General features: G+C 43.5%; 389 protein-coding genes and 3 tRNA genes. 178 read left to right on the plus strand and 214 right to left on the minus strand.

The window, feature by feature from the left end; all coding sequences use genetic code 11:
* The first annotated feature begins 71 nt into the window (after positions 1-71).
* Entirely contained in the window at positions 72-1,211 is a 1,140-nt protein-coding gene (locus R8G66_29995) for an acyl-CoA dehydrogenase (protein ID MDW3196647.1), read from the plus strand.
* Positions 1,212-1,336: 125 nt separating this feature from the next.
* Positions 1,337-2,251 (plus strand): AraC family transcriptional regulator, encoded by a 915-nt coding sequence (locus R8G66_30000; GenBank protein MDW3196648.1) that lies wholly within the window; start codon positions 1,337-1,339, stop codon positions 2,249-2,251.
* On the opposite strand, the gene R8G66_30005 is transcribed toward R8G66_30000, so the two are convergent.
* The 12 genes from R8G66_30005 to R8G66_30060 all read right to left on the minus strand — a co-directional run bounded on the left by R8G66_30005 (position 2,238) and on the right by R8G66_30060 (position 14,821).
* Positions 2,238-2,549, minus strand: coding sequence for a hypothetical protein (locus R8G66_30005; GenBank protein MDW3196649.1), 312 nt, complete (start codon positions 2,547-2,549; stop codon positions 2,238-2,240). The genes R8G66_30000 and R8G66_30005 overlap by 14 nt on opposite strands.
* A 2-nt stretch (positions 2,550-2,551) precedes the next feature.
* On the minus strand, positions 2,552-2,881 hold the full coding sequence (locus R8G66_30010; protein ID MDW3196650.1) for a phage holin family protein: 330 nt from the start codon (positions 2,879-2,881) through the stop codon (positions 2,552-2,554).
* Positions 2,882-2,950: 69 nt separating this feature from the next.
* Positions 2,951-4,135: a Na/Pi symporter gene (locus R8G66_30015; protein ID MDW3196651.1), complete on the minus strand. Its 1,185-nt coding sequence runs from the start codon at positions 4,133-4,135 to the stop codon at positions 2,951-2,953.
* 270 nt (positions 4,136-4,405) lie between these two features.
* Positions 4,406-6,130, minus strand: coding sequence for a Na/Pi cotransporter family protein (locus tag R8G66_30020; GenBank protein MDW3196652.1), 1,725 nt, complete (start codon positions 6,128-6,130; stop codon positions 4,406-4,408).
* A 180-nt stretch (positions 6,131-6,310) separates the two neighbouring features.
* Complete coding sequence (locus tag R8G66_30025; protein MDW3196653.1) at positions 6,311-7,501, minus strand: M20 family metallopeptidase; 1,191 nt, start codon at positions 7,499-7,501, stop codon at positions 6,311-6,313.
* On the minus strand, positions 7,485-7,994 hold the full coding sequence (locus tag R8G66_30030; protein MDW3196654.1) for a hypothetical protein: 510 nt from the start codon (positions 7,992-7,994) through the stop codon (positions 7,485-7,487). Before R8G66_30030 ends, R8G66_30025 begins: the two co-directional genes overlap by 17 nt.
* Before the next feature lie 62 nt (positions 7,995-8,056).
* The gene (secA, locus tag R8G66_30035) at positions 8,057-11,440 is read right to left on the minus strand and encodes a preprotein translocase subunit SecA (protein ID MDW3196655.1); all 3,384 of its coding nucleotides are present in this window, start codon (positions 11,438-11,440) and stop codon (positions 8,057-8,059) included.
* Positions 11,441-11,678: 238 nt separating this feature from the next.
* Positions 11,679-12,446, minus strand: a complete 768-nt coding sequence (dapF, locus tag R8G66_30040) for a diaminopimelate epimerase (GenBank protein MDW3196656.1) — start codon at positions 12,444-12,446, stop codon at positions 11,679-11,681.
* Between the two features lie 63 nt (positions 12,447-12,509).
* Entirely contained in the window at positions 12,510-12,863 is a 354-nt protein-coding gene (gene rplS, locus R8G66_30045; GenBank protein ID MDW3196657.1) for a 50S ribosomal protein L19, read from the minus strand.
* Positions 12,864-12,977: 114 nt separating this feature from the next.
* Positions 12,978-13,682: a tRNA (guanosine(37)-N1)-methyltransferase TrmD gene (gene trmD, locus R8G66_30050; GenBank protein ID MDW3196658.1), complete on the minus strand. Its 705-nt coding sequence runs from the start codon at positions 13,680-13,682 to the stop codon at positions 12,978-12,980.
* Complete coding sequence (gene rimM / locus R8G66_30055; protein ID MDW3196659.1) at positions 13,679-14,206, minus strand: ribosome maturation factor RimM; 528 nt, start codon at positions 14,204-14,206, stop codon at positions 13,679-13,681. The genes trmD and rimM overlap by 4 nt, the downstream gene beginning before the upstream one ends.
* A 9-nt stretch (positions 14,207-14,215) precedes the next feature.
* Positions 14,216-14,821 carry a 30S ribosomal protein S16 gene (locus tag R8G66_30060; protein MDW3196660.1) on the minus strand — a complete coding sequence of 202 codons (606 nt, stop codon included), beginning with the start codon at positions 14,819-14,821 and terminating at the stop codon, positions 14,216-14,218.
* Between the two features lie 372 nt (positions 14,822-15,193).
* Between R8G66_30060 and R8G66_30065 the strand changes: the two genes are divergently transcribed.
* Genes R8G66_30065 through lpdA form a run of 3 tightly spaced genes read left to right on the plus strand, consistent with a single transcriptional unit; the run spans position 15,194 to position 20,893 of the window.
* Positions 15,194-17,923, plus strand: a complete 2,730-nt coding sequence (locus tag R8G66_30065) for a 2-oxoglutarate dehydrogenase E1 component (protein ID MDW3196661.1) — start codon at positions 15,194-15,196, stop codon at positions 17,921-17,923.
* A gap of 29 nt (positions 17,924-17,952) precedes the next feature.
* Positions 17,953-19,473, plus strand: a complete 1,521-nt coding sequence (gene odhB, locus R8G66_30070; GenBank protein ID MDW3196662.1) for a 2-oxoglutarate dehydrogenase complex dihydrolipoyllysine-residue succinyltransferase — start codon at positions 17,953-17,955, stop codon at positions 19,471-19,473.
* Between the two features lie 25 nt (positions 19,474-19,498).
* A complete protein-coding gene (lpdA, locus tag R8G66_30075) occupies positions 19,499-20,893 on the plus strand; it encodes a dihydrolipoyl dehydrogenase (GenBank protein ID MDW3196663.1) in 1,395 nt (464 codons plus the stop codon).
* 115 nt (positions 20,894-21,008) lie between these two features.
* On the opposite strand, the gene R8G66_30080 is transcribed toward lpdA, so the two are convergent.
* From R8G66_30080 to R8G66_30095, 4 genes are all read right to left on the minus strand, one after another.
* Positions 21,009-22,106, minus strand: a complete 1,098-nt coding sequence (locus tag R8G66_30080; protein MDW3196664.1) for a hypothetical protein — start codon at positions 22,104-22,106, stop codon at positions 21,009-21,011.
* 123 nt (positions 22,107-22,229) lie between these two features.
* On the minus strand, positions 22,230-25,082 hold the full coding sequence (uvrA, locus tag R8G66_30085) for an excinuclease ABC subunit UvrA (GenBank protein MDW3196665.1): 2,853 nt from the start codon (positions 25,080-25,082) through the stop codon (positions 22,230-22,232).
* Between the two features lie 45 nt (positions 25,083-25,127).
* A complete protein-coding gene (locus tag R8G66_30090) occupies positions 25,128-25,847 on the minus strand; it encodes a TIGR00730 family Rossman fold protein (GenBank protein ID MDW3196666.1) in 720 nt (239 codons plus the stop codon).
* 11 nt (positions 25,848-25,858) lie between these two features.
* Positions 25,859-26,770 carry a TIGR01777 family oxidoreductase gene (locus R8G66_30095; protein MDW3196667.1) on the minus strand — a complete coding sequence of 304 codons (912 nt, stop codon included), beginning with the start codon at positions 26,768-26,770 and terminating at the stop codon, positions 25,859-25,861.
* A gap of 74 nt (positions 26,771-26,844) precedes the next feature.
* Between R8G66_30095 and R8G66_30100 the strand changes: the two genes are divergently transcribed.
* Positions 26,845-27,411: a hypothetical protein gene (locus R8G66_30100; GenBank protein MDW3196668.1), complete on the plus strand. Its 567-nt coding sequence runs from the start codon at positions 26,845-26,847 to the stop codon at positions 27,409-27,411.
* Between the two features lie 58 nt (positions 27,412-27,469).
* Here the strand turns inward: R8G66_30100 and R8G66_30105 are convergent, their stop codons facing one another.
* Complete coding sequence (locus R8G66_30105; protein ID MDW3196669.1) at positions 27,470-27,937, minus strand: hypothetical protein; 468 nt, start codon at positions 27,935-27,937, stop codon at positions 27,470-27,472.
* 267 nt (positions 27,938-28,204) lie between these two features.
* On the opposite strand from R8G66_30105, the gene R8G66_30110 reads away from it, so the two are divergent.
* Complete coding sequence (locus R8G66_30110) at positions 28,205-28,807, plus strand: nucleoside phosphorylase (protein ID MDW3196670.1); 603 nt, start codon at positions 28,205-28,207, stop codon at positions 28,805-28,807.
* A gap of 152 nt (positions 28,808-28,959) precedes the next feature.
* Here the strand turns inward: R8G66_30110 and R8G66_30115 are convergent, their stop codons facing one another.
* From R8G66_30115 to R8G66_30165, 11 genes are all read right to left on the minus strand, one after another.
* Positions 28,960-31,920: a TonB-dependent receptor gene (locus R8G66_30115; protein ID MDW3196671.1), complete on the minus strand. Its 2,961-nt coding sequence runs from the start codon at positions 31,918-31,920 to the stop codon at positions 28,960-28,962.
* A gap of 437 nt (positions 31,921-32,357) precedes the next feature.
* Positions 32,358-33,854, minus strand: a complete 1,497-nt coding sequence (locus tag R8G66_30120; protein MDW3196672.1) for a hypothetical protein — start codon at positions 33,852-33,854, stop codon at positions 32,358-32,360.
* A 138-nt stretch (positions 33,855-33,992) separates the two neighbouring features.
* Positions 33,993-34,982, minus strand: a complete 990-nt coding sequence (locus tag R8G66_30125; GenBank protein MDW3196673.1) for a MoxR family ATPase — start codon at positions 34,980-34,982, stop codon at positions 33,993-33,995.
* 105 nt (positions 34,983-35,087) lie between these two features.
* Complete coding sequence (locus tag R8G66_30130) at positions 35,088-35,714, minus strand: protein-tyrosine-phosphatase (GenBank protein ID MDW3196674.1); 627 nt, start codon at positions 35,712-35,714, stop codon at positions 35,088-35,090.
* A gap of 349 nt (positions 35,715-36,063) precedes the next feature.
* Positions 36,064-36,480: an ArsI/CadI family heavy metal resistance metalloenzyme gene (locus R8G66_30135; GenBank protein ID MDW3196675.1), complete on the minus strand. Its 417-nt coding sequence runs from the start codon at positions 36,478-36,480 to the stop codon at positions 36,064-36,066.
* Positions 36,481-36,518: 38 nt separating this feature from the next.
* Positions 36,519-36,848, minus strand: coding sequence for a metalloregulator ArsR/SmtB family transcription factor (locus R8G66_30140; GenBank protein MDW3196676.1), 330 nt, complete (start codon positions 36,846-36,848; stop codon positions 36,519-36,521).
* Between the two features lie 98 nt (positions 36,849-36,946).
* Positions 36,947-38,119: a hypothetical protein gene (locus R8G66_30145; GenBank protein MDW3196677.1), complete on the minus strand. Its 1,173-nt coding sequence runs from the start codon at positions 38,117-38,119 to the stop codon at positions 36,947-36,949.
* Positions 38,120-38,182: 63 nt separating this feature from the next.
* Entirely contained in the window at positions 38,183-39,352 is a 1,170-nt protein-coding gene (locus R8G66_30150; protein ID MDW3196678.1) for a hypothetical protein, read from the minus strand.
* Positions 39,349-40,236: a hypothetical protein gene (locus tag R8G66_30155; protein ID MDW3196679.1), complete on the minus strand. Its 888-nt coding sequence runs from the start codon at positions 40,234-40,236 to the stop codon at positions 39,349-39,351. Before R8G66_30155 ends, R8G66_30150 begins: the two co-directional genes overlap by 4 nt.
* 13 nt (positions 40,237-40,249) lie before the next feature.
* On the minus strand, positions 40,250-40,777 hold the full coding sequence (locus R8G66_30160) for a hypothetical protein (protein ID MDW3196680.1): 528 nt from the start codon (positions 40,775-40,777) through the stop codon (positions 40,250-40,252).
* On the minus strand, positions 40,774-41,301 hold the full coding sequence (locus tag R8G66_30165; GenBank protein ID MDW3196681.1) for an RNA polymerase sigma factor: 528 nt from the start codon (positions 41,299-41,301) through the stop codon (positions 40,774-40,776). Before R8G66_30165 ends, R8G66_30160 begins: the two co-directional genes overlap by 4 nt.
* Positions 41,302-42,301: 1,000 nt before the next feature.
* Between R8G66_30165 and R8G66_30170 the strand changes: the two genes are divergently transcribed.
* Positions 42,302-43,666, plus strand: a complete 1,365-nt coding sequence (locus tag R8G66_30170; protein ID MDW3196682.1) for a DUF1080 domain-containing protein — start codon at positions 42,302-42,304, stop codon at positions 43,664-43,666.
* 25 nt (positions 43,667-43,691) lie between these two features.
* Here R8G66_30170 and R8G66_30175 read toward each other — a convergent pair whose 3' ends face one another.
* The 4 genes from R8G66_30175 to R8G66_30190 form a co-directional block, all read right to left on the minus strand.
* Positions 43,692-44,339, minus strand: a complete 648-nt coding sequence (locus R8G66_30175; GenBank protein MDW3196683.1) for a hypothetical protein — start codon at positions 44,337-44,339, stop codon at positions 43,692-43,694.
* Positions 44,340-44,500: 161 nt separating this feature from the next.
* Positions 44,501-44,848: a sigma factor gene (locus tag R8G66_30180; GenBank protein ID MDW3196684.1), complete on the minus strand. Its 348-nt coding sequence runs from the start codon at positions 44,846-44,848 to the stop codon at positions 44,501-44,503.
* Positions 44,849-45,013: 165 nt separating this feature from the next.
* Positions 45,014-45,838 (minus strand): tetratricopeptide repeat protein, encoded by an 825-nt coding sequence (locus R8G66_30185; protein MDW3196685.1) that lies wholly within the window; start codon positions 45,836-45,838, stop codon positions 45,014-45,016.
* 156 nt (positions 45,839-45,994) lie between these two features.
* The gene (locus R8G66_30190) at positions 45,995-46,426 is read right to left on the minus strand and encodes a hypothetical protein (protein ID MDW3196686.1); all 432 of its coding nucleotides are present in this window, start codon (positions 46,424-46,426) and stop codon (positions 45,995-45,997) included.
* A gap of 91 nt (positions 46,427-46,517) precedes the next feature.
* Here R8G66_30190 and R8G66_30195 point away from each other — a divergent pair, with 91 nt between their 5' ends.
* Positions 46,518-47,234: a hypothetical protein gene (locus tag R8G66_30195; protein ID MDW3196687.1), complete on the plus strand. Its 717-nt coding sequence runs from the start codon at positions 46,518-46,520 to the stop codon at positions 47,232-47,234.
* Between the two features lie 8 nt (positions 47,235-47,242).
* Here R8G66_30195 and recG read toward each other — a convergent pair whose 3' ends face one another.
* From recG to R8G66_30225, 6 genes are all read right to left on the minus strand, one after another.
* A complete protein-coding gene (recG, locus tag R8G66_30200; GenBank protein MDW3196688.1) occupies positions 47,243-49,336 on the minus strand; it encodes an ATP-dependent DNA helicase RecG in 2,094 nt (697 codons plus the stop codon).
* A gap of 9 nt (positions 49,337-49,345) precedes the next feature.
* Positions 49,346-50,008, minus strand: a complete 663-nt coding sequence (locus R8G66_30205) for a hypothetical protein (protein ID MDW3196689.1) — start codon at positions 50,006-50,008, stop codon at positions 49,346-49,348.
* Between the two features lie 119 nt (positions 50,009-50,127).
* On the minus strand, positions 50,128-50,439 hold the full coding sequence (locus R8G66_30210) for a hypothetical protein (GenBank protein ID MDW3196690.1): 312 nt from the start codon (positions 50,437-50,439) through the stop codon (positions 50,128-50,130).
* 284 nt (positions 50,440-50,723) lie between these two features.
* A complete protein-coding gene (locus tag R8G66_30215; GenBank protein ID MDW3196691.1) occupies positions 50,724-51,788 on the minus strand; it encodes an alkane 1-monooxygenase in 1,065 nt (354 codons plus the stop codon).
* A gap of 263 nt (positions 51,789-52,051) precedes the next feature.
* Entirely contained in the window at positions 52,052-52,585 is a 534-nt protein-coding gene (locus R8G66_30220; protein MDW3196692.1) for a hypothetical protein, read from the minus strand.
* A gap of 147 nt (positions 52,586-52,732) precedes the next feature.
* Positions 52,733-53,611: an MIP/aquaporin family protein gene (locus R8G66_30225; protein MDW3196693.1), complete on the minus strand. Its 879-nt coding sequence runs from the start codon at positions 53,609-53,611 to the stop codon at positions 52,733-52,735.
* On the opposite strand from R8G66_30225, the gene R8G66_30230 reads away from it, so the two are divergent.
* The 3 genes from R8G66_30230 (at position 53,524) to R8G66_30240 (ending at position 54,837) form a co-directional block, all read left to right on the plus strand.
* A complete protein-coding gene (locus R8G66_30230; GenBank protein ID MDW3196694.1) occupies positions 53,524-53,871 on the plus strand; it encodes a hypothetical protein in 348 nt (115 codons plus the stop codon). The genes R8G66_30225 and R8G66_30230 overlap by 88 nt on opposite strands.
* On the plus strand, positions 53,864-54,286 hold the full coding sequence (locus R8G66_30235; protein ID MDW3196695.1) for a VOC family protein: 423 nt from the start codon (positions 53,864-53,866) through the stop codon (positions 54,284-54,286). The genes R8G66_30230 and R8G66_30235 overlap by 8 nt, the downstream gene beginning before the upstream one ends.
* A 272-nt stretch (positions 54,287-54,558) precedes the next feature.
* A complete protein-coding gene (locus R8G66_30240; protein MDW3196696.1) occupies positions 54,559-54,837 on the plus strand; it encodes a hypothetical protein in 279 nt (92 codons plus the stop codon).
* Positions 54,838-54,935: 98 nt separating this feature from the next.
* Here the strand turns inward: R8G66_30240 and R8G66_30245 are convergent, their stop codons facing one another.
* The gene (locus R8G66_30245) at positions 54,936-55,928 is read right to left on the minus strand and encodes a hypothetical protein (protein ID MDW3196697.1); all 993 of its coding nucleotides are present in this window, start codon (positions 55,926-55,928) and stop codon (positions 54,936-54,938) included.
* Between the two features lie 49 nt (positions 55,929-55,977).
* Between R8G66_30245 and R8G66_30250 the strand changes: the two genes are divergently transcribed.
* The gene (locus R8G66_30250; GenBank protein ID MDW3196698.1) at positions 55,978-56,616 is read left to right on the plus strand and encodes a porin family protein; all 639 of its coding nucleotides are present in this window, start codon (positions 55,978-55,980) and stop codon (positions 56,614-56,616) included.
* 62 nt (positions 56,617-56,678) lie between these two features.
* Here R8G66_30250 and R8G66_30255 read toward each other — a convergent pair whose 3' ends face one another.
* The 3 genes from R8G66_30255 to R8G66_30265 all read right to left on the minus strand — a co-directional run bounded on the left by R8G66_30255 (position 56,679) and on the right by R8G66_30265 (position 59,471).
* Positions 56,679-58,229 (minus strand): Rne/Rng family ribonuclease, encoded by a 1,551-nt coding sequence (locus R8G66_30255; protein ID MDW3196699.1) that lies wholly within the window; start codon positions 58,227-58,229, stop codon positions 56,679-56,681.
* A 147-nt stretch (positions 58,230-58,376) separates the two neighbouring features.
* Positions 58,377-59,156 (minus strand): tetratricopeptide repeat protein, encoded by a 780-nt coding sequence (locus tag R8G66_30260; protein ID MDW3196700.1) that lies wholly within the window; start codon positions 59,154-59,156, stop codon positions 58,377-58,379.
* Between the two features lie 21 nt (positions 59,157-59,177).
* Positions 59,178-59,471, minus strand: a complete 294-nt coding sequence (locus R8G66_30265) for an HU family DNA-binding protein (protein ID MDW3196701.1) — start codon at positions 59,469-59,471, stop codon at positions 59,178-59,180.
* A 90-nt stretch (positions 59,472-59,561) separates the two neighbouring features.
* Here R8G66_30265 and mutY point away from each other — a divergent pair, with 90 nt between their 5' ends.
* The 5 genes from mutY to R8G66_30290 all read left to right on the plus strand — a co-directional run bounded on the left by mutY (position 59,562) and on the right by R8G66_30290 (position 65,566).
* Positions 59,562-60,602 (plus strand): A/G-specific adenine glycosylase, encoded by a 1,041-nt coding sequence (gene mutY, locus R8G66_30270; GenBank protein MDW3196702.1) that lies wholly within the window; start codon positions 59,562-59,564, stop codon positions 60,600-60,602.
* Between the two features lie 15 nt (positions 60,603-60,617).
* A complete protein-coding gene (ssb, locus tag R8G66_30275; protein ID MDW3196703.1) occupies positions 60,618-61,100 on the plus strand; it encodes a single-stranded DNA-binding protein in 483 nt (160 codons plus the stop codon).
* A gap of 23 nt (positions 61,101-61,123) precedes the next feature.
* The gene (gene gldE / locus R8G66_30280) at positions 61,124-62,461 is read left to right on the plus strand and encodes a gliding motility-associated protein GldE (protein ID MDW3196704.1); all 1,338 of its coding nucleotides are present in this window, start codon (positions 61,124-61,126) and stop codon (positions 62,459-62,461) included.
* Positions 62,458-63,054 (plus strand): gliding motility lipoprotein GldD, encoded by a 597-nt coding sequence (gene gldD / locus R8G66_30285; protein ID MDW3196705.1) that lies wholly within the window; start codon positions 62,458-62,460, stop codon positions 63,052-63,054. The genes gldE and gldD overlap by 4 nt, the downstream gene beginning before the upstream one ends.
* A gap of 154 nt (positions 63,055-63,208) precedes the next feature.
* The gene (locus R8G66_30290) at positions 63,209-65,566 is read left to right on the plus strand and encodes an ABC transporter permease (protein ID MDW3196706.1); all 2,358 of its coding nucleotides are present in this window, start codon (positions 63,209-63,211) and stop codon (positions 65,564-65,566) included.
* Positions 65,567-65,631: 65 nt separating this feature from the next.
* Here R8G66_30290 and R8G66_30295 read toward each other — a convergent pair whose 3' ends face one another.
* The 3 genes from R8G66_30295 to R8G66_30305 all read right to left on the minus strand — a co-directional run bounded on the left by R8G66_30295 (position 65,632) and on the right by R8G66_30305 (position 69,317).
* A complete protein-coding gene (locus R8G66_30295; protein ID MDW3196707.1) occupies positions 65,632-66,051 on the minus strand; it encodes a secondary thiamine-phosphate synthase enzyme YjbQ in 420 nt (139 codons plus the stop codon).
* Between the two features lie 67 nt (positions 66,052-66,118).
* Positions 66,119-68,569, minus strand: a complete 2,451-nt coding sequence (locus R8G66_30300) for an ABC transporter permease (GenBank protein ID MDW3196708.1) — start codon at positions 68,567-68,569, stop codon at positions 66,119-66,121.
* Between the two features lie 208 nt (positions 68,570-68,777).
* Entirely contained in the window at positions 68,778-69,317 is a 540-nt protein-coding gene (locus R8G66_30305) for a hypothetical protein (GenBank protein ID MDW3196709.1), read from the minus strand.
* Positions 69,318-69,508: 191 nt separating this feature from the next.
* Between R8G66_30305 and R8G66_30310 the strand changes: the two genes are divergently transcribed.
* Positions 69,509-70,408, plus strand: a complete 900-nt coding sequence (locus tag R8G66_30310) for a bile acid:sodium symporter family protein (protein MDW3196710.1) — start codon at positions 69,509-69,511, stop codon at positions 70,406-70,408.
* Positions 70,409-70,450: 42 nt separating this feature from the next.
* Positions 70,451-71,500, plus strand: coding sequence for a 1-acyl-sn-glycerol-3-phosphate acyltransferase (locus tag R8G66_30315; protein MDW3196711.1), 1,050 nt, complete (start codon positions 70,451-70,453; stop codon positions 71,498-71,500).
* A gap of 313 nt (positions 71,501-71,813) precedes the next feature.
* On the opposite strand, the gene R8G66_30320 is transcribed toward R8G66_30315, so the two are convergent.
* The gene (locus R8G66_30320) at positions 71,814-72,017 is read right to left on the minus strand and encodes a hypothetical protein (GenBank protein MDW3196712.1); all 204 of its coding nucleotides are present in this window, start codon (positions 72,015-72,017) and stop codon (positions 71,814-71,816) included.
* A gap of 156 nt (positions 72,018-72,173) precedes the next feature.
* On the opposite strand from R8G66_30320, the gene R8G66_30325 reads away from it, so the two are divergent.
* The 5 genes from R8G66_30325 to R8G66_30345 all read left to right on the plus strand — a co-directional run bounded on the left by R8G66_30325 (position 72,174) and on the right by R8G66_30345 (position 75,583).
* Positions 72,174-72,539 carry a hypothetical protein gene (locus tag R8G66_30325; protein MDW3196713.1) on the plus strand — a complete coding sequence of 122 codons (366 nt, stop codon included), beginning with the start codon at positions 72,174-72,176 and terminating at the stop codon, positions 72,537-72,539.
* A gap of 91 nt (positions 72,540-72,630) precedes the next feature.
* Complete coding sequence (locus R8G66_30330) at positions 72,631-73,182, plus strand: sigma-70 family RNA polymerase sigma factor (protein ID MDW3196714.1); 552 nt, start codon at positions 72,631-72,633, stop codon at positions 73,180-73,182.
* Positions 73,179-73,964, plus strand: coding sequence for a HEAT repeat domain-containing protein (locus R8G66_30335; GenBank protein MDW3196715.1), 786 nt, complete (start codon positions 73,179-73,181; stop codon positions 73,962-73,964). The genes R8G66_30330 and R8G66_30335 overlap by 4 nt, the downstream gene beginning before the upstream one ends.
* 63 nt (positions 73,965-74,027) lie before the next feature.
* Positions 74,028-74,804: a DUF4097 family beta strand repeat-containing protein gene (locus R8G66_30340; protein ID MDW3196716.1), complete on the plus strand. Its 777-nt coding sequence runs from the start codon at positions 74,028-74,030 to the stop codon at positions 74,802-74,804.
* Between the two features lie 125 nt (positions 74,805-74,929).
* On the plus strand, positions 74,930-75,583 hold the full coding sequence (locus R8G66_30345) for a hypothetical protein (GenBank protein ID MDW3196717.1): 654 nt from the start codon (positions 74,930-74,932) through the stop codon (positions 75,581-75,583).
* Positions 75,584-75,801: 218 nt separating this feature from the next.
* Here R8G66_30345 and R8G66_30350 read toward each other — a convergent pair whose 3' ends face one another.
* The 4 genes from R8G66_30350 to R8G66_30365 form a co-directional block, all read right to left on the minus strand.
* Positions 75,802-78,477, minus strand: a complete 2,676-nt coding sequence (locus tag R8G66_30350; GenBank protein MDW3196718.1) for an FtsX-like permease family protein — start codon at positions 78,475-78,477, stop codon at positions 75,802-75,804.
* Positions 78,474-78,806 carry a helix-turn-helix transcriptional regulator gene (locus R8G66_30355; GenBank protein MDW3196719.1) on the minus strand — a complete coding sequence of 111 codons (333 nt, stop codon included), beginning with the start codon at positions 78,804-78,806 and terminating at the stop codon, positions 78,474-78,476. Before R8G66_30355 ends, R8G66_30350 begins: the two co-directional genes overlap by 4 nt.
* Before the next feature lie 319 nt (positions 78,807-79,125).
* Positions 79,126-82,101 (minus strand): COR domain-containing protein, encoded by a 2,976-nt coding sequence (locus R8G66_30360; protein MDW3196720.1) that lies wholly within the window; start codon positions 82,099-82,101, stop codon positions 79,126-79,128.
* Positions 82,102-82,341: 240 nt separating this feature from the next.
* Positions 82,342-82,647, minus strand: a complete 306-nt coding sequence (locus R8G66_30365; GenBank protein MDW3196721.1) for a DUF3817 domain-containing protein — start codon at positions 82,645-82,647, stop codon at positions 82,342-82,344.
* A 529-nt stretch (positions 82,648-83,176) separates the two neighbouring features.
* On the opposite strand from R8G66_30365, the gene R8G66_30370 reads away from it, so the two are divergent.
* On the plus strand, positions 83,177-84,577 hold the full coding sequence (locus R8G66_30370; GenBank protein ID MDW3196722.1) for a hypothetical protein: 1,401 nt from the start codon (positions 83,177-83,179) through the stop codon (positions 84,575-84,577).
* Here the strand turns inward: R8G66_30370 and R8G66_30375 are convergent.
* Entirely contained in the window at positions 84,544-86,217 is a 1,674-nt protein-coding gene (locus R8G66_30375) for a carboxypeptidase-like regulatory domain-containing protein (GenBank protein MDW3196723.1), read from the minus strand. The two genes, R8G66_30370 and R8G66_30375, sit on opposite strands and share 34 nt — an antisense overlap.
* 166 nt (positions 86,218-86,383) lie before the next feature.
* On the opposite strand from R8G66_30375, the gene R8G66_30380 reads away from it, so the two are divergent.
* The 3 genes from R8G66_30380 to R8G66_30390 all read left to right on the plus strand — a co-directional run bounded on the left by R8G66_30380 (position 86,384) and on the right by R8G66_30390 (position 88,927).
* Positions 86,384-87,427 (plus strand): ArsO family NAD(P)H-dependent flavin-containing monooxygenase, encoded by a 1,044-nt coding sequence (locus R8G66_30380; GenBank protein MDW3196724.1) that lies wholly within the window; start codon positions 86,384-86,386, stop codon positions 87,425-87,427.
* A gap of 175 nt (positions 87,428-87,602) precedes the next feature.
* Positions 87,603-88,007 (plus strand): hypothetical protein, encoded by a 405-nt coding sequence (locus tag R8G66_30385; protein MDW3196725.1) that lies wholly within the window; start codon positions 87,603-87,605, stop codon positions 88,005-88,007.
* Positions 88,008-88,042: 35 nt separating this feature from the next.
* A complete protein-coding gene (locus R8G66_30390; protein MDW3196726.1) occupies positions 88,043-88,927 on the plus strand; it encodes an IS3 family transposase in 885 nt (294 codons plus the stop codon).
* Positions 88,928-89,141: 214 nt separating this feature from the next.
* Here the strand turns inward: R8G66_30390 and R8G66_30395 are convergent, their stop codons facing one another.
* The 4 genes from R8G66_30395 to R8G66_30410 form a co-directional block, all read right to left on the minus strand.
* Positions 89,142-89,546, minus strand: coding sequence for an OsmC family protein (locus R8G66_30395; GenBank protein MDW3196727.1), 405 nt, complete (start codon positions 89,544-89,546; stop codon positions 89,142-89,144).
* A gap of 95 nt (positions 89,547-89,641) precedes the next feature.
* Complete coding sequence (locus tag R8G66_30400; protein ID MDW3196728.1) at positions 89,642-90,790, minus strand: alpha-hydroxy acid oxidase; 1,149 nt, start codon at positions 90,788-90,790, stop codon at positions 89,642-89,644.
* A 185-nt stretch (positions 90,791-90,975) separates the two neighbouring features.
* A tRNA-Leu gene (locus R8G66_30405) sits at positions 90,976-91,061 on the minus strand.
* An 88-nt stretch (positions 91,062-91,149) separates the two neighbouring features.
* A tRNA-Gly gene (locus R8G66_30410) sits at positions 91,150-91,222 on the minus strand.
* A gap of 228 nt (positions 91,223-91,450) precedes the next feature.
* On the opposite strand from R8G66_30410, the gene R8G66_30415 reads away from it, so the two are divergent.
* The gene (locus R8G66_30415) at positions 91,451-92,302 is read left to right on the plus strand and encodes a hypothetical protein (GenBank protein ID MDW3196729.1); all 852 of its coding nucleotides are present in this window, start codon (positions 91,451-91,453) and stop codon (positions 92,300-92,302) included.
* A 34-nt stretch (positions 92,303-92,336) separates the two neighbouring features.
* Positions 92,337-92,885, plus strand: coding sequence for a hypothetical protein (locus tag R8G66_30420; protein ID MDW3196730.1), 549 nt, complete (start codon positions 92,337-92,339; stop codon positions 92,883-92,885).
* Between the two features lie 167 nt (positions 92,886-93,052).
* On the opposite strand, the gene mutS is transcribed toward R8G66_30420, so the two are convergent.
* A complete protein-coding gene (gene mutS / locus R8G66_30425; GenBank protein ID MDW3196731.1) occupies positions 93,053-95,665 on the minus strand; it encodes a DNA mismatch repair protein MutS in 2,613 nt (870 codons plus the stop codon).
* Positions 95,666-96,053: 388 nt separating this feature from the next.
* Here mutS and R8G66_30430 point away from each other — a divergent pair, with 388 nt between their 5' ends.
* The 5 genes from R8G66_30430 (at position 96,054) to R8G66_30450 (ending at position 108,168) form a co-directional block, all read left to right on the plus strand.
* Positions 96,054-98,993, plus strand: a complete 2,940-nt coding sequence (locus tag R8G66_30430; protein MDW3196732.1) for a SusC/RagA family TonB-linked outer membrane protein — start codon at positions 96,054-96,056, stop codon at positions 98,991-98,993.
* A gap of 13 nt (positions 98,994-99,006) precedes the next feature.
* Complete coding sequence (locus tag R8G66_30435) at positions 99,007-100,314, plus strand: RagB/SusD family nutrient uptake outer membrane protein (protein ID MDW3196733.1); 1,308 nt, start codon at positions 99,007-99,009, stop codon at positions 100,312-100,314.
* Positions 100,315-100,533: 219 nt separating this feature from the next.
* A complete protein-coding gene (locus R8G66_30440) occupies positions 100,534-101,079 on the plus strand; it encodes an RNA methyltransferase (GenBank protein ID MDW3196734.1) in 546 nt (181 codons plus the stop codon).
* Positions 101,080-101,253: 174 nt separating this feature from the next.
* Entirely contained in the window at positions 101,254-102,342 is a 1,089-nt protein-coding gene (locus tag R8G66_30445; GenBank protein MDW3196735.1) for a hypothetical protein, read from the plus strand.
* A 3-nt stretch (positions 102,343-102,345) separates the two neighbouring features.
* Positions 102,346-108,168 (plus strand): T9SS type A sorting domain-containing protein, encoded by a 5,823-nt coding sequence (locus tag R8G66_30450; GenBank protein ID MDW3196736.1) that lies wholly within the window; start codon positions 102,346-102,348, stop codon positions 108,166-108,168.
* A 93-nt stretch (positions 108,169-108,261) separates the two neighbouring features.
* Here R8G66_30450 and R8G66_30455 read toward each other — a convergent pair whose 3' ends face one another.
* From R8G66_30455 to R8G66_30475, 5 genes are all read right to left on the minus strand, one after another.
* Positions 108,262-108,498 (minus strand): DUF4834 domain-containing protein, encoded by a 237-nt coding sequence (locus R8G66_30455; protein MDW3196737.1) that lies wholly within the window; start codon positions 108,496-108,498, stop codon positions 108,262-108,264.
* Positions 108,499-108,510: 12 nt separating this feature from the next.
* A complete protein-coding gene (gene carB, locus R8G66_30460; GenBank protein ID MDW3196738.1) occupies positions 108,511-111,327 on the minus strand; it encodes a carbamoyl-phosphate synthase large subunit in 2,817 nt (938 codons plus the stop codon).
* A 173-nt stretch (positions 111,328-111,500) separates the two neighbouring features.
* On the minus strand, positions 111,501-112,184 hold the full coding sequence (locus R8G66_30465; protein MDW3196739.1) for a hypothetical protein: 684 nt from the start codon (positions 112,182-112,184) through the stop codon (positions 111,501-111,503).
* Between the two features lie 67 nt (positions 112,185-112,251).
* The gene (locus tag R8G66_30470) at positions 112,252-112,938 is read right to left on the minus strand and encodes an amidotransferase (GenBank protein MDW3196740.1); all 687 of its coding nucleotides are present in this window, start codon (positions 112,936-112,938) and stop codon (positions 112,252-112,254) included.
* On the minus strand, positions 112,938-114,338 hold the full coding sequence (locus R8G66_30475) for an aldehyde dehydrogenase family protein (GenBank protein ID MDW3196741.1): 1,401 nt from the start codon (positions 114,336-114,338) through the stop codon (positions 112,938-112,940). Before R8G66_30475 ends, R8G66_30470 begins: the two co-directional genes overlap by 1 nt.
* Before the next feature lie 29 nt (positions 114,339-114,367).
* Here R8G66_30475 and R8G66_30480 point away from each other — a divergent pair, with 29 nt between their 5' ends.
* Genes R8G66_30480 through R8G66_30495 form a run of 4 tightly spaced genes read left to right on the plus strand, consistent with a single transcriptional unit; the run spans position 114,368 to position 115,657 of the window.
* A complete protein-coding gene (locus R8G66_30480; protein MDW3196742.1) occupies positions 114,368-114,682 on the plus strand; it encodes a hypothetical protein in 315 nt (104 codons plus the stop codon).
* Positions 114,683-114,690: 8 nt separating this feature from the next.
* Positions 114,691-115,011, plus strand: coding sequence for a hypothetical protein (locus R8G66_30485; protein ID MDW3196743.1), 321 nt, complete (start codon positions 114,691-114,693; stop codon positions 115,009-115,011).
* An 8-nt stretch (positions 115,012-115,019) separates the two neighbouring features.
* Entirely contained in the window at positions 115,020-115,340 is a 321-nt protein-coding gene (locus tag R8G66_30490; protein MDW3196744.1) for a hypothetical protein, read from the plus strand.
* The gene (locus R8G66_30495) at positions 115,337-115,657 is read left to right on the plus strand and encodes a hypothetical protein (protein ID MDW3196745.1); all 321 of its coding nucleotides are present in this window, start codon (positions 115,337-115,339) and stop codon (positions 115,655-115,657) included. The genes R8G66_30490 and R8G66_30495 overlap by 4 nt, the downstream gene beginning before the upstream one ends.
* Before the next feature lie 3 nt (positions 115,658-115,660).
* Here the strand turns inward: R8G66_30495 and R8G66_30500 are convergent, their stop codons facing one another.
* The 8 genes from R8G66_30500 to uvrA (R8G66_30535) all read right to left on the minus strand — a co-directional run bounded on the left by R8G66_30500 (position 115,661) and on the right by uvrA (R8G66_30535) (position 129,521).
* Entirely contained in the window at positions 115,661-116,428 is a 768-nt protein-coding gene (locus tag R8G66_30500; GenBank protein MDW3196746.1) for a glucose 1-dehydrogenase, read from the minus strand.
* Between the two features lie 45 nt (positions 116,429-116,473).
* Complete coding sequence (locus R8G66_30505) at positions 116,474-117,850, minus strand: glutamine synthetase family protein (protein MDW3196747.1); 1,377 nt, start codon at positions 117,848-117,850, stop codon at positions 116,474-116,476.
* Between the two features lie 464 nt (positions 117,851-118,314).
* A complete protein-coding gene (locus R8G66_30510; protein ID MDW3196748.1) occupies positions 118,315-119,817 on the minus strand; it encodes a CotH kinase family protein in 1,503 nt (500 codons plus the stop codon).
* A complete protein-coding gene (locus R8G66_30515) occupies positions 119,801-124,768 on the minus strand; it encodes a hypothetical protein (protein MDW3196749.1) in 4,968 nt (1,655 codons plus the stop codon). Before R8G66_30515 ends, R8G66_30510 begins: the two co-directional genes overlap by 17 nt.
* A gap of 28 nt (positions 124,769-124,796) precedes the next feature.
* Positions 124,797-125,633: a 50S ribosomal protein L11 methyltransferase gene (gene prmA, locus R8G66_30520; protein ID MDW3196750.1), complete on the minus strand. Its 837-nt coding sequence runs from the start codon at positions 125,631-125,633 to the stop codon at positions 124,797-124,799.
* On the minus strand, positions 125,633-125,956 hold the full coding sequence (locus R8G66_30525) for a DUF6150 family protein (GenBank protein ID MDW3196751.1): 324 nt from the start codon (positions 125,954-125,956) through the stop codon (positions 125,633-125,635). The genes prmA and R8G66_30525 overlap by 1 nt, the downstream gene beginning before the upstream one ends.
* Complete coding sequence (gene tpiA, locus R8G66_30530; protein MDW3196752.1) at positions 125,953-126,714, minus strand: triose-phosphate isomerase; 762 nt, start codon at positions 126,712-126,714, stop codon at positions 125,953-125,955. Before tpiA ends, R8G66_30525 begins: the two co-directional genes overlap by 4 nt.
* 2 nt (positions 126,715-126,716) lie before the next feature.
* The gene (uvrA, locus tag R8G66_30535; GenBank protein ID MDW3196753.1) at positions 126,717-129,521 is read right to left on the minus strand and encodes an excinuclease ABC subunit UvrA; all 2,805 of its coding nucleotides are present in this window, start codon (positions 129,519-129,521) and stop codon (positions 126,717-126,719) included.
* 221 nt (positions 129,522-129,742) lie between these two features.
* On the opposite strand from uvrA (R8G66_30535), the gene R8G66_30540 reads away from it, so the two are divergent.
* The 5 genes from R8G66_30540 (at position 129,743) to R8G66_30560 (ending at position 133,539) form a co-directional block, all read left to right on the plus strand.
* Positions 129,743-130,342, plus strand: a complete 600-nt coding sequence (locus tag R8G66_30540; GenBank protein MDW3196754.1) for a sigma-70 family RNA polymerase sigma factor — start codon at positions 129,743-129,745, stop codon at positions 130,340-130,342.
* Positions 130,317-130,556: a hypothetical protein gene (locus R8G66_30545; protein MDW3196755.1), complete on the plus strand. Its 240-nt coding sequence runs from the start codon at positions 130,317-130,319 to the stop codon at positions 130,554-130,556. The genes R8G66_30540 and R8G66_30545 overlap by 26 nt, the downstream gene beginning before the upstream one ends.
* Before the next feature lie 75 nt (positions 130,557-130,631).
* Positions 130,632-131,291: an endonuclease III gene (gene nth, locus R8G66_30550; GenBank protein MDW3196756.1), complete on the plus strand. Its 660-nt coding sequence runs from the start codon at positions 130,632-130,634 to the stop codon at positions 131,289-131,291.
* Positions 131,288-132,445, plus strand: a complete 1,158-nt coding sequence (locus tag R8G66_30555) for a glycosyltransferase family 4 protein (GenBank protein MDW3196757.1) — start codon at positions 131,288-131,290, stop codon at positions 132,443-132,445. Before nth ends, R8G66_30555 begins: the two co-directional genes overlap by 4 nt.
* A gap of 98 nt (positions 132,446-132,543) precedes the next feature.
* Positions 132,544-133,539 (plus strand): cellulase family glycosylhydrolase, encoded by a 996-nt coding sequence (locus tag R8G66_30560; GenBank protein MDW3196758.1) that lies wholly within the window; start codon positions 132,544-132,546, stop codon positions 133,537-133,539.
* 249 nt (positions 133,540-133,788) lie between these two features.
* Here the strand turns inward: R8G66_30560 and R8G66_30565 are convergent, their stop codons facing one another.
* Positions 133,789-134,469 (minus strand): DUF1080 domain-containing protein, encoded by a 681-nt coding sequence (locus tag R8G66_30565; protein ID MDW3196759.1) that lies wholly within the window; start codon positions 134,467-134,469, stop codon positions 133,789-133,791.
* A 143-nt stretch (positions 134,470-134,612) separates the two neighbouring features.
* On the opposite strand from R8G66_30565, the gene R8G66_30570 reads away from it, so the two are divergent.
* The 5 genes from R8G66_30570 to R8G66_30590 all read left to right on the plus strand — a co-directional run bounded on the left by R8G66_30570 (position 134,613) and on the right by R8G66_30590 (position 139,983).
* Positions 134,613-135,431: a hypothetical protein gene (locus tag R8G66_30570; protein MDW3196760.1), complete on the plus strand. Its 819-nt coding sequence runs from the start codon at positions 134,613-134,615 to the stop codon at positions 135,429-135,431.
* 121 nt (positions 135,432-135,552) lie between these two features.
* Positions 135,553-135,867 carry a LuxR C-terminal-related transcriptional regulator gene (locus R8G66_30575; protein ID MDW3196761.1) on the plus strand — a complete coding sequence of 105 codons (315 nt, stop codon included), beginning with the start codon at positions 135,553-135,555 and terminating at the stop codon, positions 135,865-135,867.
* 251 nt (positions 135,868-136,118) lie between these two features.
* Positions 136,119-137,249: a helix-turn-helix domain-containing protein gene (locus R8G66_30580; GenBank protein MDW3196762.1), complete on the plus strand. Its 1,131-nt coding sequence runs from the start codon at positions 136,119-136,121 to the stop codon at positions 137,247-137,249.
* A gap of 73 nt (positions 137,250-137,322) precedes the next feature.
* Positions 137,323-137,877 carry an SRPBCC family protein gene (locus tag R8G66_30585; protein ID MDW3196763.1) on the plus strand — a complete coding sequence of 185 codons (555 nt, stop codon included), beginning with the start codon at positions 137,323-137,325 and terminating at the stop codon, positions 137,875-137,877.
* 495 nt (positions 137,878-138,372) lie between these two features.
* Positions 138,373-139,983, plus strand: coding sequence for a HAMP domain-containing sensor histidine kinase (locus R8G66_30590; GenBank protein ID MDW3196764.1), 1,611 nt, complete (start codon positions 138,373-138,375; stop codon positions 139,981-139,983).
* A 307-nt stretch (positions 139,984-140,290) separates the two neighbouring features.
* Here R8G66_30590 and R8G66_30595 read toward each other — a convergent pair whose 3' ends face one another.
* Complete coding sequence (locus tag R8G66_30595) at positions 140,291-140,539, minus strand: hypothetical protein (GenBank protein ID MDW3196765.1); 249 nt, start codon at positions 140,537-140,539, stop codon at positions 140,291-140,293.
* 30 nt (positions 140,540-140,569) lie between these two features.
* Here R8G66_30595 and R8G66_30600 point away from each other — a divergent pair, with 30 nt between their 5' ends.
* From R8G66_30600 to R8G66_30625, 6 genes are all read left to right on the plus strand, one after another.
* Positions 140,570-140,797 (plus strand): helix-turn-helix transcriptional regulator, encoded by a 228-nt coding sequence (locus R8G66_30600; protein ID MDW3196766.1) that lies wholly within the window; start codon positions 140,570-140,572, stop codon positions 140,795-140,797.
* Between the two features lie 420 nt (positions 140,798-141,217).
* A tRNA-Pro gene (locus tag R8G66_30605) sits at positions 141,218-141,292 on the plus strand.
* Positions 141,293-142,037: 745 nt separating this feature from the next.
* Positions 142,038-142,388: a cupin domain-containing protein gene (locus R8G66_30610; protein MDW3196767.1), complete on the plus strand. Its 351-nt coding sequence runs from the start codon at positions 142,038-142,040 to the stop codon at positions 142,386-142,388.
* Positions 142,389-142,426: 38 nt separating this feature from the next.
* The gene (locus R8G66_30615; GenBank protein MDW3196768.1) at positions 142,427-142,576 is read left to right on the plus strand and encodes a hypothetical protein; all 150 of its coding nucleotides are present in this window, start codon (positions 142,427-142,429) and stop codon (positions 142,574-142,576) included.
* 73 nt (positions 142,577-142,649) lie between these two features.
* Complete coding sequence (locus tag R8G66_30620) at positions 142,650-142,844, plus strand: cold-shock protein (protein MDW3196769.1); 195 nt, start codon at positions 142,650-142,652, stop codon at positions 142,842-142,844.
* Positions 142,845-142,904: 60 nt separating this feature from the next.
* Positions 142,905-143,774, plus strand: coding sequence for an RNA polymerase sigma factor RpoD/SigA (locus tag R8G66_30625; GenBank protein MDW3196770.1), 870 nt, complete (start codon positions 142,905-142,907; stop codon positions 143,772-143,774).
* 9 nt (positions 143,775-143,783) lie between these two features.
* Here R8G66_30625 and R8G66_30630 read toward each other — a convergent pair whose 3' ends face one another.
* Positions 143,784-144,932, minus strand: a complete 1,149-nt coding sequence (locus R8G66_30630; GenBank protein MDW3196771.1) for a N(5)-(carboxyethyl)ornithine synthase — start codon at positions 144,930-144,932, stop codon at positions 143,784-143,786.
* A 511-nt stretch (positions 144,933-145,443) separates the two neighbouring features.
* Complete coding sequence (locus tag R8G66_30635) at positions 145,444-146,004, minus strand: helix-turn-helix domain-containing protein (protein MDW3196772.1); 561 nt, start codon at positions 146,002-146,004, stop codon at positions 145,444-145,446.
* Positions 146,005-146,408: 404 nt separating this feature from the next.
* Between R8G66_30635 and R8G66_30640 the strand changes: the two genes are divergently transcribed.
* The gene (locus tag R8G66_30640) at positions 146,409-147,143 is read left to right on the plus strand and encodes an NYN domain-containing protein (protein ID MDW3196773.1); all 735 of its coding nucleotides are present in this window, start codon (positions 146,409-146,411) and stop codon (positions 147,141-147,143) included.
* A 103-nt stretch (positions 147,144-147,246) separates the two neighbouring features.
* Here the strand turns inward: R8G66_30640 and R8G66_30645 are convergent, their stop codons facing one another.
* The 8 genes from R8G66_30645 to R8G66_30680 all read right to left on the minus strand — a co-directional run bounded on the left by R8G66_30645 (position 147,247) and on the right by R8G66_30680 (position 154,922).
* On the minus strand, positions 147,247-147,696 hold the full coding sequence (locus R8G66_30645) for a cold shock domain-containing protein (protein ID MDW3196774.1): 450 nt from the start codon (positions 147,694-147,696) through the stop codon (positions 147,247-147,249).
* A gap of 725 nt (positions 147,697-148,421) precedes the next feature.
* Positions 148,422-148,706 carry a hypothetical protein gene (locus R8G66_30650; protein ID MDW3196775.1) on the minus strand — a complete coding sequence of 95 codons (285 nt, stop codon included), beginning with the start codon at positions 148,704-148,706 and terminating at the stop codon, positions 148,422-148,424.
* Positions 148,703-149,950 carry an NrfD/PsrC family molybdoenzyme membrane anchor subunit gene (gene nrfD, locus R8G66_30655; protein ID MDW3196776.1) on the minus strand — a complete coding sequence of 416 codons (1,248 nt, stop codon included), beginning with the start codon at positions 149,948-149,950 and terminating at the stop codon, positions 148,703-148,705. Before nrfD ends, R8G66_30650 begins: the two co-directional genes overlap by 4 nt.
* Positions 149,950-150,960: a 4Fe-4S dicluster domain-containing protein gene (locus R8G66_30660; GenBank protein MDW3196777.1), complete on the minus strand. Its 1,011-nt coding sequence runs from the start codon at positions 150,958-150,960 to the stop codon at positions 149,950-149,952. The genes nrfD and R8G66_30660 overlap by 1 nt, the downstream gene beginning before the upstream one ends.
* A 7-nt stretch (positions 150,961-150,967) precedes the next feature.
* Positions 150,968-151,666, minus strand: coding sequence for a hypothetical protein (locus tag R8G66_30665; GenBank protein MDW3196778.1), 699 nt, complete (start codon positions 151,664-151,666; stop codon positions 150,968-150,970).
* Positions 151,645-152,346, minus strand: a complete 702-nt coding sequence (locus tag R8G66_30670; GenBank protein ID MDW3196779.1) for a cytochrome c3 family protein — start codon at positions 152,344-152,346, stop codon at positions 151,645-151,647. Before R8G66_30670 ends, R8G66_30665 begins: the two co-directional genes overlap by 22 nt.
* 13 nt (positions 152,347-152,359) lie before the next feature.
* On the minus strand, positions 152,360-154,705 hold the full coding sequence (locus tag R8G66_30675) for a molybdopterin-dependent oxidoreductase (GenBank protein ID MDW3196780.1): 2,346 nt from the start codon (positions 154,703-154,705) through the stop codon (positions 152,360-152,362).
* Positions 154,698-154,922, minus strand: a complete 225-nt coding sequence (locus R8G66_30680) for a hypothetical protein (protein MDW3196781.1) — start codon at positions 154,920-154,922, stop codon at positions 154,698-154,700. The genes R8G66_30675 and R8G66_30680 overlap by 8 nt, the downstream gene beginning before the upstream one ends.
* 721 nt (positions 154,923-155,643) lie before the next feature.
* Here R8G66_30680 and R8G66_30685 point away from each other — a divergent pair.
* The 13 genes from R8G66_30685 (at position 155,644) to ccsA (ending at position 169,042) form a co-directional block, all read left to right on the plus strand.
* Complete coding sequence (locus R8G66_30685) at positions 155,644-156,201, plus strand: DUF2975 domain-containing protein (protein MDW3196782.1); 558 nt, start codon at positions 155,644-155,646, stop codon at positions 156,199-156,201.
* 3 nt (positions 156,202-156,204) lie between these two features.
* Positions 156,205-156,414 (plus strand): helix-turn-helix transcriptional regulator, encoded by a 210-nt coding sequence (locus tag R8G66_30690; protein ID MDW3196783.1) that lies wholly within the window; start codon positions 156,205-156,207, stop codon positions 156,412-156,414.
* 81 nt (positions 156,415-156,495) lie between these two features.
* Positions 156,496-156,999, plus strand: a complete 504-nt coding sequence (locus R8G66_30695; protein MDW3196784.1) for an RNA polymerase sigma factor — start codon at positions 156,496-156,498, stop codon at positions 156,997-156,999.
* On the plus strand, positions 156,996-157,649 hold the full coding sequence (locus R8G66_30700) for a hypothetical protein (GenBank protein ID MDW3196785.1): 654 nt from the start codon (positions 156,996-156,998) through the stop codon (positions 157,647-157,649). The genes R8G66_30695 and R8G66_30700 overlap by 4 nt, the downstream gene beginning before the upstream one ends.
* A 13-nt stretch (positions 157,650-157,662) precedes the next feature.
* On the plus strand, positions 157,663-158,247 hold the full coding sequence (locus R8G66_30705) for an ankyrin repeat domain-containing protein (GenBank protein MDW3196786.1): 585 nt from the start codon (positions 157,663-157,665) through the stop codon (positions 158,245-158,247).
* 63 nt (positions 158,248-158,310) lie between these two features.
* Positions 158,311-158,631, plus strand: coding sequence for a VOC family protein (locus tag R8G66_30710; protein ID MDW3196787.1), 321 nt, complete (start codon positions 158,311-158,313; stop codon positions 158,629-158,631).
* Between the two features lie 2 nt (positions 158,632-158,633).
* On the plus strand, positions 158,634-159,689 hold the full coding sequence (locus R8G66_30715; protein MDW3196788.1) for an acyltransferase family protein: 1,056 nt from the start codon (positions 158,634-158,636) through the stop codon (positions 159,687-159,689).
* Positions 159,690-159,746: 57 nt separating this feature from the next.
* Positions 159,747-160,970, plus strand: coding sequence for a serine hydrolase domain-containing protein (locus tag R8G66_30720; GenBank protein ID MDW3196789.1), 1,224 nt, complete (start codon positions 159,747-159,749; stop codon positions 160,968-160,970).
* Positions 160,971-160,982: 12 nt separating this feature from the next.
* Positions 160,983-161,786, plus strand: coding sequence for a phosphatase PAP2 family protein (locus R8G66_30725; GenBank protein ID MDW3196790.1), 804 nt, complete (start codon positions 160,983-160,985; stop codon positions 161,784-161,786).
* Positions 161,787-162,469: 683 nt separating this feature from the next.
* On the plus strand, positions 162,470-163,762 hold the full coding sequence (locus tag R8G66_30730; protein ID MDW3196791.1) for an alginate export family protein: 1,293 nt from the start codon (positions 162,470-162,472) through the stop codon (positions 163,760-163,762).
* A 38-nt stretch (positions 163,763-163,800) separates the two neighbouring features.
* Positions 163,801-164,412, plus strand: coding sequence for a cytochrome c nitrite reductase small subunit (gene nrfH, locus R8G66_30735; protein MDW3196792.1), 612 nt, complete (start codon positions 163,801-163,803; stop codon positions 164,410-164,412).
* A complete protein-coding gene (gene nrfA / locus R8G66_30740; protein MDW3196793.1) occupies positions 164,405-165,907 on the plus strand; it encodes an ammonia-forming cytochrome c nitrite reductase in 1,503 nt (500 codons plus the stop codon). The genes nrfH and nrfA overlap by 8 nt, the downstream gene beginning before the upstream one ends.
* Before the next feature lie 27 nt (positions 165,908-165,934).
* Complete coding sequence (gene ccsA, locus R8G66_30745) at positions 165,935-169,042, plus strand: cytochrome c biogenesis protein CcsA (protein ID MDW3196794.1); 3,108 nt, start codon at positions 165,935-165,937, stop codon at positions 169,040-169,042.
* A gap of 492 nt (positions 169,043-169,534) precedes the next feature.
* Here ccsA and R8G66_30750 read toward each other — a convergent pair whose 3' ends face one another.
* Positions 169,535-172,135 (minus strand): helix-turn-helix domain-containing protein, encoded by a 2,601-nt coding sequence (locus tag R8G66_30750; GenBank protein ID MDW3196795.1) that lies wholly within the window; start codon positions 172,133-172,135, stop codon positions 169,535-169,537.
* 235 nt (positions 172,136-172,370) lie between these two features.
* Between R8G66_30750 and R8G66_30755 the strand changes: the two genes are divergently transcribed.
* From R8G66_30755 to R8G66_30770, 4 genes are all read left to right on the plus strand, one after another.
* Positions 172,371-172,943 carry an ankyrin repeat domain-containing protein gene (locus tag R8G66_30755; protein MDW3196796.1) on the plus strand — a complete coding sequence of 191 codons (573 nt, stop codon included), beginning with the start codon at positions 172,371-172,373 and terminating at the stop codon, positions 172,941-172,943.
* Positions 172,944-172,967: 24 nt separating this feature from the next.
* The gene (locus tag R8G66_30760; GenBank protein MDW3196797.1) at positions 172,968-174,071 is read left to right on the plus strand and encodes an acyltransferase family protein; all 1,104 of its coding nucleotides are present in this window, start codon (positions 172,968-172,970) and stop codon (positions 174,069-174,071) included.
* A 56-nt stretch (positions 174,072-174,127) separates the two neighbouring features.
* Entirely contained in the window at positions 174,128-174,778 is a 651-nt protein-coding gene (locus tag R8G66_30765) for a hypothetical protein (protein MDW3196798.1), read from the plus strand.
* A 213-nt stretch (positions 174,779-174,991) separates the two neighbouring features.
* Positions 174,992-176,065, plus strand: a complete 1,074-nt coding sequence (locus tag R8G66_30770) for a helix-turn-helix domain-containing protein (protein MDW3196799.1) — start codon at positions 174,992-174,994, stop codon at positions 176,063-176,065.
* Between the two features lie 6 nt (positions 176,066-176,071).
* Here the strand turns inward: R8G66_30770 and R8G66_30775 are convergent, their stop codons facing one another.
* The 4 genes from R8G66_30775 to R8G66_30790 form a co-directional block, all read right to left on the minus strand.
* Complete coding sequence (locus R8G66_30775; protein MDW3196800.1) at positions 176,072-176,875, minus strand: GNAT family N-acetyltransferase; 804 nt, start codon at positions 176,873-176,875, stop codon at positions 176,072-176,074.
* A 67-nt stretch (positions 176,876-176,942) separates the two neighbouring features.
* Positions 176,943-177,965 carry a S41 family peptidase gene (locus tag R8G66_30780; protein ID MDW3196801.1) on the minus strand — a complete coding sequence of 341 codons (1,023 nt, stop codon included), beginning with the start codon at positions 177,963-177,965 and terminating at the stop codon, positions 176,943-176,945.
* A complete protein-coding gene (locus R8G66_30785) occupies positions 177,962-178,768 on the minus strand; it encodes a hypothetical protein (protein ID MDW3196802.1) in 807 nt (268 codons plus the stop codon). Before R8G66_30785 ends, R8G66_30780 begins: the two co-directional genes overlap by 4 nt.
* 278 nt (positions 178,769-179,046) lie before the next feature.
* Positions 179,047-179,292 carry a hypothetical protein gene (locus R8G66_30790; protein ID MDW3196803.1) on the minus strand — a complete coding sequence of 82 codons (246 nt, stop codon included), beginning with the start codon at positions 179,290-179,292 and terminating at the stop codon, positions 179,047-179,049.
* A 145-nt stretch (positions 179,293-179,437) separates the two neighbouring features.
* On the opposite strand from R8G66_30790, the gene R8G66_30795 reads away from it, so the two are divergent.
* A complete protein-coding gene (locus R8G66_30795) occupies positions 179,438-180,805 on the plus strand; it encodes a serine hydrolase domain-containing protein (protein ID MDW3196804.1) in 1,368 nt (455 codons plus the stop codon).
* A 522-nt stretch (positions 180,806-181,327) separates the two neighbouring features.
* Here R8G66_30795 and R8G66_30800 read toward each other — a convergent pair.
* From R8G66_30800 to R8G66_30825, 6 genes are all read right to left on the minus strand, one after another.
* Complete coding sequence (locus R8G66_30800; protein MDW3196805.1) at positions 181,328-182,248, minus strand: NAD(P)-dependent alcohol dehydrogenase; 921 nt, start codon at positions 182,246-182,248, stop codon at positions 181,328-181,330.
* Positions 182,245-182,649, minus strand: coding sequence for a DUF983 domain-containing protein (locus R8G66_30805; protein MDW3196806.1), 405 nt, complete (start codon positions 182,647-182,649; stop codon positions 182,245-182,247). Before R8G66_30805 ends, R8G66_30800 begins: the two co-directional genes overlap by 4 nt.
* Positions 182,646-183,512 carry an SDR family oxidoreductase gene (locus tag R8G66_30810; protein ID MDW3196807.1) on the minus strand — a complete coding sequence of 289 codons (867 nt, stop codon included), beginning with the start codon at positions 183,510-183,512 and terminating at the stop codon, positions 182,646-182,648. The genes R8G66_30805 and R8G66_30810 overlap by 4 nt, the downstream gene beginning before the upstream one ends.
* Before the next feature lie 269 nt (positions 183,513-183,781).
* A complete protein-coding gene (locus R8G66_30815) occupies positions 183,782-184,528 on the minus strand; it encodes a S41 family peptidase (GenBank protein MDW3196808.1) in 747 nt (248 codons plus the stop codon).
* Between the two features lie 4 nt (positions 184,529-184,532).
* The gene (locus R8G66_30820) at positions 184,533-184,979 is read right to left on the minus strand and encodes a DMT family transporter (GenBank protein MDW3196809.1); all 447 of its coding nucleotides are present in this window, start codon (positions 184,977-184,979) and stop codon (positions 184,533-184,535) included.
* The gene (locus tag R8G66_30825) at positions 184,976-185,395 is read right to left on the minus strand and encodes a nuclear transport factor 2 family protein (GenBank protein ID MDW3196810.1); all 420 of its coding nucleotides are present in this window, start codon (positions 185,393-185,395) and stop codon (positions 184,976-184,978) included. The genes R8G66_30820 and R8G66_30825 overlap by 4 nt, the downstream gene beginning before the upstream one ends.
* A 224-nt stretch (positions 185,396-185,619) precedes the next feature.
* On the opposite strand from R8G66_30825, the gene R8G66_30830 reads away from it, so the two are divergent.
* Positions 185,620-186,687: an adenylate/guanylate cyclase domain-containing protein gene (locus tag R8G66_30830; GenBank protein ID MDW3196811.1), complete on the plus strand. Its 1,068-nt coding sequence runs from the start codon at positions 185,620-185,622 to the stop codon at positions 186,685-186,687.
* Between the two features lie 17 nt (positions 186,688-186,704).
* On the opposite strand, the gene R8G66_30835 is transcribed toward R8G66_30830, so the two are convergent.
* The 3 genes from R8G66_30835 to R8G66_30845 form a co-directional block, all read right to left on the minus strand.
* Positions 186,705-188,507, minus strand: coding sequence for a helix-turn-helix domain-containing protein (locus R8G66_30835; GenBank protein MDW3196812.1), 1,803 nt, complete (start codon positions 188,505-188,507; stop codon positions 186,705-186,707).
* 616 nt (positions 188,508-189,123) lie between these two features.
* Positions 189,124-189,306 (minus strand): hypothetical protein, encoded by a 183-nt coding sequence (locus R8G66_30840; GenBank protein MDW3196813.1) that lies wholly within the window; start codon positions 189,304-189,306, stop codon positions 189,124-189,126.
* A 20-nt stretch (positions 189,307-189,326) separates the two neighbouring features.
* Positions 189,327-189,716, minus strand: a complete 390-nt coding sequence (locus tag R8G66_30845) for an acyl-CoA thioesterase (protein ID MDW3196814.1) — start codon at positions 189,714-189,716, stop codon at positions 189,327-189,329.
* A 471-nt stretch (positions 189,717-190,187) separates the two neighbouring features.
* Here R8G66_30845 and R8G66_30850 point away from each other — a divergent pair, with 471 nt between their 5' ends.
* On the plus strand, positions 190,188-191,468 hold the full coding sequence (locus R8G66_30850) for a 4Fe-4S cluster-binding domain-containing protein (protein MDW3196815.1): 1,281 nt from the start codon (positions 190,188-190,190) through the stop codon (positions 191,466-191,468).
* A gap of 67 nt (positions 191,469-191,535) precedes the next feature.
* On the opposite strand, the gene R8G66_30855 is transcribed toward R8G66_30850, so the two are convergent.
* The 3 genes from R8G66_30855 to R8G66_30865 form a co-directional block, all read right to left on the minus strand.
* Complete coding sequence (locus tag R8G66_30855; GenBank protein MDW3196816.1) at positions 191,536-194,193, minus strand: ABC transporter permease; 2,658 nt, start codon at positions 194,191-194,193, stop codon at positions 191,536-191,538.
* Positions 194,186-194,512 carry a helix-turn-helix transcriptional regulator gene (locus R8G66_30860; GenBank protein MDW3196817.1) on the minus strand — a complete coding sequence of 109 codons (327 nt, stop codon included), beginning with the start codon at positions 194,510-194,512 and terminating at the stop codon, positions 194,186-194,188. Before R8G66_30860 ends, R8G66_30855 begins: the two co-directional genes overlap by 8 nt.
* Before the next feature lie 248 nt (positions 194,513-194,760).
* On the minus strand, positions 194,761-195,867 hold the full coding sequence (locus tag R8G66_30865) for a heparan-alpha-glucosaminide N-acetyltransferase domain-containing protein (protein MDW3196818.1): 1,107 nt from the start codon (positions 195,865-195,867) through the stop codon (positions 194,761-194,763).
* A gap of 234 nt (positions 195,868-196,101) precedes the next feature.
* On the opposite strand from R8G66_30865, the gene R8G66_30870 reads away from it, so the two are divergent.
* Entirely contained in the window at positions 196,102-196,362 is a 261-nt protein-coding gene (locus R8G66_30870; GenBank protein MDW3196819.1) for a hypothetical protein, read from the plus strand.
* 4 nt (positions 196,363-196,366) lie between these two features.
* Here the strand turns inward: R8G66_30870 and R8G66_30875 are convergent, their stop codons facing one another.
* Both R8G66_30875 and R8G66_30880 read right to left on the minus strand, forming a co-directional pair.
* Positions 196,367-197,260 carry a DUF4097 family beta strand repeat-containing protein gene (locus R8G66_30875; protein MDW3196820.1) on the minus strand — a complete coding sequence of 298 codons (894 nt, stop codon included), beginning with the start codon at positions 197,258-197,260 and terminating at the stop codon, positions 196,367-196,369.
* A gap of 380 nt (positions 197,261-197,640) precedes the next feature.
* Positions 197,641-198,363 carry a hemerythrin domain-containing protein gene (locus R8G66_30880; GenBank protein ID MDW3196821.1) on the minus strand — a complete coding sequence of 241 codons (723 nt, stop codon included), beginning with the start codon at positions 198,361-198,363 and terminating at the stop codon, positions 197,641-197,643.
* A gap of 142 nt (positions 198,364-198,505) precedes the next feature.
* Here R8G66_30880 and R8G66_30885 point away from each other — a divergent pair, with 142 nt between their 5' ends.
* Positions 198,506-200,158, plus strand: coding sequence for a S41 family peptidase (locus R8G66_30885; GenBank protein ID MDW3196822.1), 1,653 nt, complete (start codon positions 198,506-198,508; stop codon positions 200,156-200,158).
* Between the two features lie 7 nt (positions 200,159-200,165).
* Here the strand turns inward: R8G66_30885 and R8G66_30890 are convergent, their stop codons facing one another.
* Positions 200,166-202,001 (minus strand): glycosyltransferase, encoded by a 1,836-nt coding sequence (locus R8G66_30890; protein MDW3196823.1) that lies wholly within the window; start codon positions 201,999-202,001, stop codon positions 200,166-200,168.
* A gap of 267 nt (positions 202,002-202,268) precedes the next feature.
* Here R8G66_30890 and R8G66_30895 point away from each other — a divergent pair, with 267 nt between their 5' ends.
* The 7 genes from R8G66_30895 to R8G66_30925 all read left to right on the plus strand — a co-directional run bounded on the left by R8G66_30895 (position 202,269) and on the right by R8G66_30925 (position 207,253).
* Positions 202,269-203,189, plus strand: coding sequence for a hypothetical protein (locus tag R8G66_30895; protein ID MDW3196824.1), 921 nt, complete (start codon positions 202,269-202,271; stop codon positions 203,187-203,189).
* Between the two features lie 91 nt (positions 203,190-203,280).
* Positions 203,281-204,120, plus strand: a complete 840-nt coding sequence (locus R8G66_30900; protein MDW3196825.1) for a hypothetical protein — start codon at positions 203,281-203,283, stop codon at positions 204,118-204,120.
* A 28-nt stretch (positions 204,121-204,148) separates the two neighbouring features.
* Complete coding sequence (locus R8G66_30905; GenBank protein MDW3196826.1) at positions 204,149-204,940, plus strand: J domain-containing protein; 792 nt, start codon at positions 204,149-204,151, stop codon at positions 204,938-204,940.
* A 26-nt stretch (positions 204,941-204,966) separates the two neighbouring features.
* A complete protein-coding gene (locus R8G66_30910; protein MDW3196827.1) occupies positions 204,967-205,536 on the plus strand; it encodes a Crp/Fnr family transcriptional regulator in 570 nt (189 codons plus the stop codon).
* Between the two features lie 80 nt (positions 205,537-205,616).
* Complete coding sequence (locus R8G66_30915) at positions 205,617-206,084, plus strand: carboxymuconolactone decarboxylase family protein (GenBank protein ID MDW3196828.1); 468 nt, start codon at positions 205,617-205,619, stop codon at positions 206,082-206,084.
* Between the two features lie 75 nt (positions 206,085-206,159).
* Positions 206,160-206,729, plus strand: coding sequence for a Crp/Fnr family transcriptional regulator (locus R8G66_30920; protein ID MDW3196829.1), 570 nt, complete (start codon positions 206,160-206,162; stop codon positions 206,727-206,729).
* A 74-nt stretch (positions 206,730-206,803) separates the two neighbouring features.
* Positions 206,804-207,253, plus strand: a complete 450-nt coding sequence (locus R8G66_30925; protein MDW3196830.1) for a nuclear transport factor 2 family protein — start codon at positions 206,804-206,806, stop codon at positions 207,251-207,253.
* Between the two features lie 86 nt (positions 207,254-207,339).
* Here R8G66_30925 and sucD read toward each other — a convergent pair whose 3' ends face one another.
* On the minus strand, positions 207,340-208,212 hold the full coding sequence (sucD, locus tag R8G66_30930) for a succinate--CoA ligase subunit alpha (protein MDW3196831.1): 873 nt from the start codon (positions 208,210-208,212) through the stop codon (positions 207,340-207,342).
* A gap of 222 nt (positions 208,213-208,434) precedes the next feature.
* On the opposite strand from sucD, the gene R8G66_30935 reads away from it, so the two are divergent.
* Both R8G66_30935 and R8G66_30940 read left to right on the plus strand, forming a co-directional pair.
* Positions 208,435-208,818 carry a hypothetical protein gene (locus R8G66_30935; GenBank protein ID MDW3196832.1) on the plus strand — a complete coding sequence of 128 codons (384 nt, stop codon included), beginning with the start codon at positions 208,435-208,437 and terminating at the stop codon, positions 208,816-208,818.
* Between the two features lie 144 nt (positions 208,819-208,962).
* A complete protein-coding gene (locus R8G66_30940; GenBank protein ID MDW3196833.1) occupies positions 208,963-212,727 on the plus strand; it encodes a T9SS type A sorting domain-containing protein in 3,765 nt (1,254 codons plus the stop codon).
* Positions 212,728-212,896: 169 nt separating this feature from the next.
* Here R8G66_30940 and R8G66_30945 read toward each other — a convergent pair whose 3' ends face one another.
* The 6 genes from R8G66_30945 to R8G66_30970 form a co-directional block, all read right to left on the minus strand.
* Positions 212,897-213,748 (minus strand): ABC transporter substrate-binding protein, encoded by an 852-nt coding sequence (locus tag R8G66_30945; protein MDW3196834.1) that lies wholly within the window; start codon positions 213,746-213,748, stop codon positions 212,897-212,899.
* A complete protein-coding gene (locus R8G66_30950; GenBank protein ID MDW3196835.1) occupies positions 213,749-214,504 on the minus strand; it encodes a metallophosphoesterase in 756 nt (251 codons plus the stop codon).
* Positions 214,505-214,532: 28 nt separating this feature from the next.
* Positions 214,533-215,828, minus strand: coding sequence for a glycosyltransferase family 4 protein (locus R8G66_30955; GenBank protein MDW3196836.1), 1,296 nt, complete (start codon positions 215,826-215,828; stop codon positions 214,533-214,535).
* A gap of 41 nt (positions 215,829-215,869) precedes the next feature.
* Positions 215,870-217,516 carry a VRR-NUC domain-containing protein gene (locus R8G66_30960; GenBank protein MDW3196837.1) on the minus strand — a complete coding sequence of 549 codons (1,647 nt, stop codon included), beginning with the start codon at positions 217,514-217,516 and terminating at the stop codon, positions 215,870-215,872.
* 63 nt (positions 217,517-217,579) lie between these two features.
* Positions 217,580-217,843 (minus strand): hypothetical protein, encoded by a 264-nt coding sequence (locus R8G66_30965; protein ID MDW3196838.1) that lies wholly within the window; start codon positions 217,841-217,843, stop codon positions 217,580-217,582.
* 70 nt (positions 217,844-217,913) lie between these two features.
* Positions 217,914-218,780: a hypothetical protein gene (locus R8G66_30970; GenBank protein ID MDW3196839.1), complete on the minus strand. Its 867-nt coding sequence runs from the start codon at positions 218,778-218,780 to the stop codon at positions 217,914-217,916.
* A gap of 240 nt (positions 218,781-219,020) precedes the next feature.
* On the opposite strand from R8G66_30970, the gene R8G66_30975 reads away from it, so the two are divergent.
* Both R8G66_30975 and R8G66_30980 read left to right on the plus strand, forming a co-directional pair.
* Entirely contained in the window at positions 219,021-219,419 is a 399-nt protein-coding gene (locus R8G66_30975; GenBank protein MDW3196840.1) for a hypothetical protein, read from the plus strand.
* Between the two features lie 288 nt (positions 219,420-219,707).
* Entirely contained in the window at positions 219,708-220,205 is a 498-nt protein-coding gene (locus tag R8G66_30980) for a hypothetical protein (protein ID MDW3196841.1), read from the plus strand.
* 6 nt (positions 220,206-220,211) lie between these two features.
* On the opposite strand, the gene R8G66_30985 is transcribed toward R8G66_30980, so the two are convergent.
* From R8G66_30985 to R8G66_31010, 6 genes are all read right to left on the minus strand, one after another.
* Positions 220,212-221,180: a zinc-binding alcohol dehydrogenase family protein gene (locus tag R8G66_30985; GenBank protein MDW3196842.1), complete on the minus strand. Its 969-nt coding sequence runs from the start codon at positions 221,178-221,180 to the stop codon at positions 220,212-220,214.
* A gap of 420 nt (positions 221,181-221,600) precedes the next feature.
* On the minus strand, positions 221,601-222,017 hold the full coding sequence (locus tag R8G66_30990; protein ID MDW3196843.1) for a hypothetical protein: 417 nt from the start codon (positions 222,015-222,017) through the stop codon (positions 221,601-221,603).
* A gap of 76 nt (positions 222,018-222,093) precedes the next feature.
* The gene (locus R8G66_30995; protein ID MDW3196844.1) at positions 222,094-222,855 is read right to left on the minus strand and encodes a LytTR family DNA-binding domain-containing protein; all 762 of its coding nucleotides are present in this window, start codon (positions 222,853-222,855) and stop codon (positions 222,094-222,096) included.
* Positions 222,852-223,877, minus strand: coding sequence for a histidine kinase (locus R8G66_31000; protein ID MDW3196845.1), 1,026 nt, complete (start codon positions 223,875-223,877; stop codon positions 222,852-222,854). The genes R8G66_30995 and R8G66_31000 overlap by 4 nt, the downstream gene beginning before the upstream one ends.
* Positions 223,874-224,890, minus strand: a complete 1,017-nt coding sequence (locus R8G66_31005) for a histidine kinase (protein MDW3196846.1) — start codon at positions 224,888-224,890, stop codon at positions 223,874-223,876. The genes R8G66_31000 and R8G66_31005 overlap by 4 nt, the downstream gene beginning before the upstream one ends.
* 92 nt (positions 224,891-224,982) lie before the next feature.
* Positions 224,983-226,467 carry a hypothetical protein gene (locus R8G66_31010; GenBank protein MDW3196847.1) on the minus strand — a complete coding sequence of 495 codons (1,485 nt, stop codon included), beginning with the start codon at positions 226,465-226,467 and terminating at the stop codon, positions 224,983-224,985.
* Between the two features lie 145 nt (positions 226,468-226,612).
* Between R8G66_31010 and R8G66_31015 the strand changes: the two genes are divergently transcribed.
* Positions 226,613-227,389: a LytTR family DNA-binding domain-containing protein gene (locus R8G66_31015; protein ID MDW3196848.1), complete on the plus strand. Its 777-nt coding sequence runs from the start codon at positions 226,613-226,615 to the stop codon at positions 227,387-227,389.
* A gap of 155 nt (positions 227,390-227,544) precedes the next feature.
* Positions 227,545-228,249, plus strand: coding sequence for a hypothetical protein (locus tag R8G66_31020; protein ID MDW3196849.1), 705 nt, complete (start codon positions 227,545-227,547; stop codon positions 228,247-228,249).
* Between the two features lie 55 nt (positions 228,250-228,304).
* On the opposite strand, the gene R8G66_31025 is transcribed toward R8G66_31020, so the two are convergent.
* The 5 genes from R8G66_31025 to R8G66_31045 all read right to left on the minus strand — a co-directional run bounded on the left by R8G66_31025 (position 228,305) and on the right by R8G66_31045 (position 241,490).
* Positions 228,305-228,616: a hypothetical protein gene (locus R8G66_31025; protein MDW3196850.1), complete on the minus strand. Its 312-nt coding sequence runs from the start codon at positions 228,614-228,616 to the stop codon at positions 228,305-228,307.
* Positions 228,617-229,277: 661 nt separating this feature from the next.
* Positions 229,278-237,497, minus strand: a complete 8,220-nt coding sequence (locus R8G66_31030; protein MDW3196851.1) for an RHS repeat-associated core domain-containing protein — start codon at positions 237,495-237,497, stop codon at positions 229,278-229,280.
* 298 nt (positions 237,498-237,795) lie between these two features.
* Positions 237,796-238,578 (minus strand): hypothetical protein, encoded by a 783-nt coding sequence (locus R8G66_31035; protein MDW3196852.1) that lies wholly within the window; start codon positions 238,576-238,578, stop codon positions 237,796-237,798.
* Positions 238,579-238,657: 79 nt separating this feature from the next.
* A complete protein-coding gene (locus tag R8G66_31040) occupies positions 238,658-240,868 on the minus strand; it encodes a M1 family metallopeptidase (GenBank protein MDW3196853.1) in 2,211 nt (736 codons plus the stop codon).
* Positions 240,869-240,908: 40 nt separating this feature from the next.
* The gene (locus tag R8G66_31045; GenBank protein ID MDW3196854.1) at positions 240,909-241,490 is read right to left on the minus strand and encodes a HupE/UreJ family protein; all 582 of its coding nucleotides are present in this window, start codon (positions 241,488-241,490) and stop codon (positions 240,909-240,911) included.
* A 173-nt stretch (positions 241,491-241,663) separates the two neighbouring features.
* Here R8G66_31045 and R8G66_31050 point away from each other — a divergent pair, with 173 nt between their 5' ends.
* Positions 241,664-242,191, plus strand: coding sequence for a DUF6702 family protein (locus R8G66_31050; protein MDW3196855.1), 528 nt, complete (start codon positions 241,664-241,666; stop codon positions 242,189-242,191).
* A gap of 141 nt (positions 242,192-242,332) precedes the next feature.
* On the opposite strand, the gene R8G66_31055 is transcribed toward R8G66_31050, so the two are convergent.
* The 4 genes from R8G66_31055 to R8G66_31070 all read right to left on the minus strand — a co-directional run bounded on the left by R8G66_31055 (position 242,333) and on the right by R8G66_31070 (position 245,970).
* Positions 242,333-243,817, minus strand: a complete 1,485-nt coding sequence (locus R8G66_31055; GenBank protein MDW3196856.1) for a deoxyribodipyrimidine photo-lyase — start codon at positions 243,815-243,817, stop codon at positions 242,333-242,335.
* Positions 243,818-244,936: an FAD-binding domain-containing protein gene (locus tag R8G66_31060; protein MDW3196857.1), complete on the minus strand. Its 1,119-nt coding sequence runs from the start codon at positions 244,934-244,936 to the stop codon at positions 243,818-243,820.
* A gap of 156 nt (positions 244,937-245,092) precedes the next feature.
* Positions 245,093-245,248 carry a hypothetical protein gene (locus R8G66_31065; GenBank protein ID MDW3196858.1) on the minus strand — a complete coding sequence of 52 codons (156 nt, stop codon included), beginning with the start codon at positions 245,246-245,248 and terminating at the stop codon, positions 245,093-245,095.
* 173 nt (positions 245,249-245,421) lie between these two features.
* Complete coding sequence (locus R8G66_31070; GenBank protein ID MDW3196859.1) at positions 245,422-245,970, minus strand: 2'-5' RNA ligase family protein; 549 nt, start codon at positions 245,968-245,970, stop codon at positions 245,422-245,424.
* A gap of 100 nt (positions 245,971-246,070) precedes the next feature.
* Here R8G66_31070 and R8G66_31075 point away from each other — a divergent pair, with 100 nt between their 5' ends.
* From R8G66_31075 to ispF, 4 genes are all read left to right on the plus strand, one after another.
* On the plus strand, positions 246,071-246,445 hold the full coding sequence (locus tag R8G66_31075; protein MDW3196860.1) for a hypothetical protein: 375 nt from the start codon (positions 246,071-246,073) through the stop codon (positions 246,443-246,445).
* A 216-nt stretch (positions 246,446-246,661) separates the two neighbouring features.
* On the plus strand, positions 246,662-249,109 hold the full coding sequence (locus tag R8G66_31080; GenBank protein MDW3196861.1) for a zinc-dependent metalloprotease: 2,448 nt from the start codon (positions 246,662-246,664) through the stop codon (positions 249,107-249,109).
* Between the two features lie 293 nt (positions 249,110-249,402).
* Entirely contained in the window at positions 249,403-250,641 is a 1,239-nt protein-coding gene (locus R8G66_31085) for a pitrilysin family protein (protein ID MDW3196862.1), read from the plus strand.
* A 3-nt stretch (positions 250,642-250,644) separates the two neighbouring features.
* Positions 250,645-251,130 carry a 2-C-methyl-D-erythritol 2,4-cyclodiphosphate synthase gene (gene ispF, locus R8G66_31090; GenBank protein ID MDW3196863.1) on the plus strand — a complete coding sequence of 162 codons (486 nt, stop codon included), beginning with the start codon at positions 250,645-250,647 and terminating at the stop codon, positions 251,128-251,130.
* A 77-nt stretch (positions 251,131-251,207) separates the two neighbouring features.
* On the opposite strand, the gene R8G66_31095 is transcribed toward ispF, so the two are convergent.
* Genes R8G66_31095 through R8G66_31115 form a run of 5 tightly spaced genes read right to left on the minus strand, consistent with a single transcriptional unit; the run spans position 251,208 to position 258,813 of the window.
* Complete coding sequence (locus R8G66_31095; GenBank protein MDW3196864.1) at positions 251,208-252,584, minus strand: DUF4302 domain-containing protein; 1,377 nt, start codon at positions 252,582-252,584, stop codon at positions 251,208-251,210.
* Position 252,585: 1 nt separating this feature from the next.
* Positions 252,586-253,458: a putative zinc-binding metallopeptidase gene (locus R8G66_31100; GenBank protein MDW3196865.1), complete on the minus strand. Its 873-nt coding sequence runs from the start codon at positions 253,456-253,458 to the stop codon at positions 252,586-252,588.
* A gap of 6 nt (positions 253,459-253,464) precedes the next feature.
* Positions 253,465-254,934 carry a RagB/SusD family nutrient uptake outer membrane protein gene (locus tag R8G66_31105; GenBank protein ID MDW3196866.1) on the minus strand — a complete coding sequence of 490 codons (1,470 nt, stop codon included), beginning with the start codon at positions 254,932-254,934 and terminating at the stop codon, positions 253,465-253,467.
* Positions 254,934-258,245, minus strand: coding sequence for a SusC/RagA family TonB-linked outer membrane protein (locus R8G66_31110; GenBank protein ID MDW3196867.1), 3,312 nt, complete (start codon positions 258,243-258,245; stop codon positions 254,934-254,936). Before R8G66_31110 ends, R8G66_31105 begins: the two co-directional genes overlap by 1 nt.
* A gap of 34 nt (positions 258,246-258,279) precedes the next feature.
* Positions 258,280-258,813, minus strand: a complete 534-nt coding sequence (locus R8G66_31115) for a DUF5004 domain-containing protein (protein MDW3196868.1) — start codon at positions 258,811-258,813, stop codon at positions 258,280-258,282.
* A 378-nt stretch (positions 258,814-259,191) separates the two neighbouring features.
* On the opposite strand from R8G66_31115, the gene R8G66_31120 reads away from it, so the two are divergent.
* The 5 genes from R8G66_31120 to R8G66_31140 all read left to right on the plus strand — a co-directional run bounded on the left by R8G66_31120 (position 259,192) and on the right by R8G66_31140 (position 263,669).
* Positions 259,192-259,743, plus strand: a complete 552-nt coding sequence (locus R8G66_31120) for a transposase (GenBank protein MDW3196869.1) — start codon at positions 259,192-259,194, stop codon at positions 259,741-259,743.
* A 292-nt stretch (positions 259,744-260,035) separates the two neighbouring features.
* Positions 260,036-261,472 carry a fasciclin domain-containing protein gene (locus R8G66_31125; GenBank protein MDW3196870.1) on the plus strand — a complete coding sequence of 479 codons (1,437 nt, stop codon included), beginning with the start codon at positions 260,036-260,038 and terminating at the stop codon, positions 261,470-261,472.
* Between the two features lie 78 nt (positions 261,473-261,550).
* A complete protein-coding gene (locus R8G66_31130; GenBank protein ID MDW3196871.1) occupies positions 261,551-262,564 on the plus strand; it encodes a histidine kinase in 1,014 nt (337 codons plus the stop codon).
* Positions 262,561-263,319 carry a LytTR family DNA-binding domain-containing protein gene (locus R8G66_31135; GenBank protein MDW3196872.1) on the plus strand — a complete coding sequence of 253 codons (759 nt, stop codon included), beginning with the start codon at positions 262,561-262,563 and terminating at the stop codon, positions 263,317-263,319. Before R8G66_31130 ends, R8G66_31135 begins: the two co-directional genes overlap by 4 nt.
* Entirely contained in the window at positions 263,316-263,669 is a 354-nt protein-coding gene (locus tag R8G66_31140) for a hypothetical protein (GenBank protein MDW3196873.1), read from the plus strand. Before R8G66_31135 ends, R8G66_31140 begins: the two co-directional genes overlap by 4 nt.
* Before the next feature lie 253 nt (positions 263,670-263,922).
* On the opposite strand, the gene R8G66_31145 is transcribed toward R8G66_31140, so the two are convergent.
* Positions 263,923-264,084, minus strand: a complete 162-nt coding sequence (locus R8G66_31145; GenBank protein ID MDW3196874.1) for a hypothetical protein — start codon at positions 264,082-264,084, stop codon at positions 263,923-263,925.
* Positions 264,085-264,653: 569 nt separating this feature from the next.
* Here R8G66_31145 and R8G66_31150 point away from each other — a divergent pair.
* Positions 264,654-265,160: a hypothetical protein gene (locus R8G66_31150; protein ID MDW3196875.1), complete on the plus strand. Its 507-nt coding sequence runs from the start codon at positions 264,654-264,656 to the stop codon at positions 265,158-265,160.
* Here the strand turns inward: R8G66_31150 and R8G66_31155 are convergent.
* The 3 genes from R8G66_31155 to R8G66_31165 are packed head-to-tail and all read right to left on the minus strand — an operon-like array spanning position 265,123 to position 267,560.
* Entirely contained in the window at positions 265,123-265,539 is a 417-nt protein-coding gene (locus R8G66_31155) for a DUF1987 domain-containing protein (GenBank protein MDW3196876.1), read from the minus strand. The two genes, R8G66_31150 and R8G66_31155, sit on opposite strands and share 38 nt — an antisense overlap.
* A 2-nt stretch (positions 265,540-265,541) precedes the next feature.
* Positions 265,542-267,155: a SpoIIE family protein phosphatase gene (locus tag R8G66_31160; GenBank protein ID MDW3196877.1), complete on the minus strand. Its 1,614-nt coding sequence runs from the start codon at positions 267,153-267,155 to the stop codon at positions 265,542-265,544.
* Positions 267,156-267,560, minus strand: coding sequence for a hypothetical protein (locus R8G66_31165; GenBank protein MDW3196878.1), 405 nt, complete (start codon positions 267,558-267,560; stop codon positions 267,156-267,158).
* Between the two features lie 129 nt (positions 267,561-267,689).
* On the opposite strand from R8G66_31165, the gene R8G66_31170 reads away from it, so the two are divergent.
* Positions 267,690-268,640 (plus strand): pyridoxal-phosphate dependent enzyme, encoded by a 951-nt coding sequence (locus R8G66_31170; protein ID MDW3196879.1) that lies wholly within the window; start codon positions 267,690-267,692, stop codon positions 268,638-268,640.
* Between the two features lie 38 nt (positions 268,641-268,678).
* Positions 268,679-269,542 carry a diacylglycerol kinase family lipid kinase gene (locus R8G66_31175; GenBank protein ID MDW3196880.1) on the plus strand — a complete coding sequence of 288 codons (864 nt, stop codon included), beginning with the start codon at positions 268,679-268,681 and terminating at the stop codon, positions 269,540-269,542.
* A gap of 207 nt (positions 269,543-269,749) precedes the next feature.
* Here the strand turns inward: R8G66_31175 and lgt are convergent, their stop codons facing one another.
* Entirely contained in the window at positions 269,750-270,535 is a 786-nt protein-coding gene (gene lgt, locus R8G66_31180) for a prolipoprotein diacylglyceryl transferase (protein MDW3196881.1), read from the minus strand.
* Complete coding sequence (locus R8G66_31185) at positions 270,535-271,023, minus strand: PaaI family thioesterase (protein ID MDW3196882.1); 489 nt, start codon at positions 271,021-271,023, stop codon at positions 270,535-270,537. The genes lgt and R8G66_31185 overlap by 1 nt, the downstream gene beginning before the upstream one ends.
* A gap of 167 nt (positions 271,024-271,190) precedes the next feature.
* Between R8G66_31185 and R8G66_31190 the strand changes: the two genes are divergently transcribed.
* Positions 271,191-272,351, plus strand: a complete 1,161-nt coding sequence (locus R8G66_31190; GenBank protein MDW3196883.1) for a hypothetical protein — start codon at positions 271,191-271,193, stop codon at positions 272,349-272,351.
* A gap of 303 nt (positions 272,352-272,654) precedes the next feature.
* Positions 272,655-274,613: an OmpA family protein gene (locus R8G66_31195; GenBank protein MDW3196884.1), complete on the plus strand. Its 1,959-nt coding sequence runs from the start codon at positions 272,655-272,657 to the stop codon at positions 274,611-274,613.
* A gap of 144 nt (positions 274,614-274,757) precedes the next feature.
* On the opposite strand, the gene R8G66_31200 is transcribed toward R8G66_31195, so the two are convergent.
* Positions 274,758-275,408: a hypothetical protein gene (locus tag R8G66_31200; protein MDW3196885.1), complete on the minus strand. Its 651-nt coding sequence runs from the start codon at positions 275,406-275,408 to the stop codon at positions 274,758-274,760.
* A 126-nt stretch (positions 275,409-275,534) separates the two neighbouring features.
* On the opposite strand from R8G66_31200, the gene R8G66_31205 reads away from it, so the two are divergent.
* From R8G66_31205 to R8G66_31280, 16 genes are all read left to right on the plus strand, one after another.
* On the plus strand, positions 275,535-277,061 hold the full coding sequence (locus R8G66_31205; protein MDW3196886.1) for a tachylectin-related carbohydrate-binding protein: 1,527 nt from the start codon (positions 275,535-275,537) through the stop codon (positions 277,059-277,061).
* Positions 277,062-277,358: 297 nt separating this feature from the next.
* Complete coding sequence (locus R8G66_31210; protein ID MDW3196887.1) at positions 277,359-278,756, plus strand: ATP-binding protein; 1,398 nt, start codon at positions 277,359-277,361, stop codon at positions 278,754-278,756.
* 6 nt (positions 278,757-278,762) lie between these two features.
* The gene (locus R8G66_31215) at positions 278,763-280,424 is read left to right on the plus strand and encodes an FAD-dependent oxidoreductase (protein ID MDW3196888.1); all 1,662 of its coding nucleotides are present in this window, start codon (positions 278,763-278,765) and stop codon (positions 280,422-280,424) included.
* Positions 280,425-280,746: 322 nt separating this feature from the next.
* Positions 280,747-282,033 carry a PQQ-binding-like beta-propeller repeat protein gene (locus R8G66_31220; GenBank protein MDW3196889.1) on the plus strand — a complete coding sequence of 429 codons (1,287 nt, stop codon included), beginning with the start codon at positions 280,747-280,749 and terminating at the stop codon, positions 282,031-282,033.
* A gap of 134 nt (positions 282,034-282,167) precedes the next feature.
* Positions 282,168-282,599, plus strand: a complete 432-nt coding sequence (locus tag R8G66_31225; protein MDW3196890.1) for a DUF6624 domain-containing protein — start codon at positions 282,168-282,170, stop codon at positions 282,597-282,599.
* Positions 282,600-282,825: 226 nt separating this feature from the next.
* The gene (locus R8G66_31230) at positions 282,826-283,350 is read left to right on the plus strand and encodes a hypothetical protein (protein MDW3196891.1); all 525 of its coding nucleotides are present in this window, start codon (positions 282,826-282,828) and stop codon (positions 283,348-283,350) included.
* A 97-nt stretch (positions 283,351-283,447) separates the two neighbouring features.
* Positions 283,448-284,446: an alpha/beta fold hydrolase gene (locus R8G66_31235; GenBank protein ID MDW3196892.1), complete on the plus strand. Its 999-nt coding sequence runs from the start codon at positions 283,448-283,450 to the stop codon at positions 284,444-284,446.
* Positions 284,447-284,562: 116 nt separating this feature from the next.
* Positions 284,563-285,948, plus strand: coding sequence for a hypothetical protein (locus tag R8G66_31240; protein MDW3196893.1), 1,386 nt, complete (start codon positions 284,563-284,565; stop codon positions 285,946-285,948).
* A 62-nt stretch (positions 285,949-286,010) separates the two neighbouring features.
* On the plus strand, positions 286,011-287,036 hold the full coding sequence (locus R8G66_31245) for a hypothetical protein (GenBank protein ID MDW3196894.1): 1,026 nt from the start codon (positions 286,011-286,013) through the stop codon (positions 287,034-287,036).
* Positions 287,037-287,121: 85 nt separating this feature from the next.
* Positions 287,122-287,637, plus strand: a complete 516-nt coding sequence (locus R8G66_31250) for a hypothetical protein (GenBank protein MDW3196895.1) — start codon at positions 287,122-287,124, stop codon at positions 287,635-287,637.
* A 91-nt stretch (positions 287,638-287,728) separates the two neighbouring features.
* On the plus strand, positions 287,729-288,337 hold the full coding sequence (locus R8G66_31255; protein MDW3196896.1) for a hypothetical protein: 609 nt from the start codon (positions 287,729-287,731) through the stop codon (positions 288,335-288,337).
* Between the two features lie 83 nt (positions 288,338-288,420).
* Entirely contained in the window at positions 288,421-289,587 is a 1,167-nt protein-coding gene (locus R8G66_31260; GenBank protein ID MDW3196897.1) for a hypothetical protein, read from the plus strand.
* A gap of 99 nt (positions 289,588-289,686) precedes the next feature.
* Positions 289,687-290,367: a hypothetical protein gene (locus tag R8G66_31265; GenBank protein ID MDW3196898.1), complete on the plus strand. Its 681-nt coding sequence runs from the start codon at positions 289,687-289,689 to the stop codon at positions 290,365-290,367.
* Positions 290,364-291,122 (plus strand): hypothetical protein, encoded by a 759-nt coding sequence (locus R8G66_31270; protein MDW3196899.1) that lies wholly within the window; start codon positions 290,364-290,366, stop codon positions 291,120-291,122. The genes R8G66_31265 and R8G66_31270 overlap by 4 nt, the downstream gene beginning before the upstream one ends.
* Before the next feature lie 86 nt (positions 291,123-291,208).
* Positions 291,209-291,640, plus strand: a complete 432-nt coding sequence (locus tag R8G66_31275; GenBank protein MDW3196900.1) for a hypothetical protein — start codon at positions 291,209-291,211, stop codon at positions 291,638-291,640.
* Between the two features lie 65 nt (positions 291,641-291,705).
* Positions 291,706-291,969 carry a UBP-type zinc finger domain-containing protein gene (locus R8G66_31280; GenBank protein MDW3196901.1) on the plus strand — a complete coding sequence of 88 codons (264 nt, stop codon included), beginning with the start codon at positions 291,706-291,708 and terminating at the stop codon, positions 291,967-291,969.
* Between the two features lie 22 nt (positions 291,970-291,991).
* Here the strand turns inward: R8G66_31280 and galU are convergent, their stop codons facing one another.
* From galU to R8G66_31305, 5 genes are all read right to left on the minus strand, one after another.
* The gene (gene galU, locus R8G66_31285; protein MDW3196902.1) at positions 291,992-292,840 is read right to left on the minus strand and encodes a UTP--glucose-1-phosphate uridylyltransferase GalU; all 849 of its coding nucleotides are present in this window, start codon (positions 292,838-292,840) and stop codon (positions 291,992-291,994) included.
* Complete coding sequence (locus R8G66_31290) at positions 292,837-293,823, minus strand: GHMP kinase (GenBank protein MDW3196903.1); 987 nt, start codon at positions 293,821-293,823, stop codon at positions 292,837-292,839. Before R8G66_31290 ends, galU begins: the two co-directional genes overlap by 4 nt.
* Positions 293,820-294,701, minus strand: a complete 882-nt coding sequence (locus R8G66_31295) for a sugar phosphate isomerase/epimerase (protein MDW3196904.1) — start codon at positions 294,699-294,701, stop codon at positions 293,820-293,822. The genes R8G66_31290 and R8G66_31295 overlap by 4 nt, the downstream gene beginning before the upstream one ends.
* A 174-nt stretch (positions 294,702-294,875) precedes the next feature.
* Positions 294,876-295,922: a Gfo/Idh/MocA family oxidoreductase gene (locus tag R8G66_31300; GenBank protein ID MDW3196905.1), complete on the minus strand. Its 1,047-nt coding sequence runs from the start codon at positions 295,920-295,922 to the stop codon at positions 294,876-294,878.
* Positions 295,919-297,508: a divalent metal cation transporter gene (locus tag R8G66_31305; protein ID MDW3196906.1), complete on the minus strand. Its 1,590-nt coding sequence runs from the start codon at positions 297,506-297,508 to the stop codon at positions 295,919-295,921. The genes R8G66_31300 and R8G66_31305 overlap by 4 nt, the downstream gene beginning before the upstream one ends.
* 413 nt (positions 297,509-297,921) lie before the next feature.
* On the opposite strand from R8G66_31305, the gene R8G66_31310 reads away from it, so the two are divergent.
* The gene (locus R8G66_31310) at positions 297,922-298,458 is read left to right on the plus strand and encodes a dihydrofolate reductase family protein (GenBank protein ID MDW3196907.1); all 537 of its coding nucleotides are present in this window, start codon (positions 297,922-297,924) and stop codon (positions 298,456-298,458) included.
* Positions 298,459-298,515: 57 nt separating this feature from the next.
* Here the strand turns inward: R8G66_31310 and R8G66_31315 are convergent, their stop codons facing one another.
* The gene (locus R8G66_31315; protein MDW3196908.1) at positions 298,516-301,719 is read right to left on the minus strand and encodes a S8 family serine peptidase; all 3,204 of its coding nucleotides are present in this window, start codon (positions 301,717-301,719) and stop codon (positions 298,516-298,518) included.
* Positions 301,720-302,237: 518 nt separating this feature from the next.
* Here R8G66_31315 and R8G66_31320 point away from each other — a divergent pair.
* From R8G66_31320 to R8G66_31330, 3 genes are all read left to right on the plus strand, one after another.
* Entirely contained in the window at positions 302,238-302,966 is a 729-nt protein-coding gene (locus R8G66_31320; protein ID MDW3196909.1) for a hypothetical protein, read from the plus strand.
* Positions 302,963-303,898, plus strand: coding sequence for a carbon-nitrogen hydrolase family protein (locus tag R8G66_31325; GenBank protein MDW3196910.1), 936 nt, complete (start codon positions 302,963-302,965; stop codon positions 303,896-303,898). The genes R8G66_31320 and R8G66_31325 overlap by 4 nt, the downstream gene beginning before the upstream one ends.
* 88 nt (positions 303,899-303,986) lie before the next feature.
* Positions 303,987-304,268 (plus strand): DUF427 domain-containing protein, encoded by a 282-nt coding sequence (locus R8G66_31330; protein ID MDW3196911.1) that lies wholly within the window; start codon positions 303,987-303,989, stop codon positions 304,266-304,268.
* 153 nt (positions 304,269-304,421) lie between these two features.
* On the opposite strand, the gene R8G66_31335 is transcribed toward R8G66_31330, so the two are convergent.
* The gene (locus R8G66_31335) at positions 304,422-305,090 is read right to left on the minus strand and encodes a DUF5668 domain-containing protein (GenBank protein ID MDW3196912.1); all 669 of its coding nucleotides are present in this window, start codon (positions 305,088-305,090) and stop codon (positions 304,422-304,424) included.
* Positions 305,091-305,102: 12 nt separating this feature from the next.
* Positions 305,103-305,690, minus strand: a complete 588-nt coding sequence (locus tag R8G66_31340) for a hypothetical protein (GenBank protein MDW3196913.1) — start codon at positions 305,688-305,690, stop codon at positions 305,103-305,105.
* Positions 305,691-305,936: 246 nt separating this feature from the next.
* Between R8G66_31340 and R8G66_31345 the strand changes: the two genes are divergently transcribed.
* From R8G66_31345 to R8G66_31360, 4 genes are all read left to right on the plus strand, one after another.
* Positions 305,937-306,317, plus strand: coding sequence for an Hsp20/alpha crystallin family protein (locus tag R8G66_31345; protein MDW3196914.1), 381 nt, complete (start codon positions 305,937-305,939; stop codon positions 306,315-306,317).
* A 221-nt stretch (positions 306,318-306,538) separates the two neighbouring features.
* Positions 306,539-306,916, plus strand: coding sequence for a barstar family protein (locus R8G66_31350; protein ID MDW3196915.1), 378 nt, complete (start codon positions 306,539-306,541; stop codon positions 306,914-306,916).
* Between the two features lie 197 nt (positions 306,917-307,113).
* Positions 307,114-308,208, plus strand: coding sequence for an AraC family transcriptional regulator (locus R8G66_31355; GenBank protein ID MDW3196916.1), 1,095 nt, complete (start codon positions 307,114-307,116; stop codon positions 308,206-308,208).
* A 111-nt stretch (positions 308,209-308,319) separates the two neighbouring features.
* The gene (locus tag R8G66_31360; protein MDW3196917.1) at positions 308,320-308,637 is read left to right on the plus strand and encodes a hypothetical protein; all 318 of its coding nucleotides are present in this window, start codon (positions 308,320-308,322) and stop codon (positions 308,635-308,637) included.
* 105 nt (positions 308,638-308,742) lie between these two features.
* Here the strand turns inward: R8G66_31360 and R8G66_31365 are convergent, their stop codons facing one another.
* Positions 308,743-309,828, minus strand: coding sequence for an adenylate/guanylate cyclase domain-containing protein (locus tag R8G66_31365; protein ID MDW3196918.1), 1,086 nt, complete (start codon positions 309,826-309,828; stop codon positions 308,743-308,745).
* A 254-nt stretch (positions 309,829-310,082) separates the two neighbouring features.
* Between R8G66_31365 and R8G66_31370 the strand changes: the two genes are divergently transcribed.
* From R8G66_31370 to R8G66_31380, 3 genes are all read left to right on the plus strand, one after another.
* Entirely contained in the window at positions 310,083-310,604 is a 522-nt protein-coding gene (locus R8G66_31370; protein ID MDW3196919.1) for a PH domain-containing protein, read from the plus strand.
* Between the two features lie 415 nt (positions 310,605-311,019).
* Positions 311,020-311,895 (plus strand): sterol desaturase family protein, encoded by an 876-nt coding sequence (locus tag R8G66_31375; protein MDW3196920.1) that lies wholly within the window; start codon positions 311,020-311,022, stop codon positions 311,893-311,895.
* A 4-nt stretch (positions 311,896-311,899) separates the two neighbouring features.
* Complete coding sequence (locus R8G66_31380; protein ID MDW3196921.1) at positions 311,900-312,748, plus strand: ABC transporter six-transmembrane domain-containing protein; 849 nt, start codon at positions 311,900-311,902, stop codon at positions 312,746-312,748.
* On the opposite strand, the gene R8G66_31385 is transcribed toward R8G66_31380, so the two are convergent.
* Positions 312,729-316,250: a LamG-like jellyroll fold domain-containing protein gene (locus tag R8G66_31385; protein ID MDW3196922.1), complete on the minus strand. Its 3,522-nt coding sequence runs from the start codon at positions 316,248-316,250 to the stop codon at positions 312,729-312,731. The two genes, R8G66_31380 and R8G66_31385, sit on opposite strands and share 20 nt — an antisense overlap.
* Before the next feature lie 225 nt (positions 316,251-316,475).
* On the opposite strand from R8G66_31385, the gene R8G66_31390 reads away from it, so the two are divergent.
* The gene (locus R8G66_31390) at positions 316,476-318,236 is read left to right on the plus strand and encodes a hypothetical protein (protein ID MDW3196923.1); all 1,761 of its coding nucleotides are present in this window, start codon (positions 316,476-316,478) and stop codon (positions 318,234-318,236) included.
* A 167-nt stretch (positions 318,237-318,403) separates the two neighbouring features.
* Here R8G66_31390 and R8G66_31395 read toward each other — a convergent pair whose 3' ends face one another.
* Complete coding sequence (locus R8G66_31395) at positions 318,404-319,633, minus strand: alpha/beta hydrolase-fold protein (protein ID MDW3196924.1); 1,230 nt, start codon at positions 319,631-319,633, stop codon at positions 318,404-318,406.
* 121 nt (positions 319,634-319,754) lie between these two features.
* Between R8G66_31395 and R8G66_31400 the strand changes: the two genes are divergently transcribed.
* The 3 genes from R8G66_31400 (at position 319,755) to R8G66_31410 (ending at position 324,042) form a co-directional block, all read left to right on the plus strand.
* Complete coding sequence (locus tag R8G66_31400) at positions 319,755-320,063, plus strand: hypothetical protein (protein MDW3196925.1); 309 nt, start codon at positions 319,755-319,757, stop codon at positions 320,061-320,063.
* 64 nt (positions 320,064-320,127) lie between these two features.
* Positions 320,128-320,850 carry a membrane or secreted protein gene (locus R8G66_31405; protein MDW3196926.1) on the plus strand — a complete coding sequence of 241 codons (723 nt, stop codon included), beginning with the start codon at positions 320,128-320,130 and terminating at the stop codon, positions 320,848-320,850.
* Between the two features lie 162 nt (positions 320,851-321,012).
* Positions 321,013-324,042: a CHAT domain-containing protein gene (locus tag R8G66_31410; protein ID MDW3196927.1), complete on the plus strand. Its 3,030-nt coding sequence runs from the start codon at positions 321,013-321,015 to the stop codon at positions 324,040-324,042.
* A gap of 16 nt (positions 324,043-324,058) precedes the next feature.
* Here R8G66_31410 and R8G66_31415 read toward each other — a convergent pair whose 3' ends face one another.
* Positions 324,059-324,718 (minus strand): HAD family phosphatase, encoded by a 660-nt coding sequence (locus R8G66_31415; GenBank protein ID MDW3196928.1) that lies wholly within the window; start codon positions 324,716-324,718, stop codon positions 324,059-324,061.
* Between the two features lie 96 nt (positions 324,719-324,814).
* Here R8G66_31415 and R8G66_31420 point away from each other — a divergent pair, with 96 nt between their 5' ends.
* A complete protein-coding gene (locus R8G66_31420) occupies positions 324,815-325,222 on the plus strand; it encodes a DUF1801 domain-containing protein (protein ID MDW3196929.1) in 408 nt (135 codons plus the stop codon).
* A 58-nt stretch (positions 325,223-325,280) separates the two neighbouring features.
* Here the strand turns inward: R8G66_31420 and lipA are convergent, their stop codons facing one another.
* From lipA to R8G66_31435, 3 genes are all read right to left on the minus strand, one after another.
* Positions 325,281-326,165: a lipoyl synthase gene (gene lipA / locus R8G66_31425; GenBank protein ID MDW3196930.1), complete on the minus strand. Its 885-nt coding sequence runs from the start codon at positions 326,163-326,165 to the stop codon at positions 325,281-325,283.
* A gap of 32 nt (positions 326,166-326,197) precedes the next feature.
* Positions 326,198-326,929 carry a hypothetical protein gene (locus tag R8G66_31430; protein ID MDW3196931.1) on the minus strand — a complete coding sequence of 244 codons (732 nt, stop codon included), beginning with the start codon at positions 326,927-326,929 and terminating at the stop codon, positions 326,198-326,200.
* A 96-nt stretch (positions 326,930-327,025) separates the two neighbouring features.
* Positions 327,026-327,757, minus strand: a complete 732-nt coding sequence (locus R8G66_31435; protein MDW3196932.1) for a hypothetical protein — start codon at positions 327,755-327,757, stop codon at positions 327,026-327,028.
* Between the two features lie 33 nt (positions 327,758-327,790).
* On the opposite strand from R8G66_31435, the gene R8G66_31440 reads away from it, so the two are divergent.
* Positions 327,791-328,192 carry an OsmC family protein gene (locus R8G66_31440; protein ID MDW3196933.1) on the plus strand — a complete coding sequence of 134 codons (402 nt, stop codon included), beginning with the start codon at positions 327,791-327,793 and terminating at the stop codon, positions 328,190-328,192.
* A 24-nt stretch (positions 328,193-328,216) separates the two neighbouring features.
* Here R8G66_31440 and ytxJ read toward each other — a convergent pair whose 3' ends face one another.
* From ytxJ to R8G66_31480, 8 genes are all read right to left on the minus strand, one after another.
* On the minus strand, positions 328,217-328,558 hold the full coding sequence (gene ytxJ, locus R8G66_31445; protein MDW3196934.1) for a bacillithiol system redox-active protein YtxJ: 342 nt from the start codon (positions 328,556-328,558) through the stop codon (positions 328,217-328,219).
* A 4-nt stretch (positions 328,559-328,562) separates the two neighbouring features.
* Positions 328,563-329,651 (minus strand): hypothetical protein, encoded by a 1,089-nt coding sequence (locus tag R8G66_31450; protein ID MDW3196935.1) that lies wholly within the window; start codon positions 329,649-329,651, stop codon positions 328,563-328,565.
* 71 nt (positions 329,652-329,722) lie between these two features.
* On the minus strand, positions 329,723-331,693 hold the full coding sequence (locus R8G66_31455; protein MDW3196936.1) for a dehydrogenase E1 component subunit alpha/beta: 1,971 nt from the start codon (positions 331,691-331,693) through the stop codon (positions 329,723-329,725).
* Between the two features lie 173 nt (positions 331,694-331,866).
* Positions 331,867-333,234 carry a M20/M25/M40 family metallo-hydrolase gene (locus tag R8G66_31460; GenBank protein MDW3196937.1) on the minus strand — a complete coding sequence of 456 codons (1,368 nt, stop codon included), beginning with the start codon at positions 333,232-333,234 and terminating at the stop codon, positions 331,867-331,869.
* Positions 333,235-333,245: 11 nt separating this feature from the next.
* Positions 333,246-334,244: an LD-carboxypeptidase gene (locus R8G66_31465; protein MDW3196938.1), complete on the minus strand. Its 999-nt coding sequence runs from the start codon at positions 334,242-334,244 to the stop codon at positions 333,246-333,248.
* Positions 334,245-334,303: 59 nt separating this feature from the next.
* Entirely contained in the window at positions 334,304-336,670 is a 2,367-nt protein-coding gene (locus tag R8G66_31470; protein MDW3196939.1) for a penicillin acylase family protein, read from the minus strand.
* 21 nt (positions 336,671-336,691) lie between these two features.
* Positions 336,692-337,579: an MBL fold metallo-hydrolase gene (locus R8G66_31475; GenBank protein ID MDW3196940.1), complete on the minus strand. Its 888-nt coding sequence runs from the start codon at positions 337,577-337,579 to the stop codon at positions 336,692-336,694.
* 124 nt (positions 337,580-337,703) lie between these two features.
* Positions 337,704-338,285 carry a DNA-3-methyladenine glycosylase I gene (locus R8G66_31480; GenBank protein MDW3196941.1) on the minus strand — a complete coding sequence of 194 codons (582 nt, stop codon included), beginning with the start codon at positions 338,283-338,285 and terminating at the stop codon, positions 337,704-337,706.
* A gap of 96 nt (positions 338,286-338,381) precedes the next feature.
* On the opposite strand from R8G66_31480, the gene R8G66_31485 reads away from it, so the two are divergent.
* Together R8G66_31485 and R8G66_31490 are read left to right on the plus strand one after the other, a co-directional pair.
* Positions 338,382-339,458 carry a hypothetical protein gene (locus R8G66_31485; protein ID MDW3196942.1) on the plus strand — a complete coding sequence of 359 codons (1,077 nt, stop codon included), beginning with the start codon at positions 338,382-338,384 and terminating at the stop codon, positions 339,456-339,458.
* Positions 339,455-340,267, plus strand: a complete 813-nt coding sequence (locus R8G66_31490) for an arylamine N-acetyltransferase (GenBank protein MDW3196943.1) — start codon at positions 339,455-339,457, stop codon at positions 340,265-340,267. The genes R8G66_31485 and R8G66_31490 overlap by 4 nt, the downstream gene beginning before the upstream one ends.
* Here the strand turns inward: R8G66_31490 and R8G66_31495 are convergent.
* Positions 340,256-341,098 (minus strand): hypothetical protein, encoded by an 843-nt coding sequence (locus tag R8G66_31495; protein ID MDW3196944.1) that lies wholly within the window; start codon positions 341,096-341,098, stop codon positions 340,256-340,258. The genes R8G66_31490 and R8G66_31495 overlap by 12 nt on opposite strands.
* Before the next feature lie 116 nt (positions 341,099-341,214).
* Between R8G66_31495 and R8G66_31500 the strand changes: the two genes are divergently transcribed.
* Entirely contained in the window at positions 341,215-342,291 is a 1,077-nt protein-coding gene (locus R8G66_31500) for a glycosyltransferase family 4 protein (protein ID MDW3196945.1), read from the plus strand.
* Between the two features lie 243 nt (positions 342,292-342,534).
* Here R8G66_31500 and R8G66_31505 read toward each other — a convergent pair whose 3' ends face one another.
* From R8G66_31505 to R8G66_31515, 3 genes are all read right to left on the minus strand, one after another.
* Positions 342,535-342,930: a TerB family tellurite resistance protein gene (locus R8G66_31505; protein ID MDW3196946.1), complete on the minus strand. Its 396-nt coding sequence runs from the start codon at positions 342,928-342,930 to the stop codon at positions 342,535-342,537.
* A 69-nt stretch (positions 342,931-342,999) separates the two neighbouring features.
* Positions 343,000-343,419, minus strand: a complete 420-nt coding sequence (locus tag R8G66_31510; protein MDW3196947.1) for a TerB family tellurite resistance protein — start codon at positions 343,417-343,419, stop codon at positions 343,000-343,002.
* Positions 343,420-343,488: 69 nt separating this feature from the next.
* The gene (locus tag R8G66_31515) at positions 343,489-344,250 is read right to left on the minus strand and encodes an SDR family oxidoreductase (GenBank protein ID MDW3196948.1); all 762 of its coding nucleotides are present in this window, start codon (positions 344,248-344,250) and stop codon (positions 343,489-343,491) included.
* 152 nt (positions 344,251-344,402) lie between these two features.
* Here R8G66_31515 and R8G66_31520 point away from each other — a divergent pair, with 152 nt between their 5' ends.
* Entirely contained in the window at positions 344,403-346,745 is a 2,343-nt protein-coding gene (locus tag R8G66_31520) for a hypothetical protein (GenBank protein MDW3196949.1), read from the plus strand.
* A 256-nt stretch (positions 346,746-347,001) separates the two neighbouring features.
* On the opposite strand, the gene R8G66_31525 is transcribed toward R8G66_31520, so the two are convergent.
* Both R8G66_31525 and R8G66_31530 read right to left on the minus strand, forming a co-directional pair.
* A complete protein-coding gene (locus tag R8G66_31525; protein ID MDW3196950.1) occupies positions 347,002-347,445 on the minus strand; it encodes a helix-turn-helix transcriptional regulator in 444 nt (147 codons plus the stop codon).
* 330 nt (positions 347,446-347,775) lie between these two features.
* Entirely contained in the window at positions 347,776-350,151 is a 2,376-nt protein-coding gene (locus R8G66_31530) for an FtsX-like permease family protein (protein MDW3196951.1), read from the minus strand.
* Between the two features lie 166 nt (positions 350,152-350,317).
* Between R8G66_31530 and R8G66_31535 the strand changes: the two genes are divergently transcribed.
* Complete coding sequence (locus tag R8G66_31535; GenBank protein MDW3196952.1) at positions 350,318-351,517, plus strand: hypothetical protein; 1,200 nt, start codon at positions 350,318-350,320, stop codon at positions 351,515-351,517.
* Here the strand turns inward: R8G66_31535 and R8G66_31540 are convergent.
* On the minus strand, positions 351,514-351,834 hold the full coding sequence (locus R8G66_31540) for a Rieske 2Fe-2S domain-containing protein (protein MDW3196953.1): 321 nt from the start codon (positions 351,832-351,834) through the stop codon (positions 351,514-351,516). The two genes, R8G66_31535 and R8G66_31540, sit on opposite strands and share 4 nt — an antisense overlap.
* A 117-nt stretch (positions 351,835-351,951) precedes the next feature.
* Between R8G66_31540 and R8G66_31545 the strand changes: the two genes are divergently transcribed.
* From R8G66_31545 to R8G66_31555, 3 genes are all read left to right on the plus strand, one after another.
* Positions 351,952-353,043, plus strand: coding sequence for an aminotransferase class V-fold PLP-dependent enzyme (locus tag R8G66_31545; protein MDW3196954.1), 1,092 nt, complete (start codon positions 351,952-351,954; stop codon positions 353,041-353,043).
* 34 nt (positions 353,044-353,077) lie between these two features.
* Entirely contained in the window at positions 353,078-353,209 is a 132-nt protein-coding gene (locus tag R8G66_31550; protein MDW3196955.1) for a hypothetical protein, read from the plus strand.
* A gap of 167 nt (positions 353,210-353,376) precedes the next feature.
* Positions 353,377-354,273 (plus strand): alpha/beta fold hydrolase, encoded by an 897-nt coding sequence (locus R8G66_31555; protein ID MDW3196956.1) that lies wholly within the window; start codon positions 353,377-353,379, stop codon positions 354,271-354,273.
* A gap of 360 nt (positions 354,274-354,633) precedes the next feature.
* Here the strand turns inward: R8G66_31555 and gdhA are convergent, their stop codons facing one another.
* Both gdhA and R8G66_31565 read right to left on the minus strand, forming a co-directional pair.
* Positions 354,634-355,983 (minus strand): NADP-specific glutamate dehydrogenase, encoded by a 1,350-nt coding sequence (gene gdhA / locus R8G66_31560; GenBank protein MDW3196957.1) that lies wholly within the window; start codon positions 355,981-355,983, stop codon positions 354,634-354,636.
* A gap of 407 nt (positions 355,984-356,390) precedes the next feature.
* The gene (locus R8G66_31565) at positions 356,391-358,295 is read right to left on the minus strand and encodes an NAD-binding protein (GenBank protein MDW3196958.1); all 1,905 of its coding nucleotides are present in this window, start codon (positions 358,293-358,295) and stop codon (positions 356,391-356,393) included.
* A 211-nt stretch (positions 358,296-358,506) separates the two neighbouring features.
* Here R8G66_31565 and R8G66_31570 point away from each other — a divergent pair, with 211 nt between their 5' ends.
* Positions 358,507-359,754, plus strand: a complete 1,248-nt coding sequence (locus tag R8G66_31570; GenBank protein MDW3196959.1) for a TAXI family TRAP transporter solute-binding subunit — start codon at positions 358,507-358,509, stop codon at positions 359,752-359,754.
* Positions 359,755-359,872: 118 nt separating this feature from the next.
* On the opposite strand, the gene R8G66_31575 is transcribed toward R8G66_31570, so the two are convergent.
* The 3 genes from R8G66_31575 to R8G66_31585 all read right to left on the minus strand — a co-directional run bounded on the left by R8G66_31575 (position 359,873) and on the right by R8G66_31585 (position 361,557).
* A complete protein-coding gene (locus R8G66_31575; protein MDW3196960.1) occupies positions 359,873-360,331 on the minus strand; it encodes a YHS domain-containing (seleno)protein in 459 nt (152 codons plus the stop codon).
* Positions 360,332-360,425: 94 nt separating this feature from the next.
* Positions 360,426-360,947: a hypothetical protein gene (locus R8G66_31580; GenBank protein MDW3196961.1), complete on the minus strand. Its 522-nt coding sequence runs from the start codon at positions 360,945-360,947 to the stop codon at positions 360,426-360,428.
* Positions 360,948-360,954: 7 nt separating this feature from the next.
* Complete coding sequence (locus R8G66_31585; protein MDW3196962.1) at positions 360,955-361,557, minus strand: class I SAM-dependent methyltransferase; 603 nt, start codon at positions 361,555-361,557, stop codon at positions 360,955-360,957.
* A gap of 234 nt (positions 361,558-361,791) precedes the next feature.
* On the opposite strand from R8G66_31585, the gene R8G66_31590 reads away from it, so the two are divergent.
* The gene (locus tag R8G66_31590) at positions 361,792-362,451 is read left to right on the plus strand and encodes a response regulator transcription factor (protein ID MDW3196963.1); all 660 of its coding nucleotides are present in this window, start codon (positions 361,792-361,794) and stop codon (positions 362,449-362,451) included.
* A gap of 805 nt (positions 362,452-363,256) precedes the next feature.
* Here R8G66_31590 and R8G66_31595 read toward each other — a convergent pair.
* The 3 genes from R8G66_31595 to R8G66_31605 are packed head-to-tail and all read right to left on the minus strand — an operon-like array spanning position 363,257 to position 367,316.
* Positions 363,257-364,432: an acetyl-CoA C-acyltransferase gene (locus R8G66_31595; GenBank protein ID MDW3196964.1), complete on the minus strand. Its 1,176-nt coding sequence runs from the start codon at positions 364,430-364,432 to the stop codon at positions 363,257-363,259.
* A 24-nt stretch (positions 364,433-364,456) separates the two neighbouring features.
* Positions 364,457-366,859, minus strand: a complete 2,403-nt coding sequence (locus R8G66_31600) for a 3-hydroxyacyl-CoA dehydrogenase/enoyl-CoA hydratase family protein (GenBank protein ID MDW3196965.1) — start codon at positions 366,857-366,859, stop codon at positions 364,457-364,459.
* Positions 366,843-367,316: a MarR family transcriptional regulator gene (locus R8G66_31605; protein MDW3196966.1), complete on the minus strand. Its 474-nt coding sequence runs from the start codon at positions 367,314-367,316 to the stop codon at positions 366,843-366,845. The genes R8G66_31600 and R8G66_31605 overlap by 17 nt, the downstream gene beginning before the upstream one ends.
* A gap of 150 nt (positions 367,317-367,466) precedes the next feature.
* Here R8G66_31605 and R8G66_31610 point away from each other — a divergent pair, with 150 nt between their 5' ends.
* Complete coding sequence (locus tag R8G66_31610; protein ID MDW3196967.1) at positions 367,467-368,021, plus strand: hypothetical protein; 555 nt, start codon at positions 367,467-367,469, stop codon at positions 368,019-368,021.
* A gap of 91 nt (positions 368,022-368,112) precedes the next feature.
* Here R8G66_31610 and R8G66_31615 read toward each other — a convergent pair whose 3' ends face one another.
* The 8 genes from R8G66_31615 to R8G66_31650 form a co-directional block, all read right to left on the minus strand.
* Positions 368,113-369,942, minus strand: a complete 1,830-nt coding sequence (locus R8G66_31615; protein ID MDW3196968.1) for a tetratricopeptide repeat protein — start codon at positions 369,940-369,942, stop codon at positions 368,113-368,115.
* A gap of 372 nt (positions 369,943-370,314) precedes the next feature.
* A complete protein-coding gene (locus R8G66_31620) occupies positions 370,315-372,006 on the minus strand; it encodes an Ig-like domain-containing protein (protein MDW3196969.1) in 1,692 nt (563 codons plus the stop codon).
* A complete protein-coding gene (locus R8G66_31625) occupies positions 372,003-372,875 on the minus strand; it encodes a class I SAM-dependent methyltransferase (protein MDW3196970.1) in 873 nt (290 codons plus the stop codon). The genes R8G66_31620 and R8G66_31625 overlap by 4 nt, the downstream gene beginning before the upstream one ends.
* 2 nt (positions 372,876-372,877) lie before the next feature.
* Positions 372,878-374,743, minus strand: a complete 1,866-nt coding sequence (gene mnmG / locus R8G66_31630) for a tRNA uridine-5-carboxymethylaminomethyl(34) synthesis enzyme MnmG (protein MDW3196971.1) — start codon at positions 374,741-374,743, stop codon at positions 372,878-372,880.
* Between the two features lie 263 nt (positions 374,744-375,006).
* Positions 375,007-375,459 (minus strand): rRNA maturation RNase YbeY, encoded by a 453-nt coding sequence (ybeY, locus tag R8G66_31635; protein ID MDW3196972.1) that lies wholly within the window; start codon positions 375,457-375,459, stop codon positions 375,007-375,009.
* Positions 375,459-375,860, minus strand: coding sequence for an ATP-binding protein (locus tag R8G66_31640; protein ID MDW3196973.1), 402 nt, complete (start codon positions 375,858-375,860; stop codon positions 375,459-375,461). Before R8G66_31640 ends, ybeY begins: the two co-directional genes overlap by 1 nt.
* Positions 375,860-379,147 carry a DUF4175 family protein gene (locus R8G66_31645; protein ID MDW3196974.1) on the minus strand — a complete coding sequence of 1,096 codons (3,288 nt, stop codon included), beginning with the start codon at positions 379,145-379,147 and terminating at the stop codon, positions 375,860-375,862. The genes R8G66_31640 and R8G66_31645 overlap by 1 nt, the downstream gene beginning before the upstream one ends.
* Positions 379,148-379,150: 3 nt before the next feature.
* Complete coding sequence (locus R8G66_31650) at positions 379,151-379,465, minus strand: hypothetical protein (protein ID MDW3196975.1); 315 nt, start codon at positions 379,463-379,465, stop codon at positions 379,151-379,153.
* Positions 379,466-379,537: 72 nt separating this feature from the next.
* Between R8G66_31650 and R8G66_31655 the strand changes: the two genes are divergently transcribed.
* Entirely contained in the window at positions 379,538-380,242 is a 705-nt protein-coding gene (locus R8G66_31655; protein MDW3196976.1) for a phosphoribosyltransferase family protein, read from the plus strand.
* Between the two features lie 383 nt (positions 380,243-380,625).
* Here R8G66_31655 and R8G66_31660 read toward each other — a convergent pair whose 3' ends face one another.
* The 3 genes from R8G66_31660 to mfd all read right to left on the minus strand — a co-directional run bounded on the left by R8G66_31660 (position 380,626) and on the right by mfd (position 386,484).
* Complete coding sequence (locus tag R8G66_31660) at positions 380,626-381,030, minus strand: hypothetical protein (GenBank protein MDW3196977.1); 405 nt, start codon at positions 381,028-381,030, stop codon at positions 380,626-380,628.
* A gap of 610 nt (positions 381,031-381,640) precedes the next feature.
* Positions 381,641-382,927, minus strand: a complete 1,287-nt coding sequence (locus R8G66_31665; protein MDW3196978.1) for an SUMF1/EgtB/PvdO family nonheme iron enzyme — start codon at positions 382,925-382,927, stop codon at positions 381,641-381,643.
* A gap of 188 nt (positions 382,928-383,115) precedes the next feature.
* The gene (gene mfd / locus R8G66_31670; GenBank protein ID MDW3196979.1) at positions 383,116-386,484 is read right to left on the minus strand and encodes a transcription-repair coupling factor; all 3,369 of its coding nucleotides are present in this window, start codon (positions 386,482-386,484) and stop codon (positions 383,116-383,118) included.
* A gap of 145 nt (positions 386,485-386,629) precedes the next feature.
* Here mfd and R8G66_31675 point away from each other — a divergent pair, with 145 nt between their 5' ends.
* The 3 genes from R8G66_31675 to R8G66_31685 all read left to right on the plus strand — a co-directional run bounded on the left by R8G66_31675 (position 386,630) and on the right by R8G66_31685 (position 388,808).
* The gene (locus R8G66_31675; protein ID MDW3196980.1) at positions 386,630-387,226 is read left to right on the plus strand and encodes a hypothetical protein; all 597 of its coding nucleotides are present in this window, start codon (positions 386,630-386,632) and stop codon (positions 387,224-387,226) included.
* A 574-nt stretch (positions 387,227-387,800) separates the two neighbouring features.
* On the plus strand, positions 387,801-388,028 hold the full coding sequence (locus R8G66_31680) for a hypothetical protein (GenBank protein ID MDW3196981.1): 228 nt from the start codon (positions 387,801-387,803) through the stop codon (positions 388,026-388,028).
* 9 nt (positions 388,029-388,037) lie between these two features.
* Positions 388,038-388,808: a S1/P1 nuclease gene (locus R8G66_31685; GenBank protein MDW3196982.1), complete on the plus strand. Its 771-nt coding sequence runs from the start codon at positions 388,038-388,040 to the stop codon at positions 388,806-388,808.
* On the opposite strand, the gene R8G66_31690 is transcribed toward R8G66_31685, so the two are convergent.
* Positions 388,805-389,242, minus strand: a complete 438-nt coding sequence (locus tag R8G66_31690) for a DUF255 domain-containing protein (GenBank protein ID MDW3196983.1) — start codon at positions 389,240-389,242, stop codon at positions 388,805-388,807. The two genes, R8G66_31685 and R8G66_31690, sit on opposite strands and share 4 nt — an antisense overlap.
* Positions 389,243-389,701, minus strand: coding sequence for a hypothetical protein (locus R8G66_31695; GenBank protein ID MDW3196984.1), 459 nt, complete (start codon positions 389,699-389,701; stop codon positions 389,243-389,245).
* A 122-nt stretch (positions 389,702-389,823) separates the two neighbouring features.
* Between R8G66_31695 and R8G66_31700 the strand changes: the two genes are divergently transcribed.
* A complete protein-coding gene (locus tag R8G66_31700) occupies positions 389,824-391,341 on the plus strand; it encodes a DUF4301 family protein (GenBank protein ID MDW3196985.1) in 1,518 nt (505 codons plus the stop codon).
* Between the two features lie 141 nt (positions 391,342-391,482).
* Here the strand turns inward: R8G66_31700 and R8G66_31705 are convergent, their stop codons facing one another.
* Positions 391,483-391,986 carry a hypothetical protein gene (locus tag R8G66_31705; protein ID MDW3196986.1) on the minus strand — a complete coding sequence of 168 codons (504 nt, stop codon included), beginning with the start codon at positions 391,984-391,986 and terminating at the stop codon, positions 391,483-391,485.
* Between the two features lie 14 nt (positions 391,987-392,000).
* Here R8G66_31705 and prfA point away from each other — a divergent pair, with 14 nt between their 5' ends.
* Both prfA and R8G66_31715 read left to right on the plus strand, forming a co-directional pair.
* Positions 392,001-393,068, plus strand: a complete 1,068-nt coding sequence (prfA, locus tag R8G66_31710) for a peptide chain release factor 1 (protein MDW3196987.1) — start codon at positions 392,001-392,003, stop codon at positions 393,066-393,068.
* 30 nt (positions 393,069-393,098) lie between these two features.
* The gene (locus R8G66_31715) at positions 393,099-394,481 is read left to right on the plus strand and encodes a hypothetical protein (protein MDW3196988.1); all 1,383 of its coding nucleotides are present in this window, start codon (positions 393,099-393,101) and stop codon (positions 394,479-394,481) included.
* Between the two features lie 31 nt (positions 394,482-394,512).
* Here the strand turns inward: R8G66_31715 and R8G66_31720 are convergent, their stop codons facing one another.
* The 8 genes from R8G66_31720 to trkA all read right to left on the minus strand — a co-directional run bounded on the left by R8G66_31720 (position 394,513) and on the right by trkA (position 403,470).
* The gene (locus R8G66_31720) at positions 394,513-395,820 is read right to left on the minus strand and encodes a glycosyltransferase family 39 protein (GenBank protein MDW3196989.1); all 1,308 of its coding nucleotides are present in this window, start codon (positions 395,818-395,820) and stop codon (positions 394,513-394,515) included.
* 83 nt (positions 395,821-395,903) lie between these two features.
* Positions 395,904-396,764: a hypothetical protein gene (locus R8G66_31725; protein MDW3196990.1), complete on the minus strand. Its 861-nt coding sequence runs from the start codon at positions 396,762-396,764 to the stop codon at positions 395,904-395,906.
* Positions 396,764-397,945 (minus strand): Ig-like domain-containing protein, encoded by a 1,182-nt coding sequence (locus tag R8G66_31730; protein MDW3196991.1) that lies wholly within the window; start codon positions 397,943-397,945, stop codon positions 396,764-396,766. The genes R8G66_31725 and R8G66_31730 overlap by 1 nt, the downstream gene beginning before the upstream one ends.
* 99 nt (positions 397,946-398,044) lie before the next feature.
* The gene (locus R8G66_31735) at positions 398,045-398,773 is read right to left on the minus strand and encodes a hypothetical protein (GenBank protein MDW3196992.1); all 729 of its coding nucleotides are present in this window, start codon (positions 398,771-398,773) and stop codon (positions 398,045-398,047) included.
* The gene (locus R8G66_31740) at positions 398,736-399,437 is read right to left on the minus strand and encodes a hypothetical protein (protein MDW3196993.1); all 702 of its coding nucleotides are present in this window, start codon (positions 399,435-399,437) and stop codon (positions 398,736-398,738) included. The genes R8G66_31735 and R8G66_31740 overlap by 38 nt, the downstream gene beginning before the upstream one ends.
* Before the next feature lie 57 nt (positions 399,438-399,494).
* Positions 399,495-400,613 carry a prolipoprotein diacylglyceryl transferase gene (locus R8G66_31745; GenBank protein MDW3196994.1) on the minus strand — a complete coding sequence of 373 codons (1,119 nt, stop codon included), beginning with the start codon at positions 400,611-400,613 and terminating at the stop codon, positions 399,495-399,497.
* Positions 400,614-400,619: 6 nt separating this feature from the next.
* Positions 400,620-402,077: a potassium transporter TrkG gene (locus R8G66_31750; GenBank protein MDW3196995.1), complete on the minus strand. Its 1,458-nt coding sequence runs from the start codon at positions 402,075-402,077 to the stop codon at positions 400,620-400,622.
* A gap of 52 nt (positions 402,078-402,129) precedes the next feature.
* Positions 402,130-403,470, minus strand: a complete 1,341-nt coding sequence (trkA, locus tag R8G66_31755; GenBank protein MDW3196996.1) for a Trk system potassium transporter TrkA — start codon at positions 403,468-403,470, stop codon at positions 402,130-402,132.
* Positions 403,471-403,794: 324 nt separating this feature from the next.
* On the opposite strand from trkA, the gene R8G66_31760 reads away from it, so the two are divergent.
* The 7 genes from R8G66_31760 (at position 403,795) to R8G66_31790 (ending at position 408,261) form a co-directional block, all read left to right on the plus strand.
* The gene (locus tag R8G66_31760; protein ID MDW3196997.1) at positions 403,795-404,928 is read left to right on the plus strand and encodes a DUF4062 domain-containing protein; all 1,134 of its coding nucleotides are present in this window, start codon (positions 403,795-403,797) and stop codon (positions 404,926-404,928) included.
* 643 nt (positions 404,929-405,571) lie between these two features.
* On the plus strand, positions 405,572-406,666 hold the full coding sequence (locus R8G66_31765) for a hypothetical protein (protein ID MDW3196998.1): 1,095 nt from the start codon (positions 405,572-405,574) through the stop codon (positions 406,664-406,666).
* Positions 406,667-406,766: 100 nt separating this feature from the next.
* Positions 406,767-407,186 carry a hypothetical protein gene (locus R8G66_31770; GenBank protein MDW3196999.1) on the plus strand — a complete coding sequence of 140 codons (420 nt, stop codon included), beginning with the start codon at positions 406,767-406,769 and terminating at the stop codon, positions 407,184-407,186.
* An 89-nt stretch (positions 407,187-407,275) separates the two neighbouring features.
* Positions 407,276-407,455, plus strand: a complete 180-nt coding sequence (locus R8G66_31775) for a hypothetical protein (GenBank protein ID MDW3197000.1) — start codon at positions 407,276-407,278, stop codon at positions 407,453-407,455.
* Positions 407,443-407,727 (plus strand): type II toxin-antitoxin system RelE/ParE family toxin, encoded by a 285-nt coding sequence (locus R8G66_31780; protein ID MDW3197001.1) that lies wholly within the window; start codon positions 407,443-407,445, stop codon positions 407,725-407,727. Before R8G66_31775 ends, R8G66_31780 begins: the two co-directional genes overlap by 13 nt.
* A 38-nt stretch (positions 407,728-407,765) precedes the next feature.
* On the plus strand, positions 407,766-407,960 hold the full coding sequence (locus R8G66_31785) for a hypothetical protein (protein MDW3197002.1): 195 nt from the start codon (positions 407,766-407,768) through the stop codon (positions 407,958-407,960).
* Positions 407,961-407,985: 25 nt separating this feature from the next.
* Positions 407,986-408,261, plus strand: coding sequence for a hypothetical protein (locus tag R8G66_31790; GenBank protein ID MDW3197003.1), 276 nt, complete (start codon positions 407,986-407,988; stop codon positions 408,259-408,261).
* 7 nt (positions 408,262-408,268) lie between these two features.
* On the opposite strand, the gene R8G66_31795 is transcribed toward R8G66_31790, so the two are convergent.
* The 3 genes from R8G66_31795 to R8G66_31805 form a co-directional block, all read right to left on the minus strand.
* Complete coding sequence (locus R8G66_31795; protein MDW3197004.1) at positions 408,269-408,718, minus strand: hypothetical protein; 450 nt, start codon at positions 408,716-408,718, stop codon at positions 408,269-408,271.
* A 70-nt stretch (positions 408,719-408,788) separates the two neighbouring features.
* Entirely contained in the window at positions 408,789-410,129 is a 1,341-nt protein-coding gene (locus tag R8G66_31800) for an alanine/glycine:cation symporter family protein (GenBank protein ID MDW3197005.1), read from the minus strand.
* A 77-nt stretch (positions 410,130-410,206) separates the two neighbouring features.
* Positions 410,207-410,899 (minus strand): arylesterase, encoded by a 693-nt coding sequence (locus tag R8G66_31805; GenBank protein MDW3197006.1) that lies wholly within the window; start codon positions 410,897-410,899, stop codon positions 410,207-410,209.
* 114 nt (positions 410,900-411,013) lie between these two features.
* Here R8G66_31805 and R8G66_31810 point away from each other — a divergent pair, with 114 nt between their 5' ends.
* The 4 genes from R8G66_31810 to R8G66_31825 all read left to right on the plus strand — a co-directional run bounded on the left by R8G66_31810 (position 411,014) and on the right by R8G66_31825 (position 415,572).
* Complete coding sequence (locus tag R8G66_31810; protein MDW3197007.1) at positions 411,014-411,700, plus strand: ABC transporter ATP-binding protein; 687 nt, start codon at positions 411,014-411,016, stop codon at positions 411,698-411,700.
* 12 nt (positions 411,701-411,712) lie between these two features.
* On the plus strand, positions 411,713-414,274 hold the full coding sequence (locus tag R8G66_31815) for an FtsX-like permease family protein (GenBank protein MDW3197008.1): 2,562 nt from the start codon (positions 411,713-411,715) through the stop codon (positions 414,272-414,274).
* Between the two features lie 205 nt (positions 414,275-414,479).
* Positions 414,480-414,989 (plus strand): RNA polymerase sigma factor, encoded by a 510-nt coding sequence (locus tag R8G66_31820; protein ID MDW3197009.1) that lies wholly within the window; start codon positions 414,480-414,482, stop codon positions 414,987-414,989.
* Entirely contained in the window at positions 414,976-415,572 is a 597-nt protein-coding gene (locus R8G66_31825) for a hypothetical protein (protein MDW3197010.1), read from the plus strand. Before R8G66_31820 ends, R8G66_31825 begins: the two co-directional genes overlap by 14 nt.
* Before the next feature lie 99 nt (positions 415,573-415,671).
* Here R8G66_31825 and R8G66_31830 read toward each other — a convergent pair whose 3' ends face one another.
* Positions 415,672-417,075: a family 16 glycosylhydrolase gene (locus tag R8G66_31830; protein ID MDW3197011.1), complete on the minus strand. Its 1,404-nt coding sequence runs from the start codon at positions 417,073-417,075 to the stop codon at positions 415,672-415,674.
* Between the two features lie 138 nt (positions 417,076-417,213).
* Positions 417,214-419,826, minus strand: coding sequence for a WG repeat-containing protein (locus R8G66_31835; protein MDW3197012.1), 2,613 nt, complete (start codon positions 419,824-419,826; stop codon positions 417,214-417,216).
* Positions 419,827-420,767: 941 nt separating this feature from the next.
* Between R8G66_31835 and R8G66_31840 the strand changes: the two genes are divergently transcribed.
* The 6 genes from R8G66_31840 (at position 420,768) to R8G66_31865 (ending at position 428,311) form a co-directional block, all read left to right on the plus strand.
* A complete protein-coding gene (locus tag R8G66_31840; protein MDW3197013.1) occupies positions 420,768-421,022 on the plus strand; it encodes a DUF4212 domain-containing protein in 255 nt (84 codons plus the stop codon).
* Between the two features lie 20 nt (positions 421,023-421,042).
* Positions 421,043-422,734: a sodium:solute symporter family protein gene (locus tag R8G66_31845; GenBank protein ID MDW3197014.1), complete on the plus strand. Its 1,692-nt coding sequence runs from the start codon at positions 421,043-421,045 to the stop codon at positions 422,732-422,734.
* 174 nt (positions 422,735-422,908) lie between these two features.
* On the plus strand, positions 422,909-424,807 hold the full coding sequence (gene acs, locus R8G66_31850; GenBank protein MDW3197015.1) for an acetate--CoA ligase: 1,899 nt from the start codon (positions 422,909-422,911) through the stop codon (positions 424,805-424,807).
* A 49-nt stretch (positions 424,808-424,856) separates the two neighbouring features.
* Positions 424,857-426,749: a DUF294 nucleotidyltransferase-like domain-containing protein gene (locus tag R8G66_31855; protein MDW3197016.1), complete on the plus strand. Its 1,893-nt coding sequence runs from the start codon at positions 424,857-424,859 to the stop codon at positions 426,747-426,749.
* A complete protein-coding gene (locus tag R8G66_31860; GenBank protein MDW3197017.1) occupies positions 426,749-427,426 on the plus strand; it encodes a 3'-5' exonuclease in 678 nt (225 codons plus the stop codon). The genes R8G66_31855 and R8G66_31860 overlap by 1 nt, the downstream gene beginning before the upstream one ends.
* Positions 427,427-427,522: 96 nt before the next feature.
* A complete protein-coding gene (locus tag R8G66_31865) occupies positions 427,523-428,311 on the plus strand; it encodes a PhzF family phenazine biosynthesis protein (protein ID MDW3197018.1) in 789 nt (262 codons plus the stop codon).
* A 111-nt stretch (positions 428,312-428,422) separates the two neighbouring features.
* Here the strand turns inward: R8G66_31865 and R8G66_31870 are convergent, their stop codons facing one another.
* Genes R8G66_31870 through R8G66_31880 form a run of 3 tightly spaced genes read right to left on the minus strand, consistent with a single transcriptional unit; the run spans position 428,423 to position 430,996 of the window.
* The gene (locus tag R8G66_31870) at positions 428,423-429,490 is read right to left on the minus strand and encodes a hypothetical protein (GenBank protein ID MDW3197019.1); all 1,068 of its coding nucleotides are present in this window, start codon (positions 429,488-429,490) and stop codon (positions 428,423-428,425) included.
* Position 429,491: 1 nt separating this feature from the next.
* Positions 429,492-430,682 carry a hypothetical protein gene (locus tag R8G66_31875; GenBank protein MDW3197020.1) on the minus strand — a complete coding sequence of 397 codons (1,191 nt, stop codon included), beginning with the start codon at positions 430,680-430,682 and terminating at the stop codon, positions 429,492-429,494.
* Positions 430,679-430,996 carry an S-adenosylmethionine decarboxylase gene (locus tag R8G66_31880; protein MDW3197021.1) on the minus strand — a complete coding sequence of 106 codons (318 nt, stop codon included), beginning with the start codon at positions 430,994-430,996 and terminating at the stop codon, positions 430,679-430,681. The genes R8G66_31875 and R8G66_31880 overlap by 4 nt, the downstream gene beginning before the upstream one ends.
* Positions 430,997-431,126: 130 nt before the next feature.
* Here R8G66_31880 and R8G66_31885 point away from each other — a divergent pair, with 130 nt between their 5' ends.
* The 3 genes from R8G66_31885 (at position 431,127) to R8G66_31895 (ending at position 433,486) form a co-directional block, all read left to right on the plus strand.
* On the plus strand, positions 431,127-431,900 hold the full coding sequence (locus R8G66_31885; GenBank protein ID MDW3197022.1) for a DUF5995 family protein: 774 nt from the start codon (positions 431,127-431,129) through the stop codon (positions 431,898-431,900).
* Positions 431,901-432,023: 123 nt separating this feature from the next.
* Entirely contained in the window at positions 432,024-432,845 is an 822-nt protein-coding gene (locus R8G66_31890; protein MDW3197023.1) for a DUF1080 domain-containing protein, read from the plus strand.
* 77 nt (positions 432,846-432,922) lie between these two features.
* Positions 432,923-433,486, plus strand: a complete 564-nt coding sequence (locus R8G66_31895; GenBank protein ID MDW3197024.1) for a hypothetical protein — start codon at positions 432,923-432,925, stop codon at positions 433,484-433,486.
* A gap of 237 nt (positions 433,487-433,723) precedes the next feature.
* Here the strand turns inward: R8G66_31895 and R8G66_31900 are convergent, their stop codons facing one another.
* The 11 genes from R8G66_31900 to R8G66_31950 all read right to left on the minus strand — a co-directional run bounded on the left by R8G66_31900 (position 433,724) and on the right by R8G66_31950 (position 446,632).
* A complete protein-coding gene (locus tag R8G66_31900) occupies positions 433,724-436,090 on the minus strand; it encodes an ABC transporter permease (protein ID MDW3197025.1) in 2,367 nt (788 codons plus the stop codon).
* Positions 436,091-436,270: 180 nt separating this feature from the next.
* Positions 436,271-436,561, minus strand: a complete 291-nt coding sequence (locus tag R8G66_31905) for a hypothetical protein (protein ID MDW3197026.1) — start codon at positions 436,559-436,561, stop codon at positions 436,271-436,273.
* A 316-nt stretch (positions 436,562-436,877) separates the two neighbouring features.
* On the minus strand, positions 436,878-437,243 hold the full coding sequence (locus R8G66_31910) for a DUF2200 domain-containing protein (GenBank protein ID MDW3197027.1): 366 nt from the start codon (positions 437,241-437,243) through the stop codon (positions 436,878-436,880).
* A 151-nt stretch (positions 437,244-437,394) separates the two neighbouring features.
* Positions 437,395-438,099, minus strand: a complete 705-nt coding sequence (locus R8G66_31915; protein ID MDW3197028.1) for an N-acetylmuramoyl-L-alanine amidase — start codon at positions 438,097-438,099, stop codon at positions 437,395-437,397.
* Between the two features lie 88 nt (positions 438,100-438,187).
* A complete protein-coding gene (locus R8G66_31920) occupies positions 438,188-439,798 on the minus strand; it encodes a DNA mismatch repair protein MutS (protein ID MDW3197029.1) in 1,611 nt (536 codons plus the stop codon).
* Between the two features lie 104 nt (positions 439,799-439,902).
* On the minus strand, positions 439,903-440,760 hold the full coding sequence (locus R8G66_31925; GenBank protein ID MDW3197030.1) for a hypothetical protein: 858 nt from the start codon (positions 440,758-440,760) through the stop codon (positions 439,903-439,905).
* 171 nt (positions 440,761-440,931) lie between these two features.
* Positions 440,932-442,548, minus strand: a complete 1,617-nt coding sequence (locus R8G66_31930) for a gliding motility-associated C-terminal domain-containing protein (GenBank protein ID MDW3197031.1) — start codon at positions 442,546-442,548, stop codon at positions 440,932-440,934.
* A gap of 63 nt (positions 442,549-442,611) precedes the next feature.
* On the minus strand, positions 442,612-442,914 hold the full coding sequence (locus R8G66_31935) for a hypothetical protein (GenBank protein ID MDW3197032.1): 303 nt from the start codon (positions 442,912-442,914) through the stop codon (positions 442,612-442,614).
* 151 nt (positions 442,915-443,065) lie between these two features.
* Positions 443,066-443,605, minus strand: a complete 540-nt coding sequence (locus R8G66_31940) for a hypothetical protein (GenBank protein ID MDW3197033.1) — start codon at positions 443,603-443,605, stop codon at positions 443,066-443,068.
* Positions 443,606-443,622: 17 nt separating this feature from the next.
* Positions 443,623-445,122, minus strand: coding sequence for a hypothetical protein (locus R8G66_31945; protein MDW3197034.1), 1,500 nt, complete (start codon positions 445,120-445,122; stop codon positions 443,623-443,625).
* Positions 445,123-445,270: 148 nt separating this feature from the next.
* Positions 445,271-446,632, minus strand: a complete 1,362-nt coding sequence (locus R8G66_31950) for a hypothetical protein (GenBank protein MDW3197035.1) — start codon at positions 446,630-446,632, stop codon at positions 445,271-445,273.
* Positions 446,633-446,746: the final 114 nt, after the last annotated feature.

Raw genomic sequence — 446,746 nt, forward strand, 5'->3', positions numbered from 1 at the left:
AACGTATGCATGCATAACAAATGTGTTATATTTGTGGTTATCCTGTTACCATATTTCAAATTGTACGAATCATGAATTATAACCTGACGGAAGAACAGATAGCTGTAAGAGATGCCGCAAGAGACTTTGCTCAAAAAGAATTACTCCCTGGCGTAATTGATAGGGATAACGAGCAGAGGTTCCCAGCAGAGCAAATCAAGATGATGGGCGAGTTGGGATTCATGGGCATGATGGTAAGCCCTGAGTACGGAGGAGGCGGTATGGATACCGTTTCTTATGCACTAGCCATGGAGGAGATTTCCAAGATTGATGCGTCTGCGTCTGTAGCCATGTCGGTGAACAACTCTTTGGTTTGTTGGGGACTTGAAAAATATGGTAATCAGGAGCAAAAGGAAAAATACTTACCGGATCTGGCCTCCGCGAAAAAAATCGGAGCATTCTGTCTTTCTGAGCCTGAAGCGGGATCGGATGCAACTTCCCAAAGAACTACGGCAGAAGATAAAGGAGATCATTACTTGGTGAATGGTACCAAAAACTGGATCACTAATGGTAACTCCGCAGGAACTTACCTTGTCATTGCGCAAACCAATCCTGAGAAAAAGCACAAAGGAATCAACGCCCTGATCGTAGAGCGCGAAACGGAAGGGTTTTTAGTCGGTAAAAAAGAAGACAAACTTGGGATCAGAGGTTCTGATACACATTCTTTGATGTTTCAGGACATGAAAGTGGCTAAAGAAAATCGCATTGGCGATGATGGGTTTGGTTTCAGCTTTGCCATGAGCACTTTGAACGGTGGCAGGATAGGGATTGCAGCGCAGGCCTTAGGGATCGCTTCAGGAGCATTTGAACTTTCTTTGAAATACGCCAAAGAAAGAAAAGCCTTCGGTGTAGAGATTGCGAAACATCAGGCCATTCAATTCAAATTGGCAGATATGGCTACCAAGATTGAAGGAGCAAGATTGATGGTTTTGAAAGCTGCATACCTCAAAGATGCCGGACAAGACTACTCGCACGCGAGTGCGATGGCCAAATTGTATGCTTCACAAGTAGCCATGGAAGTGACTGTAGAAGCGGTTCAAGTCCACGGCGGATACGGATTTGTGAAAGAATTCCATGTAGAAAGATTGATGCGTGATGCCAAAATCACACAGATCTATGAAGGCACTTCTGAGATCCAAAAAATCGTTATTTCAAGGGGATTATTGAAATAGTTAAACTAGCTGTTTCCTCTTCTTACACCGGAGAGTTTTGGAATCTTAAAATAAAATATTAGATTCGTACAATCTTATTGGCCCGAAAGGGCCTTTTGTCTCACAAAGATTATATTTCTTCTCCGGTGGAAGATTATAACCGAATCATCGAATCCCTATCTGTTCGCTTTGTAAAAGCTAGGAATATTAATATTCTAAAGCCAGTCACAATCGAAAATAACTACGACGTTGAAAACTCTTTGTTGTTGGTCAACGTGGGTGAGTTAAAGTACGGTAAAGACCGGGAAACAGTCAATCAAGGCGAATTATTGTTTGTTCCTGGTGGTAAGCAGGTGTCAATCACATACGGCACAGGTGACGCCACGAGCTTGTCAAAAGATGACTTTTTGACAAATAAGGACAGCTATTTTCAAAATGCCGAGGAAATCCCTCGGGATGCTCAAAGTTACAGCTATGTCTCCTTCGACGCGAAAGTCTTCGATTCTGTTAATTTCTTTGGCTCGCTGGATGTCCCTCCTTTCGTCATTCCTGCCAATGAGAAAATATCGCAATTGATCCTACAGATCAACAACGAAGTAGTCCTGAACGAGCCGGGCAGAGGTAGAACGATCAAGGTGTTGACAGAATACATGGTCATCGAATTGATTCGACACATCGTCAATCAAGGACTCTTTGTAGAACAGTTTGCAACGAACAGTACCTACTTTAAAGACCCTCGCCTCATCGAAATTTTTGATTACATCAAAAAGAACCTGGGTGAAGACCTGTCTAATAAGCGGTTGGCAAATGTCGCTAACGTTTCTGAGGACTATGTGGGACAGTATTTCAAAATGCTTACGGGCATCAACCCACAAGACTACATCGAATATCAACGCATGGAGAGTGCGGTACATCTATTGCGCACCTCGAAGAAGAGTATCCGTGAAATAGGAAAGGAAGTGGGTTATAAGGATACCGCGTACTTCTGTCGACGATTCAAAATGATGTTTGGTATACCTGCAGGAAAAATGAGGCGACGAGAATCGCTTATGAATCTTTGAATTTGGCTTTCCTGGCCTGCAAATAACGCGTTATTGCTTCCCTACTTACCGTCTCGATTATCCACCTGACAATCCAATTGCCTTTGGATCTTCGTTTCTCTTTATAGGAATTCCTGGAACGTCTGCGAAAAAAGACAAAATAAATTGTGGCCAGGATCATGGTCACCATTCCGATGATCAGACCTGTCTTGACTTTATTCTCTAGCTGCGTGGATTGTTTTTCAATCTCATCCCGAAGCTCTTGTTCCCGTTTTTTCAGGTCAGCGATGTACTGATCATATGCATTATCCTTTGCCATCCTTAGTCGTCATTATCTAAAAGCCTGCTCTTGATTGCCTTGGTAAACCCTTCAGAGCTAGCTACCCGGTACAGAATGAATGAACCCAACAATGCAATTCCTCCAACCACCAGGAACCCTCCATAATTATTTCCAATTACATCATTGAGCACAAATGCTACCGCCAGGCCCAGAAAAAATAAGGCGAAGGTGACCAATAAACCAATTGCGAAAATGATGACTAGTCGAGAAAGTAATACGCCAACTTGTCCCTTGACTTCTATTTTTACTTGATCCAACTTGAGCTTTACGAGCTCAGTGATTTTGTCAATTAAGTTGGTAATTAGCGACACTTATGATCTGTTTTTACTAAAGCACTAAGTTAGCGCTTTCAACAAAAATCACTTACATACCATGTATGATTAAGGCTGGATCTTCTCTTGGGTTAGCTGTTGCTCTGGTGCAGACGGTTCTTTTACTTCAAGATTCGTATCACCACTGAAGTAGATCAATGAAAATGGTAACAGGAAAAACGTCAGGATGATGTAAGTGAATCCAATGATCCTGCTTCGTAAGGTTAAATAGCCTAAACGATCACTGAGGAAGGTGGGTATCCTATTGAGTGCGGGAATTAACAGGAAAATCGCCACACCAATCAGGTTGAACAAGAAGTGTGCAAGCGCAAGACTAATGGCGGCTTCACTTTTAAACAAGGCAGCGATGATCGCGGTGATGGTTGTCCCAAGGTTTGCTCCTAAGATGAATTGAAAAGCCTTATTCAGCTTGACCTTACCCGTAGCAACAAGAGGCACAATCAGGGAGGTGGTCAGTGAGCTGGATTGGATCACAGAGGTTACCAGCAGTCCCCATCCAAAGGATTTGAATTTTGTGTCAAACATCAGTTTTTCCAGGCTCTTTTTCGCGGATCCTATCAGGCGATTGTACAATAATTTCGAAATCACCTTAACCGTACCAAACAACAGAATCACGGAAAGCAACAAGCCAATCATGGACCCAAATAGATCCAGTATAAACTCCGTGGCTGGATTGAGGACATTGAGAATACCTCCAAAATTTGACCCTTGTTGTGTCGTACTGTCCTTTAAAAAGGCACTAAGGTCTGAACTGATACTTGATAGAAACTGGTATTTAAGCTCTAGTGGAAATAAGATCAAAACGATCAGTACATTGAAGATGTCGTGTGAAACACCGGCAGATATTGCTTTTCTAAACTCCGTTGTTTTCGTGATATAACCCAGGCTTACTATCGTTGAAGTGATGGTTGTGCCTATGTTAGCGCCCATCACAATAGGTAGTGCACTTTGCAGGGAAATGGAATTAGAAGCTACAGCCGCAACGACCAGCGAGGTTGTGGTACTACTGCTTTGCAGAATGGCTGTGACCAACAATCCGATAAAAAGTCCAATAAAGGGATTGGAAGTTGCCTGCAGAATAGATTCAGCCATAGCCCCACCCAGTGTCCCGAAGGCCGCTCCCATTAGTTGTATGGAGAAAACGAACACCAGGACCGATCCGATGATGATCATCACGTTGGTCGCCGTGGGCAAAGTCTGCCGATTGTTCGTTATGTTAAGCGTATCCTCCATTCAATTTCCGGCACAAAGCTATTGGACGGATATTAGGAGCATTTCTTCTGATGATAAAGCGTATGTTAAGTATTCAACTATACTTTACCCTCGCGAGTACTTCTTCCTGTCCGGCTTTTCACCTAAATGAACCGCGAAGTTAGAAGATGCTTCTTAGATGCCTCTGCCAGAAGTGATGAAGGATATGTTAAGGTTTTATAGCCCCGGGAAACCGACAGGACTCATTGAGGATTCGACATTGGATTTATACAATCAGGTCGACTCTGAAGCCTATTCTTCAGCTGCTCCGGATTTTTTGAGCTCTCTTTCACTTTCTCCAGTAATGGCCTCGGAAACATTGATGAGGTGATCTCCGACTTTCTCCAAAGACTGATATACATCCTTATAAGAGGATCCGAGTTTATGGTTAAAACCTTTTTTGTTTACCTGAACCTTGAATTCATCACGCAATTCATCCCTCAAGGCATCAATGGCTTTTTCTGCCTCTAGTGCGCTGGCAATACTTACATGGTTGTAATCACCGTCCAAATTGCCATTCATGATATCAATTGCCTCATCAACGAGGGCAAGCATTTTGAACAAATTGTCCTTCTGTTCTTGTGTAAAATGAAATTCCTTGTCCAGTTTGTTTTCAATGTCCTTCGACATTTGGAAGAACACATCACCAACACGCTCCAAATCATTCACAATACTCAAAAGGCTTACCACCCTTGCAGAGGCATTTGCACTCAGGCTTCCGTCTGTGACACGGCTTAGATAAGTGCAGATTTCTTCCTCCATTCGGTCGGTTATCTCTTCAAAATTCCGGACTTTCTTCAGCAGCTTCTTTTGTTTTTTGGGTTTGTCTTCGTCGAGCAGCTTCTTAAAAGAATTGGACATCTTTTGGACCACTTTTCCAAAATGTGCTGTTTCCTTTTTCGCCTCTTCCAAAGAAAGCTCAGCGGTATTCATTAACCCAGTTCCAATGTAAGCAAGCTTAAATTCTTCATCGTCATCTCCTTTAGGTTTCACGATTTTGGTAACGATGCTGGCAATTCTTTGGGCGAACCAAACCAGCAAAAACGTATTCAAAATATTGAAAGAAGTATGAAATGCGGAGAGCGCAAATTTTATGGATTTCGAATCCGTATACGCCGAAGTGTTACCCATATAAACCATGAAACCATCAACCATATACAGGAATGGTTTTAATAGTATGATGATCCAGATAACACCAAATATGTTGAATATAAAGTGAGCGAAAGCAGCTCTCTTTGCATGAACGTTTCCTACTAATGCAGCAATATTCGCTGTGATGGTCGTTCCAATATTTTCCCCTAAAACCAGCGCTACTGCAATTTCGAAGGGAATCCAGCCTTGATTGGCCATTACCAAAGTAAGGGCCATGGCCGCACTTGAAGACTGCACAATTACCGTAATTATCGTACCAATAACTACGAATATTAAGGTACTTAAAATACCAAGATCGGTGTAATTCGAAACGAATGACAGAATTTCCGGATTACTCTGCAAGTCTGGAACTGAGTCTTTCAGAAATTGTAATCCCATCAATAAGAGTGCAAATCCAATGAGCACTTCACCCCAGGATTTAATTTTATCCTTACTCATGAAAATCATGGGAAAGGCAAAGGCAATGATGGGAATTGCGAATTTCGTTACACTGACTTTGAAGCCCACGGAGGACAATAACCAGGCTGTCATCGTTGTGCCAATGTTGGCACCCATGATCATCCCAATGGCTTCCACCAACGACAGCAATCCGGCATTTACAAAACTTACAATGAGGACAGTAGTAGCAGAAGAAGACTGCACCAGACTTGTTACAAGAAATCCCGATAAGACTCCCTTCGCTCTGTTGGAAGTCATGGAACTCATGATCTGTCGCATTTTAGATCCGGCAACTTTTTGGATCGCCTCGCTCATCACTTTCATTCCATAAATGAAGAATGCCAGCGATCCCAGTAGGCTAAGCAGTTGCAAAAGACCGAATTCCATATTCTTGGACTTTTATAATTAAGATGTCACAGCGGACAAAATTAAGGTTACATCCTTTCGAATGATCACGCCCGAAATTACATGAACATTAATTTACCCAATGCAATTAACTCACTAATTAACAATAAGGTAACCTATGAACCAAATCAAAGGAAAATATGCAGATGAAAAGTAGAAATATCAGTCTAGCAGTTCTTGTAATGCCAGCCACGCCATGAGCCCCATGCCATCCTTCAAAGCAGATTCTTCAATATTGAAGGTAGGTGTATGCACTCCGGAGGTGATTCCTTTTTCCTCGTTGGCAGTTCCTAAGCGATAGAAGCATGCGTCTACTTCCTGAGAGTAATAAGCAAAGTCTTCTGCGGCTAACCAAAGGTCCAGGTCCACCACATTGGATTCACCCATGTAGGCTTCTGCCGCTTTTCGGGTCCGTTCGGTATATACCGGTTCATTTACCAAAAACGGATAGCCTTTCCTGATCTCAAAATCGCAGGTAGCTCCCATCGATTCGGCCATTCCCGTAGCCATTTTCGTCATCAGTTCATGGGCTCGTGCACGCCATTCTTCGTCATATGTCCTGAAAGTCCCTTTCACTTTCACATAGTCCGGAATCACATTAGTGGCACCATGGCCATGGATGTCTCCAAAAGAAAGCACAGAAGGAATTTTTGGGCTGGCCTTACGACTGACAATCTGTTGTAGTGCAACAATGATATGGCTAGTGATCACAATGGGATCTACTCCGGATTCAGGCATAGCACCATGCCCACCTTTGCCATTCACAGTAAAGTAAATTTCATCGGCACTAGCCATGTACATCCCTGAACGGAAACCAATCTTACCGGCAGGCAATAATGGCATGACGTGTTGGCCCAAAATGGTGTTGGGGACCGGGTTTTTTAAGATGCCTTCTTTGATGAGGATGGAAGCCCCTCCAGGTACCTTTTCTTCTCCTGGCTGGAAAATGAATCGGATACTTCCTCTCATCTCAGATTTCAGTTCACCCAGGATTTTCGCTACCCCTAGCAATGAAGCTGTATGGACATCATGCCCGCAGGCATGCATGACCCCTTCATTGGTGGACTTATAAGACACCTCGTTTTGCTCCACAATGGGCAACGCATCGATATCCGCTCTAAGCGCAATGGTTTTCCCAGGTGAGCCGCCTTCCAGGGTGAAGGTTACTCCGGTTTCGGCCACACGCCTGACCCCCTCAAATCCAAATTCCGTTAGTTTGGATTCGATGAAATTTGCCGTATTGTACTCTTCGAAAGAAAGCTCCGGATTGGCATGCAAATGCCTCCTGATTGCTAAAATTTCCTCAAAATAAGTTGCTGAAAGGTTTTTGATCTGATCAATCAGAGAGCTCATAGTCGGCCAGTTTGATTTTTTCGGGTATCAATAAAGAAGCGGAAAATTCCTTTTTTAAGTTCATGAGATCCGAATGCGCCGTTAACTGATTGAAATACAAACCGACTTTCACCTTATAGTTTGGCTGGCGATACTCCAACCGCACGGGTAATCCCAACTCCATGTTTTCAACAGCCTTTCTTACCCCATAGGCCTGTTCCCGATTCAATCCGTTGTAAACCTGTATGGTATAGCCATCCCAATACGTTTTCTTCAAATTTCCCGCGACGATAATGGACAAAACGCTATCCAGCTCTGCACGGAGATGTCCAGTTAATTCCACTGGATCCTGCAGTTCCACTTCCTGTTCAACAGGGGTATCTTCCGCTGGTGAAAAGTCCGGCCGATGAATGCTCAGGTCTTCAGAATAATTCGTGACTTGAGTAGGTTGTGAAGGCTTACATGCCCAGAAACCCATCAGTAACGCCATCATCAGAAAGGATATCTGTTTCATAAGAGAATGGAATGAATCAGCTATAAAGTTACGGTATCAGTTTCATTCAGACCGCATGCGGATCATTCCTCGATGATCACGCACTTGTTACTTTGAATGTCCTTCTCTACCTGCTTGTACTTGGCCGTCTTCGTAGATCCATCCGCATACCGGACCGTCACTTTGGCATTTCTTCCGCCTTTGTTTTTCTCTACTTTGACCGGTTCAACCTTTTCTGCAGGCGGACGGTTACCTCTGCCTCGGGTTGCATCAAGCAGTGACTTGGACTCTTCTTTGGATTCGTTTAGGTTCGACTTTTGACGTCTGGCTCTTCTTCTGGCGACCTGTACAGAATCCTGTCTCTCGACCGGCACCACACATTTGGTGAGGAAGGAAACGATATCTTCATTGACTCGACCTATGAACTGCTTGAAGAGCTCGAAACCTTCGAACTTATAGATGATCAGTGGGTCTTTCTGTTCGTACACCGCGTTTTGCACTGACTGCTTAAGGTCGTCCATTTCACGCAGGTGCTCCATCCAGGCCATGTCAATCATCTGTAGTGACGACATTTTTTCAAGTGCCAGGATCAGCTCTTCCCCTTCGGTATCAATGGCTTTCTTGAGATTGACTCTAATTCTGGCAGCTTTCACACCATTGGTAAATGGCACCTCCACTGTGCTTTCGGTCTGGCCAATTTCCTCGTACATTTGGCGCAATACCGGCAATACTCGCTCGACGATCACTTCGTTTTTGCGGTTGTACGCTGCGAAAGTTTCGTCGTATAATTTTTTGGTCAGGTCCTCCTGAGAAATTTTCTCCAGTTGCTCTTGATCGATATCCAGGTCTACGCTTAAGACGGAAAAGCAGGTCAGTCTCAAACTGTCCAGGTTGTTTTCCATCTTGGCATTGAGCGCAATGTCCTCACAGGTATCAAACACCATGTTCATGATGTCGAGCTTCAGCCGCTCTCCGTACAAGGCGTTTCTTCGACGGCTGTAGATCACCTCGCGTTGGGCGTTCATCACGTCATCAAACTCAAGAAGGCGCTTACGACCGGCAAAGTTGTTTTCCTCTACCTTCTTTTGCGCTTTCTCTATGGATTTGGTGATCATGCTGTGCTGGATCACTTCTCCTTCTTTCAACCCGATACGGTCCATGACCTTTGCAATCCTATCTGAAAACCCGAACAAACGCATCAGGTTATCTTCCATGGACACAAAGAACTGCGATGACCCCACATCTCCTTGTCTTCCTGAACGTCCTCTTAACTGCCGGTCAACGCGTCTTGATTCATGTCGCTCCGTACCGATGATGGCCAATCCGCCTGCGGCTCTTGATTCCTCAGTAAGCTTAATGTCCGTACCTCGTCCGGCCATGTTGGTCGCGATCGTAACGGTACCTGGCTTACCGGCCTCTGCCACCACATCAGCCTCTCTGGCGTGCTGCTTCGCGTTTAGTACCTGGTGCTTGATCTTCATGTGGCCAAGCGCCTTACTCAGCAATTCAGAAACTTCGACAGAAGTCGTACCCACCAAAACAGGTCGCCGCTGCTCGGTCATTTCCGCAATCTCCTTGGCTACTGCCGAATATTTTTCACGGATCGTTCGGTAAATCTTATCCTCACGATCATCTCGCTGGATAGGCCTGTTGGTAGGAATTACCACCACATCCAGTTTATAAATGTCCCAGAACTCACCGGCTTCCGTTTCTGCCGTTCCCGTCATACCAGCCAGCTTATGGTACATACGGAAGTAGTTTTGCAGGGTCACGGTCGCATAAGTTTGCGTCGCGTCCTCTACTTTCACATTTTCCTTGGCTTCAATGGCCTGGTGCAGTCCATCGGAATATCGACGACCTTCCATGACCCGGCCCGTCTGCTCATCAACAATTTTTACCTTGTCTTCTACCACGATGTATTCCACATCTTTGTCGTAGAGGCAGTAAGCACGCAACAGCTGATTGACGGAATGAATTCGCTTGGATTTCGTGTTGTAATCCTTTATCAACTCATCTTTTTGTCGCAATCGATCGGACTCAGCAATTGCTTTGCCGTCTTCATCGGTCGTTGCAGACTCCAGCTTGTTGATCTCTTCTCCGATATCTGGCAGAATAAAGAATTGTGAATCCTCTCCTGTTCCTGTGATTAGGTCAATTCCCTTTTCAGTCAGCTCGATGCTGTTATTCTTTTCGTCGATGGTGAAGAACAATGGATCATCCGCTTCAGGCATCAACTTCTGGTTGTCCGCCAGGTAGTAGTTTTCAGTTTTCTGCAGGGTTTGTCGAATGCCTTCCTCACTCAAAAACTTGATCAAGGGCTTGTGTTTCGGCATACCACGATATGCACGGAATAATGGCAAACCTCCATCTTTTTCGTTCCCCGCCTTCAATTCTTTTTTCGCAGTAGTCAGGTAGCCGTTCAATAATTTCTTCTGTGCATCTACAAGCTTTTGAATGCGTGGCTTCAGTTGGTCAAACTCATGCTCACTTCCTTGTGGAATCGGGCCACTTATGATCAATGGTGTTCGAGCTTCATCCACTAAGACAGAATCGACCTCATCCACCATGGCAAAGTGATGCTTGCCTTGCACTAATTCTTCAGGGTCACGGGTCATGTTGTCCCGCAGGTAATCAAACCCAAATTCGTTGTTTGTCCCGTAAATGATGTCTGCTTTATAAGCCTGAGCTCTTTCATCAGAATTCGACTCATAGATATCGATACAGGAAACTGTCAATCCATGGAACTGGAAAATCGGAGCATTCCACTCGGAATCTCGTCTGGCAAGGTAGTCGTTCACCGTCACGACATGTACTCCTCGGCCGGCCAATGCATTGAGGTAGGCAGGCAGGGTCGCTACCAGTGTTTTACCTTCCCCGGTAGCCATCTCAGCAATTTTTCCCTGGTGCAGTACAACACCACCAATCAACTGCACATCGTAGTGTACCATGTTCCACACCACATCGGTACCGGCTGCAGTCCATTCGTTGCCCCAAATGGCCTTGCCATTTTCGATGGTCACATGATCTTTAGTCGAAGCATATTCCCGGTCTTTATCGGAAGCAGTCACTACTAGTTGCTTATTCTCTGCCAGTCGTCTGGAAGTTTCCTTCACCACGGCAAATGCTTTTGGCAGGATATCGATCAGCACTTCTTCTAGTTCCGTATCTCTGTCTTCTTCCAGTTTATCGATCTGGTCGAAAATCTCTTCCTTCTCGTGGATCCCAAGGCTGGGGTTTTCGCGAACTTGCTGCTGCAAGCTGTTGATCTGGTCATCAATAACTTTTAATCGCTCGGCGATTACATCCTTCAAATCTTGTGTAGATGCCCTCAGTTCGTCATCTGATATATCCGTGAGCTTTTCGTACTCCGCATTGATTTTCCCCACGTACGGTGTAAGATCCTTCAGATCTCGGTCTGCTTTTGTTCCGAAAACTTTAGCGACACCTCTCGTTATTACGTCAAACATCTATTTGTGTATACTATGATTCAAAAAACGATTAAAGTTAACCCTACTTTGTGATGTTTAATTTGTCATAATTAAGAAATAACAAAGTAGGATCAATTAGGCTTGATCAGCCTTTGAATGGCGATAGGTCATTAAATGAATAATAGGTTCCATCCCATTCTGAAAATTTCAGATTAAGCCTTACAAATGTTCTGCCGGAATTGATTTTGCGGACTTTTTGTCAGTCTGTTCCGTCAAATTATATTTCAATACGGCCTTCGAAGACTGGGGTTGCAGGACCTGCAAGAAAGACGTTTTTAAAGGTATCGCCCTCTTTTTCAAAAGATACCTCCAGATCACCGCCTTTCGTTTGTACCCGAACAGGACTTGCCTTCCCCTTGATGGCCGCCACAATGGCAGCTGCAGTTACGCCGGTACCGCAGGATAATGTCTCATTCTCAACCCCACGTTCGTAGGTTCGTACCTTGATGCCTTCTGCCGTCATTTCAACGAAATTTACATTGGTCCCGCCAGGCTGATATTGTTCGGAATACCGAAGAGACTGGCCTTTGGTGTAGACATCATACACATCAACATTGTCCACAAACCGAACATGGTGCGGTGATCCATTCTCAACGAAGAAGTCTTCTCCTTGCTCGCTGACCTGATCAATGTCATGTAATTGAAAATGTACCCAACCATCTTTCAAAAAGGCTTGATGCAGTCCATCTGTTGTAATGAAGCTCGTTTGTTCAGGAATGATCCCTAAGGCATGGGCAAAGTGAATGGAGCATCGGCTTCCATTCCCACACAAGCTTTTGGAACCATCGGAATTGAAGTAAATCATGTTGAAATCCTCCGTTTCGCTGTTTTGGATGAGCATTAATCCATCGGCACCAACCCCAAAACGGCGGTCGCATAGCTTTCGGACCAGATCCAGGTCTTCTTTTGGGAATACGCCTGTCCGATTGTCAATCAGGACAAAATCATTGCCGGTTCCCTGATACTTGGTGAAATGTAATTCCATAAACGTAAAAAGGCCAACTCCTTCTGAAGTTGGCCAGTATATATTTTACTTGGTACGGCAGAATTAGATTTTCTCTTTGATTCTTGCTGCCTTACCTTTTCTTCCTCTCAAGTAGAACAATTTCGCTCTTCTCACTCTACCTTTTCTCAACACCTCTACTTTGTCAAGGTTAGGAGTCAAAATAGGGAAGATACGCTCAACCGCGATACCGCCAGAGATTTTTCTAACAGTGAAAGTCTCACCATTTGATCCCGTGTTGCGGATCTGCATCACAGTTCCCTGGAATTGCTGGATTCTTTCTTTGTTACCCTCTTTAATCTTGTAGTGAACATTTACCGTATCACCAGGGCCAAATGAAGGGATATTGTTTCTTCCTTCATTGTTTTGCTCTTCTACAAATTTGATCAAATCACTCATGGTACAAACTTATTTATCTGGGGTCACCCCGAAAAAGGAGTGCAAATATAGGGGATTGATAGAAATAATATAGTCGCGCACTGAAAAATTCAGGATAACACGAAAAAAAGTGGATTATTTTTTGGGTTCATCCTCGCCATTAAGCAATTCCCAAAGGTCCGGACGCCTTTCTTTGGTCCTTTGAATGGCCATGTCCTGCCGCCACTCATTGATTTTAGCCTCATGGCCGCTTAACAAAACATCAGGCACCTTCCAGCCTTCGTATTCCTCTGGACGAGAATATACCGGCGGTGCCAGCAAATTGTCCTGAAAAGAATCGGTCAACGCAGACGTTTCATCATTAAGGACGCCAGGCACTAATCGGATCAACGCATCACTCAAAACCATGGCCGCCAGCTCACCGCCGGACAACACATAATCTCCAATGCTGATCTCTTTGGTCACGAGGTGCTCACGTACGCGTTCGTCCACTCCTTTATAATGGCCACAAAGAATGATCAGGTTTTCTTTCAAAGACAAGGCATTGCACATGGACTGCTGCAGCGTTTCGCCATCTGGGGTCATGTAGATGACCTCATCGTATTCCCGCTCGGTTTTCAGCTGATGGATACAACTGGCAATGGGTTCTATGGTCAGGACCATACCTGCACCACCACCATAAGCGTAATCGTCTACGTTTTTGTGCTTGTTAGTGCTATAATCCCTTAGGTTATGGATTTTGATGTCCACGTGACCTTTGGTCATAGAGCGTTTAACTATGCTCTGACTCATGGGACCTTCGAAAAGATCGGGCAAGCAAGTTATAATGTCCAGCCTCATGACTCCTCTTTATAGATGTCTATCAAACCATCAGGCAAAGCACCAACGATCTTTCCTTCTTTTGAATGGACCTGACCCATGATGTCCTCTTGCATAGGAACCAGCACTTCCGTGCCTTCATGATCCACTGCCAAAAGATTGGTTCGGGACATTTGATAGACCTGCGTCACTTTACCCAGCAGGGTATCGCCATCATAGAAATCGTATCCGATCAGGTCATGATAATAGAACTGACCTTCTTCTAGTTTGGGAAGCACTGCCAACGGCAACCAAAGCTCCGAACCCACGAGCTCTGTGGCTTCGTCGATAGAGTTAATGTCTTCGAACGTAAGCTGCGCTTGTTGCTTTGAAATGGAAATGTTAGAAATAAAAAAAGGAACCAGGCTTCCCTCTTCATTGAGAAGCACTGATTCCAAATTTCTGTAGAACTCGGGATCATCCGCGTCGATAAACGCAGTGACTCCCCCTTTTAGACCATGGGTTTTCTGAATGTATCCCAGTTGATAGCAATCATCGAAACCCATACCTCTGTTTTATTCTGCAGCCTTTTCTTCGACTTCAGCTTCAGTATCAGTGGCAGCTTCTGCATCCGCTACTGCTTCTGCACCTTCTTCTTCCAGTGCTTTTTCAGCTTCATCAGCATTTGCTTCTGCTACTTCCGCAGCAAGAGCGGCCTCTTCTTCTTTCTTCTTAGCCAATTGAGCATCAAGACGAGCCTGGTTAACTTTAGCTTCCGCATCAAGTCTGGCTTTCTTCTCATCAGCTCTGCTCTTCGTCAGGGACTCGACTTTACCCTGGATCTTAGATTCCTTAGCAGCAATCCATTCTTCCAATTTCTTGTCAGCGTCTTCCTGAGTAATCGCACCTTTGTTCACACCCAGTTGCAGGTGTTTTCTGTACATCACACCTCTGTAAGAAAGCATCGCTCTTACAGTGTCGGTTGGTTGTGCACCGTCCATTACCCAATGGAACGCTCTTTCATTGTCCAGATTGATAGTTGCAGGATCCGTGTTAGGATTGTATGTTCCTATCTTTTCAATAAAGCGTCCATCCCGTGGAGCTCTACCATCTGCCACGACTACATCGTACATGGCTCTTTTCTTGCGTCCGCGACGCGCTAATCTAATTTTTACAGGCATAACCTTTTTTGTTTATGGAACACGTCCATTCAAAGTATTTAAAATAAGGAGCGCAAAGGTAAGGAAAAGTTTGATGTGACGATGTTTAAAGTGTCAAACACGATACGATTGATCTGAATGACCTCCTATATAAAAGGAGTTGTAGACTGAAACACCTTATAATTATAAGGATTTAGCCAGGCCAAAATAAATGTTGATTCTGACAAACTTCTGGCCCAATACCTGGGTTAACCGAAAGGTTAAAATAAGTAAAGACAGCTTACACCGCTCAGAAGCCGTTGAAAATCAATGTATTCGGATACCCGGGTACGCGGTTTTCAAGATAAGAACAAATTACCTACCTTTGACTCAAATTTGATCATCTAGCCCATTATGGATCAATATTCTTATATCGCCAACGCAGACGTTGGTCACATCGAAGATCTTTATCAATCATACAAAGCAGATCCTGATAGTGTAGACGAATCCTGGAAGAAGTTCTTCGAAGGATTTGAGTTCTCACTTCAGATGTATGGAGAAAATGGAAGTGCGGCTGCAGCAGGCGCAACTTCGAGCCCCAAGGAAATTAAAGTTCGCAACCTGATCTATGCCCACCGTTCAAGGGCGCATCTAAAATCGGATACCAACCCTGTAAGGGAAAGGCGCCAACACTCTACTCGTCTGGAGCTGAGTGATTTCGGACTCTCTGAAGCCGATAATAATGAAGCGTTTCAGGTAGGTGAAGAAATCGGTATTGGCAAAGCCAGCCTGAAGGTCATCAAAGAAAGACTGGAGAAGATCTACCTCGGTCACATTGGATATGAGTACAATCATATCCGGGACTCGGATATTTTTGAGTGGTTCAAGCAAAAAGTCGAGACCGAGGGTGTTGAGATCAATCCTCCTATTCCGGAAAAGAAACAGATCCTTTCCAAACTCACTGAAGCAGTGGTCTTTGAGAATTTCCTGCACACGAAATTCTTAGGCCAGAAACGATTTTCACTGGAAGGTGGTGAAAATACCATCCCTGCACTGGACAAGATCATCAACCGTGCTGCTGAACTCAATGCCGAAGAGGTAGTGATTGGCATGGCGCACCGTGGGCGTCTGAACGTTCTGGCGAACATCATGGGCAAAACCTATGAAGAGATTTTCAATGAATTTGAAGGGAATGCCACCCCGGATCAAACCATGGGCGATGGTGACGTAAAATATCACCTGGGATATTCCAGTCATTTGGATACCCCTTCCGGAAAGAAAATGTATGTAAAGCTGGCCCCGAACCCTTCACATCTGGAGGCTGTGGATCCAGTTGTTCTAGGATACACACGGGCACAGATCGACGATGAGTATCGTGGGGACATGTCTAAGGCTATTCCGATACTGATCCACGGTGATGCAGCCGTTGCCGGACAAGGGATTGTATACGAATGCATTCAGATGAGTTTGCTGGAAGGCTACTCTACAGGAGGAACTATTCATCTTGTCATCAATAATCAGGTTGGATTTACGACAGATTATGATGATGCCCGTTCGAGTATTTACTGTACAGACTTAGCCAAAATCGTTGATGCCCCTGTGCTTCATGTGAATGGTGATGATGCGGAAGCAGTAAATTTCGCCGCAAACTTGGCAGTCGAGTACCGACAGAAATTCAAAAAGGACTTCTTCATCGATTTGTTGTGCTACCGGCGACACGGTCACAACGAAAGTGATGAACCCAAGTTCACTCAGCCCAAGCTTTACAGTTTCATCGCTAAGCATCCAAATCCAAGGGAAGTTTATGTGAAAGAACTGATTGCCAAAGGCCACATGGATGAAGAGAGTGCCAAGCGAATTGATAAAGAATTTAAGCAGCAGCTTCAAGATCGCCTTAATGATGTGAAGCAAAACCCACTGCCTTACACACCTCAAAAAATTGAGGAAGAGTGGCATCACCTGAGAAGGTCTGTTCCGAAGGACTTTGACAAATCTCCCGATACCGCAATATCAGTGGAGCTGGTAGAAACAATCGGAAAGGCATTGACCAGTATCCCGGATGGATTCAAGCCATTGAAGCAAATCGACAAATTGCTGAAAGATCGTAAGGCCAATTTCTTTGAGAAGAAAAGCCTCAACTGGGCAGAAGGGGAATTGATGGCTTATGGATCTATTCTTGCGGATGGTCATATTGTCCGAATGTCGGGTCAGGATGTGAAGCGAGGCACCTTCTCGCACAGACACTCTTACTTCTTCGACTCCAACACCAACGAGCCTTATTGTAATCTGGATCATGTGAAAGAAGGTCAGGAGCCCTTCAGGATCTTCAATTCCTTACTTTCGGAATATGGTGTTTTAGGTTTTGAATATGGTTATGCCATGGCCACGCCCAATGCGCTGATCCTATGGGAAGCTCAGTTTGGTGATTTTGCCAACGGCGCACAAGTAATGATCGACCAGTTCATCGCCAGTGCAGAAAACAAATGGCAGCGCATGAATGGCCTCGTGATGTTACTTCCTCATGGGTATGAGGGGCAAGGTCCCGAGCACAGTTCGGCTCGTCCCGAACGATTCTTGCAGATGGCTGCCAGAGAAAACATGATCATGACGAATCTGACGACTCCTGCCAACTTATTTCATTTGCTGAGGCGACAGATCACCTGGGAATTCAGAAAACCTTGTGTGGTATTCTCACCTAAATCTTTGTTGCGACACCCTAAGGTGGTATCACCTATTGAAGATTTCACTTCCGGTGGCTTTAAGGAAATAATACCGGATGGTTATGTTACCAACAAATCCGTCAAAAGGGTATTGTTCTGTACTGGAAAGGTCTATTTTGACCTGTTGGAAGAGCAACAGAAACGAAAGGCCAAGGATATTGCCGTGGTGAGAGTGGAGCAGTTGTATCCTTTCCCACAGAAACAGATTGATGCTTTATTGAAAAAATTCAATAAACCTGAACTGTTTTGGGTACAGGAAGAACCTGAAAACATGGGTGCCTGGACATTCCTGATGAGAACATTTAACCAGCCATTGGAACTTGTAGCCAGAAAAGCCAGTTCCTCTCCGGCGACAGGATTTGCCAAAGTTCATAAAGAAGAGCAGGCAGACATTGTCAAGAGAGCATTCGATACAAAAGGATAAAAACATTAACCGTATTAAATAAAGAAATTATGAGCCTGGAAATCAAAGTGCCTGCGGTCGGTGAATCAATCACTGAGGTCACTGTTGCTCAATGGTCCAAGCAAGATGGCGAGATGGTCCAAATGGACGAAATCATTTGTGAGCTCGAATCGGATAAAGCGAGTTTCGAGGTTACTGCGGAGGCTTCGGGTGTTTTGCACCCAAAAGTAGCTGAAGGTGACACCATCGAAATCGGTGCCCTGTTGGCCGTCATTGACGAAAGCGCAGCACCTGCCGTTGAAAAGGAAAGCACTCCGACACCTGCTGCTGAACCAAAAAGCACCGGGGAAATCATTGAAATGCCTGTTCCGGCTGTTGGGGAATCCATCAATGAGGTGACCATCTCTAACTGGTCGAAGGCTACAGGAGATTATGTAGAACTTGACGAAGTAATTGCGGAAATCGAATCTGATAAAGCCACCTTCGATCTGACAGCCACTGCCAGTGGTATTCTTGAACGTGTGGCGGAGGAAGGTGCTACCTTAGAGATCGGAGCTTTGATCTGTAAAATCGCTGTTGCTGAAGGATCAGCTCCTAAGCAAGTAAAAGCAGCCGATACCGCACCTGCCGCAAGCGCTACACCCGCATCATCTTCTCAAACTTACGCGACAGGTCATGCGTCTCCTGCGGCTTCTAAAATTCTGGATGAAAAAGGAATTGTCGCTTCCAGTGTAAGTGGTTCAGGTCGAGATGGCAGAATCACCAAAGCGGATGCACAAGCCGCGACTAAACCCGCACCGGCAGCAGCCTCTACAAAGAAAGATGCGGCCAAGCCTGCGTTTGAAGCACCTGTTTTGGGTGGAGGAATCAGCCGAGAGCAGTCGCGTCAAAAAATGTCTCCGCTTCGTAAGACGGTATCCAGAAGACTTGTTTCCGTGAAAAATGAAACGGCCATGCTGACCACCTTCAATGAGGTGAACATGAAGCCAATCATGGACTTACGCAAGAAATACAAAGAGACTTTCAAAGAGAAATACGAGGTTGGGTTAGGCTTTATGTCTTTCTTCACCAAGGCTTGTACAGTTGCATTACAAGAGTGGCCAGCAGTCAATGCCATGATTGATGGTGAGGAGATCGTTTACAATGATTTCTGCGATATCTCTATCGCGGTTTCTGCACCGAAGGGCCTTGTGGTCCCCGTGATTCGAAACGCAGAAGCCATGAGTTTTGATCAGGTGGAGAAAGAAGTCGTTCGACTGGCTACCAAAGCACGTGACAATAAATTGAGCATTGATGAAATGACGGGAGGAACCTTTACCATCACCAATGGTGGTGTTTTCGGTTCTATGATGTCTACACCAATCATCAACGCACCACAATCTGCCATCCTGGGCATGCACAACATCGTTGAGCGTCCAGTAGTTGAAAACGGAGAGATTGTGGCAAGACCCATGATGTACGTGGCCTTGTCTTACGATCATCGCATCATTGATGGTCGAGAGTCGGTGAGTTTCCTTGTAAGGGTGAAGCAGTTGTTGGAAGACCCTACAAGGCTTTTATTAGGTGTTTAATTTTTGAGACCAGAAACGCATTAAAATGGATTACAATGTAATAGTAATTGGTTCCGGTCCTGGTGGTTATGTCGCAGCCATTCGCTGTGCACAACTAGGATTAAAAACGGCTATCGTCGAAAAATATAGCACCCTGGGAGGTACTTGCCTCAATGTAGGATGTATTCCTTCAAAAGCACTGCTGGATTCTTCAGAGCATTTTCACAATGCGGAACACACCTTCGCCGAGCATGGCATTGATATTCCCAAACCCAAGGTGAATCTCAAGCAGATGATCGACCGGAAATCGGATGTGGTCAAGCAAAATGTAGATGGGATCGCTTACCTGATGAAGAAAAACAAGATCGATGTGCATCAGGGACTCGGCTCCTTTGTTGATAAAAACACGATCAAAGTTTCCGGAGAGAAAGAAACGACCATCACCGGAGAAAAAATCATCATTGCGACAGGTTCCAAGCCTGCTTCGTTACCCTTTATTCAGATCGATAAGAAAAGGGTCATTACAAGTACGGAAGCGCTGGAGCTAAAAGAAGTGCCTAAACACATGATCATCATTGGTGGTGGTGTGATTGGCATGGAGCTGGGATCTGTTTATGGTCGATTGGGTGCAAAAGTTTCGGTAGTTGAATTCCTCGATGGCATCATCCCTTCCATGGATAAAACCATGGGTAAAGAATTGCAAAAATCCTTGAAAGGGCTTGGGTTTGATTTCTATCTGAAGCACAAGGTCACTGATGTGAAAGCAACAGCCAAACAAGTAAAGGTGACCGCTGAAAATGATAAAGGTGAAACTGTTGAGCTGAAAGGGGATTACTGTCTGGTATCGATCGGCCGACGACCTTACACCGATGGTTTAGGGCTGGAAAATGTCAGCGTGAAAGTCAGTGACCGAGGCCAAATTGAAGTGGATGATCACTTGAGAACCAATGTCGACAACATTTGGGCCATCGGTGACGTGGTGAAAGGTGCGATGCTTGCACATAAAGCCGAGGAAGAAGGCGTTTTCGTCGCAGAGCAGATCATGGGTCAAAAACCTCACATTCATTATCACTTGATCCCAGGGGTAGTTTACACCTGGCCAGAAGTGGCGAGTGTAGGTTTCACCGAAGAGCAATTGAAAGCGGAAGGCCGCCAAATCAAAATAGGAAAATTCCCTTATAAAGCCTTAGGAAGAGCCAGGGCTTCAATGGATACCGATGGGTTGGTGAAAGTGATTGCCGATAAAGCCACTGATGAAATTCTGGGCATGCACATCATTGGTGCGCGTGCCGCGGATATGATTGCGACAGGGGTTACTGCTATGGAATTCCGTGCTTCTGCAGAAGATGTAGCGAGAATGTCGCATGCACATCCGACCTATATGGAAGCAGTGAAAGAAGCTTGCCTCGCAGCAAGTGAGAATCGACCAATTCATATTTGATTCTTCAAGAGTTTTAGAAAACCCACCCCAAGCCCCTCCCAAGAGGGGCTTGGTTCTTCAGAGCTTATTTATATTAAAACCCTCAGAGTCATTCTTTGAAGACGCTGAGGGTTTTTTAGTTCGCTTCTTCTGCGATTATCTGCTTGAACAAGAAACCTGGAATTTTCTTCCTCACCAGGAAAATAAACGGCACCGCTAATAAGGTTGCTTTACCAAGGGCAATTAATCCTGCCACAAACGCTTGTCCGAATACAATGGCTCCTAGTCCACTCAATACCCAATAGACAAAAGTGCACAGTGCCACGGAGGTAAGAAAAATATGGCCTCTGAGGGCAAGCAGATTTTGATTCGTTAGTTTGTACAGGGACTTTCGGATGATAAACCTGAATGCCAGGGTCCCGATGAACAAAGCCATGACACCAAATACCTTGAAGTTCAGATCAAGTCCCCACTCCCCTTGATTCAGATCTTTTGTGATCGCAGCTGCATCTCGATATCCACGCACTGCGCCATATGGTATTCGCCAGTCCGGCTTAACGATCGCCGAATCCTTTTGCATACCCAGCACGGTAACGTTGACCCCACTGGCCAGTCCTCGGAATTCAACTTCCAGGTCTTCTAATTGCGGATTATTGAAGTCTTTGGAATCAGTGATCACATTTACATCCACCTTGTAAAATCGACTTTTCCCAACTTCGAGGTTCAGATAACTTTCAACAGGGATCGGATCTTCATAGAGGTCTTCACTGGTAAGCAAGGCCGTATCAATTTTATACATGCCTATATATATCCCACTATCTGCTTTCAACTTATACGAAGCAGAGGCATACGCCTCCGGGATGTAACTGTCCTCCTCAAAATTGGATTTCTTGTGCTGGTAGGTTGGTACGAAATAATATTCCTCTTCCACCTCACTGAACACAGCCACGTTTCGGATGTAATTGATCCCATTGAACTCCATCCCATATTGTGGATCATTGAAGACATAATCTGTGGAAATAGGGCCTGCCAAAACGACCAGTTCTCCTTCCAGTTCCGGATTGTATACGTCGGATCGGATTTTTACAGCAAGTTCCTCCGCTAATTGCAGTCTGTCTTTTTCGACCACTACTCGCCTGGCATTCCATAGAATCAGGAATACCCCGAAACCAAAAAACAGGATGAATGCGCCCCAAATGATGCATCCTTCACCTTTGTTTTGCTCTGTACTCATAGGTTGATCTGGTTAGATCTACCTAAATCTACAAACAATGGTTCATATTAGTCAAGGGCTTAATTAGGAGTTGAAAAACTTCAACTTTAAGGCTCCTCGTTACAAAGGAAGACCAGCGCTTATCTACTTCAGTTCTTCTTTCAAAAACTTCGCGGTATAGCTTTCTTTGACTTTGGCGAGTTTTTCGGGGGTTCCTTGTCCGACAATGGTTCCTCCTCCGGACCCTCCTTCCGGGCCAAGATCCACTAAGTAATCACAGACTTTGATCACGTCCATGTTGTGTTCGATGATCAGGACTGTATTGCCTTTGTCGGCCAGCTTATTCAAGACATCCAATAAGTGCTGTATGTCCTGAAAGTGCAGTCCGGTTGTTGGCTCATCAAGGATGTAGAAGGTTTTACCAGTATCTTTCTTAGAAAGCTCCGTAGCTAGTTTTACACGTTGAGCTTCTCCTCCGGACAAGGTCGTCGCGTGCTGACCCAGGGATATATAACCAAGGCCCACATCATTCAATGTCTTGATCTTTCGTACAATCTTCGGCTGGTGCTCAAAAAACTCCACCGCCTGCTCCACGGTCATGTCCAGCACGTCGGAAATAGACTTCCCTTTGAACCGGACTTCAAGCGTTTCTCTATTATAGCGTTTCCCCTTACACGTTTCACATGGCACATGAACGTCTGGCAAGAAATCCATCTCGATGAGACGCATTCCACCGCCCTGGCAAGTCTCACATCTTCCACCCTTCACATTGAAGGAAAAACGGCCTGGTTTGTAGCCACGGATCTTGGCTTCTGGCAGTTCGGCAAATAGCGTTCGGATATCCGAAAATACTCCTGTATAGGTCGCTGGGTTTGATCTTGGCGTCCTGCCAATCGGTGACTGATCGACCTCAATTACTTTATCTATTTCTTCAAGGCCTTTCAGGCTTTTGTAAGGCAAAGGCTCCTTTCGGGATTTGTAGATGGCTTTCTTTAATGCTGGATAAAGCGTCTCATGTATCAGCGTAGACTTCCCACTTCCAGACACACCTGTGATACAAATCATACTTCCCAAAGGCAACTTCAAATCCACACCCTTTAGGTTATGACCTGTGGCTCCTTTGAGGAGCAATTGCTTTCCATTTCCTGTCCGGCGTTTCTCAGGAACTGCAATTCGTAGTTTGTTATTGAGGTAATTTGCGGTAACAGAATCACTGGCCAGGATTTTAGCAGGAGTCCCATTGGCCACAATCTGTCCCCCATGTCTTCCGGCACCAGGACCAATATCCACGACAAAATCTGATTCTAGCATCATGTCTTTGTCATGCTCAACAACGATCACCGTATTACCTAATTCGCGAAGGTCTTTGAGCGCCTGGATCAACTTGACGTTATCGCGTTGATGCAACCCGATACTGGGCTCATCGAGGATGTAGAGTACGTTCACCAATTGCGTACCGATCTGAGTAGCCAATCGGATACGTTGTGCCTCCCCTCCTGAAAGGGTCTTTAATGGCCGATTTAGACTTAAATAATCCAATCCTACATCCAACAAGAATCCGATCCGCTTTCTGATCTCTTTGAGGATCTCGGTAGCGATGATGTTTTGCTTCTCGTCTAACCTTTCTTCAAGCCCTACAAACCATTCACCTAGCTCGCCTACGGTCAGTTGGGCCAGTTCTCCAATGTTCTTGTCAGCTATCTTGAATTGTAGGGATTCCTTTTTCAATCGCAGGCCATTACAAGACGGACATACTCGGCTGTTCGTGAAGTCTTTGATCCACTGCTGGGTTTTCTCCGTTCCAAAATCTTTCTGCTTCTCCAGGAAGTTGATGATCCCTTCAAACTTAGTATTCCAGTCGGTTCCGGGATATTTCACAGAGCTGACCGCTACGGGCTCATTATCCCCGTAAAGCAGCGTATGAATAACTTCTTCCGGCACCTTTTTTAGCGGCGTACTCAGATTGACTTTATGCTTTTTCAGGATCGCCTCTATCTTCTTGAAGATCCAAATGTCCCGGTATTCGCCGAGTGGTGCGATTCCTCCACGGCTGATGCTCAGGTCCATGTCCGGCATCACAGCCTCCTGTGAAATCTCATCGATTTGTCCCAGGCCATTGCACTCAGGACAAGCCCCATATGGTGAATTGAACGAGAACGTATTCGGAGCTGGATCGTCATACGCCAGCCCCGTCTCCGGGTCCATCAGGTTTTTACTGAAATGCGACGGATCATTTTCTGCATCCAGGGTCATCATGATCCCATTACCATGCTTCAGAGCCGTTCCGATCGATCCTGATATGCGTGCGAGGTATTTCTCCTCCACGATGATCCGGTCCACTACAATTTCGATATCGTGCGTCTTGTAACGATCCACCTGCATTTTGGGCACCAGGTCCTGCACTTCTCCATCTACCCTTACCTTGGCAAAGCCCATTTTACGAATCTGTTGGAAAAGCTCCCTGTAGTGTCCTTTTCGACCCTTGACCACTGGCGCCATCAGGCTCAGTTTTTGGCCGTCATATTGCTGCAAAATGTGGTCCAGGATCTGATCCTGGGTCTGCTTCACCATTTTCTTCCCGCTGATGTGGGAATAGGCGATACCTGCCCTGGCAAATAACAAACGAAGAAAGTCATAGATCTCGGTGACCGTCCCTACCGTTGATCGAGGATTACGGGAGGTGGTCTTCTGTTCGATGGAAATCACAGGGCTCAAGCCATTGATCTTATCGACATCCGGACGTTCCATGTCACCGATAAAAGATCGCGCATACGCAGAGAAGCTCTCCATGTACCTTCGCTGGCCTTCGGCATAGATGGTATCGAACGCTAAACTGGATTTTCCACTGCCACTGATCCCTGTAATGACGACCAGTTGGTTTCTTGGAATGTTCAGGCTGATGTTCTTGAGATTGTGCTCGCGCGCACCGATGATCTCAATGATTTCTTCCTGTACTTTATGTTCTTGAGCTTCTTCTTTTGCTAAGGTCTCTTGCATGCGGCCGCAAAGATAAATCGGATATCAATTGAACCCACACCCTTGTTAAAAGTTCGGCGATAACTTGTATTGACTGTAGAACTTTTCAATGACCTCCACTGCTTCTTCTGGTTCATCTACTACGGAAAACAGGTCCAGGTCTTTTTCACTGATATTATTTTCACGCTCTAACAACGTGGTTTTGATCCAGTCAACCAGGCCACTCCAAAATGACTTACCTACCAGTACAACGGGGAATTTTGTGATTTTTTCTGTCTGAATTAAAGTCAATGCCTCAAATAATTCATCCAGGGTACCAAAACCACCAGGCATGACAATGAAGCCTTGTGAGTAGCGTACAAACATCACCTTTCTCACGAAGAAGTAATCATGGCTGATGACCTTATCACGGTCTATGTATTCGTTGTGTGAACCCTCGAAGGGCAGTTCAATGTCCAGACCCACGGATTTTCCTTTTTTCTGAAAAGCTCCTTTGTTACCGGCCTCCATGATCCCGGGACCACCACCGGTGATGACACCATAACCTTTGTCCACCAACAGTTCGGCAATTTTCTCCGCCGATTGGTAATAGGGATTGTCAGGTTTGGTCCGCGCCGAACCAAAAATAGATACACAGGGGCCGATTCTAGCGAGCTTTTCAAAGCCCTCTACGAATTCCGACATAACCTTAAAAATGACCCAGGAGTCGGTACTTTTGATCTCTGTCCAATCTTTGTCAAGAAATCCGCTGGGTAGGGTAGATTCGTTATTTTGATCTTCTTCCATAACTGTACATATTAAACACCCTTCTCATAAATATCTGAAAGGGCGCTCCTAATATCGTTAAACTGGAACTCAAATCCTTCATCCACCAGCTTTTGTGCTGATACTTTATTACCTCCTTGTGCGATAGATGACATTTCTCCTAACATCATTTTGAGTACAAATGCCGGAACAGGAGGCAGAAAAAGAGGCCTTTTTAACGTCTGGGCAATGGCTTTGGTCACTTCTGAATTGGTTTTTGGATTCGGGGCCACACCATTGTAAATACCTTCCTTCTTGTTCTCCAGCAACCAGATGATCATGGCGCAAATGTCATCGATGTGTATCCAGCTGATGTATTGTTTCCCAGATCCAAGAGCTGCTCCCACTCCAAACCTGACCGGTTGGGCCATTTTTACCAGTGCTCCCCCTTTGGAAGAGAATACCACTCCGATCCTCAGGTAAATCAGCGGTATGTTCAATTCTTCGAATCCCTCTGCGGCCTTTTCCCAATCTGCAGTTACCTGTGCCAGAAAATCATTCGCTCCTGGAGAATCTTCCGCTAATAATTGGTCTCCGGTATCCATTCCGTAGTAACCAATCGCTGAAGCAGATAAAAATGATTTCAAAGAAATGCCTGCTTCCTTTACCTTATCATGCAACAATTTCGTGGAATCGATACGGCTATCATAAATGACTTTCTTCCGTCTTTCGGTCCACTTCTGATCGCCCACTCCAGCTCCCGCCAGGTGAATGATATGATCTACTTCCAGCGCCTTTGGGTCGATTTCTCCCTTTTCTATGTCCCACTTAAAAGCAGGAAATTTGGCATGAGGATTCGCCCTACGGCTCAGGTGCGTGACCTGATGGCCCATTTGTGCTAGTTTCTCACTTAATCTAGTGCCTACCAGGCCAGTACCACCGGTAATTAATATTTTGGAACTCATATCAACTTGCTTGGTTTATCCAAGGAGATTGGGATATTGCAATGTCCTTCTGTTAAACTTACCATTAGTAACTAATGAAGTCACTACTTTTCTTGTTTTCGCTCGTATTTTTTTCAAATACTTGCCTTGGACAGCTTCCCGAAATCACCAAAGGATCACTGGAACTTCCCACACAAACCATCAATGGCCTTCAAGCGGAAGTAGGCTTTAATGTGGATCAGGTTGAGAAAAGTTTTTGGAGGTTTTGTCAGGGCTTCTCGAAAACAACTAACCTCCGTACCCATTATGTGGTGAGTATTCCCACAGATGTTGGGAGGATTTATGTCGTGGCTCAACTGGAAAGTCTCAAGCCAGGTCGGATGCTATTTAAGCTAGCCATGAGGGAGGAAGGCCAACGAACGCGATACCAAACACAATTGAATGAAATGCTCAGGCAATTCATCGTGCAGTTGCACCTGGATCAATATCAATCGGAAGTTGACTTACTGGAAGCGCGCGCTGCCTCAGTTGCAGAAAAAAATAGGAAACAAGTCAAGAACTCGGGAGAAGGCTCGAAAAGCCACCTCTTCACTTTGAGAAATATTCAATCCGAGATCGACGAAATTCGTAAAAAGCAGCGGGAAGCTTTGGAGTGGGATTGAAAAAGAAAAGCTGACCCACTTTCGAGTCAGCTTCTCAGCACAATTATTTGATCACTAATCAATTAATACACGGTCCATTCAAGTTATCATTGTCTAGCACGATAACCGTAATGGAAGCAGTTGTAGGAGAAGCCCCAGCTCTGACCGATAATGTTGTCGTCACATCAGTTGTCGTGCTTCCGCCAGGAAGAAAATCGGAGCCCCTAAGCATAATGGCGGAACCAGGAGTTGTCTCTTGAAAAACTCCATTGACGCTCCAGTGGTATCCATTGGGATTTAAGACGAAATTGGTATAGAAGTACTTCTCTTCGCACTCACCAATGGTAATCGAGGTTTGGCCTCTTTGTTCTGCCCAAATGTCCGTACTTCTTGATGTATCTGGCCACTCGTCCATCTCACATTCTTCCACTACCTCTTCTGAGGTGACTTCTGTTTCGGAGCCTTCAATTGTTGAAAATGAGCTAAGCGTGAATCCGAAGGCAATCAGAGCCACCATCGATAAAATCCAAAAATTCTGCTTTTTCATAATGAATAGTTTTTAATTGTTATTTGTCCTTTTGTTGCTTTGATATTTCATACGTTCCACTTAATTGAAAATAATTTCAAAATTTTAGTTTACAGCGCTATCACGTATCTAAGAAACGATAAGAACAAATGCCTTTTCCTCAATTTCTGCAGCACTATGATCAAGAGGTGATCATTACACCTCAACAGCACTTTCTGGCTGAAAAGGAAGCTTATCAAGACTATCTACCCTCCTAAGGCAGTCATTCTTTGTTTTGAGTCTTCGCTAATGAATCATTTCAAATCAGCACCCTACACAACTTTTCTTTCCTTCTGGACCAGAGAAATGATCTACTTCGATGACTGTGATCAAAAAGTAGCGCTTGTTGGTAATTTTGGCATCGGTGGTCAGGCAGCTGCACATATGTTGGAGATATTGATCGCAGCAGGAACCAGCCAGTTTATTGTTGTAGGACATGCGGGTGGGTTACATACCGCCAACTCTGTAGGAAACCTTGTACTTACGGACAAAGCAGTCAGAGACGAAGGCCTATCTCACCATTATCTTCCTTCTGATCAATATGCTTATCCTTCTAAAAAGCTCAGCGACAAGTTGAAAAGTAGCTTAGCAAAGCAAGGCATCGTCCATCACATCGGTAGCTCCTGGACCCTGGACAGCATGTATCGGGAGACGAAGGAAGCCATTCAATACTATGCAAATGAAGGAGTTGCAACGGTAGAAATGGAACTGGCGTCACTATTTGCGGTCGCGGCCTACAGAGATGTAGCTATTGCTTCCCTCCTGGTCATCAATGACTATGTGACTTTTGAGCAGTGGAACGAACATTTACATGCTGAATCAACGGGAAAAAGCACTTTTCCAATCCGTTGAAATAGCGAAGGGTGTATTGACCAGTTATTGCTTAAATTGAGCAAAGGAAATTCAGGTTTTGCATGAACGCACGGTAGGCTTTTTATCCCCAGGGAAGTACAAAAAAAGGCCACCCACTTGGATGGCCTTCTGAAATATTATGAGTTTCTGACTTATCTAAATGAATATTTGATTCCGGCAGATATCGAGGTTCCCGGGCTAAAACGTTGGAAAATCTCCGTGTTATCATCTTCAGCAGACGAAAATGCTCTTCGATAGAGTTGTTCCAATTTGTCTCCCAGGATATTAGATACGCCAAAGTTGGCTGACCATTGGTCATCGGAACCGAAAGACTTATTCATATTGAAATTCAAACTGTGGAAAGGCTCTGCGAAAACGTCTGGATCACGACCACCTGCAACGACTACAAGCGTTCTTCCTTTTACATTGTAGAAAAAGCCTGCATCGAATTGTCTTTCATAGTCATTGTAAGAAATGCCTGCGTTAACGATCCATGGAGCTTGTCCGGCCATGCTTCGTGTATCATCAATCTCTTCTCCTGTTCTTGCTCTTGCCGTTCTGTTGAGCATTTCAGCCTCAGAGAAATCAAGTCTTGATTCAACCAAAGTAACGTTTCCATTGATGCTAAATTTGTCCGAAAGGAAATCCAATGATTTTCTGAATTCTAATTCCAAGCCGAATAGTTGACCATTTCCAACGTTTCTAGGCTGAAATTCCGCATTGGTTTGTTGCTGTGGAAGTCGAACCAACTCGATGGCATTATCAAACTTCTTGTAAAAGACAGATGCTGAAAAGAGTTGACCTCTGTTCATGAACATTTCCCAACGCAGATCAATGTTGTCAATCAAAGTTTCCTGCAGGTTTCCTTCCCATGTATCGATACTGAAGAGACCTCCATTGAAGATACGGTTAGATACCGGGTCAATGATCTGAGCAAACGATAGCTCTTTGAATGAAGGTCGGGCAATCGTTCTACCGTAGGAAAACCTGATGTTTTGCTTGTCTTGCAGGTTGTAGATCAAGTTAACTGATGGGAAGAAATTCAAATTGTCCAATACTTTATCATTGTCCAACACATTTCCATATCTCTCAGGATTTGCCTGTATTGCGGCAATGATCAAGTCCATGTCTCTGAAGCCGTCTTGCTGGAATCCTCTGATAGATCCTGCAGCATCCTGATCACGACCTGTATGTCGTTGCACAAAGTTCTCTGCTCTGACTCCTACAATGGCTTTTAATTCTTCAGTGATGGAAAACTCACTGGACACATAGACGCCAGTATTATTTATGTTCGAATTATATTGGTTTGGGTTAGGGTCACCGAATCCAGATACCAAATAAACAAAACCTGCCGGGAACACGGTTTCTTCAGTCCAAACCTGACTTGCTGCACCCGTCCAATCTAACCGGCCTCCTGCCAGGAAATTGACATTGAAATCGACAATCTCGTAATCTCTTTCCTTGTAAGTATGACTCATGCCAAACTTCAACTTGGCATCACGATTGAACAATTGATGTTTCTTCACGACATCAACTTTACCACCTACATTGATCTCTTCCAGGCTTCTCCAAAGTCTACTTGGGTTACCAGCAGCTCCAGCAGCAAAACGTGGATTGTCATTGATCAGCGTAAAAGCGGTACGACGAATGTCAGGATCTTCTTGTGAAGACCAGGTAGATGAAACTCTCCAATCTACCATCCAGGAATCATCATTTGTATGGTGCTCGCCGTTCAGGAAAAGTGTAGATATAGAACGTTCGTTGTACTCAAGGTTCTCCGATAATCCCAGGTAACCAGACTTACCAACAGCGTCCTCATCATCCACCAGGTTAAAATCACCGGCTCGGCTTTCTCCATTTTGAAGACGCATGTAAGTCAATCGAAATTTTGACAGACTTGTTTTGTAAGCCAATCCGGCAAGACCTCCGAGAAGTACATTGTTTTCAGCTAGTACACCGGTTGCTGTTGCCGCTCGCTGGAATTCCCTCACATCGATATCCCGATCGTTCTGATATTCGCCAAAATAAGCATCATCATACAAGTTTGTGCTGTTCTTATAATTTCCTGAGAACAGATAGCCCAGCGTATGACCATTGGGTAGTTGAACCTGATTGCCTAATGAAACTCCAAAGTTGTAATTCATGAAGCTGGTAGCAGATTTTACTCCCAGTGTCGGGCTGAATTGATTCAAGAATTCTCCTGTTTCCGTCTCTGAAGAATTGATAGGAGAAGGAATGTTTGTGGTTCTTGCATTGGCGGGAAGTTCTCGAACGCCATTGTCAAACCCTAACCAATCTGTACCGCTGCCATCATAGGTGATGTAGTCGTTATTGAAGTGCATGGCAGGATTGAAATCTATGCCAAAGGACACATCCATGATTTTGTCTTCTGGAAAATCCTTGGTTTCGATATTGACAATTCCTCCAGTGAAATCCGCAGGAAGGTCCGGTGTGAACGACTTCAAGATGACCATGTTGTCGATCAGGTTTGTAGGGAATACATCAATTTGAATACTGTTTCTATCCGGATCCAGACCAGGGATATCCATGCCATTCAGGGTCGTTTTGGTATATCGGTCTCCCAGCCCCCTTACATAAACGTATTTTCCTCCTTCTACAGAAACTCCGGTCACACGCTTGGCGGCCTGTCCTGCATTTCCATCACCAATTTTTCGAAAGCTTTCAGCAGAAATCCCATCCATTACATTGGCAGACTTCCTTTTTACTGTAAGTAGGGCCGTTTCATTAGTTTTGATCACCTCACCGGTTACTACGATCGCCTCTAATTCCTCCACAGCATCTTCCATCCAAATGGCATCGATGAGAGTGATATCATCTTCTGCAACCACAAGATCCGTGATTGTTACGGTCTTAAAGGAAACAAAAGAAGCTTCGATCGTGTAGGTACCAGGCTCTACTTTGATCTGGAATTTTCCATCAAAATCCGAAACTGCGCCAGTTGCAGTGTTCTGAATCCGTACTGCTACGCCAAATAGGGGCTCCCCCGTAGATTGCTCATAAATCGTTCCTCGGATGATCCCGGGATCAGCAGAGGCAGCTGTAGCAAACAAAAAAAAGGCCAGGCACAAGCCCAGCATCGTCAATTTTTTCATGGGTAAAAGTTGGATGAAACCGGAGATACCAATCCTTTCTGTTGCGATACCGCAATCACCGTGTTAGGGTTAAGTGCTGTTAGACCTGGTTTCAATTCAGCATTTATTCTGGGCGCAAAACTCATTAGAGCCCGTTACCAGCACAACAGTGAAGTATTTATAAAATCGTTAGTACAGTGTTAAAAAAATGTTTTCCCAGGCCTGAAAAAACCCCTCTTAGTTGTTTTTAAATTGAATTTACCTTGTCCCAAAATGCCTTAACTGATTTAATATCAGCACTTTGCAATTCTATTTAGTGCCCTAACTCGAATGTTAAGACAATGTTTCCAGAGATAATTTTGGATTTATACTGGGCGACTAAGCACGTAGAAGCATTAAAAAAGCTGCTCCAAATTAATGAAGCAGCTCTATCGTATTTCAAATTATCTGACACTTAATTAAAGGCCTAGTTCAGCAAGTTTTCCAGAGTTACCTGCCCATGTCCAGGCAAAATCAGCAGCAGAAGGTCCGTAAGACTTAGAACCTACAGCAACTCCGTAAGTGATCACACCATCGTCCACACCATCGAAGAATCCACCGGAATTGTCAGCCAAATCTGTTTCCCAGTTCGTACTTGCAACCGCACCGTTTCCGTTGAAGCTGTCGATTCTACCAGCAGTGATTCCAAAGAAGTAAAGGTTAGTCAGTGTAGCATTGGTGTCATCATCCCAATCAACAATGGCATCGATATCTGCACCACCGTAGATCACCCCTTCTGAGAACGTATGATTTTCACCTCTTGTTCGGTCTCCTTCCGGTCCGTCAAGCTCAAAAGCAGAACCCGTATTTGGTGAGATAATGATGAAGTTGGTCACTGATCCTGTCCAATCCTGGTCCGTATCCATTGAATCATCGAAAGAGTTCCAGACCACCGCGCCATCTATTGATACATTGCCTCCAAAAAACTCGATTCCATCGTCTTGATTCGCAACGATTTCCACATTACTGATTGTAGTACCGGAACCAACACCACCAAGCGTCAAACCGTTAATTTCGTTTCCTGCACCGATGTTAGTTCCTCCGTGTCGGATAGAGATGTAAGAGATCGTTCCAGAGTTATCTTCAGGCTCATTTCCTCCGTAAAGACCGTTTTCGTCTGAAGAAGGAATTCCTTCAATTTGAAGCTCAGCAAGATCAGCAGTTGTTTCTCCGTTACCATCTTCGACTTTTCCTGTAATTGGAGCTTTACCAAGAATAATGATACCTCCCCATAAACCAGTCTGGGCAGGGTTAGTGGTACTTGCATAATTACCAGCAGCGATATCTGCCGGATCTATAGGATCATCTGTAGAAGTAAAAATGATCGGTAAGGCAGCAGTTCCCTGAGCATTCAAGGTACCTCCTCGAGCCACCAAAAGGGCAGTAGCCGCAGCCGCAGCTCCGGGAGCTCCTTTGATAACAGTTCCTGGTGCAATGTTCAAAGTAGCACCATCAACAACTGTCACTCGTGTATCCAGCTGATAAATGTTGTCAGCAGTCCAATTGACTGTACCTTCGATAGCGCCTCGAACGCTAATTACAGGTGTAGCATCTGTATCGGTAATGGTCAATACAGCAGTAGCTGATCCTGTTTTTCCATTTGCGTCGGTTACTGTCAAAGTGATTGATCCTGCACCAGCATCACCTGCCGTGAAAGATACAACAATGGCTCCTGAAGTTTCGCCATCTGTTCCATCGGTCACTACAGTAGTTGTTCCCCCAGTTTCTGTCACTGTAGAAGAAGCGAAACCACCAATGGCGATATAGGGAAAAGTTACATTTATGGATTGTCCTGAAGTAACCGTCGCCGCCGCAGGGGCAGTTACCTCAGGATCAGCGTTAACAGGCTCGTCCTCTGAACAAGAGATAACGAATAGCATACCTGTGAATGCTAAGAGTGATAATAATTTTTTCATAATCAATTTTGTTGCGAAAAGTTTGTTGGCAGCAAAATTGAATTTTGTGTGTTAACTCCCTAGAGGTTGATCTTTACGATTGTGTTAATATCAGCCCGTGAATTTTAAGGACGTATTTTCTATGTTAAGCAAATGTTGCTACTTCGCCAACTCTACCTTGTTCAGTAATTGCTCAATGATGTCCTGAGTGGTCACCGCGTCTGCTTCCGCTTCATAATTGAGCAAAATACGGTGGTTCATCACATCTTTAGCGATTTCCTTGATGTCTTCAGGCAGTACAAAATCACGCTCATCGAAGAATGCTACCGCTTTCGCAGCAAGGTTCAAGTTGATAGAGGCCCTTGGTGATGCCCCGAATTCAATGTATTGCGCCACATCATTCAAGCCATAAGCTTTAGGATCTCGTGTAGCGAATACCAATTCGATGATGTACTTCTCCAAAGATTCGGAAATGCTCACCTGATTGATCTCTTCCCGAATAGAGAAAATGTCTTCTTTGGAAAGGATGGTTTCCACCGCTGAATTGAAGGTCATGTTACTCATGCGTCGCATCACCTCTAGTTCCTCACCCTTGGTTGGGTAATCCACGTGTACTTTCAGCATGAAACGATCCACTTGTGCTTCCGGTAGTGGGTAAGTTCCTTCCTGATCCACGGGGTTTTGAGTCGCCATCACCAAAAAGGGTCGGTCCAGCTCAAACGTGGTTTCTCCGATGGTGACCTGCTTTTCCTGCATGGATTCCAGCAAAGCAGACTGCACTTTGGCGGGAGATCGGTTGACCTCATCTGCCAGGATCATGTTGGCGAAGATCGGCCCTTTCTTTACTTCAAACTCAGATTTCTGTTGGTTATAGATCATCGTACCCAACAAATCCGCAGGAAGCAGATCCGGCGTAAACTGAATTCTTTTGAAATCGAGATGTAAAACATCGGCCAGTGTATTCACCGTCAATGTCTTCGCCAGACCAGGAACACCTTCTAATAAGATGTGTCCTTGTGTAAATAACCCGATGAGCAGGCGATTGACCATGTACTCCTGGCCTACCACGATTTTACCTACCTCATGCGTTACTTTTTTGATCTTTCGTTGATGCTCTTGCTTGAGCTCCTGATCCAGGCTCTGTTCCATCTCAGTTCGTTTCAATTTTCTGAAGTCTGCAAAAATACCCTGCTGACGCCTATCTAAAAATAAGATTACTTAAGCGGCGGTTTCTTTAATGTTTTTTAACAACCTTCAGTTAGCTAATTCTGCTTTCACTTTGCGCCATACATAAAACAATTCTGTGGCAATCTGAAGGCATCGTTCGTCATAGGTGGCTAACTCGGCATCTGTTCCATCCGATTCTTTGGGATCGACATATAATAATGCCACGCGTCCATCCGCGCCGAAAACCACAGGGCAATCAGCATCGGCACTGGAGCAGGTCATAACGGCACAAAAGTTGGTTTTCGGGTTTGGTGCCTCGTCAAAGGTTTTGGAATAGGCTTCCATGGGCTTCGCTCGATCGGAATAATGCACTTGATAGCGGGGGTTTTCACCACCGGGATTTTCGATATCCATTCCGGTTCGCTCCAAAGCCGCCACCGCTCTTTCATTGAATGCGGTGGTAGCTGTTCCTCCTGAAAAGGTCTTCACTCTATCAAAACCATAATAATGTGCGGCTACCTGTGCCCAGATCTGACTGAAGTGGCTTCTTCGGGAGTTATGGGTGCAGATAAATGTCAAGTTCAGTTCTTGACCTGATTGCAATTTTGATTGACAATAAGTCACAAGTTGATCCAGAATAGCGATTCTATCTGGTTTTAAATCATCTATCGTTGGCAATAACTGCTCAATGTATGCGGCTAGTTTTGGTTTCATTTGAATACTACTCTAAGTGGTTCGTTTTTAAAATCATTAGGAAATTTTTGACTAATCCCCATACCCCTTTGCCACGTTATTAAGTTAAGGTTCGTCACTGCGAAGGATTGAATCGGACCGCCGAAGCGGCAGTCTATTCTAGATTTCTACTTCGAAACCTTATTTGAGATTGCCACGCAAGCTCGCAATGACGGTCCATTTCACTTAACTTAATACCATTGGCCCACTTTGATAAAGTGGGATCATTTGCCTATGATCTTATAAAAAAACAAAGGTCAACAAAAATCTGCTGACCTTTTAATAAAATATATTATTGCAATATTACGATTGACTTGGGCGAAAAATAAGCCTAGCAACAAGGCGCTGCAGTGTACTTCTCTTCATTTTGATTGACATCCTCAATGAAATGGTACACTTCCCACTCGTATCCATCCGGGTCATTCACCCAAAACTTATCTTGCTTCGCATAGCAACAAGCCACTTCTTGTTCTTCGAGGCCTATCTCAATACCGGAAGTTTTAAGCGCATCTTTCCGTGCTTCGACTTCTTCTGTGGAATTGACCAGAAATCCGAGGTGACCAAAATGGTTCTGTACTTTGTCCGGTGCCTGAAGAAAAGTAATGACCAGTGCCGGATCGGCTAATTCGAACTTTACATAGTCTGATTTTACTTTACTTGGCTCTGTACCGAATAACCGGGTGTAAAAGTTGACTGTCTTATCCGTATCTGATACGAACAAGCTTAAATGAAATTTTTGCTCTTTCATTGTATTATCTGTTTAAGTTGGAGACTACCAAAACCTTATCAACAGCATGAACCCTCAGGCTGCAACTTATCAAACATCCCGTCGAACAATTGCTGGACTTCTTTCCAGACCTGGTAATCGAGGCAATAGCACATGGCATTACCTTCAACCGTGCCTTTGATGATCCCGGACAATTTTAATTCTTTGAGATGCTGAGAAATAGTTGCCTGTGCTAAACCCAATTCCTGAACCAGATCGCTATTGATACATACATTCATTTTCAATAAATGATCAATGATCGCGATCCTTGCCGGGTGTGCCAGCACCTTGGCATACCTGGCCAGTTCATTCTGTTCCGCTGTAAAAAGATCGGTTTTCGATATTCCCATATCGTAATATTACGATATTACATTGATGATGTTCTTGAATTATCAATATTATTTTAGAAAACATCTAATTGCCGATCATTTTACGGAGGTAAAACTTACTATTTTCCCCAATTCAGGCCCAGTACTGTGCGAACAGAAAATATCCCATCTCCCCTTGTATGCTCAGGAATAGAAGTGATGGTGTGCTGGAAGGAGTAACTCGCGGAAATATTGAAGAAATAACGTTTGCCCATTCGTTCACGATACCCAATTGAGAGATAGGGAACAGCTTCACTAAACCCTTGCCTGACTTCATCTCTTGCGTCATCTAATATTGAGAATTCGATATCCTCATAAGAGTAAAGGCTAGCCAACCCCGCTCCTACATAAAATCCGGCAAAGGCATGTACAGGATTGTCTGCATTAGGCTTCTTTAGAGGTCCAAAATACTTTCGAACACTTGTAGATATTGAAAAACGGGTATTCCTTATGAAATTGTCGTTGTTTTCTTTTCGATTAGAATGGCTACCCCATAAGCCCAGACTGGCCGTTAAGCCTTTTAACAGGAATTCCTTTTCGATGGTAGAACCCACGTAATAATACTGAATGTTATTCGACAAATCTATGAATACCGAGGGGTTTTGAAGGGTGATTAAAAGATGCTCTCTATGGCTGGAAACTTTTTGCTCTGAGGATAAACCGGTTGAAGACCTTTTACCAATTGGCCCCCATGCTGCACCAACTGTTGCATTAAGCCCAAGACTAAGGTTATTGATAAAAGGTCCGAACTGATAACCAGTATACACCCGCATGTCAGCATATCCAAATTGGCTTTTCTTGATCTGCCTGCCAAAATGAAGGGATACAATTTCACTGAATGATTCCAACTTATACATATAGTTGGCATATTCCAACGCAAAGTACTTCCCGGACAAATTATCTGCAATTCTGCCACCTTTCAAGAAATGCCTCAGTTTAAAGGAAACAGCACTGTTTTGATTAACAGGAAAAATATAGGATCCTTCAATAGAAAGGAGTCTCGTCAGTCGGTATTCAAAGGCAAACAGATCAAAAGGAAATGCACTTAATCCGAATTCGCGGGTATAGTGAAAACCATCGCGCACTCCGAGTTTCAATAAGAACCGCTGGTCATACTGATCAATCGTTTGATAATTGTATTTCGTTTTTGCTGCTTTAGCATCAAGGGTGTCTGTAGTAACCATAATCTCTTGGGCGAATGGCGCACTAATGACGAAGCTGTATAGGGCAAGTAGGAGATAAATTCTTTTCATAGCTAGTGTTCGTTTGTTGATTGAATGGTAATTGGGTTAGAATAAATAGGCATTAGGATTCATCTATCTTCCCCAATTGAGTCCAACTCGGGTTCCAAAAGACAAGTAAGGGTCTCCTTTATGATTGTGAATAAAATTAGTATAAGTATAAAAGGAGTAAGTAGCAAAAATGTCATAGAAGAATCGCTTACCTAATCGTTCTTGATAACCAATAGAAATGAATGGTATCGCTCGATCGAAACCATATCTCGACTCCTTGAAAACTTCCGCCGTAGAGGAAAATTTAACATCAGCAAGTGAGTACATACTACCCACTCCCGTACCCAGATACAGCCCTGAAAATGAGTGTAGTGGTCTATCAACACTAGGTTTTCTTAACCGTCCAATATACTTCCGAATACTGGCTGAAACTGAAAAAGCATACGATCTGGCGAAAAAATTCTCCGCAGAAATTGATGTCTGTCTGGAGTAACCTGCACTGAACGTCGTACGAGCAGTAAGGCCTTTGATCAAAAGCTCTTTCTCAACAGTAGAGGTCAAAGAAAAAGATTGAAAATTTTCTCCGAGAACGAAACTAGGATTTTCAAGTGTGATCAAAAAGTGCTCTCTATGACCAGAAAACTGATGCTCTGAAGGCAATTTCAATTGTGATCGGTTTCCGGTAGGTCCCCATGCAGCGCCGACCGTCACATTTAGTCCGAAATTCAAGTAATTGTCAAATGAGGTAACCTGATAACTTGAGAATACGCTGAAGTCAGCATAGCCAAATCGACTTTTTTTGATTTGTTGGCCAAGTTGAAGCTGGTACGTCTGATTAGTGGAAGTGGAACCGATAAATCTATTCCCAAATTCAACCGCCACATATCTTCCGGACATGTTGTCTGCAAGTCTGCCTTTCTTCAAATAGTGTCTCAGCTTCAGTGAATAGCCACTTAAATTATTGGCACGAAAGAAATAAGCTCCTTCAACCGATATCAATGGGGTCAATCTATATTCCAATCCGATAAAATCAAATGGCAGATCCCTCAGCTGGTTGTTAAATGAAAAGCCGAAACCACCCAGTGCACCAAGTTTTAGCAAGATCCGTTGATCATATTGGTCCAAGGTTTGATACTGATATTTTTGATTTGGAGCTCTCTCATTTAAGGTATCTGTTGATACAGTAATTTCCTGAGCTACAGACCCAACTAAAATGGAGCAGCAGATGGCCAGTGTTAGGTGAAGTCTTCTCATTGTTTGTAAGCGTTTAGTGTATTATCTCGAATGGTGATAGGACTAAAGGAGGTCATGATGGTAATCTTTGAATTAGAGGTCCCTTCATATTCCCATTTGGAAGATTTTTTCAGATTCATGGAGCCTTCCAGGAAGATGGTCCCCAGGTCAGTACTCAAGTCATAATGATAGCTGTCGATAGGAGCAATTAATTCTAATGTGAACGAGGTTCTTCGTGCTTCAATGTCTACTTCAGCACTACTAAGGCCCATCAATTGAATGGTACCGTAATTTGCCTTACCAGTTACCTTTCCCTTGATTTGATTTCCGATCAGGTCTACTCGTGAAAGGTCCATGTACAGATCCCCTGCATGATCTGAGATCCTATTGCTTCCAAAGACGGCAATCAGGGAAAGGTCCCCATCACAGTTGCTTACATCAGAATCGACAAACTTCCCTTCCAAACTCACCCGGTCCGACATGTTGGATACAGTAGTAGCACCGTAAGCATTGCTGACAGCTACCTTGCTGGAACGCGGGGCCTTCACGAGCAATTCGATGTTTAAGATGCCCTGAACTTTTCGAAAAGACTGCCCTGAAACAAAATCGTTGGAGAAGCGCAGAGTATCTCCCTCTTTCTTCAATTGATATTTGAGGTACTCTAGTTCTTTGACTGCCTGTTGTCGGTCTTTGTGTTTCGACTTGAGCAGAATCTCGAATGCATAGTAGTCCTGATTCCACCCCTGGATGGAGACCTGCGCCTTTTCCAGATTGAGTAATAATACCTGGCCAGGCTGGTAGTCCATTTTTTCCTCAAAACGCTGTGTGGCTACATTTAATACCGTCTGGGCCTTAACTCCCAGCAAAAGCGTCGTGAAAATTGTATAAAATAAAAATCTTTTCATCGGTGTAACATTGTCATATCACAATCATTGATACCAGTTGACTGGTGATGGATGATTCGGCGTTTTCAAGCTGAATCATGGCTCTTGTTGCTATCTCATCTGCTCCATATTGTTTGACAGCCTCGGCCAGCAACGTCTTTTCTTCTTCTATCTGATTCAACTCCCTATAAAGCTGAATGAAAGTTGGGGATTCACAGATCTCCAATTCTTTGCGGCATGCTTCATGAATGAAGAGCTTACCTTCCGCCAGCTGAACTTCACTCTCCATTTCGAGGATAGGATCACCAATGGTCTCGATCTCAACTACCTCAATCACATCGGACACTGGTTGCGTGGACCACCAAAATAGCCCCAGCGTTATCAGGACCATCGCTGCAGCTGCCCAGGGAAGTGTCCTCCATCCTTCGGTTAAGAACCTACGACGAGGTTTTTGATCTTCCATTTTGGATTCGATCGCCTCCCAAAGGTCATCCCGGGACCATGAGGTCTCCAGATCAACTTGATTGAGCGATTCCAGCTTTTTATTAAGATCCTCCTTCATGAGTATTTCTGATCGTTTAATAATTGCTTCAATTTGCCACGTGCATACACCAGTTGCGACCGGGAAGTACCTTCGGAAATGTTCAGTATTTGCGATGCTTCTTTATGGCTATATCCCTCGATGGCCACTAGATTAAATATGGTTCTTGCCCCGTCCGGGAGCAGCCGAATACAATCGTAGATGTAGGAACTTTCCATAAATTCTTCTTGCACCTCGGGTGCTTCAATCGGTTCTTCCCAGAACAGCAGCTGTTCTCTTTTCAAAGCTTTGATCTTCATCAATGCTTCATTGATCATGATCTTACGGATCCATGCAGATAAGCTGCCCTTACCTTGATAATCGAATTGGTTGATCTTGGTCAGCACCTTATAAAAGCCTGTACTCAAGCAGTCGAATGCATCATTTTCCTCTTTTGCGTATCTCATCACCAACCTTTTCATTTCGATATAATAGGTCTCATAGAGCGCCTTTTGAGCGCTACGAATTTCTTTTTGACATTGATCGACTAATTCCTTTTCGGTCACTAAGACGCTATTTTTTTCCGGTCTTTTCTTATTAAATGCCGGAACTTATGAAAACGCTGGAATCTGTTGAAAAAAAATTGAAATACACATAAAGCTTGCTGGGTCAATTGAGATTTGGGACGGCTATCACCCAACAACTTATTTCTGTAGAGAATTGCTACGAAAAAGAGTTGCCGTTTTGTAACGGCCTTGATTCATTTTAGGTTTTTAATTCAAAAAAGAGCAGATAAGAATAAAATTCTGTTCGAGTCCTGCAGAACTCCGTCTGTTTTCGACAAAATAGATGACGAGTTTATTTTATTCCTGCTCTTTGGATTGAAAACCGTTAAAAAATGAATCCGGCCTAGATTTTTTCGGCCCTTTTCATCAATGGAAAAAGGCCAAGACAATTCATGGTGATGCTTTGATTCAAGTCATTGTAGGAGTGTTAATTACTGGGTACAGAAGAATAATTCGACCCTCATATTGAATCACTATCCTAGGAATTATTGTCACAATAATAAAAAAAGGCGCTACAGTAATTGTAGCGCCCTTTGTTGTTAAGCTAATCTCTGTGGTTGCTTAATAGAGCAATCCTTTAAATAGCAGGTTCTTGGACCTACGCGTTCTCCTAACGCCAATCCAATATCTTTCGAGCAGAATCAAGGTTAGCGCCAATGTGGTTGTGAGGATAATGGTTCCCATAGCTTAAGTACAATTTTTTCTTAGGTTATTTATATAACGCATATTAATGCAAAAAGGTTAGACTAAATCATGTTTTCCCGAATTTTTTATTTCTTTAATGACATTTCAAGAAGTATAAACCTGTATAATAACCCATAGACACACTTTAATTACTGTGTTTTTTATAATTACTTAACATTTATTTTAAGTCGATATTCCCGATTTGATCCGAAAAGCGGCGAAGCAATTAATGAATTCATGAATGACTTAGGGTTGAATTATCTAATTTCCAATGTTCAATGCCTTTTCTTCTGTTATTAATGATACATACAATCTCATGAGGACCCTACTATTTATCACGTGTTACAGCCTATTTGTTTTGTCAGTTTTTGGTCAGAATTGGCAGTCACTAATAGGTAATGATCTTAGCGACTGGGATCAGAAGGGTGGTACAGCCACCTACGAATTGGTAGATGGCATGATCGTGGGAACGACGGTTGACGATCGTAATAACAGCTTTCTCACAACGAAAGCCTCTTATTCTGACTTCATCCTGGAATTTGAAGTATGGCTGGACCCTTCTTTCAACAGTGGGGTACAATTCAGGAGTAAGAGCCTTTCAGACTATCAAAACGGACGTGTACATGGATATCAACTGGAATTGGACCCAAGTCCACGGGCTTTTTCGGGAGGTATCTATGATGAGGGACGAAGGGGATGGTTATACCCCCTGGCCAGAAACCCCAAAGGTTCAAAAGCCTTTCGAAATGGGGAATGGAACAAGGTAAGAATTGAAGCCGTTGGTCAAACAATCAATACGTGGATCAATGGGGTACATTGCGCACGATTAGTTGATGATGAAACGGCCGAAGGTTTCTTTGGTCTGCAGGTTCATGGTATCTATGATCCCTCGCAAGCCAATAAGAAGGTGAAATGGAAAAACATGCGTATCCTCACTGAAAATCCGGAGCAATATATAACCAGTCCGGACCCGGATGTCCCTGAACTGAGCTACCTCACCAATGCGCTATCAACCAATGAAAAACGAACCGGCTGGAGACTGCTTTGGGACGGCAAAACTTCCAAAGGTTGGCAAAGCGCAAAAAGCCCTGAGTTTCCCGCCAGCGGCTGGGAAATGAATGATGGCGAATTAACGATCCTGGCCACGGATGGTGCCGAAGCAACTGGTCCCGGAGATATCATTACCAAGGAGCAATTTTCAGACTTTGAACTGGTACTGGATTTCAAGATCACCGAAGGCGCCAATTCCGGCATCAAGTATTTTGTAGATCCTAACCTTAATAAAGGAACCGGTTCTGCCATTGGTTGTGAGTTCCAGGTACTGGATGACAAGAACCATCCTGATGCAAATATGGGCGTCGCCGGAAACAGGACTGTTGCTTCCCTATATGATTTGATCCCTGCCGAGAACTTATCCGTTCCTGGTCGCGGAAAGCAATTCAAAGGCATCGGCGCATGGAACCGGGCGCGTATCGTTTCCAGAGGCGGTAAAGTCGAGCATTGGCTCAACAATGAAAAAGTCGTGGAATACGATCGTTTTTCACAGATCTTCCGTTCACTTGTGGCTTACAGCAAATACAAAAACTGGGAAAACTTCGGTCAATGGCCAGAGGGCCATATCCTGTTACAGGATCATGGAAATACGGTGCATTTCAGAAGCATCAAAATTCGAGAGTTCTGATCAACGTCCGTATTCAATTCATGAGTTAAACTACGTCATCGTTGCTCAGTTCCTGTTGCGCCTCTTCGATCTCTCGAATCATAGGCATTAACGTCCTCCGAACTACTCGATTGTTCTCTCTATATATCATAGTAAAAACGATGGCTGCGAAAGTCAAATAGGCCAGCTTGTAAATAATTGGCATAGGCAATAGCTGATCAATAATGAAATTGGACCAACCATATGCCTGTGGATCTCCAAGGCCTAAAACCGAAACAGCAAACGGCACAAACGATGGTATCAAAAACCAATAAAGGACTGTGCTCATGAGCTTCTTTTCATGCTCTAAATTCAATTTTTGATTCTCCAGTTGTTCCTTAAACGACAAAGTATGGTTAACCGGAATTCGATTTAAGTAATGATCTCTTCTTTTGAAAACATGCCAAATCATGCCCAGGATAGCCAATACAAGTCCAGCTTTGGTCACAGGAAAAGGAATGATAAATATTAAATAGGAAAAAACAGGTATGCTGATCAGCATGGTGATGATGTCCATACGGTCTCTTCTTTTAATCCTTGCATTCAAATCTTCCAATTGTCCATTTAAGTCAATCATCAATCGAGAAAGGTCGAATTTGATTCTTTCTGTCTCCGGAGAGTTCCTCCATAGGTCTTTCAATTCTTGTTCTAGCATTTCACTGAAGTTTGGGTGTGATACACCCAAAAAGGGTTTTTCGAATGCGCTTCATTTTGACCGCTATGTGGTTTTCGGTCAACCCGAGAATTGTCGCTATTTCTCTATAAGACAGGTCTTCCAAATATAGAATCACTAAGGAACGATCCACATCCTTAAGATCAGCGATACATTCCTGAAAGCGCTTTGAATCTGGTCGTGGTTTCATCGTCCGAATCATAATCATCGGCCATGAAATGTATGGAATCCAGTCGACTTGTTCTTACATGTTTCCGATCATAGTTCTTCTTCGAACTGTAGCATACATTCAGAGCAATCTTATAGATCCATGTGCTGATGTTCGACCTGTGCTGAAAAGAGCTGTAAGATTTCCAGATTTGGAATACTACTTCCTGGAATAAGTCTTGCGCTTCTAAGGGTGGAGAAGCATAAACCGAGCAAATCCGATATATACTTTTCTTACTTTGATCAATGGCGGCAATAAATTGACGTTCCGACAGGTCTGACATATGAAGGGCATTCTTGCTATCTATTTTACTTGGTAGTAAGAATGAATTGAATATGACAAAAATGTCAGAAAATTATCTATCTGCCCTTCTTCGTCCAGACATCAAGAGCAGAATAACTAGCAAGTATGAAAGAAACAGGGCACTTTACTCCAGCAATTTGACGGATTAAGTTAACTCCGCTACCAACCCTTGAAATCGAGGTACACTGGCGTATTTGGTAAAGATGTCCTGGCTGAACTCACACAGGGAAAATCCAAGTTTTCCAGCCTTCTCGAAAGTTTGATAGAATGCTTCTTCTTTGTCCTGATAGAAATTCAATTCCGCCAAAACCGCATAAGCCCCGGCATGATCGGGAACCAATTGGAGTGCTTTATCCAGGTCCTTTTCCGCCTTTTTGAAATCACTTTCTGATATGTACAATTCCGCCCGAAGTACGTATATCCTTGGATTTCCCGGCTCCAATCGGATGGCTTGTTCCATATCTTTTATCGCCGCTTTCTTTTTCTCTATCAGCATCAACAAATTCGCGCGCTCGATAAAAGCAGACGTATTCAATGGATTCAGTGAAATCGCTTTTTTGAAATCTTCAAAGGCATCTTTGACCATATTTAGCTTCATCCATGCCTTACCCCGGCTCATGAAAGCGATGGAAGAATCTTCCGCACATTTAACAGCCTGATCATAGTGATCAAAAGCAGATTGGTAATCGTGTCGTTCGTAGAAGATATTTCCGAGCAATAAATGTGCTTCCATAAAATCCCCACCAATCTGAATGGATTGTTTGAGGTCTTTGATGGCATCTGGTTCCTTACCTTCCTTCAGAAAAAGGACTGCTCGCTTAAAAAATACGTTTTTGTTGTCCTGAGCTAAATTAATGGCTTCGTCGTATAAGGATCGCGCCCTGTCAAAATCGCTCTCCTGGCAAGCCAATTCATAAAGTTTATTGAACTTGACCTTCCTTCTGACTGTCAAAAAATCCCAAAATCCCATGGCAGTGTTACTTTTAGTGTAATGTCAATAGTGCAACTGCAAGAAAATAGTTTTCAGGTTACTGTGTATCAGTAGAAATGGTCTTCTTCTTTACATAATTGAGAGCTGTTTGGTCAACCTGGATTTAGATCGAACCTGTCGCTAATGCTAACGAACTCAATCGAGCAAGCGGTCTACAAGTTTCACCAGCTTTTCCTTTTTCATTCCTCCAAGGACCTTACTTCGATCACCAGATTGTAATGATTGGATTTCTTCCTCCTTTAATTCTTCTGCCAACTTGGCATAGGTCGTTTCCTTTTCTTGCTCATTGACGCCCAAGATCTCAATCTCGTCAAGCGCTGCTTCCAAAATGGCTTTCCCTTTCTTCTTGCAGGTTTCGATCGGATTGTATTTGGAATTTGAATCACGCAATGCCCAGCTGCTGTAATCGATTTTTAACGAATCAATTTGTTTGATGTGTGGAGTGGATTCTCCCAGCACCCGATGCAGGATGGTGATGGTACCCGATTTCCAGGCCTCCAGGTCAAAATCCTCCAGGTCGAGTTTCTCAATTTGCCTTTCTATAAGTTGCATGAATTTATTGATCATAGTTATCAAAAATTATCAGGAAGGTAATGAACCTTATTCATATTAACGATAAAGAAGGAACAAGTTGCCTTTCTTTGTGTTTTAAGGGAGTATGGAACAGCAAGTAGATGTAACGAAGATCATTCAGCCTGGTATCGAGATTGGCGGTATTTTGTTGATGGAGCCAGTCACGGTGATCACAAACCTGTTCATTTCAGTGATGTGTTACTATGCCTTCTGGAAGATGGGTAAGGACAAAGTGGAAGGAAATCCCCTGATCTTTTTGCGGTATTATTTCCTTACAATGGGAATCGCTACGACATGGGGTGGTTTTATTGGACATGGATTCCTGTATTTGCTCGACGATCGCTGGAAACTAGGCGGATGGATCATCAGTATGCTCTCAGTGGCCCTGATCGAGCGTTCCGCCATTAGCTATGCGAATCGTCTGGTATCACCCAAGTTGGGTCAGGCTTTCTTATTGATGAATGTGATCGAACTGATCATATTAATGGCCCTGGTGGTCTCCACAGTCCATTTCAAATTCGTAGAGATCCATAGTGCGTATGGGTTCATCATTGTCGTATTTGGCTTTCACCTCTTCGTCTTTTGGAAAACCCGCGATCTGGGTAGTCTCGAAATGATCTATGCGACCATTTCTCTACTCATTGCAGTATATATTTTCAATGCACCAGTTATTATTCACACCTTCTTCAATCACCGGGACCTGGCGCATATATTCATGCTTATCGGTGCATATTTCCAATACAGAAGCTATTTGAAATTGGGTCAGGGAACTCGAGAAGTAGACGCTACTGCTTCCGCTTAGTTATTTTATTAACTGATCCTACTCCAGTTCACCACCGTCTTGCTTAGGGAGTCGACTTGGGTCTTAATCTCCGCATTTTGAGGCTGGGTCAGTTCAGGGTCTGCATTAAGCGTATCGGTGGCGGCATTTCTGGCAATTTGCAGGATCTGACCATCCTTCGCCAGATCAGAGATCAACAGGTCAAAGGCACCACTTTGCTGGGTTCCCATCAAATCCCCAGGTCCCCGGAGTTGCAAGTCCGTTTCAGCAATCACAAAACCATCATTGGTATCTACCATGGTTTTGACGCGAGTCTTGGCTTCATTGGTCAGTTTTACCCCCGTCATCAGGATACAATATGATTGCTCTGCGCCACGCCCGACCCTGCCGCGTAGCTGATGCAATTGGGACAAGCCAAACTTCTCTGCATTTTCGATCACCATTACTGAGGCATTCGGAACGTTTACTCCTACTTCTATCACCGTCGTTGCAACCATGATTTTGGTTTCGTTCTTCACGAAGCGCTGCATTTCAAAATCCTTGTCCTCTGGTTTCATTCGCCCATGCAAAATCGAAATCGGTAGCTTCGGGAATCTTCGACAGATGCTTTCATAACCATCCATCAGGTCCTTGTAGTCCAGTTTTTCAGATTCCTCTATCAACGGATACACGATGTAGACCTGACGTCCTTTTTCTATCTCTTTCTCCAGAAAGCCAAATAGTTTGATCCGGTGGCTGTCCCACATGTGTTGGGTTTGGATCGGTTTTCGGCCGGCTGGCAACTCATCAATGACAGAAATATCCAAATCACCGTACAGGGTCATCGCCAGGGTACGCGGAATAGGTGTGGCCGTCATCACCATCACATGCGGATATACCTCTTTGTTCTTTTGCCACAACTTCGCCCGCTGTGCTACCCCAAATCGATGTTGTTCATCTACAATGGCCAATCCCAGGTTTTGAAACTGAACTTTATCTTCAATCAACGCATGGGTCCCTACTAAGATTTGTAACACCCCGGTCGTCAAAGCTTCATGCAATTGCTTGCGTTCTGACTGCTTGGTAGAACCTGTGAGTTTGGCCACTTTTACTCCGATAGGCTTGGCCAGTTCGCTTAACCCTTCAAAATGTTGGTCCGCTAAAATTTCCGTTGGTGCCATGAAGGCGCATTGGGTTCCATTGCTGATAGCAATCAACATGCATAGAAAAGCGACCATGGTTTTACCGCTTCCCACATCTCCCTGCACCAGACGATTCATTTGTTTTCCGGAACGAAAATCGCCGTACGCTTCTTTGATCACCTTTTTTTGTGCGCCGGTCAATTCAAAAGGCAAGTGCTTCTCATAGAATTGTTGCAGCAAGGTACTGTTATCAAAAACGATCCCACGAAATTTCTCCGTACGTGCCAATTTCATCTTGATCAGTCGCAATTGCACGTAGAAAAACTCCTCGAACTTCAGTCGGAACCGAGCCTTTTGCAAGTGGTCATTGTCTTTGGGGAAGTGAATGTTGACCAGTGCGGTTTTTTTATCGATCAGTCGGTATTGTTGGCAAATGGATTCCGGAAGCGTTTCCCGAATATGGTTCATCGCCTCCATCAACAATGTCTTCACATACTTGTTGATGTTTTTGCTCTCGATGAATTTCCTTTTGAGCTTTTCGGTCGTGTGATAGACAGGCTGCAAAAAGGTGTTCTGCTGACTCCTTTCGGTTTGAATCTCTACTTCCGGGTGGGCCATGTTCAGGTTTCGACCAAAGCGATTGGCCTTTCCGAATACCACGTAGTTAACTCCCGGTTTGAGTTTCGGCTTGACCCACTTGATCCCCTGGAACCAAACCAACTCCATCTGCCCGGTATCATCTTTCAGGGTAGCAACCAGTCTTTGCTTTCGGGGATTGCCTACCATTTCCATTTTAATGATCTGACCGATCAGCTGGATGTAGGGCATGTGTTCGTTGACCTCCCTGATCTTATAGAATTTGGTGCGATCCTCATAACGAAAAGGAAAATGCTGTAACAAGTCGCCATAGGTCATAATATCCAGCTCTTTCTGTAGCAATTCCGCGCGTTGCGGCCCAACTCCTTTTAAATACTCCAGACTTTTACTGAAAAATCCTGCCACAGTTTTCGATCAGGTTTTTGACGCAAAAAAGGTCACGTCAACAGGGTCATAGTTTGATTTGACTTCAAACTTATCAGTAAAATTATTGGCTAGAAAATCTTCGATGTAGGATTGATCAAAATAGAAGAGCCCATCGTAAGATTCCTTCACTTTTCGGGTCATCACATTGAATATGATCCCCTGGGTCGACTTCTCCCACATCGCACCTAATACCTGTTCAAAAGTATCCAAATGCTGCCGTCGTAATGAAATTCGAAAGTTGGTATTGAAAATGCCGCTGGCAATGGAGTAATCCGCACTAAATAGCAGATCCGGCCCTGAAACGTGATAGAAACTCACCTCTTTTCTACTTTTGATACGGTCTGTGATATTGTTCAAAACACTTTGAGAAAGATCATAGCCCCAATAATCCAAGATGGTTTTGCTTTCCTTCTCGGTAAGGTAAGTCCACAAGTCCCCATGCCCACACCCCACATCATTGATGGAACACTTTTGAGGTAATAATTCCGCAATCACATTAAAACGCTTCTCCTGGCTGGCAGTTGACGTCCAGTTGAGCGCGCGAAAATCTGGCCCATAATGCTTTGAAAATCGGTCGTAGAACCTTCCCAGTCGCTTGTAAAGTCCCATAGCAGTTGCTAATTTGAAAAGAAAACCAACCGAATATGCCATTATTTAGAAAAAATGCGGATGTGAGGATTTCCGCAAGAAGTACTTTGATCCGTATGGGAATCGGCTGGCTGATCTTTTGTATCCGGAGGATGATTAAATATGGACGGTTTTTTCCTGCCTTACGACTCTTCCAGCATCGCTAATTGCTGATTCAGGATCTCGTTGATGGCTTTCCTCCTTTTCTTATAGTCCTCCTCTATCGCAATGGTTGCAGGTAGGATGGAGGCAAACAAGGCCACGTGTACCCCATCGAAACTGGATTGCCAAAGCAGGAACCCAAAAAAGGCAAACCATCCGGAAAACAAACCAATGTACGAATTTCGGAAGCTCTTTTTCTGATTGATCAACTGTTCGTTAGTCATCCCTGCATAATAAGTGTGCAAATTCATTTGGAAACTCCCGCCTCTAATCAACTTTCCTATGCGTTTCATTTGTTCGTCTTTTCTTGGTTAGTGACGAAAGTGAGGGAGTTGTTGCAGGGGGGTTGGGGAATTTTTCGTATTTGGATTCTATGAACCGAGAAAGATTTTTCACACCCTTGAAAGAGCCTACACAAATTACCCTTTAATTCCCTAAAGCCTTACCCGGCCGGGGGAAGGTTCTATTTCTCCCTTCAGGGATGGGGTAAATTCAGAGGCTAAAGAAAAATCTTTCGGTGTTGAACGAACTACGACAACTTATTCTCGGACAAAATCAGTCTTTTTCAATTTGTCCTCTAAGCCAACTCCTTACCTTCCAACGTGGCTTTGTAGGTATCGATCCTGTTGTGCATTACCTTGAACCATAAAGGCGGAACCAATGATAACAGCATCATTCCAGGATATCCTGTAGGCATCTGTGGGCTTTGATCGAAATGACGCAGGATCTGATACGGTCGATTGGCCTGGAAGTGGTGGTCTGAATGTCGAGACAATTCCAATAAAACGAGGCGACCTAATGGATGATTGGAATTCCAGGAATGAATAGGCAACGTTCTTTCGTAGCGATTTCCCTTCATCTTGCGCTGCAGTCCATAGTGTTCGATGTAATTCACCGTCTCTAACTGCATGAATCCTATGGACGCTCCTAACAGAAATAACAACATGACCTGAATACCCAGGAAATAGCCGATGACTCCTACAAGTAATAGTTGAATGAGCTGAAATCGCAGCATTTCATTGTGTATGGTCCAATACCCATGATTGGCTTTGGTCAATTTCTCTCCTTCCAGTTTCCAGGCAGATGTCCAACTTCCCATGATCGTACGGAAGTAAAACGCGTAGATAGACTCACCATATCGACTAGAAGCCGGGTCTTGATGTGTAGCGACATTTCTATGATGGCCGCGATTGTGCTCGATGAAGAAGTGCATGTACAGAGCGGTCATCAGCAAAAGCTTACTCATGAATTGCTCATGTTTGGTACTTCTGTGTCCCAATTCGTGCGCATTGTTGATCGAAACTCCCGCATTCATGCCATAGGCCAAGGTCAAGCCAAGGTATTCGTGCCAGGGTAATCCCGGTATGCTGACCTTAAACAGGAAATATCCTAAAATGAAAAATTGCGTGGGGACTAATCCGTACAACATCCAGTCATAAAAGCGATCATGACGGGCCAACTCTTCTTCGGCCTGATCCATATTTTCGGTGGAACCCGTAGTGAATAACTCCAGAAATGGAAGTAAACCGAAGGCGTAGATGATGGCGATGTAGCTGTACCAGCCTCCTAAATAAAGGGACAACAAGACCATGAAAGGCATACTATAGGCCGCTGCGTACTTCAAATATCGATAGCTCATCATTCTTGGATATTATTAGGTTACCTCGAAAGTAAGTTAGTCGACGGGTAGTTTTTAATCGGTATCCGTCTAAATGTAGTTATTAGGTTGAGCAGTTCAATTACATAGAATCAAGTAAAAAAATGCTCGAGATAGTTATCGGGAGGTGAGCAATAATAGTCCCACATAAAAGTTTAAAGAACTTTTGAAATTTGATCACCAGATCAATTGTATTTCCTCTCTTGATCCTATCTCTCTAAAAACATATTAACTCAATAACTTTTTACTCACTGAATATGCCGAGTCAGGCCTCTTAGTTCCTCGATGTAATTTCTGAGCCACGTTAATGAAAGATTGGATTCCTGGATTCGAAGCAAAAAGTTATCACTTACCAGATTCAATAGTGCGGTAGAGAACAGTTGCTTCTGCTCAATTCCCAGTGCTTCACTTAGTTTTCCAAGCAAAGGCGTCTGCACATACGCAAAAGCCTGATCATAGTATGATTTATACGCCTCACCTTCCGCCAACTTGAGCTGTTTTTGAAACAAGAAATTCTTCTTATATTCAAGGATGATGTTGAGGACATCCGGATCCAGTTTTTCTGCTTCTGCCATTTTTCCTCCAACTGTCTTTGAAGTATCCAGATGTAATTGAAGGATATCGGATTTCAGTACTTGTAGCTCCCCGAAGAAGTGATAGAAGGAAGACTTATTTCGGTTGAGGTCCCTGGCAATGGCTTCTACGGTAAGACCTGGCTCCCCATGTACAGCAAACCGTTGATAGCCCGCCTCAATCCAAATGAGTTTCTTATCTCCTTTCACAACCTAAGAGAGTTTGAAATTGCTAAATGAAGAATCATTTAAAAGCGTCATTGCGGAATTATTCAGCTTAAATCCTAAACAGCCGAAAAATCTCCCTGCAATCTCTTTCACGCTTTTTCCTTTAATAAATATGGATTAATGTGGCTCTTATTTCAATAACAAATAAAGTCCCGCCGCGATCGCTGACCCGATCATTGGTCCTATGGCTGGAATCCAGGAATAAGACCAATCACTATCACCTTTGTTCTCGACAGGCAGCAATTGATGCATGATCCTTGGACCAAGATCCCGCGCCGGATTGATCGCGTAACCTGTTGTTCCCCCAAGTGCCAATCCGATGACAGTTACCAACAAGGCCACTGGCAATACATCCAATGAACCCAGGGATCCATTTTCAGCTCCTGTGATGTAGAAAATCCCAAAAATTAACGCGAAAGTCCCAACGATCTCGGAGAACAAATTGCTGGTCTTATTTCTGATCGCCGGCGCTGTGCAAAAAGTGGCTCGTTTGGCTTCCTGATCTTCGGTAATTGCGTAGTGTGGTCGGTGCATCAACCAAACCGTAGATGTTCCTAGCATCGCTCCGATGAACTGACAGATGATGTATCCCGGGACTAATGTCCATTCAAAACTACCGATGAGCGCGAAACCGAGTGTTACAGCCGGATTTAAGTGCGCTCCTGAATAGGGTGCAGCGATATAAGCCCCTGTAAAAACTGACAATCCCCATGCCAGGGTAATCACTATCCATCCGGAATCATGGCCTTTTGTTCCTTTAAGTACCACGTTGGCCACTACACCATTGCCCAGCAGGATCAACATGAACGTTCCGACTATTTCCGCGACATATGGGGTCATCTTTTTAGGTTTTTTGAGATTGTAAAAATTGGAGGGAAGATACTCATTTTTGAATGTTTTAAATTGCTGCAAAAAGATTGATGATGCAAAAATTTGGTTGGTTCCTGTTCTCTTTCCTGTTTGTCGCTTTTGCGCAGGCTCAGGAAATGTCAGCTGAGACGCGTGCAAGATTCATCAAAGATCAGGACCAGTACCTTAACAGCCTCAACATGAACCTGGACCAGCGCAGAGATTACCAGGTCATTACCATCAAATATGAAAAGCAAAACATGGCTGCGCAGCGAGCAGGACTGATAGGAGGTGCACTTAAGTCTAAACTGAAGAATATCCGAAAAGCAAAAGATGCGGACATGAAACGCATCCTGAATAAATATCAATTCAAACTCTACCTAAAGCGGCAAAAAGAAATCGACAATAACTATGAGTAATGTAAACCCTTTCCACCTTGCCATACCTGTCAAAGAGATCGTTGAAACGCGTGCTTTCTATCGTGATATCATGGGGTGCAGCGAAGGTCGCAGCAGTGATCATTGGGTGGATTTCGATTTTTTCGGGCATCAATTGGTCATTCATCAAGTTCCTCAAAAGGACGAAGAAGCTGCCTCTAATCCTGTCGATGGACATGCTGTTCCGGTTCCGCACTTTGGGGTAGTGCTCGATTGGGATGATTGGCAAAACCTCGCTGATAAGCTACAAGCCAAAAAGATGGATTTCGTGATTGAGCCCTACATTCGCTTTAAAGGGCAACCCGGCGAACAAGCCACCATGTTTTTCAAGGATCCTTCGGGCAATGCACTGGAGTTCAAAGCCTTCAAAGATATGGGTCAGCTTTTTGCGAAGTGATTTCATGTCAGTCTGAGCATTTCTTTTGAGCGTCTACGTGACCCGGCCATTCCCAGCTGTTTCAAGCCTATGAAACTTTGATTGTAATATTTTAAGTGTCAGGAATCTCAATCAACGCTCAATTACTCCTTCAAAAAAGATTAAGATTCCCCTACGATCAAAAATGAAAATTCTAGAAATATAGAATACACTGTGATCCGGGGATTACGTCATGAATTCCGAGCTCAATACAATTAAAGACTTCTTATCTTTATCAAAGATATCATTACAACATGCAACCCGATCCAAAACACGAAAAGACGATCCGAAGAATAAAATACGCTGAAGAGATCTTCAATACGGCCGTTTACTACTTCGCGGCATACATGGTTTTTATCTACTGGCTGGACATGGCCTTTTGGGTAGCATTTCCTACCTGTATCCTGTGTTTCATTTTCTCAGTAGCCATGAAACAGGTAGAAAAGCCGATTATTGAGCGATTGGTGAGGCCTTTTATAAAGGATAAGATACCTTCTGATAATAATCAGAATTCATCGGCAAATATCGATTGACGCACAATGACGGCTCCTTAAGAATTCGGCAAGCAGCATGCCAAAAGATTACCGCTGGTTCTTTTCAGAAGCCTTCGCAATGACGTATATCTATAAAACTAGCCATTCTTGGGCTTATACTTCGACTTCCTGAAAATCTTGTTATGATCTGTTTCTGCTAACAGGTCCTGTAATGTCACGCTTTTGTTCTGGTCCATATAAGCCTGGACGATTTCCCAACCCAGGTATGCACCAACCCGTCCAGGGCAATTTTTGCTAATTTCCTGAATGCTTGGCCTTTCACCCAGAAACTTCTGTTTCATCATTTCTTCTGTGTTATACAGCAGGTCATTTTCAATGAGATTCGCCCAGATGATCTCTCTGTTGTCAACAACATTTTTCATTTGGACTGGGTCGTATCCGATGATCAAAGAATCAGGCGTACAAGGCAATAATTGACCTGTGAAGTACATCACCTTCCCGATATCAATCATTTCCGAAAGCAGGGTGTTTTCCTTCCCAAGCTCCGAATAACTGGAAGCAATGAATTTGGCAATTCCTGGCACAACATGTCGCTGGGTATATCTCGTTTGAATGTACGCCGGTAGTTGTATAGGCTTGAAAGTCGCTTCTGGGCCAATGAAAAAGTCCAGGCCTACGATAATTGACTGATCACTCACATACATATCATTGTACAGGCCGGTCACCATGGTTTTCACTACAGGAAGTTGTTCTTGTGGGTAATAATGATTGAGCCAGGTATAAAGCGTCTGCAAATCACTTTCGAAATTTTCAGCGTTCGCCTCGAAAGCTGCTATGGCTTCAGTATACAGCGTATCCAAATACGGATCATCGACCAATTGGAACATTCGGCCTGCAAGCACATCCGTAGTTGGGTACTGATCGCTGTGCAAAAATTTCAAGGCTATGTCCTCCTGCTCTTCCAGAAAACTGGTGACTTCTTCCGCGTTTTTGCAATTGAAAAGCTGCCCTTCCGTTCTGACAATGGTCAAATTGATTTTTTCCTCGGGCTCAGCAGGTGTTTCCCTACAAGTTTGTTGTTCACAGGATAGTGATAAAAGGCCCAGAAAAATGAGCTGAACTAATCGCATAACTCCGTAATTTTGAAGCCCAAAGGTATAACTACAGTATTTCATTTTTATGAAAAGATTCTTTTCAGTTTTTGTCTTCCTTCTTGTGGTCCAAATCGCGTTCGGACAGGTCAAATTGGGATTAAAGTTTTCTCCCCTACTTTCCTTGAATCAGGTGGAATTGATTTCCGATACACTGGATATGGAAAACGCCTCCTCCACCGCCCGGTTTTCACTGGGTCTGGTAGTAGATAAACAATTTACGGACACTTATTATTTTAGTACGGGTCTGATAATTATGCCAAAACGTGTTGGGATCAACATCATTCCTGAAAATGGAGGTACAACTCCTAATACCTTTGAAGCGTACAATTTGCAATACCTGCAGATCCCAGTCACGCTAAAGCTGTACACCAATGAGATCCAACCGGATCTTTCGATCTTCTTTCAGGTAGGTGGTTCACTTGAACTCAAAGTGGATGATCGCCCCAAAGATGAAGATTATGTCCTGATCGAAAAATTTAATCCATTAGATATTGGAGCCATGCTCGGAGCGGGTGCGGAATATCGGATTGGCATCAACACCATCCTTTTCGGAGGTTTCAGCTATCAGCAGGGATTGATCAACGTAGTGAACGAGACGCGCGACAACATCGACCTTACGATCAAAAATTCTGTTATCACACTTGATTTGGGGATCAAGTTTTAGAAGCTCAGCCGAACTAATCAGATTACTTAAGTAATCTGATTAGTGTCTCGCTGCGCTCAGGTTTAAACCTGAATCAACTCGCCATTCGAGTTGACGAAATTATATTCTGTGATGGCCAGGGAAGAATCCTCCACCATGTTGACCCATTTAAAGTACTTCAGGAACCACTTCACACGTATCGAGTAGACGCCTCTTGTGAAATACGCATACACATAAGGGTGTAGTGACACAGTTAGCTTCTTCTCGTTTTGTTTAGTGAGGAAATACTTGATGGTTTCTTCGATCTGATCTGCGATGGCAATGGTCGCTGTAATATTCCCAGATCCGTTACAAGTAGGACAAACTTCCTTGGTCGCAATATTTAGCTCTGGACGTACACGTTGACGTGTGATCTGCATCAAGCCAAACTTCGATAGCGGGAGTATGGTGTGCTTTGATCGGTCACCTTCCATTTCCTGCTTCACGCGTTGGAAAACTTTTTTCTTGTTTTCCACTTTACGCATGTCAATAAAGTCGATAACGATGATGCCACCCATGTCCCGCAATCTCAATTGACGGGCAATTTCCTTGGCTGCCTCCAGGTTGACGGTCAATGCAGTTGCCTCTTGATCGTCTTCTCGATTGGACTTATTACCACTGTTAACATCAATCACATGGAGTGCTTCCGTGTGCTCAATGATGAGGTATCCTCCATTAGCAATACTTACAGACTTACCAAAAGAAGTCTTCAACTGACGTTCAACTCCATAAGATTCAAAAATCTTTACCTTGGAATTGTATTGCTTCAGGATCTTTTCTTTATCTGGGGCGATGGTTTGCACATAGCCTTTGATCTCCTGAAAAAGATCTTTGTCATCAACAATGATATTGTCGAAAGATTCATTCAGTACATCACGAAGGATCGAGTTGGCACGGCTTACTTCGCCGATCACCTTGTCGCGCACTTTGGCCCTTTTCAGGTTTTTGATGCCTTCCTTCCAGATGTTAATCAGATTGGAGAGATCCGTATCCAACTCCTTCACATCCTTACCCTGTGCGACCGTTCTGATGATCACACCAAAGTTCTCCGGCTTGATGGAGTTGATCAGACGAGCAAGACGTTTTCGCTCAGCTGAATCGGTTATTTTTTTTGAAACGCTTACCGCGTTTGAGAAGGGTACCAATACAATGTACCTTCCCGCAATGGACAACTCACATGAGAGTCGAGGCCCTTTTGTAGAAATAGGTTCTTTTACGACCTGTACCAGAATTTTCTGGTTACGGGTCAATACCTGGCTGATCTTACCAAACTTGTTAATGTCTGGCTCGTGTGAAAATCCGGTTAGTTTATGGGTAGCGTTCTTTTTGTTAAGAACGAGTTTCGTAAACTTATTGAGGGACTGGACCTGGGGTCCAAGATCTAAGTAGTGTAAAAAAGCATCTTTTTCAAAGCCTATGTCAATGAACGCAGCATTGAGGCCCTGAACTACTTTTTTTACACTACCCAGGTATATATCGCCAACGTTGAATTGATTTCCACCATCTTCTTCGTGGAACTCAATTAACTTTTTATCCTTAAGAAGAGCAATTCGACATCCGTTTTGAGTTGAACCAATGATTAGTTCGTTACTCACGTTAGATCGGATTTAAAAGTCTATTACTTCTTCTTGTGTCTGTTTTTTCTCAATCTTTTCTTTCGCTTGTGAGTAGCGATCTTATGTCTTTTTCTTTTCTTACCGCAAGGCATAATTTCTCAATTTTTTGTGTTAAACAACTATATTCTAATTTCTTGATAGATACTCCCTTGATGCTTGTCTTACCGCCGGGTCAGCTGATTCTGCATTAGAAACTTCCGTGAACATTTGATTGGCTTCTGCCACACGGCCTGTTTCGAGATATGAAACACCTAAATACAGTTTCGCTTCAAAATCTGAGCTATCCATAGAAACCAAATTCTCAAACCGATCCACGGCCCGCTGAAATTGGCCGGATTGGATCGACAAAAGACCGAGGTTGATTAGCGCCTCTCTATTATTTGGATCATCTGCTACGATTTCCCTTAATACCTGAATACCCGACATGGGATTTTCCGTGGTGACTAAAGTCATCGCCAATTTATTTTTTAAAGACAGGTCATTGGGTTTGGCTTCTAACAGGGATTCGATTAAAGGTCTCAATCGTACTGCCTGTATCGAAGCTTCGTCTCCTGAACCTGCTCGCTCAAAAATTCTGTAAAGTATTTCTACAGCTTTCTCCTTGGTAATCAAAGAACTATCTCGCTCCAGCATCGCCTCCGAAACCTGGCGTGCACTATCGAGCAGGCCGTATTTCAGGAAGTATTTTGCTAAAGAGTCCGCAAAGTTACTGGATTTTTCTTTCTCGGACGAAGCAATCAACTCCTTTAAGGAGGATATGGCTTGTGCATCCGTCGATGTGATCTCGAAATCGTGGGTTTCTACTGCCGTCTCAGCGTCATTTTCAACAACCACGCGAGGCAGCTGATAAAGCCCCAAGACCAGAATAATACCAAATACGGATATAAGGATTTGAGGTTTTTTCATTGCTTCAGGGCATGAGCCCCCTTATTTCCGAAGCTTCGAGCTATTCTTGATCTTCTCAGTAAAGATCTTGGAAGGCTTAAAACTCGGGACAAAATGTTCCGCTATTTCCATTGCCGTATTCTTAGAGATATTCCGTGCGATCTTTTTCGCCCGTTTTTTATTGATAAAGCTTCCAAAACCACGCACATAGATGTTCTCTCCATCTGCCATGGAATTCTTCACGACTGTAAAGAAGGCTTCTACCGTTACCTGGACATCTGCTTTATCGATTCCAGTCTTCTCCGCTATTTCCGTTATTACGTCCGCTTTCGTCACTTAGAGTATGTTTTAAAAGATCTTGCCATTTTTGGCGACGCCAAAATTAAATTTGAGGCTCGTAAATAAAAAGTTAAAATCAACTTTTGAGTGTCAACATCACCTGATTTCCACGGATTAAGTCAAAATCTAATTAACTGGTATTCAACAGAAAAGCGCGATCTGCCCTGGCGACAGAGCAAAGACCCCTATCGGATCTGGCTTTCTGAAATCATCCTGCAGCAAACGCGTGTTGCTCAGGGATTGCCTTATTATGAGCAATTCGTACACGAGTATCCTACGGTACATGATTTAGCAGTTGCGGAGGAGAGCAGAGTACTTCGTACGTGGCAGGGACTTGGATATTACAGCAGGGCCAGAAACCTCCACAAGACGGCCAAGATCGTCTCAAAAGAGTTTTCAGGAAATTTTCCAAACCATTATGAAGGGCTGATTAAGCTACCCGGAGTAGGACCCTATACCGCTGCCGCAATCGCTTCATTTGCTTTCAATGAGGCCGTACCTGTCCTCGATGGCAATGTTTACCGTTTGATTGCCCGTTTATTTGGCTTATCGCATGACATAGCCAATCAATCCAATAGAAAGTACTTTATGGAAGTGCTGGAGCAGCTGGTCCCGAAAGATCGGCCAGGCGATTTTAATCAGGCCATGATGGAAATGGGTGCTTTGATGTGCATGCCGCGAAATCCCACATGTGACCTCTGTCCGGTGCGAGAAACGTGCTACGCTTATGAACACAAGCAACAAGATCAATTACCTGTCAAGCTCAAAAAAGTAAAAGTCACCCAGAAGCAATTTCACTATGTTGTTTTTGAGCATGAGGGAACCTTTGGCCTGAAAGAGCGTGTAGGAAGTGGTATATGGCAGGGTTTATTTGATTTCTTACTATTTGAAGGAAATGATTTTCAGCCCGATCCCATTTGGGGTGAAATGGAGCCTTCTCCGGTTTTCAAGCACGTTTTGACCCATCAGAAGATAGAAGCGAAGTTCTATTTGGTCCAATTTGAAGCGGTAGACTTATTTCATGCCGCATTAAATAAATATGGTTTGGCACCTTACACATACACTCAAATGTTAAATTTGCCGAAACCAAAACTGCTGGTAAACTATATTGACCAGCAAAATTTTTAGTACCTTTCAATAAATATGGCGGGAGTAAACAAAGTAATTCTCATCGGAAATCTGGGCCGTGACCCGGAAGTAAGACACCTCGAATCCGGAGCCTCAGTGGCCAGTTTTTCTATTGCAACCACTGAATCCTATAAGGATCGTAATACAGGTGAGAGAAGAGATGTGACCGAATGGCACAACATCGTACTTTGGAGAGGTCTGGCCGATATTGCTGAGAAATACCTCAAAAAAGGCTCTACTGTCTACATTGAAGGAAAGCTCCGTACCCGATCCTGGGAAAAAGACGGAGTTACCCGATATACTACTGAGGTGATCGGTGATCAAATGACCATGCTTGGTGGCAATCCGGGCGGTGGTGGAGGCTCTAACCGACCTCCAATGCCAACTGAAGAAAGTTATGGCGCTACTCCGGCACCAGCAGCTGCACAAAGCCAGTCATCTGGCGGGAGCACAAGCCCTGCCATAGAGAGCGATGTGTCAGATGACCTGCCGTTCTAATATGTTCAACGAAATATCTGCTTTTGGAAACCTCACCGGATGACCCTTTTCCCCAGCTGTTAATTGCAATTTTCGCGGCCTTTTCAACCTCATCTTTTTGGATAAGTGGGCTGGCTTTATTGTGTTTGTTAGCGATCTCAGGTCTGGTTTCAGGGTCTGAAGTTGCCTTTTTTTCCTTGTCAACAGATGAGTTGGATCAACTCAAAGACTCGGACGAAAAGCGAGATCAGCGCGCATATAACTTAATGAAGGATCCGCGCCGTTTATTGGCCACTATATTAATTGTCAATAATCTGGTGAATATTCTCATAGTGACCATCTCTACCGTAGCTGCGCTGGAGTTTGTAGGTTATGAGAATGAAGGCGGGACTGTTTTTATTGTTTTAACGGCTGTCATTACGATCGTGATCATCTTCTTTGGAGAGATCATCCCTAAAGTGTACGCTACGAATCGCGGCCTTGAATTTGCCCAGTTGGTAACACCTATGCTGTTCGTCAGTAGTAAAATTTTCAAGCCAGTAGCCTGGTTTTTGATGAGCATCAGTGACCTGATCGAAAGGAAGATCGAGAAAAAGGGTTACAACTTGTCGGTAGATGAGATGAATCAGGCACTGGAAATCACAGATGAAAAAGAAATCTCTCAAGAAGAAAAAGGCATTCTGAAAGGCATTGTCAATTTTGGCACGTTATCGGTGAAACAAGTCATGAAATCCCGGGTGGACATCATGGCCCTGGACATTGAAACGGATTTTCACGATTTGATGGACCAAATCAACAAAACAGGTTACTCCCGAATTCCGATCTACAATGAAAGTGTAGACAAGATTGAAGGCATCCTGTACATCAAAGACCTGCTGCCACACCTGGATAAGGAAGAGGATTTCAAATGGCAGACTTTGATGCGACCGGGTTATTTTGTGCCGGAAAGCAAGAAAATCGATGACCTGTTTCGGGATTTTCAGGAGAAACAAGTGCACATGGCCATTGTAGTCGATGAATACGGAGGCACGGAAGGACTGATTACTTTGGAAGATATCATTGAAGAAATAGTGGGCGAGATCAATGATGAGTTCGATGAGGAAAGTGACATCACTTATAATAAGCTGGATCAAAACACGTATGTGTTCGAAGGGAAAACGTCACTTAATGATGTGTGTAAGGTGATCTCTGTAGACTCAGATATGTTCGATGAAGTGAAAGGAGAAAGCGAGTCACTCGGAGGGCTGATCCTGGAACTCAACCGGAAATTACCCAACGCTGGTGAGAAGATTGTCTACAATCATTTTCACTTTACCGTGGTGGCCGTAGACCAAAAACGGATCAAACGCGTTCGGGTATTTATAGAAAGACAAGGTTTATGAGGCATTTCTTAGCATTTTCATTTTCGGTCCTGTTACTGGCTGCCTGCAACCAGACGTATCTGCCCAAACCCATCGGTTATAATCGGATCGTATTGCCTGAAGCTACTTATCAAACCCTGCCCGATACCTTACCTTACCAGTTTGAATATTCGAAACATGCGGAACTTCGCAAAAATGAGTCATGGCTCACTGAGCGGTACTGGGTAGATCTTTATTATCCTTATTTCGATGCAGAAGTGCAGGTCACTTACAAGCCCATCGCCAACAAACAAATTACTGAGGAGCTGCTCAATGATAGCTACCGTCTCACCTCAAAGCACAACGTAAAAGCCTACTCCATTGAGGAAAAGATCCTGGTATTGAAAAGTGGCAATGTGGCATCAGTCACGGAGTTGGAAGGGGAAGTACCAAGCCAATTTCAATTCCACATCACTGATAGTACGGACAATTTCCTAAGAGGAGCACTGTATTTCAAAACGGCCTCCAAAAACGACTCCCTGGCACCCGCGATCAGTTTCATCAAAGAAGACATCATCCATCTGCTCAATACACTGGAATGGAGTAGCTCTTCTAACCACTCGGGAACACTTTAAAACCTATCCAAAGAGCAATTCCTTTTCATAAGACCAGATTTTATTCTTTAGCTAAGTGTCCTATCATTGAATTAGTGTAACCATTTCGAGGATTGTTAGTACCTCTTAAGCAACCTCTGTTGTATTTACCTGTCTTTAGCTCAAACTCACGGCCATGACCTACTTTTTTAAAATCACTTTTCGAAACTTCCTGCGTCATCGTTTCTCCACAGGGATCAACCTTGTCGGGCTGACCACTGGATTAGCCTGTGCGCTATTCATCTTTTTGTGGGTACGAGATGAGTTAGCAGTAAATAAATTTCACAAAAAAGATGATCGTCTCTTTCGGGTGATGGAGTTCCAGACGTATTCCAATGAAAGGTTCGCTACCAACTCTACACCTGGAATCCTGGGTGAAAATATCAAACTTGACATCCCGGAAGTGGAATATTCAGCAACTACCACCTGGGTTGGGAAGTCACTCCTGGCATATGAGGATAAGTTTCTGAAAGAAGACGGGTTCCATGTCGGGGAGGATTATTTCAACATTTTCAGCTATCCTTTGTTGGAGGGAAATCCTGATGAAGTATTGAAAGAAAAAACTTCAATCGTCATCTCCAGGGACCTGGCTGTCAAATTTTTTGAAGACGTTCCCTCTGCCATTGGCAAGACCCTGAGGTATGAAGACGATCGTAATTTTACGGTATCTGGTGTCTTCGAGAACATCCCAGCAAAATCAACTTATCGATTCGATTTTGTTTTGCCATTTGAAGACTATAAAGATCGCAATGACTGGGTGAAAAGCTGGGGGAATAACGGACCTCATACATATGTGATCCTGGAGGAAGGAGCCAATTGGAAAGCAGTTAGTGCGAAAATCAATCCCTACATCCAGGAAAAAAATACAGAAGAAGAGAGTAATGTTGAGTTATTTCTCAAGAAGTATTCGGAACAATATTTATATGGAAAATATACCAATGGCATTCCTGATGGCGGAAGAATTGAGTACGTAAGGTTGTTTTCTATCATTGCTATCATCATTTTGGTGATCGCCTGTATCAACTTCATGAACTTATCCACCGCCCGTGCCTCCAAAAGAGCACATGAAGTGGGGGTGAGAAAGGCCATCGGTGGAGATCGGCGGACATTGATCCGTCAATACATTGGTGAATCACTGATCATTTCTACCATCTCGATGATCCTTGCCCTGGGAATTGTTTCAACTTTTTTATCACCGTTCAATGAAATCACTGATAAGAGCATTCAATTGCACTGGGACCTAAGTCTGATTGGACCTTCTGTGTTGGCCATCCTGGTAACAGGGCTACTCGCCGGAAGCTATCCTGCTTTTTATTTGACGCATTTCAATCCTGCAGCTGTACTCAAAGGGGAAATCAAGAATTCTCCGGGAGAAGTATGGGCACGCAAGGGGCTGGTTACTTTTCAATTTTGGATTACGGTCATGCTCATTGTAGGCGTTATCGTCATTCAAAAGCAAATGCAATACGCAAACTCAAAAAATTTGGGTTACAATCGGGACAATGTGGTCTTCTTCAATCAAGATGGATCGATCGGGGAAAAAACGGAAACCTTCCTCTCGGAATTGAGAAATATTCCTGGTGTGGTTAGTGCAAGCTCAACATCACACACACTACTGAGTCAAATGAGTAATACGCAAGGACTCGAATGGCGAGATAAAGATCCATCCACAAGAATCTTATTCGAAAACTTTCGGGTAGACGAGGAATTTCAGCAAACTATGGGGTTTGAAATGGTAGCAGGACGTTGGTTTAGCCAGGATTTTGGGTCGGATACCACCAAAATTATCTTCAATGAAAAAGGGGTTAAGGCCATGGGCTTTACACCTGAAGAAGCGGTTGGAGAAACCATCAAATTATGGGAAGAGTATGACCTTCAAATTGTAGGCGTGGTTAAAGATTTCCACTTTCAGTCCATCCATACGGAAGTAGATCCGGCCTTTTTTTGGCTGCGTGATACTTGGCAAGTTGCCGCAAGATTGCAGGCAGGTAGTGAACTGGCAACGATGAAACAAGTACAGGAATTGTATGAGAAATTTGCTCCTGGGTTCATCTTTGACTACCGTTTCCTGGATGACAGTTACCAGAAATTATACAGCTCTGAACAACGAATAGGAACCTTATCCTCCTACTTCGCAGGATTGGCAATCTTGATTTCTTGTTTAGGGCTTTTTGGTCTGGCGGCTTTCACTGCAGAGCGCAGATTGAAGGAGATCGGCATCCGAAAGGTACTAGGAGCGAACGCCTCCCAAATTGTGATGATGCTATCTATGGATTTCACGAAGCAAATCATTGTTGCTATCCTGTTTGCCATTCCTGTAGCCTATTATCTCATGAATATCTGGCTCGAAAGCTTTGCTTACGCGATCGAACTAAGTCCATGGATTTTTATCTCTGCAGCGATACTATCGCTTGTCATCGCATGGTTGACAGTAGGCTCACAGGCACTTAGGGCTGCACACATCAATCCCTCGCAGTGTTTGAAGGACGAGTGAGGTCTCGACAGGCTCAACCTGACACTCCTTAGGTTACTTATAGTAACTTGATTGCTTGGTGACGCTCACTCGCCGATCGCAGTGATCACAAGCTTACGCCTACTTCCATAGTCGCGGTGCTCGCACAGATAGACGCCCTGCCAGGTTCCAAGATTTAGCTGGCCATTGGTCAGCGGAATACTTACAGAAGAACCCAACAAAGACGCTTTGATGTGTGCCGGCATATCATCTGGCCCTTCGTAAGTATGAATGTAGTAGGGTGCATTCTCAGGCACCATTTTATTGAAATGGCTCTCAAAATCCTGTCTTACTGTTGGGTCGGCATTTTCATTGATCGACAAACTCGCACTGGTGTGCTGTATAAACACCTGACAAATTCCCGTCTGAAGTGTGCATTCACTTAAAGCCTCTTCGACATGTCGTGTGATGAGATGAAATCCACGAGAAAAGGACGGGAGTACGATTTCGCTTTGAAAGACCGCCATATTGGATCAAATTAACGCTTGAAATTAATGTGCGAAGCCCAATTGACCACACCTCCCCAAATACAACTCACTCACTCCTTAATGATTTTACTGGATTTGCAATGGCCGCTTTCAAGGATTGTGCACTTACAGTGGTCAATACCAACAATATGGTTCCTAAAGCCGCCGCAACAAAGCTCATGGGTGATATTCCCACCTGATATGAAAATTCTTCGAGCCATTGATTGGCTGCATAAATGGTAATTGGAATGGCAATGATGATGGATAAAGCTACTAGTATAAAGAATTTTTTTGATAGCAGAAAAACCACTTGCAACACAGAAGCTCCCAATACTTTTCGTATCCCTATTTCTTTTCGTTTGCCATTTGCCACATACATGATCAAGCCATAGGATCCGAGGCAACTAATGATAATGGCCATAAAAGCAAAATATCCAATCAGTGATCCGAATCGTTCCTGACTATTGTAAATCTGCGCCAAGGACTCATCCAAAAAGGAATAATCAAAAGTTTGATCGGGGAAAAAGCTATTCCATTGTTGCTCAATTTGATCCAGCGTTTGTGGGACATTGGCTCCGTTGAGTTTGAATGAAAATGTGGTGAATTGTGCTACATTGATTTCCATCAATAACGGCTGAATCTCTGTTGCCAGAGAAAGAAAATTGAAGTCACGAACTACGCCAATCACTTTTCCCTCTTTTCCCTCCATATTGACGTTTTTCCCTATGGCTTCCACAGGACTTCCGAATTCCCAGGCTTCCAAAGCTTTCTCATTGAGGACAAAGGCATTGAGTTGATCTGTCCCAAAGTCTTTAGAGAAATTTCTACCTTCGATCAATGTAATCTCATAAGTCTCCAGGAAATCATAGTCGACCGCCATCACCGGAGCAATGATGTTGTCTTCCGCAGTGAATCCTTCCGGGACAATGTTTCGATTGACACTACCAAAACCTAATGTAGTGGACGAAACGGTACTGTTTTTTATTCCGGGGATTGCTTTCAGAGATTCTTCAAAAGCATTCATTTTCTGTCGTCGGCCCTCATCTACCCCTCCAAATACATTATTGAAATTGGCACTTTGTACCGGTGCCGTAATCACAAAATCCTTACCAAACCCTAGGTCTTTGTTTCGGAGATTGTCCAACTGATCAAAAACAATGATGGCTCCTGAAATCAACATGATAGAAATGGCAAACTGGATCACAATCAGCCCACGTCGAAATGAAAGCTCTCCACCTTGTTTTTGACTGGTAATCCCTTTCAGGCTCAGTACTGGCGAAATTCGAGTCACAAAAAACGACGGATATATACCTGCCAGTAAAGCAGTGAGTATCACAAGTATTGAAAAGCCTGCAATCAACTCAAAAGCCATCATAGATGCTATGGTCAGGGTTTTATCGGTTAGACTGTTGAGTTGAGGTAGCAACAAGACAGTGAAGCCTACCGCCAGAAACGCTGCAAACATGGTGATGATCATGGATTCACCGAGAAATTGATAGACCAGGCTACTCTTCCATGCACCCATGACCTTTCGAACTCCGATTTCACGAGCTCGTTCCAGAGATTTTGCCGTGGAAAGGTTCACGAAATTGATGCAGGCAATCAATAAGGTGAGGAACCCAACGGCCAGGAATATAATGATGAAATTGAGATCCCCCGGTGCTTCAGCCTGTGCCTGTACGTCATTGTTTAGATGAATGTCCAGCAGTGGCTGAAATTCAAAGGCCTGACCTTTCTTCATGTTCTCAGGAATCTTTTCTTCCACAAAGTCAGCGAACCTCTTGTTTAACAGCTGGATGTCTGTTCCGGGTTCTACCACCACGTAGGTCGGGGAATGTGAAACGATCCAGTTCCGCTTGAAATTCGCCCTGATCCCTTCCGCTAATTGAGGCGGTTCCAAATCGTACATGTTGTCATAAGGAAGCAGCATGTCGAAGTGCACATGGGAATTTGTAGGAAAATCTTTTACGACGGCCACTACCTGAAATGAATGCATGCCTCCCAATTGGATGGATTGACCAACGGCGGATCCTGAACCAAAATATTTTTGAGCAACCTCTTCATTGAGTATTGCTGTAAACGGCTTTTCCAGTGCTTCCGAAAGTGTGCCATCCACCAATTCAAAATCAAATATTCGAAATAGCTCCGGATCTGAGAAATTCACATTGTTCTCCTCAAAACGCAAACCTCCAGGGCTCGACGCATTATTCCCCACGTTCACACTGACACTTCTGGAAAAAAGTCTGGTTGAGGCCTCTATCTCGGGGAAAAATTCATTCAGGTTCTCTTTGAAAATGGGAGGTACTCGTGCCAGGTCAAAGTTCTGGATCTTGTAACGTAACCGATATATATCTGATTTACGGGAGTGCATTTCATCATAGCTGAATTCATCACTCACAAACGTGAGGATCAACATAGCACAGGTCAGGCCTCCACTAAGACCTAGGATGGTAATGGTACTGAATACTTTATTCCGAAAAATGTTACGGATGGCCGTCTTAAAATAATTCCGAAGCATAGGTTAGCGTTTTTGAGCCTTTATTGATGAAACGCAATTACCACTTTTTGTGCACAAAAAATAGGACCGGTGGTGTAATGACTGATTCAGCCGTTTTCGAATATACCAGGGCGCTGGATTAAACCACTCTAAATTCGATTCAAACCATAAGCGAATTTTTGATGGTTAGTCTGATGCTTTTAAGGCGAGGAATTCTTACAATCCAGGTTTATTGCGGCTCCCATATGATTTCAATCTCAACATATCTTACTGTACGCTGCTCTGTAGCTAGCGATATCGGATAATTCACATTCAATCGCCATAATCCATCCCAAGGGTTCTTAGTAATACAACTTTCAGGCCCGGAAAGATCAAAATCATAAACATATTCAAAACCTGATCCTACCTGATTCATCGTGAACTCAAACTGTGGATTAGGATTAAAAATGGTGTTGTTGACAGTCTGATGCCATAAGGCACCACATCCGATGTTATTGGCTATTGGTGGCACAAAAACGATGGACGTAGGGGCTACTTCGCCTGGATGGCGAATGACGATTCTTTTGATGAGATCACCACGGGTATCCTCTGGGAACGTCGTGATAGGTCCGACTTCTGCACCGTACATGGAATAGCCAGCATTAGCATTTTGAATGAGCGGCAGTTTGTATTTCTGAGTCGTGGAATACTCGCAACCTGAAAGCAAGGTGATCAGCAAGAGCAAAATAAACACGTGGAATCGAGCGAAATGTCGGCGATGATTTATCATGTCTGATTTTCTTTGGTGTACTTGAAAGTTACCAAGAATAAGAATGACACAGTTCGGTTTTGTGCCCAGCTTCACGTTTGAATTAATTTGAGCCATTCCCCATCAGTTCCCATCGCAAGGAAGTGTAATAATCCTTTATTTTTACATGGACTTTTTTCGAAATAACTTATTGGTGATGAAAATCAGGGAATATGAATGAAATAGATGCGATGCAGCTCAACTACGATCAGGGGAATATCTTGATTGTAAACATCAGCTTGGGCTTCATCATGTTCGGTGTGGCGCTTGGACTTACCTTAACGGATTTCAAAAATGTACTGCAGCAAAAACGGTCAGTGCTGGCGGGGGTACTGTCGCAATTCATTGTACTTCCTGCGCTTACCTTTCTACTGATCATCCTTTGGAAACCTGTTCCTAGTGTAGCGCTGGGCATGATGATGGTGGCCGCTTGCCCTGGTGGAAATGTCTCCAATTTTATTTCAGCGTATTCACGAGGCAATGCCGCACTCTCGGTAAGCCTTACTGCGATTTCGTCTATTCTAGCCATTTTGATGACTCCTTTCAACCTGAGTTTTTGGGGGTCATTGTATGGTCCGACGGAAGCCATTCTTCAGCAAGTGAGCCTGGATATTCTTGAAGTATTCCGTACCATCGTGCTGATCCTCGGAGTGCCCATCGTGCTTGGCATGTTTGTGAGGCATCGTTACCCGAATACTACGGCCAGGATCCAGCCAATCATAACCTACATTTCGATCGGTATTTTCGGCATATTGGTCATTGGTGCCTTCGCGGCCAACTTTCAGCAGTTTCTGGATTATATCAGCGTCGTGCTACTCCTGGTCTTTCTTCACAATGCCATCGCACTTACTTGTGGTTACCAGATTGGGAGGCTTTTTTCTTTGCCCAAGGCAGACCGTCGATCTTTGGCAATTGAAACGGGCATACAAAATTCAGGGCTAGGCTTATTGTTGATTTTCTCCTTTTTTGGTGGATTAGGAGGCATGGCCATCGTTGCCGGATGGTGGGGAATTTGGCACATCCTTTCGGGTCTGACCGTAGGTACCTGGTGGCATCGTCGAAAACTCGACTGATATTCAATAATTTCGCGTAGTAATCGGAATCACCGGCTGTTTATGAAAGAGATATTTTACTTCATTATACGTTATACGTCGAGGTTAAGCATGTATGCTTTTTTTAGCAAGGTGGAACTTGTGGGTACAGACCGCATTCCGCGTGGAAAGCCATTGCTTTTTGCTCCTAATCATCAAAATGCCTTTCTGGATGCTTTTGTGGTAGGTGGTATGTCGCCTGTGGCCATACATTACCTTACGCGTGCGGATGTTTTCAATAAAAAATTTCTTTGGATACTTGAAGGTCTTCACATGATGCCCATCTACCGCATGCGTGATGGATTTGGAAAGCTTTCTCAAAATGTTGGAGTATTTGAAGCATGCCAAAAATTATTTTCCAATGGTAAATCCGTCCTGATCTTCCCCGAAGGATCCCATGGCGAACCGTATTATTTACGTGGGCTTACAAAAGGAACATCAAGGCTGGCTTTCGAGTCTCAGGAAGTATTGGGTGACGACAAAGAATTGTGGATCCAACCCGTAGGCCTTAACTATTTCGATCAGAGAAAACCAAGAAGAAAGGCCATGTTCGTCTTCGGTGAGCCGATTCGAGTCAATGATTACATGGAGCAGTACCAGACCCAAAAAGCCAGGGCATTGATTCAATTGAGAGATACGGTAAAAAATCACATCTCTGATTGTTTGATCATCCCAGATGAGGATGAGCACTATGAAGAGAAAGTGGCGGCCTTGACCAAAGCCAACGAAAAATATGCTTTTGAGGAACTAAAAGAGAAACTCAGTAAAAATGAATTGAAGGGGCCTGAGCGCAAACCACGACCGATCTTTAAGAAAATTGGTCAGTTACTCGGCCTGGTCAACATACCACCGCTGTTATTGATGAAGTACATCCTGAGCAAAAAGATCAAGGATGTGGTCTTTTCCTCTTCTATCAAGTGGGCCGTAGGATTGTTCGGGTTTCCTATCTGGTGGTTGATTGTTTTTGGTGCGGTTTCCATGGCCGCTGGCAATCAAATTGCCGGGATCGTCATCGCCAGTATGATCGTCTTACTTTTCCTAAGACAGGAATTCATCAAGATTGGAGAAGGATAGTCTTCGACAGGCTCAATCTGACTTAAGCCATACGACTTATTTCAACTCCAAAAACCATAAACTTTAAAAGTTGGAATACAAGCTTAAGAAATTTCAGAATAAAGGACCAGACTAGTTGTTTTACTTGAATAAGGAAAAAACTAGACAGATACCCAGCCATAAGTTGTAGTCTTCTCATGGCTGTTGGTACCTATCATTGATTAGGAATAAGTCCTAATTTCAAACACACTTAAGGACGAAGCTAGCGAATTCGGACGAATTTTGGCGTGCCGAGTGGTCGAAATCAGGTAATCAGCGGCTGATTGAGTGGATTTTAACGTTTTTGCACCAAATGCAATTCCGATAGGAGGTCATCGTATTTTGAAGTGTAATCCTCACTTCCTTCCGAAATTCCCTCTCGGTGCAACAAGGTTTTTGTTAATTCGGCTTTACCTTCTTCTTCAGTAACGGCCATTTGCATGTATTGCCGAAAGGTCTGGCCAACACGAAATGTATATTGAAATTTTTCTTGTTTCATGGGCTTATAATATGTCGAATCGTGCCAAAAATCGATTAGGCAGGTCTAAAAATCTAATCTCGTAGAGAACTTACCACTTTTGATACTAATATTATCGCTATTCACTTGTATTCCTACTTTCCAAGCTGACTTTTTTTACTGGAGCTACCTAAACCTATGAGCAGGCAAATACGATTTGAGACTTACAAAGGACATGCTATTTTGTGCGTCAATTATAGTGGACTATCTGAAACAGACATGATCCAAACACTTGATCAGGCTGCAGCAATCGGGATGAAGGAAAATGACCTGTGTATTCTCGCCGATTTTTCTAAAACCCGACACAGCAAGCTATTCAATCAGAAAATCAAACAACATGGACTGGAATATTCCAAAAAAGGAAATGACCCACGAATTGCTGTTCTGGGGATTGATAGTGTCTTAAAAAGGGTGATCATGAATGCTACCATGGCAGTCACCCGAATCAGAAATGTCCGCTTGTTCGAGACCCGAGAACGAGCCTTGGGCTGGCTAATTTCTTAGCCTCTTCAAAAAAATCAATTTTCTTTTCAAAGAAGTGTAACCTTCGGAGTACTCCTGGGTAACTTATCCGAACAACCAAAAAACCGACATTTTGGAAGCATTGAGCGACGAAGATTTAATGGCGCTGGTGCAGGAGGAAAAGTTGAATTACATGGAAGTCCTTTTCGGGAGATACCAGAAAAGGATCTACAACTACTTTCTCAAATGCACCATGGATCCCGAAGAAAGCCGTGACCTGGCACAGATCACGTTCATTCGAGTGATGAAATATCGCGCGTCCTTCAATGCCAGTCGGGGATTTGAAGGTTGGTTGTTTCAAATCGCGCGAAACCTGGTCAAAGATCACTTCCGGAAAATGAAAGTGTATCGCGATCAGTTCAACCTGGCGGAAACCCTTCCTGAGCGAGCCGAGGAGGGCGATGCCGGGGAACAATTGGAACGGGAAGAGCTGCTGTACAAAGCCATGGCAAGGCTCGAGCCGGACAAACGCGAATTACTCGTCCTCGCAAAATTTCAGGGGATGAAGTATGAACAGATCGCTGAATTGCGAGACACGACCGTTAGCGCGGTAAAAGTGCAGGTCCATCGGACCATTGCAAAACTGAGAGATTTCTATTTGGAAGAAGAAAAGTCTGAAGCATGAACTGGACAGATGAACATATCATTGAATACCTCGAAGGGGGGCTGGATACAGATCAGCGAAAGGAGTTTGAAAACCAACTAATGACCGATCCTGCCTTCAAAGCAAAGTATCAGGAATTGGAGCAGTTGCTTCAAACCATTGAGCGAGTACCTGAAGTAGAAGCTCCTGCTGAATTGGAATGGGGCTTCAAAGCAGAACTTGATCGTATGCAGTCGACTCTCGCCGAGACAAGATTGGAACCGAACAATTCGTTGAATGCTTCGCCTAATCGATGGTGGTTGCAAATCGCTGCAGGATTCGGATTACTCGTCATCGGGTTTCTTTCCGGTACCCAGCAAACATCTGACAACAGTGGGCAATTACTCGCGATGCAAACGCAGATCCAGAGCTTACAGCAAGTGGTGATGCAACAAACGCTGGAAAGCTCATCAGCCAGTGAACGGATCAAGGCGGTCAACCAAATAGAGCAAGTACCCTTTCAACCCGATGAAAAGCTGGTGAAAATGCTCGTGAAAACGGCCACCCAGGACAAAAGCGTCAATGTGCGATACGCAGCTGTACAGGCGTTGGGCAATTTCATGGACTATCCTTCGGTTCGCAATGAAATGGTTCGTTCGCTTGATCAACAAACTGAACCTCTGATTCAGATTGCCATGATTGGCCTGCTGGTAGATGCCCAGGAAAAAGCAGCGATCTCATCGATCAAAAAATTATTAGACAATGAGGCGACTACCCCTGAAGTGAAACAGCAAGCGGAAATCGCCATGGACATTCTTATTTAAAAAGATTAAAAACACTCAAATCGAAATAAAAAGATGACACCAAGAATTTCAATCTCACAAAAAATGAAAAAAGCCTTGTTAACGGCCATGACTGTCTTGATCGTCATGACCACACAGGCACAATTCGAGATCACCCCCAATGGTAATCCTGCGGAGCTTACTGTGAATGTGACCAACTTGTATGCGGACCTGGAAATCGTCGGAACCAATGACAAATTAATCAAGGTTATCGCCCTTGATTATGAAGGATTGCCAGAAAAGGCGAAAGGGCTGAAACCTCTTTCCGCAACCGGTCCTGATAACACAGACCTTGGTTTGTACATCGAGCAGCAAGGCCAGGAAATCATGATCTCCGGGGCTAGTCGAAAGTCCGATGATGGAGAATATCGAATTGAATTGCCTGCCAACATCAAATTAGTGATCGAATATGATAGTTATCAGGCTGGAGACATCCGAGTTAGCGACATGTCAGGAGAAGTCGAAGCTTCTTCCAAGGTAGGCGACATGGAATTCCAGAACATCACAGGCCCGCTAGTCGCCAACTCATTGAGTTCAGACATCAGCATTGTTTTCACATCGGTCAGCCAAACCAGCCCAACAGATGTCTCCAGCACCAGTGGTGATGTGGATGTGACACTTCCTGAAAGTACAAAAGGCAATTTCCAGATGAAAACCGTTTCTGGAGAGGTATACACAGACCTGGAATTCGAGTTTGGTGAAGAAGAAGGTAGGTCCAAACGTTGGGGCGGAGGCATGTCTGCCGAAGCGACCTTGAATGGCGGTGGCGTTCAGATCAACTTGAAGAGCATCAGCGGAGACATCTTCATCAGGAAGCAATAACAATTGATCCCATGAGCGTCATTCCAGAATTTTTCGACCCATTTTTTAGAGTGGGTCGAAAAATATCAGGGTGCCTGACCAAGGAATCTCTTCGACTCTCACCCATCACTAAAACTCAATAACTCATGAAAAACCTTACCCTCTTTACCCTCCTGTTCTTCGCAACCTTCATGGTTTCCGCGCAGAAAACAGTCGAAGACCGACAACCAGTAAACGGCCAGCAAACCCTGAAACTAGACTTCCCCTTTGCAGATGAAATTCGCATTGAAACCTGGGACAAGTCAGAAGTATTGGTGGAAGCCATCGTGAATATTAATGATAATGAAGACAATGACCTCTTTGAGATTAGGTCAAGTGCAACCGAACGACGGATCTACATGGAAATGGATGAACGCGTTTGGGATGATCGAAGCAAGAAAAAGTCTAAGAAGAATTGCTGGAACTCCGAGATCAACATCAAAGTCTTCCTCCCCAAGTCATTGGAGATTGATGCAGAAACCATCAGTGGTGATTACGAATTGGCGTACTACGGAAAGCCCTTCTATTTCAAGACTGTATCTGGCGATCTTGACCTTTCTGTAGATCCTGATGCCGATCTGGATTTTATGGTCAAAACCGTAACGGGAGAAGTGTATTCCGACCTGGACCTCAGTTACCCGAGAGGCAAAGATGGTTTACGCCAAATCGTGGGCATGGACGTAGAAGGCAGACTGAACAATGGCGGCGAAATTCTGGAACTGAAAACGGTCAGTGGAAATGTGTTTTTGAGGAGTAATTAACCAGCCTAAAGCTAGGGCTTACAAGGCTTCGGATTTGATTTTTCTCCAAATCCACCAGCCCCTTTTTTCATGAAAGGGGGAATTCATCTGATGCGAACTTTTACCGTCATTCCCTGGATCACTATAGACACATTGAATTTTTCCCTTGCGACATTGATCGTAAGGGAATTTCAAGATCACAAGCAAAAATTCCTATTCAGAGTAGCTGAATCTTCCCCTCACTCATCCTTTAACGACATCACCGGATTCAATCGCGCAATCCGAAATGTCTGTGTCCCTATGGTAAGCAAGCCTAACGTTAAAAGGATCACCGCCCCAAGGATCACCGTTGAAATGCTGAAATCCGCTCGGTTTGGTAAATGATCCAACCAAAAACGATTAATAAAGTAGGTCAGGGGCGCAGATAAAATCACGGCAAATAACACCAGCTTGATAAAATTCCTGGACAGCACCAGGACCACCTGCCATTCTCCAGCTCCCAAAACTTTCCTCACCCCTACTTCTTTGGTCCTTCTTTGTGTCGTGTAAGTAGCTAGTCCCAAAAGACCTAAGCAAGCAATGACGATCGCTAAAAAAGCCAGGTATCCGATAATGGTTACAATGTCGAGGATGAAGAGGTTGGTGTTGGCGAGTTCCTGATCAAAATACGCATAGATGAAGGGGTGTTTTGGGTCTACGGATTTCCAGGCTGCTTCTAACCTCTTGATGGTCTGAGGTTGATTATTCCCAGCAATACGGACATTCAAAAAATTGAATGCTTCTTGTCGGTACGTGAGTGCCAAAGGCCGTGTCTCATCTTCATTGATCAACAGCGTAGATCGAAAATCAGCAACAACCCCTTTGATAGGGATTTCAGATCCTTGCTTCGTTTTCCAAATAGTCCCCACAGCTTCAGACGCATGTTCAAAACCCAGTTTTTTCGCAGCCGTTTCATTGATGATTACCGAGCGTGAACGTTCATCCGAAGCTAAGATGGGAGAACCTGCAAGCTGTCGTACCCCAAGATTCTCCAGAAAAGACTCATCAACACGCATCACTTGCAAATTGATGTATTCATCATCCCTGTTTTTGTCCTCCAATTCCATGTGATCCGTGATTCCAGTAGCAGGCAAATACTCACATGCTGAAATCATTTCTACACCCGAAACGCCTCCCATTTCCGTTTTCAATTGTTGCCAATCATTGCTTTGAAGTGGAATGGTCAAAACATTTTCAGCATTGAAGCCATATTCAAAGGCGAGGTAATGCCGAAATTGATTGTACACCACCATTGAGCTTACGATGAACAACAATGAAACCGCCAACTGGCTTACGTTCAGGATTTTTTGTGCATTCCAACTCTTCTTGTTGGGAGAAAAATGACTGGTCAATGCATCCACAGGTCTTTTGCGCGAAAGCACCAATGACGGATAAATGCCTGCTACCACTCCCGTCATCAAAGCGAATAAGAAGAACAATAGAAAAGCGACTGGCGATAAATCCAATTCAAGTTGAAGGTATTTATTAGCCCAAAGGGTCAAAAAGCCATTTTTCATCACGGACAGCAAGACTACTGCCAAGACCAGGGCCAACATCGTGGTGATGATCGATTCGGTCAAAAACTGAAAAGCGATCGCTTTTCTACTGGCTCCGTTCACTTTTCGGATGCCAATTTCCTTTGCCCTAATCAGTGATCTGGCTACTGACAGATTGGTATAGTTAATTACGGCCATTAATAATATAATGGCTGCCAGAATGGATAAGATGTAGTAAATAAACATGGGCAATCGAAATGAAGATTCATTGTTCATGATTGGCCCAGGCGTGATGTCTCGGATGTTTTGAGCAGATAGGACGAATTCCTCCAGTCCTTCAATAGCACCATACTTGTTTTTGGTAAAGCTGACCAAGGCATTATTCAGTTCATGCTCACCAATGCCTTCTTTCAATCGGACGTAGTTGTAAGAAGAGTAATAAGATTCCCATCTTTTGGATAGGTCCGTTAACATTTCAGCTCTATGAAGTGCCGGGAGCGTGGTTGCACTAGCCAAAGCATCAAATTTCAGATGGGATCGATACGCCTGATCATCAATGATGCCTGTAATGGTTAAATTGCCCCAATCCTCCGGGGGTGTATCGCCCTCATCTTCCAGAATGTTCAAACCCCGATCATGGAATTGAACAGACTTTCCCAATGCACTGACCTCACCAAAAAGCTGCTTGGCTTTGGTTTGAGAAATGATCAATGAATTGGGTTTTTCCAACGCGGTGTTCGGATCACCTTCAATCAACGGAAACTGAAGGCAAGCCAGAAAATCTTTGGTCGCGAAGTAACCTCGCAATTCAATGGCCTTTTGCTCATAAGTAGCTTCTCCTCCTAGTCCTCTTCGTAATGTCGCAGATTGATCGATGATGCCATATTCCAATGGCAGGGTTTCCCCGATCGCGTAGGAAGTCGTAGCGTATGTGTTACTGCTTGGCTCTGGCTGACCCACAATGCGGTAAAGCTGCTTTTCTTCTTGATGAAAGTTGTCATAGCTTTTCTGATCTACCAGCATCAGAATAATGAACATGCACACAGACATGGCTGCAGCCAGCCCAAAAATGTTGATCGCAGAAAAAAGTCGGTATTTCAGGATGTTGCGGATCCCGATCTTAAAATAGTTTTGAAACATGCCAAATGAATTGAGTTGATGATCTCCTCCGAGACTTTTAAAAAATTGAGGACGGAGTAATTTGAAGTTATCGAGTACATATAGCCGCCTGGCCTTAGTCATTGAATGACGGGTCAGGTTCTCATGGAAGCGTTCTTCCACATCACCAGAGAGTTCCTCCAGGAAATCTGCCCGAAGCAACTTTTTCAAACACTCATAAGGCCATTGAGGAGGTTGAGGAAGTTCTTGAAACTCGTTCATGCAGTTCCTTTGATTGCGGCAGGCATCGCTTGCCAGAATTTGAATCGAACGTCCTGCATTTCTTTGAGCAACTGTACTGCATAAGGCGTGGCCTCATACATGCGCTTGCGTTTACCTCCACGGACGTTGGACGCTTCCCCCCATACTGAAGTCACGTATCCATTAGCTTCCATCCGTTTCAATGCCGTCTGAATGGCGCCGATACTGACGGTTTCCTCCAGCCGGGTTTCCAATTCATGTTGGATGGAGTTGCCATAAGCTTCTTCCTTCAGCACGATGATGGCCATCAGAATCAACTCCTGAAATTCCCCGAGACGCGATTTCTTCATGAGTTCTATATTATATTCAATGAAGCAAATATAGGGATTATATTTTATATTCAATGTAGTTTTTTAACTACTTGAACCAGCGTTTCTCATTATCCGTCATTCTGAGGCTGTTGCCTTGGTTCTGAGTATTATATTATGCTTCATCAGCCGTGAGAATCTCATTACCCTTGAGATGGTCATCATTTGAACCGTCATGCCGGTTTTTTCAGCTTAAATTCCGCAGGAAGTTGAAAAAAGACCGGTATCTCTTTTCTCTGCCTTTATGCAGGCCCAATCAGAGATAAAGTTTTGTATTAGAATAAAATTGATCGTAGGGGAATCACAACTTCTTCAACACACCCAAGATCACCTTCGGCACCAGCGGTACACCAATATTCTCCGCCACTCCATTATACATCTCCGCCAGGTTCACCGCATAATCCTTCCCTTTCCTTAGTGCTTTGAGTGTCTTGTGCGTCGGAGAATCCTCATCCGACAAATCGTCCACGAAGCGCTTAAGCCGATTCCTAGATTTCTGCGCCACCGGTTGCTGACTTTTTGACGCCTGTTCAATCTCAGCAATCGCTTTCTCTGCCTTTTCAATGTCTTTGACCGCTACATCGATTTCCTTTGGTGCAACATGTTCTTCGAGTAACTCGCGCTCATCCTCAATATCTTCCTTTAAAGATTCTGTCTCTCCGAGGAGGTTTTGGATCTGGATAGATATGCTAACAGTGGTTTTTACATCGGTATTCTGCTCGACACTTTGTTCTTGCTTAAGATTAAAAATTATATCTCCATGTTCCCTTCTTGTGATCTTGTTATCACCTTTTTCTTGGCGTTCATGTTTAGAAATAATGGGATCGAGAAAGTCGGCAATTGCAAAGCTTTTTCTGAGAATCCCAACGGACACACTTTGTTGTCCCATTTGTTCCAATCCAATAAGCTCGTCATAGTCAACGAAATGTTCAGAATGGCCAGGAACTGGAAGTTTTTGATGAATTTTCAAAGAGTAAAAATTCTGATGAATTTGGTAGAGTGCATCTCTTAGTATTGCCAAGTAGTTTCTTTTCTCCCTTCCCCAAACTTGAATAGTAATTATTTTACTATCAAGATCAAACAACACTAGGGCTCTACATGAGCACGTTTCATTGTCAAAGACTACTTGATTCCTAGCTAACCATTGCCTTTCCTTTATATCTTCATTTCGAGCAATGACCAATCGATTGAATAAGGATTGCGCTAAAAAGTCATATTCCAAAACAAAATGTAAACACTCACTATTTGGGGTCTTGAATGCAGATTTTGACTCCTTTGGGAGGAGATCAGGGATTAGATATTGACTATTCCCTAATTCGTAAAGGAGTTCAAATTCGGCCATAATTTCTACTAAGTAACGTTGCTCCTCAGGATTATATTCGAATTCTTTTTCTGCCGGATCGTATTCCTCAACTTCTGAAACTTCGTGATTTAGTATAAAATTTAATTGACGTTCCTTTAAGATACCGTCTCGGACACTTTGAGTGTTCATGATCTTGTAGACGGCTACGGTGACCCAATGTGGATCTAGGACATAGAAATCTTTTAGTTTCAAAGCCTTAAAATGGAATACGATTCCTAAATCATGTAAAAACTGTAGGAGCGTATTTTGTTCGTTTGCGTTCTTTATTCCCTTGGCATTGCAGAGTTCGAGAAATTGAGCTCTACTCAAATAATTGCTTTTCTCGGTAGCTATTTCCAGTGATTTCTTAACTAACACCCAAGATTTAGCAACTTGCATTCCATAAAGTTCTGTATATGGAATCAATCTACCAATGGCCTTTTTCAATGATTTCAATCCATTACCTTCCTTACATGATATGCGAAAAAAGCGTTGAGATAAAAAAGGATACTTTTTATTCAAAGTACTTCTCTCCAAATCGTAGTTAGGATTCAAGTCAATCTTGTTGATTGCTACTAATGAAGGACTTCCGTCTCCATATCGACGAATATGCTGTAACCAATAATCTTTCTTACTATCATTTCGGCTATCAATTACATAAATATAAATGGCTCTTTTTGTGAGGAAGATTTGGTGTGATGCGTGCATAATTTCTTGCCCTCCGAAATCCCAGCCGTGAAGCACTACTTCCTCTAATTCATTCATATTTTGGAAATCAGGAAGTTCATTAAGTCTCATACGAGCAATATTTATGCCGTGAGTTTGTGATTCCTTAGGGTCAAACTCTTTGCCTTGTAACTGTTTTAGTAAAGAAGTTTTTCCAGATGCACCCTCTCCTACTAGAACCAATTTTAGCTCTCGTAAAGAAGCAGTACCTTCTCCTGCATTTTTACTTCTTTCTAATGACTCAAAGTATCCTAAAATAGCTTGATTCCCCTGTTTCACGATTTCAAGTGGTGGACTTGTTAGAGGATTCCCATTGAGGTTGATGCCAATTCTATAACCGGAGGTAGCTATCTTAACTCCTTTCTGAATTATCATTTTTAGAGAACTGATATCTTGAACTTTGTTGCTAGTCAAATCCAGATGTTTTAATTCAACTAGCTTATTAAGTGGACTTATGTTCTGGATTTTATTGTTGCTCAGGTCTAATAAATTAATGTTAGTTAATTGCGCTATTGCCTCAATGTCTCGGATCTTATTATTGCTGAGATCCAACATGTTTAAATTTGAGAGGTTCTTTACTGCAGAAATATGTTCAATTCGATTATTACTAAGTTTCAGAGAACTCAAATTAATAAGTTCTTTCAATGGCATTAAATCCTGTATATGATTGGAATGGATATTTAAACTTCTTAAATCCTTTAGCGATTCAATTGGTGCAATATCTTCGATTTGATTGGAGTGAAGGTCAAGGTGAATTAGGCTTTGAATACCTCGTAACGAATGGATGTCCTTTATTTTGTTTCCTCGCAGGTATAAGAAATTTAAGTCGACAAGTTGACCAAGAGTTTTGAGATCCTTAATTTCATTGTTACTAAGATCTAAATGTTTTAGATTAAGCAACCCACAAATCGGGCTTAGGTCTGATATTTGCCAGTTTTCCCCAAAACCGCCGCTAATAACAAGCCAAATTAAGTTAGTTAAAGAATCTATTTTCTTGTCAATTTTACTGATATGGTTCGGTTTACCATTATTTCTACTGTTTACCCAGATTTCTTGATTCCAGTCCCACCATTGATTGCTTAGTATTAAAGTATGAAGATGTTTCAAGGAAAATACCTCATCAGGGATTTCCATGAGGCCGCAATTTCCCAAGTCTAACTTACCTGAATTTTCCTGCTTTTCTTTTTCAATTAGTCTCAGAGCGTCCATATTTAAGCTGGTTTAATTGGGTTTTTGAAGATAGTGGTATCGCGGCCTTTTGTCAAGATCAACGAACTATCCTTTCGTTAAAAAAGAAATGATCCTGAAGTACAAGTTTATATTTAGAGAATGAAGAATCTCAAGATAAAGCTTTGACCTTAAGTAATCGTTGAGGAGATACTTACATATCCGGGCATTCTGAAATTGTGATGACTTTTCTCTATGGTCTGTTGTATAAATAATAGTTCCTTAGGACATCAATTCACCCCGCTCCCGCAACACCTTTGGCACAAAATAGAAGGTACCAAATGGAAGGATCGAAGCAACGAAAAGGATGAAGAGGGCTTTGAAGGGCCAGCTGTTTTGGATCGTGAGAGCGAGGGCCTGGAAGCAGTAGAGGACGAACAATAATCCATGGGCCATGCCGATGATTTGGTTGGGTTCGGGCATGTCGTAGTAGTATTTCAGGGGCATGGAAACGGCCAGGATCAGGATGAAGGAGATGCCTTCTAAAAAGGCGGTGATTCTGAATCGTCCGATAGGGGTACGCAGCATGAAATGGGTTTGGTTTGCTTTAGGTGTTGTAACTGATATGGGAAGGAAATGGATTCAGGAATATGAAAATCTTTAATAGTTTTAGATTAAATGTATTTCCGATTTTTTTTACGTCATTCCGGCGATCATTTTAGGTCTTAATAAATTTTATCGCGTACTAGCTTGATCTGCCGGAATCTCAAGCTGACTAGGTAGTTACTCCTTTTTTGAGATTCCGCAGGGCCGCCTGGCGGCACATCAACTTAAATGGCTTAAAGAATCGAAATACTGAATTGATGGCCGGAAGGACGATTTTTTTTGTGGCTTGATTAAACATATTAAGTTTTCTTCATTTTTTGTACCATTCTTCTTTCTTCTGGCCTGGCATTTGTAGGTTTATACTTGCATGTCTTTCGAAAGATTCACAACTCTGTTTTGTCCAAACAAACTTCAGGTGACATTGAGGCTCTCGAAATGTAGCTTAATCTTCTTTCTGGGGTTTTGTTCATCAATATGTTCCGCACAGCAAATCAGTCGTACTTTCCTGCCGGTGAATCCGAAAGCGGAAAAGGTGAAGGTATTGGCCAATGTGGAATCAACTTACCTGATCAAAACCAAATCGGACTTATCCATGGAGGTGATCGCCTTTGATGATGACCTCAAGGAATTGTGGGGGATTGGGATCACATTGAAATATCCGGTACTGCATGTTGCTGAAGTCTATAATGAAGGGCTTGCTTTACTGATGTCTAACACAAGAAGGCGCAAGTTTGTGCTGCTGGAAATAGAAGCAGAAAATGGTCATTATTCCTTTTCTGAATACAGCCTTTCTACGGCTTTTCAGGGGCTAGAATTGGCGAGGTTTCATGAAACTTATTGGGTTAGGGGCATGATCGGTGAAGAACCGGTGGCGTTTCGGCTAGACGATAACTCCCAAACGTTGAAAACACTGCCCGTGGGTTATGCCAATCCAATCTCCGGCATCTCACATTTTGCCTTTGACCCGATCAATGAAGAGCTGGACATGTTACTGGAAGTCAATGAAAATGGATACCAGGCCTACTTACTACGTTCCATTGATCTAAAAGGAGATATTACCAGGAACTTGTTGTTGAGTCATCCCAACAGACACATTACGGATCTGCGATTCAATAAAACGGAAAGCGGGAAACTTGAAGCCATCGGGGCGTTGGCAAAGAAAAAATTGGTGTTGGGATTGGCTCATTTCGTAAAGGACGCGAGTGGCCTTTCAATAAAAGAATGGGCATGGAAAGATTTTCAAGGGCTGGACGAAACGCTAGTCTTGGAAAACGAAGCAATCACCTCTAAATCGTCCAAAGGCTTAAAATCTCTGGAAGCGGAAATTGATGATGTTTCTTTCATGCCGGATGGTGAAGTGATTGTCTCACTCGAAACTTTTGAGAAGGACTATGAAGTACGCGGGTTGCTGCAACGTGAATCAGATGAACAATCCATGGTCGATCAAATTGACCTCAATCGCTACGGAAGGCGGGATTTTGATACCAATGAAACCACGCTCAATGACCGTGTGGATAATTTTTCGAATACGGAAGCAGCCACTTACCGATTTCGAGATGTGATCATCGATCGCCTGCAGGAACAGGGTAACCGACACAGCCAAACGACGATCTTAAAGGTGACCGAAGATGGCAATACTGGAATTCATATGAAAATGCCTCCGAAAGTGAATTCCAATTTCAGTATTCCTGAACAGAATCAGGTCTTGCAATCCTATTGGCTGGCAGATGAACAAGGCATGAAACAGATCAGCGTACTTAATGAGCCGGAGTTATCGAATTATGACATGAGTTTGGGACTTTATCTGCAACGGATCAACCACCAGGAATTCCTGAATTACGGCTTTCTTTTACAGGATAAGGTGTTTTACCTGATGATTCAACGGCTCGACTTTGCGGAAAGCAGCAACTGAACGTCTTCCCTTGCTGGCAATGGCGGATTAGTATTGATCAGTTCACCGGATTTGTCAAAAAAGCAGTAAAATGGCAGCACATTCGAAAACAAATCAGCCAGTAACTCCGAATCGAATTCAAAACTCATACGTTCGTGCATCACCCCTTTGATGTTGAGTTGATAAACTTCTCTGGCCAACTGCCATTTTTCATCCGTATCATCAATCGAAACCAATAGCAGCTGTGCTTTATCTCGCTTCAGCCTTTTGGCCAGCCACTTGTGAGGCTCTACATCAAAATGATTGGGGTGATTTCTCCCCGACCAAATCACCACATAGGTCGGTGTATCCTTGTATTTGGCAATTATCGACTGAAAGGCATCTGAGCTGATGATGGACTTACCCCCTTCTTCAATCGTATTGAACAGGGCAAATTGCTTCCTTAAGTCTAGTTTCCTGGACAGATCTGAAATGATCTTGTCCTCAATCTTGGTGGCCTGCAGGATATTGTAATTGTCCCAAAAGGTGGAATCATAATCGACATTCACCAAATCTTCCGCAGTGGGTTGCAAGCCTCCTTTTTCCTTCTCAGGATTAGGCAAGATGTTGTTGGTGATCAGTTCGATATGCGACGTATGCACAATCGAATCGATGGTCCGACCCAGGGTATCATAAGAAAGTTTTAAGGCATACACATCTGCACTTGATCGGTCCAGGAAATATTTGTCCTGATGCTTTTTATAGAAAGTGATCCGATCCAATTGAACATCGGTACTGTCACTGATGGTTTTTCTTCCCGTCAATTCGCTAAAATCTATGCGCAAGAACGCAAGGCTTTTGGCAGCGATGTAAAGTCTCCCGTGAAAAGCCTTTCTCTTCAGGTCCCTGGGCGTATCAAAATCGACTACATACACGACCTGATTATTAAAAGAGGTTGTATCCGTCAATTGATATTTCGTATTGAGCGCCAATAAAGGATTGCTGTATTCATATGAAGTCAAGTCACCAGTCAGTAAGTAATTCAATGAAATGGGAGGGTGAGAAAGCCGGGCATTTTGTGTGAAGTCAAAACTTCTTCGCAGTTGCGAAATTTCAAAGCCCAGGTTTTCCTGAGGGATGTAAGCTTTGTATGGATCTTTCCCGGAGCGTGTAATATCAAGGGCCGATTCAATCAAACGAACATAATTGTCATTTTCCGCGCAGTAATGTCGATAAAATGCGGGCAAATGAATGGCTTCATCAGAATAGTTCTTCGGAATTCTACGAAGTGCTCGTTTCACCAATCTTCGGGCCTGATTCAGCTCCTTCTTTTTTGGTTTATCCGCGGAAACCACCACACCGTCCAGAGCCGTCGTTACAGGTGCTAAGTTGATCCTTTGACGATCTGATGGGATTTTCGCGACGGCAAGGGTAATTGATTCATACCCAATACAAGAAATCCTTATGTTCGCAGGAAGTGCCGATGCTGGAATCTTCAATTCAAATTGTCCGTCCAGATTAGCACTGGTCCCAACAGCTGTTCCATCAAAGGTGACATGAGCATAAGGAATTGCCGTTTTCGTAACCTGATCAACCACAATTCCCAAGAAAACGGATCGCTTCTGAGCTATTGTAAAGTGCCCGATACCCATTAGCAATAGCATCACACTGATACGATTCATGAGCAGGATTCGTATGGTTTTGGGGATGATCAAAACAGAAATGAGTGCTTGTATTATAACAACACAAAAGGACTCAATCTTAACACTATTTTAAAGAGCAATCAACTGATATTTTTACGTTTTGATACAAATTTCCTGCGATTAGGAGAAATGCTCGATCAATGACATGAAAGTATACGACAACATCATCATCGGCGGAGGCCAGGCAGCTTTGTCAGTTGCTTATTTTTTCCGGCGCTATAAGCTTGATTATCTGATCCTCGACAATCAGGTGGCTGCAGGTGGCTCATGGTTACAAACCTGGGACAGTTTGTCTTTATTTTCACCGACTACTTTCAGCTCTCTGTCCGGATGGATGATGCCCAAAGGAGAACACGATTACCCTACGAAGGAGGACTTCATTGCGTATCTCCGTGCCTATGAAGATCGGTACAAAATGCCGATCCAGCGACCAGTTCAGGTCCAACATGTCAACAAAAAGGACCAGCTTTTTGAGGTGCATACCAATGTCGGTTCTTACTCCTGTAAAACGTTGGTCAGTGCCACGGGGAGCAGCAACAATCCACACATTCCGAAATATGCGGGGTATGAACTATTTGAAGGCCAGCAGTTGCATTCTTACGATTATCGCAATTCCAAAGAGTTACCAGGGAAAAAGACCTTGATCATTGGAGGTGGCAATTCCGGGGCTCAGATCCTGGCCGAAGTTTCCAAAGTTGCTGATACACAATGGGTGACATTGGAAGCTCCAAAATTCCTTCCGGATGATGTGGATGGTCGGGTGCTTTTTCATGAAGCCACCAATAAATTTTTCAACAAATCCTCCGAAAAGCCGGTCAACTACTCCCTTGGAGATATTGTGATGGTCCCAAGTGTGAAAGAGGCGCGCCAAAGGGATGTACTTCATGCACGAAGGCCTTTTAAATCCTTCTTCGAAAAAGGTGTGATCTGGGAAGACGGAACCAAAGAACTATTCGATACGGTCATTTGGTGTACAGGCTTCAAACCTGATTTTGTTCACCTACAGAGTTTAGATGTCGTTGAAAATGGCCGAATTCCAACCCAATTCACCCGATCTAAAAAGGAGCCTAACCTATGGCTGGTGGGCTACGGTAGTTGGACGGGTTTTGCTTCTGCCACCATTTACGGAGTAGGTAAAACAGCCAAGCAAACGGCCATGAAAATTAATGAGGCTTTGCAGGAGGGGTAGAAAGGTTTAAAGTATTTGTAAACTAACACCTTAACTCTCCATTGCTGATAAGTTAAGCCATAAAATTATCCGTCATTCTCGCGTAGGCGGGGTACCGGACCAGGGAATCTCAAGCATAGAAGTGCTAAATGATGTCTTGTCCTAAAATAGGTTTACACAATTGTGATAAACTAAAATGGATGAAAACAAGAATGGAAGAATTCGCCATGGAGGAGAGATAAGTATAGCTGAACGCCACAAAATGATTCAGGAATATCTCGCTGGCGGTGTTACCAAAAAAGAGATTTGGTACAAATACACAGGCAAGCCCGAGGAGCACGGAGCTATACTAAAATGGATGAGAATGTATGGCTATATCGACGATGAGCCTAAAAGAAGACCTATCTTTAGTCAACCGATCAATTATATGACTATGGGTGGCCCTGAAGATTTAGATAAGTCGGAAATGCTTGCCAGAATTAAGCAGTTGGAGAAGCAACTTGAAGATTCAAAGCTGAGAGAAGAAGGCTATAGGTCGATGATTGAATTAGCAGAAAGGACCTTCAAAATACCCATCAGAAAAAAGTCCGATACCAAATAATCAGTTCATTAAAAGAAAGACATACTCGTGTTTCCCTGGGACGATTGTGTCAATTATTTGGTGTGACCAGGCAATCCTATTATCAATACTACTGGCAACAAGAGACGACTTCATTTGAAGAAGAATTGATTATTAGAGAGGTTCTCAGAATCCGTCAAGTTCATCGTAGAATGGGCGGCAGGAAGCTCTATGAATTACTGGAGCCGTTCATGCTAGAGCATCAGATTAAAATGGGCAGAGATGCATTATTTAACGTCTTAGCTGCTCATAATCTGTTAGTTAAGCGAAGAAAGCGGCGAGTCTTTACGACTCAATCTTTCCATTGGCTCCGCAAGTATCCAAACCACATCAGAGACTTTATACCTAGAGCTTCCAATCAACTTTGGGTGAGTGATATCACTTATTGGAAGATTGAGGCTGGGTATTTGTATATCAGCCTGATCACTGATGCATACTCAAGAAAGATCGTTGGATATCAAGTTGCTGAGACATTAGAATCAGTAGAAACACTTCATGCCTTGAAGATGGCTCTTGATAATAATAAAGGGTCAATAGATCAGCTGATTCATCATTCAGATAGAGGTATTCAATACTGCTCAGGAGTATATGTTTCTCTACTTAAGAAGCATGGCATTATGATATCTATGACTGAAAACGGAGATCCTTTGGAGAATGCGATCGCAGAAAGAATAAATGGTATTATCAAGAATGAATATCTGGATGGCTATGAAGTCAATACACTAAATGTAGCTAAACAGCTCTTGGATCGTGTCATAGAAGTCTACAATAATGAACGACCACATATGAGCCTTGGGAATCTAACTCCCAACCAGGTTCATGATAACCCTTCGATAAACGTTGAAAACATTTGGAAAAAAAGACGAACTGTAAACCTTATTCAGGACTATCGAAAATTGTAAATTACTGATAGGACTATATGTAAAACCTGTAAACTTATATCAGGACGAGACATGATATTGAGATTCCCGCCGCTCCCGGCCGGGAACAGGCCGGGAATGACGCTTAACTTAACAAGCTTCTTCTTTATGGGGTGAATTTGAGCTCTTATTATTAGTATCTCCTTTGACATTCTAATTAACAATCTTTTCTAGGATTCTATTTAATGATTGTTAATTACACCGCCTCCGCAGAAAAGGTCATCGCATTTTTAACCGTATTTACGGAAATGCATCCTTGTTCCGACATTTTCAGGAGCTTTTCAAATGCACCCGGATCACTGCAACTTTCGTAAGTGACTTCTAATTTCACATCCGTGAAACGTTTAGGCAAATCCTCACTCACGGTAGCAATCACCTGAACCTTGAGCCCTGCTACTGTCACGTCTCTGGCCTGCGCCGCCGCAAAGAAGGTACTGCAAAAGCAACCTGCAATTCCGGTCAATAGGTATTGGCCACCCATCAGTCCGGCACCTCCCCCACCTTTCGCCACTGGTCGATCGATGATGACCTCAAATTGATCGTGTAATAACTTCATTGAAGTGGCTGCATGTTGTTCCAGGGTAATTTTAATCTGTTCCATGTATGAAGTGTGAATGTAAATCGTAGATAAAGTAAGCCCGACGCTTTTTGCAGAACAAAAGAAGCTTCGGCGAATGGCTCAGAATGCCTGCCACCTTACACAACCAGATGATTTTTAAGGTTTGTGATACGCTCACAACCCAATTGTTCCATGATTTGTTGTAGTTGTTTCTTCAACAGGTGAATGGTATGGCTTCCACCTTCCTTTCCAACCGCAGCTAAACCATACATGAAGGACCTGCCAAGAAACGTGAAATCAGCTCCGGCGGCCAAACAGCAAGCGATATCCGGGCCTGTCCGAATGCCACTGTCCATCATAATGGTCAATTTACCCGAATAACTTTTTGCAATGGACTTCATGGCTTCCACCGCAGATTGACCGTGATCCAGCTGACGCCCACCATGATTGGACACTATCACACCATCTAATCCTATCGACAAACATTTAGCAACATCCTCCTCACTGGCGACTCCTTTCAAAACCAGCTTTCCAGGCCATAAATCGCGCAATGCTTTCAGTCGGTCTTGACTCAGCCGGCCATCAAAGGTTTTATTCATGAATTGGCCCAGATGTTTGAGGCTGGTTCTTTTGGGAATGTATGGACGCAACGTCTCGAAAAAGGGAGCTCCCGTTTTCAATGTTTGTAGTACCCAATTCGGATGAGTCATCATCTGCCAGATATTGTTCAGGGTCATGCGAGGAGGTAGCGATAGGCCATTTTTGATCTCCCTGGGTCGATACCCAAAAGCAGGTGTATCTGCTAAAATGACAAGGGTCTGATATTGTGCGGTTTGCGCCCTTCTCAGCAGATCGTTTCGCAACTTTTCTTCTGCTGGATGATAAAGCTGAAACCAGGCCTTCCCTTCCGTGATCTCGCTTACCTTTTCCAGACTTGCGGTTCCTACCGTACTGAGAATGAACGGAAGATTATGTTCAAAAGCCGCTTTTGCGAGGATTTCCGTCGCACCAGGCCACATCATTCCCTGCAAACCTATCGGAGACACGCCAAAAGGCACACTGTAGGTATGCCCAAATAATTCGGTTTCCAGTGTCGATCCTTTAAAGTCACGCAGGTAATAAGGCTTCAATTGAATGTCACGGATATCCGATGTATTTCGCTGCAGGTTAATGTCCGAATTACACCCATGATCCAAATACTCAAACGCAAACCTCGGAATACGCTTTCGAGCCTTTTCTCGAAGGAAGGAGATGTCTGGGTATTTCGGGTTGATGGAGTCTTTCATGGGATGAATATCGCCATGAGGAAGTTAGTCATTATTGTTGTTTTGAGTGGTCAAGTCTTTTGAAACATTGCGCTCTCATGGATAGAAGAAGTCTTAAATCTAGGGCTCGATGTTTTTTTGATCCGGCATTCCTTGATTTAGAGTGCCCACAAACAAAAAATCCCGGCTTTCACCAGGATTTCTTGTACCTCCGGCGGGACTTGAACCCGCACGACCTTTAAGGGTCACGGGATTTTAAGTCCCGCGTGTCTACCAATTCCACCACAGAGGCATTATATCTGAAAGTCCTTCTTCTAAGAACTTATTGCTATCAAAAGAAATATGCCGCGCGAGGCGGCATACTCATATTAGTCCTTTCGAGCGGGAGACGGGATTCGAACCCGCGACCCCAACCTTGGCAAGGTTGTGCTCTACCAGCTGAGCTACTCTCGCTTTAGGATTTTGGCTTTCTACTACTTCAATCGGTTGACCGTCCGATTTTATTTGAAGTGGCTTTCAGCCTGTTCCTTTTTTCAAAGGGACTGCAAATTTATATCAACAGGTTACAATTCCAACAAACTCGCGCACAAAAAATCACACTCTTTTTCAAAGGAATACATGAACACTATCGGTACAAATCCTTAATTGATCGATATTTACCATTCGAATCCCTGCTAAGAAATGAGAACCGACCTAATCGCCCTGTTGCTGACCGTCGTAGCTTGTGGGCCTACACTCAAAGACCTGCCCTTAAGCTCCAGGTTTTCTGAAAAAGAAATCATTGGTCAATCCAATGATGCCAGACTCCAGGAAGCCAGCGGACTTGCAGTTTCATTCAAAAACCCCGGCCACCTCTGGACGCATAATGACAGTGGCGGTAAACCGGAATTGTACCTCATCAATGAAAAAGGAGACGTGGCCATGACGGCTCGCCTGAAAGGTGCAAAAAACCGAGATTGGGAAGATATCGCCATCTCCCGCGATGGATCAGGGTATGTCTTCATCGGTGAAATCGGTGATAACAATGCCGTTCACGAATCCCTGACTATTTACCGGATTGTAGAACCCGCTATAGACAGCACCAATAAAAAAAAGGTGAATTATGACCAAATGACCATCCAATATGAGGAAGGTGCCCGGGATGCTGAGACCCTGATGGTCGATCCATTTACTAAAAATTTGATTTTGCTCACCAAAAGAGAAGATAACATCCTGGTGTACTCCTTTGCTTTTGAAGCTGGAACATCTAAAGTAATCGCTTCAAAAGGAACGATGCCGCTCACGTGGCTTACCGCCGGAGACATCAACGCCAAGGGAGACATACTCATCAAAAATTACAATCAGGTTTTCTATCTTGAGAACAAAAACAAAACTCCAATCGTGGAACTCCTGCTCAATGGAAAGCCAGAATTGATCGACTATGAAGTCGAAAAACAAGGTGAAGCCTTGACGTGGAGTCTTGAAGGCAACAGTTTTTTCTTATTGAGTGAGTGGAATGATGATCAGCCTCAACCACTTTATCGATACTACTAGCATGATCAAGCACTGTCAACATAACTAAGCAATTATGGTCCATTTACTTAGAAATGGAACATTCATCGCTCCATTTTACGTCTTCATCAAATGCCCTGAATCTCATACCTCCGGAGTTCTTAATGCACTAAAGTTGTCCGAATGGAAGTTGTCTGATGGGCCACTTGGCCAGTCTTTTCATAAGGATCATCGTCATTTTTATCTCGCACGGTCTAAAGAATGGCTTCACCTGATGGATGATGGTTATTACACCTTGTGGAACGACCAGAACTTTAGAGAAAGGATTCCCAAATTAAGTCGGCACTTCCCAATTTTCGCTTGTTGGGTAGGTGATACGGAAGACTCCTTTGGTTTTCAGCTTTTTCTTAAAGAAAAGCTAGTGCGAGAGTACATCGTAGAAGACCCTGATTTCAATAGGATATTGACCGCTCGTTACCAGGGAAAACGACTTTCGATTGAAAAAAGGGCCTTGAAACAAAAAGACGCAGAAGACAAAATAATTGCAATGGCCAAAGGGCTTGGCGTGAATGTGGAGCATAATCCGGACGAAATCAGGGCTTATTTTAAGAAGATTGGTGGTTGAATTCAGTACGTGGATAAACGCGTAAATGAGATACCGGTCTTTTTTCAGCTTATTCGGAATTTAAGCTGAAAAAAACCCTGACCGGGCGTCCGGCATGGACGCGCTTATCAGCAAATTTTGAATTGTCAAATTGACTGAGTGTCCCCGAGGCTCTCGAAGTGTGACAATTACTTCCCTTTCAAAATATCCTTAAGCTTATTCAATTTGAGTAAGGCCTCAACCGGAGAAATGGTATTGATGTCAATCTCTCCTAAAGCTTTGACGAGTTCTTCAAATTTTGGATCGGCTTCAAAAAGGTTGAGTTGGAACTGACTGCTGGGAATATCCTCGATCTTTTTCTGGTCTCCTTTTGGGAGTTTTTCCTTTTCCAGATAATGAAGGATCTCATTGGAGCGGATCACCACTTCATTGGGCATCCCTGCCATCTGGGCTACATGGATACCAAAGCTGTGCTCGCTTCCGCCCTCTACCAGTTTTCTTAAGAAGACCACTTTATTTTCCAGCTCCTTCACGGACACATTGAAATTCTTGACCCTTGGCATTTCTTTGGCCAGGTCATTCAATTCATGATAATGGGTTGCGAAAAGGGTCTTGGCCTTGTATTTTGGATGGTTGTGCAAATGTTCGACAATGGACCAGGCGATGGAAATCCCGTCGTAAGTACTCGTACCTCGACCGATCTCATCCATGATCACCAGGCTGTTTTCGCTCAAATTGTTGAGGATACTAGCAGTCTCCGTCATTTCAACCATGAAAGTAGATTCACCTCGAGAAAGATTATCCGAGGCTCCAACCCGGGTAAATATTTTATCAACAATGCCGACTTTGGCGTATCCAGCTGGCACGAAACAGCCGACTTGAGCCATCAACGCGATCAATGCTGTTTGACGAAGCAGCGCTGACTTACCTGCCATGTTGGGTCCGGTAATGATGATCACCTGCTGAGATTCACTGTCCAAATACACATCATTAGGTACATAGGACTCACCGTGAGGAAGCGACTTCTCAATGACCGGGTGACGACCTTGCTTGATGTCAAGCACCGATTCATTGGATAACGAAGGCTTTACATAATGATTTTGCTTGGCCAGAGAGGCAAAATTGCTCAGACAATCAAGGGTAGCCAGTACTTGCGCATTCTGCTGGACGGGATTGATGAACTCGGAAGCATGTGCCACCAATTCATTGTACAATTTGGTCTCAATGACCAGAATCCGATCCTCCGCATTGAGGATCTTTTCTTCATATGTCTTGAGTTCATCCGTGATGTATCTCTCCGCATTGACCAGCGTCTGTTTTCGGATCCACTCCGGCGGCACCTTGTCTTTGTGCGAATTAGTTACCTCTAAATAGTACCCAAAGACTTTATTATAGGCGATCTTCAACGAGGAAATGCCTGTCTTCTCCATCTCTCGCTCCTTGATCTGAAGGAGATAATCCTTTCCGGAGTGAGAAATTTTTCGCAGCTCATCCAACTCATCATTGATTCCATCCTGGATCAGCCCACCCTGATTGACCAGCATCGGCGCATCTTCTTTGAGTTTTTCGTCAATTTCATTGGTCAACGTCTCGCACAAATTGAGCTGATCTGCAATCCGATGGAATACCTTGGTTTCCGAAGCACGCAATGCCTCTAAAATAGGAGCAATACTTTTCAAGCTTTTCTTCAGCTGGAGCATTTCCCGTGGATTGATCCTCGCTGTAGCCACTTTGGAAATTAACCTTTCCAGGTCAGCCATTTGTTTGAGTTGCTCTACGATCTTTTCCAGCAATTCTTCTTCATCGAGTAGTGCCTCTACCGTGTTTAGTCGGCCTTCAATCTGTTCGCGGTTCTTCAACGGCAACACCAGCCACCTCCTCAATAAACGGCTACCCATGGCTGTAACAACCTGATCGAGGATATCAATCAGCGCGGTTCCATCGGGTTGATTAGATTGCACCAGTTCCAGGTTGCGAACGGTGAACTTGTCCAACCACATGTATTTGTCCTCCTCTAATCGTGAGATCGAAGTGATATGTCCTACTTCTTTGTGCTCCGTGGCATCCAAATAATGCAAAATTGCCCCGGCAGCAATGATCGCATTCGATAGTTCCTCAATGCCAAAGCCTTTCAAAGAATTGGTTTTGAAGTGTTGGATCAGCTTTTCGTATCCGAAATCGTAGGTATAAATCCAGTCGTCCAGTGCCAGGTCATTGTAATGATCGCCAAAGGCAGCATCGTAATGGTCCCGCTCGGCTTTTGAATAAATGATCTCGGCGGGTTGAAACCCCTGGATCATCTTATCCAGATAGGGCTTATCCCCTTCGGTGACGAAAAACTCCCCCGTCGAAAGGTCCAGAAAAGCGATTCCTACACCATCTCGGGTATAGTGAATAGAAGCGAGGTAATTGTTTCTTTTTTGCTCCAGTACATTGTCATTCATGGACAAGCCTGGCGTAACCAACTCCGTAACCCCTCTTTTTACAATCCCCTTCACCGTTTTGGGGTCCTCCAACTGATCACAGATGGCTACCCGATGACCCGCACGAACCAATCGGGGCAAGTAGGAATCCAGGGAATGATGCGGGAATCCTGCCAGGGCTACCTCAGAAGCAGAACCATTCGACCTTTTCGTCAGAATAATATCCAGCACCTTGCTGGCAGTAACCGCATCGTCGGCAAACGTCTCATAAAAGTCGCCTACTCGAAACAACAATAGTGCTCCGGGGTACTTTGCCTTAATGGCATTGTACTGCTTCATTAAGGGAGTTTCCTTGGCTTTGGCTTTGGTCTTTGCCATCAGTAGGTCAGTGGTGGTTTATTGCAAAATGGATGATCAGCAATATTAACCTGTTTGGAGATCAAAAAAGAGGATCTGCCCCAATGGAATTGATGTGTTATGGGAATTTATTTCTTACCCCGCTTTTCTAAGAATAGTAGATGAGAATAAAATTCTTTTTCTCCAAAGATGATGGGTGCCTTTAACTGTTAATTAACCTTAAACGCATATCCAAGCATAATTTTTTTCTGTTTTTCTGTACTTCTCTGGTGTTTTATTACAAAAACGGCTAAATGCTAGTAAAAATCCATGTCATTCTTTGGTCTCTTAGAGAAAATCGATAATCTTCCTTTTTTTTAATTGCCGCCTGGCAAATTCATTTTTTCAACAAACTCAAAATTTCCAAACCATGAAGAAAATTTACTGGCAATTCAGTTGGGTCTTTCTGCTGCTCCTTTCGGTGCAAGTAGCGTGGGCTCAAACGACCGTATCCGGTCGGGTAACGGATAAAAATACCGGTGACGGACTCCCGGGTGTTACCGTGATCGTGAAAGGAACCACCGTAGGAACAACTACTACGGTCAGCGGAGATTACAGCATCAGTGTGCCATCAGGCTCAGACATATTAGTATTCTCTTTCATCGGCTTTGCCGCGCAAGAAAAGGAAATAACCGGAGGAACACTGGACGTTCAACTTTCTGAAGACGTAACGAACCTTGAAGAGGTGGTAGTCACGGGTCTTGCTTCCAACATCAAACGTTCCAATCTTGCGAACAATGTTTCCACTGTAAATGCTAAAGCGCTGACAGGAACCACGACCGGTGCCACCCTGGATGGGGCACTTTATGGCAAAATGACCGGGGTGAACATTAACTCAGCAGGTGGTGCTCCCGGAGGACAAACCGCTATGAGGCTGAGAGGAATATCTTCACTTTCCGGCAACAACCAGCCGTTGTTTATCGTGGATGGGGTTTACATCAGCAACACCCAACTGACTAATGGTTCTTCTGTGGCTTCTGGTGCCAATGCCGGCAGAGAAGAAGGTGGGTCGAACCGGGTTTCTGACATTAATCCTGAGGACATTGAAAGCATTGAAATCCTTAAGGGCGCTTCCGCTGCAGCCATTTATGGGACGCGTGCTAATGCCGGGGTTGTGATCATCAATACGAAGCGAGGTACCGATGGTAAAACTCAAATTCGATTCGATCAGGATTTTGGTTTCAATACGATACAAAACTTCGCTGGAAGAAGAACCTTTACTGAGGAGACAGTTGCAGCTCAGTTTGGTGCCGGAGAAGTGGCCAACTTCCGAGCTGCACAGCAAGCTGGGCGTATTTTCAACTACGAAGAGGAGCTGTATGGTGAAGAAGGGTTCATTTCTGATTCCAGGCTCTCTATTTCTGGAGGAAATGACAAAACCAAGTTCTACTTCAATACCAGCCGTCGCGATGAAGATGGCATCATGAAAAGAACTGGCTACGATCGAACTTCCATTCGATTGAACCTGGATCACAAAATCTCAGATGATCTGAAGATTGGATTTTCTTCCAACTACGTGAATAGTACTGCCGCACGAGGACCTGTAGGTAATGAAAACAATGGTGGATTCAGTGTTGGTTACAACCTGGCACTGGTTACTGCCGATTGGGAAGACCTCTTCCCCGATGAAAACGGCAACTATCCTGATGGTCGTTTTGCCGCAACAAACATCATTTTCAACAGGGATCGAATCGACAATGATGAGGAAGTGAATCGATTGTTGCAGGGTGTCAAAGTGGATTATAATCTGCTACGTCGAGATAACTTACAAGTGAAACTGGTCGCCAATGGAGGTCTGGACTTCTTCCTTGCCAAAACCTTCGTTTACATTCCGGAAACGCACCAGGTGCAGCGAAGCACGACCAATGGATTCATCAGTGCAGGGCGAAACAATTCTTTGCAGTACAATTATCAGGCCTTTGCGGTGGTGGACTTCTTTACCGCGAACAACATCAGTCTGAATGGTCAGTTTGGTATCTCTTACCTGAATTTCGAAAGTGATGAGACCATCAACCAAACCACACAATTAGTGCCTACCCAAACCAACTCGGGTCAGGGTAATGCTTTTAGTACTTTCCAGCGACTCACAGCTGAAGAAGAATTCGGGATCATCGGTCAGGGACAATTCAACTGGGACGACCGTGTAATTGCTACAGCTGGTATTCGTTTTGATAAATCGAGCCTGAATGGAGATCCAAATAAATATTTTGCATTCCCCAGAGCATCGGTTGCGGTAAATGTCGCCAATTTCGATTTCTGGAGTGTGAGCGCGATGAACTTACTGAAAGTTCGTCTGGCTTATGGTGAAACAGGAAGTAGTGCTCGATTCGGATCTTTATTCACTCCTCTTGGGGCAACCTCTGTTGGCGGCGTACTGGGCCTTAGCTTACCGAATGTTGGCCAGAATGGATTTGCAGCACAGCTTGGTGACACTAACCTGGAGCCTGAAACTTCTCAGGAAATTGAGTACGGGATCGACATGGCGTTCCTTGACGGACGTTTCGGACTTGAATTCACCGGTTATCAAAGGGACGTCAAAAACCTGATCTATCCTTTCTCGTCCATTCCATTGTCTTCAGGGTTCTCCAATCAGATCCGGACTGATTTCGATCTGAGAAATCGTGGAATTGAGATCGCTTTGAATGCCAACCCAGTAACCAATTCGTTCCTGAACTGGAATACAACCGTAAGTTGGTGGTACAATGAAGCACAGGTTGACCGACTGGGCATTGGAGAATTCCAGCCTTCCGGTGAAGGATTTAGCCTGACGTTTGGTAGCTCATTTATTCGTGAAGGAGAAACAGCGACCTCTCTAGCTGCAAATATCGGTGGAGTACCTACCATCATCGGCGATGCCGCTCCTGATTTCCAAATGAGCTGGTTCAATGAATTGACCATCGCTAAAAATTTCAACTTGTCCTTCTTGTGGCACTGGAAAGAAGGTGGCGACGTACTGAACCTGACCAAACTGCTGTCTGACTTTGGTGGGGTCACTCCTGATCTGGATGATCCGGATGTAGTGGCCAACCCACGTTTCGCAACGGATGGTGCTCGTGCTTACATCGAAGATGGTACTTACATTCGATTGAGAGAGATCGGATTATATTACAACATTCCTTTGGTCAATGCGGGTCCGCTGCAGCAAGCAAGAATCGGTGTATCCGGAAAAAACATCCTGACCATCACTGATTACACGAGCTACGATCCTGAAACGTCGGCATTTGGTCCTTCAGGACTGTCTCAGGGAATTGAAGTTACTCCCTTCCCAAGTGCCAAGCAGTTTTACCTTCACTTAGGTGTCAGATTCTAAATATTGACTAAAGATGAAAAAATTATCATTAATCACTCTATTAAGTCTGGTCTTCATTTTCTCAGGATGTGAGATCGACGAAGTTCCGAATCCTAACGGACCGAACCTATTCGATTTTCTAGGCAACCCAAGTCAGCAGGACATTGACCTGTTGGTGGCAGGACTGGAAGCTCGTGCCCGGGACGGTGTTGGAGGATTCATTACCGCAACAGGGACTATCTCCAGGGAGTTGTACTTTTTCAACTCATCGGACCCTACAACTACGGAAACCTTGCCCGGAAAAGACGGAGCTACCCTAAATGGGTCTGAGCCGCAACTTACAGGTACCATGTTTGCTCGCTATCAGGCAGTCAAGAGTGCCGAGTTCATCCTTGATGCGGTGGAAGTAACCAGTGCCGTTCTAACCGAAGCTCAACGGGATGGTTATCGTGGTGTTGCCAATACGTTCAAAGGTCTCATGCTCCTGGATGTCCTGGATCTGTTGAATTCTAACGGCGTTCGTGTAGATGTTCGCGACCCTGAAAACCTGGGACCTTATTTGTCCCGAACGGAAGGTTTCGCAGCTATTCGATCCATCCTAGATGAAGGATTTAATCAGTTACAAGGTGGTGAATTCTTGTTCCAGCTTTCTTCAGGATTCGCTGGCTTTGATACTCCAGCCACTTTTGCACAATTCAATCGTGCGGTAGCTGCCCGAGTTGCGATCCATCAGGGAGACTATGCGGGTGCCCTGAGCCTGGTACAGGCTTCTTTTTTGGATATCGCCGGTGACTTGACCGTAGGTCCTAAGCGCGTTTATGGCAATAGCGGTTTTGAAGTGCAGAACCCGATCTTCAAAGCCCCTCAACAAAGTGGAGATCAGTTTATTGTAAACAATCGAATGATTTCGGACATTCAGGCCGGAGATACCCGTATCAGTAAGTTTCGAATGAGAAATGATCCGGTGGGAAGAGATGGTCTGAATGGCACGCATGAGATTGCCCTTTATGCTACAGCGACTTCTCCGAAGGACCATATCCGAAACGAGGAACTGGTACTGATCTACGCTGAAGCCAATATCCAGCAAGGCAATTTTGCTGATGCCATCACAGCATTGAATGCCATTCGTAATGCTTACGGTCTGGGGGATTATGCAGGTGCCGGTGCAGAAGCCGATCTGATCGATGAGATGCTGTACAACAGAACGTATTCATTGTGGGCAGAAGGCCATGCGATGTTTGACCTGAGGAGATATGGTCGATTAAATGACACCTTCTTGCCAAATGACAGAGCGGGAGACATCATCCACACGGAGTTCCCAATTCCTCCTTTTGAACAATAATCATACTATTACATAATTTAAAAAGCGGTGCCAGGAGGTACCGCTTTTTTTGCGTTCAAAACCTAAAGATTATTTCAAGGAATCTGATCTGGAATATTATCTCCTGTGGCAGATACCGGCACTAAGACCAATATATCCAGCACTACCAAATATCATTAGAAGCCTACCTTATCAGCTGACTGGTTTACTGATCAACAGCAGATATCATAATTTCGCAAGGTGAGAAAACTGAAAAACGAAGAGCTGGGCCGCCTATCAGTAGAGGAATTCAAAGCCGCCAAAAAACTCAATGCCTGCCTGGTACTGGATAACATCCGCAGTATGAACAACATTGGGTCTGCGTTCCGAACCGGTGACGCCTTCCGCATCGAAAAGATCTACCTGACGGGGATTTCTGCCACACCTCCCCACCGAGATATCCACAAAACAGCCCTCGGTGCAACCGACTCAGTAGACTGGGAACATGTAAAGGATACACTCGAATTGATCAAACGCCTTCGAGAAGAAGGATATCAGATCGTTGCACTGGAACAGGCCGAAAACAGCATGACTTTGGAGGCATTTGAGCCTGATCCAGACAAGAAATATGCCATCGTTTTTGGTAACGAAGTATTCGGGGTAGATCAGGAAGTAGTTTCTCAATCAGACATTTGTGTCGAAATTCCACAGTTCGGGACCAAGCATTCACTCAACATCTCGGTAAGCATTGGCGTCATTCTTTGGGATTTTTTCTCAAAAATAAAGCCTTCATTTACAGATAGTTAGGGCCCTTTCTCCTTATTAAGCAAAGTTTTTTCACGTCGTTCCCTTTCAAAACCGGGAATACTTCAAGACTTACAAGTCTTCTAGTTAGGGAAGGTACAATCACGCTGTTAACAATTGTACTTTATGAATTAAAAATATAACTTTAGATAGCTTAATAAATAAACTTGCCGTATTATGAATCGATTACTCAAAGCGGGTGTATTCGCCATTTTCACCTTGCTTGTTATCCACGCACAGTCTCAAAACATTCTTTTAGTTGACAATAGCGCCGGTGCCCCAGGTGGCACTCATGTGTATGCATCGATATCTGATGCACTTTCAGCCGCAGTGGCCGGAGATATTATCCATGTGAAACCTAGCACGGTTTCCTACGGAGACTTTACCATTACCACAAACGACATTTCTATTTTCGGAGTGGGCTTTAATCCTTCCAAGGATGTGCCCACTTTGTCCATTTTTGGAACTGTCAATGTCCAAACAGACAATGTTCGCTTAGCCGGCTTGCAAATCACAACGCTTAATGCTGCTGAAAGTCTTTCCGGAACAATTGCTTTTGATGGATTGACGATCGATGGTTGCAACATACAATCCATTGATATAGGCGATGGTAACGACACCTTTACGAATGTCATCCTGCGTAATAATGTCATTGGCCAATTGGGTACTGCAGTTACAACCGCAATCGCCTTAGATGTTAATGCAGGCTCCAGTAGTGTACTCATTACTAACAACGTGATTGCTGGAAGGTCTTTTGGAAGTCTGGATTGCGATGGAGGTTGTACGATCAGAAACAACATTTTTATTGGAGACGGGACCGGAGAATATGCTTTTGAGACCGTGGGTACTTCAACAGTATTCAATAACATTTTCTATGGGAAAAATCCTGCAGCCAGACTCACCTTGTCTGACGTGAGTTTTACCAACAATTTCGCTGTGGGAGCACTGGACAATGCACTTGGGACCGGAACAGGGGTTACCGAAACGGGTACCATCACCAGCATCACAGATCCCGCAACAGTATTCGAAGACGCCAATATTGCTGTTCAACAATTCTGGGATTTCAGTTGGGATCCGGCAATCGCTACCAGCGCCACTTCATTGATTGGTGCAGGCAACGACGGAACTGATGTTGGCGTAACTGGAAGCACCACCGGATGGTCAACCACCGGAACACCTCTTCCCTTGATTCAAGTCATGAACCTTTCTGACATTGTGCGGCAAGGAACAGATCTTGATGTATCAGTACAGGCCGAAGGGAATTGATCCGTGAAAAGATTTCTGATTCTACTCGGACTCTTGCACGCCGGGTTGGTCCTTAAAAGTCAGGAGACCATCAGTGCACTGGAGCATTTTATTGATGACGACCCTGGTTACGGAGCAGCAACATCTGTTTCGATCACTAGCGGAACCTCTATTTCAGAAAGTTTACAGATCAATACCAGTTCATTAAGCATCGGTTTTCACACCCTGTTTATCCGAGTTCAAAATAGTGCCGGAGCATGGGGCATTCCGGAATCTAGGCTGGTTTATGTAGACCCTTCAGGAACTGGCATTGTGAATATCCAAAGTTTGGAATATTTCATTGATGATGATCCTGGATATGGAAGTGGGACAGCATTTACGGCTTTTACCGCCGCTCAGGCAATTTCTCAAATGGAATCGGTAGCTACATCCAGCTTGTCTGTAGGCTTTCATACCTTGTACGTTCGCGCTCAGGCAGAAGGCGGCAGCTGGGGCATTCCTGAACCTCGACTGATTTATGTAGATCCTTCCGGAACGGGTATTGTAAACATTCAAAGTCTCGAATATTTCATTGATGATGATCCTGGATATGGAAGTGGGACAGCATTTACGGCTTTTACCGCCGCTCAGGCAATTTCTCAAGTGGAATCGGTAGCTACATCCAGCTTGTCTGAAGGCTTTCATACCTTGTACGTTCGCGCTCAGGCAGAAGGGGGCAGCTGGGGCATTCCTGAGCCTCGACTGATTTATGTAGATCCTTCCGGAACGGGTATTGTAAACATTCAAAGTCTCGAATATTTCATCGATGATGATCCTGGGTATGGAAATGGGACAGCATTTACTGCTTTTACCGCCGCTCAGGCAATTTCTCAAATGGAATCGGTGAATACTTCCGCATTATCTGTAGGGTTTCATACCTTATTCGTTCGTGCTCAGGCCGAAGGTGGCAGTTGGGGCATTCCCGAATCAAGGCTTATTTATGTGGATCCATCAGGCACCGGAACGGTTAATATTGATCAATTGGAATATTTCATCGATGATGATCCTGGCTACGGAAATGGGACTGGTTTCACGGCCTTTTCCGCTGCTCAGGTGATTTCTGAAATGGAAACGGTCAGCACTTCGTCTCTGTCAACGGGATTCCATACCCTTTTCTTACGAGCCAGGGCTGAAGGTGGTAGCTGGGGAATACCTGAATCTCGATTGATCTATGTCGACCCTTCGGGAATTGGGATGGTGAACATTGAGAGCCTGGAATACTTTTTCGATGATGATCCCGGGTACGGAAATGGGACGGCATTTACCGCCTTCACGGCTGAGGAAGTTGTCTCTCAAATGGAATCCTTACCGACCAGTACATTGAGTTTGGGCTTTCATCGATTATTTATTCGTGCAAAGGCTGAAGGTGGCAGTTGGGGCATTCCTGAATCGCGATTGGTATATGTAGATCAATCAGGACCAGGGCCAGCAATTGTAGACAAACTGGAGTATTTCATTGGGGATGATCCCGGCTTTGGAAACGGTACCGACATCCCGGTAACGAGTGGAATATCCATCGATGAAATGTTTACCGTTTTGAGCTCATCGCTTGTAGTTGGTCAAAATCAAATTACCATCAGGGCAAGGGATGAAAATGGTCGCTGGGGCATCGGTGAAACGCGAACATTTACCAATTATGCACCCTCCAGAGAATTGGATTCAGTTTCCCTGATCGCCATTTATGATGAAACAGCAGGAGCAAGCTGGACCAACAACGCCAATTGGCTATCCACCGATATCGATAATTGGTTTGGGGTTACTGTTTCCGGGGATCGAGTTACGGAACTGGATCTTAACAACAATAATCTGGTTGGTGTTTTACCCGAGGCTTTCGGTTTTCTGGAAGAAGCGATTTCTTATGACCTGTCTTCAAATCAATTGACTGATTCGGTTCCGTCCAGCATCGATTTGTTGATCAACCTGGGTCAACTCACTTTGGATGATAATATCCTTTCTGATTTTCCAAATGTGACCCTGGCTTCCCTTAATACGCTCAATCTGGACTCCAATGCTTTTGAATTCGGAGCGCTGGAACCTTACGCTTCGGTTAGTTCCTTCACCTATGATAACCAGGCCACTCTATCGACAGATCTTGATACCCTGGTCAACGTAGGAGATACGTTTGATCATACATTTGATGTCTCTGGAAGCAACAACGTTTATCAATGGACTTTGAACGGATCGGCCATTTCGGGAGCAACTACCAATAACCTCAACTTGTCTATTAATCCCGTCGATACTGGGGCCTATGTTTTAGAAGTAACCAATACGGAACTTCCTGACCTGGCCTTACAATCGGGCGTGTTGAATTATCGTATCCCTATCCTTCAGGCAGATTCGATGTTGCTCGTGGAGTTATACAATCAGACCGATGGCACTAATTGGACTGACAATACCGGGTGGCTAAGTGATAACCTGAGCAATTGGATGGGAGTAACCCTTGTCAGCGATCGTGTTTCCCAGGTTGACCTTTCATCTAATGCCCTTCAGGGTGAAGCACCAGGTGACCTTTTGTATTTGGAGGAACTCACACAAATGAACTTGTCTGGCAATTCATTGACCGCCATTCCGGACTTATCAAGTATTGCGGGTTTAACAAATTTTGATGTTTCCTCCAACCTTTTGGAGTTCGACGATCTGGAACCTAATGCCTCGATTTCGGGATTGGTGTATACTCCTCAGGCTGAATTAACATCGGATCGAGACACCTTGCATAAGGTAGATGAAGCATTGACATTCAGCATCGTGACGGGAGGCAGTAATGCTTATCAATGGAACAAGGACAATACTGCGATTACTGGTGAAACCAATGCGTCATTGACGTTTGCTACTCCTAATTTCGACGATGAAGGGACCTATCAGCTAGACGTTACGAATTCCAGCCTTCCCGATCTGACACTTTCCACTGGAGACATTAACCTGTCCATTGATGCTATTGAACGAGATAGTACGGCATTGGTCGCATTTTATAATGCCCTGGGAGGAGCGAGCTGGACCAATAATTCGAACTGGCTCACCGGAAATCTTGGTACATGGAATGGCGTGACCCTGGGTGGTCATAAGGTAAGCCAAATTGAACTGCCTTCGAATAATCTGAATGGTGACGTCCCGGGTGAACTGTCTGAAGTTGACCAACTGGAAGTCATTGACTTGTCTGGAAATGGCTTGACGGGACTTCCAAATCTTTCTCCCTTAGCTCTGGCGACAACAATAAACGTCAGTGGCAATGCACTCGAATTTGACGATCTGGAATCAAATAGTTCATTAGAAAGTGTGATGAATTACAGTCCGCAGGCTGTATTGTCTTCGGATATAGATACGTTGGTTGCTCTTGGATCCAATATGTCGCTCCAATTGATGACAGCAGGAGCCAACAACTCTTACCAATGGCAAAAGGATAATACAAACATTGATGGTGAAACCAATGATGCAATAGCATTGAACCCAATTGCTTTTGATGATGCCGGGGAATATGTCTTGCAGGTCAATAATACCTCCTTTCCGGATTTAACACTTGCCTCAGGATTGTTCCGAGTCAAGGTGAGCTCCATAAGTCGGGACAGTACAGCATTGGTCAATTTGTACAACGCCTTGAATGGGACCAATTGGCCGAAACAGGATAACTGGCTATCCGGAACCCTCGATACCTGGCAAGGTGTGGTGATCGGTGAAGATAAAGTGGTCGGCCTAAACCTTTCGGACAATAATTTATCCGGAGAGGTCCCCTCTGATTTATTGGACATAGATCAAATCGATTCATTGGATTTATCAGGCAATGCCCTGACTGGATTACCCGTTCTGACCAGTCTTTCTCTAGCGACAAAAATCAATTTGAGTGAAAACCAGTTGGATTTTGGGGACCTGGAAGGAAATGAATCCATTGAGACCCTATTGACCTATGCACCACAAGCTAATTTGACGGAGGATAGCGAACTGCTAGTAGAGATTGGAGAACAAGCCGTTTTCACGGTGAATGAGGAAAGTGCAGGCGCTTCATATCAATGGCAAAAAGATGACGTTGATCTTGATGGAGAGAATGGTCTTTCCCTGACCATTGATGATACCCAGATAGAGGCAGAAGGCTTTTATGTCCTGGGGGCCTCCCATCCAGACTTTCCAGACCTGTCGCTTAGCAGTGGTAAATTTCAATTAAAAGTTAGTTCCCTGCAAAGGGATCGCATTGCGTTATTGAATATCTATGAGGCTACAGGTGGTGCTGACTGGGTCAGCGATGCCAATCTTTGGCCAGGTCAGGACATCAGTACCTGGGTTGGTATCCGCATTGCGAACAACCGGGTGGTTGAAATTGATCTCGAAAATGAGGGAATGATTGGTGATCTTCCGAGTGATATCAATGATATCAGGAATTTGGAACTGGTCAACCTTTCCAATAACAAGTTGACTGGAATTCCTACCATACAGGGATTAGATCAATTGACCTCCTTCAACGTCTCAGTAAACTTCCTGGATTTTGGTGACCTTGAACCCAATACCGAAGTAACAGGGATTACCTACACACCTCAGCAACCTTTCGGAAGTACCGAATCCATCTTATCACCAAAAAGCACAAATGTGCTATTGGACCGATCTGTGAGTGGTTCGGCGAATGTGTATGCCTGGACTGTCAATGGACCCGTTGCTTCAGGTGTGATTGAAGACGCCACCAATGGCACTTTGACTGTCACCGATATTGATTACAATAACATGGGTACCTATCAAGTCGCGATTACTAACGAAAATGTTTCTGGCCTGACCCTTGAAAGTCAACCTTTCGACGTGTTAGCTACGGTCGACATTTCATTGTTGCCATTGTACCGCGACATTGATGACGAATTGACCATATTGGACGAAGGGGATGCGCAGCTGCATCGTGTTACGGATTTGGGGGGATTCGATTCCTTGAGTACGGTGGCTCTGGCGGGTGATGCGATCATTTTTGATGAGGTAGTATTGGACAATTATCTTATTTCTGTTAATACCGATACTTTGCTGATTCGTCAAAAAGACACACGGACCGATTCCGTTCGAGTACTTCCGTCTTACTACAGGTCCACTTTTCTCTGGGAAGAGGCAGATACGATTTTCCTTAGAGACATATTAGAGGACACCATATTCTTGCAGCAGCGCCCGAGGGTGGCACTGGATGGAGACGGTGAAGTAGGCCTACTCGTAGAAAGTGATTTTCTGGAGAATCGAGGAAAAGAAGCACAACGCATTGAAGCACGTAGAAAAGTGAAGCGTGCGGGGTGTTCTCTTAGAAGAAGGCGTCGAGCCAGTGGTGGAAGGCCCGAAAATGAAGGCGAATTCGAGCTCGTGGCGTATAAAGAAACCGATGATAATGGTCGGGTGACGTTTGAAAATCTACCTCCGGATACTTATCGACTGAACATCGAATATCCGGGTATTCCTATGGATCCAAATACCTTCATTGAATTTGAAGTCGGAGCCAATGGAATGGAAGATAATGTACTCGAATTGGAAGCCACGATTACCGAGGAGGGAATTGCTGTGGAATTGGTGGAGGAACTAGGTTTCCTTCGCAACTACTTCAAAGACCTGTCTATTTACCCTAACCCTGTAACCAATGAGTTGAACATCTCTTATGAGAAGTTGATGTCGAAACATGTTTCGGTGCAACTGCTCAACTTACAGGGGCAGTTAATGCTGGAAAGAAAAGTACAGCAAGGACTTGAACAACGAATGGAATTGGATATGTCGGATTTTGACACTGGAATCTACTTGTTGCGATTCATCGATCGTTCGTATAAAATTCCTTCGATTGTTACTTACCGAGTGATGAAACAATAATGAAAAAAGGCGGTACTATTGAAAACAGGTTCAATAGTACCGCCTAATTTTTTTGAGAATATAGAAATCTGACTATTTCTCTAAGGTGTTTTCTTATTCCTTCACTTCCTCATAATCGACATACTCTCCTCCTTTAAAATCTCCACCACCTTTTTTCTTCTTATCAGGTGCATAATCAACATTGAGATTGGTTCCAGGAGGGCGTTTGGGAGGCTGGTTGCGCTGTGGGCGCTGTGCCGAACCTCCCAGGGTAAGGATCTTAAAGAAGAATCCACCTACCTTATAAAGGATGTAGCTAATAAAGAATACGATCAATAAAAACTTAATCATATCTCCTTATACTTATTTACTGAGGAAGCGGTTTCGTTCAGCATAAACATCCAGGAAATAATCATCCATTAAGTCATCGATGAAGTAGATCGCTTCTCCGGTAGACTTCATTTCAGGTCCTAATTCCTTGTTTACATTCGGGAACTTGTGGAAAGAGAATACCGGCTCCTTGATGGCATATCCTTTTTTCACAGGGTTGAACTCCAGGTCCGTCACTTTTTTGTCACCCAACAATACCTTCGTCGCATAATTCACGTAAGGTTCCTGATATGCTTTACAGATGAACGGCACCGTTCTGGACGCTCTTGGGTTCGCTTCAATGATGTATACTTTATCATCTTTGACCGCAAACTGGATGTTGATCAGACCAACCGTTTCCAGGGCGATAGCAATTCTTTTGGTGTAATCCTCAATTTGTCGCATGACAAAATCTCCCAGATTGTAAGGAGGGAGTACCGCATATGAATCCCCAGAGTGGATTCCTGCTGGTTCGATATGCTGCATGATCCCAATGATATAGACATTCTCGCCATCGCAAATGGCATCTGCCTCTGCTTCGATAGCGCCTTCCAGGAAGTGATCCAACAAGATACGACCATCCATTTTCTTGGAAAGTAGTTTCACCACATGCTCTTCCAGCTCTTCCTCATTGATTACAATTTTCATGCTCTGTCCACCAAGCACGTATGAAGGACGAACCAATAATGGGAATCCGATTTCTTTGCAAAGCTCCAGGGCTTCGTCCGCATCTTCGATGGTGCCATATTCCGGATAAGGAATCTCCAATTCCTTCAACAGATCAGAAAAACGACCTCTATCTTCTGCCAGATCCAGTGCATGAAAACTTGTTCCAAGGATCTTAATATTATAGCGATTGAGTTTTTCCGCCAGTTTTAGGGCAGTTTGACCTCCCAATTGTACGATGACTCCCTCTGGCTTCTCGTGCAAAATGATGTCATAGATGTGTTCCCAAAAGACTGGCTCGAAGTACAGCTTATCCGCGACATCAAAGTCCGTGGATACCGTCTCCGGGTTACAGTTGATCATGATGGTCTCATAACCCGCTTCCTTCGCGGCAAGCACACCATGCACACAGGAATAATCAAACTCAATCCCTTGCCCGATTCGGTTAGGCCCAGATCCCAGAACTACTACTTTCTTCTTGTCGGTAACGATGGACTCGTTTTCATCCGCAAATGTTGAATAGTAGTAAGGCGTCTGTGCTTCAAACTCCGCCGCGCAAGTATCCACCAGTTTATAAACTCTCCTGATACCCAGATCATTTCTTTTGGTAAACACTTCACTCTCCATACACTTCACCAAATGCGCAATTTGGCGATCTGCGTACCCTTTTTCCTTGGCAGTCTTCAATAGGCCTGCAGGAATCGTATCGAGGGTATATTGCTCCATCTCATGATCGAGCTGCACCAATTCTTCAATCTGATTAAGGAACCATGGATCGATTTTGGTCTCTTTGAAAATCCGCTTGAACGGGATACCTAGCTTGAATGCATCATAAATGTGGAACAACCGATCCCACGATGCATTGCCAAGGCTATGTATAATCTCCGCCTGGTCCGTCAATTCTTTACCATCCGCACCGAGACCATTTCTTTTGATCTCCAGTGACTGACAAGCTTTTTGAAGGGCTTCCTGGAAATTACGTCCAATTCCCATGGCCTCCCCTACTGCTTTCATCTGCAGACCGAGCTTACGATCAGATCCCTTGAACTTATCGAAATTCCAGCGTGGGATCTTCACAATGACATAATCCAAAGCAGGCTCGAATAACGCCGAAGTAGTTTTCGTGATCTGATTTTTAAGCTCATCGAGGTTATATCCAATGGCCAGTTTGGCCGCCACCTTCGCAATCGGATAACCAGTTGCTTTAGAAGCCAGCGCAGATGATCGGGATACCCTTGGGTTGATCTCAATCCCTATGATCTGATCAGTTTCCGGGCTTACGGCAAACTGCACGTTACAACCACCAGCAAACTGACCGATCCCATCCATCATTTTGATGGCTAGATCCCGCATTCTTTGATAAACCGTATCCGGCAAGGTCATGGCAGGTGCCACGGTGATTGAATCCCCAGTATGAATACCCATCGGGTCGAAGTTCTCAATTGAACAGATGATGATCACATTGCCCGCTCCATCTCGCAACAGTTCTAACTCATATTCTTTCCACCCGAGAATACTTTGCTCTACCAACACCTCATGGATTGGGGAGGCTTTGAGCCCTCGATCAAGGGCAACATCAAATTCTTCAGCGCTGTTGACAAAACCGCCACCGTATCCTCCGAGCGTGAAAGAAGGCCGGATCACCAATGGAAAGCCGATTTCCTGTGCGATTTCTTTCCCTTTCAAAAAAGAAGTAGCTGTTTCTCCCCTACAGACATCTACATCCAGCTCCTTCATCTTCAGACGGAATTTCTCCCGGTCTTCAGTCGTTTCAATGGCATTGATATCTACGCCAATGATCCTCACATCATTCTTCTCCCAAATACCCGCCTGATCACATTCGATCGCAAGGTTTAGGGCCGTCTGACCTCCCATCGTAGGCAGCACCGCATCTATCTGAGGATGTTCTTTCAGGATCTCCCTGATCGACTGTTTGTTCAAAGGTTTCAAATAGATGTGATCAGCGGTCACCGGATCTGTCATGATGGTAGCCGGATTCGAGTTGATCAGGATCACTTCAATTCCTTCTTCCCGCAACGATCTTGAGGCTTGGGAACCAGAGTAATCGAATTCGCAGGCCTGACCGATGATAATCGGACCACTTCCGATGATCAGAATGGATTTGATGGAGGTATCTCTAGGCATTAGTAGGGTTTATTCTTTTTAGGAACCGACGAGCAGATTTACGTAAGCTCAAATTGAGGCAAAAGTATATTGTGCCAAGAGGATAGAAAAAGATCAGGCCTTTTATTTTATCAAGGAATTGATCAAAGGTTTTTCAATAGGTTTAAATCCAGTTGGAATCCTTGGGGGATTGGTCAAAATTCATTCTTTAAACACTCTCTAATCTTTATCCCAATTTGAGATATAGAAGCTGAAATCACTTCTCCTCTCAATTCATATTTAGCTGCAGATGGCCAATTGGCCTCACGAACTGACGCGATTTCTACTTCATGAGTTTGAAATTCAAAGAGCCCCCACGTTATTAAATCCGCTGCCACATCTATTTCAAGATCACACCAATTAGAATTTACAAATAATTCTAATTCATCAATAGGTACATCTTCTAGAATTTTCGCAGACCGAATAAAATCAGAATAACTTATTCTTTCAGTAAGAAAGGATTTAAACATCACTGCAGTTAGCACCGCTTTCTCATGATCTTCACATCGATCAATGATATAAAGCAATTTTTCACCAACACGAATTTTGAACTTTCCATTGTCGTTAATATCATCAATCATCGAAGCTCTTTTCTCGGCTGGAATCACATCTATTTCAGAAAGAAAGGACAAGATTTTTTTTATCAATAAGCGATCCTTTAAAGAAGCCCCTGCCTTTGAGAGTCCAACAAGGGTTCCAATAATAGGAATGTCTTTTAGAATTCCTTCTTCTAAGACAGCATCTGTTAAAACCTCCGAAATTCCGATTCCAACTTTTTCAAGGTTATCTTTTTTTAGTGTCTTATCTAGCTCCTTAGATAAGTCCTTTTTATTTTCCATAATTCGTTGTTCTTATCTCAGAGTCTCAATAGTCTTCAACAGTTTAGAAAGAAGAAATACCCGCTACTTAACTCTTCAAAAACTGTATGATCCAGGTCTCGAACAATTCCTGATCTACGTTCATTTTCAGGGATTCATCCGCAGCCATTACTTTTTCCTGGCCGATTCTGTCGATCCGTGAAGTGTACAGTGCCTGATTGTACGTTTTACTAAACTCGGGGTGCCCCTGAATTCCCAAAAACTGCTGATCGATGTGGAACATGCCGATTGGACATTCCGCTGAATGGGCCAATACCTCTCCTTTGGGAGGTAGAGATTGCACCTGATCCTGGCATAACATAAGGATGTTGTAGCTGGGGAGCTCGGGCAACATCCAGCGTTGAAACTGCTCGATCTCGAAGGTGTGCACGCCTATGTTCCATCCTACGCCTGCAGGACTGGTTTCTCCACCCAGGGCATGGGCAATGGCCTGATGTCCAAAACACACGCCGACAAATTTCTTATCCGTATGCGCTACGTTTCTGATAAAACGCAACAACTCCACGATCCAACCTTCATCATCGTAAACCGAAAATTTCGAACCAGTACAAATGAATTGATCATATCCTTCAATTTCCGGGAAAAACCCATCACACACGAAATATGGTTCCAGTTCCAGCTCTGGGAAAAGCTTTTGGAACATCTCAGGATAGTCGCCATTGATCGGTTCGAAAGCAGGCAGCACATGGTCACAAACCAGCAAACAAGTCTTCATTAGGCTAGCTTCAGGTGAAAAGATTTTGGCCGGGTCAGATAATGGTAACCTAACGTACTCAACGTGCATCCTTTTCCAGAATTTTTCACTCCGTTCCAGGCCAGGGCCGGATCCAGGTAATCGCATCGGTTCATGAACCAGGTTCCCGTTTCTATCTGATCACCAATGTTCAGTGCACGATCGACATCAGAAGTCCATACGCTGGCAGTTAAACCATATTGGCTGTCGTTCATCAATTGGATGGCTTCTTCATCGCTTTTGACTTTCATGATACCCACCACAGGCGCAAAGCTTTCTTCTTGCATGATCAACATGTCATGACGTGCTTCTATGATCGCCTGTGGATTCATGTAAGGTGCTTCTTGCTTGGAAAAAGTTGATTCAGGAAGGAGGGCAGCTCCTCCCTTTTTCAATGCATCATCCAGGTGAGTCAAGGCTTTTCCTGTGGCACTCTTTCGTACCATTGGTCCAAGCGTCGTTCCTTTTTCTAATGGATTTCCTATGACATAACCTGAAGTAATCCTTTTGAACTGCTCTAAAAAAGCGTCGTAGGCCAATTCGTGAACATAAATTCGTTCCACGCCACAACAAGACTGGCCGGAATTGAAATAGGCACCATCTACCAGGTTTTCAGCCGCATTTTTGATGTCGGCATCTGCCGCCACATAAGCAGGATCTTTTCCTCCCAATTCTAAGCCAGCAGTAATGAACCTCTTGCCTACAGCGCGCTGAATGGCTTCTCCACCTCCAACAGAACCGGTGAATGAAACGCCGGCAATTCTTTGATCTGCTATAATTCCTGGAATTTGTTCATGAGCCAGGTGCAAGTATTGGAAAACACCCTCAGGAGCATCTGCATATTCGAATGCTGCGGCAAATCGCTCCGCACAAATTGGGGTCTGCTCTGCGTGCTTTAAAATCACCGTATTGCCCGCCATGATCGCAGGAATTACCGCATTGACAGCCGTCAGATAAGGATAGTTCCAAGGTGATAAGATCAAGATCGTTCCCAGAGGCTCTTTTCGAATGAATCGCTTGAACCCTGCTTGCCCTTCTACTTCTTGATCCTGTAGTTCCTTTTCAGCGATGGCAATCATGTGCAGTGCTCGTTCTTTGAAGCCATTTTTGATCTCAAAAGGTGTATAAATGATCGGTCGACCCATTTGCCAGGTGATCTCTTCCGCCATGAAATCAGCATTTTCCTCAAAATACTCAACGACTTTAAAGCAAATACGAGCCCGTTCTTCAACAGTAGTCTGTTTCCAGTTCTTTTGGACGGATTGTGATCGGCTCAGCGTCTGTTCTATTTCTGAGGCTACGGCGTAGCTCCTTTCGCAATAAACTGAGCCGTCAATAGGGGATATGGTTTGGAAGGTCTTGGTCATTTTTACAACAATCATGGCATGGAACTTGTGCAAGTTTGCACAAAATGAGGTCAATTAGTTTTTATCTAGTCGTTTTTGTTGGTTTCATTTCGCTTGTTTCATGTGACAAAGAGGAACCATCTCCTGATCCGCGTGATCGAGGCACGATCACGGAACAAGACGTCCGAAGGTGTGCTTGTTGTGGTGGATTGTTCATCGAGATCAATGAAGAAACATACCGAATCATGCAATTTTCTGAATCGATGAATGTCGACCTGAATGTTGACTTGCCAATTGATGTATTCATCGAATGGGTGCCCCAGGAGGATGCTTGCCTTGGCGATGAGATTAATGTAATCAGTATAGAACTGGCACAATAGTTAGAGCGATGAAGACATCTTATTTCCTTTCAATCGTCGTTTTTGTTGGTTTCTTTCTTTTTGTTTCGTGCGATGATAAAGACCAGGTTCCAGACCTGAGAGATCGAGCCACGATTACTGGTCAGGATTTTCGTTTATGTGCTTGCTGCGGAGGATGGTTCATTGATATTGATAATGAGCAATATCGCATCACTGTTGCCCCTATTACCCCGGATATCGGTCTTTTTGATGACAAGTTTCCCATTGAGGTTTTCATTGATTGGAAATCACAAGAAGACGCTTGTTTGGGCGATGAAATAGAAGTGATCAATATAGAATTGGTACCATAGTTTGTCTGATGAAACCCATCCTTTCTCTATTTATCGTCGTTTTTGTTAGTTGCTTTTTCTTTATTTCATGTGATAAGAAAGATCCGGATCCCGTCTCAAGTGATCGAGGTACCATCACCGGGCGAGACTATGGTTTATGTCTCTGCTGTGGGGGATGGTTCATTGAAATCAACAATGAGAGTTATCGGTTCATACAAGTCCCGGAAGAATCAAACATCGATTTGGTTTACAGTGAATTCCCGATAGAAGTCAACCTCACATGGTCTCCTGTAGAAAGTGACTGTTTTGAAAATGCCATAACTGTGCAAAGTTTAGAAGCTATCCAATGATGAAAACCATTCAAAATCTATCCAAAAGCGTTTTTGTATTATTATTTCTTTTTGTTTGTTCTTGTTCTGATGATTCCGATATTCCTGGAGACCGTGCCACCCTTCTTGGCCGTGACCTAAGGGAATGTGTCATGTGCTGTGGCGGATGGCTCATAGAAATTGGCGAGGAACAATACCGATTCGGACCCATCCCATTCTCAGCAATGGTTGATTTCGAAAACGAAACTTTCCCGGTGGAAGTCGCAGTGATCTGGAATCCGATTAATGGTGACTGTGAAGATGAAATCGAGGTGCTCAATATTCAGAAAATTGAATAGCTCCTATTCAGGTGTAACGTAGGCTGCCGTAATTCCTCCGTCCACGACAAAATCTGTTCCTGTTACATAGCTAGACTCATCTGATGCCAGATATAGCGCCGCTTTGGCCATTTCAGCAGCTTCGCCGAATCGGCCCATGGGCACATGTACCAATCGGCGTTGTTTCTTTTCTTCGGTATTCAGGAATTTCATCAGCAGCTCTGTTCTCAAAGGTCCAGGACAAAGGGCATTCACACGAATGTTTTCGCGGGCATGGATCACGGACAATTCCCGGGTTAAAGACAAAACTGCTCCTTTACTTGCCGTATAGGCAATTTGTGGGGTAGCTGCTCCCAATAATGCCACAAAGGATGCCGTATTGATGATACTTCCACCTCCAGCTCGTTTTAAGGCTGGGATTCCATATTTGCATCCCAGGAATACGCCCTTGGCATTGATGTTCATGGTCAAATCCCAGATGTCCTCCTCGGTGACTTCCGCATTGTCGTCGCTGCTGTGCATGATGCCTGCATTGTTGAACAGGATATGCAAGGCTCCAAATTCTTGCTCGGCAAATGCGACCATGGCTTCACAATCTTTGGCACTGGAAACATCGGCTTTGATAAACTTTACTGGCAACCCTTCAACCTCCTGAATGACTTCCTTTGCCGCTTCTTCATTCATATCAGCGAGCACCACTTTTGCTCCTTCCTTTGCAAAGAGGATGACTGTCTCTTTACCGATTCCATTGCTCCCACCCGTGATCAGGGCCACTTTGTCCTTAAGTCTCATCTGAAATTCTCTTTTTGATGGTTTATTTCTGTTGGTGAAAATAGGTCAGATTCTTTCAAAATATCGCTTCCTCTCCCAGTCTGTTACCGACATTTCGAAAGCATTGATTTCTTGTTGATAAAAATGAGCATAGTGTTCAACTACTTCGCTTCCAAAAGCGGTTTTAGCAAATTCACTGTTCGCAAAAAGTTGAACAGACTCCTTCAATGTTTTTGGTACGTGAGGCAAGTCTTTGGCCTGATAAATATCGCCTTCAAAACATGCCGGCGGCTCAATTTTGTCCTGAATGCCTTTCAGACCAGAAGCTAAAGCACCGGCAAAAGCCAGATAAGGATTGCAATCGGCGCCGGGAATACGACATTCTATTCTGAGACTACTGCCACTCCCTACTACCCGAAATCCTGCCGTTCGGTTATCAAAACTCCAGGCCATGCGCGTCGGGGCCCAACTTCCATCCACATAGCGTTTGTACGAATTGATCGTCGGTGCATAATACACCATCACATCGGGCACGTACTTGATCCAGCCACCTAGAAAATGACGGAAAGTTTCGGAGGCAGTAATAGGTCCACAAGGTTCGTCCCCAATGAACGTATTTTTCCCGTCCTGCCATAAGCTGATATGGATATGACAACTGGAACCTGCCTGTGTTTCATCGTATTTTGCCATAAAGGTGACGGAAAGACCCATCTGATCTGCAAGCTCTTTCAGGCATTGTTTATAGACCACATGCCGATCTGCCATCTCCTGGGTTTCGGCGTACTGCACATTCAGTTCATGTTGACCTAGTCCCCATTCTCCTTTGGAATTTTCCACGGGTACACCCGAATTTTTCAAGTGTCTTCTGGCGGCGGCTGTAAAGGATTCTGTTCTTGATCCTTGAAGGATATGATAATCTTCGAGGTACCAACCGGCTGGTTTAGCATCCAAGAACTGGCTCTCTTGTGCTTGTTGGTAGCTCGTATTGAATAGGTAGTATTCTAGTTCGGAAGCCGCAAAACTCTTGAAGCCTTCCTTTTCTAGTTGCGAAAGTTGTTCATTGAGGATGGACCTGGGACCTTCCAAAACCGGCCCATGGGCCTTCTCGTTTTGCAGGTCACAAATGACAAGGGCCGTTTTTTCCAGCCAGGTCGCCCATCGCAGGGTCTTTAAATCAGGAACCAGATGAAAGTCACCGTAGCCCAATTCCCAGTTGGCCAGCTTGTAGCCCGGGACGGGCTCCATTTCCATGTCTGTGGTCAGGAGGTAATCGCAGCCATGGGTACCTGCATCCAATGCCGAATCGATGAAAAAATCAGCATCAAAACGCTTCCCCATCAAGCGGCCGTAATGATCGGTGAACCCAACAATGACGGTCTCTATTGCCTCTTCCTGTACTTGTTGCTTGAACTTCTCTACAGAAAGCATTCCTTTGGTGCTCATATGTTCCTTTTTATTCGAGAGTCAAATTAATTCTACTTTGGCAGATTAGGAAATCAATACTTGGATGTCAAGAAGACCTTTTGGGGAAAAATTACAGATTCATATAGCTAATATCCCGAGAATTGTGTCTAGGTGCCCCAATGCCATATAAGCTAAGATTCGTCTACGCGGACCCGGTCACTTCGAAGAATTGAATCGGACCGCCTGGTCGGTCAACACCGAAGCGGCAGTCAATTCCGTATTTCTGCTTCGATACTGTAATTGAGAATGCCGCGTCGGACCGATCGCAGGCTCGCAATGACGGTCCTTTTCCTTAGCTTGATGGCATTGCGGGGTACCAGACAGTGATCCTTATAGCAAGGTCCCGGAAGGAATCCGAGACAATAGTCATTTCAATTTTGTTTTCAAGGAGAATTCAACCATAAGACTTATCTCATTTTCAGTTGACGAAGCAAGATTATCACTCAATTGACTACTACCCGAAAAATTTTTGAATCGATCTGAATCAAATAAGTTCCTGGGGAATTGATTTGAACCAAATCGGGCAGATTCTCTTGTGTGATGATGTTGTGTGGGACTGGTTTGCCAAAAGCGTCGTAAACTTTCACTTCCGGATTATTACTTTCCTTCGCGATAATGCGGAATTGCCCGGTAGAACTAGGATTTGGATAAACTGAAACATCCTGGAAATTGCAAAAGCCCATGTCTACTTCAGGGACTGAACCTATACCAGTGGTCCTGCGCACTTCAATGAATTCCCGAAGGCCATACTCCACATGTCCTTCATCAAAATAGTCAAAAGACCTCCTGAAATCATCCTGACTGAATCCAAAAGACGCGTCGAACCTCTCATCGGTTTCAACATAGGGATCAAGTAGGTCTTCCAAATCACTAAGCAGCGGAAACAACTCACCTTGCGTAAAGTAGAGGCTGAATACCTTATTCAAACACGCATGATATCTATTGCGATATTCGGGCACCTCTAAAATTCTGCTGGTAAGTGGTCTTGCTTGTCCATGGCGATGAAAGTGATTTAAATCTCGGGTAGCCCAGTCCCGGCTCACCCAATCAATGCCCCAGGTATTGTCCGTATCATAAGCAATGAATTCAAACTTGCCACTGTGATCATCGTAGAAGAGGTAATAATTGTTATTGAGATAGCTGTAGCCATCCCAGTGTCCCGTTACCGCTTCAACCGCTAGCTGTCGAATGAATCGGTCCACCTGAAAAACTTGTTGGATCTCCTCCCGAAAATTTTCATCTGAAGTGTTATTCAATACCTCCGCAAATGCCTGTAGCTCTGCCCGGGTATCGTTTTCCTCATTCATTTTCGATTCGTAGAGCTCATTGTTGAGTAGTCGGCCATTGTCTTCCAGGGTAGCACTGAAGGAACATTTGTAAAGGAATCCGTCTTCATGTCCGAATCGTCGGTCAACGAACTCATCATCGATTTGTTCTATCATCAAATACACCCCCATGTACTCCTCATTGAAATACAAGGCCGCCGGGGCTACCCTCGGAGCAGGCACATCCATTTGTCGATACAACTTCATCGTCAACAATTCCCGGACATGCGAAGGATCATTGACATTCGGCTTTAAGTTGATTTTTTTATGACGATAAAACTTCTCTCCACCAAATTCTCGAAAATCGACCTTGAAAGATTTCTTGAGATGGCCTCGTGCGGTGTTGCCGCGCAGGCGTACCCCTACATTGCGAACTGTCGCGTTGTTCAGACTTGAGTTGTTGAAAGTGACATCAGCGGTTACATAAGTTTCGCTGAATCGATTTTCATTGGCCAATAGAAAAGCCTTGTCTGCTTCCGAAAGGGTTACTCGGATTTCGGTGACTTCATTTTCACGAAAAACTTGATCTTCCCTCGGATTGAACTCCTGACCAAAAAGGAAGCTGGAAAAAAACAGGAATAACAAAAACGGGTAAATCCTACGGTCAGAATCCAAACCCATCGTCATCATCGTCCTCTTCGATGGTGTCAAAATTCTCTTCCTCCAGGTTAACATCCGTCGGAGAAACGAGGTTGTAGGGTTCTGTAATGCCAAAATACTTTTCCCTGAAATTATTGATAAAAGTTAGTGTTTCTGTTTCATCGGCAGCGAGCAGAATCAGTTCTCCGGGACGGGCCCGATCTTCATTGGAGTTTTCCTCTATCGCCGTATTAAACTCACTGTTGGAGGAATAAACCGCAAGGTGATTGTCTTCATAGCCAAAGAAATACCAGGTTCCGGGTGCTGCTTGCAGGAATAAGTTCATGATGTCTCCACCGGCCTCTCCTTTTTTGAATTCAAGGAAACCATCCATTTTGGCATTGATGTCCTGCTCCAACATGTTGGAAATACCTAATTTGGTGGTGTTGTGCCACGCGCCATGTTCTTTGTTCCATTGCATCTTCACACCCGAAATCACCAGTGACTTCAGCAATTCCGGACTGACTTCCAGCAACGGTACATAGTCTCTTAAGGAACCTGTTTCATAGCCTCTGGCAGGAGCTTCTCCAACGATATTCGCCAAATTCACCAGGGTTTCAACTTCAATGTCGTTCGCAGGGGGATTACCCAACCTTTCCACAATGTCCAGCAAGTCTTGCGCCATCAACTGAAGTACCGGTGCATTAATCTGATAATCCATCGTAATGAATGCATCGATATCGTAATCACCTTCAGTACGGTTTCCACGTCCCAATACAGCAGCATCTACTTTTACCTGATTGGATTCCACATCCAAAAACGTAACCGGCCCCTCAAAAATCACTGACTGGGTGCTGTCTTCATAGATCAAGGTGTGCCCTTCATATGTTTCGCCAAGGGCTTTACTTTCTTTTTCAATACTAAAGGTCCCATCCTGATTGTAGCGTAATGATCCCTTTGCCATGAAGAAATCCACATGATCCGGTTGTTGACGCTGCTCAACAAATGTGGGATAAATGTTGCCTGCATTACTGTAATGTAAACCGGCTACTGCCTTGCTGCCATCATCGAACAAAGCATTTTCAAAATCAACGACTACATCAGTTTCGTCTTCGGTTCTTGAATAAGTCACCCATTCATTTTGAGCAATACTTGGTATGATTGGCTTCACCGCACCATCCAGTTCCAGTGCTTGCTTGTAGGCTTTTAGGGTGATCCCTCCTTTGAATAAGAACCCTTCTGCTACTTCCAGGTTTTTCGTATCTGGAATGATTCCTTCTGCAACACTGTACTCAACGGAATCTCCTCGAATGAAAGCCGTTTCTGTGTCAAAAGTTCGAAATTGAATGTCAAATGTGTCTGCACCTATCGGCAACAGATAAGTCGCTCCACCGGAAAATGCATTCCTGGATTCCACATCGATCGTTGCATCAAACAGGTAGTGATAGGTACTGTCATTTTCAAAGATCACTTCCGCATCTTCAAATGTTTGCAAGACAGAGTTGGCGAGTACCGTCATTTCATTTTCCTTGGGAATGATCTCGGCATCTGCAACAGCAATGAATGGAATGCCTTCCACATCCATTTCCTGGCTATTGATATCGTAAGTCGCTTTCGTTGCATTGAATGCCAGGGAGTCCAGGTCTTCTCTCGTGGAATAGAAATAAGATTCTTCGAGCAACACATTTTCAGGCTTTTCCATCGTAATGATGGAATCTTCCAGGAACCAGGTCGCATTGGTGATGGATGTATTCAGGGCTGCATAGGGAAACGAAATCGCCGCTACACCCGTGATTTCAGGGGTTACATCTGCTTCGTTCTTCACCAGATCAAAATACAGGGCAATGTCATCGCCTTCCATCGCAGGTTTTTCCGGGTCGTCAGTGAGTACTTTGAATATGGCATGCCTCGCTGAGTAAGAAAGCTCCTCAAAAGCAAACTCCTCGGACTCTGCTGTAGAACCCCTCGTGGCGATCATACCCGATCCGTACACGCCTTTGGTCGTGATGTTGGCCTCCCCGGTCAGCTCCGCAGTAGCATTGTAAAATTTGAACGGTTCGTTCACTGTTCTCAGATACATACTGTCCTTTCGTGGTAGCCAGTACATGCGGAAAGCCCCAAGTTTCGCATCAGGATAACTGGCTTCTCCCAGTGTTCCCGGTCGAATTTCTCCTTGCTGACCATCTGCTGTTACGGAATCCGGATAGTAGATAAAGTCTCTTGAAAAGATCGTAGAGGTCAAAAAGTCAATCTTTCCTCCACCTCGAATACCACGGCTATTCAACGTGATTTTTTCATAAGTTCGGGCACTGGTTTTATAGAGGTTATACCCTTCTTCAGGGATATTGTGCACAAAACCGAGGGATCGGTCTTTTTGAATGTGCAGGGTGTCTTCAAAGGGAGGGAAAATATCCCCGGAATTAAATTCTCCGGGAAACTCAATGGAAGACGCATCGTCCCGGTCTATACTATCTACTTCTAATGGTGGAATGATGAATCTTACCGATTTATCGTAGGCGCCATCCAACACATCCTCCCCATCGAAGTACACAATGGCCTCCTTATCCGTAACAAAGTAAGGATAAGCATCTGTTTTATCGTGTCCTGCTCTATTGGAAGGTTTGTTCAGGAAAAGCTGACCTGAGGTTTCGGTCAGGTGATTGGCCAATGCCTCTCTATTTGCCGGATTGTGAGAAGCCGCGGTTGAATCTTCTGGTGGCAACTGAATGCGAATGGAATCAATCTGCGGCATGTTGATCAGGAAATTCTCATAATCGAACTCAAAATCCTGGCCTTTGTATTTGAAGTCGATCGCATCAATGGCTCCATCGAACTTGATGTTTCTGTTCTCACCAATCCTTACGATACCTCCTTCTGGCTCTATGGTGATTTCATAGTCTGTAGTCACATAGAATTTTTCGACTCCTCGCGCCACAATCTCCATTGAATCCAATCGCATCGAAGCATTGGGTCCTCTGGAAATCAGGGAAGAAACAAAAAGATTGTCATAGTCCTTCCTTTTGGCTGATGCCTCATAGTAGTGGAAAGCACGATCGTGTAATTTAACCAGTCCGGTTGATGGGTCGTAATCACAGAAGTTGTACTGTTCGAGCATCTTCATGGCTCCTTTGAGCAATCGGACGTCTATTTTGGTCAGTGCTGCGATCTCATCAATCACAAACTCTTTGATTTCAAATTGCTTGGCATAAGCGACGGAGATGGCTATTGGGTGAAACCCGAAAGGACCTGTCAACCTTCTAAAACGTGTCGTACTGAAAAAATCTTCCGACTCAAATGAAGCTGGCACCAGGTCTTTTCCATTCAGAATACTAAAATCTACCGAATCGGAAGTGGTGTTCCAACGAATGAGATCCGCATTGATGATCATCCCATGATACGAAGAAGTAAAGGAGGTCACACTGTGTTTCTTATCTCGGAGAACTGTCAAATTTTCATCAGACATACGATATTCCATCTCCACCGATGGGTGATAAATGGAATCTTCTCCGATATAAATGGTCATGCTGGCTTTTTCCGAGGTGATCGTAGAATCCTCTCTAAATGCGAACTTCTGCGCACGGAAGAGGATCTTATTTCCGTTGCTGTTCGAGACTTCAAGTGTCCCTGGTTTTCTTGAAATAGATGCTCCGAAAAGTTTGTTGCCCCGGAATTCTACACCTCCAGTGTAGACTACTTTGCCTCCGGGAAATCGTAATACGGCATCAGCTTCATAGGAAGTAAAGACCGGATAGTTACTTAAAGCCCGGGAAGGCCGTTTGACACTTCTGTAACTAAATACTCCTTCAACTTCCTTGTCCAAAAACCCTGGAAAGCTGATCTTGGCATTGGGCGTTTTAAATACGGGGCGGTCCGTTCTTAAATTAAATTGTCCGAGGGCGATCTCAGCTCCTCTCATCCTTACATTTTGACGAGGCCACTCCAGAATGCCGCTCTCCCCTACAAAAGTGTTGTTTTGCAACAGGTTGTTGCCTTTTACTTTTCGGATTGAGAGGGAATCGTATGGCGTAAGGACTATTAATTGTATGTCTCTCAAATCAATGGTAGGTCCTTTGATAGCCGGGTGCAGGTAATTGTTTTTTTCCAGCGCAACATAGTCTGTCTCCTGCGGAACGATCTCGTCTCTGACCAATTGCTGTCTTACGGGGGTATTTTGTGCCGGTTCATCTGACAAAGTATCACTTCCGGTATTGGTATTGTCGTCCCAACTGCTATTATCCTCCCAACCATCGTCGTTGCCCCAGGAGTCATCATTGCCCCAACTATCGTTGTTTCCCCAATCGTCGTTTCCCCAGTCCGCGTTATCATCCCAGCCGTCATCATCCGCTGCAACATCTTCTGCGGCGACTGCTGCTGGAGCAGGATCTTCTTCTACAACAAGCGGTGCATTGAGGTCTTCTTCAGGATCATCTTCGCTCGGGATCAAGTCCAAAATAGAAGTGGGTCCTTCAAAGTCCACCAGCTTGAAATCATAAGTGCCTCCGGGAACCTGCACGGTCAATGCCCTCGAAAAATGAAGGTAGCGCCGGGCGAAAAAGGTATTCATCCCAAGAAGAAAATCGGCGTACTCCTCTCGATTGAGGGTTTCGACTACTTGGAGGTTGATGTCCAGAACGTTATCAAGTTCTATGGCATCGATCCTTTCCTGTGCCATGGAATAGGCCAGATAGCTGAAAAAATGCCAGTAATAGGGATTGAATGGATACCCTTTGCGCTTCATGGCAAAGGCAATCTGTATGATCTTTTCTTTGTGGGCTGAATTGAATTGGCCGTTCCAGGCATTGTTGAAATCAAAAGCAACCTTATTGCCAGCTTCTGTTCCCATCCGCTGCAAATAAGCAACTGCCTGATTTTTGAATATCGCAGGTTCTTCCGAAAACTTCTGAGCTACGGATGACCATGCCATGAAAAACAAGAGGGCCGTCAAGCCAATTGTCTTGCTTCCAATACCGCAAAACGCAAATCGTTGAACCATCACCTAAAGTTAGGCATTAATAAACGCATTAATCACCGATACGGTTGAATAGGAGTGCCGACCAATCGTCTTTTGAGACGCTTTTGATCAGTTTTAGTCCCAATTTGGAAGCTGCTTGTTCCAGATCAGGAATGTCTTTTTCATAAAAACCACTCAGAAACAATTGTCCCTCATCGTTCATCAAACTGACATAGTTGTCAATTTCTGCTAACAAGACATTTTTATTGATGTTAGCGATGACAATATCAAATGTTTGATCAAATGTCAGGTTTTTGATCTCACCCTGCTCAACACGAATTCCTTCAAACCCATTTAACGACAAATTGTCCAAACTATTTTCTATGCACCAGTCGTCAATGTCGGTGGCTTCCACATGTGAGGCTCCTAATTTCAGGGCCATGATGGCTAAAACACCTGTTCCTGTCCCGACATCCAGCACAGATTTGTCTTTGAAATCCACGTCCAATTGTAAGGAGAGCATTTGTGAAGTGGTTGCATGATGACCGGTACCGAAGGACATTTTGGGCATGATCAATATTTCGTGATCAAAATCCCCCTTAATATCATGAAAAGGGGCCCGAACCAATACCCGATCATCGACGATGACAGGATCGAAATTCTTTTCCCAGGCCTCATTCCAGTTGGTTTTGGCCACTTTTTCTACGGTGTAACTCATTGCACCCATCGCCTCATATCGTGCGATGGCCTCTTTAAGTGCAGGTTCATCGAATGATTCGCCTTCCAGGCTGGCGGTGAGTCCTTCGGGTAATTCCTGAATGGCGGAAAAGCCTAATACGTCCAGCTCAGCGATAAGGAGATCTCGCTGTAGTTCGCTACAGCTGATATTTACGGTAAGAAAATCCATCAATCATTGCACCCTGCAAAGGATTCAGTGTCGGTAAAAAAAACGGAAAAATGTGCTTCGTCAGGATCATCCGTGAAATACAGCCGGTACCGGGCTTGTCTTTCTTTGTTTACAAAATGCCAGTGTCCCGGCCGGTCTGCAAACAGTCGATTGTCCTGATCAAAGACTAAAACATCCGCAAAACTCTCTGAATCTTGCTCAAAAACGATGAAATCAGCTTCCTTTTTTGAATAGACCTCATACATCACTCCAAAAACGTCACAGTATGGATTCTGGACAGGAAGTAGGGGAATGACAAGGGCAAAAAGGAAGCTTGGGATCAAAATGATTTGGCTATGTCTACAAAGTCGCGGGATTTGAGGCTGGCTCCACCTACCAATCCGCCATCTACGTCCAGGCAAGCAAACAATTCTGCTGCGTTTCCTGGTTTCACACTGCCTCCGTACAAGATAGAAATGCTGTTAGCTGTTTCATCACTGTACTGGTTGGCAATCTCTTTTCTAATAAAGGCGTGCATTTCCTGTGCTTGAGAAGCACTGGCTGTGACACCCGTTCCGATGGCCCAAACAGGCTCATAGGCAATCACCACTTTCTTAATGTCTTCTGCAGAAAGATCAAAAAGACTTTTGGCAACCTGTTCTGCGACTAATTTGAAATGATCGCCGGCTTCACGAACATCCAGCTTTTCTCCACAGCAGAAAATAGGTGTCAATCCTGCATCTAGTGTGGCCCTGGTTTTTTTGGCAAGCAATTCGTGATCTTCTCCAAAGTACTCTCGTCGCTCACTATGACCAATCACAATGTGTGTCGCGCCGATGGACTTGATCATATCAATAGATACTTCTCCCGTGTACGCGCCACTGGCTTCTTCATGGCAATTTTGGGCCCCAACAGTAACATTGTCGGAAGCACCTACCAACGATTTTACAGCTCCAATGAATGGAAATGGTGGGATCAGTACGATTTTGACATCACTTTTCACTTCATCTTTGGCCATGTTCACTACTTCAGAGGCCAGTTGTTGGCCGTCCAAAAGGGCGGTATTCATTTTCCAGTTTCCTGCCGCAATTTTCTTTCTCATGATCAGATCTTTTCCGCTAAATATTTCGCGGTTTTATTTTTGGCCGCTAAATTAATCATGTCCTCGGGAAGCCCAACGAAATCGATATTTCCGCCGTTCTGGCCACCTTCAGGTCCCAGGTCAATGATCCAATCCGCACATTTTACAACTTCCATGTTGTGCTCAATGATCAGTACGCTATTGCCTTCATTGACCAGCGCATTTAAAGAATCGAGCAACTTCTGGATGTCATGAAAGTGCAATCCGGTGGTTGGTTCATCAAAAATGAAAAGGATATGGTCCTTCTTTGACAACCCACTGCCTTTCCCCAGAAATGATGCCAGTTTCACACGTTGTGCTTCACCTCCACTGAGTGAATTGGAAGACTGTCCCAACTTCACATACCCCAATCCAACGTCGAAGAGGGGTTTGATCTTGTTAACAATGCCTGTTTTATCCTTAAAAAAGTCCAGGGCCTCTTCTACGGTAAGGTCCAGGATCTCAGAAATATCTTTATCCTGATACTTTACTTCCAGGATCTCTTTCTTGAAGCGCTTTCCATGGCAGTTATCGCAAGTCAAATGCAAATCGGCCATGAACTGCATCTCAATTTTCACTGTGCCTTCCCCCTCGCAGGTTTCGCAACGACCTCCATCTACATTGAAAGAGAAATGGGCCGGCTTGAATCCATTGGTTTTCGAAGCAGGCTGCTCTGCAAAAAGCTGACGGATGTTATCGTAGGCCTTCACATAAGTCACCGGATTGGACCGTGAGCTTTTTCCGATCGGATTTTGATCTACGAATTCAATGTGATTTACCTTCCGGTAATCACCATCCAGTGTGTCAAATTTTCCGGTGATTTCTCCCGTCAAGCCCAGGATCTTACCCAATGCCGGGTAAATAATACGGCGCACCAGGGTGGATTTCCCAGAACCACTCACACCGGTGATCACAGACATGACACCCAAAGGAATTTCTACATCAATGTTTTTGAGGTTGTTTTCCCGTGCCCCTTTCACCCAAAAAGACTGATTCCACTTTCTTCGAATCTTCGGAATCTCTATTTTCTCTTCCCCTTTCAGGTATTTCGCTGTAAATGAATGATCCGTTCCATTGATGCTATTGACTTGTCCCTGGAAGACGAGCTCCCCGCCATGTACGCCCGCAGCGGGTCCGATATCGATGATCTCGTCCGCTTCTTCCATCAACTTTTCCTCGTGTTCGACCACAATCACGGAATTTCCCAGATCGCGTAAAGTTTTCAGTACTTCGATCAATCGATCCGTGTCCCTGGGGTGGAGTCCGATGCTTGGTTCATCAAGCACATACATAGAGCCTACCAATGCGCTTCCTAAAGAGGTCGCCAATTTGATTCGCTGGAATTCACCTCCTGATAAAGTATTGGTCAATCGATTGAGTGTGAGGTACCCCAAGCCAACTTTCTCCAGGTATTGAAGTCGGGTTGTTATTTCATTGATGATCCGGCCCGCAACCTTCTGATCGAACTCAGAAAATTCAATTTGCTCTACAAATGGCCGCAATTCATCTACGGGCATCAAAACCAGGTCTGTGATCGATTTGCCCGCAATCTTCACATAAGAAGCATCCTGGCGCAAACGCGTGCCTTTACAATCCGGGCAATCGGTTTTTCCGCGGTACCTCGAAAGCATCACACGGTATTGGATCTTATGGGTTTGTGATTCCAGAAAGCCAAAAAAGTCCTTGAGGCCATCGAAGTACTCATTTCCTTCCCACAGCAGCTCATATTCTTCATCTGTCAACGCGGCGATCGGACGATGGATCGGGAAGTCAAATCGAATGCCATTTTTCAGAAGTGGTTGCAACCATGAGCGCATGGTCTCACTTCTCCATGGCACAATGGCATCATCATACACGGATAAATTTCTGTCCGGGATCACCAAATCCGGGTCGATCCCCAAAATGCGCCCAAAGCCTTCACACCTTTTACAGGCACCATACGGATTGTTGAAAGCAAAGAAATTGACCGTAGGTTCTTCGAAGGTGATGCCATCCAGTTCAAAGAGATCAGAGAAGGTCTTTCTCTCTTTCCCGGGTATGTCGACGATGCATTTTCCCTCTCCTTCGAAAAAGGCGGTCTGCACGGAATCGCCCAAACGGAATTGTGTTTCCTCGCTATTATTGACCACCGCCCGATCAATCAATATTTCGATCTCACCTTTTGGCGTGTCTTTGATGTCTTCAATGTATTGCAATTCTCCATCGACAAGAATTCTCGTATACCCTTTGCTAAGCAAGACTTTCAGTTCATCATCCAGTGACCGACCTTTCATCGGCATGGGCGTTGTGATCATCACCCGATTGCCTTCGTCGAAAGACAGGATATAATCCACGACACTGGTCACTGTGTCCTTGGTCACTTCCTTTCCGGAAACGGGAGAAATGGTTTTCCCAATCCTGGAAAAGAGCAATTTCAGGTAATCATAGATCTCTGTAGAAGTGCCAATGGTCGAGCGCGGGTTTCGGGTGCTTACTTTCTGCTCAATGGCAATGGCCGGAGCCACTCCTTTGATATAGTCCACTTCCGGTTTTTCCATCCGACCCAAAAACTGGCGGGCATAGGAACTCAGGCTTTCGACATATTTCCGTTGACCTTCGGCAAAAAGGGTATCAAAGGCCAGGGAAGATTTTCCACTTCCTGACAATCCGGTCACCACAACCAGCTTGTTTCGTGGAATGGCCACGTCAATATTTTTCAGGTTATTGACCCGTGCGCCTTTGATCAGAATGTATTGTTTGGGGTCTAATTGTTCGATTGAACTCGACTTTTCCCTACTTTTTTTACTCACTTAATTTGATGGATTTCGACAATTTTGGCCAATTCAACCAAAAAGTTGAACAACTTTAGGGGTATCCCGAATTTCGGTTGACTACAAAAATAGACACAAGAGATTTTGGAATAATCAATCGTTGAGATACATTTGACCCTCTTCAAAACTTTTTTTTACTAAAACAGATAACCAATACAATATGATATAGACCTCTACGTTTTTAACAACAGGTGAACTACATGAATAATTTAAGTTTGAACGATAGCGAATTGCTGTCGGCGTATGTTAAGGGTAACGAGGAGGCCTTTGCGGAGTTGGTTAATCGTCACAAAGACAGGGTTTTCACCACTATTCTTTTGATCGTAAAAGATCGGTACCTCGCGGAAGATTTGATGCAGGAAGTCTTCATCAAAGCCATCAAAACGTTGAAATCCGGGAAGTATAACGAGGAGGGAAAATTCCTTCCCTGGATACTAAGGATCGCGCACAATCTAGCGATCGATCAATTCAGAAAAGAGAAAAGATATCCGATGATCGTCATGGAGGACGGCAGCAGTGTATTCAATACGCTGGAGTTCTCTGAGGAGTCCATCGAAAACAAGCAAATCAAGCAGGATACTCAAAATCTGCTCAAACGGTTGATACAGGAATTACCAGAATCTCAGAAAGAAGTGCTAGTTATGCGGCACTACATGCAAATGAGTTTTCAGGAAATCGCGGACGTTACGGGAGTGAGCATTAACACCGCTCTAGGCAGAATGAGATATGCTTTGATTAACTTAAGGAAGAAATTAAAGCAGAATAATATTGCCTATGACCAAAACTTTTACAAAAAATGATCTTGTACGTTTCGTATACAAAGAGCTTTCAGAAGAAGAGCACAATCAAATAAAAAATTCGGCCATTCAGGATCCTGAACTGGAAGATTCCATCAAAGAACTGGAAGCGACCAGGGATAGTCTGAATAACGTGGTGGCTAGTCCCTCTCAAAGGAGCATTGACAATATTTTGGCATTCTCCAGAGATTACGAGGCTACCGGCGTATCCGAATAAGTCTACTTTGACATTCAGGAACGAGCTGTTGATCTTTTCGTATCAATTGCGGTGATTGGTTGATAATTTTAGGCCATGACCCGGTCGGAAAGATATCAGGCTCTCCATGAGCACCTGGAAGTTGCGGAAATAGCGACTGAAACGGAACTTCACTACGAATCCCCTTTTCAGTTGCTGGTTGCCGTGGTTTTGAGTGCTCAGTGTACCGATAAACGTGTCAATGAAATAGCTCCAAAGCTTTTCGAAGTTTTCCCCGGTCCGGAATTCCTGGCCCACGCAATCTTCGAGGAAGTCTATCCACTTATCAAAAGCATTTCTTATCCAAATAATAAAGCAAAACACCTTATAGGTTTGGGTAAGCAGATGATGGAGGAATTCGGTGGTGAGGTTCCTGATAACAGAGAAGCTTTACAATCTTTACCGGGAGTAGGCCGTAAAACGGCCAACGTAATCCTTTCGGTCTTATTTGATCAGCCTACAATGGCGGTAGACACACATGTTTTTCGTGTGAGTAAACGCCTGGGATTAGTCAATCAAAATGTCAAATCTCCTTTTGACGTTGAAATAAAACTCATTCAAAATATCCCCAAACATCTTGTAGCGAAAGCGGATCAATGGATGATCCTGCACGGGAGATACACTTGTATTGCTAGAAAACCCGCTTGTGACCAGTGTGATGTGGCACATTTCTGTCGCTTCTTCGAAAAGAAATTGCAGAAAGGAACGCTGGAATGATCATTCATCTTTATCACCAATATTTCCGATATCCGGACGAAGGAGGGGCGGTACGGTCTTTCTACCTCGCTCGTCATTTATTAGAAAATGGTCATGAAGTAGTCGTTTTCACCGCGCACAATTCCGAGTCGGGTCATAAACGAATCCATGGCATATCTGTGGAGTATCTTCCGCTTCCGTATGAAAATCAATTTGGATTTGGGAAGCGCATACGTTCTTTTGTAAAATTTGTCTATTTGGCAATCAAGCGATCCAAACAATACCCCAAACCCGACCTGAACTATGTGATCACTACCCCACTAACGACAGGTTTCATTGCGCTTTGGCTTAAGAAGACCAGAAAAATACCGTATGCATTTGAAGTGGGGGATCTATGGCCGGAAGTTCCTATTCAGATGGGAGTGATCAAAAATCAACTTGCACAAAAGTGGTTGTACGCCCTTGAGAGGCGTATTTATGAAAAGGCGAAACATTTGATCGGGCTTTCTCCGGGGATTAAAGATTACATCGAATATTCCTGTGATTTTAAGGTCAAAGCCATCAGCATCCCCAATATGTCGGATTGTGAAGCTTTCCGTCCGCATATGAGAGAAGAAGCAGTTTCTGAAAAACATCCTTTTCAGATCAGTTATATCGGGACCTTCGGCATAGCCAATCAACTGGAAACATTGATCGAATTTGCTCGGCTGTGCGCCAAAGAAAAGTTACCAGTGCATTTCAACTTGATGGGAGAAGGAGGTCGGGAGGAAGTTTTGAAAACTCTTTCTGAGGATTTATCAAATATCTCCTGGCTACCTTTCGGATCACATCATATCGTCAAAACCTTGTTGGAAAACTCTGATGCGATCTATGTTTCCTTTCAGGACATACCTATTCTAGGAACTGGCAGCCCCAATAAATTTTTTGATGGCCTGGCCGCAGGAAAACTGATCATTGTGAATTTCGAAGGCTGGATCAAGGACCTCATTTTAGAAAACGAATGTGGCTTGTATTACCCTCCCGAAGATCCGGAAGACTTACTGAAGAATCTTATTTCATTCATTCAAAGTCCCTCCTTATTAGAATCCTACCAGTCCAATGCGCGTACCCTCGCTGAGGTAGAATTTGAACGAAATAAGTTGTTGGAAGATTGGATGAGGTATTTGGAAGCCTGACTGAAGACATCCCCCACCTAATTTGAACTAAACATCAGGGCTCCTCTTCAATCTACAGGTCTATTTTGCCGATGCTAATTCAGGAAAACCAATCCAGTATGAATCCACGCTCTAATATCAAACCATTAGCATTTCTGGTCATTTTATTACCAGCATTTATTCAAGCACAAATGCCACGAATCACCGTGCAAGGAAATGAATTCGTCGATGAAAACGGAAAAGTATTTGTGTTCCGCGGGTATAGTAGCAGTGATCCGGAAAAGCTGGTTAATCAAGGGAGTTGGAACCTTGCTTATTTTCAGGAAATGCAACGTTGGGGTGCCAATGTGGTAAGGTTTCCTATTCACCCGAAGGCCTGGCGAGCCAGGGGAAAAGAGAATTACCTCGAACTACTGGATCAAGGAGTGGAATGGGCGGCTGCCACAAACATGTATGTGATCATGGATTGGCATAGCATCGGTAATCTGGTTACCGAAAAGTATTTACGAGATATATACGAGACCAATCTGGAAGAGACTTTTGAGTTTTGGAGGATTATCTCCGAACGATATGGAGATAACGCTACCGTGGCACTTTACGAATTGTTCAATGAACCGGTGAGAGACCCAAAGTTTGGCCAACTCAAATGGCAACGCTGGAAAGAAATTCTCGAAGAATTAATCACAGAAATAAGAGCCAATGGCGGAAAAGGAATACCATTGGTAGCCGGATTTAATTGGGCCTATAATTTAAAACCTGTTGAAAATCAGCCCATCGAAGCGGAGGGAATCGCCTATGTGAGCCATCCCTATCCGCAAAAAAGAAAGCAACCCTGGCCAGAAAAATGGACGAAAGATTGGGGCTTTGCCAAGGAAAAGTATCCGGTGATATTGACTGAAATTGGTTACTGCAGAGAAGAGGATCCCGGTGCACACATCCCGGTCATTAGTGACCATAGTTATGGTGAGGCTATTTCCAGTTATTCGGATCAGAACAACATCTCCTACATTGTCTGGGTCTTTGACAAAAACTGGTCACCACAATTGTTCACGGATGATCAATTTACACCCTCCTATCAAGGTACTTTCTGGAAAGAGAAGTTGAATGGGTATTAACTTCGACAAGCTGTCTATGACAGACTGAAGATATTATGGATGAATTCAGTATAAAGCGCGAGAAAGAGATACCGGATATTTTTAGGCATCCTACGGATTTTATGCCTAAAAATTCCCTAGTCGGGCACCCAGCATGACACGCTTATTTTAGTCCTGTCATTTCTGTTTTGTGTTTTTGGGAAACCGAAAATTGGCACCTCAGTTTGACAGCTGAACTGTCAGCCTGAGGCTCTCGAAGGACGACATTGATTAGTCCAAAACCTTAATCTTGATATCCCGATAATGGATCTCACTATCCGGATCATGGGCCTGTAGTCCAATGGTACCGCTACCAATTCGTCGGCCGCCCATTTCCCAACCTTCCGGTTGGGTCCATTCCGTTTGAATGACTCCATTTACGCGAATAGAGACCTTATTTCCCTGAACGGTGATATGGTAATCGAACCACTCATTGTCTTTAGAGGGCGCAGTATATTGATGCGAAAACACTTCACCCTTCTCATTTACTTCTACAATCTTTTGTTCCACATCAGCGGGGACCCAGATATTCACGATCCCGTAAAGGCTTCCCGTTTTCCTGGAGTCCTGATTGGTTGTATTCACCTGTGCTTCAAAACCCGCATCTGGCCAGCCAGTTGCCTGGTATTTGGTATGGAAGTACACACCTGAGTTGGCTCCAGGCAAGGTCTTTACTTGTAAATGCAATTCAAAGTTCTTGAATTCTGTGCCTTCAGGCCCATTATAAAACAGATGAGACCGGCCACCTTTCACAATGAGCACACCATCGTCGACAGTAAAACAATCGGGGTTTTCCGAAGCTGCCTTCCATTCCGAAAGGTCTGCTCCATTAAAAAGGGAAACAAACCCATCATTTTGGGCATAAAGTGAGCAAACAAGCAATAGTGCAAGGAAAGAAAAAGTGGATTTCATGATCTGTAGGTTTGAAAAATGGAAGTTACTGAAATAGTCGGAATAGCGTCAAAATGCTAGAAAGCGTTAGAAGCCTTCAACGCTCATCGGGAATGTAATTAACTTCCCCTCTGCCTGTCAAGACCAAGAAATTAACTTAACAAATGAAACGTAAAATCCTGTTTGGGCTGCTGATCATTCTCATTATTGTCGGAGCTGTGAAGTACTTCACTTTATCTGATTTAAGGGCTAGATACAATCTGCCTGCTGATGATCCTGAAAAAGTGCAATCACTTTTGGCCTCCATGGCTAATGCACATCAAACTCAACTTTGGGAAAACCTGGAAACTTATGAAGTGTCTTTTAGCGAGGAATTTTATGGGTTTATCGGTAAAGTAGGAAATCCTTTTTCAGATGATCAAACCACCTTGTCTTTGAAATACCTTCCAGCAGAATACACCGGTCAACTGACTTTCGACGATGGAGAAGACCAGGGACTCACCTGGGGGATCCAGGATGGTCAAACGTATACCATGACCAATGACAAACAAGTCACCGCCGATGATGATGTGAATATTTTGTTCTGGTTACCCACTTATCAGTACTTCATCGAGTTTGCCTGGAGAATACAAGAAGCGACCCACTTTCAGTACATGGGTATGCATGAAATCAATGGCCAAACCTGTGAAGGGATATTGGCTTCCTGGAACACGGTAGAACCACAACAGGATATCGATCAGTACATTATTTGGCTTAATAAGTCCACTGGCCGCATTGTCAAAATCGAATACACCATTCGAGACATGTATCCCTTCCTGACTGGCGCTGCCTCCCTGGAGAATTATCAAGATTTTGATGGCATCCTTTTGCCCACCGAATTCCCCGTCGAATCCAATTTAGTCCCCGAAGGACTGCTACATACCATGAAGATCCTTGACTTTCGAGGTAATGTTTTTGAATCGAGGGAATTGGAAGTATTATAATTCCTGATCTTAGTAGTTACCATAGTAGCATTGAAGACAACACCTCCTTGAATTGACCAATTTATCGGTCTGGTCCCGGTCCTTTTGATAAGCTACAGCTAAGTCATTATCTTGTTTGATCATGAAGCGGACCATCTTCATCTTTGGGAGCCTTTCTGCCACGTTGTTTCTTCTTTTTGAATTGGGTAAGCTCTCGCTGGTCAAATCGGAAGGGTTTCAGGAGATTTTTCTGGTATTGTCCGGAGTAGCATTCGTAGTGGTTGGGTTTTTACTCGGTGGATTTTTCCGAAAAAGTCCAAAGAAGCGTATACTCAAACCATCACAGCTTAGCAAACAAGAACTCAAGGTCCTTAACCTGATAAATGAAGGTTTTTCAAATCATGAAATAGCAGAACAGTTGTTCATTGACAAACAATTGAAGGAACAGGCACTGTAGGGATTAAGTGTGTAATCATCCAAAAACCAGGGATCTCTTCTTTTAGTCTTGTTGAGGATCGATTTGGTTTCAATTTCCCGGGCCATCCTGCAGTTTACCCATTATTTCTGTTTTTCTTAAACACCAGATTAAAGTCTGTTCTGCCTTTAAGTCACTTTCGATGTAGAATGACGAGCTTGTAAGAATAAGATGCTCATCTAATAGGTCGTGTTGTCGATTTTTACTTCAATTGCACGAGCATATAGATTAGAATGGAAAATCTGGTCAGGGTTTCTTTTGACATTTGGTCTGCATTATTGGCTTTTGGGGTTTTTCAGGGGCTAATGATGCTCCTGGTTTTATTGGGATTTAAGCGAAACCTGGCACTCATGAGTCTGGTAGGACTGGTGTTTGTTGTCGTGCTCAACTTATTCAACCACTTGTTGTTGAGCACTCAGTTGTTCCTTGAATTTCCTCACCTCGTTTATGTTTTCACACCTACCCTCCTTTTATTGGGGCCTTTGTACTACTGGCACATTTGCGCAGCCACTGACCCGGGTAGGAGGCCTAAATCTCCCTGGTTGCATTTGATCCCTTTTGGCATGGCCATAGTGATGCTTGTGCCATTTTATGCTTTATCCGGAATAGAGAAAGTGGCCCAATTAGAACTCCAACAACAAGAGGATTTGATTCCAATGTCCGTGACAACCTATGCATTCATGATCCTTCAGATTGGTCAAAGTTTCATTTATGTAATCCTTGGAAACAAGCAGATCATGGCTTTTAGAAAAGTAGCCATTGGTGAGAAAGGACGGTCAGGCTTTAAGTGGCTGACTCGTTTCGGTTGGGCTTTCGCAGCGTTTTGGTTGCTGGATTTCATCGCCTTAACCAGCTATCTGATCATTGGAGCGATCCATCAACAAGTTTTTTATGCGACGATGCTTGGTGCCGCGATCTTTATCAATGTGCTGGTTGTTTTTATGATTCGGAGCCATAAGGAGTTTCATGACCAGGTGCTCAATCCAAAACGGAGCAAGCCTCAAAATTCAACACAATCCATCGATGAATTAGAAAAGGTACTTACTGATGTTTATCAGGTAATGGATCAGGACAAGCCCTATCTCGACCCGGAACTATCACTTGCTAAATTTTCCAAATTTCTGGAAAAGACACCTCATCAGGTTTCCGAGATATTGAACCTGCGGCTTGGTAAGTCTTTTTATGAATTCATTAATGAATATCGCTATCAGGAAGCCCGAAATAGACTGCAAAGTGATCAGTACAAACATTTAACGATTTTGGCCATCGCCTTCGATTCGGGTTTCAACAATAAGAACACCTTTAATCGGGTGTTTAAAAAATATGCAGGTAAAACCCCTTCCCAGTTTCTGAAAGAGAACTAACCCCGATTCGTCACTCTCGTTCGGGTGTGACGATTCACATAAAACCAGCCTTTAGACTTGACCGAAAATTTCAATGATGAAGAAAAAAGTCAAAGTTTTAATTGGGATTGGCGTCGTATTATTTGTGGTCATGATTGTTGCCTTCACGCCATCGGCAATGGAGCGTCATGTAAACAGAAGGACCTTTGCTGCTTCTAAGGCTGATGTATGGGCAGTGATATCGGATGTAGCTAACTATCACCAATATGCAACCGGCCTTACCGGAGTGACCATCCTCTCGGGAGAAGGCAAAGGAATGATCCGTTCGTGTTCAGACGAGTTAGGATCCTGGAAAGAAACCTGCACGGCCTGGAATGAAGGGACCTCTTATTCATTCAATGTCCATACGGGAAAGGATTATCCGTATCCCTTTAAAACATTCCGCGGAACCTGGAGCATCAATGATTTGCATTTGGATCAAGCGGAATTGGTGATCGAATTTGAATACCAATTCCCCTATCGATGGATGAGCTGGCTATTCAGCGGGGCCACCCACAAGGCCATAGACGAAGGCAATAACACACTGATCAAAAACTGGGAACGGGCCATTCTCCAAAAAGCCAGTTTAATCAGTCAAACAGATGAATGATTTTATGCTTGTAAAAACCCCTCATGCGTTCTGCAATGCCATTAAGCTAAGATTCGCCTACGTGACCCGGTCTGGCGTGACCCGGTCTGGCGTGACCCGGTCACTGCGAAGAATTGAATCGGACCGCCTGGTCGGTCAACACCGAAGCGGCAGTCTTTCTGAATTTCTGCTTCGAAACCATATTTGAGATTGCTTCTTAACATCGCAATGACGGCCCTGTTTCTTAGCTTAATGTCATTGATGCGGGCTGTATGAGGGGGTGGAATTTATCAAAAAGCTTGTGTGAACAGATGGAAAGAGAATTTTAGTGAAACGGTAGGATTTATATAAGAACAAATGCAAACGAGCCCCACGAAGCCGGAGGCTTACGCAGAACGATGATTTCATTCACTGGTTATTTGCAAGAACCCGTCTATCTTGCTTTTGCCACACTCAACAGATAATAGTTGCATAGGATATTAGTCAGGGCTACTTTACCATTGAACCTCTAGCCTTGTGACCCAGAAGTATATCCCACGAAACCTAATCTCGATCAGTCTTCTAGCCATTATGGCCCTTGGATTGATCTTGGGAAATGTGGTGCTCTCGAAAAACCTGGCTTCAGCAAGAGAATACCGGATACAAAAGGTTCAAGACAATACAGTTCGGGAGTTCAGACGTATCATTCAACAGTTCGGGTTATTCGTTGCTTCGACACGATCATTTATGAATCAGGGAAATTTTCCTTCTCAGAAGGACCTGTTCAAATACATGAAGGAAGCATCATTGGGCTCTGAACTGGCAGGTAAGTACATCTTATCTGTGATGGATTCCACGCATAATTTTAATTATTCTTTTGATCATTACCGGATCAATCCATCTGATCTAGTTGGTAGATCGCTTTTAGATTTCACGGACTCCACAGCTTTAATCAAATACCGTCAGGTCATGATGGACGATCAGTTGCACTTATTTAAACCACACAATTTGGTGGAAGGCAAAGTGGGCATATCCATCAACTTTCGACTCTTAAATGGGGGTTTACCAGTCGGATACGTCATTCCAATTATAGATTTTAAATCCGCCCTGGATGAAGTCTACAATCAACCATTTGTAGAGGATTTTGTATTTCATTTCTGTACGGGTACAGGAATAGATTTTGATCGCGAGCAGGTGTATGACGGCTCAAAAGTCTATCATGATCGAGTTGATCCCTTGTACTACGCAAACTTCCCTCTCGAACAAGATGACTTTGTCTATAGTGATTTCAACATCTACGGCTTTGATTTCCGAATTGGTACCGCTTACAAACATCAGACGCCTTTTAATTGGATTCCTTTTGTGTCAGGAGTTTGGTTTATGATTCTGGTCATCCTAACGATCTATATCAATCATCAATCTGCTTTACTGGAAACAACAAATGATGAATTAAAAATTGCTAACGCCGCCAAAATTAAATTCTTCTCGATTCTGGGACATGATGTGAAAAGTCCCCTGACACAAATACATACGATTCTGTCCGTTCACCGGACTGGAAAAGTAAGCACAGAGTTGGTTAATACACACTTACAACAACTTTCAGCCGCGACTGCCAACACCCTCAAGCTCGTAGACCACCTGTTGGAATGGGCGCAATTGAACACCGAGAAAGAACAACCCGACATCCAAAAAGTGGATCTTTTGAAAGTACTTGAACGAGTTGTTCAACTACATCAGACTGCTGCGACATTAAAGGAAATCGATCTGCGGAGCGAATTAAAATCCTCGATGATCATCCAGGGCGATGGAAATATGTTGGAAACCATTTTCCGAAATTTAGTAGGCAATGCGTTGAAATTTACCGAACGAAAAGGAGCCATCGTAATACGAGGGACGCTTGAAAACAAGCAGGTTGTGATTGAAATCATAGATTCAGGGGTGGGCATGACACCCCAGCAAGTTTCAAGAATATTTGAATTTAACAAAGAAGAGCACTCCAGAGGTACCGAGGGTGAAAAAGGAACAGGTTTTGGGATGGTCCTGGTCAAAGAATATTTGGATATCCACAAAGGCAATATTCAAATCAAGAGTGACAAAGATGTTGGCTCCACTTTCACGATCACTTTGCCCATAGAAAGGAGCAATTGATACACAAATCCCGTACCTGTTAGGGGTTTGCAACCCTTACAGGGTTGTCTCCCTTCCCCCCCCAATCACCATCAACTCATCCTCTACTTAATTTCAAGCGTCATACCGGTTTTTGCCGGCTTAAATTCCGAAGGAAATCGAAAAATGTCCGGCGGCCCGCGTAGGGTATCTAATTCACGCTCAATCCCTGATTACGAATCAATGAATCTATATTCATCCTCTATGAGATCTAAAAAAGCAAACAACGCAGGCAGTGCCTTCAAGAACACCTGAAACAAAATTGAGCGTCATACCGGTTTTTGCCGGCTTAAATTCCGAAGGAAGTTGGTAAAAGACCGGTATCTCTTTCGACGCTCTTTCCCCTAATCACCAACAACTCATCCTCTACGACATCCAGAAAACTAAACAACGCCGGTAGCGCCCTCAAAAACACCTGAAACTCCGCTCCCATTTCCGCACCCTCCCGACTCACTTCATCTAAGGTAAGCCTCCGAATCATACGGCTGATCAACCTGACGTCCGTCCCCTCCAGCAGCTCCACCAGCTCCAAAACCATCGGTTCCGTGATTGGGTAAGATTTGGGCAGGTGGATTGTTTTGGTACGAAAGACGAACTTAAAACCAGGATCGATCAACGAATCATTGAGCTAAGAACTGAAAAGGGCTGGAGCCAATCCGATCTCGCCAGGGCTTGCGGTAAGGATCGTCAGGCGATTGAAAAACTGGAGAATGGTAAAGTGAATCCTACGCTTTACAGTTTATATGAAGTGGCCAAGGCTTTGGATGTTCATCCGAAGGTATTGTTGGATTTTTAGTTGGCCGAGTAAGCAATGGAAAGAAGAAGCCGCTAGGTAAAGATTAAAGATCTTTGTATGGCGCATATCCCGAAGAGTATGCACTATACACCTTGTTATGATTTATTATTCAATTTTAATTTTCACGTAGTTCACAAAGGCTGAACAAGCTACTAACATAAATTTTGCATCCTCAAAAGTGACTTCAATATCATCTTCTAAAAGTTAATGACGAATTCTTCGTGAATCGCTTGTATATCCATATAAAGCACACCTTGATTTACGATTACAATATAACCCACACCCCTTCAATCATCAATCCATTTCTGTGAAAATTAGAAAGCAGAGCGTTTGTACAGAAAAGAAGATACTCCCCGAACTTCATAAATCTCAAAACAACTTTCGTAATAACTTAATATCCACTTAAATTTGCGGTTCGTTCGGGATGTGGCGCAGCCCGGTTAGCGCACCACTTTAGGGTAGTGGGGGCCGCTGGTTCGAATCCAGTCATCCCGACAAGAAAGCAAAACCTGAGGTTCTTCCTCAGGTTTTTTCGTTTACGGAAGTTTGTGAATGCATTCATAGAAACCTGAGTAAACGAAAGAACGCGCCTAAGCGCTTGTTTTGCGTTCGGAATTTTTGAGTCTTCTGGATCACTGTAAGTCATCCCGACGAACGAAAGCTGATCAAATGATGGTCAGCTTTTTTTATTGAATTGAGTTAATGGGCGGCCAGGCCGATGCACTGGACACGGCCCACTAGGCGTACCTGTTCAAATTCCAGTCATCACAACATGACCAAGAAGGTTTTTCTACTTGTATAAAGGCATTTTACCTCTAAAAGAAAGAGCAACCCAGTAAAAACCAGATTGCTCCCAAAACAACTAAATATGCAGTCGAGCGACTGCAATTGCGGCGAAGTTAGCCATAAAGTCTGGCAATTACGGACGCAGTACTCCCCCATGAATGAGGAACGAGCACTACTTCAGGCACTTTGGACAGACTGATGACCTCATATTGATGAAATTAAAAATGGCCGATACACTTCACAAAAGCTAAGTCAGTGGCCAACTGGCGTCTGATCGCCTCTTTTTAAAGTCATTCGCATACATCAATATTTGTCTCTCAACAGAAAGTCATAGTCAGTTGCTCGTAGCTAAACATGGGATATATGTAAATATCACCCATCATGATGTAAAGCTTTAGCCTGTCATAGTAAGGATTTTTGTAAGTGCTGAATACTGTCTGGTCAAAAAAAAGCAATGGAAAGTCCTGAATTAAAACCCGCGAAAGTCTATCAATTGTCCTATGCGGTGGATTACGAGCCGGGGACTACCATAGTTAAGCCAATCCTGACCAAAGACACAGGCAGTGTGAATATGTACTCCCTGGATAGAGGTGAAGTGTTTGAGGCTACTGTGTCTCCCTTTGATATCCTTATTCAGGTAATTGAAGGGGTGGCTGAGGTGAACATTGGAGAGAAGTCATACGAGCTTATTGCGGGACAGATCCTGATCATTCCTGCACATAGTTCTCATGAAATGAAGGCCAATGAACGTTTTAAAATGCTGCTGACGGTCATCAAATATGGCTATGAGGAAGTAAGTATTTAATGGAATAAGACATGAGAAGTTGGCGGGAAATTAGGGTCATGATGAAGTGGAGGTTTGCCAATCTCGACGATGCAGATTTTGAAATTGTCAATGGAGACAAGGAGCGAACGCTTGATCAATTGGCCAGCAAACTTCAAAAGACCCGGGTAGAATTGGAACGGCTCATTGCGGAACTCCAACATTATTGAGTGTTTTCGGATTCCTCTCCAATACCATCCGAAACCGAAAAAGTGAATAAATAAGAGTAATACAATAGATAGAATGAAAGAAGGAACGGTTAAGTTTTTTAATGAATCAAAAGGTTTTGGATTTATCAAACCCAATGACTCCAGTTCAGATGTTTTTGTACACGAATCCGGACTTATAGATGACATTCGCGAAAATGACAGAGTGGAATTCGAACTCGAAAGGGGTAAGAAAGGAATGAATGCTGTGAATGTGAAAGTGATCAGCTAATACAACATTGAATCCTGAATGAGGCCACTTGTAAAAAGTGGCTTCGTCATCTAGCCTCTCATGAAGCAACTGAAAATACTTTTTCAGATCACTAACCGAACACTAACACTTGAGAAATACTTTCAAGAGGTCAGCAGACATGAGATGGTTTCGCCTGAAGAAGAAGTGATCCTTGCCCAAAGGATACGAGCTGGCGACCAGATCGCGTTGGAGAAGCTGACAAAGGCCAATCTCAGGTTTGTGGTCTCGGTTGCTAAGCAATATGATCGAGGAGTTCATAACCTGACGCTTGGTGACCTTATCAGTGAGGGAAATATTGGCTTGATACGAGCCGCCACGAAATTTGATGAGTCGCGTGGGTTCAAATTTATCTCCTACGCCGTATGGTGGATACGTCAGGCGATCATCTCTGCAATCAGTCAGCACTCGAGGATCGTTCGCCAACCCATGAACCGGGTCAATAGCTACAATCAAGTCATGCGGTCGGTTTCGGAACTGGAGCAAAAATATCAGCGGGAGCCAACGGATGGAGAGATTGCGGAGGCACTCGATTTCACGGAAGAGTTTGTCAAGGAAATTAAAGGAGTTGGAAGTAAACCGTCCTCACTTGATGCTCCGCTACATGCCGAAAGTGCGTCAACGCTAGTGGACTTAATACAGGACCAGGAATCGCCAGATCCTGAAGGGCCTGTTATTTTGAGCTCTGTGAAAATGGATATTGAAATGGTCCTGAATTCTTTGACGGATCGAGAGTCAGTGGTCCTGGAATTATTGTATGGCTTACGGGGCAGCCGGAGCATGTCTGGTGATGAAATTGCTACGCTGATGGACCTTTCTCGGGAACGCGTTCGGCAGATCAAGGAATGCGCCTTGACCAAATTGAGACAAAAATTCAAAAATGCCCATCACCTCATGTCTCACCTGAGTTAGTGATTGCTCTTAGGAAACCCTCATTCTTGTAGCATGTGGGTATTCTAATTCTCGATTCTGAAATTCAAGGATTTCTTCCTTTTGAATCACTCCCTTCTCAACATTAATAGCGTTTTGAATAGTGGCGTTATTCTTCCATTCCATTTTGCCTGCAATCACAGTAGGCAGGTGAACAATCAGAGCTGCTGAAATAGATCTCGTTGCACTTTCCCATAGGTAGCTAGGCGTATGATCCACCGCATAATAGTCCACATCATCTACAGAAAACATGGGTCGTTTAAAGGTCGTTGGCTTGGCAAAGTAAAATCCCATGCCTTCATCACAGCTCACATCGATGATCAAACTTCCCTTTTTTAGATAGGACCTTTCTTCAAATGTGACAAAGTCCAGCGGCCTGTTTGGGTCTTGAAAAGTTCCATTGATGATGATTTCGGATTCGCTAATGAGCTCATTGAGAGGCCGGGTTGCCCCATCATGCTCCACAACGATCATTCTTGGCTCATCCTGTGTCCCTTTTCTGATACGTACATAATGCACGTCAAGTATCTCTTCCCTTACTTCATGGTCAGGTCTTTGCACACAGATGGTAATGTCTCGGAATCCGTGGGCTTTCAGGGCATAAATGGCCCCTCTGCTTACGGCCCCAAAGCTGAAAATGATTACTTTTCGTTGGTTCCCGTAGTGGCCATCGATGCCTTTCAATTGCATGGCATGAAGAACAGCACAGTAGCCAGCCATCTCATTGTTCTTATAGAAAGTGTGCCGTCCCTTGAGTCCCGTCGGGGACCAAACGAACATGTCTTCAAATGCGATCAGGGTCAGTTTGCGATCGATTGCTGCCTGCGTTATCGCTCGTTGTTGGGCACAGTGAGGATAGCCCCAAATCACTCCTTCTTCCCTCAATTCCTCCAAGTCTGCCAGGACCGGTTTTGCAATGATCACGGAACCAACATCTTGCAATAGCTCACTTCTCGAAGCGAGGCCTCCGGAGAGCGCTGCCATTTCTTCGTCATCCATGTTGAACGGCTTGCCGTATCCTTTTTCAAAGATCAATTGCTCTCTGATGGGTAGCGGTAGCCTGGACAAATGGCCGGGATGAATGGGGTATCTGCGTTCATCTTCTTTTTGTGACGTGCCTACTACTCCGAATTTACTCATTAGACTTTATTGGATTAATACTGGTCATTTATTCCAGGTGAGTGAGGTAAATATTTGGAATAAAAAAGGACAAGATTCTGCACCTTGCCCTCCCTCACCTTAAACGATAATATTGATATGGAATAATCAAACACAAAATTGAAGAAACTACCGCGTGGAAGTGTTACACGTCAGTAGCTGTCTCTTACAGATATCACAGGTCCGACTGTTTATATGAAGAAGTTGTCCTCATGGATGATTCGAATAAAGATGACAATCAATTCCACGATAATCAATCCTAGTACCAATATGGCGTAAAAAGGACCCCATAGTCCAAATAGCCCGGAGACCCACGCCAGAAGGATGAGGCACAATAACGTATTCGATATTTTTTTCAGCAAGGAGGATTTCTAATAATAAGGTAGTTAAGCGCCCGGCAAAGTTGTCTCTCTCTTAAGCGTATATGTTACAGGATCAAAGAAGTGTCTTATATATTTCCCACATGGTTTGATCAGCCGTGATATTGTGTCGGTTATAGATCTTCAAGGTTGCCTTTTCTCTTTTCTTTCAGCTGCTTATAGTACGTTGGGGTAAGGCCCGTGATCTTTTTGAATTGCGTAGATAAGTGTGCACCGCTGCTGTAGTGTAGTTTGTAGGCAATTTCTGAGAGCGTAAGCTCATCATAGATCAATAGCTCTTTAACTCTTTCTACTTTGTGGAGGATAATGAATTGTTGGATGGTAATTCCTTTTACCTCGGAAAAAGTGTTGGCAAGATAGGTGTAATCGTAACCTAGTTTTTCACTGATGTGATCCGAGTAATTTACTTTGGGAACTTCGTCTGAATAGTGGACCATTTCAATTATGACGTTCTTGATCTTCTCTATCAAGATACTTCGGTTGTCTTCCAATAGCTCCAGGCCTGATACCAGAAGGTTTACTTTGAGTTGGTCTTTCTGTTCGGAAGAAATGTCCTCCATGATTTCCACTACTCCTAACTCCACTGAAACATACTTCAGACCCAGCTTTCTTAGTTCTTCTTTCACCAGCAGTTTACACCGCAGGCTGACCATGTACTTGATATACAACTTCATTCAACAGCTTTACCCGTATTCTTCGTGCGAGGGGTGACCAGTACTGCGAGACGGGGCGACTTGTGAAGTACTACTCAGGACATTGGATCAATCCCGAGCTCAGAGAATGGTAATATTTTTTCTGAGGGTGTTTTATCCTGTTTTGGTGAATCGGTTACAGGATGAGACTGGTCTGAATCTAAGTAAAGGTACCGAAATATCAGACAGTTCGTCAGCTCGGAGGGGAAACTGTATCAATACCCATCGGGGAACCGTCCTTACTTTAAATTGACTGATGTGGCGGTTTAATTCATTACATTAGCCAAGTGAGTAGCATTGCTCACTTTCTTTTAATATCAGGGCTAATTGCACCTTTTACTATCCAACCCTCACAAGCCCTGGACTGATCACAAATAAGAAATGACATGAGTCAAAACATAAACATGGCCGTCCTTATCGATGGCGATAACATTCCCTCTGCCCATGTAAAAGAAATGATGGAGGAAATCACCAAATATGGTAATCCAACGATTAAGAGGATATATGGCGACTGGACCCGTCCTGGTTTGAACAAATGGAAAAACCTGTTACTTGAAAATGCAATCACTCCAATTCAACAATATGCCTACACGAGTGGAAAGAATGCCACTGACTCGGCGATGATCATTGATGCGATGGACATTCTGTACAGTGGCAAGGTGGGTGGATTTTGCCTGGTTTCCAGTGATAGTGACTTTACGAAATTGGCGACCCGACTCAGAGAGGCGGGAATGTTGGTCATCGGAATTGGTGAGAAAAAGACACCCGATCCTTTTATTGTGGCCTGTGACAAGTTTGTCTATATCGAAATCCTGAGAAGTCAACCTGATGATAAAACAGCAAAGAAAGAAAAAGGGAAGTCAGATATAGAGAAGATCAGTAATCGTGACATCCAATTGATCCAGTCTACTATCCGGGATCTATCCGATGAAGAGGGCTGGGCTTTCCTGGGTGACGTTGGAAGTCGAATTCAAAAGAAACGACCCAATTTCGATTCCAGAAATTATGGGTTTGAAAAGCTGACCCCATTGATTCAGTCCATTGGTAAGTTCGAAGTGGAGCAAAGAGAAGCGTCTAAGAGTAAACACAAACTGATCTACGTTAGAAACAAGAAAAGGTAACCTAGAGGGTTACCAGATGCCGAATGGGCTTCAAGGAATGCAGGCTCATTTTTCAAACAACCTGCACCTCTTGTTTTAGCCCAATAATTCAAACTAATCGGGCTCAAATTTTCTTCACCTCGATAGCGTTGTATCCTTTTTCGCCTTTTTCAATTTTGAATCGGACTTTATCATTGTCGAAGATCGTACCATCAACATTGGACCCATGAACAAAATATTGATCTAGAACGCCTTGCTGAACAATAAAACCAAACCCCTTTTCTTCATTGTAGAATTTGACAGTTCCGCGTCTTTCTGCATCGACATCTACTGCCGCTGATCTAGGAATGCTCACTTCAATTTGCGAAGCATCGATCTCCATGGTGGCATCTTTTTCCTCTGGTGGAGTATCGGTCAGATTGCCATTATCATCTACATAGACCATCATATTGTCCAGATCCCCAGATGTTGAATTTGCTTTTCTGAGCTCTTTTTTCTCTGCCTTTTGCTTGCGCTTCTGGAGTCTCTTCTTCTCCTTTTCTCTTTTTTGGAATGTACTTTGGGATCTTCCCATATAGTAATTGGATTAGTTATAAAATTATCATCATCACGATGACTTGTCTTTCATGATTGAATCTCCCAGGCTGTTTTTTCGCTGAAGAACTTTACGGTCCTTCTGTTTGCGAATGTCTCCGGCCCTTGAAGTTTCATGAATCTTGGCAGTACCGGAAAAATTAGCGCCTACTGATTTGGGAAGTATGATTCTCTTAATAGTAAAGATTTACTTGTAAAATTTTACTTCAAAACAGAGGGAGGACATCTGGATTTAAACCAGATTCAAACGTAAAGTAAATTCAAAATGAGAATGCTAAACGAGGGACTGTCGAATTGACAGGTAATCGAACTATTTTATCTCACAGTCGGGATTAACCTTCTTGTGCGGCGCAATGGTACGGAAATTTTTTTACCTAGCCTAAACTGTGAAGCAAGGAAAAGATAGGAAGAAAAATTTGATAGAAGTTCATCATATCATAGTTCTAATATGAAACCTGTATTGATGATTCTACCGTCCGTAGGAGCTCATATCTCAGGAATTAATGATTTGAAAACTGACCCCCATTGATTCAGTCCATTGTTAAGTTCGAAGTGAAGCCAAGGGAAGCGTCTAAGAGTAAACACAAACTGATCTATGTAGGAATAAGAAACGATAGCTAGCGTATTTGCTGGAAATCTTCCGAATCAAACCAGTCATCTGATGTATCACTGTACCATAAGGAAAGGCACTAACTTTTAGAAAGACTATCCATGCAAATCTCGCTCTATCAGCACCTTAAGCCCTTCCTTTGTAATCCAGGTTATAGCATCTTGATCTTGTTTTTGGAATTGAGCTTTGCTAACAGAAATGATTATGGACTTGTGATCTGTAGCCACATTATTCTCTTCGCCATGTCGCAAGCGATAGTGGTATATTTTACTTTCAGGTAAGTGCAGCGATTCAGTAATCTCTGTGTTTTCACCAAGTTTTCTTATATCACCCTTCGACAGCCTGATTCGGATAAAATTTTGTTGTATTCTCAGCTTCATGAACCCGGCGTTGAAACAGGTGCCTTTTCTTTAAATCTTAACCTTCCACCTTCAATCGGAATGGCTGCTTTAACCAGGATTGTGAATATAAATGCGCCCATAGCCCAAATACCGATGGTCACCCCTACTTCAATCAAAGTTGGGGAATACTCCACAATGTCCCCATAAGGTCCGGGAATGAAGCCTGGAATGATCAATCCCATTCCCTTCTCAATCCAAATGGCAACAAAAAGTAGCAAACAGGCCGCGTTCAGCCACTTCAGATCTTTCCTGAATACATGTAAAGTAAGAATCCCGGTAGCAATCAGGTTCATACCAATGGAAGTGTAGATCCACGGCATAAGGGCATTTTTCCCATCCAACCCAAAGTACAGGTACACGGCACTGATGCTGTGGTGAGTCGGGGCGTAAAACTCTTTGAACAATTCAGAGAAAAGCATGATCAGGTTGATCTGCGCGGCAACAGCTACCACCATTGAGATTTTTCGAATCGACGTTTTTGCAATCTTGTAATCTGTATAATGGTGAATGACTTGCAAAACCAGAATAATCAGTGCAGGTCCGGCGGCAAACGCAGAAGCCAGAAAACGAGGCCCCAACAGCGCATTGTTCCAAAAAGGTCGTGCCGGAAGTCCGGCGTAAAGGAATGCGGTTACCATATGAATCCCCACTGCCCAAAAAACAGACAGGAATACACCGGGTAGATAGATGTTTTTATTGGGTTCCTTACCCTGGTACTTCGAGATGATAATGTAAAGGGGTATCGTAATATTGATGATCAGATAGCCATTTAGGACAATCACATCCCACGCAAGCATAGAATCCGGCCAGTTGAACCGACCGATGCCCGGGATCAGGTGCCATGCCCGAATCGGTCCACCCAGGTCTACCGTAACAAAAGCCAGACACATGATCAGGGCAGATGCAGCCAATCCCTCACCAATCAATACGGCTTTGGAAAAATCAAAATCATGGAGTACATAGGTAGGCAATACAAGCATAACAGCTGCGGCCGCTACGCCTACCAGAAAGGTAAAGTTGGAAATATATAACCCCCAGCTTACCCGGTCATTCATACCTGTAGCCGCCAATCCTTCATTGAGTTGCTGATGGAAGCAATAGGCCCCCAGGAGCATCAATATGGTTAGACTTCCCATCCAAATATGATAGGACTTGCTGCCTTGCAGGGCTTCGTTGAGCCCATCTCTGGCCATACTGGCGAATATTGTGAATTGCTTCATCATCAGTCCATGAAATACCAGAATTTGGGTTCTGTGCCCAAATCTTCCTTGAGTCTAAATACTTTCTTATTTGCCAGGACCCATCGAATATCACTATCCGGATCCAGAAGATTCCCAAAAATTCTTGCCCCGGTAGGACAAGCTTCCACGCATGCAGGATTCTTACCATTTCGACTTCTTTGGATGCAAAAAGTGCACTTTTCCATGACTCCTTTGCTTCGTAACCTATTACCCAGGTAATGCTGCACGAGATTGATCTCTTCTTCAGGCACCTGAGGTGCAGACCAGTTGAAACGTCGGCCATCATAGGGACATGCCGCCATGCAATAGCGACAACCAATGCACCAATCATAGTCAATCACTACGATCCCGTCTTGTTCCTTCCAGGTGGCTTTAACCGGGCATACATCCACACACGGGGGATTTTCGCAATGAAAACATTGCGTTCCCATATAAAAATGACCTTCCGCCGGCACTTCATGATAGTAATCATCTTCTGAGTCTTCGAAATTGATCGACCCGTTCTTGTGCTCGTGGATCCGGATGTACTGCATCTGGGAATTCCGGTCCTGGTTATTCTCCTGAACACAGGCATTCACACAATCCATGTATCCCTGACACTTTGAAATATTGAACGCATACCCGAACAAGACCCCTTTGATGGCATCTTTGGAAGACACTTTGGCACGTTTACCGTGGTTTATCTCATAAAGTCGCTCCAATCGGTTGACCGTATCTTCTTTTTCCTGATCCGTCATTAGCTGGTAATTGCCTTTGAAAAACTCTTCCCACTCCAACTGCTTTTTCTCCTTCGTCTCATCTGAGGCCATTACACTACAGGACGAGTTGGCAAGTCCCGTTCCGGCCATCAGTCCGGCAGTAAGAGATTTAAACATGCCTCGCCTACTTGTCTTCTTATTTAGTTTTTGATCAAAGCCATCTTGCTTACATGAGCAGCTTGCCGATCCGCAGCCTGGAGAAGGGTTGGTCATATTGTCGTTTGAATCACTCATTGATATCTCACTGATTTTGTTCAAGTAATTTGACCGTATTTAACCTGGCTGGCCACCTGCTGGATATTTTCGGTTCGTGTGGATTATGACAACTCACACAATTATTGATCGTTCTTGGCTTCACCCAGCCACCGACTCTTTTGCCATGAGCACCCCCTAGCCAGTCTTTGGCCTGTGAGGAGTGACACTGGGCACACTGCTGATAGCTATGGTTAAAATCAATGGGTGTTTTACCCAGAGATGTAAGCTGATCTGGCTGTTCCAGGTCGTGACAAGTCTTACAATCCATCACTGAACCGGTCGCATGGTTCAATTGGATATTCCAATGAGCATCTGCTTCTTTATTAGCCAGTTTCTTCGACACATCCGTATGACAGTTACTACAAGGAAAGGAAGTTAGATGTTTCGTTCGGGTAAGCACAAGGGTTTCCTGTTGGCGTTGTTGGGTTTCACTGATCAGCTCTTCGTTTTGATCAAGGTTGACCAACGCTTTTTGGAGATCATCCATCAATGTTCGCATCTCCTCATTGTATTCGACGGAATCCTGAACGGTTTTCGGTAAGGCATGCAAGACTCCATGAGGATGACCCGTATCAACGATATGAATACCTGCGTCCTCGGAATGATCGCCACAGGCAATCAAAAGCAAAAGAACGACACCCCATAAGTGAATGTTATAGCGATTCATTGGCTTAATTTTATCCATTCAATTAATGGTTTTTGAGTGGTAGCAGGTAATGAGTCCCATTGGATGAACCTGAATTTATTGACCGCTGTGGTATGGCATTGGCGACAATTGACCCTTTCCGGGTGACTCACCAGTATTTCCCTGGGAGCGGCCGGTCCCGCATGGCAGGCCAGACAGTTTTCGCGCATCTGCAAGTCATGGGGTGTTGGCGGCGGACTTCCTGGCAAAGCCGCTCTACCCAATTCAGGATGTTGGCTTTTTGTCCATTGGGTTGCAGCGAAAAGTCGCTCAGTTTTCACGGGCACATGGCATTGTTTACAATTGATCAATTCCGGATGTGGTGTTATCGGAGCAAATTTTTTAAACTCTTCAACATATCCGCCATTCTTATGGCATTGCAAACAGGATTGATCCCCAATACCCTGCTCACTTAACAGTGGATGAGGGATCACAGGAGGAGCTCCGGCATAGGCCCGGTTATCGTAGTACTCTGTCAGAGATTTCCTGTTAGGATTTTCGACCGTCATGGTTTCATAATCGATATCTCCTGGACCTCTTTTGAAAACTCCTGATTCGAGTGGTAATGAGGGTTCAAATCTAGTGGGTTCAAATCGGCTTGATACCTCATTTTCAGCCTGGATACTCGCATCTAAGACATAAATGGCAGCTGCCGTGAGCACCACTACCAAACTGATCATTCTTGTTTTAGCTCTAAACACCGCTGTATTTTTCTACCTTAACTGCACATTTTTTATAATCCGGCTGCTTCGAAATGGGACAAAAAGCATCCAGCGTAAGCTCGTTGATCAGGAATTGCTCATCAAAGAAGGGCACAAACACATGTCCCTGAGCCGGTTTTCCTCGTTCATCAACTGAGGCAGGCATCACGATCTCTCCTCTTCGTGACGTTATCTTCACCAGGTTTCCGGTACGGATGTTCATGCGTCGCGCATCTTCGGGATGTAACTCAACATAACTATTCGGAACCGCCTGATGCAGCACGGAAACCCTTCTGGTCATTGACCCTGTATGCCAATGTTCAACTACCCGACCTGTATTCAACCAGAAAGGATATTCCTGATCAGGTATTTCGGGTGGCGCCTCGTAAGGCCTTGCCAGGATCCAGGCTTTTCCATCCGGTTTGCCATAGAAGTCAAATCCTTCTCGCGAACAAGCTGGATCATATGTCGGATTAAATCTCCATTTGGTACTTTTCCCTTCGAAAAATGGCCATTGGACTCCCGGTTGGGATTTTAGTACTTCATAGGGTGCCATACCATGTTTCGGTCCTTCATGGAAGCGGCCATATTCTTTCCATATTTCTTGGATGTGACTTTCTTCGGACCAGGGGAATAGCTTTTCAAAGCCTAGTCGTCGGGCTACTTCTATCAGTTGCCAGGTATCACTCATTGCCTCACCTGGTGGTTCCAACATCTGTTCAAAATGTTGGGTCATTCGCTCTGAATTGCCGAACATACCTTCTCTCTCAATCCACATGGCGGAGGGCAGGATCACATCAGCGATTGCGGTAGTGGGTGTGGGATATACATCTGAAACCACCACAAACCTGTCATCTTTTAAAGCACCATCCCGGTAACGACTGAGCTTGGGCATGGTTACCATCGGGTTGGTGACCTGTATCCACATGAACTTCAGATCGCCCCTGTCCAATGCTCGGAACATCTCTACGGTATGATAGGTGGGCTTTGCTGGTATGTTCTCAACAGGAACCTGCCATATTTCTGCGGCCTTCTGTCGTGATTTTTCATTCATCACCACCCCATGTGGCAATTTGTGGGTCAGTGTTCCCACTTCTCTCACCGTTCCGCAGGCGCTTGGTTGCCCCGTTAGAGAGAAAGGACTATTTCCCGGGGTAGAAATTTTACCAGTAAGCAGGTGAATATTGTAAATCAGGTTGTTGATCCAGGTACCTCGTGTATGCTGATTGGCACCCATGCACCAAAAGGACATGACTTTCAGGTTGGGATTGCCGTAAAGTGAAGCCAGGTATTTCAGATCTTGGGCAGAAACTCCCGAAAGCTCCTGAATGGATTCAGGTTTGTAGTCTTCCAAAAAGTCCTTGTATTGATCAAAATCAATATTGCTGGTTTCGTCCTTAAACTGAAAACCATCTTCAAGACCATAGCCAATGTTGGTTTTACCTTTTTTAATCGTGGTATGTTTTTCTACAAAACGCGTATTAACCCAGCCATTTTTCACTATCTCATGGCAAATCGCATTGGCCACAGCTAAATCGGCTTGTGGCTTGAAAAGAATAGAACGGTCCGCCGCTACGCTGGTACGGGTTGTACGGGTTGCCAGATCAATGATCTTGACATTTTTCCGATTGAGGCGATTGTCCAATAACCTCGAAAACAATACCGGGTGCATTTCCGCCATATTGTTTCCCCAAAGCACAAAAACATCTGCATGATCAATGTCTTCATAACAGCCCATGGGTTCATCCATACCGAAAGTGGTCAAAAAACCGGTTACCGCACTGGCCATGCACAACCTTGCATTCGCCTCCAGATTGTTGGTACCAATGGCCCCTTTCATAAGCTTGGAGGCCACATAGCCATCTGGAATGGTCCATTGTCCCGAGCCATACAAGGCCACTGAGTCCTTCCCGTAATCGCGAATAGCTTCTCGCATTTTGGAAGCCACCAGGTCCAAAGCTTCCTCCATTGACGTTTCCACCATTCGACCATTCTTACGTACAAGAGGTTTGGTAAGCCGGTCTTTCCCATATAAGGACATCACTGAGTGATACCCTTTGACACAGCAAAGCCCTTTATTGACGGTACTTTGTGGATCACCCTTCACCGCTACGGCCTTTTTGTCCTGGATTCCTACAAGCAAGCCACATCCTACGCCACAGAACCGGCAAGGAGACTTTTTCCAGGTAATATCGCCAGCAGGCAAGCCCTTTTCCTGTTCTTCAGCAAATACGATACCCGGAAACATAGCGGCTGCCGCTACGAAAGCCGAGGCTTTTGCGGCCATTCTCAAGAATTGCCTTCTGTCAAGTTTCGACTTATCTAAGGTTTCATTCATAGCCTGAGACTAACGTGATGTGTCTGATTTTTTTATTGTTTTCCACATTCCTGTAGAGTTGCTGTTCCTCGTCCTCATTTGAGGTATCCGTTATCAAAACCAATACTTCCTGATTTTCCGCCGGGTATATCTCACAACTAGATATCTTTCTGATTTCAGCCACCAATTGTTGCTTTTGGTCCGTGTGCGGAACTATGATATAACTCTTAACAGGCATTGGGTTTAATCTTTTGAAAGTCTTATCTGAAGCAGAGATAAGTTCTTTATCACTATATCTTCATTATGTAAGTCATGACTATTTATGATATTTATCATGTTAGTGGAGTACGTGATTAAAATAGATCCCTAAGAAAATTGATGCTATTTTGGAAAAATGAAATTGATCAGGCAGGGATGGGTGAGCCTTCTTTCCCTCAGATCTTCGCAGCCCTGGCCAATGCGATATAGGGCTACAAACAAGCGTCTTTATCAGCAGCCGTTTCTCGGTGAAGCGGTGAAATTGGGTTAGGCATTAGCTTTAGGATTGCATAAAAATGTGCGATTCTAGTCACTAGACCCACATTTCAGGGTTATAATCCATTTACCCCGTTCAGATAAAAGATGGTTTTTGTTTGGTTGTTTTGTGAATCATTGTAAGTCAGTTAGCTCTAAAAGATACTTTTTTATGGTAACTACTATAGGTCGATAAGCCAGGCCATTAGTTGACAATCAAGTGGATTAGAGCATGGAAATTTCGAACTAGCATTTTTAAAGCAGCGACTTTATTTGAAGTTCACTGCCAAGTGATCCATGATCCAATACAGACAACTTGCACACCCTAAATTCAGGTAACATTTTTCGGGCCTCCAGGATTTTGTCCTTTTCTTCTCAACATCAGAAATGTTTATTATAGATAAATATTTATTGTTTATCGATAAATATTTATCTATAATTGCTGTATGATTAGAAAGAAATCAATACACCCCGAACTAAACAATTTGATTTTTAAAGGTCTAAAGTTGATCGCATGGGTCATCTTCATTGGGCTATGCATCGAGGTTGGTGGCTGGATTGTAAATTTTGTTTCCAGTCTTGTTCGTCCTGAATTGAGTGGAAAACTTTATAAGAAGTTGGATTTAAGCGAAATGCATGAGCGAAGTAAATGGGCTTTTTACGGTATTTATAGCTTTGTATTGGTAATCGCGATTCTGAAAGCACATCTGTTTCAAATAGTCGTCAGGTTGGTCACCAAAATTGATTTGTCAAAACCATTCAACCGTTTTGTTTCCAAACAGATTTCGCAAATCAGTTACTACACCCTTTCCATTGGAGTATTCAGCTTCGTAGCACGGCAAACAGTTCAGCAATTACAAAGCCGTGGTTATAGTATTGACATACTTAACCAATTCTGGCCTGATAGTCAGGCATTTATTCTGATGGCAGCAATTGTCTATGTCATTGCCATTATTTTCTCGAAAGGGGTTGAGTATCAGGAAGAATTAGAAGAAACAGTATAGATAATGGCAATTATTGTTCACCTGGATGTAATGATGGCAAAGCGTAAAATGTCATTGAATGAACTTTCGGAAAAGGTAGATATTTCTCTGGCTAATCTGTCCAAGCTCAAAACTGGTAAAGTAAAGGCGATTCGCTTTAGCACGCTCAATGCCGTCTGCGAAGCTTTAGATTGTCAACCTGGGGATTTGTTGGAATACTCAAGGGAGGAATAAAATTTTTTAAAAAAAACTGTGACTTTTTAAAGACGTCTGCGAATAATCCGCAGATAGTATTCAGGAACATGCAGTACGCAAATGAATGATATTAGTAAGAGTCAACAGTTTAGTCGCCTTTTAGAAAGTCATAAAGGGATTTTGATCAAAGTCGCTAGAACATACTGCCAAAGGTCGGAAGAAAGGCAGGACTTAATTCAAGAGATCAGAATTCAAATTTGGCTATCTCTGACAAAGTACAAACCAGAATTCAAAATGTCTACCTGGCTTTACAGAATAGCTATAAATACTGCGATCTCCTTTTATAGAAAAGACAAGCAGAGGCAACTAAATGCTGTGAAACTGGATGATGAAATTCAAGAAACTGATGAATCCAGCGAAGTTGACAAAGAACATCAACTGACTTTGTTAGAAAACTTTATTCAGGAGTTAGATGAATTTGACAAAGCACTAATGCTCCTCTACTTGGAAGGTAAAAAATATGAGGAAATCAGCAATATTTTGGGACTGACAAAAAGTAACGTTGGCACCAAAATAGGTAGAATTAAAAGTGATTTAAAAAGAAAATTCTCAAAATTGAAATGATGCAAGAACTAGAATTAAAAGCACTTTGGGAAACCTCTAATGAGCGTTTAGAGGAAAGTTTGAACATTCCACAATCTGTAGAAATTAAGCGGTCAAGATTGCAACATTATGTAGCATCTATGAAGCCTCTTAAAATTTTCGCTACTCTAGTCGGATGTCTTTGGGTTGGGGTAGGAACGTATGTATTAAGCAATTTATTCTTAAATTCTTTTGAACAAACAAGTGGATTTTTCCTTGTCTCGGCTGCACTACAAGTACTAATTACCCTCATTGCTTTGATCGTCTATATTCATCAATTGATTGGAATTTATAACATCAATCTTTCAGCAACCATTCTTAAAACTCAAAGAGATTTAGTAAGCCTCAAAACGTCTACACTTTGGGTAACTCGCATACTGTTTTTGCAATTGCCATTATGGACAACTTTTTATTGGAATGTGAGCATGCTTGAGAATGGAAACTGGTTTCTATGGATTTTGCAGGGAACAGTAACAATGCTATTCACTATCACGGCGGTTTGGCTCTTCTTCAACATTAAATATGAGAATAGAAATAAGAAATGGTTTCGTCTGATTTTTAATGGAAAAGAATGGACACCACTTATGGAATCGATGGAGCTTTTAAATAAAATCAAATTACTTGAAAACTAAATGAAACCTGACCATGAAAAACAGAAACAGACTGCACATTGACTGGATCATACAATTAACTTTCTGTGCTTTCATATTATCTCTGGCTGCTTGCAAAGAGAACAAAGCATCAGCTCAAAGCAGTGCCAAATCCGGGATGCGAGCGCCAAATATTGACATACATACGGCTGTACTAACTGACAATCGTGAAGTAGTTAAAGAACATATTGAAGCCGGCTCTGACCTAAATGAAATAGAAAGGATCGGTGGTTCAAGTCCTTTAATCAGCGCGGCGTTGTTTGGTAAAAAAGAAATAGCAAAAATGCTTATTCAGGCTGGTGCTGATTTAAACCTGCAGAACAATGATGGCTCCACTGCATTAATTACTGCCGCTTTCTTTTGTAGACCTGAAATAGTTAAGATGTTAATAGATAAAAAAGCAGATATGACCTTAAAAAACAGATACAACCAGACTGCTTATGATGCTGTAGCTGGTTCATTTGAAAGTGTTAAGCCTTCTTATGAAATGCTTGGTCAAATGCTTCAACCAATGGGTTTAAAACTAGACTTTGAATATCTTGAAAAGACCAGACCAGAAATTGCCTCCCTTCTCAAATAGGTTTCCCGTTAGTATGAAAATGAATACAACACAATGCTAACCGCTATCAATCCAAAATTGCCAATGCGTAGCAAATCGGCCACTAGAGATTATTATGTAAACCAGCTAGGTTTTCAGGAAATTGGAGACTATGCACAGTATTTGATGGTTGTGAAAGATCAGATTGAGATTCATTTTTTTGAATTCAAAGCACTTGATCCGAAAGAAAACTATGGACAGGTGTACATACGTACCAACCAGATTGACCAATTGTATCAAAAGCTTCTCGACAACAATACTGAGATTCATCCTAATGGACATTTGGAAACCAAACCCTGGGGTCAAAAAGAATTCTCATTATTGGATCCGGATAATAACCTGTTAACATTTGGGCAGAAGGATTAGTGATGTTAACGGAATCGAGAAGATACGATATTGATTGGTTGCGTGTAATAGCAATTGGCTTACTGCTACTTTATCATGTTGCAATTGGATTTCAAAAATGGGGCTTATTGATCGGTTTTATTACGAATAGCACCTCTATTGATTCCATTTGGCCACTAATGACTATGCTTAATGTTTGGAGGATACCATTGCTGTTTTTCGTGTCTGGTATGGGCGTATATTTTGCGCTACAAAATCGCAATTGGAAGCAACTCCTGAAGGAGAGAAGTATACGAATATTTATTCCCTATGTATTTGGAATGCTAACAATCGTCCCAATTCAAATGTATCTGATGCAGAGGTACTACAATTTTGAAACCAACTATAGTCCTAACCCGGCGCACCTATGGTTTCTAGGTAACATATTTATTTATGTTATCATACTAGTACCGATCTTCAACTATCTGAAGAACAATTCAGAAGGAAAAGTAGCCACTTGGATTAGAACGGTAATAAGTAATCCCATAGGCTTATTGCTGGTAACAGGAGTATTTATCGCTGAAGCACTGCTACTTCAACCTGATATCTACGAAATGTATGCGATGACGTGGCATGGTTTTTTTCTGGGTCTGATCGCATTCATGTTTGGGTTTTGCTTTGTCTTAACTGGTCATCCATTTTGGAAAATGATCTACAAATGGAAGTGGCTGTTTTTAGTATCAGCCATTTCCTTGTATGTAAATCGGTTGTTTCAAAATCAAATTCAAGGATATACGATGCTTATGGTCGTTGAATCAACCCTTTGGGTCTATTCTATTTTAGCCTTCGGTTTTAAGTATCTGAATTATTCCAATCGAGCATTGAGGTATTTAAACCAGGCGGCATATCCGGTCTATGTCGTTCACATGATTTTCTTATTTCTGGCCTCCTTAGTCATCTTCCCTTTAGCATTAAATCCGTATTTGAAATTCACTTTGGTTCTCTTGGCAACATGCCTTGGAAGTCTCGCTTCTTATGAATTTGTGATTAAAAGAGTAAAAGTGCTAAGGCCTTTATTTGGTTTGAAAACCAATCTTTAGCAGGAAAGGAAAGTGGCACTTAAAGTCAATTAAAAACTCAAAATCTTTTACTAAAACATGAACATTACAGTAAGAAATACTTGTCTTTTTCTCGTATTTATCACTTCCTTTTTTGCCTGCGATAAGCAAAAAGAATCCAACCAAGAAGAATCACCAAAGACCTCAAAAATTAATTTGGTTGATTCTATAACCAAACCATTGGACGGCTTCATTCTCCAGGTAATGGAAAAGCAACAAATAGTCGGCTTAGGGGCTGCAATTATTGTCGACAAAGAATTGGTTTGGATCAAAGGTTTTGGTTTTGCTGATAAAGAGAAGCAAATAGCTTTCACGCCAAATACGGTAATGTGTATCGCATCCATAAGCAAAACATTTACGGGAGCTACGCTGATGAAAGCTGTAGAAGACGGATTGGTGTCTTTAGACGAGGATATTAATAACTACCTGCCCTTTAAAGTTATCAACCCCCATTTTCCCGACGAAAAAATAACGCTAAGGCATCTGGCAACACACACGTCCAGTTTGGTTGATGATTATGATGTCTACGATAAGACATACAATTTTGAAAACGAAGAACCTGAAGCTTTGGGAGACTTCTTAAGAAGCTATTATACTCCAGCCGGCAAGTTTTACTCAGAGAAGAATTTCCTGGACAAAAGGCCCGGTACTTATCGTGATTATTCCAATATAGCAGCAGGCTTGGCAGGCTATATCGTGGAACTTCAGACAGGGAAAAAACTAGGTGAATATGGTAAAGATCAAATTTTTGAGCCATTGAAAATGACCAATACTGGCTGGTCTTTAGCTGATGTAGATGTAGACAATCATTCAGTGCAATATGAACTAGTAGAAGATTCAGTCATAACAATCCCATTATATAGCCTCACAACATACCCTGACGGAGGGGTCCGTACTTCAGTTTCAGATCTATCCAGGTTTTTTGTGGCTCTGCTAAATGAAGGAGAATACAAACAGACAAGAATATTGAAAGAGGAAACGGTCAGGGAAATGTTACGATTTCAGTTTAATGAATCAAACAAACCTGAGAACATCAATTTGGAAGAGCCTAACAAGAACTCTGGAATTTTCTGGTCAACAAAAAGAGATGTCACCTTAATGGGACATGGCGGTAGTGATTACGGTGTAAGTGCTGATATGTTTTGTGATTTACAAAAAGAAGTTGGGATAATCGTATTTAGTAATACAGGAGAAGGAGATACCTATCACATATATAATGAACTATGGAAGTATGGTAAGCTAATTAGAAACTCGGGGGACTAATATCGATAGCATATGATACCTATCATTTACTTAATCGTTTCCGCAATCGTAATTCTGTTACTCACAACTAGACAAAAAAACTATTGGACCGCACCATCTGGCATGACTCTGACTCTTAAACGAGAAGTTTTAGTCTGTTTAATTTGTTTCGGATTGTCATATGCTTCCATTGAATTTCATAAAAAGAAGGAAAGAAATCACACCCAGTTTAGCATTGGGAGTCTGGATCAGAAGTCAATTGATCAGATTAATTACTTGGATAGAAAGTTAGCCGGAACATGGGATCTTGAGGCTAAGAGGAAAGGCAAAGTATTTAAAAATGTTGCAATCTATCTAATACCAGTTTCCTTACTTCTTTTTATTGGAAGCTTAAAAGGAAGATTGATATTATTCTTCATTTTCTCCCAGGGATATGTTTTGACCGAAACGATGACTGGATTAGCAAAAGGATTAATCGATCGGTATCGACCATTTGCCTATTTGTCAAATGATGCTGTCAAATTCTTAAATGACGAATCAAAAGAAGAATTTTTAGAAGACATTGTGGATTACGATATTCTAAACTCATTCTTCTCTGGTGATGCCAGTATTGTTGCTTTCAGCTTTACATTCTTCGCATTTTCTTATAGTAGTTGTTACGGTCAGAGTAAACTAAAACCCTTGATCTGGATCGTTGCAGTCAGTAGTATTTCACTCGGATGTTATTACCGAACCATATCAGGTAAACACTTTCCTACGGATGTTTTGATTGGTGCTCTAGTTGGTGCTTTTGTTGCATTTTTTATATTAGGAATTCATCAAAAGTTAGCTACATAAATACTTCTTGAATAGCACTCACTAGCATATATATAACAGGGAAACTGTCCTGGAATGAGCCTATCGTGAGCTTTAGTTTGAGTACGGGGCTGGAGTTGGTCTTCAACTATGCTTGAGTATTAGAAACTACGGGTCGATTCAAATTTCCGATAGTGCTAAATATGCGATTCAAGCCAATAAGCGCACATTTCAGGTTCATAATTCATTTACCCCGTCTCAAAATAAAGGTGCATTATTCGGTACGTCTTTTAAAAATGAGTTTGTACCTATCTGTATTTCAATGATTTACGAGGGGTATTATCGGACAGTCATCCCGACTTCAGCCGTTGACTAGTGTAAATACACTTGCGTTAACGGCTGTTTCATTTTTAAGAGGATGCTGTTCGAGGTTAAGAGAACAACAACTTCCGTCGGGCGGCCCGACTTTCAAACTTTCGTGGATAATTCGTTTCAATTGAATGGATAAGAGTTTGGAGAATTATGCAATTGACCCTAGCGATAATACTGGTCAGCTTTTTTAATTGAATTGAGTTAATGGGCGGGCCGATCAGGCCGTTCACACTTTTAATTCAAAACCACCAAAATCAATTCAAAAACTGATTTCTGTCATATCGACTAAGGGCTGAAAACGAGTTCTTTGGGCCACGTAATTGATCACTTCTGACTTCTTAACCCAAACTTGAATGACCAGAATAAATCATCTAATCCTACTTTTCTTTTTTAGCTTTATTTCATTCCCCACTATTGCTCAGCTTACGTTTGGTACGCAAGTTCGACCCAGAGCGGAATTTCGAAATGGCTTTAAAACACTGAATGGAGATGACAGATCGCCTGCCTTTTTCATAGAACAACGTGCCAGATTGTTTGCCGATTACGACACGGAAAAATTTCGGGTCCGGGTCAATTTTCAGGATGTGAGAATCTGGGGTAGCACCAGCCAAATCTATAAAACGGATCCTAATGTGGTGACCAATGTCTTTGAAGCATGGGGCCTTTACCGTTTTTCAAATACCTGGTCCTTAAAAATTGGTAGAATGGCCTGGGACTATGATAATGCTCGTTTTTTGGGAGACCTTCGTTGGGCTGCCCAAAGCAGAAGCCATGATGGGATGGTCTTCCGTTACCAAAGTGATAATAGCCAATTTCAGTTAGACCTGGGAGCCGCTTTTAATCAGGTTGGCTTTGAGCCCGCCATTCTTTCTGAAACCTTTTACTCTGGCGTAAACAACTACAAAACCAACCAATTCCTTTACCTGAAAAAGGGATTTAATGATACCAACCTTTCATTGCTCATTCACAATGATGGTCGTCAGGTACAGGCAGACTCATCATTGGCAATGCGCCAGACCTATGGGTTGACTGGAACTGGTAACTTAGGTGGGTTGGCCTGGGGAGGAGAACTCTTCTATCAGGGGGGTAAAAATGCCAGAGATGTGTCTGTCAACGCATTCTTCGTTTCCGCTTATCTGAAGTTCAAAACTGCCGCTACTCCTATCACAATTGGTATAGATTATCTGTCTGGAACATCTACGACGGACTCAGAGGACAAGTCTTTCATCCCCTTGTATGGCACCAATCATAAGTTTTACGGATACATGGATTATTTCTATGTCGGCAACCCTCACGGGCAGGGAGCAAATATTTCAGGACTCATGGATGTCCATCTGAAAACAAAGTTTAAAGCAGGTGTGCAGGGATCTCTGGTCGTCAATACCCATGTTTTTCAAAGTGCCGCCGACCTGTATAACCCTTCGGATGTGACCATTTCAGAAAGTAAATACCTGGGAACCGAAGTTGATCTGGTTTACACACTCACCATGACGAAAGATGTAAAATTTAATCTTGGGTATTCTCAAATGTTTGCTTCCGAATCTATGGAATTGATTAAGTCCACTGGAGATTCCAACAGCTTGAACAACTGGATCTGGACGATGATTGATTTTAACCCTTCCGTGGTGGTGAAAGCATTTCAATAAAGCATTTGGCATGAACAGCACAATTTAAACCTTTTAGTATGGCTCTGTTTCAACGAATAAAACCACCTAAATCCTGGAAACCAGTAGTTATTGTCCTGCTGGGTGCCATTTTCGGATTGGGTGCGTACATAGCCAAGGTCGCCAATGTAGCTTCCTATCTAACTGATGACCCACGTGCATGTATCAATTGTCACGTGATGACCCCCCAATACATCACCTGGAATCACAGTTCACATCGAGAGGTGGCCTCCTGCAACGACTGTCATGTGCCCCATGATAATGTCATAAAACAATATGCATTCAAAGCGAAAGATGGGATCTATCATGCCACGATCTATACCCTACGCGCGGAACCTGAAGCCATTGTGATGCATGAGGCTGGTCGAGAAGCCGTGCAGAATAACTGTATCAGATGTCATGTTGATCAGGTAACAGATGCGAAAATGCAGTCCTGGACTGCCACCCATACAAGTGACCGATTGGAACGAACCTGTTGGGAGTGCCATCGCGAAACACCACATGGCCGGGTGAGGAGTCTTTCCTCTGTCGGATATCACATTGAACCCATACCTATCCAAACGGAACGAGAACTTTTGATCCCCAAATGGCTGAAAGAAGCCACAGAACCTAAATCCACAGAAGATGAATAGTACGAAAAACTGGTTATTATTTGGAGCCACCGTAGCAATTGTCTTGCTATTGAGTATTCTGGCCAATAGCATCTTAAGCAGAAAGGCTGAAAGTCAGTTTGCTTATCAACCACAAGTACAAATTTCTGAGAATGAACCTCGCAATGAAGTTTGGGGAGAGAACTTCCCTCGCCAGTATCAATCTTTCATGCAAACACGTGATACATCCTTCTCCAGTTATCTCAATGGTTCAAAGCTAAGAGACGCCCTGGAGGAAAATCCGGAATTAGTGGTGTTGTGGGCAGGATATGGCTTCGCTAAAGACTACAATCAGCCCCGTGGCCATGGCTATGCCATTGAAGACTTACAAAATACGCTACGAACAGGAGGCCCTACAGGTCCGGGGACCGGACCGATGCCAAGTACCTGCTGGTCGTGTAAAAGCCCGGATGTACCGCGTTTAATGAATGAAATTGGCATAGAGGAATTCTATTCAGGTAAGTGGGCGGACAATGGATCAGAAGTAGTGAATCCGATTGGTTGCGCCGACTGTCACAATCCAAAGACCATGTCCTTGCAAATCTCCCGACCTGCTTTGATTGAGGCGTTCCAATCCATGGGGAAAGAGATTGACCAGGCTACCCACCAGGAAATGCGTTCACTGGTCTGCGCACAATGCCACGTGGAATATTATTTCAATAAGAACACACCTGGAAAGGAAGGCGTACCCTATCTGACCTTCCCGTGGAAAGACGGCATGAGTGTTGAAGCGATGGAGGAGTACTATGACAATCTGGAGTTCAAAGACTGGACCCATGCCATCAGTAAGGCGCCCATGTTGAAAGCACAACACCCAGGATACGAACTCTTTGAACAAGGTATTCACGCCAAACGAGGGGTTTCTTGCGCTGATTGCCACATGCCGTATAAAACGGAAGGTGGACAAAAATTTACAGATCACCATATTCGTTCTCCATTGGCTAACCCGGCCAATTCATGTCAGGTCTGTCACCGACAGGATAAAAATGAACTCATTGCCAATGTTTATGACAAACAGAAGAAGATCAAGAAGACACAGCTTGAACTGGAGAAATTGATCGTGAGGGCCCATGTGGAAGCAAGAAAAGCCTGGGACCTGGGCGCTACCGAGGAACAAATGGCCGCTATTCTCACAGATATTCGTCATGCGCAATGGCGGTGGGACTATTCTGTAGCCTCACATGGAGGTTCTTTCCATGCGCCGGTTGAAGTAAGCCGTATTGTGTCTTCCGCCACGGCAACTGCGCAGGAAGCTCGTGTAAAATTGGCAAGGCTGTTGGCAGATCTCGGATTCACGGATGAAGTGCCTTATCCTGATATTACTACCAAAGCAAAGGCCCAGGCATTTGCCGGATTAGACATGGAAAAGCTAGAAAAAGAGAAAGCCGTATTTAAGGAAAATATCATTCCCAAATGGCTGGAGGAAGCTAAGGAGCGTGAGGACAAGATGGAAGTGAAAACGGTCTCACAGAATTAACGAATGTCAGTTTTTAGCGACACTGTGATGAAAAAAATAGCTGCTTTTCTCTTCTCCAGTAAATTGACATTGTTGGCGTTGATTGCTTTTGGTGTGGCCATGGCCGTTGCCACTTTTCTGGAAAATGATTTTGGTACCCCTGCTGCAAGGGGGATGGTCTACAATGCCTGGTGGTTTGAGGTACTGATGTTGATCCTGGCGATTAATTTTTTGGGGAATATTGTCAAGTACAGGCTTTTGAGAAGGGAGAAATTTAATATTCTTCTTTTCCATATCGCTTTTATCATTATCCTTATTGGCGCGGCAGTCACGCGGTATACGGGATACGAAGGACTCATACAAATCAGGGAAGGACAACAATCCAATACCGTGATTTCCCAGGAACGGTATTTTAACCTTGAAGTCCACTTTGGTGATCAGCATTGGTCTCAGGTTGAGCCCATCAGGGCGACACGATTACAACAACCAGACCTGACCATTCAGACCGGGAATGCCGATACTCCCCTGCAGGTGGAGCTTACAGGATTTGTGCCTGATGCCGTGCAAACACTGATCGAGGGGATGCCTGAACAGTCTGTGATCGAACTGGTCGCTGTGGTAAAGGAAGGCAGAAAAAGCTTCTATCTGGAAAAGGGGGGTAGCGTCTTCATTAATGGACATGAGTTCACGCTGAACAAGCAAAAGCCCGGAGCTATCAACATTACTCAGGAGAATGACCTTTTTCTGATCGACTCGCCCGAAACCTTTAACTACATGGTGATGTCCACCCAGCAGGTGGAAATATTGGAAAGTGCAGTAACCGATACACTGCAATTACGAGCCTTGTACCAGTCAGATCACCTGAATTTTGTATTAAGTGAAGTGCATCAGGGAAAAACACTGGCCTACCAAACCACAGAGGATAAAGAACAGACGCAAAGTGCTGCAGATCTACTGTTTTTGACATTAAGAACTGAGCAGCAACAAAGGGACATCATTTTGGCAGCGATCGATGGTGTATATAGCCCCATACAGGAAGCCCATATCGGTGACTATCAGGTGAACACCTCTTATGGCCCCAAGTTGATCACCTTGCCTTTTGAACTACACCTCAGGGATTTTCAACTGAAAAGGTATCCGGGCTCGGTGAGCCCATCCTCTTATGCCAGTGAATTACTTGTAAAAGACCCTCAAGGAGACATCCCAGTTCGCATTTCGATGAACAATGTACTGGACCACCGCGGTTATCGTTTTTTTCAGGCTTCCTATGATTTGGATGAATTGGGGACGGTACTTTCTGTGAATCGGGATTATTGGGGTACTCAAATAAGTTACCTTGGATATTTACTGATGGGACTGGGCATGCTATTTACCCTTTTTGGTCGAAACTCCAGATTCAGACAAGTAAGTAAAAAACTGAACAAGCTCAAAACGGCTACCGCTGCAGTGCTGATCATGATCATTCCACTGGGGTTGCAGGCAAATGACGAGGAAACTCTGAAAAAAGTGGAGTTCAGTTTTGTAATTGATGCGCAACATGCGGCCAGTTTTGGGAAATTAATGGTCCAGGACATGGATGGAAGGGTCAAACCCATCAACACACTCGCCTCCGAATTCCTGCGCAAACTGACTCGAAAAACAAGCTACACCTTAAAAAACGAAGACCATTCGGAGCGCCTCAACAGTGATCAGGTGTTTCTTTCTATTCATCAAAACCCCTTCGCATGGAAAGACATGCCGTTGATCAAGGTGGACGAAGAAAAAGGACGCGTTCTGCTGGAAATGTTGAAGATCGAAAATCGGAACTTGCTAAGTTTTCAGGAGTTGATTGACGAACATGGCACTTATCGCTTAATGGAAGCCGTGCAAACCGCCCTCCGCAAAAAACCTGCTGAACGATCTGAACAGGACAAGGAATTGATCAAGGTTGATGAACGGTTCAATATCTTATACCAGGCACTGACCGGCAATTACCTGAAAGTGTTCCCACAGCCTGAAGCCGAGGACAATAAGTGGTTCAATAGTGAATTTCAACGGGCAGGTTTCAAAAAAGACGATTCTTTGTTTGTTCGTAATATTCTGAATATCTACTATCAGGATATTCAGGAAGCTCAATTGAATCAAGACTGGACGGAAGCCAACAACAAGCTGCAATACATTCGCACCTTTCAAAATAAAATGGGTGCAGCAATCATTCCGAATGGAAGTAGTGTGAAGGCAGAACTGCTTTATAATAAACTGAACATTTATAATCGACTTTTTCCTGTTTTCTGGATGCTCGGGTTGTACTTATTAGTTATGGCCCTTTTCCGTGTTTTCTTTCAATCTCGTGCACTCAAGATTGCTTATTTCACGGGTGTAACGTTGACCGCTTTATCATCCGTTGCGCTTACTGCCAATATCATTCTTCGTTGGTATGCCGGTGGGTACCCACCGTGGAGTAACGGCTATGAAATGATTATTTTGGTCACTTGGGCGCTTTTTCTCTTTGGCTTTATTTTTTGCCGAAAAAGCGATTTCATCTTGCCGGTGGTGGCTATTTTCGGAGGTACTTTACTCTTCGTTTCCTTTTTGGATTGGCTCAACCCTGAGATCACCAGTCTGGTTCCCGTACTCAAGTCCTATTGGTTAAAAATACATGTAGCGATCATCGTGAGCAGTTACGCACCCTTGGCGCTTTCTGCATTGCTTGGGCTACTGGTGCTCATTTTCATGATCATCAAACATCCTGGCCTCACTAAACCGATAAAAGAATTGACTTACATCAATGAATTATCGATGACGATTGGCTTGTTCATGCTGGCCGTCGGGACGTTTCTGGGTGGCGTATGGGCCAATGAATCGTGGGGCAGATATTGGGGGTGGGACCCAAAAGAAACCTGGGCGCTGATTTCAATCATTGTCTATGCAGTGGTCTTGCACATGCGGCTCGTTCCAACCCTAAGAGGGCCCTACGCCTTTAGCCTCGCGAGTGTAGTTTCCTTTTTCTCGATTATCATGACCTCCTTTGGGGTCAATTATTATCTGTCTGGTCTTCATTCCTATGCCGCAGGTGATCCGCTGCCGATTCCAAACTTTGTTTACTGGGTCATCTTTATGGTGCTGGCTGTAGGAATGTGGTCTTACTTCCGGAGAGATCAATTGATCCGGGTCTAGATTCGGGTTTGAGAAGCAATCCCAAGCGTGCGTCTTTTGAAAGTGCATTTGTAACTATTTGTATATCAATATATTACAAAGGATTTTGTCGGACTGTCATCCCGACTTCAGCCGTTAACGTAGTGTAAATACACTTGAGTTAACGGCTGTTTCATTTTTAAGAGGATACTGTTCGAGGTTAAGAGAACAATAACGCCTTCCGTCGGGCAGGCCCGACTTTCGAACTTTCTTGGATAATTCGTTTCAATTGAATGGATAAGAGTTTGGAGAATTATGCAATTGACCCTGGCGATAATACTGGTCAGCTTTTTTAATTGAATTGAGTTAATGGGCGGCCAGGCCGATGCACTGGACACGGCCCACTAGGCGTGGCCAATTCGTGATCCTAACATAGGTAAATACCTCGGGTTGCTAGCGCTCCTCAAAAAAGTATAAGCTAGATAAGTGTTTGTGTGATCTTTTATCGTGATCGCAATGAGCAATTCCTTTCCATTAAATCAGTCCTTTTTCCTCCAGCGACACTTTTAGCCGGGACTGATTTTCCCAGAAACGATCCTCGATTTTTTGCATGACCTCATCAAATGCAGGCCGGTCTTTCAAGGAACTCAGGAGCGGATCAACTTTCAGGTATACGAGCATCCAGTATGGAAAGTCATCCTGTGTCGCGACGATGTTTAGTTGTTCAATGGCCAGGTTACTTGCACCCTCATGGGCATACTTCGCAGCAAGGCTCGCGCTCTTGTAGATGGATTGGTCATTATCACAGTAGTCCGCATATGATTGGTAAAAGTCCTTCGCTTGTTCCGTCAGGCCCATTTTCTCATACACGATACCAATCCTAATATCTTCCTGTGGGTAAATATTCAGTCTATTTGTTGCTCTGGCAGTCACAAATTTCTGGTAGAAATAAAAGGCACTATCATAATCCTCCTTGAGAAAGTAGAACTTCGCCACATCCTGCAAGATGTCCAATCTGGTGGTGTCCTTTTTCCATTCCTTTTTTAATGATTGTTTGGTTTGTTCAATATCAGATTCCCTGGCATACATGATTAAGGCCTTTACGTAGGGCGCCCAATAGTTCGCTGGAAAGTGGTTTAGTGATTTATTGATGTAAATATTCGCTTCATCCACAAAACCATTCTGGATGAAGGCATTGCTCAGGTTTAAGTAGTGATAGCTTAGGGTAATAGAATCATAGGCTGCCACATCAAGCTGCACCCCTTTCAAAGCGTATTCCAGGTATTTACCAGAGTTGGGAACAATTCGAAAATGGAAATCAGCCAGCATCTGTATGGCAAAAGATGAATTAGGATGATACTCCAGCGCTTTTTCCAGATGGGGCAGGGCCAGTCTGTATTCCTCTGTTTGTACGTAGTAAAAATACTTGGCGATCAGGCTCTCGGCGGATTTTGAATCATATAATAAGGCCTTGTCTGCATAACTATTGATCTTTTCAGTATTTTGTTTCTCTAGCTGGGACATTTCAAGCAGATAGTAGGATATAGCGATATTGGCATAAGCTAAGGAGAACTCAGGATCTTCTTCCAGCGCTTTTTCAAGTAAACCAATTGCTTGATTAAGTCCATCATGTGTTCGTGAATTCAAAGGACCAAGCGCCTGCAGGTAATAATCATAGGCTACCAGGTTTTCAGTGGGTTTTTTCTCTATTAGTTCAAGTTCCGATGGAGTTACAATGACTTCAATGGAGCTGACGATGTTTCGAGCCACTTCATTCTGCAATTCAAAAATGTCAACGACTTCCCGGTTATATTGCTCGGCCCAAAGATGTCGATCAGTTGAAGCCTCAATCAACTGGATATTGAGCAGTATTTGGTCACCAATTTTCTGGCCACTACCTTCTACAAAGTAACTGACGTTGAGTTCCTCGGCTATTTCCGGAATGGTTTTATTGGTATTTCTGTATTTCTCAACCGATGATCTGCTGATGACCCGTAGTTCTTTGATCTTTTGAAGGTTGTTTAGCGTGGACTCCATGAGCCCATTTACAAAATAGAGATTTGAAGAATCACTGCTCTCGTTTTTGAACGGCAATACGGCGATGGACTTATCACCTAACTGGGCAACTGAATCTGATCCCGGTTTTCCATTGAATACGACAATAGAGTAGATCAGGATCCCAAGTAGAAGTACAGTTGCTGCAATTGCCGGCCACTTCACCATCGGATTGCCTTTCGTAACGCTGGCATTCCCTGGCTCAATAGCACCCAATTGATCATTGGAAACAGCATATACTTCCACAGGTCTTGTGACATTTTTCAATTGATGAACCCCCATGGATGCAGTGCGAAGGTCATCTTGATTTTTCACTTCGTCATACACCTTGTCGGAGATATACACACTACCTGACTGGGCAAGTGCTTCAATGCGCGCAGCAACATTTACACTGTCCCCGATGATCTCTTCATCAGTGATGATCGTATCGCCTGAGTGAATGCCAATTCGAATCGGAATACTAGGTTCCTCCCGAAAAGCAAGCTGCATTTCAATGCCACATTTCACGGCATCAATTGCACTAGGGAATGTACTAAGTGTACCATCACCATAATACTGCAGAATTCGCCCATTGTATTTTTTGGTTGTCGTGTCAAAAATTTTTCTATGTCGTTCCCTGTAGTCAATACCTTTCTTTTCATCCCTCTGCATGAGGGCTGTGTACCCTTCAATATCAGTAAACATGATGGCGACCAATTGTCGTTGCCTTGCAGAGGAGTCTCCCGGATCTTTATCAACCTCTCTTCTTCTACCTGCTTGGCCAGGTGGATATCCATAGTGTTCCCGGAAACATTTGATAAAATAGGAGGTACTTGCAAAGCCAACTTTGAAGGAGACTTCTGAAACTGTCAGGGAAGTCTGTCCAAGTATCTCCATGCCCTTTTCCAACCGAACCTGTCGGATGAACTGACTCGCTGAAAGCTGTGTTTGTTGCTTGATCTTTCTGAGTAGGTTGGAACGGCTGGTATGCATCGCCTCTGCCAGTTCAGAAACACCGAATTGTTCATTGGAGATGTTTTCGAGGATGATGGATTTCGCCCGATCTACAAAGTCCTCGGCGTTGAAAGGTGTGTCTGACATAGCTTAAGGTGATTAAAACTAGTCATATTTATGGCAAACGAACACGGTTAGTATTTCCCAAAATACGGTCAGAATCCAGTCAATGGCTTCATGATTTATATCCTGGCTTCATAGTTTATATGCCCTCCGCAAACTTTATGGATTCGGCTTCATAACTCATAGGTCCCACTTTCACTCCTCCCTGACCTTTGTGATCATCAATTAATCACATCAAACATTTTAAAATAGTTGAGCTATGAAAACATTAAAGAATATCTCTCTCGGCCTACTCATGAACCTTGTATTGGTGCCCATTTTTTTACCGGCTTGCAGCCAGACTAATGCGCAAAAGAAAAATGAATCGGGGATTGACAAACCCGCAATGAGTATTCATGCAGCGGTGCTGGAAGGAAATCTGGACGTGGTAAGACAACATATAAAGGCAGGTTCGGATATCAATGAAATAGAACCTATGAGTGGGTCGACGCCCATCATCTCAGCGGCAACATTTGATAAAATAGAGATTGCAAAAGCGCTGATCGAAGCTGGGGCAGACTTAACCATCTCTAATAATGATGGGACCACACCGCTTCATTCTGCCGCTTTCTTTTGCAGGGTGGAGATCGTACAACTGTTGATCGATGCTAACGCTGACAAGACCATTAGGAATGATTTCGGGGCTACTCCCAGAGAAACTGTGATGGGCCCATTTGCTGAGATCAAGCCGATCTATGAAATGATGCAGCAACAGTTAGCACCGCTGGGCATGCAACTCGATATGGAACAGCTCGAAAAGACCCGTCCTGTCATTGCCATGATGCTACAGTAACCAATCATTAAATCAATTAATCTGATGACCGTGAAAAGAAGATACGATATCGACTGGCTGCGCGTGATTGCGATAGGACTTCTACTCATCTACCATGTCGCGATAATTTTCCAGCCATGGGCCATGTTAATAGGATTTATCAGGAGCGATGAGATGATGGAAAGTTTGTGGAAGCCTATGACCATGCTGAATGTTTGGCGAATTCCTTTCCTCTTTTATGTTTCTGGTATGGGCGTTTATTTTGCCATCCGCAAGCGAACCTGGAAGGAACTGTTGCTTGAGCGTTCCAAGCGAATTCTAATTCCTTTCGTCTTTGGCATGGTAGCCATTGTTCCCTTGCATTTTCTGGTTTTTCAGAAATACTACAATCTGCCTTTGGGTTATTATGCACATCCGGCACATTTATGGTTCCTGGGAAACATATTCGTCTACGTACTGATCCTTCTGCCAATTTTTTTCTGCCTGAAGAACATAGCTGGTGGTAGGTTTATGAGCGCTTTATCAGCCTTCATGAACAATCCCATTGGTCCTATGTCCGTATCGGTCTTCTTTGTCCTTGAAACCATGGTTATCCGGCCACAGGTCTTTGAAATGTATGCGCAGACCTGGCATGGCTTTTTCCTCGGTTTACTGGCTTTCTTTTTCGGCTTTCTTTTTGTGTATACTGGAAAGACTTTCTGGGAGACTGTACTGAGATGGAGGTGGCTTTACCTGGGAATGTCCGTGGCCTTATACATTATTAGGTTGGTGGTATTCGACTTGAAGGCTCCCGGTTATCTCATGGCCGTGGAATCCAATTGCTGGATCTTTTCGGTCTTTGGATTCGGCTACAAGTACCTGAACAAGCCTAGCAACTTTTTAGGCTATTTAAGTCAGGCTGCATACCCCGTGTATATCATTCACATGTTTGTCATGTATGCCGGGGCCATGATCATTCTCCCATTGGATATTCCAGTTATGCTGAAATTCATATCACTGACCTTATTCACCGGTGCCGTGAGCTGCCTGGTTTATGAATTCATCATCAGGAGGATAGGTCTTCTTAGGCCATTTTTCGGCTTAAAATGGACCTTTAAAAAACCTGGAGGAGCGAAAATTCTTGCGGAAGCCGCAAAATACACACGTTAAAGAACCGCTTTTCAATAAACATTCATTTCAAAAACTCAGATATAAAATTTATTGTCATGAAAAATCTATTTGCAATTCTTCTATTCTCATGCTCGCTGAGCGCATTTGCTCAGCAAAATTCATCATTGGGTAAAGAAACCGAAGTAACCCATAAGTGGAGATTCAGTTTGCCTTATTTTATTCCTGAAGAGGCTATCTCCGGGTCCTGGGATGATCGACAAAGTACGAAACACATAGAGTTTCATATAAAACGTAACCTGGATAATAAGAATATCATCGGGCTAAAATTTGCCTCCTGGCGATTGTTTCAACCCATGGGAATTCTATGGTGGGATGGTCTTTTAGATAAGTTGGAAACAGAAAGCGAATTCTATCCGGGACATGTACGAGAAAGAGGAATAGGTATAACCTACCAACGAATGCTATGGAAGGGACTTTTTGCAACGGTAGAGGTGCTACCACAATTTCAGACCTACATGGACCTGGACGGAAACAAAATCAGAAAGGATTTTAAAGTTTATAATTCCTACCATTTGGGCTACCATCTAGCTTTTGGTAAGAAAAATCGATTTTTCATAGAGCCTCAGGTTCATTGTCAGCATTGGATGTTTGATAATAATGCTCCTGATGGGTTTAAGGAATTGGACAATAAATGGAAGGACTACTTTCTTTTTGAGCCAAACATTTACGTTGGGATAAATTTTTAAGGAATAGTCTGGCAGGTCAGGATATACAAGTCCCTGGTTGTCAGACTATCAAAACAAACGAATGGTAGTATTTTAATTTTCAGGAGGAAGCACCTCATCTAAAAAAGTTCTCTAGGTTTGATGTGTTTTCTTTTTGATGTCTATGTAAAGGCAATTTTTTGTATTCATTTAAATGGAGTTGATATCATTAACATCGCCACATTAACGCTCCTTTTGGTTCTACTTCTGGTAGTTTGGGCCAAAAGAGAGAAAAAGATCACTGATTATGTACTCGTGTGCATTATCGTGGCAATAGGACTTTATGTGGCTTCGGATATTCTTATTAAGATAGACTACAATAGGGCTACGTTCCTCTTTCGAAACACGACCGGATTTTTGCCATTTATACCCATTTTCCTCTATGGCTTATTGATTACCTCTGATGATCACCGCCTAAAGAAATCATGGGGGTATTATTTCATCTTTCATTTACTTTTCTATTTATTCATTCTTGGCGATGTAATGGTTTGGAATGATTACAGTGTGGATGAAATCAAGAACTTAAACAATGATGCGCCTTGGGCTTATCATTTCTTTTTCAAAGGCATCCATATCTACATGGTGGTTTTGCTGATCTGGTTTCTTGGAAAACTCAGAAACTATCAAAACAAAATACATCACTACTATTCTAATATCGATGAAGTTGACCTGAGTTGGTTTCGATATTTCTTATTGATTTCGATATTCAACTATTCTGCATCATTTGCGGCGATGATAATGAAGAATGTCGGCTTGTTGGCGCATATCGAGTATGGCTATTTGATCATTCGTATATCCATTTTGATATCCTTGATCTGGATGTTTTATCATGGCCTGAGGCAGTATGCGCTGGCGAACTTTGATGAGGCTCCTAATAAGAAAGAAGCTCACGTTAAGTATGCTACATCAGCGCTTTCAAAGGAAAGTGCCCACGAGCTTTTTAAAGAGATCGAATTGCTATTTGAAAAGGACAAACTCTTTCTCAACCCTGATTTGCGTGTCCAGGATGTTGCGAAGGAATTATCCGTATCCAACCACAATGTTTCACAATCGATCAATGAAACATCAGGCATGTCTTTTTATGACTATGTCAATCATTATCGCCTTAACGATTTCAAAGCACAATTATCAGATCCGCAGAAACGAAAGTTCACTATTCTTGCTTTAGGTATGGAGAGTGGTTTTAACTCGAAGGCTTCCATCAATCGGGTATTTAAAAAACAATTGGGTGAAACTCCTCGAGAGTACCAGAGGAAGATGTTGCATTGACAAGAATCAGTTGAAAGACACTTCCAATAACTGATACTGACTGTAAAAACCACATGCATGAATAGCTTTTAGGGATCCGATATTATCTCTTTCTGTCGAGCAAATGGGTGTTTTATTCCGTTGCTGAGCGATTCTTATTGCCTGATTGAGTAGGTAAGTTCCAAAACCCCTTTTTCTGAAGTCCGAAGAGACAACCATACCTATGTCAGCATAATTCTGAGCACTCAGGCTCTGTCTGACCTCACAAGTTCCGACAATAACTTGACCCTGCTGCAAAACGAAAATCTCATTTCTTTCAATCAACCCGTCAATGTAGCTAGTAAGCCACCCGATTGGAGCTCCTAGACTGACCTGGCAAAATTCAACGATTCGATTAAGGTCTTCACTCTCACAAAGTTTGAGCCGTCCTTCTTTTTCCGGAATTTGTTGGTACGAATAATCACGAAACAAATACGTGTCGATACTGACATGCCGCGGATTCATTAATGCGACAGACATGAAGCACGGATTGTTGGTGCCAACTATTGCAGAAGACAGCTGATATTCGTCAAGGAATTGTGTGAAGACTTCAATTCCCTGCTGCATATGTTGGGGAGAAAGATAGAATTGGAGCAATTTCCCCTCTACGGACACATTCGCATAACCAACCCAGTCCTGCTCATGGCGTATTCCATAATTGATGGCGTTTGCTCGGAAAGATTCCCACATTCCGTCCTGCGGACTGGTTAACGTCTGAAGCCAATCATTTTTTAAGGCCCCTAGTTCTTTGGAGGAAATGTTCTCATCAAACGTGTAGGATCTGTTCATCATGCTAATATATGCTTGCTGACCTTACGAATTCATGTGAGTTTGGCTGTGTAAAAGGCATGCAAACCAACTAATTGATTTCGAGTAGATAGTCAAGGGCCGCACCCAGTTGCGAATCAACTCCACTGGCCATCATTTCCGCTGTATTGCTGACTTCAATATCAGGTGAAACCCCTGGACCTTCTACAGTAGTACCGTCAGGTAAGGTGACCAACTGAGCCGTAATTGAATAGATCCAGCCGTTTGGCATTTCTTTCTCGATTCGCTCACCTACCGCTCCTGCCGTATTGATGCCAATGAAGGTTACGTGGGGTAGAGTCATGAAGTACATGGCCAGGCTTTCAGCAGCACTAACACTATAATCATTGATGAGCACAACTATGGGGCCAGTGTACTGCTGGGGGCCTTTTGGCGCCAGATAATACGCGTAACTTTCACCAAAGTCCTCTTTTCCAGGGCCGGTTTTAGGCATATTGACAAAAGCCAGTCTTCTTTCATCGGCAAAACGGGAGGCTATCTCAAATCCATTGGTCAAATCTCCACCTCCATTGTGTCGCAGGTCAACAATGACCCCCTGGCTGGACTGGTTTTCTGCAATAAAGTCGTCTATAAAGTCAGGACTGTGGTCATTGAGTGAAGCCACCCATAAATAGCCGATTTCTCCTTGTACTTTGCCCGTTACGTATTGGTTGTGATCGACGGTTGGGGGCCTGTCCAGATACGCTTGGATCAATTCGTAGCTGAACAAATCGCTTCCGGTTTGAGACCTGAAAATTTCCTTTCCTGCCCAAAATGGTCGATCAGTAGTCATGAGTGAAACATGAGCGTCATCCAGAACGGCGAGCATCCCCGTGGTGATTTCATACAGTTCTGCTTCACTGCTTTCAGGCCCAATTAGTGGTCGATACGTATCGTATACTTGCTCCCAGTCAACACCGCGCTGTTCGAATACGGCATAACGTTCATTGAAGGTATTCCAGATGCTTTCGAAATTGGCTTCTGGTGTGTTTGCTGGTTCAGGTTCAAAAGCATGGCCACAACCCGATACGATGACGACTATACTGACCCACTGGATGATGATAAATTGCTTCATAACTGAAAGTTTATTCCTAGTTTAATGATGTTGGTTTGAAGGTGCATGGTGTCAGGTCTCGCGATTTTTTGATAATCGAAATCATAAGCCACATATCCTGATAGTCTCCGACTTATTTTGTTGTTCAATTGTACAGATAGGTTGATCATGCGATAGGTATCTGGACCTACGAAATCCCCCTTGCCATAGAGCAGTCCAAAACCATCCTTTCCCTGGATGTCTTCATTGTCTACAACCGCGTATTCCGACCGTGCAAGGAAAGTAGCCAGTGGCATAGATCCCTCAAACTCTAGCATCCAAACTTTCATGAAGGCATAATGTAACCGGAGAAGAGGACTCAATGAATTGACAAAGACATAACTAGTTCGGTCTCCCAATCCAAAGACAATTTCGTTTTCCTGGTATTGGGCCTGCAGGCGGAGCCCTACGTAGCCCTTCAGTTCGGCCGCTTCAATCATTTGACGGGCATAGCTAATGTCCAACGTGATCTGGGAAAAAGAGCTCTCTTCTCGCTGGCCAAACGCCAGAGATGATATTAAAAGTTCAGGAGCTACCTGCGTAGCAATTGAGGATACTTTGGCATGAAATACAGAACGATACCCTTTTCTTTGATAGCCAAAGTCTATAGTGGACAAACCAGACCCTTCGTATATCATTTCACTAAATACCAGGTCTTGATAAGCTATGGATGTAAAGCCAGTTGATAAGTAGATAAAGGACTTTTTGCCAGGAGGATCATTTTGTGCAAACAGTGGGATCGTAGCGATCAACCAAATGACCGGAGTAATAATAATTCGTTTCATTTTGTATACTTATTGAAGTAGAAGTCAGTGTGTTTTGATCAACTCAGTAATTGAAAAATGGTCAGGTAATAGTGCTTGTTGCATGACTCATATGATATTGAATTTTGCTCCAAAGCACTGAAAGATTCAGGTGATAATCGACTCACCTGCTGAGTTGAGTCCTTTTTCTAAGAAGTTGAGTCTTTTTAAAAGATGAGACGGTAAAGGAATGTTCTGTATTTCAAACCTCACTCTACTCTTCAAATTCTGAAAATCATTCCATGAACATTGCAGCCGGTCTAAAAAGCGCTTTCTACCCTCAAGGAATTTTCTACCAAATCAGAAGCCAACGAGAAAACACGCTCCCGGTCAGCAGCTTTTACCGACCAGCGCGCAATATCATCGTGCATATCAAATCGATAGAAAAAGCCTCCAAATACTTCAATAGCAGGCTGAAACTCTACCTCCGACCTAACCCCGATTTTGATGTGATCATAAGCCGCTTGAAAGTGAAGAATTTTTTGAATTGGATGGGAAGGGATCATTCACTTCGAGAAGATAAGGCGAGTTAATACTATCTAAAACAAGTGTCACAAAGATAAATCAATGCTAATGCTAAGGAGATTATTGGTATAATGCATAACCTAGTACCTTGCTTAAACGTATTTTCATCTGGAAACTCAAAATGAAATGAAAAACCTTTTAATCACAGCTCTTTGGGTATTGCTACTGGTCAGCTGCAATAGCCATTCATCCGAGCAGACACGAGCATCAAATTACCAAAGTAACCTGGATCAACTACTTGATGTACTTGATGAAAATGATAAGTTCATGGGTAATGTAACCTTATCCCATGAAGGTAAATCTATCTATTCAAAATCTGTGGGCTTTAGCAATATCGAAAGCAAGATGCCTATCACTTCAGCAACGAAATTCAGAATAGGTTCCGTATCGAAGATGTTCACGGCAACTTTGATCTTTAAAGCGATAGAAGAAGGTAAACTAAGTCTTGATCAAACCCTGGAGTCATATTTTCCTGAAGTCGAAAATGCCTCAAGCATTTCGGTTGAACATTTGCTTTGTCATCAAAGTGGGGTTTACAGTTACACGAAAGATGAGGTTTTTAGAAATGAATTGAGTAAGGCATATCAAAGCCCTCAGGACTTGATGAGCCTTGTTTCTGGATACCCAAGTAAATTTGAACCAGGAACGCAAACGTCATACAGTAACTCAGGTTACTTCTTATTGGCGTTGTTGCTGGAGGAAGTGTACGACAAAGGATTTGATGAACTCATTGCAGCAATCATATTGGTGCCGCTTGAGCTCACCAACACCTACCTTCCGGATGGGATAACCTCACTGGGTGAAGAAACCAATTCCTACCGAAACTCAGATGGATGGGTGGAGGAAGATAAATGGAACCTGTCAGTGGGTTTTGGGGCGGGATCTATTGTATCAACGCCAAATGATCTCAATACCTTCATCGAAGCATTGTTCAATGAGCGAATCATTTCAAAAGAAAGCCTCAATCAGATGACCACCATTGAAAATAACTTTGGAAGGGGCATCATTCCATTTTCTACAGAGGGTCATTCGGGTTTTGGACATGGAGGAGTCATTGAAGGTTTCAAAACCATGTCCTTTTACTTTCCGGAAGAGAAGCTTGCCCTGGCGGTCACTGCCAATGCATTGGATTACAACATGGACGGTTTAGTCACAGATATTTTGAAGGGCTACTTCAATGAATCGTTTGTACTCCCTGTGTTTGGTGGGTTAGCCATCACTGCAGGTGAGCTTGAAAAGTACATTGGTGTTTATGAGGCAGAAGGCCTTCCTGGAAAGTACAAAATCACTATGAAAGGCAATACCCTGTTTGCACAACTGGAAGACCCAGCCATCGAAGATGACTTTCCTATAGATCCATTGGTATACAAAGGCAATCACAAGTTTACAAATGAGGAGATTGGTGCGAACTTGCTTTTTGAACCTGGGAATCAACAGCTTGGCTTGGAACAACAAGGCATATCAGAGATCTACATTTTTTCAAAGGCTAAATAGTATTTGAAATGAGTCTTGAATGGCTATATGATAAGAGGACGGTAGCTTCGGTAATTTCCCTGCTAGGTGGGATTTTCACATTGACATTTTATTTCACTGTTGTGTTTCCGGATGGCCTTCAGGAATATTTAAACAGAGTTATTATCAACAATTCGGCCCTATTGCAGTCAGTTTAGAATAACTTATTGCGGGTCTCTATTTACTGAAAGGTCACGCGAAATCGAACTTTCTACTAGCTCTGTTTGATTTCTCCGCATTTTTAGATCCGTTATTCAATCTGACCGGACTCTTCACGAGCCTCGTACCAACTTACGCGGTGATTCTGTTATTACTGTGTGCCATAGGAGCCATATGGATAGCACTCACTAACACGTAAATGACCGGTAAATTATCTTGGAAAGTGGCCATTGTGAGCTTTAGTTTGAGTACTGGGCTGGAGCTGTTCTTCAACTATGCTTGAATGTTAGGGACTGCCAACTGCCTAACATGTTGATAAAGAAACCTTCAAATCAACTACTTGCTTTAGGTTTCTATCTTGATCACTACATTTCCTCTTTTGCGGCCTTGATCCACATATTGATGTGCTTCAACGATTTGGTCAAGCCGATAACAACGATCAATCAATGGTTTCAGGTGGCCTTCCTCAGCCATCTGTTTGAGTGTTTGGAGATGGGTTTCCTTTTCCTGTGTCATCATGTTAACTGATACATATTTGCCCTTAGGCTTCAGTATTTGTTTTGCTTTTGATCGGGTAGTCTTACCCACGGCATCAAATACAATGTCGAATTTCTTTGCTAACGAAGTATAATCCTGAGTTTTATAATTAACGACGTGATCTGCCCCAAGCGCTTGCATTAGATCAACGTTCCGTGTGCTACACACAGCAGTAACTTCTGCGCCGAAGTATTTTGCTATCTGAACGGCGAAGCTTCCCACACTGCCGGATGCACCATAGATCAAGACCTGTTTTCCGGTGGTGATTTGGGCTTTTTCCAATAGAAAAAGGGCAGCCATACCGCCTATTGGGAGTGCTGCCGCTTCCTGAAAACTGAGATTCGCAGGTTTTTGACCTACGACACCATATTTCCAGGATTCAGGAATACTTACAAATTCGGCATAAGCCCCTCCTTTGAGAAGAGTAGTAGTTCCAAAGACTTCATCACCCAATTCAAATAGTGAATTTTCTTTTCCCTTTTTCACTACGGTACCAGACCATTCATGTCCAAGGATCTGTTTCTTTGGCTTAAACAGTCCGAATATGATTCGAGCAGGGAGCCAGGCCAGCAGTGGGAATCTTGAGGCCCGTAACCTGGTGTCTCCGGCTGCCACAGTGGAGGCATGAACTTTCACCAGAATTTCATTAGGTGCTGGCTGAGGAGTTGGAAGTTCAACTTGTTGGAGCACTTCGGGAGCTCCGTATTGGGTATAGATGACAGCTTTCATGATATCGAGTTTTTATGGGAAATGCCTGGAGAGGATAAGCCAGGCCGGAAGTTGACCATCAAGTGAATCCAAATGCTTCTACTCAGACGGAATATCAATGGAAATAGCAATAAAACGGTGCCTATTACCACTCCCAAATAAAGTCCAATGGCAGCATCTGCAGAAAATAGCTGGATCATCAGAAAAGAGGTGACCATAATAGCGACCTGAAATCCATAACTGACATACATGGCTCCAGTATAAAAACCAGGTTCGGGATCAAACGATTGGTGACAGTTGGGACAATGGCTATGCATTTCGTTGAACTGCCAACCATATATCGGTGATTTGAACATCTTTTCTTTGCGACAAGCAGGACAACTCTGAGTCATCATGCTTGAAAGTAGTGATTGGGTCTTCATGCGTATTGCTGGATTTGGTCAACCTGATCATTAAAAAAGGTACGGAGACGGTGAATGCCGTATCGAGGGGCAATGTTATCCTGAGCCATCATGGTCATAAAAAACTCAACTGGGCCATAGGTCTTACTGGAGGTGAAGGTTCTCATCAATCCTAAAAAGATATTTCGGGTCCAATCCGGTAAATGAATGATCTTATGTGGTTTGTTATAGGCATCTAGTGCCATGTTACCGATTTCGTTTTGCGTGAGCACATCAGGACCACCTACTTCAATCTCGGTGCGATTGCTGTCTATGGAGTCGAAAATTACATTGGCCAGGTCTTCACCATGAATCGGATTCAATTTGAACGCTCCGTCGCCAAACAAATAGATCTTGCCTCCTTTGGCCATATCCAGAAAGTCTTTCATGTCTGAAAAGAATCCATTGGGACGAATTACAGTATGGTCCAGCCCCGAGGCCTTCAGCTCATCGACGAACCTTTCTTTAGCTTCCATAATCTTAAGATTTCGCATGCGTTCTCCATTGATCACGGATACATATAAGAACTTCCTTACGCCTGCTTCCATTGCTAGACGCAGCAAGTTGGCATTGGCCTGGTAGTCTACATCCATATAGCTTAAGCCATCTTTTTGACGCGTAATTCCGACAGTGGATATGACCGTGTCTACTTCTCGAAAAGCCTCTCGAAAAGTATGTGGCTGAGTCACCTCTCCAACGACCATTTGGTCGTGATTCAAACCAAGAGAATGGAGTTTCTCTTTATTCCTTCCTAAAGCCAGGACGGGCGCTTTTCTTGCCTGAAGCTCCATTACAAGGTGGCTTCCTAAATAGCCGGTGGCTCCGGCAACTAATATCTTTTTCATTTTATTCATTTTAAAAGTGAGCATTGGAGAAGCACTATCTTATAGATAGCACCTCTCTCCACAACTGGCCTGGTCAAAACGCTCCGCGAAGGATTGATTCCATCCTTGGCCATGAAAAGTGATCCTCGGTGACATTTATTTTGTGTTTAAGAATGATGATTCAAAGTTGATTTGAAGCGGATTCTGAATCGCCTTGAATTACAATTCAGGACTTGATCATGAAAATCAGGTATTCATTCAATTGTGATGTCCGTCTAAGAAGATGAACCTTACCTTAACAGATCAGAGATTGCAGCATCTAAAACTTCGTCCCTGCTTAGATCGGACCAATCGAAGCGTGCCAGCATGTCGGGAGGAACTCCATTTTCATAGGACTCGTCCATGTCCAAAGTGAGGGCTTTGGAAATCGAGAAACGATATCGCCAGCCGTTTGGTAATTGACCTCCATTAGGCGCACCCAATCCACCTCCAGTCGTGTCTCCTACCAGGAGCATGTTAGGAATGGCTTTTATGACCAGGGAAGTAAACGAGCCGGCACTATAGGTACCTCTATCGGGAAGTACGCGCATTGGTTTCAGGTATCGGATGCCTTCGTAAGGTTCCACATAAGCTGGTTTGGGTGAACCGAAATCATCGTGTCCGGGGCCGTTTTTTAACTGAGAGTAGTAGATCAGTGTTTTCTCGGAAACAAATCTGCTTAGGAGGCGATACATGTCCTGCGGCATTCCGCCACCATTTTGACGAAGGTCAATGATAAGCCCCTGGGTATCTTGATAGCGTTCAAGCATGAAATTGAGATTATGCTTGTCTATTTCTCCCGTGAAACCAGGAAACCGAATGTAGCCAATCTGATTATCCGCCAGAAAGTCATTCATAAAAGGCCCTGATATGTAATATTTCTCTGGTAAGTAATGATCGATAATGGTACGACAGTTGAAATTGGTCTGACCCAAACGTCCAATTACGAAGAATGCTACATTAAAATCTGTAGTTGGTTTTTCTATTGTTAGTTCCATGGATTCAAAATTTGATGAGATAGAGTCCTGCGATCATCGATAAGATGCCCACTGCTTTTTTCCAAATAATGGGTTCCTGTGGCATACTAAACCACCCATAGTGAGCGGCCATCACTGAAAACATGATCTGTCCGAAGAGTCCGAAGGATACGGCGGTAGATATACCCAGCCTTGGAATGAGATAGTAGAACAGCGTGACAGCCAGGAAGCTGAAAACTGCACCTGTAAACCATAAATAGGTGGGCACACTCCTCAGTTGCTGCAGACTCGGAAATTGTTTGACGGTTAACAATACTGCAGTAATGGTGATCAACGCACTTACGGAGAGCGCGGCAGAAGTGGCCAGTAGCGGACTTTTCAATATAACACCTAACCTGGCATTGAGACCGCCTTGGATGACTACCATGATCCCGACAATGATAGACATGAGCAATAGCACATACTGATTCATGGCTGTTGCTTAAATGCCTCTACAAATGCAGCAGAATCTTCGTAAAAGGGATATTCTTTGATCATTCCATCGCTGATGACGCACCGCTGCACCCAGGTGCTCTTGAATAACTTTCCAGTGGCTTTCACCAGATGTGTGAAAGAACCATTGGCGTATACCACATCAATTTCAGCCTCCATCACCGATTCGATATTGAATGCTCTGACTTCAAACAGGTTGGAGATGTTGGCCAAAAAGTCTTTCGCCTGGTCTTTCGAGTGATAAGAACCATGCAGTTGGCCTGGTGCTCTGTCGCCTTCCCGGACACTTACGATCAGACAATCAGGATGAAAATGGCCCAAGACCGATTCCATATTGCCATTCCCAAAATCCTCGAAATAGCTTTCTACTACTGATTTGTTACTCCTTGTCTTCATGACTTTTCAATTTGAATGAGTCACAAAGCTTCGATCAATTCAATCTGCAATCGTCCTGAAAGGAGATACTGGAACTATAGAAGGTGAATTGATGAGATTCAGGACTTCCTAAGCAATGAACCTTCTGATATTTAGGGATGACTCACTTTTACTATATCATGGTTTGTCATGACCATTCGGTAAACAGATGGGAATTAATAAAAATCAGTTTGTACATTTCAGGAATGAAACTGTCCCGAATTCAAGTCCGTAAAGTTGCCTGGATCACCATTACCTGGACCATCATTTCGGTAGTCAAGTTTTTGATTAGTTATGGTGCATTCATTGAATATGGATTTGCTGATCAGATAGATTTAATGATTCCGCTAAAAGCAAGTATCATCACTGGAATGATGGCTGGCATTTTAGGAGGGGGTTCCATCGTATTATTATGGGAAAAGTGGTTAAGATCAAAACCATATGGATGGGCTATACGAAGTACACTGATCAGCTATAGCGTAATTTTCATCATCATCGCTTTTGTGACTACTCTTTTCTTTCAAACACAATTATTGGATTTGCCTCTTTATCATGCGGAAGTATTGAAGAATGTGATACAGCGTATGATCAGTCCCAATACGTTGATCCCTTTTTTTTCATGGCTTGCTGTAGCGGCACTCACCGTGATTGCCCTACTTGTTAATGATAAGTATGGTCCTGGGGTTTTTAGGAAGTTTTTACTCGGGCACTATTTCAATCCAAAAAGGGAGGAGCGGATTTTCATGTTTCTTGACCTGCGATCGTCCACCTCCATTGCCGAAGAGTTGGGAGAGGAACGTTACTTTTCATTCCTGAGAGAAGTATTCAAATTTGCCACTTCCGCGATTCTCAGGAATGAAGGAGAAATTTACCAATATGTTGGTGATGAGATTGTGATTAGTTGGGAAACGGAGAAAGGAAGGAAAAATGCACACTGTATTCAATGTTTCTTTGATATCCAGGAGTTACTGAATAAGAAGAAATCATATTTCAGTAATACCTATGGACATCAACCGGAATTCAAAGCGGGCATTCATTTTGGGCATGTAATGGCCGGAGAGATTGGCATTGTGAAGCGTGAGATTGCTTTCTCGGGCGATGTGCTAAACACGACTGCCAGAATTCAATCCAAGTGCAATGAATTAGGCGTTAACATATTGACCTCAAAGGCAACTATTGATCTCCTTGGACCAATTAATCAATTTAAACCAGAAGAAGTAGGAACCATTGAGTTGAGAGGTAAAAAGGAAATGGTAACGCTGTATACCTTATAGACGATTGAAAGTGACTTTTAATGGTCCCAGGCCTTTTTCGCTTCGCTTACCCAGGCCTTTGGAGTCTTTCCAGTGTGTTTCTTGAAGAACTCATTGAAAACTGACTTGGAACTGAATCCACTTTCTAATGCAAGGCCTAATAGGGTTAGATGTCCAAGTGAGGGGTCCTTGGCTCTTTCTTGAAATGCTGCTAATCGGTATCCGTTGATGAAGTCATTGAAGTTCTTTCCGATCTTATCATTGAGTAACCATGAAAGCTGATTGGGGTGCAATTCAATCGTTTCTGCGAGTGCTCTTAGGCTCAGTTTTGGATCCAGGTAAGGTTGTTTTGCACTGATGATATCCTCAAGACGCTCAAGTGCGGATGCAATAGCTTCTTTTTCTAATGAGACTGATTTGCCCTGCTTCCTGGGAATATTGATAGGTTCCTCATTATAGATTTTCTTGTGGATCTCTTCGTAACTGGGATGTGAAAATATCTTTGCAGCGAGGGGATCTCCATAACTCAATAACAAAATAGAGGACTTAATGTCAAAGAGCTTTTGTAAAACCTCCATTGCTGAATCTAGTTCCTCCAGATTGACATAAACCAGAAATAAATAAGCGTGTGCTTGAAAGGAGGTGTTTTCTGAGGCATTTTGTTTGAGTTGAATCAATAGATCTGGTGTTATATCCTGGCCTCTTTCTTTTACTTCTGCCAAACATGACAAACCAAGTTTCTCATCGGGAATGATCAAACCTTCTGGTGCTTCATTCAGTAGTTGTTTTATTGAGGAGTACTGACCCGTCATGATCAAGTTGTAGGCGAGTGTTGTGATGGCGGGCAGGTTGCTTGGGTTCTTGTCTAATAGCCCTCGTAGCTTTTTCTCAGATTCCTCAAATTTTCCAGCTCGGTATAGCAAGTAGGCTTCAAAAAACGCAGTTTCGTCATTGATCGGATCAATGGACACAACATATCTCAAATGTTCAGCCGCTATTTCCAGATCACCTCGGAGGATATTCAAAAAGGCCATGAGTCTTCTGGCTTCGGGCAAGGTCGGATTCACTACGAGAGATTGCTGGCAATGCGATATGGCTTTAAGGAAGTTAGCCTCGGTATATAATGCCTGATTCGCCAGCATGTAATTCAGGCTGGCATTTTGTGCATTAATGGTCTTTGCTTTTTCAATAGCTTCAATAGATTTACCCCATGCTTCCTCCCTGGGAGCAAAACCAGCTACAGCGAGAAAGCTATAGGAGTCTGCCAGTCCAATGTAAGCGTCAATTAATTGATCGTCGAGCGCTCGTGCTTTCTCATAATATTGGATGGATAAATTGATGTTTTCAGGATTCCACTGATTATAGTGATACCGGGCTTTTTGACAATAGATCAAGGCTTGTGTATCTTCAGCGGCATGATGAAAAAGGTCTTCATTGATTTCAAGGTGTCCGAAGTTCTCCCGAATCTTATCGGCGATTAACAAGCTGATTTCATCCTGTAAAGCGAAAACATCTGTCAATTCCCGGTCAAAATTTTCAGACCATAAGTGAAATCCATTATCAGTTCGTATGAGCTGAGCAGTGATCCTGACACGATTGCTGGATTTTCTGATACTCCCTTCTAATACGGTAGACACCCCTAGTTCATTTCCAATGTGCCGGATGTCTTGTTTTAGGTTCTTAAAGACGAAAGTAGAGGTACGAGCCGTAACTTTCAAGCCTTCTATTTGACTTAGCGCATTGATGATTTCCTCTGTCATCCCATCCGCGAAATATTCGTTTTCCGCGTCTGAGCTAAGGTTATCAAAGGGTAATACGGCAATGGATTTCTGATCAATCAAGTCAATTCATTTGTACGACTAAAATAATCAGCAATGGGCAAACCGAGATTTAGAAATATGAATTCTATTCCGTATCAAGAGTAGCTTGAAATAATTTGACCTTAAAATGCGCGATTCCAGCCCCTAGACCGACTTTTTAGGGTTATCGTTATTCGGTTGCGCATTATAGCAGTTCGTTTGTAACTATCTGTATACCAATGCCTTACAGGTGTTATTGACGGACAGTCACCCCGAGTTCAGCCGTTGACTAGTGTAAATACAATTGCGTTAAAGGCTGTTTCATTTTTAAGAGGATGCTGTTCGAGGTTAAGAGAACAACAACTTCCGTCAGGCGGCCCGACTTTCAAACTTTCGTGGATAATTCGTTTCATCTGGATGGATGAGATTTTCTTCCAAGCTAATAACCTACAATGAGTCCTCTGGTCCAGACAAAGGCTAAAAAACTGGGAAAAAAATAAAGCAGGAAAACGGCATATCGGCTTCCCTTGCTCTTCGATTCTTTGAACTGATCAACGATCTGAGGCCAATAAACGAAGAAAAAGGTGATCATCAACATCAAGGTAAGTAGTCCAGTCATCAGGAAGCTTCCGTCAAAACTTTTAGAGGAAAACAGCTCTTAACCCTGGACTTTACTAAAAGCAATAAACTGATCCTGGAAAAACCAATTTGCTAAACTGGTGATGTACAAGCTGGTAGAAAAGGCCACCCAAAATGCTGATCGAGAAAAATAGATATTGGAGCGATCACCTCTTTGCTGATGAAGTGCACCTAAAAGTAAAACCCTGAAAATCTGTCTCATAAGTCAGATCTAATGATTTCCTATAACAAGTCTATTTGAGTGGGATTTCTCGCTTCATCAATTGCCACGAATGCGAATTCACCGTTAATAGCCAATTCTCGCTTATTGGAATACATTTCTTCGATAAAGACGTCTACATGAACTTTCAAACTTGTGTTCCCTACATGTTTGACAAAACCTACCAGTTCAACGATCGTTCCCGCAGGAATTGGTTTTGTGAAATCTATTTTATCACTACTTACTGTTACCATTTTTTGCCGACTAAACCTCGTGGCTGTAATGAACGCCACTTCGTCCATCAATTGCATTGCCGTCCCTCCAAATAAGGTGTCATAATGGTTGGTTGTATTTGGAAATACGGCTTTAAAGATGCTTGTCCGCGATTTTTCTATTTGTTCTACTGTTGTCATTTAATTACTTATTCAAAGGCCAGGTATACTCGGGAATCTACAGCGCTCACTTGACATTTTTTGGAGAAATTTTGATCTTTATCCTACATGCTTTTTTTAGGCAAGTTAGGTGAGCAAAAGTGTCAGAATTAATTTAAAAAATGGAACCAGCCCCACTGCGAGTACCCCACTAGGCGTGACCCACCAGACGTGACCATTCATATTCCGTCTCCCGACCCGGCAGATAAGGGCAAGACTCAAATAATTGTTTTCAATTAAAAAGGGCTACGCCCCCAAGAGAAAAAAGAAAACGGTAGAGAAAAAAAGCAAGGTAAAGCGCTCCTCATGGCACCCAATTCATTGCTTTTGCGCGGCTGTTTTTTTCCGTGAAAACCAGACTTGGAGCCCGTTAACTTGGATTGAGTTTTTTTCATTTACAAGTCAATGCATTGTGTATCATTTGCTTACTTTTGATTTATAACTATTGATTTTATGATTGATTTGAAATATCGTGGTATTTCAGTAAAAAACTTAAGAAGTACAATTGCTGGGAAAGTCCTGAATGAAGGACAATTCGAAGCAATAGAATTACACGATAAGATTTTTCCTTTTAAGACTAATGAATATGTTATAAATGAATTAATTGACTGGAATAACTATGAGAATGATCCCATTTACAACTTGGTATTCCCCAGAAAGGAGTTGATCGATAATAGTGATTATCAATTACTTCGAGATGCTATGTCGGGTGATAACAATTCGACAATCAAAACACTTAGCGATGATATCAGAACAAGATTAAATCCACACCCATCGGACCAGATGTTAAATGTTCCTTCTGCTTTAGAGGGTATTCAACATAAGTATGAGCAGATTATTTTGTTTTTCCCAAAGCAAGGACAAACGTGTCATGCATATTGTACTTTTTGTTTTCGATGGCCTCAATTTACAGGAGAGAAGAAGTGGAAATTTGAGACCGCTGAAACAAATAAGGTGATATCTTATTTAAGGCAAAACCCTCAAATAACCGATATCCTCTTTACGGGTGGAGACCCAATGGTAATGAATGTAAAATCATTGAAGAAATATATTCAGCCTATACTTGATGCGAATATCTCCTCTCTAAAAAACATCAGAATCGGAACAAAATCTCTTTCTTTTTGGCCATATAAATACCTAATAGGCGAAGAAGGAGAAGAGATTGTTAAACTTTTTAGTGAAATAACCAGAAGAGGATTGCATTTAGCATTTATGGCTCATTTTAGCCACCCGAGAGAATTACAAACAGATGCAGTAAAGCAAGCAGTGACAAGAATAAAAGAAACTGGAGCTGTTATCCGAACACAAACACCCCTTATTAAAAAAGTCAATGACGATTCTTCTATTCTTAGAGATCTATGGCAAGAACAAGTTCAACTAGGCCTTATTCCTTATTATTTATTTATCGCTAGAGACACGGGCTCTAAATTCTTTCAAGCTATAAATCTGTATGAAGCATCTAATATCTTTCGTGATGCTTTTCGACAACTTTCTGGCTTGGCACGAACCGTAAGAGGCCCAGTAATGTCAACTAGTTCAGGTAAGGTTCTGATAAATGGGAGCATCAATATGGGTAGTGAAAAATTTTTCGTTTTAGAATATTTGCAAGCAAGAAATCCTGAACTAGTTAAAAGGCCATTTTTAGCCCGATTTAATAGAGATGCATGTTGGTTTGATGATTTAGAATTGATGCCAAATGATTTTGCAGATTTAAATAACTGTCAGCGATTGTAATTGTTAGATGACAAAAAAAGCTGCACTTTACGATACAGCTTTTTTTGGTCATTTCGAAAGCAATCTCTTATTCTGATCTTAATCCTTTCACCGGATTCACGAAAATTGCTTTGATCGACTCATAGCTGATGGTGATCAAAGAAATGATCGCGACGATGGTTCCTGCGATGATGAAAACATCCCAACCCAGGGTTACCTGATATTCAAACTCTGATAACCAGTCGCGCATCAGGTATTGACCAACAGGTATCGCAAGAGCCAGAGAAATGGCCATCATGATCAAAAAGTTCTGCGTCAGCAATAACAATATTCTATTGAAAGAAGCACCCAGGACTTTGCGAATGCTGATTTCTTTGGTTCGTTGCTCAGCCATGAAAGCACTTAAACCAAATAGGCCTAAACAAGCAACAATAATCGCCAGCACGGAAAAAGAGGTAAATACATTCGACGTACGCTTCACATCATCGTACATGCGGGCAAAACTCTCATCCAAAAAGGTATATCGGATCGGTTGATTGGGCATGAATTCATCCCAAACCTGATTGATTTGAGTAACTGAGGCTTGCAAGTCCTGAGACTGAATTTTGACACTGATGATCTCACCAAAACTTGTCCCCGACAAAGCCAATGGTCTGATGATCTCACGCAAATTGTCGTAATTGAAATCCTTGATCACACCTACTACCGTCCAGACACGTTGAAAATTTTCAATGCGGGATCCAATGGGGTTGTCCAGGCCTAGTTGCTTGACCATTTCCTGATTGATGATAATTGCGGATGAATCTGATGCCCGATCTAAATCAAACATGCGTCCTTCAACCAACTCCATCCCCATGGTTTCCAGGTATTCATCATCCGCACGCCACATTTGTGCCCCTACCGACGCATCTAACCGAGATCGGCCTTCTTTAAAGAAAGCATTTCCATCACGCTTTGTCCCTACAACTGGCAAGTAGTTACTTGCTGAGCTAGAACTCACTCCGGCTAGTTTGGCAATTTCACCCTTGAATGCGGGAATCCTTTCTCCCAGGGTGTTACTTCCCTGCAGTAAAAGGACTCGTTCCTTTTCAAAGCCAATGTCTTTATTCAAGATGTAGGTCATTTGACGATGAACCATCAATGCACCGATGATCAGTACCACGGAAGCGGCAATTTGAAACACGACCAGTACACTACGCAACCTGGAGCTTTTAGTCCCACGGCTTTTTTCTCCTTTCAAAACCTGAATAGGTCGAAATGCGGAGAGGTAAAAAGAAGGATAAAGTCCGGCAATGACACCTATGAACAGCGTTGCCCCAACCAAAGACGGAATAAACCACCAGTATCCCCACGGAATGACCAGTGTCTTGTCGGCCAAAGTATTGAAAAAGGGCAATGCCAGTGTGGCCAATACAACGCCCAATAACATTGAAACAAAACTGAAAATGAAAGACTCTGTAAGAAACTGTTTGATCAGGTCTTTACGATAAGAACCCACTACTTTTCTCAAACCCACTTCTTTCGCCCGATTGGCGGATTTTGCCGTAGAAAGATTGATGAAATTGATCGCAGAAAGCAAAAGGATCAACACCGCAATGGCTCCAAACATTTGGACCACCTGATAATCACCGTGAGCTAACGGATCATGAATACCTTTTGATTTTAAGTAGATATCGGAAACAGGTTGAAGCATGAAGGAGTGATACTTGAAGTTGTCCACGTCTGCTTCCCCCTGGTCTTCCGCGTATTTTACCATAAAGCCATCGCGAATGAGTAACAGCTTTTCTTCCAGATCAGCTTTGTTCGTGCCCGGCCGTACCCGCACATAAGGACTGTAATTCCAGCAACACCAGTTGGTTTGCTCACCTGGCCAGAATTCTCTCGCCGTAAGTGAGATCAGAAAATCAAACTGCAAGTGAGAATTGGATGGAAAGTCCTGCATTACACCGCCAATCACATAGGGGTTTTCGGTGTTGTCATTGAGGACGATCATCTGCCCTACCGGGTCTTCACCCGGAAAATACTTGTCGGCTTTGCTTTTTGAGATCAGGATACCATTGGGTTGCGACAAGGCCTCTGTCCTATTGCCGTAGACCATGGGGATTTCCAGAATTTCAATCAAATCCTGATCCGCGTAAGCAAACCCTTCTTCATAGCTATTCTGCATCCGATCCTGTCGCCTGAATTGGTTATTCCCTGCATCAAACCAATCAAACGGGATCAGCCTTCCGGCCATTTCAATTTCAGGAAAACTTTCTCGAAGTACCTGACCCGTTTGCGGAGGAAAAGAAGCCCAGCGATCTGTTTTCTCGGGAGCTGCATGCACATTGATCACCCGATAGATGTCCGCTTTCCGCTCGTAATTTTTATCATAGCTCAGCTCATCCTGAATGAACAATATGATCAGGATACAAGCGGCCATACCGATACCGAACCCACCAATTTTGATCGATGAGTACATCTTGTGCTTGAAGAGACTTCTCCAGGCTACTTTAAAATAGTTTCTAAACATTGCTGTATGTATTGAGTTATTTGACCATTTTCTTTTGATGGCGAAAGGCCGGATCATGTCCAACACTTCGTACAGAAAGATGAGGTTTGACCTGAAACGACTCATCTTCGTTCGGCGAATGCCATAGAGCTCCCACAGGTCGCCTTCGATCGTTTCCAACACGCGTTCGGAACAGATCTTTCGAAGCAACCAGGTGAGCCATTTGGGTGGCTCCGGAAAACTCGGACTATTCACCGAACTCCAGGTTTAGCCCTTCTATGTTTCTGGAAAATTCCAGTCTCAGGCGATTGGCATCAATCAAGGCATTGCGCCCGGCAGAAGTCAACAAGTAGAATTTCTTTCTTCTACCTCCACGCTCGGCCGTAGCCCCACCTTCTGAGGAAGTAACATACCCTTTGTCCTCCAACCGGTAAAGCGCAGAATGTAAGGCACCTATACTCGGGCTTTTTCCTGTTTTTTCCGCCAACATTTCTTTGATGACCACTCCATAGGCCTGTTCTTTTAATGAACCAACCGATAGTAAAACAAGCTCTTCAAATGCTCCTAATTTCATGATTGCATTAGTTTCCTAAAACCAAATTAAATAAAACTCTTATATATTTCCTAAAACCAAAACAAATAATTGACGCGTTGTGACAATTAATGACAGGGATTTTTCTTAAGGGGAATAGGAAAGATCATCAAAGGGATACCGGTATTTTATCAGCTCCTCTGAAGTTTAAGCTGATAAAAACCCTAGCCGGGCACCCAGCATGACGATCTTTACTGTGTATTTCACTTTAGTGAAATGGGTATTCTGTTCTAAAGCTTAATAAAGATCTTCTTCTTTTCTAGCCACCAGGCGACAGACCAGCAGACACTTGTAAAGGCCAATGCATACATGAAAGACCCGAAAGGTGTTCCGAATCCCATCCACTCGAAGAGGTTGCGGTAAGTCCAACCATAGATTGAAGTTTGCTCATCAATTTTGACAGTGTACATGACCTTGGCCAATACTGAAGAAAGCACATAAATGATCAAGGGGTTTTTACCGAATGTTTCGAAAACCCGGAACTGGAGTGGTTTTTGTCGTTTTTCCATTAGGAATATGGTCGCTCCGATGATCAGGCAATCCAGGCCGCAAGTGATCAGTACGTAGGAACTGGTCCAAATTTTCTTATTGATCGGGAAGAGTGGATCCCAGATATAACCGATGAACAACATCATCACACCAGCCAGCAAAAGCTTGGTTAGTTTCTCATAGTCCGCACCATCTTTTCTTACATAGAGGCCCACTAAAAACCCAATAAATACATTGACCACTGCCGGAATCGTACTAAGCAATCCCTCCGGATCAAACGGCAATCCTTCACCCATATACAGGTGACCAGAACCAAGAAGAATGAGATCCAGTTTTTGGGCAGCATTGCCTTCGAGGGTCAAGTCTCCAAAAGCGACCAGAATACCCCAATAAGCCAGGAGAAATGCAATGGAAAGTGAAACAATTTGACGGGGTTTGAAGAAATAAATGAACGGCAATGCGATGGCATAACAAAGGCCAATTCGCTGAAGCACGCCCATGATGCGTAGTTCTCCGAATGATTTCAATACCCAGCCAGCTTCAGTTTGTTTCAAAAAAGGGAACCAATACAAGCTGAACCCAACAAGAAAAATTAATGCGGCTCGTTTGAAGCCTTTCAATAGGACTTCATTGGCAGTCTGCTGTTCCCATTTTTTCGAGACGAAGCCCATGGCATTCCCTACTGCAAAAAGAAACGAAGGAAAAACAAGGTCCGTTGGGGTGAATCCGTGCCATTTGGCGTGCAACAAAAGTGAATATGTGTTTCCCCAATCACCAGGGGTATTCACAATGATCATGAAGGCTATGGTAGCACCTCGAAAAATATCCAGAGGTTTAAATCGATTCATCGGATGAGGCTAAGGTTAATGTCTGCATCGAAGGTGACTAATTTTTTATCGTAAATCACATGGATATTGTGCCTTATGGGCAAGGGTATTGAATCCTAAGGGGCGATAGAGATCTAATTTTAGCCAAAAGCTGAGGTCAAGGTTGTGACATTGTTGGTTTTGGCGATTGAGATCCGTGGACAATCAATGAACAATTTTCCTTGTTTATCATTAACTTCATATGGAAGATTTAGCATGACAGCAGAGCAGTTTATAGAAATGACACGGACGCATCAATTACGGTGGGTCTACTTCGAAGGAGAGTGCCTTACTTCCATTCGATACTACAGGCATAAAGTGACCTTATACCTGATCAATAATTTTTTGGTGGAGGTGTTTTACAATCACAAAGAGGATTGTATAGATAACGTGGGCCTGCTCGATTTTAGCAGCAATCGCCTGAATTTCTATGCGGATCAGGTGAGATTACCTCGTGAAATGCGAGCAGGCTCCTGATTAATTATTTTTCTATTTCCGCAGTACCTGACCCGGTACCAATGCTGATGCGTACATCCTTATTCCCAATTTTGGCCGTCTTTCTGATGGTCACATTGTACCGACCACCATTGTCTTCCTCTTCTTCTTTATCAAACTCGAACGGAGCAACGATTCTGCCACTTCTTTTATTGGCCGACATGACAATCAAGCCTTCGATCTTGTTTCCATTGAAGTCGAGAACGGCATCTCCTGATCCGCTGTTCAGTGAAAGGTCATAATCCAAAGGAGCGGCGAGGCTTACTTCCACATTACCTGAACCAGAATTAAAGCTGGAATTATCTGTTAATGTCAGGTCTTCGATTTCAATCTCACCTGAACCAGTATTGCAAGACAGATAGCCACGTACTTTTTCACCCTCTACATCTCCACTTCCTGTGTTCATTCGAAATTCTCCTTCAACGTCTTCGAAGTTGATGTCACCGGAACCCGAATTTCCTTTTGCTTCCCCTTTGAAATCGCTAAAGTTCAGGCTTCCGGAACCGGAATTCACACTAATCTCAGCGGTAAGACCCGATATTTCAAAGTCTCCAGAACCAGTATTGAAATCAATTTCCGTATTATCTGGCACCTGAAATCTCCAGGTAGCGCTTCCTCGCCAGTTTCCGCGCTTATTGTCTTCCCGAATTCTAAGCCGATCCCCTCTTTGTTCTATGCTGGGCTGATAGTCGTCAATGTTATGCGTGACCGTCAGATAAACCTTATTGTCAGGGCTTTTTTCAAAGATGGCATCCCCAGGACCGACAGAAATTTCAATTTCTTCAATTCCTTCAAACGTACGTTCGATCTTTTGCTCCTGCGCTAATGCGATCATTGGTACCATCGCGAGCAGAAGTGTGATTAATTTGAGCTTTTTCATTCTGAGTTCAGTTAAATTGATCTTTCTACAGAGACTCAGAAGAATGGAACAGGTTGCATCAGGGCACAAAAAAAGGTGGCCATATCTGCGGCCACCTTAAACGACAACAATAATTATGAAAATTTTTTAGCTTCCGCAGCCAACACAATCAATCTCAGAGTTTATCGGTTTCGTACCGTTCAACTGCATTTTGAGATTGTGAATTTTGTCCCTGATTTCCATGTCTTTGAACATGTCACCAGTAAGCGAAGCTTCCAGCTCGCTGATATTTGTTTCTATTTCCTGAACACTCATGATATTATAGGGCGGGTTTTCTATCCAAACATAAATTAAACAGAAAAAGATCGCCTGGAAGAAATAAAATCGGGAAAGTTTCGGAATTAGTTCATTCTGCTCAAACGAGACATCCTTTCGGTGATTTCACCTTCAAGAATAATTGCTTTCGGGAATAAGATCTCGTTTTCAATCTCAGCGTGGTACAACACTTCTCGATCAAATGATTTAAGCTCATTGATGATGACACGGGTATGCAGGTCATTGGAAGGCAGGCCTTCAATCAAATCTCGCAAATTGCCCATTTCATCTTCATTATCGTGTTCCACCCGGATCTTCTCAAGCGAGAAATTTCGATATTGAAGCAATTCCGCAGCAGGATTGGCCACTTTCTTTTGCTTGACCTTACTCAAAGAGCTAACGTAGCGGAAAAGTTGGTCCTCCTCTTCGTAGATATGTTTGATAAAATCTTCCACAAAAACCGGGAAGATCTCTTTCAAATCACTGGCAAAAGATGCCTTCAGGCTATCCAGCAGATGCGAAATGTAAGGAAGCTTTTCTTTGATAAATAAATGATGCGAATGCTTCAGATATTCCAACAGTAAGTCAACCGGATACCTGGACAATTCCGCGAACGAGCATTTTTTGCTGTTATCGAAATCGTAGAAACACTTGATCATCTTCTGCCGACTGATGCCGCGTTCCTCACAAATCTCGCTGAGCGTTTTTTGTTCATTATCAAAAAACTCAATACCTAAATAGTGGAGTGCCCTCGCATATACGAAGTTCTCTTCTATCACGGATGCTATGGATTTTTTGAGTACGCTCATGAGTTCATCGCGGTAAATATAAAAAGTTAATCCAGCGACTTGTTCAAAAGTTAAATTAAAAACGAATTATATCCAACCAACGTTTATGATTTAGGTTATTTTATTTCCTCCGATTAATTTTAGAAGCTTACTTCATATAAAAGTGTCAGAAAACAATAATTCACGTCAGGCCATTAGGTTGCCACTCCTTTTTTCCATTGCCCTTGCTCTCGGAGTATTCATCGGATCTCGCATGGGTAATCCCGGATCAGCTTTCAATAGTTTCGAAGGCAGCATGTCCAAGTTTAGAGAGGTCCTGTCCTACATCGAAAATGACTATGTAGATGAGGTAGATACAGAAGCCATCATGGATGAAGTGTTGGACGAAATGTTGGAAGAAGTAATTGAAGAAACGCTCCAACGGCTTGACCCACACACCAGCTATATTTCTACTACAGATATTGACCTCATTCGTTCACAGCTACAAGGCAACTTTGAAGGGATTGGTATAGAATTCAACATTTTCAAGGACACCATCTATGTAGTCGCTCCGCTGAGTGGTGGTCCTTCGGAAAAAGTAGGACTGCTATCAGGGGATAAAATCGTAAAAGTGGATGGTGAAACCATTGCCGGTGTTGGGTTTACCAACAGAGATGTCGTGTCCCGCCTAAGAGGAGAAAAAGGGTCTGCGGTAAATGTCAGCATCAAAAGGTCCGGAAATGATGACTTACTGAATTTTGAGATCATCAGGGATGTGATCCCACAGTATTCCGTGGATGTCGCATACATGGCTGATCCGAGCACTGGTTACATGAAAGTCAGCAAGTTTTCAGCTACCACCTACATGGAATTTAAGGAGGCATTACTCGGCTTGCAGGAAAAAGGCATGCAGCGACTAATCCTGGACCTTACTGGTAATACAGGAGGCTATCTAGACCGGGCCGTTGACATGGTAGATGAAATTTTGGAGGATGGAAAGCTCATCGTCTATACAGAAGGAAAAGAATCCAGGTATAATGAGCGGCATGTGTCCCGCAAAGGGGGTGATTTTGAAGCAGGCTCGCTGATCGTGTTGATCGATGAAGGATCCGCATCGGCTTCCGAGATTGTTTCCGGAGCCATTCAGGACCATGATCGTGGCCTGATCGTAGGAAGACGGTCTTTCGGAAAAGGACTGGTCCAATTACCAATAGCGCTGAATGACGGTTCCGAATTAAGACTGACCATTTCCAGGTACTATACGCCGAGTGGCAGATGCATTCAAAAACCTTATGGCGAAGACCTGGATGAGTATTATCGTGACGACATCCTGACGAGATATGAAAGTGGAGAAGTTTTTCACGAAGACAGCATCAAGATCAACAAAGAGTTGACATTCCTAACCGCAGGGGGAAGAAAAGTGTATGGTGGTGGAGGAATTATTCCTGACCACTTTGTCCCTATCGACACTACTGGAAATTCTGCCTATCTGAATCGTCTTTTTAGTTCCAATAGCATTGCGGAGTACAGTCTGAATTATTACAAAAAGGAACAGGCCAATCTAGAAGCCATGGGATTGGAAAACTTCTTATCGCGATTTGAAGTATCGGATCAAATGCTTCAGGACCTGGCAGCCTATGGTGCCTCCAATGGCGTGGAATACGACGAGGACGACTTTATGGAATCCAAAGCATTGCTCACGACCTACCTCAAAGCGTTCATTGGAAGAAGTGCATGGAATAATGAAGGCTTTTACCCAGTTTGGAATGAGCAAAACGAAATCTATCAACGAGCCCTTAACTTATTTGAAGAAGCAGACGCGTTGGTGACCAATTGATTTTGACTCAATCGAGTTTCAGACACATGTCATAGGCTTGTTCGTAGTACCTGGTCAGATTGGACCAGTCGAACAATTGTGCGGAAGCCTCCACTTTATTCCTAAGGTCAATGCGCTCCCTTCGTGACAATCGAATGAAATTGTAAAGCTTGTTGGCCAGCTGTCCCGCTGCATCATCGAAGCTTCGCTCATTTCGTTTCACGACATGGATGCCAGACAAATGAGGGTCTTTCACATTTTCCTGGGTATAATCCCCAAAGCCAGCCAGGTCACTGGTGATAGCCGGGACTCCCCTGGCCAGACACTCAAGAGGCGTATAACCCCATGGTTCATAATAGCTTGGGAACACGCCCATATGACACCCTCGCACAAACTGGCTGTATTCCATTGAGAACAGTGGGTTTGTATAGTTGATGAAATCAGGGTGATAAACAATTTTCACCCGGTCATCTTCATTATTCACCAGATTGGACGTCCGAAGGAAATTGAGGATATCATCCGACGCATCATCGTGGAGGTTATGCGTCACTACCGGTGGTAGCTGATCAGATTTCCAGGACTGCAAGGTTCTGCGATAGCGCAATCGCCAGTAATCATCCACAAACTTGCTAAGGTCCGGCAATTTGGGGCTATCCTGTTCTAATGCCTCAAAGAGCAGCCGCTCACCGACTTGCCGTTTGATGTTTTCTACCGTGTATTTGAATTCTTCCAACACCGCACGCGTCTGTAAGATTTGTGGGTTGATGGTAGAGAAAGGTCTTTTGGTGATGAAGAACATCACAATAGTGACGTCCGAATTTTCAGTTTTCAGGCGATGGTTCAAACGAGCCAGGGCTTCTAGCGTCAGATCATAACCTTTGTTTCGATACTCATACCTACCTGAGGTGAAGAAATATAAGGTCTTGTCCAAATCAAAATTGTAGCTGGAAAAGAAGTGTGCCATCGTAAATTGATGGATCCGGTTCTTGTATTCCAGGTGGAGGTTCTGGAATTCATGCAGTGCCTCGAATCGCTGATTGTTGATACCATTGGGTAAAAGCACATCTGGTTCTCTTCCCAATAATTGGCGACATTCTTTGGCGGTTACTTCACTGACCGTACTAAATATATGGCAACCATGTGCCGCTGCACGCTCCAGACCTACGGCCGTTTCAATGTTGAAATGTTTTGCCTCCTTTTCCCAGTCCATGAAAGAGAGGTGGTCATAGAAATTGGGATCATTCATGGCGAGGTATCGCCCAAGCATGGTCGCGTGGGTAGTAAAAACAATCTTGGCTTTGGTTCCTTCTTTTCTCAAAGCTGGCACACCGGAAGCCGCCATCCATTCGTGGATATGCAGGATCAGTTTCTTATCAAACCCCTCCTGATGCTCAAGGGTCGAAACAAAAATCTTTATCAACTCGCCAAAGGCAATGACATCATTGATCAAATGATCCTCTCCCGGAGAGGAAATACCATGGTCTTCCCAAAGCAAATATTTGATCTCTCCCAGACGATGCATAACCGATCCCAGGTCAAACAGGATAACTTTGGGCCGTCCACTCACCAGCCAGACACCATAGTGAACCACTATTCCGTTTTCCCGCATGGTTTGCACGGCTTTTCCGACCGGTCCTTTCAAATCCTCTAACGGTTCAAACTCAGAAGCCGCCTGCTGTGGCATGTATGGACCTAGCAAAATGTAATTATCACCCCATTTTTTGATGATATCGGGTGTTTTTGAACGAACAACCGTGTAGATTCCACCGACCTGGTTGACTACTTCCCAGGCAGCCTCCAGCAACAAGGACTGGCTGACTTGCTTTCGTGTAATACGACGTAATGAAGATCTTTCTTTTGCCATTCCTTAATTATAATCCTTATTGCGTGTAAATACCAAAAAGTGATCCATATAAGAGTAAAAGGGTACCTGCGGTACGGAAACGGCATGCAGATTGCGAAAGAATTTATGAACAGAGTATCAGTCAAATGAGTTATTTGCTTTTAAGAATTGGATTAACTTAGCGAGTTATTGAACTGAACATGTCGATCCCTTCGTTTGTGTTTAGGGTTTTGTAATTGTCAGGTGTTCAGGCGGGTGAGTTTTAACGGATAAAAAGAATAAATACAGATGGATCAAACGACATATCACGCGTTCCTCGATCAGTGGGATTTGGTGATGTATGGATTAGCGGGACTCTCTCTCGTGGTGTCATTCATTATCTATTTGACCTATAAGATCAAATACGCATCACAAAATGGCTACAAGGAAAAGTTTGATTTTGCGAGTTCGCAAGAGATCAAAAAATATCTTGCGGTCAACTTTGCCATTGCTGCGGCCATTTTCTTTGTGTGTAATACGGCCAGTGCCGACACGGTAAAGCTCAACATCATCTGGTTCTTTATCCGGATTTTCATTTCTATTTGTTTTGGCACGTTATGGGGATATGTAGCTTATCTGGTATTCAGCTACTACTATCCAAAAAGACTTCACAAAAAACTACACAGGCTTCGTTACACGCCCCGGGTTAACCCTAAGACGGGCAATAAGATGAAACTCCTGAGCGAGGAGGAAGAAGATGCCTATCTGGATGAAGGGATGCAGGCAGAAGAAAATGTGTTTTCCGTGGATTATGATGTTTGGATCGACCCGGATACTGAAGAAACACACATTGAAAAGTACAAAGGCCATCTGAGTGCGCTGGAGTGCGATCGATGTGGATTCCAAACACTGAAACTGGTCAAAGAAGAAATTACGACGCCAGCGACCGAAACAGAAGAAGGGGAGCTACTGAAAGAATACAATTGCTCTTATTGTGGAAGAATCAAGCGCAAAAGCGTGAAGATTACTACACAAATTTCTTCGTCATTTGATAGCGCAACACTGATCGCTGATCCACTAGCTCACGATGGCAAAGTGGTTACTGTCAAAGTAGAGATCCATGCGAACACTGGCGATATTAAAAATTACGAATTCCAAAACCTTAAACAGGCCAGTCAATTCCTGAAAGAGTTTGATCTGGAAAAACTGGAAGAAGAAGTAGAGATATAACAAGAAGGCCGTACATCGCGGCCTTTTTTACTTTTGACCAAAGGCAACTTCTGTTAAAATTATTTTCCTCAACTTTCGTTACTTTATGGTTATGATACGAAAAGTCACCCTTTTTGCCGTGGCATTCAGTTTTGCGTTGATCAGTACCGCGCAAGATAACCTGGCCGATTTATTCAAAGTAGATTACGAAACACCGCTGACCATCGATCTGGATGAGGATGAATCAGAGAAAGAATTAATTCAACCAGTAGCGAAGAAGAAGAAAAAAAAGAACAAGAAGGTTTTTTTCGGAATCAAGACCAAACGCCAGTTTGCCCGAACAGGTTTTGGTAAAAAACAAGCCATTGAACTTTTCCATTACTTGAGGCAATATGAAGATCCGCCAGAATATGCTCGGGAGTATTACTGGTATGATACGAAAAAGAAAAAGATCCAGAATTCAATCCGTGTGAAAAAAGATGTAGCGTTAGTGCTACATGGCCACTATATCAAAAAAATTGGTGAGCAAGTCATCGAGGAAGGTTATTTCTATAAAGGTCAAAAGCACGCACGATGGATGAAATACAACACCAGCGACATCTTAACCGACAAATCAAAATACTGGAAAGGATGGCCTCAGGAGTCCTTGTTGGCCTTCTATGATTTTCAAAGAACCAAGCTGAAAGAAGTGATCCCGGTTCACTTCGGGGAAAAGGACGGCAGATACTTTGCGTTTCATTCCAATGGTTCTATTGCGGTTCGAGGGAATTACAAGTTTGATTACCGGGTAGGTTTCTGGCGAGAGTTCTATGCCAACAAAAACACCAAAAGAGAAATCAAATATCCCGATGATCCGTTTGACTTTGATACCAAGCCTGTGATTGTGAAAGAATGGAACGAAGAAGGTCAATTGATCTACGACCGAAATCGATTCTTAAGCAGCATCAGGTAAGCATTGTTTACCTAAACGCCTTTAAAACTTGACCTTTTATCAGATCCTTGAAGTGAGTCCTGACGCGAGCGTCGAGGAAATAAAAGCTTCCTACAGGAGACTGGTCAAGAGTTATCACCCCGATGTAAATCCATCTCCGCAAGCCGCGGAAGTGATCCGGCTTCTTACGGAATCGTACGATGTGTTGTCCAATGACTATCGGCGGAGGATGTATGACCTCACCTTGGGCGGTGTAGCTCAGCCTCACATTCCAGTACAGGAAACTGAGGAAGAAAGGTATAGAAGAGAATTTCGGCAGAAACGCAAAGAAGAGCAACGCATCAAGTCCGAGCGTCAATTTCGGCAAAAGCTTAAGTTCTATCAATTTCAGCGTTGGTCACAGGTGTTTTTCCTGGCTATTGGGGTGTTGTTCTCCATTGATTACTACCTCTTGTCTGAGCCCATCGATGAGCAAGTAGTCAACATAAGAGAAGGCCGACTCGATGGAAGTAAGGTACAGTTGGAAAACCATCGTTTCATCTCTGAAGATCGATTGTTTTTAGATCACTTGAAAACTCCGATCACTGATATTCAGGTGGTACATTCGTCGGTATTCGGTATCCCTACGCGTTTGGTGACCCAGGACAAACAGGGAAAACAGCATCAATATCGCATCTATCGCAACCTGCACGATCTCAATAATATTTTCCCTTTATTGTTGATTGCGATTGGCATTGTGATCCTCTTCAAACGACACTATGCAGACTGGGCATTGACACTTGGGATTATTCCCTTTTTCCTGGGAGGATTTCTATTGATGTCTATAGTGGTCTTATGGTAGCCTAATAATTCAAATTTGTGTGATCCATGAATGACGCCTTAGCGAATTACATCAATCGGTACGTTCCTTTCACAGAAGATGAGTTGGCAATTTTTCAGCAAAAATTGGTTGAAAGAAAATTTGAGAAAGGAAGTACGCTACTGGAAGCAGGAAATACGAGTAAACAACTGTTTTTTATCATAGAAGGACTAGTCCGGTCTTATTACATTGATAATAAAGGAAACGAAAAAATCACGTCCTTCGGTAAGGAACATTGGTGGGTAACAGATATGGAAAGCTTTATCCATCAAACACCTTCTCAACTGTTCATTTCTGCACTCGAACCATGTACAGTGCTGACCCTAACAAAAGACAGATTAGACGAATTGTATATCGAAGTACCTAAAGTTGAGCGACTATTTCGCCTGATCACAGAAAGGTGGTTAATTGCTTTACAGCGAAGCAGCTTCTATTATATGAAAGCCACCAGTAAAGATCGCTATTATAACATGGTGAAGCTCATTCCAAATTTTGTCAATCGGGTTCCACAGTACATGATCGCTTCCTATCTGGACATAACGCCGGAGTATTTAAGTGAGCTAAGAAGAAGTCATTGATTGCTTCTTAAGATTTCTTAATGAAAAGGACCTAAGGCCCGCTCTACCTTCGAACGATCTTTTTAAAACAAGTATTAAACATGGAACGAATTTCATATCAAGATATCCCACAGGGGATGTTCGACAAATTAATGGCCATAGAATCCTTTATTCACGAATCAAACCTGGAAATGCAATTACTGGAGATCTTAAGATTAAGGGTCTCACAAATCAATGGATGTACGTATTGCATGGACATGCATCATAAAGAGTTGAAAGCCACTGGTGAAACAGAATTACGACTTTCCACCATTTGTGCCTGGAAGGACGCTCCTTATTTTTCTGACAGGGAGAAAGCTGCTTTGGCCTTTGCCGAGGCAATTACCACCATTCACCAACATACGTTGACGGAAGAAGTATTCGAGGGTTTATCAGTTCATTTTAGCAAAGCGGAAATTGCTTACTTAACACTAGCAGTTTCCCAGATAAATACCTGGACCCGAATGATGAAGACATTCAAGTTTACACCGGGACGGTACAAGGTTCCTGAGAGACAAGCAGTATCTTAAGTATCTGTTGAAGGAAGGAAATACAGTTATCCATTTGCTGTATTTCTTTCAGCTGATTTGATCTACTTTAGCCTCATGGAATCACTCAAAAAGTATCTTAATGATATATATCCACTAAGTAATTCCGTACTTGATGAATACCTTTCATATTGGAGTGAAATTCACCTTCCTAAAAAACAGTTGATGACTTCCCCCGGTCAGGTAGAAAAGCACCTGTACTTCACGAAAGTGGGAATCCAAAAATCATATTACCTAAAAAACGGAAAACAACACGTCTTGACGTTTGCCAGTGCGCCCTCCTTTAGTGGCATTCTTGAATCATTTTTTATCCAAAAACCTTCACGGTATTTCCTGGAAACAATTTCTGATAGCTTTTTCTTAAGGATACCAAGCTCCAAACATCAGGAGATGCTCCAGAAACACACGGAAATTGGGACACTTTTCAGAAAAGTGACTGAGGTCTTCCTTGATGGAGTCATACAACGTCAACACGAACTGATGGCCTTGGATATGGAAACCCGATTCCGTGTTTTTACTGAGCGAAGTGCACATTTATTGCAAAACATCCCTCAAAAAGATATCTCTTCCTATCTAAGGATCGATGCCACTAATTTCAGCAAACTCATCAATAACATCCCAATATAGAATCTTGGTATAGACCAAGATTTGGATGCGAATCAAGGACTTTTTTTGCCCTCATATTAAATTATTTTGAACGAATGAAAACATGGAGATTAATCCTGGTGATGGCCATGGGCCTTAGCTGGGGGGTAAATTATTCACAATCAAATCCAAATAAGATGAGCAATAGAGAAGTAGTCGAGAAATTTTTAAATGGTTTCAATGATCCAGCAAAAATAGGTGAATCACTTGCGTTGCTTTCTGAGGATTACTCTTTCGAAAATCCAATGGTCAAATTGGAGTCAAAGGCGGCATTTATTGGACTGGCCCAGGAAATGGGCAAAATTTTAACTGAAGTTAACTTGATCCACTCGGCTGAAAATGGAGATTGGGTTGCTACTTTCTATGAATTCAAATCCTCTATACCCGGGTTGGAAAGCAATTTCGGGACAGAATGGTTTCGTGTGGAGAATGGAATAATCCAGGAGTCACGCTTAATTTATGACGCCTCCGAATGGCGCAAGGTTTATTCTCAGATGGAGAACTAACATCGTGGGATAATAGGCTTATAAATGAAAAAGCTCGCTCATCAAAGAATAAGCGAGCTTTTATGATTTATTAAGTTTCTTATGGTTTATCCTAAAACACCAGCAATCGTCTCTCCAATATCCGCTGGAGATTTCACCACATTAAGGCCACACTCTTCCATGATCCTCATTTTAGCCTCTGCGGTATCGTCTTTTCCACCGATGATGGCTCCTGCATGACCCATTCTTCTACCAGGAGGGGCTGTTTGTCCGGCAATGAATCCAACTACGGGTTTTTTATTCCCATCAGACTGGATCCAGCGAGCTGCATCTGCTTCGTATTGTCCGCCGATCTCACCGATCATGACAATCGCATCGGTTTCCGGATCATTCATCAACAACTGCACCGCTTCTTTGGTTGAAGTTCCAATGATAGGATCACCACCAATTCCGATCGCAGTAGAGATACCATAACCAGCTTTTACTACCTGGTCAGCAGCCTCGTAAGTCAAAGTACCAGACTTAGAAACAATACCTACTTTTCCTTTTTTGAAAACAAAACCGGGCATGATACCCACTTTAGCCTCCTCAGGAGTGATCACACCAGGACAATTGGGTCCTACAAGCGTGGCTCCTTTGGACCTGGCATAAGGTTTAGCGGTCATCATGTCTTTTACAGGAATACCCTCCGTGATGGTCACGATTACTTTGATACCCGCATCCGCTGCTTCCATGATCGCATCAGCCGCAAATGCCGGTGGCACGAATATGATAGTTACGTCCGCTCCGGTAGCGGTTACTGCTTCTTTTACGGTATTGAAAACCGGCTTATCCAGGTGCGTTTGGCCCCCTTTTCCGGGAGTAACGCCGCCTACTACGTTAGATCCGTATTCGATCATTTGTGAAGCATGGAACGTACCTTCGGAACCGGTGAATCCTTGTACGATAATTTTGGAATCCTTATTAACTAAGACACTCATGGGTATTATTGTAAATGTGCTGCAAAAATAGAAGATAAAACCAGCGTTGCCAGTCTTTGGTTTTTAATTTCTTGGTTGGGGAAACATTCCTATTTCCTTCCTCGTGAAAGGTGATATCACTATAACAAGAATCTGATGGATAGTTCCGACATTTTGAAACTTTTCATGCGAAATGTCTCTTGACCATTTTAGTTCAATCAACCGATAGCAATATATTTGGATATGCGACTCATCAGTTGCCTGGCTATAACCGTAACCCTCATCTGCTGTCAAAGTCCCCAAAAGCTCAGTACGGGACTGGCAGAGGCATTCCAGTGCGAATGGAACGATTCGCATACCCATCAATTATGCCTGACGCAATCGGAAGAAGCACAATTTCCGAAACCCATCACCTATGAGATCTTCGATAAAGGGGGAAACATGATCAAAAATGGGAAAATCCGCTCGGGTTATGTCAAATGGATCACGGACACAGACATTGAATTATTTGAAACTCCCGGAATACTCCCGGAAGGCATAGAACGAGAAGATCTCGTAAAGATCTTTCAAATCAGAACTAAAAAATTTATTAGCAAAAAAGAATTCCTGAAGCTGAAAGAAGAATAGCATTCATCCGAAATAACACCATTTCATCTTAAAATCAGACATGATTACTCTTGTAATCGTACAATTACAAAAGTCTTGACCTAATTTTGAGGCAACCATTGTATTGTCTTCGCCCGTAATCTGCCTGCATCAACCAATAGAGCAATGGGAATATTCATTCTGGGCGAATGTAAAAAGTTTTCTTATCCGTTATTTTTCAACCAACTTTTGCTGGGGTGTTTCCTGGCTACGGCTTCATTTAGCGTTTCCGCACAGTCGCAATTCACGGCAAACGGAGTAGTGGTTAATATTGATTTCGAAGACTTTCGGGGTACGGGCCTCACTTCCGGAGTTTCAACTGCCAATTCATTGGATTCCGATGACTGGGCCATTGATTTTGACGATGATGGTGGACTGGATGGGGCATTCGGAGCAGATAATACGGGTGGAAACTTTGCAGGAGGAACGGCTACAGATCAGGGTGATGCCACCGGAGGTACCGTCTATTCCTACCAAAATGGGTCTGGCAATTATATGCTTGGAATCTCCATGGTGAGGAACAATGGAGCAGACGAACCTCATGCGGCAATCCTGAGGATTCAAAACAACAGTGGTGGAACGCTTACGGATATTGCTGTATCAGCGGATATCTTCTATCTGAGACAAAATAATGGATTCACCACGCTCAGCTTTAGCTATAGCACCGATAATAGTACGTTTACGGGCGAAGAAACTGCCTTTACTTCTAATACCAATAATAACGCCTGGGACGCTACGGCCAATGGCACATTCAACACGACAATCTCCGGGATCAGTGTATTCGATGGGGAATACATTTATTTGAAATGGATTTGGGAAGCACGAAACAATGCTAATAATCCGGGGGCCGTTGGAATTGATGACATCAGCCTTACCCCTACAATTGTTACTTCCTCGGATGACTCTTCTCTTACACTCGATTCAGATGGAAGTGCAACGATTGCTTCTACAGTTACCTCCAGCGCAGGACAGTCTGTTCTGGGCTTCACCATAGCTGATGACGCCCTGGGAGCAGGTGATGCCTTTGATTTTACTTTTTCGGGGTTAACCCTGAATGCAGGTGGCTCGGATGGCGTAGATGATTGGTCTGATGTGATCGCTGGTGTTCTGTTATCCGATGGTTCTAATACCGCCAATGCTTCTTCCATCACCGCAACCAGTATTGTCTTTTCTGGACTAGGGACCAGCTCAGGGCAAATCGGGTTCATTGGCGATGGTGCCTCCAAGTCATATACGGTGAGCGTTTGGTTGAATACGTCAATCACAGAATCCATCGACAATGACTTCCTGCAATTCACGCTCACAGCGAATGATTTTGACTACAGTGGCGTGACCAGTGAACTTACCTCTACTGCTTCAATCACGACCAGTGCTTCCAACAACCAAATTATTGTTGCGGGTAGTCAATGGAGTTTTCAGGAGACGCCAACGAGTGTGGGGACAGAAGTGAATTTTTCATTGTCCATTGCTACTACCGATGCCAATGGAAATGTGGACGTTGACAATAGTTCGGCAAGTTTCACCTTAGCAGAGGCCGCCGGAGCCACGGGAACTTTGTCTTCTGCCACTGGTCTTACTCAGACAGTTTCAAGTGGTGTTTATACTTATTCTGATTTGGTCTATAGTGTTTCGGAAACTTTTTCGATCGACTTGAGCAGTGCAAGTTTCTCAGCCATCAATTCTGGGAATATTATCGCTGCGCTTTCTTTTCGCTCCGCAGGTAGCAATACATGGGCTACTGCCTCCAACTGGGAGTTCTTTTCTTCGGGAGTATGGACCAATGCAGGAGGCTTGGGTTTAGTCCCTGACGAAACAGATGGCCCCATCGCGATATTATCCGGACATACGGTGACGGTGAGTGCTCCCCGGACAGCAGATCAAATTACCGTTGAGAATGGAGGCCAGTTGGTGCTAAGTGCTGCCTTGACCATTGCAGATGCCAGCGGGGAATTTGATCTGATTGTCGAAAATGGAGGGATTCTTACCGTCAATACTGCGCCTACTTTTAGTACTGGAGCTACAGCAAGTATCGAAGGAGGTGGAGAGATTACCTCAGGAGATGGCAATCTGGAAGATGATCTGGCTGGCTCAGGGTCAACGAATTACTTCTACAGTTCGGATGCATTTTTCGATTATACAGGTAACAATAACAGCTTCGGTGGCGATACTTATTTCCCCAATGCCAGCACGACGGATTACCCTATTGTTTTTCTAAACGGAGGGTTTTCGAATAAGAGCGCGACGTTCAATGGTCTGGTTGGCAATGATACAGGTGGCAACATTACATTCTCTAACGGAACGATCGATTTTCGAAATGGCTTTGCCGGAGGCAGTCAGTTCACCATCAACGCCAATATCAACTTGAGTATATCCGGAACGGATGTCTTTTTGCAAGGAACAGGGGAAGTAGATTTTTCCGGGGAAACGGTGACTTTCTCGAGTGGCCAGACCATGCAACTGCAGGCCAATAAGCCAACTACCAATGGCGGATTTACTTTTCCTTCAGAATCCATTCTCGATTTACAGAGCTTCGAATTCAATGATGCAGCTGACAATAATTTCACCCTGACCATGAATAATGGGTCCACATTGATTTCTTCTGCGACTGCAGGGTTTCCTGGCAATGTTACCACCGATACTCAGAACTATGGTTCCGGTGTGAACTATACGTTTGATGGAACGGCTGCGCAGACCGCAAATTTTGGTTCCTTAGGTGCTGGAGTTACGTCCGCGGGAACGCTGACTGTCAACAATTCATCCGGATTGACACTGAATAGCGCGCTAAGTTTGAGTGGGGATTTGACATTGACCAGTGGGTCACTGACAACCTCAGGTACTTCTTTAACATTAGCTAGCTCATCAAGTATTTCAGGAGCCTCTGCTTCACAATATGTGATCGGACCTTTAAGCCGATCTGCTTATACCGGAAGTCAGGAGTTTCCGATAGGTACAAGTACGATTTATCGCCCACCGACTGTAAATCCGGGTAGTAGCAGTTCTGTGGCGGCAGAATATATTCGGAGTAATCCTGCTACAGACATCAGTGGAACACTGGACACTGATGGGGCGACTACTGCTGGGGCCATCACGGAAAGTGGTTATTGGAACCTGACTTTTGGCAGTACAAATACCGCCGAAATCACCTTGACGTTTGATGAAACAGATGATATTGTCACTGCCAATTCTAATCTGTTGATCGTGAAATACGATAATTCTGCTTCGGAATGGGTGGCCTATGCGGCATCCAGTTTTACCTCTACTTCGGTCACTGCATCGGTCACGATCGATGATGTCAATGATGTTTATTTCACCTTAGGTTCGGCAACCTCAAGCCTTTTACCCATTGAGTTGAAATCCATTGACGCTACGTGGGATGCTGGTGAAGTGATCCTGGATTGGGTGACGGCTACAGAAAAAAATAACGACTATTTCGAGGTATTGAGGTCTCCAAATGCTTTGGATTGGGAAGTAGCGACTATGATCACAGGCGCTGGAAATTCCAATCAGGAGATTCATTATCAATGGATTGATAAAAAGCCTTTAGCGAAAGACAATTATTATCGCCTGCGTCAGGTGGATTTTGACGGTGAAGCAACAATTCATCGAATCGTGTGGGTCATCAATGAAGAGGTGTATGCTCCTCAAATGGTAGTTTATGGTAATCCCGTCATTAGCTCACAATTAAATTTTGAATTGATGCATATTGACCGATCCAGTCCCGCACAGGTGGACTTGATCGATATGACTGGTAAGATGATTGAAACTAGGTCCATCACCGAATCTGGACGCACGGCAATTGACGTTCAGGGATTAAAGGAAGGGACGTATTTGTTACGGACCCAGGTGGCGGATCAAGTCTTTATTGAACGGGTTTTGATTGGTCGATTGTGAGAATGACAAGTCTTAGACTTGGTAATGTCGGATGACTTCAGTTACAAAGGGAAGCCAGGAGGAGGATTTGAGGGATAAAATCGCCAAAGAGATACCGGACATTTTTCGGCTCCCTTCGGATTCTAAACCGAAAAATTCCGGTATGACGATTTTAAAATGGTGTAATTACTTACAATGAATGGGTCACGACTTTATCCGAAGCATCAATCTGCCCTAGTGAATTAAATGTGCTTAGCACTTTTTCGATAGCTACCTCCGGTAACGTAATTTTCTGATTCCATTGCGTATTGGGCCAAAATTCCTGAACATCAGCTTCCAGCAGTCGATAACGATCGGCGATCAATGAAATGGCATTTGGGTCTTTCTTCAATGATTCCGCAGCCGCAATGATCGTTTCTAAAGTTGCTTTTAGTAGTTCGGGTGCTTCGGCAATGATATTATCGGTTGCGCTAATGACGAAGCATGGCCAGGGTGTTGGGTATTCTCCTATTCGTCTGAATTCCTGCTGATCCACCAGAAATTTAGTCGTGTACTTTTCCCACAGAAAAATGTGAGCCTGATCATTTTTCAAGGCTGCTCTGGCGCCATCCAGGTTATTCACTACCTCGAATTTGATTTCAGAATCATCCCAACCCAAGTCTTTGGCCAGTAAGATCGCCATCAAATGAGATCCGGAGCCATATCGGCTGATGGCAAACGCTTTTCCTCTCAAGTCTTCTGCTATTTCAGCTTCTGAATGATACGCAGTATGGATTCCCCAAATCAAGGGAGACTGAACATAGGCATGAATGATTTTTGAAGGATTGCCTTGTGCAATGCTTTTAGTCATGCCTTCGGTTAGCGCAACCACGAGATCCAACGAATCGTCCGCCAGAGACTGCACCATTTTTCCGGTGCCTTCAGGGACTTCCTGCCAGATCAGGTCGATCCCTTTTTCAGCAAACTTACCCTGCTCTTTAGCCAACAAGATTGGCAAATTGAAGTACTCGGGAACTCCACCAATTCGTATTTTCTTCATCATTTAATATGGTTCTATATCTATGATCAGCTCTTTTTCGTATCCATTGAAGGGTTCGTCCGAATACCCTTGTGGATTGCAAATGACTTTAGTTTTACCAATATCATACTTTATTGGTGTATGAATATGACCATGTATCCAATAGTCAGGTTGATGCTTTTCAATCATTTCTTCCAAATCAGAGGCGTATGCAGTTGATATTGGGTCTTCACGGTGTTGCTGTGGAACTGATCGAATACTTGGTGCATGATGCGTTACAACAATATTGATGGCAGCATTTGACTCGGCCAGACTTCCATTCAACCACCTCCTCGAAGCTTGATGGATGTTAAATGTATCGATGCTACGCAATTTGGAATAAGTAGGATCCCGTCTGATTTTCTTGTAATCGTTCATCTTACTCTGGCACATATTCCCAAACGCTGCAGGATTCCCAAACAAAGAAAAATCCGTCCAGAGGGTAGTACCATGAAAGCTAATTCCTTCAACTTGAAAGGACTCATTTTCCAAAACGTGCACATTACTTTCTTTAGATGCCTCTTTGATCTTATGAAGTGTTTTAGGATAAGATCCTTTGTAGTATTCGTGATTGCCAAGAATGTAAATAACCGGAATGTCACGAATGTTCTCTTTGATCCAATTAATCCCTTTTATTCCAAGGTTGACATCTCCAGCAAGGATCAATAAATCGCAATCATCAACTGGAAAGTCGAATATCCCGAATTCGTGATGCAAGTCACTGAGGATCTGAATTTTCATAAAGAAACAGGAATGCGATGAGATCTACCTACATATGCTGCAAAATGCCTTCATATAAAAAGGTCACTTTCTTGGCGGAAACCTTCCAGGTCAGCTTTTTCCCGGCTTTTTGACAGGCGTCCATGAGTTGTTTTCTTTCCGAAGCCTGGCTTAATAACCTTTCGGACAATCGTGTCAACTGAAAAGTATCCCAGGGCTCGAGTTGCGGTAGTTCGGGAATGGATTCAGCAATACCCGTGTTTTTCGTCGTGATCGTCGGAATACCTGCTTGCATACCCTCCAAAATAACGAGCCCAAAAGGCTCGGAAAGCGATGGCACAATCAGTAGATCCAATTGATTCCTTGCCTGGGTAAGCTCCTTGCCTTCCAAAAAATTCGTGAAAACGATCGGCAGATTTAGTCTTTGAGCCTTCGCCTTCATCTCTTCTTTGAGGTAGCCATCGCCGATGACCATGAATTTGATGCCTGGTACCTTCGATCGTAATTCTCTGGCCACATCCAGGAAATAAGAGGGGCCTTTCTGATGTGTCAACCGACCAATAAAGCCTACGACGGGAGTTTTTCCTAAAACTTTAGTAGACTTCCATCTCCCACTCACGCCATTAGGTACCACCTCAATTTTTCGTTCGTTCACTCCATAATCCCGCGCGATCTGTTTTTGCAGACGCTTGCTAACGGAAACGATGTATTGGGCATGAATCAGCGCTTCTTTTTCGATTTGAGCAATCTCCGGATTGGCTCCCAACCCATTACGATCAGACTCTACACTATGCACGTGAAAGACGACCGGAGCTTTCGTCAGTTTCTGGATTAAGCTTCCTGCTCTGAAAGTCATCCAGTCATTGGCATGGACAATATCGTAATTACCTTCCTGCACTTTTTGGCAGGCGAGTAATGCATACTTTTGGATTTCACCCATGAGCTGCTCACCATAGCCACCTTCCAATTCAATTTTTTCAACAGTGCTGACTTCTTTGGAAACTTTGGTTTCCGTGTAGACCACCTCTCTTTCTCGCTCCGTGGTGAAATATTGTGGCGGCAAGTACGGAAGTAAATTCACGCCAAATTGAAGGTCTTTGACTTTCTCCACCACTTCTTTGTTCTCCACCCAGACTTTCTCGTCGAGTATCAACTGACTCAGGTCCGATATTTTAGGCTGGTCACCTGTATCATGTTCAGGCTCTACTTTGGGAAGCAAAACCTCTACCTCATGTCCTTGTTTTACCAGCGCATTCGCTAGCCCTCCTGAAGCATTTCCCAGCCCACCGGTAATCAATGGGGGATATTCCCAACAAAGCATCAGAATTTTTAATGGCGCAGACATGAACGTATTTTGATTAGCGCTATGAAATTAATGAACAAACTTTAGGAAGCATCATAGTTCACTCGCAAAATGTCAGCGTTGATCTTTAGCTGTTGCATGAGGTCGAGCCAGAACAATTGTTGGGCAGACAAGTGATCGTTCGGAGACTTGATTTCGTAGAAAAAATATTCATTTTCGTTCCAGATGAAAAGATCAGGGAATCCAGTCGCGTTCTCTTTCATGTTCCGGGCCATCTCCCAGGTAATCCCTTTGATTTGCCGGGGTTGAAGTTTGTCGATCAATGGACGGAGATAATTAAGCATCTGTTCATGCCAATAAACCATAGGGCTGGCTATCCCATACTTTTCGTCATGCGTGCTTTCAATCTTCGACAAGATCTTTTTTCTCGTATTCAAGGATTGTGCTTTAGCCTCAAATGCAGGCTGTCGCTTTTTGAAAAAGTCAGGATGATACAGATCGGCCGATGCCCTTTGCAATGGATGATGAAACCCTTCCTGACTTTGGTCAAATAATTCTTCCCAATACATCAATCCAAAGAGGTTGCGCCACAAGAAATTTTCCGCATGAACTGCCTCGAATCCACCTTCCTGAAAATGCCGAATGACCAATTGTTCTACACGCAATCCGGGTTCTGGTGCTAAATCCACGGAAGGTGAAGCATGCATTCGGGTAGTCATACTGCGATTGATCCGAATATTTGGACGGTTCAAAAAGTCCTTGGCAAAAATCTTTTCCGTGGCATTGGCATAGTTTTCAAACATCTCGGCTGCCAATTCCTGGGCTTCTTCTTCATGGCCTAAGGAATCCAGAATTCTGACCTGTCGCTCTCTGGAGGGTGGTTTACTTGACAACCGATAGTATCGTAATGCAAGCTCCGGTTCTTTTTCTCGTTCGAGTTGTTGCCCCAGCTCTAGTGTGATCTTGGACAAGGCTTTTTCGCTGTGACCAAATTGCTGAAAGTGAACCCATGGGATGGATTCAATCTCATCATGTACAGCAGAAGCCGGAAACAATCTCAGGGCTTTGCGGATCGTCGATTTAATTTGAGAGATTTCAAAGAAGGCAGCTGCTTCGTCCCGGCTTTGGCACCAGGGTTTAAACGCATTTTCATCCAGCTTCTCCAATTTCACATGTCCCACATCTCGCACCACAAATTCGGACATGGGTACTTTGTATTCCCCGAAGTAGAGCAGCTTCAGAAATTCAAATTCCTCTTGCTTTTCGACCATCACGACAGGCTCATGCTGTGCGATTTCGTAGATGGATCTTTCCTGAATGAGTAAGTGTTCGATCAGCTCGGGCTTCGGGTCTGCTTTGAAGGGCTTGAGTTCGGGATATGCAGCAATGAGCTCCTTCTTCAGGAATAAATTGAAGGTGGCATAGTCTTCAGGAAGTTCCTCGGAAATAAAATCTGCTTCCAGCAATTCATAGGTAGCAGCGGGAATGTCTTTGATCTCTTCGTAATCCAGTTTATTGACTCGAAAACAGGGGCCTTTTCGATTGGCAAACCGAAGAAAGAGGCATTTAGCATCTTCACTCAGCGCATCGAATTGTTCAATGAATTCCTTGTCGGGTTCACCCAGGATGTCACCGTAATACTTTTCCAGAAAACTCAATAGGTCAACAAAGTAATCCAGGTAATACTTCGGTGGAAGAATGATCGGTCCGTTGGTAGGTGACTCAGGCATATTGCACTGACAAAAATGCGGGTAATGCCTGAGTAGTAGAAGGTTTAATTGGTAATTTCTAACTTAATCGTGATACCAGACACGGAACAATTGATACCACTTGGAAGCAGACTCACCACCGGTCCACAGTTCTGTATCCTGACTTCCTTCCTCTTCTGAATCATGAATGTTAGGAAGCAATACGGTTTCAATGTTGATGATTTCCTTTTTCTCAGAGGCCATCCATTCGTCTAGTTCCTGGAGTACCTCGTCAAAGTGCTGAATGGATCCGGATTTGAAAATTCCCCCTTTCTTTTTTTCGGGAACGAAATCTTTGCATTTTATCATAACTGATGGCGATTATTTGAATCAAGAAATATCAGTTAAATCCAATTGTCTGTCAAGTAATCCCCGGATTTTATTCGTTGACCACCACAGCGAGCTTACTTCCATCTGGACTAATCGCAACACGGGTAATCCCGGTTAAATCGAATTGTGAAAGGTCCATCAGGGAAGACCAGGATTTATCCTTCATACTTCGATAATAAAGTTGACTGTCTTGGCCCATGATCATGGTGCCTTCAGGAGTCCATGCCATATCCTCGACATTGGGAAGCGTTTCAGCCAGGACTTTTTGTTTACCATTTTTCGGCTGATAAGCCATGACCTTCCATTCGTCCGTGGCTTTGCTGATGTAGCTAATGGCCTTTTTGCCGGGAATGCGATGCAACGAACGGCCTATCTTCTCATCAATGACGGTATTCTCTGCTGTTTGCAAGTTGTTCTTCTGTAGCGTAGCCGGTTCTCCAAGCACGAATGAGAACAAGGTATTTTCATCATACCAACAGTGATAGCCAATGACCAGGTCTTCTACTAATACATTGGGTTCAGCTGTTTTCAAGTCATAAGACCAAAGTAATTGGCGGCCATCTCTTTCCAGGATAATCGTGCTGATCAAATCTCCATTAAACGACTCGGTAGGAGAATATTCACTGCCATCCGTTTCCGTAAATCGAGTCTTTTTCTTTTCTGCGATGTTGTAAAGGATGATATCGGTTTGCTCATCCGCTTGAAAACTTGTGTAGAGCAGGGTAATTCCATCCGATGAAAAGGAGGGCTGATTGTCATATCCAGGATTATCCGATACATTGACTGGATTGGACAGGCTAAACCCACCTTTGGTTTTCTCCAGATCAAAAAGATATACTTCTGTGTTAGGTTGGGCAATTGCCGTAAAGCAACAAATGGTAAGGCAAACAGCGAATACACGGGAAAGTAGCATCATCTAAGGGTGTTAATTCAAGGCAATAAAAATAGAATTGATCTGTCAATTACAAGTACTTGAACAAAACAGATGCGTTCTGGGAATGACATTCGTTAGAATGAAAATCCATACATAGCTTTTTAACAGCAGTCTAGCAGAAATATCGCAATAATTAGTTGATGTAAATAACTCTAAATAGCTGTTATTAAGGCATTTATAAAAATTGTCTATCTTTGTTGTAGACATAAAGCTTAGACAATCATGAAAATCATGCGACTTTTTCTGGCGTTGACGCTGCTATTTGTTGTATTCAATGCCCAATCATCTGAGAAATCTGAAGACTTTATAAAAGCCAAACAAGCCTTCGCAAAAGCGGTAGAAAGCCACAATTACAGTGATGCCAAAAGTTCCCTTCAAGAGCTGCTTCCCCTGATGAAAACCGATATCAAGGTTTCTAAAAAATCCATTCATTTGTTGAAAAAAGAAGGAGATAAAGACTTACTCAAACAGGCCGCTAGCGATCTGGAAAGAAAAGAGGAGATCTATAAATCATTGTCTCATCTAGTGGATGTTTCTCCGGCAGCTTTGAGGGTAAAAGCCAATCAAATCCTGGAATTAGTGTTAGAGTTTGACGGGTTGGTCACATCAGAAGACGCTTAAGAAGTAACCCCCGGCTGATCCATAGAAATTTCACAGCCGGAGGAAATTATAAACACCGCTCAATTTACAATACTGTAAGTGGGGTAATTTGGTTGGCTCATCGGAAGAACCTCTTAAATTTTTAGACTTACTCCGTGGGTTTTTGGTTAATTGGTTATTGAGTTTTTCTGCATTTTTGACCGAGGAATATTTACCTTGGTGGGTAGTGAGTCAATGCAAAAAAGTCGATTTGAATTTTCTATTCCATTGATATAACCAGGACTCTAATCATTACAAAGCTTAAACTGAATGACGCTTCTTCTAAAACTAAAGCACTGGCAGATATTCATCATACTACTTCTCGCATCATTTATGTCCAGATTTACCTGGGTTGGCAATGAATTCCTAAATACTGTACTAAATCTGATTGGCACACTTCTTTATATGATTTGGTATTTCGCAATTGGATTAGAGATTACAGAACGACTCCCTAAAAAAGTTGAACTTCCAAAGACCCTGTTCATCATCAATGGCTTCGTAGTAATTTGTTCATTCGTAACTCTGGCTATGTTCTTTGACGGGAGTTTCGAATCAAACGGACTCCTCGGTTTTATTTGGGTAGTCTACTTCATGTATGCCTTGTTTCAATTCTTTTTTTATCCAGCGAAAGCGCTAAATTCTAATGAGTTAGAAAAAGAAGCAGGATTTGGAGACTATTTCGGAGATTTTTTCTTGATGCTTTTTTGGCCAATAGGAATTTGGTGGATTCAACCCCGACTTAACAAGATCGCAGAAAACATTGATTAGCAGGTTCTAAATCACCAGGACAAGCTTTCCTTTCGCGTTACCACTTTCCATCAATTCATGCGCTTCTGCCATTTCGGATAAGCTGAATGTTCGATCGATCTGAATGTTGATCTTACCTGCAGCGACATTGTCGAGGAAGGTTTGTAACATTTCCGAAGACAAATTATGTGCGTCACCGCCATAGGACGTGAGTCTAGCGTAATGGGGGATGTGCTCAAATGGAGCAAAATCTTTCCAAACCCATTCGTTGCCCAGGATACCTGTCATGCAAACAATTCCTTGCGGACGGACGCATTTCAAAGAATCCCCTAAAGTTTTTGTGCCAATGAGTTCCAGCACCTTATCCACTCCTTCTGGCTTGACTTCTCTGACACTTTTCGAAAGGTCCGGAGCATCTAAGATGACTTCATCTACACCAATATCAAGTAATGTTTGCTTTTTAGATTCACTTCTTGTCGTAGAAAATACCGTGCAATCCATGGTTTTGGCAATCTGTGCTGCCATGATCCCTACCGAGGAGGTACCTCCTCTGACTAATAATGTTTCTCCGGATTTCAATTCAAGACCTTCCACCAGAGACCCATTGGCCGTTTGAAACATTTCGGGAATCGCGCCCAGCGTGGCCCAGGGCAAGTCGCTTTCAAAAGGGAAGACGATACGTTCGGGAACGACTGTCTGTTCGGCATATCCACCATCAAATTCACGACCCATCTCACCCATGATAGCAGCCACTTGCTGACCCGGTTGAAATTTCCCGGAAGGACATTCCTTCACCACTCCTACACACTCAATCCCCTGAATTCGAGGAAACCTGACGTTCGGCGAATGCCCTTGGCGGGTATACATTTCAGATCTATTCAGTCCTGAAGCCTTGATCTCAATGCGTACCCAACCGGGCTTGGCAATCGGATCAGGCGCTTCTTGTATTTGAATGACGGAAGGATCTCCGATTTGGGTAGTAACTGCAGCTTTCATGGTTAGTGGATTTTGCTCTTAAAGATAGAACTACAAAATACTTAAATCGAGGAAATTTCAAGCAATGAATTCAGTGATGTTAAAAACGCAGAGATTTAAGTCTTGCTTTAGAAAACCTATAAGGTTTTGACCTACATTAATCCAGAACGACCTTATAGGTTTGAACAGAACAGCGTGAATTCATGATTATGTCGTTATCTTTAAATAAACTTCAAAATGGCGAAAGAAAAACCGAACTCAGAAGACAAGGGCGACACTTTGCTTGATTAGTCTATGACTCAAAATCAACTTGAAGAGCGTCTAAAAGCGGCAAATTCCAGAATGGAGTCCGGAAGATTCACGGCACTAGAAAATCTTGAAAGAAAAATGGAAGAATGGTGATTAATTCAGTTTGGGAGTCATGACGGCATACAGGACACGTTAACTCCATTTCCTTGCATTTCGCATTTCATAGAAACCAAGGGAATAACTGTGATTTTTGTTGTTTTCTCGTTCAAGTATTTCGAACCTGCTTTTAAGATATTCTTTCTCGAAAAACTCCAAATCGTCAATTAGGGAAGCATCTATTTCTTCGATGCTTTTATTCGCGGGGCCTTGGTAAACCTCAATTTCTCCAGACTGTAGGGCATCAGCGAGACTAATCCAGAAAAGGTTAGTTCTTAAGAATATATAATTACCTTCATCATCAGACTCAATTTCTTCAATTGTGGAGATGCTGTGATGGAAGAACGGTTTGGCATATTCTCCTCTGGATTTTAAAATCGGAAAGTATAAACAGACATGCTGGAAATTATTTTTCCATAAATACTCGTCCTTCATTTCCTTTATATGGGGCATTTCGGATACCCAGTATGAATTTTGAAGCCTGATTTGATTCCCAACACGAATCCCTGGTTCATCCTCAGGTCGGATGCTAGGTACCACCAAACCAATCCTTAAAAGCAGCGACTCGTTCTCGGCTTACGATAATTTCCTGATCGAATTCGATTTTGGGTGTGATTTTTAGACGGCTGTTGGAATAGACCAACACGTCTTTGATGGCATGAATGTTTAGGATGAAGGTCCGGTTGACACGGAAGAAGGTTTCCGGGTTCAGGAGGTTTTCCAGATCTTCCAGTTTAAAATCTACAATGAATTTCTTGCTGGCATTGGTCACCAGGTACGCAGTTCGTCCTTCTGCAAAGAAAATACTGGCATCTTCTGTTTGTATGGAATGGATGTGCTCACCCAGCTTCACCATAAATCGGGCTTTGTATTTCCTGGTTTCCGCATCCTGAACCACCTTCTTCACCTTCTCGCTGGTATCCCCAAATTCTTCCTTGACTGTCTTGAGCTTATTGATCGCATTGGACAGGTCCATGAAGGTCACAGGCTTCAGCAAGTAATCGATGCTGTTGAGCTTGAAGGCATCCAGGGCATATTCATCGTAGGCAGTCGCAAAAATGACCGGGATATTGACCGGGTGTTTTTGGAAAATTTCGAAACTCAGTCCGTCCGTCAACTGAATATCAGAAAAGATCAAGTCCAGCGATTGATCATTTTCCTGCAACCAGGCCACCGATTCTTCTACGCTTTGCAGCTTGCCCAAAATCTTGATGTTGCTATCGTACTTGAGTAGATAGCGTTCGATTTTCTCTGCGGCCGGTATTTCGTCTTCAATGATCAGGACGTTCATGCCATCTCTGGTTCGGTTGGAATTAAAATTGGAATGCGAATTTCGGTAATCTCAGCGTTTGATGAAAACCGTATTTTCTTTTCGGTGTAGAATTCGTAGGCTCGCTTAATATCAGCAATATCCAGCACCGGTGGTGAAAGCTTTTCTTTTCTTGTACTCACCAACACCAGGTCATCTTCATGGATCACAATCTCGACCTCCAGTGATTGTATGCTGGAATGGATAGACGCCCGGATCAGCCACTCGACAATGGTCAACAAAGTCCCGGGAACACACAACGCGTCTCCAAAGGCATTTTGCTTGAAATCCACATCAATGCCCTGGTACCAAAATAAATTGATCAGGTGTTGTACTGCATTCAATTCCTCTTGTAAGGAGGCCAGTTCTGAACGGTTACTGCTTAAGATGTAGCGATAAACCACGGAAAGCTCATCGATCAATTCGTCTGCAGAATCGATTTGTTCATCACTGATGGCGATCAAAGATTCTAAACTTTCTAATAATAGATTAGGGTTCATCCCCCGCTTGAAGTTCCGGAATTCAAACTCAAGGCTTTCTTTCAGGATTTCTTCTTCTTCGAACTTCATCTTGTTTTCCTTGTATAGGAAAAGATGGCTAAAGTGAAGCGTGAGGTACATCATCACCATGAAACCATAAATACCCAGGAAAATATTGAACTCCGCCGCACTTGGGTTATACCCCAAAACCTGGCTGAAGTACGCTTCCACCACCATGTAAACGACGAACGCCATACAAGCCATGGCCACCAGAAGCTGCGCAAGGACTTGTCTGTTAAAAGACCAGCTTTCTGTCCGTCGCTCAACGACTATCATGGCGAACCGGACCAACTCCAGGATCAGATAAACCAGCACAATACAGAGATAGACCTCCGTACTGGCAAACAATTCATCTAACTGTCCAATGGAATTATTGATCAGCAGAATGAGTAAATAGATCACCAACCCGATGAAAATCGGGCCAATGAGCCGGAACAGCAGGTTATGGATAAAGAGCTTTTTCATAACCGTAGCAGGGGTAACAAAATAGAAAATTCTTCTTCATCCTTCACCTGAATGTCTTTTTTGTTCAGGAGCATGTACCGGTTCTTGATGTTTTCGAGTCCAATCCTGAATGAAGTGGTCTTTGCCGGTTTCTTGGTTTTATTATTGCTTATGACCAACCAGTTTCCAGAATTGTACACGTGAATTCGCAACTGATTATCTTTTGAGATCACATTGTGTTTCACTGCATTTTCCACGAGCAGCTGAATGGTCATCGGCGGGATCACCGTGTTCAACGCCCGATCCGATAACTCAATCTTGATCTGTACCAGATTTTCGAAACGTACGTTGAGAAGGTATTTATAAGCTCGGACGAAATCCAGCTCCTTTTCCAGGGGAATAATCGGCTGTTTTTGGGTATCTAAGGTAAATTGATAGGTAGTCGCCAATTGGCGAATGAAATCTTCGGCCTTATTCAAGTCTTTGTACAGCAAGGAAGAAATGGTGTTCAGGCAATTGAATAGGAAATGCGGGCTCAATTGACTTCTCAGTGCATCTAATTGCAAAGCCATCTGTCTTCGTTCGTTTTCTACAAACTGCAATTGAGCAGTGGAGAATTGATAATAAGAATATACGGCAAAGTAGATCACATTATAGATAAGTGTGATCAAAAGCAGAATAATGTCAAGTTTGACCAGGGTCTCGTAATCGTCCGACACAAAAATTTGGAAGGGCATCACCACCAATGCCCAAATCAAAATCAGCGAGCCAATGATTCCCACGATGAATCGGCCACCAAGATTTTTGCGCCAGGGGATGAACTTGTTGAGCAATAAGTTCATCGTGTGTGAGCCCAGCGCCACCAAAAGTCCCACCAGAGCACTGTAAACGCCACTTTCGAAGGTAAGGTCCGGGAGCAGTACTTCGCTAAACGAAAGGTAGCTGTACAAGAGTAGCCCCAGAGCCATGCCCACGAATGCTGCTGCAAAGAAATTTCTCAAAGCCAGGTTAGTATGGGTGAGGATGTTTTGCACACTCCAATCTAGTGAAAAGTCAGTAGCTAAAGACCAAGAGTAACCATTTTTGTTGTGGTTCCTCTCAGTCTTTTTGGAGCGTGAAAAGTCTTTTAATCAAGCGCCTTCATTGCGCGTCCATAATAGGTGTCTGAACTGATCTCTCTGGCAATCGATCGATACAGTCTGCGCAGTTCTTCGCTCCCGGAATCATTGATATAATCTGAAAGGGAGATCAACGCTTGCGACATGTAGTGATCCGAATTGATGTCCTGGGCGCTTTCGAGTAAACTGGTCACCAAATCGTCATCGAGATCCGCATCGTCCGCGGCACGGATGATAATCTGACTTGCGTAATGATCGGATCCAATGTCACGAACTGCTAATTTGAAAGATTCTTTGGACTCCTGTCCAAGTTTCTGCTCGGCTACGATCTTGGTCAGCAAAACATTGCTGTAGTGATCTGAGCTTATATCATCTTCAATCTCATCGATCATTCTACTTAAGGTCTTGTCATCCAGATCTCGCTCCAGCAATTCCTTGAATAATTCCGTTTTATAATGATCAGAGCTGATATCACCAGAAGCATCGAGGATTACCCAAAAGCTTTCATCGGAGATTTGATCTAACTCCAGTGCGTCGCGGAACAATTCACTTTGATAATGATCTGAGTTAATTTCCCGAGCCGTTGCTATTACCTGGCTGATCAATTCATCCGTCAGGTTACGCTCTTCCAGGGTTTCCCGAAGCACTTCCGATAGATAATGATCAGAATTGATTTCTTCTGCGGATTCCAAAACAGCAACCAGGAGATCACCTTCTACGTCCGTCCGAGTTAATACTCTTTTCAGGATCTGTGATCGGTAATGATCGGAATTTACCTCCTCACTGGCCTCTATAAATGCCTTGGAGGTAGCTGCATCCGCAAAGAATACACGTTCATTGTCTTTCAGGATCTCTGTCAAATAGTGGTCTGAATTCACTTCACGTGCTGCACCTTCGATAACGGCCACTAATTCGTTCGTGCTTAGACCATCTTTATCCATTAAAATATTGATGTAGTGAGATTTTAGATAATCGCTATCCAGGCGCTCTACCTCATCCATCACGCCACGGGCACCGTCCTGTCGATAAAAGCGATTCACACGAGATTCTGCACCAATAGTGGTAGAACGCACAATATCAGGAAGCACTTCTGCCAACCATTCGCGGCCTTCGGGCTCGAAATCCATGCGTTCGCGACCCACGAAATATTCTTTAGTAAGGTTTCCACGACTATCGGATTCGATGATCACTCGTCGTTTGCTTCCAAAAGCAGAACGAGTAATTTCGAAATAGCCTCCACGAGATACGCTTACAATGTCTTCGTCATTATCCGACAACTCGAAATCTCCTTCGAAATCAATCTTGTAGGACTTTTGCCAATCGTTAAATTTGATGGTTGTTCTTCCGTTTCGGGAATACTCAGTTTTTCCCTTGCTCACACTGACCGAAATTTGAGCAACAGAAGTTTGGGGAATGAACAAGATGCAAAGGGCGGCAAGAATGCCGAGCCCTATTGCAAGATTTTGGAGTTTTTGACCTTTCGAGTTCATCATGACCGTTAATTTTTGACCTTTTAACTTGATACAAACTTGAAGTAACAACGGCAAGGAAAAAACCACTTTGTAATGAGTTGTCACAAAAATGTACTGAATTGCAGCAGCAATGTCTTGGGGATCAAATAGCGTGAAACAACAGGATATGGACGTATTATCTATGGTCAAAAAGCAACTCAATACCCGGGAATGGCTGTTGGCACTTACTTCAGGTGGATTCATGTTTGTCGTACTGTATTTATACAATGCCTTTAATATTCAGACAGGCACTTCCTATTCAGGGCATTCGCTCCTGTTCCGATCTATTTGCTTTGGTTTGATCACTTTTCTGTCTGTAGGAGCACAAGAATGGTGGATCCGACAGAGGTTAATCATCGATTCCAGAAAGAAGAGAGCAATTTGGTATGCAATAGAGATATTAGTCACAGCCCATTTAGTCTATCTCCTTTTCAATTATTTCTGGGCCTGGAAGGAATGGTATTGGATCAGTTACGGTCTGATGATGATAGAAGTACCCATGGTATTGGTGATCCCCATTTCAGTAGTATCCATTCTTTTCAAAGAACCAAAAACTGAATTGGACCTTCTCGTTCTGAAAGCTGAGGGTGGTAAAGTTTCTTTGGCCATCAAACCACAAGACTTGCTTTTCATCAAGGCAGAAGAGAATTATGTTAACATCCATCATTTGATCAATGGGCAGGTAGAAAAACAACTGATCCGCAAAACCATGAAGGAGATTCTACAAGAACTGCGTGATCAACCAAACATGGTCAGGTGCCACCGCAGCTATTTGATCAATCGCACCAAAATTCTTCGGCTGGTTCAATCACCGAAAAAACTCGAACTAGACCTGGGGTTCAATTCGATCATTCCCGTTTCCAAGACCTATCAGGAAGAGGTGTTGAAGTCGGTAGAGGAGTGAGGAAAGCCTGTAGGGCCTAGTCCCACTTTTCAAAGGGGGTGGCCGAAGGTCGGGGGATTTTTCGTCACTCCTCAGGAAATTTCATCCCAAAACCACTTAATCGTTATATAATCAAACATTCTGATCACAATTTCGCTGAACGCTACTCAATGAACATGAAAATCAAAATCGCATTACACTTATTACTTTTTAGTTCTCTCATCCAGGCACAGGAACTCACAGGTCTTTGGATGGTGGAGGAAGTCCGTGTAGGAGAAGAAACGATGACGCCCGTCGCCAAGTGGTTTAAATACGATGATGATGGTACCTATACCGGAGGAAATGGCTGGCTACAAAATGATGAAGGGATCTGGCGATTTGATCTGGAAGCTCAAACATTGGAGACCAAAAACAGCTACGGATTAGAGGATCCATTTGGCCCCTTCAAGGTGTCTGCAAAAGACAATAAAATGATCTGGGAACGAAAAGAAGAGGGCATGAATGTCATCGTGACGCTCAGTAGAACGGACAAGCTCCCTAAATCTCCCGCTGACTGGCTGGTCGGTATATGGGGATTACAGGCTGCTGAAAAGAATGGTGCGGATAACCTGGAAAGTTTAGATGCTGAAAGAAAAATCTACTTTTTCATTCGTTGGGACCGGGTGGTGATCCAGCGCAATGACAAAGGGGAAAGAAAAACAGGATACTGGCACATCCACGGACATAGGCCAGAAGTGACTTTTTTACCTCATGACAGTCAATTGCCTGCAGAAACCTGGCGAGTAGAACCCGGACCAAAAGCCTTGGTCATGACAGGAATTTCGGATACAAATCGAGATCAGGTATTGAAGTTTGGGAGGTTAAGGGATTTTCCGGAGTAATGGAGTTTTGTTGTCTTCAATAGCTTGTATACACGAACTTGATTAGATGTAGCGATCAGTGAATTTCATACCAAACCGCCTTCTTGTTTATTTTATAGTACTCTCTTTCATTAAACGATAATTCGATAGTAGAGTCTTTGCTATGAATTGTCAGGCCCTCAAAAGACTTACCACCAGGTCTACCAATACCTACAAACACGATGCTATTGGCCTCTAATTCAAAATTAACTTCAGATCGATCTACCGTAGCAGTAATTTCCGATTCAAAATGGTCATGTGCCCCTTTTTTTGGCTTCTTGTCAATGTTCACAGAACTTTTAAATGCATAAGAATTAGCCTGTAGGTCATTACTGAAACTAATTTTCACCGGTACAGATGTTTCGGAACGATTGATTAAGTAGAAGTCATAGCTAATGCTACATCCACTGAACACAAAACTTAAGAATATTGCCTTAATTATTCTTGATTTGTTCATTGGGTGATTGGGTTGCTAAAAGTATCTGAACTTAAACGTGATTGTCATTAAGTTCTCTTCTCATCTCAGCAATTGGATATTTTTCTACTTTTCTTCCCTTGGATTTACTATTTCACGTTGAAAACATATTTCCAGTCTAAGTTGTCTAGTTCTTGATTGGACAGTTTAATCTTATACTTAAACTTTTGTTGCTCACAGATTTCTTTCCAAGTGAGGTTTTTCATGTGCTCTTCCTCAATAAAAAACAATCTAATGGAATCGTCTAGACAATAGACCTTTGGCATATTCGGCTTCCCAAACCCAGCAAAATGAGATGTACTATCTGGGTCCAATCTATTAATTGGAAAAAAAACTTCTCTTTTCTTTCCAAATTCATCATAGGCAGCATCTCCCCAATCGAGTTCATAAAATACTTTGTTTTCTAAAGTCAATTTCCGTTCACAAGACACACATACGTACCACGTTCTGTCGGATATATTTGTGATCTCCAAAAGTCCCGTCTGCATAGGTGGATCATATGATGGGCATCCAAATGAGCAAACAGCTAAAAAAATTAATAAGAACCTTCCCCCCATGCTGAAGTTGATAATAATATTAATCGAAGCAAACCAATATTTTTAACTGGAAACCTTGGTGTTGGGCTATAATTACTGCCGAAATATTGCTGAGACAAATAGTTAGCCCAAGTTTCGGTCCAATAGGTATTATGGCTATGATTGAATGCCGCACTTAATAAACTTGCTTTTCCAATATGAGCGTAGAATCTAGCATTTCCAAGCCTCTTTGCTTGAAGGATGTGGCCAAATTCATGCTGCATTAATTGTATATCAAAGTTTTTTGAAAATACTCCTTGCCCAACAATAATTCCCTTTCCAGGCAAGGTGACACCTCCAGACCAATGGTTTTTCGAATCGCGAAATGTCCCCAATTCTCTTGATTCAAAAATTTTCACACCCTCAAATTTGCCCCTATATTTCGCATCTAATATAGATGCAGTACCCACTTTAATATTATGTGCACCTATTCCATTCGAGATATCGAATGTTCTCTTGCCAGAAAAAAACCTAGCTCCATTTCTATGAGCTTCTATTCCTGTATATGTACCACCAATCGCACCCCCTAAAGCAGCTCCTTGCCAAATACCTTTTCCAATTTGTTGACCAGATATTGCGGCATTCACTCCTCCTGCGGCACCACCACTTATTGCTCCTCTGGCAAAACCGTCTATGAATCCACCACCACTGCCAACAAGAGAGGTGGCTCCGGCACTAGTGGCTGATCCAACTGCACCGCCTACAACACCGGAGCCAACACCATGGAAACTTGCGACCGCTATTTCCGCTCCCTGCGCTCCACTCAGCCAAGCATTGGTACCTCCAACAATTGCGCCACCGTATCCCCATCCTGCCGGACCTAATGTACTCAAAGCACCTGCTGCTGCTCCTGCACCATAAGCTGCCGCTCCTCTACCGATAGTTTCCCAAATATTACCCCCTGCCAGGTTTCCTTGCAGGGCATTATGAGTAAGGTTTACCGCCCCTCCTATGCCTGCGGCAATAGCTAAATGGGCCCATTCACCATCCGGATCAACAAAGTTCACTGCATTATTCCCAATCCCAACATAAGGGGAAGCGAATTGGTTTTGAGGATCCATACCAAAAAACCTTCCCAACTCATCATCATAGAACCGGGCCCGAAAATTGTGCAATCCTGTTTCAGCATCATATTCCTGGCCCTGGAAGCGGTAAGGGTTGTTTTCACTTACCGTGCTATTCATCAATCCGCCCATCGGTAGATAATTGTAGGTACTGGAGACCGTGCCATTATCTTGTAAGACAATACGAGATGAGCCTAAGTGATCTTTTAGTACAAAATAATCTCCACCTGTTTCTTTAGTTGCGATGAGGCCTGAAGATCCATTAATGAAGCGCACGACACTTTCATTTCCTAATTGATCCTTGGTGCGGATCGCAATCGGATAATCATTCAGCCCTCGTATATAAATGGTTTTAATGTCTGATGATCCATTAAGTTCTTGATCTCTTTTATAAACCCTTTCCCCTCCAGGACCGTATTGGAAACTGGTTTCATAATCAGGGATAACTCTGCTTGCTTCAAAACCTTGAGTAGCCTGGAATCCTTTTTCTAATGTGATTTTAACTCCTGCTTGCCGAACGTAATTTTTACCACCAGAACTAGTTAAGGAGAGATCATCACTAACAAAAACATCATTCGCTCCAAGTTGTAGCCCATTGGGAAGCCGATCAAGCTTAATCACTTGATTATCATATGGGTCATAGTCAATATCAGCAAAACCCTTCGGTAGCATTCCTTTTACATTCCCGTTGCCATCATATTGGAAGTTGTTGCTTCCGTCATTGTCTGTATTTATGACCTTGTTAGTGCCAAAAGTGTATTCGTAGGTATGAGGTTGTGAACCCCTGAAATAGCTTTTGATATTGCCATTAGCGTCATATCGGATCTCTTTATTTGCTCCAATGCCAACGTCATAGGTATTATCCGAAGTGTGATTAGCGCTCGTCAAACGGCCCATTTTATCATAGTCGTATTCATAAGTGTAGTTTGACGGCCTTGAGGCTCCACTCCAAAGCCCACTTTTGAATGTGTAAGCTGTACTTGCAATTAACCCGTTATAAAACCCTGCGTTATTGTAACCTCCGGAACTATAATTCAGGTCTTCTCTGAAGTAAGCATTGTCAATACTTGTCAACCAATCTCGGATGTCATAACTAAAAGTGGTAGTTACACCTTGATCATCCAGCTTCTCTTGATACAGGTTGCCAAAGCCGTCAAAACTATACGCTGCATATCGGTCTGTGTTTCCAGGTGTGCCTATCGATTTCAGTAAGCCATTCGTATCAAAATAAGTTGTGCGAATCGTAAATCCATCGTAGGATTCATCGATTAGATTGCCCGAGTGATCGTAAGTATAGCTTACTACATGAGGTATTGTACTATAATCATACACATAGAGGCTAACCGTTGTTACCCGGTCATACTTATCGTAGGTGTAAGTTTCCTTGCTCTCAATATCTGATGAAGCATCGCTGTTATAAGCCGTTTCAATCAGGTTATTTAATCCATCATAGGTATACTTAACCCTCCAGGTAGCTATGCTTGATGGAATAGTTGTCGTGCCTGCTAATGAGGACCAATTGGTAGCCCAGAGGCCTTCTTCGGTTAATTGACCAAAACTATTATAACGGAAATACTTGATGTCGTTGGACCCAGTTTTGATAAATTTAACTCGTCCGATTTCGTCATAGATATAGTACATGGTACCACCATCTGGGGTACTTTCTTCAGTCAGTCTACCTGATACATCGAATTTACGGATAGTAGAATACGCATCAGCAGGAGGTGTACTGCCGTCCGCTGGCAATGTCGGCATTTGATGATTATTAGGTGGTGCTACTTCAGCCGTTCTTGTACCATCCTGATAATGATATTTCGTATAGAGGAAATCATGAACCACATTACCTGAGGCATCCACCATATCTACTTTGCCTTGTTTAGTCAATACCAGACTACCACTTTTATCATAAAACGAAATTACTTTGCCTTGTTCAGGGTCTTCGACCCTTACTGCATGATATTCGCTTGTGGTATAACCTGGTCCCATGTAAAAATCAGAAGAGGTTATCGGAGCATTTGAACTATAGGTTCTGGATGTTGTTTTCGTTCCTCCCCATACAGAGTAATCGGACCCAGGAATGCCATTCTTAAATGTTCTTCCTAATGGAGAAGCCTCATAACTGGTAGAAGCATACAGGTGTTGTTGATTGCCGTTGAGAGAACTGATCTCTCCCGTGAGGATTCCTGTCGTAGCATTGAAATTAGTAACAAAACCTGGTCGATATGAGAGGCTGACATTATTCCGTGTGGGTTTGGTTTGATAGATTGGACGAGAAAGTGCATCATACCCTGTTTCCGAAATCAGGACATGGCCATTAGATGCTCTGCTCATCGTTTGGGTGGACTTGCCTGTGGCATCAAAGAAAGAGACACTTTCTACTCCATTGGTGTAAACAGCCAGGTTGTCGATGTACCAGGTACTTGCTACCGTACTTCCATAATTCCTAAATCCTATTTGCTGAATTCCTGAAGTGGTCGACCTAAATGGCAGTGTACCTAAGTAACGACCATCGAGGTAATAGTCAGCCTCATCTGTATAAGTATCAGCGACAATTCGAATTCGATGTAAATAACCCTCTATATCCATATCGACATTGAGTGTATCCCAGGTACCAGTATTAGTAATCAAATCATCGCCACTAAAAGCAAGCCAAAGAGCAGATTCACTTCCGTCAATCGTCCGGTTCCAGGAACTACCACCTGCAGCAAAGCCGAAATTATCCAACCAGCTCTTTTCTTCCTCCACCCAAACGTCAAACTCAATAGAAACTTCACCTGTCAGCTCTTGCCCAAAATTGTAATAGTAGCCGCTATTGCTACTGGTAGTATTAGAATTCGTGTGTACAAGCCTGTTATCAATCAAATTCCATGATGAAGCGGCATGTGAATATTCTGTCCACTGGTCTCTTTCATAAGAAAAATCATCTGCCAGACTTTCAAGTCCACGAGGCCGTACAGACATTACTCTTGATGGATTTGAGGCATCGAAGCTTCCACCAATTTTTACAGAACTACCTCCATGTTGAGAACTGATGATCCGGTTATCCGGATCTACATTGACAATTGGGTTCTGCCAGGCGTTGCTCAATGTTTTGACCATCATTCCATCTTCATCCAGCGCTTCTATCATTGTCTTGGTTTCGTCATCATAGCCAGAAGTTGTGGCATAAGCATCCGCCGGATACACGCGGAAATGATCTACGGTGGATTCCGTTCCATTGCCATAAAAACCATGGAATGAGCCAGAGGGGTCGGATGATGATGCTGTATATGTGATCACTTCTTCTCCATCTACATAAGCTGAGATTTCGTTGCTGGATCGCTTGATTCTTATCGAATGCCAGTCATTAAAACCAACATTAAATGTATAAGTGCCTACCTGAGTACTTGCTTTAAATAGCCTAATGACACCATTTTCCTCTATTCTAAGAGAAAAGCCTTCGTTTTCCGAAGGGTCTACCGAAGAGGCGTTGAACTTGAAACTATTATAACCGGTTCCGAAAACTCTGATTTTAAAGTCAGCAATGAAGGAAGTGGGATTTAACAACGCATTACTGGGGAATGCTTTTTTAGTCCCTCCGCTGAAACTCAGAAGGCCATTGCTGAACGCTGTGCCACTCCAGAGATTGTTCTGACCGTTCCCAAAATCCTCGTAAAAGACTTCATTTGGAGAAGCATTATAAACGGACCCCATTGGAAGGTTTCTGTTATATCCATAGATATGGGTGGTACGTTTCTCATAGATATCCTCCTCTTCAATTACACTTCCCAATCCATCTCTTTGAACGATTGTACCTGTTAGTAACCAATCACTTGGTGAGTTGGTCGTCTGCCAATCAGGAAAAGTACTACTCCCCCCTTCCCACGTAAAACTAGAGGATGGAGCCCAATCACCGGACCATTGTTTCCAGCGTGAGACATTACTAGAGGCGGTCGTTCCGTTGAGCCGGGATTCTGTTTGTACGACAGGTGAAGCAATGCCTTCACTTAAGTCCAAATCATAAACCTCCCAGAAATACGTATTAAAACTTTCAACCCGATCGCTATTTCCTTTTGAGTCAATATTGAAATACTCTGTCTCCTTAAGTTGTCCTTCAATATTATAAGTGAAATAAGTGCTTTTAGTGACGCCATGTAATTTTTCATCGGTGCGATTTACTCGGGTGAATAACGGAAAGTTGGAGTACCCTAGTTGTGAGCGAACCATGGTTGTATAACCGGTTTTTGCCTCACTAACTAATACTCCCGATGAGTTGTAGTTTGAAACCTGATAAGGTGAGCCTTTAAGGATCGCATGGTAAAGGTTTTCCGTACCAAAATTTGCCCCGGTGATATCTTGACCATTGAAGAATTGCGTATCCACATGACCGAAAGGCTTTGAGGAGGTGGAACTACTCCCAGGGATAGTTGATACTTTCTTAAAATTTGCTGTTCCGGCAGCATCCACTCGTGCCGAACTCCCCTCGTAATCAAAAGAAGTGTAGGTATTTTGGAAGCCATCAAACGAAGTTACCCTTATCACAGGATGTGCCGTTATGTTTCCTTCTACCTGCTGGTCAATGATTCTCCACAAATGAATCTGATTATCATCATAAAACGCGAAGGAGGTCGCACCAAATTGACTCAATTCATATTGGCTAATAATATCTGGAGAAGTAATCGATATGCTCGAAGTATTGACATGATTACCTTCTCTGAAATAAACTTCACCAATTCCATTAACCCCATAATTGGTACCTCCTGTTTTTATCGAAGTTGTAGATCCCGAAAGCGCGGTAAATGTTCCGTTAGCATTTCTAATATACGTTTCTCCCGTTGCCGACCCATTAGATCGATAAGTCGAAAAACCGTTTTGAAGATTGAAAAAACGTGAAGCCGGAAGTCCAGAAACATTTACCTGTGTCCACGTAGAAGTGTTTGGATTGTAGCTATAGAAGTAGTTGAGGTCATCAATAATGTAAAAATCTTCGTTCAAAACTGGAGGATAAGACTGAACTCCTTTCGAGAAGTCCCTTACTTTCCAATTATTGCCATCATACCGCCCAATCCGATAATCTTGATCATTGTCATCATAGTCCCGCATGAAAAACAAATTATTGTTGAGGGAGTGGAATTCAATGTCATCACCATTTAATGCCAAGATCTGCTTGCGCTGGAAATTTCCGTAGTTCTCATCCCATTGATAGACATACTCCGGATTCTGAGAGGCAGCAACATAAGCAAAACTGTTGGAGCTGTGCCAACTTGAAAAGCTATTTCCGGCAAATCGAATTCCTGAGGGGACTGTACTCTGCTGAAAGACATTCTCTTTATCCAAATAAAAGAACCAAAGGTTGTCGGGATCACCATCTTCATCATGAGCAAAAATGAAGTTATTGGTGGCCGTGCCAAAAAATGTACCTGTCACCGGAAGCCCAATATTGTCATATGCCCAACCGGAGGTTGTACGCTTATACAATTTTAATTGCCCGCTCGATTTAGTCAATAATCCGGCAAATTTATCCCCAGCTAAGAGCGTTGGCGTTCCACTGCCTACATCGAGGTGATGTTTTTGATGTTTCCATTGGTTGGTACTATAATCAAGGTACGCTCTGTATAAATAGTGGTGGTTGGATTGTGAAGATGGACCAATCATCGCAAAATGATCCGCCTTTAGTTCAATCTGAAAAGGATCGTCAAATTGAAAAACATTCCAACCAATCCCTCGTGGGGCTACATCTTGACCTGTCAGATTTGTGATATCAAAAAGTTCTTTCTTCTCCCAGGCGCCATCCCAATAGTGCAACTCAATTATTGCAGTATCAGAAGATGGGTTATACCATGCAATCACTGTGTAATTTGGGGTTGACCAAATTCGATGTTCGGTGAAACCTCCACCAGCAGGGGGGTCAACTGAAATATTGAGATCTCCTTCGGAAAGAACCACCGAACCATAAGTGAAAGATGTAGTAGCTCCTGTGGGGGATGTCACCGTTTGCAATTTACTGGCATTGGTTCCAGAGCTTATGTAAGAAAATTTGATAGGATCAGAAGCATGTCCTTCTATGTTGTAGGATTCTACTTCGGTCAGTACTCGTTTCCTGGTATCATAGTGTTGCGTTCCATCAAAATTCAACACATTGTACCTGAGATCAATTTTTTCTATCAGGTTTCCGAATTCATTGAATACCTGAACCTCATCAAGGAATTTCTTTTCATATCGTTCTTGATAAGCGTCGGGCTCCGACTTTTCTGTATGAGGCTCATAAAACTCCCAAGTAGATTTATCTGTATAAACGAGATCGATTATGACTCCATCAGAGAGGGTGATTTCATCAAGATAGGATGCTTCGGTATGATATTGACCTGTTCCGGATACTGCAGAAACTCGATTCTCCACATTTTGATAGGTATATTCTACATCATTACCCCATTGGTCGTGCACCTTTGCTAAATTCCAAACCAGGCCCTGTCGAGATTGATTGGTCGTATTGGCACTATTACCTATCCAATTTCCCCACTTTACCACCCATTGGACCGCAGTAGGATAATCATTTTTACCTCCGTAGATATAGGTCATTCCATCCCGCTTGATTTCCCAACGTTCCAGACTTGGGATGAAATAGATGCTATAGGGCATGTGATTTTTCGTTCGGTATACTTCCGCGGTATAGCTGCTTTGTTTATCCTCCGAGAAATACGATTGCGTTCCAGTATAGATCAAGGCATTGAGCCCTCCTTCTGATAGGAAGAAATCATCATCTTCTCTAGTTCCTGTCAGCTTGTGATCAACAATAATCTGAGGAAACCCAAAACTCCAGCCCCAACCAACAGTTGAAGTTGGCGCTTCTCTATTCCAAACATCTGAAGCTGAAGATAGACCGGTGGTATTGTATCCCATGGACACATTGACTGGAATACCTCCTGGGGCAGAGGCCGAAACCAAATTTAATGGAAAGGCTACCTCACCGGTGAACAGATTCACGCTGTTCTGAAGAAATCCCAGGTTGGTAGACTGAAGGGATAGTGACTCTGAAGAAGTTTGCACCAATGCTTCATCCTGGCTAAAGGCTTGCGTCAGCGTTGATACGATTGCTAGAATAGTAACAAAGTACTTCTTGAGCTTAGTTGTCGTCATTGTTTTAGTCATCACAGTTTGTCTTGAACATCGTAAAAGTGTGGAATTCAATTGAATATTTCAATGATAACTTCACCAACATACTGAAATTCTTAATCTAAGTATCAAAAAAACCAATGAACGTAAAAACGGTTTGGTGGATTGCTTCCCAGTTCTTTACATATGACATCAGTTGTTTGTCCTAAAAAAGAAAAGTCATCAAACCTTCCAATTCCCTATTTCTCGGGAATGAAACTTTGATGACTTATGATGAGAATACCGGCAGTTATCCAGCCGGGCCAAAAAACAACGCTATTCCTTACAGCGTCACATTAAAATTTTCGAATATCCCTTCAGGAACTTCTGTAAGTACTTGTACTTCAGATAGGTCTCGGTCACCGCGATCATCGGATAACAGGATATTGCCCATCTGCTGATAATTGTCCCAGGGCAATGTGAACCTTGCTGCCGTGTCCGCCGCATTGGCATAATAGGCCCATTGTTTTACCAGATTATCGGTTTCGGACACCCACACATTGTAGGCATTTTGTGGTGTTACTCCCACCGATTCAAACGTCAATCGGACCACTTCTGATTGTTCTCCTGTCTGCGTCGTATCCTTACCTACGTAGCTTAAGGTTACTCCGGAATCCTTCAACTTGAAGGGCATCACCAACCAGTAAGAATCATTGATCCAGATGCGCTTACCACGATCAAGGTATTTGGTCAGCGAGTCTGGCTGAGTAATTTCCTCACCAGACATCCACAGTTTTCCCTCCATGCTTTTTTCATTGAGGATGATCTTATAGTCCCTACTGGGAACTTCAATGCGAACATCTCCAGTATGCTTGTCCCAAAGCAGGGTTCGCCCACCAAAGAAGTTCCAAAACAAGTAACGGGTTTCATCATAGTTCTTTCGACCACCCATCGCTTTCATGACTTCATCAGCAATTGCGATGGCTTTTGAATCGGATGCCGCATTAAAACCAGGCGCCGCAGGGTTTTCCGGTTTATTTTCTTGTTCCTTGGGGGCTGGAGAACTGCAAGCAGCAACCATTAATCCGATGGCTGAGATGAGTAGCAGTTGGTTAAAGTTTTTCATAATCGTAAGGTTGGATGGGTAGTAACAAAAAAGCGGCATGTCTGCACACGCCGCTTGGTAAAGTCACATGTCAAATGCTTTATTTTCCTTTTGACTTAAATTGATCAAATCGATTGTTCCCTTCCTGACGGGGGAACACATTGTCCTCCGTATTGGTATCTGCAGTTTGCATATTAGGATCAAGCACGATATTGGTCACTTTTTTATCTTTTGTAAAGATCTTAGAAATCTCTTTTTCATTGATTTTCCAGATCTCAGCGGGGATTTGCTCCAGTTCCTTACTACCATCTTCGTAAGTCCACTCGATCAAAAGTGGGGTCACTAATCCACCATTGTTCTTGAAAGTTACTTCATAGAAATTTTTATCTCCAATGGTCGCCTGGATTTTCTCTTCATTCAAGCGATCTCTGAAACCTCTGTACATTTCATCTTTTAATCCCTGGAATACGAACGTTTCCGCTGCATCACCAAAGTTGGCTGTACCATCACCGTCAATCGCGGCATCTTCCACCTTCACATTCCTGGTCTCTAATCCATTTTCTTCGTTCTCCATGCGGTACCACTTCACATTTTCGACGGAAACATCTACATAATCCGTGGTGTAGAACCAACCTTTCCAGAACCAATCCAAATCCACCGCAGACGCATCTTCCATGGTTCGGAAGAAATCTGCTGGAGAGGGGTGCTTGAATGCCCAACGTTCAGCGTAAGTTTTGAACGCGTAATCGAATAACTCAGGTCCCATCACTGTCTCTCTCAAGATGTTGAGTGCTGTCGCAGGTTTTGCATACGCATTAGCACCAAACTGGCGAATTTGCTCCGAGTTGGTCATAATCGGTCGGGCCAGGCCATTGTCACCTCTCATGTAAGGGACAATATTTGCCGCAGGTCCTCTTCTTGAAGGATATTCAGGATCCCACTCTTGCTCTGTCAGGTACTGCATGAAAGTATTCAACCCTTCGTCCATCCAGGTCCACTGTCGCTCATCAGAGTTGATGATCATAGGGAAGAAGTTGTGCCCTACTTCGTGAATGATTACGCTGATCATTCCGCGTTTCACGGCATCTGTATATTTCCCATTTTTGTTAGGGCGGCCAAAGTTGAAGCAGATCATTGGGTACTCCATGCCAATAGATGCCGTGTGTACGGAGATCGCTACTGGATAAGGGTACTCGATCGTATGCTTAGAATAAGTTTTCAGGGTTTGGGCCACTGCAAGTGTAGAATACTCTTCCCAAAGCGGGTTGCCTTCTTTTGGATAATAAGACATGGCCAATGGCGCATTGTTATCGCTTAATTGTACCGCCATCGCATCCCAGATGAATTTTCGGGAAGCACAAAAAGCAAAATCACGAACATTATCCGCTTTGAAGCTCCAGGTCTTCGTTCCGGAAGCTTTAGATTTCTCTGCTTTTTTGGCCTCTTTTTCAGTAACAATCATTACTGGCTTATCGAAAGTATTCTGAGCTTTTTCGAATCGCTCCATTTGCTCAGAAGTCAGTACATCGCCTGCATTTTGAAGTGTACCACTTGCCCCCACGATGAAATCGGAAGGTACCGTGATGTCTACTTCATAATCTCCGAAAGTCAATGCAAACTCTCCTCTTCCAAGGAATTGCTTGTTTTGCCATCCTTCTACGTCATCGTATACCGCCATTCTTGGGAAGAACTGGGCAATCGTGTACAGGTAGTTATCATCTTCAGGGAAATACTCCAGTCCGGATCGGCCGCCACCGACGAGTCGGTTGTTGACATTGTATGCCCAGGAGATTTTGAATGTGGTAGATGCGCCGGAAGCCAATGGCTTAGGAAGATCGATACGCATCATGGTCTTATTGATCATGTAACGCAAATCATTGCCGTTGGCGTCTGTTACTGCAGTAATATCGAAGCCACCATCAAAATCATCTGAGTACTTTCTGAAACTAAACGCACTCATGGTCTCCTGCATTTTGCCAGTTTGTAGCAAAGGTGAATCGGAATCTTTCGCTCGCATGTTCTGGTCAAGCTGCAACCATAAGTAGGGCAATTCATCCGGAGACTGGTTGTAATACGTGATGGTCTCATCTCCGGAAATTCGCTGTTTCGAATCGTCCAGTCGAATGTCCATTTTGTAATCGGCCTTTTGCTGCCAGTAGTCTTTACCCGGAGCGCCGGAAGCCGTGCGATAGGAGTTGGGAGTAGGCAGACTTGTGCCTAATTGTTCAAATTTCTGATCCCACTCTGTGTCATGCTGCGCACCAGCCATAAAAAAGGCAAGTGACAAGCAAAGCAAGAATACTTTCTTCATTGTGTTTATAGTTCGAATGTGATAATAGGTCAATTTCTTTTTACCAGTATACTGCATCCAGTGCCAGACTCACGCCCACGGCAGCAACCACGAGCGAGACAATGATCTTCCAAATCCTGGAAGGAACACTGAAAACACGCGTCAAAATAAGAGTGATTATTAAAAAGATTGCAACAATAATTATTTGGCCCACCTCAAGAGCGATGTTAAAGGCGAATAGGGGTAGTACGATGGATTCTTCACCCCCTAACAGACTACGCAAATAATTGGAAAAACCCATGCCATGGATCAGGCCGAAAAAACCTGCATAGTAGATATTGACTTTCCATTTCCCTGATTTTTCTTCCGAGGAAGTAAACAGATTAGACACAGCTGTGATCACAATTGTGACTGGGATCAGAAACTCAACCAAAGCCGAGTCGAGGGGAATGATATCAAATGTGGCCAAAGCCAAAGTAATGGAATGTCCGATGGTGAACGCTGTTATCATGCCCAGGACGCCTTTCCATTGCTGCAATGAATACACGCAACTTAAAGCGATTACAAACAAAATGTGATCATATCCATTCAGATCCAGGATATGATCCAGTCCCAAACCAAAATACAGTTCAAATGCTGACATGCTAAAACCAGAAAAAAAATTTATTGCCGGACGAAATTAACCTGAAATATTCATGAATATTCTACTACAAAGTCAAATCATAAATAATTCAGGTTCAGAAATACCGTTGATCCTATTGGACTTCTATGGTTATTTAAGTTGTCTGTTAGATTTGCAATGCGAAATTTATCATCATGATCAAATCTCTATTTTGCTACCTGGTATGCTTGCCTGCCTTCGTTTTTAATGGTCCCTCAGTAGCGCACGACCGCCACCCTTTTCATATCAGTGTGACGGAGATCCTTCATAAACCTGAAGAAAAAGTGATCCAGATGACTGTCCGCTTGTTTCAGGATGATATGGAGCAAGGTTTGCAGGAGTTTACCGGCAATGTGGAGCTTGATATTCTTAATAAAGAAGATTCGGTCTATTTGACAGAAATCATTGGCCAATATGTGTTGAACAACCTTTCATTGACTACTAAAAAGGAATTGACACTCAATTATCTAGGCTTTGAATATGATAATGATGTCATATACTGTTATATCGAATCGGTGAAGGTCAAACCGTTTGATCAACTCACCATCTCCAATGAATTGCTTACTTCCACTTTTGATGATCAGGAGAACCTGGTGCATGTAAAGAAAGCCAACAAAGTGAAGAGCCTTCGAATGACCTCCAACAAAAGTCTGGAAACACTGGAGTGGGATACGAAGAAGTAGCACTTCGCACTTCGAGCACCTCAGTGCTCTTAAGTTTCTTTTAATTTTAGAATTCCCATCTTGAGACCGTCCGAGGAAGCGAGGTGATGGTCGTGATATAAGTTTGTAAGAAAGTTCGTCATGGTAAAAGCATGAAAGGATTTAATCCCTGGCCTCCTCTCTTTTTGCTTGGTTGTTCCTGGTATGGGTCTGAAGGATGCGTTCTTTTTCTTTTCGTACTTCCGAGTTCTTGCGATGACCCCAAATTTTTGCTCGGGCAGCTTTCCCTGCTTTTTCCAGATTAACAATGGGTGCAGCATAATCTCTTCCCAATTCAAACCCGAGAGTCGCTGCTTCCAAAGGAGGGATTTTCCAGGGTTCATGAATGTGTTCTGTTGGAATTTTACTCAATTCCGGGATCCATTTCTTGATGAATTCCCCTTTTGGATCATGGTCTTGACTTTGCTTCACCGGATTGTAAATACGAACAGTATTCACACCAGTGGTTCCTGCCTGCATCTGAAACTGTGGATAATGAATCCCCGGTTCATAGTCCAGAAATTGACGGGCCAAATGATAAACCCCATCCTTCCAGTTTTGATCCAGGTGATGACAAAAGAAAGAAACCAACATGGCGCGCATCCGAAAATTGATCCAGCCTGTCTCAGTTACACATCGCATGCACGCATCCACCATCGGATAGCCTGTCTTACCAGATTCCCAGGTCTGGATGATCTTATCCTGCGTATTGTGTTCCAGAGATTCATAACCGCGATTAATGCAAATGGTCTCGTAGGTGCACTCTACTTCAAATTTCTGAATGAAATGACAGTGCCACTTCAACCGCGTACAGATACCATTGAACGCACGTTTGTTCGTTTTTTGATTCGGATGATTTTTGATGAACTGGTAAGCCTGCTTGATACTCAGGTTACCCCATGCCAGATAAGGCGAAATGCGCCCACAGGAATACCGGCTTTTGGCTGGCTTTGAAATATCCAGATGGTAGCGTTTCCCTCGTTCAGCGACAAATGACTTTAAGTATTGCCAAGCATGCCGCTCTCCGGCCGGTTGAAAAGTTGCCGGATAATCCTCAAAAGAAGCGATGAGTGGTTCTGTGAGAGGAAATGGGTTGTCAAATGATCCTATTTCATTTTGGCTGTAATGATTTTGAATAAGAGGTGCATACATGGTCTGGAACCACCGTTTGTCCCAGCATTTCCGATCTCGAATACCCCGCTCAATGCCATCTCTTTGAAACTCTCTCCAATTGATCCCTTTGCTCTCGAATATGTGCTTTGCTATCCGATCTTGCTGCCAGGTGAATTCAGTACCACTTTCTTGATAAGAAAACACCTGATCCACTTCATATTGATCGGTGTAATACCCAAATACCTCATTGATACTTCCGTAACAGATCGTAACCTCTCTATTAAAGGGTTTAAGCCTCTGGCTTTGCTCCTTCAACGCATGCCAGCAAAACTGATGATGTCGCAACGCTGCATCCGGATGAGCCATGACTTCCGGCATGAAGACATATAATATCAAGTAGGGTAATCCTGCGGTTTCGGCAGCTTCCAGCGGTGCATGATCTTGTGTTCGGATATCCCGCTTGATCCAAACGATATTGATTTTGGTCTTTCTCAATTAGACCAGCTTCTTTTTATACTTTTTCCAAAAGGCAAAAAACGAAGGGAAATATCCTTGCACATCAGCCATCCAGTCTCTAGGCTCCTCTTTACCCGAATAATGCGCATTGGTCGGATGCTCTTTGAACGTGAATCGAGCGGTAGGAAACACTTGTTTCAAGTCCTGAAACTCTCCTACAAACACTTGTATTCCGGGAATGTTTTTGGACAGATCAAGCACAAATTCCAGACACTTTTGACTGACTGGATACTTCTCAAAAAAGGAAGGTTCCAGCAACAACACCCGGTTAGCCGAATGATTAGCGTGCCAATGCGGGTCAAGGTTATAGTAATTATAAATCAGAATTTCTGCCTCGGCATCTACGTCCAATTCTTGTTGAGTAGGTAAAGAAGTCGTTGCATTGAAATGAGAAGTAGCTTTCAATTCCTCCGGAACGCAAATCTCGGCGAAATCTTTATAAGCTCTGTCCATGATCGTACCTCGCTGAATCGAATTGAAATACTTGTTGACATTTTCCTGATTGGCGTAGTACTTCTTGTTGGCATTGGCACCGGCCACCCATTGCCAGCTAAGTGCATTACTCGCCCAATCGCCATCCAATAAATGATAATACATCCACCTGGCGGGCTGTCGCCACTGTGATTGACCAAAATTGCAAGCGATCGCCGCCACATACATTCGCGTATGGTTGTGCATGTACCCCGTTTCGAAGAGGGTTTTTAAAGCTCGATCCACTGCTTCAATTCCCGTATTAGCCTGCAATAGGGCATCCGGTACTTGATAATGAGTTACAGGTTGCTGCTCCTGTTTGAGATCTGAGTCAATCAAGTCGCCTTTCGAAATCCATACCTGCTGCCAATAGTCTCTCCAGGCCAGTTCCTGTACGAACTTTTCGGTCTGTTCCCAGGCCAGGTCCAAACTCATGACATGATCAAAAACCTGCTTGGTTGAAATCACCCCCCTCGAAATATAGGGGCTTAAACGAGTGACAGCACCTTCCTCAAAATTCCGGGTTCGGGCGTAGAGTACCGGATCAATCGATTGTATCCTGGCTTCGATTTCATTCAGTTCCCTGGGGAAAGTTACTGATGTTTGAAAGTCTACAGTTTGCTCCATTACTCACTTACCAAATCAACACAAGAGGTACTGATTTAGTAGGTGAATTGTTTAGTCTTTTTTCAGCGAATGGAAATCAATCATAAACCTTCGAAATTTTTATGTTTTTACCATCAAACCTGACCGGACGTAAATTGAAGTGCAGGTCCTCAACTTCTATTTTTGTGCCTCCTCTGTGAAGATTTGCACTTGTCTGCTCATGAACTCCACTTCATCACGATCGAAAGTGAGTGTGTCCCCACGAATAACCAGGTCTCTGGCAACACACATTTCCACACAGCAAGGAGACCTTTTCTTGATGAATAACCTCATCAGCATCGTATTTATACAATTGTTCAGATACCGGATTCAGCGAGATCAATAGGAAAAGTAGATGTTGCTTTTTTCAATTGGTTTGTTATGCCTTAGGAACGGTTGATCTTTTGATCAAGTATGATTTCTGGATAGGCTGCTCTACTTTTTAACCGGGTTTAACGTAGAATTCGTTATCGAATTGCAAATGAAAATCGCTGATCCACCTGCCACCCCTTTCCATCATGCTTGAGTAGCACCAGGTCTCTGATTTCAAAATTCATGGATAGTTCTTGCTGCGAGAAATGTGTCTTTGCCTCAAAGAATTTCGGTTTTTTAAGGTCCCGAAATGCTATGGTCACGTGCGGATGAAAAGGTCGGTCTTTGTAGTCTGCATTGAACAAACTCAAATCGAGGCGCATTTGCTTTGCCAATTGCTGTTGCAACTGTTTCAGTACCGGGTTTTCTATCACATCCACAAAAACTACCCTGGGTTCAAAAAAGTCAAAGTCCCTAAGTCGTACCTCAAAAGGATCCGTGGCTGTTGCGACCTGGCTCAAGCACTGATCCAAAGCTGCTCGCTTTTTGTCATTCCACTTGAAAGGCATGTGCAGTGTGATATGCGGTGGTGATTTCAAAGCATGACCCGAACCAAAATGCGATTTACAATAGTGTTTCAATTCAGTAATTTGATTCGATTCCTCTTCAGGAGGAAGTACGGCAATAAAGTAAAGCGAAGCCACCCTCAAATCTTATGTTTTTATACATGCCTCCCAAATGTCCAGGGAATTAGGACCATCAGATCAAAATATTTCACACTTTTAACCACCCAACATTAAAACCATGAAGACTGAAGTACTAGAAGCAAGTGGCGAAAAGATCCTGCTGATCGACTATGCTGGTTGTAAAAGTGAAAATGACATGATCCAGATCGTGGATGAAGCTGCTTCACAAATCAGTGACCCAACCATCAAATTTACCTTAAGTGACGTCACTGGGGTGAAATTCTCATCGGGTTATACTGATCATGTGAAGACGCTGGTCAAAGACGTATTCTATCCTAATACTACTAGAAACGCGATTGTAGGGGTCACCGGTGCCCAAGGCATGATCGTCAGTGGCATGAACCTCTTTTCACGGTCTCGTCGAAAAATGGTCAGTTTCAGCAATCGGGAAGAAGCGATCGATTACTTGTTAACCGCATCCAATGAAGGTTGAAAACCAAATTCTTAAGATCCAAAAGAATCATGGTCAATTTCGATACACGCGAAGTGGCCAATCAGTTCCTTATTGAAGATTAATTGGCTGCCATATCCGTATTTGACCGATTAAAATTTTAGGTTTTGGTGGTCCTGCAGTTTTCGGATACTTTTAATTGCTAAATCAATTACCTCAATTAACCTAGCGATTCAATTCCATCTTAGATCTGCAGACATGAAAAAATCCATCACTTTATGGGCACTGATCCTGTGCCTCGTTTTTTCGGCAGCCAGCCAAAAAAAGAAAAAGCAAGCGACACCTACACCCAAGGCGACTGTTGCTTCTTTCACTTCCAAAATGACCCGTCATGACGGCTTTTTCAATTTCTTTTCTGATGAAAAGCAAGGGAAAATCTACCTGCTCATCGAGAACCTCGGGCAAGAATTTCTTTACGTCAACTCACTGGCCGCTGGTGTAGGCTCCAATGACATAGGACTGGACCGGGGCCAATTGGGCAATGAGCGTGTGGTAAGATTCGAAAGACATGGCAATAAAGTGCTCATGATCCAGCCTAATCAGGGCTATCGCGCCGTAAGCGACAACTACGACGAAGTGAAATCCGTGGCAGAGGCCTTTGCTTCCTCCGCCATCGGTGGATTCACGATCAAAATGGAAGACGGCAATAATTTGTTGGTGGACATCACAGACTTTCTCCTTAGAGATTCACATGGCATCAGCCAACGACTGAAAAGAACCCAACAGGGTAGCTATAGCCTGGATAAAACCAGGTCTGCAGTTTACTTACCTGCTACCTTCAATTTCCCGAAGAACACAGAATTTGAGTCCATCCTTACATTCAGAGGTGTGGCGCAGGGAGCCTGGATCCGATCTGTCGCCCCGAGCTCAGATGCCATCACGGTTCGTACGCACCATTCCTTAATCGAACTACCAGATGACAATTATGAACCTAGAGAATTTGATCCAAGGTCAGGTTTCATTTCCATGTCCTATCAGGATTACGCTACACCCATCGAAGATGCACTGGTCAAAAGGTTGATCATTCGTCACAGGCTTCAGAAAAAAGACCCTTCAGCCGCTAGAAGTGAGCCCGTAGAACCGATCATTTATTACCTGGACCGTGGGGCTCCGGAGCCGATTCGTTCTGCGCTGATTGACGGAGCCAAGTGGTGGAATCAAGCTTTTGAGGCAGCTGGATTTATCAATGCATTCCGTGTGGAAGTCATGCCGGAAGGCGCGCATCCGCTGGATGTTCGTTACAATATCATTCAATGGGTACATCGTTCTACCAGAGGTTGGTCTTACGGTAGTTCAGTCGTAGATCCACGAACAGGTGAGATCCTTAAAGGACATGTGAGTCTCGGCTCTTTGCGTGTAAGACAGGATTTCCTAATTGCAGAAGGATTGTTAAACCCTTACGAGTCTGGAGGAGAAGTACCTAATGACATGAAGGAAATGGCACTCGCTCGTTTGCGACAGTTATCCGCACATGAGGTGGGTCACACCATTGGACTGGTGCACAATTTTGCTTCAAGTATCAACAACCGTGCTTCGGTTATGGATTATCCCCATCCTTACATCAAAATGGATGCACAAGGAAACATTGACCTGAGTGAAGCGTACGATACCAACATCGGAGAATGGGACAAAATAGCCATTCGCTTTGGGTATGGTGAGTTTGATTCCATGGATGATGCACGACAGGTACTCGATCAGGCGTTCGCCGAGGGTTTCCGACACATTTCCGATCGGGATGCACGACCTACCAATGGTGCTCATCCTGTAGCGCATTTGTGGGATAATGGTACAAGTGCCGCAGAAGAACTGAACCGAATGATGGATATCCGTAGCAAGATTATCAGCAACTTCGGTGATAAAGCCATTCGGGAAGGGCGACCTATGTCAGACATTGAGAATGTTTTGGTGCCGATGTATTTGTTCCATCGCTATCAAGTCGATGCGACTGCTAAGATTGTCGGTGGGCTAAACTACAATTACAAAGTACGCGGTGATGAACAGGTTTCTACCGAATTCATCCCAGGCGCTGATCAGGTCGCAGCATTAGATGCCCTGATCGCTACGCTGAAGCCGGAAGCATTAAGATTACCTGAAAGCCTGCTGAAGATGATCCCTCCGGTCGCTCAAGGTTATTCCAAGGGCCGAGAAAATTTTGTTTCCAAAGCCGGCCCGGCATTTGATTATTTCGCGGCGGCGGAAACAGCCAGTAGCTTACCGATCATGTTTTTGCTGAATGCGCATCGGGCCAATCGCCTGGAAATGCTGAAAGCCAGAAACAATGATCAACCTGGATTGAGTACCATTCTCAATAAACTGACCTCCGCGACCTGGAAATCTCCAGCGGCCGATGCGCAGGATCGTGCACTACAGAAAATTGTGGAAATGGAGTATGTGGAAGGCTTGATGAAGCTTTATACCCATAAAGATGCCTATGATGACATCAAAGCAATGGCCAGAAATGAATTGGTCAACATTCAGAAGTATGCAAAGGCACGCAACGATTACTATTATAGCTATGCTGCAGAGAAAATCGGCGCTTTCCTGGAAGATCCCGGCGATTTCAAAGGAGGTCCAATGATCAAAGCACCGGATGGTTCTCCGATTGGAAGCCACCAGCATTCCGCTTTATGTTCACATGGATATTGAGCGATAGGTCAATCTGAATATATCAAGAGAGCGCTTCATTGATTGGAGCGCTCTTTTTTATGGGACTAATGTCCACCATTAACCCATACCGCTGCAAGAGCGATCATCATCCCCGCCTTTGATCTGAGCCATTTGTTGGCTTGTCAACTTGTTAAGTGAGTCTCTGGAGTTTCGCTTAAGTTTATTTAGCATCATTGTAGTTATTTAGTTGAGTAATTAATTCTTGAGAATAACGCTGTTCACAGGTTTAAATTTCATGCATTTCTTTTCGAGTTAAGTCTACCTTTGCCGCTATGATCAAATTCGAGGAGTTTCGGCTGGACAATGGATTACAAGTCATCGTGCATGAAGATTCCAACTCCATGCAGGTATGTCTGAACATTCTTTATCATGTCGGCGCCAGAAACGAGAACCCCGAGCGAACAGGTTTTGCGCACCTTTTTGAACACCTCATGTTTGGAGGGTCCAAAAATATTCCTTCGTTCGATGAGCCGCTGCAGGCAGTAGGTGGTGACAATAATGCTTTTACCGGCAATGACTTCACCAATTACTACACGACCATTCCATCTACCAATGTAGAAACCGCCTTCTGGCTCGAATCAGACCGTATGTTGAGTCTTTCTTTCGATCCGGAAGTATTGGAAGTTCAACGCAGTGTGGTCATTGAAGAATTCAAAGAACGTTATTTGAATCAACCTTACGGAGACGTTTGGATGAAGCTTCGTCCAGAGGCCTACAAGGTGCACCCCTATCGTTGGGCGACCATCGGTAGGGAGATCAGCCATATCGAAAAGGCCACGATGGATGATGTAAAAGATTTCTTCGGTAAGTTTTACGGACCTAATAACGCGACACTGGTATTGGCAGGAGGGATCACCTTGAAAGAAGCCAAACGCCTCTCTGAGAAATGGTTCGGACCCATCCCTGCCATCAAGGTGGGAAATAAAGACATTCCGCAAGAGCCAAGACAGGAGAAACATCGACTGGTGGAAGTAACCGCGGATGTCCCAACTAAAGCCCTTTACAAGTCTTTTCACATGCCAGGGCGGTCTGAAAAAAAGTATCATACGGCTGACTTACTGAGCGACTTGCTTGGAAGGGGAAAATCTTCACCGTTGTACCGTGAGTTGGTGAATGATCAGCGAATGTTCCACTCGATATCGGCCTATGTGGTTGGTAGTGCAGATCCCGGACTTCTTATGATTGAGGGCAAACTGAAAGATGATACCACTTTCGAAGCTGCGGAAGAAGGCATCAATAAAGTGCTAACCTCCATACGTTCAGGAGAAGTTGATGAGGAATCGGTGGATCGCATCAAAAGCCAGGCGGAGGCTTCTATTGCTTTTGGAGAAGTGGAATTATTGAACCGCGCTGTTGGTCTTGCTTTTAGTGATTTTCTAGGCGATCCTAACCTGATCAATCAAGAGTTATCCATCGTTCAGGATGTCAGTAAAAAAGACTTGCTGGATATGGCCAATGATATCTTATTAGAAGACAACACCACTACTTTACACTATCATAAAGCAAATTAGTGCATGAAACCTAACTTCAGAATTGGCTACGGATACGATGTACACCGACTGGCAGAAGGCGTCCCCTTTTGGCTAGGAGGCATTCAAATTAAGCATACCCACGGCGCTTATGGACATTCGGATGCGGATGTATTGATCCATGTCATTTGTGATGCTCTGTTGGGCGCAGCAAACATGCGAGATATTGGATACCACTTCTCCGATACCGACCCTCAATTCAAAGGGATCGATAGTAAGATCTTGCTCAGAGATGTGGTGAAATTGCTGGATGACGCAGGGTATGGCATTGGCAACATCGATGCAACTGTATGCTTGCAGGCCCCGAAAATTATGCCCTACATCGAAGACATGAAAGTCTGTCTGGCGGAAGTCATGTCCATTCCGGTAGAAGATGTTTCTGTGAAAGCAACAACCACTGAGAAATTAGGATTCGTAGGCACCAAAGAGGGCGTTTCTGCACATGCAGTGGCGTTGATTTATAAGAAATAAGAGTAAGCCAAGTCAACTATACGAGGGTGAAACGCATAACTCCTTGTTCGTTCCCGGCTTTGTTTTTAGGAATGGAATTAAGGTTCTAGAAAGAAGAACCCTTTGTGACGATTGCAAGGGTTGTAAAATTCTATCAGGCCTTCGATGGTAAGCGCTTCCAATAGATAAACCTGATTTCCTTCAAAAATAAGATCGGTAAGTTTTGTTACCGCATCCATTTGTTCTTCACTCAATTGATCTTGTCGAAAAAATGTGTCGAGAAAATTGAAGGTCGCAAGATTACCTTGTTGCGAATATTCGTATTCTCGAAAGATAAAGTCCACATTATTTAATTCGTCAACCGTTATCCAGCCAAGTGCCCTCAAGGTACTACCATCATTGAGTGGTACTCCGTTGTAAACTTGAAACGCCACGACATCCGGTAACAACGCGGTGATTGCGTCAGAAATAGGATCATCATTTTCATCATAGATAAATCCTGCATTGACATTCCCGAATGAGTCTTCTCCAAAGTTGGAATGAGTAGCTGCCAGAGAACTGGTCAGCGTGAAATTGCCTAGTCCCGCTGCGTTACCGCTAGTAAATGTCGTCAATGAGTCGACCTGCCCGGTGCAAAAGCTGGAAGCGATGCGATCAATGTTTTCGATGGGAATGCGATCAAATGTGATCTGATTACCTTGAAATGAAATGGAGCGAGAATTTGCCAATACAACGTCTTCCCCTCTGATGGAAAACACACTGGAATGATCGATTTCTTCCCGGCTCGGACTCGAGAGAATTTCGTCAATGCTTTGACCTGCCACGATTCCTTGAATACTAATCCGACGTAGGTCCAGGTCCATAGCCATGGATACGGTTGCATCAATGTCTTGCAAATACATGTTGTATTGCACGAAATTTCCTGCTCCTGCTAAGTTTTGTTGTCTGAAAATCCCTTGTTGTAGCAGTGTTATTGCTTCGGTAGAGATCAAGCTCGGATCAGTACTGGCTGCCGGTTGAAAAACAATCACAGATCCATCTGTCTTACTATCGAATACCAGGTTGCCATTGTCTTCTTCATCGAAGATGAATTCAAATTCGCCTCCAAAAGAGGTTTCATTCAATTCAAACAAGTAATGAAAGACACCATAAGTTTCTAACACTAACTCTACGCCAGAGCCTACATCTATGCGATAGGAGATAATGTGATCCCGGAATTCTCCATCGTTGGCAGGTACATCTGACTGAATCCGGACATTGCCCTGGCGATCAAAATCCATAATGATCAGGTAATCTCCTCCCAAACTATTAGGACGATAATCTATGCGCCAACCATTGGCAGGAGCCACCAAGAGGTCCTCCATTTCTTCGATTGCATCCGATACACGTTCCTCCACCGGAGGGAGTTTTGGGTCGTCATTGAATTGACAACCAAACATGAAAACGAGTAAGAAAATTGGATACAGTTTTCTCATATCATAGTCTGCTTTGTACGGCTTCTCTCAATGATTCCAGTGATACACCAGTGACACGCTCGTAATGGTCACTAATGGCCGCCAGTTTGATAGAAATGGATGTTCGACCATCATTTGTTATCGTACAGTCTTCTGTTTCGCAATCAGGATCCAACTGAATGAAGTTGCTATCAAAATCAGGGTCGAAGAAAAAGAATGCTACTGTTTCGGCAAAGTCTTCGTTGGGGGAACTGGTCGCATATGGAGAAACAAATCCTCGACTTAATGCTTGTTGATCATTGAGTGTAAACCAGGCTCCAGCGCTGGTGTAGCCAGTGGCTGTAAAAGTTTCAAACGCATTGGGAAGTTTGTACCGCTGATGAACCGTGTGGGCAAACTCGTGATATACGGTCCGTAGTTGCAAATCTCTCCATTCCAGATCTGTAGGATCCACCGCATTTACATTGGTGAATGTGATCTGTGCTCCGGCATCTGCTGTCCCCAGCGTCACGGTCCCATCATTGTTAAAAATCAATCCACCCAGGAACACAATTTCCGCTGGCACATGATTCCTGAAAAATTCTTCCCCATTGGGCACTTCCAGATAAGGATTGATCCAAAAGTCTTCGATGAAATCCAGCATTGGGCGCACTGCCTCTAATCTGGGTGGGGTCACGCGCTCTGTAGGGCTGACATAGTTGTCAACAAACTTATAGCGAATGGCCATCCCATATTCTTGCGTAAAATTCTGGTCGATGTAGATGTCCAACTCAGAATCCAACCCGTCATCTGGTTCATTGACATCCACATTCAATTCCTCCGTTGGATAGCAGGCACTCAAGGCCAACCCAAGTACGGCTATCATCAAAATCTTTTCTGCCACATTTTTCATCATCTTCTGTTATCTCGGGTTCGGTTCAAGGCCACCAACTTCCTGGGCCGACTCAGGTATTTGCAGGACCTTTCTCAGGTCATCAGCGGTCAACAGGTCTGACCCTGAAGGTGAATCATGCTGCACTGAAAATTCAAAACGTTTTAGGTCGTACCATCGCATCCCTTGCATCAGAAATTCCTTCTGACGTTCGATAATGACATAATTGATCACATTTAGAAAATCGTCATTAGTACGGAACAGATTATTCAACAAATCCAGGTTAATCGTAATGTCTCCACCATCATAGCGGTTGTTGATCAAAATCTGTAGGTCATCAATGGCGCCCTGTTCATCTCCAGTGATGACTTTTGCTTCAGCTCGATTCAATAGTACTTCTTCGCCGGTGAACGCCATGTGAATGTAGTATGGGAAACCAACATTGGCATTCAAACTGGCCCTTTCAAACAAGTTCTGGTATCGTACAGGATAAAGAGCATTTTCTCCTTTCACAAAAGCCGGGTTCTCACGACGATCCGTTACCGTATTAGCAAATGGGTTAATATTGAATAGCCCTGAGTAATCGTTCCTGTCTACACCAAATGCGAAATCAAGTCGTTGCACCAGCGAAATTTTACGCATCAACAGCAAGTTTCCTCCTTGATCAGGAGAGGTATAAAGCTGTGGATAGGCAGTTATCGAAGAACTGGCATTTCTAAACTCATCGGAGGTAAGGTCGCGTACAAATGCATCAGGATTGGCTCCAAGCAATTGATCGGCGTAACGAATGACCTCATTGTAATCTCTTTGATAGAGGTAAAATCGTGTGGCAAAAGCCAGTGCTGCATTTCTGGTGAAGTGGTATTTCCCGGAGTTGGCAAAGAAAGTATCATCTACCAATCGCAACCCTTTCAAAAGGTCATCTTCAATTTCATTGTAAACTTTTCTAACGGACTCACGCTCATACCCCACCAAAAACTCCGTTTCTGGTACTTTGATGTACGGAATACCTTCATCGCTTCCTGCTGTCTGAACATTAAAGTGTTGAGCAAACATATTCACTAGCATGAAGTGCCCATAAGCACGGATCAATAAGGCTTCCGCCTCAATCGCATCTTTACGGGCCTCATCTTCCGAATTTTCAACCGGTAAACCATCCAAAATAGCCAATACTTCATTGGCGTGGGCAATGGCATTATAGGTCTCAAACCAGTAGAAGTCCGGTGTATCGAGTACCGTTGGGCCGCCGGCATCTACTTCCTCCCATCGAAAAATTTGTTCATGTTCCAGACGGATGTTGGTTCCAAGTGTCCATACCACATCGTCGGTCATCCAATCTGTAAAGTTTGGACTTGCAATGGAATAGCCACTCACCAGCAATTGCGCTGCTTTTTCCAAATCATCCAGCTCCACCCGGTTGTCGGGTTGTTCATCCAGAAAACCACAGGCACTGAATGAAAGAACAGTTGCGGTGAGAAGAATTTTGTTAATCGTCTTCATCAAAATCCTACGTTTAATGAAAATGTTATCAATCTGGGCTGCGGCAGGGAAACTCCCCCGGTGGAGAAGAATTCCGGATCCTGACCCCTTAAGTTTTCACGGTCTGAATACAACAGCGCCAGATTCAGCGCTTCAAGTGACACGTTAGCTGATGCTACACCCAATTTGTTCGTAACTTTTGGTGGAAGTACGTATCCTAATCGAACCGTTTTTAAGCGGACATAATCTCCACTTGCCACACGTTCCGTACTCTTATTATAGAATTGATAGGACTGCACACGACTACCACTGACCTGCGCTACTCCACGATCCAAAATGGTTGGGATGTTGGTAAGATCCTCATCGCCGGGAACCGCCCATCGGTCGACTAGCTCGCCGGGCAGCGCATCAAAATCCGTGTAAGTACCGAAAAAGGCATCATTCAATCGGATCTTATAACCAAACTTGAAGGACATCAACGCCATCAGCGTAAATCCTTTGTAAGTAAACGTATTGCTGAATCCTCCGGAACCACGAGGCTCTGTTGATCCTTCAAAGATCAGGATGTCTTCCAAACCTTCTCTTTCTTGAAGGTCAAACTGGAATACGCGCTCCCCATCTTCATTGAAAAATTGTGGGATACCTTCATCGTTCAGGCCAGCGAAATTGGTGGAAAACAGAGACCTTCTTGGTTTTCCTAACACGCCAGCACCTGCCTGCCCAATCGCGTCTACATATCTTGGACCAAAATCCAGGTTTGTGATCCGGTCACGACTGTAACCCATGTTCAGGTTTGTGCGCCATGTGAATCCGGCATTATCATAGTTCGTCGTGTTGATCGAAAATTCGAATCCTTCGATCTCCATATCGGCAAAGTTCCCGACTTTCAAGCCCTGACCACCGATACCACTTGTCTGCACCACACCGATTAGGTCAAAGGAATTTCTGATATAGTAGTCGGCTGTGACGTCTATTTTTTTATTGAATAGTGTGAAGTCCATTCCCACGTTAAATTCATTCAACTTCTCCCAGGTCAGTTCCGTGTTGGTCAATTCCTGGATGAACAACTGTGGCTCCACATCTGTTGGACGGAGGGTCACGTCTGATTGGATGTTGAGTAATGCGCTCGCACTTGGGGGCAAGTTCCCTGAGATACCGTAAGTCGCACGAATTTTAAGGTCTTCTATTAGGGGCACTACATTCATGAATTTCTCATTGTAGGCATTCCAGGCTGCACTTACGTTCCAGGTGGGCAGGAACCGCGCTTGCTGGCTTTTCCCCAATTGATTCGAACCATCGTAGCGGAAAGTGAAGTTCGCCACGTACTTGGATTTGTAAGAATAGCCCCCATTCAAAAACCAACCGATGAAGCGGTCTTTCTGCTCATCAAGGGTAAAGAAATCAATGTTTTGTAAGTTGAAAAACTCAATGATGTTCGGGTCCGTCACTACGACTCCACCACTTTCATAAATGACCCCAAGGCCGGTGGCACTTGATGCAGTACGATTAGTTAATCTTAGTTCTTGTCCTGCCAACACATTGACCTCATGGCGATCATTATAAGTCTCGGACCAGTTACCACTTACACGGCTAAAGAAGTTGATCAGGTCACTTTGATCCTGATAATTAAACCCTCCTTCTGGCAAAACGACTACAGGATTCAACCCCGGATTATCGGGATCTCGGAACAACAGGTTATTAGCTTCCTGAATGAACTGTGAACCATCCGCCCTGAAAGCTTCTGCCTGGTTGGAATTTTCGGTAATGATGTGATCCCTGGACGTACTTGCATATCGGATCTGAGCCACGCCTTTAAAAGAGAGGTTGTCCAAAGGCGCGTATTCGAAATCAGTTTGAGCCGAGACGTCTAATACTTCGATATTAATCAAGTTGTTATCCAGCTCATGCAGGATGTTGAAAGGAGCGAAGTTCCTTCTGAAAAACTCCAGGTTCCCATTCTCATCGTAAGGACGGATGGACCTTGCGGTATTTAAGCTGTAGCTAAAAGGGTTGATGTCAAAATCCCGGCTGAACTGACCGGTGATTGGGTCTAATTCCCGGTTTCTTGTACCAGGAACAGTTTGGTCACGATAAGAGGCCTGCAGCTTCAAGCCAAACGTGAATTGATCCGAGATGAAGTAGGTATTTCGCGCAGTACCGGTAAAACGGTTAACCTTGTCGGCGATGGTTTGGCCCTGATCCCCGAGGTAACTGATTGAATAGTAGTTATTCGACTTTTCACTTCCTGTCGTGAAACTCAGGGAATGCTGTTGCTGCAAGCCGAAATCACGGAACAGCACATCGAACCAATCCGTGTTAGCATTTTCATATTGGTTGAGGAATTCCTCGTTTAAAGTACCACCAGGTCCCCATTCCAATTCGTGGTTGGCAATCAGTGTAAACATCTTGCCGAGGGCACCATAGTTTCGGGCACGAACTGCGGTACTGATGTCTACCAATCCTTTTGCGGCCAATTCCCGGTACACAGACAACTCCTCCGCTGAATTGAGGAGGTCGAATTGATTGTAAGTCGGGCGCATTTTCCCAGAAAACTGGGCGGAGTAATTAACGCGGAGTTGTCCACTTTTACCACGCTTGGTGGTAATGACAATCACTCCATTGGCGGCACGAGCACCGTAGATCGCAGTAGCGGAAGCATCCTTCAGGATCTGGAAGGATTCGATATCAGAGGGGTTCAGGTTGGCAATAGAAGAACTAACCAGTGTGTTGGCATCCCCCGATATGAGGTCATCCACATTCACATTGTTCAGGTCCTCCAGAATAACACCATCCACCACAAAGAGCGGTTGATTATTTCCGTTCAGAGAGGCATTTCCTCTGATCCTGATCCGTGGCGTGGTGCCAAAGGTCCCTGAAACATTGTCTACGGTAACGCCCGCAGCCTGTCCTTCAAGTACTCGACTTACATCGACCATTCCCGTAGGACGAATGTCATCCATGCTCAGGCTTTCAGAAGCTCCGGTAAAGAGTTTGCGATTGACCTCCTGAAATCCGGTGATCACCACCTCTTCCGTAAGGATCGCATCCTCTTCCAGTGTAACATTGATAGAGGCCTGTCCTGTATAAGTGACTGAAGCCGTCTTCATACTGATCATCTGAATGGAAAGTTTATCTCCATTGCTGACAGTGATCGAGAAGTTGCCGTCAATATCCGTGACAGCCCCCTTACCGGTATTCTCATTGACTACTGTTGCCCCAAAAAGGCCTTCGCCTGATTGGTCAATAACCTTGCCTGTGACCAGTTTTTGGGCAAAAGCGGAGGTCGAGAGCAGACCTAAGAGAATAAAAATCCTGAAACCCCTGAATATCAAGCGCTACTAAATTTTATGTGAAATGAAATTTGGCTTACTGCCGATCGAAATCCATGGTGAACGTCATCTCGACAAATGCACCATACTCATCGAAGAATGCATTTACCTCATCATCCGTCAACGTATCTAAAGCCTGCTCATCATCAATGATGGACTGAGGCCATGCGAACCACACATCTGTAGTGACAAGCGTCATAGACCGATCGCTGATCTCACCATCGATAGTGAAACTTGTAGGTAATCCCTGAACATTGGTATCATCCTGATCCAGATCCAGGTCATCTCCATCAATTTCCCAGGTCCCTTCATCTTCGAAATCACCACTGGTACGTTCGATTTCACGGATATAAGTACCATCAGCATTGAAAATGACCAGATACTCTGATTCTCCATAAACTGATGACTGTTGTGGGTTCGTGGCAATTACAAATCCTGCAGGAGGGTCAGAAATGACTACATCATCCAGCTCCCAGGATCCTACGATCGGATTCACATCTGGTTCATCATCGCCACAGGCGACCAAAAAAGCGGCAGTAATCAGTAGTGCATAAAGTAGATTTTTCTTCATAACGATTGTTTTTTCATTAGGCTCGGAATCTCACCAGAACGGTTTATTTAGTTGCTTCTGGTTCTATTCGTGGCACACTGTTTTCAGCTAAGTAATTAAATAGCCGCTAAAGCTACATACTTAATATCAATAATAACAGCCAAAGCCCTTATTGGGATATGACAATTCGCAATGATTTTATCGATTTAATATTTGAACCGACATTAATCGATCAAAAAACTGAAGAAAATAACAGTATTTGAAAACTTATTAAAGCTGTTAATGAACGAAAATTACATTGAGAAACACCTTTTATTCATTTCCGAAGGACCCCTCCCTGCTTTAAGTCTGCATGACTTAAAGCAAGCTAATAATACCAAGTTTGTAACTTGGCAAAACATGTCATCAAAACACAAGATCGTAGATCATCAGGCGCTACACTTCATCACATTCGCTACCATTCAATGGATTGATGCACTTTCCAGGCCTTCTTACAAGCATATCGTCGTTGAAAGCCTAAGGTATTGCCAACAAGAAAAAGGCCTGATCCTCTATGCTTTCGTGATTATGAGCAATCATGTACACTTAATTGCTTCGGCTGCAGAAGGGAAATCCTTGTCAGATATATTAAGGGACTTGAAGAAATACACCAGCAAGCAGTTGCTCAAAGAACTAAGAGAGAACCCTCAGGAAAGTAGAAAAAGCTGGATGATGTGGCTTTTTAGATCTGCGGGAGATAGTAATTCAAACAATCAGGACTATCAGTTTTGGCAGCAAGACAATCACCCAATTGAACTTTCCACAAATGACATGATGGATCAGCGGCTCGATTATATCCATATGAATCCTGTCAAAGAAGAACTCGTAAGAGAGCCAGAACACTATCCTTTTAGCAGTGCTATTGATTACGCGGGAGGGCGAGGGCTCCTGGATTTAACTATGATCAGTTGATTTGGAAGTTGGAAACTTCTTTTTATTGTGTGACTTCAGTTGCAGACTGAAGCCAGTGGCTGTTTAAGCGGAAAGTTCTCGTAAACATGCTTCCACCTATAACAACTAACAATAAAAGGTGCGTTCTGTAAACTCGCACAGACTGCAAATAGCATCAACACCTATTGAATTCCCTTACAATTCAGTCCCAATCTCACGCAGTTCAGTAGCAAATCTTAGCCGGATCAGTTCGAAACACCCCAACAGAATCGCCCCCAGCGTGCTTTCCTCAGGTGTTTAACAAACTTCAACAATGAATAACAAGAAATTTATCAACCCAAGATTGTGGTCCATTCTGATGAGCTTCGCCATCGTAGGACTACTTGTTTCCTGCTCAGATGACGATGAGCCTTCAGTGGTCGAAACAACAGACACCATCGTAGACCTGGCGACCAGCAACGCAAACTTGACCGTCTTGACGCAAGCTTTGACCAAATTTCCTGATTTGGTAACTACCCTAAGCAATGAATCCGGTGATTTCACCGTATTTGCCCCAACCGACGAGGCTTTTGCTAATCTATTGGCAGCTGTAGGACAAACTTCTCTGGATGATATACCTGAATCTGTCATCAGAAGAATTTTGGAATACCACGTAGTTGCAGGTACATTGATGAGTACTGACCTAACGGATGGCGCTAATGCTTCCACGGTACTTGGTGAGAATGTAACGGTTGGTATTGACGGATCATCTGTTGCCATCAATACTTCCAATGTGACTATCGCAGATGTAGATGCTGCAAATGGTGTCGTACACATTGTGGACGCAGTATTAATTCCAGGACTAGAGGCTAGCATTGTTAATACGGTTGTTGAGCCTGCATATTTCAATGTGAACTTTACCACATTGACTGCCGCTGTTGTACAGGCAGACCTTTTGAGTACCTTGATCAACAGAGAGGCACAATTCACTGTATTTGCTCCAAACAATGCCGCATTCGAAGCTGCAGGTATCACTTCTTTGGAAGGCATCAGCAACGAAGATCTAGCAAATATCTTGCTTTATCACACTTTAGATAGCGAAGTACTGGCAGCGAACCTTCCAGCTACTGGTAGCACTATCGAAGCTTTAGGTGGTGACTTTTACTTAAGCATCAATGACAATGGTGTTTTCATCAACGGATCTACACAAGTGATCGCTACCGACGTAGACGCTGACAATGGTGTGGTACATGTAATCGACCGTACACTCGTAGCTCCTACTTCTAATGTCGTAGAAATTGCCGTAGCGTCAACGCAAGCGGAAACTCCTGAATTCACACAATTAGTAGCTGCTCTGACTGCTGTTGAAAATGATGCTTCTGCTGCAAATCTGATCTCTGTATTGAGCGGAGATGGTCCTTATACGGTATTTGCCCCCACGGATGCCGCTTTTGCTCAGCTTTATGCAGATGCAGGCGTAGAAGATCTGGACGGATTGATCGCTGCGGTCGGCATCGGAACTTTGGAGGCAGTATTGACTTACCACGTGATCGGCGAGGCCAGGGTATTCTCTACTGATTTGCCTAACCTTGGGACTAACACAGTGACTACCCTTGGCGGAACATTCACATTGGACCTTGCTTCTTTGAGCATCACTGAAACAGATGCTGCTTTGTCATTGAATGAAGACAATGATGCGGGTATCAGTAGTGTAGATATTCACGGTACCAATGGTGTGATCCACGTGATCGATAAAGTGATCCTTCCTTAATCAGGAATATTAAAAACTTTAATAAAGCCAGGCAATCTCCTAAAGCATGACGGGAGTTGCCTGGTTTTCCTTATCGCCATGTTCAGGACCAGGTACCGATTTCTGTACATTCTACTTTTGGGGATCTATTCATTCCTCAATTTAAAGTTCACAGAAGGGGATTCTTTGCTGGATTTTGAAGTGAATGATTACATTCTCTCCGGATTCATCCTGCTTTTCGTAGTATGCATCTGGGAAGGCAATCGCCTGCTGGCCATGGTTGCAGAACGATTCAAACTACCCAGTCTTCCCTACAGTGAGCTAATCACTCATTTTCTCGCCTCTATTTTTTTCATTGTTGTCTTATCTTTTCTGGGCAATTATTTGGCGCATTTCTCTGCTCAGGCCGGAGAAACCAACTTTCGACTGATCCTGGGCTTTAATTTTCGGATCAACTTGTTCCTGCATTGTATCAATGCGATCTCCTTCTATAGAAATAAGATGGAAGAGATGCGCATTCAGGCGGAACGCTTTAAAAAACAAAAGGCTGAGGCCCAATTCGATGCGTTGAGTAAGCAACTAAATCCGCATTTTCTATTCAATAGTTTCAATGTGCTTTCCAGTTTGGTCGATCAGGATCCTGTGTCTGCACAACAATTCATCAACCGCTTGTCCGGTGTGTATCGCTATTTGTTGAAAAATCAGGATAACAAACTGGTGAAACTGAAGGAAGAAATGAAGTTTTTGGAAGCGTACATCTACTTGATGAAGACACGCTTCAGGGACAGCCTGGTCATCAACAATCAAGTAAGTTCAGCAGATTCAAACAAATACATTGCTCCTTCCACATTACAGCTTCTGATCGAGAATGCGATCAAGCACAATGAGGTTTCTAAAATCTCCCCACTTTCCATTGAAATCTATCAATCTAAAGGTCATTTGATTGTAGAGAACAGCATCAAGTTGAAAGAGCAAGAGGTGGAATCATCTTATGTAGGGCTGGCCAATATCAAAAACCGATACGCCTTTTTAAGTGAAGAGAATCCATTGATCATTCATTCCAATGGCAAGTTCACGGTGAAAATTCCATTAATCGAAGTAGAAGAAAAGTGAGAGCAGTAATCGTAGAAGATGAGCAACTAGCGGCAGAAAGGCTGGCCGGATTGATCGCAAAAACAGATGCTATTGACGTGGTAGGCCAATTTGATACCGTCCGTGAAACCGTTTCCTTTTTTAAGAATAATCAAGAAGAGATCGACCTCATGTTCTGTGACATTCAGTTAGCGGATGGGCTGAGCTTCAAGATCTTCGAAAAGATCGATATCAACATTCCGGTGATCTTCACAACCGCTTATGATGAATATTCGCTGCAGGCTTTTAAAGTAAATAGCCTGGATTATCTTCTTAAACCGGTGCAATTCCCGGAGTTGCAAACGGCCATCAAGAAATACAGTACCATTTATCAGAAGCAAGCACAATTGATTGATGCCAATTTGCTAAAGGATTTGTTTGTCAAACGTAAATACAAGGAGCGATTTTTGGTCAAGGCTGGTACAAAATATTATCATAAGCCTGTAGATGACATCACTTACTTCTCTTCTGAAGACAAAATCGTGTACCTACACGATGGACAAGCGGGTAAAAAGTTCATGACGGACTTTACTTTAGATGAATTGGTTGCGGACCATCTGGATCCGGACAAGTTTTTTCGAATCAATCGAAAATTCATTGTTCACATTGAATCTATTGAACTTTTTAAACCTTATGCGGGGCAAAGGTTGTTATTGAAATTGCACGAAGGCCAGGTTGATGAGTTGTTGGTAAGCCGGGAGAAGGTCGTCGCATTCAAATCATGGTTTACAAAATGAGAACACTCTTCGTCTTACTGACATTTTTCGCAGCAACAACACTATCAGGACAAAATCTGGATTCTTTGAAACGAGAGATCCTCGCCATCAAACAGGAAACGCAAGACATCAACCTTCGGATCAACAACGCAGACAAGCAATTTCGGGCTGGTATTTTGGTTTCTACCTTGGGTTATTCGATCACCATTGCGGGAGGGTTAATGTTAGGTCGATCGAATGACCAATTAGGACAGGCGTTATTGGTAGCAGGTGGTATCACAGGAGCAACTGGCACTTATATTATGGTTGATTCTTATCGGGTTTTATCCGGGAAGAGAAGGAAGAAGAATGATCCACTAAGACAGGAATGATTTTGAAGTTGGAAACTTCATTTTATTAGTTGACTGTACTATTTTAAAAGCACTAACTGGTGAGAGAACCAGAACACTACCCTTTTAGCAGTGCCATTGATTACTCAGGAGGAAGAGGACTTCTGGAATTAACTATGATTGGCTGATGTAGAAGTTTTAAACTTCGTTTTATTGTTTGACTTCAGTTACAAACTGAAGCCAGTAACTGTACTTTTCTAAGAAGCACTCCCTGCAACTAAAGCCAATAGTCTGATCAAACCGGACTACCAGACATGAACTGCACGTACTCTCGACAACTAGATTTGGTGCCGAGATAAACCACCCGCCCTTCATTGTAAACCTGCCAGGTCGCTCCACTTTTGCTGTATCTGATGGTCATCCCTTTTTTACGATTACTCCCCAAAATTGCATTCAAAAAATTCATGTTGGTCTTTCTCCGCTAATTACGCAGATCAAGCATTGACCGAAGCGACAATTTAGACAGAAGCTGCATTGACCAGACAAAAGCGCCAAAAGTTCGGATAAACTGTTTACCGAAGGGTTTAGGATTTATCGGAGTTCTGTGACCGTACCAGAACAAGAAAAACTCGCAATCACGGGATAGTGTACTTTCGTAAAACCATTTAACTGAAAGCAACGATGCAAGGAAAACCCAGAACCGTAGGATTCAAAACTATTTTCGATCTATTGACACAACGGCAAAGACATTTGTCCATTCCGAGGTTTTACGCTCATGCCACTGGTTTTTATCTCCATCTTTACAATTGTTTCAAACATCAATGATGCAGGTATTCCAGAGGCTGATTATCAAAATAAATACAAGAAGAAGGTCAGCTAACCACGGCTACAATCACGGATATTGAGGAACAAAACAATATCTCCATCAATGAGGAACACCCATCCATTATTAGCTACCAATATTCGACTAATCAGGGGGAAGTAGTCGGGGTTTACCGGTCATTGGATCCGGAAAAAATTGGCCAAATGAAGATAGGGGATGATATTGAAATAAAGTATCTGAACGAACATTCCATGATTGTGGGGCTGGAACCGTTTGAATTTCCTTTTGAGGCTCAAATGATGCTGATGCCATTTCTGACCCTCGGGCTCATTATGGCGATCCTCCTGTATTTAAGGATTAGAAAAACTTTAAGTCTTTATAATTACGGAGTGGTCAAATCTGCAGAATTAATTGCTATGAATGTACAGCGTGGATTACCCATCACTGGGATTGGACAAGGAGCCAAAGTCCACTATCAGTACGAAACAACCACTGGAATGAAGGTGTTGGGTAAATCTTTCACGAACGACCACTCTTTATTGAATGGCATGAAGCAAGGAGATATGATCAATATTTTCGTCTCTGAAATCGACGAATCCAAATCATGTCTGATTCCAAAAATGATCAGTTACGGAATAATTGGGAAATATAAATTAACTGCTAGGGAAACGATTAATAGTAATCCTCCTCTTCAGATTCTATGGGAATAAAGTTGAATTCTATGTCAACAAAATAGGAAAGGTCTTCTCCGATCTCGAGTACATCCTCATCGTCCTCCTCATAGTACCAGTTGACAATGACGGTCTTTCCTTTTTCCTGAAATCCTGCCAGGCGTTTCAAAATACCGAGCAAACATTTGGTAGAACTGGTATTGAAATATTCTAAGGCAAAATTGGCAGTAAAATCCCCTCCGGATTGCTTAAACTGGGCATTTTCCAGGTAGTCGTAAATAGGACTATAAAAGTTGATGGATACTTCCGGGCTGGATCTTCCCTTGATCTCAAACAGCTCAGCAGCTGTATCCAGCATCACATAAGGCGTAACACTGGTTGGGTCAATCACTATAGGTTGTTGCGTTTCTTGATCCATGGTTAAAAGTCGATTCTAAATCCCATAACTAGTATATCGTCGATCTGCGGATAGCTCTTATCGTCAGTATTCATCCAGTTATGGAGTTCCTGATCGAGTAATTCCCGCTGTTCTTTCATTGGCTTTTCATGAATTTGCTCTAAAAACTTCATGAATCGCACACGTTTATATTTTTTGTTCAGTCGCCCTCCCATCTGATCCTCAAAGCCATCCGAGAATATGTAACAGGAGGTTCCAGGTGTCAGTTTCACTATTTGGCGCGTAAAAAACGGCTCCACGCCTTCATGCTCTTCACCGATAGATTGCCGGTCGCCGCGGAAAACTTTCAAGTTTCCTTTTTGTAAGAAAACCAGGTTGTTTTTCGCTCCGGCAAATTCGAGCGTTTTATTGCGTGTATTGATGGTACATATGGACAAGTCCATACCATCTTGCACTTCTTCTACATCTCTTTTTAGCGTTTTTACAATTGCCTTGTGCAATCTTAACGCAATTTGACTTGGATCAAGTATCCGGCGCATGCCAACAATTCTCTCCAAATGCTCAATTCCCAGCATACTCATGAACGCTCCGGGTACACCATGACCGGTGCAATCTACTGCCGCGATGACATATTTTGGGTCTTTGTAGTCAAGCTTTTTAAACCAGTAAAAGTCGCCGCTGACGATATCTCTGGGCTTGAAAAAAATGAATGAATCCTTGAAAATCTTTTTAAAAGCCGTCTGTTCCGGCATCATGGAAAATTGTATCCGCTTGGCATAGTCGATACTTTCCGTGATCTCGTTGTTCTTCTTGCTGATCAGGTCGTTCGCCTCTTGTAGTTCTTTCGCCTGTTGGGTGATTTTTTCGTTCAGCTCGGTGAGTGTTTCCACCCGACCGGTAAGTACATTTTCTTTGTTCTTTTTGGAAAGGATATCGATCTGCGAGCCATCCAGAATCTTTCGAGGCAGCAGCTCGATCATCATAGAGAAATCTTCCAGGCCTTTGTAACGCCGGGCTATGTCCTCATATGATTTCTCATAGATCTTTCGGGTAAAGTTTTCACTGAATTTGGTTTCAAGATTCCCGAATAAGGTGTGAGAAATATCAAACAACAAACTATACCAATCTGCTTCGTTCTTGGGCAATTCTTCCTGTAGCTTGAAAGGCACCGGCAAAAAAGCTTTATCGGGTGCATTCTCCAACCAGTGTTGTAGCGATACAAGCATCTTATCTCCGGCCGACCCGAGCAATTGATATGCCTTAGACAACACAGATTGAATGAAAACCTTGGAAAGTTCAATCGGTTGACGTTCCCGAGGCTGGAAAATGATCTGCAGAGACTCTATTTCAGAAGCAAAAGGATATTTCTCCTGAACCTGCACCCGTACATCTTCGCGGGATTTGATGGTAGAGGAATCCAGCTCTGTGATGTACTGCTCCAGTAGCAAATAAGTTTCCGGTAGCTGCTGTAATTGCTTGTCGGCGGACATGGAAGTAAACTTGCTGACTCGCGCAGACAGGATACTGTATTGCTTGTCGTCCGGTACTTTCTCTACCAGGAAGGTAAGTAGGTCGTAAAGGTTGTGTTTGAGCTCCTTTTTTGAAGGAGCTCCATCACGTTTGAATAATCCAAGCATTTAGGCGACTCTCGCTGCCTTAAAAATGTAGTAAAATCCAAGCCCTGAAAGTGTCCAGGTCACCATCAGTGCGACGATCCAGGTTATCTGACCCAAGGTAGAACCTAATAAGGTATCGAAGATATTAAGGCCAAAAAAGTGGTCTATCTGCATGTGCATGTGCCCTACGGCCATTACCACAAAGCCCCAGGCCATTAGCGCCATTCCTTTACCGAAAGTACCACCTTTGAGTGCACCAGCAGTACGAAGTGCAAAGTACATACATAAGAAAAGAAAAGGTAATTCAAGTACGCCAAACCACAATTCAAGTACGCTAGGCGCATCTCCATGATCCTGCGCAAAAGTAACAGTAGCAATTGCAGTGAGGGCAACGGTTAGTGCAGAGCGTTTAAATAAGCACGTCATTATTCTATCAGATTTAAGTTAGTTTCTAAATTTGCTGTAGCTGAAAAATAAGTGGCGGCTAGAAAATTAAGTCTCTACTTTCCCTGAAATTTCGCTGGTCCTTAGAAAAAGAAGTCCTCAATTTATCAAATGGCTCCAAAAAATCCAACTTTAAGTGACATCCGCCAGGCGCATCAACGTATCGGGCAGTACATCCTCAATACACCAATCCTTACTTCACACTCTATTGATGACATCACCGGATCAAGCATTGCTTTTAAATGTGAAAATTTCCAGAAAGTAGGCGCCTTCAAAATGCGTGGAGCCAGCAACGCGATCTTCTCTTACAGACCTGAAGAGCGAGAAACAGGTTTTGCGACACACTCCTCGGGAAATCATGCGCAGGCTGTTGCATTAGCAGCACAGCTGGCGGGTAGCAAAGCTTATGTGGTGATGCCCAATAATGCTCCCAAAGTGAAGGTCAGTGCTGTGAAAGGATACGGCGCAGAAATCGTCTTTTGTGAGCCCAATGAAAAAGCCCGCGAAGACACCTGTAAGGCGGTAATTGAAAAAACCGGGGCAAAATTCATCCACCCATTCGATGATCCAGCCATCATTGCAGGACAGGCTACTGCCGCGAAAGAATTTATTGAAGAGGGCCAGGATGTTGATATCATGATGACTCCTGTTGGCGGGGGTGGTCTAGCTGCGGGCACTGCCTTGTCTGTGCAGTACCTGACTCCAACTACGCAAGTGATCCTTGCAGAACCAGAGGAAGTCAATGATGCTTACCAGTCTTTCAAAACGGGCAAACTGGTGCCTGCCACCAATAAACCCACCATTGCAGATGGGCTGAAAACTTCCTTGGGCGAATTGAATTTTCAGATCATTCAAAGCCACGTCAAAGACATATTTACGGTATCTGAAAAGGAGATCATTTCAGCCATGCGGCTGGTATGGGAGCGGATGAAGATCATCATCGAGCCTTCGTGTGCGGTTCCATTAGCCGCCGTTTTAAAACACAAAGACGTTTTTGCTGGTAAAAAAATCGGGATCATCCTGACCGGAGGCAATGTCGACTTGGGTAACTTACCTTTCTGATTTATTTCTAACGTCTGGAAAATTCGAGAAAAATACTGATCATCGCCAATCCGAAAGCGGGCAATAACCGTGCGGTTGATGTTGCCAAAAAGGCTTTAGATTTCCTTCAGAAAAAAGGACTCGATTGTCAATTGGTAGAAACAACACTTGATCAAAATGCGCAAAAGGTAACAGAACAGCATCTAACCGATGACCATACGGACCTGCTCGTTGTTGGTGGAGATGGCACGGTAAATGAAGCAGTAAATGGTATGGGCTCTCATACCCCTGCGCTATCTATATTATCTAGTGGTACAGGCAATGACTTCATCAAAAACATTGAATTAGGGAATAATATTGACGAGCAACTCGATACTGCGCTGAATGGTCAACTCATTGATATTGATCTGGGTCTTTGCAACAGGAGAAAATTCCTGAATGGCGTAGGTCTGGGTTTCGACGGGCAAATCGTACGAGACATGTTGCATCGCAAAACCTGGCTGACTGGACACGCGGCCTATTATTATCATGTGTTGAGGATCCTCGCTTCTTATCAGGAAAGGACTTTTGAGTTTTCTCTCGATAATAATCCTCATCAAAAAGACCTTATTCTGATGACCATTGGCAACGGAACCACTTTTGGTGGTGGTTTTAAACTTACGCCGGACGCCAAACTGGATGATGGATTATTGGACGTTTGCCTGATTGGGGCCATCAGTGCGGCCAGAAGGTTCCTGAATGTCCCCAGACTAAGTAACGGCACGCATCTAAAACTCAAAGAAATTGAGGTGATTCAAACAAAAACCCTGGAGATCAAAGAAAACCCCCTACTTGAAGGGCATATCGATGGCGAATATCTGGGCAAGCCTCCTTTCTCCATCAGTTTGTTGCCCAAGGCGCTGAAGGTGCGGGTAAGGAAGTAGCATCAAATGCTTGGAGAGATGCCACTATGATCACATGGAAAATTGGAAAGGTCAGAAAACCCTAGTGTGATCCGTGGCATGACGTGTTAATTGTAACAAGATAAGTTCTACTATCCGTCATTCCGTGGATTATTCAAGCCTTTCCTGTGCTTAAGACACTCCATTTACAATCATAACGGAATCTGGTTGGGTTAAATAACCTTCTCCTTACCTCGGCTTACTCGTCTTTGGTCGCTTGGATAAGTAGAAATACACCCAGGCGGCACCAGCAATCAACAGAATTGAAATGAACTGCGAATGCGACAACCAGCCTTCGATCACAAATCCTCTACGAATATCTCCACGGAATATTTCAATGACTGCTCTTCCGGCTGCATATAACATGATGTAGAGGAAGAAAAGCTGGCCTTCAAAACGCTTGTGCCTCTTGAACATATATAACACCACAAAAATGGAGGAGATCAGGAATACAGAATATAATTGCGTAGGATGCAATGGTTCACCCAGTGGCTTCGCTTTGGAATGTTCGTGTGTAAATGTCACTGCATGAAAAGCCTCTGTAGGCAAGCCGTAACAACATCCGGCTAAAAAACAGCCCATCCGACCAAACGCATGAATGATGGTCGCAGTAATGGCCAATCGGTCCAACATCGCCCAAACTGGCCATTTTTCTTTCATGAAAAACCAAATGGACAAAGGCAGTGCAAACAGTAAGGAACCGTAAAACACAAATCCTGTACGGAAATTCTTCAACATGTTGGATGGCGGACTGAAGTAGTAGCCCGGATCTTCCAGATAGAACAAAACTTTTCCTCCTACAAATGCCCCCAGAATGATGAGAATGGCCAAAGTTTGGATCTTATCAGGGCTAATATTCAGGCTTTTCCTAGCATCGTTACTCATGTACGTATACCCCATGATCGCTCCGAGCATGATCATGAAACCGTAAGAATGGATGGTGATCCCACCAATGGTAATTAATTCCGGAAACATCAGACAAATGGGTTATTTTCTGCAGGTTGGCTACTATCAAACACACGAATGGCTACGGCTTTGGCCTCTGCTGTCACGACTCCCTGACTCAGGATCTGGCAGGTCAATACGACTTTGCGTCCTTTGGCTTCTACCACTTCGGCACGCAATTCAACAGGATGTAAATTAGAAGTCGGCTTCAAATATTTGAGTTCCAGACTCCCGGTGGCATATCTATAGACTGGCTCTGAATCAAGATCTCGGTTCTCCGCCTGATAAGCATACGCCATGGCCGTACCCATGCAATGGCAGTCTACCAGTGTCGCCATGATCCCACCATTGAGCAAATTGGCCCATCCATGGTACTTTTCTTCTGGCATCCACTGGCAAATGGAGACTTCTCCTTCCCAATAACTTTTGATCTGCAAGCCCTCGTGATTGGCGTTGCCACATCCGAAACATACATTTTCCGGCATGTGATCTTGAAAGTAATCAGGTGTTGCGCTCATTGACGAATGTTTGTTCTTCGCGCCAAGTTATTGATCTAAGGTGAAAAACGAATGCATTTGATCATTTAACAAAGCCAACTGTCAGCCAAATCCTCAATTCTATGAGGGTCTATCCTAAAAGCTTTGTTCAATAAGCTAAATTCGCGACCTTAATCGGCCCCTATGAAATGATGAGAACAGCTATTTCCGTATTTATGATTTGCTTCTGCCTATTCCGGATACAGGCACAATCCACGGACGGGTACATCGTATTGCAAAATCAGGATACGCTAAGAGGATCACTGCACATCTCTGATCCTTACAGTGGATATTCAGTGGCTTTGGATGGTAAGGCCTACAGGGCCAATGAAGTCATCGCTTTTTACGACGATACGAAAGACCTCATTTATGTAAGAAAACCACTTGCCTCAAAGGTAGATGGTAATCCTCCTATCATTGGCTTCTATCAGGAAGTCCTTATCGGCCCAATGCGACTTTATCGCCAACCCGAAAACAATCGCCAATTCTCCTTTACCTATTTTCTGGAGTCCGATGAACAACCCCTGACTGAACTTACCGCGCAATACAAAGGACAATTGTCTTATTTGTTGAGAGCATGTGACGCGATCCAGTCCAGCATTCAAAACATGGAAGAACTGAGCACGAATGAATTGACCTACCTGATCAATAAATACAATGAGTGCATGGGTTATCAACGTGTGAAAAAGTCCAATAGCCGAAGAAAATTACAGCTGGCATTAGCGCCAGTGATCGGTGCAAGCACTATTGATGCGTCCATTAACAATGCGTTCATTGAGGCGCCACTTGGTGCTCTCGGGGTAGTAGAAAGAGCGGTGTATTTCATGCCTGTCTTCGGCCTGGAATTTCAGATCAGACCTCCGTTAGAAAACGGGTTTAACTTCAACCTGAAATACCTTAGAAGATCCTTTAAAGACAATTACGAATTCCCCGGTTCCATCGATATGTTGCTCTTTGAAACTGATGTGGAGGAATCATGGACCCAGGACGTGATCTACGGCTCAATACAATACCGATTCAATCAATCGTACCGTTCCTTCTTTGTAGAACTGGGTGTGGGCATGGCATTTGGTAAGTACGATTCTGATTTTATTCGACAACAGGATTTGAATGGCTTGCTGTCTACCGCCGACGGTAGCATTTCGGACTCACAAACAACTTTAGCAATCTTACCCGGTATTGGCTATCAGTGGGACAACCTTAAAGTTGGTGCTTTTTTCGAGCTGGCTACCAACGGCGAGTCACTGATCATCAATGAAAGTAGTCATTTAGGCCTTCAGGTGTCGTACTTTTTATTAAAAACAAAATAGGAAAACGCTGATAAGCGATGTGGATAAATGCTCTATTTGTCCAAGTTCACTGGCAAAAAATCCTATTTCACAGCCCTTTATTGGTAATTTAACTGGTTGAGGCTTTCCTTCGAGGCATCAACTAGTTACGGAAATCATATCGACGGCCATTGAAGATAAATCCGTCAATTCCGATTAATTATACTGCTGCACTCCCTACTCGCAGGATTGCGTTGTATCTGTATTCATTATGAAAATAATGTGATAGATAACCTATGCCGTTTTCGTTTCAGTTGATGCTTAGACAGTAAAATCACTCTGATTATGAGAACCAAAATTTTCAGCACCTTACTTACGCTCATTGTTCTTTTTCCTGCTTACGCTCAATCTGTGAAAAAACTCATGGAAGAGGCAGACATGACGTTATATCGAGAACAATTTGAAGCTGCCATTGCCAAATACGATGAAGTTCTTGACAAAAAGCCAGACCATAGCCGGGCAAAATACCACCAACTGATCGCCAAACACTTGTCATCCCTTCGTGGCAAAGACTTGAAAGATCTTTTGGCATTTGAAGACACACAAGGACATACGGATAAGTTTTATAATTATTGGATGGGGCGTGTGCATCTGATGCGATACGAATTTGAGCTGGCGGAACGCCATTTCGATGCATTTCTTGAATTGGACACTTATAGAAGTAAAGAGATCATCAAGGAAACGCTGGATTTTAAGGACATCATTGCACGTGCCAAAGATTACTACGACAATCCTTCGGAATTCGAATTGGAGCAGCTGGATTATCCAATCAATTCAAAGCATGCTGATCTCTCGCCTGGTTATTTCAATGATCACAATGAATTGGTGTTTACCTCCTCCAGACCTACTTCCGATTGGAAAAAGTCCCCGAATGACTTCCTGGTATTCCATACCCTGAAAAAAAGCAGCAACGGCTGGTCCACCCCCGAAGTACTTCGCAATATTGGTGTCCTGCCGAACAATGCTCCTAAAGTGGAAGTAGTGAATGAAGATGGTAAATTGTTCATTTATAAGAACCAAAATGGAGGAGACCTGTTTTTCAGCAGTCCCAAGGAATTTGGATGGACAATCCCTGAGGAATTTGATTCTAAGATCACCACCACGCGCCTGGAATCCGATTTCTTCATCAATGACGAGGAAAACCAGATCCTTTTCGCGTCGAAAAGAGGTGGCAATGGCCTTGATATTTATGAGTCCGTGCTTAAGGTCGATGGCACCTGGTCTTCGCCAAAGCCCATCGCAGGAAAAGTAAATAGCCGTTTCGATGAAGATAGCCCTTTCATTTCTCATGATGGGCAAACGCTTTATTTCAGCTCGAATCGCCCTGAATCCATGGGTGGCTTTGATGTCTTTCAGTCGCAATACAATTCAGTAACAAAAACCTGGTCAGAGCCTGTCAACCTGGGTTTTCCGATCAATACCATCGATGATGAAATTAACTATCAGTTGCAGGAAGACAACCTTTCCGGATTTTTGAGCTCCAACCGACTACATAGTCTTGGCGATTATGACATTTACTATTTCCACAAAGAAGGTCAGGCCAGACTGGAAGGTACTATCGTTGATGAAAAGGGCCTGCCTATGGCCAATGCGATCATCAATTATCATCCTGAAAAATACCTGGATGAATCATTCAGCACCATGACAGATGAAAATGGCTATTACCAGCTTCAATTGTTCTCAAATGAAGCTTATCGAGTCGAAGTTTTTGATGACCTGACCTTGGTACATGAAGATAGATTCAGTACCACCATCACCGGACATAAGAAATTGCTTATCAATGATCTGAAATTGGTTGAAGCGGTTAAAACGGAACAGACGGATTTTGTAGCATTGTATGAAGGAGGATCCGAAGAGCAAAGTGAAAGCCTAAGCATGCTAGGGTCTAAATTCAGGGTAGGCCAAAAAGCAGTCCTCCGGAATATTTATTTCCAATCCGGCTCTGCAGCCATCAACCTTGAAGCAGCTCCGATCATCGATCAGGTGGTTAATGTATTGACCGACTATCCGGAGATCAAACTGGAAATCGGCGGACACACAGATAACCGGGAAACGCGCGGAAATCGTAACGAAACTTCCTTGATGCGTGCAGAAACTGTGAAAAACCAATTGGTCCTTCAAGGCATTGATCCTACCCGCGTGGTAACCCGGGGTTACGCAGATTCCGAGCCACTGGCCTCCAATGATGATGAAGAAGATGGACGGGAACTCAACAGAAGAATAGAAGTGCGTGTGATCGAATAGGTTCGATCCGTTTAGACAAATAATCGAAAACCCTGTCAAAAGCTCTGGCGGGGTTTTTTGTTCCAAAACTTAAACACGGATAACCGGGCGGCGAACCGTCGACAAAGCAGAGCTTTCGCATGCCCTGCTGGTTTTTATTATTCTCTATTGCAATAAAGCCACTACATCATCAGCGATTCCGGCTTCATAAGGATGGGCACTCGTGGTTATGAGTTGGAGTGTTGTGAATTCGCCACTATAAACTTGCATCGTCGCTGATTTATCTGCACCGGCCTCCAGTAGTGTTTTGGTGACTTCTGCCAGGTTCATCGGTACTTGTTGGCGCCACATCTCCACACCATTGCTTCCGGTATAATGAAGAAGTGTGGCTCCATGACCGTAATTACTTTTTTGGTTTACCAAATTCGGATGAGCGTTTAAAAGTACTTTCAAGCTTTGCACCTCACCTTCCAACAGCGCATTCAGCGCTGTTTCAAAATACTCATCATAAGGTTGATCAACGTCCATCACAGCTTGCCATGTCTTAAATCCATATTCACTGGCGATACACAACTGAATATCTGATAGCTGAAGCTGTGCTCCTAAAATTTGGTCCGCTCCTTTTCCGAGCCAATCCGGATGATAATTGTTGATTTCTCGAATCACAACAAGGTTGCTGTCGTTATATCCTTCAAATAATCGCTCTGCTAACAGGCTAAGGTGATTATTAACAGAGTGCGAAGCATAATCAATCAACAGGTCACCATAGAATTCCTGAAGATCAGCGACTCCTGAAAACTTATAAATTGCAGCCATATACGTTCATTATCGTCAACATCGATACGCTAATTACGCAATTGACGCCAATATTATGGTCATTGACACCAATGTCAATCGATGTTTGTGTGACATACGGTCTTTTGTATGATAAATCTTACATGCATGAAATTTAAACATATAATCGCCGGATTCCTGATTTTATCTGGTATTCAGGCCACAGCTCAGGTGACGCTCTCAGAAATTCTCAATGAAGCCCAAAAAGGATACAACACCGCGAGTAATACCCTGAGCTCCTATGAAAAAGAGTTCGCAAACTGGAGTAATAGCACCGGGCAGTCATTTACACAATTCGTACAGAGCACTGAAGGCACGATGCGAGGAGTCGCTGACCAAATGGTGCAGGACCTTGAAAATGCTGTCGCACAACTTCAATCTATTTCGGATTTGAAATGTGACAATTATATGTCTCCGGTACTCAGCCAAATCAACAATATCAATACGCCACTAGACAATTATAACGATGGCATCGTAAGTGCTGCTACTTGCAAAACCTGCATTACGAAGGCCGTACAGGGGTTCGTTTGTAAGCTTCCGGAAATCTTTGAGGGAAATGTGGCACTGATGCAACGAATCGAGGGTGCCCTCGCAAATTCTGGAAGTAGTGGACCCGCTGGTGCCATGGCCTCTCTGGTTTATGAAGATTTTGCGAATAGCTTGTTGTATGTCCTTGAAACCAAAGACAAGATGATTGCTCAATCCGGCATTACCTTAACCACCAAAGGACTAAAACAACTGTACAGCGGGAGTAATTGTGAGCAATACGGTGAGATCGCTGTAGAAACGATTATCAGTATAGCAAAAAATGAAAATCCGACGACACGGGCCCAAAAAATAACGAACAAGCTCTTATTGATCATCAAGACTTTGGATGCCACTGGTTCTCTTAATGAAGCTTTGGCTAAAAAAGAAGGCAAAAGTCAGCAAGTGCCCGCAGCTCCCGGCATGAGTGCTTCTACAGAAAAAATCGGTACCGGTTGGGGTGATTTTGAAAAGGTCTTTGCCAGCAATAACCAAACCGTTTACGGGATAAAAACAAACGGCGATTTGTACAGCTATCAGTATAAACCTGCTTCAAAATCATGGGCAGGTGGTCAGGTTGTAGGGTCCGGATGGAACGTCTACACCAAAGTATTTACTGGAGTAAATGGCACCGTTTATGGAATTGAGCCGAATGGTGATTTGTACTGGTACAAACACACCAATGTACTGGCCTCCACCTGGCAGGGAAGAAGTAAAATCGGATCTGGATGGCAGCATTTCAAACAGGTCGACGGAACGAGTAACGGAATGATTTATGCCTCCAATACAAGTGGCGAATTATTGATCTATCGTCATGACGATAACGGTAACGCTAGTTTTCATCAAGGGTCCGGAGACAAAATCGGTACCGGGTGGGGGGCTTCCAAATATTTGCTGCTCGGTGAGAATGGGATCATCTTCAACGCTTTGTCCAATGGCGACCTTTATTGGTACATGAATATTGGATTTGGTGACAATTTTCTTAATAATGGCTATGGTTTACTGGTAAGTACCGATTGGGACAATTTTACGCATGTATTCGGAGGAAAGGACAATGTGGTTTACGGCATCAAATCAAATGGTGATTTGCATCGATTGGCTTTTAATTGACCTGAACTAAAGTCAAAACCAAACCCGGCTACCCATTTAAAGATTTAAAATATCTGGTGGCCAAAGACGTCTGCTCTGAGAAATTCATGTCCAAGGTCTAAGACTGCTTGCTACACTTCTTTATCCATCATTGAACGATTACCTTTGAATTGGACTTACTATTTCAAATACCGCAGCTTTACTGAAGATGGACTTCTGAGTTAATTAGTTTCAGGTTTTCTGTTCCGATCCCTTTTGTGGGATAAGGTTGATCTTAGTAAAAGGGTAAATCGAGTCCAAACGTAAATATTCTTCCTAATGGACATTATCGCTAAAATCAGAGAGATCGAGGAGTTTCAGGATATTCCTCAACACCAGCTGGATTGGTTGGTCAAAAATGCTGAGGCGAAAACCCTGAAAGAGGGTGATTTCATCTTTCAGCCGGGAGATCCTTTTGATCACATGTTCGTCATTCTTACCGGGAAATATGTGATGAAAGTCCTCCAGAACAATCAATTTAAGGTAGTGGCCAATCTGGAAGGACCGCTAATCACGGGCTTATTGCCCTATTCTCGAGCCAAAGAAGTGAGGGGTTATGGCGAAACCACCCGACAAGGGGAAGTATTAGCCTTGCATAGAAAGCACTTCCGGGAAATGATAGTAGAGCATGAAGAGCTTACTACCGCACTTGTTCATACCATGAGTACCCGGATCCGGGAATTCACAAAGGTGCAGCAGCAAAATGAAAAGCTGATGTCACTTGGTAAGCTGTCCGCTGGTTTAGCCCATGAGCTGAATAATCCCGCTGCGGCTGTGGTACGCAGTGCACAATTCATGAAAGAACTTCAGGCAAGCACCCCTGAGAAGTTCAAAAAGGTCTTGCAAATCAAACTGAGTGATGATCAAGTCGATGGTGTCACCAATCTATTGTTTTCCAAAATCCATTCAGGTATCGTTTCTCTGTCCATGATGGACCGATCCGAGAAGGAAGACGAGCTGCTCGACTGGCTGGACGACCGGGAAGTCGAAAACTCCGAAGATATCGCCGATAATATGGTGGACTTTGGTTTTACGGAAGATGAATTAGATGAAGCCTATGAAGGCATCCCCGACGAGCACATTGGTCCTTCGGTCAATTGGATGAATCAGGTATTGACTACCGAAAAACTCGTGAGTGAAATAGAAGATGCCTCCTCCAGAATCGGGGAGTTGGTGAAAAGCATCAAGAGCTATACCCACATGGACCAGTCCCCCGAGATGAAACCCATCGATATTCACGAAGGGCTGGACAATACACTGGTCATGCTCAATCATAAATTAAAAAAATCAAATATTGAGTTGATCAAAGACTATGATGCAACACTAGCCAATGTGGATGCTTTGCCGAGTGCGCTGAACCAGGTTTGGACCAACTTAATTGATAACGCCATCGACGCGATGAAGTCCGCAGACAAGCGACAGCTCCGGATCGAGACCATGCGTGACGGTGAGTTTGTAAATATTAATGTTCAGGATTCGGGCAGTGGCATCCCGGAGGACATCCGCGACAAAATTTTTGACCCTTTCTTTACTACTAAAGAAGTGGGGGAAGGGACAGGCATCGGACTTGAGCTGGTACATCGGATCATTACCAATGACCACAACGGCTCCATTAAAGTTAAATCTAAACCAGGCGATACCGTATTTCAGGTTTGCTTTCCTGTTAAAGCTTCTTAATTGACAATGAAAAAACCAATCATATTCCTACTAGACGATGACCCTTCAGTACTAAAAGCAGTACAACGCGATGTACGTGGGGCTTATCGTAAAGAATATCGAATCCTTTCGACCCAATCGGCCAATGAGGCCCTGGAATCCCTGAAGGAACTCAAGCAAAAAGGCGAAACCGTCGCTTTATTCCTTTCTGATCAGCGGATGCCCGAAATGCTGGGTGTGGAATTTTTGGAGCAGGCAAAAGTCCTGTTTCCTGATGCCAAACGGGTGTTGCTTACTGCTTATTCCGATACCGAAGCTGCAATTAAGGCCATTAATGATGTGCAGCTGGACTACTACCTGATGAAGCCCTGGGATCCGCCTGAAGAAAAACTTTTCCCGGTACTCAATGACCTCCTCGACGAATGGCAAAGTGCATACGTGCCGGAATTTTCGGGCATCAAAGTGTTGGGCTACCAATGGTCGCCGAAATCACATGCGATCAAAGATTTCCTCGCCGGAAACCTAATCCCTTACCGATGGCTGGACATTGAATTGGAACAAAGCGTTGGTGAATTGATCGAAACGTATGGCCTGGACATGGCAGAGTTGCCGATCATCATTTTTGAAGATGGCTCTTTTCTGAACAATCCTACGCTTCAGCAAATTGGGGAAAAGATCGGATTAAGTTCCCATGCGAAACAAACCATGTACGACGTAGCCATCATTGGGGCAGGACCAGCAGGGTTGGCCGCTGCCGTATACGGAGGATCGGAAGGTTTGAATACGGTACTGATCGAAAAACGTGCGCCGGGTGGACAGGCAGGAACAAGTTCACGAATAGAAAACTACCTGGGATTCCCAAAAGGTCTGAGCGGCTCGGAATTGTCCAGAAGAGCAATCACGCAAGCGACACGTTTTGGTATCGAGTTCCTTTCACCACAGGAAGTACAGGATATTTCTTCAAAAGACAGTTACAAATGCATCAGCCTGGCAGATGGGTCTCAGATCAATGCCCGGACGGTCATCATCACTACCGGAGTGAATTATCGGACGCATCCCGCAAAAAGCATTGACAACTTTACGGGAGCAGGTGTGTATTATGGCGCTGCCACCACAGAAGCCGGATCAATCAAAGACAAAGAAGTCTACATCGTAGGTGGGGGGAATTCTGCCGGACAGGCTGCCATGTATCTTTCCAAGTTTGCTTCCAATGTGCATATTATCATTCGCAAGCCGGATTTGAGTTCGAGCATGTCTTCCTACCTGATCGATCAGATTGGGGAAACCCCGAACATTCACATCAAAGGCTATACGGAACTTACGGAAGTTTGCGGAACAGAAAGACTGGAGAAAATCAAATTGCGCAACAACCAGACCGCTGAGGAATGGGAAGCTGAAGCCGCCGGGCTTTTCATCTTTATCGGTGCGAAACCAGTAACCGACTGGCTGACCATGGATGTCCTTAAAGACGAAAAAGGTTTCCTGGAAACAGGACCTGCTTTACGGAAGTATGGCAACTTCAAAGACGTCTGGAAACATCAACGTGAGCCATTCCTGTTGGAAACCTGTGTTTCCGGGATCTTTGCGGCAGGTGATGTACGATCTGGTGCCATGAACAGGGTGGCCAGTGCGGTAGGAGAAGGATCGATGGCCATCAAGTTTGTGCACGAGTATTTAGCGAATCATTAACTGGCTAAACCTATAAGGTCTGGACGTCTGTGTAGAAAAGACTTAAGCTAGGTTAGTGCAATAGCACGCTACAGATAGTCTACATTAGCACATGCACTTCGCCAGGATAATTTCATAAATTACTTGTGCGGGCTATTTTCAATGCCATTAGGCCAAGGAATAGGACCGTCATTGCGATGGCACCGGCCACCGGCCTGCGAAGCAATCTCAAATACGGTTTCGAAACAGAAATATGAAATAGACTGCTTCAATTCTTCGTAGTGACGAATCTTCGCTTAATGGCATTGGGCCGTATTCAAGAATTACTACTTTACTTACGCAGATGAAAAAGATCATTTTAGGTTTACTCCTTGTAGGGTTCATATCGTTAACCTTCTTTCTTTATAACCTGGGTCAGCGACCGGATAGAAGCTATCCTTCATTCCCTATTGAACCGGAAAAAAACGCCTCGATCGTTCATGACAGTATCCCTTTGAGAGATGTGGTGGTTACCGGTAACAATTGGGATGGGGTTATCACCATTTTTGATCCAAATACCTATCAAATCATTAAGAAAATAAGTGCTTTACCCGACCGGGAAGAACGGTTTGAAGAAATTTATTCCGGTTTCAAAAGGAGGCTTGCCGCAGGTTTTATCAGGGATTTTATTGGCGAAGGCAATGATCAATTGGTGGACGACATGTTTACCTCCAATGACGGCAGGTACATCTACGCTTCAAGGCCAAGTTTCGCGGATGTTGTTGCGCTGGATGTCAATTCAGGAGAAATTGTTTGGCGAACCCAGGTAGATGGGTTGAGAGCAGACCACTCGGCCATCTCACCAGACGGAAAAATCTTTTTGGTCTCCGCTTCTACGGCACGAAAGGTCCATGCCATTGATGTTGCGACCGGTAAAATAGTAGGTGAGTTTGCCTCCGGGGATCAACCTCATGAAAATACCTACTCCGACGATGGTAAAAGAATTTACCATGCTAGTATTGGAAAAGTCTTTGTAGCCTCACCCAACCTGGACTTCATGAAAGGGGATCGTTGGTTCCAGATTGTGGATGCAGAATCCTATGAGGTCATACGTCGAGTAGATATGAAGGAAAAACTTGAGGAGGCCGGTTATGAATGGATCGACCGGGCCATTCGTCCGATGGCCATTACCAAAGATGAAAAATTTGCCTACTTACAAATTTCATTGTTCCATGGATTCTTCGAATACGATATAGAAAATGACAATATCACCCGAAAACTAGATCTGCCCATTCCGGAGGCTAACAAAGACTTAGCTCCCGGCGACCACCTCTTAAACTCAGGACATCATGGTATTGCCCTAAGCGGAGATGACAAAACGATTTGTGTCGCTGGTACCATGGACGGATACATCGCCCTGATAGATAGGGAAACTTTTGAATACCAGATCATTGAGCTTTCTGATGATCCGAAAGAAGCCAAGCCTTACTGGGCCACGTCAAGTGAAGATGGAACAAAAGCTTATGTATCCATCAGTGGGCTCGACAAAGTTTCAGTGGTTGATTATGCAACCAGAAAAGTAGTCGCTGAAGTACCCGTGGGGAATCACCCACAAAGGGTAAGAAATGGGCAGTTGCGATTGTTAGAATGAGTGGTCCTGATAAAATTCTACTTCTACTTATTGGGTTACTATCAGCTCACTTATCACTCTCTCAAAACCATGAGTCGATAAGAGCGAAACTTGAAACACTTGAGCTAGAAAGTCTTGCATTGAGAGGTAAGGTGATGCCCACCATAAGAGCATTTGGTGCTGAGTCATCTCAAATGGACTCACTGAATTCGCGTATACTGCGATTCGATTCCACCGCTCTTGTGTTCATCAAAGAGGTCATTGATACTCATGGATGGCTAGGTAAGAGCCAAATTGGAGCCGCTGCCAATCGCACATTGTTTCTGATAATCCAACATGCACCGGAGAACGACATAAGAAAAGCGTATTTCCCCCTTTTGGAAGCCTCCGTGAAACAAGGTGAGTCTGAGAAATCTGACATGGCAACCATGAATGATCGCATCCTGGTCCGGGATGGAAAACCTCAGATCTATGGTACGCAATCACACATGGTGGACGGAAAGCTTGAACCATTTCCTATTGAGGATGTAAAGAACGTCAACAAAAGACGAAGAAAAGTGGGATTAGGGAAAATGAAAAAGCTGTGAGATTATCAACTTGAAATTATTCATTTGTTCATCGGCCTTCATTTTGATCACCCTTCATAAGAAAACTTGGGGTCAATATAGTTGGTGACTTAGATGAGTTCCCTATACTCGGATTTGACAAATACAGAAATACCCAGGATTGGCAGAAATTAGACTGGAAATAACATGCTTTACTTTTTTCTCAATCAAAACCATGAGGCTTAGAACAAAATAGTATTGACTGACAATGAAAAATACTTCGATTTATCTCCTATCGCTCTTTGCGTGGCTATCCGCAGGTTTGAAACAACCAATTCAGGAGCCTATTTACGAAAATTTAATTCAACGCCCTTTCTCACATCCTGAACTGGAAGACGAACTTTCAATTTCAATCATCGGTCAATCAATCGTCGACGGTACCGCAATTTTTACCATAAATACCCACGATGGACGAAGGATACACCATGAGGAATTTCCGGCCAGATTCCTCGTTGGATATGGACTAATTGGAGAAGAAGCTACAGTTGAAAATATGGAGAAATACATCAAAAAGCATGTTGATGAATTCTTTGTGGATGACCAATTCTCAAATCCGGCCATTGCAGCTGATGAAGAAAGGGATGAAGATTATTCTGATCCAGAGGCCTGGAAGGACATTAAATCCGATCAAACCGCAATTGGTTTCTATTACCGCGTTGGAGAAGAAGGTGGATGCCAAATTGCCTATTCAAAAAAGCAACGTAAAACGCTCAATTACTTTTGTTGCTGTTGAGCAAGCTTATTGAAAAAAAATGGTTTGATTTAGGAATGGCGACGTATAGGACTGATTAGCGTGATTGTTCTGTCCTAAAAAGCTAAATGGCAATGAAATGATTGATAAAAATTTAGGAATCCACCGTACGAAGCAATTCATGGCAAAGCCCTTCAAGTACAATTGTTTGTGGATAATATTCCTCCTCTCATCTTTCGCGTGTCAGACTGACCATAATAGTGTCGACGAATTAGATGGAGCAACTAACGATGTGAAAAGTTCATTGCAACAACACACCGTGCTTTCAGATGGCCACCTGATGAATGTCTGGGAGAAAAAGGCTGAAAATACCAAAGGTGCGATCCTTTTCATTCATGGAAGGACCTGGAGTAGCTTACCCAATTTTGATTTACAAGTAGCTGATGAAGAGTTGTCTTTGATGGATGGCATGGTTGCGCAGGGTTATACTGCTTATGCACTGGATCTGCGTGGTTATGGGGCAACACCAAGGGATAGCACGGAATGGCTGTCACCCAACAAAGCTGCTAGCGATATTCTCAATGTTTTGAATTGGATTTCTTCCCAAAACCAGGGAATAAAAGTCCACCTGTTTGGTTATTCGATGGGATCAACCTCCAGCTTGCTAGCAGCTCAAAAAAGCCCTGAAGACATAGCGAGCCTGACCGTATTTGGGTATTGGCAAGACCTGGATACACAAATCCCTGAGAATCCCGATGAGCAATTGCAGAAAATCGTCAACACTGCTGAAGCTGCTGCCAGCGATTTCATTACTCCGGGTAGTATCAGTCAGGTAGCGATAGACGCCTATGTAAAGTCAGCACTCGCTGATGACCCAATAAAAGTGGATTGGAGGTATGTCCACCAATTTAATGACATCAACCCGTCCTCCATTAGCACGCCAGTCCTTGTGCTGCAAGGTGCCTTAGATCCGATTGCCCCTACAGACAGGCAAGCTAAGCTATTCACCAGATTAAAGACTTTTGACAAAAGTTGGGTCGTCATATCCGGCGGAGATCATGCCGCCTTTTTGGAAGCATCCAGAAAAGATTTGATCCATTCACTGACAGCCTTTATTGATCGGTTCAATGAATACTAGTCTGTATTTCAATCGAGGCTATTATATAGAAGTGGCCTGGCTACGCTATTTTTAAGGTACAAGCACTGGCTGGCTCCCGCGATCCTATTGTTTGAACCAAAATGATAACCATGACAATGAAAATTCTAAAACTCCTGCTATTCCTTTTACCTGTTGTCTTATTTGGGCAAGGGCCAATTGCCAATGAAATTGGTCAATTACTTCAATCCGGAGAAGTCGATAAAGCAAAAGAAAGAGTTGAATTCTATCTGAAACAAAATTCCAAGGAAGTTGATGCCATCATGATGAAGGGAAATGTTGTTCTAAATCAAGAATGTTGTGATAGACCCATAATCGTTGAAGCAAATACCGATGAATCCATATATGACACCACTATCGGTTTCGTGGGCGACGGGGGTCCGATGGTGGTATCAGAAGAAACAGGAACAAAAGTGGCTAACCTTTGGAAAAAAGCAGTGAGTCATGACCTAAGCAGGACAGACATTCATTTTGGCATTTGCCAGATCTATTCTATTTCCATGATGACCGATGAACTCATTGATTATTTGCCAACCTTAAAGCAGCATATCAAAAATGATGATCGACTGCATTACTCCATGTGCGACTATGCACGTAACCTGAAAGATAGAGGTGATTTTGAAGCGGCAATAAGGGTCTACAAATTTGTCACAACCTTATTTCCGGAAGAAACAGGTCTTTACAGCGATATCGCCGCCGAATATTTCTTCCATGGAGATATCGAACTGGCCAAAGAGAACATTGATGTGGCCTTGAAAGATGAAAACATTGATCAAATGTCATTGGGCAATGCCTACTTTTTCTACGCCCTAATGGGAGAGAATGAAAAGGCATTGGCTTGTTTGAAAAGACAATCCAAGTTCACAAATATCGATGAATCACTATTTTACGAAGCACTCCTTAATTATTCCAGAGGGCTATCGTGGGAACCTCAAATGAAGCAGTTTCTGGCCATTGCTAAAAGTCAAAGTTGGAAAGAGGTCGCCGACTTTATGTTAAGTGATGCCTATGACGAAAGTTTTGAGTCGTACTTAAAACTCAACGAAATGACAATAGATGATGGGTCGAAAATCTTGATTCATAAAGCCTTCAAGACTAAAACGCCGGACAAACTTGCCCCCTTCTTCAATTACGCAGAAGTCCTCACGTTCAATCAAATATTTGACGATGCCATTGAAGCCTATGAGCAAATTGAGAATTCTGAATTAATTAGTGATCAGGAAGACCTTGAAAATGTTGCCTACAATCATGCCTGGTCGCTTTGGAAGTCCGGAAGAAAAGAACAATCGTTAGTACAATGGAAAAAACTCGATGAGTCTGAGAATTTCCTTTACCAAAGTGCCAGCGCATATTTTCAGGGTAAATTCTACTATGACCAGGACGATAAGGTGAAAGCCAAGGAGTGCTTTGGACGAGTTCAGGAAACCGCCAACCAATCGAAATATGCAACAATGGCCTGGAACTACTACAATAGCATTGATTGACGTTGATATCTAGAATGCAATTTCGGTTGGAGTATTTGAGATGACTTAAAAACAAGACAATTATGAAGGTCCTTTATTACTTTTTTATGGTGCTGTTATTTATGGTGTCCTGTAGCGATGCCACAGAGAACAAGGATATTTCAACAGAGTTTTCGGAACTTTCAGAGCGTTTAAACCCAACACAGGTATTTGAGATTAATCCAGAAAAAGACACCACAATCATTGGAACGAAAGGAACACGTGTATTTATTCCGGCCAAGTCATTGGTTTCAGATAGTGGAGAACTCGGAAGTCCATCGGTTAATGTCACGTTGAAAGAATTTTACACTTTTTCGGAAATGATCCTTAATGGATTATCGACTACCTCCAACGGGGAGCTGCTCAAAACTTCCGGGATGATCAAAATCGAAGCTTCTAGTCGTGGCAAAATGCTGGACTTAAAAAAGGGTTCCTCCATCAAAATTCAATTCAAAAACACGGCTTCTGCCCCCTTTATGCGAACCTATCTTGGACAAAGAGACTCTACAGGCATGAACTGGCAGCTAGACGAAGACAATATTGACGATACCATAAAATATAATCAACAAATAGAATGGATCATAGGGTTGGATTATGGTGCGGATACGGTGCTTTCAGGAACAGCGACTTATGGGGTCGTTGGTAATGATACACTAGAATTATTCAGAACAGAATGGGAAATGGATTCTGCAGGATTTATCCGTGAGCCGCTCTTTTATGAAATTCATTCAACAAAATTGAACTGGATTAATTGTGATCATTTTCTTGGTTCCAAAGATCTTATCGCAGTGAAAGCTAACAAACATAGCAAGGTAAAAACATTGAATTATCTGGTTTTTCATGATCTCCATGCAATCATGAGTTCCTGGGAGACCATGGGTAAAGATGCCGTTTTTATAAACATCCCTCGTAATTCAAAGGTAAGTGCCATTGGAATCGCTAAGGAGGGTTCCAATTACTATCTGGCGGCTAAGAAGCTAATATTAAAGGAGGGAAATCAACGAATTAAGCTTAAGTATAAAAAATCCAGCCTTGAAAAAATAGTCTCCAAGTTAGAAGAGCTGGAATGAGTCATTTGAATCATTGTATGAAAGGTTAATTCAGAAGTAAAGCAATTGCTGGAATTAAATTGATAGCCGTGTATTTCTTTATCACATGAGTAGCATTCGATTAACAGAAAAAGAGCAATGGAACTTTAAAGTTGATAAAGCTGAACTGCTGTCAGGTATTGACAAACTAACCGGAAGTACTATATGGCACAATGCTAAGCGAAAAGAAAAAATTAACCTTTATGTGGGAGAGCTAACTGACGATGGGTTTTACATCCGTGAGAATCCAAATATTGCACGGAAGACCTCAATTAGTGGCCGTATTAATCGAACGAGGTTTTCAGGAAAATTAGAGAGTGACTCGGGTGGGACTACTGTTGAGGTTACTGCAAACCGGGAAGACCTATATGTCTTCGGCCCTGTCGTCAGCCCAATATTCATTGGAATCATAATTATCTTAAGTCTGAAGGATTATCTCCTTTACCAATTGACTGTTGGGTTGATCACCCTTGTATTAGAACTGTTGATCATTAGAGGAATAAACGCTGAAATAAGGGAAGGAATGGCGAAACTAAAAAAGAAGCTAGGTGAAATTGAAAAGGCACACAGTAACGACTGGTAAGACGGAATTTCTCTTATGACTTTTGAGATTATTGTAGGTAAAACATTAAAATCTGATACTTTAGAACGAACAACCAACTAAACAGATGACCATGAAAACAACGCTGACTTTCTTATTTGTTCTAACACTCACCTCAATATTCGGACAAGCCACGATTGAATGGTCTCCGGAATACAGGCTGCAGCTCAAGGACTTTCAATCTCCCCAAACAGAAATCAACCCTGAGCTGAATTCATACGCTATTTTTTCTGGGAACAACATGGAATTCAGCTATCAAATGACAAATGCGCAATTCATGTTCACCAAAAACTTCAATTCAAAGGTGTCGACCGTATTCAACAGAAATGCTGCCGTAATCACAGCACCGGACTCTGCAATGGCACAAAAGCTTGTCAAATTCGGACAGTACAGTTTTGATTTGACTGAACTCTATTCTCGGAAATTCCGAAAGAAGATGTATGAAAACAAAGGTGTATTCTCGGATGCCAGTTTTTTTAAGCCGATTCATGAGGAACTTCAGGAACAAATGAATGCCGAATTAGCACGGGTGATGAAGGCAATTGACCTGGGACAAAAATCCGAGCTATTAAATGAGGAACATCAAAAAGTATTGCGCCAGATTGAGGAGATGTCCGACTTCTGCAAGGAGTGTAAGCCCCCCAAAAAGAAAAAGAAACGCTCGCAATCTTTGTACGCTTGATCTTCACATCAGCTGTAACCAGGATTCATAATAGGTTTAGCAACAGAATGATATTCCAGCGATTGTATTACCTTAATCGCAGCATGCATCGTTTCAAATATTTATTTGTTTTTGGTTTTCTGAGCTTGTTAGGATCATTAGCAACTGCTCAGACGGAGATTTCCGTTCAAGACTGGAAAGAATGTGAGAGTTCCGGTCTTTTTACTAAAAAGGTAAGGTCTCTAGGCATTCCTTGTGAATTGCTGAAAAAATCAGCATTTCCTATTGACGTAGATACGCGAAACGCCGGTAAACAATTACAGCTCAAATACCTTGGATGTGGTGGTTTCTATATTGGAGACGAAATCAGAGGGGTGTTGATCGATCCATTTTTCTCGCAATACTCGATCTGGGAGGTTGCTACAAAACAGATTGAACCCATTGATGCGGATATAGAGAAAGGCTTAATGTCCATCAGGCAAGACCTGCACGATAAGACAGAAGCGATCATCACTGCTCATGCACATTACGATCACTTAATGGACGCTCCAACCATCCTAAAAAGATACCTGGATTCAAGCCGATCAAGACAACCGTTCATCTATACTTCAGAAACCGGAGCAAAGATATTAAGCACACAATTAGACAGTTCCTCGATAAAATCAATTCCCAAACCTACCGGAAATGGACAAATCATGGATACCCTGTATTTGAATGACAAAAGCATCAGGGTCATCCCCGTAAGCACGAATCATGCCCCTCATGCAGTAGGGATCACTTTAGCCGCGAGCCAATTGAAACCTAAACATTTGAGGAAATTTAGCGGCAACGATAAATCAAGGTTTTGGTGGTGGAAAGAGGGCAGTAATTACGCCTTTATCATCGACTTTCTTGACCAAAATCAAGCGATCGAATTTCGCATATATCACCAATCTTCTGCTTCCGCTGGAAAAGGAGGACACCTTCCTGAAGAGGCACTAGACACTGAAGCGGAACAAATAGACCTGCTCATACTCGGAGCAGCCTCTTACGACAAGGTCAAAAACTATCCTGATTCGCTTTATAAAAACCTCAACTCCCCGAAAAGATTGGTTCTCTGCCATTGGGAAGATTTTTTCCAGCCATATGGGTCCGAAGCTAAAATGGTAACATTAACACCCGTCGACAAATTGATCTGCCATATCCATGAAAATTTATTAAAATGGAAAAAAAACGAAGCTCAACAACTTTTTGTGCCTGAACCTGGGGTCGAATTCCAAATAATGTACTGATATTTAAAGTGGGGTGTTCGCAATCAAGGGTCGTTACGATGCTTGGTCAGAGGATATTTTGTCAGTATTGAGGTTTATGTAACCAAAAAGCCTAACTAAATGGGAAAAATTTGGGATTGGATAAATTCTGCCTATTCCGGGTTGAAGAATCATGAAAAGGTGATCGCTTTAGTCCTGATCTTCACCACATTTCTGATTATCTTCTTTCTTGGAGAATTTGATATAGACGGAACTAAAGTTAGTTACAAAAGGACATCATCAAAGGTGAAGCGTCTAAACGATTCTATCAAAACGCTCAACGACTCTCTTGTTAGTTTAAATGGTTTGTATGACCACATAAAAACTGAGCCTAAAGGAGGAGAAGAACCGAGTGTTGCGACTCCCCAAAAAAGTAACGACTCACAAGAAACTCAGGCATTGAGCAATCAAATAGCGAAGCTCAATAATGAAATAAAAGAAGTCACTTCGGACAGGGACGCGCTAAAAGAGAAGTATCTGAAATTATATTGTTCACAATATACCCTACGGGTTTATGGTCCCGGTCAGCTGGAAGGGGAATTAACACCCTGCATTAATAAACTTAAAGCAATGGGTTTCGACGCGGAATATGTTAAGCTTTCAAATGCTAGGACAAGTTTCAAATATTATGAAAATGAGGCCACGGAAGCCACGGAAATAATATTGAACGTGTTCAACACATGTAAATCTGACTTGTCCCTCTCTCCGGAACTAGATTCGGACAGTAAAGCAGCCAAATCAATCCAAATTAATCTCAAATGAACCGCATCCTAATTCTTCTGGTCCTTTTGACTTCCTGCAACGTGAACAAGATGGTTGATCAGGGCAAATTTCGAGTGATCCCTATTCAAATGAGCCGTATTACGTTCATTGAACATTATAAGCAGTCATTTGGGTTTTCTGAAGACCCTCAATCCACTGACCCGGAGCGGGTGAAAGAACTTGTTGGAAAATTGATCGGTGAAAGCAACATCAAAACACTGGAAGGTGACCAAGTCAAATTCATCAATGAAGATGGTGTTAATGGGGAAGTATCAGTGGAAGGAATAGTGACAGCACAAATCGGACTATACGCTGACCTGAAAAATTTCTACGTCGACGGCACGGGGGTATTCAACGTGATTTGGAAACCAGAACCTAATGCAGAAAGCGTCATCTTATTTCGTGCCGATTTCTATTTTTTGCCTAATAAGATTGCACTATCCGAACTAAAAAAGGGAATGGTAAAGGTTGATTTTCGAAAGTACCTGATCAATCAGTATGCTCCGATTGCGGATGAGCTTAGCTATGATTATGATGAACCCATCTCGGTTGACTTGTATTTTAAGAAACTGGAAAATATGGAAGTATATCATCTGGATTACGAAAGAACTGCAGGTCATCCGGTTTACATAAGAAATGAAGCCATAGGCCAGATTACTTTCGATAAGCCATCTATTGGCTGGGATGAGTACATAACAAGCCGATACATCGATTTAAGGGGATTAAATTCCATAAGGGATGACTATGATCAATAGCCTTGGGTTCGTTTAAATTACTCCTTTTCAATGTCACCCAATAACGTGACCTATCCTTGAAAAAAGAGAATCACTTTTCCCAAAAAATGGCAGTTAAAAGCGAGGAAGAGCTCAGAACAATCATCGTAAGTGAGGATCATGTTCTATTGGCAAAACATGCCGCCAAATGGGAATTGGAACAAAGGAGCATTATCGTGAATACCCACCTCCCTGATGAAGAAAAAGCAATAGAACATGCAAATGCCTATCAGGAACAAATCCTTCAAGACAAAATTGCAAGTAATCGGTCACGAAAATACCATGCTGATCGATTGCTTTGGGGATCGATTACGGTGGTCTTAATGGCAATCTTCTTATTGATCAATAGCTTTATAAAAGGTAGCTGGCTAGAGGAAATATTCTACTTTCTGTTCTTAATTGTTATTGGACTATTGGGAACTCTATATGCCTTTAGTGTAATAAACCGAAGGCTTTACAACCGTATCATAGTCTTCCTTAAAGGAAAGAAAAAGGGTTAGTTTACTGAATACAAGTTCCAGAAAGTCCCATCAATCCACTATCTTCCTATCAAAACCCTTTGGCCATGCTCTGCGAACACCTGGAAAACTTCGAAAGAAAAAAGCCTCGAATTTATCAATGTGATGAATGCGTGAAAACCGGTGACACCTGGGTGCACTTACGCACCTGTCAGGAATGTGGGACCACCCTTTGTTGTGATTCCTCGCCCAACAAGCATGCGACTGCCCATTTCAAATCACACGGACATCCGGTGGTAGTCTCCGCAGAACCTGGAGAATCCTGGGCCTGGTGTTACGAGCATGAGATGATCAAAAAGCAGCGGGTGTAAGGTGTCTTTTGTCAAACCTCATCTAATCCTTAAACCCCGCTCCATATTCCTCATGTCGTGAAACAAAATGCAGGTTGGCTTTCACAAAATCAAGCGGATTTCCGACATCAAATCTTGTTCCCTGAAATTTAACGGCGTAGGATTCTTGTGTTTCCAGTAGTTGATGCATCGCATCCGTCAACTGGATCTCATTGCCGTAACCAACTGTTGTGTTTTCCAGACAATGAAAGATCTCCGGTGTAAATACATACCTTGCAGCAATGGCCAAACGAGAAGGTGCCGCTTTAACAGAAGGTTTTTCTACCCATTGATTCACCCGATAGGTTCCTTCATCTATAAGAGTGCCGTCCATGATCCCATAGCGACTGACTTTTTCCAAAGGAACCTCCTGAACAGCCACTACCGATGATTGCTGTTGGTCAAACACATCGATCAGCTGGCCAAGCACAGGTCGATCAGTCGCTGACTGACAAATGGCATCCCCCAAAAGCACTGCAAACGGATCATTTCCGGCAAATTCCTTTCCGCAATAAACCGCATCGCCCAGTCCCTTGAGCTCTTCTTGTTCAACGAATGTGATCTCACAATCGCCGGCGAGCCCTCTCAGCTTCTCTAGCACTTCATGTTTTCCTTTTTGCTCGTAGTAAGGAGCATTGGGAAAATCACTGGCAAAATGATCTTGAATGGCCTTCTTTCCTTTAGAAATGGCCATCAGAATTTCAGAAATACCCGAAGCAATGGCCTCCTCCACGATGTACTGGATCACCGGTCGATCAACGATGGTCAGCATTTCTTTCGGCACTGATTTGGTGGCAGGCAGCATACGTGTTCCTAAACCTGCCGCAGGAATTATCGCTTTCTTAACCTTCATTGATTAACAATCGTCGGTTTAAAAATATGGATGTTTTGTGCTTCAAAAGTTCGTTGCAATCGTTCATACATTTCTTCTGACGTGTATTGCCCGATGATCGTTCCCCCTGATCCGGTGAATTTAGCACTTGCTCCATGTTCTCGCGCCAATCGGATCATATTCAGGTGAGCTGGAGCAATTTGACAAATGGATTGACGGAGGTCAAAATTCCGATCAATCAGCGTCCCAAGGTTTTTTTGTTCCACATCACTTTCCAATGCCTTTTTAGCCTCTGTGGTTAATTCTGATAGCTTTCGCATGACCCGATGTACCTCAGACTCACCCCGATCGTACCTGCTTCTCAAATCATTGTGAATAATTTCCGACCCTTCGGGCTCCCCTTCCATGTAGGCAATGTAGAGGTTTTGAAAATTTGTTTTTTGCATCGGCTCATAGGTCCCATAGCCTTTCAAATCCATCAGGGCCTTGTCAAAATCCATGTAGATGGGACATTCGAAGGCCTGCACTACGCGATCTTGTAAACCCGCACCTATGCCCATCTCCTGAGTCTCAACGGCCAAAACCTCATTGGCCAGTAAATGTGGTGGAATTTCCAGGTTAAAGTACTGCATCAAAGCACGCCATGTAGCTGTAATGATGGCACTTGATCCCGCCATACCTACCTGCAGAGGAATATTACTTTCGAAATTGATCTCAAAACCAGCGTCGGATAGATTAATTTGATGCGTCTTAGCATGGTCTGCAAATCGCTTTACAGCAGCTTGCAACAAAGACTTTTTTGTTCGTCCGGATACCGATCGATGTAGACCTTGAATGTCAGGATAATGCTGATCATCATCTTGCAACTTTATGCCTGATAATTTTGGCTCTAAGGCCACTTTGGCTTGAAATTCTCGAAATGGAAAAGCGATGGTCTTGCCAAAAAACCCGTCAGAGGGGTTGCCGAATAAGGCGGCTCTCGGATAAGCGATTCTACGGATCAAGCGAGTGTGTTTTGACGGATGTTTTCAACCATTTTTTCAAGTTTACGACCGGCTTCCAGATATACATTGTAACGATGATCTCCATCACTGGTGGCGTCATCTGATAAATGAAAGACTTTACCCAAATGCGGTTCGATGGCCAGGAATCCATCGTACCCATCATGAATGAGGTCGCTCAAAATCAAGTCCAAACGAGCATCACCCTCTCCTGGTAATTTATAAACAGGTTCACCTTCTTTTTGCTTCATACGGGCATCCTTCACGTGAATGTGGACCACAGCATGTTTTACTTTTTGATAAAATTCCCAGGAATCTTGCCATGGAAAAGGTTCAGATTTGGAACGATCGCGCTGAAAAATAGGGTTTCCCGTATCAAAAACGAGTTTCAGGTCAGGAACCGAATCTATCAATCGTAAGGTATGATTCGCTGAAAATCCTCCATAATTCATGCAGTTTTCATGTAGAGGAACCAATCCAGCATCCATGAATCGTTTGGTGATCTCTCGCAATCTTCTGAATCGTTCCGATCGGTGCTGATCATCTCCCCAGGGTTCTTGTGCGTATGACATGATGCGGGCATACTTCACTCCCATTTTTTGCATCCGTGGGATACAGCGTGCCACTTCCTGAATCGTGATATCAAAGTCCGAATCGATCTTTTTGGCCCAATTCCCGATGAGCGTCCCAAATTCGGCTACTGAAACCCCCGATTCATCCAGGATTTCAATTACGTGATCAAACTCACGCTCAGGCAGGTCATGAATATTTTTTCCATTGAATGTCCGCGCAGAAAGGTATTGCCAACCCAGGTCTTTGGTCACCTGGATCTGCCCTGCCAGGTCATCTGCTGCTTCATCGGTAAATCCTGAAAATTTCATGAAATGGAATTCATTTATCGGATATCGAAACTAAGGTAATTTGCAACGTCCAAATCGTCATGCCGGTTTTTATTGACATAAATTCCCTAGGATGTCGATAAAATACCGGTATCTCCTTGACGATTTTTACCGGTTTGACATCAAAATGCTTGAAGAGATAAATCATCTGGCACTTTACAACTCCACCCACTTCCCATTACTCCTCGCACTTTCATAAATCGCATTGATCAATGCCACGGGTTTCAGCGCTTCCTCAGCATCCACGTTCAATGGCGCTTTTCCTTCAACAGCTGCCACAAAGTTTTCAAAGTTCTTCTGGTGACCCTGAAATTTGATCGCCTTTGGATCATTTGCACCCTGTGCTTGCTGTGACGCTCCCATCAGGTGATCCCGAACGTAAGTATCCGAACCCCGAGCCTCCTTAAAATCCCATAAGCGAAAATGTTCATCCGCCAGAATTACCGCTCCTTTTGAGCCATAAATATGGATCTCTGCCGGATTTCCTTCAGTTGACCAAATGGAAGTAGAGCCCTGAATCACTCCCTTTGAGCCGTTTTCGAATTCAAGCATGGCCATGGCTGTATCTTCTACTTCTATGTTCCGATGGGTCAAGGTTCCCACACTGGCCGTCAGTCGTTTCGGTATACCCAGGAAATAAATGAGCAAGTCGATGGTATGAATGGATTGGTTCATCAGTGTCCCTCCGCCATCTAGCTCCCAGGTTCCTCTCCAGGCCCCTGAATCATAATAAGCCTGATCCCGGGACCATTTGATGTTGGCTTCACAAGTGATGATCTGTCCAAATCGTCCTGCTTCAATAGCTGTTTTCAATTGAGTAACCGATTCGTTGAACCGTCGATTGAAAATGCCCCCGAGTAATACCCCGTTCTCTTTAGCAAGTTGCTGTGCCTCATGTACACGATCCGGCGTGATTTCCAATGGCTTTTCACAAATCACATGCTTACCGGCAATTACCGCGGCCTTGATCCCGTCCAAATGCGCTCCTGAAGGAGTAGCAATGGTGACCATGTCCAGTTGATCAAGATGCAAGAACTCATCAAGGTCGGTGTAAGTTGGACATTCATGCTTTTGTGCAAATGCTGCTGCTTGTTCCGGCTTCCGTATGTATGCCCCGGCAAGTTCGGCTCCTTCCATCGCCTGTATTGCCTGCGCATGAAGTGCAGCAATCATTCCACCGCCGATAATCCCTATTGATTTCATGACTTTTCCTTTTTGAAAAAACTAACGATGCCCAATACCATCAAGGCAGGTAAGCCGATCATTCCTACCCAACCCAGGTTACTTTCCAATGGATTTACACTATTGACTTTTGCCCAGATGGCCCAAAACGATGCAAATGTGGCGATAACAAAGGCCAGAATCATGGCGATATTGGGCAGCAGCCTTTTCGCCGGGAGTTCATCGTCAAGCGCCTTTTTGGAATTCATCAATAATAAGAATACCAGGTAGGCAATGGGCAACAGGGTCGTGGCAATCACTGACGCGGGCACGGCCAATGAAGTTTTAATCGCTCCGGACCAGAGAATAGGAGAAAGAAACCCGGTAAAGGCCGGGATAAACGCACCAATGATGAAAAACTGCGCGTTTTTCGGTTGCCCTAAGGCTTCAGCAATTGCATAACCATTGATCATCATGTGCACCAGCATGGTACTGATGGCCATGGCAAGTACACCCACACCAAATATCAATTTGGACCAGTCGCCTAGGATAGGCCTTAGGGATATCGAAAGATCAGTGACCGTCCGTTTGGCCAACATGGTGCTCAAGTCATTGTCTGCTTGCGGAAGGTTATTCCTTAATTGTTCTTTCGCTGAATCACTCAGCGATGAAAATTGAGGATATTCCGCTGACAGCCGTTGGTCTATCACCTGGTGGAAAGCCTGTTCATTGACGAGGCTGTCTCGCTGAGCATGGAACTGCGAGGCAGTGACAATGATTAAGAAGGACGCTCCTAATATGAATGGGATGAATAAGCCAAAAAACAGATCGAATCGGGCCAATTCCCGATCTGCCTTTCCCCAGCCTCTTTTTTGCAAGGTATAAGGTAAAAGGAAGGTCATATTGATCCCTACGGCCGTACCAAAAGCCCCGATAATGATATCGCGTTGGCTACCGGAAATGTAGTTTTCCCAAAATGTTTGATAAGCTCCTGTGTGTGAGATATAGGCATTGTAAGCTCCTGTGGGATGAAAAAGTGCAGTAAAATCAGGGATCAGACCACTTAGCAAAGCTGAAAACTGGATATCACCATTGAAAGCCAAGGATAAGGTCGCTGCGAAAAAACATAGCACAATGATGGCTACCAGTACTTTAATGACCTTATCCAACAATTGAGAGATCTTGCTTTCTCTGGAAAACAGCCACATCATGACCATTCCAAAAAGAAAAAGCAGAAAGGTAATGACGTAAGTTTCGTCTTTCAATAGTCCAAGGCTTCCCTGTAAGGCATCGGTGCCCAGCGCAAATTGCGCGGAACAAAACACGACATTGGCCACCACACTTGCGATCAACCAACCCCAGGCCAGGAATTTAGATACGTGCCGTTCAATCAGCTTGAACGGGCGGTCTTCTTGATTGGATTTACTTAACGTCACGTGGCTGATGGCCACCAGCATGACATAGCCAAACAACATGGCAAGGGGCTGCAACCAAAGGAACTGATATCCTCCGATAACTCCCAGGTACAAAGCACTAACTAGTGTCCCTCCTCCGAGGGTGACTGCTGCCTGAATCCAACCTGGGCCACTTTGACTTGCGTAATAACGGAATTTGGAAAATGTAATCATTTTTGGAAATGCCTGAGCGGTCTTGACACATAATGACACGAACAAGCATCCCTAAATATAAGTGTTCAGCTTGGTATGAGGCTTTGGAGTTCGAACCAATTGCTTCTAATTACGTAAAAGCAACTATTGAGAATATTGCATTTCTCACCATTAATCCCGTCTTTTGGGCTCTAACACGTTCAGAAAACATGATCAGATAAATCACGAATCGACTCGGCACCTATAAGACACTCCGTCTTCACTCATGGATATGGGCACCCGATTCGTGAAATCATTCCTTCTTGAGGCTGATCATATAATTCCCTTTTTCGATATAGCAATTATCCTTTTTGCGGTCTGGCGTATTAATGATTCGGCATAGAAGCGATCGTCCATTTCCGGGAATCATTTTATTCATTTTTAATTCTGAAGCTATGCCGAAAATCGTTTATTACGTAGCCACCTCACTCGACGGCTACATTGCCGGTCCCAACGAGGACATCAGCCTGTTCGTTTATCAGGGAAATGGTGTTGAACAATACCAAAAAGACTTACTGGACTTCTCCACCGTTATCATGGGTCGAAGGACGTACGAATTTGGTTATCAATACGGGTTGAAACCCGGACAACCTGCTTATCCACACATGGAACATCATATTTTCTCTGATTCTTTGGAGTTCACAGAGGAAGTACACCCGCAAGTGCATCTGCAAACGAAATCTCTTGATAGAGTCCAAGAGGTCAGAGACCAGTCGCCGACAGATGTTTACTTATGTGGTGGTGGCGTGTTTGCCGGATGGTTATTGGAAAATGACCTGATTGATCAACTCAAGGTCAAATTGAATCCGATCATTTTAGGAGGCGGAACCCGATTATTTGGAAACGCTAAAACCAAAATGAAATGGGAATTGGTTGATCATTCCAGCTTTGAGGAAGGATTGCAGATCTTGACTTATGAAAAAAGTCAATAAACAAAAAGAGGGTGTCTTTACCGACACCCTCCTGGTTTATAGCTTATACGCTATTGATTATTGCTTCATAAATCTGGAAACGTAGTTATTGTCTCCATCTGTGATTCTGAGCAAATAAGTTCCTGGCTCTAGTCTGCTGATGTCAAGCTTGCTTTGCGTTCTCTCAATGAGGCCTTGCATTACTTTTTGACCAGTGATTGAAATCACCGTGTACGCCGACTCTCCATCCAGCTGCGTGCTGATGTTCAGCTCAGTGCTTGCTGGCACAGGATAGACAATCAATGCGGTTGCATCTACATCATCGGTACCCAACGACTCTTCACCGGTAGTGGTGAACAGGTTAGCATTGGAATTCGGACAAGTTCCTTCGTGGATAACAATATTTCTGAAATAGGAATTGTTGCCACTTCCTGCATCATTGTCATTAACAAACACCAGTCTGTCAGACAACCCTGTGTAGAACGTACCTACAGGAATGCTGTAATTTGTCCAGCTTGAACCAGAGTAATTGTCATAATCTGTGATTCCCCAGTTTTGAGTACCGTGTACTTTGAACGTAAGAGAAGAATTGGCATTGGCATCAGAACCGAAAGCAACCCCGTGGATCTCACCCTGGCTTGTACTTCTGAACTCAAAGTCAATGACTGTACTGGATGTGATATCGTAGCTCATAAGTAGAGACCTCCAGGTATTGTCCTCCAACAATACGGTGTTATTATCAGGGAAAGAGTAAACTCCATCATCTGAACCTGTGTGAGTCACCAGCGAAGCGCCAGCAAAAGAAATTGGATCACAGGCTCCACCTGAACCACCACCACCTGTCGTTACAGATAGGTCATCAATGGCAATGTCACTGGACCAGCCGTTTCCGGTTGTTCCTACAAATCTTAATTTCACTGTACCACCGACGTAGGTATTCAGTGATACATCAATGGCATTCCACTGATTACCCTGATTTCCAGAGTTACTCCAAATGCTGGACCATGTTGTTCCATCGGTGCTGGCTTCTACCGCCAATGAACCTACGTTGTTTCCATACATGTGATTTGCAAAAGAGAAGGTAGCTGCGGTTTCTCCTGAAAGATCAAAACAGGGACTTTCCAGAATTGCAGTGGCATTATTTCCGATTTGTCCGGCGCTACCGTTAGTAGACGCTTCCAGGAATAAATACCATGAACCTTCAGTAGCGGAGCCAGGGCCTGTGTTGTTGGACGGTGTTCCATTGGCATCTCGGTACCAGTCACCATCATCGCCGGACGCCTGGGTCCAACCGTCGCCGGACTCAAACCCTTCTGAATAGGGGAACGAGCTTACCGTACTGCTACATGAGATAGGCTGAGAACCAGTAGTCGTTACGGAAAGGTTAGCAGCATCGCCACTTCCTCCTCCAGAACAATTGGCTACTACACTTGTGCTATAAGTAGTACCGGCAGTTAATCCAGTAACAGAAGTGGAAGTACCAGAAACTGTCGTTGAGTTACCACCTACGGTCACCGTATAGTTAGCTGCACCGGAAACACTGTTCCAGGAAAGGTTGAACGAATTGTCCTGAACGTTAGAGGCAGAAAGGTTTCCAGGAGCGGCCAGCGTACATGAAGGACCGGCAGAAATACCTGTTACCACCAAACTGAAAGCCTGGCTACCGCTTGAAAGATTGCCTTTATGAGTCACCGTGATGGTATAGCTACCAGAAGCATTGGCGATATCCACACGCTCATATGGATCCACGATGTTATCCTGTTGTGCATTGGAATTCACACCTGTTAGGGCATATGGGAAATACGTAGATCCCCCTTGCGTAACGCGAATGTCCAGGTCATTGACCAAAACAGGAGTAGAAAGGTTGATCGTCCCAGTATTGATGGTTCCGGCAGGGTCAGTCCAGCAAATAGAAGCCAAAAGTGGTCCGCCAGTGGCATTTACCGTAATAGAATAGCTTCCTCCCTGACTCAAGGTCAATTCATCAATGATGGCATCAGTACCATTTTCGTTGATGGTTTCTGCCGCTGCTTTGGCATTTAAAAGTCCCCAGCCATAGATCGCATCAGGACCAGTAATTCCGCCATCATCAGCCGTGTGTAGCGCCAACGCTTTCAACGTAGAAGATCGCATGAACGCACCATTCAAGTTGTTGTAATGCTGCTGAAGCAAAAGCAATGAACCCGTCACGTTAGGGGCAGACATGGAAGTACCATTGTAAGAAGAATAGGCACTATTGCTGCTGGCTACCGCAGAATAAACACCCGCTCCATTTCCTGTGATATCAGGCTTGATTCGGTAATCATCCGTAGGGCCTTCACTACTGAAGTTGGTAATAGACACACCATTGATGGTACCATCAGGATTGACACTAACATCATTGGCTGCCGCAACTACCAGGTTATTCTTGGAAGTCTTATAGGCATTCAACTTGTCAAAAGACGAATTTCCTTCCAGCGGACTGGAGTTTGCCGTATTGTCATCTCCATCGTTACCAGCAGAAGAAACCATCAAATAGAATGGGGCATTGTACATGATCTCATCCACATCTCTGGACTCTGCGATGTAGGCACCACCATAGTAAGCAGGTAGCTGCACCTGACCAAACTGGTTTCTCCATCCGAAGCCATAAGAATGATTAGAAAGCAACATGCCATTGGCCGCAGCGGTAGTCATTTCCGCCAGGTCACTGTTCCAATCGCTATTGCTTGATTGAGCATAGGTGGCCATCCCTTTTGCAGCGGCCTGAAAACCTGAGGCAATGATGGTTCCTGTTACGTGCGTGGCATGACTACTTTGTGAAGTAGCCCCATCAATTTGACTTGCCCGGTTGTTACCACCGGCACCATCAAACTCCTGGTGTGTTGCTCTTACAGCACCACCATCCCACACGTAGGCAGTCATTCCCTGGCCGTCAAGGTTTAAGCCAAGGCCTCCACCACTGTTGAGAAAGTTCGTTCTTGTTGAAACCGCCGCATCCACATTGTCGGTCACATAGTAGAACAATTTTCCATTTGGACCGATCTTCATCAATTCGGCTTCTCCACTCCCGTCGGGCAAGGTATAACGCAGCGGCAAATTATTTTGCAAAGCAAAATTTGTCGCGATTTGCTTCTCAAGCTCCATGGTCTGAGTAAGGCGATTTTGAATAGCTTTTAGATTAGGTCCGTTGGACTGATTGATAATCGCTTGACGTTGTTGTGCTGTTTGTGCAAGAACACTAAACGAAGCAAAAAATGTAAGCAGAAAAAGTAGCTTAACTCTCGTAAGTTTAAGATTCATAAAAAATTTAAGGTTGATTTAAATAGTCAATATAATGGATAAAGAGGGGAAGAAATAACTTTTGAAAAGCCGTTTCACGCCCCTGTAAGCGACGTAAAAATTCAGCATATACACCCTTAGTTGTTTTGTTTAATTAGGTATTTAGTTGTTGATACAGAATTTTTAATACACTCATTGTTAATTGACAGAATATAAATTTTTTGCAATTATGTGGCATAAATGGCTAGATCTCCGTGCAATTCTCTAATATCGGTTGTTTTCGTTGCGCTGGTTGCCAATTAAATAGAGTTGTCTGGAAGAAGAACCCCTGACCCTGGTAGGCTTTTCAGGGGGCATTGTAACTAGGTTAGGATTTTTATCAAATGTTAGTAGATAGTACAGTCTAAAGCAGCTTTCATCTTCATTTCTCCATAAGTACAAGTGCATGAATTTGTTGAGCGGTAATCATGTTTATGAAAATTAAACGTTTGTTAGTTATCGCATACGAAAAGTTTCTAATTTTCAAGGGTTTTAGGACAATGGAACAAAAACAAAAGATGGGTCGTTTTGAATGCGCAATGCCTCGACTGTTGTTCATATTCGCTTTACTCTGGACTCCTCTACTACAGGCACAAGACATAGAGGGGATCATGAAGGACCATTATTCCGCTTGCAAGCAGGACTTTTGGGACCAGGTTCAAACAGTAAATATCAAAGGCATTTGGCTTAGGGATCAGGAGAAAGCCAATTTTGAATTGTTAGCAAAGAAGCCCGGAAAGATCATGATCCGTGGCCGTTGGCAAGTGGAGCCTTACGCTGAATCTTTTGACGGCTCCAGCGGCTGGACCATCGCTCCATGGACCGGAGTAAAAACACCACAGCTGATGCTGGCCAAAGAACAGCTGTTGTTACAGTCCGTATTTGATTTTGGCTCACCAATACCGAGAGATGTAGCCCTGGAATATCGCGGAGAAGGTGATGCTTTCGGAATCCCTTGCTATCGTTTGGTAGCAATTGTGGATGGCGTTGAATACGAGTACTTCGTAGACGAAGAAGACTTTTACCTGAGGCGAATGGATCGTAGAGAACTCATCGGTAATCAAACACAGATTATGACCAAACGCTATGATCAATACCGTAAATTTGGTGGAGTAGTGATCCCGACATTGGTCATTGTTCAGGTCGAAGATCTGAAAAAAGAATACGTGTTTGATGATATCATTGTCGGAGATGGCATATCTAACCTAACTTTTAGAAGACCCGAATGAGCAGAAACTTGAAAGTGGCCATTGTTCAATGGTCCGCAGTACACCTCGATATTCAAGCCAGCGTCGAAAAGGCGTTGAAAGGCATCGATGAAGCGGCAGATCAGGGAGCACAGTTGATCGTCTTTGGAGAAACCTGGTTTTCAGGATATCCCTCCTGGCTGGATTACAGTCCGGAAGTTGCTTTCTGGGATCATCCACCGGTGAAAAAGGCGTTCTCAAAAATGCTCGATAACTGCCTCACTAAAAACGGATCAGAAATTCAGACCCTGCAAGCCAAAGCGCGGGAACGTCAGGTTTCTTTGGTATTTGGTGCCAATGAACGGGATGATGAAAAAGCAAAAGGCACCATTTATAATGCTTTATTCTTTATCAATGAGCAGGGAGAGATCGTCAATCATCACCGAAAACTGGTCCCTACGTACAGTGAAAAAATGCTGTACGGTGGCGGAGATGGTCACGGACTGGTCAACAGCACACTATCTGATGCGAAAGTGACCGGATTGGTTTGCTGGGAGCACTGGATGCCCCTTTCTCGTCAGGCATTGCACGATACCGGAGAGGAAATACACATTGCTGTGTGGCCAAAAGTGCATGAGATGCACCAGGTCGCATCCCGACAATATGCATTTGAAGGTCGTTGTTTTGTGCTAGCGGCTGGACAAATGTTCCAGGCTAAAGATTTTCCGGAAGGCATCAAATTGCCGGACGATTTGGATCCCAGTACCTGGGTCCTGAATGGCGGTAGTTGTATCATCGCCCCAAATGGAAAATACATCGTAGAGCCACAATGGGATGAAGAAAAGATCATTTATGCAGAAATAGACCTGGACCAGGTCAAAGAGGAATCCATGACCCTGGATGTGACCGGTCACTATCAACGTGATGATGTCTTTTCTTTGGAAGTGAACCGATCCCGAAAAAGTAATTCCTGAGACAATTTTCCACGGGAATCATATATTTCAGAACTTAAATCGGTTCGAAAAGATTAACTCAAATACACAATTACAAATCGAAATACAGATGAAAGCATATTGGAATGGACAATTGTTGGCGGATAGCGATGATACCATTGTGGTAGAAAACAATCATTACTTTCCTGCAGACTCTATCAATAAAGAGTTTTTCAAGGCCAGCGAAACACACACCATTTGCCCCTGGAAAGGTGAAGCGAGTTACTATTCCCTGAATGTAGATGGGAGTGAAAACAAAGATGCGGCCTGGTATTACCCGACTCCCAGCGAGTTGGCCAAAAAGATCAAGGATTACGTGGCGTTCTGGAAAGGCGTAGAAATCAAAGACTGATATCCTTTGTGGGTTTGGTCGATGGGATCACTCCAATTTTTCAAAAAATAGGTGTACGGGTTTGCCGAATAGAATGCACGCTTTTGCACCAAATAAAAAGTCCTGTCAAAGGTGATGACCAATGACAGGACTTTTTTTATGATGATCGTTCGATTATCGGTTCTTCAACTCTCCAGCCCCAAACATGGTGAAGCCTTTGATGATGATTGAAGGACTATCTTCATTTACATCGGGTGCTCTTCGTTCGTCACTGAAGCCGCCAAAAATGGATACTGCTTCGATTTTCACTCTCCAGTCATCCCGAACCACTAACTCACAGCCGCCAAACATCGTGAACACTTCGATTTCGATCGGGCCACCATTCAGGGGGAAAGACTCCCGCAGATCAATGGTAGATCCTCCGAAAATATTGATGACGCGGCCGCCTTCCAGCTCCTTGCTGGTAAATTGTTTGTCGCCACCACCAAAAATGTTCACATCATCAAAAAAATGTTCGCTCTTGTCTGTGGCCCCTCCCGATTGTGCTCGTTTGTGTCGGAAAATAAAGGCTACGCCTACGATGATGATGATTACTGGCCAAAAATCCCTAAGATCATAAGGCCCATACTCTTCGAGTAAAAAGAAAGCTCCCACAGAGACCAGGATGATGCCGGGTGTCTTTTTTCCACTCAGGAAGTTGAATACACCGATAGCGACCAATAGCATCTGCCATGATTTCAAAAAATAAAGTTCATAAGGGATTAAGCGCAAGTTGAAAAGCAATAGCACTACGCCGATAACGACGATAAATATCCCCATAAGTGCTCTGCGAGAAGTTTCCATAATTTCTAACTGTTAATAAAACCAACCAAATAGGAAGGAGATACTGGCGGCCGGGCTGCTGACTTCACTCTGTTTATAGTGAAAGTCATCCACTCCGATTACCTGTTGGTATCCCACCCCAACGTTCAATTTGAACCAGTGGGTCATGTTAAACTCGACTTCAGCTTGCGGAAAAATGACAAAAATCTGATCATCCACATTGGAGTTCGCGTCATCTCTTGCTCTGTAGTCGATGCTTCCCCAGCCCAATTTAGAACTAATTCCGATATGAGCCAGCTTGCTGGGTTTAATGTTGTACCCGAGCATGAAGCCACCATGACTGATGTCCACATCATATTCGTTACTGTTGCTTCTGGCAGTAATCGTCTGATCTCCACTAAGTCCGAGACCGTAACCACCAAAGTAAAAAGTGTTGTCGAGCAACACCGCTCCGCCACCACCCGTATAGGGCATGACCTGACCATCTAAAGAAGCCAGCGTAATAAACACACCACCAAATCCGGAGATACTTTCATAATCGTTGCCGATCAGTACATCCGGTCGCTGACCAAACGCGGTAGTGAGTGTCGCAAAACTTAAAATGAATAAAATTTTCTTCATCCTTTTTAATAATTAAAGTTTAAGAGACGTTTCAAATTAAGATAAGGACAGTGTTATGTGAAGAAGGCTTCCGCAGGATTGTCAAATTGGGTAGACGAATTGTCGAAAAAGGTGACTCAATGGGCTGTCAAAGTGACAGATTGAAAGGGGTTGTTCGGACAAAATGACTTTTACCTGTTTTTTGGAACAGCACTGGTACACGAATTGTTATAGTATCCAGGAACAACGCAAATGGTAAGTAGAGAGATGAAAGTAGATAAGAATTTAACCCACAGTCTGGCCCAATCGGCTGCTGTGATGAATGGGATCAACGGTGGAATTACCATGCCGGTGATGTCTTTGAAGAGAACGTCCGATGAATATATATTCAACATTCAGTTGGCAGGAGTAGATCCTGACGATTTTAGTGTTGAGATCGATAGCCACAACCTTTTTGTATACCACCAAATGAGATTTGATGAAGACATGGAGGTGCCTTATATGCTTCAGCGACTGATGATTCCTGCCAATGTGAGCTATGAAAAGATCCGAGCAGAATTCGACGAGGGTAAATTGAGGATCGTCATGCCTTTCAACGAACTGGCCAACGGCTACCACCGTGATGTGGATATTGTGAGGAAATATTAAACTAGATCGTCATACCGGTTTTTGATGACATAAATATCCGAAGGATGTCATCAAAATACCGGTATCTCCTTCGACGATCTTTATAATTCTAAAAAACCTGCAGCGTAAGTCTTCTGAAGTATAACTTGAGCCACATAATAATCACAAGTCACTGACTTGTTTCCCTTGAAGGATGGTTAAAAACCTCTAATAAAGGGTTTTTTGAAATTGCTAAAAAACACATGGAATCCGGAATTCGAGAATTGTCAACCTGGAAAAGCTTACCTCCGAAGAAAGTACCCGGTTGGTTAGAAGCCGCAGTTCGATTTCATTCGAGCCAAATGGATGTTCCTAATAAAGTGGTTACAATTGATTGCGATGGACTTGATTCTGAATTAAAGTTTCATTGCGCTCTGGGAGAGGCAGTAAATGGCCCCGGTGGGTATTTTGGGAGAGGACTAGATGGGCTATCTGATTGTTTTTGTGGAGGGTTCGGAGTAATAGGCAAATTCACTTTGAATTGGTTAAACCATGAGGTTTATAAAAATCGATTTCCCGAATATTTTGATTCGATTGTAGAGGTATTCAAATCAAGGAATATGACGCTCAATTTGGGCTAGATATAATAGCTGGCTTAAGTCTTCGCGACCCGGTCTTCCTTAGGATGGACTTGAGTCTCAGAATAATCACAAGTCTCTGACTTGTTTCCCGATACTAAACCTTCTTTTTTATCCCATTCCATTGCAATAGTTCCTGGAATGAAATAGCATTGAACTGTCCGCCTGCTGCGAGGCATGGCTTCAACTATTGAATACAATTGGCAGTTCTCAACATCATACCACTCATTGGAGGCATCCTGGCCCTATTACTTGGGTTGCAGGTCATGCTAAACCGCAGCCAAAACAAGCAATCACGGTGGGTACTGGGTGTGATCGTTTTGTTGAATGCTCACAACCTCTTCGAGTCCTATTTATATTATAACGGCTGGGAATGGCCTGGTCAGGGCCTTTCGTACCTGCATTACCACCTGATCGGATTCCTGTTTCTGCTTTACAGCTATTACCTGTTTCGAATAGAAGTCAGGATCAAATTCTGGTTTTTCTTCATTATTGGGTTTACCTTCCTTCGGCTGATCGCCTTATCGTATCTCGAAGAAGACACCCTGGATACGGCCACTTCATTTACTCCAGAGATCATCGCGCTTACGCTGGATAATTTGCTTTCCATTCTGTTGAACATGGGTCTGCTGATCCTGGCATATTCGAAAATCAGACGCATCAAACTCACGGTAAATCCTAATCCTCAGGAGCAAGCCAATTATTCCTGGGTCAAAAGCCTACTTCTGGTTGCGATCATACTGTATGTCGCCGTTTTTTTACTCAATGTGGTTGCGGCGCTCGATGAAGAATGGCTGATCTACTTCAAAATAGAATCGGTGATCAACAGTGTGTTTTCTCTTGCATTGGTATTTGCCAGTATGCGCATTCCTGTTTTTTCAATTCATGGCGATTTTCAGGACCTGGATCCTGTCAGCAAAAAGAAATACCTCAAATCCTCTTTGTCCGGTGAGGGTTCAAGCAAACTGTGGCAGGATATCCAACGGATCATGCAGGAGGAGAAGCCTTATTTGAATGCGGAATATCGCCTCAGTGATTTGGCTCAGCGTGTGGACCGATCCGTGCATCACGTTTCCCAAACCATCAATGAACAAGAAAGCATCGGTTTTTCGGATTTCATCAGTCATCTGCGGGTCGACGAAGCAAAAGCGCTGCTGGATGCAGGACGTGCCAGTGAAGTGACCATACTCGCCGTTTCTCTGGAAGCCGGTTTCAATAGTAAAACGGCATTTTATAGTGCTTTTAAGAAAGTAGTAGGGAAGTCTCCGTCGGCCTATTTGAAGGAAAAACGTTGAATTTCTCTTAGCAATTACTTACCTCATTCGATGAAAACAGTCTTAAAAATTCTCGTCCTCTGCCTTCTTTTATCCTGTGGGAAGAAAAATCAAGCATCGAATTTTAAAAAGATGCAGCTAAGGGTAATTTCCAACTATGGAGCGTATGAAATGTTGGTGTCAGATAGCGTCTCTTTAGAACAAGTTCGAAGTAAAATGGTCGATTTGGACTGGAATAGTTTTCATCAGGTAGTATTAGAACAGGAGAATGGTGACTGGATCGAAGTTGGAGGAAATCTGTTGGATGATGGTCTTTCTGCGATGTATCAAGAAGCCGGAAGACAGTATGAAATAAGACAAACCCCAAAGTCAGTTGATCAATTGACCGAAATATTGCTGTCTTATCTCCGAGGAGATAACAAATTCAGGGAGGATCACAAATTTCATTAAGTAATTGAGTTCCGTATAATACCTGAAAGAATGGAATGTCCCGTCTGCTATTTTGAAGAGGGCCGAAGGGGTATTCATCAAAGTACTCCTATGGATGGGAGCTATTCAAAAAGGAATTACACGGTATAATTCCATTCCCTCATTCCGCCCTCGAAGTTGAAAAGTACCTAAGGGTTGGAATTCATATGCGTCATTTTGTTTCAATGACCGAGTAAAGTCACCTGATGCTAAAAGGTCAACACCATGATCATTGCACAAACTTTGGATGCGGGCAGTGGTATTTAGTGTATCACCTGTAAAAACAATTTCCTTCTTAAGTAAACCAATTTCTCCAGTGGTCACATTTCCAAAATGAACACCCGCCTTAAACGTAGGAATAAGGCCATATTTATCCTGATACTTCGGTTGTAGACTTATTAAAACATCCTTCATCTTAAAAAAACAGTCTAACGCGTTGGTAGTGACCCCCTTATTGGTTTTCCAGGAAATTACGATTTCATCTCCTACATACTGGTATATTTCTCCGTCGTGAATAAGGATGGGATCGGAAATGTCTTCGTAATATTCTTTTAGCATTTGAAAGTACTTGATGTGACCCAGTTGTTCCGCATGCGTCGTGGAAGACTTCATGTCAAGAAACATAAATACCCTTTGCTCCGAGGTAGGTTGGTGATATTTTCCGGTGAAAAAACTGAGAGAGATGGAATGACCCATGTTATCACTCACTTCCTTATAGAACAGGCTGAAGATGATTGCCAGACCGTAATAACAAATGATAGTCCAGAACACAAAATTGGTAAAGAAGGATCTTAAAAAATTCCAGACTGTCGAGCTAAAGATTCCTACGTTTTGGCTAGTAGCATGTCCCAGGCTGATGATGATTACCGAGGCCAGAATAATCGTCAAAGTGTAAACGAACGATTTGAAAATAATTTTTTCATAAAAACGTCTGTTTCTAAACCAATTGTTGATGTAGAAGACATCAAATGATCCGATCAGAAGCCCAATCGCAAGAGAGGTGAGTACAGATATTAAAATATTAGAGTCGAAAGGATTTCCAGTGGATGGATAAACTGGATAATCTCCCAAAATTCCTTTTTCCAGGATGACATGTACCGCACTAAAAATGGCGGGAATGATTCCAAAAGGAAGGATCTGGAATAATGCTCTTTTTTGTTTAGCGGATATCAAACAATGAATACTCTAAGGGGGCTAAATCAATTAATTAAACTTTCTACGAAAGATATAAAGTTTAATGCTAGGAAAGGGTTTCTTCTTTAATCGAAGCTATCTAATAGTTCATCCACTGGCTTAGACCTTCCGTAGGCTGACTTGAGCCACAGAATAATAACAAGTCTCCGACTTGTCAAAAACCCAATGCCATCACTCATGTAGTATTTAGTATCTTTCAAAAAGCATCTCAGGAAACCCTTTAGTAGTTACCAATGAAAACAGAATCGACAATCATCCAAACGGCAGAATTCAATCCGAAGATCAAAGGCTATTTTTTAGTGTACGTGGCCTTTTTCTTAACCATTTCTGTCGCTGGTATTCCTTTATTGATTTTCTGGTTTTTGGGTATTGGGCAATACATGGGCAGACGGTTTTATAAAGGCTTAAAGTGCGAGCTGACGACAAGACACCTGAAGTTCAAAAAGGGGGTCCTGTTCAAAGTCGATAAAACGATTCCGCTGGAAAACATTCAGGACCTCACGTTCATTCAAAATCCCTTGTTGAATGTCTTTGACCTCCGCATCCTGAAAATCGAAACCGCGGGACAAAGTAATCCGCAAGGAAGTGACATGAAACTGGTAGGAATTGTCGATACGGAGAGCTTCAAGGAAAAGGTCTTGCTCCAAAGGGAATTACTAAAGAACGAAGAACGATCGGAAAGACCCTCTGCAACCAACAATGAACAAGTCATTGGTCTCTTGACTGAGATTAGGGATCTATTGAAGGAGAGATGAATAGGAGATAAAAGTGAATAACCTCAATTTTTGTCCGTCATTCCGGTCGGAACCTAGTGGAGTACCGCCAGGCGGCCCTACGGAATCTCATCAAATGGAACAACTACCTAAAATCGATAAGGTTATGGCAGATCAATTTTATCCGCTGTAAAATTCTATGCTGATATACAGATCGCCGGAAAGACGGAAAAAGAAACTGGCTTAAGTCTTCGTGACTGGCGCGACCTGGTCTGGCGCGACCCGGCCTTCCAGAGGTTGACTTGAGCCGCATATTAAAAACACGTTTCTGACTTTTTCGCGGTTTCCCGATAAATCAGGATAATTTTCTTGCCTCCACAATTGTCCCAAATTATAGGGAAGGAAGCTTTTGACTTACATGGAACCAAGATTTGCTTGAAAGTTCAAAGTAAATCACATGCAAGATCTAATAGCAAAAGCAGAAGAAAACGTCGGATGGGTCATGCTCGTCATTTTTCTATTTTCCATGGGGCTAGCCATCGTGGAGTTCATTTGGGAATGGCGACAAAAGAAACTCACCAGGTGGCGATTGAAGGAAATGCTTTCCAGCTTCATGGTGTTCATTCCTGCAGAACTCACTCAAAAGGCCGCCAACACCATATTCATTGGTAGCTTCTTTGTGCTCTATAACATCATTCCGTGGCACATTCCGGTCAATGGGTGGTCAGTAATAGCCGCCATACTGGTTATTGACTTTCTTTATTATTGGGAACATCGCTGGGAACACGAGATCCGCATCCTTTGGAGTTATCATTCCATTCATCATAGCTCCCCGATCTACAATTACACCACTGCATTGCGTGTATCCTTCATCGACAATTTCGTTACCTGGGTATTTTACCTGCCTGCCATTTTGATGGGTTTCCATCCCGTGATCGTCTTATTGGCCATTGCTTTCATTTTGGGTTACCAGTTTTGGATCCATACGGAACTCATCAGGTCCATGCCTGGCTGGTTTGAGTTTCTGTTCAACAGTCCTTCGCATCACCGGGTTCACCACGGCTCTGATGACATCTATCTCGACAAAAACTATGGCGCACTGCTCATCATTTGGGATCGGATGTTTGGCACCTTTCAAAAAGAGCTCCATCGTCCTACTTACGGATTGACGACTCCCATCGATACCATCAATCCGGTCAATGTGCACCTGTATGAGTACAAAGGCATTTTGAAGGATCTTCGAAAAGCACGCAACTTCAAAGAAGTCCTGGGTTACCTGTTTAAGAAGCCCGGCTGGAAACCCTCTAAATCAGCCACACTTCAAAAAGCATAGGGGCATGCAGACCTTCAAGGAATTGCTCACTGATTATCGGTGGGAACTAGCATTTGTTTTGTTTTTGATCTTGTTGGAGGCAGGGCTTTCAGTCCTGTTTCCGCTTTTTATTGGCTACGCGGTGGACGATGCAGTGAATCAGCAGTATCAAGGAGCAATACTCCTAAGCGGCTTAGGGTTAGCCACTTTGATCATTGGAGCCGGGAAAAGGTTTTTTGATTCTCGGGTTTACGCAAGAATCTACCAGGAATTGGGATTAACAATTGGAGCAAAACCAAAAGAACCTGTATCAAAACGATCGGCACATCTCGGGTTTTTGAGTGAAGCCGTGGAATTTTTTGAAAATTCACTTCCGGAGATCATCAATGGGCTCATTGCTTTAGTAGGGACGATTCTCCTCATTGGTTCCATGAATCAAACGGTCTTCATCGGGTGTATGGTTTCAATGATTTTGGTCATCATTGTGTATGGTGCAAGTCAGAAATACACTTTGAAGTACCACACTTCCTACAATGAGGAATTAGAAAATAGAGTAGACGTTTTGTCCCAAAACAGTCCCATCTCACTGAATTGGCACCTGCGTAAGGTCATGAAATGGAATATTAGGTTGTCCGACCTGGAAACCATCAATTTTTCCATCGTATGGCTGATCATGATCAGCTTTCTGGTGTTATCCATCTTCAATTCGGTAGATGGATCAGCGATGGGTCATGGAACCCTATTTGCACTAATTCTCTATTTGTTTCAATACATCGAGCAGGTCATGACTATGCCCATGTTTTATCAGGAAGGCATCCGGTTGTCGGAAATCCTACGGAGATTAAACAAGGGTTCTATTTCCGTTCAAGCCTGATCTTATATCCCTCATTTGTCTTTGATAGCACTTTCACTGTAAATGGCATGCCTTCAGAAAGTTCGTCCCCCACAATTAATGGAGCTTCCCAGGTCTCTGACAGTCTTTGCTTCATGACCTTGATAGGCAGTGAATGTGTCTTAATTTTGGTGTCCACGTGATAAATAAGTACACCTTCCGTGTAATCTGGATGAGGCTTTTCAGGCACTTCAATACAATAGAAACTAGTTTGATAAATACCGGATGTATACTCAGGAATGATGATCAGAGAAAATCCATTCCCTTTTTCATGCCGCAAGACCTCTCCCTCCCAGGATGACTCATGCAAGTATTTCATCTTCGTTTCCGATAACCAACCTAAATAGTATAATTCCCACAAAAGGAAGCGCATTGATCCAAGATCTGCCATGAGACTCCAGCCCCCAACCGCATTGGTATGCATAACTTTAGGATCATCATTATTCCTGTTTTCATAGTACAGATCAGGTAAGCCAAAAACATGTCCATACTCATGGATCATCGTACGATGATAATTGGGGTCTTTATAGACACCATTGCCAATTGAAATATTGGTTAAATACTGCGTTTTTTCATTGATGGAATAGCTTGATCCGGATACAGATGCCCTTACGTAATTGGGAATCTCTGGGAAGATGGTATGAGTGACGTCTAAATCAGAAAAATCAGTTTCCGTGTTCTGGCTCATGACTGTTTTTTTAATTTCGGGCCCGTTTGGCGCTTTGTCTATTACTTGTACCATTCTAGGATGACGCTTCCAGGATTTGCGGTAAACCATAGGAGCGAAATGCACAGTGCCTTTATTCCATTGATCGTAGAAAGCCTGAACCGAGTCCACTTTGGTTTCGGGGAAAATATCTTTTCCGGGGTACTCTTGGTAGTCCACGTAAAAAGTAGCAGCCCTGATCGTATCTAGGTCTTTTCTTCCTTTAAAGCTCTTGATTCCTTTGTGAAAAAAGGTTCCGGGCTTTGTATCAACCACTCTTCTATTCAGTTTATACTTTTTTGTTAAATAGTCGTGTACTTTCGAAATTTCCTGATCGGTTAGCGACTGATTGTATATCAAAATTTCAAAGATATTTCCAGCGAATCCACGCCTGAGTCCCGACCCGATCAACAAAGTATCCAATTGGTGCATAGGATACGGGTCAGCCAATGATTGAAACAACTTTTGATGCCCCATCCAACTTGTCGTACCTATCAAAGTATCCAGGCGAACGGTCAATATTTTTCTCTGATAATGATCTCCGGGTATCGCTTGATAAAAGTTGGTATAGCGCTCTTTACCCAGGTCCTCCTGTCGTCGATCATGGATTATCTGGAGGCTATTGGTACTTAATTTCTTACTTTTTTCCGAGTACCCATAAACCAATCGTGCATCTCCATCCTGCATGCCTGGCCCCAATCCATTGGCGGTGACTCCTGCATTGGAGATGAAATTTCCGTGGGGGGTTCCTTCAGGAATATCCTTACTAGGTTGATGAACCACGAAAATTGTGAAATTGGAATGATTGAGAAATGGAGTGGCAACTACCATACTCTGAGGGAGCATGTATTGCAAAGATTCCCTGTTGCTACTCGCAGGTGTTACTCTTTTTACACCGAAACTCAAAGAAGCTGTAGCAGACGCATCTTTCATCAATCCAGGTCGAAAATTGCTACGGTTCAGCACAGCAGATGCATGGTTTCCATTCCCTGACTGATCTGCCCAACGATCAACATAGTCGATGATTCCTGCAGGTGGTATAATCCCCCCACGTTCAACAAACATTTGCGCTCTTGCATTCAGCGGAGACGTTTGCAAACCCGTGTCTGCCTTGAGCCAAAGTTTCATGTGATCGGCTGGAATATCAATTCCCATTTTTACCAAGGAAGCCAAGAGTGCTGGGTTAGCCTTGTCCTCGCTGGGATTCGTTTTCTCAGGAGCCTTTTGAATAGACGAGGGCAGTGGTGGTAATTCCAGCAAAATCGGTTGATAATTATCGGGTGCTTCTCTTGTTAGCAATGTGGGGTCTTCCAATTGATTAGGAATCTTTTCTCCCAAACGATACTGACCCATGAGTGAATGCTGAATCTCGGTAATTTGGTCCTGGCTCAATGCGCGATCATAGATCAGTATTTCAGAGATAAGTCCAGTAAAATAGTGATCCCTTGTTTTATATCCGCCGATTGCCAAGTGCCGTAAGGCGATCAAATGTTCCTTATCCTGATCAGTGTTTCCTGAGCCAATCATCTCATCATTAACAAACACACGTCGCCCTTCCTGAGCGCTATGACTGAAGGTCATCAAAGTAGCTTTATTGGTATGGTGGCCATAGAGGTGAGCATCCAATTTATTCTCCCCGTGATATTGCGATGCTTTCCCCATATGATACCCAAAGCTTAATCCTTGATTACTGAGAGCTTCACCTCCGGTTAAGAGGAAGTTATTTTTGAGTTTTCGGTGATAATGATGCACCACGAACATGGTGTAATCCTTTCCTACTAGGAAAGAACCTTCTGTTTTCAAATAAGACTTGGAAAAATAAAGTGCGGGCTGGTTGTTGAGTCCTTGCGCTAAGTAAAGTGGTGAATATTGCCAATGTCTTTGATTCACATGACGATCATTGCCAGAAAGATCCTGCCATGAGGACACCCGGCCTTGGGTCACGTTCACGCCTGAATCTGCTCTCATCCAGAGCGCTAACCCTTCTTTAGGGATTTCGGCAAAGGTGATCGAATCACCATTATCGGCTTCTTTTCGATATTGCTCAGCCTCTTCTTCCCACACGACAGGTGTGGATCCATTTCTAGCCATTTCTTTGTCATCCACCACCAATGATGCGTCACCCAGTACCTCGTAAACACCCACACATTCACCGCTTTTGTCTTTGAGCATGAACCGATTGCCAATGACATGGTTAAATGTTTTTGATTCCGACGGAGGGATCACAAGAAATGGCCTTCCGGTTTTTCCTACCTCCGATCTCACGACATGAAGGGCTAATGGACCTTCGGTCTTATTTGTCATGGTGATTGCTCTACTCAGATTCAATGGCTCGAACTCCTCGTTACTGTAGGCACAATCAATCTTTAGGATGTCTTTACCTGTTGCCGGGTCTTGCCTGGCAATTTCCTTCAAAAACTTACTTTTGGATAACTCGACTTTGATATCGCCTATCTCATCATCGTTTATTCGCAAGGCTTGTATGCATGCTTCTGATCGAAAGTCTTTGATACACAAAGTAGCATTATTGAATACAAGTCCAATTTGAGACTTGCCAGCACGAATGATAAAAATATCAAACTCTTCCTGCTCGCCATTTTTGTAAACCAGTTTTACCGTCCTATTTGTTTTGTTGACAATGGTAATGGAGCGTTGGGACGTTCCGAAATAAGCTCTTTCCTGGTAATAAGCTTCACAAGAAATCTCTTCAAAAGACTGAGCAAGAGTGATTGAACACAACATGATCGTCAGAAGAAGAAGCAGTTCTTTTTTACACATATCCGTTGATCTCCCATTATGTTTATCGCTGTGTAAATTAAGTCGTATACGACAGATTCTTCCTAAATCTCAGCCCATCGAAATACACTATCAATGTGAACAAATGCTTATTTGCTACAGAGGTGTAAATCTACGGATCGGGGATAGTGGTAGCTAGAAATACCGTGAAACACGGATAGTCCCGGGTCGATCAATGATGGAATTTTGTTCAAAGCATTTTTAATCATGAACAGACCCGCCCTATCAATTTTGCTCTCCCTGCTGATTTGCCTGGGAGCCAGCGCCCAACTCAAGATCAAAAAGCCCAAAATCAAGAAGCCAAAGAAACTCAACATCATGGAAGGCATCGGCAACATGACCGGTAACCTGATGACAGGAAAAACCGACCAATTAGGAAATGTTTCCGTGAAGATCAATTACGTCAGTGGCATGTACTCTCCGGACATAAAAACCACGGAAGGAAAATACATTCCCGATGATGTACTTGAAGGAGATCACCTGGTGTATGCTTCTTTTTTCAAACAAGAAGGCATGGGACTGCTGGAACTAAAAAATGGTACAGTCATGGTCAATGGCGAAGCAACCACTTACCATGGCTTGGGTTCCTACGGTTATTATTTCAATTCCCTGCCGAATGAACCTGTACAACTGCAGTTCCAATCAGAAAATGGCGATCAGGCTTCCTTCAGGCTTTATCCCACGGAAGGCATTGAGATCCTCAGTGTCAATGGAGAAACGGCGCTGCCAATCCTGGACCTGGACAAGGACATTGAAGTGGAATATTACAATCCTCTGGGCACAGAAGGCACAACAGTAAAGGTGTCACTATTGACGAAGGTCATGGGTGTCCGTGCATTCAATCACTTTGCGGACTTTAAAGTGAAGGAAACTGGCAATGTGAAGGTGACCATACCCAAAGAGGCGCTGGCCAATCCGGAAATCGCCGGCCAATTGGATGTCGGGAATTTCGATCAGGGAGAAAACTACCTGGTCATGGAACGCGAGGTACTGACCGCCAGAGATGAATTTGATGAACATCAGGATCCGGGGGTAATTCCTTCGTTGGAAATCTTTTCACGGAGCTACGCAAGTTTTCCGGTGATCGTGAAAGGCAAGCAGGAAGATGGCCTGATGGTGAGCCTGAAAGTGCGTGGGCAGACCGAAGATAAAACCTTGCGTTATGACTTTTATAAGCCCAATGCAAACACCGGAATCCCTTTTTCTAAGGCTTCAAAGTTTGGGTTGGCTTCATTTACCATGGAAGCACGGACTTTCAGCCAGGAAACCGATGAGTCGACTTCTTCCTGGACGGTAGGCGGAACGCGATATACGCAAACCACGACGACCACTACTACCTTGGATTTCCCGGAACTGCCTGAAGCTTACTGGGAACAGACCATGGATCAGATCTATCAGGAAGTGGTGACTTTTTTCAAGACAGAATACAATGTTGATTTTGTACCGGTAGAGGATGTGACCAGTTCAGCGAATTATCAGACACTCTTTCCTCCCAAGGAAAAGATCAACGACAAGATCGTCAGACGTTCTTATAAAAACACCAGCCGTACCAGACCTCAGAGTTTTAGTGAAATCTTTGGTGGAGTGAGCAGCAATCAGACGGCCGATAACCCTCGTGTGAATCTGATGAAAGAGGCCGGGGATGTGGACGGTATGTTGTCCATGCACTTGTCGTTGGTCATATCAGCAAATAAGGAAGGAAACATTGTCATGCTGCCTTCATTATCCCTTTCCATTGCCGGCCGAGACGAATCTCGGGATGACAAAGAAGGCAAATACCTGGATGGCATGGTACAAAGAAAAGTAGGAGAACCTTATAATGAAGAACTCCTGAAATCCAACCCTGATGAATTACTACGGGTTTGTAGCGTATCACAATTGCTGCATGCCGCAAAATCAGGGATCGCTACTTTAAGAGCGAAAGAAGTAGAAATGGGATACGATCGTATATGGAGCATTGGGGAGTAGTATGATATATATAAATCTTCCATTGTCTTTGATAGAGAATTAGAAGGTTCTGTCAGATTGAGCCCGTCGAAATCGACCTAAATAGTGCACCTGCCTGCCGGCAAGGCATGGCTTCGACAGGCTCAGTGTGACATACTTTGTAATTATGACAAAGTAAGATTTGAAGATCATAAATCATCTAAAAGGGATTGATACTCTGCCAGGTTCGGGTCTGATTGTTCTCTGGCAAAATCGATCGCTTTTCGAAAGTTGGCTTTGGCCAACTTTTTTTTGTTGATGCCCTGGTAAGCCTGACCAAGTCCTGCATACATCGCAGCCGTAAAGCGGTCATCAGGATAGTCATTCAGGCCTTTTGTGAAGTGATCAATGGCGGGTTGATGTGCTTCATATTTTAGATAGAACTGGGCCAGTCGATTTTGCCAGTATGAGGAAGCGTACCGCCTTGTTTCCAATACTTCTGAAAATTCCTTCATGAAAAACTGGAAAGACTCGAAATTGTCCCGTTTCCAGGAAAGCCAGATCAACGTGTTTTTGGTCGCATCATCAATGTTAGGATCAAGTTCGAAACGTTCCCCTCGTTCTTTAAAATACTGCTCCAGATATGGAAGCCCTCCTTGTTCATGGAAATCCGAAATGCCAGCATAATCCTTGGAAGCGTAGTTGTGATAGAAGTGCCTCAACCCGAAATACATCGCATGATACGCCAGGGTTTCGTGCACTTCGGAATTGATCAATTGATATCTCCAATTGAGGTGTTCCAATTCATTGGCTTCCAGCGTTGCAACCATTCGTTTGGAATGATCAATGGTATAAATGTCTTTTTCACTGTTCGCAATGTAGGCGTATCGTTTTTGGCCCTCCGCTTTTCGAAAGTTGGTGAGCATTTCCTCAGTGACATATCCTCCATTGGAGTGGATGAAGCCATCAAAAGCCGGGTTTTCACGAAATAGCAACTCTGATACCATAAAAGAGGCTTGTTCCCAGCCGAAAACAACACTTTCTTTTTCTTTAATGCGGTAATTTTCGTTGATATAAGTGGGTAATTCCGTTCCTACGAATGTCACGACCTCTTCCCAGGAAGCATTGAATAAGCTATCCCGATAAGGGCGGTGCTGGAAATCGACCCCCACCACAATCATCTTGGGGAGGATTTTGTCACCACGTATGGTCTTCTGAATAGAAACGCCATTGAAAAAATACCAATGTGCGTCAATCACATAAAGTACAGGATAGCTTTTTTCTGTTGCGCCGTAATCATCAGGTACATATACCTGAATGGATTGATCTATTTTGAGCGCTTTTGAAGGAATCTTTAGCGTTTGCCAAGGCGCCTGCTGAGCAGTACCGGAAATAAAAACGGACAAAAAAAGTAGTGCGAAAAAGTAGCGAGACATCATTGGTTGGTTATTGATAGACTTAACTACGTTATTGAGGCGCTTTGGAGATTCATTCAGGTAATCGTTAACAAACCATTAACGTTTTTGAACCCTTTTCAAGATCAGCCCCTAATTTTGTCCTGTGGAAGAAATACTCATCAAAGAACTCTGGGCTGCTAGTACTGACCTCAAAGCTTGTCGAGTCATTTTGAAAGACGAACCTTTCCCGCGGGTAATTCATCCCTATGGTGTTTGCAAAACCTCGCGCGGTAAAATTGTAGTAGTTTGTAAACAAACAGCCGGGTTTACCAAAGCTGGCCGAACAGCAGGATATAGAAATCTGGGTATGCTCAAATTTCAGGAGGTTGAAATGCTGGAGGAATCTTTTGAACCTGCATCGGATTTCAACCCTGAGGATCCACAGTACGGCGAATGGATTTACCACATCTAGGCCATATTACCCCGACCATCAACATCCATTGAATATTATTCGCATATCGTATTAACTTTAGTAGATGCGAACTTCCGTCTTACTTCTCTTTATCCTTTTTGCAAGCACGCTTTCCGCCCAATCCCTGATCGGTGCCTGGGAATTCGAAGAAACCACAGATACGGGACAGAAGCTTACTGTAACTGTTATTTTAACTGAAAGTCATCAGGTAGCCACCTGGTATGATGCCGAAACAGGTGCTTTTGTTAAAACCAATGGTGGGTTTTGGTCCATGGATGGAAATACCGTGACTGAAGTGATTGAATTCGACTCAGAAAACAATGAACGAGTCGGGAGTGAAGTTTCATTCGAAGTAGAATGGGATGGGGATAATAAAATGCGGATTTTGGGCCGAGAAACATGGCTTACACGAATTGATGATGGCGCAACACCCGGCGCATTAGCCGGGGCCTGGCTCATGTCCGGCAGAAAAAGAAATGGCGAGGGTGATGTACAGTCCCGAGATACCTCACGCCCTCGGAAAACCATGAAGATACTTTCCGGAACGCGCTTCCAATGGATCGCTTACAATACCGAGACCAAGGAATTCAAGGGAGCGGGTGGTGGAAACTATACAACAATTGATGGCCGATACACGGAAAATATCGAGTTCTTTTCAAGAGATGATTCTCGTGTGGGCGCCTCACTTCCTTTTAATTATGAGCTGGTGGATGGTGCCTGGCATCACTCTGGCAAAAGCAGCAAAGGTGCTCCCATTTATGAAGTGTGGTCGTTGAGAAACAATTGAATGAAATCCCTTTTTGCATCACAGTGACTGATTTCAGAAAACCCGAATTCTGAAATCATCGGTCGTAGTATTTGTAGTGAATGAGTAGATAAGAAACTATATCAGGTCATTTTTTATTAATTCCTGAAAGGTTAATTTTCCGATTTACAAAATGCTAATGACATGCCACTTCGTATTGCTACCGTACTTTCCTGCCTTTTTGTTTCACAACTCCTTTTCGCACAATCATCGTATGAGAAGGCATTTCAAAACTTTGATATAGCCGATTCCCTTTCTGAGCATTCGGAAAAATTTGACCGGGTACACGATCTCCTCGACCAGGCGAGGACCAGCTTTTCAGCCATGGATAGCATGAAGATGGTTTTTCAGTGTGACTTTCTGAAGGTAAAAGCCCTTTTCACTGCCGGAGAGCTTGAAGCATGTATTTCCATCAGTAAAGAAGCTCAGGAGATAATCACCGATGGTCCCCACGATACTTTAAGAAGTTATCACCAATACTACCGAGGAATGAGTCACTTTAACGCTCGTCAGTACGTACAGGCAGGTGAGGAGCTTTCGAAATTAGAAGCCATCATGCAAACTCCAGTGGAAGACCAAAAATTCAGGATCGAATCGAAGCGGTATTTTGCGATGACTCAGACTTTCTTACAACAATATGATGAAGTAGCCGCAGGATATCTGGATGCAATGGAGCTCTTGGGGCAATTACCGGATTCCAAATACAAAGTGGAGACCAGCATAAAGGTTTTGGACAAATTAGCGACTAATTACATGCAAATTGGTGCCACCGATAAGGGATTCTCCGCGTTACAAGAGGCGCTTTCGCTGAATAGCAAGTTTGAGGAGTTTTACAGTCCTGCTACGGAAGCTTTGATTTTGAATACTTACGGAGCTACCTATATCAGCCTTGGTTTCCGTGCAAAAGCCCGGGAATACTTTTTACAATCACTGGAATTGAATAATGAGGATTTCAATGTCTGGAATAACCTGGCCATTACTTACAAGCATGAACAGAATTATGAAGAAGCAGTTTCTATTTACAAAGAATTGCTGGGCAGAGACCTGAATCAAAGACAGTTTGCCCTGATCAGGAATAACCTGGGAAGTGCTTATGTAGAAATGGGGGAATACCAGAAAGCGCTGGAATATTTAAATGAAGCCGAGCAAATGAACCGGCAGCTGAACCGACGTTCTAGCCTTATTATCACACTTGCGCTCATGGGCTTAAGCTATCATAACACCAATCAATGGGATAAGGCAGAATCCAGATATCATGAAGCAAGGGAGCTCATCGGATCAAATAGTCCGGAGATTTCGTTCATGTCCAGTCAAAATTTTTGGTCCATGAAAGACACAGCCCAGGCCATCAATTACGCAAAAAAAGCGGTTTTCAAATCAGACTCTACTTTTAATTCTCGAACAGTTAGTGCTTCTCATTTCAGACAAACAATGGAAGGGCAACGATGGCTCATTGAATTATACGATCACCTTTCTCACGACCAACCGGAAGTCCACAGACAGGAAATAGTTGAATTATGCCGAAAAGCACATCAATATTTGACGTCTTTCAAAGACGCCTATCATGGCCCTGTCTTAGAAATAACCGATGAAAGCCTTTTTTTATACGAGCAGGGTATTCGCAATTCGATGCTACTTGCCAACAAAGCAGGAAGCACAGAACCGATTAGCACGGCATTTTTATTCAGTGAATGGAGTAAGTTTCAGGCACTGGGAGCTGAATTACAAATAAAGAATGAGCAATCTAAATACAATCTCCCTACAGAAATTCTGGACCTGGCAGCAGATTTGAAATCCAAGGAAAATGTGCTGAAATCCCAAATAGAAAACAGTGCAAAAGACACTGCCCGAACCGCCTTTTATTCAAAGCAATTATTCATGAACAGAAAAAGTCAGGATTCGCTTTTGAACATTATTAGGACGAACTACCCGAGGTACAATCAGCTTCGATATGGAAACAAGGTATTAAGCGCTAAGGAAATCCAGGGTAAACTTTCCCCGCATGAAGCATTCATTGAATACTTTCAGGGGGACACCACCTCTTATGTGTTTACCGTCACGAAAAGCAACCTACAGGTACAACCCATCGAATTAGATACTGATACCCTGATTGCACACTTTAGAGATTATTTCAAGCCAGAAACCTTTTCGAATGATATCACATCATTAAATGAAATTTCTCACCACATTTATCGAAGCTACGTAGCTCCTGCTTTAACACCCCTTGATCCTTCGGTTACCGAACTTATTGTTGTTCCTGATGGTAGCTTGGCCTACATTCCCTTTGACATACTATTGACCGAGAATGCTCCCGAAGCTCAAGACTGGTCCTATTTGATCCATCAGTATCAGATTCACTATGCTTATTCAGCTTCTTTGTATTTTAATGAGTTTAGCTCTTTGAGTACCAATAATGAATACCTGGCATTCGCTCCGGAATATCCCGAAAGCCCGGAAGATACGCTTTTCAATAGCCGTCTGGGTAGATTTAGAAATCAAGTAACCCCGCTGAAGCATAACAAAGCCGAAGTAGATTTTATCGGAACGCAGTTTCAGGGATTAGGCTTTTTTGGTAAAGCTGCGAATGAGGAGAATTTCAAAGAACACATTGGTCAATATGGCGTCCTTCACCTTGCCATGCATGCCGTACTTGACGATGAAGATCCCATGAATTCCAAGCTTGTTTTCACACATTCAGAAGATACCCTGGAAGATGATGTGCTTTATGCCTTTGAGATCTATAATATGCAAATTCCAAGCCAGTTAACCGTGCTCAGTGCATGCGAAACCGGTTATGGGAAGCTTGCAAAAGGAGAGGGTGCTTTAAGCCTGGCCCGTGCTTTCTCTTATGCTGGAAGCCCAAGTGTAATCATGAGTCATTGGCCGGTAGATGATCAAACCACTGCTCAATTGATGCAGCACCTCTACGAATCTTTAGCTGATGGCAAACCCAAGAGTGAGGCACTAAGAGCTGCTAAGCTCGAGTTCCTTAAAACAGCACATCCCGCTCAGCAACACCCGTTCTTCTGGGGAAGTTTTGTCGTGATGGGAGATGACACACCCATATCATTGAAAAAGAAACATGAGCCTATTTATTACGTTATTGCGAGCTTATTGATCCTGGCAATGATCACTTTTTGGGTCGTGAGAAGAAGAAAATCGCTGGCCGTTTAATGAGTACCGGAAGCCTCTAAAGTTGCCGAAAGTGTTGGATCACTTGATCAAATCCTTTGACCAGCATCGTTCCGCGGTTCATGCGATTACTCAATACAGGCTCACGCTGAATACCAATACAAGTCAACCCGGCGTTGAGGGCTGAGGTCATCCCATTAGGACTGTCTTCGAAAGCAACAATTTCTTCTTTTTGCAAGCCGAGTCCGGCCACTCCTTTGAGGTAGGGTTCGGCATGCGGCTTCACGTTTTCAACTTCATTGTGACTGACCAGCACTTGGAAGCGATCATAAAGATTGAGCCTTCTCAGGGTCAACGAAACATCTCTTCTACCACTTCCGGTCACGATTCCCAATAAGCAACCCCGTTCCTCAAAAAAATCGATCGCTTCCAGGGCATGGGGCATCAATGGAACGGCCTCTTTTTCCAACATTTCGCTGGTATGCACATCAAAAGCATTGGTTACTTCCTCTGGTGTGGTGGGCAGGTTCAATTCTTTGATAAAGTCAGGACTGCTCTTCGAAAGCGGAATACCTGCCATCTTTTGGTTGTAGTATTCCATGTCGATTTCCACGTTGAAGTCACGTTTGAATAAATCGCGGGCACTGCGAAAATGAAACGTTTCTGAATCCACAAGTGTGCCATCAAAATCGAAAAGAATTCCTTTGGGAAATTGCATGCGTTTTGTTTTTTGCGAAGCTAGGAAAAAGAAAACTGGAGAACGCTACTGATCATAAAATCATAACTTAGAAGCGTCTATATCTAATCAAAGATCATGGAGCCAATACTTAAATTTTTTGGAAAAGACCTGGAAGAGATCACAATGATGGAATGGCTGGCAAGTAAACCCGAGATACTTCAGCCGATTGCCCTCAAATGGTTCGAGATCGTCAAGTCCTGTGGTCCTGATGTGCAAGATATCTTTCACGATGGCTACCCGATTGGATGTGTAGAGGATGCCCCTTTTGCTTATGTCAATGCCTATAGCAAGCATGTCAATCTAGGATTCTTTTATGGAGCGGATCTTCCCGACGAAAAAGGAGTCTTAGAAGGCTCTGGCAAACGAATGCGACACATCAAACTTAGGCCGGGCGAAGAACAAGATGAATCGTACATCAAATTATTGATCAATGTGGCCTATGCCGATATCAAGGAAAGATTGGTCCTTGAAAATCGCGGCTGAGATAAACAAAAAAGGTGCCTTGATCAGGCACCCTCTGTTATTTTCTAAAAGTTCTTGCTTAAATCGGAACGTTCACGTGTCTTTCGGCGTGATACGATGATCGTACCAATGGTCCGGACTCCACGTATTTCAAGCCTCTTTTCAGGCCTTCTTCCTTATACGCTTCAAATTGATCCGGGTGAATGAACTCAGCCACTTCGATGTGCATTTTGGTCGGCTGCAGGTATTGTCCCAGTGTAAGGATATCCAGTCCATTTTCCACCAGGTCATCCATGGCCTTGTGTACTTCATCCTGCGTTTCTCCCAATCCTAGCATAATACCTGATTTGGTGCGCATTCCGGCATCTTTGGTACGCTGAGTTTGTTCCAGACTTCTGGCATATTTCGCTTGTGGACGTACCCTTCTGTAAAGTCGCTCTACCGTTTCCATGTTATGGGAAACTACTTCCTGACCGGGCTCAATCATTCTCGCCAGTGCTTCCCATTTGCCTTTCACATCGGGGATCAGCGTTTCAATGGTGGTTTCAGGGCTTAGTTCCTTCACATTGGCTACAGTTTGGTACCATATCTCTGCTCCGCGATCTTTCAATTCGTCACGGTTGACACTGGTGATCACCGCATGCTTTACACCCATGGTTTTGATGGCTTCTGCCACTCGCATGGGCTCTTCCTGATCATATTCCGGTGGTCTCCCTGTCGCTACAGCGCAGAATGTACAGCTTCTGGTACACACATTACCAAGGATCATGAAGGTGGCCGTTCCGGCTCCCCAGCACTCACCCATGTTTGGGCAATTGCCACTTTCGCAGATCGTATGGAGTTTATTCTCATCGACGATCTTTCGAACTTTTCTATATTCTGGCCCAACAGGCAACTTCACTCTCAGCCAGTTTGGCTTTTTCTTCCGCACTTCCTGTGCTTCGACGGTGGGCAATTCTATCATGATTTCTTTCTGTCTATTGGATTTCCGGGGCGCTATTTTCTGGAGCCCCAAAATAAGGTAAAGAATCCCGAAGTATACAGGGCACTGTTATTCTGTGTAGGCACAAGAATGATTTCCCTGGTAAATACTTCAGCTGCAAGACCGATTTCCAGCCCTGCTACATTTTTTCGAAATGTTCCGAATTCGAAAATTACGGATGCCTTTCCGTTCATTCCCGGAACGATCTTTGACTCCCCAAGTCCCTGCAACAATTTCCCGGAGCCTTGAATGGCGTTCGGACTGGTGTGTCGGTTGGGGTCGTAAATTTCACTTTCTCCTCCACTAAGTACATAATAGGGTGCTTCTAAACCAATGGACGGACCGGCAGCAGCCAATACGTTGATCTGCACACCTTGTTGAGGTGCTTTTCTGAACATGATTCTTTCTACGCCATATTGCCCCCGGAGGGCATAGAGAAAATTCTGCTTTCCAAAAATGAAAGAAGTACCAGTGGTTTGAGAAATATAGCGTTGCTCCTTTGGATGTTTCACATTAAGGATGTCGAAACTGATCGTCCGATAGGTGTTTTCTTTTGATCTTCTGGACCATTTGAGACTCAGTCCTCCGATCAACCCGGAGTTTGTATTCTTATTGATGCCCCAGGTAAATTCTCGGCTGTAATCAAATTCCTCTTCTTCGATCTGCCCCAAAGCCAGTAATGGAGACAAAAAGAGCACCATCAGAAGTTTGTGATTCAATTTTAGCATAGGAATATTCGCATTCATACTACAAACGCATTTACAAAATTAATGGTTTGATCATGCATATAAAATCACTACCTGTTTTTATCTCTATGTACCAGCCTGGCAGCAAACAAGGGTCTATTTCCTTGATCCCCAAAAAAGTGTAAAAAACGCCGAAGTATAAATTGCCCTGTTGGCATGTGTGGGTACAATGATGATTTTTCTGGAAAACGCTTCTGCTGCTAATCCCAGTTCCAGGCCTACCACATTTTTCCTAAAGGTTCCAAACTCAAAAAGCACCGATGATCTGACATTGAGTCCTGGAATCAACTTTGACTCTCCGAGCCCCTGAAAAAGACGGCCGCTACCCTGAATAGAAAATGGAGAGGTATGTAAATTTGGATCATACACCTCTGTAGAACCTCCCGCCAAGACATAGTATGGGGCTTCTATTCCCAAACTTGGCCCTCCGGCCGCATTAACATTGATCTGAACCCCCTGTTGTGAAGCTTTTCTAAAAATGATTCTTTCTATGCCATAATGACCTCTGATCGAGTACAGAAAGTTCTGTTTGCCGAAAATGAAGGAACTTCCCGTTGGCCCCTGAGGGACTCTTAATTCTTTGGGGTGCTTAACATTCAGTACGTCTAATCCGAAAGTGCGATAAGTCTGGTCTCCTGATTTACGTGCTAGTTTAAAACTGAAGCCACCAATTAAACCTGAGTTCGTGTTTTTATTGATGCCCCAGGTAAATTCTCGACTGTAACCAAATTCCTCCGTGTCAATTTGTCCTAAAACCACCATCGGCACCAAAAAGACGAGCAGTAGAAGTTTGTGATTCAATTTTAGCATAGGAATATTTGCACTCATACAAGTAACATATTTACAAACCATTGGTTGATCATGCATATAAAATCTTACTACACTGGAGATTTAAGAACTGAGGCGCAACACCTGAAGTCCGGGACCCAAATCATCACTGATGCCCCCGTGGACAACCACGGAAAAGGAGAGTCGTTTTCCCCAACCGATCTGGTGGCCGGTGCCTTGACTTCCTGCATGATGACCATTATGGGCATTGAAGCCAACAAATTAGGGATTGATATTCGAGGGATTTCAGCTGAAACGACGAAGATCATGTCGGCAGACCCAAGGAAAATCTCCAAAATTCGCATCGCTTTCTCCTGGCCTGAATGTAACCTGAGTGAGGAACACATTCAACACCTGAAAGAAAAAGCGTTGACTTGTCCGGTAGCGTTGAGTTTATCAGCAGACCTCTCGCAAGAAGTCAGTTTCGATTTTTAATGCTGTTAAAACACTAAAACAAGGTTAGCCGTTCACTACCTTATTCAGTGATTGGTAATCGACACCAAAATGTGAGGCGTCATGAATGGACTCCCCGTTTTTGATCACTAGTACTTGTGGTGATTGATGGGGAACGCCAAACTTCTCAGCAATTTTGTTGGATATGTCTCTGAATCTTATCAGGTCCAAATAGAAAATCTCAGAGTTTTTCATCTCAGATTCATCCCAATTGCGCTCCAATCGATTGAGGGTAGCGGCACTGATCGAACAACGGGTGCTGTGTTTAAACAAGATCACTGGCTTCTCTTCAGACAAAGTGGTCACTTCATCCAGGTCCTCTACTTTTTCTAATCTATTCCAGTTCATGGCATCAATTATTCCAAATCTCTCTTTCTTTTCTGTCAAATTTCGGTTTCGAAACTTTTTTTCTAACACCTTTAGGTGCTTCAGAGTTCCGGGAAAATCCAGTCCAGAAAATGTTCCATCGCCTCATGCCATCCCGAACCGTCTCATTGGCCACCAAAACGGATCTTTTATAGCGGTAACTAGGATGCAAATTTCTTCCGGGCTTTTTCGGCTTGAGTTTGTAAGGTCCCATCCATCGGGATAGTTGGATTGACCGTGAAGACAGGTCTGGGCCATTGTAAAACCGGACATTAGACAAGAAGCTGGAAACATAGCGATTGGGAAAGATCGACTCCATCATTCTGCGCACCCTCAGGTTGAAAGACATGTAGCGACTATCTCTGGGTTTGACTTTCCATTTCACACCGAGGTAAGGTGAACTTGCATACCTTGGAATGGACGGGTTGTCTTTGCGTGTAAATGGTAACCCTTCGGAAAATCTCGGTGCGACTGGATAATCTTTTCTTGTAAATGGTTTGGGGCCACTAAACCGGGCGCGGGCCGGAATGTCCTTGCGAGTAAAAGGCTTGGGGCCGGAAAACTGTGCCAATCGCGGAAAATCTTTTATGGTAAAAGGTTTGCCTGCAGAGAAGCGAGCAGGTAAGGGGTTGTCTCTTCTCGTAAAAGGTTTTGGTCCCGAAAACTGCGCAAGAACAGGTCGGTCTTTGGCAGAAAAGGGAGAACCTAACGAAAAGCGGGGTTTCACCTTGTATCTTCCTTTGAATGGCGAACCTATAGATAGTCTCGGTGCCGTAGCCCGACGAGCATTACGAAACGGGCTGCCTGAAGCAGAGAGAGGTTTTACATTGGCAATTCTCCCACTAAACGGAATGCCTGAAGACGTGGGTGTGATCGTTTTGCCCTTGTTGGTCTTACCAAAAGACAGAAATGGGGCCGCCTTTTTTTGTTTTTTCTTGAAGAGCCGAAATTTCCTTGAAGTCCTGGAAGTTTTCAGCTTACGATCCGTATCCTCCAGTAGCTGGGCATGAAGTGCCCCTGAAAACACCATGAAAAAGGTGAATAGCAAGAGAGATATCGTAAAACGGAGTTTCAATGAGTGCTTTTGTCAAAGATTTACAATAAAAAGTACAAACTCAATAATTTTTTAGGTTACTGCATGTCTGATCAGTAGGCAAGGATTTCTTTTACCTTCTCCTTTAACCGATCTTTTGGCAAAAAATTGTTCTCCAAAGCAGCCGCGAAAGGAACGGGAGTGTCGAGACTGGCTACTCGCATCACCGGTGCGTCCAGCGACTGGAAGCAGTTTTCCATGATCCAGCTGGCGATTTCGCCTCCAATTCCCCCAGTCATACAGTCTTCATGCAGGACAATTGCTCGATTTGTTTTTTCCACCGATTGCTTTACGGTTTCCTGATCCCACGGCAACAGGGTCCGCAAATCGATGATCTCAATGCTTGCTTCTTGCTCCGCGGCATATTCCCTGGCCCAATGCACACCCATACCATACGTAACGATGGTCAGGTCTGTTCCCTCCTGTGCTATGGCCGCTTTACCAATCTCAATGTTGTAATAATCAGTAGGTACTTCGCTACTCAGTGAGCGGTAGAGGTATTTGTGCTCAAAGTACAAAACAGGATTGGAATCTGCGATGGCAGCGGTCAACAAGCCTTTGGCATCTCGAGGATTGGAAGGATAGACGATTTTCAACCCTGGTGTGTGGAAAAACCAGGCTTCATTGCTCTGCGAGTGGAACGGTCCGGCACCCACACCGGCACCGGTAGGCATGCGTACGACTACATCGGCATTTTGATTCCACCGATAGTGGACCTTTGCCAGGTTGTTCACAATTTGATTGAAGCCACAGGTCACAAAATCTGCAAATTGCATTTCAACCACCGCCTTCATGCCAGCAATACTTAACCCAAGGCCTGCACCAACGATGGCCGATTCGCACAGCGGCGTATTTCTCACTCGCTCCTTTCCGAATTTTTCCACGAAACCTTCGGTCACTTTGAATACCCCTCCATAATCCGCGATATCCTGACCCATCACCACCAAATCGGGGTGTTTTTCCATGCTTTGGAACAGACCTTCGGATATCGCGTCAACAAAACGTTTTTCTTCCGTCTTCTCGGAAGGGGCTACCGGAACGATTTCACTATTGTGATACACATCTCCCAATTCCGTTGGAATATCTCCAGCGATTGCCTCTTCAGCAAAGGCTTCCTTTACGGACTTATTGATGACTTTTCTGATTTTTTCCTTTTCTGCTTCCAATTGCTTTTCATCGATCCCTTCCTTGATCAGAAAAGCTTCATAATTTTCTATAGGGTCTTTCTTAGCCCAATGTTCCATTAATTCCTTGGGGACATATTTGGTCCCGGAAGCTTCTTCGTGGCCCCGCATACGGAAGGTACGCGCTTCAAAAATGATCGGTCGGGGGTTTTCCCTCACACTCTGGACCAACGGCTCAAGTTCATTGAGCACTTCCAGGATATTGTTGCCATCCACACTGTACGCTTCAATACCGTACGCAGGCCCTTTTACGGTGAAGGAATCAAAATTGAATTGCTCCCGGCTTGGGGTAGATAATCCATAGCCATTGTTTTCGATCACAAAAATGACCGGAAGGTTCCAGACTGAAGCCACATTGATCGATTCGTGGAAGTCGCCTTCACTGGAGCCACCATCTCCGGTAAAAACCAGCGTAGCCCGGCTTTCTTTTCGAAGCAGAGAAGATAAAGCGATCCCATCAGCGATCCCCATTTGCGGACCCAGATGGGAAATCATGCCTACAATGTTGTAGTCCTGTGTTCCAAAGTGAAAAGATCGATCTCGCCCTTTGGTAAAGCCATTGATCTTGCCCTGAAACTGGGAAAACAATCGGGTAAAAGGAACGCCGCGACTCGTGAAAACACCCAGGTTTCGGTGCATGGGTAAAATGTATTCTTCATTTTCCAGCACCAGAGCGGATCCTACAGATATGGCCTCTTGTCCTATTCCCGAAAACCATTTGCTGATTTTGCCCTGACGAAGCAAGATCAGCATTTTTTCTTCAATCAGGCGAGGGGTGACCAGCGACTTATAAATCTCCAGTAACTGGTCATCATTTCTTTCTTTTCTGTCGAAATTCATATCTGCGGGGTGAAAAAATATCGCCGCAAATCTAGTGTTTTCAGGTAGTCCTTTAAGGAAGTAGTCGGTTTTTTAGATGGTGGGGTTATTTCAGGCGCAAAAGAGATTCCGGTCTTTTTTCATCTTCTTTTGAATTTACGATGAAAAAACCCGGAATGACGCCCTCAATTTTATCATATCCCTTCTTGATCCACAAGGTAGATCATTGCCGTCATCGCTGCTGCTCCCAGAACCAGTTCCCTTTGATTGACATTCTCAAAAACATCCGCTGCGGTGTGGTGATATTTGAAGTAGCGCTGCGAATCAGGTAGCAAACCGATCAGAAAAGTACCCTGTGGTGCCAAGGGTCCTATATCTGCTCCTCCTCCAGGTTGATCGAAAGAGTGCAACTCGTATTGCGTGAAATATTTTTCACCCCAGGATTGAAGCTGCGCTTTTTGAGCATCGGTTCCCGTAGAAGTAAACCCTCTGGGCACAAAGCCTCCGCGATCTGACTCCATGGCCGCAATGTGTTTTTCGCCATGTTCCTCCACGTAATTCGCATAACCTCTGCCTCCTGCTCCTCCGTTCTCTTCGTTCATCCACATGACGGCTCTGAGGGTTCTTTTTGGCTGAATGCCTAATGCCTTGTAGGTTCTCAACACTTCAATTCCTTGTACACATCCAGCTCCATCATCGTGTGCACCTTCGCCTACATCCCAGGAATCCAGGTGGCCACCCACCGCGATAAATTCATCCGGAAACTCAGAGCCGGTCAATTGTCCTACTACATTATAAGAGAGTTTTTCACCCTGCATGCCACAATTCGTTTCCAAATAGATCTTGAGGTCATCTTGTCCTTGTAGCAATCCGCTCAACATATCCGCTTCATTTGTACTGATCGCTGCAGCAGGAATTTGGGCAATGTTTGGCTTGTATCGCAATGTTCCTGTGTGCGGGATATCATCCTGGAAGTTGGTGGCTGATCTTACGATCACGGCCTTAGCTCCATATTTAGCCGCTTCAGAAGCGCCCCAAACACGCTGGATCACAGTACCTCCATACGCACGAAAAGAATTGACCAAATTCAGGTCCGCTTTCAGGTTGAAGAAAACAATCTTTCCCTCCAGGGCTTTTCCCAGGTCTTCAACTTGCTGCATGTTTGTGACTTCCACCACTTCTGCCACCACACCTTCCGAGCCCGTGCCTACTGAGTTGCCAAGGGCAATAGGGTTCAGCGCATAAGTACCTAGTTTATTTGAATTGATGATGCGGGCAACTTCCTTCTTACCACGGACCCAATGCGGGACCATTACCGGTTGCAGGAATACTGTATCAAAACCATAACCTTTCATCAGTTGGCGGGTGTATTCTACTGCGGCGGCGGCTCTCGGTGATCCACTCAGGCGGTTTCCGATTTCTTTGGTCAGGTACCTCAGGTTTTCGTAAGCGTGACTGTTGTTCAACTGCTCCTGATAAATTTTTTGAATGGCCTCCGAATGGTCTTGCGCCATAACAGCAGTGCACAGGACTGTGCACAACATGATCAATGTGTTTTTCATAATTAACTAGGTTATTTGACTGCTGCTTCGAGCGTCTTAATGCTTCCTTTGCTGGTATCTAATTTAGCACGAACACCCACCGGAAGTGTAGCATTGTGCTCCTCATGTCCAAAAGGCAGTCCGGCCAGCACCGGCACACCCAGGTCTTCAAACTGATCTTTGAATACTTCCATCAATGAGATGGACTGCTCATAACCCCGATCGCCCGGCTTGGCATCGCAATTGGTGAAATACCCTAAAGCGATCCCTTTTACACCTTTCAAAGCGCCACTTTGCACCAATTGGGTCAACATGCGATCGACGCGATACGTGGATTCGCCAATTTCTTCGATGAATAAAATATGGCCTTCATAAGTCATCTGATACGGCGTGCCTACCAGACTCGCCAGTAGCGACAAATTGCCTCCAACCAACTGGCCTTCTGCTTCTCCTGGCACAATCACTTGTGGTTCATCCGCCTGGATTTTTATCTTTTTACCCTTCATGACCAGGTCTTCCATGTAGTCCCGGGTAAAATCATTGTAGTCTGAAGCACCAACGGGTCCATGAAACGTGACCAGTCCCGTCTTGGCATAGATAAACTGATGAAGCGCCGTAATATCCGAATAGCCCACAAGAGGCTTCGCATTCCGTTTGATCAGGTCTGCTTGGAGATTGGGTAGTAATCGGGCACTGCCATAACCTCCTCGTGCACAAATGATCGCATCTACTTCGCCATTTTCAAACATTTCATGAAGATCAGTGAGCCGCTGCGCGTCAGTGCCTGAAAGAAAACCGCGTGTAACTCGTAAATTATCAGAGTATTTGACTTTAAACCCCAGTGTTTCAATGTTTGCTAAGGTCTTTTCAAAGGCTGATCGGGTCAGAGAACTAGCCGGAGTAACCAATCCTACCGTACCTCCTTTTTTCAGTGCAGGAGGCTTGATCAATTGGTTTTCCTGAGGAAAGGCCATTACGGCACTTCCTATACCTAGTAATGACGTACTGGCTATGAATTTTCTTCTGTTCATGGATTGAGGGAAAAATTAACCCATAAATAAGCGATGCACAAAAACCGTAAGTAATTGTTCTATTCCACCGTAAGCTTGAGCAATAACTTCGATTGCTTGATCACTTTTGGATCCAGCAACATTTTGCGGTATTCACCATTGGCATACATTGCTGCCTGATCATCATAATAAGGACTAAAAGGATTACCTGATTGTCCGGTAGGCAAGATGGACCAACTGTTGTTGATCGGATCTGCCATATCCACAATTCGACGGGTGGAAGGGCCGAAAGATACCTGATGGATCAATGCATCGGAGTAGGTAAAACCAAGGTTATTGATCACCTCATTGGTCCCTGGAACCATAAATGGACCAACGTCCAGGAACTTCGCTAGTGCTGCACTCGCGGATGACATGGCATGCTTGTGTGTCAACATATGGTGATTTTCCCACCGCCATGCTTCAGGGTCTTCGCCATAAACAGGCGTAAACCGGTCCCACGAAAGATCATACGCTCTTTTGATGATGTCATCTCTGGTTTCTCGTTTATCCGTCCTGACATCATCCCACCAAACCGAATTTCGGTTTTGGATCAACGGCTCAAAGGTTCTTTTAAATAGGTGCGTTCCTCGGAAGTTATCCCACAACGTCGAATCCATTTCGTCAATCATGGCCTGGCGTAGGGTTTCATACACCCATAGTTGAAAGAACGGCGCCTGCTTGCTTTCCCGCTCGAAACTTCCAGTCCATTCACCCAGGATGAAATGTACATGTTCATCCGCATGGCCATTGACGGCATTCAGCAAGGTAGACTTCACCTTGGGCATCATCACCGCATGATGGTCCAGCATCATTTGTTTGACCTCCTCTACACTCCATAACTCTTCACTCTCGAGTATACCAACAATGCTCTCTCCTCGATCATCCGGTAAATAATAACCGGAGTAATACACACCATCGACAGGTTCCGGGTGGTTATTGGCACTGTAGGTGTATCCTCTTTTAGCATTCAGGTCGATGGGGTTTTGGCTAAAAGGTCGAACGCTATCAGGGTCGTGAAGGCCAGAGCTGCCATCACGGTAGGTTTTGGAATCTTGTTCATTTTCCCGGTAGATCAAACGACCTGAAGACCAGCGTGCATATTCTCCTTTGCTGGAACCAAACATCACGTTCAATCCAGGTCCATGGATTTTGGAAGCACCTGAAGCCGCTTCTGTCGCATTTTTGGCCGCGTTGATTTCGTAACTTGCCTCCATGCTAAAGTTTTCTTCTGCCGTGTAAACCCAGAACATGGAAACCGTTTGATCTTCTTCTTCCATCACATCTGATAAAACCGGACCATGTTTCGTCTTTCGCTTGGTGAACTTGACTGGGTCTCCGTCTTTCACCCTGATGGTCTCCGAAGCATATGCAAAAGGCTCCCATTCACCTTTGTACATGTATTGTGAATCATCATCAGGATTGATTTTTTCAAGATAGAAATCAATGTCGTCGTTCTCGAACATGGTTAGGCCTGTTGCGATTTGCGTGTTGTGCATGATCGGAGGGATCGGATCACCAGCAATAAAATATCCGTACACTTCGCCTTCCGGGTGACTCAGATGTGCTTCGTACCAGACCGATGGTTGAGCAAATCCAATGTGCGGGTCATTAGCGAGGATGGTATTTCCTGAAGCAGACAATTTTGGCCCGATAACCCAACTGTTACTGCCAATAAAAAGTGGCACATTCAGTTCATTCAACACTTTATTGGTATGTGCGCTCAATGCGGAAGATTGCCCACCATTGGTAACCGACATACGATATTCATTGGGCCGGCTGAAAACTGGGATATCTTCTATATAAGTGCTATCCAATCGGGTGTAGAGCTCTGTAAGCAAAGGATCTAATTTTTGTGCATTCGCGAAGCTGAAAGACATGTAGGTCAATACTTCGTAAATATTCTCCACCGTATACGGCTCCATGTCCATACCAAGTAGGGTATGTTCTACGGTTTTGGGACCTGTGTTCATAAAATGGTTGACTCCAGCTACATAAGCTTCGGCGATTGCCAACATTTTTCCTCCACGGAGCCTCAGATCTTCTGCGGAGGTCCGTGCATACTCGTGTGTCCCGATGGTTCTGAAATATTGATCGGTTTCTACCAGGCTTTCTCCAAATATTTCAGCAAGACGACCTCCTCCTACGCGGCGCAACAGGTCCATTTGCCACAGGCGATCCTGGGCGTGGACATAACCCAACGCACGATACGCGTCGATTTCTGTTTCAGCGTAAATGTGGGGAATGCCGTGATCTGTATAATATACTTCCACAGGAGCAGAGAGCCCACCAATGGCCAATTCACCGCGATAATCAGGGGACATAACTGCCCGGACGGAAGTGACAATCGCCGAAATGACGATGGCAATGACGATGATCGTAAACAGTATTACCCTGATGATTTTCATGAAAGTACGTTTTATTCTTTTTTAGTGAGCGGGGTTTTTCTTCCAATAACGGATCAATCCTGCTACACTCATCCAGGAAGGGTTAGCGGCCTCATATTGTTTCACACCCTGTTCGTCTACACCTTTTTCTCGCAATTGATTGGCCGTATATTCTGAAAATGCGGGTGTCATCTCCTCAGGAGATTGCAATGCCTCCCATCGGATTTTGACCCAGTTGGCCCAGTCTTTAAGCATGAAGCGCAATTCATCCATATGTGCTGCTATGTCGGTGATTTCTCCAAAATGTGTCAGATAAATGGATTTGGCACCACTTTTTTCTACGATCTTGATGGAGTTCAGCCAGTCCTCCAGGTTGATATCCGGTGGTGGGCAGGGAGGGACCACAGGTCCGTTACCGATTTTCACCCCTGCGATATCTCCGCAGAAAACCGTGTCTTCAAATTGCCATGCGATATGATGTTTGGCATGCCCAGGCGTATATAAAGATTTGAACGTTTGGTTGCCAATGGTAATTTCTTCCTCGTCTTCAGGAGTAATGATCTTTTCGGGATCGATTGACTTCATGTCTCCCCAAAGCTCATCCATTTTATCCTGATAGATGCGGCGGGCGGATTCCATGAGTATAGATGGATCTGAGAGGTGCTTTTTACCAAATGGATGCACATAGATCTTCGCCCCCTGATCGGCAAAAGCCCATGCAGCTCCAGCATGATCCAAATGGATATGCGTCAATAAGACATGCTTAATGTCCTTGGCCGTGTAGCCGTGTGAGTTTAAGGCACGTTTTAATGTTTCGTAGGTGGAATGTGGTCCTGTTTCAATTAAAACAGGTCCTTCTGATGACTCGATGAGATAGGCACCAATGGCCTCTTCTAAGCCCAGAAATTTAAGGTCGATGAGTTGGGGCATGGATCGCGAAATTCAATGGCCCAAGATAAGAATTTATACCCTAACCAATAGGCTTTTAAAGTTGTCCCAGCAAAATTTCATTGGTGTAAACCTTACGTTTCAACGCGGTTTCAGCCATTGCACATCACTTCAATTCGGCGTGTCGGAAGCAATCGACAGTATGATCATTGACCATCCCCATGGATTGCATGTAAGCATACATGATGGTTGAGCCCACAAATTTGAAACCTCGCTTTTTTAAATCTTTGCTCAGCTGGTCTGACTCGGGAGTAGTCGCCGGAACTTCTGCGGCTGTTTTCCAATTGTTCTGGATCACTTTGTGGTTCACAAATGACCAAACATATTCATCGAATGAGCCAAATTCCTTCTGTACTTCGATGAAACATCGTGCATTGGTCACTGCTGAGTTGATTTTCAGTTTGTTTCGAATGATCTCCGGATTTTGCACTAACATCTCAATTTCAGCATGAGAGAATGCAGCCACAGCTTGCACTTCAAAGTCCGCAAACGCTTTGCGATAGCCTTCGCGTTTTTTCAATATGGTACTCCAGCTTAATCCGGCTTGTGCTCCTTCCAGAATCAAAAATTCGAAATGGATCTTATCATCGTGAACTGGCACTCCCCACTCGTTATCATGATAATCAATGTATGCCTGAAAGCTATCTTCGGCCCACTTACACCGCTTCTTTTCTATGATTTCATTCATTTCTTTTAATCAATATCACATGAAAGGCAATATGCACAAAACACGACGTTTTTATGTGAACCAAGAAAACCTATTTTTGTACCCTTTCGACAAGGCATGCGACACTTCTTTTTCCTGACCTTATTCTGCATTGGATTTACCGGGTTCTGCCAGCCCATGGATCTTTCAACGCAATTGAACGCATTGGAATTTTCCGACGATAAAATCCCATCCAATTTATTATCGAGCCGGACAGGGATTATCCTCAGAACTTCAGATGAGCTGGATCGCAAGTCCTGGAAAAAGCATGGCAAAACTTTTCATGGTGCATTCTTACAGATGGGCATAGATCCGGTGATCTATCTGTTTGAACAAGACCTGTTTGCCAATAAAAAGGTCAATGAAGCTTATCTGAAGCTGATTGATAACCGGGATGTAGAGAACATAATCATTTTAAGCAAATCCGCTGGCAAGTTTGAAATGATCATTGCTTCCGGGTTCAACAGCCAAAATGTATTCAAAAGAAAAGCAGCCTGGCGAGCAGCCGACATTGACACGACACCCTTGCTCTACAAACTTGGGATCGTCGTAAAAAGGTCTGATATACCCGCTACTAACTTTTTGGTGCTTTCGGATCCTGATTATGTCGAAGACATAAGCTTTTTCAAAGGTTCGCACCTCGCAACCTATCCTGGTGTTTTGAGGCGACAAAAGCTAGGCGTTGCCCTCATGGATTCTATTCGGATCGACAACAAACTGCCTGATGACGAAAAACAAGAGCTGCTTGCTTATAATCGAAAAGTCAAACAGTTCAATGTGTCTTTGGAAAAAGCCTTTGCCCAATATCCTTACCAATGGGAAATGTTTTCTTTCAAAGACAATGATTACGCACTGGCAAGTGGCATCCAGTATGTTTTCCAATTAGTACAAACCTCTGGTTCTGGGGCAAAAGACTTGCTAAATTATCCTGATCATACCAAGGAAACACAGATCATTTCGGTAACCCCAGGTCTCATTCCAGGGGATGTGAGACTGAAACGATTGCCTGTAGAAACAGTGGTTTATAAAGGTTACATCTATCAAGCCCGTACCGATGATGTGTACGTAGGGAAAGAGTGGGATGCAGATACGGATTGGCAGGATGCGGTCCGAAACTTCATTTTTACCCTGAAGCGACAGTTTGAAGAAAAATGAGGCGGCTCAATTACTTTCAGAACCGTCCCAAACTGACGAAGATCGATGCAATTACGTATTTGGAACGACTGGAAGTAAACCGACAGGAACCGGGAGAAGCTTACTTGAAACAGCTTCACAAAGCTCACCTGCACCAGGTCCCACATGAAAACCTTGAAATTCAATTTGGACGGACGCGAAAGTGGGACATCAATGGCTTATTTGATCAGATCATTGCCAAACCCAACCGCGGCGGTCTGGGTCTTGAACTTAATTTTCTATTCTATCATTTGCTGGATCAACTAGGTTACCAGTGTTACCCTGTAGCAGCCGGATCGAAGAAACATGAGCTCGGTTACGGTCAATATTATGAACACATGGTATTGATTGTCGCTATCGAAGAGTCGCAATGGTTGGTGGATGTGGGATCCAGAAACGGACCTTTGCTTCCGAAGAAAATGAAGGAAAACCAACTTCAGGTAGATTACAACCGATACATGCGCATACATAAGGATGCCGATGAAAACTGGTTGCTGCAGGTCTCCAGTGACATGTCCAACTTTTCAACGATCTATGGTTTTGCTGAGAAGGAAACGCAATACATAGAATTCATTGACAAGCATCATTTTTATCAGGTAGACCCGGATTCTTTTTATGTCGATTCGAAATTTGTTCAGAAGTGGACCAAAGAAGGCCAGATGACGCTAACTGGTCGAACCATCGCCAATACTTCCGCCAATGAAACCGGCAGGCCGATCATGAATGAAGACGAATTTTTGTCCAAACTGGAAGAGTATTACGACATTCGTCTCGCCGATTTACTTCAATAGGAGATTTTCAAGATGTTTGGAGACTTCTTTATAAAAGGAAGTGACAGCTTCTGGCTGATTTGCTACATCCCAAACTTCCTCTGCAGTGAATACTGCCCCGATCCAGTCATCCGTATGCCACTTTCCAAACTTCAGGGGAGAAAGTTCCTCTTCCTCAGCATGCGGCCATGAATTTACGTAGAAATACGGTTGATCATAATAGTCATCCCCAGGGCTCATCCCAAGGCCGAGATATGAAGAAGTTTCCGGATTCCCGGAATCTTTAAGCATGACAGAAATGGCCTGATCAAAATGATGTGGCCAAACGGTTGTTTCTCCAGCCCCGGCGAATGTTCCTTTTAGCTTTTCCAAAATCACCCTGGAATTGGCGTAGTAATGAGCAAAAGCATCGCATAAGGCCATGTTTGATAAATCAAATGCATGTTTCTTTTGCGTCGCATAAGTTGGCAACTCATATGGCAGATTGAGATGAAAATTTTCCACCGGCAGGCCTAGTTTACCAATGTGTTCTTCAAACCAGACCATCAATTGATTGAAGGTATTGTCATGGATCTCGAAAGAGTCGATCACCTTGATTTGTTCGTCGATCAGAAAAATACGTCCCTCTGAAAAACTAATGGAAGCTCTGAATTTGCCTTTGGGCGTATCAATCCATTTTCCTGCCAGTCTTTTTGGGTTTGGGATCCACTGTAAAACGGCATTTTCATCTTCTTTGGAGGCTGATAAGAAGTGTCTGCCCACCGCCGCTACACTTTGTACGGCTTGATGCAGCTGTTCCCGAACTGTCGCGAGTTCAGACAGGTCGAGTGGATAAAGGTGGCTCCAGGACATATATGGTTAGGTAATGCGAGAAGGCTCGCGTGTTGGTCGTACTTAAAGAACTTCATTTTTTGTGGCGATTGCAAATCCTTGTCTCAACTTTTCACATTTTGAAACAACTTTGACGTGTGAAAGTCCTTTTCATCACCAAGCAAAAATCTGTGGCCGGATCTTCCTATTCGGTCAGTTACCTGGCCAAAGGGCTGGCGGAAAAAGGACATGACGTTTGGCTAGGAGCAAGGAAAGAGGCCTTCTTGCTAAAGCTGGTGGAATCGGATAAGCAACTGAAAACGGTACACTTTGCCTTCAAAGGGTACGCAGACTGGAAAACTTCCAGGGAAATTGCCGCCTTCGTCAAGGAGCATAAAATCGATATCGTCAATGCTCAATCCGGACAGGATCGGTTCATGATGGTCCTTGCGCGGTTTTTATTTGGACTCAGCGCCAAGGTCGTTTTTACTCGCCGACAAAGGCCGAGGGATGAACCTTGGATCAAAAGATTCCTCCACACAAAAACTGCAAGTATCGTGGTAATCAGTGACGGATTGAAAATCCTTTTCAAAAAGAAAGGATATCGAGAAGATCAGCTCAAAGTAATCTACAATGGCCTACCTAAAGCACTGAATAAAGCAGTAGATCCAGCAACAGTTCATGTATTGCGACAGCAATACCGAATTCCTGAGGGAAACAAGGTGGTCGGATGTATCAGCCGATTGAAAGAACAACATCAGATCATACGAGCTTGTCCATTTTTAGCACCAAATATCACGTTGCTTTTTGTGGGTATTGAACAAGCGCAAGTTCAGGAAGTAATCGACGATGTGGCTCCACAACAGCATTTGGTATTTACTTCAGTACTCGATCACCAACAGGTACTGAACCACTACCCATTGATGGATGTGAACATACTTGCTTCAAAAATGGACGGTTTTGGCCTGACCCTGGTTGAGGCCATGGCATTGGGTGTTCCGGTCATTGGATCCGATTTTGGTGGGATTCGCAGCGTGATCGGCGACAATGAAAATGGCCTGTTGTTTGAAAATGGTGACATTCATGGGTTGGCTGACCAGATCAACGCACTCCTTTATGACCAGTTGCTACGAGAAAATCTGATCAAAAAAGGAAGAGAAGCCTACCTGACCAGATTCAACATCGAACAAACGATTACTGCATATGAGGCTTATTTTCAGGAGCTTTTAAAGTGATTTCAATTTAAGGTTTACTTCAAAAACCGTTTTTATCGTCATTATGAACCTGATTGTAAATATGTTCCTATCCCGGCTTTCCTGCAGGGATCTTCGGTAATAAATGCCCTGGACCAGGCGCGGCCGGCTAGGCGTCGCCGAATAAATCCGGGGAAAGAATCTGCAATTAATCTAAGTGTTCAGGAAATAAAAAAGACCAAATACTAACAGCATCTGGTCTCATTAAAAGCTCAATTAGGTTTATTAAGCCTCGTATTTCTTTACTGCCTTCTTCAAAGAGGCAATGTTTGCTGTGATGGACGGATCACTATATACTCTTGATGCCAGTGTAGAAATCACCTTTCGCTTGAATCCAAGCTTTTCAGCAAGGTCTTCACAATATTTGATTTCACTTAGATATACCTGGCTGTCGATTTTCATTAACTGCACAATATTGTATAGGTAATCAAATTTCTCATCTGGAGTCATCGTACTCACCGGAGGAAGGGGCACAGGGTTATCGATCAGGTTATCTACTTCTTCCTTGCTCATGCCGTTGGCCTTACCCAACATGTAGATTTGGGTCTTCTCTTCTCCATCAAAATCTCCGTCTATATTGGCTAATGCAATCAGTGCACTTAGCTGGGATTGGATGCTCATAGCTTAGTAGTTATAAATAAATTCGGTTGCTGGGAATAAAGATAGCCGGATTATCGTCACAACCAAAATTTAGTCCCTAAGGAATTTCTGAGCCAGCATTTTTAGGTTGTGTCTGTCCGCTGTGATGGATGGATCGCCGTAAATTCTTGAAGAAAGCTTTTTCACTACTTTTTTATCAAAGCCCAGGTTTTCAGCCATTTGTTCACAAAACCGAATCTCACTGAGGAAAACTTCATTGTCAATTTTCATGAGCTGAATGATGTCGTACAGGTATTCGAATTTGTCGTCAAAGGACAAAGCATTGAAGGCAATGTTCAGGGAGTTTTTTTGCGAAAGTTCCTCTGTAATGAGTGTTTGGATCTCCTCTTCGGCCAGCCGATGTGCTTTTCCAATGCTAAGGATCAGGCCTTTTTCAATATCTGAAAACTTTTGGTCGCTCAAAGCGAGCCGAACGAGCATACGAAGGTGTTGAGTGAAATTCGATTCCATACAAGGCGATTTGAATAGTTGATGCGTGAAGTAATAAACACGCAAAACCGCCAATAAAGTTTGTCGTGTCTAATGCAAATAGCTTCCTGCGTTTACATCGAATGTAGAACCGGTCGCATGATCCGCCATGCCACTTGCGATAAAAGTGATCAGTGGTGCCAGGTCTTTGGGTTCGGTCAGTCGCTCCAATGCAATGTCACCCTTGGCATGCTCCTCGCCGTATTGCTGCATGAATTCCTTGGCCATATCGGTTCGTACAAACCCTGGCGCAATGTTGAACGCTTTGATCCCTTGCTTACCAAATGACTTGGCAATGGACCTTGTCAATGAAACCATACCAGCCTTCGATGCTCCATAAGCGATGTAGTCTCCGGTTTCGCCACGGAAAGCGGCTCTTGATGAAATGTTGATGATTCTGCCTGCAGCCCTTCTTTTGATAAAGTGTTCGACGGCTTTCTTACAAAGCATTGCCGGAGAATTTAAATTGACCTGCATGGTTTCGTCCCATGCTTTTTGCCAGTCGTCATCACTGCCTGTGATGGGTGCGGATTTGGCTATTCCCGCATTGTTGACTAAAATCTCAACGCTGCCCATCTCCAGGGTTACACGTTCAAATAGTTTCAAAGCCTCATCTTCTTTAGAAAGGTCAGCTTGAAAGGCCTTGGATTCGTTGCCCAGAATATGAGCCAGGTTCTCTGCTTCCCGAACATTTTTGTTGTAATGCACGGCAATAGTTGCTCCGGCTTCCGCCAATTTAGTAGATATGGCTTTTCCAATTCCACGGCTGGCCCCAGTCACAAGGATATTGAGGCCCGAAAGATTGATGTACATGCTCTCAGATTCTTTAGGTGCGAAAAATTAATCAAAGCACACCTAAAATGAGCCCTGATCCATCCATGTAAAGTATTTCTTTTTGATCTGGGGAACATATTTCTAATTTTCAGCGTATTTCAATAGACTTCACAAATGATTAACTTTGATAAATGTTGGAGGATTTTCCTTTTAATTCGTCGCTCAAACTGAGCACCATCATTGGTTACTGGGAATTACAGCGCTATAGCGATAATCCCATCCTGGCCAATACAGCGAAAAAGCTGATTGAGGAGATCGATCAATATCCGTTTCTCCGGGAGAAGATCAGCGACTCGTCATTGATTACGGAACATCAGCATTTGATCGATGTGATCATTTCAGCAGTGGTTCCCCCGGCGGTTAGCAACGATCAGATTGTTGCCGTATTCCGCCCGTTTTCGCTGGACTATTTTTATTCCACGGCACCTTTTCGCTCCTTGATAGAAAAAGCGGGCTCGTTGATGAATATGGTCAGCGACAAAAGTCCCGAGGAGATTGCCCAGACCAAGAACATGGCCGCTTATGGGGCCATACTTAATCAGTTTTATGGGGTGAAGCTCCCTCCTGTGGAATACATGACCATGACCCTAAAAGAGGATAATGGTCTTCAAAAGCATTTTCATGTTGGGTTCGACTCAAGGTTTTGTGAAATTTCACTGGTAGGAGACAAGCCTGAGTTATCCCTGGAAGAAATAGATGAGCTGATCCAGAGCCATGATCTGGAATTGTGGTTCGAAAAGCTACCACCTAAACATTTTGAATTTACCGGGTTTGCGATCTACTCACTGACAGAGATCACGCAAGAAGAGACCGTCAAAAACCTGAAGCAAATGATCCTGGAGGCTACTGCTGAGGATTCCAACTTTTTTGATGTGGTAGAAGGCCAGTTCCGATCTTTGGTAGAAGTTCCGGACTTGCGCTTAGGGATAAGCAGCTTCCATACCTTCAAAAACAATTACCAGGCTTGTGGTGAAGGCGGAACCTGGAGCTTACTGGTAGACAAAGACGATAATTTCCTGAACGCTTTTCATGAGATCAGTGATGAAATTCAGCGAACCGGAAAACCAGTGATCGTTCCTGAAATTTCATGCAGCCTGATGTTCAGCAAAGATCCCGTACCGGATTACCGTAGTGTGATCGTAGCACCTTTGTATTCAGACGGTGAATTCATTGGGCATTTTGAAATGGTGAGTAACAATGAGTCCCTGCGTGCGATTGATTTTGCCAAGGTTGAGGACATCCTGCCCATTTTTGCAAATGCGATGGCCCGCAAAATGAAAGAGGTGGAAAACCGGATCAGCGGGATCATCAAAGAACACTATACGTCTATCCACCCTTCTGTAGAATGGAAATTCACAGAAGCTGCCTATAAAATCCTTGATCAGGAAAGCCAGGGGATACAGGAAGCACACGAGGAGATCATATTCAAAGACGTGCATCCGCTTTTTGGTTCTTCTGATATCCGTAATTCTTCCGTTCAAAGGAATAAGGCGATCGTTGCAGATTTGACACAACAGTTGAAATTGGCGAAAGAGGTATTGACTGAAGGTAAAAAGAGAAGGGACTTCCCAATCATAGGAGAAGCCGTTTACAGGATTGCCAAGCAAATCTCCCGACTGAAAAAAGGATTGATCTCTGAAGACGAAAACCTGATCGTTAATTTCTTGAGAAAGGATATTGAGCCATTGATCAGGGATTTGGAAGAAGACATGCCGGATTTCGTTGCCATCAGCAACAAGGGTTATTGGGACAGGTTAGATCCTGAAGTAGGGATCATTTACGATAAGCGTAAAAACTTTGAAGAAAGCCTGACCAGGATCAATGAAACTGTAGCTGCCTTACTGGAAGAAGAGCAAGGTCGAGCTCAGGAAATCTTCCCACATTACTTTGAACGATATAAAACCGATGGGGTCGAATACAACATTTATGTAGGGGACTCCATTTCCAGAGATAAGAAGTTCAGCAGGCTGTACCTGAAGAACCTGCGCTTGTGGCAATTATTGGTCACGATTGAGATCTCTAAGAAAACCAGAGAACTCAAAGAAGACCTCAGCATGCCTTTGGATGTTGGTCACTTGATTTTGGTGCATAGCCAGCCGCTTTCGGTGAAGTTCCGCATGGATGAAAAGCAATTCGACGTGGATGGGGCTTATAACATTCGATATGAGATCATCAAAAAGCGGATTGATAAGGTACGGATCAAAGACTCTTCCGAACGGTTGACGCAAGCGGAAACCATCTCCATTGTTTATAACCGGGAGGAAGATGCCCGCGAATACTTGACTTACCTGGAGTATTTGGCGCACAAAGGACTTATTTCTCCACAGTTCGAGCAATTTGTTTTGGAAGAGCTACAAGGAGTCAGTGGTCTCAAGGCGTTCAGGGTAAGACCTGAGAAATCTGCAGAAGGTATTGTGCGGGAACTGGAGCGCTTGAGCGTCGCCAACAGACCAGAGAAACGAGCCGCTTCTTGAGAGGAATCATTTCAATTCCTACTGGTTAATTGGTTATTGGGTTACAGGGTTGTATTGCACACCAATTCGATATTTGAATAGTTCTGGTGAACTAAAATGAGGCTTCAACTGGCTAAATCAATTTGTTTAGTCTACATGTCGCTCACGAGAGTGATGTAATCACCAAAGTATAAAGCAGGAAAACTTAGTAACTCAATAACCGATCAACTTAGTATCATTGTATTTCTCCATTTAGTTGGTAGAAACTACGCTGATCTTACTGTCGGTCCTTCTTCAAATACTCCATCATATCTCTACGGAGCGTAGAATTCTCTGACATGATGCGATTGACAAGGTGCATGATCTTTTTCGAAATGTCTCTTCGTTGTTCTCTCGCTTCACTGTCTTCGATATCGCGGAGCAACACATAGATTTCAGAATCTCCATAAGTTGCGGCAGGGTCTTCCGCCACATCCGACATCAATGGCATATCTTCTGCAAACAAATGGAAGTTCTCAGGCGTCATTTTGAGTGTCAGCATGTTCATCAGATTGACCTTATGGCTTCTGGCAATCTCGATGAGCACTTTCAACTTGGGCTCTGTGCCTTTCTCATAAGAATCCACATTACCACGATTCAGACCATACTGTGCTGCAAATTTGGTTTGCGTCAAATTGTTGCGAAGACGTAAGAACTTAAGGTTTTCCGCTAAAATGCTCAATTCAAATAGGCTTAATACACAAAAAGCGGAAACCGTTTGCAAAATGCAATTTTATTTTGCAGCTTTGTTCCGCACTTTCTTTTGATAGCGAAAATATATCCAAAATTCCCTTTTTGATGGTCTTTTGCGCGCTATGAATTGGCCTTTATGACATTTTGAGGGTTTTTCTTCTAGAAAAAAGATAAAACCGGTGGTCCTCAACGCCTTGCGGGCATCAAACCATGTATCCTCCGGAATGGATGTCTCATCAATTATCTGCCCTCCAAAAACAAAAAAAAACTCCCTGAATGCCTTCAGGGAGCAGATCAACTTAACCATCCTGTAGTGCGGTCACTCGTACCTGAGCGATTCCACAGGATTTCTCTTTGCCGCTACCAATACCCTTCCCGAAGAAGTTGTCAGAGAAATGATAGATAGCACGATGAATGGCAGGACCAACGAGAAGATCGTGACTGCCTGATAGTAATGGAATATGGTGGATAACAACAAATCAATCAACAAGAAGGCCATTCCTGTTCCGATGACTGCTGATACCGAGATGATGATAATAAAGGGTCTGTTCAGTAAATGGATGATGGTGCTCACTTTGGCGCCAAGGACTTTTCTGATGCCAATTTCTTTGATGCGTTTGATCACATTTAATGATACCAGTGTGAATAATCCGATAGAAGAAAGGATCAAAGCAAGTGTGCCCAGGAAGGTAAATAAGATAGCAATGTTGTTATTTACCAGATTGGATTCTTTGATGAATTCATCCTGATAGTCGCCATTGAACGGTTTATTAGGTACCATTTCATACCATGCAGCTTCCAGCGCTTCATAAGCCTCCTTGGAGTTTTCTGGTTTCATTCGTGCGACCACAAAGTTCATTCTATCGTCCAGCGCCGGTCTAAAGGCCATTGGTGAGACCGGGTCCCAGAAACCGTAGGCATAAAAATCTTTCAAAACACCGACTACCGTCAATCGCGTAGAGTCATCAATTTGAACCCGTTTACCTATGGGCTCTTGCCAGCCAAAATCTTTAACCAACTGTTCGTTTACAACAATGGAGCTTTGACGATCATAGTCTTTCAGATCTTTCTCGAAATAACGACCTTCCACCAAAGTCAGGTCCATGAGATCGAGATAATCCAAACCAAGGTCCATCATACTGGTCTCCATTTCCTTCTCTCCCTGACGCAAGGTTCTTGCATAATTCCAACGCCCAATATGTTCTTCGGTCCCCGCAACCATCTCCAGCGAGCTAATCTGGTTCGCTCGATCAAAGTAGGTTTGAAATTCTTCAGAATCTAACTGAACGGCAATGATCCCGTCTTTTTGAAAACCAACATCCAGGGTTTTTTGATACTCGGCATTGCCAATAAAGGCAAGACTAGAGATCAATGCCAAAAAGGTGAATGAATACTGAGCACCTAGCAAAATTTTAGAGAAAGTACTGGTTCCTTTCACCTTAAGACTTCCTCGTAAAATGGAAACGGGCTCATAGCTCGAAACATATAGTGACGGATAAGCACCAGCTGTAATTGCCGTAAATAACAGCAAACCCGTAAGAAATACGGAAACCTCAGGGTTTTCGGTTAGCGATAGCTTCAACTCAAGGAAGTCCCACATAGAGCTATAAGCAGGAACAAGGAAGACCGAGATCAAAAGGGCGAGTAACATGGAAATAATACACAAGGCAATATTCTCTCCCATGAATTGGAAAATAAGCTGATTTCGGTTTCCACCCATGACTTTCCTTACTCCTATTTCTTTGAGTCTTTTACTGGATATCGCTAGAGAAGTATTTGTAAAGTTGAAACAGGCGATCAGAAGCATCATGATTGACATGATCAAAGGCGAAATAACCGCAGGAACCGGTGGTGGCTCACTCAGCCAGTTGGCACGTATGTCCTGTGCGTTTTTGCCTAATGTGGTTAATTGTTCCAGATAGTATCCAGCTACTTTCCAATCATCTCGTGCGCTATTTTGAATTTCCACATATCGCTCATCCAGTATTGCTGGAATATGACCTGGAAATTCCTCAGTTGTCGTTTTGATAAATGTGCCTGCTACAAAGGATCTCCACCGGTCGTTGGACCAGTCGTTGAGGTCCAGATAGTTGTCAAATAAAGTGACCGCATGAAAATTGATGCTGGAGTTTGAAGGGATTTTTTCAAGCACTCCACCCACTACATAGCTTTTAGGTGTTCCATCCGACTCGATAACTTTGATCAATTCGCCCGTCGGGTCAACATCACCAAAATAGACCTGAGCCGTATTTTCAGATAATATCAGATTTCCTCGGTTCAGAAATGCACTTTTATCGCCATACTTAAACGGAAAGGTGAACATCTCAAACAGATCTTCATCCGCAAAACCTATTCGTTTATTCAGGATTTTTTCTCCTTGCTGCATCACCATTCCGGAACTCGAGTAGCGAACAACCTGAGATACGCCAGCAAGATCATTTTTTATTTCATGACCCAAGGGCAATGGTGAAATTCCATAAGGAATGTTACGCCCCTGGACCGTCTTGTTGATCTGTATTTTGTAGATACTGGCGTGATTTTCGTGGTTTTTATCAAAGTCCGCGGCATACTTGAAATTCAAATATCCAACGATACAACAGGCAAGTGACAAGCCCAGTCCAACGATGTTAATGATGACATAAGCACGGTTGCGGAGCATGTTCCGCACGGTAGTCTTTAGGAAGTTAGTAAACATGGTGAGTTAATTTGACCTATTACAATAGATGCAAATAGTTATAAAAGGTTGCATGAAGCCGTGATAAATCATGGGAATTTGTGGATGAATGGAGGTTGCAAGCCGAAATTGTGTATTTTCGCTTTAGTCTATTGTATGAAAGACGCACCGTAATTGTGCTTGCCGTATGGGAATACTAATACCTTTACTCTTGATTACCTTTTGCTGCCTGGTAATCTGGAGAGCAGGGGATGGCTTTATGACAGCCTCCGAATATGTAGGTAGGAACTTGTCCGAAGGGGTAAGAGGAGCCACTATCAACGCTATCGCCAGTTCCATGCCTGAGGTTTTCACCTCTCTTTTCTTCCTTTTCATTCTTCAGGACGCCAGTGGCTTTTCTGGCGGAATCGGAACTACTGCCGGTAGCGCGATTTTCAATAGCATGGTCATTCCCGCTGTTTCTATCCTGGCGGTGATCTCTATGGGCCTCACCAATAAAATCACCGTTTCGCAAAAAGCCATGAGACGTGATGGGATCGCCCTGATCCTGGCCGAACTAATTTTTCTGGTATTGATCAGTGGCAATAAACTGGACTGGTACCATGGCGTGCTTTTAATGCTGGTCTACGTGGCTTACATTGTTTTCATGTTCGCTACCATGACCAAGAAAACGGCCGAAGAAAAAGAGGAAATTGAAGCCGCTCATGCAGCTGATGGTGACGAAGAAGACGAAGAGCGTCCTGGTAAATTAAAAGCATTTTTCCAATTTAATCTGGAAGCCCTATTCCTTGGAAATTCACCCATCAATGGCTCCCGTGCCTGGTCACTGCTCATATTTTCGACTGTAGCGATCGCACTGGTATGCTATTTTCTGGTAATTGCTTGTGAGTGGATTGGTGCTGAAACTTATGAAGTTCCAGTTTTAGGAGAGTTTAGCGGACTGAACATTCCCGTCATGTTTGTTGCATTAATCCTGGCTGCAGCGGCATCTAGTTTCCCGGATACAATCATTTCGATGAAAGATGCCAAGCGTGGGCAATATGACGATGCGATTTCCAATGCATTGGGGAGTAACATTTTTGATATCTGTTTCGCTCTTGGGTTGCCACTTTTCATTTTCACCCTGATCAAAGGGCCCATTCACATGCCACCAGAAGTAGTGGACCTTAGCCTGGAATTGCGATTCCTGCTTTGGATACTGACCGTTGTGGCTGTCCTGATTTTCACTTCAGGTAAATACATGGGCAAAAACAAAGCGATCGTCTTGTTGAGTATTTATGTGCTTTTCGTGGTTTACATTGTGGGCAGAGGTTCTGGTCAGGAGTGGGCACAGAATATTGCTGATGGCCTGCTTAGCCTCGTTCATTTTCTGAACCCTAATTATTAATCCATTAGAATAACTAGTCGGTCATCCTCAATGACCGGATATGTCTTCAGTGCTGTACATCGTTGCTCTGCCTCTTCACCTGTTGTCAGTTTGAATCGATAGGTGTGCAACGGACAGACGATCTCTAAAAATGGGTTGAAGTTGCCATTGGTCAAAGAGTAACGCATATGCGGACAGGCGTCATCTATCGCGAAGAACTTTCCGCGATAATGTGCCAGACATAAGGTCTTAGGCCCGATTTTCACTTTACGTTTTTCTCCCTCCGGAATTACCTTCCTGGCAGTATCAATTGAATCGAATACGACAATTTCTTCCACTTCAAATCGCTAGTTAACGTGTAATTTAGGCACTTTAAAAAAGGAACCCCTATGCTCAGTTGCCAGCGCGAAAAATTTCAGCTTCAGAAAAAATACGCTTATCTGAATTGTGCCTATATGGCGCCACTTTCGAAAAAAGTGGAGAATGCTGGAAACAAGGGCATCAAAAGAAAGCGTAAGCCATACCAGATTACGCCGGAGGATTTTTTCCACGACTCTGAAACGCTACGGCAGCTTTTTGCAAAACTCATTGACTGTGATGAACCTAACCGAATCGTTACCGCTCCTTCGGTCTCATATGCGATGGCCAATGTGGTTAAAAACCTGGCAGGCAAAGAAGGGGAGATTATCCTGACAGATAAGCAATTTCCGAGCAATGTCTATCCATGGCTAAGTGCGCAATCCGACAAGATCAAAGTGAAATTCATACCCAAACCAGAAGGGGTAGAAAAAGGCGCCCGCTGGAACCAACAGGTCCTGGATGCCATCAATGAAAACACATTATTGGTCGGGATTGGAAATGTACATTGGGCAGACGGTACGTTATTTGATTTGAAAGCCATTAGGAAGAAAACCTCCGAAAATGATGCCTTTTTGGTAATTGACGGGACACAATCCGTAGGTGCTCTTCCTTTCAGTGTGAAGGAAATTCAACCAGATATGTTGGTTTGCGCTGCCTATAAGTGGCTCTTTGGTCCCTACAGCATGACGCTCGCTTATTTCGGTGGAGCCTTTGATCAGGGAAGTCCCATTGAAGAAAACTGGATCAATCGCGAAGGCGCTCAAAATTTTGGTGGGTTAATCCACTACAAAGAAAACTACGAACCAGGGGCGCTGCGGTACGAAGTTGGGGAGCATAGTAATTTCATTTTGGTTCCGATGATGATCGAAGCACTCAAGCAGGTTTTGAATTGGGATCCGGCAAACATTCAAGCCTATTGCAAATTCTTGATGGACCCATTGGTCGAAGCAGCCACAGATATGGGATTCGGGTTTGAAAATGAAATTGCCAGGAGTCATCATTTGGTTGGAATGACCTTGCCTGAGGGTCTTGCCATGGAAACGTTACAGCAAGTGTTGCATCAAAATAAGGTGAGTGTCTCCGTACGCGGAACCTCTGTTCGAGTAGCACCCAATGTTTATAATGATCAACGAGATATCAATCGATTGATCAAAAGTTTATCTGAAGCAATTGCTAAAAGCAAATGATGGCTTAACTTCGCACAAAAGAGGAAAACTTATCATGGACATTACCAATCCTGCGATCACCGATGGCGTGAATCTCTTCGTAAACATTGTGATCTTTCTTGCTGCTGCAGGAGCTGCTATTTCTGCTGTAGACTTCAGAAAAGAAGGTCGCAAAAGCCAGGACTGATTCAGTCAACACTCACTCGTATAATTTAGTTTTTTGCAATGCACGCCTAAATCCAGGGCGAATAGAAGAGTTGCATCTAGTTAAACCTATTCCTGTTTTTTTCTGTTCAGATTCTTTGTAAGCATAACTTTATCCGGGTTTTGGTTGTCAAATAGTGCATTAGCACTATGAAAAAGTACCTATTCATTTCTATTCTCTTTGTTTTCCTCACCGTAATTATTGGACTGGAGTTTGCATCGAAGCATGTCATTCCATATGCTTTGATTCAACCCTACAGAATTACAGAAGATATAAATCCCGGTGATTTCGGATTAGTTGCTGAGAACCTGTCGATCAAAACAGCAGATAGTATTGAACTTGATGGATACTGGGTTCATACAAGCAATGTGCCCAAAGCCATTATCATCTTTGTACACGGAATTGGTGGTTGCAAAGAACATTTTTTTGGATTGTCAAAACAAATGGATAATCAAGGGTATGAATCAATCCTTTTTGACTTACGTGCTCACGGAAAAAGTGAAGGTCAATTCACCACTTACGGATTTAAGGAGAAAAATGATATTGATATAATCATTGACCGAATTCGGTTGCAAAACGATTCGATTAAGATCGGCATCTGGGGAAACTCACTAGGGGGAGCCATTGCCCTTCAATCGATGGAGCAAGAGAATGAAATCACTTTTGGGGTAATCGAAAGCACATTTCGTGATTTGGAAGAAATCATGATTGATTATCAACGAAGGTTGATCAACCTTCCACTTGGTTATTACATGCAAAAATCGATGCGTGAAGCTGAAAAATTGGCAGATTTCAAAATCAAAGATGTCAAACCAATTCAATCTGTAAGAAAGATTGATAGGCCGGTGCTAATTGCTCATGGAGATAGTGATGAGAATATTTCTTTTCAATACGGAAAAGATCTTTACAACAACTTATTGACCAGGGACAAAAAGTGGGTCTTAGTGGAAGGAGGAGGTCATTTTGGTCTCAACGAAACAGGAGGTAATAAGTATTTTCATCAAATCCTTGAATTCATAACCAATCAAGTTGAATCCGAGAATTGATAAGAAACAAAAAGCCTCAACAACATAAAGCTGTGAGGCGTAGAAATTTCTTTGAAATATGGATATTTCGAATTAAACGTGATCCTTCTTGTGATCACTTACCTTTTTGTTAGGAATAATCCATGGGCATACAATGGCCAAAACAAAAAGAAAGAAGATGAAACCGAGCATCAACATAATTGTATCAGGTTTATTGGACTGCAAATATAGAACTCCATGGTTTATTTAACCCTACTTTATCAAGTTTAAGAAAAGCAGAAGTGATTGTCTACACTTCCTGCCTAGCCGGCAGGCTGGCGAGCGCCCCAGTGTGACAATCAACTATTTATCTATTGACAAAGTAGGGCAGATCACTATTTGTTAAACATTCCCTTGTGCAAGCATGGCATCTGCTACTTTCACAAAGCCGGCAATGTTTGCTCCCTTGACATAATCTATCGGTCCCGAGCCACTTCCATGTTGTTTGCAGTTTTCATGAATGTCCTTCATGATCGATTGCAATTTCTGATCTACTTCTTCACGGCTCCAGTTGAGTCGTTGCGAGTTTTGTGTCATTTCTAGCCCAGAGGTAGCTACACCACCAGCATTTGACGCTTTACCTGGAGTGAAAATCACATTTGCAGCTTTCAAGGCACGATATGCTTTTTCAGTCGTAGGCATGTTTGCTCCTTCGAATACACCCTTGCATCCATTTTTGATCAGCGTCTCGGCATCATAGTCTGGCAATTCATTTTGCGTGGCACAAGGAAAAGCCAGGTCCACTTCTGCATTCCAGGGTGTCATGCCTTCATGAAATTTAGCGTTGCCAAACTCATTTGCATATTCTCTGATTCTTCCACGCTTCACATTCTTCAGTTCCTTGATATAAGCCAGTTTTTCAGCATCTATTCCATCAGGATCGTGCACAAAACCCTGAGAATCCGAAACAGTCACGGGTTTTGCACCAAATTCCAGGAGTTTTTCAATGGTGAACTGTGCCACATTACCACTACCGGATACAGCACACCGATTACCTTCCAGTCCATCACCATGCGCTTTCATGGCTTCATTAGCAAAATACACGACACCATAACCAGTTGCTTCGGGGCGGATCAAGCTTCCGCCATAAGTAAGGCCTTTTCCGGTCAATACGCCTACAAATTCATTTCTCAATCGCTTGTACTGACCAAACATATAGCCGATCTCTCGTGCTCCTACTCCGATATCTCCGGCTGGTACATCCGTAAAACCACCGATGTGTTTGCTTAATTCAGTCATGAAACTCTGGCAGAAACGCATGACCTCACCATCGGACTTTCCTTTAGGGTCAAAATCACTACCGCCTTTACCTCCTCCAAGTGGGAGAGTTGTCAGACTGTTTTTGAATACCTGCTCAAAAGCGAGAAATTTCAAGATACTCAAGTTTACCGTGGGGTGGAACCGTAAACCTCCTTTGTAAGGTCCAATCGCAGAATTCATTTGCACGCGAATACCTCGATTGACCTGATAGTTTCCCTGATCATCAATCCAGGGAACCCGAAACATGATCACTCGTTCTGGCTCACAAATTCTTTCCAGCAAATTGGCCGATTGATATTCAGGATGTTGTTCCACGAAAGGGATGATCGTTTCTGCTACTTCCTGAACAGCCTGTAAAAATTCAGGTTCATGGGCATTTCTATAGGAAACCTTCTCCATAAATGCCGCTACAGCGGGGGAAATTGAACTCATCAAATTTGGGGTAAAAAATTCTGGGATAAAGCTACGGAAATTTTCTGGAGGTTAATTGCACACCAAAACCTTACTATAGGCTTAATGGTTTCACAACAAGCGGCTAAAACCTGTTTAAAGGTCTGCCGTTAAATTACTTAGCAAACCACCACAGATATGATTACTCAAAATCTGGAAAGCGAAATTCTCGAAAGAGTGAAGATCCTGGACGATCCTGAAAAATCTAATGTGCTTGCGTACATTGAAAGGATTCCAAGAAAGGTCCATAGCACTAAACTTTATAGAAAGCGTGCTATGAAACAAATTCGGGCTGCGCTAAACGAAAGCTTTTAGGATTATGCTTAGTTATTTTCCTTCTTCCCTTTAGGGATAAGGGTAAAAGAAGGAAAATCAATTGGACTAAACGCTTAATCCTCCGATAGAACGATCACTAAATCATCTTCTGTCAACGTGAACTGCTCTGATTTTTTAGGGTTCACATACACTCCGTATTGCTTGTTTGCATCACGGGCCTCCTTCTTTATTCTATAGCCAATAGCAACTTCGTTCTTTCTCGCGGCAGATTCCATGATCGTATAGAAGTTGATCGGATCTCCTACCTGAACATATTCTTTTGCCGGCTTGATGTAGATCTCTGATCCATCCGCATCGAAAAGATCCTCAAACACACGCATCAGGAACTTGTTCTCACTCACCTGACTCATCAACAAACTCACGAGTTTGTCACTTACAATGAAGTCATCTGCACTGGTAATATCCGCTAACTGTCGGTTTCGGATGTCCAGCATCTCACTCACGATTTTGTAAGTGTGTCCGTGCTTCTCTGTAAAGTTTCTAAGGTGCAGCAGGGTAATCAACGTTTGTGCATCTGCTTCCTGAATCGGGTAATAGTTTTGGTAGCACAACAGAATGATATAGTCATATCGCTCCAGGTGCATGTTTTCCAAGGTCTCGCGATCCGTCGTATCCTGTACCTCAAACTCCAGGCTGATGTTCTTCACCCTCTTCTGCATCTTCTTAACCGTTCTTTCCGCATCGTCAAACTTCGAAACGACTTCTACAGTTGAACCTGGAGGAACATAATAGTCAAGTTCTCTGATGATGTACTGGGCACGGTTATTCCAACCTACAATCAGAATTCTTTCTTTATGGCTTTCGTCAGGCTCGGTATATACGATCCTGGCTTCATCCATGGCCAGACTTTTCGGCGAATTTGGGATCAACGTATCATCATCCTCTGTAATTCCAATGACCCGGTCACCGGGTTGGAAAATAGTATCCATTGGTGGATTGATCTCCACGTGATCATCAGCAAACTGGATACCCATGATTGCAGAGTCTTCGTAGGCGAACAGAATTTCACGGAAGCTTTTGCCTACCAACGTAGGCTCCTCCATGAAATAAATTTCCGCACCATCAAAGTCCATCAATTCCATGTAAACCACACTCAAACCAGACTGACGGCTGGTCTGTACCATGATTCTCGAAATGATCTCATCGGAAAGAATCAGCTCAACTTCATTCTTACCGACCATCTTGGCTACCTCGAAGTTCTTTTTATCTTCCATCTCCGCCGTAATGTGGTAAGCCTCTTCCCTACGATCAGGGTTGGTCACAATGGCCACAATGGTTTTGATGGTTTGAGAATCTGAGTTCTCATTATCCTTATCAAGAATGATAATTGATTTCGTATCGAATGGGTTAGCGATGTACAAATCATGCACATCAATTGGATTACCCGTTCTACAGATCACGTCCGTATTTTTCGTGCTTCCTACTTTGTCTCGGATCTCATCTTCCATTTCCACCTTGTCCTTATCAGCAAGGATCACGATTACACCTCTTTTCTGGTTTTCGTTTGCGATGACCAGCTCTGAAATAATGGTGAATATTTTTGAAGACCATCCCAGAATCAAGACATGATCATTTTCGATTACAAATGAACGACCTTTTCTAAGCTCTTCGAGTTTCGTAAGGATACCGTTCGATACCAGACCAATCAGGGTGGAGATCACTACCAGGCCTATGACAGTCACGAGCATCATGAATATTCGGAATGGCCAGTTTTCGAGGTGTTCGCCTACGGTGCCTGGATCAAGAACGTGCGTGAGGTTGACCCAAATAGAATCAAAAAAGTTAAATCCTTGTTCGGTATGATCAGGATGAAGTCCAAAAGCAAGTAAGAGTCCGGCAAAGACTACTACAAAAACCAGCGAGAAAACTCCGAGACCCGATATCATCGGCACAGTACCCTGTGATATGAAGTTGTCAAACCTGTACTTTAACCTTTCACTCAAAGGTGATTTTTTCATAAGGCGCCTAATATTTTTCTATCGTGTCGCGGCAAGCGTGCAAAGTTACCCATTAGCCCGTATAGACGACAAATTATTTAAATATACATTTTATTTTTACTATACAGGTGAATCACTTTTTCCCGTACTCTGTTTTTTACTTAGGTTAGCTAAGTCTCGAGTATCTCTGATTTTCAGCGATTTGCGGAAACCTGCCTAAAATTAGCTTTAAATGAAACGACCAATCTATCTGCTTTTTCTCCTGACCTTGCTTATTGCTGGGTCTTGTAAACAGGAAAAGATCAAATATCGCCTCTTCGTATCCACGGATGAACCTGATGGAGCTATCTCCCAAGCCATCAAAACAGTGATGGAACGTAACCATAATGTAGAAATAGAACTGGTAAACGCGGGTGGAAGTTTCGCAAACCTCGACAGTATTGCAGATGGCGTAGCTGATATCGCACTTATAGAGAATTTTGTTCCTTTCCGAGATGATGTACGCACTATTCTTACATTCTATCCAAAAGTGCTACATATATTCTATCAGGATAACGGTGGACCAGAGCCTCAGAATTTTGAAGAATTACTTTACGGAAAACGTGTATTTATCGGAGAGAAGGGAACTGGAAGCCATCTTTTCATGGAAGACATGTTTGAGTTTTTTGATCTCGACCGATCAAAATTTACAATTGCCAATGATGTCTTTAGTGCAAGTACAGAGGTGCTAATAGGGTTCACTGATATTGTTGAGCTAAAAAACCTGGCTACATTGAAGGGTTTCAAACTTTATTCGCTCGATCAGCTAGACAACTATGGCAAAGGCTCTATTGTAGATGCAATTTCCTTACGATTTCCTCAAGTGCATCCATTTGTGATTCCTGAAACGAGTTATCGAGACATCACAGATAAACCAATTGTAACTGTTGCTTCTGACGCGTTGCTCATTGTGCGTGCAGGACTAAGAGAAAGTTTTGCCTACGATCTCACCCGAACCATTTTCAATGAAAAGCAAGATTTCATCAATTTGAGTCCGTTGATCTATACTGGTCTGGACGAAAATTTTGATCGGACGCAGATCAGCTTCCCACTTCATGAAGGCGCCCGTGTTTTTCTCGATAGGGATGAGCCAGGGTTTTTCGAAAGGTATGCAGAATTAGTGGGTGTACTTTTTTCAATAGCCATTGCGATTGTCAGTGCCTTGATCTCCTTGTCCAAATGGCAAACCCAGAAAAAGAAAGATCGGGTCGATATTTTCTACAGAGAATTGATGGAAATGAAAAACACTAATTTCAAAACATCTGCAGAGGGAATTGAAAAGATCAAAGGTATTCAGCAATCACAGAACAAAGCATTTGACATGCTGATCAACGAGGAGCTGGAAGCCAATGAAAGTTTCCGGATCTACATGGAGCTTTCAAAAGAAACCATACATGAGATCAGAGGTCGGGTCAAAGTGTTAAGGAATTTGAATAAGTAGCGCGTCAAACTTCGCACTTAAGCGCCCTCATATTTACACGCTAAGGTATAAGCATAAAAAAGTCCTGCTACGATAAACGAAGCAGGACTTTTTTATTTTCATGGTTCTTTTGATTAAATCAAGGTTGAGTCAATTGCTCATATTTCTTGTCTGCCACAATCTTGTTAATATCCGGATCTCTGTTCCAGGCAGTTTGGCCATTGAAAAATGCCCTTACTTCAAAAAAGTAGAGCTTATTATCCTGGATCTGAAAATGAGAAAAATCTGGTTTCGTCAAGGTGCCATTAGCAACAGCAATCGCACACCAACCGCCATATGCTGGTAGATACTTTTTAGGGTTTTCAACAAATTTGTCCATGTTGGTCCAAGAGGCAAACCTTAGCGTCAATCCCTCATATTCATATGTGTGCTCTTCTTTTCCTTTCAGTACTTGCTCTCCCTGATAACTTACCAGGTCATTGCCATCAAAAGCAATTTCGTCTGCCTTGCAGGCATATTGGTTGTCTGCTGTATGTTCTTGTGAAAAAACTGGACTGACAATTACTGTCAGAATAAATACGTTGATAAAAGTTTTCATAGCTCTGTCTATAGGTCTTTGATTTCAGTACGTTAATAACAACTAAAACGGTTGTTTGTCCCTGGATCAAATGACTTATAGCTGACAAAAAACCTCATTTTAGGCCCAATAAGCGGAAATAGTCATTCATTATCAGCTGGTAGTTGGTTTTGGATGAGGTGTTCGGTGCCAAAATTTTATTGCCATTACAAGTAATTGTCGCTTCAGACAAGCAGGCATTGAACAGTGCCAATGCTACTTCTGTATGGTTTTTCGGAGAAGCGCCATCGAACTTAAGCACCTCTTCACTTTCCGGGTAAGCGACCGTAAATTCCAGTGGTTCGTCAAAGTTGCTCACACCTCCGATCTCCAGCCAGAGGTACGCTTTGTCGCGCAACCAATGATGAATGATGATCGGATTAGGTTCGAGAGAATTGCTATCAAGAGGATTGTCCTTCAATCGAAAAATATTGATACTGGCTGGTTTGTTTTCCTCCAAATGATAGGACGATTGACGAATATTTTTGAAAAACAACTCGGTATCGTCTCTGGTGTCAAAATCAATGTCTTCCAGAGCGATCGATTTATCCTGATCCAGTGAACAGGACTGACACACGAAAGCTATCGCTGCAAACAAAAGAAATTTATTTCTTTTGGAGGACCAAAATGGTTTCCGCATGTCGGTTGTCATATTGGATGTGTCTAACAGGTTCAATTTGTTCAAATTTCGGGTCCTTGACCATTCGGTCCAATTGTGTACTGGACAGAAAGTAGCCTGTGGTTTCATCCGGAAAAGTATGTTTACCATCTTTAGTAGCCACAGATCGTGTCTCGAAATTCACCAGGGAATTGGAGGTCAGGTAAAGCACTCCTCCAGGGACAAGTACCTTACTTATAGCTTCCCAGGCCGTCCATTTTTCCTGATCATTCAGAAAGTGGAACACTCGAGCACAAATCACGGTTTCGAAAAACTTTTCAGGATATGGCAATTGAGTTGTAGATCGAGGCAGAAACCTGTCCGGATGCTGATTTTCAAAACTTGCGACCATCATTTGCATAAGGCTTACGCAAGATTGATCGGACTCAATACCGTGTACTTCAAATTCCGGTCGTTGCAAAAAATGAATAAGATTCCGGCCGGTACCAAAACCAATGTCTAAGATTTTTCCAGCTTCAATACGCCCCTTGAGCAACAAATCCAATAAGAATAGGTCCATGTCGCCGAAAAAATTATTGATATGTTCCATTTGGTTGTCGGCGAAGTGATTATGGTTGTCGGATGTATCCACAAGAAAGTTAAGCCGTTGAAAATAGATATGTTAGACATTAAAATAATGTAATTCAACTAAATTAGCCATTGACCAGTACTCGCTGGCTCTAAGAACCGGTTTAGTCAAATTATTTTTCGTGGAAATTGACGTTCCTGCAAATAAACCGTGTTCTTTGCAGGTTGGTAGTATTTAGCCAAAGACCTAGAGCGTATGTTAGAAAAGCCCATTCGAGTGGCAATTGCTGATGATCACACCTTGTTCCGAAAAGGAATGACGATGATGGTAGGCGGATTTGAAAAGGTAGAAGTCATTGCGGATTTTCCCAATGGAAAAGAAGCTTTGAATTTTCTAAAGCAAAATCCTATCGATATCGTGCTACTCGATCTGGACATGCCCGTGTTGGACGGATGGGAAACTTCGCGAAAGATTATTAGTAAATATCCTGGCATTCATGTGATCATCATTTCGATGAATGAGTCCTTGGAAGTGATTGCAGAATTGATTGAAATAGGTGTCCATAGCTACCTGCTAAAAAATGCTGAACCCGACGAAGTAAAGAGAGCCATTCATTCTGTGATGAACAATGACTTTTATTATAACCAGTTGGTTTCAAAAGCACTTCGTCAAAACATTCAGCGAACGAACTTCAAAAAACCTACCCATCAGGATCAGGCCAGTCTGACAAAAAGAGAAATCGAGGTATTGGAATTGATCTGTAAAGAGATGACGGTAAAAGAGATCAGCGAAGAACTTCACCTCAGCGAGCAAACCATTCAAACACACCGCAAGCACATGATGAAAAAGATCAATGCTAAAAATGGTGTCTCTCTGGTTCGCTACGCCATTCAAAATCAGATCGTTTCATTCTAGTCTCGAAAACAGTCGCGTAAAAATTTCTTGTTCTTGGGCGTCCTCCAGCCTAGCGAATCTATAGTTTATGCTGACTAGGAGTCCCCGAGCTTGTCGAAGCCATGCCTTGACCGGCAGGCAGGTGTACCCACTTGCCGGTATTTTTATACCCACTTTTGGGTATTTACAAAAAACGGATCATTTCCTAAGTAACTGGTTATTAGCTGATTGATCAATTGCAACTGTTTCTTATGTTAAACAGTTGTGAAATACTATTTCTAGTATTCTTAACTTCAAGCTGTCGTTCAAATCTGAATGACATTAGCTCTTAGGTTGATGGTAGTCCATCTGAAGGCCGGTTCCCACTTACTCACTATTTCGGTTCCGGCTTTCTTTTTATACCGGAGCAATCATTTCCACTGAAATTCAACCTTCTTACCTGCGCTTAACCATCCGGTGACTTAAAATTGACTTACCTAAAACCTGGTAAAATTATACCCACTTTTGGGTATTTTTCGACAGCCATAAAATTATAAGTAATTGATTTACAAAGAGATATAAAATTTAGGCTTTCAGAACAAATGAAATCGATTGCAACAAATACCTAATTTGGTCTTGTCATTCAGCAATGAATGATTTAGCTCTTAGGTTGATGGTAGTCCATCTGAAAGCCGGTTTTTCAGGGAATTTGTTCTCAAACGCACTTCACTCACTGTTTCTACAAAGCCGGCTTTCTATTTTTCTTGAAAATATTGAAATACAACCGCCATAAAAAAACTCCGGTGATAGCCGGAGTTTTCTTTTTTAATATGATCTGGGCTGTTTGTTAATTCAGCCTTTCAAAGATCCCAGCCACACCCTGGCCACCTCCTACACAGGCAGTAACCATTCCGTATTTGTTATCTCTTCTTTTCATTTCATTGAGCAGACTGATGGACAGTTTAGCCCCTGTACATCCGAGTGGGTGACCTAATGCAATCGCACCGCCATTCACATTCAGGATATCCGTGTTCAGATCCAGGCCTTTGATCACTGCCAGTGATTGTGCAGCGAAAGCTTCGTTCAATTCGATCAGCTCAATATCATTTTGTTTCAATCCAGCTTGCTTCAATGCTTTCGGCACGGCCTCCACCGGACCAATACCCATAATTCGTGGGTCGACGCCTGCAGTAGCGTAAGTCACCATTCTGGCGATAGGCTTCAGGTTGTATTTATTCACCATCGCCTCAGACATCACCATCACAAAAGCAGCGCCATCAGAAGTTGGTGAAGAGTTACCCGCAGTTACCTGACCTCCGTTTTTGAAAGCTGGACGAAGTTTCGCCAAACCTTCCATGGTGGTACCGGGTCTTGGGCACTCATCTGTATCTACTGTGAACGTTCGTTGTTTTCTTTTCCCATCGGGTCCAACGAAAGTTTCCTCTACTTCTACAGGAACGATCTCGTCTTTGAACTTACCATTCTGGATCGCCTGGATCGCTTTGTTGTGAGAAGCAACAGCAAATTGATTCGCATCGTCTGCAGTGATCTCATAATCCTTGGCCAATTCCTCAGCCGTCAATCCCATATTCAGGTAATACTCAGGATGCTCTGAAGCAATTTTATAATTCAAAGCCGGCTTGTATCCCATCATCGGTACCATTGACATGGACTCAGTTCCTCCTGCGATGATACAATCGGCTGTTCCGGAGTGCACTCTTGCGCAAGCCAGGTGAATGGCTTCCAAACCCGAACCACAGTATCGGTTGATGATCATTCCAGGTACGCCAATCGGTAATGACAACAGCGAGATCATTCTTCCCATCTGCATGCCTTGCTCCGCTTCGGGAACAGCATTGCCCACGATCAGGTCATCCACTTCATTGGTATCGAATCCTTCTACTGAATCAACCAGGTGTTTGATCACATCGGCAGCAAGATCATCGGGACGATAAAATCGGAATCCTCCTTTTTTGGCGCGACCAACCGCAGATCGGTAGCCAGCTACTATATATGCGTTCATTTTAAAATCTTTTTGTTTCTACAATTAATTTCTCAACGGCTTGCCTTTGAATAGAATGCTCTGGATTCTTTCCAAAGTTTTAGGCTCACCACACAAACTCAAGAAAGCTTCTCTTTCCAGATCAAGCAAGTATTGCTCCGATACTTTCGAAGATTGTGAAAGATCACCTCCACACATGACCCAGGCAGCTTTGTTGGCAATTTTCACATCATGCTCGGACGCGTAGTTCCCAAATCTCATGCCTGAAGCGCCAGCCATCAATGCAGCAAGACCACCTCTACCTAATACTTTGATATCTGTTCTCGGTGAAGGTTGCGTGTATCCGGCCTCATCCAACTGGATCACTTTATTTTTCGCATCTGCCAATAATCGCGTGCGGTTCAACGTGACTTTATCCGCTGCTTCCAGAATACGCATGCCTCGGGCCTCTTCTGCCGAAGTTGCGACTTTAGCAGTTGCAATACTCATAAAATACTCTTGCAACGTATTTAGTTCCGGATCACCAGGAATGTATTCATCCGCAGCTCTCAAAGTGAACTCTTTTGTTCCACCCCCACCAGGGATCAAACCGACACCAACTTCCACCAATCCGATGTAAGTTTCCGCATGTGCCTGGATGGCATCACAGTGCAAAGACAATTCGCATCCGCCACCCAGTGCCATTCCAGCCGTTGCAGCAACAGTTGGAACAGAAGAGAACCTTGCTCGGGTCATCGTGTTCTGGAACTGTCGGATCATCAGGTCGATTTCGTCGAACTCCTGATCTACCGCGTACATGAACAACATCGCCAGGTTTGCACCGGCAGAGAAGTTGGCACTCTCATTACCTACAACCAATCCTCGGAAATCTTTCTCCGCGGTATCGATCGCCATATTGATGCCTTCGATCACTTCCGCACCGATGGAATTCATCTTGGTATGGAACTCAAGGTTCAATACGCCATCTCCAATATCGTAAAGGGTTGTTCCGTCGTTGCTCCAAACCACATTGTTGTCTTTGAACGCATCGAGGAAAATAAAGCCTTCGGTTCCCGGAATGACTTTGTACGATTTACTTGGGATATCGTAGTAGTGTCTTTTTCCGTTTTCGAATTTGTAGAAAGATTTGTGACCGTCATTGATCATGGTCGTCACCCACTCTGCAGGTTGCAGGCCAGCTTCAACCATTTTATTATAGATCTCTTCAGTCCCCATCGCATCCCATGATTCGAATGGGCCCATCTCCCAGGCGAAACCTGCAGCCACTGCACCGTCGATTCGGTAAAGCTCATCTGCGATTTCAGGAATTCGGAATGAACAATATCTGAAGAGGTCGAAGAACGTACTGCGATAGAACTCACCTTCTACACCGTCGGCGTTGATGGCAATTCTCAATCTCTCTTTCACATCTTCCACATCCTTGGTTTTCTCAAGGACAGAAAGTTTCGATTTTTTCTTTGGTCCGTACTCGAAAGTTTTCAAGTCGACCTCAAGGATCTCTTTCTTTCCTTCCGGAGTTACGGTCTTTTTATAGAAACCTTGTTTGGTTTTGTCGCCCAACCATTTTCTGTCGGACATTTCTTTTACCACTCTTGGCAATTGGAATACGTCGCGAGATTCGTCATCTTTCAATGCAGCATACAAGTTGTTGCTCACATTAACGGTCGTATCCAATCCAACCACATCCGATGTACGGAAGGTTGCTGACTTTGCGCGTCCGATTACCGGACCAGTGAGTTTATCAATTTCACCAACACTCAATCCGGTTTTATCCACCGCGTGCATGCCCGACATCATGGAGTACACTCCGATTCGGTTGGCGATGAAGGCTGGTGTATCCTTACAAAGCACAGTGGTCTTTCCAAGATAGAGGTCACCATAGTGCATGAAGAAATCAACAATTTCCGGATCCGTTTCCGGAGTAGGAATGATCTCTAGCAACTTCAGGTATCGCGGTGGGTTAAAGAAGTGCGTTCCGCAGAAGTGTTTTTTGAAGTCATCACTTCGACCGTCCAACATTAAATGGATCGGAATTCCGGAAGTATTACTCGTGATCAGTGATCCGGGCGTTCTGTGTTGCTCTACTTTTTCGAATAGTGATTTTTTGATATCCAGATTTTCCACCACTGCCTCGATCACCCAATCACAATCCTTGATGAGGTCCATGTTGTCATCAAAGTTGCCGGTGGTGATCAGCGAAGCACTCTTTTTATTATAGAGCGCCGCAGGCTTGGCTTTAAATGCTGTTTGTAAGGAAGTATTTACAATCCGATTACGCACAGAGGGGTGATCCAACGAAAGACCTTTGGCTTCTTCTGCTGCATTGAGCTCCCTCGGAGGAATGTCCAGCAGAACCGTTTCGATACCAACGTTGGCAAAATGACAAGCGATTCTTGACCCCATAATTCCGGAGCCTAAAACTGCTGCCTTTTTAATTGCTCGTTTCATATTCTAGTTCCTGTATAAATGTATGCAAATGATTTTTATCGTCAATGACAGTGTTGATGGCCTGGATGACTTCCAGAAAGGTTCGAAGCTTGTCGTCGGAGACGACTGCTCGTACGCGTTGATTAAATTCTTTTACCGATCTTCTTGAGATCTCTCTTTTTCGCTTGCCTTCCTCTGTCAACAATACCCGAACCGATCGTCCGTCTTCCTGATCTTTTTCGCGATAGATCCAGCCCTTTTCTTCCATCGCTTTCAACATCCGGGTAAGGCTACGTGATTCTAATCCAAGCTGAGGGGCGATCTTAGTGGCAGGTGTTCCATTGTCAAAGTCAATGTTGAGTAGCACAAAACCAGTCGAAGCAGTGATGTCAAATTTGTCACCGTACTGATTGTACATCCTGGAGATTGCATGCCAGGTGGCTTTGATGTTATAGTCTACCGTTTCTTCTCGCTTCATTTCTTCACGTTTTAATTCCAACTCGCGGATGTGGAGATTTCAAAGATAACAAAAATAGTATGCATGCATACTATTTTTTGAAGTTTTAGCTTTTGTGGCCATGCTTGTTAAGTCTCACCTTTTTAATTTTACTTTAGAAGACGACAATTCATGGCGCAATCCATTCCTCCTTTATTCTACTCATTTGAATCAGACGATCTGTTCAAAAAATGCATTGAGTGCGAACGACCACTTGATGATGATTGTGATTATGTGATTGAGAAAGCTTTTCGTAATTATCCAGGTTACAAAGCCAAAGATGTCATTTTCGATTATGCGCTTTGCATGAACTGTGCTTTGGAGATCCGGGAGTCCTTTTCAAAAAAATCATTGGAAGCGATGGATCAGTATTTTGCACAACATACGCAGAGTCGCATTGTGCTGGTAGATGAAGAGGGCAACTTCAATGTGGACGAGTGTCTTTCTTCTTGTCTGGTCAAAGGAACCAAAGTGACGGACTTAACCGAATACCAGATCTACGCACATTGTCGCGGAAAGCAGTTGAGTTCGCAAATTCCTCCTTACATGGTCAGCAATGAGGCAGTGGATGATATGCTTCCTTTACTCTCGAACGAGACCCAGGATATTTTGAATGGATTCTTCAACAAGCACTTCTCCCCCGATCCTTCGATCATGAATCCTGTTCCGAAGATTGTGTTGGTGTGATTTCGACAGGCTCGGGGGCGCCTAGCCAATCTGACAATAGAAAGTGCTATCGAGACAGGTTCAGGGACGCCTTGTCAATCTGAAAGGGAGTTCAATTCAAAATATCTCCCCGCAGCTGACGGAATCTTTTTCTCGCTTCAGCGGCGTACATACTTCCAGGATATTCAGTGAGGAACGTGCGGTAGAGTTCTTGTGCATCTTCTGTCTTGCCCATGTTCCTTTCCAGAATTTCAGCTTTTGCAAAAGCGGCATCATCTGCCAGGATATCATAGCCATATTCCTGAAGTAGTTTTTCCAGGTATTCGACAGACTGATCGAACTGACCTAGCTCCCGGTAAATTTTGGCAAGGCTCCAGTAAGATTCATCAACAATGGAATGTCCTGGGTTTTGATCAATCAATTCTTTGAATGAAGCGATGGCTTCTTCGTTTTTATTTTGGAATAGCAGCAATTCCGTGTCCGCAAATTTTTTCATTACGAAATCTGATGTATCCAGTATCGTATTATTGTTAATCAGCAGGCTGAGAGAAATCGCATCGTTCGAAATTTCCCGTGTCGTGGCTCTTTTCAGAATATCGATGTGGCTCAAAGCAAGGGCGAAATAACCCGTGTAATAATTGAGTTTTGCATTTCGCAATTTCGCCTCGTATCCAACCAGGGTTTCTTTATTCAGTTTTTCTACTTGTGAATAAAGCAGCGAAGCTTCCCAGGGATCTCCTTGTAAAAGATAAATGTCTCCCAAATCGAGTTTACTTCTAGATATGAGAATCGGGCTTACTCGTGGAATGGCGATGATGTCCTCCAGGATATCAATGGCGATCTGCATCTCGCTCAAATGAAACGCATGAAGTAGTGCTTTGCTTCGCATTCCTTCCATGGTGATTTTGCTGGCACCTAATTCATCGTACAATCTTTGATATTCAATGGTGAGTGCTCGAATGGCTACTTTGTCCACGGGGAATGTGCTCTTGACCAAGCCTTCCTTACTTACGATCAACATTCGACGTGCCTTTCCATAGTTGTAAGATTTGCCGAACGTTTTCACTACATATTCATAAATGGTGACTGCATCTTGCCATGCTTTGTTGTCAATCGCAATCCGGCCGATTTTAATGGACTCATCACCGGCGGAGCCGGTCCGGCGATCCAGCGCTCGGGCTTGTAGAAAAGCGCCGTAAAAATTTTTGCGCTGGAGCTCGATCCAAATGAGCAGTTCGCTGTACACGGAAACCTCAGGCTCCTTTTGAATTTTTCGGATCAGGGTCTCCTCTAAGAAGGCCAGGTCTTCTTCATCGGCGAAGAGATTTTGAAAAATATTTTTGATGTAATTCAGATTGCTGGGATTCGCTAAGGCATAGTACAGATACTCCTCGACCATGAGCTGTTTCTGATCTGTCATCCGATACACAGTCGCAAGGTCCAACGCGTAGGCCGCAGGGCGGCCGTTAATTTTTCGGGCTTGATGCAAGAAGTCAATCGCATACGAAAACAGCTCCTTGGTCACGAAACTTTGAGCCAGAAATGTCAATTGATATTGATTTGTCTCAAGTTGTTTTTTCAAAGCCTGAAAGGCCGCTTTTTGTTTTTGTTCTTCTCCTGTCGAAGCGTATAGAAAAATCTGATCAACGCGATATTGATAATTGGTGGGATAATATTTCAGGGCAGTGGTCAAATATTTATCCGCCTCCTTGAAACGCTGCTGATTGACCAGTAAACTAAAATAGTTGGTGTGAATACCCGGAATGGCTTGTCGTTGTTTGGCCAGGTCTTTGTAAAGCGCCTCAGCTTTTTCCAACTCTCCATTCACATAGTACTCATTACCCAGCTGGACATTTTGCTCGATTTGCGCCGGACTATTTTTTCGCTGCGCAACAAGACCAGTTGTTATAAATAGGCAAATGATTACGACGAGGTACCTCATGTTTATCTTATCCACAAATTCTTATACTAGTTTAATATTATAAGGTTTTTTTTAAAGAAGTATTATTCATTATTAGGACTGTGGATTTGTGAATAAGTCATCAAAATTAGATTTGTATTATCCGAATGTTCATTAACACCAATTGCCTGGCGTTTATACACATGTTATATCCACTTTATTCTATTGAAAATCAAGCTTTTAATATTTAGTGTGTGGAAGTGAATAAGTTGAATGTGGGTAAAGTGAAATTAAGGTTATCTACATCGGGGTGATGAAATTTTATATTTAGGGAGATGTTATGAACGGAAGCAAGGTGTGAGAAAAGGCTGAAATAATAAATGCCCTATTATTCACAGGATGTCATGTGGTTATTCACAGGTTATCAATAACAAAGTTGTCAATATTGATCTCCCATTTAGCCCTTAATTCGGTAAAGCCAGGATATAGTCTAACAGGTTCTGGGGCCTGATTAAGATTGAAATTGCCGTAGGTCCATTCTCCGTCGTTGTTGGAATCAATTAAAACCCGTAGTGAGTATTGACCTGGAGGAATCCTTGTAAAGGTTCCTTTAGGTGTATTTCCTTTGGTAGCAATGACGTTATATTTCTTGTCAATCAATTCCACAAAGTAACTAGGTTGATCTATTTGAATAGAAAATCCAATCATACCAGTTTCTATTTCCTCTATAACGGAATAATTATTTTCAATAACTTCCGATGAATCTCTTTCTATGGAAATGATTGCTCCCTTGTTAGCATGGAAAGTGAATCTATTGAAATCAATGACCTGTGTTACTGAATCTGGAAGGGATTGATTAATGATGCTTGCCACAGAATCTGAATACTGTTTCCAATCAAATACATATTGAATGGTAAGATTGGTCTTGTCATGATTTAATGAGAATTCAGGATTGTAGTAACTCAAGGGTACTGTGAGTAATGAATCACCTTTGATAGTAAATGCGTTTTGATCAAATGAAACAACAGGTTTATTAAAAGCCACCTGGATCTTTACAGAATCTGGTAAGGAGGAATTTGGTTTAGGTGTAGTAGTAAGTGTGAATTTCTCTTGCTTCTTAGATGATTCATTAAACTTAATGTAGATCGTATCTTGTGTTACTTGTTGTAAGGTGTCGGACGCAGTGAGGTAAACAGCCAGGCTGTCCGGATATTGAGCCTGAGGATAAAATCGCAGAGAGGCAGCATCGGGATTCAATCGATGATAGATCTCATACAATGAATCTGAAGTTACTGCCTGGTAGGAAGTCAAAGCTTTGTTGTAACGTACTTCAAAGTATTTACCTCCGGGTCTACCGGTCAGTAATTCTGGTTCAGTAATATCGAGAAGAATGGTATTTAGTTGGATAGTATCATAGTTGGCTAGCAAGTTGATCGTGTCAGGTATGAAGGTGTGTTTCTCCGTCGCTGCATCAAATAGAAGATTACTGTTTTCATCTTTAAAGGCAAAGAGTTTGTATTGATCTGATTTTATATTGGTGATCTGAAAGAATCCTTGCTCATTCGAGTTGATAAAATACCTTGGTTTTTCTTTGGCATAATTCAAGGAGTCATGAAGGGTATAAAGACCAATGGTCATGCCTTCTTCGACTTCTTGTGTTAGCAAGTCTTTTATGCTACCTGATACAATCAATGAATCGATAACAGGTCCTGTACTAAATGGAAGTACCAGGTTTTCTGCTGGTGACTTTTCAGTGATGTCCGTAATGCCTTTGAAGAAGTTAAAAGTATAAGTGGTACTGTCTTCAAAGGGCTCTTCGAATTTAATGATGACGCTGGTCTTCTTGGTTTGAACTACGTATTTGTTTTCGGTAGATGGGGTAATGATCAGGTTTTGTTTGAGCTGATCTGCTGTTACAAACTCATCGAAAGTGAGTCGGATAATATTGTCCTTAAAGTTGATGGCTTGCATCTCCGGAACGGACTCTAATAAAGTTGGAGGTATGGTATCCTTAGGTCCACCGGATACAGATATAGGGCTTGCACATTCATTAAGAAAAGGAATGATCAGAATGAATGGGATGATGAATTTTAAGAATGATCTCACTTCGTTAAAACGTAAATAAGGGAGGAATAATTACCTGTTTGTTTCGCTTTTTGATTGGATTTAAGTCCGGTTTTGAAACCACGTAACATAGCTAATTTGTTGCCAATGTACTTTTCACTCAACAAGGACACATAGAAAGCATCTAATTTCATTGGAATGGTTTCCTGAATCTTCATTTTGGTCTTGGTGGCTAGAGCCTGCATCGTTTCTGGTGTGAAATGGTACAAATGTCGGGGGACATCATATCCTGCCCAATATGCCTGATAATGTTGCGCATCATATGAGGCACAGTTTGGCACTGCTATTAATAGTTTACCATCGTCCTTTAATAGTTTTCGTAGTGCTCGAATGGTGTCTATCAAATCATGAATATGCTCCACCACGTGCCATGCAGTGATGACATTATACTTCTCTTTAAGGTCTTTGGTCAATTCGGGATATACGGTAAGCCCCTTGCTGATGGCTTTATTTCTTGCACTTTCACTAGGCTCTACTCCAGTAGTCTCCCAATTGCTCTGCTTCATATGAGCCAATACATCACCTGTTCCACAGCCATAGTCGAGCATTCGTTTTTCAGTACTGTAATTAGTTATCAGCCTCTTCTTCCAATTCAGAGTGAAATGCCGTGCCACCTTGTAGATTAGATTGGTAAGGTTATTACTATTATCAGTATGAGAGATATAATTCTCGTTCTCATAATAGGCGCCTATTGCTTCTTTGTCTGGACGTGGATTTGTATATAGCAGTAAGCATTTTTGACATTGGACGATAGCAAAGCTTTCCTTGCTGTGACTATGATCGTCTACAATGATATGATTAGAATGACTGCTAAAACCACAGAGTGGACATTCCTCAAGTTTTTCGTACATGCCTATCTACCGAGATGAACCATTAGAATTGAGATATCAGCAGGACTCACGCCACTAATTCTGGAAGCTTGTCCAAGGGTAAAAGGCTTCACTTTTCCCAACTTCTCAATGGCTTCTGCAGATAATGCGGTGATTTGACTGTAGTCAAAATTTGGATTGATCTTCTGATTTTCCAAAGTGATCATTTTAAGAGAATTCTCGTGCTCTCTTTGTATATAGGATTCGTATTTAATTCGGATCTCAGCCTGCTCTAATACCTGTCTGTCGAAATGATCCAGATAGTTGAAGAGGTCATCTGATAGAGTGGCTATGGCGTCTATATGGAGTTCTGGTCTTTTGATCAACTGCTTCAGTGTAGACTTCTCCTTGATAGGTGCTGTAGGAATAGATGCCAGAAAGTCATTTGCTTCTGTGGGACTGGTCTTGGCTTCTGTCAATTTCTCAATGACCGTCTGTGTTTCAGACTCCTTTTTAAGCATGGTCTCCAGTCTTTCTTCAGTAGCTAATCCAAGATCAAATCCCTTTTGAGTCAATCTTTGGTCGGCATTATCCTGACGAAGTAAGAGTCTGTATTCAGCTCTGGAAGTAAACATGCGGTAAGGCTCGTCTGTGCCTTTGTTGATCAGGTCATCAATGAGCACACCAATATATGCTTCGGATCTATTTAAGATGAAAGGATCTAATTCGTTATGTTTCTGATGGGCGTTGATTCCAGCGATCAATCCTTGGCATCCTGCCTCTTCATAGCCTGTGGTACCATTGATTTGCCCGGCGAAATAAAGGTTTTCTACTAGCTTGGTCTCAAGTGTAGGCTTTAATTGAGTGGGCTGAAAGAAGTCATATTCGATGGCATAACCGGGACGGAACATCTTAGCATTCTCAAATCCTGGTATATGTCGAATGGCTTCGTATTGTACATTCTCAGGTAGAGAAGTTGAAAAGCCGTTTACATAGACTTCAACTGTGTTCCATCCTTCAGGTTCTACGAAAATTTGATGTCTTTCTCTTTCGGCAAATCTTGTGATTTTGTCTTCTATTGATGGACAATACCTGGGCCCCAAGCCTTGAATTCTTCCATTGAACATAGGAGATTGAGAGAACCCAGTCTCCAAGGTCTCATGAACTACAGGATTCGTATAGGTGATCCAGCAGCTTCTTTGCTCTGTTAGGGTAGCAGTTTCATTAGAATAAGAGAACTTCTCTGGCACTTCGTCACCAGGTTGTTCTTCCATTTTAGAATAATCCAGGGATCTTCCATCCACTCTGGGAGGTGTACCTGTCTTCATTCTACCGCTTTTGAAGCCTAATGTTTCCAGTTGTTCAGTCAAGCCCGTCGATCCACGTTCTGCTGCACGACCCCCACCAAAGTTCTTTTGCCCAATATGGATGAGCCCATTTAGGAATGTACCATTTGTAAGTACTACAGATTTGGCTCTGATTTCAATCCCCAGACTGGTCTTAATCCCGACTGCTTTATGATTCTCCACCACAACTTCAGTGACCATCTCTTGCCAGAAGTCTACATTTGGGTTCTGTTCCAAGGCTAATCTCCACTCCTCTGCGAATCGCATACGATCGGATTGCGCTCTTGGACTCCACATAGCAGGTCCTTTTGATTTGTTAAGCATACGAAACTGGATCATGGTCTTATCGGTAATGATACCAGACATACCTCCTAAGGCATCTATCTCTCGAACAATTTGTCCTTTAGCGACTCCTCCCATTGCAGGATTGCAAGACATCTGTGCAATGGTGTTCATGTTCATGGTGATGAGCAAGACCCGAGATCCCATATTAGCTGCAGCGTTAGCAGCTTCACAGCCGGCATGACCAGCTCCAACAACAATTAAATCGTACTCTGAAAACATGGCTTTTGGGTGTTCCACGTGGAACACTTTATTAATCCTTACTTCTTTATTTCAATGTTCCACGTGGAACACTAGATAACTCATGAATATTCTAACCTACTTGATCCTCATAAAACGCGCGCAATACTGTGTTGGTTAATCTTGATTCTGTAAATGTTAAGTCTTACTTACAAGACAATATCTACTGTGATCTTGATCAGCCATGGCTATTACATGAGTAATCTCATGCTGCCTTTTCAATATATGAACGTAACAAAATAGGTTTAATTAGATGTTCCACGTGGAACACTTAATTTTCGCAGCAAAGATAAAGAAGCTTCTTCTTTCTTAGTCATGAGTATTTGCTCCTCTTCTGTCTTGTCTTTATATCCTAGAAGATGTAGACATCCATGGGCAATGACTCGCATTAATTCTTCTTCAAAACTTACACGGAATTCCTTCGCATTATCTGCTACGCGATCGATGGAAATATAGATATCGCCAGATACGACTCGTTCTGCAGAGTAGTCGAACGTGATGATGTCCGTGTAATAGTCGTGATTGAGGTAGTCCTTGTTGATGGTCAGCAAGAACTCATCCGAACAAAAAATGTAATTAAGATTGGAGATTTGTTGTTGTTCTGATTGCGCGAGAGCGATGAGCCAGCCTTCTATCGCAGGCTCATCGAGGTTGATGGGTAGGTTGACTTCTTCCGAATGGAAGTATATTTCAGTCACTATTGTAGGTAGAATGTCAATTCCACTACGCGTCCTTCGTCTTTGAAGGTCACTTCATCACAAAGGTGTTTCATCAAAAAGATGCCTCTACCTCCAGGGTTTTCAAGATTTTCTGGTGCTGTTGGATCAGGTAATTCGTCGTATTGAAAACCTTCACCTTCATCTTCAACAGTGAACCGAATGGTATTTTCTTCCAGCTTCAACTGCAAGTCAACACTCTTACTCTTGTCTCCTTTGTTTCCATGAAGGATCGCATTATTCACCGACTCAGTGACAGCAATCATGATGTTACCATAAATGTCATCGTTGAGGGCATACTTCTCTTTTGCATTGTCGATAAAGCTCTCAATGATGCGGATATTTTCCGAAAGAGATGGAATCTGTATTTGAATGGAATCCATTAATTGTCTCTACTTAAACGTCTAAAATATTCGTTAACTTCTTTCTTGTAAAATGGACTGAGTTCCAAAGGTACATTTTTCAGCAATTCTATTTCTTTCTCTCGAGCTTTTAAATATTCCTCGAAAACTTTAGGACGCTGACGATCATATTCAGCAGCTGATTGAGCCTCTCGTTTGTTATCAAAATCCTGGTCCCGCGTAGAATTCTCTGCTTCCAACATGCGCGTTTCGATATCTTTTTGTCGATTGATCAACTGCTCCGTGAGCCTTTTGTTCACAAGATCGATCTCATTCATTTCCATCTGCTCCATGATCTCTCCCAATTGTTTTCCTATTTCATCATTGCCTGGCTGGCCCTCCAATTGCTTTTGAAACTCTCTCAATTGATTCCTGATCATCTCCTGCTGTGCCGCCATTTTGGCTAAGGACTCGGATAGTTTTCTTCCCTTCTGTCCACTCTCTTTCAGTTCTTTGATCTGCTGGCTAAGCTGCTGTTGTAGCTTTTTCAGATCACCCATGCCCTTCTTTTTGCCATCTTTCTTGTTCTTATCATTTCCGTTTGAAGGCGAAGCATTAGCCATTGCCTGCTGCATTTGTTGCAAAGCATCAGACAACAGCAGCGACAGGTTGTTCATAGAACTCATGGCATACTGCTGGTTGCTCAGCGCACGCCCTCTGTTACGGTCTCTAAGCTCCGATAGCGCACCATCGATGTTACGGTTCATTTCGGTGACTTCTCTGGTTACAAAGCTTGAAAGCTCTGCCACACGTCCCGCAAGCGCTAACAGGCTGTCCTGTATCACTTGTGCATCGTCTTTGAGTTTCAGCTGCTCTTGTGATAATTCAACAAACCGAGGATCAACCTGACGGATGTTCCTGAATTCTTTAATCAGTTCTTCTTCTTTGAAAGAAAGTTTTACCAGATTGTCGACAATGTCTCTGAGGTTATCGATGTTTTCCATACTGGTTTGAGATTGCATCGCAGCCTGCATGTCTTCCATCTTTTGACTCATCTGCTGCATTTGTTGTCCTGATTGCTGCTGACGCTGACTTCCATCCTTACGTTTATTGTTCTCCAGTTGCTCCTGAGCATCCTTCATGCTTTCTTCAATGTCTTGCTCATCCTCAGAGAAGTCTTGCATGGGCTCCGGATCTTTGAGATCCTGATTGAGATCCTGAACATTATCTAATTGTTCTTTGATCTTTTCAAATTCCTTGGCAATCTCTTTTTGTTCCTGGGCAGACTCTTCAGTAGACTTCTCTTTGTTGGCTGTTTCTTCTGCCAATTCTTGTTGCTTTTCAGCCAGTTCTTCCAGATCCTTTCCGGTACGCTCCAGCTCTGATTCCATTTTCAGTCGCTTGAAGAGTTCCAGGGTTCGCTCTAATTCATTCTCCAGATCTTGCTCATTTGGAGACATACGGTTCATCATTTCCTGGATTTCATTGCTTTCTGCCTGTTCTTCCAATAGTTTTTGAAGTTCATCGTACAACTTCTTGGTTTCTTCATCCAATAATTCTTCCATTAGTTCCTGGATCTGATCGGCTTTGTCCTGCAATTGTTCACTTCGCTCATTGAATTTCTGTTCGCCATCTTTCAAGTCATTGAAATCTTCCTTCAGCTTCTGAATTTCTTCTTCCAGTGCCTGACGTTGTTTGAGGATTTCTTCCAGCATGCGTTCTTCCTGCCACTCAATTTCCTTTTTACTTCTAAGTCGATTTTGTAGTTCTTCCAGTTTTTCATTCAGGCTTTTGCTTTTCTGAATGCTGCTTTGCAATTGCTGCTCTGCTTTGCCTGATTTTTTAGCCAATTCATTCCGAATTTCCGCTTTGCCTGGTACTTTGAACAGATACGAAGGAGATTTTACTTTTTTAAAGCCATTGATAGCGTCATTGTCTGTTACTTCAACATAAACCTCCAATTGTTCATCATCTTCAAGGTTGAGTGAATCCAGGTTCCAGCGGAAGTAGTAAGTCTGCTGCAGTGAATTGATCGTAGCAGGAATACTGACTTTTTTTGTGTCGTTATCACGTTTGGCCACTAATTCCAGTGATCTTATGCCATAATCATCGGAAATACTTCCAGCAACAACTACATATTCGTATAATACTGTATCAGCGAAAAACTGATTACTGATGGATGGAAGCTCATCTTTGATCACATCGATGTTATAGGCCAGTTTCTCTTTGTTCAGGCTGTATTGGTTTTCACTTTTGATTTCATAGCTCGTGGACTTCATGAATCTTCCTGAAACACTGAAAACACTGTTTACTTCTTCTGCAATGAGTGAGTCGTTAGGATCAGAAACGGCTAACCAAACACTATTAGCCTCTTTGGCGTTGATCTGCCAGGTAGCTTTGGTTCCTTCAGGAATTTGAAGGTTTCCTACATTGCTGACCGATTCATGGGCCTTGCGCGTGTGAGCTGGATAATCCAATTCAATGTTAAATGAGCCAATTTCCGGTCTTGTAAGAATATTCAACTGATATTCTTCACTTCTGAATCCTGCGGCGTTCAAATGGAATTTTATGTTTTGATACGGTTTGTTGAACGTAAACTCGAACTGATCGGAAGTTAGAGGCGTCATTTTCACATCACGATCGTTGACATGAAGGAAGACGGTTTCCGGAAGAGAACTCCCCTTCATTTTTACTTTTAATTGGAAATCTTCATTTCTGAATGCATTTAGCGATTCATTCTCTACCGAAAAAGTGAAGGGCGCTTCTGGAATGTATTCTTTATTGTAATTGACAATTCTTTTGCTGCTGTCTACAATCGCCGATGGAAAAGCCAGGGAAGTCAATACGACGATGACGATTAGAATGCCAAGAACTCTTGCATATTTCCAGTTGATGGAGAAGTCAACTGCTTTGGCAAACGGAACTAATTTCATGTCTTCCATTCGCCGATTGATGCTCGCAATGATCAAATCACTGTCCGCATTGTCATTTGATAACTGTATGGTATTCAGGAGTTTATCATCAATATCAGGAAAATATTTCCCTATTTCGCGGGAGGCATTTTCGTCAGAAATTGGAGGAAGTACGCCTGATAAGTAAAGAATGGGAATGGCTATCCAATAGGCAATGGCTCCGGTGAAGAGCAGCAACAAACCAAAGAACAGTACTTTTCGAACGGTGGTATCGAAATTGAAACTGAACTCCAGTACCCCGGTTAGAGAGATGAGCCCAAATATTAAAATTAAAGCGATGATCAATCCCTTGATCAATCTGCTGAGGTACAACTTTCTTTTATACGCTCTTAGCTTCCCTGTCAATAAATTCTCCATTCCTCAAACGGCTATTCCTATTTCTATGGTAAAGTATTCTAATATTTGCATTTTCAAGAGTTTCTCTTGCTCTAAAAGGTCAAATCGTGGTAATTTCTTAACCAACTCCCAATGCGGCCACCCTTCTTCATCTACACCTTTTAATTCATAATATCCTGCAAGCGACAAAACTTTGCAGATGGCGATGTGCATCAGGTCCTGTTTTTCTTCTTTCGAAAAAACCTGATTTCCCTGGCCAAGTTCCTGAGTACCAATGAGAAACAAGACACTGTTCAGGTCTTTGGGTCGTTTCCCAACAATGGTTTCGAGTGCTTTCATAAGCCGACTCCATCGTTGTTGCATTTCTAGATCTCTTTGGTAAACCATATCTTTAAACTTCAATAAGACCAGATGGCTGTAGTATCATACGCAAAACGCGTTTTCTCGGATTTCATTTCGACGCTTTATCCTGACAATTGTATCAATTGTTCGGACATTTTGGTATCAAATGAGCAGTTTTTGTGCACTTCCTGTGCCATTGACCTACCGCTGACCAATTACCACCTTGAACCTGAGAACCCACTTTATCAAAAGTTTGCTCATAATCCGGCCGTAATAGATGCCTACGCTTACCTGCATTTTCAACAACGAGGTGTAGCACAGAAAATTCTACATGAACTAAAGTACAAGTCGCGATCTGCAGTCGGTGAATTTTTCGGGGCCTTGTTGGGTACCGAATTGCTCCGTGCCGAGCTGACCTATGACATCATCGTACCTGTTCCCATACACTGGCGAAAAAAGAAGAAACGTGGTTACAATCAAAGTGATTTTATCGCGAAAGGTATTGGCGCGGTTTTGAATGTACCGGTGATGGATGACGTACTGACCAAAGTGACTAATACGGAGACGCAAACGAAAAAGACAAAACTTGAACGTTGGCAAAATGTGGAAGACAGTTTTCGAATTGTGAAGCCGACGGCCTTATACAAAAAAAATGTGCTTTTGGTCGATGATGTGATCACAACTGGAGCGACGCTGAGCGCGCTGTGTGACCAGATGGTCAAGTGTGATCCCGAATCCATCACTGTCGGCGCGTTGGCGACGGGAGTTACGTAACTTTTTTTACCCTTAACTTGCTGTAATAGAGTGAATTAGAGTTCTAAAATCTCGTTTTCAAAATTAAGGCTCAAAAATGCAAGGAATGGAGAGGTTTCTACCCGATTCTCTGGAAATTTCGGTTTTTGGTCAAAATGTCATGGATTTTCTCACTTTTTGAGTTTTGCTGTGAAAAATTCTCGTCACCAAAAATTTTTCGAAACAGTCAAATTATTTTTTTGAAATAGAAGAGCCTTGAAGTATTTTAGATGTGATCGGATTTTTCTCTAATCAAGGAGTTAATCTTAATCCTCATAGTCAGTGAAGTGTTCCACGTGCAGTTGCGGTTTAACCTTTGGAAATAAGCGACTGTGGAGACACAGCCCTGGGTTTTTAGTTTCCTTTCATCCCTTCGACTCTAGAATTAATTGTTTGAGCTTTCTAACGATATTGCTAATCTCATTTTGGCGATCAAGATTGACCTTGATCAGTGAATCATAGCAATCATGAGTTTTCAACTGTTCGATCTCAAATTGGAATGGATAATCTTCAAGCCAGACAAAGGGTTTATCCCAATTGATTGCTTCTGTCTTGCTGTCTATCCAATCAGCTCCAGAAAACGATTTAAGTAGGGATAAATCTCTATCATAATAATATTGGCTTAAATATTCGATGGCTCTGTTGGCACCAGTTCGGCAATGAGTCGTGAGCCATAAGCAGTTAAAGTTCTTACTTACAAATGCTATTAACTCTGAGGCACCCGCTGGCGCTTTCATGTCTTTTGTCAATAAGACTCCATCAATATCCATGTATAAATTCGGTATATTGTTTGATTTCATTAATTGGTGTTCCACGTGGAGTCAATCTTAGATAGAACTTTTCTCTCTAATAAAAGTACAATTTTATTAAAATTAGTTTCACTTCAACACAATAGCGAAAACCTCAAGCCAACGACAACTTCTAGCACTTCTTTTTTCTGAACTAATAAGGTGTTCTCTTCGCTGTATTTTATCGGGTTTTTCTTCCATATTAATAAAAATTTTGAATTTAGGTTATAAAAAGAGAATTCGCTGTACTTGCCGTCTAATCGCCTTAATCGATTCTGAATTTACTCGAAACCTGAGATGAAATATGGAGGATTTTGCAAGGTCAAATGAATGGCGCTAGCTTATTTTAGTACAAATTCACTCTTTTCAAATGAAGCAGTTTAATAAATGTGAGGTGGATTTCATATTGCCTAAAGTAAAGCGAGCCATTTGGAATCAATACGTTTGTGAAGACACAAACGTGGGCTTAAAAGTCAGATAAATGTTCCACGTGGAGTCGGAAAATGCTTGCCTATTGTGGATCCAAAAAAAAGTATGGACATAAAAAAAGGCCACCAAAACGGTGACCTCTTATCAGGTTATGTATTCTTATTTAATAATTTGTTCCTGCATGGATCATTGCGCATCGGAAACCGATGGTTGCGGTTGAAGAATCTTCCATCAATGATCGGCGTGTTCCTGGAGACATCCAGTAAGCCACATCTTGCCAAGAACCACCTTTGTACACTCTCATTCTTCTGAAGGGAGGATTATCAGCGTTGAACTCTGATACAGAGATACCTGCATTCTCTGCTTCTTCCTGCGTGTACTGGCCTTCATTACCAATGAAGCTGTAACCTGCATCGTAGTTGCCTTCCTCATCAAGGAAACCATCTCTACGAACCGGGTTGAAATCTTCTACATCCTGGAAAGACAATGGACGGTACACATCCTGAACCCACTCGTTTACGTTTCCAGCCATGTTGTACAGACCGAATTCGTTTGGAGGATAATCGTAGATGTAGCTGGTCAGCATTGCACCATCGTTCAACTTACCAGCAATACCGGCATAGTCACCTTTTCCTCTTTTGAAGTTAGCCAGGAAGAAACCTTGCGCTTTACCGTAAGGATTTCTAAGTGCGTGACCATCCCAAGGATAAAGTCTTCTGTGCGTCTGGTTCTCGTTAGCCCACTGTGTTCCGATCAATGCTTGTGCAGCATATTCCCACTCCGCTTCTGTTGGTAGTCGGTAATTAGGTAGCACCACGCCACTTTCCAAAGGAATTCTTTGTGACCCTCCGCCACCTACGGAAGCAGAAGCATCTTCCGCACCTGCGAAAGCATCATCTCCACCATCGTCAGCAATAGGATCAAGTAAACCAGCTTCAGCAGCCAACTCATTGTTAACAACGTCAGTTCTCCATCGGCAGTAGTTTACAGCTTGTCTCCAGTTCACACCCACAACTGGGAAGAATCGGAAACCTGGGTATCTGTAGTAGTGAGCTACATAAGGATCGTTGAAAGCCAAATCCTTCGCCCATACCGTGGTATCAGGAAGGTTGTTTTTCCAGTAGACTTCATCAGAATCTAACTTGATGTAGTATTCGTACTCTAACCAGTGAATATTAGCCACCTCAGTTTCATCCATGTAAAAAGAAGCAACAGTTACCGCACGCTCTACATTGTCACGTGTGAAAACCACATCTTCTTCGAATGATCCGAGGACAGTACGACCTCCTTCAATAAATACGAGATTGGGACCAGCGGGCTGACCACTGTAATCATTTACAGTGAAGGCTCCTTCCTCATTGTACTCGAGCCCTGTCGCTGAACTTGCTGCTCCTGGTGCAGTACTTGTGGGAGTTCCACCACCGCCCAAGAAGCAAGAGCTTAGCATCATCGCACCAGTAAATGACGCGAGAGCTGCATTAAAAATCTTTTTCATAACCTGTTTTTCTCTTCTGTAGCGAATTAAGCTACTAAATAATACAAATATTCTAAAAATACCTATTTAATGGCAATCAAAGCCAACATCTCTAATTATTAATGGGTTTAAGCGGGAATTTATTGTGTTAGACCATCAAAAAATTATGCTTCGACCATTAACATGCTGTCCAAATGCTCAATCGCCTCTGAAACGTTCTCCACTGGGTCAATTGAGATGATCAACTTGTTTTTGTACTCACGCATTTTACATTTTGCCGCCTGTTCCTTCACATATTGTAAGACCATTCCGAAGGTTTCTGACTGGAAATAAGCATCGTTATCTTCTACCATGAGATAGCCTTTCAGCTTTTCGCCTTTCAACGTAATTTTCTCGAATCCGAGTTTTACGCCTCTCCAGCGAAGCTTCACACTTTTGATCAACTCATCGACAGCCTCTGGTGCTGGCCCGAAACGATCTTCCAGCGATGCTTTGAACTCACTAAGTTTCTTTTCATCATCTATTTCAATGTTATCAAGCCTGGAATAAAGACTCAATCTTTCCGCAGTACTTTCTACATAATCTTGTGGAATCAGGATTTCCAGGTCTGTTTCTACCAGACAATCGGCTTTGATCTGTTGTAATTGTTCAACACCAAGCATCTCCTGAGTAAACAACTCTTTGAATTCGGTTTCTTTCAATTCCGTGACGGCTTCGTCCAGGATCTTATGGTACATTTCAAAGCCCATGTCGTTGATGAACCCGCTCTGTTCACTTCCAAGCAAGTTACCAGCCCCTCTAATATCCAGGTCGCGCATGGCCACTTTGAAACCATCACCCAGATCGGAGAATTCTTCCAGCGTTACGAGTCTCTTTCGGGCATCTGAACTGAGCGTGGAAGTAGGTGGTGTAATAAGGTAGCAATAGGCTTTGGTATTGGATCGACCAACTCGTCCACGCATCTGGTGCAGGTCGGAAAGCCCAAACATGTGCGCCCGATTGATGATGATCGTATTGGCATTAGGAATGTCCAGCCCGGATTCTATGATATTGGTGGACACCAGCACATCATATTCACCTTCGATGAATTTGAGCATGATCTTTTCCAGGGTTTTACCCTCCATCTGCCCATGCGCCAAGCCAATTCGGGAATCGGGAACCAGTCGATAGATGATGTTGGCCACTTGCTCTATGTCGCTGATGCGATTGTGTACAAAAAAGACCTGACCGCCGCGACGGATTTCATGACTCACCGCATCACGGATGAATTCTTCGTTGAATTCCTGCAATTCTGTAGTCACCGGACGCCTGTTGGGTGGTGGCGTGCTGATGATTGACAAATCTCGTGCACCCATCAAGGAAAAATGTAGCGTTCGGGGAATCGGTGTAGCCGTAAGCGTCAAAGAATCCACATTGACCCGCATTTCTTTTAGCTTTTCTTTGACTTTCACCCCAAACTTCTGCTCCTCATCAATGATCATGAGCCCAATGTCTTTGAACTCCATGTCTTTATTGACGATCCGGTGTGTTCCGATCAGAATATCAATTTTTCTTTCCTTGAGTTCTTTCTTGATCTGGGTAATTTCTTTGGTTGTTCGGAACCGATTGACATAATCTACCACAATCGGGAAACTTTTCAATCGTTCCATGAACGTATGGTAGTGCTGAAAGGCCAGAATCGTCGTAGGAACCAAAACTGCGACTTGTTTCCCACTATTCACGGCCTTGAATGCTGCGCGGATGGCTATTTCGGTTTTTCCAAAACCTACGTCGCCACATACTAGTCGGTCCATGGGGTGACCATTTTCCATGTCTTGTTTCACATCTGAGGTCGCAGAACTTTGGTCCGGTGTGTCCTGATACATGAAACTTGATTCGAGCTCGGCTTGCAAAAAGTTATCTGGTGGAAACGAAAACCCTGGTGCCGCTTTTCTTTTGGCGTAGAGTTGGATCAGGTCCTTCGCAATGTCTTTGACTTTTCGCTTGACCTTCTTTTTCTTGTTTTCCCATTCTTGCGAACCCAATTTATTCACCGCGGGTGGACCACCTTCCTTTCCGGAGTATTTGGAGATCTTGTGTAAGGAGTGAATGCTGACATACAGCAAATCATCGTCTCGGTAAACCAACCGAAGTGCCTCCTGCATGTTTCCATTTACATCCACGCGATCCAACCCAGCAAATCGGCCCACACCGTGATCCACGTGAACCACATAATCGCCTGCTTGTAGTGCTCGAAGCTCTTTTAAGGTCAGTGCTTTTTTCCTCGTGAATTTGTCTTTGGTATCTGTACGATGGAAGCGGTCAAAGATTTGGTGATCCGTATAGCAAACAATGCCCTGGAGGTCATCGATGAACCCTTCTCTCAAACCAATGGCAATTCCCTGGAAGGAAATGCCCGGATTAACTTCCTCAAAAATGGTCTGCAGTCGTTCGTGTTGCTTGAATGATTCGGCCAATATATAATTGGTGTAATCCTGCCGTTGGTAATCGGACAAATTATCGGCTAGCAGCTCAAAATTCTTATGAAAACTGGGTTGAGGCTTAAAATCAAACTGGAACTCCTCAGATTTAGGCAAGTAGAATCGTTTACCGAATTCGATTTTTGTGAAAGGCTCTACCAGTTCCGTAAAAACAGTCCCATTGTCAAAAAGATCTGCAGGACTCATCACTACCTGGGTGTTGCCGGAAACATTCATGAGCTCATCAAACGACTGGGACGCTTTGTCAAACCCTTTGTCTACAATGTCGATGATCTCACGATAATCTTTCATCCAAATGGCCGTGCTTTCGGGAACGTAGGACAAAAAAGATTGTCGTTCCTCCTTCAGGAGCTTGGTCTGAACATCCGGAATGATGCTCAGGCTTTTCAATTCATTTTTAGAAAGTTGCGATTCGGGCTCGAATTCCCGTATGCTTTCAATTTCATCTCCGAAGAGCTCGACACGGACAGGGAGTTCCTGAGCGAAAGAATACACATCAATAATTCCCCCACGGACCGCAAACTGGCCGGCTTCATAGACAAAATCTGTTCTTTCGAAATCGTAAGTAACCAGTAATTCTGTTAGAAACTCAACGTCTACCTTTTCCCCAACACTCGCCTGAAAGGTATTGTCTACCAACGATCTTTTGTTGATCACCTTCTCTGTGAATGCTTCCGGATAAGTCACTATATATAAAGAGTCATCTCCGGCCTGATTGATGGCATTCAATACTTCTGCTCGTTGCAGGATGTTTGCATTTTCTACTTCCTCGAACTGGTAAGGTTTTTTATAGGAGGTGGGGAAGATCAATACATTACCTTCCTTGTCGAGGATCTGTCGCAGATCGTGATAGAAATAGTTGGCTTCTTCACGGTCGTGCAAAACAAACAGGTTGACACCTGGCCTTCCCAATCCCGTAGCTGCTCCGACCAGCGCATCTGCACTACCTGCTAATCCACGTAATGCAATATTGGTTTTTTTACTAAGGCTTTCTCGAATAGCACAAACAATGCTTTCGTCCTTGTAGGAATAAAGTACTTCTGAAAAGTTCACTCGGAAAATGGTAAGAAGCGCAAAATTATGACATCTGAGAGACCACTCATTGAAAAACTTTGTCGCTTTTGCTCTTTATGTTCAATAAGAGCCAACAATTTCCGCCATTCTTAAGTTTAGAATAAACGATATGTAGTGTGAAATAATGAGTCAGTCTCGCACAGGATTAAAACTTAGGCCTTCAAAAAGCCAAACCGATCACCCACATCACTGGGAACTACTGGTCAATTTTTTCCTGATTGCCACTGCGGCGTTGTTCATTTATGTTTCAGCAGCCTATTTCGCTACGTGGTATTCAGGAGATACGCACCTATCGAAATTCCTGATCATGGGCTTTCTCCTGTTGTTGCCTTCTTCTCATTTCATGTTGGCCTTGCCACGTCATTTTGATATGGAAGCAGATAAGAAGATGGTTTTGGCATTAGGGCTTTCTTTGTTATCCCTGGTCATTTTCTTCGTTTTTCAATGGCTTGCCTGGTCGGATAAAATCGTGCAGAGTCCGGATTCATCTCCGTTCATTTATGCCCTTTCCATTGCTCACGGGGCATATTTCCTGTTGGTATTTGTCGTCACACTGTTTCAATTAATTTATGTTCGACGCAACCAAACGGACATGGTTAAACGTTTAATCTACTACAGCAACGGTTTCCAACGGATGAAGCTTGTCTTGCTGGCTCGGGTTTGGTTATTCCTCAATATCCTCTGGGGTGCAGTCATTTTTGCTTTTCTGCTGATCAGCTAAACCGCGCAACGAGCATTTTCCCGATTCATTGTTCACTTAAGAATATTAATATTTTTATTTTTTTTTGAAACCTTTTTAGAAAAATTACGATTAATCTATCATAGTACGGAAAATAATAATTCAAGAAATTGACGTTATCGAAGTACTTTCTTTTAGGTTAGGTTGGTGATTAAGGCACGGGAACCCTCCCAGGGTAAAGTCCGTGCCTTTTCTTTTTGGCACCCTTCCTTCCTCGCGGCAAGGCGAGCGAGAGCCTCAGGGTGCCAAGGGATCAAGCAATATTCCTGGGGAGCAACGTGATAGGATGCAATTCTTGTGATTTAAAAAATGTAGCTGTTATACTTGAATCATCTTCTGTGCGTCTTTTGAGGTTTGAACCATCGTTTCTCTTACCACTTTTCCATCGATGAAAAGTGGCCAAAAATCTAGGCCTGATTCATTTCTTAACGATTTTTGACCCAAAAGAGCAGGAACAAAATAAACTCGCCATTTTATTTGTTGACTGAAAAACATAATTTCCAAGCTCGAACAGAATTTTGTTCTTTTCTGCTCTCTATTGAATCAAAAACCTAAAATGAATCAAGGCCGCTTCGAAACGGCAAATCCTTTCAGTGCAATTACTCCACAGGTTTTCGGATTGACCCGTGCCAAGTATGGTTCACCGAATTATGAACTCATTCGATTAGGCTTTACGGCTTTTCCAATCAATTTTATTAAGCGAGCTATGCCCAAAATACCGCAAAGCGTTTATCGAACCACATTATTTTATCAACGGCCTTACCTCCAATCTATTCGTGGCTAATTTTGTTCCATGAAAAAGGCCATCCTCTCCATTCTGTTATTAACCATTTTCCTTCCTACTTCTTATTCCTGGGGTCCTACCGGTCACCGTGTAGTAGGATTGATCGCGGAACAGCACCTGTCTAAGAAGGCTTTGAAAAGAGTGCAGGCTGTTTTGGGGACAGAAACACTGGCAGAAGTCAGCACATTCATGGATTTCATCAAATCCGATAGTAAGTATCGACACATGAATCCCTGGCACTACTGCACCATTCCGGATGGCAAAACCTATGAAGAAGCGGGTACGCCGGAAGAAGGGGATGTCATCATGACCATAGAAAGGCTGATCTCAGAATTGAAATCCAAAAACTTTTCCGATGAGGATGAGGCGTTTGCCTTAAAGATGTTGGTGCATTTGGTAGGAGACATTCATCAGCCACTACATGTAGGAAACGGCGAAGACAGGGGAGGCAATGATGTGAAACTCGAATATTTCTATCGATCCTCCAATCTGCACCGCGTTTGGGACAGTGGCATCATCGATGAGCAGAAGTTTAGCTACACGGAGTACGCCGACTGGATCAATCATGTGGATGCGACACAGGTAAAATCCTGGCAATCCGCGACAGTCCGACAATGGGCTGCAGAATCTGTGACTTATAGAGGCCAGGTCTATGATATTCCTGAAAACAAAAAACTAAGCTGGAGGTACAATTTTGATAACATCGAGACGGTAAACCTGCGATTGCTGCAAGCCGGTGTACGATTGGCGGGCGTTTTGGAAACTATATACGGTTCCTAAAACTCATTAAAGGCTTTCAGGTCGAGCAAGAACTGGTCAGCTTTTTTGTATCCCGTAGATAAAAACTTACTGCCAAATTCCTCTTCCCAAAATACGATGGCCGGAAGGTCACGCACATTCCAGCTGGTGGCAAGAGCTTTGTTAGTGATATTTTCTCCTAAGAAATCGATGGATTCCAGGCTTTCATAGTCCATTCTCACCGCATAGTAGTTTTCGTTGATGTAGGCGATCACGGCTTTGTCGGTGAAGGTTTCTTTCTCCATGACCTTGCACCACTTGCACCAGTCCGCGACCACATCCACAAAAACTTTGCGAGGCTCGGACTTCATCAATTCCTGAACGTCTTCGAGTGTATACCACTTCAATGTGTCAGGTTCCTGGTTGACCTGAAAAGCAGTAATATTAAAAATGGCGGCAAAAAGTAATGTTTTCATTTATAATACAAGTGATCTGAGCTTATCCGTTGCCCGCTCTTGCTCCACCAGTACTTCGATCGCTAAAACCATATTTTTGGTTAATCCCAATAAAGCCGCGGCTTCTCCGACCCGTGCCCGTTCGTCATCTGCATAATCATCATCTGCATAACTCATCCGAATTGCGTCATAGATCAGCAGCTTATTAAAACTCGCGACACTTCTTGAATCGATCTTTTGAAATACTTCGTCGAGCTCCTCCTCTTCAAAATCATACTCCTCCCAAGCCGCAACGGTTGCCTCATCCACATTCAGGCTTTTGGCAAGGCTGATCGTCAGCCATTCTAATTCGGGATCCGAAACTTCTCCGTCAGATCCTGCAATCACAAGAAGGGCATATCCGTAATCCTTCCAGAACTTTTGAGGTAACAGTGACATTCCGTAAAAAGCCGGAGCCACATTAAATAAATCTTGAGACATGTCTGAAAACGAGTATTTTCTCCAAATTAATGACTTCTCGCGAGAATTAGAATTAAAAAGCTTGCGGACCGCTTTATGTTTCGGTAACGCAGGCCTAGATTTAACTCACTAAATCTAGCCGTATGTTTTCTGCATCTGATAAGCAACAAATTAATGACCATGGTCTTGATCTGGAGACCGTTGAAAGACAGATCGCCTATTTTAAAAAAGGATTTCCGCCTTCAAAACTGAAGGCACCCGCGATTGACGGTAGTGGGATCATGATCCTTGATGATGCAGCGATTGCAAATGCGATATCAGGTTATGATGAATTGTCTGCAGATAAGACGATCGTTAAGTTTGTTCCCGCTTCAGGGGCAGCAAGCCGAATGTTTAAAAAGCTGTTTGCTTTTCTGGAGTCTTACCAGGGTACGGAAGCGGATTATCAGGAGTTGATTGCTGATCAAAAGGGAGGATCTGTTTTCGAGTTTCTGAAAAAACTTGAAGATTTCGCTTTTTATGATGAATTGACTGACCAATTTGGTGCAGACAAGAGTTTGCAGCAAGCACATGTAAAAAGAGAATATGGTGCGATCATAGGCGCTTTGCTGAATAAGGATGGCATGAACTACGGCTCCTTACCCAAGGGACTGCTGAAATTCCACCGGGAAAATGGTGTTGTTCGTACACCAGTGGAAGAACATGTGGTCGAAGGCTGTCAATATGCCAAAGGGGCTGATGGATCGGTCGCGTTACATTTTACTGTTTCCCCTGAGCATCAATCTGCTTTTGAAGCACATGTAGAATCGCTGCGGACATCCTACGAATCAAAATTCGATTGCAAGCTTCAGGTTTCTTATAGCATCCAGCAGCCAGGAACCGATACCATTGCCGTAGATCTTGAAAACGAACCTTTCCGAAATGAAGATGGCTCCTTGTTGTTCAGACCAGCGGGCCATGGTGCGCTACTCGCCAACCTCAATGAGATTGATGCAGATGTCGTTTTCCTGAAAAACATCGATAATGTGGTTCCTGATCGCCTGAAAGAAGAAACCATCAAATTCAAAAAAGTAATCGGCGGTCTTTTACTGAAGTTGCAATCTCAAGTATTTGCACATGTCGATGCACTGAAATCAGGAAAAGGCGATTTGAAAGCCATTCAGCAATTCATTGAAGAAAAGCTGGGCTATCGATCAGATTCAGACCTTTCCGGAGAAGCCCTTTTGAAGATATTGGACCGACCTATGCGGGTATGTGGCATGGTGAAAAGTGATGGTGATCCCGGAGGAGGGCCTTTTTGGGTGGACAATGGCGACGGCACGTCTTCTTTGCAAGTCGTAGAAACTGCTCAAATAGATCTTTCGGGTGAAGGCCAAAAAGAAGTATTCAATGCAGCCACACATTTTAATCCGGTGGATGTCGTCTGTGGATTGAGAAATGCTCAGGGAGAAAAGTACGATCTCATGCAATTCAGAGATCCGGAAACAGGTTTTGCCACGGAAAAGTCTAAGGATGGCAAATCCCTTAAGGCGCAGGAATTACCAGGATTATGGAATGGCAGCATGGCGTTCTGGAATACGGTTTTTGTAGAAGTGCCGTTAATTACCTTCAATCCGGTAAAAGCGGTAAATGATTTGTTGAAGCCGGAGCATCAGGGCTAGAATAAGAGGCAATGAATGATTATTGTTTGGGAAAATTTATTGGACACCCTTCAGGGCCTGGGAAAATCCAAAAACGTTCCTCCTTCATTAAACTAGAGTAAAACAAACAAAGTCAACCTGGCCTCGTATCGTCTGAATTACCTATAAAGATTTCACAATCGCCTTTTTGGTGATGGTCAGGCGGGTGATGACCAGAGACTGTTCGACTATTTCCGGATGGTAGAAATACACCAACTCGGGAGTATCTGATAAGTAATCGGTTAAATCCTGATTATTTTCTGAAGCGTAGAGAAAAGCTTCCTGCAATTCCTTTTCTTCTTCAGTTTCTGCGGACTTAAGTTCAGTCACTTTAATTGCTAGGCTGTCTGTGAAGGATTGTAATTGATCTGCCTCAGAAATATCGAAATACTTCTTACCGATCTCTTCCCCTCTTCGAACGATATCAGAATTGCGCAGGCGTTTCAATTCTCTGTTGGCCATTTCTCTTTTGACTGCTTCACGGTCAACACCATTTTGTGTGTCGCATCCGGTTAAAACCGTGATAAATATCAATAAAAGGAACAACAGTGGTGATATCCATGAATTCTCAGTGTGACCAAAGGTCAAAGAGCGAATAGAAGTAGGTACTGTATTAGTTTTGCGCATTAAACTCAAGCTGAATGACTGACAAGTTAGAGGCGATCAAACACAGGTTCGAAGAAGTAAGCCAGCTGATAGTCCAGCCAGACGCCATGTCTGATATGGGCAAATATACCAAGCTGAACAAAGAATATCGGGATTTGGAGAAGATCGTGAAGGTGTACGATCAGTATCTGAAGGTAACCAATGATCTGGCAAGTGCCAAGGAAGTACTGGAAACCGAAAAAGATCCTGAGTTCCGGGAACTAGCCAAAATGGAAATCGATGAACTGGAGCCTCAGGTGACAACAATCGAGGAGGAACTCAAGGTGATGCTGATCCCTAAAGACCCGAACGATAGCAAAAACGTGATTCTGGAAATACGTGCTGGAACCGGGGGAGATGAAGCGGCCATTTTTGCTGGCGACCTTTTCCGAATGTACGAGCAATATGCGGATTCCAGGGGCTGGAAGTTTTCTGTCCTGAACCTGAATGAAGGCAGCTCCGGTGGATTCAAAGAAATTGTGGCCTCTGTAGAGGGAGAAGATGTTTTTGGTCAGTTGAAGTTTGAATCCGGAGCGCACCGGGTGCAACGTGTGCCCGCTACCGAATCACAGGGCCGTGTCCATACTTCTGCAGCAACTGTTGCGGTATTGCCGGAAGCAGAAGATGTGGATGTAGAGCTCAACATGGGCGATATCCGAAAAGACACATTCAGGGCTTCAGGAGCAGGAGGTCAGCACATTAACAAAACAGAATCTGCAGTTCGGTTGACGCACCACCCTACGGGAATCGTGGTGGAATGTCAGGATGGGCGTTCGCAACATGCCAATTACGACAAGGCTTTGAAAGTACTCCGCTCTCGTATATACGAAATGGAACTTAAAAAGCACAATGAAGAAATTAGCTCTGCCAGGAAATCCATGGTGGGAAGTGGGGATCGCTCGGATAAGATCAGAACTTATAACTACCCACAAGGCCGGGTCACGGATCACCGCATTGGTTTTACAGTGTACAACCTTCCTAATGTGATGAATGGCCAGATTGGTAACTTCATTGAGGAGTTACGGATTGCGGAAAATGCAGAAAAACTGCAAGAAGGGGAATAGTTGATGAATTTCGTCGTTTGATCATCACAGATGAAACCTAATCCTATTCTCTATTTCCTTGCGCTGACCCTACTCTGGTTTGCTTGCTCTATTGAAGATGATATGAGTCCGGAAGGTGTATCCGTGGGCAACCTGGTTTTCAGTACCGATACAGTCAGTTTCGATACGCTGATCACTTCCCGTACCAGTATTACCCGTCGTTTTCGAATCTTTAATCCTTCCAATCAGGATGTCGTGCTGAATGAAATTGCTGTAGCGGGAGGAGATAATTCTTTCTACGACATCATTGTCAATGGAAAGCAGGGTGCAACAGTAGCCGATGAATTGCTACCAAAAGGAGATAGTATTTTGGTGTTGGTGAATGTGAATATTGATCCGAATGATCAGGACCTGCCTTTTTTGGTGAAAGATTCCGTCATTGTTAGTTGGGGCAATAGCACCACAGACATCAAATTGGAGGCCTGGGGCCAGAATGCTATTTTTCTGCGCAATCAGATCATATGTGACCAAACCTGGACCAGCGAACGGCCTTATGTCATTCAGGGATTTGTGGCGGTGGATTCTTTGTGCACATTAAGTATCGAACCTGGTACCCGTGTGTTGGTCGACAATGGAGCCTCTATTTTAATGGAAGGAACCCTGGATGTGCAAGGTGATTCTGCAAACGTGGTAACGTTTAGAAATACGCGATTCGATCCTGGTTTCCTACAAGCGCCCGGCCAATGGGGCGGATTGGTCTTTTTGCCAGGGAGTAGGAACAATCGTATTTCCTATGCAACCATCGAAAATGCGGTGACAGGCATCTTCAGTTTTGGTACGAACGTCGAATCGCTCAGGGTTCATTTGGACGTTGACCATACAACGATCAGACACATGTCTAATGCCGGGATCCAGGTATTTACTGCTGAGATGAATGTGAGCAATACACAGATCTATGACTGTGGTGCTTTTATGGCTTCACATTTTGCCGGTGGAAACTACACTTATGACCATTGCACGTTTACGAATGAGCAAACCAGCTTTATTCGTGATGATCCTTCCGTGGTATTTCTGGATAACTTCCCACAGGCGGAAGATCCTGTGGTAGAAGATCTTTCCATCACCATTACGAACTCGATTCTTTGGGGGTCGGAGGATGAGGAGCTATTCATTGGCAATGATGGAGGGGCAGTGATTGAAACCATTCTTCAACAGAACATCATCCGAAGCGAGGAGGAGATACCGGGTAATTTCACTTCCAATGAATTCAACTTCCCTGGATTCATCAATGTCTTCTCGTTTGATTACCAATTGGATTCATTGGCTTTCGCGAGAGGTCGTGCCCTGGAGTCCAGAAGAACCGATGACCTCTTAGGCATTCCCCGAGATGATATGCCCGATATCGGCGCATTTGAAAGGGTGGATGAGGAATGAGCTATTGTTAGTTTTTCGAAACTACGGGTAATCAGTAGCTTTCTTCTCGCTTCAAATAAACGCGCCTTTTTCCCCCAGCATTAAACTCTTCAGCCCCATCAAACTGTCTTTTACTTGCGATCACGACGGTTTTATCATCCAGTTGTTTGTCCTGTTGCCAGAGGTCATATTGACTTTTCTTTTCCCCATCCGGGTAAATGGCTATCGCGGGTTTACCAGTGTAGAAGGTGTAAGCACTAGGTTCTTTTAAGTCATAAAGGAAAATTACAGGCCGGTCTCCTACTTCTTCTGCCAGTGCGTTGTACCATTCTTTTTGTCCTTTGACGTAATGAGGTCCAATTTTTTGTCCAGGGATTAAGTCCGTTCCGACATACAGTCGAAAGAGGAGCGTCAGCAAAATATGCGGCACCAGCAATGCGTACCACCACTTGCTGTGAAATCTGTCATTCCAAAACCGAGTCACCAGATATATGGCCGGTAGCCAGGCCAAAGAGGTCCACTGAATATGCACAACCCCTCGCAAGGATGAAAAGAGGAAGAAAACGAAGAACCCCCTGACCATAAAAGCCAAGGCCCTTTCGAATTGGTCTTTGGTTTTGATAAAAAGACTGATCATCAATACCGGACCTACGGCCAGCAATTGTTCTCCCACGAAACGAAGGGCGTATTTCAACTCAAAAGAGGAGGAACGTTCGATCAGATGAAATCGAATGGAAGGAAAATCATGTTGATATTGCCACCAGATGTGCGGTAGAAATAGCAGTAGAGAAATCCCTGTAATGAGGTAAAACTGCCGGTTTCGGAGTAGTTCTAAATTCGACAAAACGATCAATACGAAAAACAGGCCTGCGTGGTACTTGCTGTACAGCATGGCCGCCCCACAAAAGCCGAGAATGAAAACGTGCTTCAGTTGATTGCTTTTTAGCCACTGTTGATAGTAAAACAAAAAAGCAGCCCCAAAAGCGATCAATGGCCCATCGGGAAATACCAAAAACCCCAGGTAATTCAAAAAAGGGACAGCCAGTAGCATCAAATATATCGCCGGTGTTTTTAACGAGTCTTTTGGGACCATCTTGAAAAAAAATCCGATAGCAATGGTGATCAGTAGTACGTTAACCAATCGCAAACCGAACTCATTTTGAAAAAGTGAATATCCTATGTCGATGACCAGCGCGACCATAGGAGGGTGATCAAAATAACCCCACTGCAATTGTTGGGTGTAGATCCAATAGTAACTCTCGTCGTTGTGGGTTTCGGTAACTGCCGCCTGGATAAGGTTGATCACTAACCAAAAGAGGAGGAATAGTTGGGGAGAGTTATTTAGCGCTTTTTTGATCAAGGGGTAAAAATAAGCGAGAGATACCGGTATTTTTTCGACCAAATAAACCTAGGCCGAAAAAAACCGGCATGACGTCAAGGAAATCACTTCGTATGGAACCGCAGATATGCCCCGACAGAAAAGGATGGCGAAGCCAGGATTTGTTGGCCGGACAGAGCCATACTCACATTGGCGGTAAACCCATACTGGTTTTTGACATCCACGATGACTTCAGGTGATAGCGCTAAATATTCCACATTATTGCTGAATAGCCCTTGATTCGGACTTGTAGCTAAATCACCATTCCTTAGTGATTTTACGCCGTAAAGTTTAGTCAGGAAGGTCAACCAAGTTTTGTACGTATAGCCTACTTCGAAACCATAACGAAATTCATCGGACAAGTTCCGGGTTCGATTATTGACTCCAGCCATGATCGATAAATACACCGGAACCGGATAAAAGGAATGACTGATGTCCAGGCTTACCATTTGGTTGAATTCACCATCTCCTGTTTGCAACGATTCCGTGCGACCACCATTCGCGTTTCCAAGAGGTATTCCTCCGGTAAGCGAAATACTCACTACCGTTGGCTGATCGGTCACAATACCATATTTCAACGTAATGTCCGCGTCTCCTAATGAGTTGACAAAATCACCCTCGTCTATGGAACCATCCAGTTTTTGGAATTCATTCAGTGTAACCCTGGAGAAGAATGGGAAATACACAACACCGGTCAGTTTCGAAGTAATTCCATACTCCGCGTACAGGCTACTAGTGTAAACCGAGATTTTTGGACGAACATCAATAAGATCACCTTCCGGATTGAAGTACCGATTGCTTCGCATGGCAAACTGATTAAATTTCAGAAAACCATTGCCTTTCGGTTGAGGCCATCCACCCCCAGCCACACCATTGAAAGCTATCAGACTAAAAAGCAGGAGGCCATATATTTTTAGTCGCGTCATCAATTGCTCAAACTACCCAGTCCCAGGGTCACATTAAAGGGTTCGCACCATACAATGACGTAATCGTAACTATCGATGGTGGTTTCTGGAGAAACTTCCGTCACATTGATGCTAAAAGTACCGTCCTCGCTTTTGCCAAGATTAACCCCACCGGTAACACTACGCTCCTGGTTGCTCAGATAGAAATATGGTCCGGGAGCATTGGGGTCGATGCTCGCATTTTCAAAACTCAGGATCAATTGATCACCATCTTGTGCTAAAGTGAAGTTTCCACTGATTCGGTACCCTCTTCCTTCCAATGAACCGCTTCTAACCATATTCGTATTTTCCGAAAAGGCGGTTACCTCGACCGATGTGGTTTTTCCATTGGTCAGGGCAGAAATGGTAGCACTTCCTTCCGTCAGGGCACGGGCCAATCCATTTTGGTTGATGCTGATGATCTCAGGAGCAGAAGACGCCCAATCTGCGAATACTGTGTTATCCACTTCTCCCGAGCTGTCAAAATACTGTGCTTCGAATTGGAATTGCGTACCTAACTCCATGCTTTGCGTCAAAACAACAATTCTCAATTCCTCGTCAAAGACGGTTTCAGCCCGATTGATTTCAAAACTTACTGAGTCGGAAAAAGCTCCGACTGTTGCCTTTACATCTGCAACGCCGACCCACAAACCTCGGATTGTTCCATTTTCATCTATTTCGGCAACGCTACTTTCCGCAACACTCCATGTTATTGGAAGATCAGGTTGCTTCACGATCCCGGTCAGGTCGGTGTATTCGGCGCGCAAAGTGAATGTCTCACCAACACTTAATGAATCAGGTGCTTCTACAATTCGAATAGATTCCTGCGAGGAGAAAACCGTGATGGAAATTTCTTCCTTTCTGTCTTCGTACTGGACCGATAGGTCGACAATGCCTTCTTTCAAAGCACGGCCGATACCATTTTGATCAATGGAGAATACGGTGGCATCAGAGCTGGACCAGATAAAAGTTACGTCTTCCTCCATGCCCCGTTCATTCATGTAACTGGCTTCAAGGGTATAGACGCCCGTAACATGGAAGTTTTCAGGGAGATTGGTGAGCCGGATGATGGGGGTAACCTCAGGTTCAAGGTCGGTTCCGATACAGCCCATCAGCCATATCAGTACTAGCGTAAATGAATATTTGAAGTTGATCTTGCCCATTGTCGTTCTTCATAGAACGGTACAAAGGAAACAACCTTTCTTTTCTTTCTTCAAAAAATTGAGTTGGATTGATACAAAGGGATAAATAGAGGACAAATTTTATGGAATCAACACGATTCTTACATAGGGTGCTTCTCTGAAAAGGATCAGCTGGTCATTTTCAAGGGTCAGTTGTAAAGGCTCTGCCCTTTCATACAAATGCTGTCGTAGTTGACCATCAAATAAACCGAGATATCCACCAACAGCAATACCAAGTGTTTCACTGATCTCAACAAAACGGAGAGCCTCTCCGTCAAATTCGTACTTTCCATGCTGATTGCTGGTAATAATCAGTGAAAATGTCCCATCAGTATGGAATCGTACGTTCATGGGTGCGTCACAAGGTGGATTCAAGAAACCATCTAGAAACTCCAATCGAGCAAAGCGCCAGTCCATATCCTGAAAAGTCCGAGGAGCTGAAGTAGAATTGGGCTCTAAAGGACATCCGGGCCCCGTCCATTCGATTACCTTAAGGCATTCCTCACAGTTGTTGACGTAGGCAGAATCCAATCGGGCCTGAAAAGAGATAGGTGTGATAGTCGCAAAGGTCTCCGGGTCGCATAGCGAAGGAGCAGTTACCCTTTCGGTAAAATCCTCCGATAATAGGTAATACTCAGCCGATTGATCTGCTGATCCGATGACCTCCAACACCCTTCCTGACATGGACGGATCGATCATGCAATTGGGTTCATCAGAAGAACAAGAATAATAGAAAACGATCAATAGAATTAAGGTCCATTGCATTTTCATCTCATTCGGCGTAAAAGACGAATTCAATATTTTCTTCATGCGTAAGCGTCAATCGGTTTCCGGTAATGCTTATCCTAACAGGAGTCTCTGAGAATAGTCTTTCAAATGTTTCTTCAATTACTCTATCGTAGCCATGTACTCCGGCAAGGGTTTGAATGGGATCTTTTTCAAAACGGATCACATCTCCGTCTAGCTCGAAAATTGGACTAAACTCGTTCCGGACTTTAAATATTGCACGATTGTTCTGAAAGGAAAGCTGACTGGTATTCAAGCAAGGACCATAAAGCTTTTCTTCCTCAAGGACTAAATGGTCAAACTTCCATGAGGAACTTAGAAATGGACTTTCCGTTTCCATTGCTACATGTCCCGGATCACACCCTGGTCCGGACCATTCGAAGATTTGAATGCATTCCTGACAGGCATCAGTATCAGCAGAATCCAATAATATTTGGTCTAGGTAAAAACCATCGGGTTCTGGAAAGATTTCAGGGTTACATATGACTACAGCTATTGACCCTGTCTCAAGAAAAACTGATCCTGCGATTGAGTCACTGGAAAAAGAGGTTAAACCAAACATTGGAATTCCAGAAACTGACTCATACGGACCCTCACAGGTCACACTTTCTTCCTTACATGAAAGAAAGAGAAAGCAGACGATAAGCAAAGACACAAAGCGGTTCATGTATTGAATGTATGAATTCATTCAATACAAGGAAAGTTAAGACCCGGGAATACGCTAATCGAGTACTTTGAATCGCTATTAAGTAGCCTTCTTATTCTTCGTTAAGGCATAGATCATCGCCGCTAAACCAAATAGGAATCCTGGAATGCTAAGGATTTGGCCCATGTTGATCGGTAGACCTTCTTCAAAGGCTTCCTGATTCATTTTGAAAAACTCGTCCACGAATCGTAGCGACCAAAGCAACATCATGAACACCGCGAACATGAAACCTTCCGGAAGTATGTCCCTTTTGTTTTTCCAAAGCCAAAATACCAGGACCATGATCAACAAGCAGTAAAGGGCTTCATAAAGCTGGGCCGGATGTCTGGCAATACCAATTCCCGAAATTTCGAGGTACTGAACGCCTCCTCTTTTCTTCACTTCATAGTTAAGTGGTTGACCTCTGCCAAAGTCCACGTGCTCGATCACTTCTGTATAACCCAATAGGGATCGTCGTAAGTTGTTCTCAATAAAACTAATTTCCTGTTGAGTGGTCCCGAACGTTACCCCTTCTTTGAATTCAACAATGGCTTTGATCGGATATCGTCCAGGAACATCGGAAGTCTTGGACCCTCCTTCTTCAAAGTAGACAGATTCAACTTTTTCATCATCGAAATCCAGGACGTCTTCGGCACCACGTGCATAAACGATGCCGTAGCTGGAATTCGTCATGGTCCCTTCCATTTCCGAATTCATAAGGTTTCCGGTTCGGATCAATGCACCGCATAGGCAAGTAACGATGGCCAAACGATCCAGCATCCATAACCAGGTATATCCTTTGATCTTTTTCACGAAAATCCAAATGGCCGTCAAAATTCCAATCGCACCGCCATGGCTAGCCAGCCCTCCTTCCCAGATCTTTAGGATTTCCAAAGGATTGGATAAGTAATATTCAGGATTGTAAAACAGACAGTGGCCCAGACGAGCACCCAGGATGACGGCCACCACCATATAGGTAGTCAGTTTATCTACATCCGTCTGCGGCTTTCCTTCTGTTCTGAAGATATAGTACATCACCTGTTGCGAAAGCAAGAAGCCAGTAGCGAAAAGCAATCCGTACCAGACCACAGGTCGATCTTCCAGGCCAATTCCGGATAAGGGAATGGTAAAAATCGCTGGGTCAGGACTCCAGATGATATAATTTAAAAGGAAGGACATAGACTGCTAAATTTTGCGCCAAAAGTAAGGAGTAAATAAAATGAGGACGGTGAATAGCTCCAGTCGTCCAAGGAGCATCAAAAATGATAAAAACCATTTACTTGCCGCAGGTAAATGGGCAAAATTATCAACTGGCCCTACGGTTCCGATCCCAGGTCCAATATTCCCAAGACAAGTGGCCACTGATCCAATCGCTGTATTGAAATCAACGCCAAACGTTCCCATGATGATCGATCCCAGGGCGAAAATGGAGATGTAGATCATGATGAACGCCAGGATGTTGAACGTGATGTCTCGGGATACCGCTTTGCCATTGTAACGAACCGGAATTACCGCGGAAGGGTGTAATTGTCGTTTGAGCTCGAGGATACTGTTTTTGATCAATAAGATGTGTCGGACAATTTTCACACCACCAGCTGTGGAACCAGCAGAGGCACCAACAAACATCATGATGAAAAACAGCAAGGAAAGGAATGACGTCCATTGCGTATAATCATGGGTGACATAACCTGTTGTAGTAATAATGGATACTACTTGGAACAGCGCATCTCTGATAGACTTTTCGAAAGAATCGTGACCCAATCCGAAGATGATGGTACCGACCAGAATAGAGGCAATCACACAGAACAAGGAGTAGAAAAGGAATTCCTGGTTCTTCAATACCTTTTTGAATTCACCGTGTAACCCGAAGTAGGTCATCGTAAAGTTCGTTCCGGCGAGGAACATGAATATGATGATCACATATTGAATGAACGGCGAGGTATAGTGGGCGATACTGGCATTTTTCGTTGAAAAACCTCCGGTAGCCATGGTTGTTAGTGCATGGTTGATGGCATCATAGAAATTCATGCCGCCGACCAGCAGTAACACGGTTTCTGTGACAGTAAGACCCAAATAGATTAACCAAAGTCGTTTGGCGGTTTCTTTGATCCGAGGTTGTAGCTTGTCCGGAGAGATGCCCGGTGCTTCCGCCACAAAAAGCTGCATGCCTCCAATGCCCAAAATCGGAAGGATGGCTACCGTGAGTACAATGATCCCCATGCCCCCGATCCACTGGGTGAGGCTGCGCCAAAACAGAATGCCTTTATGTACGGACTCAATGTCTGTCAAAATGGTGGCTCCTGTCGTTGAAAAGCCGGATAACGTTTCGAAGAAGGCATTCGTAAGATCAGGAATGGCCCCACTGAGGAGATAAGGTAACGTTCCGAAAAAACTCATACTGAGCCACCCGGCTGTAACGACCAGATAACCGTCTTTCTTTCGGAGTTCTTTGTTTTGCCGTTTTCTGGTAAAGATGAAAGCTAAAAACCCGGTAACAATGGTAATGGTCCCGGAAACGGTCAACGCCAAGAGGTCTCCTTCGCCATAATAAACACTAAAGGGAACGCAGACAAACATGAACGCTCCATTCAACATCAGCAGGATGCCGATGATATGAATGATCACTTTGTAATTGAAGGTCATCGGATTGGTAGCTGCGTAAAGTTAATTGGCATTCCGATGATTGCTTTTCGATTTACTTGAAAAAACGTTCAACGACATGGATACACTCCGGCTTGGAAAGCACCACGACCCGATCCTTGGGTTCGAACTGAAAGTTTCCTCTTACAGTATACCCCCGATTTTTTCGGATGACGCCACCGATGATGGCTGTTCTTGGGAAATCCAGGTTGCGTAACTCGCGTTGTAAGATTTTTGAATTGTCCAGCACCTCAAATTCCAGGATTTCCGCATCCACGCCGTGGATACTGGTCAGGTTGATCACCTGTCCCCTACGAATGTATCGGAAAATAAAGTTTGCCGCGATCAGTTTCTTGTTGATCAGCGTATCTACCCCGATGCTCTGTGACAAATGGATGTAATCCATGTTTTCCACGAGGGCAATGGTCTTTTTCACGCCAGCGTTTTTGGCCGCCAGGGACGAAATGATGTTCGTTTCTGAGTTACCCGTTACGGCAACGAAGGCATCCATGTGGTCAATCCCTTCTTCACGGAGCTTTTCCACGTCCCGACCATCACCATGGATGATCATCGTGTCTGCCAGGTCATCTGCCAGATTGAAACACTTTTCTTTGTTTTGCTCGACGAGTTTGATGTTGTATTTCTTGCTCAGCTGACGCGCGATGTGTGTGCCCATCTTAGATCCACCAAGAATCATGATGTTCTTCACATCAACTCTACGTTTCCCGGCCAGGTCCATCACGCGATTTACGCCATCAGGCTGCGCAATGAAATAGGCATGGTCCTGGTTTTTGAACTTGTTTTCACCGTGTGGCAAAATGGTTTCATTATCCCGTAGGATGGCCACCGTGGTGAAATTATGGTCAGGGTTGAGGTAGGCTGTTTCCGTTAAGGTTTTGCCGAACAGTTCCGAGTTTTCATCCACGGTAATCCCGATGAGGGACAGCATGCCTTTCTCAAACTCGAACGTATCGGTCATGGCTGTTTCTTTCAACAGCCGCTTTACCTCTTTTGCGGCAAGCGATTCCGGCGAGATGATTTCGTCGATACCGATGTTGCGCAGGTCCAGCTTTTCGCGCTGGTGCAAAAACTCGATGTTGGAAACGCGCGCGATGGTGCGCTTTACTCCCAATTGTTTGCCAATGATCGCCGTAGCGATATTGGTTTCCTGGTCAGAAGTAACCGCGATGAGCATATCGGATTTCGATATGTTCGCTTCTTCCAAAACACTGATGGACGTAGAGCTGCCCCGAATGGTATGCACATCCAGGGTGTTTGCGGCATGGCTCAGGACTTCTTCATCGAGATCCAACAACACAATGTCTTGCTCCTCGTATGCCAATAGTTTTGCCAAGTGGAAACCAAGGTCCCCAGCACCGGCAATAATGATCCTCATGGTAGCTTACAACCTTAAAGCGGGCAAATATAGTGGAAACAACAAACGCGGAACCCACCCGAAAGGTTCATTTCGACTAGCTGCATCAAATCACTGACTGAATGGTTTATCTCCCCGACTGAACCGGGTAGTGGGATTAGAGGAGGACTGTGGTTTTCTGTTCCTTGCTCATGGTCCATGAGCGCCAATGTTCAAAAAGCCTAAATTCTTGTAGGTGTCGGCGTTGTTTGGGAGGATAAATTAGTAGATTAGTGAGATGTATAGGAAGTAGATGGAATTTTGTTCTTTCTATTTTGATGTTATGCATTACTAAAAACAGAGTAAATGGCCAACTTAAAAATATTTGTATCCTCGACTTGTTATGATCTAAATATAGTTAGAGGACAACTACGTACTTTTATTTCTGAACTTGGGTATGAGCCAGTAATGAGCGATTACAATGATGTTTTGTATGATCCAAGAGATCACACTCATGAGAGTTGTATTAAGGAAATCCAAAGTGCTGATATGGTTGTTCTAATTGTTGGCTCTAGGTTCGGAGGAAAGGCAGTTCCTAAAGCCGTGGAATCAATAGATATTGATTCACTAAAAAACTTATCTAAATCTCCTAAATTTTTAGATGATAGTAATATTTCAATTACGCAACTTGAGGTATTAAAAGCGATCGAGCTTGAAATTCCAATCTTTACATTTATTGATAGTAAGGTTTCACATGACCATCTTTTCTATGAGAAAAATAAAGGCAAAAGAGGCTTTCTAAAAGGTGTTGATTTTCCTTCAATAGACAAAACTGAAACTGCAGTCTTTATTTTTGAATTTATAAACTTCATTAGGCATAGAACAAAAAACAACTCAATTGTAGATTTTACAAAGTACGATGATATCAAGGATTTTCTCACAAAACAGTGGTCTGCATTGTTTCAAAGATTACTCTATGAACAAAAAACTAAAAAGGCAGAAGTTAGAAGGTTTGATTTCCTAACATCACAATTAACAGACATAAAAACAACTCTTCTCACTTCCATTACTAATTCTGATTTAAAAGACACTGCTCGAGGGGCAATCAAATTTAGAAGACTAATCGATTTCTTGTCCGGAATTTCTGGGGAAAAGCAAAACGAAATATTGCTCTCGGACAAATCTTTTGATGACGTAATTAAAGCTTGTGACATTGTTGAAAGTAGAAGATCCGAAGGAACAGGATTTTCTTCAAGGAATCAATTTTTGATAAAAAAAGATGGCACTTTTTTTCAGTTACGTTTCCCGATCGAAATGGAAAGAATGTCACCTCACTGGGCTGATTTTAAAGAATTGAGTGAGGAATCGAAAAAAGCTATAATAAATGCAGTATTGGATAATGAAGATCATAGGATGCGAAACCTTAGATATGTAAATGAGGATTTTGAAGAATACATTTCTAATAAGATGAGCGATTCTGAAAATGAAGAAGATGCATAACAAATGCTAACAATAAATTTTGAGAAAGCGTGGCTATCGCGAGACCGGAAGTTGTGCTTTATAACTCCTAATCATCATATCTCGGCGTTATGGAATTATACCCCTCTAGTCGTAGTTTGAACTACGACTTCATATACGAGCGTAGGTTCAATCTACGCCCAGTAACAGCTTTTAACCCAATTTATATATGTAACAAGCATTCCCGGATTAGAACAATACTTCAACGATGAACACTGGGATGAATTTTCAGAATTTTGCCCCGAACCAACTGATTCCGATCAATTTCATTTACTGACTCAGAAAATTGGCGACAGGGAAATAGCTAAGGTAATCTGGCTAAGACGGGAGGAACATTCTTTGCACTGGATCCACAGCACTGTTCCAGCACTAGAAGGTCTAACACCGCTGGATTGCTTGTCCACATTGGAACTTACCAATCGTCTAAAAGTATGCTTACTTAGAATGCCATAACTATCAAGACCACCGAGTCCAACCACTTTTGGAGCCGTATTTTTCTCACCAAAATAGGCGGAAATATCGTATTAAAGACGTTGCAACGAAGTTGAGGTTTGAAAGAATACCCTAGTTTAGGTCTTGTCATTCCCGAGGTAGAACAGGGAGCGATTCTTAAGCTAAGCATCCAATGAAGCACGTATTAACTCTCCTATTTTTTTTCCTTTTTGCACATTTACAATATGGTCAAACCAGTAACTGTTTCGATTTGTCGTATGACAGGGACATTGAAGGAACTGCGGGATTAGGCTTACTTGACGAATATAGCGTTTTCTTTTTGGGTGAGACGCATAATATAGGGGGTAATGACCTGATGGATTATGCATTGCTTACTCATCTAAACAATACGCAAGAAGTAACCCATTTCATCAAAGAGGGGACCTATAGTTTCATTTTCCTCCTTGCTCAATACATTGAAACTTCTGACCCTCAATACCTCGATTTTCTGGGTTTTCCTTTACCTAAAGAAGAGCGGGAATTTGTTGAACGATTGGCCAATTTCAATAAAAAAGTACCCGAGGATCGGCGAATCAAAGTATATGGCATTGATTCTGAGCCGTTTTATCATTTACCGCTCATGTTGAATGCTTTGCTGTATAAGCATGGAAATCCACCGCAAATCGTCCAGGAAACATTCGAAAAACTGAAGTCATTTCAGGCCGAAAACTGGACACACTTTATTTCGAAAAAGGAGAAGAAAGAGATTAAGGAAATTTGGGAAAATGTTAGCCCTATTGTTTCAGCGAATAAAACAGTCTTTCAGGAATACCTTAAGGATGATTTGACCCATTTCATGATGGTGCTTGACAATTCAGCTACAGTGAAGCGGTCCGATAGCCAGCTACTTGAAAACTTTTTAAAGCTTCAACAATTAACCGGTGCTGAAAAATTCTATTTCTCGTACGGCAGTTTGCACGCGCAAAAGAAAGGTGGGTGGTTAGCTGATCAGATCAATAAATCTTCATTATTTGAAAATAAAGTGTTCTCCATCAAGACCATCTACCATCAATCGACCATGTTGTGGGGTGATCAACATCTCCTGGTAAATACTCTGGAAAAAGTCAAGCCAGAAGAAGCCCAGAAGGTATTATCCACCTTTGACGATTGTTCAGATGATTTTGCTCTCCTGTCGACAATGGGGTTGTCCTATGAAAATGAATTTGATTTTTTGCTTCTGGCTCGAAACCAAAATGCCATAACGGTAGAAAGTGAAAAGGACCACTAATCCCTCTGATTCTCGAAACACGAGGCGCCTGGCATAGAAATTGTGAATTACAGCTCATTGAATAATTCATGCTTACTTACAATTACGAAGCCTCAACAAAATGAAGAAGATTAGAATAACACTACTTTTATCGACACTGATAGCTTGCTTCCTGGTAACCGGATGTTCAGAGAACGAAGCGGTTCCGGAAATAATCGAATTGAACGGCACCTATGAAGGGACTTTTACCGTCGAATACTTAAATGGGGGCCAGACCCAGAGCAATCCAGTCACCATTACTTTTTCCGACGGCACTTTTACTTCTACAGCAGGAGAAAACAGGTTTCCTGCCGGAGGAAGTGGCACCTATGAAGTCGGTATTAGTTCAGTTATTTTCACAGATGTGAATATTTGGACAGCAGATTTTGATTGGAACTTAGTACTCAATGGAGAATATACTGTTACGGTAACCGGCGGGATGATCACCCTTTCTGCCAGAAAAAATGATGTGGGTGTCTACACGTACGAATTGGTTAGATAACTGCGTTATTCAATGAATAGCTAAGATTAAATCTACTTGCACTAATTCCGAATTCAATTTTTGTTCATCTTCTTCCATATCTTTAACCTATGAACAAACAAGTAGCAATTGACTCCATCAAAGACATGCCTCAAGATTTCGAGTTGGATGAGTTAATTGAACGATTGGTGGTACTGGAGAAAATTGAGAAAGGAAGGAAGGACGTCCAGAAGGGAAATACTTTTTCTCATCAAGAAGCTAAAGGCAAACTGAATAAGTGGTTGAAGTAATTTGGACAAACAACGCTTTATTAGATCTAAATGAAATTGGTGAATACATAGCAAAAGATTCACCAAAATATGCGGAAATAACCGTATCGAAGCTCTACTACAAGGTAGAAGTTCTTGTAGAATACCCCAAAATTGGACGAGTCGTTCCAGAGGCTGAACGAGAGAACTTACGAGAATTAATCGAAGGAAATTATCGAATCATTTATGAGATAGCTGAAGATTCTATTTATATCATGTCTGTTCATCACAGTTCACAGATGTTAAGAATTTAGAATAATGAAACCCCTAATCTCTTGTTTCGCAGATAACAATGGCCAAACCAAGAAGAAGATACGTAGCTAAAGGAGTTTCCGGAGGGTGGAGGATTTGGAACAACAAAACCAAAAAATGGTGGGGTGAATTGTACGAACGGCAACCCGATGAATTACTGGAAGAATTGAATGGACCAAAAAGGCCTGAAACGCTGGTACAGTTGACGAGGAAATACCAGTTAGATAAAAGGTAATATCACTTTAACAACTGTTGGACTAATGGAATTGGACAGTTTAAAGCTCGTTTTGGAAGAAACCATTGAACTGCTATTAAGTGGAAATGAAATGGCTTTTGATGGAACAATACCTGCGGAGTTAGCGGAAGAATTGCGAACCTTCGTGCAAAAAATTGAACGGGAAGAAGCGTTTGATCGGGATTACTTGATCGTGCTTTTTCTACCAACCGCTCCCATTCAAGAGTGCTCAATGGCTAATGGATGGTCCGAGAATTATTATAAAATAGCTTCGAGATTTGATAAGGGGATTGAGATCTAAGCCATGTTCATAACTCATCCCCATTATCCGGACCAATACCTGGTGGGTTGAACAACCCCCAGTGGTCTACTTCATAGTTCCATCGGTCAAATGTGGCCACCCAACCGATGAATAAAAGTCGATATTCCTCCACTGCCTGACGAAGCAGATCGAAGTACTGAGTTTCCTTGAAACCATACATTCGAAGCGAATGTGTATTTACGATGAGCTCCCTGGCCGATTTCCTAATGATCGCCGCATTCTCCATTTTGATGTCGTATAACTCCCCAGACTCTGCACCCGAAACCTTGACCGATAAATTGGCCGCATCTTCTGACATCCATCCTGCGATTTCTTTCAGTTCTTCATTATCCTCCGGGATAAGGTCCAGGATTCTTCGGGTCAGTTCATCAATCTCCTGACCCTTTTTTAAGATCGGAAGTTTTCTTCCGTCCGGAATTTCGTCATCGTCGAACATGGTGGGTTGTTTTTTTAAAGATTCCCCCTTTGCTAAAGGGGTGGTCCTAGACCGGGGGATTATTAGAAAATCAAACCTTACTAAAATAAGTCTTTGCAGCATCCAGGGCCTTAGGTGCCAAAACCAGGGCCGATATCATGGTCGGTATCGCCATGAGCCCATAAGCGATGAACACCAGGTTCACCACGACGTTCAATGAAGCGACCGATCCAAGGATCACCAGGCCAACATACCAATAATTGAAATACTTACCGTATTCAGCACCGACGAGGTATGAAAAGCACTTTTGTCCATAGTAGGAAAGCCCAAAAATGGTCGTGATCGCAAAGATCATTACCGTAAGGATCAACACGTAAGGACCAACATAAGGCAATGCCGCATCAAAAGCTTTGGCTGTGAGTGTGATGCCATTGGATTCTGGCAATTGCCAAACCCCCGTGATTAGGATACATAGACCGGTCATGGTACAGATCACCAACGTATCAATTGCGGGTCCTAGCATGGCCACCAAACCTTCTCGTACAGGTTCTTTCGTTTTTGCGGCTCCATGCATCATGGGTGCAGTACCAATTCCAGCTTCGTTTGAGAAAGCGGCTCTTTTAGCTCCTTCGATGATAATCGCCCCGACAGCACCGCCCAGCGCGGCTTTGGCTGTAAAAGCATCCTGAATGATTAGTCCTAAGGAGGGAAGAATTTCAGTGAAATTGATGAGCAGGATCAATACAACAGATACCACATACAAGACCACCATCGCTGGAACAAGCTTGGCAGCGACAGAACCAATTCTTTTGATTCCTCCCAGAATAACCATGGCCACCAAAATGGCGATCACAATGCCCATGCCCAGGTCCAATCCAAAACTTGGTTCAATGCCATTGGGAATAAAAACCACATCTTTCATCACAGCCACCATTTGATTGGCTTGAAAAACGGGTGTTGCTCCAAAGAATCCTGCTACGCAGAAAAAAATGGCGAGAGGCTTCCAGTTTTTCCCGAGCCCTTCTCTGATCACGTACATGGGTCCCCCTTGAATTTCCCCTAAAGAATCTTTTCCACGGTACATCACCGCCAGCGTACATGTAAAAAACTTGGTGGCGATGCCAAAGAAGGCACTGACCCACATCCAGAAAATGGCTCCGGGACCTCCAGCAGCAATGGCTAATGCGACCCCACTGATATTTCCCATTCCGATCGTGGCGGCCAATGCTCCAGATAAAGCCTGAAAGTGATTGATCTGACCGGGATCGTCGGGGTTATCGTATTTTCCTCTCAAGACATTGATGCCGTGACCCAGGTAGCGAAATGGCAAAAACCGGGAATAGATCATGAAAAAGGCACCACCTCCCAGTAGCAAAACAAGTAGTGGAGTGCCCCAGACAAAATCCGAGCCCGCAACGATCAGTTCTTCAATTCTTTCCAATGTCTATTATCTTAATGATTTGAGATGATTCAATTTTATTATGTCACATTGAGGTTCTTGAAATGTGACTATGCAGGATCTTTTTCCAGCAACGGACTCAAATATTGCCAAACTGTTTCAGCAACAATTTTATGACCTTGAGGGGTTGGGTGAATGCCATCATCCAGGTTCAAATCCGGATTACCAGCCACACCATCCAATAAGAAAGGGATTAAGGTTGCATCATTATCTGCTGCCACTTTTGGGAAAATTTCCGCGAACCCTGAAGTATAGGTTTGGCCCAAATTCGGAGGCACCATCATTCCGGCAATAATGACCTGCACGTCGGGATTGGCTTCCTTAACCGCATCAATGATGCTCTGCAGGTTTTTGGGTGTTTCTACCAGTGGCAATCCCCGTAGACCGTCATTGGCTCCCAACTCCAAAACGAAAATATCTGGCACCGTTCTTAGTACCCAATCGATGCGACTCTTGCCACCAGCGGTAGTTTCTCCACTTAGTCCGGCATTCACGACACGATAATCATAGTCCAGAGAATCCAATCTTTTTTGAATGATCGCTGGAAAAGCTTGCTCCACGGCTAATTGATATCCTGCTGTAATACTGTTACCGAAAAACAAAATGATCTTGTCATTTGTAACAACCTCGGGGGTAACTTCGTCTTGTACTGAGGTTTGTGTGGATTCCTGGCTCTTTTGTTCGGGGGCACCACAAGCCATCACCAAGCAAAATAAGATCGCTACTAAAATTGAGTTTTTCATTTATCGCAGTTCTTTCGTCCGCAAGTGATGCTTTGTCAAGCGATCAAATCGAAGAAATCAAAGATAGTCCTCGTACTTAAAACAAATCAAATAGGGTTTAAATAGTTTAGCTGAATGTCGTATATCCTGGAAATTGACTCGGTTTCGAAAACGTATAAGAATGGTGCCAAAGAAATAAAAGTGCTGGATAACATCCAATTTGCCGTTCCGGCGAAAGAAACCCTGTCCATTGTAGGCCCATCGGGCAGTGGAAAAACCACTTTATTGGGCCTCTGCGCGGGCCTGGACCGTGTGACCGAAGGAAGAATTTCTCTGAATGGCATCTTGCTGAATGAACTCAATGAGGACCAGATGGCCCAGGTTCGAAACGAGCAAGTAGGCTTTATTTTCCAAAACTTTCAGTTGATTCCAACCCTGACAGCTCTTGAAAATGTAATGGTCCCGTTAGAATTGCGAGGTGTAAGTTCGGCCGGAAAAGTAGCGAAGGATCTTCTTGGGCGAGTTGGTCTTGGTGACCGTAAAGAGCATTACCCTTCTCAATTATCGGGAGGTGAGCAGCAGCGAGTGGCGATTGCGAGGGCCTTTTCCAATAATCCGGCCATCCTGTTTGCCGATGAGCCTACTGGAAACCTGGATGAAGACACCAGCCAAAAAATCGAAGAATTGCTGTTTGAAATCAATCGTGAACAAGGAACAACGCTTGTTGTTGTGACGCACGACCTGCAACTGGCTAAAAAAACGCATCAGATTGTAAAGTTGCGTGGAGGTAAAGTGGTGCAACCAGAAAGCGTAATGGCCTAAAACAACAAAGCATTGGACAAGCAGATTACCTATCAAAAGAAGAAATACAGCCGTTCGTGGCCCTGGCGAATGGCATGGAGAGACAGCCGCAAAAGCCGTGGCAAGTTGTTTTTATTCATTGCATCCATATCGCTGGGAATTGCTGCAATGGTTGGTATTACTTCCTTCCGGGAAAACTTACTCGACGAAATTGACGACCAGGCCAAAGCCCTGATAGGGGCTGATGTGGCAGTTAGCAGTAATCAGCCATTACCCGAGGATCGCTATTATCGGTTCAAAGACATCACCATGGACGATTCGAAAGAATTGTATTTCACTTCCATGGTGTATTTTCCTAGAACGGATGGTACACGATTGACGCAAGTCCGCGCACTGGAAGGAAAGTATCCTTACTATGGGGAGATAGAAACCGAACCTGTAGAAGCGGCTCGAAAATTCAAGGAAGGCAAATACGCCATTGTCGATGAGAAACTGATGATCCAATACAATGTGGAGCACGGTGATTCGGTGATGGTGGGCACACAAGGTTTCGAGATCATCGGGACCATCAAGCAGATTCCTGGTCAAACGAATATTTCCGGGACGATTGCACCAGTAGTGTACATCCCTCATCGATACGTGGAGTCAACAGGCTTGCTGCAGAAAGGCAGTCGGATCAATCATGTGACTTATTTCCAATTCCATCCGGATATCGACACGACCAACATCTGGCAGGAATTGGTGGATCAGACCGAAAGCAAAGGTTACGATGTAGAAACCATTGAAGAACGGAAAGAACAAACGGGTCAGTCCTTCAGCAATCTGTCCAATTTTCTGGAGCTCGTGGCTTTTACAGCGCTACTCCTGGGGTGTCTGGGTGTAGCCAGCTCGATCTATGTCTATATGAAGAGCAAAGTACAATCGGTGGCGGTGCTCAGATGTTTAGGCATGAAAGCCAGTCAGGCCATCAGCATTTATTTGATCCAGGTAACTGGTTTTGGCGTGATTGGAGCAGCCTTAGGAAGTTTACTGGGCATGGGTATTCATCTGTATTTACCGGTAATTGTCTCAGATTTCTTGCCGGTAGAACTGAATCCCGTTCCGTATTGGCCAGCATTTTTCATTGGCATTCTGCTTGGCATCGTCATTTCGCTGCTTTTTGGCCTGTTGTCTTTGATCGGTTTGCGCAACATCAGCCCACTTTCGGCCATCCGAAGTGGTTTTGATCAAGGGAAGTTTCAATTTGATAAGCTTCTGATCCCTATTGGCGGAGGCATTGCGTTGTTTATATTCCTGTCCATTTATTGGCAGATCCAGTCGGCCATCGATGCTTTGGTTTTCTCAGGCATTCTTATCGGCACTATATTGGTCTTGTTCGGTTTGGGTAAGTTGATGAGTTGGATGACCAGAAAGATGGTGCCTGCTAGTTTACCTTATGTTTGGAGACAAGGATTTTCCAATTTGTACCGTCCGAACAATCAAACGGTGATTTTGATCACCACACTAGGCTTAGGAACGGCGTTTCTGGCCACACTTTATTTCATGCAAGACCTGCTAGTGGAGCGAGTATCCATCGCAGAACAAGGTTCGCGACCGAATACGATTCTTTTCGATATCCAGTCCAGCCAAAAAGATGAAATCCGTGAACTCACCGAAAACTATGACCTTCCGGTGATGCAAGAAGTGCCAATTGTCACCATGCGTTTGCTGGAAATCAATGGTTATGACAAAGACGAAGCCTGGAATGATACGACAGTAGCCATACCCGACTGGGCTTATAATCGAGAGTATCGTGTGACGTATCGGGATTCACTAATCGATAGTGAGACGCTCGTGGAAGGGGAATGGATCGGTCAGGTAGAAAACCCGAGTGATTCCATTTTTATCAGTATTTCAAAAGGTTTTGCCGAAAATCTGGAATTGAAGCTCGGTGATGAAATGCTTTTCAATGTGCAAGGCGCATTGATCAAAACGTATGTTGGCAACTTCCGCGAAGTAGACTGGACCCGCGTACAGACGAACTTCCTGGTATTATTTCCCGCAGGAGTACTGGAGAAGGCACCCCAATTCCATGTGCTGGTGACTCGTATTGATAAAAGTGATCTCTCCGCTCGCTATCAGCAAGCAGTGGTTCGGAGCTATCCAAATGTGTCTATCATCGACCTGGAACTTATCCTGAAAACATTGGAAGAGATCCTGAGTCAGGTCGCATTTGTGATTCGCTTCATGGCCTTTTTCAGTATTGGTACCGGTTTGATTGTCATGATCAGCTCCATTATCCTAAGCAAATTCCAGCGGGTAAAAGAAAACGTACTTTTGCGAACGTTGGGGGCATCTAAAAGTCAGCTCTGGAAAATCACCGTAGCAGAATACCTGTTTTTAGGAAGTCTCGGGGCCATCAGTGGTATTTTCCTGGCCGCCTTGTTTTCTACCCTACTCGGCAGGTTTGTCTTTGAATTCACTTTCGTCCCCAATTTTGGGCAGATCGGCTTGATTTTCCTGGCTGTGGCTGGCATCAGTGTTACAGTCGGGCTTTTGAACAGTAGAGATGTGGTTCGTCAATCTCCTTTGGAGGTGTTGAGAAGAGAAGGTTAAGGTTTCAAAACCATCATTGCTTAACGTAAAGAAATTCTACTACAATTTCGAAAGTAACCGCTACGCGATCACCATTATAAATTCGTGGAATGGCGCTTTACTCTTGACCTAAATCAAGCATCGAAAACTTTTTTCAAAGACGGTGTGATTTATTTACTATTCCAGCGAATAATGAGGAAAGAGTAAATGAATACACACTGATCATATGGAGAAAAAAGAATTCATTCAGTTTTTAGAGGTCAACAAATGGATTCTGTTCAAAGTAATCAATACGTATTGTAAAGACCCTGAGGACCGCAAAGACCTGGAGCAGGAGATATTGATCCAATTGTGGAAATCACTGAAAACGTATGATTCGAGATCCAAGCTTTCTACCTGGGTTTATCGGGTAGCAATGAATGTTGCCATTTCATTTTACAGATCAAATCAACGAAGAACGAAGGATACGTATTCCATCGAGTCGACTGTTTTTCATTTGGTCAATCCTGAAGAAACCCTTACAGAAGAACGTCAGCATTTAAAATCATTCATCGATCAGCTGGACCCCTTCAAAAAAGAGATCCTCATCCTTTATCTGGAAGAGGTTAGCTACAAAGACATTTCGGAAATCGTTGGGATTACGGAAAGCAACGTGGGGACCAAGATCAGTCGGATCAAAAAAGAGTTAAAGGAATATTTTGTTAAACTAAATCAAGAGAATCATGGAATTGGATGAATTGAAAGCGACCTGGAAACAAGAGAAAAAGGCCCTTGAAAATCGCATCAAATTAGATGAAGCGTATATTCAAAAGTTTGCTTTTGATAAGTCGAAGGGCGTCTTTGATAGGTTGATGACTACTGCCATCATGGGTAGAAACCTGGCATTGGTTTATATGTTGATTTCGTTTACTGCATTGTACTTTATGCAAGCTGAGCTTTGGCAAAGTACGCTGGTCTTTATTAGTGGATTGGCCATGCTTTTTTCGTTTTTTCAGCACAGGTCTTTGAAAAAACCTGCTTACAGTCTAATGAACACGGTCGAATTGCAAAAGGCCATTGCGCAGTTTAGGATTCATACGGCTAAGCACGCAAAATATGACCTGGGTATTGTCGCCTTATGGTTCTCAGCGATGATTCCAGTTTACCTGAAGTTGTTTTCTAATCAATCGATCAATTTTGTGGATCAGCTTTTGGTCTCAGCAGCGATCGTGGTTTTGATGGTCGTTTTGTCTCCTTTTATCTATGGCAGGTATAACCGGCAACTCGCGGAGAATGAGGCGCAATTAGCGAAGGTGATAGAATTTGAATCGTTGGATTGAGCACCCCTGCCCTGGTTGAACTTATGTACATCAACCTCTTAAAAAAAGAAAGCCACAGGCCATTGAGATCTGCGGCTTTTTATATTTAATTATTTTTTTCTAATCCTCTGAGAAATACAGGTTATCCACCAAAATGTTGCCATTGAGGAAAGCATCCAGTTGATTGGTCGGGTTCCACAAAGCAAAGACGATGCTCAAGTTGCTCAAATCCAGACCCTGGAAGTCGGCCATCGGGATCTTGTACACCATCCATCCGTCATTTTCCTCGGGTGTGTAGTTTACCAGGAAGACAGCTGCGGCTGAGCTTTGTTCCGCACTTTCCAGTTTCACTTCGGCATCTCTAAACTCTTCTGGATATTTCAAGGAGAAGTTGAGGTGTCCATTGCTGTAACCAGACATGTCTTGTCCTGCCATTTCAAAGAATGCACCACCCCAATTGGTACCAGGGTAAGCAAACTGCAGACTGGAATTACCTTCGATTGCATCAGTAGATTCTGTGACTTCCGGTTCTCCGCCACCACCAAAAGAGGTGATCTCCAATTGGCCGAAGCCATCAAAACCATCCTGAACAGCATGAATCGCGAGTCCGTCATCGACAAATTGACCTAAGGTTTCTTCTTCAATATCCAAAACGGGGGGATCTTCAGCCATCAAGTCATTCCATTGGTATACGCGAACAAAATCTACCAACATACTTGTAGGGAAGGCAGTGGTTGCGTCAGGATTTCCTGGCCAATTGCCACCTACAGCCACATTCAGGATGAGGTAAAAACTTCGCTGAAACTCTTTCATATCATCTCTGATACTGATCTCACGGACCAGATTGCCATCTACATAGAATGTCATGGTTTCAGGTGTCCAATCCAACGTATAGAGATGATAGGCATCATCAAAAGTGGATCCCGAGGCATTGAGTTCTCCCTGAATGGATTCCAAATCTTGTTCGGAATTGGTGAAATGGACCGTGCTGTAGATCTGGTCCGTATCATGCCCAAGCATCTCCACAATATCAATCTCCCCTGAACCCGGCCAATCGATGGGATCTTGAAAATTATCTCCCAACATCCAAAAGGCAGGCCAAATTCCTTGTCCGGTAGGCATTTTGATCCTCGCTTCTACTTTCCCAAAACGGACGCTACGCAATCCTCGTGTTGTAATTTTCGTGGAGGAATAATCGGTTCCGTTTTGTTGTGCGGTTATCGCCAAAACACTGGCATCTCCATCCTGCTGTATGGATACATTTTCTGAGTTTTCTGTATAAAGCTGCAATTCGCTATTGCCCCATCCCACCGGCAACCCGAAACCTGTGCCGTCGCCTGTTTCGAAAGTCCAGATACTGCGATCCAGAGAAGTTCCGTCAAATTCATCACTCCAAACCAATGTAAATCCATCGTATTCGGTAATCGCTCGGCCTGTTCCCGGATCATCATCGGTACTACAGGAGGCCCACATCAAACAACTTCCTAAAAGCAGAAAAAGTAACTTCGATCTGTAATTCATCATGCTCACTATTTATTCCGAAAACTAAGGTGACGAAAAAAAGCTAGCATTCCTTGAATTGAACTACATCACGACTACATCATTGATTTAAGGGATTTATTAAACATGAGTGGTTGGTGGATAAAACCTTCGTTTCAAGGATCAATCTTCACAATAGATCTTCTCATATTCCTGTACGCGGAAAGCATAGGAACCGAGCTTTTCACCCTTTTCGTTGAGGTAGAGCAGGATGTAGAATCCGGTTTCGGGACTGTATACTTCAGCTGTGAATAGAGGATCTTCCTGATTACCGAGGTTCCGGATCTCGTTGAATTTCGGGGGAAGTAATTCACCGTTTCGGCTGCTGGCCAGGCCATAACCCCGCTCGCCGTAGAAGGTGGCAATTTGCAGGTCTTCCCGGCCTACGATCATTTCAAAGTTGGATACGGTATCGATCAGAAATGACCCATCATTGAGATTCATCAAACTCCAATCCGCTTCATCTTTAACCCAGGCCGTGGAATCATTCCAATAACGGATCTGGTCATAGTCGAAATCCACGATCTCATCTTCACTTTCATCAATGATTCCGTACTTGCCTTTGGCTCGGGTGATGTAATAGGGGCCAAAGCGCTCCAGTTTGGATTCATAACGTGGCAAGATCAAGGTACTGTCCTGTATGTCGTATGCTCCGATTTTTCCTTTCGACAACAGAAAGATCAACCCGTCTGATTCCTGCATCGCATCGTACTGAAATGCGATTAACTCTTCACCTTTTCCATTGATCATTCCCAGTTTACCTCTTTGTTTCGTGATAAAAAGCGAATCGTCCAGTGGTTTGATTTCTTCGTACTTCCCGGAGAACAGCAATGCTCCGGCTTTGTTCCATAAGCTGGTTTCTTCCTCATCCAAAATGGTGATGTAGTCCGCTAATTCTTCATTTTGTAATGGCGAAACCGCAACTACCTGCTGGTTCTCCGTCAATTCCGTTTGAATTCCATTTGGAAACAATACCTGCATTCTGGCACTGTCGTCCCGGTAAACCGCCGTAAAATCACCCGCCAAATACAAGGTGTCCAATCCTGATTTTGGAGCATCCAGGCTATTTTTATTGTACAGGGTCCACAAAGAATCTTGTTCCACACCGATCCATACTTCATTTTCCAACAAATCAGTAAGTAACCCCCTTGGGCTGTTAGCTTGTAGTTGGCTGAAACGATAACCATCGGTTGTTCTTGCGTAATGGAACGGCGTACCCGGTGTTACTTCATAGTCACCCCAGGGGATCATAAAACTCAATTGCTCATTCATCAGGCATTCCCAGTCACCTCGAAATCCGATCAGTAAGGAATCTTCGACGACTTCAATGTCATCAAACTTGAATTCAAGTTCCAGCGCATCGTCCTGCAATTGAGTCATGATCTTTTCAGTCGTATAGACTGCAAGGCTTTCTCCTTTTTCAAAAACCCAGAATACCCCATCTCGATAGATGTCATCGTATTTGAATAAGGTAATTGGATATCCGGTATTGGAGATCAGTCCATATTTCCCGTTCACTTTGATCCTCAGCCATTGGTCGCCGATGGCCGCCGCATCTTCCAACCCATCCCATATTTCAAAACCTGATTTGTGGATCAACTGCTTACCCTGATCACCTTCTAATAACAACACACCCAATCCCAGGTCTTCAACCAGATCAAAAGATCCGGTGTACATAAGGTTACCAGAACGGTTATAGATCTCTTGTTGGTCATTGCCACCGAAGAAAAAGTCTGTCTGTATGTCTCCGCAGAAATAATCTCGATTGATTTCCGCAAATGACAAATCCATCATTGCACCGGAACTTGTCATGAAGCGATATTCTCCATCTTCATAAATGGGCACGGTTAACCTCTTAATGGCAGTGCTTACCCGTTGCAAAGAATCACGAAAGGCAATTCCTGACAAATCAGGGTTAGCATTCAGGTGATACCAAATGTTGACAGCTTTTCGAATTTGTTTGGAGTTAGGGTATCCTTTGAAGTAGCGTTCATAATCCTGAGCAATATTGGAAGCCGTCATTCTTTCGAATATGATCTTCTCAGCCCGGTCACGGTAAGGTGTCTCCGGTTGATCTTTCAAAAAGTCTACGTAATCAGAAAGCTTGTCGGAACGAGTATTCTCAAGATACAACAAGGAATCATAGCCAAAACGCGCCTCAGGCGAGTAATAGGATTGCGGGTATTTAAGAAAGAATTGCTGATAGGCCGTAGAAGTATATTGCGGTTTTACCTCTTTCCAGACCAGGCTATCGCGGAGTTTCACCAAATTCGGATTCCGGGGGTCAGCGGCATACCAACCCATGTATGCTTCAAAAGCAACAATGGTATGCGTATCCATGGCTCTGGCATAGTGCTTATCACGGATCCTTGTGTCCAGATCCTGAATGTTCTGAATACTGACCCTGTTCTTTTCAAGGTCCTCCAATTCATCCTCACTGGCCTGTTCGTAATCTTCGAGCGCTTGCCAGACCGTAATGCGGGCCGAGTCCAAATCGAATAAAGTCAAAGAATCAGTGGCCAATAATCCGGCGAGGACATATCTGGCACCAGGATTTACAGGTTCTTCGGAGAGTGATTCCGAAATGAGTTCCAGTGCCTTAGGGAGATCTTCTTTTTCCAATGCCCTGAAGATTTTTTTCAGATCCTTGGCGTTTGCATACCAAAACCCACAAAGGATCAACAAGAAGCTGAGCCATCTTTTCCAATTGGATGTCCTTAAATCGTGGTTTTTCATTGCTTTTTTATGACACGTTGCTGGTATCGAAATCGTTGTGACTCAACCTGTAATCATACAAAATTAGCACTCCGCTTTATTTATGCCTTTGTGTAATCAATAATTCAATAATCCCGGTCAGTCAGATATTTTCCCCTTCGGCCCACATAATGCCGGATGGCGTGTCGAAAATATGAAACAGTTATATCACTATCTACATTTGAGGCTCATACAAAGGCGAGTATTTTAAGCGGTGATTTTTTCCGTCTTTATAAGTCGGAAAATTTTTCTTTCGATTCCAACCAGCAAAATAGGATTCGAAAAATCATTGAAGGAGTGACCTCCCGGTTACTCCTTTCGTGTTTTTATACCTGTCACTGTTTAAAGAGGTTATTATCACTTCGGTTCGATCCGTAAACTTGTGGAGCAATTGTACAAAATGAAGTTGTCGATTTCGCTCGGCCTTGATTCATTTTAGGTTTTTGGGTCAAAGAAGAGCAGAAAAGAATAAAATTCTGTTCGAGATTTTTGGAGTCACATTTAAATCACTTCTATGAATAGCGAGTTTATTTTATTCCTGCTCTCTTGGGGCAAAAAGCATTAAAAAATGAATCCGGCCTAGATTTTGGGCCACTTTTCATCGATGGAAAAGTGGTGAGAAAGAACGTGCTTCTGACAGTAATTTACCTTCCACAGGTAATCTAAGTGATGAACTCAAATCTTTAATCTTAATAATTATACTCTAAAAGGTAGCACCCCAAAAATATTGCTTGATCCATCACTTCTCGTTTCATCTTCTAAGAAATTGGTTTTTTCCTTTCAATTCCTTTTCTGAAAAAGGATTTTTCAAAGTCAAAAGTGTGAAATGCGCTATATTGACAAAATCGAAAGAACCGCCTGAAGGCTTTCACGAGAAAATTTGAATGAATAGGTGAGGGTTGTTTCGATGAAAACCTTAACCTATGTCTAAAAATCTTGAAAACTACTGGAAACGTAACCTCAAGTACCTGGGGATCCTTCTGGTGGTCTGGTTTGTCGTCTCCTATGGTTGCGGCATTCTTTTCGCCGATGCACTTAACAGTTTCATGCTAGGTGGATTTCCACTGGGCTTCTGGTTTGCACAGCAAGGCGCCATTTATGTTTTTGTGGTCCTCATTTTTATCTATGTCTACTTGATGAATAAGCTGGACAAGGAATTTGACGTGGACGAGGAATAACAAACTAAAAGAAAAGCATTATGGATCCTCAGATTTGGACTTACATCATGGTAGGCGGTACTTTTTTGATCTACATCGGTGTAGCCGTTTGGGCCCGAGCTGGCTCGACGAAAGAGTTTTATGTTGCCGGAGGAGGTGTACACCCGGTTGCCAATGGAATGGCCACTGCTGCAGACTGGATGTCGGCTGCTTCTTTCCTCTCAATGGCTGGTTTGATCTCTTTTATGGGTTATGGCGGCGCGCAATATTTGATGGGTTGGACCGGGGGTTATGTATTGCTAGCCTTGTTGCTTGCACCCTATCTACGAAAGTTTGGGAAATTTACTGTACCTGATTTCATAGGAGATCGCTACTATTCGAAAAATGCGCGACTCGTCGCTTTGCTTTGTGCCCTCTTTGTCTCCTTCACCTATGTGGTAGGGCAGATGAAAGGTGTGGGTGTCGCCTTTGCACGATTCCTGGAAGTACCTTTTGAGCAAGGGATTTTCATCGGTATTGGGATCGTATTTTTCTATGCCGTACTTGGAGGGATGAAAGGGATTACTTACACGCAGGTTGCCCAATATTGTGTGTTGATCTTTGCCTTTACTGTTCCCGCTATCTTCATTTCCATGCAAATGACTGGCATGCCGATTCCACAACTAGGTTTTGGAGGCCAACTTGCTGATGGGACATACCTTTTAGCAAAGCTTGATCAGATCTCCGTAGATCTCGGCTTTCAGGAATATACTTCCGTCAATCAAGATAACATGGTGAACATGTTTTTTATCACTGCCGCATTGATGCTGGGAACTGCCGGACTTCCACACGTGATCGTAAGATTCTTTACCGTTCCTAAAGTCAAAGATGCTCGAGTATCAGCTGGCTGGGCCTTACTGTTTATTGCCATTCTTTATACCACCGCACCAGCTGTTGCGGCGTTTGCCCGAACGAATCTGATCAATACGGTATCAGAAAAACGGTATTCGGAAATGCCAGGATGGTTTTCCAATTGGGAGAATACTGGCTTATTAACGTTCGACGATAAGAACAAAGATGGAATTATCACTTATGTGGCAGATCCTGAAGTCAATGAACTTAGCATCGATCGAGATATCATGGTGCTGGCAAACCCTGAAATTGCCAATTTGCCTGATTGGGTAGTTGCTTTAGTAGTTGCGGGAGGTTTGGCAGCTGCACTTTCAACAGCGGCAGGTCTATTGTTGGTGATTTCTACTTCTATTTCTCACGATTTGCTGAAAAATTACCTAAAACCAGACATCAGTGAAAAAGGAGAATTGCGTGCAGCTCGTATTTCGATAGCAGTTGCCGTGGTATGCGCAGGACTGGCTGGGTTGGTTCAATTGGGTTTTGTGGCGCAGGTAGTGGCATTTGCCTTTGGTTTGGCAGCTTCTTCCTTCTTCCCAGCGATCATTCTCGGGATCTTTGATAAGAAAATGAATCGAGAAGGTGCCATCGCCGGAATGATCACTGGAATTGTGTTTACGGCCTCTTACATCTGGTATTTTAAGCCCGTGTTGGGTGGACCCGGTACACCGGAAGGCTATTGGTTCGGTATCTCACCGGAAGGAATAGGTACCCTGGGAATGTTCTTCAATTTGATCGTGGCGTTTGTCGTGTCAAGAATGACCAAAGAGACACCAGCGGAAATTCAGGAATTGACAGAAAGTATCAGATATCCACGAGGAGCAGGTACGGCAACTGACCACTAGCCAAACTCCTAATTTGTAAGAAAAACAGTGCTAATCACCGCAAAAAGTGTAGGAATGGTAGTGCTGTGTACTAAATCCCCCGTAGATCAGGAACACTAAGCAGGCATTGATCGGTTTGCCTACCTTTACTTTGCTCAATAAAACCTGTCTTTAACAGATAAACTCACCCTTCAAATGAGTCATAAGATACAAACGCTATCCGGCTACATTCATGAATACCAAAAAAGTGTACTACAACCCGAAGAGTTTTGGGGACGTATAGCTGAGTCTTTCCATTGGAAAAAGAAATGGGATAAGACCCTGGAATGGGATTTTGATGGTCCCGATGTTAAATGGTTTAAGGGTGGAAAACTGAACATTACCGAAAACATTTTGGATCGGTACCTCTACACCAGTGGCGATAAACCAGCCATCATCTGGGAACCCAATGATCCTCAATCCGAAGGGAGAACGATCACTTATCAGGAATTGTACGAAATGACCTGCCAGTTTTCCAACGCTTTGGAAGCTCGGGGCATTGGAAAAGGAGATCGTGTGATCATCTATATGCCCATGGTACCTGAAGCGGCGGTTGCGATGTTGGCTTGTGCCAGAATTGGTGCCGTTCATTCGGTCGTATTTGCGGGTTTCTCTTCTCAATCGCTGGCAGATCGCATCAAGGATTGTGAAGCCAAGGCCGTTTTGACTTCCGATGGAAACTTCCGGGGAGCCAAGCAAATTCCAGTCAAAGCGGTCGTAGATGAGGCCTTGGAGCAAACCTCTTCTGTAGAAACGGTCGTCGTGTTGAATAGAACCGGTGATGAAATTACGATGGCCGAAGGTCGCGACATTTGGTGGAACGATGCGGTGGCAGGCCAGCCAAAAACACATCAAGCGGCTGAAATGGACGCTGAAGACATGCTGTTCATTCTGTATACTTCAGGATCTACAGGAAAGCCCAAAGGAGTGGTTCACACTTGTGGTGGTTACATGGTGTATACTTATTATTCTTTTCTGAATGTCTTCCAATATTCACAGGACGATGTGTATTGGTGTACGGCTGATGTGGGCTGGATCACAGGTCACTCGTACATTGTATATGGTCCGTTGTTAGCCGGAGGAACCACGGTCATGTTTGAAGGGGTGCCTACTTATCCTGATGCTGGACGCTTCTGGCAAACCGTTGATAAATACAAAGTCAATCAATTTTACACGGCTCCTACGGCCATTCGAGCGTTGCAAGCTTTCGGAACAGAACCGGTAGAACCTTATTCTTTGGCGTCTTTGAAGGTGATCGGGTCGGTGGGTGAGCCAATCAATGAGGAGGCCTGGCATTGGTATCACACCCACATCGGAAAAGGCAATTGCCCATTGGTGGATACCTGGTGGCAGACCGAAACCGGCGGCATCATGATTTCTGCGCTGGCAGGCATTACTCCAAATAAGCCTGCACATGCGTCATTGCCGCTACCCGGCATCCAGCCGATCATTGTGGATGCGGAAGGAAATGAATTGACTGGAAATAACGTTGAGGGAAACCTGTGCATTAAGCACCCGTGGCCATCCATTCTTCGCACGACATATGGGGATCATGAGCGATGCAAGCAAACGTATTTCTCTACCTACCCTGGCCTGTACTTTACGGGTGATGGCGCCAAACGAGATCATGACGGCTATTTGCGGATTTTGGGCCGCGTTGATGACGTGATCAATGTGTCGGGTCATAGAATGGGAACCGCAGAAGTAGAAAACGCAATCAATGAACATCCTGAAGTCGTAGAATCTGCGGTGGTTGGATTTCCACATGACATCAAAGGCCAGGGAATCTATGCCTATGTGATCTGTGATGCAAAAGACAAGGATGAGGAGACATTGAGTAAAGAAATCATGAATACGGTCCGAAAGATCATTGGACCGATTGCCAAACCCGATGTGGTGCAAGTCGTTCCCGGACTTCCAAAAACACGTTCGGGTAAGATCATGAGAAGAATCCTTCGTAAAGTGGCGAGTAAAGACATCTCTAATCTGGGGGATACTTCCACACTACTGAACCCCGAAGTAGTAGATAAGATCATTGAAGGGGCCAATATCTAATAAGACATAGCCGGTCGCAACCTTTTCAAGTTGCGCCGGTTTCCTTTTTATGGGCAATGTCATCACCGACCGGGTTGCTTTCTTTCTGAAAGACTTTCATCCATTTTCATTCCTGGATCAGGAGGATTTGGAGGGGCTTGCCTCAAATATTACTGTAAAATTTCTTACTACGGGTGAAACGCTATACCGAGAAGGAGCATCATTCAAAGAGGAGATCTATGTGTTGCGTCAGGGCAATGTGAAATTGCTGAAGCAAGAGGAGTCTTCAATTCGGTTAGTCGATCAATGTGAACCTGGGGATGTCTTCGGTGTTAGGGCGTTTTTTATTGGGAAAACCTACGAGCTTACGGCTGAATGTGCGGAAGAAAGCCTGGTATATGCCATTTCAAAAAAGACTTTTCAAGTATTGTTGGAGCACAATGCGAGTTTTAGTCTCTTTTTCGCCAAGGGCTATGCTTCAGGACAAGTGATCGTTCGAGGAGAGTATCAGCAAGAGACCAGTCCGTTAATGAAGGCTCGTTTCGACAATCAAAGGCTGCTATATTCCCGAGATGTATTGACTTGCCAACCCTCAGATAGTATTCAAAAGGCGGCGCAGCTCATGACTGATCGAAATGTCGGTTCCATCATAGTAGCGGATGCCGATCGAAGGCCATTGGGTATATTGACGGATACGGACCTCAGGAAAAAAGTCGTTTCGAAAGGGATTCCGATCGATCAACCGATCAGCGAGATCATGTCTTCACCGGTTTTTACGGCTCATGCAGGTCTTACCTTGCCGGAAGCACTTGGCGCAATGATCAAGAAACGGTTGAATCACATCGTGATCACGGAAGACGGGCAAAATGATAGTCCGATTTCCGGTATTCTTTCCGACAGAGATGTGCTGGTTTCCCAGAAAAACCACCCTGCGGCGTTGATCAAATCCATTCACAATTCGAATGAAGTACAAAAGTGGGCGGATGCCCGAAATGCCGCGGAGGCGCTGCTGAAAGAATACCTGGAACAGGAAGTAAGCATTTCGTTGGTGGCAAATCTGATCACTTCCATTAATGATGTCATCATAGAGAAAGCATTGGATAAGGCCATTGAAGAAACTCCGGAAGCGGAAAAGCATTCATTTAGCTGGCTTAACCTGGGCAGTGAAGGCCGTGAGGAACAGCTCCTTCGTACGGATCAGGACAATGCGTTGGTATTTGCAGATACGGAGAACAACGATTCCACCCGTGAGATCATGGTTCAGGTCACCTCCAAAGTAACCGAAATGCTGGATATGTGCGGGTTTGAAAAGTGTCCCGCAGACATGATGGCGTCTAATCCAAAATATTGTCTTTCCCTCTCAGAATGTAAGAACCTCTTTTCTAAATGGATCAATGTGCCAGACCCGGCATCAATCATGAATGCCACCATCTTTTTTGATTTCCGTGCGATGTATGGTAGTCGTAGTTTAGGGGAAGAGGTTCATGAACATCTACGACGTGAACTGAAACCTGGGTCGCTTTTCTTTCATAACCTGGCAAAAAATGCCTTACAAAACCCCCCACCTCTGTCCTTTTTTAAAAATTTTCTTGTCGAACAGAGTGGTGAACATCGCAGCGAATTTGACATTAAAAAGCGCGCAATGATGCCCATATCTGATGCGGCCAGATTGCTTTGCCTGTCACATGGTATGGTGGACATTCAAAATACAGCTGAGCGTTTCCATGCTCTGGCAGAACGGGAACCCAATAATCAAAAACTTTTCGATGAGGCGGCTGCGGCTTATGAGATCATGATGCGGTATCGCGCCATGAACGGATTGCACAATTCGGACAATGGCAGGTACATCCAGTTGACTGAATTGAACAAGCTGGAGAAGCAAATGATCAAGAATGCCTTTATTCCTATCAAGGACCTACAGGAATTGATCAGTGTTCGGTTTCAAGCAAACGCTTTCGATTGATGCTTTCGAGGTTCTTTGCCAAAAAAGTCACTTATCCGGAATGGATGGCCAATTATGAGGCTCAGGTTTTCAAACCAGAGATGAAACAATCCATATGGTCGCCGGGATACGTCGTATTGGATTGTGAAACCACAGGAATTGCCAAAAAGGACAAGATCGTCTCTATAGGAGCGGTTATCGTCCAAAATAAATCCATTGCTTTAGGCAATGTGTTGGATATTCATTTGCCAATCACAGAGAACTCTGCCGCCGCTGCGATTCATGGAGAATTGTCCGATCAATCAAGGGAGAGAGACATTAAGCAGGCCCTTCCGGAGATCCTAAATTTTCTGTCCAACCATATTATCGTAGGTCATCACCTTCCGTTTGACCTGGGGAAATTGAATAAGTTGTATCAATTGCACTATCCAGGCTTCAAATTGAAAAACCCTGTCCTGGATACCATGACGATGATGAAACGCATTGATCCGGTCCGTTACGAACGAAATGTTGCCGGATCAGACAGCATGCAGCTAGATGTCCTTTGCAAAGAATTCGGCATTCTGGTGGAGAACCGACATACGGCACTGGGTGATGCTTACCTTACGGCCCAGTTGTTTCAAAAGCTTTTGGTAAAATTGAAAGCAAGAGGCATTGATACGATGGGTAATTTGCTGAAGACACCTGGTGGGTTTTAAAAGGCATTAGAAATACCCTAAAGATTTCGCGCACATTTGTAATGTGCACGAGCAACAAATATTATGGAGCTTATAGCTCCAAATAATAATGAATAGATGAAACAAAAAATATATCAAGTAGACGCATTTGCGGAATCGGTTTTTACCGGAAACCCTGCAGCAGTTTGTCCTTTGAATGAATGGCTCAGTGATGAGGTCATGCAGAAGATCGGCATGGAGAATAACCTCGCGGAGACAGCCTTTTATGTGAAAAGGGACGATTACTATGAATTGCGCTGGTTTACGCCAATGGTAGAAGTAGACCTGTGTGGACATGCGACCCTGGCGGCTGCTTTTGTGTTGTTTAATCATGAGGGTCATGATTCGGATGTCATCCAATTTCACTCTCCCAGAAGTGGGCCTCTGACTGTGACTCGAAATGGAGAATTGCTGACTTTGAATTTTCCTACGGATAAGGTCGAGGAAGTCTCCATTTCAGATTTAATGCAGTCCTGTTTAAACGTACAGCCAATAGCTGCCTTCAAAGGCTTGACCGACTTTCTTCTAATCTTCGAAAACGAACAACAGATCCGACAAGCAATTCCTGATTTGGTGAAAATTGAAGCTTTAGGAGGCCGAGGCACGATCATCAGTGCGCCAGGAGAATCGGTTGATTTTGTCTCCCGGTTTTTTGCCCCGCAATGTGGTGTTCCTGAAGACCCGGTAACGGGTTCAGCGCACACTACACTTACTCCCTATTGGTCAAAAACGCTGGATAAAACCAAAATGAACGCCATCCAGCTTTCGAATAGAACGGGTCAATTGCAATGTACTTATTTGAATGATCGCGTAGAGATCAGTGGCAAAGGGAAATTGTATTTGATTGGTGAGATTGCTTTGGGGTAGCATTCGGCATTACAAATGCCCAAAACATTTCGCCCAGATTGCAAATGTGCGCGAGCGACTGCTTTTATTAGTAGTATCTATTAAGTACCCTTCGAGAGTCACAGGGCACTTTTATTCCAACAACGCCTCCTTCAAATACGGATTTTTCTCATTGTTTTTCCAGATAAACCCATCCACGATGTAGTGGGTGATTTGTGGGACAGAAAGCAATCCTGTGGCCAGTACCTGCCAGTGCAAAGCGGGTAACTCTTCGAAATAGGGCAAGAACTTTGCGAAAAAGGCACCATTCTCTTTGTTGACAAACAGATCCCAGAAGTACTCTTCACCGAGTGCAAGTACCAAAACCCCTCCGATGACCATCAGGGCATACTTGAACTTTCCGAAGCGAATGGACTTCAGCTGGAATTTTCGCTGCTGGTAAAACAGGATCAGGGCCATATAAGGGATTCCGTGAGCCACCACATTGGTGATGGTAAATACCAGGTCGGAATTAAAATAGACAATGCCGATGTACCAATTTCCGGCTGTGGTCAATACCCAAAGCACTTTTCCTGTGGGGAATGGCTGTTCTTTTGATCGATATGTCTCCTGGACCAACCAGATTCCAATGATCAGGAAATAAAACCAGGAGCCAATTACATTTAGCGTCGAGATGAATTCCGGTTGCCATTGCACAAAATCACCGGTGATGAACCAGGAAAACTGACGATCCAGGTTGAGGTGCCAGAAAAAAACCGGATAAAGCATGCTTAGATAGATCACGAAGTTGTCGGAGAGCCTTTGCTTTTTGAAATCCCTGGCTTTGGCTTTGTAGATGCGCATGAAGCCATATTGCTGCTTGATGAAATGGAAAACGGCCACATAGGCCAATACCCGCCAAAAAAGACTTATAGAAATACTGGAAATGGCCACTGCTCCTGCAAATGCTAGCAGCGGTGCGAAGATCAGCAGTTTACGGTGATGTTGATATTCTTCCTTGTCAAGGTAGGTCCGAAAAAGCGTGGACCAAACATGACTGACATCTATGCCTAATACAAAGACGACCCAAATCCATAACGGTACTTCCATGGCGGTCCATTCTGTCGGAAGTCCGAACATGACCATCCAGGTTACCCAAACTGGTAGAAAAAGCCAGACCAGGTCATAACGTCGGTTAAATATCCAGTTGGATCGCTGCATGCTAGGGCTTTGATAGAAAAAGGGGCGTTTTGATCGTATTGATGACAGGATCTGCCTGATCAAAATAACCACTTTTACCAAAGCTAAGCATCATTTGCATGGCTTCCCGATTCCACCAGCGAGTTGTCACATTCGTTCCTGTATTTTCAAGCTTTTGATGAAGCTCGCGATCCTCTTTCGATGCAATGATCCAGCCCCATTGCCCGATTGTAGGCACCTGGTTATGATAATTGACTGTCTGAAGGCCAGTAGCTTCCAGGGTAGCTTTGATGGAATAGTGTGTGTTGGGGTGGAAATATGGACTGGAAGCTTGCGTAACGATCAGGCCATTGTCTTGTAAATGTGCACGGCACAACTCATAAAATTCCAGGGTATAGTATTGATTTGTGGTAATGTCAATAGGATCAGGCATGTCCACGATGATTACATCATACAGTTGAGTGGTCTGATTCAACCAAACAAAGGGCTCTTCTGAGATCACCGATACGTCCTTATCAGTGCTTTTTTTGAAAAAACCAATGTCCAGCGGTATCACATCGATATGACGAGGGCTGTATTTTGTAACTTCTTGCAACGCAAGGCTATTGTCCCCTCCGATCAACAGTACGTTTTGATTGATGCCCATTAGGCTCATGGCCGGATGAACTAACGGTTCATAGTACAGATGTGCATCGATCGTTGCTGCAGACAATCGGCCGTTATAGTGTACCCATTGCTCGCCTTTCCATTGCACTTTGTGAATTTTCCCGTGGCGTGTGGCTGTACTCTCCACCAATCGGTCGAAATACAGGTTTTGGTCAGGAATGAACTGAAAAGGAAGGAACCAAACTACACCACCCGCGAGAAATAATGGCGAGAACTTCATTTGTTCAAAACGCGTGTTGCCTAGTAAGATACCCGTTGTTACAAAAAGTATGTTAGGAATGACCCAGGCGTAATCGGTGTGTTGCAGCGCAAATGAAAGAATGGGATGTAAGGTCAATGTACTTAGTAGTAAACTCAACACAGTCAGCCAGAATGGGAATCGATTCGTTCCTTGAAATTTTCGGCTGATGAGCCAGGGAATGCCCATGCTGATCAATAAGCCCACTTCATCAGCTAAGTGATAATCGAAAAAATGATTGTTGACTTTCAACGCCCAAACGATCAAATTCAGGATCCCGACAGCCAACAGTGTTTTACCGACGGTCATGAATTCGCGCCAAGGATTTCAGCATTCACTTTTTTCTGGTAATGATTAAAGGCGGTCACAAAATTGACAAACAGATCTGTATTGCAGCTGCTGATCTCGATGTAGGCTTTGTTTTCTTCCGGAAAAGTATGCAAGGCACAATGGCTTTCCGCCAGTAACCACATGGCCGTGTATCCCTGGGGCTCGAAATGATGCTCCATGAAATTCAGGATGGTAAATCCTGATGTTGCGACAAGGGCTTCAATATCGGTTTTGAGTATTGTGGCATCTGATTGATGTACCCACGAAGAGAAATTGTCAATTTTAGCTTCCATGAAATCGTTCGGTAGCAGCAAATTTATACTGCCGGCTGCACTCACAGACGGTACAACGCACAAGAAGGTTGACAGAAACTGCGGTATTGTTAGCTACAATTTTTTATCTTCCTCGGAAAATACCCAGTCCATGTTAGCTAACAGCATAGAACAAGTAATTGAAAAGCTTCAGGAGATTATCAATGAAAGTGAAGACCAGATGAGTCCAATAGGGTATTTCGCAGCACTCTACCAAAAAGTGACCGAAAGAGTAAAGCAAGGTATAGCAGACAAATACTTTGATGATAATGAACGGATGGAGCGACTAGATGTAGTTTTCGCCAATCGCTATCTGGAAGCTTATTATGCTTATCAGGCAGGGAAGCCTTGTTCGAAGTGTTGGGAATTAGCCTTTGAAGCAACTAGAAGCCGGAAGCTGATCGTCCTGCAACATCTTTTTCTAGGGATGAATGCGCATATCAATCTGGACCTGGGAATCGCTTCAGCACAAATAGCCCCAGGTGAGCAAATCAAGGCATTGGAAGGAGACTTCATGAAGATCAATGAAATCCTTTCGGTCCTGGTCAATGGTGTTCAGGATGAATTGGCCCGTATCTGGCCAATGCTGAAGTATCTGGATCGTTTGGCGGGCAAATCGGATGAAGCGCTGGCGGCTTTCAGCATGGGAATTGCCCGAGATGGTGCCTGGCGAGTTGCCAAAGAAGCTGCAGACCTGTCTGGTAACGAACTACAACAGTATATTAATCAGAAAGACAGGAAAGTGGATAAATTCGGCAGGCTTATCTATAACCCTGGCTTTTTTCTTCGGAGCGTGGTTTGGTTCATTCGGATCATGGAAAAAGGTACAGTAGCCCGTAAAATCAGAATTTTGGATGGTTATACCTCCCAGAACGCTTCTAAATAGGGCTTGAACGCCGCCTTTTTTATTACTATCTCGCAAAATTTAGTTTTATTAGCAACTAGTTCCGATTATTCCAGTTTTTCCTTTGGGATACGAGAATACCATAGACGCAACAACCCTTTAAAGATGAAACTTTTCTTTACGTCACTATTGGTGATAACCATATTGGCAGCTTCGGCCCAAAACAAAACTGCGCCTACTTATCAAATTGATAAGACCTCACCTGAATCGACAGAACTGTACAAAGAAGTACCTGTTGTTACCCCTTCCCCGAACCACAAATCTCCCTCGGACGGGATGGTGTTGTTTGACGGGTCAGGAACCTCAGAATGGCAAAAGAATCCCATCCAGATCGTAGCGAGTATGCGAGAAATGGATCCGATCATCCGTGGTTTGAAGGATAGTTATCAGATGGATGCCATCGAATGGGTAGTGGAAAAAGGAGAAATGGTGGTCAAGCCGGGGAGCGGAGCCATCGCAACAAAGAAACATTTTGGTGATGTACAATTGCATCTGGAATGGAATGCCCCAGTTGATGAAGGAAAATCAAGCCAGTTGTACAGTAACAGTGGAGTATTCTTCATGGGCATGTATGAAGTTCAGATCCTGAACTCTTACGACAACCCGACATATTCCAATGGCCAGGCATCTTCAGTGTATAAGCAGCATATACCCTTAGTGAATGCTTCACGTCCTCCTGGCGAATGGCAGGTTTATGACATCATTTTTACTGCGCCACGATTTTCTGATAAAGGAACGCTGGTTACACCAGCCCGTATTACAGTCTTTCACAATGGTATTCTGACTCAGAATAATGTTGAATTATTGGGGCCTACATGTTACATAGGAACACCCTACTATGTACCCCACCCCGAGAAATTGCCCTTGATCCTACAAGATCATGGTGATCCCGTACGTTTTAGAAATATTTGGATTAGAGAATTATAAACTATAAAACTATTAATGATTACTGTCGTTCCGCCAAAACGACAATAACATCGCCCACCACTAACTACCGCTAACACTTGGAAAATTTAAAAGAACAATCCGTCGAGGAACTCTGGAAAGAATTTACCAGAGAAGACCTCAGGTCTAAATTTAAAGTCTCGAACTTTGGAAGGGTATGGTCTTATCCGGCCAACGACCCTGACAATCCCATTTTACTTTCCGGATATAAAAATGCTGGGTACCACGCCATTCCCACCAAAAAGAAAGACGGAAAGAATACGCTCATTTATATCCATAAGATTGTTGCCGACCTTTTCGTGCCCAATCCAAATGAATACAAGAAGCTGATCTTCAGGGACCGTAATCGCACGAACTGCCATGCCAGCAATCTGGTATGGGTAAGCAAAGAAGAGTATGCTGACTACATGCGAGAGCGAAAAAGTGTTTACGATTACCGACCGGACTTCAAGCCTAACACAAAGCTGACGCCAGCTAAAGTAGCCATGCTTAAAAAGATCATTCACGATCCGAATCGAAAGACGCGCTATAAGATCATTGCCAAACGATTCGGGATCAACATCACGACCCTTTTTGCCATCAAACGTGGCGACAGCTGGAAGGATGTGGAGCCGATGAAGTGATCTTCTCTTCGATTCCATGCCTAGATAAACCAGTATCAAGAAATTAATTTAGAAAATCGTCATTCCGGTCATCACTTGACAATCATGCGTTTTTCCCGGATTTCATTGATGTACCGGAATCTCAATAATCAGAGCAGTTGACAATTTCTGCTCCATTGGTTGAGATTCCGCAGGGCCGCCTGGCGGTATTCTTTTGCTACGCTTCAGAAACCGGAAAGACGTTCCTTTTTTTTGAATTCACTCATTCCTCAAAGACTTGACGGGATTGGTCAAGGCGGCCTTTCTGGCGTGGTTTGAAACTATCATTAGTGCAAAAAGTAGTGCAACACCACCGGCGATTGGAAAGATCCACCACTCGACGGGCACCCGTACAGCATATCGATCCAGATAGGCGTCCATGAGCCACCAACTCAATGGCGCGGCTACTGCAAAGGAGATCAGCACCAGCTTCGAGAAGTCCCTGGACAAGAGGGTGATCAGACCCGAAACGGAGGCACCCAGTACTTTTCTGATGCCAATTTCTTTGATCCGTTGCTCAGCCGTGTACGAAGCCAGTCCGAATAACCCTAAGCCTGTAATGAACAACGCCAGTAATGAAAAGAGCGTAGCTAGGCTTTTGGTCAGTTGAATGGTTGAGAACTTTTCCTGAAATTCCTGATCTGCAAATTCATATTCAAAAGGATACGCAGGGTTGTACTGGTCGAAAATTGCCCCCACTTGCGCCAGGGTTTCCGGCAGATCATCAGACTTTTTCAACCTTACGGTAATGTAGCTGATCCAGTCCGGATCCATGAACATGAACATCGGCCGAACAGGCTCGTATGGTGATCCCATCAGTACATTGTCTACCACACCGATCAGTTTCACTTTATCTCCCCAGAGGTCCAGGTTGGTGCCAATGGGGTCTTCCAGTTGCATGATGTCCAGTGCCGCTTTATTCACAATGATGGCCTGAGAGTCCAGGGCATAGGTACGGTCAAAGTCTCTTCCCATCAGCAGGTCGATGCCCATGGTTTCCGTGTAATCATAACCCGCCGAGATGGTGACAAACAACACCCGATGAGATTCAGGTTTGCCAGGCCAACCCAAAAAGTTATTGGAGTAGATCCCCGTAATGGGGCTATTGGACCGGGTCACAGCCTCAGCCAAACCGGATTGTAGCAATTCTTCTTTCAACGTATTGTAATGTTGGCCCAGTTCTTCTGTGTATTCAACCTGGATCAGGTTTTGTTGATCATACCCCAGTTCCCGGTTTTCTACCAGGTTGATCTGACGAAAAATGATCACCGTGCCGATCATGAGCAACATGGAAACAGAAAACTGAATGATCACCAGCACTTTTCTGGGTGTGGAGGCTCCCTTACCTAATTTGACGCTGCCTTTTAATGTACGTACGGTGTTGAAAGAAGAGAGGAACAAGGCCGGGTAGCTTCCGGAGACGAGTCCTGTCAGGCAGATCAAGCCAACAGAAAGTAGCCAAAACTGCGCTGATTGATAGTTGATAAATAATTGTTTTTCGACCAGATCATTGTAGAAAGGCAACGCCAGCTCGCACAGTATAATTGCAATGACAAAAGCCAGGGTAGCGATGAACATGGATTCTCCCAGAAATTGAGAAATGAGTTGTGTCCTTTTTGATCCAAGACTTTTTCTTATGCCAACTTCACGGGCTCTTTTTTCCGAGCGAGCGGTAGCCAGGTTCATGAAGTTAATACAGGCAATGATGAGTATGAAGGTGGCAATGATGCTGAATAGCTGGACAAAATCACTTCTGCCTCCAGTTGCTTCACCATGCTCAAAATTGGAGAACAACCTCCATTTTTCCATCGGATGGAGGAATAGCGTACGAGGCAGGTCATCCTGTCCATTTTCAGTCAATAAAGGACCAATGGCAGCGGATGCCTCCTGATATTGCGACGCCTCATAGAGTTCTACGAACACTTGAAAGGAATAATTACCCCAATTGGTGGTATTGCGTCGAACCCAATCATTGACCTGCTCGCGATGCTTCCATGGTGTCAGGTATTCAAATTGAAAAGTTGAATTATTGGGCAAGTCATCCAGAATTCCTGTGACCTGCATGAGGTGCTGATCCTCCATTTTGATGATTTTCCCCATTGGATCTTCATCCGGGAATAAAGTTTGGGCCAGGGTTTCAGTAATAACAATGGAATTGGGTTCTTTCAAAACCTGATCGGCTGTTCCTTGTTTCAAGGTATATTCAAACATCGTCAGAAACTCGTCACTGACGTAATAGCCTTCTTTGATCAGCCGCTTATCCCCAACCGTGAGTAACCTCGTACTTCCCCATCCGGCGACACAAGTATTTTTGATCCGATTATCGGCAGTTTTTAATGCACGATAGGTAGGAAGGGGAACAGAACGCCAGGAATTGATTTTGTCATCGAATTCAGCGTTGACCCAAACCTGATGAATTCGATCAAACTTGGGGAGGAATTGATCATAGGTCGTTTCATCTTCGACCCAAAGCATGATCAACACGCTACAAACTATACCTATCGAGAGTCCGGCGATGTTGATGATGGAATACAGACTGTTTCGCCGCAGATTGCGGACTGTGACTAGAAAAAAGTTGCGCAACATTTGATTTGAGTTTGACCTTTGGGCTCCCTATGGACTGCTAGCAGTGCCATAGGTTGCTTGACTGAAGGAAATACCGGCTGTTTTGTAAATAGTTACAATACGTGAAGAAAAAATACCGTGGACCTAAACCCTATCAAGGGTCTTCAATTAATGGATGTCCTTTTAAAATTTAAAAACGGACTATCGAGACGTATACCATCCAGAAACTACTTTGAATGCCTTTATCTTTAGTCTATCCCATACTCTTTTTTGGTAAACTGTGAGTCCAAGAAAGATCAAAAATAAAGTGGCAAGGGTCACGAAAATTTTTAAAGACCACTGCTCAAAACCTGCCAATTCTAACCACCACGTAACAAAAATTGCATTGATGAAAAAACCTGCGGAAAGCACTCTAAAAAGTGTGAAAAAGCTGTATTGGATATCTATCTCACGAAGGAGTCTTTCATTGCCTTCATTCCAAATTCTTGGCATTTTTGTGCTTTGTTTAAATCCAGTACCCTGTTTAGCCGAACCTTTTGTGAGTTTAATGAGAGAATAAAAATTATTTGAGTTATTCTCATAGTAGTAATGCCTAGGACATATGAAAGGGCTACCAGAGCTATTGAAATGTATGTTAAATAGTCTTTAACCTGAATTAGAAAACAAAGATCAGTTACTTCAAAAATCACGAGCACACAGAAAAAAAGACCAATTGTTACAGTGAAGCCTGAGATGATGGATTCAGCCCAAAGGTTTTTTACCATAGCGAGATTATCTGGTATTTAGATATAGTTTAGAATTTCTTGTCCTATCCCTCACGCAAGATCTTTTCCATTTTTTTACCTTTTGCTAACTCATCCACCACCTTATCGAGGTACCTGCATTTTTTGGTCAGCGGCGTTTCTATTTCCTCGATACGATAGCCACAAATCACTCCTTTGATCTGTTCGGCACCCGGAGGGACATTGGCCTCTTCAAAAAAGGTCTTAAAAGTCACTTGCTGGTCAATGAGTTCCTGGAGTTTTTGATCATTAAACCCGGTTAACCACTCAATTACCTGATGCAACTCTTCTTTGGTCCTGCCTTTTTTCTCAACTTTCGTTACGTAGTGTGGATATACTGAGGAAAATTTCATGTTGGCGATTCGCTCGTCGTGTTCAGGTGTGGTAGTCATAGGTCGATCAAAAAATTAAGTGATCCATTTTCAGGATTACAATCATATACCGGGCCTTATAAGATGACCCGTTTAGTTTATTCTAAAATTAATGGCTGGCTGTGAAAATTGCCAGCGATTGTAACATCTAACAGGATCGCTGTTGGTTGAGCTATTGTTTGCCCTGATTCGTATCCTTGATGAACAGGGCATCAATTTTTGGCTTAAGGGTCTTTGCTTTCATGATCCGAACATTATCCTGCTTCAGGTCGGCCAACGCATGGATCGCCTTTGCTATCTTCTGGGCGATTTCCTTTTGCCCGTCTTCGCTTGTGAGGTGGTAGAAATCATCGATGGTTCCCAGGTTGCCTGCATCGATGTGAATGGCCGGACATTGAAGGCGGTCCAGTACGTATAATTCAGATTCAGCTTTTTGGGAAATTCCCGATTGATCACTTAAATGACTCGCAAAGAATTTGCCATACGCTTGCGAAGATTCCGAGTGATCATTCTTCCCAGAATAGAAAACAGAAGGGCCTGATCTCAGCGCCTTGTTGTAGTTCGTATGAATAGATATATACAGATCCAGGTGCCTGGAATCCTTGATTCGTTCTTTGTAGGTTTCATAGGAATCATTAGTCCCTAAAAGGTGGACAGATGAGACGCCCAGATCAAACTGAGGGATTTGTTTCGCGATGGCGTCGGTGATTGCTTTCTCCATGGCACCATTGAAACTCATGCCCTCATCTTGTCCGCCCAGGCCATGATCAATAGCGACTCTGAAAATAGTACTTGAAACGGTAGAGTTGTCCGCATCATCAACGAAATGATAACTGGATAATAGTACGAATAAAGTAATTGCAATAAAGCCTTTCATCTTGTTGTTTTCTTTAGTTGATACGAAAGATACGGAGATTTAACCACTTTTTTGGTATAGCTACTGAAGACGGCAGAATTTAATCGCATCAAGCTTTTCTCCTTTTCATTGTTAACAATTCATCAGCAAGGCCCTTTGCTTCTTCGGTAATCTGATTCGGAAAATCATTGATTTCCAGTATGCGAATGGCGTTGGTATGGTTTAGGCTGCCTTTTTTCAACAGGTAATCGAACGTGAGCTGGTCATTGACAATTTTTTCTTCAAAGTGGTAGAAGGCATAATTTTCTTGTAAATAATCAATCAGTTCCAGGTCGTGTGTGGAGCAAAAGACCAGATTGATGGCATCATCAAGGTAGGTAAGGACCGCTTTTCCCGAGGCAATCCGTTCCACTGTGTTTGTGCCCTTAAAAATTTCATCCAGAAGGAACAGGTTGTGTTGTTCCAGTTGACTTTCGTCGGCAAATTTCTTGATGGTTTTTACTTCCTGGTAATAGTAACTCGTGTGTTCAAACAAGTCATCCGAAATTCGAATGGCGGAATAAATTTTGAAAGGGGATAAGTACAAAGTGCTTGCACAGGCTGTATTAAGTGTTTGAGCAAGCAAAGCATTGATTCCAATGGTTCTGATGAACGTTGATTTGCCAGACATATTGGAGCCTGTCAAAAGGATAGATTTTTGGTCCGATAATTTCAAGTCATTGTCAACTGCCTGGTGAATCAATGGGTGATACAGTTTTTCTGAATCCCAGGTTTTTGTGGGTGAATTGGAGAATTCAGGGATGCAATAATAAGGAAGAGACTCGCGCCAGGAGGAGACAGAGATCGCCATGTCCAGTTGGCCTATTGCTTCGTAAAGCACCTTAATGTCTGATTTGTTGGACTCGATCTGCCGGAGTAGTCTGAAGAGGACCAATGGCTCAATGAGTAAGGCACCTTTTACAAGGTCCAGGACATATTCTAAGGTTTGTGCGATCTCACCCAAAGCCTTGGATTCCCACTTGAAGAAGATGGATGCCCGCCAGATCTTATTGAGTGCCCGAATGGCGGAACCCACTTTTTCTTTAGATCCGAAGAACAATCCCTTCTCGTTTAGAGTAGCCGCCACTTTGTGCAACTGAAGTAACTGTGGAATGGTATTTGAATAACCCATGATGTTATTCTTATTCCACAGGTGAATGATCGTGTTGATGCTGATCAACAATAAGGCAAAAATGATCGCCTGACTGTAAAAGATGGAAACCAATAGGGCAATGACGACAGCAACAGACATAGTAGGGATCAGCCAGAACCATTTTGGTTTTGGGAGCTGATCTCCGAAAAATAGCCTTTGGATGAAATAGGCACCACGATCGTTGAGCGCATTTAAATCAATGATGGCTTCTTTCCATTCTTCTGGGTGATCATTGAGGAATTCGATGTGCTGTTCAACTATTTGGGAATTGCTGTGATCCCGAGGAAGCACCCTGAGTTTGGCATACAGGTATTGTTGACCAATGCAGGAAGTCGTTCGATCCAGAGAGATGAATAATTCCTCAAAATCAAGGTCATGCAGCGTTCGTTCATCGATGATTTGATGAGCATCCTGATGATCTTCATGTGAGAAGAAAAGAGAGATACTTTCAAAATCAAAATCCTCGTCTTTAATGTTTTGTTGACGTTCAAGTATCGCTTGTCGTTGCTTCAGTCTTTTTTTAAACATAGAGGGGTATTGAGGAGAAAAAATTTGACTCAATAAAAAATATTTCCCCTTGTTAGTTGCAGTGGTCGTGGCTTTATTACAAAGACAGTTTTAATTGCAAGAATTCAATTCAATTTCTTAACATACCTACTGCTCATCCATCCAAGGCTTCTAAAGCTCAATTCATTGTTTCCGGTATAGAGGTTCGACTTTAGTGGTTTCAGGTTGTTTTCCATTACCACAAACCACCAAATTCTTTCAGTTTCATCTGTATGTTTAGCGATCGCATATCCTCTGGACCCTTTTGGATAGATGGCGACGGTGTTCCCATCGATGATTTCCTCCTCGGGAAGGTTGTCGTAGTTATTGTCGATGATGGGTTGAGCCCTCAATTTGTATTCGGCATTGATGGTAACAAAGGGAGTTTTTGAGATGAAATGATCGGGTTGTTCGGTATCATACATATAGGCAAAATCATTGTGTAAAATGAATTCATACTTCGACTCCTTTCTCACAATATCTAGCGTCAAGATATGATCTACAAATGTGGCACAACAGTGATAATCGTGAATAGTAAATGATAGCAAGCTATTGTTACTGGATCTTTCTATTCTTTGAATTCTCCCCTTGATTACCCGTGATTTTTGGTAGGTATCTCCTGTGTTAATGTAGAATACCAATGATTCTTCATTTCCACCATCGAACCCTTCGAAAATCACATCATTCAGGCCGTCGGCATTGATGTCAATCAGATGAAAGCTATCGAGTTGTTCCCCCTTCTTTACATTTTCTCTTACGTAATCAAATGGGATTTCTATTTTATCTATGATCTTAGGGATGGTTTGCTGCCTTTGATAATCCGTTTTAATAGCATCCCAATACTGCCAAACAGTATTCTTCTCTCCTCGGAATTCGAATAACTGAATTTGTCCTGAGGATCGAACAGAACACAGTAATAAAGCAATCAAAAAAAGTTGTTTCATCCGTAAAAATTGACGTTTAAAGACAGGTTGAAATGACTATACCAAGCATAAAGCATTTTATCCAAAGCAGGAATCTTTCGTTGATTAATTATATGATTTGAGAGATGAAACATCTCACTTTATCTAACCTCGACGTGCCCACCGGAACATGTCGAGTAGAGTGAGTGATTTCTAGTAAAGGATAGTCACCGAACCTTTGTAATGACCACAGGTATTGGATAAAGACCAGTAGTATGTACCTGAGGGGAGATTACTGCCATCCCAGTCATTTTGATAGTTCGTAGACTCATAAACTTTATGCCCGGTTCTTTGAAATACTTGCAGTGATGTGTTCATAAGCCTTGAATCGATGAAAAAGTAATCATTAACACCGTCTCCATTCGGTGTAAATACATTGGGAATACTTGACACCAATAAATCATCATAGACAATTTCTATCGAGTCTTTCGCTGTTCCGCAGAAGTTTTCTACTTCGAGCCAGTATGTTCCAGATTGTGTGACCTCAAATAAGAAGTCATCGGACCCATCTATCCACCTATAATTTCCTTGTACAGATGACACATCTAATACTAAAGAGCTGCCATTGCATAGCGTCTGGTCCTCTCCTAAATTCAATGTTGGGGTATCCAAATAATCAATTCTTACTGTATCTGAGTCTGATCCACATGCGTTTTCTACCAATACCCAGTAATTTCCGGGCTGTGAAACTTCATAGCGTGGACTTTCAGACCCATCTTGCCACGTATAGGTTCCTGGTACAGCTGTCAATTCTAATTCCACAGTATTGGTGTCACAAAGTGTCTGATCCTCTCCCAGATCCACAATTGGAGTATCTAGAAAATCAACTTTTACTGTGTCCACTGTCAAACCACAAGCGTTATCCACTCTGACAGAGTAAGTGCCGGAGGAGGTGACTAAAAAAGTTGAAGCTGAAGAACCATCTTGCCACGTATAGGTAGCATTTGAATTTGTTGCATCCAATAGAAGTGATTGTCGGTCACAAACAACCTGGTCTTCTCCAAGGTCTAGAAAAGGTAAAAAGCAGCTTTCAAACTTACTTATCCCCTGGATGATTTCCCCACTAAAATCACTCTGGCTATGTGTGGTTCCGATTAATTGGATGGTGTTACTAATTGTGGAGTATTTATAAAGCTTTCTTTCTTCGGTAAAATAAATACTTGACCCAATAACCGTAAAGTCTCGAATAGGTAAGTAGGAACTTTCATATGTTACAACCGGATTGGAAAGCACACCAACGCTCTGAAAGTTTAATCGATATATGGATAAAAAATTGGCTGACGGAGGTGCTCCATCTGCGAGATATAGATCATCCCCACTAAAGGTCATGACATCTATGTCAGGATTGGTTTGATTTGTTGAGATTTCCGTAATGAAAATACACTCGCCTGTATTTGTGTCAACCTCTACGATGGATTCCGAATAGAAGTCATTATCCGATGTGCCGCCGTTCAAACTAACTGCAGCATATAGTTTTTCTTGTTCCGGATAATATGCCAGGGCTTCAGCCAAAGGAATCTGATTACCATTAATTGTAAGGCTGCCAATTTCTTCAAATTCCCCATCAACAGATATACGAATTAAAGAAGGTTCGTTGGATGTATTTCTTAAACTATAAAATGCATCGTTGGACTCATGATACGTGAGATCAGCCAGGTTTGCAGGCCCGCTTGGAGTTCGATAAACAGTAGCTTGACCTGTCAGACTATCTATGGTCACGAGTTGCCCATCTAGCAATCCAATTAGCTCAAGGTCTTGCGAGAAAATCAAACAACAGGGACTTATAATTAGCAACAGGAGTAATCGAACTCTTAACATGATAAGGTAATCATATTAATTGATTGCTAAGGAGAGTTCATTTTCAATCCGATTTAGTCTTTCATCCCAATAAGCGATGTATTCACTCAGCTCCTCCGGTGATTGTACTGTAGATCTTTCTTCAAGCCGGGTTTTATATTCGATACGGATTTCATTCAGATAATGATAATACGATTCGGAATCCTTGGGAATCAAACCAGGGCCCAAACAACCACATGTTTGAAAACGATGGCCGACCTTGTACATCCCTCTGACGATTTCCCACTCTTTTTTCTTTGAGGTTTTTGGCGCTCGGAAATCCATCCCCATGTTAGCCATAGGCTTTGAGCATTGAGGACAAGGGTGGTGTTCACCCGCCTTATTCTTATCGTGCTTGAAGCTTTTGCGACAGTCGAAACAGACGTAATGTGTTTTATAATGATGGAACCCGTATCTGCACATGGTAGGTAGAATCGTTTGGTTTTCAGCGCTAATCTTTCATTAGCTCGTTCAATCTAGGCTGAAGTATCCAGTATCCAATGATGGAAAACCAGATCAAAAAGAACTCACCCACATAGTCTCCGAATCTTGCCATTCGTCCGAGTTCAATGGATCTCATGGTTTTGGCCGCAAACCGGACACCCCAAAAGATAATTACCATGGAGAGCAAATGCAGTGGAATTATTATCGCTGTAAGCGTACCAGGGTTTACGTTTTGTTGTTCGTTGCTATCTTCCCAAAATGACAGTCCCATCCATGCCATAATAGCTACCAGGTAGAGAAGCGGAATAACAAAAAGGATCTTAAATCTCGTGGCGTTCAGTGATACTCCTTCCGGAAGTTTAGCATTGAGATGGGTGGAAATGGCCCAAATCCAGCCGAATGTCCCAAAAATGAAAAAAACCATTACTAGAGGAAAGGTTTGAATGATCAAGACAGGGTTAGAAAAAGTAAAAATGTTGATCAACAGAGGAATTCCCCAGGTCATACCGAAAAGTTGCCAATGCTTGAGTTTGAGTAGAAATTTCATGGTTTTTGTACAGAACTTTATTTCTTTTCCAGTTGATCAATCTTGGCCTTTAACACCTCGATTTCAGCTTGCTGAGATTGGTTTTGCTTGTTCTGCTCAATCAAGTGCAACGTCAATTCTTCCACCTTCTGCAAGAGCAGGATATTCATCTCCTTGATTTCCAGTCCTTCTTCGGCCATTTCGGCAGCGGATGGGATTTCAGGTAAGTGCTTGTTGGCTTGGATGAATTTTTCTGTTTCCTCTAAGGATCGCAGGTCATAGTCTTCTTCGAATACGAAATCTGCCCCGTCAACATCTTTCAGAATGATTTCTTCCGACGTGATCGTACCATCTACTACAAGTTTGGTATCTGGGTTAGTTACTCCGATACCCCAGTTTCCATCAATGTCTATAATACCCCGGGTTTTTGCATTAGACGCGTCCTGAAAGACTAAACTACCTGAAGCAGAAGAATATAACGTATACTTTTTTCCTACACTTGCGGTGCTTTCAAGGGATAAATAGGAAACATTATCATTCATGACATGTAGTCCTGTTTGGTTCGAGGAAATACTGCCACTAGGGGCAGTGGTTCCAATGCCAACATTCCCGTTGTTGTCCATGACGAACTTGCTTGTGGTGCCATATAGAATTTCGAATTTTCTCTGACTAGAAGCGCCACTGTTTTTAAGGTAGATCGAACTATTGGCACTAGCATTCTCTAACATCATTCTTCCATCAGCTCCTTGTACTTTGACAAAACCATCCACGGATAGTTTTGCTTGTGGGTCGGCTACTCCAATCCCCCAGTTACCATTAACATCAATTAAGCCTCGAGCCTCGGAACTGGAAGCATCCTGAAAGACTAAACTGCCTGCAGCGGAAGAAAACAACGTATACTTTTTGCCTACTCCTGCAGTGCTTTCAAGTGATAGATAGGAAACATTATCATTCATGACATGCAGTCCTGTTTGATTCGAGGAAATACTACCACTCGGAGAAGTAGTACCGATGCCTACATTTCCATTGTTGTCCATGACAAATTTGCTTGTCGGACCATACATTATTTCAAACTTTCGTTGAGTGGAAGTGCCGCTATTTTTGAGATATATTGAACTATTTGCACTAGCATTCTCTAACATCAATCGACCATCAGCCCCCTGTACTTTGACAAAGCCATCTACCGACAGCTTAGCAGATGGGTCGGTTACCCCAATCCCCCAGTTACCATTAACGTCGATTAAGCCTCGAGCCACGGAACTGGAAGCGTCCTGAAAGACTAAACTGCCTGCAGCGGAAGAATACAAGGTATACTTTTTACCTACTCCTGCAGTGCTTTGAAGGGATAAAAAGGAAACATTATCATCGAGGATATGTAATCCTGTTTGATTAGAGGAAATACTACCACTTGGAGAAGAGGTTCCAATGCCTACATTTCCGCCATTATAGTACATGTTTCCAGCGTTCGGTCCATCCCATTGGCCAAACACAGTGAATGAAGAGACCAGAATAGTAATGATGATCGTTAATTTTTTCATGTCTTAGCGTTTATGATCCGTTAGCAGTTTGAATTCACGTCCTTGATGTAACGTGTTTCTTTACCTGATTCAAGACCTGCAATTTAGCAATTGTGCTACAATCCGAATTTCTCACTGAGAACGTATGCGCCTTTTAATGCCTTTAGGGTTATTTGTTTTTAAGCGCCTCAATTTCTTTTTCAAGATGAGTGATTCTTCCCTGCTGAGATTGGTTTTGCTTGTTCTGCTCAATCAAGTGCAACGTCAATTCTTCCACCTTCTGCAAGAGCAGGATATTCATCTCTTTGATTTCCAGTCCTTCTTCGGCCATTTCCGCGGCGGACGGGATTTCTGGCAAATGCTTGTTGGCCTGGATGAATTGCTCTGTTTCCTCTAATGAACGCAAGTCATAGTCTTCTTCGAATACGAAATCTGCCCCAGCAACATCTTCCAAAATGATTTCTTCCGCATTGATCTTACCATTTACCGATAGTTTCTGAGTTGGCGCTGATGTGCCTATTCCAACAAGACCTCCGGATAAATTAACGATGGTATTGTTGCCAAGCTCATTAATACGCAATGGCTTACCCCCGTGCGCTTGAATCCAGGAATAATTTGTACCATAACCTAGCCTGAGTTGGGCACCACCTCCTGGCCCTAATATTAAGGTGTTGCCATTTGAATCTTGTGCTTGATTTACGACGTGCAATTTCGCTCCTGGAGAGGTGGTTCCAATGCCAATATCTCCAGTGCTTTTGTGAATAAATAGGCGTGAAACTCCCTGGATTTTGAAGTTCATATTGTAATCGGAACCAGTGATGAACTCTCCATAGCTTGCCGTATTGCTCCAATCTCCCGTATTAATACCTCTGGAATTCAAAGGACTCCAGGAACCACCATTAGTTCTGAACACAAACGCATTTGCTTCTGAGAAAAATGTTCCATGTGCCAGTTCCATGCTACCGGCCACATGTAGCAGATGATTAGGGTTTGTTGTTCCAATACCAACATATCCGGTGCTCTTGTGAATAAACATTCGTGAAACTCCCTGGATCTTGAAATTTAAATTGTAATCAGACCCAGTGATAAATTCGCCATAGCTTGCCGTATTGGTCCAATCTCCAGTGTTTATTCCTTTGGAATTTACGGGACTCCAGGAACCACCATTGGTCCTGAATACAAACGCATTTGCTTCGGAGAAAAATGTTCCGTGTGCCAGTTCCATGCTCCCTGCTACGTGTAGCGCATGATTTGGGCTGGCAATTCCAATGCCAACATATCCATTGCCCAAAACTGTTAGACCGCTTGACAAAGAGTGACTACCTCCAATATTTACAGTATGAAAAGTTTGAGCGTTTTCACTGTAATTATACAGATACGCATTATCCGCGTCTATCATATTAGTGGTCAGTCTAAAGTCAGTCTTTCCGTTCTCAGTTGAATAAACGGAAGAAGAACCTTGGGCATGAGCTTGAAAGCTCATGCCGATCATGGCAATGACAGCCAGTGTAATTGTTGTTTTCATCATCATTAAAAATTGATATTTATTGTTGTTTTCTTGTCGGCTTTTACGCCCAAGCTGATATCTGTAAACTAGCTGTTAAGTTTGTTTCCCCTAAAATGCTGTCGAATAGCAATGCTTGTG

The organism is Cytophagales bacterium, from assembly GCA_033344775.1.
Classification (GTDB): Bacteria; Bacteroidota; Bacteroidia; order Cytophagales; family Cyclobacteriaceae; genus JAWPMT01.

What these genes read in the sequence shown, in the direction of transcription:
- R8G66_29995 (MDW3196647.1), top strand. Translation starts at nt 72, where the DNA reads ATGAATTATAACCTGACGGAAGAACAGATAGCTGTAAGAGATGCCGCA.
- R8G66_30005 (MDW3196649.1), bottom strand. Translation starts at nt 2,549, where the DNA reads ATGGCAAAGGATAATGCATATGATCAGTACATCGCTGACCTGAAAAAA.
- R8G66_30015 (MDW3196651.1), bottom strand. Translation starts at nt 4,135, where the DNA reads ATGGAGGATACGCTTAACATAACGAACAATCGGCAGACTTTGCCCACG.
- R8G66_30020 (MDW3196652.1), bottom strand. Translation starts at nt 6,130, where the DNA reads ATGGAATTCGGTCTTTTGCAACTGCTTAGCCTACTGGGATCGCTGGCA.
- R8G66_30025 (MDW3196653.1), bottom strand. Translation starts at nt 7,501, where the DNA reads ATGAGCTCTCTGATTGATCAGATCAAAAACCTTTCAGCAACTTATTTT.
- R8G66_30030 (MDW3196654.1), bottom strand. Translation starts at nt 7,994, where the DNA reads ATGAAACAGATATCCTTTCTGATGATGGCGTTACTGATGGGTTTCTGG.
- secA (MDW3196655.1), bottom strand. Translation starts at nt 11,440, where the DNA reads ATGTTTGACGTAATAACGAGAGGTGTCGCTAAAGTTTTCGGAACAAAA.
- dapF (MDW3196656.1), bottom strand. Translation starts at nt 12,446, where the DNA reads ATGGAATTACATTTCACCAAGTATCAGGGAACCGGCAATGATTTTGTC.
- rplS (MDW3196657.1), bottom strand. Translation starts at nt 12,863, where the DNA reads ATGAGTGATTTGATCAAATTTGTAGAAGAGCAAAACAATGAAGGAAGA.
- trmD (MDW3196658.1), bottom strand. Translation starts at nt 13,682, where the DNA reads ATGAGGCTGGACATTATAACTTGCTTGCCCGATCTTTTCGAAGGTCCC.
- rimM (MDW3196659.1), bottom strand. Translation starts at nt 14,206, where the DNA reads ATGGGTTTCGATGATTGCTATCAACTGGGATACATTCAGAAAACCCAT.
- R8G66_30060 (MDW3196660.1), bottom strand. Translation starts at nt 14,821, where the DNA reads ATGCCTGTAAAAATTAGATTAGCGCGTCGCGGACGCAAGAAAAGAGCC.
- R8G66_30065 (MDW3196661.1), top strand. Translation starts at nt 15,194, where the DNA reads ATGGATCAATATTCTTATATCGCCAACGCAGACGTTGGTCACATCGAA.
- odhB (MDW3196662.1), top strand. Translation starts at nt 17,953, where the DNA reads ATGAGCCTGGAAATCAAAGTGCCTGCGGTCGGTGAATCAATCACTGAG.
- lpdA (MDW3196663.1), top strand. Translation starts at nt 19,499, where the DNA reads ATGGATTACAATGTAATAGTAATTGGTTCCGGTCCTGGTGGTTATGTC.
- R8G66_30080 (MDW3196664.1), bottom strand. Translation starts at nt 22,106, where the DNA reads ATGAGTACAGAGCAAAACAAAGGTGAAGGATGCATCATTTGGGGCGCA.
- uvrA (MDW3196665.1), bottom strand. Translation starts at nt 25,082, where the DNA reads ATGCAAGAGACCTTAGCAAAAGAAGAAGCTCAAGAACATAAAGTACAG.
- R8G66_30090 (MDW3196666.1), bottom strand. Translation starts at nt 25,847, where the DNA reads ATGGAAGAAGATCAAAATAACGAATCTACCCTACCCAGCGGATTTCTT.
- R8G66_30095 (MDW3196667.1), bottom strand. Translation starts at nt 26,770, where the DNA reads ATGAGTTCCAAAATATTAATTACCGGTGGTACTGGCCTGGTAGGCACT.
- R8G66_30100 (MDW3196668.1), top strand. Translation starts at nt 26,845, where the DNA reads ATGAAGTCACTACTTTTCTTGTTTTCGCTCGTATTTTTTTCAAATACT.
- R8G66_30105 (MDW3196669.1), bottom strand. Translation starts at nt 27,937, where the DNA reads ATGAAAAAGCAGAATTTTTGGATTTTATCGATGGTGGCTCTGATTGCC.
- R8G66_30110 (MDW3196670.1), top strand. Translation starts at nt 28,205, where the DNA reads ATGAATCATTTCAAATCAGCACCCTACACAACTTTTCTTTCCTTCTGG.
- R8G66_30115 (MDW3196671.1), bottom strand. Translation starts at nt 31,920, where the DNA reads ATGAAAAAATTGACGATGCTGGGCTTGTGCCTGGCCTTTTTTTTGTTT.
- R8G66_30120 (MDW3196672.1), bottom strand. Translation starts at nt 33,854, where the DNA reads ATGAAAAAATTATTATCACTCTTAGCATTCACAGGTATGCTATTCGTT.
- R8G66_30125 (MDW3196673.1), bottom strand. Translation starts at nt 34,982, where the DNA reads ATGGAACAGAGCCTGGATCAGGAGCTCAAGCAAGAGCATCAACGAAAG.
- R8G66_30130 (MDW3196674.1), bottom strand. Translation starts at nt 35,714, where the DNA reads ATGAAACCAAAACTAGCCGCATACATTGAGCAGTTATTGCCAACGATA.
- R8G66_30135 (MDW3196675.1), bottom strand. Translation starts at nt 36,480, where the DNA reads ATGAAAGAGCAAAAATTTCATTTAAGCTTGTTCGTATCAGATACGGAT.
- R8G66_30140 (MDW3196676.1), bottom strand. Translation starts at nt 36,848, where the DNA reads ATGGGAATATCGAAAACCGATCTTTTTACAGCGGAACAGAATGAACTG.
- R8G66_30145 (MDW3196677.1), bottom strand. Translation starts at nt 38,119, where the DNA reads ATGAAAAGAATTTATCTCCTACTTGCCCTATACAGCTTCGTCATTAGT.
- R8G66_30150 (MDW3196678.1), bottom strand. Translation starts at nt 39,352, where the DNA reads ATGAGAAGACTTCACCTAACACTGGCCATCTGCTGCTCCATTTTAGTT.
- R8G66_30155 (MDW3196679.1), bottom strand. Translation starts at nt 40,236, where the DNA reads ATGAAAAGATTTTTATTTTATACAATTTTCACGACGCTTTTGCTGGGA.
- R8G66_30160 (MDW3196680.1), bottom strand. Translation starts at nt 40,777, where the DNA reads ATGAAGGAGGATCTTAATAAAAAGCTGGAATCGCTCAATCAAGTTGAT.
- R8G66_30170 (MDW3196682.1), top strand. Translation starts at nt 42,302, where the DNA reads ATGAGGACCCTACTATTTATCACGTGTTACAGCCTATTTGTTTTGTCA.
- R8G66_30175 (MDW3196683.1), bottom strand. Translation starts at nt 44,339, where the DNA reads ATGCTAGAACAAGAATTGAAAGACCTATGGAGGAACTCTCCGGAGACA.
- R8G66_30180 (MDW3196684.1), bottom strand. Translation starts at nt 44,848, where the DNA reads ATGTCAGACCTGTCGGAACGTCAATTTATTGCCGCCATTGATCAAAGT.
- R8G66_30185 (MDW3196685.1), bottom strand. Translation starts at nt 45,838, where the DNA reads ATGGGATTTTGGGATTTTTTGACAGTCAGAAGGAAGGTCAAGTTCAAT.
- R8G66_30190 (MDW3196686.1), bottom strand. Translation starts at nt 46,426, where the DNA reads ATGATCAATAAATTCATGCAACTTATAGAAAGGCAAATTGAGAAACTC.
- R8G66_30195 (MDW3196687.1), top strand. Translation starts at nt 46,518, where the DNA reads ATGGAACAGCAAGTAGATGTAACGAAGATCATTCAGCCTGGTATCGAG.
- R8G66_30205 (MDW3196689.1), bottom strand. Translation starts at nt 50,008, where the DNA reads ATGGCATATTCGGTTGGTTTTCTTTTCAAATTAGCAACTGCTATGGGA.
- R8G66_30210 (MDW3196690.1), bottom strand. Translation starts at nt 50,439, where the DNA reads ATGAAACGCATAGGAAAGTTGATTAGAGGCGGGAGTTTCCAAATGAAT.
- R8G66_30215 (MDW3196691.1), bottom strand. Translation starts at nt 51,788, where the DNA reads ATGATGAGCTATCGATATTTGAAGTACGCAGCGGCCTATAGTATGCCT.
- R8G66_30230 (MDW3196694.1), top strand. Translation starts at nt 53,524, where the DNA reads ATGATGCAAAAATTTGGTTGGTTCCTGTTCTCTTTCCTGTTTGTCGCT.
- R8G66_30235 (MDW3196695.1), top strand. Translation starts at nt 53,864, where the DNA reads ATGAGTAATGTAAACCCTTTCCACCTTGCCATACCTGTCAAAGAGATC.
- R8G66_30240 (MDW3196696.1), top strand. Translation starts at nt 54,559, where the DNA reads ATGCAACCCGATCCAAAACACGAAAAGACGATCCGAAGAATAAAATAC.
- R8G66_30245 (MDW3196697.1), bottom strand. Translation starts at nt 55,928, where the DNA reads ATGCGATTAGTTCAGCTCATTTTTCTGGGCCTTTTATCACTATCCTGT.
- R8G66_30250 (MDW3196698.1), top strand. Translation starts at nt 55,978, where the DNA reads ATGAAAAGATTCTTTTCAGTTTTTGTCTTCCTTCTTGTGGTCCAAATC.
- R8G66_30260 (MDW3196700.1), bottom strand. Translation starts at nt 59,156, where the DNA reads ATGAAAAAACCTCAAATCCTTATATCCGTATTTGGTATTATTCTGGTC.
- ssb (MDW3196703.1), top strand. Translation starts at nt 60,618, where the DNA reads ATGGCGGGAGTAAACAAAGTAATTCTCATCGGAAATCTGGGCCGTGAC.
- gldD (MDW3196705.1), top strand. Translation starts at nt 62,458, where the DNA reads ATGAGGCATTTCTTAGCATTTTCATTTTCGGTCCTGTTACTGGCTGCC.
- R8G66_30290 (MDW3196706.1), top strand. Translation starts at nt 63,209, where the DNA reads ATGACCTACTTTTTTAAAATCACTTTTCGAAACTTCCTGCGTCATCGT.
- R8G66_30295 (MDW3196707.1), bottom strand. Translation starts at nt 66,051, where the DNA reads ATGGCGGTCTTTCAAAGCGAAATCGTACTCCCGTCCTTTTCTCGTGGA.
- R8G66_30300 (MDW3196708.1), bottom strand. Translation starts at nt 68,569, where the DNA reads ATGCTTCGGAATTATTTTAAGACGGCCATCCGTAACATTTTTCGGAAT.
- R8G66_30305 (MDW3196709.1), bottom strand. Translation starts at nt 69,317, where the DNA reads ATGATAAATCATCGCCGACATTTCGCTCGATTCCACGTGTTTATTTTG.
- R8G66_30310 (MDW3196710.1), top strand. Translation starts at nt 69,509, where the DNA reads ATGAATGAAATAGATGCGATGCAGCTCAACTACGATCAGGGGAATATC.
- R8G66_30315 (MDW3196711.1), top strand. Translation starts at nt 70,451, where the DNA reads ATGAAAGAGATATTTTACTTCATTATACGTTATACGTCGAGGTTAAGC.
- R8G66_30320 (MDW3196712.1), bottom strand. Translation starts at nt 72,017, where the DNA reads ATGAAACAAGAAAAATTTCAATATACATTTCGTGTTGGCCAGACCTTT.
- R8G66_30325 (MDW3196713.1), top strand. Translation starts at nt 72,174, where the DNA reads ATGAGCAGGCAAATACGATTTGAGACTTACAAAGGACATGCTATTTTG.
- R8G66_30335 (MDW3196715.1), top strand. Translation starts at nt 73,179, where the DNA reads ATGAACTGGACAGATGAACATATCATTGAATACCTCGAAGGGGGGCTG.
- R8G66_30340 (MDW3196716.1), top strand. Translation starts at nt 74,028, where the DNA reads ATGAAAAAAGCCTTGTTAACGGCCATGACTGTCTTGATCGTCATGACC.
- R8G66_30345 (MDW3196717.1), top strand. Translation starts at nt 74,930, where the DNA reads ATGAAAAACCTTACCCTCTTTACCCTCCTGTTCTTCGCAACCTTCATG.
- R8G66_30350 (MDW3196718.1), bottom strand. Translation starts at nt 78,477, where the DNA reads ATGAACGAGTTTCAAGAACTTCCTCAACCTCCTCAATGGCCTTATGAG.
- R8G66_30355 (MDW3196719.1), bottom strand. Translation starts at nt 78,806, where the DNA reads ATGAAGAAATCGCGTCTCGGGGAATTTCAGGAGTTGATTCTGATGGCC.
- R8G66_30360 (MDW3196720.1), bottom strand. Translation starts at nt 82,101, where the DNA reads ATGGACGCTCTGAGACTAATTGAAAAAGAAAAGCAGGAAAATTCAGGT.
- R8G66_30365 (MDW3196721.1), bottom strand. Translation starts at nt 82,647, where the DNA reads ATGCTGCGTACCCCTATCGGACGATTCAGAATCACCGCCTTTTTAGAA.
- R8G66_30375 (MDW3196723.1), bottom strand. Translation starts at nt 86,217, where the DNA reads ATGAATCGTATCAGTGTGATGCTATTGCTAATGGGTATCGGGCACTTT.
- R8G66_30380 (MDW3196724.1), top strand. Translation starts at nt 86,384, where the DNA reads ATGAAAGTATACGACAACATCATCATCGGCGGAGGCCAGGCAGCTTTG.
- R8G66_30385 (MDW3196725.1), top strand. Translation starts at nt 87,603, where the DNA reads ATGGATGAAAACAAGAATGGAAGAATTCGCCATGGAGGAGAGATAAGT.
- R8G66_30395 (MDW3196727.1), bottom strand. Translation starts at nt 89,546, where the DNA reads ATGGAACAGATTAAAATTACCCTGGAACAACATGCAGCCACTTCAATG.
- R8G66_30400 (MDW3196728.1), bottom strand. Translation starts at nt 90,790, where the DNA reads ATGAAAGACTCCATCAACCCGAAATACCCAGACATCTCCTTCCTTCGA.
- R8G66_30415 (MDW3196729.1), top strand. Translation starts at nt 91,451, where the DNA reads ATGAGAACCGACCTAATCGCCCTGTTGCTGACCGTCGTAGCTTGTGGG.
- R8G66_30420 (MDW3196730.1), top strand. Translation starts at nt 92,337, where the DNA reads ATGGTCCATTTACTTAGAAATGGAACATTCATCGCTCCATTTTACGTC.
- mutS (MDW3196731.1), bottom strand. Translation starts at nt 95,665, where the DNA reads ATGGCAAAGACCAAAGCCAAAGCCAAGGAAACTCCCTTAATGAAGCAG.
- R8G66_30430 (MDW3196732.1), top strand. Translation starts at nt 96,054, where the DNA reads ATGAAGAAAATTTACTGGCAATTCAGTTGGGTCTTTCTGCTGCTCCTT.
- R8G66_30435 (MDW3196733.1), top strand. Translation starts at nt 99,007, where the DNA reads ATGAAAAAATTATCATTAATCACTCTATTAAGTCTGGTCTTCATTTTC.
- R8G66_30445 (MDW3196735.1), top strand. Translation starts at nt 101,254, where the DNA reads ATGAATCGATTACTCAAAGCGGGTGTATTCGCCATTTTCACCTTGCTT.
- R8G66_30455 (MDW3196737.1), bottom strand. Translation starts at nt 108,498, where the DNA reads ATGATTAAGTTTTTATTGATCGTATTCTTTATTAGCTACATCCTTTAT.
- carB (MDW3196738.1), bottom strand. Translation starts at nt 111,327, where the DNA reads ATGCCTAGAGATACCTCCATCAAATCCATTCTGATCATCGGAAGTGGT.
- R8G66_30465 (MDW3196739.1), bottom strand. Translation starts at nt 112,184, where the DNA reads ATGGAAAATAAAAAGGACTTATCTAAGGAGCTAGATAAGACACTAAAA.
- R8G66_30470 (MDW3196740.1), bottom strand. Translation starts at nt 112,938, where the DNA reads ATGAAGACTTGTTTGCTGGTTTGTGACCATGTGCTGCCTGCTTTCGAA.
- R8G66_30475 (MDW3196741.1), bottom strand. Translation starts at nt 114,338, where the DNA reads ATGATTGTTGTAAAAATGACCAAGACCTTCCAAACCATATCCCCTATT.
- R8G66_30480 (MDW3196742.1), top strand. Translation starts at nt 114,368, where the DNA reads ATGAGGTCAATTAGTTTTTATCTAGTCGTTTTTGTTGGTTTCATTTCG.
- R8G66_30485 (MDW3196743.1), top strand. Translation starts at nt 114,691, where the DNA reads ATGAAGACATCTTATTTCCTTTCAATCGTCGTTTTTGTTGGTTTCTTT.
- R8G66_30490 (MDW3196744.1), top strand. Translation starts at nt 115,020, where the DNA reads ATGAAACCCATCCTTTCTCTATTTATCGTCGTTTTTGTTAGTTGCTTT.
- R8G66_30495 (MDW3196745.1), top strand. Translation starts at nt 115,337, where the DNA reads ATGATGAAAACCATTCAAAATCTATCCAAAAGCGTTTTTGTATTATTA.
- R8G66_30500 (MDW3196746.1), bottom strand. Translation starts at nt 116,428, where the DNA reads ATGAGACTTAAGGACAAAGTGGCCCTGATCACGGGTGGGAGCAATGGA.
- R8G66_30505 (MDW3196747.1), bottom strand. Translation starts at nt 117,850, where the DNA reads ATGAGCACCAAAGGAATGCTTTCTGTAGAGAAGTTCAAGCAACAAGTA.
- R8G66_30510 (MDW3196748.1), bottom strand. Translation starts at nt 119,817, where the DNA reads ATGGGTTTGGATTCTGACCGTAGGATTTACCCGTTTTTGTTATTCCTG.
- R8G66_30515 (MDW3196749.1), bottom strand. Translation starts at nt 124,768, where the DNA reads ATGGTTCAACGATTTGCGTTTTGCGGTATTGGAAGCAAGACAATTGGC.
- prmA (MDW3196750.1), bottom strand. Translation starts at nt 125,633, where the DNA reads ATGGATTTTCTTACCGTAAATATCAGCTGTAGCGAACTACAGCGAGAT.
- tpiA (MDW3196752.1), bottom strand. Translation starts at nt 126,714, where the DNA reads ATGAGAAAGAAAATTGCGGCAGGAAACTGGAAAATGAATACCGCCCTT.
- R8G66_30540 (MDW3196754.1), top strand. Translation starts at nt 129,743, where the DNA reads ATGAATAATTTAAGTTTGAACGATAGCGAATTGCTGTCGGCGTATGTT.
- R8G66_30545 (MDW3196755.1), top strand. Translation starts at nt 130,317, where the DNA reads ATGACCAAAACTTTTACAAAAAATGATCTTGTACGTTTCGTATACAAA.
- nth (MDW3196756.1), top strand. Translation starts at nt 130,632, where the DNA reads ATGACCCGGTCGGAAAGATATCAGGCTCTCCATGAGCACCTGGAAGTT.
- R8G66_30555 (MDW3196757.1), top strand. Translation starts at nt 131,288, where the DNA reads ATGATCATTCATCTTTATCACCAATATTTCCGATATCCGGACGAAGGA.
- R8G66_30560 (MDW3196758.1), top strand. Translation starts at nt 132,544, where the DNA reads ATGAATCCACGCTCTAATATCAAACCATTAGCATTTCTGGTCATTTTA.
- R8G66_30565 (MDW3196759.1), bottom strand. Translation starts at nt 134,469, where the DNA reads ATGAAATCCACTTTTTCTTTCCTTGCACTATTGCTTGTTTGCTCACTT.
- R8G66_30570 (MDW3196760.1), top strand. Translation starts at nt 134,613, where the DNA reads ATGAAACGTAAAATCCTGTTTGGGCTGCTGATCATTCTCATTATTGTC.
- R8G66_30575 (MDW3196761.1), top strand. Translation starts at nt 135,553, where the DNA reads ATGAAGCGGACCATCTTCATCTTTGGGAGCCTTTCTGCCACGTTGTTT.
- R8G66_30580 (MDW3196762.1), top strand. Translation starts at nt 136,119, where the DNA reads ATGGAAAATCTGGTCAGGGTTTCTTTTGACATTTGGTCTGCATTATTG.
- R8G66_30585 (MDW3196763.1), top strand. Translation starts at nt 137,323, where the DNA reads ATGATGAAGAAAAAAGTCAAAGTTTTAATTGGGATTGGCGTCGTATTA.
- R8G66_30595 (MDW3196765.1), bottom strand. Translation starts at nt 140,539, where the DNA reads ATGGTTTTGGAGCTGGTGGAGCTGCTGGAGGGGACGGACGTCAGGTTG.
- R8G66_30610 (MDW3196767.1), top strand. Translation starts at nt 142,038, where the DNA reads ATGGAAAGTCCTGAATTAAAACCCGCGAAAGTCTATCAATTGTCCTAT.
- R8G66_30615 (MDW3196768.1), top strand. Translation starts at nt 142,427, where the DNA reads ATGATGAAGTGGAGGTTTGCCAATCTCGACGATGCAGATTTTGAAATT.
- R8G66_30620 (MDW3196769.1), top strand. Translation starts at nt 142,650, where the DNA reads ATGAAAGAAGGAACGGTTAAGTTTTTTAATGAATCAAAAGGTTTTGGA.
- R8G66_30625 (MDW3196770.1), top strand. Translation starts at nt 142,905, where the DNA reads ATGAAGCAACTGAAAATACTTTTTCAGATCACTAACCGAACACTAACA.
- R8G66_30630 (MDW3196771.1), bottom strand. Translation starts at nt 144,932, where the DNA reads ATGAGTAAATTCGGAGTAGTAGGCACGTCACAAAAAGAAGATGAACGC.
- R8G66_30635 (MDW3196772.1), bottom strand. Translation starts at nt 146,004, where the DNA reads ATGAAGTTGTATATCAAGTACATGGTCAGCCTGCGGTGTAAACTGCTG.
- R8G66_30640 (MDW3196773.1), top strand. Translation starts at nt 146,409, where the DNA reads ATGAGTCAAAACATAAACATGGCCGTCCTTATCGATGGCGATAACATT.
- R8G66_30645 (MDW3196774.1), bottom strand. Translation starts at nt 147,696, where the DNA reads ATGGGAAGATCCCAAAGTACATTCCAAAAAAGAGAAAAGGAGAAGAAG.
- R8G66_30650 (MDW3196775.1), bottom strand. Translation starts at nt 148,706, where the DNA reads ATGAAGCTGAGAATACAACAAAATTTTATCCGAATCAGGCTGTCGAAG.
- nrfD (MDW3196776.1), bottom strand. Translation starts at nt 149,950, where the DNA reads ATGATGAAGCAATTCACAATATTCGCCAGTATGGCCAGAGATGGGCTC.
- R8G66_30660 (MDW3196777.1), bottom strand. Translation starts at nt 150,960, where the DNA reads ATGAGTGATTCAAACGACAATATGACCAACCCTTCTCCAGGCTGCGGA.
- R8G66_30665 (MDW3196778.1), bottom strand. Translation starts at nt 151,666, where the DNA reads ATGGATAAAATTAAGCCAATGAATCGCTATAACATTCACTTATGGGGT.
- R8G66_30670 (MDW3196779.1), bottom strand. Translation starts at nt 152,346, where the DNA reads ATGATCAGTTTGGTAGTGGTGCTCACGGCAGCTGCCATTTATGTCTTA.
- R8G66_30675 (MDW3196780.1), bottom strand. Translation starts at nt 154,705, where the DNA reads ATGAATGAAACCTTAGATAAGTCGAAACTTGACAGAAGGCAATTCTTG.
- R8G66_30680 (MDW3196781.1), bottom strand. Translation starts at nt 154,922, where the DNA reads ATGCCTGTTAAGAGTTATATCATAGTTCCGCACACGGACCAAAAGCAA.
- R8G66_30685 (MDW3196782.1), top strand. Translation starts at nt 155,644, where the DNA reads ATGATTAGAAAGAAATCAATACACCCCGAACTAAACAATTTGATTTTT.
- R8G66_30690 (MDW3196783.1), top strand. Translation starts at nt 156,205, where the DNA reads ATGGCAATTATTGTTCACCTGGATGTAATGATGGCAAAGCGTAAAATG.
- R8G66_30695 (MDW3196784.1), top strand. Translation starts at nt 156,496, where the DNA reads ATGAATGATATTAGTAAGAGTCAACAGTTTAGTCGCCTTTTAGAAAGT.
- R8G66_30700 (MDW3196785.1), top strand. Translation starts at nt 156,996, where the DNA reads ATGATGCAAGAACTAGAATTAAAAGCACTTTGGGAAACCTCTAATGAG.
- R8G66_30705 (MDW3196786.1), top strand. Translation starts at nt 157,663, where the DNA reads ATGAAAAACAGAAACAGACTGCACATTGACTGGATCATACAATTAACT.
- R8G66_30710 (MDW3196787.1), top strand. Translation starts at nt 158,311, where the DNA reads ATGCGTAGCAAATCGGCCACTAGAGATTATTATGTAAACCAGCTAGGT.
- R8G66_30715 (MDW3196788.1), top strand. Translation starts at nt 158,634, where the DNA reads ATGTTAACGGAATCGAGAAGATACGATATTGATTGGTTGCGTGTAATA.
- R8G66_30720 (MDW3196789.1), top strand. Translation starts at nt 159,747, where the DNA reads ATGAACATTACAGTAAGAAATACTTGTCTTTTTCTCGTATTTATCACT.
- R8G66_30725 (MDW3196790.1), top strand. Translation starts at nt 160,983, where the DNA reads ATGATACCTATCATTTACTTAATCGTTTCCGCAATCGTAATTCTGTTA.
- R8G66_30730 (MDW3196791.1), top strand. Translation starts at nt 162,470, where the DNA reads ATGACCAGAATAAATCATCTAATCCTACTTTTCTTTTTTAGCTTTATT.
- nrfH (MDW3196792.1), top strand. Translation starts at nt 163,801, where the DNA reads ATGGCTCTGTTTCAACGAATAAAACCACCTAAATCCTGGAAACCAGTA.
- nrfA (MDW3196793.1), top strand. Translation starts at nt 164,405, where the DNA reads ATGAATAGTACGAAAAACTGGTTATTATTTGGAGCCACCGTAGCAATT.
- ccsA (MDW3196794.1), top strand. Translation starts at nt 165,935, where the DNA reads ATGAAAAAAATAGCTGCTTTTCTCTTCTCCAGTAAATTGACATTGTTG.
- R8G66_30750 (MDW3196795.1), bottom strand. Translation starts at nt 172,135, where the DNA reads ATGTCAGACACACCTTTCAACGCCGAGGACTTTGTAGATCGGGCGAAA.
- R8G66_30755 (MDW3196796.1), top strand. Translation starts at nt 172,371, where the DNA reads ATGAAAACATTAAAGAATATCTCTCTCGGCCTACTCATGAACCTTGTA.
- R8G66_30760 (MDW3196797.1), top strand. Translation starts at nt 172,968, where the DNA reads ATGACCGTGAAAAGAAGATACGATATCGACTGGCTGCGCGTGATTGCG.
- R8G66_30765 (MDW3196798.1), top strand. Translation starts at nt 174,128, where the DNA reads ATGAAAAATCTATTTGCAATTCTTCTATTCTCATGCTCGCTGAGCGCA.
- R8G66_30775 (MDW3196800.1), bottom strand. Translation starts at nt 176,875, where the DNA reads ATGATGAACAGATCCTACACGTTTGATGAGAACATTTCCTCCAAAGAA.
- R8G66_30780 (MDW3196801.1), bottom strand. Translation starts at nt 177,965, where the DNA reads ATGAAGCAATTTATCATCATCCAGTGGGTCAGTATAGTCGTCATCGTA.
- R8G66_30785 (MDW3196802.1), bottom strand. Translation starts at nt 178,768, where the DNA reads ATGAAACGAATTATTATTACTCCGGTCATTTGGTTGATCGCTACGATC.
- R8G66_30790 (MDW3196803.1), bottom strand. Translation starts at nt 179,292, where the DNA reads ATGATCCCTTCCCATCCAATTCAAAAAATTCTTCACTTTCAAGCGGCT.
- R8G66_30795 (MDW3196804.1), top strand. Translation starts at nt 179,438, where the DNA reads ATGAAAAACCTTTTAATCACAGCTCTTTGGGTATTGCTACTGGTCAGC.
- R8G66_30800 (MDW3196805.1), bottom strand. Translation starts at nt 182,248, where the DNA reads ATGAAAGCTGTCATCTATACCCAATACGGAGCTCCCGAAGTGCTCCAA.
- R8G66_30805 (MDW3196806.1), bottom strand. Translation starts at nt 182,649, where the DNA reads ATGAAGACCCAATCACTACTTTCAAGCATGATGACTCAGAGTTGTCCT.
- R8G66_30810 (MDW3196807.1), bottom strand. Translation starts at nt 183,512, where the DNA reads ATGAAAAAGATATTAGTTGCCGGAGCCACCGGCTATTTAGGAAGCCAC.
- R8G66_30815 (MDW3196808.1), bottom strand. Translation starts at nt 184,528, where the DNA reads ATGGAACTAACAATAGAAAAACCAACTACAGATTTTAATGTAGCATTC.
- R8G66_30820 (MDW3196809.1), bottom strand. Translation starts at nt 184,979, where the DNA reads ATGAATCAGTATGTGCTATTGCTCATGTCTATCATTGTCGGGATCATG.
- R8G66_30825 (MDW3196810.1), bottom strand. Translation starts at nt 185,395, where the DNA reads ATGAAGACAAGGAGTAACAAATCAGTAGTAGAAAGCTATTTCGAGGAT.
- R8G66_30830 (MDW3196811.1), top strand. Translation starts at nt 185,620, where the DNA reads ATGAAACTGTCCCGAATTCAAGTCCGTAAAGTTGCCTGGATCACCATT.
- R8G66_30840 (MDW3196813.1), bottom strand. Translation starts at nt 189,306, where the DNA reads ATGAGACAGATTTTCAGGGTTTTACTTTTAGGTGCACTTCATCAGCAA.
- R8G66_30845 (MDW3196814.1), bottom strand. Translation starts at nt 189,716, where the DNA reads ATGACAACAGTAGAACAAATAGAAAAATCGCGGACAAGCATCTTTAAA.
- R8G66_30850 (MDW3196815.1), top strand. Translation starts at nt 190,188, where the DNA reads ATGATTGATTTGAAATATCGTGGTATTTCAGTAAAAAACTTAAGAAGT.
- R8G66_30860 (MDW3196817.1), bottom strand. Translation starts at nt 194,512, where the DNA reads ATGAAATTAGGAGCATTTGAAGAGCTTGTTTTACTATCGGTTGGTTCA.
- R8G66_30865 (MDW3196818.1), bottom strand. Translation starts at nt 195,867, where the DNA reads ATGAATCGATTTAAACCTCTGGATATTTTTCGAGGTGCTACCATAGCC.
- R8G66_30870 (MDW3196819.1), top strand. Translation starts at nt 196,102, where the DNA reads ATGACAGCAGAGCAGTTTATAGAAATGACACGGACGCATCAATTACGG.
- R8G66_30875 (MDW3196820.1), bottom strand. Translation starts at nt 197,260, where the DNA reads ATGAAAAAGCTCAAATTAATCACACTTCTGCTCGCGATGGTACCAATG.
- R8G66_30880 (MDW3196821.1), bottom strand. Translation starts at nt 198,363, where the DNA reads ATGAGCGTACTCAAAAAATCCATAGCATCCGTGATAGAAGAGAACTTC.
- R8G66_30890 (MDW3196823.1), bottom strand. Translation starts at nt 202,001, where the DNA reads ATGGCAAAAGAAAGATCTTCATTACGTCGTATTACACGAAAGCAAGTC.
- R8G66_30895 (MDW3196824.1), top strand. Translation starts at nt 202,269, where the DNA reads ATGGATCAAACGACATATCACGCGTTCCTCGATCAGTGGGATTTGGTG.
- R8G66_30900 (MDW3196825.1), top strand. Translation starts at nt 203,281, where the DNA reads ATGATACGAAAAGTCACCCTTTTTGCCGTGGCATTCAGTTTTGCGTTG.
- R8G66_30910 (MDW3196827.1), top strand. Translation starts at nt 204,967, where the DNA reads ATGAATGACGCCTTAGCGAATTACATCAATCGGTACGTTCCTTTCACA.
- R8G66_30915 (MDW3196828.1), top strand. Translation starts at nt 205,617, where the DNA reads ATGGAACGAATTTCATATCAAGATATCCCACAGGGGATGTTCGACAAA.
- R8G66_30920 (MDW3196829.1), top strand. Translation starts at nt 206,160, where the DNA reads ATGGAATCACTCAAAAAGTATCTTAATGATATATATCCACTAAGTAAT.
- R8G66_30925 (MDW3196830.1), top strand. Translation starts at nt 206,804, where the DNA reads ATGAAAACATGGAGATTAATCCTGGTGATGGCCATGGGCCTTAGCTGG.
- sucD (MDW3196831.1), bottom strand. Translation starts at nt 208,212, where the DNA reads ATGAGTGTCTTAGTTAATAAGGATTCCAAAATTATCGTACAAGGATTC.
- R8G66_30935 (MDW3196832.1), top strand. Translation starts at nt 208,435, where the DNA reads ATGCGACTCATCAGTTGCCTGGCTATAACCGTAACCCTCATCTGCTGT.
- R8G66_30940 (MDW3196833.1), top strand. Translation starts at nt 208,963, where the DNA reads ATGGGAATATTCATTCTGGGCGAATGTAAAAAGTTTTCTTATCCGTTA.
- R8G66_30945 (MDW3196834.1), bottom strand. Translation starts at nt 213,748, where the DNA reads ATGATGAAGAAAATACGAATTGGTGGAGTTCCCGAGTACTTCAATTTG.
- R8G66_30950 (MDW3196835.1), bottom strand. Translation starts at nt 214,504, where the DNA reads ATGAAAATTCAGATCCTCAGTGACTTGCATCACGAATTCGGGATATTC.
- R8G66_30955 (MDW3196836.1), bottom strand. Translation starts at nt 215,828, where the DNA reads ATGTCTGCGCCATTAAAAATTCTGATGCTTTGTTGGGAATATCCCCCA.
- R8G66_30960 (MDW3196837.1), bottom strand. Translation starts at nt 217,516, where the DNA reads ATGCCTGAGTCACCTACCAACGGACCGATCATTCTTCCACCGAAGTAT.
- R8G66_30965 (MDW3196838.1), bottom strand. Translation starts at nt 217,843, where the DNA reads ATGATAAAATGCAAAGATTTCGTTCCCGAAAAAAAGAAAGGGGGAATT.
- R8G66_30970 (MDW3196839.1), bottom strand. Translation starts at nt 218,780, where the DNA reads ATGATGCTACTTTCCCGTGTATTCGCTGTTTGCCTTACCATTTGTTGC.
- R8G66_30975 (MDW3196840.1), top strand. Translation starts at nt 219,021, where the DNA reads ATGAAAATCATGCGACTTTTTCTGGCGTTGACGCTGCTATTTGTTGTA.
- R8G66_30980 (MDW3196841.1), top strand. Translation starts at nt 219,708, where the DNA reads ATGACGCTTCTTCTAAAACTAAAGCACTGGCAGATATTCATCATACTA.
- R8G66_30985 (MDW3196842.1), bottom strand. Translation starts at nt 221,180, where the DNA reads ATGAAAGCTGCAGTTACTACCCAAATCGGAGATCCTTCCGTCATTCAA.
- R8G66_30990 (MDW3196843.1), bottom strand. Translation starts at nt 222,017, where the DNA reads ATGCCCCATATAAAGGAAATGAAGGACGAGTATTTATGGAAAAATAAT.
- R8G66_30995 (MDW3196844.1), bottom strand. Translation starts at nt 222,855, where the DNA reads ATGAACGTCCTGATCATTGAAGACGAAATACCGGCCGCAGAGAAAATC.
- R8G66_31000 (MDW3196845.1), bottom strand. Translation starts at nt 223,877, where the DNA reads ATGAAAAAGCTCTTTATCCATAACCTGCTGTTCCGGCTCATTGGCCCG.
- R8G66_31010 (MDW3196847.1), bottom strand. Translation starts at nt 226,467, where the DNA reads ATGATGAACTCGAAAGGTCAAAAACTCCAAAATCTTGCAATAGGGCTC.
- R8G66_31015 (MDW3196848.1), top strand. Translation starts at nt 226,613, where the DNA reads ATGGACGTATTATCTATGGTCAAAAAGCAACTCAATACCCGGGAATGG.
- R8G66_31020 (MDW3196849.1), top strand. Translation starts at nt 227,545, where the DNA reads ATGAAAATCAAAATCGCATTACACTTATTACTTTTTAGTTCTCTCATC.
- R8G66_31030 (MDW3196851.1), bottom strand. Translation starts at nt 237,497, where the DNA reads ATGACGACAACTAAGCTCAAGAAGTACTTTGTTACTATTCTAGCAATC.
- R8G66_31035 (MDW3196852.1), bottom strand. Translation starts at nt 238,578, where the DNA reads ATGAAAAACTTTAACCAACTGCTACTCATCTCAGCCATCGGATTAATG.
- R8G66_31040 (MDW3196853.1), bottom strand. Translation starts at nt 240,868, where the DNA reads ATGAAGAAAGTATTCTTGCTTTGCTTGTCACTTGCCTTTTTTATGGCT.
- R8G66_31045 (MDW3196854.1), bottom strand. Translation starts at nt 241,490, where the DNA reads ATGTCAGCATTTGAACTGTATTTTGGTTTGGGACTGGATCATATCCTG.
- R8G66_31050 (MDW3196855.1), top strand. Translation starts at nt 241,664, where the DNA reads ATGATCAAATCTCTATTTTGCTACCTGGTATGCTTGCCTGCCTTCGTT.
- R8G66_31060 (MDW3196857.1), bottom strand. Translation starts at nt 244,936, where the DNA reads ATGGAGCAAACTGTAGACTTTCAAACATCAGTAACTTTCCCCAGGGAA.
- R8G66_31065 (MDW3196858.1), bottom strand. Translation starts at nt 245,248, where the DNA reads ATGAGGTTATTCATCAAGAAAAGGTCTCCTTGCTGTGTGGAAATGTGT.
- R8G66_31075 (MDW3196860.1), top strand. Translation starts at nt 246,071, where the DNA reads ATGAAGACTGAAGTACTAGAAGCAAGTGGCGAAAAGATCCTGCTGATC.
- R8G66_31080 (MDW3196861.1), top strand. Translation starts at nt 246,662, where the DNA reads ATGAAAAAATCCATCACTTTATGGGCACTGATCCTGTGCCTCGTTTTT.
- R8G66_31085 (MDW3196862.1), top strand. Translation starts at nt 249,403, where the DNA reads ATGATCAAATTCGAGGAGTTTCGGCTGGACAATGGATTACAAGTCATC.
- ispF (MDW3196863.1), top strand. Translation starts at nt 250,645, where the DNA reads ATGAAACCTAACTTCAGAATTGGCTACGGATACGATGTACACCGACTG.
- R8G66_31095 (MDW3196864.1), bottom strand. Translation starts at nt 252,584, where the DNA reads ATGAGAAAACTGTATCCAATTTTCTTACTCGTTTTCATGTTTGGTTGT.
- R8G66_31100 (MDW3196865.1), bottom strand. Translation starts at nt 253,458, where the DNA reads ATGATGAAAAATGTGGCAGAAAAGATTTTGATGATAGCCGTACTTGGG.
- R8G66_31105 (MDW3196866.1), bottom strand. Translation starts at nt 254,934, where the DNA reads ATGAAGACGATTAACAAAATTCTTCTCACCGCAACTGTTCTTTCATTC.
- R8G66_31115 (MDW3196868.1), bottom strand. Translation starts at nt 258,813, where the DNA reads ATGAAGAAAAATCTACTTTATGCACTACTGATTACTGCCGCTTTTTTG.
- R8G66_31120 (MDW3196869.1), top strand. Translation starts at nt 259,192, where the DNA reads ATGTCATCAAAACACAAGATCGTAGATCATCAGGCGCTACACTTCATC.
- R8G66_31125 (MDW3196870.1), top strand. Translation starts at nt 260,036, where the DNA reads ATGAATAACAAGAAATTTATCAACCCAAGATTGTGGTCCATTCTGATG.
- R8G66_31130 (MDW3196871.1), top strand. Translation starts at nt 261,551, where the DNA reads ATGTTCAGGACCAGGTACCGATTTCTGTACATTCTACTTTTGGGGATC.
- R8G66_31140 (MDW3196873.1), top strand. Translation starts at nt 263,316, where the DNA reads ATGAGAACACTCTTCGTCTTACTGACATTTTTCGCAGCAACAACACTA.
- R8G66_31150 (MDW3196875.1), top strand. Translation starts at nt 264,654, where the DNA reads ATGAAGATAGGGGATGATATTGAAATAAAGTATCTGAACGAACATTCC.
- R8G66_31155 (MDW3196876.1), bottom strand. Translation starts at nt 265,539, where the DNA reads ATGGATCAAGAAACGCAACAACCTATAGTGATTGACCCAACCAGTGTT.
- R8G66_31160 (MDW3196877.1), bottom strand. Translation starts at nt 267,155, where the DNA reads ATGCTTGGATTATTCAAACGTGATGGAGCTCCTTCAAAAAAGGAGCTC.
- R8G66_31165 (MDW3196878.1), bottom strand. Translation starts at nt 267,560, where the DNA reads ATGACGTGCTTATTTAAACGCTCTGCACTAACCGTTGCCCTCACTGCA.
- R8G66_31170 (MDW3196879.1), top strand. Translation starts at nt 267,690, where the DNA reads ATGGCTCCAAAAAATCCAACTTTAAGTGACATCCGCCAGGCGCATCAA.
- lgt (MDW3196881.1), bottom strand. Translation starts at nt 270,535, where the DNA reads ATGTTTCCGGAATTAATTACCATTGGTGGGATCACCATCCATTCTTAC.
- R8G66_31185 (MDW3196882.1), bottom strand. Translation starts at nt 271,023, where the DNA reads ATGAGCGCAACACCTGATTACTTTCAAGATCACATGCCGGAAAATGTA.
- R8G66_31190 (MDW3196883.1), top strand. Translation starts at nt 271,191, where the DNA reads ATGATGAGAACAGCTATTTCCGTATTTATGATTTGCTTCTGCCTATTC.
- R8G66_31195 (MDW3196884.1), top strand. Translation starts at nt 272,655, where the DNA reads ATGAGAACCAAAATTTTCAGCACCTTACTTACGCTCATTGTTCTTTTT.
- R8G66_31200 (MDW3196885.1), bottom strand. Translation starts at nt 275,408, where the DNA reads ATGGCTGCAATTTATAAGTTTTCAGGAGTCGCTGATCTTCAGGAATTC.
- R8G66_31205 (MDW3196886.1), top strand. Translation starts at nt 275,535, where the DNA reads ATGAAATTTAAACATATAATCGCCGGATTCCTGATTTTATCTGGTATT.
- R8G66_31210 (MDW3196887.1), top strand. Translation starts at nt 277,359, where the DNA reads ATGGACATTATCGCTAAAATCAGAGAGATCGAGGAGTTTCAGGATATT.
- R8G66_31215 (MDW3196888.1), top strand. Translation starts at nt 278,763, where the DNA reads ATGAAAAAACCAATCATATTCCTACTAGACGATGACCCTTCAGTACTA.
- R8G66_31220 (MDW3196889.1), top strand. Translation starts at nt 280,747, where the DNA reads ATGAAAAAGATCATTTTAGGTTTACTCCTTGTAGGGTTCATATCGTTA.
- R8G66_31225 (MDW3196890.1), top strand. Translation starts at nt 282,168, where the DNA reads ATGCCCACCATAAGAGCATTTGGTGCTGAGTCATCTCAAATGGACTCA.
- R8G66_31230 (MDW3196891.1), top strand. Translation starts at nt 282,826, where the DNA reads ATGAAAAATACTTCGATTTATCTCCTATCGCTCTTTGCGTGGCTATCC.
- R8G66_31235 (MDW3196892.1), top strand. Translation starts at nt 283,448, where the DNA reads ATGATTGATAAAAATTTAGGAATCCACCGTACGAAGCAATTCATGGCA.
- R8G66_31240 (MDW3196893.1), top strand. Translation starts at nt 284,563, where the DNA reads ATGAAAATTCTAAAACTCCTGCTATTCCTTTTACCTGTTGTCTTATTT.
- R8G66_31245 (MDW3196894.1), top strand. Translation starts at nt 286,011, where the DNA reads ATGAAGGTCCTTTATTACTTTTTTATGGTGCTGTTATTTATGGTGTCC.
- R8G66_31250 (MDW3196895.1), top strand. Translation starts at nt 287,122, where the DNA reads ATGAGTAGCATTCGATTAACAGAAAAAGAGCAATGGAACTTTAAAGTT.
- R8G66_31255 (MDW3196896.1), top strand. Translation starts at nt 287,729, where the DNA reads ATGAAAACAACGCTGACTTTCTTATTTGTTCTAACACTCACCTCAATA.
- R8G66_31260 (MDW3196897.1), top strand. Translation starts at nt 288,421, where the DNA reads ATGCATCGTTTCAAATATTTATTTGTTTTTGGTTTTCTGAGCTTGTTA.
- R8G66_31265 (MDW3196898.1), top strand. Translation starts at nt 289,687, where the DNA reads ATGGGAAAAATTTGGGATTGGATAAATTCTGCCTATTCCGGGTTGAAG.
- R8G66_31270 (MDW3196899.1), top strand. Translation starts at nt 290,364, where the DNA reads ATGAACCGCATCCTAATTCTTCTGGTCCTTTTGACTTCCTGCAACGTG.
- R8G66_31275 (MDW3196900.1), top strand. Translation starts at nt 291,209, where the DNA reads ATGGCAGTTAAAAGCGAGGAAGAGCTCAGAACAATCATCGTAAGTGAG.
- R8G66_31280 (MDW3196901.1), top strand. Translation starts at nt 291,706, where the DNA reads ATGCTCTGCGAACACCTGGAAAACTTCGAAAGAAAAAAGCCTCGAATT.
- galU (MDW3196902.1), bottom strand. Translation starts at nt 292,840, where the DNA reads ATGAAGGTTAAGAAAGCGATAATTCCTGCGGCAGGTTTAGGAACACGT.
- R8G66_31295 (MDW3196904.1), bottom strand. Translation starts at nt 294,701, where the DNA reads ATGAAATTTTCAGGATTTACCGATGAAGCAGCAGATGACCTGGCAGGG.
- R8G66_31300 (MDW3196905.1), bottom strand. Translation starts at nt 295,922, where the DNA reads ATGAAATCAATAGGGATTATCGGCGGTGGAATGATTGCTGCACTTCAT.
- R8G66_31305 (MDW3196906.1), bottom strand. Translation starts at nt 297,508, where the DNA reads ATGATTACATTTTCCAAATTCCGTTATTACGCAAGTCAAAGTGGCCCA.
- R8G66_31310 (MDW3196907.1), top strand. Translation starts at nt 297,922, where the DNA reads ATGCCGAAAATCGTTTATTACGTAGCCACCTCACTCGACGGCTACATT.
- R8G66_31315 (MDW3196908.1), bottom strand. Translation starts at nt 301,719, where the DNA reads ATGAATCTTAAACTTACGAGAGTTAAGCTACTTTTTCTGCTTACATTT.
- R8G66_31320 (MDW3196909.1), top strand. Translation starts at nt 302,238, where the DNA reads ATGGAACAAAAACAAAAGATGGGTCGTTTTGAATGCGCAATGCCTCGA.
- R8G66_31325 (MDW3196910.1), top strand. Translation starts at nt 302,963, where the DNA reads ATGAGCAGAAACTTGAAAGTGGCCATTGTTCAATGGTCCGCAGTACAC.
- R8G66_31330 (MDW3196911.1), top strand. Translation starts at nt 303,987, where the DNA reads ATGAAAGCATATTGGAATGGACAATTGTTGGCGGATAGCGATGATACC.
- R8G66_31335 (MDW3196912.1), bottom strand. Translation starts at nt 305,090, where the DNA reads ATGGAAACTTCTCGCAGAGCACTTATGGGGATATTTATCGTCGTTATC.
- R8G66_31340 (MDW3196913.1), bottom strand. Translation starts at nt 305,690, where the DNA reads ATGAAGAAAATTTTATTCATTTTAAGTTTTGCGACACTCACTACCGCG.
- R8G66_31345 (MDW3196914.1), top strand. Translation starts at nt 305,937, where the DNA reads ATGAAAGTAGATAAGAATTTAACCCACAGTCTGGCCCAATCGGCTGCT.
- R8G66_31350 (MDW3196915.1), top strand. Translation starts at nt 306,539, where the DNA reads ATGGAATCCGGAATTCGAGAATTGTCAACCTGGAAAAGCTTACCTCCG.
- R8G66_31360 (MDW3196917.1), top strand. Translation starts at nt 308,320, where the DNA reads ATGCAGCTAAGGGTAATTTCCAACTATGGAGCGTATGAAATGTTGGTG.
- R8G66_31370 (MDW3196919.1), top strand. Translation starts at nt 310,083, where the DNA reads ATGAAAACAGAATCGACAATCATCCAAACGGCAGAATTCAATCCGAAG.
- R8G66_31375 (MDW3196920.1), top strand. Translation starts at nt 311,020, where the DNA reads ATGCAAGATCTAATAGCAAAAGCAGAAGAAAACGTCGGATGGGTCATG.
- R8G66_31380 (MDW3196921.1), top strand. Translation starts at nt 311,900, where the DNA reads ATGCAGACCTTCAAGGAATTGCTCACTGATTATCGGTGGGAACTAGCA.
- R8G66_31385 (MDW3196922.1), bottom strand. Translation starts at nt 316,250, where the DNA reads ATGTGTAAAAAAGAACTGCTTCTTCTTCTGACGATCATGTTGTGTTCA.
- R8G66_31390 (MDW3196923.1), top strand. Translation starts at nt 316,476, where the DNA reads ATGAACAGACCCGCCCTATCAATTTTGCTCTCCCTGCTGATTTGCCTG.
- R8G66_31395 (MDW3196924.1), bottom strand. Translation starts at nt 319,633, where the DNA reads ATGATGTCTCGCTACTTTTTCGCACTACTTTTTTTGTCCGTTTTTATT.
- R8G66_31405 (MDW3196926.1), top strand. Translation starts at nt 320,128, where the DNA reads ATGCGAACTTCCGTCTTACTTCTCTTTATCCTTTTTGCAAGCACGCTT.
- R8G66_31410 (MDW3196927.1), top strand. Translation starts at nt 321,013, where the DNA reads ATGCCACTTCGTATTGCTACCGTACTTTCCTGCCTTTTTGTTTCACAA.
- R8G66_31415 (MDW3196928.1), bottom strand. Translation starts at nt 324,718, where the DNA reads ATGCAATTTCCCAAAGGAATTCTTTTCGATTTTGATGGCACACTTGTG.
- R8G66_31420 (MDW3196929.1), top strand. Translation starts at nt 324,815, where the DNA reads ATGGAGCCAATACTTAAATTTTTTGGAAAAGACCTGGAAGAGATCACA.
- lipA (MDW3196930.1), bottom strand. Translation starts at nt 326,165, where the DNA reads ATGATAGAATTGCCCACCGTCGAAGCACAGGAAGTGCGGAAGAAAAAG.
- R8G66_31430 (MDW3196931.1), bottom strand. Translation starts at nt 326,929, where the DNA reads ATGAATGCGAATATTCCTATGCTAAAATTGAATCACAAACTTCTGATG.
- R8G66_31435 (MDW3196932.1), bottom strand. Translation starts at nt 327,757, where the DNA reads ATGAGTGCAAATATTCCTATGCTAAAATTGAATCACAAACTTCTACTG.
- R8G66_31440 (MDW3196933.1), top strand. Translation starts at nt 327,791, where the DNA reads ATGCATATAAAATCTTACTACACTGGAGATTTAAGAACTGAGGCGCAA.
- ytxJ (MDW3196934.1), bottom strand. Translation starts at nt 328,558, where the DNA reads ATGAACTGGAATAGATTAGAAAAAGTAGAGGACCTGGATGAAGTGACC.
- R8G66_31455 (MDW3196936.1), bottom strand. Translation starts at nt 331,693, where the DNA reads ATGAATTTCGACAGAAAAGAAAGAAATGATGACCAGTTACTGGAGATT.
- R8G66_31460 (MDW3196937.1), bottom strand. Translation starts at nt 333,234, where the DNA reads ATGAAAAACACATTGATCATGTTGTGCACAGTCCTGTGCACTGCTGTT.
- R8G66_31465 (MDW3196938.1), bottom strand. Translation starts at nt 334,244, where the DNA reads ATGAACAGAAGAAAATTCATAGCCAGTACGTCATTACTAGGTATAGGA.
- R8G66_31470 (MDW3196939.1), bottom strand. Translation starts at nt 336,670, where the DNA reads ATGAAAATCATCAGGGTAATACTGTTTACGATCATCGTCATTGCCATC.
- R8G66_31475 (MDW3196940.1), bottom strand. Translation starts at nt 337,579, where the DNA reads ATGCCCCAACTCATCGACCTTAAATTTCTGGGCTTAGAAGAGGCCATT.
- R8G66_31480 (MDW3196941.1), bottom strand. Translation starts at nt 338,285, where the DNA reads ATGAATGAAATCATAGAAAAGAAGCGGTGTAAGTGGGCCGAAGATAGC.
- R8G66_31485 (MDW3196942.1), top strand. Translation starts at nt 338,382, where the DNA reads ATGCGACACTTCTTTTTCCTGACCTTATTCTGCATTGGATTTACCGGG.
- R8G66_31490 (MDW3196943.1), top strand. Translation starts at nt 339,455, where the DNA reads ATGAGGCGGCTCAATTACTTTCAGAACCGTCCCAAACTGACGAAGATC.
- R8G66_31495 (MDW3196944.1), bottom strand. Translation starts at nt 341,098, where the DNA reads ATGTCCTGGAGCCACCTTTATCCACTCGACCTGTCTGAACTCGCGACA.
- R8G66_31505 (MDW3196946.1), bottom strand. Translation starts at nt 342,930, where the DNA reads ATGAGCATCCAATCCCAGCTAAGTGCACTGATTGCATTAGCCAATATA.
- R8G66_31510 (MDW3196947.1), bottom strand. Translation starts at nt 343,419, where the DNA reads ATGGAATCGAATTTCACTCAACACCTTCGTATGCTCGTTCGGCTCGCT.
- R8G66_31515 (MDW3196948.1), bottom strand. Translation starts at nt 344,250, where the DNA reads ATGTACATCAATCTTTCGGGCCTCAATATCCTTGTGACTGGGGCCAGC.
- R8G66_31520 (MDW3196949.1), top strand. Translation starts at nt 344,403, where the DNA reads ATGTTGGAGGATTTTCCTTTTAATTCGTCGCTCAAACTGAGCACCATC.
- R8G66_31530 (MDW3196951.1), bottom strand. Translation starts at nt 350,151, where the DNA reads ATGTTTACTAACTTCCTAAAGACTACCGTGCGGAACATGCTCCGCAAC.
- R8G66_31535 (MDW3196952.1), top strand. Translation starts at nt 350,318, where the DNA reads ATGGGAATACTAATACCTTTACTCTTGATTACCTTTTGCTGCCTGGTA.
- R8G66_31545 (MDW3196954.1), top strand. Translation starts at nt 351,952, where the DNA reads ATGGCGCCACTTTCGAAAAAAGTGGAGAATGCTGGAAACAAGGGCATC.
- R8G66_31550 (MDW3196955.1), top strand. Translation starts at nt 353,078, where the DNA reads ATGGACATTACCAATCCTGCGATCACCGATGGCGTGAATCTCTTCGTA.
- R8G66_31555 (MDW3196956.1), top strand. Translation starts at nt 353,377, where the DNA reads ATGAAAAAGTACCTATTCATTTCTATTCTCTTTGTTTTCCTCACCGTA.
- gdhA (MDW3196957.1), bottom strand. Translation starts at nt 355,983, where the DNA reads ATGAGTTCAATTTCCCCCGCTGTAGCGGCATTTATGGAGAAGGTTTCC.
- R8G66_31565 (MDW3196958.1), bottom strand. Translation starts at nt 358,295, where the DNA reads ATGAAAAAATCACCTTTGAGTGAAAGGTTAAAGTACAGGTTTGACAAC.
- R8G66_31570 (MDW3196959.1), top strand. Translation starts at nt 358,507, where the DNA reads ATGAAACGACCAATCTATCTGCTTTTTCTCCTGACCTTGCTTATTGCT.
- R8G66_31575 (MDW3196960.1), bottom strand. Translation starts at nt 360,331, where the DNA reads ATGAAAACTTTTATCAACGTATTTATTCTGACAGTAATTGTCAGTCCA.
- R8G66_31585 (MDW3196962.1), bottom strand. Translation starts at nt 361,557, where the DNA reads ATGGAACATATCAATAATTTTTTCGGCGACATGGACCTATTCTTATTG.
- R8G66_31590 (MDW3196963.1), top strand. Translation starts at nt 361,792, where the DNA reads ATGTTAGAAAAGCCCATTCGAGTGGCAATTGCTGATGATCACACCTTG.
- R8G66_31595 (MDW3196964.1), bottom strand. Translation starts at nt 364,432, where the DNA reads ATGAACGCATATATAGTAGCTGGCTACCGATCTGCGGTTGGTCGCGCC.
- R8G66_31600 (MDW3196965.1), bottom strand. Translation starts at nt 366,859, where the DNA reads ATGAAACGAGCAATTAAAAAGGCAGCAGTTTTAGGCTCCGGAATTATG.
- R8G66_31605 (MDW3196966.1), bottom strand. Translation starts at nt 367,316, where the DNA reads ATGAAGCGAGAAGAAACGGTAGACTATAACATCAAAGCCACCTGGCAT.
- R8G66_31610 (MDW3196967.1), top strand. Translation starts at nt 367,467, where the DNA reads ATGGCGCAATCCATTCCTCCTTTATTCTACTCATTTGAATCAGACGAT.
- R8G66_31615 (MDW3196968.1), bottom strand. Translation starts at nt 369,942, where the DNA reads ATGAGGTACCTCGTCGTAATCATTTGCCTATTTATAACAACTGGTCTT.
- R8G66_31625 (MDW3196970.1), bottom strand. Translation starts at nt 372,875, where the DNA reads ATGTACGAAAAACTTGAGGAATGTCCACTCTGTGGTTTTAGCAGTCAT.
- mnmG (MDW3196971.1), bottom strand. Translation starts at nt 374,743, where the DNA reads ATGTTTTCAGAGTACGATTTAATTGTTGTTGGAGCTGGTCATGCCGGC.
- R8G66_31640 (MDW3196973.1), bottom strand. Translation starts at nt 375,860, where the DNA reads ATGGATTCCATTCAAATACAGATTCCATCTCTTTCGGAAAATATCCGC.
- R8G66_31645 (MDW3196974.1), bottom strand. Translation starts at nt 379,147, where the DNA reads ATGGAGAATTTATTGACAGGGAAGCTAAGAGCGTATAAAAGAAAGTTG.
- R8G66_31650 (MDW3196975.1), bottom strand. Translation starts at nt 379,465, where the DNA reads ATGAAAGCACTCGAAACCATTGTTGGGAAACGACCCAAAGACCTGAAC.
- R8G66_31655 (MDW3196976.1), top strand. Translation starts at nt 379,538, where the DNA reads ATGGCTGTAGTATCATACGCAAAACGCGTTTTCTCGGATTTCATTTCG.
- R8G66_31660 (MDW3196977.1), bottom strand. Translation starts at nt 381,030, where the DNA reads ATGGATATTGATGGAGTCTTATTGACAAAAGACATGAAAGCGCCAGCG.
- R8G66_31665 (MDW3196978.1), bottom strand. Translation starts at nt 382,927, where the DNA reads ATGATGCTAAGCTCTTGCTTCTTGGGCGGTGGTGGAACTCCCACAAGT.
- R8G66_31675 (MDW3196980.1), top strand. Translation starts at nt 386,630, where the DNA reads ATGAGTCAGTCTCGCACAGGATTAAAACTTAGGCCTTCAAAAAGCCAA.
- R8G66_31680 (MDW3196981.1), top strand. Translation starts at nt 387,801, where the DNA reads ATGAATCAAGGCCGCTTCGAAACGGCAAATCCTTTCAGTGCAATTACT.
- R8G66_31685 (MDW3196982.1), top strand. Translation starts at nt 388,038, where the DNA reads ATGAAAAAGGCCATCCTCTCCATTCTGTTATTAACCATTTTCCTTCCT.
- R8G66_31690 (MDW3196983.1), bottom strand. Translation starts at nt 389,242, where the DNA reads ATGAAAACATTACTTTTTGCCGCCATTTTTAATATTACTGCTTTTCAG.
- R8G66_31695 (MDW3196984.1), bottom strand. Translation starts at nt 389,701, where the DNA reads ATGTCTCAAGATTTATTTAATGTGGCTCCGGCTTTTTACGGAATGTCA.
- R8G66_31700 (MDW3196985.1), top strand. Translation starts at nt 389,824, where the DNA reads ATGTTTTCTGCATCTGATAAGCAACAAATTAATGACCATGGTCTTGAT.
- R8G66_31705 (MDW3196986.1), bottom strand. Translation starts at nt 391,986, where the DNA reads ATGCGCAAAACTAATACAGTACCTACTTCTATTCGCTCTTTGACCTTT.
- prfA (MDW3196987.1), top strand. Translation starts at nt 392,001, where the DNA reads ATGACTGACAAGTTAGAGGCGATCAAACACAGGTTCGAAGAAGTAAGC.
- R8G66_31715 (MDW3196988.1), top strand. Translation starts at nt 393,099, where the DNA reads ATGAAACCTAATCCTATTCTCTATTTCCTTGCGCTGACCCTACTCTGG.
- R8G66_31725 (MDW3196990.1), bottom strand. Translation starts at nt 396,764, where the DNA reads ATGACGCGACTAAAAATATATGGCCTCCTGCTTTTTAGTCTGATAGCT.
- R8G66_31730 (MDW3196991.1), bottom strand. Translation starts at nt 397,945, where the DNA reads ATGGGCAAGATCAACTTCAAATATTCATTTACGCTAGTACTGATATGG.
- R8G66_31735 (MDW3196992.1), bottom strand. Translation starts at nt 398,773, where the DNA reads ATGAAGAAAATATTGAATTCGTCTTTTACGCCGAATGAGATGAAAATG.
- R8G66_31740 (MDW3196993.1), bottom strand. Translation starts at nt 399,437, where the DNA reads ATGAATTCATACATTCAATACATGAACCGCTTTGTGTCTTTGCTTATC.
- R8G66_31745 (MDW3196994.1), bottom strand. Translation starts at nt 400,613, where the DNA reads ATGTCCTTCCTTTTAAATTATATCATCTGGAGTCCTGACCCAGCGATT.
- R8G66_31750 (MDW3196995.1), bottom strand. Translation starts at nt 402,077, where the DNA reads ATGACCTTCAATTACAAAGTGATCATTCATATCATCGGCATCCTGCTG.
- trkA (MDW3196996.1), bottom strand. Translation starts at nt 403,470, where the DNA reads ATGAGGATCATTATTGCCGGTGCTGGGGACCTTGGTTTCCACTTGGCA.
- R8G66_31760 (MDW3196997.1), top strand. Translation starts at nt 403,795, where the DNA reads ATGGCCAACTTAAAAATATTTGTATCCTCGACTTGTTATGATCTAAAT.
- R8G66_31765 (MDW3196998.1), top strand. Translation starts at nt 405,572, where the DNA reads ATGAAGCACGTATTAACTCTCCTATTTTTTTTCCTTTTTGCACATTTA.
- R8G66_31770 (MDW3196999.1), top strand. Translation starts at nt 406,767, where the DNA reads ATGAAGAAGATTAGAATAACACTACTTTTATCGACACTGATAGCTTGC.
- R8G66_31775 (MDW3197000.1), top strand. Translation starts at nt 407,276, where the DNA reads ATGAACAAACAAGTAGCAATTGACTCCATCAAAGACATGCCTCAAGAT.
- R8G66_31785 (MDW3197002.1), top strand. Translation starts at nt 407,766, where the DNA reads ATGGCCAAACCAAGAAGAAGATACGTAGCTAAAGGAGTTTCCGGAGGG.
- R8G66_31790 (MDW3197003.1), top strand. Translation starts at nt 407,986, where the DNA reads ATGGAATTGGACAGTTTAAAGCTCGTTTTGGAAGAAACCATTGAACTG.
- R8G66_31795 (MDW3197004.1), bottom strand. Translation starts at nt 408,718, where the DNA reads ATGTTCGACGATGACGAAATTCCGGACGGAAGAAAACTTCCGATCTTA.
- R8G66_31805 (MDW3197006.1), bottom strand. Translation starts at nt 410,899, where the DNA reads ATGAAAAACTCAATTTTAGTAGCGATCTTATTTTGCTTGGTGATGGCT.
- R8G66_31810 (MDW3197007.1), top strand. Translation starts at nt 411,014, where the DNA reads ATGTCGTATATCCTGGAAATTGACTCGGTTTCGAAAACGTATAAGAAT.
- R8G66_31820 (MDW3197009.1), top strand. Translation starts at nt 414,480, where the DNA reads ATGGAGAAAAAAGAATTCATTCAGTTTTTAGAGGTCAACAAATGGATT.
- R8G66_31825 (MDW3197010.1), top strand. Translation starts at nt 414,976, where the DNA reads ATGGAATTGGATGAATTGAAAGCGACCTGGAAACAAGAGAAAAAGGCC.
- R8G66_31830 (MDW3197011.1), bottom strand. Translation starts at nt 417,075, where the DNA reads ATGATGAATTACAGATCGAAGTTACTTTTTCTGCTTTTAGGAAGTTGT.
- R8G66_31835 (MDW3197012.1), bottom strand. Translation starts at nt 419,826, where the DNA reads ATGAAAAACCACGATTTAAGGACATCCAATTGGAAAAGATGGCTCAGC.
- R8G66_31840 (MDW3197013.1), top strand. Translation starts at nt 420,768, where the DNA reads ATGTCTAAAAATCTTGAAAACTACTGGAAACGTAACCTCAAGTACCTG.
- R8G66_31845 (MDW3197014.1), top strand. Translation starts at nt 421,043, where the DNA reads ATGGATCCTCAGATTTGGACTTACATCATGGTAGGCGGTACTTTTTTG.
- acs (MDW3197015.1), top strand. Translation starts at nt 422,909, where the DNA reads ATGAGTCATAAGATACAAACGCTATCCGGCTACATTCATGAATACCAA.
- R8G66_31855 (MDW3197016.1), top strand. Translation starts at nt 424,857, where the DNA reads ATGGGCAATGTCATCACCGACCGGGTTGCTTTCTTTCTGAAAGACTTT.
- R8G66_31860 (MDW3197017.1), top strand. Translation starts at nt 426,749, where the DNA reads ATGCTTTCGAGGTTCTTTGCCAAAAAAGTCACTTATCCGGAATGGATG.
- R8G66_31865 (MDW3197018.1), top strand. Translation starts at nt 427,523, where the DNA reads ATGAAACAAAAAATATATCAAGTAGACGCATTTGCGGAATCGGTTTTT.
- R8G66_31870 (MDW3197019.1), bottom strand. Translation starts at nt 429,490, where the DNA reads ATGCAGCGATCCAACTGGATATTTAACCGACGTTATGACCTGGTCTGG.
- R8G66_31875 (MDW3197020.1), bottom strand. Translation starts at nt 430,682, where the DNA reads ATGACCGTCGGTAAAACACTGTTGGCTGTCGGGATCCTGAATTTGATC.
- R8G66_31880 (MDW3197021.1), bottom strand. Translation starts at nt 430,996, where the DNA reads ATGGAAGCTAAAATTGACAATTTCTCTTCGTGGGTACATCAATCAGAT.
- R8G66_31885 (MDW3197022.1), top strand. Translation starts at nt 431,127, where the DNA reads ATGTTAGCTAACAGCATAGAACAAGTAATTGAAAAGCTTCAGGAGATT.
- R8G66_31890 (MDW3197023.1), top strand. Translation starts at nt 432,024, where the DNA reads ATGAAACTTTTCTTTACGTCACTATTGGTGATAACCATATTGGCAGCT.
- R8G66_31900 (MDW3197025.1), bottom strand. Translation starts at nt 436,090, where the DNA reads ATGTTGCGCAACTTTTTTCTAGTCACAGTCCGCAATCTGCGGCGAAAC.
- R8G66_31905 (MDW3197026.1), bottom strand. Translation starts at nt 436,561, where the DNA reads ATGCCAAGAATTTGGAATGAAGGCAATGAAAGACTCCTTCGTGAGATA.
- R8G66_31910 (MDW3197027.1), bottom strand. Translation starts at nt 437,243, where the DNA reads ATGACTACCACACCTGAACACGACGAGCGAATCGCCAACATGAAATTT.
- R8G66_31915 (MDW3197028.1), bottom strand. Translation starts at nt 438,099, where the DNA reads ATGAAAGGCTTTATTGCAATTACTTTATTCGTACTATTATCCAGTTAT.
- R8G66_31920 (MDW3197029.1), bottom strand. Translation starts at nt 439,798, where the DNA reads ATGTTTAAAAAAAGACTGAAGCAACGACAAGCGATACTTGAACGTCAA.
- R8G66_31925 (MDW3197030.1), bottom strand. Translation starts at nt 440,760, where the DNA reads ATGAAACAACTTTTTTTGATTGCTTTATTACTGTGTTCTGTTCGATCC.
- R8G66_31935 (MDW3197032.1), bottom strand. Translation starts at nt 442,914, where the DNA reads ATGGCTAACATGGGGATGGATTTCCGAGCGCCAAAAACCTCAAAGAAA.
- R8G66_31940 (MDW3197033.1), bottom strand. Translation starts at nt 443,605, where the DNA reads ATGAAATTTCTACTCAAACTCAAGCATTGGCAACTTTTCGGTATGACC.
- R8G66_31945 (MDW3197034.1), bottom strand. Translation starts at nt 445,122, where the DNA reads ATGAAAAAATTAACGATCATCATTACTATTCTGGTCTCTTCATTCACT.
- R8G66_31950 (MDW3197035.1), bottom strand. Translation starts at nt 446,632, where the DNA reads ATGATGATGAAAACAACAATTACACTGGCTGTCATTGCCATGATCGGC.